Annotated in this window: 361 protein-coding genes, 9 tRNA genes and 3 pseudogenes (2 of these 373 running past the window's edge); 199 read left to right on the top strand and 174 right to left on the bottom strand. The window is 43.9% G+C overall.

Annotation, left to right across the window (positions count from 1 at the left end; all coding sequences use genetic code 11):
• From cysS to ACZ5V1_RS07070, 6 genes are all read right to left on the bottom strand, one after another.
• On the bottom strand, positions 1-1,260 hold the 5' portion of the coding sequence (cysS, locus tag ACZ5V1_RS07095) for a cysteine--tRNA ligase (RefSeq protein ID WP_464391266.1). 198 nt of this gene lie to the left of the window's left edge; 1,260 of the gene's 1,458 nt are visible here — the first part of the coding sequence; its start codon is at positions 1,258-1,260; its stop codon lies beyond the left edge, outside the window.
• Between the two features lie 16 nt (positions 1,261-1,276).
• The gene (rpiB, locus tag ACZ5V1_RS07090; RefSeq protein WP_464391265.1) at positions 1,277-1,711 is read right to left on the bottom strand and encodes a ribose 5-phosphate isomerase B; all 435 of its coding nucleotides are present in this window, start codon (positions 1,709-1,711) and stop codon (positions 1,277-1,279) included.
• Positions 1,712-1,747: 36 nt separating this feature from the next.
• The gene (locus tag ACZ5V1_RS07085; protein ID WP_464391264.1) at positions 1,748-1,975 is read right to left on the bottom strand and encodes a hypothetical protein; all 228 of its coding nucleotides are present in this window, start codon (positions 1,973-1,975) and stop codon (positions 1,748-1,750) included.
• Positions 1,976-2,159: 184 nt separating this feature from the next.
• A complete protein-coding gene (locus ACZ5V1_RS07080; protein ID WP_464391263.1) occupies positions 2,160-2,975 on the bottom strand; it encodes a hypothetical protein in 816 nt (271 codons plus the stop codon).
• A complete protein-coding gene (locus tag ACZ5V1_RS07075) occupies positions 2,976-4,655 on the bottom strand; it encodes a tetratricopeptide repeat protein (protein WP_464391262.1) in 1,680 nt (559 codons plus the stop codon). It lies immediately after the preceding gene.
• A gap of 50 nt (positions 4,656-4,705) precedes the next feature.
• Positions 4,706-5,761: an RNA polymerase factor sigma-32 gene (locus ACZ5V1_RS07070; protein WP_464391261.1), complete on the bottom strand. Its 1,056-nt coding sequence runs from the start codon at positions 5,759-5,761 to the stop codon at positions 4,706-4,708.
• A 224-nt stretch (positions 5,762-5,985) separates the two neighbouring features.
• On the opposite strand from ACZ5V1_RS07070, the gene ACZ5V1_RS07065 reads away from it, so the two are divergent.
• The 8 genes from ACZ5V1_RS07065 to ACZ5V1_RS07030 all read left to right on the top strand — a co-directional run bounded on the left by ACZ5V1_RS07065 (position 5,986) and on the right by ACZ5V1_RS07030 (position 15,115).
• Positions 5,986-8,400: a homocysteine S-methyltransferase family protein gene (locus ACZ5V1_RS07065; protein WP_464391260.1), complete on the top strand. Its 2,415-nt coding sequence runs from the start codon at positions 5,986-5,988 to the stop codon at positions 8,398-8,400.
• 5 nt (positions 8,401-8,405) lie between these two features.
• Positions 8,406-8,891 (top strand): TlpA family protein disulfide reductase, encoded by a 486-nt coding sequence (locus ACZ5V1_RS07060; RefSeq protein WP_464391259.1) that lies wholly within the window; start codon positions 8,406-8,408, stop codon positions 8,889-8,891.
• Positions 8,892-8,896: 5 nt separating this feature from the next.
• Positions 8,897-9,388: an N-acetyltransferase gene (locus ACZ5V1_RS07055; protein ID WP_464391258.1), complete on the top strand. Its 492-nt coding sequence runs from the start codon at positions 8,897-8,899 to the stop codon at positions 9,386-9,388.
• Positions 9,388-9,918, top strand: a complete 531-nt coding sequence (gene hpt / locus ACZ5V1_RS07050) for a hypoxanthine phosphoribosyltransferase (protein ID WP_160711329.1) — start codon at positions 9,388-9,390, stop codon at positions 9,916-9,918. The genes ACZ5V1_RS07055 and hpt overlap by 1 nt, the downstream gene beginning before the upstream one ends.
• 30 nt (positions 9,919-9,948) lie before the next feature.
• Positions 9,949-10,767 (top strand): DUF3426 domain-containing protein, encoded by an 819-nt coding sequence (locus ACZ5V1_RS07045; RefSeq protein WP_464391257.1) that lies wholly within the window; start codon positions 9,949-9,951, stop codon positions 10,765-10,767.
• A 6-nt stretch (positions 10,768-10,773) separates the two neighbouring features.
• Positions 10,774-12,123, top strand: coding sequence for a DNA repair protein RadA (gene radA, locus ACZ5V1_RS07040; RefSeq protein ID WP_464391256.1), 1,350 nt, complete (start codon positions 10,774-10,776; stop codon positions 12,121-12,123).
• Between the two features lie 167 nt (positions 12,124-12,290).
• Entirely contained in the window at positions 12,291-14,249 is a 1,959-nt protein-coding gene (locus tag ACZ5V1_RS07035; protein ID WP_464391255.1) for a chemotaxis protein CheW, read from the top strand.
• Positions 14,250-14,464: 215 nt separating this feature from the next.
• Complete coding sequence (locus tag ACZ5V1_RS07030) at positions 14,465-15,115, top strand: NAD(P)/FAD-dependent oxidoreductase (RefSeq protein ID WP_464386444.1); 651 nt, start codon at positions 14,465-14,467, stop codon at positions 15,113-15,115.
• A 70-nt stretch (positions 15,116-15,185) separates the two neighbouring features.
• Here ACZ5V1_RS07030 and ACZ5V1_RS07025 read toward each other — a convergent pair whose 3' ends face one another.
• Together ACZ5V1_RS07025 and crcB are read right to left on the bottom strand one after the other, a co-directional pair.
• A complete protein-coding gene (locus ACZ5V1_RS07025; protein ID WP_464391254.1) occupies positions 15,186-15,524 on the bottom strand; it encodes a DUF190 domain-containing protein in 339 nt (112 codons plus the stop codon).
• 9 nt (positions 15,525-15,533) lie between these two features.
• Complete coding sequence (crcB, locus tag ACZ5V1_RS07020; RefSeq protein ID WP_464391253.1) at positions 15,534-15,908, bottom strand: fluoride efflux transporter CrcB; 375 nt, start codon at positions 15,906-15,908, stop codon at positions 15,534-15,536.
• A 44-nt stretch (positions 15,909-15,952) separates the two neighbouring features.
• Here crcB and ACZ5V1_RS07015 point away from each other — a divergent pair, with 44 nt between their 5' ends.
• The 4 genes from ACZ5V1_RS07015 (at position 15,953) to aat (ending at position 20,144) form a co-directional block, all read left to right on the top strand.
• Positions 15,953-16,552 (top strand): class IV adenylate cyclase, encoded by a 600-nt coding sequence (locus ACZ5V1_RS07015; RefSeq protein ID WP_464391252.1) that lies wholly within the window; start codon positions 15,953-15,955, stop codon positions 16,550-16,552.
• A 91-nt stretch (positions 16,553-16,643) separates the two neighbouring features.
• Positions 16,644-16,955, top strand: a complete 312-nt coding sequence (locus ACZ5V1_RS07010; RefSeq protein WP_160711345.1) for an ATP-dependent Clp protease adaptor ClpS — start codon at positions 16,644-16,646, stop codon at positions 16,953-16,955.
• A 1-nt stretch (position 16,956) separates the two neighbouring features.
• Entirely contained in the window at positions 16,957-19,236 is a 2,280-nt protein-coding gene (gene clpA / locus ACZ5V1_RS07005) for an ATP-dependent Clp protease ATP-binding subunit ClpA (RefSeq protein ID WP_464391251.1), read from the top strand.
• Positions 19,237-19,439: 203 nt separating this feature from the next.
• Positions 19,440-20,144 carry a leucyl/phenylalanyl-tRNA--protein transferase gene (gene aat / locus ACZ5V1_RS07000; protein ID WP_464391250.1) on the top strand — a complete coding sequence of 235 codons (705 nt, stop codon included), beginning with the start codon at positions 19,440-19,442 and terminating at the stop codon, positions 20,142-20,144.
• A gap of 71 nt (positions 20,145-20,215) precedes the next feature.
• Here aat and ACZ5V1_RS06995 read toward each other — a convergent pair whose 3' ends face one another.
• Positions 20,216-20,707 (bottom strand): hypothetical protein, encoded by a 492-nt coding sequence (locus ACZ5V1_RS06995; protein WP_464391249.1) that lies wholly within the window; start codon positions 20,705-20,707, stop codon positions 20,216-20,218.
• 184 nt (positions 20,708-20,891) lie between these two features.
• On the opposite strand from ACZ5V1_RS06995, the gene uvrB reads away from it, so the two are divergent.
• From uvrB to ACZ5V1_RS06970, 5 genes are all read left to right on the top strand, one after another.
• Entirely contained in the window at positions 20,892-22,904 is a 2,013-nt protein-coding gene (uvrB, locus tag ACZ5V1_RS06990) for an excinuclease ABC subunit UvrB (protein ID WP_464391248.1), read from the top strand.
• A 13-nt stretch (positions 22,905-22,917) separates the two neighbouring features.
• Positions 22,918-23,964, top strand: coding sequence for a potassium channel family protein (locus tag ACZ5V1_RS06985; RefSeq protein WP_464391247.1), 1,047 nt, complete (start codon positions 22,918-22,920; stop codon positions 23,962-23,964).
• A 394-nt stretch (positions 23,965-24,358) separates the two neighbouring features.
• Positions 24,359-26,707 carry an NAD-dependent DNA ligase LigA gene (ligA, locus tag ACZ5V1_RS06980; protein ID WP_464391246.1) on the top strand — a complete coding sequence of 783 codons (2,349 nt, stop codon included), beginning with the start codon at positions 24,359-24,361 and terminating at the stop codon, positions 26,705-26,707.
• A gap of 93 nt (positions 26,708-26,800) precedes the next feature.
• Complete coding sequence (gene dapB, locus ACZ5V1_RS06975; RefSeq protein WP_464391245.1) at positions 26,801-27,580, top strand: 4-hydroxy-tetrahydrodipicolinate reductase; 780 nt, start codon at positions 26,801-26,803, stop codon at positions 27,578-27,580.
• Entirely contained in the window at positions 27,580-29,229 is a 1,650-nt protein-coding gene (locus ACZ5V1_RS06970) for an NAD+ synthase (RefSeq protein WP_464391244.1), read from the top strand. The genes dapB and ACZ5V1_RS06970 overlap by 1 nt, the downstream gene beginning before the upstream one ends.
• A 55-nt stretch (positions 29,230-29,284) precedes the next feature.
• Here ACZ5V1_RS06970 and ACZ5V1_RS06965 read toward each other — a convergent pair whose 3' ends face one another.
• Entirely contained in the window at positions 29,285-31,207 is a 1,923-nt protein-coding gene (locus ACZ5V1_RS06965; protein ID WP_464391243.1) for a molybdopterin-dependent oxidoreductase, read from the bottom strand.
• A 233-nt stretch (positions 31,208-31,440) separates the two neighbouring features.
• Positions 31,441-31,872, bottom strand: a complete 432-nt coding sequence (locus ACZ5V1_RS06960; protein ID WP_160711365.1) for an ACT domain-containing protein — start codon at positions 31,870-31,872, stop codon at positions 31,441-31,443.
• A gap of 320 nt (positions 31,873-32,192) precedes the next feature.
• Between ACZ5V1_RS06960 and ACZ5V1_RS06955 the strand changes: the two genes are divergently transcribed.
• Together ACZ5V1_RS06955 and ACZ5V1_RS06950 are read left to right on the top strand one after the other, a co-directional pair.
• Positions 32,193-33,239, top strand: coding sequence for an FAD-dependent oxidoreductase (locus ACZ5V1_RS06955; RefSeq protein WP_464391609.1), 1,047 nt, complete (start codon positions 32,193-32,195; stop codon positions 33,237-33,239).
• Positions 33,240-33,262: 23 nt separating this feature from the next.
• Complete coding sequence (locus tag ACZ5V1_RS06950; protein ID WP_464391608.1) at positions 33,263-33,766, top strand: 4Fe-4S dicluster domain-containing protein; 504 nt, start codon at positions 33,263-33,265, stop codon at positions 33,764-33,766.
• A 171-nt stretch (positions 33,767-33,937) separates the two neighbouring features.
• On the opposite strand, the gene bcp is transcribed toward ACZ5V1_RS06950, so the two are convergent.
• Positions 33,938-34,411 carry a thioredoxin-dependent thiol peroxidase gene (gene bcp / locus ACZ5V1_RS06945; protein WP_464391242.1) on the bottom strand — a complete coding sequence of 158 codons (474 nt, stop codon included), beginning with the start codon at positions 34,409-34,411 and terminating at the stop codon, positions 33,938-33,940.
• Between the two features lie 195 nt (positions 34,412-34,606).
• On the opposite strand from bcp, the gene ACZ5V1_RS06940 reads away from it, so the two are divergent.
• Positions 34,607-35,863: a histidine-type phosphatase gene (locus tag ACZ5V1_RS06940; protein ID WP_464391241.1), complete on the top strand. Its 1,257-nt coding sequence runs from the start codon at positions 34,607-34,609 to the stop codon at positions 35,861-35,863.
• Between the two features lie 222 nt (positions 35,864-36,085).
• On the opposite strand, the gene ACZ5V1_RS06935 is transcribed toward ACZ5V1_RS06940, so the two are convergent.
• Together ACZ5V1_RS06935 and ACZ5V1_RS06930 are read right to left on the bottom strand one after the other, a co-directional pair.
• On the bottom strand, positions 36,086-37,402 hold the full coding sequence (locus ACZ5V1_RS06935; protein WP_464391240.1) for a M23 family metallopeptidase: 1,317 nt from the start codon (positions 37,400-37,402) through the stop codon (positions 36,086-36,088).
• A gap of 308 nt (positions 37,403-37,710) precedes the next feature.
• Positions 37,711-38,136 (bottom strand): CBS domain-containing protein, encoded by a 426-nt coding sequence (locus ACZ5V1_RS06930; protein ID WP_464391239.1) that lies wholly within the window; start codon positions 38,134-38,136, stop codon positions 37,711-37,713.
• 179 nt (positions 38,137-38,315) lie between these two features.
• On the opposite strand from ACZ5V1_RS06930, the gene ACZ5V1_RS06925 reads away from it, so the two are divergent.
• The 13 genes from ACZ5V1_RS06925 to ACZ5V1_RS06865 all read left to right on the top strand — a co-directional run bounded on the left by ACZ5V1_RS06925 (position 38,316) and on the right by ACZ5V1_RS06865 (position 48,235).
• Positions 38,316-38,960 carry a protein-L-isoaspartate(D-aspartate) O-methyltransferase gene (locus ACZ5V1_RS06925; RefSeq protein WP_464391238.1) on the top strand — a complete coding sequence of 215 codons (645 nt, stop codon included), beginning with the start codon at positions 38,316-38,318 and terminating at the stop codon, positions 38,958-38,960.
• A gap of 4 nt (positions 38,961-38,964) precedes the next feature.
• Positions 38,965-39,549: a YqaA family protein gene (locus ACZ5V1_RS06920; RefSeq protein WP_464391237.1), complete on the top strand. Its 585-nt coding sequence runs from the start codon at positions 38,965-38,967 to the stop codon at positions 39,547-39,549.
• Between the two features lie 78 nt (positions 39,550-39,627).
• A complete protein-coding gene (locus tag ACZ5V1_RS06915) occupies positions 39,628-40,530 on the top strand; it encodes an Mrp/NBP35 family ATP-binding protein (RefSeq protein ID WP_464391236.1) in 903 nt (300 codons plus the stop codon).
• A 232-nt stretch (positions 40,531-40,762) separates the two neighbouring features.
• Positions 40,763-41,317, top strand: a complete 555-nt coding sequence (gene pgsA / locus ACZ5V1_RS06910) for a CDP-diacylglycerol--glycerol-3-phosphate 3-phosphatidyltransferase (protein WP_160711379.1) — start codon at positions 40,763-40,765, stop codon at positions 41,315-41,317.
• 65 nt (positions 41,318-41,382) lie between these two features.
• Complete coding sequence (locus ACZ5V1_RS06905) at positions 41,383-41,655, top strand: hypothetical protein (protein WP_464391235.1); 273 nt, start codon at positions 41,383-41,385, stop codon at positions 41,653-41,655.
• 2 nt (positions 41,656-41,657) lie between these two features.
• Positions 41,658-41,969 carry an FtsB family cell division protein gene (locus ACZ5V1_RS06900; RefSeq protein WP_464391234.1) on the top strand — a complete coding sequence of 104 codons (312 nt, stop codon included), beginning with the start codon at positions 41,658-41,660 and terminating at the stop codon, positions 41,967-41,969.
• Positions 41,966-42,877 carry a tetratricopeptide repeat protein gene (locus tag ACZ5V1_RS06895; RefSeq protein WP_464391233.1) on the top strand — a complete coding sequence of 304 codons (912 nt, stop codon included), beginning with the start codon at positions 41,966-41,968 and terminating at the stop codon, positions 42,875-42,877. The genes ACZ5V1_RS06900 and ACZ5V1_RS06895 overlap by 4 nt, the downstream gene beginning before the upstream one ends.
• Before the next feature lie 30 nt (positions 42,878-42,907).
• Positions 42,908-43,684 carry a hypothetical protein gene (locus tag ACZ5V1_RS06890; protein WP_464391232.1) on the top strand — a complete coding sequence of 259 codons (777 nt, stop codon included), beginning with the start codon at positions 42,908-42,910 and terminating at the stop codon, positions 43,682-43,684.
• Between the two features lie 276 nt (positions 43,685-43,960).
• Complete coding sequence (gene fbp, locus ACZ5V1_RS06885) at positions 43,961-44,983, top strand: class 1 fructose-bisphosphatase (RefSeq protein WP_160711389.1); 1,023 nt, start codon at positions 43,961-43,963, stop codon at positions 44,981-44,983.
• A gap of 31 nt (positions 44,984-45,014) precedes the next feature.
• A complete protein-coding gene (tsaD, locus tag ACZ5V1_RS06880; protein ID WP_464391231.1) occupies positions 45,015-46,100 on the top strand; it encodes a tRNA (adenosine(37)-N6)-threonylcarbamoyltransferase complex transferase subunit TsaD in 1,086 nt (361 codons plus the stop codon).
• A gap of 164 nt (positions 46,101-46,264) precedes the next feature.
• Entirely contained in the window at positions 46,265-46,588 is a 324-nt protein-coding gene (gene trxA / locus ACZ5V1_RS06875; protein ID WP_020001787.1) for a thioredoxin, read from the top strand.
• Positions 46,588-47,511 (top strand): thioredoxin-disulfide reductase, encoded by a 924-nt coding sequence (gene trxB / locus ACZ5V1_RS06870; RefSeq protein ID WP_160711393.1) that lies wholly within the window; start codon positions 46,588-46,590, stop codon positions 47,509-47,511. The genes trxA and trxB overlap by 1 nt, the downstream gene beginning before the upstream one ends.
• Positions 47,504-48,235: an outer membrane protein assembly factor BamD gene (locus tag ACZ5V1_RS06865; protein WP_464391230.1), complete on the top strand. Its 732-nt coding sequence runs from the start codon at positions 47,504-47,506 to the stop codon at positions 48,233-48,235. The genes trxB and ACZ5V1_RS06865 overlap by 8 nt, the downstream gene beginning before the upstream one ends.
• Before the next feature lie 223 nt (positions 48,236-48,458).
• Here the strand turns inward: ACZ5V1_RS06865 and ACZ5V1_RS06860 are convergent, their stop codons facing one another.
• Positions 48,459-49,148: a Crp/Fnr family transcriptional regulator gene (locus ACZ5V1_RS06860; RefSeq protein ID WP_464391229.1), complete on the bottom strand. Its 690-nt coding sequence runs from the start codon at positions 49,146-49,148 to the stop codon at positions 48,459-48,461.
• 234 nt (positions 49,149-49,382) lie between these two features.
• Here ACZ5V1_RS06860 and ACZ5V1_RS06855 point away from each other — a divergent pair, with 234 nt between their 5' ends.
• Together ACZ5V1_RS06855 and ACZ5V1_RS06850 are read left to right on the top strand one after the other, a co-directional pair.
• A complete protein-coding gene (locus tag ACZ5V1_RS06855) occupies positions 49,383-51,032 on the top strand; it encodes a tetrathionate reductase family octaheme c-type cytochrome (protein WP_464391228.1) in 1,650 nt (549 codons plus the stop codon).
• Between the two features lie 10 nt (positions 51,033-51,042).
• The gene (locus tag ACZ5V1_RS06850; RefSeq protein WP_464391227.1) at positions 51,043-51,654 is read left to right on the top strand and encodes a cytochrome b/b6 domain-containing protein; all 612 of its coding nucleotides are present in this window, start codon (positions 51,043-51,045) and stop codon (positions 51,652-51,654) included.
• Positions 51,655-52,040: 386 nt separating this feature from the next.
• Here ACZ5V1_RS06850 and ACZ5V1_RS06845 read toward each other — a convergent pair.
• From ACZ5V1_RS06845 to ACZ5V1_RS06800, 10 genes are all read right to left on the bottom strand, one after another.
• Positions 52,041-52,116 (bottom strand) — tRNA-Gln (locus ACZ5V1_RS06845).
• 658 nt (positions 52,117-52,774) lie between these two features.
• The gene (locus tag ACZ5V1_RS06840; protein WP_464391226.1) at positions 52,775-53,425 is read right to left on the bottom strand and encodes a LexA family transcriptional regulator; all 651 of its coding nucleotides are present in this window, start codon (positions 53,423-53,425) and stop codon (positions 52,775-52,777) included.
• A 279-nt stretch (positions 53,426-53,704) separates the two neighbouring features.
• Positions 53,705-54,148 carry a hypothetical protein gene (locus ACZ5V1_RS06835; protein ID WP_464391225.1) on the bottom strand — a complete coding sequence of 148 codons (444 nt, stop codon included), beginning with the start codon at positions 54,146-54,148 and terminating at the stop codon, positions 53,705-53,707.
• On the bottom strand, positions 54,135-56,849 hold the full coding sequence (gene mutS, locus ACZ5V1_RS06830) for a DNA mismatch repair protein MutS (RefSeq protein ID WP_464391224.1): 2,715 nt from the start codon (positions 56,847-56,849) through the stop codon (positions 54,135-54,137). The genes ACZ5V1_RS06835 and mutS overlap by 14 nt, the downstream gene beginning before the upstream one ends.
• A gap of 141 nt (positions 56,850-56,990) precedes the next feature.
• A complete protein-coding gene (locus ACZ5V1_RS06825) occupies positions 56,991-58,088 on the bottom strand; it encodes a tetratricopeptide repeat protein (RefSeq protein WP_464391223.1) in 1,098 nt (365 codons plus the stop codon).
• Positions 58,089-58,111: 23 nt separating this feature from the next.
• Positions 58,112-58,486 carry a LapA family protein gene (locus tag ACZ5V1_RS06820; protein WP_373793512.1) on the bottom strand — a complete coding sequence of 125 codons (375 nt, stop codon included), beginning with the start codon at positions 58,484-58,486 and terminating at the stop codon, positions 58,112-58,114.
• A 22-nt stretch (positions 58,487-58,508) separates the two neighbouring features.
• Positions 58,509-58,994: an HIT family protein gene (locus ACZ5V1_RS06815; protein WP_464386409.1), complete on the bottom strand. Its 486-nt coding sequence runs from the start codon at positions 58,992-58,994 to the stop codon at positions 58,509-58,511.
• A gap of 208 nt (positions 58,995-59,202) precedes the next feature.
• Positions 59,203-61,872 (bottom strand): CBS domain-containing protein, encoded by a 2,670-nt coding sequence (locus ACZ5V1_RS06810; RefSeq protein ID WP_464391222.1) that lies wholly within the window; start codon positions 61,870-61,872, stop codon positions 59,203-59,205.
• 2 nt (positions 61,873-61,874) lie between these two features.
• Positions 61,875-62,792: a site-specific tyrosine recombinase XerD gene (gene xerD / locus ACZ5V1_RS06805; protein WP_464391221.1), complete on the bottom strand. Its 918-nt coding sequence runs from the start codon at positions 62,790-62,792 to the stop codon at positions 61,875-61,877.
• Positions 62,793-62,807: 15 nt separating this feature from the next.
• A complete protein-coding gene (locus ACZ5V1_RS06800; RefSeq protein WP_464391220.1) occupies positions 62,808-63,701 on the bottom strand; it encodes a sulfite exporter TauE/SafE family protein in 894 nt (297 codons plus the stop codon).
• Positions 63,702-63,967: 266 nt separating this feature from the next.
• Here ACZ5V1_RS06800 and ACZ5V1_RS06795 point away from each other — a divergent pair, with 266 nt between their 5' ends.
• The 4 genes from ACZ5V1_RS06795 to ACZ5V1_RS06780 all read left to right on the top strand — a co-directional run bounded on the left by ACZ5V1_RS06795 (position 63,968) and on the right by ACZ5V1_RS06780 (position 67,720).
• A complete protein-coding gene (locus ACZ5V1_RS06795) occupies positions 63,968-65,524 on the top strand; it encodes a methyl-accepting chemotaxis protein (RefSeq protein WP_464391219.1) in 1,557 nt (518 codons plus the stop codon).
• 222 nt (positions 65,525-65,746) lie between these two features.
• A complete protein-coding gene (locus ACZ5V1_RS06790; RefSeq protein ID WP_464391218.1) occupies positions 65,747-66,913 on the top strand; it encodes an LL-diaminopimelate aminotransferase in 1,167 nt (388 codons plus the stop codon).
• A gap of 26 nt (positions 66,914-66,939) precedes the next feature.
• Positions 66,940-67,398 (top strand): 2-amino-4-hydroxy-6-hydroxymethyldihydropteridine diphosphokinase, encoded by a 459-nt coding sequence (gene folK, locus ACZ5V1_RS06785; protein WP_464391217.1) that lies wholly within the window; start codon positions 66,940-66,942, stop codon positions 67,396-67,398.
• A 22-nt stretch (positions 67,399-67,420) separates the two neighbouring features.
• Complete coding sequence (locus ACZ5V1_RS06780) at positions 67,421-67,720, top strand: transcriptional regulator (RefSeq protein ID WP_464386403.1); 300 nt, start codon at positions 67,421-67,423, stop codon at positions 67,718-67,720.
• Positions 67,721-68,635: 915 nt separating this feature from the next.
• On the opposite strand, the gene ACZ5V1_RS06775 is transcribed toward ACZ5V1_RS06780, so the two are convergent.
• From ACZ5V1_RS06775 to ACZ5V1_RS06765, 3 genes are read right to left on the bottom strand one after another with little or no spacing between them, the layout of a single operon-like run.
• Positions 68,636-69,550 carry a lysophospholipid acyltransferase family protein gene (locus ACZ5V1_RS06775; protein ID WP_464391216.1) on the bottom strand — a complete coding sequence of 305 codons (915 nt, stop codon included), beginning with the start codon at positions 69,548-69,550 and terminating at the stop codon, positions 68,636-68,638.
• Positions 69,551-69,559: 9 nt separating this feature from the next.
• Entirely contained in the window at positions 69,560-70,192 is a 633-nt protein-coding gene (locus tag ACZ5V1_RS06770; RefSeq protein WP_464391215.1) for a lysophospholipid acyltransferase family protein, read from the bottom strand.
• A complete protein-coding gene (locus ACZ5V1_RS06765; RefSeq protein WP_464391214.1) occupies positions 70,192-71,958 on the bottom strand; it encodes an ABC transporter ATP-binding protein in 1,767 nt (588 codons plus the stop codon). Before ACZ5V1_RS06765 ends, ACZ5V1_RS06770 begins: the two co-directional genes overlap by 1 nt.
• A gap of 122 nt (positions 71,959-72,080) precedes the next feature.
• Between ACZ5V1_RS06765 and yedF the strand changes: the two genes are divergently transcribed.
• On the top strand, positions 72,081-72,683 hold the full coding sequence (gene yedF, locus ACZ5V1_RS06760) for a sulfurtransferase-like selenium metabolism protein YedF (protein ID WP_464391213.1): 603 nt from the start codon (positions 72,081-72,083) through the stop codon (positions 72,681-72,683).
• A 3-nt stretch (positions 72,684-72,686) separates the two neighbouring features.
• Complete coding sequence (locus tag ACZ5V1_RS06755) at positions 72,687-74,909, top strand: pseudouridine synthase (protein ID WP_464391212.1); 2,223 nt, start codon at positions 72,687-72,689, stop codon at positions 74,907-74,909.
• 52 nt (positions 74,910-74,961) lie between these two features.
• Here ACZ5V1_RS06755 and lolA read toward each other — a convergent pair whose 3' ends face one another.
• The 4 genes from lolA to ACZ5V1_RS06735 all read right to left on the bottom strand — a co-directional run bounded on the left by lolA (position 74,962) and on the right by ACZ5V1_RS06735 (position 79,268).
• Positions 74,962-75,594 carry an outer membrane lipoprotein periplasmic chaperone LolA gene (gene lolA, locus ACZ5V1_RS06750; protein ID WP_464391211.1) on the bottom strand — a complete coding sequence of 211 codons (633 nt, stop codon included), beginning with the start codon at positions 75,592-75,594 and terminating at the stop codon, positions 74,962-74,964.
• A 14-nt stretch (positions 75,595-75,608) separates the two neighbouring features.
• Positions 75,609-77,978 (bottom strand): DNA translocase FtsK, encoded by a 2,370-nt coding sequence (locus tag ACZ5V1_RS06745; RefSeq protein WP_464391210.1) that lies wholly within the window; start codon positions 77,976-77,978, stop codon positions 75,609-75,611.
• A gap of 226 nt (positions 77,979-78,204) precedes the next feature.
• On the bottom strand, positions 78,205-78,768 hold the full coding sequence (gene efp / locus ACZ5V1_RS06740; RefSeq protein WP_464391209.1) for an elongation factor P: 564 nt from the start codon (positions 78,766-78,768) through the stop codon (positions 78,205-78,207).
• A 44-nt stretch (positions 78,769-78,812) separates the two neighbouring features.
• Complete coding sequence (locus ACZ5V1_RS06735; RefSeq protein ID WP_373793502.1) at positions 78,813-79,268, bottom strand: type II 3-dehydroquinate dehydratase; 456 nt, start codon at positions 79,266-79,268, stop codon at positions 78,813-78,815.
• Positions 79,269-79,401: 133 nt separating this feature from the next.
• On the opposite strand from ACZ5V1_RS06735, the gene yihA reads away from it, so the two are divergent.
• On the top strand, positions 79,402-80,133 hold the full coding sequence (gene yihA / locus ACZ5V1_RS06730; RefSeq protein ID WP_464386393.1) for a ribosome biogenesis GTP-binding protein YihA/YsxC: 732 nt from the start codon (positions 79,402-79,404) through the stop codon (positions 80,131-80,133).
• A gap of 675 nt (positions 80,134-80,808) precedes the next feature.
• On the opposite strand, the gene ACZ5V1_RS06725 is transcribed toward yihA, so the two are convergent.
• The 3 genes from ACZ5V1_RS06725 to ACZ5V1_RS06715 all read right to left on the bottom strand — a co-directional run bounded on the left by ACZ5V1_RS06725 (position 80,809) and on the right by ACZ5V1_RS06715 (position 89,249).
• Positions 80,809-84,384, bottom strand: a complete 3,576-nt coding sequence (locus ACZ5V1_RS06725; protein ID WP_464391208.1) for a PEP/pyruvate-binding domain-containing protein — start codon at positions 84,382-84,384, stop codon at positions 80,809-80,811.
• A 206-nt stretch (positions 84,385-84,590) separates the two neighbouring features.
• A complete protein-coding gene (locus ACZ5V1_RS06720; RefSeq protein ID WP_464391207.1) occupies positions 84,591-88,295 on the bottom strand; it encodes a pyruvate carboxylase in 3,705 nt (1,234 codons plus the stop codon).
• Positions 88,296-88,358: 63 nt separating this feature from the next.
• A complete protein-coding gene (locus tag ACZ5V1_RS06715; RefSeq protein ID WP_464391206.1) occupies positions 88,359-89,249 on the bottom strand; it encodes a biotin--[acetyl-CoA-carboxylase] ligase in 891 nt (296 codons plus the stop codon).
• Between the two features lie 73 nt (positions 89,250-89,322).
• Between ACZ5V1_RS06715 and ACZ5V1_RS06710 the strand changes: the two genes are divergently transcribed.
• Positions 89,323-90,429: a tRNA nucleotidyltransferase gene (locus ACZ5V1_RS06710; protein ID WP_464391205.1), complete on the top strand. Its 1,107-nt coding sequence runs from the start codon at positions 89,323-89,325 to the stop codon at positions 90,427-90,429.
• An 86-nt stretch (positions 90,430-90,515) separates the two neighbouring features.
• Here ACZ5V1_RS06710 and ACZ5V1_RS06705 read toward each other — a convergent pair whose 3' ends face one another.
• The 14 genes from ACZ5V1_RS06705 to ACZ5V1_RS06640 form a co-directional block, all read right to left on the bottom strand.
• Complete coding sequence (locus ACZ5V1_RS06705; RefSeq protein WP_464391204.1) at positions 90,516-91,430, bottom strand: manganese-dependent inorganic pyrophosphatase; 915 nt, start codon at positions 91,428-91,430, stop codon at positions 90,516-90,518.
• Between the two features lie 136 nt (positions 91,431-91,566).
• The gene (locus ACZ5V1_RS06700; protein WP_464391203.1) at positions 91,567-92,013 is read right to left on the bottom strand and encodes a hypothetical protein; all 447 of its coding nucleotides are present in this window, start codon (positions 92,011-92,013) and stop codon (positions 91,567-91,569) included.
• A 271-nt stretch (positions 92,014-92,284) separates the two neighbouring features.
• Positions 92,285-92,740, bottom strand: a complete 456-nt coding sequence (locus tag ACZ5V1_RS06695; RefSeq protein WP_160711452.1) for a PTS sugar transporter subunit IIB — start codon at positions 92,738-92,740, stop codon at positions 92,285-92,287.
• 3 nt (positions 92,741-92,743) lie between these two features.
• Positions 92,744-93,178, bottom strand: coding sequence for a PTS sugar transporter subunit IIA (locus ACZ5V1_RS06690; protein ID WP_464391202.1), 435 nt, complete (start codon positions 93,176-93,178; stop codon positions 92,744-92,746).
• Between the two features lie 29 nt (positions 93,179-93,207).
• Entirely contained in the window at positions 93,208-94,098 is an 891-nt protein-coding gene (gene rapZ / locus ACZ5V1_RS06685) for an RNase adapter RapZ (protein ID WP_464391201.1), read from the bottom strand.
• A gap of 12 nt (positions 94,099-94,110) precedes the next feature.
• Positions 94,111-94,560: a PTS sugar transporter subunit IIA gene (locus ACZ5V1_RS06680; protein ID WP_160711458.1), complete on the bottom strand. Its 450-nt coding sequence runs from the start codon at positions 94,558-94,560 to the stop codon at positions 94,111-94,113.
• A gap of 8 nt (positions 94,561-94,568) precedes the next feature.
• Positions 94,569-95,105: a ribosome hibernation-promoting factor, HPF/YfiA family gene (gene hpf, locus ACZ5V1_RS06675; RefSeq protein WP_464391200.1), complete on the bottom strand. Its 537-nt coding sequence runs from the start codon at positions 95,103-95,105 to the stop codon at positions 94,569-94,571.
• Positions 95,106-95,158: 53 nt separating this feature from the next.
• Positions 95,159-96,586, bottom strand: coding sequence for an RNA polymerase factor sigma-54 (gene rpoN / locus ACZ5V1_RS06670; RefSeq protein ID WP_464391199.1), 1,428 nt, complete (start codon positions 96,584-96,586; stop codon positions 95,159-95,161).
• Positions 96,587-96,785: 199 nt separating this feature from the next.
• Positions 96,786-97,508 carry an LPS export ABC transporter ATP-binding protein gene (gene lptB / locus ACZ5V1_RS06665; RefSeq protein ID WP_464391198.1) on the bottom strand — a complete coding sequence of 241 codons (723 nt, stop codon included), beginning with the start codon at positions 97,506-97,508 and terminating at the stop codon, positions 96,786-96,788.
• A complete protein-coding gene (locus ACZ5V1_RS06660; protein ID WP_464391197.1) occupies positions 97,509-98,036 on the bottom strand; it encodes an LptA/OstA family protein in 528 nt (175 codons plus the stop codon).
• Entirely contained in the window at positions 98,036-98,623 is a 588-nt protein-coding gene (gene lptC, locus ACZ5V1_RS06655) for an LPS export ABC transporter periplasmic protein LptC (protein WP_464391196.1), read from the bottom strand. Before lptC ends, ACZ5V1_RS06660 begins: the two co-directional genes overlap by 1 nt.
• Positions 98,624-99,145, bottom strand: coding sequence for a KdsC family phosphatase (locus ACZ5V1_RS06650; RefSeq protein WP_464391195.1), 522 nt, complete (start codon positions 99,143-99,145; stop codon positions 98,624-98,626). It abuts the gene before it with no gap.
• Positions 99,135-99,959 (bottom strand): 3-deoxy-8-phosphooctulonate synthase, encoded by an 825-nt coding sequence (kdsA, locus tag ACZ5V1_RS06645; RefSeq protein WP_160711472.1) that lies wholly within the window; start codon positions 99,957-99,959, stop codon positions 99,135-99,137. The genes ACZ5V1_RS06650 and kdsA overlap by 11 nt, the downstream gene beginning before the upstream one ends.
• Positions 99,960-100,157: 198 nt before the next feature.
• On the bottom strand, positions 100,158-101,792 hold the full coding sequence (locus ACZ5V1_RS06640) for a CTP synthase (RefSeq protein ID WP_464391194.1): 1,635 nt from the start codon (positions 101,790-101,792) through the stop codon (positions 100,158-100,160).
• Between the two features lie 279 nt (positions 101,793-102,071).
• Between ACZ5V1_RS06640 and ACZ5V1_RS06635 the strand changes: the two genes are divergently transcribed.
• The 3 genes from ACZ5V1_RS06635 (at position 102,072) to surE (ending at position 104,261) form a co-directional block, all read left to right on the top strand.
• On the top strand, positions 102,072-102,881 hold the full coding sequence (locus ACZ5V1_RS06635) for a phosphoribosylformylglycinamidine synthase subunit PurQ (RefSeq protein WP_160711476.1): 810 nt from the start codon (positions 102,072-102,074) through the stop codon (positions 102,879-102,881).
• 70 nt (positions 102,882-102,951) lie between these two features.
• Complete coding sequence (locus tag ACZ5V1_RS06630; RefSeq protein WP_464391193.1) at positions 102,952-103,407, top strand: hypothetical protein; 456 nt, start codon at positions 102,952-102,954, stop codon at positions 103,405-103,407.
• 53 nt (positions 103,408-103,460) lie between these two features.
• Complete coding sequence (gene surE / locus ACZ5V1_RS06625; RefSeq protein ID WP_464391192.1) at positions 103,461-104,261, top strand: 5'/3'-nucleotidase SurE; 801 nt, start codon at positions 103,461-103,463, stop codon at positions 104,259-104,261.
• 36 nt (positions 104,262-104,297) lie between these two features.
• Here the strand turns inward: surE and ACZ5V1_RS06620 are convergent, their stop codons facing one another.
• Complete coding sequence (locus ACZ5V1_RS06620) at positions 104,298-105,134, bottom strand: MBL fold metallo-hydrolase (protein WP_464391191.1); 837 nt, start codon at positions 105,132-105,134, stop codon at positions 104,298-104,300.
• A 150-nt stretch (positions 105,135-105,284) separates the two neighbouring features.
• A complete protein-coding gene (locus ACZ5V1_RS06615) occupies positions 105,285-106,370 on the bottom strand; it encodes a DUF1254 domain-containing protein (protein ID WP_464391190.1) in 1,086 nt (361 codons plus the stop codon).
• Positions 106,371-106,895: 525 nt separating this feature from the next.
• Here ACZ5V1_RS06615 and wtpA point away from each other — a divergent pair.
• The 4 genes from wtpA to ACZ5V1_RS06595 all read left to right on the top strand — a co-directional run bounded on the left by wtpA (position 106,896) and on the right by ACZ5V1_RS06595 (position 110,059).
• Positions 106,896-107,879: a tungstate ABC transporter substrate-binding protein WtpA gene (gene wtpA, locus ACZ5V1_RS06610; RefSeq protein WP_464391189.1), complete on the top strand. Its 984-nt coding sequence runs from the start codon at positions 106,896-106,898 to the stop codon at positions 107,877-107,879.
• A 149-nt stretch (positions 107,880-108,028) separates the two neighbouring features.
• Entirely contained in the window at positions 108,029-108,712 is a 684-nt protein-coding gene (locus ACZ5V1_RS06605; RefSeq protein ID WP_464391188.1) for an ABC transporter permease, read from the top strand.
• Entirely contained in the window at positions 108,709-109,767 is a 1,059-nt protein-coding gene (locus ACZ5V1_RS06600; RefSeq protein ID WP_464391187.1) for an ABC transporter ATP-binding protein, read from the top strand. The genes ACZ5V1_RS06605 and ACZ5V1_RS06600 overlap by 4 nt, the downstream gene beginning before the upstream one ends.
• A 73-nt stretch (positions 109,768-109,840) precedes the next feature.
• A complete protein-coding gene (locus ACZ5V1_RS06595) occupies positions 109,841-110,059 on the top strand; it encodes a hypothetical protein (RefSeq protein ID WP_464391186.1) in 219 nt (72 codons plus the stop codon).
• Positions 110,060-110,113: 54 nt separating this feature from the next.
• Here the strand turns inward: ACZ5V1_RS06595 and ACZ5V1_RS06590 are convergent, their stop codons facing one another.
• Both ACZ5V1_RS06590 and ACZ5V1_RS06585 read right to left on the bottom strand, forming a co-directional pair.
• Entirely contained in the window at positions 110,114-111,211 is a 1,098-nt protein-coding gene (locus ACZ5V1_RS06590; RefSeq protein ID WP_464391185.1) for a linear amide C-N hydrolase, read from the bottom strand.
• A 157-nt stretch (positions 111,212-111,368) separates the two neighbouring features.
• Positions 111,369-112,001 (bottom strand): queuosine precursor transporter, encoded by a 633-nt coding sequence (locus ACZ5V1_RS06585; RefSeq protein ID WP_464391184.1) that lies wholly within the window; start codon positions 111,999-112,001, stop codon positions 111,369-111,371.
• Between the two features lie 159 nt (positions 112,002-112,160).
• Between ACZ5V1_RS06585 and queF the strand changes: the two genes are divergently transcribed.
• On the top strand, positions 112,161-112,664 hold the full coding sequence (queF, locus tag ACZ5V1_RS06580) for a preQ(1) synthase (RefSeq protein WP_464391183.1): 504 nt from the start codon (positions 112,161-112,163) through the stop codon (positions 112,662-112,664).
• Positions 112,665-112,748: 84 nt separating this feature from the next.
• Here the strand turns inward: queF and ACZ5V1_RS06575 are convergent, their stop codons facing one another.
• Positions 112,749-113,285: a dihydrofolate reductase family protein gene (locus ACZ5V1_RS06575; protein ID WP_464391182.1), complete on the bottom strand. Its 537-nt coding sequence runs from the start codon at positions 113,283-113,285 to the stop codon at positions 112,749-112,751.
• Positions 113,286-113,595: 310 nt separating this feature from the next.
• Between ACZ5V1_RS06575 and ACZ5V1_RS06570 the strand changes: the two genes are divergently transcribed.
• The 12 genes from ACZ5V1_RS06570 (at position 113,596) to ACZ5V1_RS06515 (ending at position 125,612) form a co-directional block, all read left to right on the top strand.
• Positions 113,596-114,702: an NADH:flavin oxidoreductase gene (locus ACZ5V1_RS06570; RefSeq protein WP_464391181.1), complete on the top strand. Its 1,107-nt coding sequence runs from the start codon at positions 113,596-113,598 to the stop codon at positions 114,700-114,702.
• Between the two features lie 30 nt (positions 114,703-114,732).
• Positions 114,733-115,299 (top strand): TetR/AcrR family transcriptional regulator, encoded by a 567-nt coding sequence (locus tag ACZ5V1_RS06565; protein WP_464391180.1) that lies wholly within the window; start codon positions 114,733-114,735, stop codon positions 115,297-115,299.
• A 564-nt stretch (positions 115,300-115,863) separates the two neighbouring features.
• The gene (locus ACZ5V1_RS06560; protein WP_464391607.1) at positions 115,864-116,487 is read left to right on the top strand and encodes a LolA family protein; all 624 of its coding nucleotides are present in this window, start codon (positions 115,864-115,866) and stop codon (positions 116,485-116,487) included.
• A 152-nt stretch (positions 116,488-116,639) separates the two neighbouring features.
• Positions 116,640-117,314, top strand: a complete 675-nt coding sequence (locus ACZ5V1_RS06555; RefSeq protein ID WP_464391179.1) for a hypothetical protein — start codon at positions 116,640-116,642, stop codon at positions 117,312-117,314.
• Positions 117,315-117,521: 207 nt separating this feature from the next.
• Positions 117,522-118,352 carry a phosphate ABC transporter substrate-binding protein gene (locus ACZ5V1_RS06550; protein ID WP_464391178.1) on the top strand — a complete coding sequence of 277 codons (831 nt, stop codon included), beginning with the start codon at positions 117,522-117,524 and terminating at the stop codon, positions 118,350-118,352.
• Positions 118,353-118,687: 335 nt separating this feature from the next.
• Positions 118,688-119,224 (top strand): PstC family ABC transporter permease, encoded by a 537-nt coding sequence (locus tag ACZ5V1_RS06545; protein ID WP_464391177.1) that lies wholly within the window; start codon positions 118,688-118,690, stop codon positions 119,222-119,224.
• Positions 119,217-120,089 (top strand): PstA family ABC transporter permease, encoded by an 873-nt coding sequence (locus ACZ5V1_RS06540; RefSeq protein ID WP_464391176.1) that lies wholly within the window; start codon positions 119,217-119,219, stop codon positions 120,087-120,089. Before ACZ5V1_RS06545 ends, ACZ5V1_RS06540 begins: the two co-directional genes overlap by 8 nt.
• Positions 120,080-120,853 (top strand): phosphate ABC transporter ATP-binding protein, encoded by a 774-nt coding sequence (locus tag ACZ5V1_RS06535; RefSeq protein ID WP_464391175.1) that lies wholly within the window; start codon positions 120,080-120,082, stop codon positions 120,851-120,853. Before ACZ5V1_RS06540 ends, ACZ5V1_RS06535 begins: the two co-directional genes overlap by 10 nt.
• A 260-nt stretch (positions 120,854-121,113) precedes the next feature.
• Positions 121,114-121,809: a heavy metal response regulator transcription factor gene (locus tag ACZ5V1_RS06530; RefSeq protein ID WP_464391174.1), complete on the top strand. Its 696-nt coding sequence runs from the start codon at positions 121,114-121,116 to the stop codon at positions 121,807-121,809.
• Complete coding sequence (locus ACZ5V1_RS06525) at positions 121,787-123,202, top strand: heavy metal sensor histidine kinase (RefSeq protein ID WP_464391173.1); 1,416 nt, start codon at positions 121,787-121,789, stop codon at positions 123,200-123,202. The genes ACZ5V1_RS06530 and ACZ5V1_RS06525 overlap by 23 nt, the downstream gene beginning before the upstream one ends.
• 122 nt (positions 123,203-123,324) lie before the next feature.
• Positions 123,325-123,696 (top strand): hypothetical protein, encoded by a 372-nt coding sequence (locus tag ACZ5V1_RS06520; protein WP_464391172.1) that lies wholly within the window; start codon positions 123,325-123,327, stop codon positions 123,694-123,696.
• A gap of 287 nt (positions 123,697-123,983) precedes the next feature.
• A complete protein-coding gene (locus tag ACZ5V1_RS06515; RefSeq protein WP_464391171.1) occupies positions 123,984-125,612 on the top strand; it encodes an ArnT family glycosyltransferase in 1,629 nt (542 codons plus the stop codon).
• Positions 125,613-126,422: 810 nt separating this feature from the next.
• Here the strand turns inward: ACZ5V1_RS06515 and ACZ5V1_RS06510 are convergent.
• The 3 genes from ACZ5V1_RS06510 to ACZ5V1_RS06500 all read right to left on the bottom strand — a co-directional run bounded on the left by ACZ5V1_RS06510 (position 126,423) and on the right by ACZ5V1_RS06500 (position 130,956).
• Positions 126,423-128,111, bottom strand: coding sequence for an arylsulfatase (locus ACZ5V1_RS06510; protein ID WP_464391170.1), 1,689 nt, complete (start codon positions 128,109-128,111; stop codon positions 126,423-126,425).
• A gap of 17 nt (positions 128,112-128,128) precedes the next feature.
• Positions 128,129-128,458: a hypothetical protein gene (locus tag ACZ5V1_RS06505; RefSeq protein WP_464391169.1), complete on the bottom strand. Its 330-nt coding sequence runs from the start codon at positions 128,456-128,458 to the stop codon at positions 128,129-128,131.
• A 158-nt stretch (positions 128,459-128,616) separates the two neighbouring features.
• Positions 128,617-130,956, bottom strand: a complete 2,340-nt coding sequence (locus ACZ5V1_RS06500; protein WP_464391168.1) for a tetratricopeptide repeat protein — start codon at positions 130,954-130,956, stop codon at positions 128,617-128,619.
• A gap of 260 nt (positions 130,957-131,216) precedes the next feature.
• On the opposite strand from ACZ5V1_RS06500, the gene ACZ5V1_RS06495 reads away from it, so the two are divergent.
• Positions 131,217-132,533 (top strand): OmpP1/FadL family transporter, encoded by a 1,317-nt coding sequence (locus ACZ5V1_RS06495; protein WP_464391167.1) that lies wholly within the window; start codon positions 131,217-131,219, stop codon positions 132,531-132,533.
• A 43-nt stretch (positions 132,534-132,576) separates the two neighbouring features.
• On the opposite strand, the gene ACZ5V1_RS06490 is transcribed toward ACZ5V1_RS06495, so the two are convergent.
• On the bottom strand, positions 132,577-134,553 hold the full coding sequence (locus ACZ5V1_RS06490) for a sigma-54 interaction domain-containing protein (RefSeq protein ID WP_464391166.1): 1,977 nt from the start codon (positions 134,551-134,553) through the stop codon (positions 132,577-132,579).
• A 480-nt stretch (positions 134,554-135,033) separates the two neighbouring features.
• On the opposite strand from ACZ5V1_RS06490, the gene ACZ5V1_RS06485 reads away from it, so the two are divergent.
• From ACZ5V1_RS06485 to ACZ5V1_RS06415, 15 genes are all read left to right on the top strand, one after another.
• A complete protein-coding gene (locus ACZ5V1_RS06485; protein WP_464391165.1) occupies positions 135,034-135,921 on the top strand; it encodes a dihydrodipicolinate synthase family protein in 888 nt (295 codons plus the stop codon).
• A 113-nt stretch (positions 135,922-136,034) separates the two neighbouring features.
• Positions 136,035-137,237: an NAD(P)/FAD-dependent oxidoreductase gene (locus ACZ5V1_RS06480; RefSeq protein WP_464391164.1), complete on the top strand. Its 1,203-nt coding sequence runs from the start codon at positions 136,035-136,037 to the stop codon at positions 137,235-137,237.
• 11 nt (positions 137,238-137,248) lie between these two features.
• Positions 137,249-138,253, top strand: a complete 1,005-nt coding sequence (locus tag ACZ5V1_RS06475) for a proline racemase family protein (RefSeq protein WP_464391163.1) — start codon at positions 137,249-137,251, stop codon at positions 138,251-138,253.
• Positions 138,254-138,316: 63 nt separating this feature from the next.
• Entirely contained in the window at positions 138,317-138,619 is a 303-nt protein-coding gene (locus ACZ5V1_RS06470) for a (2Fe-2S)-binding protein (protein WP_464391162.1), read from the top strand.
• Positions 138,620-138,621: 2 nt separating this feature from the next.
• A complete protein-coding gene (locus ACZ5V1_RS06465) occupies positions 138,622-139,998 on the top strand; it encodes an FAD-dependent oxidoreductase (protein ID WP_464391161.1) in 1,377 nt (458 codons plus the stop codon).
• Between the two features lie 61 nt (positions 139,999-140,059).
• Positions 140,060-141,670, top strand: a complete 1,611-nt coding sequence (locus tag ACZ5V1_RS06460) for an L-serine ammonia-lyase, iron-sulfur-dependent, subunit alpha (RefSeq protein ID WP_464391160.1) — start codon at positions 140,060-140,062, stop codon at positions 141,668-141,670.
• Between the two features lie 84 nt (positions 141,671-141,754).
• Positions 141,755-142,750 carry a TRAP transporter substrate-binding protein DctP gene (gene dctP / locus ACZ5V1_RS06455; protein WP_464391159.1) on the top strand — a complete coding sequence of 332 codons (996 nt, stop codon included), beginning with the start codon at positions 141,755-141,757 and terminating at the stop codon, positions 142,748-142,750.
• A 168-nt stretch (positions 142,751-142,918) separates the two neighbouring features.
• A complete protein-coding gene (locus ACZ5V1_RS06450; RefSeq protein WP_464391158.1) occupies positions 142,919-143,467 on the top strand; it encodes a TRAP transporter small permease in 549 nt (182 codons plus the stop codon).
• Entirely contained in the window at positions 143,455-144,759 is a 1,305-nt protein-coding gene (locus ACZ5V1_RS06445; RefSeq protein ID WP_464391157.1) for a TRAP transporter large permease, read from the top strand. The genes ACZ5V1_RS06450 and ACZ5V1_RS06445 overlap by 13 nt, the downstream gene beginning before the upstream one ends.
• 41 nt (positions 144,760-144,800) lie before the next feature.
• Positions 144,801-146,738, top strand: coding sequence for an aldehyde ferredoxin oxidoreductase family protein (locus ACZ5V1_RS06440; RefSeq protein ID WP_464391156.1), 1,938 nt, complete (start codon positions 144,801-144,803; stop codon positions 146,736-146,738).
• Positions 146,739-146,788: 50 nt separating this feature from the next.
• The gene (locus ACZ5V1_RS06435) at positions 146,789-147,013 is read left to right on the top strand and encodes a MoaD/ThiS family protein (protein WP_464391155.1); all 225 of its coding nucleotides are present in this window, start codon (positions 146,789-146,791) and stop codon (positions 147,011-147,013) included.
• Between the two features lie 207 nt (positions 147,014-147,220).
• Positions 147,221-147,385: a hypothetical protein gene (locus ACZ5V1_RS06430; RefSeq protein ID WP_464391154.1), complete on the top strand. Its 165-nt coding sequence runs from the start codon at positions 147,221-147,223 to the stop codon at positions 147,383-147,385.
• Between the two features lie 318 nt (positions 147,386-147,703).
• Entirely contained in the window at positions 147,704-148,615 is a 912-nt protein-coding gene (locus ACZ5V1_RS06425) for an SdiA-regulated domain-containing protein (protein ID WP_464391153.1), read from the top strand.
• Between the two features lie 743 nt (positions 148,616-149,358).
• On the top strand, positions 149,359-153,537 hold the full coding sequence (locus tag ACZ5V1_RS06420) for a DUF748 domain-containing protein (protein WP_464391152.1): 4,179 nt from the start codon (positions 149,359-149,361) through the stop codon (positions 153,535-153,537).
• A 639-nt stretch (positions 153,538-154,176) separates the two neighbouring features.
• Positions 154,177-155,469 carry a sensor domain-containing diguanylate cyclase gene (locus ACZ5V1_RS06415; RefSeq protein ID WP_464391151.1) on the top strand — a complete coding sequence of 431 codons (1,293 nt, stop codon included), beginning with the start codon at positions 154,177-154,179 and terminating at the stop codon, positions 155,467-155,469.
• 149 nt (positions 155,470-155,618) lie between these two features.
• On the opposite strand, the gene ACZ5V1_RS06410 is transcribed toward ACZ5V1_RS06415, so the two are convergent.
• Positions 155,619-180,746: a tandem-95 repeat protein gene (locus ACZ5V1_RS06410; protein WP_464391150.1), complete on the bottom strand. Its 25,128-nt coding sequence runs from the start codon at positions 180,744-180,746 to the stop codon at positions 155,619-155,621.
• A 462-nt stretch (positions 180,747-181,208) separates the two neighbouring features.
• Between ACZ5V1_RS06410 and ACZ5V1_RS06405 the strand changes: the two genes are divergently transcribed.
• Positions 181,209-182,078: a LysR substrate-binding domain-containing protein gene (locus ACZ5V1_RS06405; RefSeq protein WP_464391149.1), complete on the top strand. Its 870-nt coding sequence runs from the start codon at positions 181,209-181,211 to the stop codon at positions 182,076-182,078.
• Between the two features lie 27 nt (positions 182,079-182,105).
• Here ACZ5V1_RS06405 and nfsB read toward each other — a convergent pair whose 3' ends face one another.
• Positions 182,106-182,762, bottom strand: coding sequence for an oxygen-insensitive NAD(P)H nitroreductase (nfsB, locus tag ACZ5V1_RS06400; RefSeq protein WP_464391148.1), 657 nt, complete (start codon positions 182,760-182,762; stop codon positions 182,106-182,108).
• Positions 182,763-183,088: 326 nt separating this feature from the next.
• Between nfsB and ACZ5V1_RS06395 the strand changes: the two genes are divergently transcribed.
• Positions 183,089-183,697 (top strand): CatB-related O-acetyltransferase, encoded by a 609-nt coding sequence (locus ACZ5V1_RS06395; RefSeq protein WP_464391147.1) that lies wholly within the window; start codon positions 183,089-183,091, stop codon positions 183,695-183,697.
• Between the two features lie 299 nt (positions 183,698-183,996).
• On the opposite strand, the gene ACZ5V1_RS06390 is transcribed toward ACZ5V1_RS06395, so the two are convergent.
• The 4 genes from ACZ5V1_RS06390 to ACZ5V1_RS06375 all read right to left on the bottom strand — a co-directional run bounded on the left by ACZ5V1_RS06390 (position 183,997) and on the right by ACZ5V1_RS06375 (position 191,836).
• On the bottom strand, positions 183,997-187,962 hold the full coding sequence (locus tag ACZ5V1_RS06390) for an efflux RND transporter permease subunit (RefSeq protein WP_464391146.1): 3,966 nt from the start codon (positions 187,960-187,962) through the stop codon (positions 183,997-183,999).
• A gap of 10 nt (positions 187,963-187,972) precedes the next feature.
• Positions 187,973-190,147 (bottom strand): efflux RND transporter periplasmic adaptor subunit, encoded by a 2,175-nt coding sequence (locus ACZ5V1_RS06385; RefSeq protein WP_464391145.1) that lies wholly within the window; start codon positions 190,145-190,147, stop codon positions 187,973-187,975.
• 67 nt (positions 190,148-190,214) lie between these two features.
• Positions 190,215-190,475, bottom strand: a complete 261-nt coding sequence (locus ACZ5V1_RS06380) for a hypothetical protein (protein WP_373793453.1) — start codon at positions 190,473-190,475, stop codon at positions 190,215-190,217.
• Positions 190,476-190,498: 23 nt separating this feature from the next.
• Positions 190,499-191,836, bottom strand: coding sequence for a TolC family protein (locus ACZ5V1_RS06375; RefSeq protein ID WP_464391144.1), 1,338 nt, complete (start codon positions 191,834-191,836; stop codon positions 190,499-190,501).
• A 561-nt stretch (positions 191,837-192,397) separates the two neighbouring features.
• On the opposite strand from ACZ5V1_RS06375, the gene ACZ5V1_RS06370 reads away from it, so the two are divergent.
• The 4 genes from ACZ5V1_RS06370 (at position 192,398) to ACZ5V1_RS06355 (ending at position 198,620) form a co-directional block, all read left to right on the top strand.
• On the top strand, positions 192,398-194,431 hold the full coding sequence (locus tag ACZ5V1_RS06370; RefSeq protein ID WP_464391143.1) for a PP2C family protein-serine/threonine phosphatase: 2,034 nt from the start codon (positions 192,398-192,400) through the stop codon (positions 194,429-194,431).
• Positions 194,432-194,591: 160 nt separating this feature from the next.
• Positions 194,592-195,029: an ATP-dependent zinc protease family protein gene (locus tag ACZ5V1_RS06365; RefSeq protein WP_464391142.1), complete on the top strand. Its 438-nt coding sequence runs from the start codon at positions 194,592-194,594 to the stop codon at positions 195,027-195,029.
• Between the two features lie 574 nt (positions 195,030-195,603).
• On the top strand, positions 195,604-196,827 hold the full coding sequence (locus tag ACZ5V1_RS06360; RefSeq protein ID WP_464391141.1) for an outer membrane homotrimeric porin: 1,224 nt from the start codon (positions 195,604-195,606) through the stop codon (positions 196,825-196,827).
• Positions 196,828-197,213: 386 nt separating this feature from the next.
• Positions 197,214-198,620, top strand: coding sequence for an anion permease (locus tag ACZ5V1_RS06355; protein ID WP_464391140.1), 1,407 nt, complete (start codon positions 197,214-197,216; stop codon positions 198,618-198,620).
• A gap of 118 nt (positions 198,621-198,738) precedes the next feature.
• Here ACZ5V1_RS06355 and ACZ5V1_RS06350 read toward each other — a convergent pair whose 3' ends face one another.
• Positions 198,739-199,371: a DUF2867 domain-containing protein gene (locus ACZ5V1_RS06350; protein ID WP_464391139.1), complete on the bottom strand. Its 633-nt coding sequence runs from the start codon at positions 199,369-199,371 to the stop codon at positions 198,739-198,741.
• Between the two features lie 1,518 nt (positions 199,372-200,889).
• Between ACZ5V1_RS06350 and ACZ5V1_RS06345 the strand changes: the two genes are divergently transcribed.
• From ACZ5V1_RS06345 to ACZ5V1_RS06335, 3 genes are all read left to right on the top strand, one after another.
• On the top strand, positions 200,890-204,273 hold the full coding sequence (locus tag ACZ5V1_RS06345) for a response regulator (protein ID WP_464391138.1): 3,384 nt from the start codon (positions 200,890-200,892) through the stop codon (positions 204,271-204,273).
• Complete coding sequence (locus ACZ5V1_RS06340; protein WP_464391137.1) at positions 204,266-205,165, top strand: diguanylate cyclase; 900 nt, start codon at positions 204,266-204,268, stop codon at positions 205,163-205,165. Before ACZ5V1_RS06345 ends, ACZ5V1_RS06340 begins: the two co-directional genes overlap by 8 nt.
• A gap of 147 nt (positions 205,166-205,312) precedes the next feature.
• Positions 205,313-206,098, top strand: coding sequence for a PhzF family phenazine biosynthesis protein (locus ACZ5V1_RS06335; protein ID WP_464391136.1), 786 nt, complete (start codon positions 205,313-205,315; stop codon positions 206,096-206,098).
• A gap of 153 nt (positions 206,099-206,251) precedes the next feature.
• Here ACZ5V1_RS06335 and ACZ5V1_RS06330 read toward each other — a convergent pair whose 3' ends face one another.
• Together ACZ5V1_RS06330 and ACZ5V1_RS06325 are read right to left on the bottom strand one after the other, a co-directional pair.
• Positions 206,252-209,329: an efflux RND transporter permease subunit gene (locus ACZ5V1_RS06330; RefSeq protein ID WP_464391135.1), complete on the bottom strand. Its 3,078-nt coding sequence runs from the start codon at positions 209,327-209,329 to the stop codon at positions 206,252-206,254.
• A gap of 12 nt (positions 209,330-209,341) precedes the next feature.
• A complete protein-coding gene (locus ACZ5V1_RS06325) occupies positions 209,342-210,427 on the bottom strand; it encodes an efflux RND transporter periplasmic adaptor subunit (RefSeq protein WP_464391134.1) in 1,086 nt (361 codons plus the stop codon).
• A 342-nt stretch (positions 210,428-210,769) separates the two neighbouring features.
• On the opposite strand from ACZ5V1_RS06325, the gene ACZ5V1_RS06320 reads away from it, so the two are divergent.
• Positions 210,770-212,389, top strand: a complete 1,620-nt coding sequence (locus tag ACZ5V1_RS06320; RefSeq protein WP_464391133.1) for a cation:proton antiporter domain-containing protein — start codon at positions 210,770-210,772, stop codon at positions 212,387-212,389.
• Between the two features lie 242 nt (positions 212,390-212,631).
• Here the strand turns inward: ACZ5V1_RS06320 and ACZ5V1_RS06315 are convergent, their stop codons facing one another.
• Both ACZ5V1_RS06315 and ACZ5V1_RS06310 read right to left on the bottom strand, forming a co-directional pair.
• Positions 212,632-214,449 (bottom strand): methyl-accepting chemotaxis protein, encoded by a 1,818-nt coding sequence (locus ACZ5V1_RS06315; RefSeq protein WP_464391132.1) that lies wholly within the window; start codon positions 214,447-214,449, stop codon positions 212,632-212,634.
• A gap of 509 nt (positions 214,450-214,958) precedes the next feature.
• Positions 214,959-215,789, bottom strand: a complete 831-nt coding sequence (locus ACZ5V1_RS06310) for a LysR substrate-binding domain-containing protein (RefSeq protein WP_464391131.1) — start codon at positions 215,787-215,789, stop codon at positions 214,959-214,961.
• A gap of 143 nt (positions 215,790-215,932) precedes the next feature.
• On the opposite strand from ACZ5V1_RS06310, the gene ACZ5V1_RS06305 reads away from it, so the two are divergent.
• Positions 215,933-216,583 (top strand): LysE family translocator, encoded by a 651-nt coding sequence (locus tag ACZ5V1_RS06305; protein ID WP_464391130.1) that lies wholly within the window; start codon positions 215,933-215,935, stop codon positions 216,581-216,583.
• Between the two features lie 22 nt (positions 216,584-216,605).
• Positions 216,606-216,971 (top strand): cupin domain-containing protein, encoded by a 366-nt coding sequence (locus ACZ5V1_RS06300; protein ID WP_464391129.1) that lies wholly within the window; start codon positions 216,606-216,608, stop codon positions 216,969-216,971.
• A 232-nt stretch (positions 216,972-217,203) separates the two neighbouring features.
• Here the strand turns inward: ACZ5V1_RS06300 and ACZ5V1_RS06295 are convergent, their stop codons facing one another.
• Entirely contained in the window at positions 217,204-217,653 is a 450-nt protein-coding gene (locus ACZ5V1_RS06295; protein ID WP_464391128.1) for a methylglyoxal synthase, read from the bottom strand.
• Positions 217,654-218,184: 531 nt separating this feature from the next.
• On the opposite strand from ACZ5V1_RS06295, the gene ACZ5V1_RS06290 reads away from it, so the two are divergent.
• The 3 genes from ACZ5V1_RS06290 to ACZ5V1_RS06280 are packed head-to-tail and all read left to right on the top strand — an operon-like array spanning position 218,185 to position 220,049.
• Complete coding sequence (locus ACZ5V1_RS06290; protein ID WP_464391127.1) at positions 218,185-219,231, top strand: AI-2E family transporter; 1,047 nt, start codon at positions 218,185-218,187, stop codon at positions 219,229-219,231.
• A 38-nt stretch (positions 219,232-219,269) separates the two neighbouring features.
• Complete coding sequence (locus ACZ5V1_RS06285) at positions 219,270-219,542, top strand: hypothetical protein (protein WP_464391126.1); 273 nt, start codon at positions 219,270-219,272, stop codon at positions 219,540-219,542.
• Positions 219,543-219,551: 9 nt separating this feature from the next.
• On the top strand, positions 219,552-220,049 hold the full coding sequence (locus ACZ5V1_RS06280) for a phage holin family protein (protein ID WP_464391125.1): 498 nt from the start codon (positions 219,552-219,554) through the stop codon (positions 220,047-220,049).
• Between the two features lie 104 nt (positions 220,050-220,153).
• Here the strand turns inward: ACZ5V1_RS06280 and ACZ5V1_RS06275 are convergent, their stop codons facing one another.
• Positions 220,154-220,675 (bottom strand): YgjV family protein, encoded by a 522-nt coding sequence (locus ACZ5V1_RS06275; RefSeq protein WP_464391124.1) that lies wholly within the window; start codon positions 220,673-220,675, stop codon positions 220,154-220,156.
• A 386-nt stretch (positions 220,676-221,061) separates the two neighbouring features.
• A complete protein-coding gene (locus tag ACZ5V1_RS06270) occupies positions 221,062-221,982 on the bottom strand; it encodes a bifunctional helix-turn-helix transcriptional regulator/GNAT family N-acetyltransferase (RefSeq protein ID WP_464391123.1) in 921 nt (306 codons plus the stop codon).
• Positions 221,983-222,467: 485 nt separating this feature from the next.
• Here ACZ5V1_RS06270 and ACZ5V1_RS06265 point away from each other — a divergent pair, with 485 nt between their 5' ends.
• The 10 genes from ACZ5V1_RS06265 to ACZ5V1_RS06220 all read left to right on the top strand — a co-directional run bounded on the left by ACZ5V1_RS06265 (position 222,468) and on the right by ACZ5V1_RS06220 (position 235,253).
• Positions 222,468-225,290 carry an ABC transporter substrate binding protein gene (locus tag ACZ5V1_RS06265; protein ID WP_464391122.1) on the top strand — a complete coding sequence of 941 codons (2,823 nt, stop codon included), beginning with the start codon at positions 222,468-222,470 and terminating at the stop codon, positions 225,288-225,290.
• Complete coding sequence (locus ACZ5V1_RS06260) at positions 225,281-226,702, top strand: sigma-54-dependent transcriptional regulator (protein WP_464391121.1); 1,422 nt, start codon at positions 225,281-225,283, stop codon at positions 226,700-226,702. Before ACZ5V1_RS06265 ends, ACZ5V1_RS06260 begins: the two co-directional genes overlap by 10 nt.
• A gap of 416 nt (positions 226,703-227,118) precedes the next feature.
• Positions 227,119-228,432 carry a 2-hydroxycarboxylate transporter family protein gene (locus ACZ5V1_RS06255; protein ID WP_464391120.1) on the top strand — a complete coding sequence of 438 codons (1,314 nt, stop codon included), beginning with the start codon at positions 227,119-227,121 and terminating at the stop codon, positions 228,430-228,432.
• A 76-nt stretch (positions 228,433-228,508) separates the two neighbouring features.
• The gene (locus ACZ5V1_RS06250) at positions 228,509-229,825 is read left to right on the top strand and encodes a malic enzyme-like NAD(P)-binding protein (protein ID WP_464391119.1); all 1,317 of its coding nucleotides are present in this window, start codon (positions 228,509-228,511) and stop codon (positions 229,823-229,825) included.
• Positions 229,826-230,020: 195 nt separating this feature from the next.
• Positions 230,021-230,479 (top strand): MarR family winged helix-turn-helix transcriptional regulator, encoded by a 459-nt coding sequence (locus ACZ5V1_RS06245; protein ID WP_464391118.1) that lies wholly within the window; start codon positions 230,021-230,023, stop codon positions 230,477-230,479.
• Between the two features lie 46 nt (positions 230,480-230,525).
• Positions 230,526-231,545, top strand: coding sequence for a methyltransferase (locus tag ACZ5V1_RS06240; protein ID WP_464391117.1), 1,020 nt, complete (start codon positions 230,526-230,528; stop codon positions 231,543-231,545).
• 343 nt (positions 231,546-231,888) lie between these two features.
• Complete coding sequence (locus ACZ5V1_RS06235) at positions 231,889-232,509, top strand: GntR family transcriptional regulator (protein ID WP_464391116.1); 621 nt, start codon at positions 231,889-231,891, stop codon at positions 232,507-232,509.
• 64 nt (positions 232,510-232,573) lie between these two features.
• The gene (locus tag ACZ5V1_RS06230) at positions 232,574-232,864 is read left to right on the top strand and encodes a putative quinol monooxygenase (protein ID WP_464391115.1); all 291 of its coding nucleotides are present in this window, start codon (positions 232,574-232,576) and stop codon (positions 232,862-232,864) included.
• A 12-nt stretch (positions 232,865-232,876) separates the two neighbouring features.
• Positions 232,877-233,989, top strand: coding sequence for an alkene reductase (locus ACZ5V1_RS06225; RefSeq protein WP_464391114.1), 1,113 nt, complete (start codon positions 232,877-232,879; stop codon positions 233,987-233,989).
• A 460-nt stretch (positions 233,990-234,449) separates the two neighbouring features.
• Positions 234,450-235,253 carry an EFR1 family ferrodoxin gene (locus ACZ5V1_RS06220; protein ID WP_464391113.1) on the top strand — a complete coding sequence of 268 codons (804 nt, stop codon included), beginning with the start codon at positions 234,450-234,452 and terminating at the stop codon, positions 235,251-235,253.
• A 159-nt stretch (positions 235,254-235,412) separates the two neighbouring features.
• Here the strand turns inward: ACZ5V1_RS06220 and ACZ5V1_RS06215 are convergent, their stop codons facing one another.
• The 6 genes from ACZ5V1_RS06215 to ACZ5V1_RS06190 all read right to left on the bottom strand — a co-directional run bounded on the left by ACZ5V1_RS06215 (position 235,413) and on the right by ACZ5V1_RS06190 (position 244,423).
• The gene (locus tag ACZ5V1_RS06215; protein WP_464391112.1) at positions 235,413-237,698 is read right to left on the bottom strand and encodes a mechanosensitive ion channel domain-containing protein; all 2,286 of its coding nucleotides are present in this window, start codon (positions 237,696-237,698) and stop codon (positions 235,413-235,415) included.
• An 818-nt stretch (positions 237,699-238,516) separates the two neighbouring features.
• The gene (proX, locus tag ACZ5V1_RS06210) at positions 238,517-239,542 is read right to left on the bottom strand and encodes a glycine betaine/L-proline ABC transporter substrate-binding protein ProX (RefSeq protein WP_464391111.1); all 1,026 of its coding nucleotides are present in this window, start codon (positions 239,540-239,542) and stop codon (positions 238,517-238,519) included.
• Positions 239,543-239,572: 30 nt separating this feature from the next.
• Positions 239,573-240,421, bottom strand: coding sequence for an ABC transporter permease (locus tag ACZ5V1_RS06205; protein ID WP_464386305.1), 849 nt, complete (start codon positions 240,419-240,421; stop codon positions 239,573-239,575).
• The gene (proV, locus tag ACZ5V1_RS06200; protein ID WP_464391110.1) at positions 240,414-241,655 is read right to left on the bottom strand and encodes a glycine betaine/L-proline ABC transporter ATP-binding protein ProV; all 1,242 of its coding nucleotides are present in this window, start codon (positions 241,653-241,655) and stop codon (positions 240,414-240,416) included. Before proV ends, ACZ5V1_RS06205 begins: the two co-directional genes overlap by 8 nt.
• Before the next feature lie 114 nt (positions 241,656-241,769).
• Positions 241,770-242,984, bottom strand: a complete 1,215-nt coding sequence (locus ACZ5V1_RS06195; RefSeq protein WP_464391109.1) for a LuxR C-terminal-related transcriptional regulator — start codon at positions 242,982-242,984, stop codon at positions 241,770-241,772.
• Between the two features lie 287 nt (positions 242,985-243,271).
• Positions 243,272-244,423, bottom strand: coding sequence for an MFS transporter (locus ACZ5V1_RS06190; protein ID WP_464391108.1), 1,152 nt, complete (start codon positions 244,421-244,423; stop codon positions 243,272-243,274).
• Between the two features lie 88 nt (positions 244,424-244,511).
• Between ACZ5V1_RS06190 and ACZ5V1_RS06185 the strand changes: the two are divergent.
• Together ACZ5V1_RS06185 and ACZ5V1_RS06180 are read left to right on the top strand one after the other, a co-directional pair.
• Positions 244,512-244,811, top strand: a pseudogene (locus ACZ5V1_RS06185) (AraC family ligand binding domain-containing protein); the annotation flags it as partial.
• Between the two features lie 129 nt (positions 244,812-244,940).
• On the top strand, positions 244,941-245,327 hold the full coding sequence (locus tag ACZ5V1_RS06180) for a helix-turn-helix domain-containing protein (RefSeq protein ID WP_464391606.1): 387 nt from the start codon (positions 244,941-244,943) through the stop codon (positions 245,325-245,327).
• A 161-nt stretch (positions 245,328-245,488) separates the two neighbouring features.
• Here ACZ5V1_RS06180 and ACZ5V1_RS06175 read toward each other — a convergent pair whose 3' ends face one another.
• Positions 245,489-247,690, bottom strand: coding sequence for a B12-binding domain-containing radical SAM protein (locus ACZ5V1_RS06175; protein WP_464391107.1), 2,202 nt, complete (start codon positions 247,688-247,690; stop codon positions 245,489-245,491).
• 28 nt (positions 247,691-247,718) lie between these two features.
• Positions 247,719-248,348, bottom strand: coding sequence for a TetR/AcrR family transcriptional regulator (locus ACZ5V1_RS06170; protein WP_464391106.1), 630 nt, complete (start codon positions 248,346-248,348; stop codon positions 247,719-247,721).
• A 595-nt stretch (positions 248,349-248,943) separates the two neighbouring features.
• Here ACZ5V1_RS06170 and ACZ5V1_RS06165 point away from each other — a divergent pair.
• Genes ACZ5V1_RS06165 through ACZ5V1_RS06155 form a run of 3 tightly spaced genes read left to right on the top strand, consistent with a single transcriptional unit; the run spans position 248,944 to position 250,914 of the window.
• Positions 248,944-249,858 carry a DMT family transporter gene (locus ACZ5V1_RS06165; RefSeq protein WP_464391105.1) on the top strand — a complete coding sequence of 305 codons (915 nt, stop codon included), beginning with the start codon at positions 248,944-248,946 and terminating at the stop codon, positions 249,856-249,858.
• Between the two features lie 13 nt (positions 249,859-249,871).
• Positions 249,872-250,615 carry an AzlC family ABC transporter permease gene (locus ACZ5V1_RS06160; protein ID WP_464391104.1) on the top strand — a complete coding sequence of 248 codons (744 nt, stop codon included), beginning with the start codon at positions 249,872-249,874 and terminating at the stop codon, positions 250,613-250,615.
• Positions 250,612-250,914, top strand: a complete 303-nt coding sequence (locus ACZ5V1_RS06155; protein WP_464391103.1) for an AzlD domain-containing protein — start codon at positions 250,612-250,614, stop codon at positions 250,912-250,914. The genes ACZ5V1_RS06160 and ACZ5V1_RS06155 overlap by 4 nt, the downstream gene beginning before the upstream one ends.
• Before the next feature lie 239 nt (positions 250,915-251,153).
• On the opposite strand, the gene ACZ5V1_RS06150 is transcribed toward ACZ5V1_RS06155, so the two are convergent.
• The gene (locus ACZ5V1_RS06150) at positions 251,154-252,824 is read right to left on the bottom strand and encodes a carbohydrate-binding protein (RefSeq protein WP_464391102.1); all 1,671 of its coding nucleotides are present in this window, start codon (positions 252,822-252,824) and stop codon (positions 251,154-251,156) included.
• Positions 252,825-252,930: 106 nt separating this feature from the next.
• A complete protein-coding gene (locus ACZ5V1_RS06145; RefSeq protein ID WP_464391101.1) occupies positions 252,931-255,459 on the bottom strand; it encodes a glycosyl hydrolase family 18 protein in 2,529 nt (842 codons plus the stop codon).
• 1,605 nt (positions 255,460-257,064) lie between these two features.
• On the opposite strand from ACZ5V1_RS06145, the gene proX (ACZ5V1_RS06140) reads away from it, so the two are divergent.
• From proX (ACZ5V1_RS06140) to ACZ5V1_RS06115, 6 genes and pseudogenes are all read left to right on the top strand, one after another.
• Positions 257,065-258,072, top strand: coding sequence for a glycine betaine/L-proline ABC transporter substrate-binding protein ProX (proX, locus tag ACZ5V1_RS06140; protein ID WP_464391100.1), 1,008 nt, complete (start codon positions 257,065-257,067; stop codon positions 258,070-258,072).
• A 590-nt stretch (positions 258,073-258,662) separates the two neighbouring features.
• Positions 258,663-258,980 (top strand): hypothetical protein, encoded by a 318-nt coding sequence (locus tag ACZ5V1_RS06135; RefSeq protein WP_464391099.1) that lies wholly within the window; start codon positions 258,663-258,665, stop codon positions 258,978-258,980.
• A gap of 915 nt (positions 258,981-259,895) precedes the next feature.
• Positions 259,896-260,078, top strand: coding sequence for a hypothetical protein (locus ACZ5V1_RS06130; RefSeq protein ID WP_464391098.1), 183 nt, complete (start codon positions 259,896-259,898; stop codon positions 260,076-260,078).
• 5 nt (positions 260,079-260,083) lie between these two features.
• Positions 260,084-260,430, top strand: a pseudogene (locus ACZ5V1_RS06125) (sigma 54-interacting transcriptional regulator); the annotation flags it as partial.
• A 79-nt stretch (positions 260,431-260,509) separates the two neighbouring features.
• The gene (locus ACZ5V1_RS06120) at positions 260,510-260,716 is read left to right on the top strand and encodes a sigma 54-interacting transcriptional regulator (protein ID WP_464391605.1); all 207 of its coding nucleotides are present in this window, start codon (positions 260,510-260,512) and stop codon (positions 260,714-260,716) included.
• Between the two features lie 66 nt (positions 260,717-260,782).
• The gene (locus tag ACZ5V1_RS06115; protein ID WP_464391097.1) at positions 260,783-261,037 is read left to right on the top strand and encodes a helix-turn-helix domain-containing protein; all 255 of its coding nucleotides are present in this window, start codon (positions 260,783-260,785) and stop codon (positions 261,035-261,037) included.
• Between the two features lie 141 nt (positions 261,038-261,178).
• Here the strand turns inward: ACZ5V1_RS06115 and ACZ5V1_RS06110 are convergent, their stop codons facing one another.
• From ACZ5V1_RS06110 to ACZ5V1_RS06085, 6 genes are all read right to left on the bottom strand, one after another.
• A complete protein-coding gene (locus tag ACZ5V1_RS06110; RefSeq protein WP_464391096.1) occupies positions 261,179-261,808 on the bottom strand; it encodes a hypothetical protein in 630 nt (209 codons plus the stop codon).
• A 1,560-nt stretch (positions 261,809-263,368) separates the two neighbouring features.
• Positions 263,369-263,923, bottom strand: a complete 555-nt coding sequence (locus tag ACZ5V1_RS06105; RefSeq protein ID WP_464391095.1) for a hypothetical protein — start codon at positions 263,921-263,923, stop codon at positions 263,369-263,371.
• 444 nt (positions 263,924-264,367) lie between these two features.
• Complete coding sequence (gene ablB / locus ACZ5V1_RS06100) at positions 264,368-265,177, bottom strand: putative beta-lysine N-acetyltransferase (protein WP_464391094.1); 810 nt, start codon at positions 265,175-265,177, stop codon at positions 264,368-264,370.
• The gene (gene kamA, locus ACZ5V1_RS06095; protein WP_464391093.1) at positions 265,146-266,507 is read right to left on the bottom strand and encodes a lysine 2,3-aminomutase; all 1,362 of its coding nucleotides are present in this window, start codon (positions 266,505-266,507) and stop codon (positions 265,146-265,148) included. The genes ablB and kamA overlap by 32 nt, the downstream gene beginning before the upstream one ends.
• A 1,280-nt stretch (positions 266,508-267,787) precedes the next feature.
• Positions 267,788-270,292, bottom strand: a complete 2,505-nt coding sequence (gene feoB / locus ACZ5V1_RS06090) for a ferrous iron transport protein B (RefSeq protein WP_464391092.1) — start codon at positions 270,290-270,292, stop codon at positions 267,788-267,790.
• Between the two features lie 126 nt (positions 270,293-270,418).
• Positions 270,419-270,640 carry a FeoA family protein gene (locus tag ACZ5V1_RS06085; protein WP_464391091.1) on the bottom strand — a complete coding sequence of 74 codons (222 nt, stop codon included), beginning with the start codon at positions 270,638-270,640 and terminating at the stop codon, positions 270,419-270,421.
• A 230-nt stretch (positions 270,641-270,870) separates the two neighbouring features.
• Here ACZ5V1_RS06085 and ACZ5V1_RS06080 point away from each other — a divergent pair, with 230 nt between their 5' ends.
• The 13 genes from ACZ5V1_RS06080 to ACZ5V1_RS06020 all read left to right on the top strand — a co-directional run bounded on the left by ACZ5V1_RS06080 (position 270,871) and on the right by ACZ5V1_RS06020 (position 299,837).
• On the top strand, positions 270,871-271,335 hold the full coding sequence (locus tag ACZ5V1_RS06080; protein ID WP_464391090.1) for a Fur family transcriptional regulator: 465 nt from the start codon (positions 270,871-270,873) through the stop codon (positions 271,333-271,335).
• 163 nt (positions 271,336-271,498) lie between these two features.
• Positions 271,499-272,326, top strand: a complete 828-nt coding sequence (locus tag ACZ5V1_RS06075) for a DUF3450 domain-containing protein (protein WP_464391089.1) — start codon at positions 271,499-271,501, stop codon at positions 272,324-272,326.
• Between the two features lies 1 nt (position 272,327).
• The gene (locus ACZ5V1_RS06070) at positions 272,328-273,737 is read left to right on the top strand and encodes a MotA/TolQ/ExbB proton channel family protein (protein WP_464391088.1); all 1,410 of its coding nucleotides are present in this window, start codon (positions 272,328-272,330) and stop codon (positions 273,735-273,737) included.
• Between the two features lie 2 nt (positions 273,738-273,739).
• The gene (locus ACZ5V1_RS06065) at positions 273,740-274,375 is read left to right on the top strand and encodes a MotA/TolQ/ExbB proton channel family protein (protein ID WP_464391087.1); all 636 of its coding nucleotides are present in this window, start codon (positions 273,740-273,742) and stop codon (positions 274,373-274,375) included.
• A complete protein-coding gene (locus ACZ5V1_RS06060; RefSeq protein WP_464391086.1) occupies positions 274,368-274,778 on the top strand; it encodes an ExbD/TolR family protein in 411 nt (136 codons plus the stop codon). The genes ACZ5V1_RS06065 and ACZ5V1_RS06060 overlap by 8 nt, the downstream gene beginning before the upstream one ends.
• Positions 274,775-275,425 carry an energy transducer TonB gene (locus ACZ5V1_RS06055; protein WP_464391085.1) on the top strand — a complete coding sequence of 217 codons (651 nt, stop codon included), beginning with the start codon at positions 274,775-274,777 and terminating at the stop codon, positions 275,423-275,425. Before ACZ5V1_RS06060 ends, ACZ5V1_RS06055 begins: the two co-directional genes overlap by 4 nt.
• Positions 275,413-276,639: a tetratricopeptide repeat protein gene (locus tag ACZ5V1_RS06050; protein ID WP_464391084.1), complete on the top strand. Its 1,227-nt coding sequence runs from the start codon at positions 275,413-275,415 to the stop codon at positions 276,637-276,639. Before ACZ5V1_RS06055 ends, ACZ5V1_RS06050 begins: the two co-directional genes overlap by 13 nt.
• A 46-nt stretch (positions 276,640-276,685) precedes the next feature.
• A complete protein-coding gene (locus ACZ5V1_RS06045) occupies positions 276,686-277,642 on the top strand; it encodes an MBL fold metallo-hydrolase (protein ID WP_464391083.1) in 957 nt (318 codons plus the stop codon).
• A gap of 187 nt (positions 277,643-277,829) precedes the next feature.
• Positions 277,830-278,135, top strand: coding sequence for a hypothetical protein (locus tag ACZ5V1_RS06040; protein WP_464391082.1), 306 nt, complete (start codon positions 277,830-277,832; stop codon positions 278,133-278,135).
• A 31-nt stretch (positions 278,136-278,166) separates the two neighbouring features.
• Positions 278,167-279,072 (top strand): DUF4198 domain-containing protein, encoded by a 906-nt coding sequence (locus tag ACZ5V1_RS06035; RefSeq protein ID WP_464391081.1) that lies wholly within the window; start codon positions 278,167-278,169, stop codon positions 279,070-279,072.
• Between the two features lie 44 nt (positions 279,073-279,116).
• Complete coding sequence (locus ACZ5V1_RS06030; RefSeq protein WP_464391080.1) at positions 279,117-289,085, top strand: amino acid adenylation domain-containing protein; 9,969 nt, start codon at positions 279,117-279,119, stop codon at positions 289,083-289,085.
• Positions 289,086-289,095: 10 nt separating this feature from the next.
• The gene (locus ACZ5V1_RS06025) at positions 289,096-298,731 is read left to right on the top strand and encodes an amino acid adenylation domain-containing protein (RefSeq protein WP_464391079.1); all 9,636 of its coding nucleotides are present in this window, start codon (positions 289,096-289,098) and stop codon (positions 298,729-298,731) included.
• A 104-nt stretch (positions 298,732-298,835) separates the two neighbouring features.
• Positions 298,836-299,837, top strand: a complete 1,002-nt coding sequence (locus ACZ5V1_RS06020) for a helix-turn-helix transcriptional regulator (protein WP_464391078.1) — start codon at positions 298,836-298,838, stop codon at positions 299,835-299,837.
• Here the strand turns inward: ACZ5V1_RS06020 and ACZ5V1_RS06015 are convergent.
• Genes ACZ5V1_RS06015 through ACZ5V1_RS05975 form a run of 9 tightly spaced genes read right to left on the bottom strand, consistent with a single transcriptional unit; the run spans position 299,834 to position 311,034 of the window.
• Complete coding sequence (locus ACZ5V1_RS06015; RefSeq protein WP_464391077.1) at positions 299,834-301,294, bottom strand: DUF1302 family protein; 1,461 nt, start codon at positions 301,292-301,294, stop codon at positions 299,834-299,836. The genes ACZ5V1_RS06020 and ACZ5V1_RS06015 overlap by 4 nt on opposite strands.
• Position 301,295: 1 nt before the next feature.
• Positions 301,296-302,072: an outer membrane lipoprotein-sorting protein gene (locus tag ACZ5V1_RS06010; protein ID WP_464391076.1), complete on the bottom strand. Its 777-nt coding sequence runs from the start codon at positions 302,070-302,072 to the stop codon at positions 301,296-301,298.
• Between the two features lies 1 nt (position 302,073).
• Positions 302,074-303,219: a saccharopine dehydrogenase NADP-binding domain-containing protein gene (locus tag ACZ5V1_RS06005; protein ID WP_464391075.1), complete on the bottom strand. Its 1,146-nt coding sequence runs from the start codon at positions 303,217-303,219 to the stop codon at positions 302,074-302,076.
• The gene (locus ACZ5V1_RS06000; protein ID WP_464391074.1) at positions 303,219-304,124 is read right to left on the bottom strand and encodes a PLP-dependent cysteine synthase family protein; all 906 of its coding nucleotides are present in this window, start codon (positions 304,122-304,124) and stop codon (positions 303,219-303,221) included. The genes ACZ5V1_RS06005 and ACZ5V1_RS06000 overlap by 1 nt, the downstream gene beginning before the upstream one ends.
• Positions 304,125-304,135: 11 nt before the next feature.
• On the bottom strand, positions 304,136-304,945 hold the full coding sequence (locus tag ACZ5V1_RS05995) for a 4'-phosphopantetheinyl transferase family protein (protein WP_464391073.1): 810 nt from the start codon (positions 304,943-304,945) through the stop codon (positions 304,136-304,138).
• Positions 304,920-305,678, bottom strand: a complete 759-nt coding sequence (locus tag ACZ5V1_RS05990; RefSeq protein ID WP_464391072.1) for a thioesterase II family protein — start codon at positions 305,676-305,678, stop codon at positions 304,920-304,922. The genes ACZ5V1_RS05995 and ACZ5V1_RS05990 overlap by 26 nt, the downstream gene beginning before the upstream one ends.
• 9 nt (positions 305,679-305,687) lie before the next feature.
• The gene (locus ACZ5V1_RS05985) at positions 305,688-308,018 is read right to left on the bottom strand and encodes an efflux RND transporter permease subunit (RefSeq protein ID WP_464391071.1); all 2,331 of its coding nucleotides are present in this window, start codon (positions 308,016-308,018) and stop codon (positions 305,688-305,690) included.
• A gap of 50 nt (positions 308,019-308,068) precedes the next feature.
• Positions 308,069-308,914 carry a DUF4198 domain-containing protein gene (locus tag ACZ5V1_RS05980; RefSeq protein ID WP_464391070.1) on the bottom strand — a complete coding sequence of 282 codons (846 nt, stop codon included), beginning with the start codon at positions 308,912-308,914 and terminating at the stop codon, positions 308,069-308,071.
• Between the two features lie 53 nt (positions 308,915-308,967).
• A complete protein-coding gene (locus tag ACZ5V1_RS05975; protein ID WP_464391069.1) occupies positions 308,968-311,034 on the bottom strand; it encodes a TonB-dependent receptor in 2,067 nt (688 codons plus the stop codon).
• A 949-nt stretch (positions 311,035-311,983) separates the two neighbouring features.
• On the opposite strand from ACZ5V1_RS05975, the gene fabG reads away from it, so the two are divergent.
• The 21 genes from fabG (at position 311,984) to ACZ5V1_RS05870 (ending at position 331,550) form a co-directional block, all read left to right on the top strand.
• Positions 311,984-312,715 (top strand): 3-oxoacyl-ACP reductase FabG, encoded by a 732-nt coding sequence (gene fabG, locus ACZ5V1_RS05970; RefSeq protein WP_464391068.1) that lies wholly within the window; start codon positions 311,984-311,986, stop codon positions 312,713-312,715.
• Positions 312,712-313,941 carry a beta-ketoacyl-[acyl-carrier-protein] synthase family protein gene (locus ACZ5V1_RS05965; RefSeq protein WP_464391067.1) on the top strand — a complete coding sequence of 410 codons (1,230 nt, stop codon included), beginning with the start codon at positions 312,712-312,714 and terminating at the stop codon, positions 313,939-313,941. The genes fabG and ACZ5V1_RS05965 overlap by 4 nt, the downstream gene beginning before the upstream one ends.
• 1 nt (position 313,942) lies before the next feature.
• A complete protein-coding gene (locus ACZ5V1_RS05960; RefSeq protein WP_464391066.1) occupies positions 313,943-315,412 on the top strand; it encodes a phytoene desaturase family protein in 1,470 nt (489 codons plus the stop codon).
• Positions 315,403-316,629 carry a beta-ketoacyl-[acyl-carrier-protein] synthase family protein gene (locus ACZ5V1_RS05955; RefSeq protein WP_464391065.1) on the top strand — a complete coding sequence of 409 codons (1,227 nt, stop codon included), beginning with the start codon at positions 315,403-315,405 and terminating at the stop codon, positions 316,627-316,629. The genes ACZ5V1_RS05960 and ACZ5V1_RS05955 overlap by 10 nt, the downstream gene beginning before the upstream one ends.
• Before the next feature lie 2 nt (positions 316,630-316,631).
• Entirely contained in the window at positions 316,632-316,901 is a 270-nt protein-coding gene (locus tag ACZ5V1_RS05950; protein WP_464391064.1) for an acyl carrier protein, read from the top strand.
• Positions 316,902-317,099: 198 nt separating this feature from the next.
• Positions 317,100-317,699 (top strand): lysophospholipid acyltransferase family protein, encoded by a 600-nt coding sequence (locus ACZ5V1_RS05945; protein WP_464391063.1) that lies wholly within the window; start codon positions 317,100-317,102, stop codon positions 317,697-317,699.
• Positions 317,699-318,124 carry a hotdog family protein gene (locus tag ACZ5V1_RS05940; RefSeq protein ID WP_464391062.1) on the top strand — a complete coding sequence of 142 codons (426 nt, stop codon included), beginning with the start codon at positions 317,699-317,701 and terminating at the stop codon, positions 318,122-318,124. Before ACZ5V1_RS05945 ends, ACZ5V1_RS05940 begins: the two co-directional genes overlap by 1 nt.
• Entirely contained in the window at positions 318,124-318,747 is a 624-nt protein-coding gene (locus tag ACZ5V1_RS05935) for a LolA family protein (protein WP_464391061.1), read from the top strand. The genes ACZ5V1_RS05940 and ACZ5V1_RS05935 overlap by 1 nt, the downstream gene beginning before the upstream one ends.
• On the top strand, positions 318,744-321,188 hold the full coding sequence (locus ACZ5V1_RS05930; RefSeq protein ID WP_464391060.1) for an MMPL family transporter: 2,445 nt from the start codon (positions 318,744-318,746) through the stop codon (positions 321,186-321,188). Before ACZ5V1_RS05935 ends, ACZ5V1_RS05930 begins: the two co-directional genes overlap by 4 nt.
• Positions 321,189-321,191: 3 nt before the next feature.
• Positions 321,192-321,866, top strand: a complete 675-nt coding sequence (locus ACZ5V1_RS05925) for a hypothetical protein (RefSeq protein WP_464391059.1) — start codon at positions 321,192-321,194, stop codon at positions 321,864-321,866.
• The gene (locus ACZ5V1_RS05920; RefSeq protein WP_464391058.1) at positions 321,863-322,252 is read left to right on the top strand and encodes an ApeI family dehydratase; all 390 of its coding nucleotides are present in this window, start codon (positions 321,863-321,865) and stop codon (positions 322,250-322,252) included. The genes ACZ5V1_RS05925 and ACZ5V1_RS05920 overlap by 4 nt, the downstream gene beginning before the upstream one ends.
• Positions 322,245-322,730: an acyl-CoA thioesterase gene (locus tag ACZ5V1_RS05915; RefSeq protein WP_464391057.1), complete on the top strand. Its 486-nt coding sequence runs from the start codon at positions 322,245-322,247 to the stop codon at positions 322,728-322,730. The genes ACZ5V1_RS05920 and ACZ5V1_RS05915 overlap by 8 nt, the downstream gene beginning before the upstream one ends.
• Before the next feature lie 92 nt (positions 322,731-322,822).
• Positions 322,823-324,004 (top strand): DUF2062 domain-containing protein, encoded by a 1,182-nt coding sequence (locus ACZ5V1_RS05910; RefSeq protein ID WP_464391056.1) that lies wholly within the window; start codon positions 322,823-322,825, stop codon positions 324,002-324,004.
• A gap of 71 nt (positions 324,005-324,075) precedes the next feature.
• Entirely contained in the window at positions 324,076-324,909 is an 834-nt protein-coding gene (locus ACZ5V1_RS05905; protein WP_464391055.1) for an LpxL/LpxP family acyltransferase, read from the top strand.
• Positions 324,902-325,162: a phosphopantetheine-binding protein gene (locus ACZ5V1_RS05900; protein ID WP_464391054.1), complete on the top strand. Its 261-nt coding sequence runs from the start codon at positions 324,902-324,904 to the stop codon at positions 325,160-325,162. Before ACZ5V1_RS05905 ends, ACZ5V1_RS05900 begins: the two co-directional genes overlap by 8 nt.
• Entirely contained in the window at positions 325,155-326,345 is a 1,191-nt protein-coding gene (locus ACZ5V1_RS05895; protein ID WP_464391053.1) for a beta-ketoacyl-[acyl-carrier-protein] synthase family protein, read from the top strand. Before ACZ5V1_RS05900 ends, ACZ5V1_RS05895 begins: the two co-directional genes overlap by 8 nt.
• Positions 326,346-326,366: 21 nt before the next feature.
• Complete coding sequence (locus ACZ5V1_RS05890; RefSeq protein ID WP_464391052.1) at positions 326,367-327,452, top strand: radical SAM protein; 1,086 nt, start codon at positions 326,367-326,369, stop codon at positions 327,450-327,452.
• Between the two features lie 6 nt (positions 327,453-327,458).
• Positions 327,459-328,658, top strand: coding sequence for an AMP-binding protein (locus tag ACZ5V1_RS05885; RefSeq protein WP_464391051.1), 1,200 nt, complete (start codon positions 327,459-327,461; stop codon positions 328,656-328,658).
• Positions 328,659-328,660: 2 nt separating this feature from the next.
• A complete protein-coding gene (locus ACZ5V1_RS05880; protein WP_464391050.1) occupies positions 328,661-329,623 on the top strand; it encodes a beta-ketoacyl synthase N-terminal-like domain-containing protein in 963 nt (320 codons plus the stop codon).
• Between the two features lie 170 nt (positions 329,624-329,793).
• Positions 329,794-330,792: a lipase family alpha/beta hydrolase gene (locus ACZ5V1_RS05875; RefSeq protein ID WP_464391049.1), complete on the top strand. Its 999-nt coding sequence runs from the start codon at positions 329,794-329,796 to the stop codon at positions 330,790-330,792.
• Between the two features lie 410 nt (positions 330,793-331,202).
• Positions 331,203-331,550, top strand: coding sequence for a hypothetical protein (locus tag ACZ5V1_RS05870; RefSeq protein ID WP_464391048.1), 348 nt, complete (start codon positions 331,203-331,205; stop codon positions 331,548-331,550).
• A 470-nt stretch (positions 331,551-332,020) separates the two neighbouring features.
• Here ACZ5V1_RS05870 and ACZ5V1_RS05865 read toward each other — a convergent pair whose 3' ends face one another.
• Both ACZ5V1_RS05865 and ACZ5V1_RS05860 read right to left on the bottom strand, forming a co-directional pair.
• Positions 332,021-332,902 (bottom strand): hypothetical protein, encoded by an 882-nt coding sequence (locus ACZ5V1_RS05865; RefSeq protein WP_464391047.1) that lies wholly within the window; start codon positions 332,900-332,902, stop codon positions 332,021-332,023.
• A 610-nt stretch (positions 332,903-333,512) separates the two neighbouring features.
• Positions 333,513-334,046: a hypothetical protein gene (locus ACZ5V1_RS05860; RefSeq protein WP_464391046.1), complete on the bottom strand. Its 534-nt coding sequence runs from the start codon at positions 334,044-334,046 to the stop codon at positions 333,513-333,515.
• A 775-nt stretch (positions 334,047-334,821) separates the two neighbouring features.
• Between ACZ5V1_RS05860 and ACZ5V1_RS05855 the strand changes: the two genes are divergently transcribed.
• Entirely contained in the window at positions 334,822-335,130 is a 309-nt protein-coding gene (locus tag ACZ5V1_RS05855) for a TrbI/VirB10 family protein (protein ID WP_464391045.1), read from the top strand.
• Here ACZ5V1_RS05855 and ACZ5V1_RS05850 read toward each other — a convergent pair.
• From ACZ5V1_RS05850 to ACZ5V1_RS05835, 4 genes are all read right to left on the bottom strand, one after another.
• Positions 335,091-335,450, bottom strand: coding sequence for a relaxase/mobilization nuclease domain-containing protein (locus ACZ5V1_RS05850; protein WP_464391044.1), 360 nt, complete (start codon positions 335,448-335,450; stop codon positions 335,091-335,093). The genes ACZ5V1_RS05855 and ACZ5V1_RS05850 overlap by 40 nt on opposite strands.
• Positions 335,447-335,830, bottom strand: coding sequence for a plasmid mobilization protein (locus tag ACZ5V1_RS05845; protein ID WP_464391043.1), 384 nt, complete (start codon positions 335,828-335,830; stop codon positions 335,447-335,449). The genes ACZ5V1_RS05850 and ACZ5V1_RS05845 overlap by 4 nt, the downstream gene beginning before the upstream one ends.
• Positions 335,831-336,401: 571 nt before the next feature.
• A complete protein-coding gene (locus ACZ5V1_RS05840) occupies positions 336,402-337,142 on the bottom strand; it encodes a GntR family transcriptional regulator (protein ID WP_464391042.1) in 741 nt (246 codons plus the stop codon).
• Positions 337,143-337,499: 357 nt separating this feature from the next.
• Positions 337,500-338,240 (bottom strand): GntR family transcriptional regulator, encoded by a 741-nt coding sequence (locus tag ACZ5V1_RS05835; protein WP_464391041.1) that lies wholly within the window; start codon positions 338,238-338,240, stop codon positions 337,500-337,502.
• Between the two features lie 222 nt (positions 338,241-338,462).
• On the opposite strand from ACZ5V1_RS05835, the gene ACZ5V1_RS05830 reads away from it, so the two are divergent.
• From ACZ5V1_RS05830 to hisD, 5 genes are all read left to right on the top strand, one after another.
• Entirely contained in the window at positions 338,463-338,747 is a 285-nt protein-coding gene (locus ACZ5V1_RS05830) for a flagellar biosynthesis protein FlgA (protein ID WP_373793009.1), read from the top strand.
• Positions 338,748-338,755: 8 nt separating this feature from the next.
• A complete protein-coding gene (locus tag ACZ5V1_RS05825; RefSeq protein WP_464391040.1) occupies positions 338,756-339,919 on the top strand; it encodes a UxaA family hydrolase in 1,164 nt (387 codons plus the stop codon).
• Positions 339,920-340,091: 172 nt separating this feature from the next.
• Complete coding sequence (locus tag ACZ5V1_RS05820; protein WP_464391039.1) at positions 340,092-341,972, top strand: TRAP transporter large permease; 1,881 nt, start codon at positions 340,092-340,094, stop codon at positions 341,970-341,972.
• A 66-nt stretch (positions 341,973-342,038) separates the two neighbouring features.
• Positions 342,039-343,058 (top strand): TRAP transporter substrate-binding protein, encoded by a 1,020-nt coding sequence (locus ACZ5V1_RS05815; protein WP_464391038.1) that lies wholly within the window; start codon positions 342,039-342,041, stop codon positions 343,056-343,058.
• A 102-nt stretch (positions 343,059-343,160) separates the two neighbouring features.
• Positions 343,161-344,468 (top strand): histidinol dehydrogenase, encoded by a 1,308-nt coding sequence (gene hisD / locus ACZ5V1_RS05810; RefSeq protein ID WP_464391037.1) that lies wholly within the window; start codon positions 343,161-343,163, stop codon positions 344,466-344,468.
• A gap of 621 nt (positions 344,469-345,089) precedes the next feature.
• Here hisD and ACZ5V1_RS05805 read toward each other — a convergent pair.
• From ACZ5V1_RS05805 to ACZ5V1_RS05790, 4 genes are all read right to left on the bottom strand, one after another.
• The gene (locus tag ACZ5V1_RS05805) at positions 345,090-346,034 is read right to left on the bottom strand and encodes an aldo/keto reductase (RefSeq protein WP_464391036.1); all 945 of its coding nucleotides are present in this window, start codon (positions 346,032-346,034) and stop codon (positions 345,090-345,092) included.
• A gap of 64 nt (positions 346,035-346,098) precedes the next feature.
• On the bottom strand, positions 346,099-347,397 hold the full coding sequence (locus ACZ5V1_RS05800) for a TRAP transporter large permease (RefSeq protein WP_464391035.1): 1,299 nt from the start codon (positions 347,395-347,397) through the stop codon (positions 346,099-346,101).
• Positions 347,398-347,399: 2 nt separating this feature from the next.
• Entirely contained in the window at positions 347,400-347,906 is a 507-nt protein-coding gene (locus ACZ5V1_RS05795) for a TRAP transporter small permease (RefSeq protein WP_464391034.1), read from the bottom strand.
• 59 nt (positions 347,907-347,965) lie between these two features.
• Complete coding sequence (locus ACZ5V1_RS05790; RefSeq protein WP_464391033.1) at positions 347,966-348,967, bottom strand: TRAP transporter substrate-binding protein; 1,002 nt, start codon at positions 348,965-348,967, stop codon at positions 347,966-347,968.
• 1,389 nt (positions 348,968-350,356) lie between these two features.
• On the opposite strand from ACZ5V1_RS05790, the gene hpsG reads away from it, so the two are divergent.
• Both hpsG and hpsH read left to right on the top strand, forming a co-directional pair.
• On the top strand, positions 350,357-352,831 hold the full coding sequence (hpsG, locus tag ACZ5V1_RS05785) for a (2S)-3-sulfopropanediol dehydratase (RefSeq protein WP_464391032.1): 2,475 nt from the start codon (positions 350,357-350,359) through the stop codon (positions 352,829-352,831).
• Between the two features lie 71 nt (positions 352,832-352,902).
• Entirely contained in the window at positions 352,903-353,823 is a 921-nt protein-coding gene (hpsH, locus tag ACZ5V1_RS05780; RefSeq protein WP_464391031.1) for a (2S)-3-sulfopropanediol dehydratase activating enzyme, read from the top strand.
• A 117-nt stretch (positions 353,824-353,940) separates the two neighbouring features.
• On the opposite strand, the gene ACZ5V1_RS05775 is transcribed toward hpsH, so the two are convergent.
• The 5 genes from ACZ5V1_RS05775 to ACZ5V1_RS05755 all read right to left on the bottom strand — a co-directional run bounded on the left by ACZ5V1_RS05775 (position 353,941) and on the right by ACZ5V1_RS05755 (position 358,250).
• On the bottom strand, positions 353,941-355,314 hold the full coding sequence (locus ACZ5V1_RS05775; RefSeq protein ID WP_464391030.1) for a sigma-54 interaction domain-containing protein: 1,374 nt from the start codon (positions 355,312-355,314) through the stop codon (positions 353,941-353,943).
• A gap of 671 nt (positions 355,315-355,985) precedes the next feature.
• Positions 355,986-356,345 (bottom strand): hypothetical protein, encoded by a 360-nt coding sequence (locus tag ACZ5V1_RS05770; RefSeq protein WP_464391029.1) that lies wholly within the window; start codon positions 356,343-356,345, stop codon positions 355,986-355,988.
• The gene (locus ACZ5V1_RS05765) at positions 356,287-356,604 is read right to left on the bottom strand and encodes a ParA family protein (protein WP_464391028.1); all 318 of its coding nucleotides are present in this window, start codon (positions 356,602-356,604) and stop codon (positions 356,287-356,289) included. Before ACZ5V1_RS05765 ends, ACZ5V1_RS05770 begins: the two co-directional genes overlap by 59 nt.
• Positions 356,605-356,731: 127 nt before the next feature.
• Complete coding sequence (locus tag ACZ5V1_RS05760) at positions 356,732-356,965, bottom strand: ParA family protein (RefSeq protein WP_464391027.1); 234 nt, start codon at positions 356,963-356,965, stop codon at positions 356,732-356,734.
• Between the two features lie 400 nt (positions 356,966-357,365).
• Positions 357,366-358,250, bottom strand: coding sequence for a tyrosine-type recombinase/integrase (locus tag ACZ5V1_RS05755; RefSeq protein ID WP_464391026.1), 885 nt, complete (start codon positions 358,248-358,250; stop codon positions 357,366-357,368).
• A 315-nt stretch (positions 358,251-358,565) separates the two neighbouring features.
• Here ACZ5V1_RS05755 and ACZ5V1_RS05750 point away from each other — a divergent pair, with 315 nt between their 5' ends.
• Positions 358,566-359,675, top strand: coding sequence for a tyrosine-type recombinase/integrase (locus ACZ5V1_RS05750; RefSeq protein WP_464391025.1), 1,110 nt, complete (start codon positions 358,566-358,568; stop codon positions 359,673-359,675).
• A 101-nt stretch (positions 359,676-359,776) separates the two neighbouring features.
• On the opposite strand, the gene ACZ5V1_RS05745 is transcribed toward ACZ5V1_RS05750, so the two are convergent.
• The 4 genes from ACZ5V1_RS05745 to ACZ5V1_RS05730 form a co-directional block, all read right to left on the bottom strand.
• Complete coding sequence (locus ACZ5V1_RS05745; protein ID WP_464391024.1) at positions 359,777-361,120, bottom strand: radical SAM protein; 1,344 nt, start codon at positions 361,118-361,120, stop codon at positions 359,777-359,779.
• On the bottom strand, positions 361,077-361,286 hold the full coding sequence (locus ACZ5V1_RS05740; RefSeq protein ID WP_464391023.1) for a hypothetical protein: 210 nt from the start codon (positions 361,284-361,286) through the stop codon (positions 361,077-361,079). Before ACZ5V1_RS05740 ends, ACZ5V1_RS05745 begins: the two co-directional genes overlap by 44 nt.
• A 61-nt stretch (positions 361,287-361,347) precedes the next feature.
• Positions 361,348-361,821 carry a tail fiber assembly protein gene (locus tag ACZ5V1_RS05735; protein ID WP_464391022.1) on the bottom strand — a complete coding sequence of 158 codons (474 nt, stop codon included), beginning with the start codon at positions 361,819-361,821 and terminating at the stop codon, positions 361,348-361,350.
• A 1-nt stretch (position 361,822) separates the two neighbouring features.
• Complete coding sequence (locus tag ACZ5V1_RS05730; RefSeq protein ID WP_464391021.1) at positions 361,823-363,508, bottom strand: hypothetical protein; 1,686 nt, start codon at positions 363,506-363,508, stop codon at positions 361,823-361,825.
• Positions 363,509-363,574: 66 nt separating this feature from the next.
• Here ACZ5V1_RS05730 and ACZ5V1_RS05725 point away from each other — a divergent pair, with 66 nt between their 5' ends.
• Positions 363,575-363,931, top strand: coding sequence for a hypothetical protein (locus tag ACZ5V1_RS05725; RefSeq protein ID WP_464391020.1), 357 nt, complete (start codon positions 363,575-363,577; stop codon positions 363,929-363,931).
• 64 nt (positions 363,932-363,995) lie between these two features.
• Here the strand turns inward: ACZ5V1_RS05725 and ACZ5V1_RS05720 are convergent, their stop codons facing one another.
• Genes ACZ5V1_RS05720 through ACZ5V1_RS05640 form a run of 17 tightly spaced genes read right to left on the bottom strand, consistent with a single transcriptional unit; the run spans position 363,996 to position 382,643 of the window.
• The gene (locus tag ACZ5V1_RS05720; RefSeq protein ID WP_464391019.1) at positions 363,996-369,974 is read right to left on the bottom strand and encodes a hypothetical protein; all 5,979 of its coding nucleotides are present in this window, start codon (positions 369,972-369,974) and stop codon (positions 363,996-363,998) included.
• A gap of 1 nt (position 369,975) precedes the next feature.
• Positions 369,976-371,697 (bottom strand): hypothetical protein, encoded by a 1,722-nt coding sequence (locus tag ACZ5V1_RS05715; RefSeq protein ID WP_464391018.1) that lies wholly within the window; start codon positions 371,695-371,697, stop codon positions 369,976-369,978.
• A gap of 12 nt (positions 371,698-371,709) precedes the next feature.
• Positions 371,710-372,261, bottom strand: coding sequence for a hypothetical protein (locus ACZ5V1_RS05710; protein ID WP_160711199.1), 552 nt, complete (start codon positions 372,259-372,261; stop codon positions 371,710-371,712).
• 3 nt (positions 372,262-372,264) lie between these two features.
• Positions 372,265-372,720, bottom strand: a complete 456-nt coding sequence (locus tag ACZ5V1_RS05705) for a hypothetical protein (protein ID WP_464391017.1) — start codon at positions 372,718-372,720, stop codon at positions 372,265-372,267.
• Positions 372,721-374,451 carry a phage tail protein gene (locus tag ACZ5V1_RS05700; protein WP_464391016.1) on the bottom strand — a complete coding sequence of 577 codons (1,731 nt, stop codon included), beginning with the start codon at positions 374,449-374,451 and terminating at the stop codon, positions 372,721-372,723.
• Positions 374,438-375,016, bottom strand: coding sequence for a phage connector family protein (locus ACZ5V1_RS05695; RefSeq protein ID WP_464391015.1), 579 nt, complete (start codon positions 375,014-375,016; stop codon positions 374,438-374,440). Before ACZ5V1_RS05695 ends, ACZ5V1_RS05700 begins: the two co-directional genes overlap by 14 nt.
• 53 nt (positions 375,017-375,069) lie before the next feature.
• On the bottom strand, positions 375,070-375,513 hold the full coding sequence (locus ACZ5V1_RS05690) for a hypothetical protein (RefSeq protein WP_464391014.1): 444 nt from the start codon (positions 375,511-375,513) through the stop codon (positions 375,070-375,072).
• 12 nt (positions 375,514-375,525) lie between these two features.
• The gene (locus ACZ5V1_RS05685; protein ID WP_464391013.1) at positions 375,526-375,915 is read right to left on the bottom strand and encodes a hypothetical protein; all 390 of its coding nucleotides are present in this window, start codon (positions 375,913-375,915) and stop codon (positions 375,526-375,528) included.
• Between the two features lie 12 nt (positions 375,916-375,927).
• Positions 375,928-376,845: a major capsid protein gene (locus ACZ5V1_RS05680; RefSeq protein WP_464391012.1), complete on the bottom strand. Its 918-nt coding sequence runs from the start codon at positions 376,843-376,845 to the stop codon at positions 375,928-375,930.
• A gap of 52 nt (positions 376,846-376,897) precedes the next feature.
• On the bottom strand, positions 376,898-377,650 hold the full coding sequence (locus ACZ5V1_RS05675; RefSeq protein ID WP_464391011.1) for a hypothetical protein: 753 nt from the start codon (positions 377,648-377,650) through the stop codon (positions 376,898-376,900).
• Positions 377,650-377,883 carry a hypothetical protein gene (locus ACZ5V1_RS05670; RefSeq protein ID WP_464391010.1) on the bottom strand — a complete coding sequence of 78 codons (234 nt, stop codon included), beginning with the start codon at positions 377,881-377,883 and terminating at the stop codon, positions 377,650-377,652. Before ACZ5V1_RS05670 ends, ACZ5V1_RS05675 begins: the two co-directional genes overlap by 1 nt.
• Entirely contained in the window at positions 377,876-379,609 is a 1,734-nt protein-coding gene (locus tag ACZ5V1_RS05665) for a portal protein (protein WP_464391009.1), read from the bottom strand. The genes ACZ5V1_RS05670 and ACZ5V1_RS05665 overlap by 8 nt, the downstream gene beginning before the upstream one ends.
• A 1-nt stretch (position 379,610) precedes the next feature.
• Positions 379,611-379,799: a hypothetical protein gene (locus ACZ5V1_RS05660; RefSeq protein ID WP_160711179.1), complete on the bottom strand. Its 189-nt coding sequence runs from the start codon at positions 379,797-379,799 to the stop codon at positions 379,611-379,613.
• A 2-nt stretch (positions 379,800-379,801) separates the two neighbouring features.
• On the bottom strand, positions 379,802-381,325 hold the full coding sequence (locus ACZ5V1_RS05655; protein ID WP_464391008.1) for a hypothetical protein: 1,524 nt from the start codon (positions 381,323-381,325) through the stop codon (positions 379,802-379,804).
• Entirely contained in the window at positions 381,313-381,816 is a 504-nt protein-coding gene (locus ACZ5V1_RS05650; protein WP_464391007.1) for a hypothetical protein, read from the bottom strand. Before ACZ5V1_RS05650 ends, ACZ5V1_RS05655 begins: the two co-directional genes overlap by 13 nt.
• 2 nt (positions 381,817-381,818) lie before the next feature.
• Positions 381,819-382,118 carry a hypothetical protein gene (locus tag ACZ5V1_RS05645; RefSeq protein WP_464391006.1) on the bottom strand — a complete coding sequence of 100 codons (300 nt, stop codon included), beginning with the start codon at positions 382,116-382,118 and terminating at the stop codon, positions 381,819-381,821.
• Complete coding sequence (locus ACZ5V1_RS05640) at positions 382,119-382,643, bottom strand: hypothetical protein (RefSeq protein ID WP_464391005.1); 525 nt, start codon at positions 382,641-382,643, stop codon at positions 382,119-382,121.
• A 249-nt stretch (positions 382,644-382,892) separates the two neighbouring features.
• Between ACZ5V1_RS05640 and ACZ5V1_RS05635 the strand changes: the two genes are divergently transcribed.
• The 4 genes from ACZ5V1_RS05635 (at position 382,893) to ACZ5V1_RS05620 (ending at position 388,245) form a co-directional block, all read left to right on the top strand.
• Positions 382,893-385,631 carry a TrlF family AAA-like ATPase gene (locus ACZ5V1_RS05635; RefSeq protein ID WP_464391004.1) on the top strand — a complete coding sequence of 913 codons (2,739 nt, stop codon included), beginning with the start codon at positions 382,893-382,895 and terminating at the stop codon, positions 385,629-385,631.
• An 84-nt stretch (positions 385,632-385,715) separates the two neighbouring features.
• Entirely contained in the window at positions 385,716-386,642 is a 927-nt protein-coding gene (locus ACZ5V1_RS05630; protein ID WP_464391003.1) for a hypothetical protein, read from the top strand.
• A gap of 122 nt (positions 386,643-386,764) precedes the next feature.
• Positions 386,765-386,998, top strand: a complete 234-nt coding sequence (locus ACZ5V1_RS05625; protein ID WP_464391002.1) for a hypothetical protein — start codon at positions 386,765-386,767, stop codon at positions 386,996-386,998.
• 14 nt (positions 386,999-387,012) lie between these two features.
• A complete protein-coding gene (locus ACZ5V1_RS05620; protein ID WP_464391001.1) occupies positions 387,013-388,245 on the top strand; it encodes a radical SAM protein in 1,233 nt (410 codons plus the stop codon).
• Here ACZ5V1_RS05620 and ACZ5V1_RS05615 read toward each other — a convergent pair.
• The 8 genes and pseudogenes from ACZ5V1_RS05615 to ACZ5V1_RS05580 all read right to left on the bottom strand — a co-directional run bounded on the left by ACZ5V1_RS05615 (position 388,220) and on the right by ACZ5V1_RS05580 (position 392,313).
• Positions 388,220-388,396 (bottom strand): hypothetical protein, encoded by a 177-nt coding sequence (locus ACZ5V1_RS05615; RefSeq protein ID WP_464391000.1) that lies wholly within the window; start codon positions 388,394-388,396, stop codon positions 388,220-388,222. The two genes, ACZ5V1_RS05620 and ACZ5V1_RS05615, sit on opposite strands and share 26 nt — an antisense overlap.
• Positions 388,397-388,399: 3 nt before the next feature.
• Positions 388,400-388,600, bottom strand: coding sequence for a helix-turn-helix domain-containing protein (locus ACZ5V1_RS05610; protein ID WP_464390999.1), 201 nt, complete (start codon positions 388,598-388,600; stop codon positions 388,400-388,402).
• Positions 388,597-389,220 carry a tyrosine-type recombinase/integrase gene (locus ACZ5V1_RS05605; RefSeq protein WP_464390998.1) on the bottom strand — a complete coding sequence of 208 codons (624 nt, stop codon included), beginning with the start codon at positions 389,218-389,220 and terminating at the stop codon, positions 388,597-388,599. Before ACZ5V1_RS05605 ends, ACZ5V1_RS05610 begins: the two co-directional genes overlap by 4 nt.
• Positions 389,221-389,946: 726 nt before the next feature.
• Positions 389,947-390,480 (bottom strand): hypothetical protein, encoded by a 534-nt coding sequence (locus ACZ5V1_RS05600; protein ID WP_464390997.1) that lies wholly within the window; start codon positions 390,478-390,480, stop codon positions 389,947-389,949.
• Positions 390,481-390,647: 167 nt separating this feature from the next.
• On the bottom strand, positions 390,648-390,902 hold the full coding sequence (locus ACZ5V1_RS05595; RefSeq protein WP_464390996.1) for a hypothetical protein: 255 nt from the start codon (positions 390,900-390,902) through the stop codon (positions 390,648-390,650).
• A gap of 43 nt (positions 390,903-390,945) precedes the next feature.
• Positions 390,946-391,431, bottom strand: a complete 486-nt coding sequence (locus ACZ5V1_RS05590) for a hypothetical protein (protein ID WP_464391632.1) — start codon at positions 391,429-391,431, stop codon at positions 390,946-390,948.
• 396 nt (positions 391,432-391,827) lie between these two features.
• A pseudogene (locus ACZ5V1_RS05585) lies at positions 391,828-391,893 on the bottom strand (hypothetical protein); the annotation flags it as partial.
• 114 nt (positions 391,894-392,007) lie between these two features.
• Complete coding sequence (locus ACZ5V1_RS05580; RefSeq protein ID WP_464390995.1) at positions 392,008-392,313, bottom strand: hypothetical protein; 306 nt, start codon at positions 392,311-392,313, stop codon at positions 392,008-392,010.
• Between the two features lie 268 nt (positions 392,314-392,581).
• On the opposite strand from ACZ5V1_RS05580, the gene ACZ5V1_RS05575 reads away from it, so the two are divergent.
• Positions 392,582-392,806, top strand: coding sequence for a hypothetical protein (locus ACZ5V1_RS05575; RefSeq protein WP_464390994.1), 225 nt, complete (start codon positions 392,582-392,584; stop codon positions 392,804-392,806).
• Here ACZ5V1_RS05575 and ACZ5V1_RS05570 read toward each other — a convergent pair.
• From ACZ5V1_RS05570 to ACZ5V1_RS05560, 3 genes are read right to left on the bottom strand one after another with little or no spacing between them, the layout of a single operon-like run.
• Positions 392,796-393,020 (bottom strand): hypothetical protein, encoded by a 225-nt coding sequence (locus ACZ5V1_RS05570; RefSeq protein WP_464390993.1) that lies wholly within the window; start codon positions 393,018-393,020, stop codon positions 392,796-392,798. The genes ACZ5V1_RS05575 and ACZ5V1_RS05570 overlap by 11 nt on opposite strands.
• Positions 393,021-393,022: 2 nt before the next feature.
• Complete coding sequence (locus tag ACZ5V1_RS05565) at positions 393,023-393,478, bottom strand: hypothetical protein (RefSeq protein ID WP_464390992.1); 456 nt, start codon at positions 393,476-393,478, stop codon at positions 393,023-393,025.
• A gap of 47 nt (positions 393,479-393,525) precedes the next feature.
• Positions 393,526-393,774, bottom strand: coding sequence for a helix-turn-helix domain-containing protein (locus tag ACZ5V1_RS05560; protein WP_464390991.1), 249 nt, complete (start codon positions 393,772-393,774; stop codon positions 393,526-393,528).
• On the opposite strand from ACZ5V1_RS05560, the gene ACZ5V1_RS05555 reads away from it, so the two are divergent.
• The 6 genes from ACZ5V1_RS05555 to ACZ5V1_RS05530 all read left to right on the top strand — a co-directional run bounded on the left by ACZ5V1_RS05555 (position 393,768) and on the right by ACZ5V1_RS05530 (position 397,850).
• A complete protein-coding gene (locus ACZ5V1_RS05555; protein WP_464390990.1) occupies positions 393,768-394,412 on the top strand; it encodes a helix-turn-helix transcriptional regulator in 645 nt (214 codons plus the stop codon). The genes ACZ5V1_RS05560 and ACZ5V1_RS05555 overlap by 7 nt on opposite strands.
• A gap of 812 nt (positions 394,413-395,224) precedes the next feature.
• A complete protein-coding gene (locus ACZ5V1_RS05550) occupies positions 395,225-395,671 on the top strand; it encodes a hypothetical protein (RefSeq protein ID WP_464390989.1) in 447 nt (148 codons plus the stop codon).
• Positions 395,671-395,895, top strand: coding sequence for a hypothetical protein (locus tag ACZ5V1_RS05545; protein ID WP_464390988.1), 225 nt, complete (start codon positions 395,671-395,673; stop codon positions 395,893-395,895). Before ACZ5V1_RS05550 ends, ACZ5V1_RS05545 begins: the two co-directional genes overlap by 1 nt.
• Before the next feature lie 4 nt (positions 395,896-395,899).
• Entirely contained in the window at positions 395,900-396,088 is a 189-nt protein-coding gene (locus tag ACZ5V1_RS05540) for a hypothetical protein (RefSeq protein ID WP_464390987.1), read from the top strand.
• Between the two features lies 1 nt (position 396,089).
• The gene (locus tag ACZ5V1_RS05535) at positions 396,090-396,344 is read left to right on the top strand and encodes a helix-turn-helix transcriptional regulator (protein ID WP_464386175.1); all 255 of its coding nucleotides are present in this window, start codon (positions 396,090-396,092) and stop codon (positions 396,342-396,344) included.
• A gap of 90 nt (positions 396,345-396,434) precedes the next feature.
• Entirely contained in the window at positions 396,435-397,850 is a 1,416-nt protein-coding gene (locus ACZ5V1_RS05530; RefSeq protein WP_464390986.1) for a hypothetical protein, read from the top strand.
• Between the two features lie 124 nt (positions 397,851-397,974).
• Here ACZ5V1_RS05530 and ACZ5V1_RS05525 read toward each other — a convergent pair whose 3' ends face one another.
• The 3 genes from ACZ5V1_RS05525 to ACZ5V1_RS05515 all read right to left on the bottom strand — a co-directional run bounded on the left by ACZ5V1_RS05525 (position 397,975) and on the right by ACZ5V1_RS05515 (position 399,633).
• Positions 397,975-398,703 carry a hypothetical protein gene (locus tag ACZ5V1_RS05525; protein WP_464390985.1) on the bottom strand — a complete coding sequence of 243 codons (729 nt, stop codon included), beginning with the start codon at positions 398,701-398,703 and terminating at the stop codon, positions 397,975-397,977.
• Position 398,704: 1 nt separating this feature from the next.
• Positions 398,705-399,382 (bottom strand): HNH endonuclease, encoded by a 678-nt coding sequence (locus ACZ5V1_RS05520; protein WP_464390984.1) that lies wholly within the window; start codon positions 399,380-399,382, stop codon positions 398,705-398,707.
• Between the two features lie 174 nt (positions 399,383-399,556).
• Positions 399,557-399,633, bottom strand: a tRNA-Arg gene (locus ACZ5V1_RS05515).
• 562 nt (positions 399,634-400,195) lie between these two features.
• On the opposite strand from ACZ5V1_RS05515, the gene ACZ5V1_RS05510 reads away from it, so the two are divergent.
• Positions 400,196-401,086 (top strand): DMT family transporter, encoded by an 891-nt coding sequence (locus tag ACZ5V1_RS05510; protein WP_464390983.1) that lies wholly within the window; start codon positions 400,196-400,198, stop codon positions 401,084-401,086.
• A 208-nt stretch (positions 401,087-401,294) separates the two neighbouring features.
• Here ACZ5V1_RS05510 and ACZ5V1_RS05505 read toward each other — a convergent pair whose 3' ends face one another.
• The 7 genes from ACZ5V1_RS05505 to ACZ5V1_RS05475 form a co-directional block, all read right to left on the bottom strand.
• Positions 401,295-402,413 carry an ABC transporter permease gene (locus ACZ5V1_RS05505; protein WP_464390982.1) on the bottom strand — a complete coding sequence of 373 codons (1,119 nt, stop codon included), beginning with the start codon at positions 402,411-402,413 and terminating at the stop codon, positions 401,295-401,297.
• Positions 402,410-403,537 carry an ABC transporter permease gene (locus tag ACZ5V1_RS05500; RefSeq protein WP_464390981.1) on the bottom strand — a complete coding sequence of 376 codons (1,128 nt, stop codon included), beginning with the start codon at positions 403,535-403,537 and terminating at the stop codon, positions 402,410-402,412. The genes ACZ5V1_RS05505 and ACZ5V1_RS05500 overlap by 4 nt, the downstream gene beginning before the upstream one ends.
• A 21-nt stretch (positions 403,538-403,558) precedes the next feature.
• Positions 403,559-405,379, bottom strand: a complete 1,821-nt coding sequence (locus ACZ5V1_RS05495; RefSeq protein WP_464390980.1) for an ATP-binding cassette domain-containing protein — start codon at positions 405,377-405,379, stop codon at positions 403,559-403,561.
• 3 nt (positions 405,380-405,382) lie between these two features.
• Positions 405,383-406,453 carry an HlyD family secretion protein gene (locus ACZ5V1_RS05490; protein WP_464390979.1) on the bottom strand — a complete coding sequence of 357 codons (1,071 nt, stop codon included), beginning with the start codon at positions 406,451-406,453 and terminating at the stop codon, positions 405,383-405,385.
• The gene (locus ACZ5V1_RS05485; protein WP_464390978.1) at positions 406,446-407,978 is read right to left on the bottom strand and encodes an efflux transporter outer membrane subunit; all 1,533 of its coding nucleotides are present in this window, start codon (positions 407,976-407,978) and stop codon (positions 406,446-406,448) included. Before ACZ5V1_RS05485 ends, ACZ5V1_RS05490 begins: the two co-directional genes overlap by 8 nt.
• Positions 407,979-408,351: 373 nt before the next feature.
• The gene (locus tag ACZ5V1_RS05480) at positions 408,352-409,068 is read right to left on the bottom strand and encodes a tetratricopeptide repeat protein (RefSeq protein WP_464390977.1); all 717 of its coding nucleotides are present in this window, start codon (positions 409,066-409,068) and stop codon (positions 408,352-408,354) included.
• Between the two features lie 217 nt (positions 409,069-409,285).
• Positions 409,286-409,843 (bottom strand): DUF4875 domain-containing protein, encoded by a 558-nt coding sequence (locus ACZ5V1_RS05475; RefSeq protein ID WP_464390976.1) that lies wholly within the window; start codon positions 409,841-409,843, stop codon positions 409,286-409,288.
• Positions 409,844-410,495: 652 nt separating this feature from the next.
• On the opposite strand from ACZ5V1_RS05475, the gene ACZ5V1_RS05470 reads away from it, so the two are divergent.
• The 8 genes from ACZ5V1_RS05470 to ACZ5V1_RS05435 all read left to right on the top strand — a co-directional run bounded on the left by ACZ5V1_RS05470 (position 410,496) and on the right by ACZ5V1_RS05435 (position 416,101).
• Positions 410,496-412,988 carry a 2-oxoacid:acceptor oxidoreductase family protein gene (locus ACZ5V1_RS05470; RefSeq protein ID WP_464390975.1) on the top strand — a complete coding sequence of 831 codons (2,493 nt, stop codon included), beginning with the start codon at positions 410,496-410,498 and terminating at the stop codon, positions 412,986-412,988.
• A 674-nt stretch (positions 412,989-413,662) separates the two neighbouring features.
• Positions 413,663-414,331: a hypothetical protein gene (locus ACZ5V1_RS05465; protein ID WP_464390974.1), complete on the top strand. Its 669-nt coding sequence runs from the start codon at positions 413,663-413,665 to the stop codon at positions 414,329-414,331.
• Between the two features lie 81 nt (positions 414,332-414,412).
• Positions 414,413-414,739 carry a hypothetical protein gene (locus tag ACZ5V1_RS05460; RefSeq protein ID WP_464390973.1) on the top strand — a complete coding sequence of 109 codons (327 nt, stop codon included), beginning with the start codon at positions 414,413-414,415 and terminating at the stop codon, positions 414,737-414,739.
• A gap of 161 nt (positions 414,740-414,900) precedes the next feature.
• Positions 414,901-414,986: transfer RNA gene (locus ACZ5V1_RS05455), tRNA-Tyr, on the top strand.
• A 320-nt stretch (positions 414,987-415,306) separates the two neighbouring features.
• Positions 415,307-415,382: transfer RNA gene (locus ACZ5V1_RS05450), tRNA-Thr, on the top strand.
• A gap of 5 nt (positions 415,383-415,387) precedes the next feature.
• A tRNA-Tyr gene (locus tag ACZ5V1_RS05445) sits at positions 415,388-415,473 on the top strand.
• A gap of 461 nt (positions 415,474-415,934) precedes the next feature.
• Positions 415,935-416,010 (top strand) — tRNA-Thr (locus ACZ5V1_RS05440).
• A 5-nt stretch (positions 416,011-416,015) separates the two neighbouring features.
• A tRNA-Tyr gene (locus tag ACZ5V1_RS05435) sits at positions 416,016-416,101 on the top strand.
• A 545-nt stretch (positions 416,102-416,646) separates the two neighbouring features.
• Here ACZ5V1_RS05435 and ACZ5V1_RS05430 read toward each other — a convergent pair.
• Complete coding sequence (locus ACZ5V1_RS05430) at positions 416,647-417,399, bottom strand: SIMPL domain-containing protein (RefSeq protein WP_464390972.1); 753 nt, start codon at positions 417,397-417,399, stop codon at positions 416,647-416,649.
• A 354-nt stretch (positions 417,400-417,753) separates the two neighbouring features.
• Here ACZ5V1_RS05430 and ACZ5V1_RS05425 point away from each other — a divergent pair.
• Positions 417,754-417,839 (top strand) — tRNA-Tyr (locus tag ACZ5V1_RS05425).
• Between the two features lie 146 nt (positions 417,840-417,985).
• Positions 417,986-418,255, top strand: a complete 270-nt coding sequence (locus ACZ5V1_RS05420; RefSeq protein ID WP_160717970.1) for a hypothetical protein — start codon at positions 417,986-417,988, stop codon at positions 418,253-418,255.
• Between the two features lie 406 nt (positions 418,256-418,661).
• On the opposite strand, the gene ACZ5V1_RS05415 is transcribed toward ACZ5V1_RS05420, so the two are convergent.
• A complete protein-coding gene (locus ACZ5V1_RS05415) occupies positions 418,662-418,871 on the bottom strand; it encodes a hypothetical protein (protein WP_373793861.1) in 210 nt (69 codons plus the stop codon).
• 404 nt (positions 418,872-419,275) lie between these two features.
• Here ACZ5V1_RS05415 and ACZ5V1_RS05410 point away from each other — a divergent pair.
• The 13 genes from ACZ5V1_RS05410 (at position 419,276) to ACZ5V1_RS05350 (ending at position 430,397) form a co-directional block, all read left to right on the top strand.
• Positions 419,276-419,361, top strand: a tRNA-Tyr gene (locus ACZ5V1_RS05410).
• 202 nt (positions 419,362-419,563) lie between these two features.
• The gene (locus ACZ5V1_RS05405) at positions 419,564-419,743 is read left to right on the top strand and encodes a hypothetical protein (RefSeq protein WP_464390971.1); all 180 of its coding nucleotides are present in this window, start codon (positions 419,564-419,566) and stop codon (positions 419,741-419,743) included.
• Between the two features lie 717 nt (positions 419,744-420,460).
• Positions 420,461-421,714, top strand: a complete 1,254-nt coding sequence (gene tmcD / locus ACZ5V1_RS05400) for an electron transfer complex subunit TmcD (protein ID WP_464390970.1) — start codon at positions 420,461-420,463, stop codon at positions 421,712-421,714.
• A gap of 18 nt (positions 421,715-421,732) precedes the next feature.
• On the top strand, positions 421,733-422,389 hold the full coding sequence (gene tmcC / locus ACZ5V1_RS05395; protein ID WP_464390969.1) for a TmcC family electron transfer complex membrane anchor subunit: 657 nt from the start codon (positions 421,733-421,735) through the stop codon (positions 422,387-422,389).
• A gap of 17 nt (positions 422,390-422,406) precedes the next feature.
• Positions 422,407-423,720, top strand: coding sequence for an electron transfer complex ferredoxin TmcB (tmcB, locus tag ACZ5V1_RS05390; RefSeq protein ID WP_464390968.1), 1,314 nt, complete (start codon positions 422,407-422,409; stop codon positions 423,718-423,720).
• Positions 423,721-423,732: 12 nt separating this feature from the next.
• Entirely contained in the window at positions 423,733-424,125 is a 393-nt protein-coding gene (tmcA, locus tag ACZ5V1_RS05385) for an acidic tetraheme cytochrome c3 TmcA (protein WP_464390967.1), read from the top strand.
• A 21-nt stretch (positions 424,126-424,146) separates the two neighbouring features.
• Complete coding sequence (locus ACZ5V1_RS05380) at positions 424,147-424,680, top strand: hypothetical protein (protein ID WP_464390966.1); 534 nt, start codon at positions 424,147-424,149, stop codon at positions 424,678-424,680.
• 3 nt (positions 424,681-424,683) lie between these two features.
• Positions 424,684-425,589, top strand: coding sequence for a universal stress protein (locus ACZ5V1_RS05375; protein ID WP_160713602.1), 906 nt, complete (start codon positions 424,684-424,686; stop codon positions 425,587-425,589).
• A 26-nt stretch (positions 425,590-425,615) separates the two neighbouring features.
• Positions 425,616-426,023 carry a response regulator gene (locus ACZ5V1_RS05370; protein WP_160713600.1) on the top strand — a complete coding sequence of 136 codons (408 nt, stop codon included), beginning with the start codon at positions 425,616-425,618 and terminating at the stop codon, positions 426,021-426,023.
• Positions 426,024-426,049: 26 nt separating this feature from the next.
• On the top strand, positions 426,050-426,412 hold the full coding sequence (gene divK / locus ACZ5V1_RS05365; RefSeq protein ID WP_464390965.1) for a DVU0259 family response regulator domain-containing protein: 363 nt from the start codon (positions 426,050-426,052) through the stop codon (positions 426,410-426,412).
• 4 nt (positions 426,413-426,416) lie between these two features.
• A complete protein-coding gene (locus tag ACZ5V1_RS05360) occupies positions 426,417-426,677 on the top strand; it encodes a hypothetical protein (protein ID WP_464390964.1) in 261 nt (86 codons plus the stop codon).
• Positions 426,678-426,692: 15 nt separating this feature from the next.
• Complete coding sequence (locus ACZ5V1_RS05355; RefSeq protein WP_464390963.1) at positions 426,693-428,636, top strand: response regulator; 1,944 nt, start codon at positions 426,693-426,695, stop codon at positions 428,634-428,636.
• 600 nt (positions 428,637-429,236) lie between these two features.
• Positions 429,237-430,397 (top strand): hypothetical protein, encoded by a 1,161-nt coding sequence (locus ACZ5V1_RS05350; protein ID WP_464390962.1) that lies wholly within the window; start codon positions 429,237-429,239, stop codon positions 430,395-430,397.
• 1,561 nt (positions 430,398-431,958) lie between these two features.
• On the opposite strand, the gene ACZ5V1_RS05345 is transcribed toward ACZ5V1_RS05350, so the two are convergent.
• On the bottom strand, positions 431,959-432,564 hold the full coding sequence (locus tag ACZ5V1_RS05345; RefSeq protein WP_464390961.1) for a hypothetical protein: 606 nt from the start codon (positions 432,562-432,564) through the stop codon (positions 431,959-431,961).
• Between the two features lie 370 nt (positions 432,565-432,934).
• Positions 432,935-433,537: a flavodoxin family protein gene (locus ACZ5V1_RS05340; protein ID WP_464390960.1), complete on the bottom strand. Its 603-nt coding sequence runs from the start codon at positions 433,535-433,537 to the stop codon at positions 432,935-432,937.
• Positions 433,538-433,801: 264 nt separating this feature from the next.
• Between ACZ5V1_RS05340 and ACZ5V1_RS05335 the strand changes: the two genes are divergently transcribed.
• Positions 433,802-435,880, top strand: coding sequence for a DUF2075 domain-containing protein (locus tag ACZ5V1_RS05335; RefSeq protein ID WP_464390959.1), 2,079 nt, complete (start codon positions 433,802-433,804; stop codon positions 435,878-435,880).
• A 126-nt stretch (positions 435,881-436,006) separates the two neighbouring features.
• Here ACZ5V1_RS05335 and ACZ5V1_RS05330 read toward each other — a convergent pair whose 3' ends face one another.
• From ACZ5V1_RS05330 to ACZ5V1_RS05255, 16 genes are all read right to left on the bottom strand, one after another.
• Entirely contained in the window at positions 436,007-437,161 is a 1,155-nt protein-coding gene (locus ACZ5V1_RS05330) for a response regulator (protein WP_464390958.1), read from the bottom strand.
• Positions 437,162-437,421: 260 nt separating this feature from the next.
• Positions 437,422-439,698 carry a PAS domain S-box protein gene (locus ACZ5V1_RS05325; protein WP_464390957.1) on the bottom strand — a complete coding sequence of 759 codons (2,277 nt, stop codon included), beginning with the start codon at positions 439,696-439,698 and terminating at the stop codon, positions 437,422-437,424.
• Positions 439,699-439,923: 225 nt separating this feature from the next.
• On the bottom strand, positions 439,924-440,460 hold the full coding sequence (locus tag ACZ5V1_RS05320; protein ID WP_160713580.1) for an RrF2 family transcriptional regulator: 537 nt from the start codon (positions 440,458-440,460) through the stop codon (positions 439,924-439,926).
• An 816-nt stretch (positions 440,461-441,276) separates the two neighbouring features.
• Complete coding sequence (locus tag ACZ5V1_RS05315; RefSeq protein WP_464390956.1) at positions 441,277-441,525, bottom strand: hypothetical protein; 249 nt, start codon at positions 441,523-441,525, stop codon at positions 441,277-441,279.
• 385 nt (positions 441,526-441,910) lie between these two features.
• Positions 441,911-444,379, bottom strand: a complete 2,469-nt coding sequence (locus ACZ5V1_RS05310) for a Lon protease family protein (protein WP_464390955.1) — start codon at positions 444,377-444,379, stop codon at positions 441,911-441,913.
• Positions 444,380-444,388: 9 nt separating this feature from the next.
• On the bottom strand, positions 444,389-444,820 hold the full coding sequence (locus tag ACZ5V1_RS05305; RefSeq protein ID WP_464390954.1) for an Hsp20/alpha crystallin family protein: 432 nt from the start codon (positions 444,818-444,820) through the stop codon (positions 444,389-444,391).
• 292 nt (positions 444,821-445,112) lie between these two features.
• Positions 445,113-445,784: a GntR family transcriptional regulator gene (locus tag ACZ5V1_RS05300; RefSeq protein ID WP_464390953.1), complete on the bottom strand. Its 672-nt coding sequence runs from the start codon at positions 445,782-445,784 to the stop codon at positions 445,113-445,115.
• 269 nt (positions 445,785-446,053) lie between these two features.
• A complete protein-coding gene (locus ACZ5V1_RS05295; RefSeq protein WP_464390952.1) occupies positions 446,054-447,277 on the bottom strand; it encodes a hypothetical protein in 1,224 nt (407 codons plus the stop codon).
• A 58-nt stretch (positions 447,278-447,335) separates the two neighbouring features.
• Positions 447,336-448,607, bottom strand: a complete 1,272-nt coding sequence (locus ACZ5V1_RS05290) for a TRAP transporter large permease (protein WP_464390951.1) — start codon at positions 448,605-448,607, stop codon at positions 447,336-447,338.
• Between the two features lie 11 nt (positions 448,608-448,618).
• The gene (locus ACZ5V1_RS05285; protein WP_464390950.1) at positions 448,619-449,119 is read right to left on the bottom strand and encodes a TRAP transporter small permease; all 501 of its coding nucleotides are present in this window, start codon (positions 449,117-449,119) and stop codon (positions 448,619-448,621) included.
• A gap of 54 nt (positions 449,120-449,173) precedes the next feature.
• On the bottom strand, positions 449,174-450,166 hold the full coding sequence (locus ACZ5V1_RS05280) for a TRAP transporter substrate-binding protein (protein WP_464390949.1): 993 nt from the start codon (positions 450,164-450,166) through the stop codon (positions 449,174-449,176).
• Between the two features lie 84 nt (positions 450,167-450,250).
• Positions 450,251-451,252, bottom strand: coding sequence for a D-cysteate sulfo-lyase (cuyA, locus tag ACZ5V1_RS05275; RefSeq protein ID WP_464390948.1), 1,002 nt, complete (start codon positions 451,250-451,252; stop codon positions 450,251-450,253).
• Positions 451,253-451,276: 24 nt separating this feature from the next.
• Positions 451,277-451,666, bottom strand: coding sequence for a RidA family protein (locus ACZ5V1_RS05270; RefSeq protein WP_160713560.1), 390 nt, complete (start codon positions 451,664-451,666; stop codon positions 451,277-451,279).
• Between the two features lie 385 nt (positions 451,667-452,051).
• Positions 452,052-453,494 (bottom strand): Na+/H+ antiporter NhaC family protein, encoded by a 1,443-nt coding sequence (locus tag ACZ5V1_RS05265; RefSeq protein ID WP_464390947.1) that lies wholly within the window; start codon positions 453,492-453,494, stop codon positions 452,052-452,054.
• A 108-nt stretch (positions 453,495-453,602) separates the two neighbouring features.
• The gene (cuyA, locus tag ACZ5V1_RS05260; RefSeq protein ID WP_464390946.1) at positions 453,603-454,604 is read right to left on the bottom strand and encodes a D-cysteate sulfo-lyase; all 1,002 of its coding nucleotides are present in this window, start codon (positions 454,602-454,604) and stop codon (positions 453,603-453,605) included.
• A gap of 1,005 nt (positions 454,605-455,609) precedes the next feature.
• Entirely contained in the window at positions 455,610-455,891 is a 282-nt protein-coding gene (locus ACZ5V1_RS05255; protein WP_160713544.1) for a peptidylprolyl isomerase, read from the bottom strand.
• 315 nt (positions 455,892-456,206) lie between these two features.
• Here ACZ5V1_RS05255 and ACZ5V1_RS05250 point away from each other — a divergent pair, with 315 nt between their 5' ends.
• The 4 genes from ACZ5V1_RS05250 to argB all read left to right on the top strand — a co-directional run.
• The gene (locus tag ACZ5V1_RS05250; protein WP_464390945.1) at positions 456,207-457,673 is read left to right on the top strand and encodes a 30S ribosomal protein S1; all 1,467 of its coding nucleotides are present in this window, start codon (positions 456,207-456,209) and stop codon (positions 457,671-457,673) included.
• Positions 457,674-457,889: 216 nt separating this feature from the next.
• On the top strand, positions 457,890-459,335 hold the full coding sequence (locus ACZ5V1_RS05245; protein WP_464390944.1) for a Do family serine endopeptidase: 1,446 nt from the start codon (positions 457,890-457,892) through the stop codon (positions 459,333-459,335).
• A 148-nt stretch (positions 459,336-459,483) separates the two neighbouring features.
• Entirely contained in the window at positions 459,484-460,869 is a 1,386-nt protein-coding gene (gene hslU, locus ACZ5V1_RS05240) for an ATP-dependent protease ATPase subunit HslU (RefSeq protein WP_464390943.1), read from the top strand.
• A gap of 39 nt (positions 460,870-460,908) precedes the next feature.
• Positions 460,909-461,373, top strand: the 5' portion of a protein-coding gene (gene argB / locus ACZ5V1_RS05235; RefSeq protein ID WP_464390942.1) for an acetylglutamate kinase. The gene runs 429 nt beyond the window's last position; the window shows 465 of its 894 coding nt (coding positions 1-465); its start codon is at positions 460,909-460,911; the stop codon falls past the right edge of the window.

The raw sequence follows: 461,373 nt of genomic DNA, 5'->3' as shown, positions 1-461,373 counted from the left end.
GGACTCTGCATCAAGACCGAACAGGCCGAGCACAGCACTCCATTTGGTGAAGTCAGCGGTAAAGCGTTCGAAGAGTGCTTTAGCACCTTCGGACTTGCGCATACCTTTATCTTCAATGATGCGGTTCATAAGACGTACAAGAGTAAAGATATGGCCGGTTGCACCAGCAGTGTTCATATCGTCAGCCATGGCTGTATCAAATGCAGCGCACTGGTCTTCGTACTCTTTGAGAACATCTTCAGGCAGAGCAGCTTTGCTCCACTTGGATTTGTTGAGTTCATTAAGAACTGCAAGCTTGGTTTCGTAAATTCGCTTAATGCTCTTTTCAGCTTCGTCCATAGCAATAAAGCTAAAGTCGATAGGGCTGCGGTAGTGCTTAGTGAGCAAGAAGAAACGAAGTATTTCTGGAAGGTATGATTCCAGAATGTCACGGATGGTTTTGAAGTTGCCAAGAGACTTGGACATCTTTTCAGAATCAATCTGTACAAAACCGTTGTGAACCCAGTAGCGTGCCATTTCTGTTTCGGAAGCAGCTTCGCTCTGTGCAATTTCATTTTCATGATGCGGGAAAATAAGATCAAGTCCGCCGCCGTGGATATCCAAAGGTAACGGCATATGGCGATGACTCATTGCAGAGCATTCAATATGCCAGCCAGGACGACCTTGTCCCCAAGGGCTTTTCCAGGAAGGTTCGCCCGGTTTTGCGCCTTTCCAGAGAGCAAAGTCGAGTGGATCTTCTTTTTCATCACCAGGTGTCACTCGTGCACCGGAGCGCATGTCGTCAACATCACGACCGGAGAGTTTACCATAGTCTTTGAATTCGCGGACACGGAAGTACACGTCTCCGGATTCAGTAGAGTACGCCTTGCCTTTTGCGATCAATGTTTCACACATTGCGATCATATCATCGATGTGTTCAGTACATTTAGGCTCAATGTCAGCGCGAAGAACGTTGAGAACATCCATGTCTTCATAGAAGGTCTGGATGTATTTTTCTGCGACTTCAGTGCTGCTTAAACCTTCTTCGTTGGCGCGTTTGATGATTTTATCATCAACGTCAGTGAAGTTACGTGCAAACAAAACTTCAAGACCAGTGCTACGAAGGTAGCGAACAAGAACGTCAAAAACTACTGCAGATCGAGCGTGACCGATATGACAAAGATCGTATGCGGTAATACCACATACATACATATTCACTTTGCCTTCGGTAAGAGGAGTAAAAGTCTCTTTTTTGTGTGTCAGAGTATTGTAGAGCTGCATGGTCGTAGGATTCCTTCTACGCTTTGTCGAACTGGTCAATGCGGCGTTGATGACGGCCGCCTTCAAATTCGGTTTCTAAGAAAAGTTCAGCAAGATTTATGGCAACACCAGGGCCAGTAACACGTTCACCAAGGCAAAGTATGTTTGCGTTGTTGTGCTGACGGGTAAGGCGGGCATGAAATTCGTTTGTTGCAAGCGCAGCACGAATGCCCGGAATGCGGTTGGCTGCCATAGACATGCCAATACCGGTGCCGCAAATAAGAATACCAAGCGCGTTTTCTTCCAGAACCTTTGTACAGACTTTTTCTGCGTACATTGGGTAGTCTGTGCTTTCGGTGGAATAACAACCCAAGTCTTCTACATCGTAGCCTTTTTTGATAAGGTCTTCTACGATGACGGTTTTAAGGGCAAAGCCACCATGATCTGCGCCGAGAAATACTTTTTTAGACATTATTACCTCTATGTTACTGGCGGCGTAATCGCCGAGTTATGCGTCTTGCTTATGCGCTTCTTTTAGACGCGCAATTTCTTCTTTTAAAAAACTGATTTGCTTTGCAGCGCTGGTCATTTCAAAAGATGGGATAGCAGGTTTCTCTTCATTTTCTTCAAGATGATACGAAGTCACCTTGCCGAGTGCTGCATACTCTTGCTCTAAACGCTTTTCAAGCTGCTTTATTTCAAAAGAATGAAGAATGTCAGAAAACATGCGTTTCATGTTCTGTTTCCAAACGGAAATGCCAAAGCAAAGGTTTTGGAAAACAGATTTATCTTTTTCAGGTGTAGAAGTATCAGACATGATTCCCTCGTATAGTTTGCAATGCTATTGAGCATCTTACGGCAGTGGCTGTTTATTAAACGGGGTAAATAATCACTGCTCAGAATAAAAATAGTTCCAATGGTTATGGCATTGGTCTCATAGATTCAAGTTTGGTGTCAGGTGGCAATGTAAGCTCAAGAGCTTCTGCGTCAAAAGGGGTTACCGGATTTGAACGATCTTTTATTAAAAAAAGTGCACTTCGTTCGGTTCCGGCTATTACTCTAATCTTATCCGGCAGGCCATGGTCATATTCCTCAAAGGAAATAGACATGGATTTTCCTTTTTGTTCCCAGACAAGAGGAACTCCCTGTTTATTTAAGACAAGAATGCCATCCGTCAACTTTGGTGACGATCTTTTGTTTTCAGTTTGTGTAGGAAATGTATACGCAATATTAGTGGTCCCTTCAACATATGCGGTGTCGTATTCTTTTGGGAACAGGTCTGCGTAGTTGCCTCGTAAAAGAGCAACGATATCCTGAACTGATATAGGCACAGGAAGTCCCAGACGCACTAATAAGTCCTGTCCTGAATCTGAGAAGACTGCGCGCTTGTTGTCTGGTTCGAAAATCACAGACCGTGAATCACTGATACGTAAGCTTGCTACAACAGATCCGAATGGCCCAAGGATATCTATGCGGACAGGGTTATTCCCGTTTCCCCACATTCTCAGTGAAGCTCTATTGCTTGAGTCCGGTGTTTTAAACCGGAAAGAGGCACTGAGGCTGAAGGGGACTTCGGTTGATCTTCTTTCTGCACTAGCACGGTATTTCGCCCATACTTGTTCTGCTTCGGTCTGAGACGCCGGCTGGTCTATGCGTAATTGGGGTGCATGTTGTGCACAGGCACTTAACAAAAGAATGACGGAAACTACAGAAGTCAAGCGAAGCAGTCTTTTCATTTATAAGTCCTTGAGTTTTTGTCTGATCAGCTCTGGGTTGCTGTGCCCTTTAAGTGCTCGTTTGTAGCCTTTCCGAGCTTCGGCATCATTTTTACGCTTTTTCGCAATATCACCATAATGTTCCCAAATTGTTGGGTCATTTGTACCAAGAGTTACGGCTTGAGTGATATATGTCCATGCGTTTTTGTAGTCATCGCGTAAATAATAAACCCACGCTAACGAATCAAGGATATAAGGCTGCCCCGGAGCAAGGTTTGCAGCGGTGCGAACTAGTACTAAAGCTCGGTCTAGATCCTTGCCCTGTTCGGCAAGAGTGTAGCCGACAAAATTTAGTGCCTTGAAATATTCAGGATCGTCACTGATGACTTGTTCCATTATCTCAAGTGCACGTTCTTTATCACCAATAGTGTGGTAGATGGAACCTTTGGTAAAGAGTAGTTCTTGATCATTAGGCCAAATGGCAAGAGCCGCTTTGATGGTTCTCAAAGCATCCTGAGGGCGTTTGGCCGCCATGAGCAATTCGGTTTCCAGTTCGAGAATAAAGCGACTTCTTGGGTCACGTTCTCGAGCTGCCTGTACCAACTTGATAGCTTCGCTCGTTTTACCGAGTTCATATAAAAGACGACTTCTAAATTCTAAGCTTTTTGTCCAGCTGGAATTGTCCTGCGGGATATTGTTAAGCAGCTCAAGAGCCTTGTTTAGATCTTTTTCATATTCGAAAGCAATAAGAGCAAGGTGGAAGAATACTTCAACAGGCTGTTTGGCTTCAGCAAATGGTTGAAGCATTATTTTAGCTTCTTTGTAAAAACCTTCGCTAATAAAGATTGTAGCTGCTTCCAGCATGAACTCGTTAGACGCGGGGCCAATCTCTACAAGCTCAAGAGCTTTGGCAGGGTGGTTAAGCTTGAGATTCAGATTGATGAGGCGCAGCCAGCTTATCTCGTTAGAGGTGTCTGCGGTAATAAGCTGTTCGTATGCCTGCTCTGCAAGAATGTAGTCCTGTTTAAGTTCATACAGTCGTGCAAGCTCGGACCATGCTTCCAGCAGGCGGCCTTTTTGTTCTGTCACGGCAATCAATTCTTTTTCTGCATCATCATACTTTTTTAACTGCATGAGTGCTTTGGCAAGAAAGAGGCGAGTAGTTGGAGAGCGAAATTTTTCATCACTTTCTCGGAAAGCATCAACAGCTTCAGGGAATTTTCCGCTATCAAAGTACAACAAGCCGATTGCGCGATACGCATCATCGGACTGAGGATGTTCTTCGAGGTAATCCCTCATAACCTCAACTGAATCTTCCAGATTATTTTCCAGTCTGTAAGATTCTGCTTTAAGCAGGACAAGCTGGAAATTCTCGGGATAAGCTTTAGTGCCTTGAACAGCTACTTTCCGACCTGTTCTGGTCTTACCGTTGCGAAGGTAGAAGTTGATTGCTTCTACATACACTTCCGGTGGAGGAGATAGGGTAAGGAGGGTAGAGAGTGCGTCTTCAGCCTTGCTGTAGTCGTTCTCTCTCGTTGCTTCCTCGAAGAGTAGGTAGTGATAGGTTGTAGCAGCTTCTGCGTTAAGAATTTCAGAAGTTGCAGACTGTGGTTCAGGCATGTTTGTGGCACATCCAGAGACGAGCAACAAAGCGCAGAAAGACATGATAACAGAACGAAAGCGCTTGTTATTTGTACGCATAGTAAGAATCCATAATTAGGGATAGAAGTTTGGGGTAGTTGGAAGCACCCCTAGCGCTGAATCCAATCTTTAGAAAAGTCTTTAATTTCTTTAAACAGATGATCTCGAATTTTTTGCAGCAATCGCGCTTCAATCTGTCTAACGCGCTCTCGGGTAATCCCGAATTGTTCTCCGATTTCACGTAGTGTAACCGGATCGTCAGACAAAAGTCGTTTGTGCAAAATATCGAGTTCTTTTTCGTTAAAAGTATGTTCGATTTCGTTAATTTTCTGCGTAAGCATTTCTGCCATTTGTTGATCAGAAAGGATGTCTTCGATACCCGGCCCAAGAGCTGGAAGGAAATCCATTTTCGTGGCGCCGCCTGCATCATCACCAATAGGGATGTTGAGGGACATATCGGAAGCATCGAGACGTTGCTCCATTTCAACAACTTGCTCTTCTGACACGTTGAGTTTTTTAGACAACGTTGCAGCATCTGGGTCGAACCCTTGAGAAATAAGGCGTTGGCGTTCTTTATTCAGGTTGTAGAAAAGTTTACGTTGGGCTTGTGTAGTGCCAACTTTAACAAGTCTCCAATTATCCATAATGAACTTAAGAATGTATGCTTTGATCCAAAAAGAAGCATAATAGGAAAATTTGATGCCTTTATCAGGGTCAAATTTATTAACAGCGCGCATAAGCCCAACGTTCCCTTCTTGAATAAGGTCAAGAACGTTTTGCATCCAGCGGCGTTGGAAGTCCATTGCGATTTTAACAACAAGACGGAGATGGGAGGAAACAAGACGAAAAGCAGCATCAGAATCGTTACTTTCTTGTACGCGTTTGGCGAGCTCAAATTCTTCATCGGGTTTCAACATAGGAAACTTGCTGATTTCGCGCAAGTACATGCTCAGCGAGTCTGTAGACCGTGCGCGAGCCGTAGAGCTTTTGTCTACAAACACAGGCAGGGTGTCAGGCGTTTCGTTTTCGTCTTCTTCTGTAATATCGATAACAGGATCAATATCTAAGTTTTCCTCTTCTTCAGAATCTTCAACACCAACAAGTTCAGCTTCGGCAGCATTATTGTCTTCAAGGGAATTCTTAGGTTTCTTTGTAGAGTTGGTCATAATCCTGTATTTATATAATACCTTTATAGCTTAGCATAAACGCTGTTGTTACACAGTATCTATGTCTGGTTAACCGTGTGAATACGTGCTATTTACCAATAACAAACTATATAGTTTTTGTTTGTTCTTTTCAATGTTTTTCAGTAGAGCATTACTTTCTTCAAATGATGATCTAACGTCCAACGTGGCGTATAATACCCTTATGATATGTTTAGGAGTTGTTTGTGGCGAATTTTCGTAGTGCCTTATCTTCTGGTAAGTTTGTATTTTTCGATGGTGCAATGGGAACAATGCTGCAAGCACGCGGGCTGACTGCCGGAGTAAGTCCGGAAGTCTGGTGTATGTCAAACCCTGATGTTTTACAGGGAATACACTGTGACTATGCTCGTGCCGGTGCTACTGTTCTTACCACCAATACCTTTGGCGGCACTTCTTTCAAGTTACCCAAAGACATGGATGTTGTCGGTTTTAACCGCGAAATGGCTGCTGCTGCGAAACGTGCTGCCGTTGAATCTGGCAGAGAAGCATATGTAGCCGGTAGTGTTGGACCAACTGGACATTTTCTTCGCCCTTTGGGTGATGTAGAATTTGATAAATTGGTTGAAGGATACAAAGAACAAATTATTGGCCTTGTTGAAGGCGGTATTGATCTTGTTATCTGTGAAACCCACTTTGATGTAGCAGAGCTTCGTGCCGCTGTTGTGGCAGTACGTGAAGTTTGTGATCTACCTGTGGGTGCATCTATGACATTTGAAAATGGAATGTCATTAACAGGCTCTTCACCAGAAGTTTTTGTAGAAACAATGCTCAATATGGGTGTTGATTTTGTAGCGACAAACTGTAGTGCCGGACCTGAACAGATGGTTTCAGTAGTACAGGAAATGCTTGAATATTCAACTGTGCCTGTTTTGGTTATGCCAAACGCGGGCCTTCCTGAATTAGATGAAGATGGTAGCACTGTTTTCCGTCTTGATCCTGAATCTTTTGCAACTCAGACAAAGGTGTTTGCTGAGATGGGCGCACGCTGTCTTGGCGGTTGCTGCGGTACATCTCCTGAGCACATTACTGCTTTGGTTTCAGCTGTTGAGAACCTGACAGCAAAGCCTGTTCTTCGCGAGACAGACTGTTTTTGTATGACTTCTCGTTCTCAGGCTGTGCGGTTTGGTAAAGAACATCCCGCCCGCATTATTGGTGAGCGAATCAACCCGACCGGTAAAAAACAGCTTATTGCTGAACTGCAAAACGGACAATTAACTTCTGCCCTTATGTTTGCACAGGAACAGCTCGATTGTGGAGCACCAGTGCTGGATGTAAACGTTGGCGCACCAATGGCGGATGAAACCGTAATTTTGCCAGAGTTATTAGAGAAGTTGGTTTCTCAGTTTCCAGTTCCGCTTTCTATCGATTCCTCTAACATGGATGCGGTAGAAGCTGGTTTAAAAGTGTATCCTGCTTCTGCACTGGTAAACTCTATCAGTGGTGAAGAAGGGCGTTTGGAACGTCTGGGGCCGTTATGCAAAAAATACGGTGCACCGTTTATTATGCTTCCGCTTACAGGGAGCAAGCTACCTGTAGCTGCGAAAGATCGCATCGCTATTATTGATGATATGTTGTCACAAGTGGATGCTCTGGGTATTCCGCGTCGTCTCGTTATCGTCGATGTGCTTGCTCTTGCAGTATCTTCTAAGCCGGAAGCTGCGGTGGCGTGTCTCGAAACAGTAGAGTACTGTACAAAAATTGGTTTACCGACCACTATCGGTCTTTCAAATATTTCTTTTGGATTGCCTGCGCGACCACTGTTGAACGGCACCTTCCTAGCCATGGCTGTGGCTAAAGGGTTGAGTTCTTGCATTGCTCATCCAGGGAATCCGCAGATTTGTGAAACTCTTGCCGCTGCTGAAGTTCTACTTGGCCGTGATGAAAATGCAGCGCGTTTTATTGCTGGTTTTACTGACTGGAAAGCTGGTTCAGGTACTGTTGTTGCCGGTGGCTCTGTTGTAAGCAGTGCTGCTACAACTGTATTTGAAGCAGTTGTGAAAGGTAATAAAGACGCAATCATCGGTCTTATTGAAGCGGAACTTGAAAAGAAAGTAGAACCGTTTGAAGTTGTGAACGGTATGCTTATTCCTGCAATTACTGAAGTCGGTATGAAGTATGAACGTAAAGAATACTTTTTGCCGCAGCTTCTTCGTTCTGCCGAAACTATGCAGCATGGTTTCTCTATTTTGCGTCCTTTGTTAGAAAAAGATGCCGCTGCAACTGTTCGCCCTAAAGTAATAATGGCTACAGTTGAAGGCGACATTCATGATATTGGCAAAAATATCGTGTGCTTAATGCTTGGTAACCACGGATTTGATGTGGTTGACCTTGGTAAAGACATAAAAGCAGAAACAATTGTTGATGCAGCCGTTGAGCATGGCGCTAAAATTATTGGTCTTTCTGCATTGATGACAACGACAATGGTTCGTATGGAAGATACTGTTTCACTATTGAAAGCACGTGGCATGGAAGATGTGAAAGTAATGATAGGCGGAGCAGTTGTTACCGCTGCATTTGCTGACACAATCGGTGCTCACGGCTATTCAGAGGATGCAGTATCAGCTGTACGAGTTGCTCAATCTTTCTTAGAGGAGAAATAGTCAGCATGAAATCTATTAAATCCGTAATGCGTATTGCGTTATTGTGCATGGCGTTTGCCGTTGTTTTGGGCGTTCAATCTGCCGTGGCAGAGCCATTAAAAGTGGTAGACACACCAGAAGTAATTAAGCTTATTAATAGCGGCAAAGGCAAAGTTACTGTTGTGAACTTTTGGGCTTCATGGTGTCCTCCGTGTCGCGAAGAAATGCCGGATTTAAAAAAGACACGTGCTGCCTACTCTGATGATGATTTGTTGTTGCTCGGCGTTTCTGTAGATGAAAATGCCGCCGCTGCTGAAAAAGCTGTAAGAGAATTTGAATTAAATTACCCAGTAGTTCGTGCTGAACGTGATGTTTACGAAACGTTCGCGATTCAGTCTATTCCACGTCTTCTTGTATATAATACTAAGGGTGAGCTTATTGTTGATCACGTTGGTCCTGTAACCTTCGAAGATTTAAAAAAGCTCATTGATGAAGTGTTAAAGGAAAAATAGAAATAATGTCTGAGCCGTTTATTCGCAAAGCACAAATGCAGGATGTGAAGGTAATTCATAACCTGTTGTTGACGTGCTCTACTCAGGGAGTCCTTCTTCCTCGTTCATTAACTCAGTTGTACAATAGCCTTCGAGAATTCAATGTCTTAGACCCTGGCGATGGGGGATCTATAATAGGTTGCTGTGCTCTTTCTATCGTTTGGGATGGGTTGGCAGAGATCCGTTCACTTATTGTAGATGAAAATGCTCGTCGCGGCGGGCATGGGCGTGACCTTGTAGATGCATGTTTAGACGAAGCTCGCAGATTAGGTATTTACAAAGTCTTCACACTCACCTATCAAGATGCCTTTTTTCAGAAACAAGGCTTTGTAGAAGTGTCGAAGGAAGTACTGCCTCAGAAGATCTGGGCAGACTGCGTCAATTGTCCTAAATTCCCAGAGTGTGACGAAATCGCCATGCTCTTAGAGATACAACCAGAGAATTCTGGAGAGAGTTAATGGAAATCAAGGAACTTACAGTAGTTTATAGCGAAGAACAAATTCAGGAACGTGTTAAAGAACTTGCAGTGCAGATCAACAAAGACTTCGAAGGTAAAGACCTCGTAGTTGTCTGTGTACTTAAAGGTGCTTTCATGTTTTTCTCTGATTTATTAAAGCATCTCACCGTTAAGCCCGAAATAGACTTTGTGCGCTGTGCCAGCTATGGCGACAGCACCAATAGTTCTAAAACAGTTTCTTTCACCAAAGACCTTGAGATCTCTATTAAAGGGAAGCATGTTCTTATCGTGGAAGACATTGTTGACACTGGTCATACTATCTCCTTCCTCATGTCTCAGCTTAAAGCTCGTGGTGCAGAATCACTTAAACTTGCTTCTGTTGTAGAAAAAGTTGAGCGCCGCGAAATTGATGTCGTTGTTGATTACCCGGGTTTTATTCTGGAAAAAGGGTTTATTGTCGGGTATGGCATGGACTACGCTGAAAAATATCGTGAGTTGGGAGCTATTTACGAAGCAACTGTAATCGAATAACGGTTTTTGAAAACGTAATTGGGAAGCGTTATGCACATTACCTGTCCAAATTGTTCTACCAAGTTTAGTCTTCCAGATGAAATGTTCAAAGATGGAGCTCAGGCTCGTTGCACAGTGTGCGATGAGGTCTTTCCTCTTATCCAAACTCCAGAGCACGATGTTGAAGTAGAACCCCAAGAAGAAATTGCCTTCTCTGAATCGCCTGAAATGGAAGAGACCATTGCCCCTGAGGGCAACTTGGATGCTCTTATTGGTGATGAAGGTACATTTGGGCTTGGCGAACCTAAGAAGAAGGAAAAGAAAAAATCCGGTAAGGGTTGTCTTATCTTTTTCTTGATACTCCTTCTGTTGGGTGGAGCTTGCGCCGGTGCATGGTTCTTAGCACCAGACCTGGTCAAGAGTTTCCTTCCTATGGAAGAGAAAGCGCAGAATGTTCCTGCTGCTGCAGCGAACGATGTTTCCCGAATTTCACTCAAAAACATTAGTCAGTATTACATTACGAATGAGAAAATCGGTCAGATTTTTGTTATCGAAGGTGATGCAGAAAACCGTTTTGGTGTTCCTAAGGAACTTATCAAGGTTGAAGCAACGTTGTATGATGCAACCAACATCTCTATTGCCAGCCAGCAACAGCTTGGTGGCTCCGGTGTTTCTTTATTCCAGCTTCAGGTTTTAGCTAAAGAAGAGCTTGCTGATGCTCTGAATAACAAGGTTGAGATTTTAACAAACAACACTAATGTCATGCCTACTAAATCTGTCCATTTTATGGTCGTATTTTACGATCCTCCTAAAGGTGTCGCAGAGTTTGGTGTGAAAGTTGTTGAAGCTAAAAATCCTCCTGTTCAGTAGTATACAGTGAAGACTCGCGAAATATATATATGTTCCGCCTGTGGAGCTTCTGTTGCACAATGGCGTGGACAATGTCCGAAATGTAAGGAGTGGAATACACTTGAGGCCCGCACTGTTTCGAAAGAGCAGGCCAAAAGGCGTGGTTCCACTCCTTTAGTACCTTCAGGTTCTGCCATTATTCCTCTCAGAGATGTCAAAGAGGATGAGCATACCCCGTTCGGAACGGGAATGGCTGAGCTTGATCGAATTCTTGGTGCCGGTATTGTGCCGGGAGCTGCGCTGCTAATCGGTGGCGAGCCTGGTATTGGCAAGTCAACTTTGCTGCTGCAAGTGGCAGGGGGCGTTGCTGAATCAGGTAAACAGGTGTTGTATGTTTCAGGTGAGGAATCACTTGGACAACTTCGCGCTCGTGCCGCTCGACTTGATGCGTTAGATGAAAATTTAACGGCTATTTCTACTTCCAAGTTAGATGATGTTTTACCTGTTCTGGAATCCTCAAATCCTCCTGATTTGTTGATTGTGGACTCCGTGCAGACTGTGTCGTCTCTGCGTGTGGAAGGTTTGCCGGGTAGTGTTACGCAGGTGCGTGCCGTTTCCATTGAGCTTATTGAAACATGTAAGCGTGTAGGCGTTGCACTGTTACTTGTGGGACATGTTACCAAAGATGGGCAACTTGCAGGACCTAAGCTTCTTGAGCATATGGTTGATACTGTAATTTCCATTGAAGGTGACCGCAGACAAATGTACCGCATGATGCGGGTTATCAAAAACCGTTTTGGGCCGAATCAGGAACTGATTGTTTTTGAAATGGTGCATGACGGTATGCAGATTGTCGATGACCCTTCAACATACTTTCTTGGTGCACGTGATCCGGAGCTTTCCGGAACAGCTGTTGTTATGGCTGTCGATGGACAGCGTCCTTTTGCTGTTGAAGTTCAGGCGCTGGTGAGTCGCAGTTATCTTTCTATTCCACGTCGTACAGGACTTGGTTTTGATGTGAACAGACTGCACTTGTTGCTTGCCGTTTTAGAAAAACGGTTGCGTTTGAATTTTGCAGAAGTCGATATCTACGCAAAAGTCGGTGGCGGAATGAAACTGCAAGACCCGGGAATGGATCTTGCGTTGATTGCGGCTGTTCTTTCTTCTTTTTATGACCTTCCACTTCCCTCTAAATCTGTATTATGGGGAGAGGTCGATTTGAACGGACAGGTTCGTCCTGTAGCTTCGCATGACATTAGACAGCGTCAGGCTTCTAGACTTGGCTATCGTCCTATATTATGTCCTGAGACAGAGCCGGAAACTGGACTGCGCACCATTGTTCAGTTGCAGGAAGCTCTTTTCAGTAAAAATGGATAGTAGCTTGTATTTAAATTTTATTGCTTAGATGCTTTGGTATGCAGCCATGCACCAAAATCTCTTTGAGAGTTTTGGTGTTTTTTTTGCCACTTTTTCTGTGATTTCTCATGGTTATGACGGACGAAAGTGTATAGTGTTACTTCCCCAAGAAAAAAAGGCAAAATGTAATGTTAGATGACATACATATACAGGGTGACGGCGTAGCTAGTTACCAGAATCAATCAGAGATGGCTGTTCAAGCTTCTGCTGATGGTCAACTGTGCACAATGTATTATGTGCGACTTACGTTGCAATCTGACCTTACAAATGAAACTCCGGCTTCTATTTTTGCTGCGCATGAAGAGCAGGGAACAATATTTTATTTGCCAGAGCTGACTGCGTTACCTGCGCTTGATGAATACACAACAGGTAAGCGATATTTACAGTATCACGTTTTAATCATTACGCCTCTAGAGTGCGATGTTGAGGCGTGTAGTACCGTGTTTGACTCACTTGGCTCTGCAGAATCTGTTCAGTTAGGCGTAATAGGCATTAAGCATAGCAAGGATGCTACCTCCGTTTTTTCTCAATATTTCTTGTCAGCTGTAGGGCGCGGCAGTGCCGATTTGATTGAAGTTTCAGAGGGGCTACAGGAACTTTTAGAGCCGTTGTTGGTAGTACAGGACTCTGCACTCGGCTTGAAAGAGAATCCAGAGGATACATGCAAGTCTGAAGAAAGTACTGTACCTCAAAGTGCTCCCCGATCTGCAATTGAGAACGTGGTGGCAGTTGATTCTCTTATTTCTGAGGCGCAGGCTGAAGTGTCCGCTTCTGTAATTGAGTCTTACGATTCAGACTCTGTATCGCCAATGTCTGAACTGGAGTTTTCGCTTAATGCTCCACGCGGCATTGACTCTGCCGCTGAGGTAGATCTTTCTGTTGAAGCTTCGAATGGAAGTAGCGCTCAATATATTTCCAAAGTTTGTGATCATCTGGTTCCATTGGAAGAGAACAACTCCCACAGTATTTCCTGTTTTGAGTGGGGAAAGTCGTCAGCTCTTGATTCTGAGAATTGTTTGGCAGATGATGCGCATATATCAGACTACTTTTCATGTAAAAAAACAGCAGACACCAATGACCTAAGGTCAACGCAACAGGAAGATAAGCTTAATAGACTTATTTCCCGTGTGAGTGAGTTGTCCGGTATCCAGTCTAAATTGTACGATTATGCTGTCACACAGGAAGATGATCTTCTCCGCAGCATGGCAGATGAATTTGACAGGCTATACTGTGTGCTACGCGATTCGGCACTAGAGTTGCGTATGGTTTCAATAGAGCCATTGTTGCATTCTGTGAAAGATTGGCTTGAAGATGCAGCTCAGTCCGTTGGGAGGCAGTTACAGCTGACCCTTCAAGGTGCTGATGTTCAAGTGGATGCAGTTGTTGCTGAGGCTGTAACTGATGCGTTAGCAACATATTTTTCTGCGAGTGTTCTTTCTGTACTTACCGATACTGAATTCGAATCTATTTCTCTTACTGTGGAATATTCAGGTACAGATGTTCTTTTGTTTATAGATCACTTTGGTTGTGGTGGTCAGGGCACAGAGCAAAATCTTCAGATTTCTGAGGCATTACTTGGGTTGCAGGCAGAAATGTTGGCGCTGCATGGTGCTATGGCTGTTGGCTATAATGATCAGGGCAGAACGAGCATTAAGGTTAGTTTCCCTGTTACTCAGGCAATGATTGAAGGGCTTGTTGTACAATGTGGCGACGAGCAATATATTGTTCCGATGAATCAGGTTGCAGAGTGCGTTGATTGCAGTCCTCGTATGGGAGTAGAAGCTAAAGAGAACAAAGTGGTTCTTGGCGGTGAGTCTGTCCCTTATGTTCGACTCCGAGAGTATGTTGATTTGGATGGTAAGGCAGAGCATGAGCAATGTATTGTGATCCAATCATTATCTGGTACTTTCGGCTTGATTGTGGACGGAGTGGTGGGAGAATTACAGGCAGCAGTGAAGCCAGTTGGTGCTCTGTATAAGAATATTGAAATGATTTCAGGTGTATCTGTGAAAGCTGACGGTGTTCCGAGCCTAGTTGTGAACCTTCAGCACTTACAAACAGTTGCAGATTGCCTGATTATAAATTAAGAAAAGACACGACTGTGTATTCAAACAGTTTTGTAAAAATTTATTTTTTGCAAAAAACAAGCGTTAATCGCTTAACCAAGTATGGTTCCTAATAAGCGTAGACACTGGCGAAGCTGTAGTGTAGAAACCGCACCACAGCAAGAAGAACGAAAAGTTCTTTTAAAGCACAGTTATAATCATATTATAATAAAAATAACTATTAAGAAGGGCGTAATATGACTACTCCAGATGGTGCAATTTTACAGCGCGACAAAGAAACTTATGCAATCGTTCCACGTACCCCAGCAGGTATGCTTACTCCAGATGTTCTTGAGACCATCGCATACGTCTGTCGTAAGTACGAAGTGCCGATTATCAAAATTACTTCCGGTCAGCGCATGGCTCTTGTTGGCATGAAAGAAGAGCAGGTTGAACCAATTTGGGAAGAGCTTAAATGGAAAGTAGGCCGCGCTACTGAGCTTTGTGTTCACTATGTACAGGCATGTCCTGGTACTGCAGTCTGTAAGCTCGGTGTGCAGGATTCTCTCGGGTTCGGTCTTGAACTTGAAGAAACCATGTACGGCAAGCCATTTCCTGCAAAAGTTAAGTTTGGTGTATCCGGCTGTCCAATGTGCTGTGGTGAAAGCCGCGTGCGCGATATTGGCCTTGTTGGCACTAAAAAGGGTTGGGAAGTTATCGTTGGTGGTAACTCCGGTCCTCGTCCTCGCATCGGTGATACGCTTGCAAAAGATCTCACTCAGGATGAAGCTCAGGCTCTTATTGAAAAATTCCTCGACTACTACCGAGAAAATTCCGGTAAACGCGTGCGTATCTCTAAGTTCGTAGAAAAAGAAGGCATCGACGCGATTAAAGAAGCTCTTTTATAGTTTCTTCCGAATAATAATTAAAGAAGCTCAAAGATATGCATTTCTTGCAGGTCTTTGAGCTTTTTTTTTATTAAGAATTAGAGGGTGGTTGTACGACTGTTACGTCTTCTTGTAGAATAAGTGCTTCTCCGGTGAACTGCTCTAATTTGGGAATAAAGCTTTGAATGTTCTCTTTTGTGTCGATAATTTGTATAAGAAGAGGGAGATCTTCTGAAATACGCAAGATGCCCACTGAATGTATCTTTTTGTCTCTGCCGTAACTGTATAATCCACGGAAGACGGAAACTCCTGCAAGGTCAGCATCCTTTGCTTGTTCCATAATTACTTCGTAGAGACTTTCTCCTTTGAACTGGTCTTTTTCGCTAATGTAAATACTGAGCCGCTGTACGGTTCCTTGTAAGTGATGCATTGAATTCTCCTATATAAGCCTGCCAAGAGCGAGTCCAAATTTAAGAAGGATAACTCCGGTGATAATTTGCCCTACAACATTTAAAAGAAAGTATGGCCACTGCGCAGAGTCAAGTAGAGCTGCTGATTCAAAAATGAATGTAGAGAAGGTGGTAAAGGCGCCCATAAAGCCGGTAAGAATTATTACACGGAATTCAGGCGAAAGAGAGAGTCTGTCTTGTGCATATGCCCAGATGAGGCCGAACATGAAGCAGCCGATGATGTTGACGAGGTATGTGCCTATTGGAAAGCTGATGTTTATAGCACGTTGAAATACTCCTGAAAGTAAGTAACGGCTTAAACTGCCAAGCCCTCCGGCGCAAAACAATAGAATGATTTTTGTCATGCTGTTTCCTTGATTATGATAACAAAAAATCTGGAAGTTACTATATGGCGTTCGAAATTGAATTGAAATTTATACATGTTGACCCTTCATTGTTGCGCGAAAAACTATCAGCACTCGGTGGTTTGTGTAAAGGAAGACATCTGGAGCGGAATGTTGTTTTCGACACACCTGACCGTGGCATGAAAGATGAGGGCAAGTTGTTGCGACTGCGGACAAAACAATGGAAAGGTAGTCATGAGACAGTTCTTACATTGAAACTTCCGCCGAAAGGTGACATGCCTTTAGATGTAAAAATATACGATGAACGCGAAACAAAAGTTGAGAGCTTTGACGGAACGTATGGTATCCTCGAAGGGCTCGGGTACAATGGAGCCTTCCGCTACGATAAAATGCGTGAAGAGTGGACGCTTGATAATGTAGAAGTTTGCATAGATGAACTTTCATTCGACACTGTTATTGAGTTGGAAGGCGAGCGCGATGATATTTTTGCGTTAGCGGACAAGCTGGCCCTGCCACTGGATAATTCGTCTACTGCGACTTATCACGAATTGCACAGAACATATCGAGAACGTGAAAATCTTGCTCCGCAGAATAGTTTTTATTTTTCTGATGAAGAGTGTCAGCAGCTGCTGAAAGACCTATAGAGAAGGCAGTAAGTGGGTAATAAACCCTATGTGTGGGTTGTCATTATCCATATCTGACATTAACAATACTATTACATGTAATGGATTCATTATGGCTGAACATCATAGACCTGATTTCGATTCTGACATTCTGCTTGAAGAAGAGCTAAAAGAGCCTCGTAAGTTTCGAGTGCTCATGCATAATGATGACTATACCACAATGGATTTTGTCATTTTAATCCTTGTAGAAGTTTTCCGAAAGACCACTCAACAGGCAACACAGGTTATGTTGAATATTCATGAAAAAGGTGCCGGAGAATGCGGGGTGTACACTGCAGAGGTTGCTGAAACCAAAATTGCAATTGTCCGTGCCCGCGCAAAAGAAGCTGGATATCCTCTAAAATGTTCAATGGAGGAGGTATAATATGCTGAGTATACATCTGGAACAAGCTATTGCTAATGCTGTCCACGAAGTACAGGAACGAAATCACGAATTTTTAACCCTTGAACATCTTCTTTACGGTATTGCACAGGAAGACCAAGGGTACTTTATTCTGGAACAGGCCGGTGCAGATGTGCCGTCATTGTTAAACAGAGTAGAAGTATTTTTCTCTTCACATCTTGAGCCATTACCGGAAGATGTTCCTACAGAGATTATTCGCACAATAAGCGTGCAGCGAGTGTTACAGCGCGCAGCCATGCAGATGCAATCATCCGGACGGGATGTTGTTGAAGTTGGTGATGTGCTGGCAGCGATCTTTGAAGAAGAAGATTCGTACGCTCTGTACTTCCTGCGTCATATGGAAGTGACCCGTTTAGACATTCTTGAAGTTGTCTCGCATGAGATGGACGGAAGCGAATGGGCAATGATGGGTGAAGAGGGTGAAGATGAGTCACGCACAGATTCTCTTAAAGAGTTTTGCGTGAATCTTACCGAAAAAGCTAAACAGGGTGAGATTGACCCGCTTATTGGTAGAAAGGTAGAGCTCGAGCGCACAATTCAAATCCTCGCCCGCCGCCGTAAGAACAATCCGCTTTTCGTTGGTGAGCCGGGTGTGGGTAAAACCGCATTAGCAGAAGGTCTTGCCGTTCGTATTGTTGACGGTAATGTTCCTGAAGGCTTCCATGATGCACATATCTATGCTTTGGATATGGGATCACTACTTGCTGGTACTAAATACCGCGGGGATTTTGAATCTCGTCTTAAAGGTGTCATTCAGGATCTCAAAAAGGTTGAAGGTGCTATTCTCTTCATTGATGAAATCCACACAATTGTGGGTGCAGGTGCGACCACAGGTGGTTCTATGGATGCGTCCAACATTCTTAAGCCTGTACTTGCCAGCGGTGGAATCAAGTGTATTGGCTCTACTACCTATGAAGAGTACAAGAACCATTTTGAAAAAGATCGCGCACTGTCCCGTCGATTCCAGAAGATTGATGTTCCGGAACCGACCAATGACGAGTGTATGTCTATTTTAAAAGGTCTTAAGCCTTATTATGAAGAGCACCATGGTGTACGTTACAGCCAGCCTGCAATTAAAGCAGCGGTTGAGCTTTCCGCACGGTACATCACAGAACGTTTTCTTCCTGATAAAGCTATCGATGTTATTGATGAAGCCGGTGCAGCATTTCGTCTGCATGGCACACATCGTAAAAGTAACACCATTACCGCGAATGACATTGAACGTGTTATCGCAAAAATGGCACGCATTCCTGAACAGCGTGTGTCCACAGGTGACAAGCACAAACTGTCTGGTCTGGTAGATGATCTCAAAGGTGAGGTTTACGGACAGGACAAGGCTGTGGACGTCGTAGGAAAGGCTATTCTACGTAGCCGTGCAGGGTTGGGTAGAGATGACCGTCCGACTGGTTCATTTCTTTTCTATGGCCCTACCGGTGTTGGTAAAACAGAGCTTGCTCGTCAGCTTGCAACACAGCTTGGTGTACAGTTCCTCAGGTATGATATGAGTGAGTACATGGAGAAGCATGCGGTATCCCGTCTTATCGGGGCGCCTCCTGGCTACGTAGGCTTCGATCAGGGTGGTCAGCTTACAGATTCTGTACGCAAACACCCACATGCTGTTGTGCTGCTTGATGAAATAGAAAAAGCGCACCCAGACATTTTTAATATCCTTTTGCAGGTTATGGACTATGCAACACTGACCGACAACTCTGGTCGTAAAGCAGATTTCCGTAACATTATCCTGATCATGACATCCAACGCTGGTGCTCGTGAAATGGCAGCTAAATCCATTGGGTTTGGTTCTCAGGGCAAAGTCGATGTGGCGCAGCGCGGTTTAAAAGCTGTAGAGCGTACCTTTAGTCCAGAATTCAGAAACCGTCTTGATGCAATGGTTCCTTTCCATGGTCTCGGAGAGTCCATTATGGAACGTGTTGTAGACAAGTTTGTGGCTGAGCTGGAAGAGATGCTTAAAGCCAAGCGTGTGCGGATTGAATTAACAGATGCAGCGCGGAAGCGACTTGCAACTAAGGGCTACGATACTGCCTTTGGTGCACGGCCAATGCGTCGAGTTATTCGTACAGGTCTTGAAGACGCTATTGCGCATGAAGTTCTCTTTGGCGACTTGCAGAAAGGCGGCATAGCGACCGTTGATGTTAAGGATGCGAAAGTACCGCAAGATGCAGATGATCTTGGTTTGAGTATGACTTTCTTACCGCTGAGTTCTAAAAAGAAGAAAGCGTAACTAGATAGGCTGGCTGTGGTGAGACTACAACTGAATTGAGGCTTATTGCCTGTCGGTGGATAGAGACGTTGTCTTACATCCACAAGGAGAGGCTCCTCTCTTCTTTTAGCAAAGTAAAAGAGGCAGACGTCGTTTCTAGTCTGCAGCAAGTCTGTGTTTTCGCTATGAGTTGTGCCAAAAGGTAATTTTTCAATATAGAAATTATGACAGTATACTTACTTTCAGATGATGATGTAGCCTTCCCCAATCCTGCGTTAGCGGATGGGGAAGGCCTTCTTGCCGTTGGTGGCGATTTGCGTATGGAGCGTCTTGTTAACGCATATGCCAATGGTATTTTCCCTTGGTACGATGACGACTCCCCCATCCTTTGGTGGTCACCAGACCCACGGTTTGTTCTGTATCCTAAGAATCTGCACATTCCACGTAGTTTACGCCGTGTTGTTAACTCGCGTAAGTTTACCATTAAGATCGACACGGCTTTTGAAGAGGTTATGAGGAACTGTGCGACATCGCAGCGTCCAGATGAAGAAGGAACTTGGATTGTCGAAGAGATGATTCAAGCCTACTGTGAACTGAACGAAGCAGGACTTGCACACTCTATTGAAACATGGCGTGATGATGAGCTTGTAGGCGGCTTGTATGGAGTTTCTCTAGGCAAGGTGTTCTATGGCGAATCCATGTTTTTCAAAGAGTCAGATGCGTCTAAAGTTGCTTTTGTATGGTTAGCTCGACTGCTCGTTGCGGCGGGGTTCGAGATGATTGATTGCCAGCAGGTAACTGACAACCTAGAGCGGTTTGGCGCGGTCTCCATATCTCGTGAAGAGTTTTTAAACACACTTCATGAAGCGTTGGATGCATCGACCATTCAAGGGCAGTGGACGTTTCCTGAGGAATTTTTTCCGTTATAAATAAAAAAGCCCGGCTCTAAGGAGCAGGGCTTTTTTATTTCACGTCAGTGGTTTTATTACCTTACAACATTCTAGATAACATTAGGTTCATGCTGGTCTAGGTCATAGAAGGCTCTAAAGTTAAACTCTAGTGGATATCCGGGCATGTTGTCGAATCTAATAAAGCCCATGCTTTTACCTTCTGGTATGGAGGCAAGGGGCATGGTACCTTGCGGAACAGGGAATGAGAGCGGGGCGACAAAAATACCTTCAAGTCTGGTGTGATATCGTTCTTCGAGGTAGCCGGTAATGGCTTCTATTTCCTTTTGGGTAAAACTTTCAAGTACCATTTGTTTGGTCTCTTCGAGTGTTCCACTCAGGTGCGGCTCGAGTCGATACTTCTCACAGTCTGTATCAATACATTGATGTAGATTTGTGGCTTGTAGTTCAGCTTCAGGAATGTCAGAACGAAACAGATGCGCCTGCACATGTTTACGCCCTTTGAAGCTGCGTATGATGACATACATAGTGTATATTCTGTCAGTGGGTTCGTTACCGAGAGCAGATACAATTTCTTTCTGCATATGGTTCCCTCCGCGGAAAATGGAATTCTCTATATCTTTGTATGTTATGCGATTGTGGATTGTGCCGCAACTAAGTGATTAATTTTTGTGTAAAGACGTTTCGGGTAGGCTTACGTCGAAAACTATTTAAGAATGCCCTTAGCGTTTTGCTATTTAGCAGTAGAAGATACTATACGAGGAAGTAATGCAGGATACGCTGTTTACATTAGAAACTTCATTCACCCCGCAGGGTGACCAGCCACAAGCCATTGAAGAGCTGACAACCAACTTGGAGCAGGGCGTGCAGGATCAAATTCTGCTCGGGGTTACCGGTTCCGGTAAAACCTTTTCTGTTGCACAAACCATTGCCCGAGCCCAACGTCCAGCGCTTATTCTTGCGCCAAACAAAACGTTAGCAGCTCAGCTCTACAACGAGTTTAGAGAATTGTTCCCTCACAATGCAGTTGAATACTTTGTGAGTTACTATGACTATTATCAGCCGGAAGCATATGTTCCGTCTTCAGATACATATATCGAAAAAGATTCATCCATCAACGACAACATTGATAAATTGCGCCATGCTGCTACCCATGCACTGCTAACTCGTCGTGATGTAATCATTATTGCCTCAGTTTCCTGTATTTATGGTCTTGGTTCACCGGAGTACTATGCAAAGTTAGTTATTCCAGTAGAAGTTGGTCAGTCCCTTTCTATGGATGAAATAATCACACGACTAGTCGAAGTTCAGTATGAACGTAACGACTATGACTTCCACCGTGGCACATTCAGGGTGCGTGGGGATGTGTTGGAGATTATTCCAGCGTATCATCATGAAAAAGCGCTGCGAATAGAATTTTTTGGAGATGACATTGATGCTATGCATGAGATTGATCCTATTACTGGGAATATTCTCGGAAGCGTTGGGAAGACTGTTATCTATCCAGCGAGTCACTATGTTTCTGATAAGGACAACTTAAAGCGTGCTGTTTCGGATATTCGTGATGAACTTCAAGTACGTCTTGCGGACTTTAAGGCAGGAAATAAGCTTGTAGAGGCGCAACGTTTAGAACAGCGTACAATGCTTGATCTCGAAATGATTGAAGAGATGGGGTACTGTACAGGTATTGAAAACTATTCACGCCACTTGGATCGCCGCAAAGAGGGTGATCCTCCAGCATGTTTGATTGATTACTTCCCTAAAGATTTCTTGCTCTTTATTGATGAAAGCCACATCTCGGTTTCGCAGGTGGGCGCAATGTATAAAGGTGACCGCTCGCGTAAAAGCACTCTTGTGGATTTCGGTTTCCGGCTTCCTTCTGCTTTGGACAACCGTCCTCTTGAATTCAAAGAGTTTTTGGAACGTATCGGGCAGACTGTATATGTTTCGGCAACACCCGGAAAATGGGAACTGGAACGTACTCAGGGGCTTGTTGTTGAACAGATTATTCGTCCGACCGGTCTGGTTGATCCACAGCTTGAAGTACGGCCTACGAAAGGCCAAATGGAAGATTTGCTAGGCGAGTGTAAAAGCCGCATTGCTAAAGATGAGCGTGTACTTGTTACAACTCTTACAAAGCGTATGGCTGAAGATCTTACGGAATACTTTAAGAGCATGGGCGTGAACACCCGTTATCTGCACTCAGATATTGATACGTTAGAGCGCATGGCAATCATTCAGGCGCTACGCAGAAAAGAGTGTGATGTGCTTGTCGGAATTAACTTATTGCGAGAAGGGCTTGATATTCCCGAAGTTTCTTTGGTAGCAATACTAGATGCGGACAAAGAAGGCTTTTTGCGTTCAGTCGGTTCACTTGTTCAGACCTTCGGTCGTGCAGCACGTAATGCCAGCGGTAGAGTTATCATGTATGCTGATAAGATAACGAAGAGCATGAAGGCTGCAATGGATGAGACGGAGCGAAGGCGCGAAAAGCAAGAGGCTTATAACGTAGAGCATGGTATTGTTCCGCAAACAATTATGAAGCGTATTGATACGCCATTTGATTCCATTTCTTCTTCAGCAGAAGCAGAGAAAGATAAGAAGAAGAAAGGCATATCAATTTCACAGGATATTGAACACGACCCTAAAAAGTTGGCTAAAATGATAGCCAAGCTTGAACGCGCGATGCGTGAAGCAGCAAAAGAATTAGAGTTTGAGAAAGCTGCTGAATTACGAGATCAAATTCACATCCTGCGGGAACATCTGCTCGAAACTGGTTAACCTGGGGAAATACATGAAGTTGTTTTCCAAGTCTTTTATTGTCCGGCTGATTCGTCTTCGAAATCAGTTAGGAGTTTTCTGGCCTCTTATGGTCAGTCAGATATCCATACTCGGTGTCGTTGCACTGGCTGTCTACGGCTATATGGAGCTTGAAGGTTGGTCCATGTCAGACGCTGTCTACATGGTCGTTATTACACTCTCTACAGTAGGTTTTGGTGAAGTTCAGCCTCTTTCCACTGAAGGGCGCATACTAACTTCATTTCTTATTTTGGCTGGTGTAGGTAACTTTGCTTTTCTTCTGGGTGCGTTTTCCCAGTTGTTGGTAGAAGGTAAGTTTTTTCATTTTATCGGGAGCCGCAGAGTGCTTAAAACAATCGCCAAACTTAAAAATCACTGTGTTGTTTGTGGCTATGGTCGTATTGGTTCTGTAGTAGTGGATGAGATTATGGCGGAAGCACAGGACGTCGTTGTTATCGAAAATGATCCAGAATCAGTAAAAATTCTTCAGGAAGAGGGTATTCTGTACATTGAAGGGGATGCTACTTCTGATGACGTATTGGCTCAGTCAGGGGTGGCAAACGCTAAGAACCTGATTACAGCGTTGTCTGAGGATGCAGCGAATGTATATGTAGTATTGAGTGCTCGTGAGATGAGTCAGGATGTAAACATTGTTTCCAGAGCCAGTTCACATCAACGTGTGAGTAAGCTTAAGCAGGCGGGAGCGAACTCTGTTATTTTGCCAAACCATATTGGTGGATTACGTCTTGCTCAGTCCGTTCTGCGCCCGACCGTGACAAGCTTTATGGAGCTTGCTTACGGAAGAACCACAATGGCTATTCAGATGGAAGAGCTTACAATAGGTGAGAAATCCTCTCTTGTAGGTAAGGATCTTATCCAGTCAGAACTCCGTCCGAAGTTTAACTTAATAGTCATTGCCATTAAGAAGGAAGGTCAGGATATGGTCTTTAACCCTGATGGTCGCACTGTGCTGGAAGCTGGCAATACTATTATCGCTGTTGGAGCTCAAGAACAGCTCGAAGAGTTCGCAACGCTTTTATAAAAAGTTTTAAATTTCAATATGTAACGTTTTGTTGAATGCTGGGATTCATGGTTGTTTATATGTATAAACACAAAGTGGAAATGGCATTGTAATCAATACAGATAATGCACTGTTTTTTGATGAATCTATATTTATGAGTGTAGAATAGTATGGTATATCACCGTATTCTACACTCATTTTTTGTATGTAAAAAAGCATCAAAAATGAGGGAATCTCCTACTAAGCGAGGACAATGGGCTGGACAAGAAAGAGTAAGAAAAGTATCCAGCGGTTCTAAAAAAGATTAGCCCACAGGGCCTATTGCCACACTGGCATATAGAGCCTTTAGGGCTGAAACTCTAAGATTTCGTTAACAAGCTGTAAGCCTTCTTACACAGATAAAATAAGGTGTCGTATGTCTGATTCTACCATGTTGTCTCTTAATGAAGCTCAAGAACGAGTACTCCAGCTCCGTAAGGAACTCGAGCATCATAGTTATGTGTATTACGTTCAGGATGCTCCTGAAATTACAGATGCTGAATATGATGTTTTGTTTCGAGAGTTGAAAGGACTAGAAGAAGCATACCCTGAACTTCTGACTTCTGACTCCCCGACTATGAAGGTTGGCGGAGAAGTGCTCCCAAGCTTACAGTCTCAAGATCACAGCTTACAACTGTATAGTTTGGACAACGCATTCAACGGAGAGGACTTTATTGCGTTTGTAGAGCGCATTAAGCGTCAGCAACCAGATGCAGATTTGTCCTTTTGGATTGATCCCAAGATGGATGGGCTCGCTATGGAGATCATTTATGAAAATGGCTCCTTTACTGCTGCGTTAACTCGAGGTGATGGAACCACTGGTGAGGTTGTCACTCATACAGTGCGTACTATTAAGAACGTACCATTACGTCTGCGTGGAAAAAACGTCCCAACTCGTCTGGAAGTTCGTGGTGAAGTAGTTATTAGACGAGACGCGTTTTCTAAGCTGAATGAGACTCAGCGTAAATACGGTAAGAAGGTTTTTGCTAATCCGCGTAACGCTGCGGCGGGGTCTGTTCGTCAGTTAGACTCATCTGTAGCAGCAGCTCGTCCTCTAATGTTCCTTGCTTATGGAATAGGTATTGTGGAATGGGGGGATGAAGGGCAGGAGTGGACTACACAAGAAGCAATCATTAATGGATTGTCTGACCTTGGCTTTACTGTACCGCAGGATGCACAGCTTTGCGAAAGCCCAGAAGACGTAAACGCCTTATTTGAACAGTTAGGTGAGAAGCGTGACACACTGCCATTCGAAATTGACGGTATGGTAGCAAAGCTGAATGATCTTGAGTTACAAACAGCGCTTGGGTTTACAGCAAGGTTCCCTCGTTGGGCAATCGCATTTAAGTTTCCTGCACAGCAAGCCGTTACCAGACTGGAAGAGATTACCATTCAGGTTGGCCGTACAGGCGTATTAACACCTGTTGCTGTTTTAGATCCCGTTGAAGTGGGTGGCGTTGTTGTATCCCGTGCAACACTTCATAACGAAGACGAGATTCAGGCAAAGGGGCTTATGGAAGGGGATATGGTTATCGTTCAGCGTGCTGGCGATGTTATCCCTGAAGTCGTTCGCGCTTTGGTAGAAAAACGTGACGGCTCAGAAAAAGAATTTACGTTTCCAAAAGAATGTCCTGTTTGTCATACCGATGTAGTGCGTGAAGAGGGTGAGGCTGCATGGCGTTGTATTAACGTTACATGCCCTGCTGTAGTTAAACGCTCTGTTTCACACTTTGTTTCTAAAGCTGGTTTGGATATTCAGGGTGTAGGTAAAAGCTGGGTAGAGAAGCTTGTAGACAAGGGGATGGTTAAACACCCTGTTGACCTATTTGAAATAAAGCGGCTTGACCTTATGCAGTTTGAAGGCATGGGGCCGGTTTCTGCTCAAAAGTTTGTAACCGCACTTGCAGATATTAAAAAGTCAGCTCCCTTGTCCCGTTTTATCTGTGCACTGGGTATTCGACACGTTGGTGAACAGACAGGGAAGGTTTTGGCAAAGACCTATAAAGATTTAGATGCGCTTGCGCTTGCAAACGTAACAGAACTCCAAGAGCTTCCAGACGTCGGAGCAGAAATTGCTGAGTCTATAGTCGACTTCTTCGATAACGAAGCCAATAAGGCTATGCTGGAGCGTTTTAAAGCCATTGGACTAGATCCTAAGCAAGAGGAAACTGTAGCAATTGATGAGGACCATCCGTTTGCAGGTAAAACAGTTGTCTTTACCGGTTCACTTACAACAAAGCGTGCCGATGCTAAAGAAATGGCGGAAAGCGTAGGGGCAAAGGTTGTAGGGAGTGTTTCTAAAAAGCTTGATTATCTGGTTGCAGGTGAAAAAGCTGGAAGTAAGCTTGCAAAGGCAGAGCAACTCGGGATAATAATTTTGACGGAAGATGAATTCTTAGCAATGCATAAGGGTGAGTCTTCAATTCAGACTGTGGATTCTAATGCTGTGGCGGCAGCAGATGAGACCCCTTCAAGTGTCACAGAACCATCACAGGATACTGCGAATGAATCTGTTGCAGATAAAGAAGAGAGAGAAGACGTTGCGGCGGAGCTCGCCGTTATGACAGAAGCTGTTTCTTTAGACGAACCTGTAGCAGAAGAGAATACTGTAGAACCTGCGAAGGAAGAACCTTCTCAAGAGAAGGAAGATACAGAGAAGAAGGATGAAACAAAAAAGAAAAAACAGTCAGCAAATTCATCAGAGCAACATAGCCTGTTTGGATAATTGCTGGCAGTCTTCCGCATTCAATACATTTTGAATGGACAAGGCACGAAAGTGTTTAAGGAAGAATAACCGTCGTACATTCGGAGGAATGACATGAGTGTATCTATAGTTGTAATGGGTGCTAATGGTCGTATGGGTACAACAATTGCGCGAATGGCGCAGGATAGTGACAAATACGAACTTGCAGCTGTTGTTGAACGTAAAGGACACGAAGGCCGTCTTGATTTTTGGGGCTGTGAAGTTTCAAATGATCTGGATGATGTTCTTGGCAAGCTTGATAAGGCCGTTGTTATCGATTTTACCATTCCTGTTTCAAGTCTGGAAAATGCTAAGATTGCGGCAAAACATAACACTCCGATTGTAATGGGTACTACTGGCTTTACTAACGAAGAGCGTGCGCAACTTGAAGAGTTGGCCAAAACATCTCCTATGTTTTGGGCACCAAATACAAGTGTAGGCGTATATGCCCTTACTCAAATTTTGCCTGAGCTTATCAAAATCCTCGGTGAAGACTACGATCTTGAAATGGTTGAATTACACCATAACAAGAAAAAGGACTCTCCAAGCGGCACGGCTATGCGTCTTGCAGAATGCCTTGCAGAAGCTAAAAAATGGGATCTTGATGAAGTTGCCAACTACCATCGTGAAGGTATGATTGGCGAACGTCCTAAAGAAGAAATCGGTATTCAGACAATTCGCGGCGGTGACGTTGTGGGTGTGCATACTGTATACGCAATGGGCCCGGGAGAACGCATCGAAGTTACACATCATGCGCATTCTCGTGAAACCTTTGCGGCAGGTGCACTTCGTGCTGCTTACTGGCTTGCAGGACGTGAGGCAGGAAAACTTTATTCTATGTCGGATATTATCTAATGAAAGTAGCGCTTCTTCAGCTGAACCCTGTTGTGGGTGATGTTTCTGGCAATATTAACAAGATTGCCGAAGCAGTAAAAAAGGCTGCAAAAGACGGAGCACAGCTTTGTGTGACTCCTGAATTATCTGTATGCGGGTATCCTCCACGCGATTTGTTATTGCGTCAGGATTTTATTGACGGCTGTCAGGACTCTCTCAGCGCACTTGCTGTAGAGTTGAAAGACATGCCTCCTACCTTAGTCGGTGTGCCTATTCATAATCCGGATAGTGTAGGCAAACCTGTGTTTAACGCTGCCGCTTTGTTGGCAAATGGAACATACTCCATTGTAGCGCATAAAACACTGCTTCCTACCTATGATGTTTTTGACGAAAACAGATATTTTGAGCAGGGAAAACTACGCGGTCTTGTGACCATTAATGGACGTAAAGTCGGCGTAACAATCTGCGAAGATATTTGGAACGACAAGTCCTATTGGAAGAACCGCAGGCAGTATACGCAAGACCCGCTCGGGGCACTTGTTGAAGACGGCGCAGAACTCATTATCAACCTTTCTGCATCACCATTTACCCTCGGTAAGCAGTTTGTACGTGAGCAGATGCTTTCATCTATGGTTTGTCATTACGAGATTCCGTTCTTGTATGTTAATCAGGTTGGCGGCAATGATGACCTTATTTTTGCAGGCAAAAGTCTTGCTTACGCTTCTGACGGCACACTCATTGGCAAAGGCAACTCTTTTGAAGAAGACATCATTCTTGTGGACTTCGAAGCCAAATCGGGTCGAATTGCGCATGAAGATGCTCGAGACGAAGCACAGGCATGGCAGGCACTGGTTCTTGGAACCCGTGACTACGTGCACAAGTGTGGTTTCAAGAAAGTCGTACTTGGTCTGTCCGGAGGAGTCGATTCTGCTTTAACGGCGGCCGTTGCGGCGGAGGCTCTCGGTTCTGAAAATGTTATCGGCGTACTCATGCCGTCACCATATTCCAGTCAGGGCAGCATTGACGACTCTCTTGATCTTGCAAAGCGTCTTGGAATCCACACAGAGACAATTGAAATTGAACCAATGCTTACAGCATTTCTTGGTTCACTTAATCCAGTCTTTGATGGTGCAGATACAGATGTGACTGAAGAGAACCTTCAGGCTCGTATTCGTGGTAATTTACTTATGGCAATGTCTAATAAATTTGGCGCATTGCTTCTTACTACGGGTAACAAGTCTGAATTGGCAGTAGGTTACTGCACCATCTATGGTGACATGGCTGGTGGCTTAGCTGTTATTGCAGATGTGCCAAAGACACTTGTGTGGAAAGTTTGCCGTTGGGCAAATGAGAACTGCGGCGAAAAAATTCCTGTTGAGATCATCGATAAAGCTCCGTCTGCTGAATTGCGTCCGGATCAGAAAGATTCTGATTCTTTGCCGGAATACGAAGAGCTTGATGCTATTCTCCGTAAGTACATTGATGAGCGTTTGGGAAAAGAAGCGATTATTTCGCAGGGACATGCTCGGGAAGATGTTGAGCGAGTTTTGTGGCTTGTAAAGATTTCTGAATTCAAGCGCAGACAGGCTGCTCCGGGTTTACGCATTACCGACCGAGCTTTTGGTACAGGTTGGAGAATGCCGGTTGCGAGCCGAGTAAATCTTCCGTAGCTAGACAAGAAAATACAAATAAAAAAAGCGTGAGTCATATGACTCACGCTTTTTTTTATTCACTAACTTCTAATCGAACTCGCTGGCTGTAATACGCGGCGTTTTCACCAATGTCGGTTACGTGGGCTTCGACAATAGTGTTGGCGCATCGGTTGAACATCATCCAACCACCACGGCGTACGATAATCGCTTCTTGGTGTACTGAAGGGTCAGCTACAGCCTGCACTCGCAGTTTTCCAATGGAGGATACTATGTATGCCTGACCATCCGGTTCAATATTGTATTGCTTAAGAGTTGCAGGGTGTACATAGGCTTTTAACTGCTCTTGCTGTTCCTTTGCCGGAATCTGCGAATGCTCATAGTCTTTGTTAATAAGAGACAGCAGTGAGAGAGGAAAGTCTACGTTTATCTCCGGCTCGTCATGTAATGCAGACTCAGGTAAACAATATTTACCGTCTGAATGACCGAATTGAAGGTTTTTGAAGGCTACTGCCGGTCTGTCTGTTGGCAGAAACCCTTGTTGCCGGATCTTTTCAAGTGGATTTTTTGTAAGGTTAGTAATTTCTTTTGTATCGAGTGCTTGCGCCAAAATACTATCTATCTCAGGAAACGGAATAGATAGGCGATTTGCTAAATCTCTGATGATGTCATAGTCCGCGCGAGCTTCGCCCTTCGGTTCGAATACTTTCGCACTATATTGAATATAGTTGTGGAAGTAAGAACCGAGAACATCTTCCCGCTCATAAATAAGTGCACAGGGTAGAATTATGTCCGCACGTTTTGCGGTGTCATTCATAAAAGCATCCACAACGACAACCATGTCGATTGTACTGAATGCTTGTGTCATCTTTGTTGCTTCCGGTGTCTGGTTGATGGCGTTTGTGCCGTCACACCAGAGAAATTCGATGTCATTAGCATCTAAAATTTCATCAGCAAGCTTTGGGGTAAGTAATTTGCGCGAGGTTTTGCTGCCGGAACGCCAGCTCGAGTCAAAATTTCTGCCTGTACTGACTCCACCGTAACTACCGGCACCTTTTTGTCCAACGTTACCGGAGAGCATACAAAGGGCGTTAATATAGCGGACATTTTCTCCACCATAGATATAGCGTTGTAGACCCCACCCTATGATACTTGAAACAGCAAAATTTTCTTTGCCGTAAATTTCGACAAGAGTGGAAAGCTCGGTTGAACTAACCCCACACGCGTCCAGTAATTGTTGCTCATCGAGTGTTTTGATGAAACGAACAAACTTTGAACTGTTTGAAGTGCGATTAAGGATGTTGTCAGGGATTCCTTGGTTTGCGAGGCGCCTGATGACTGCAGCAGCAAGATGACGGTCAGTACCCGGTCTAATTTGAATATGCAGATCACTGACATGTATTCGCATACCTTCTTCAGGAGAAGCAGGAGATATGCTGACTATTTTACAGCCTTTGTTTCGTGCATCTTTTAAAAGCGTAGTAGTGTGGATGGATGAACGCAGGACATCTCGTCCCCAGTTTATGATACAGTCGGCATTGAGAAGTTCTGTGTGACTATTCTGATCGAGAGCGCCGAAATCAAGAATGCATGATTCCATAATTGCGTTGTCACATAGCGCCCCTCGAGTTCCAGAGGCACCGAGCTGCCCGAATAGGTAGCGACTCGTGTCTGCGAGCACTCCATGGAATCCGTAGCCGCGAACATGAAGCATACGGTCAGGAGTGTTTCTTAGCGTAGAAATTTTATCAACAATTGTTGTGAGAGCTTTATCCCATGATACAGGAACAAAGGTTGACCCACTGCGCATAAGAGGGGTTGTGATGCGGTCCGGTGCGTTTATGCGCGCAAGGGCGTGCTTACCCTTTTTGCAGGTGTACCCCTGTGTTATTGGATGTGCAGGGTTGCCTTTGATCGAATGATTACCATGCTCGTCGGTTGTAACAATTGTAGAGCAACCGTCTGGACAGTCCAACGTGCATGCAGAAATACGTTCCATTTGTGCTCTCCTTTAGGGAGTGTTTCTACATTCTAAAGTTATTTTTTGGGAGTTGTATAAATAGCTATGGTGTTAACTGGCAATGGATATTGGTCTAACATTGTTACGTTAGTATCTCATTTAATTTTATTGCAGTATTTTCAAAAAAGATTTTGCTAAGAGGTTGGAACATAGCTTTTAAACGAAAAAAAGCCGGAAAGATCCGGCTTTTTTAAATTGCTAAGATGCTAAGTCTATTGAGCGTGCAATTTTGTACCCGGAATGATAGGAATATTATTCTCAGATAAAATTTCAACGGCTTGATCTGTTTTATCAAAGCGGAAAATCAAAGTTGCGTTTGTACTGCCTGGCATAACAAAAGCGTACATGTATTCAACGTTGATACCATTGTTACCAAGAGTATCAAGGATGTGGTTTAATCCGCCCGGCTTGTCTTCAACTTCCACTGCAACAACATTGGTTTTGCCAACAGTGAAGCCTTTATCTTTTAATACGGACTTTGCCTTTTCACTATTATCTACGATAAGGCGCAAAATTCCAAAGTCCGTTGTGTCCGCGAGCGAAAGGGCTCGAATGTTGATGCCATTCGTTGCCAGTGTGTTAGTAACTTCTGCAAGGCGTCCGGCCTTGTTTTCCAGAAAAACGGATATTTGTTCTACTTTCATGAGGATTGCCCCTTATTGTCTTCAGATACATAGAGATATACCCTATTTCTAGCATTTGAAGTTGTAGTGGGCAATATTTAATACAACTTTGTCAAAATTAGGTAGTAAATGATCGTTTTTTGAAGAACACCGCACCGAGGAAAGTCACGGGTTGTGCTGTTTTTCACACAATTTCTTACTTGCCAGTACCCAATTGTGATGTATATTACAGAATTCAAAAGACAGATTGAGTATTCAATGAACTCTGGTGGTAACTACTCATACGAATGAATTTAAGAATAGGGGGTGTATTAGTGTCTTTATCTTTGCACGCTGGTGTAATGAATTTTGGATTTTTGCAAACCAAGAATACACCCGCAATTGATAGAAGTGTTGGAATTATTGGTGCAGGGCCTTCCGGACTTGCTGCTGCCGGACTTTTGGCCAGTCAGGGATATGAAGTACATGTGTATGACAAGCTCCCAAAGCCAGGCGGTCTTATGGTGTTTGGTATTCCAAGCCATAGAATTCCTGCAGATCGTATTAATCGCGGGGTACGCGATTTAGAGCGTTGTCTCGGAGTTACTTTCAGAACAAATACAAAAATTTGTTGTAGTGCTCCCATGCATGAAGAAGAGGGTGATCATTTTGCTGCGGATATTTTAGGTCTCTCCGATTTAACAGATAACCATGATGCTGTGGTTGTCTGTTCTGGATCATGGAAGTCTCGAAAGCTGACCATCGAAGGAAGCATGCTCGACGGTGTGTATTCCAGTCTGCAATTTCTTTTTCCTATTCGTGCCGTCAAATATGCACACAGCAATGTGTCTATGCCTGAAGTTAAAGGCAAAAAAGTTGTTGTAATCGGCGCTGGGCATTCAGCTATTGATGTGGTGGATTCTGCCAGAACTCTTGGTGCTGAGGATATTACTCTCGTGTACCGAAGAGGCGTTTCTGAGGCTCCGTGTGGAAAATTTGAGATTGATCGTATTCAGGAGATGGGCGTTTCGTGGCTTGAAAAACGTTCTCCAGAATCCATTCAAGGCGTAGGTTGTGTTGAAAAACTTATTGTGCGCAACAGCCAAACGAATGAATTGGAAGAACTGGATGCGGATATTATTGTCAGCGCTATTGGGGAGATTCCAACTCCGCCATTCCAAAAGGAACTTGGGTTGGAAAATGTGCGCAAAGGTGACGTCCGCTGGTTGAATATGACAGCAATGGATAACGTTTTTGTCGCGGGAGATGTGCTAACTGGTCCAAGTAAGATCGGTAAAGCTGTCTACAGTGGACTTCGTGCGGCTCGTTCGCTGACAAACTGGCTTGATTTGAAAGCACAGTCTCGAGAAGCGGAATATAACTTTGATGCGGATAAAATATCGCGGTAACGGCAGGAGCAAATGTGAATAGTATGCAAGAACAAAAGACACTGTTTGTTGATTACTCCAAATGTATCGGTTGCGAAACATGTGAAGCCGTATGTCGCTTTCTACACGATACACCGCGTATAGCTATGTCACGCACTATTGAGGGTGAAATAGTCCCTTTATATTGTCAGCACTGTGAAAATGCTGCTTGTCAGCGTGTTTGTAAACGTGGTGCAATCTCTCGTGATTCTCGCGGTGCCGTACTGCATGATCCTATGAAGTGTCGCGGCTGTGAAACAAAAGATTGTTTGATCGCATGTCCGTATGCAGCGTTTTTTGCTACATGTAAGGGCGTTGCTGTGGCAAAGTGTGATTTATGTAAAAAGCGTAGGGCAGAGGATATGCTTCCGGCTTGTGTTGAGATGTGTCCGTGTGATGCTATTAAATATGTTGATCGCGAAGACATTGCATCGCTAAAAACGCCTGCTTCAGAAGAAGCATTTAAGCGTGTGATGGCGCATATTCGTCCTAAAAAGTTTGTCGATTAATTTCTGGTTAGGCGTTTATCGTTTACAACTCAGGAATGAGCAGCACAAAATAGTATTTGATTACGTTAGTCTTCAAAGGTGATTGTTTGAAATAGTTGTGTAGACTGAGTTACAAATAGCATAGAATTTTTCGTAAAAAAAATGGTGGAGTGATACACTCCACCATTTTTTTTATGCATTTTTTTCAATATATTCGAGCACCGTTTTTGCGTGGTCTGCTGTTTTAAATTTATTAAAGACCTGTTCTATCTTTCCATCTTTTCCGACAAGAAAGCTTATGCGGTGGATGCCGTCATAAATTTTACCCATAAACTTCTTTTCACCCCATACGCCAAAGCGTTCTGCTATTTCATGTTGTTCGTCAGAAAGTAATGAGAAGGCCAGTAATTGTTTTTTGGAAAATTTTTCCAACCGTTTTACGGGATCTGGACTAATGCCGAGAATAGCAATCCCCATAGAATCAAATGTGTCTAGGTTGTCACGCAACCCTTGTGCTTGTGTGGTTCACCCCGTGGTTGATGCTTTGGGATAAAAGTAAACAAGAACACGTTCCTTGCCTTGAAAGTCTGCGAGACAGATTTCTTCTCCAGCTTGATTTGTCAGACAAAAGTTTGGGGCGGGATCTCCTGGCTTTAATGTCTTCATAGACGCTCCTTATTACGTAACAGGCTTAATATGCCCCGTGATTGAAAAGGGGGCTGCCTCGATTCTATAGCTTTCCAACAGGTCTTCGTATGGTATCATGAATTTGCATGTAAATCTCTATGGTAGAAAGACTCTGTTTTTAGAGGAGCATAACATTGTTATGTTACAAATAAAAAAGACCATACGGTGTAGAATATGAATAAACGAAAAGTGAAAAAAATTGTGGTGTTGATGCGTCATGGCATACGTGCCCCCAACCAAACAATGGAAAAATTGGCAGAATGGTCGCATAGAGAATGGCCTGTCTGGTCTGTTGCCCCCGGACATTTAACAGGCCGGGGACGAGAGTTGATAACTGCTTTTTGGCGTAAACATAAATTGGAAGAGCCATACAAATCGTTGTTGTCTGACGGGGAACGTTGCGTAACAGCTGACAATGTTTTTGTTCATGCTGACATAGATGAGCGAACACAGTCGAGCGCAGCTGCTTTTGCTGCTGCAATAGCACCAGAATGTTCACTCCCGTATTTTATTACTACAGATAAGGATAGTGATCCGTTGTACCATCCTGTGCGTGGTAGCGTCTGTCAGCTCACTCGAGAGGTGGGAGAAGACGATATAATAAATTTTGTAGGGCATTCGTTTAATAAGCTTGGAGATAAATTTTGTGAACAACTCGACTTTGTAAATGAATTGCTTGGACCAATGCCGCAAATAACATGTAATGCGTACGGTGTTGAGCAGAGCTGCGAACTTAAGGATCTTCCGCCGCGTGTAAATTTTGCGAACAGTGGTAGAACAATAAATTTACGTGGTGCACTAGGTATTAAGGCAACACTTATTCAGAATTGGTTGCTTGAAAGTGCAGAATGGCCTGATAAAGATCCCGGATGGGGGGAGATTACACCGGACAAGCTTTCTAAGTTGCTTGTTGCTAGAGCAGCAATCTTCAACAGTTTGAACAGAGCTAGTGGATATGCTCGTGATCGTGGCAGTGTCATGTTGAAGGTTATGACTGATGCCCTTACAAGTACACATCATGATCAGAGAGTAAATCAGGCTCAGCTCGTTGTGTTTGTTGGGCATGATACGAATATGGCGCATGTGAGCGAATTGCTTGGTATGGATTGGGATTTAGAGGGCTTTGCGTACAATGATATTCCACCAGCAAGTTTTCTTCAGTTTATTCTTTGGGAAGAACCGTCTGGTGAGGAGGTTGTGACGGCAGATTTTTTGGCACAACCACTGGCAGTTATGCGAAGTAATCACCCCGAAAGGGAATTGCCTTATGAGATTGTAAAAAATCTGTCTTTCTGTCCTCGAGAAAAGGGGACACTTGAGCCGCGTGTAACTAAATATTCACTTGAGAAGTTTTGTTCAACAGTAACAGATGTCATAAATCTGGATTGTGTCCCTAAGATACCACCTCTTGTGAAAGGGAAGTTGAAATAAGCTTATTTTTTACAAGTTAACATAATCATATAGGCTGAAAAGATGCCCTATATGATTGTTTATTGGAACACGACATCTTGTAATTTCCTAAAGGGCAGGGTGGTGCCGAAAAGAAAGGGGATCGATTAAACAAGATGTCTGTGTTGGATTTATAGAAAAAGTTTTTTGCATAAAAAAAGCCCGTACGATTATCTCGTACGGGCTTTTTAATGATATCAGCAGTTAGTTAAAGTTCAGTTTGTCAGTGATGTTGTACTGAATCCAACGATGGTCGAACCATTCAATAGGAGTTACAGGAATCCCAGAAACAATAACACCAAAGTGAAGATGATCACCGCCGGACATACCGGTTGAACCGGAGATACCAATTACGTCACCTTGGTTAACAACGGAACCTACGGTTGTTCTGATCTCAGTCATGTGCGCATAAAGCGTCTGAAGGCCAAGGCCGTGGTCAATGACAACAACGTTTCCGTAAATTCCAAGGTTGCCTGCAAAAACAACGGTACCCTTGTTTGACGCCGGAATTGGAGATTGCTTACGGGAAGCAAGGTCGAGTCCCAGATGTGTCTGTTTGTCAACTACCTTGTCTTTGTACATATAGCTTCGGCGGTCACCGAACCCAGCACGGGTAGCAGAGTTAGGAAAGCGCATGAACTTACTTTTCCATAAAATGGAAGAAGAGGTTTGACGACCTATCTTAATAAGCATGTCGCGGTTTTCTTTGCGAATTTTTTGGTTCACGACGAGGAAGCGTTCCAGATTATTCGTTGCCTGAGGGGTGTCTTTAGCAAAGGCTGGCATTTTGGTATTTAAGAACCGGTCGCTTAATCGAATCTTGTCGTGACGGAATTTGCGAGACAATGGATTGATTGAAAAAGGCTGATCGTATACGTTGCCAGCAATGTCCATTGCAAACGCAGTTGGATTGTAATCCTTTTTCTCTATGCTTTGTGGGAAAGCAAAGAAGCTGATGTAAGTTCCATCTGCTTGTTTGTAACCCGGGAAAAACATCTCGTTAACTTTCACGCCTGAAGTATCAACAGGTTCAGAAACAGTATACGCAATAACTCCGGTACCACCTTGCCAAATGTTTGGCGGAAGTGATTTTATAGCAATACTTGGAGGAGTGTTGTCCATTCTCATGGTAACAACTTTGCGGGTAGTGTTTCCTTTACCAAATGCTGCAAGGGATGTGTCAGTAGCAGAAATGATCATTTCAAATGCGCCATCAGAGACCTTAGCGCTTGAAAGAGGAACATTAAGTGTTATCGACTTGTTACCCGGTTCAAATGATGTTGAATATAACGGAATGTTTTTAGAATTTTTGCGAACTGCGATGGAAAGATTTTTAAGCTCAGATGTAACATCATGCAGCGAAATTGTAACGCTGCTGTTTTTGTTTACACGAGCGTTTTCCTTATCGATAGCAACGATTGGTCCCTGCTGGTCTTTAAATAAAAGCCAGCCAGCGATTGCACCGCCGCAAATGAGTGATAAGAATACAATGAAGAAGAAAGTTTTTTTAAGGCTCGCCATGGGCAGTCCCTTGTACAACGTTAATGTGGTGGAATGGGGTAATATAATTATATTACCTAAGACAGGTATTTGATTGGTGCAGTTACAACTTTGCAAGTATGAAAGCGTGCGCCGACATTATGGTTATAGATAACCATAGCTCAAAAAATCGATTATTTCATAATATTTGTGATTATGCCGGTGAGATTGAGTAAAAAAACTCAGCGTTTCATAAAGTGAAAAAGCACAGCAGCCGATGGGACATTACCTAGATACACTGAATCTAACAAGTCAAAGTATCAACTGCTATGCATATAGTAGGGTTTGACTTATGTGTCTAATGCATCCATTAGGTCAATTGTCAGACGCAAAAAATCTGCTTCTGTAAGAATTCCTACAAGTATATCCTTTTCTACGACTGGTAAGCATCCGTATTTATGATTCAGAAGTAGCTCTGCTGCATCGCGTAGACTTGCTTGTGGTGCCACAGCAAAGACATCACTGCGCATTATTTCTGATACAGGGATAGAAGCTTCAATTTCATCCTGCACATCTCTATCTATGTCTGCTAATTTGGAGAGAGTGGAGGATAATATGTCTCTATGTGTTATGATGCCGACAAAAAAATTTCCTTTCTCGACAACTGGGATATGACGAATACGTGCCAGCTCCATTAGGGACTTGGCAGCCATTAAGGAATCGGATTTTTTGAGTGTGAATAAATTTGTGGACATCAGGTCTTGTACATGCAGCATAATGGTCTCCATTGATTTCTAATTTACACAATGTTCATTTGATGTTGCGGAGCGTCAAACCGTGGATACAGTTGACTTGTGTAGAAAAATCTGATTCTCAAGCCGAACAGATGTAGTATTTAGTGTACCGCGTGGTTGTTTTTCTGACTATGACTATTTCACGTTAAAGGAATCTTATTTTGCCGTACGATTTGAAGCGTAACAGAGAAAGAATGGTTCGCGACCAGCTTGAGCAGCGCCATATCTCTGATCCGAACGTGCTACGTGCAATGCGTTCTGTCCCACGACATAAGTTTGTGCAGGATGCCATGCGGTTGAGCGCTTATGAAGATAATGCGTTGCCCATTGGTTATGGGCAAACTATTTCTCAACCTTACATTGTTGGACTTATGTCAGAAGCGCTCGAAGCAGAACCGGGAATGAGTGTGCTTGAAATTGGCACGGGTTCCGGCTATCAAGCGGCTGTGCTCTATGCAATGGGCTTACAGGTTTATTCTGTAGAACGTATTCCAGAACTACATGATGCTGCGGTAAAAATTTTTGCTGACCTCGGGTACACCTCTCCACAGTTTAAATTGGATGATGGTACGCTTGGCTGGCCGGAAAAAGCTTTGTTTGACCGGATATTGGTCACGGCAGGGGGGCCTGAAATCCCTAAACCCTTGGTTGATCAATTGGCTGACCCTGGAGTTCTTGTTTTGCCTGTAGGGCGAGCAAGGCGAACGCAACAGCTTGTGCGAATAAGAAAAAATAACGGTGACATCACATTGGAAAAACTGGGCAGCGTTGCTTTTGTAGATCTGGTGGGTACACACGGATGGTAACTTAATGAAGTTGATGTCTAAGTTGATGGACTGGGTTTCTAGGTCGGCTCTTTCTCCTAAGGCAAAGTGGATTCTAGCATTTGTTGCATTTACAGAATCCATTATTGTTCCACTTCCTCCAGATTTGCTTTTAATACCTATGGCGCTCACTCAGCGCAAAAAAGCATTCTATTTTGCGACAATTTGTACTGTCGGCTCTGTCTTTGGCGGAGTGATCGGTTACTATATCGGGTATCATTTTATGGACTATCTAGGCATGCCTATTGTCCGTTTTTATAATCTATCTACCGAATATGTTGCTATTAAAGAATGGTACGACACCTATAATGCATGGGCTGTTGCTGTCGCAGGGCTTACACCAATCCCGTATAAGCTTTGCACGTTGTCAGCGGGTGCTTTTAAAGTAAACTTTGGCATTTTCCTGTTTGCTTCAGTCATCAGCCGCAGTTTACGCTTTTTTGCCATTGCCGGTCTTATTTATATGTTTGGCGAACGGGCACGATACTTTTTGGAAAAACGATTTGATCTGGTTTTAATCGGTGCCCTGATACTTGGTATTGCCGGATTTATAGCATTAAAATTTCTCTAATGGCTAATTTTGCTGCTTGATAGCTTGACTGGTCGGGCAGACTGCTTATCTAGCCATTAAATATAAGGAGTTGCAAACATGTCTTCTTGCAGCGGTTGCTCCTCTTCCAAGGAAATTACTCCGGGGAAAGAGATTAAAGCGAGCCCAAAAAAGAATATTCAGGACGAAATGATTAACTGTACGTTGGATAAGATCCGCCACAAGTTATTCATCATGAGCGGTAAAGGTGGCGTGGGCAAAAGTTCCGTTACCGTTAACACCGCAGTAGCGCTTGCTGCCAAGGGTTTTAAAGTAGGCATCTTGGATGTTGATATTCATGGTCCAAGTATTCCTGGCCTTCTCGGTATAAAAGATTCTGGACTCGAATCAGATCGTGGTGGTTTGTTGAATCCTGCAAAGGTTAACGACAATTTATATGTTGTTTCTATGGATTCTTTGCTGAAAGATAAGGATACTGCCGTATTGTGGCGTGGTCCTAAAAAAACAGCAGCAATCCGTCAGTTTGTTTCAGATGTAAACTGGGGCGAGCTTGACTTTTTGCTTATTGATTCCCCTCCAGGAACTGGCGATGAGCACATGACTGTTCTTAAAACTATTCCGGACGCAACTTCTGTTGTAGTTACTACTCCGCAGGAAGTCTCTCTTGCAGACGTACGAAAGGCTGTTAACTTCCTCCAGTACGCAAAAGCTAATGTGCTTGGTGTAGTTGAAAATATGAGCGGCCTTTCATGTCCGCACTGTGGTGAGGAGATCGAGCTGTTTAAGAAGGGTGGCGGGGAAAAGCTTGCTGAAAAGTATGGTCTTGAATTCCTTGGTGCCATTCCGCTCGATCCTGCAACCGTAGTGGCTGCGGACAGAGGTGTTCCTGTTGTTATGCTTGAAGAGGACACTGCTGCAAAAGCAGGCTTCCAGAATCTTGCAGACAACATCGTAAAAGCGCTTAACTGTAGCCTTGAGTCTGTATCCTCAGATCATTCATAGGTAAGGCTTTCGAAAGAAGCATACAGAGGCTTCCCCTTTGTTATGTTGTACGAAATAAAAAAACCATGACGGTCTCGTCATGGTTTTTTTATGCAAAAATATAAAAAAATACTTCAAATAACTCTAGATGCTATCAATATATTATATTTTGGTGTCCTCGCAGTCTTTGCACCTTGTATGAACTGTGGTACACAGCGTTATCTTGAATAAACCAGCTAGAGGTAGAGCACACATGTTTAATTTGGCGAACAAGATTACCATGTTCAGAGTTTTGTTGGTTCCATTTGTGGTTGTACTTTTGTACTTCCCGAGTGAAACAACTTGTTTACTTGCATTTTTTCTTTTTTCTCTTGCTTCGTTCTCAGACCTTGTGGACGGCTTTATTGCCCGTCGTGAAGGTATGGTAACAAGCTTCGGAAAATTTCTCGATCCGCTTGCGGACAAATTGCTGATTTGCTCAGTACTTGTCATGCTTGTAGAACTTGGTTGGGCGCCAGCTTGGGTTGTTATTACAATCATTTGCCGAGAACTTATAGTAACTGGCTTACGTGCAATGGCTTCTGATGAAGGGATTGTTATTGCAGCAGATAAATACGGAAAAATGAAAACCGTATTACAAATGTTAGCACTTTCTCCTATGATTATTCATTACCCTTTGTTCGGGTATGATGTCGCCGTTATTGGCGAAATACTTCTTTACATTGCATTGATCCTGACTGTATTTTCTGGTGGAAATTACCTTTTCGGGTTTTATAAAAACTGGTTACAGCAGGACGAACAAAAATAAAATTTCTGCTGAGAGCATATGACAGAAGGTGCATCCCTTTTATGTTAGACTCGCAAGGAAAATACATGAGAGAACTTGAAGAATTGAAAAGCAGGCTGCGCAATTGCCTGCATACAATTCTTGAGCTGGAACCTGATCTTGACGAAATTGAATTGAGTCATGATTTGCGGGATGAATTCGGCATGTTAAAAATGCTGATAGAGCGAATCAATGAGATGGAGCTAGTTGAAGATGATGTTGCACGCATTGAGTCTGCAACAGCTAACTTCCTGGAAGAACTGCAGTTCCCTATGTCGCATGTGAAGGTTACTGCTGAAAGGCGACGTTTTTTACAATAGCTATGCTAATAAAACGAATTTTGCTGGCGTTATCTGTGCTGCTTAACCTTACGCTAATAGTTTATCTGTTAGTGAGTGACAATGGGGTGAGCAATTACCAGACGCTTAAAGCTGACACGTATGCTTTTACGCAACAGCAGGATATGCTTGATGAAAAAGCGTATTTGTTGAGTCATGAAATACGACTTTTGCAGAATGACTCAGAATACGTCGAAAAAATTATAAGAGCACGTCTTGGATTTGTTAAAAGTAATGAAATATTGTATATTTTTCCCGATAGCAAAATCAAGATCCCTGTTGGAGTGCGCGAATGATTCAAGCAAAGATCAAGTGGTATAAGGAAGTTTTGGAGCTCGATCCAGGTTCTAAGGTGTTTTTTCCACTTGCGCGACTTCTCGTAAAAGAAAGGGATCTTATTGAAGCTGTCTCTGTTTTAAAGGCAGGATTAGAAAGGCATCCGGAGCATTTTGAAGCCCGCTTGCTACTGTTAAACTGCCTTGAACGGGTAGAAGATTTTGACCAGATTCATACAGAACTTGGGGCGCTTGGAGAAATTCTAAAGCGGTATCCGAATTTCTGGAAAATTTGGGCAGGGTTGCTTGCTGCTGAACCTGGCTCTCAAGATGCTGCGCTCGCAATGACTTTTCTTGCGGCGGCTTTTGAAGAAACTCCGATTACTTGGCGTGATGTTATTGATAGAGGTCTTCAGGCTTGTCTGGAAGAGAATGCTGACAGTTTTCTTATTTCTCATCCAATATCAAAACAAAACTCTGCACCAGTTTCAGAATCTGTACCTGCCGACCATGATATGGAATCGGTAGAGGATGTTGCGGAAACTGTTGTGCCGGTTACATCGCCACAAGATATTTCTCAGTTAAAAAGTTTAGCAGAACTAGAAGGTGAAATTCCGCTGATACGCAAACAGGAAACTGTTTTTAGTGGAACCATGGAAGGGGGGGAGTCCATTTCAGAACGCACTTTGTCTATGGCGCAAATACTTGCGGACCAAGGTGATCTGAAAGGTGCTCTCGAGCTTTGTGACGAACTCACAGAGCAAGTAACAAGCAGGGAAGAGCTTGAGAATATTACTGAGCTTCGAACAAAGATTCTGGCAGACAGGAAACACACTGTGCCGGATGAATCTGAAACTGTTACAAGCAAGGACAGAATTGTCCACACGCTTGAAGCACTTGCAGAACGTCTAGAAGCTCGAGCCTCGTAATTCTTTCCTTTATAGTTTCAGGAGATTGTATTGCATTATTCATTGAAGTGTGGTGTTGCCTTGTGCGCGCTGCTAGTCTTATTAACTGGTTGCAAGCAAAGTGTTAACAACACATGGCGTGAGACTAAAGGGTACTATAATACATATTTGAATACCCCTGCTGAACTTAAATTTTCTGAAGTTGATGTTGAAACAGCTGAAGAAAATTTGGCTGTTATGTATACCCCGATTGGGGAAGAGTTGGAAAAATTCGTTCGTGTTATTGACGGAAAAGATGTTTTTCCAGACCTTGCTTGGGTTGAAGCAACCACGCAGCGTTTTCCTTGGCTTTCCGGTGTTGCCGTTGTGAACCTTGAAGGCAAAGTGCTAATGCAGCGTCCCGCTGTAAGTATGAAGCCTTTAAATGTCGCTCCGCTTCTTGATGAAAACAAAAAGTACGGTTTCCGTAAGCTGCGTGGATATGTTGACGAAACTCCACTTGGCAACGAAGCGTATGTAGCAATGCCGTTTTTTGTCGATAATGAAATGAAAGGGCTTGTTGTCGCACATTTTGATGTGCGCAGCCTTGTTGAACTTTCTCCTAAACCAGAAGAGCTTGTTATACTCGCTGGTGAGAAAGTCTTGTGGAGCGGTAAGTACCAGTTCGAAAGTACACCGTTTGCACAGATCAACTGGCAAGAAATGCTCGGTGATGAAAGTTACGGAGTTGTCACTGAAAGCGGCAATTCTTACACTTGGCTTGTCCGATACCTTGGAGATATTCCAATTGTTTTTGGTACAGCCACACCTCAAGAGACCGCAAGCTAGCTTGCACTCTGTATTGCTTTTAAGACTACAAACAAACTGTTTGACTCTATAAGTCATTATGCATAGAGCAAACTTTCATCCTGCATAATAACATGAAAGGGTACCTGTGTTGATGTTCTCAATACAGGTACCCGTTTTGTGTCAGGAGAATAGTTGGTAACAGACTCAATGTATTGCTATTGAGTTACATTATATTTTTCGGGTAATTGACAAATCCCAGTTCCATTGTAGTATGAATAAATTAATTTATATTCATAGATAGTTAGGAGTAAACCCATGCGCCAAGTAACCGTTACTGAACATCTATTATTGCATCAAACAGAGACTCCTGATGCTTCCGGTAAATTTACTGCACTCTTTTATGATCTCATTTTGGCTGCAAAAACCATATCAAAAACAATGAATAAAGCTGGTTTGCTCGATATTTTAGGAGCAACCGGCGAGATCAATGTTCAGGGCGAACAGGTTCAGAAACTCGACGCGTATGCAAACCGTGTGCTTATCCATCGTATGGAGCGTACTGGTGTATTGTGTGCGATTGCTTCTGAAGAAAATGCTGATTTTATTCGCATCCCAGAGCAATACAAACAAGGTGAGTACATTCTCATTTTTGATCCTCTTGATGGATCTTCTAATGTTGACGTTAACGTAAATGTCGGCACCATTTTCTCCATTTTGCGTCGTAAATCTCCTTCCAATAATGACGTTACATTATGTGATGTTTTGCAAAGTGGTGTAGAGCAGGTTGCAGCGGGGTATTTCCTTTATGGTCCTTCCACGATGCTCGTATATTCAACTGGTGACGGCGTTCATGGCTTTACCCTTGACCCGAGTGTTGGTGAATTTTTGTTGTCTCATCCAGATCTTCGTATTCCTGAACAGGGCAAAGTTTACTCTGTGAACGAAGGCTATTACAAGTACTGGGATGATGCGACCCGTGAAGCTATTGAATTTTTCAAAGGTGAGACTAACCCGTTAGGCAAGCCATACTCTGCACGCTACATTGGTTCTCTCGTTGCGGACTTCCATCGAGGCCTTCTTAACGGTGGTATTTATATGTACCCAGCAGACTATCGCAATCCGGGTAAGCCAAAGGGCAAGTTACGCTATTTATGCGAAGCTTCTCCGCTTGCATACCTTGCAGAGCAGGCAGGTGGTGCCGCTACTGATGGCACGACTCGTATTCTTGAGTTGCAGCCTGAAGAGCTGCATGAACGTGTACCGCTTTTCATTGGTTCAAAGAATGATGTAAAAGCAGTAGCTGATATTTATAAAAAAAACCGTAAAGCGGCTAAATAGTTGTTAACGGAACGGACTGCGGAATATTTGTATGCTCACTTTAGGTATTGAATCCTCGTGCGATGAGACTGCTTTTGCTCTTGTTCAAGACGGGGAGTTGGTAGATAGTGTAATTTCTACACAAATTGATATTCACGCACTGTTTGGCGGTGTTGTTCCAGAGATTGCCTCTCGTGAGCACTATCGACTTATTGGGCACTTATACGATTCTTTACTTGCCAAAACAGGTATTGATGCAGAACAAATAGATAACGTCGCAGTCTCACGAGGTCCAGGATTGTTGGGAAGTCTGCTTGTCGGGGTTGGATTTGCAAAAGGTCTTGTTGCTGGAACAGATAAAAAGCTTATAGGTGTCAATCACCTACATGCACATCTTTTGGCAGCAGGGTTAGAACAGGAATTAAAACTTCCTGCACTTGGTTTGCTTGTATCTGGCGGACATACACAGATCTTCCTTATTCGCTCGGTAGATGATTTTGTCGAGCTTGGTAAAACGTTGGATGATGCAGCAGGTGAGGCCTTTGATAAGGTCGCAAAAATGTTGAATATGCCATATCCTGGCGGCAAGTATATTGACCAACTGGCCAAGCTTGCTACACCGGATAAAAAGCGATTTACTCGACCGTATCTTGACAATAAGAATCTAAACTTTAGTTTCAGTGGGTTAAAGACTGGATTGAGTTTGTACATTGAAGCGCATTCACATTTAAAGCTACCTAGCCTTAATGATATTGATGAGCTGTTTAATGGTACACGAGATGTGACTGAGCTTGCTGAACTCTGTGCATCTTTTAACTTTACCGTTGCAGATACGTTGCGCGTTAAAATGCAACGTGCCATAGATCAACGTAAAGAACTGGGCGACTCCATCAATAGTATTATTGTAGCAGGGGGCGTCGCCGCGAACAGTGTAATCCGTGATGCGATGGCTGGTGTAGCTAATGGGCGAAATATTCCGCTCACGCTCCCGTCCTTCGAGCTGTGTACCGATAATGCTTCCATGGTCGCATATATGGGTGAACAGCTTATTCTCAAAGGATACTCACACGGATTGGACTTGGATGCCATTCCTCGTGGTAGAAAGATTCCACAGGACTATCTGCATAGTTTATGTTAGAAATTAAAGTGTGAGGAACGAATAGTTACCTCACTCTTGACACTGTCTTACAGGCTTACTATTTATAGTTTTCAGTAAATATAACCTCCTGTAGATATTTACTGAGTTCTGAAAGCAATGGCCAATTGGCCAATTTTTAATGTTTAGTAAAAAAGGAGCGAACAATGGCTGCTCAAGTAACAGATAGCAATTTTGAAGCTGAAATTCTCGAATCTAAAATCCCTGCATTGGTGGATTTTTGGGCTCCTTGGTGTGGCCCATGCCGTGCAATGGGACCTGTAATCGACGAGCTTGCTGCTGAGTATGAAGGCCAGGTTCGTATCGTAAAAATGAATGTTGATGAAAACCCAGGTACACCGAGCAAGTACGGTATCCGTGCAATTCCTACCATCATTCTTTTTAAAGATGGTGAAGTGCTCGAGCAGGTAACTGGCGCAGTTTCTAAAAGCAGCATTCAAGATATGATTACCAAGAAGGCTCTTGGCTAATGAAAAAATTCGATTGCTTTGTAATCGGGGGCGGTCCGGCTGGAATGACGGCCGCCCTTTATCTTCTTAGGTCGGGGGTGACAGTGGCGATGGCTGAAAAGCTAACGCCGGGCGGACAAGTTCTGCAGACCGAGGAAGTAGAGAACTACCCGGGCTTTCCGAAAGGTATTAAAGGGTACGAACTCGCAGATGTTTTTGCAGAGCATCTCGAGGGGTACGAACTGGAACGATACACCGAACCAGTAACCTCTCTTATACATGCGCATGGTGCTAACAAACTTAAAGTGGGCGATCAGGAAATTATTGCCCGCTCAGTTATTATTTGCACCGGTGCACGTTACAAAAAGCTTGGTCTCCCTAACGAAGAATTCTTGACAGGCAAAGGCGTATCTTATTGCGCTTTGTGTGACGGCAATTTTTTTAGAAATCAAACAGTCGCTGTAGTCGGTGGTGGTAACTCTGCACTCGAAGAGTCCCTCTATCTGGCGAAGTTGGTAAAAAAACTGTATCTCATTCACCGTCGGGAAGGCTTCCGCGCTGCAAAGCATTATCAAGATAAGATAAAAGCCTCTCCTGTTATTGAAGTTGTGAAAAACACCATTGTAAAAGAGCTGCATGGTGAGAACGGCTTGACCGGGGTACTCGTTAAGAACTTGAAAACAGAAGAAGAGCAAGTGCTGCCAGTAGATGGCCTGTTTGTTTTTGTTGGCTATGAGCCAAACAAAGAACTGCTACCAGATGGTTTGCAGACAGACGAAACAGGATTCATTTTAACAGACATTGAAATGCGCACTAACTTGCCGGGCATATTTGCCTCCGGTGATTGCAGAGCAAAACAATGTCGTCAGGTTACTACTGCGGTTGGTGATGGTGCAACTGCAGCAAACTCTGCCTTCCTTTATTTGGAACAACTCAATGCGTAGAACGCTGCTTCGCTTTTTAGCTATTCTTCCACTGTTAAGTGTTTTATCCGGCTGCGGTATTATTGACTATTTTTACTTGCCGCCTCCTGAAGATACAGCTCAGGAGATTTTTGAAGCAGGTAACGATGCTATGCGTGATAAAAACTACGCAAAAGCAAAAGAGTACTTTAACACCCTTAAAGACAAATATCCGTTTAGCCCATATGCTGTGGAATCCGAACTTTCCTTGGCCGATGCGTACTTCCTTGATACCGACTACTTGTTAGCGGTTGATTCATACAAGGAATTTGAGTCATTGCATCCACGGCATAAAGCTATTCCATATGTGTTGTTCCAGATTGGTAACGCAAACTTAGAAAGTTTTGTTTCCATTGACCGTCCTCAGGATAACATTGCCGAAGGCTATGAATACCTGACTCGTCTGAAGGAATCATACCCGGGTAACGAATATGCAGAAAAGGCAACACCTTTAATGCAGCGTGCTCGTAAGTTGATGGCAGCACACGAAGTTTATGTTGCAGATTTTTACTGGCGACGTGAAAACTACGGCTCTGCTTATGAACGCTATAAGTTTGTGATGCAGCACTTTAAAGATGTTCCAGACTATCAGGAGTACGTTAAAGAACGTGCTCGACTTTCCTATCTTAAAAAGACTGAACAGGAAGCTGAGCTTCTTCGTGAAGAAGACCAAGGGTCTTGGAAAGATTATTTTGAGTGGTTGTAATACTCCGCTTTAATAAGAGTTGAAAACTCCCACGTAACATTTGTTACGTGGGAGTTTTTTATTAAACCCAGTGTCATTTGGCTGTTTGTTCATGATTTGAAATGTCGATGTGAAGTCGAAGAATCTCAAAGAATTTTTGACGATACATTTAAAAAACTTCGAAGTTCTGCTGCAAGAGCTATGTAAAATTTGTGGCTGGCAGGGCTGATGTTCTTTCACTCGCCTACAATCCCATCTCCGCACAGTGTTCAAGTTGCTTGCGATCTAAAATATGAACACTTCGTCCTTCTATTGCAATCATACCTCGTTCACTCATCCGTTTTAAAGTTCTTGAGAGTGCTTCCGGTGTTGCTCCGATAACCTTTGCCAGTTCTTTATGCGACATTGGTAAAATTACCACCTGTTGTTTTTTCAGAGAACTGTTTTGGGGTTCAAGTTTTGCAATGAATGTTGCAATGCGTTGAGGCACCTCCTGCAAAGAAAGAGTTCCCGCAAGCTCCATTGCGTCTCGTAATCGCTCTGAGACTTTTTGAAGCATGGAGAATAGAAATGCAGAGTCTTTTTCTGCGGCGGCAAAAAAGCTTTGCTTTGAGATAGAGACTACTTTGCATGTAGTTAATGCGGCAGCAGTTACAGGGAATGGTTTTTTTCGAAAGGTTGAGCATAGGCAGAAAGGCTCACCGTCATGTAGAACAAAAAGTGTCTGCTCTTTCCCTTCTGGAGAACTTTTATATAATTTAGCTGTACCATTGAGCAAAATGTACAGACCAGAAGGAGATTCACCTTCCCCGATAATGATGTCTTTTGCTTTGTAAGTCATTTCAATGGCACCGTTGAGGAGTGTTGGAAAAACCTCGGCAGGCACCTGAGCAAATAGTGGAAGTTCTTGAAAAGCTTGTTCTAATGTCTTCATTTTTTGTGACCTGTTGATGTATGTCAATGCGCAATAATACCATTCATTGCATAGAATAAGTAAGTATCAAAAGTAATTCCCTGAGTTAGGACTCTTAGCGAAAGCAAGGGATTTATTCAGTGTGCTTTTGATTGTGTTGCAAGGAGTTCTTTGAGTGTTTGTTGCTGTGTTCCCCGCTGTTAGGTGAGCACGGTATCAATTTCTCCTCCCATTTGTGAGCTAATGGAGGTTGTTATGCTAACTAGGTTGAACACGTATTGTTCGCGATTTTTCCTAGTAATGGCTGGATGTTGTTGTTTCTATATTGTTTTAGTGGGGACATCTTTTGCTAATCAACTAACAAAGGAACCGGATAAAACGTATGGCGCTGAGCAAGCTCGAAAAGTTTCCCAGCCAGCTAAGCGTTGGGTGACTACTGATCATAGCCGCCACACTGTTCTACAGCAGGAATTTGCCTCTCCGGAAGATGTAACCAAAGCATGTTTAACATGCCATAATGAGGCGTCACGTCAAATACATAAAACCATCCACTGGACTTGGACTGATCCAGCTGACAGTGAAAAGCTGATGGGAAAAAATGGGCTTACACTTAATAACTTTTGCATTTCAATTCATTCTAATGAACCACGTTGTACTTCTTGTCATGCCGGGTATGGATGGAAGAATGGACAATTTGACCTAAGTAAAGAGGAAGCGGTTGATTGTCTTGTTTGCCACGATACCACGGGAACGTACGAAAAATTTCCGACTAAGGCAGGGTACCCTGCGATTAAACCAACAAAATTTGGCAAAAAAACTTTCCAGCCTCCTAACTATACAGTGATTGCCGCTTCGGTTGGTCGTCCGACACGAACCAACTGTGGTGTCTGTCACTTCTTTGGTGGTGGAGGGGATGGAGTAAAACACGGCGATTTAGATTCTTCATTGTTTAATCCTAGCCGTGAGCTTGATGTGCATATGAATGCTGAAGGGGCTAATTTTACCTGTCAGCGTTGCCATTCGACGGATGCACATTTCATAGCAGGTCGTACGTATAAACAACCAGCATTTACGGATCGCCGGAGCCTTATTGAAGACGACCTTGTGAAACGTATTTCGTGTGAATCGTGTCATACTGCTACGCCACACGCAATGGGTCATAAAGCGAATGATCATACAGATAAAGTTGCGTGTCAGACTTGCCATATTCCAGCATTTGCTCGAGTGAAACCTACAAAAATGTACTGGGATTGGTCGACTGCCGGAAAAATGAAGGATGGCAAACCGTATAAAGTAAAAGGTGCACACGGCAAAGCTTCGTACATGACAAAGAAAGGTCATTTTGTATGGGAGAAGAACGTCCAACCTGAGTATTTCTGGTACAACGGAAAAATGGATTACCTGCTCGTTACTGATAAAATTGACCCGAACAGTGTTGTTAAGGTGAATTCTGTTGAAGGTGACAAGAATGATCCTGATTCACGTATTACTCCGTTTAAGGTTCACCGTGGTAAGCAGCCTTACGACAGCATTAATATGACAATGGGAATTCCACACCTTTTTGGTAAAGACAAAGCAGCATACTGGAAAGGGTTTGATTGGAACAATGCTCTTGAAGTTGGGATGGCGGCAGCGGGTGTTCCATATAGTGGGGAATTTGGTTTTGTTGAGACAGAATACCATTACCCGATAACGCATATGGTAGCCCCTAAAGAGAAAACACTCGCGTGTGATACGTGCCATGCAAAAGACGGCAGGCTAGCGAATTTGGCGGGATTTTATATGCCAGGACGTGACCGAAGTGGTCTTTTGGACTTCATAGGTTGGCTTACAGTGATTGCTGCACTTCTCGGTGTGATTATACACGGCATTATGCGCATAATTAGTAAGCCTAAAGAGCAATAGGAGTACATATATGTCATCTACAAAATTATATCTGTACACACGATTCGAACGCTTTTGGCATTGGGCACAAGCAGCTTTGATAATTGTTCTACTTGTTACCGGATTTGAAGTTCATGGGTCATTTTCTCTACTAGGATTTGGAACTGCAGTCACTGTCCATAACTTTTGCGCATGGACTTGGCTGGTGCTTTATGCCTTTATTGTGTTCTGGATAATTACCACAGGCGAATGGAGGCATTACGTTCCAACGTTTGTAAAAATGTTTGAAGTTATCCAATACTACATGTCCGGAATCTTTAAAGGTGAGGTACACCCCGTGCCCAAATCTGAGCGCATCAAGCATAATCCTCTTCAGCGTATTACGTATTTAGGGATTGTTTCGGTGCTGGTACCATTTCAGATTGTAACGGGCTTTATGTACTATGTGTATAATGATTGGCTAGCTTTTGGGTGGGCACTTAATCTTTCTACCATTGCGATTTTGCATACCGCAGGTGCGTTTGCAATGCTGGCATTTTCTGTTGTTCATATTTATATGACTACAACTGGACACCATCCGTTGTCGCACATTAAAGCAATGTTTACCGGATATGAAGAGTTGGAAACGAAAGAGAAAATGTAATATCTGTTTAGCGGTTGGAGGGCATGGTTCTTTCAACCGCTTTGCTTTTTCGGGCTAGATGAATTTAATTACCTTAGAGGACATCCAAATGTTTGTTGGTAACGGATTGTTTTCTTGTACGTAGATTGGACTTTTTTGTACTTTCATGAAGTTGAATAGTTGCAGCGAAGCATGAGCGAGAGGTTCGTCGCGTGGAAATTGAAGACAGGTCATGCGACAACTTGAATTGTGTCGTGTCCATAATTTCATCAACAAGATGTACTGTGCTTTTGGATGAGTATTGTCTGTTGGTGGCAGTATCGAAGAAGGGCAAATTTAAACAAAAAAAGCCGCCAGTATAACCGGCGGCTTTTTTTGTCTTGAACTGGTCAAGATAAGTTGTTGTTTGGCTGGGACGGCAGGACTTGAACCCGCGGATGTCGGGACCAAAACCCGATGCCTTACCAACTTGGCTACGTCCCAGCACGACCAACAAGAGCGTGTATAGTGAGGAGTTACGTTTCCGTCAAGCAGAAAGTAATTTTTTTTTATATTTGTCGTTAGTTAACTACCGTTCAAATAATGTCAGATGCAAATATATTGTGTTTATTTTTTCTATTTGCCTAAAATTATTATTATTTTGAAGAATTTGAACTTTCAGATGTAGTGTATGGGAGCAAAGTAGAATTTTCACTGATAATTCTAGCTAGTTGCATTGTTTACTCACTTTTTTAGCGTAGGGCGTCAATGTGTAGTGGCTTATGGCAATGCGGACAAATGATATGTGGGTTTTGTTTTGTTGCATCAAGCAATGTGTATGTCCAGTTTCCAGAATGCTTCACGTAATCGACCAAAAGAACAAAACCACAAGTGCAGAATCTTTTTTGCATGACAGCCTCATTGTTTATAAAAGTTAACATATGGTGCTAAATAAAAGCCAGATGGGCTGGCTTTAAGTTTGTGACAAACCTGTATGGCGTAGTGTGCTGTAAAAGTGTGATCCCTTTTGGGCACTTTTTTGCGTGTAGCACTTCTTAATCCACCATGCTTGATGGCTTGCAAATGGAATGAGTGAACGTCACACAGGTTTGTCTCAATTCGAATAAATCAAAATTAAAATATAACTAGTTGGTGCATGGCGTTAATAGTCTCTTGCTGACCAGACAACTCTGCCGATAACTCTGAAGGAGAGTATCTCGTCTCCTTGAATAATTATTGGGGAGTAATCAGGGTTGTCGCTCGTCAGTGTTATTTTGCCGTGTTCTTTTACAACACGTTTCACCATGATAGAATCATCGGCGCCAACGGCATAAATGACGTCTGGCCGAAGAGTTTGCTGTGATTTATCTACAAGAACGGTATCGCCCTGACATATGTATGGTTCCATACTGTCACCGATAACATCCATGAGTACCATAGCCGACGGTGTTCCTTTTTGTTTTAACCATGACTCTTTAAAGACATGCTCTTCAATAGGAGTTGCTTCAACGTCAAAAGACCCATCACCAGCACAAAGTCGGGCAAAAACCTTGGGGACAGTGAACGTCGCAGTATTTTCAAGTAGATCAGGATCAATTGCTGCTTCTTGTTTTCCTACGCCGAATTCAAGCCAGTCAGTAGAAAGCTGAAATGAGCGGGATAAAGCTAAAACCCATTTTTGTGGGATAGAGTTTCTACGTTTTGCCTGTGTAATCGCAGAGCGATTTACTCCAAGGGCTTTAGCCAAATCATGCTGTGAAGCAATAGAAGTGGCTTTTTGAACACGTGTAAAAAAGGTATGGAAATCGATCATAGTTCTCTCAAAAGTCATTTCGACGTATAATTAGAATCACCAAATGGTGCGTGTTGATATATATAAACAGAGTGTGTTTTATCCGCAACTAGAAAAAAGTACAACGTAGAAAAGGTACAAAAAAATGCTCCTCTGCTTTTTACAACAGAGGAGCATTTTTTTATTATTTAGAATGGAACGAATAGTCGAATATTGTTGCTCGTTATTACTTGTGAAAGGCTAACACAGCTCTATTCGTGCCTGATGTTCCATGACGGTAGTATCTTCAAAGTGAATTTTCTAAGGCATTTCGACGAAGTGTTCTTTGCTTACTGCGTCAGGCATACCGAAGTACTTGCTCTTCGCCGTAACTTTTAGGCGGTAGAGAGTGGATATCTGAGTTGGACAAATTGTCGCGTCGAATTTGCCACCACCACTCAACAAGCCAAGTTCATTTGGTGCGAATGTAAAATCTTCTTCTGACTGGAATGGGCAGCCCGGGCAGTCCGCAGTGTCGCCGGCTTTTTGTAACTCAATGAGAATTTCATCAACGTTAGAAACATTGCCCGAAAGATCGCCAGCGATGTTAATGCATGGGCTTTGAACTGATGTCTTAATTGATTTCCATTTAAAAACATCAGCAGAGCTTGCCGGTGACGGGTCACTTTTGAATCCACAACCTGCTGCGGCAATTATGAGTATACAGGCTGCCATCATACATACAAGGCGTTTAGTTGGCGTCATTTCGTTCTCCCCACAAGAGCTTCCACTCTGTAAGTTTTTTTAATGCATCCATTGGAGTCATATTATCAGTATCAAGGTCTTTCAATGCGGTCACAAGAGGATTGTCTATTGGTTCAGTGTTTACGGGCGGTGTCTTGGCTGCTTTTGTTTTAATTGGAGTTTCCGGCATTCCCGGTAGTAAACTCGCCATGCTTGCAGCTTGAACCTGCTTTGAGTTTTGTGAATTACTTTCAAGTGATGAAAGAATTTCTTTAGCACGTTTTACAACATTTGCAGGCACTCCGGCAAGGTTAGCTACTTCGATACCATAGCTTCTGTCTGAAGGCCCCGGTACAAGCCTGCGCAGGAAAACTATTTCTCCGCCCCATTCTTTAATGGCAATGTTCATATTGTGAACACCAGCAATTTTGCCTTCCAGTGCTGTAAGCTCATGATAGTGAGTGGCAAACAATGTTCGGATACCATCAGATTTTCTACATAGTTCTTCAACAACAGCCCAAGCTAGGGATAATCCGTCAAAGGTCGATGTACCGCGCCCGATTTCATCAAGAATAATCAGACTGCGTTTTGTTGCCTGTCGTAAAATTCTGGCGGTCTCCATCATTTCAACCATAAAGGTTGATTGACCCTGAGCAAGGTTGTCAGAAGCACCAACACGAGAAAAAATCCTGTCTGCAACACCAATGTTTGCTTCACGTGCCGGTACAAAAGAGCCCATCTGAGCAAGGATACAAATGATCGCCATCTGTCTAAGAACAGTAGACTTACCAGCCATGTTTGGACCAGTAATGAGAAGAAGCTTTCGTTTGTTGTCTACGTGTAGGTCGTTAGGAATAAAATTAGAACTTCCTTGAACGGCCTCTACAACAGGATGTCGACCATCTTTAATGGAAATATGAGTTTCATTGTGCAGATCAGGACGAGCCCAGTTCCATTTGCGTGCTGCTTCAGCAAGGCTTTGCCAGTAATCGAGACCGGCTAGAAGGTCTGCCATAAAGAGCAAACGAGAGCGTGCACCGACAATGGTTTCGCGCATTTTTTGGAAAAGCTTGTATTCCAAACTCTTGCGTTTGTCAGTTGCGGCAAGAAGTTTTTCCTCTAGCTCTTTCAACTTTGGTGTTGAATATCGTTCAGAGTTAGCAAGTGTCTGGCGCCGTACAAAGTGTTCAGGAACTTTTGAAATAGATCCTTGTGGCACATCAAAGAAGTAACCGAACACGCGGTTATACTTGAGTTTCATCTTTTGAATGCCAGTGGCTGCCTGTTCTTCTTGAAGTAATTCTTCAAGTTTGGATTCGCCATGCTCACTTAATTCAATAAGTTCATTCAGATCATCGTGGAATCCGTGCTTAAAGAGTCCACCTTCAGTTATGAGGGGAGGTGGGTTGTCTACAAAGGCATTGTCGAGCAGGGTGTGATAATCCGCAAGGTTATCCCAATGCTTGAGCAATTTAGTGAGCCATGGAGGAAGGGTGAGTCGTTGCTCATCGTCCATGGTGGTGTATTGTTCTGACTCTGTTTGAACTTTTTCAAGAACACTTCGAACGGTCGGTAAAGTGCTTATACTTTGGCGCAAAGCAACAAAGTCTTTTGGCGCAGCACGGTTAAGTTGAATACGTGTACTCAGGCGTTCAAGATCATATACAAGGTCAAGAGCGGTGCGGATGTCCTTCCGAAGAGTATCGTTGGCAAAAAAGTATTCAACGGCATTTTGAGTTTCGGTAATTGGAGCAATGTCACGCCATGGGTGGCGCATACGTTCTGCAAGTAAACGACCGCCCATAGGAGTAAGAGTGTGATCCAGAACTTGCCAGAGTGTACCAAGACCTTTTCTACCATCTAAGGTTTTAAAAAGTTCAAGGTTGCGCTCTGTAATCTCATCTAAAATGAGATGTTTTGAAAGGTTCAGTGGTTTGAATCTGGATAGGTGGGTAAGCTCACCTTTCTGCGTTAACTTCAGATAGGTAAGCAGAGCACCACATGATCTTACAAGTTCGTTGCTCTTTTCTAATCCCAGTGCACCGAGTTCGACGATGTTTTGAGATTCTAAAATTTTTTCTGTATTTCGTTTAAGGTCAAAAAAAGCTTTTGCCGGTTTTTTGAGAATGATTGTTTCTGTAAGAGAAAAAGACGGTGGCGGGGTGAGGTCATCAGGAATGATGAGTTCTCTTGGTCCCATTTTTTGTGCCCACTGCCATAATTCAGCCTGCTTTTTTAACTGGATGCCAGACCAATCTCCAGTGGAGTAATCTACCCATGCAAGGCCGCCACTGTTGTTTTTTGCATCCCAACAAAGTGCACCTAGGTAGTTATGACCTTTGGCGACAAGGTTTACGTCTTCTACAACAGTGCCTGGAGTTAATATTCGTTTTACTTCGCGTTTAACGAGTCCCTTTGCTTCGCGTGGGTCTTCCACTTGTTCACAAATGGCAACGTTATGACCTTTTTCCAGAAGCTTAGGCAGATAAGTTTCTACAGCATGATACGGAACTCCGCACATTGGAATGCGAAATTCTGAATTGGAGCTGCTTCTGCTAGTGAGCGTGATTTGAAGATCACGCGCGGCAACTTCAGCATCTTCAAAGAATAGTTCGTAAAAGTCTCCCATACGGTAGAACAGAAGACATTGTGGATACTGATCTTTGATGTGAAGGTACTGCTCCATCATAGGAGTCAGTTTAGTAGGGCGATTTGCAGTCATTATATATAATCGGGTGTCAAATTGTTTTGCGTAACAAGCCTGAAAAATATCGGCTTGTTCCCAGTATTGTATAAAGGTGAAAAATGGCGTTGCCCAGAGACAACGCCATTTTCTGAAACAATGTATAAATCAACTGGAACGTTAATCTTGAAGATGTATTCTAAATGCTGCTGTGTGCCAATTTCGGCATTTAGGGCAGCTATAGAATGTTTCAAGGCGCCTGATACCGCAATGGCTACATACGAAACGCTTAACATTCCCAATTTGGTTTACAAAGAAACCAAGCTGATTTTTGAAGACAGGTGAAAGAGGTTGCTCGTTCATTGCAAGTCCCAGCAACTCCATACGTGCTGCCCAAAAATTGGGGTTAAGCACCATGGTCTTTGCAAGCCATGCATTTGCCTCTTCGATATTTCCATCATAAATATGGAAACGTGCGCAGTAGTACTGAATGATAATGTCAGGATCTTGCGTATCGAGAACTTCTACCACAATTTTGCATAGTTTTGTGGCAAAGTCGTCCCCGCATGATTCTGCATATTCATCAAGAGACGTGTAAATATGCTCAAGCATTAGAAAACGCATGCTTGGAGTAATATTCGTCAATCCATCTTTAAGGATCGAACTACATTTGCGGATCTCACAATTTTGTGCGGCAAGTGCGAATTTCGCAATCCAAGCTTCAACAGAACCTTTGTAAATACGCAGGGCCTTGTTGAACGATTTACTAGCTTCACCTTCACTTCCGAGAGAGAGAAGTTCCTCACCATGGAGAACCATATAGTGAGACTGGCCAATTTTGTGGCCTAGCTTTCCGTACAGTCTTGAGGCATCGAGGAAGTTGCCTACCTCGGCATATAAAACTGCAAGTGACTGAAGGATTTCTTCAGTGTCTCCAGCAATTCTTCTTGCGCGTTCAAAGGCTTGTAGTGCCCTGTCCATGAAGCCGCCACGACGATAGTCATGACCAAGCTCGAGAAAGGCTCGAACACGGAATTCCTCATTAAGGCCGGGACGCGCAATCAAGTTGTTACGTAATTGCACGGCACGCTCAATATCACCTTGAGCACGGTAAAGGTTCCCAAGGGCTATGTAGATCTCAACGGCATCGGGATCATTTCGAACGGCTCGGGACAGTTCAGCAATAGTTTCCTTGGTATCTCGTTCACCATGTGGTGTTTCAAACGTAGCAAGAACAGATTTTCGCTTATTAGGAATCAATCGACTCAGCATGGACATTAGCTGTCCTCCGTAAGTTGCGCTTACGCCTCAGTAGCTTTTTCCGGGGTACCTTCAGATTCAGGCTCAATCTCAGGCAGATTTGCTTTTTCATCAAGAGGATTAGTGCGAAGAGCGTTTACTTCTTTTTCAAGCTTTTTAAGCTGCTTACGTGCTTTACGTATTGCGGAGCCCAGGCGAACTCGTTCGAGTAAGAAGAAGAAAGTAACAGCAAAGGCGCCAAAAACAAAAGCACCCAAAATGAGAAAGTAAATTGGAAGTGGAATGGTTTCCCAAGATTGGTACAACAGATCAACTTTCAGCGTAATGGCCTGAGAAAGTTCTGCTGTATTCTGCTGGAAGAAAACCATACAGAGGAAAAATACAACAACAAGCAAAAGTACCTTAATAAAACGCATAGACTACTCCTTATTACACACCCTACGGCAGGGCATCAAAGCTTGGTTTCAATTTAGCATAGGTACTCTGAAGATGCTCAGAGATAAGCCGGACATCGGCACACGTAGCCATGAATGAAGAATCACCATCCCATCGTGGAACAATATGATAATGAAGATGTTCGCGAATGCCGGCACCTGCGGAAGTGCCAAGATTGAGACCTATATTGATCCCAGTAGGGTTAAATGTTTCTTTCATAATGGTGGTGGATAGTTGCAGCAAGTCCATCAACTCATGGGTCACATCAGCAGCAAGCTTGGTAATACAGTTCGTATGCTCGTACGGCATTACCATAATGTGTCCCACATTATATGGATATTTATTCATGATGATGAAGTTTTTTTTGCCTCTGTAAAGAATGAGACGTTCTTCATCTTCGTCTGTGTGGTCAGGAATGCAAAATACGCATGTGTCAGGTTTGGGGCCTAGAATATAGTCAATGCGCCAAGGCGCCCACATATGTTGCATGATACGTCCTAAGTTCGTTCTGAATGAATCGGGGGAGAATTGTTCGGTTTACACTTGAATCTTCAAATATGCCGTACAATCCTATCATTATTATCCCTTGCCGATTTACACGGGAAGCGCCGGAAGAGCAAGATTTAGGTTGCAAAAAGAGTGTGCATGTTGCCATGCTTACTGTGTAACCTCATAACTTTTTTACAATAACTGTCTATTATTGCCTAGCTTTTAACATGCGGTATGCAAAGTCAAGCTGTTCCTGTCTTGTCTTTATTTTTTCATCAAGCATGGCGAATAAGGTTTCTCGCAGCACTTCTCCGAACAAAGGACCTGGTGTAAATCCAAGTAATTGCAAATCTGCACCTGAGATGTCGAGAGTTGTGTTGCGCAGATAAGCAAGGAAATGTGAAATATGTTTTTTCACCGCTTCAGATTTTGTACGCGCCATCATGTATAATACCCCTTCAAGCGGTATTGGTACAAGCAGTTCGTAAAGTCGGCTGTAACCTTCTGGAGGGATAGCGTTTATCAAGTTCGTTACAGACTTTACGGTGTCCCGCAGGGCCATAAAATCTGCGTATTGCTTGGGTGCAAAGTGCAAACGTGTAAGAACTTCCTCCATTGCATCAGCTTTTGATGCAGATGTGAGCCCTAGTAAGTAAATGATCCAAGGCTCGGGAGATGGTTTTGTATAGAGCATTCTGTACCATTCCATTACCTTTTCAATCTCTTTAAGCACATCTCGTTTTTTGGGAGAGAGCTCAAGCGCTGGATGAATGGATTGTAGAACAGTGAATTCATGGAGCCTGATGAGGGACTGATAAGGACTTACTTCGTTAAAGATAGATTGAAGCTCATGGAAAACTCGGGAGCCGCTAAGTTTAGTGATAAGCTTTAATTGCAAAGCATTCTTAATAAGTTTTGTCGTTTGTGGGCCGATGGTAAATTCAAAACGGGTTTCAAATCTAATCGCACGGAGTATGCGTGTTGGATCTTCTACAAAACTTAGGGAATGAAGCACGCGGATTACTTTGTCGCGAATATCTTTCTGAGCGCCAAAGAAATCAATGAGCTTGCCGAATTTGTCGTGGCTTAGCTGGATGGCTAAGGCGTTGATAGTAAAGTCTCTGCGGTATAAATCCATTTTGATAGAAGAAAGTTCGACCGTAGGTAAAGACGCTGGCTGCTCGTAATATTCGAGGCGAGCGGTTGCCACATCAAGTCGTTCTTCTTCTCCTGCCGCGTTCGTATATATAATGATAGCTGTTTTAAATTTTGTATGCTGGCGCACTCGTCCACCAAGGCTGTGGGCAAGCTTTTTAGCAAATGCAATGCCGTCACCTTCGACAACTAAGTCGAGATCCAGATTTTTACGGCCAAGCAGCAAATCACGTACAAAGCCACCAACAACATACACTGCCACGTTAAGCTTGTTTCCCAGATCTCCTGCCATAGTCAGCAATTCAAAATGGTGTTCAGGCAGGCGTTCTCTTAGGAGTGGGAGTACATTACGCTCTTTTTTATCTGAAAAAAGCTTGTCAGGCACTCGCGATGGTTCTTCAACCAGTGTGTTGATGAGGTCTGTACGGGTTATAACCCCCATAAGGCGTGTATCAATTACAACTGGAACCAGTCGCTGACGTTTGCCCACAATAATTTCCATGACAGGGTACAAATCATCGTCCGGATTCACTGTCTGAACTTTTTTATTCATGTAGGTGCTGGCAGGGGCATTGCCAAGACCATGCGAACAGGCTCGAACAGCTGTTTGGTACTCGAGATAACCGCTGACAACGGGATTTTTACTACTTTCAAGCAGTGGAATAGCTTTCAGGCCAAACCGGTTCATAATAGATTCTGCTTTGCACATGGAGACGGTTTCGTATTCAAATATGGCGGGGGCTGTCATGTGCTCGCGCACAGTCTTTTCATAATGGATGGAAGAATAGAGTAGTCCGAAAAGCTCATCCTTTACTTCAGACAGTGGTTTGCTTTTTACGGAAGCTGATGCCGCAAAATTGTGACCACCACCACCAAGAGACTGGCAAATTTGGCCAACATTAACAGAATGAATTTTACTTCTGGCAACGACTTGTACCCGGTCACTCATGCGGCACAGAGCAAAAAGAACTTTTACTTCCTGCATGTCGATCATTTTATGAGCGAGCAAAGCAAAATCTCGCACGTAATGAGACACTGATGTTTCTGCAATTACAACAGGGATACCGTTGATGTCATGAGTTGTTGCTGATTCCAGCAAACTGTTGAGGATGGAAATTTGTTCAACGGTCAGCTCACGAGTCGTGAGTTCTGAAATTGTGTTGATGTCCATCCCCATTGTTTTCAGCCAGCCGCCTGCTTCAAAGTCATGCTCCGTTGTGGAATTGAAGGAGAATGATCCTGTGTCTTCATAAACACCCAGCCCCAGCATGGTTGCTTCTTCTGGCGTAATTGAGAGTCCTTTTTCTTTAATCAACAGCGTGATGATTGAAGTAGCAGATCCCCAAGGTTTGACCACCGAGAGTGTTGCTGGCAGATCGTCATTTGAATCTGGATGATGATCGTACAGATGGATTTCTAAATCAGGATTTTTTAAAGCCGGAGCAACATGGCTGATGCGCTCCCGTTGTCTGGTGTCCACAACGACAAGAGTTTTGACCGTGGAATAATCGATTTCTTTGGCATCTTTAAAATTGAAAAGGTAGGTGGCACTTTCAATAAAGAAGTTTCGCAGGTTTGCTTCCTGTGATCCTGGGAAAACTAGAACGGCATCATCGTACAGCTTGCTTGCAGCGACAATTGCCGCAAGGCAATCAAAGTCTGCATTAGCGTGACCTGTGATTAGTACAGGAGCCGGAATAAGGGGCTTCGAATTTGAATTCACGCTTACATCCTTGAACGTGGGTGGTATTGCTTATGGATTTGTTTAAGTCTGTCTGCCTGAACATGTGTGTATATTTCTGTTGCAGAAATATCTGAGTGTCCCAACAGTAATTGAACGGTTCGTAAATCTGCGCCGCCGTCCAGTAGATGTGTTGCAAACGAATGTCTAAACGTATGAGGAGATACATTCTTATGGACTTCGGCTTTTAACACGTAACGTTGCACCAGTTTCCAAATAGCTTGTCTGGTTAATCCCTTACCGGACCGGTTAAGGAAAACAAAATTTTCAATAGGGGCAAAATGTGGTCGCCAATCGCGCATATACAATTGCAAAATTTGCATGGCTGCATTGTGCATCGGAACTATTCGATCCTTGGATCCTTTACCGTGTACACGCATCAATCCACTTTGGAGATCAAGGTCAATAGGCTTCAGAGTAACACACTCTGTAACGCGTAAACCAGAAGCGTAGAGTAATTCGAGAATTGCGCGGTCGCGAAATCCTAGTTTTTTCTTCATATCCGGTTGTTCAAGTATCGCTTGAACTTCTTCTACTGACAAAACGTCGGGAAGTGTTTTAGGAAGTTTTGGATTTTCTAAATATTGTACAGGGTTGGCGTTTAGATAGTTCTCGTCAAAACAGTATCGGAAAAATCCGCGAAGTGCAGACAGGTGGCGCGCAAGGCTGCGGCTATTTAATCCGCCTCGACGAAGGTGCATAATGTATAAAAAAATGGATTGATCAGTAACATCTTCAACCTTGTACTTTTTGTCTTCGAGAAAAACTAAAAAGCTGCGTAAATCAGTTTCATATGAAGTGAGCGTGTTTTCAGAAAGTCCACGTGTGACAAGTAAAAACTGAAGATAGCTATCAACAAAAGGATGGCTGACTGGAAGTGTTTCCTGAGGTTGCGTGTTCATTATGCGTGCCTGTAATTAAAAGAAATATTCCAAAATGTATTTACCTGCGGTGAACAGGATAAAGACAGTGAGGATGGCTTTAAGTGTATTGGCCGGAACATATTTTTGGCACAGCGCGCCAAGATACATTCCTCCTATTCCGCCTAGTCCGAATAATATGCCTAAAAGGTAGTCGGGAGCAATTACTTGTGCCGGATATATATACGAAAGGGTCTGATAAATCCCGACGCCGGCAATAGACGTTACAAACGTTCCCATGAGACAAGCGCCAGCAACTGTATAAACTGGTAGCCCAAAGAATGTAATAAAAAATGGAGCAATAATTGCGCCACCGCCGATGCCGTAAATTCCACCTATGATTCCTACCACAAAGGTAAGAGAAAAAATACCGGCAGTAGGGGCAGTGTACGTTTTGCCCTCAAAAGAATAAGCGATGCGTTTTAAAGAAAACTCAAGAGTTTTTGTAGTGCCGATAGGAGGCGTTATGGCATCTGTTTCCAGTGTGATTCTTTTTTTGAAACGGATTGTTTTAAAAAGACGATAGCCAACGTAGAGCAACACGCCGCCGACAAATAATTTAAAATCTGCGGTGTCGGGAAGGTATGTGATTCGAATAATAGCGCCGATAACAACGCCGGGGAGTGTGCCTGCGATGACAGCCCACGTGAGTGGCCAAACCATTCGGCCTTCGCGTATGTAGCGTAAAACTCCACTTGGAATGGCAATAATATTAAATAGTTGGTTTGTTGCACTTACAGAAGGTGTGGTGTAGCCAAGAACTGACATTTGAAAAGGAAGCAGCAAAAAAGCCCCTGACAGCCCACTCATGGACGTGAAAAAGGAAATAACAAAAGCAACAGCTGGGGGGAATAGAGGGTGGACTTCAATGCCGGCAACAGGAAACAGCATAGGCTCTCCGCTGTTAGTGTAAAAGGTCATAAGTATGAGCTAGGTTGTAAAGATTTTACACTATTCTCCGATAAGAGTGCAACATTTAGCGCCGAAGATTGCGTCATATGCTTTTGCAGTATGTCGTCTTCGCTCTGATTGTAATGGATGTGCGAACATTACGTATCTCAGTCGCGGCGTTATATGCAAACACTGATCTGTATCAGTACTATTTTCTAATAATAAAGTGTGCCATCGGCATCCGCCTTAAGTAAGGAAGAAATTGTATGTGGAATTCTAAAAAGATTCAATGTCTCGCAATGAGTGGACTTCTGATTCAACTCGTATCCGGTATTGTTATGTATAATACAAGTGGCACGATTCCACTTTATTTCCTTATTTCTGGTTTGCTAGTCGTCGCTGTTTTTTTCACTATGTATGTTGCTGGGTCGTACGTTGAAGCAGACAATGAAAAACTACAAAAATATATTTCAGAAATCTTGAAAGACAATTTTGATGCTCCTCATCCGCAGTTTTCAGCACAGGATGCAACCTTTGGATTAGTGAAGATGTTGATCGAAGAGCTTAAACGTGAAAAAGGCGTTCTTCTTGGTGTTATTAAAGGATTACCCGTCCCATATATTCTCGTCGATGCAGATGAAAAAGCATTGTTCACGAACCAGGAATGTTTAGACATGCTGGAAATAGACGGAGTTCCAGAAGCGCAGCATGGAAGTACTCTTGGAGAGATTTTCTATAATGACAGAACACGCGAAACCGCGGTTGGTCAGTCCATTAAAAATGGAAAGGTTTTTAAAAACCTCGAAGTAACAATTAATGGGCATAAAGGCGGACAGTGTCATGTGCTCGCGAACGTATACCCGCTATATAATATAGATGGTATTTGTGTTGGCGGGCTTTGTTTGTATCTTGATATGACACAGCTGAAAAAACATGAAGAAGATTTAATGGGGCAGCATGAACTTATTGCGGCTTCTGCTGAAAAAATTGCAGTCATCACAGATAGACTTACTGCGTCCTGTTCCGAAATTTCCTCACAAGTTGATGAGTCTCTTAAACTCTCAGTAACTCAGCAGCATGGTACAACAGATGTTGCAGCTGCAATGGAGCAGATGAATGCATCCGTTATGGATGTGGCTCAAAGTGCAAATGATGCCTCTGGGTTAGCTGAATCAACCCGTGGTAGCGCCACGCAAGGGGTTGAAGTAGTTCAACAGGCTCGAGCTGTTATTACGCGTGTGCATGAACATGCCGTTGAGTTGAAAAGTGACATGCACGAACTGGGCGGACATGCTGAATCAATCGGAGATATTATTAGCGTAATTAATGATATCGCAGATCAAACAAACTTACTTGCGCTGAACGCTGCCATTGAGGCAGCACGTGCCGGTGATGCCGGTAGAGGATTTGCTGTTGTTGCTGATGAAGTTCGTAAATTGGCAGAAAAAACCATGCAGGCAACAACTGAGGTTAGTAGAGCGGTTGATGCTATTCAGATTAGTGCAGAAAAGTCTATAGGGTCCACAGAGTCAGCCTCTGACGCGATTGATGAAAACACAAGACTGTCTGCTGATTCTGCAGAAGTTCTTGATACTATAGTCACAATGGCAAATGCTACCGCAGACAGGGTTCGCGAGATTGCCGCAGCAGCTGGTGAGCAATCTACGGCAAGTGATCAAATTTCAGCCGCTGCAACACAAATAAATGGCTTAGCTAATGAAAATTCTGCAGCAATGAATGAATCAGCAACTGCAGTGAACGATGTAGCCCGCCTTGCGTCTGAATTAACTGTACTTGTGGCTGAATTACGCGATATTAATTAGTAGAAAAAATTGGTTCATCATACAGTGAGAACTGTTAAAGTGTAGAAAAATCGTGGTTCGAGAGAAATCTGGTGCACTGGTTTATTGACCGATAATCATTCTCAAGGTATATACAGAAGCGTAAAAGCTATTTGATACGACTATGTAAGGAACAGAGCTTATGGCAGAGCTCTTTTTTCCCGACCGGTAACGGGATATATACCCTAAGGAGAATGCAAAGCTATGGCAGAGTTCAAGCTTGCTGACCGTTTGGCCGCAGTGCCACCGTATCTGTTCGCACAGATCGATAAAGTTAAGGCTGAAGTAGCCGCTCGTGGTGTTGATATTATTAGTCTTGGAATTGGCGATCCGGACACTCCTACACCACAGTTTGTTCTTGATACCATGCGCACAGCGCTGGATGATGCGGCAAACCACCAGTATCCTTCATATGTTGGCATGAAAGAGTATCGTACCGCAGTTGCTGACTGGTACAAAACTCGTTTTGATGTTGACCTTGATCCAGATAATGAAGTGGTAAGCCTTATTGGCTCTAAAGAAGGTATTGCACATTTCCCGCTTGCTTTCGTTAACCCGGGCGATCTCGTCCTCGTGTGTACTCCTAACTACCCTGTATACGGTATCGCAACCGAGTTTGCAGGTGGTCAGGTTCAGTACGTACCGCTCTTGGAAGATAATTCCTTCCTTCCTGATCTTGATGCTATTGATGAAGCCACTTGGGTAAAAGCTAAAGCTATCTTCATCAACTACCCGAACAACCCGACTGCAGCTACTGCGGATGAAGCGTTCTACAGAAAGCTGATTGATCTTGCAAAAGCATACAATGTTATTATTGTTGCGGATGCGGCGTACACCGAGATTTATTACGATGATAACAACAAGCCTCTTTCTATTCTTCAAGTAGAAGGTGGTAAAGATGTTGCGATTGAGTTTAACTCCTTGTCCAAACCATACAACATGACCGGTTGGCGTGTAGGTATGGCTTGCGGTAACGAGCAGCTTGTTCGTGGTCTTGGCAAGATTAAAGAAAACGTAGACTCCGGTATCTTCCAGGCTGTGCAGCTTGCAGGTATTTCCGCACTGCGTGATGGTGAACCGTTTGTTGCAGGTCTTCGCGACATGTACAAAGGCCGCCGTGATCTCGTTATAGGCGGTCTGCATAAAGCAGGCATCAAATGCAACATCCCGGATGCAACTTTTTATGTTTGGTCTCACGTTCCTGATGGATATACATCATCTACGTTTGTTACCAAAGTTCTGGAAGAGACCGGCGTAGTTCTTACTCCGGGTAACGGTTTTGGTGCCCCGGGCGAAGGGTACTTCCGTATCTCACTTACCGTAGGTAATGAGCGTCTCGAGGAGGCGGTATCTCGTATTCAGAACCTGTAGTTGCATTTATCTGCCTTGGCTCAAACATGGGCGATACAGATACAAACCTTGCAAACGCGATAACTGCAATTGATTCGCTTGATGGCGTATCGGTGTCGAAGAGTTCTTCAATTTTTCGTACTGAGCCACAAGAAAAGAAAGACCAGTCATGGTTTGCAAATCAGGTTGTCTCTGTTACGTGTTCAGAGTATGTAACTGCGCATGACCTTTTGAACAATTTGCTGGAAATTGAGAATACGCTTGGAAGGGTGCGCGAAGAGCGCTTCGGCCCGCGTGTGATTGATTTAGATGTATTGTTGTTCGACAATGAAGTAATTGAATCGGAAGACCTTATTGTACCGCATCCGCGAATGACGGAAAGGGCATTTGTGCTTGTTCCGCTACAAGAGATTGCACCGCAGTTGCAGTTTCCAGATGGTAGAGGGCTTACAGAAGTTCTCGGCAAGCTGGAATACAAGGTAGACGCTGATCAGATCTGGCAATAATTTATCGCAAGGGAGAGCTCGCGTGATTAAATGGGTAGTTCTTTTAGTTTGTGGCTGGCTGCTTTTTAAACTTGTTACTAATGACAACAAGAAGAAAACAGATAAAAAACAAAAAGATATGGAAAAGAAAGTTGCAACTGGTGACATGGTAAAAGACCCAGTTTGTGGCGCTTTTGTTTCCCTTGATCAGGACATTCGCATCCGTGACGGAGAAACCATCCATCGTTTTTGCAGCTACGAATGTAGAGACAAGTTCTTAGCCCGTCTTGAAGAATCAGGTCGAGCGATTTCTAAAGAAAGTAAAGAAGAGCCAGCTGATTAGTTAGCTATAGAAAGATGAACCGGAAGCCTTAAAGGGCTTCCGGTTTTTTTTAGTCCCGTCAGGTCTGATAGTTTAATAGATTCTGGCAATCTGTTTTAAGGACATCGTTTTTTGAAATTGGAAGACGGTTTTAAGGCAGAAAGAAAACGAGGCTACATTTTTTCTGGCGTCATTTTTATGTTTGTATCAAGCACGAATATTTTCAGAACATATGAAACGTAACTGATTGATTTGAATAAAATGGCTTAAGTTCATTCGGATCAAGTTTGATCATTTTTTGCCGTTTGGTGATCACAACGTGCTTTTGGAAAAATGAGACATTTTGAAGAGTGCAAAATAGAACACGGATAGATTAAATTTTAGTGTTAATGGCTAAAGTTTAAATGACCATGCTCACATCGACAGAGAGTCGTTTTTGGTCACAAGATGAGCAAACGGGTTAAGACAAAAAAATATGCGCTTAAAAAAGCGCAGAGAGAAGTTTGAAAAAATAGGATCTACAAGCAACAAAAATACGAGAGAGGATGGTGTGATTTCACACCATATTTCATGTCTCATAATGTATATTATGTTAACTTTAATAAAAAAAGACTGAATTATTACAATTTGTTGCCTCTATGTGGATAACTGTGAAACAACCGATAAATGTCTTTTTATTGTTTTGTCCAGAATGCCCTTTCTAAGGCTTTTTTATTGAAAATGAGGGATAAGGCTACGGGCGTTAAAAAAGGATGTATCTGGCTATGGCTCTATGCTGCTTATTGAATAAAAAAAGGAAATCTTTGAACTGTTACTTCAAAGATTTCCTTTTTCTCTATTCTATGGCCATTGCCTATTCTAAGCACAGAAAGTGTATGATTTGGCTTGTTGGTTGACATTCTTGTTGGCAACTACAGGACGCTGTCTGGAGCTCTTTTAGTTATGGTCATTGCGCGGAAGAATAAAATCGTCAGCCTTCGGCTGAGTTTTCCAGCGCTTGTGCATCCAGAACCATTGTTCTGGGTACTGACGTACTATGCGTTCAACTGCGTCTGTATAGAATCTGGTAATCTGTTGGATCTTTTCTTCACGGGTTCCCTCAAGATCTTCAGTATTGAGGGGCTCTTCAACAATGAACTTGTAGCCCCTCTCTTCATTACGGACTAGGAATGCCGGCAGGACAACCGCTTTGCCCCTAAGGGCTAGGAATGCAGGACCAGAGTTTACAGCGGCTGTTTCACCTAAGAAGTCTGTAAAAATTGCTTCTTTTCGTTTGGTGTTGTGATCGACTAAAAAGGCAGTGACTCCTTTCTTTTTAAGCGACCTTAAAACTCCAAACACTGCGTTTCTATGGGAAAGAATTTTAGCTCCACGCCCGCCTCTAAGTTTAAAAATGAGTTCGTTTATGTTTTCATTTTTATTGGAGCGAACAACAATTTGCGGCTGAGCTCTGTGGGTTGCGGTTGCAGCTTCGCCTAAAATCCCTGCCATAATTTCCCATGCGCCCATATGCGCGGTTACGGCAATTATTGGTGCATCGGTTGCAACGCAGACAGAAAATGGAAGATCTGTACCCTGTGTTATGAGTTCACTTATGAAGTTTTTGTCTACTTTGGGAACTAAAAATATTTCGAGAAAAGAACGGCAGTTATGCATAAAACTTTTTTTAGCAATGACAACGGCCTCTTCATATTCAACGTTTAAATGCTGTTGAATGGCGTCTATAGCGAGTTTTCTCCGCTTTGGTAGACTATTCCACATTATGGTACCTAATGCGCATCCCAGCACTTTAGAGCTGTTGACGGTCATTTTGGAACCTAATGTGTAGATGGCTGAATATATTGGATTCACGATCTGTCCTTAAAGTAAGGCTTTAAGTTTATCTTCTAAGCACTTACGTTCTTTTTCAAGATATTCTTCGTTAAGACTCCCTTCTGCCAAGTCATACGGTTCACCAAAGATGATCTTAACTTTTGAGAAAGGCAATGGCACTTGGAATTTGTCCCATGCTTTTTTGAAAATATACGAATTAGACATGGCTATTCTTACAGGAAGAACTTTCGCTTTGCTTCTGTGGGCAATAAATACGGCACCTTCTTTAGCTTCATGGCGTGGGCCTCGCGGCCCATCGACCGTAATACAGCCAAGGTGACGGGACGTTTTCATTGTTTTAGCTACTCGTAGCAATGCTTTTACGCCACCGCGGGAGCTGGAGCCTCTACTTGTGAGAAGGCCAAGTTTCTCAAGAACTTGAGCAAGGATTTCTCCATCTGTACTTTGGCTTACAACGGCTATTATATCAAGCTGCCTGCGAACATGCATGAGTGGAAACAATTCATCGTGCCATAAACAGGCAATCATTGGTGTCTGTGCATCCCAGAGTTCATCTACTTTTTCGCGCCCTACTTCTTCATATTTTAAAGTCTTACACCAGACCTTGTATAGCTGAAAAAGCGTTGAAGAAATAAGAGGAATGGGTAATGGAATTTTCATTAAGCAATCTCCTCATGACTCTCAAACTGCAAGGTGTACAGTCGCTGGTATAGGGAGCTGTTTGAAAGCAAGGATTCGTGAGTACCCTCGTCTACAACTTCACCATTTTTCATAACCAGAATTCTATCAGCAGAAATGATGGTGGAGAGACGGTGAGCAATCACAAGACTTGTGCGATCTTTCATTAAGTTTTCCAACGCCAACTGCACTACTTTTTCTGATTCCGAGTCAAGCGCGCTTGTTGCTTCATCTAAAATAAGCAATGGCGCGTCTTTTAACAATGCGCGGGCAATTGTTAGGCGCTGTTTCTGTCCGCCGGAAAGGCGTACGCCACGTTCACCTACGACAGTGTCGTACCCCTCTGGGAATTCACAGATAAAATCGTGCGCAAATGCTGCTTTTGCTGCTTCTTCAATTGCTTCTTTACTGCATCCCTCTGAAGAGTATGCAATGTTGTCAGCAATTGTTGTATCAAACAGAAAAGCATCCTGAGATACGATTGCTACATTTTTGCGTAATGATTTGAGCGTGAGGCTTCGGGAATCTATGCCGTTTATAAGAACACGCCCTTCTTGCTGCTCATAAAAACGAGGGACAAGGTTTACAAAAGTTGTTTTACCAGCGCCACTTGGGCCGACAATTGCAACTTTTTCACCTTCTTTAATATTAATATGAATATCTTTAAGTGCGGGCTGACCGGTCGCATCATAGCTAAATGTAACATTATCGAAGGAAACTTCATGTACTCCTTCAAGAATTTGTGAGCCATCCTGTTCGACATTGATATCTGGAGAATCAAGAATTTCAAAAACACGTTCTGCACCAGCAAGTGCTTTTTGAAGTGAGTTGTTTGCAGAGGTGAGTTCTTTGACCGGATCATATAACATAACGAGTGCTGCAACGAATGAGAAGAATGTACCGGCAGTCTGTTCACCAGCGATTACTTGTGAACCACCGTACCAGATAACTAAACCAATACCGAGGGCTCCGATAAGCTCCATGATTGGTGAGGACATCTGCCCAACAACGGTTTGCTTAAGGGCTAGCTTAGCAATACGGCTGTTTTCAATTCGAAAGCCAGCTTTTTCGCCCTCTTCATTGGCAAATGCTTTAACAACTCGAATGCCACTGAACTTTTCTTGAAGGAATATTGTCATTGCGGAGATGAGAATCTGGTTCTTTTTGCCAAGCTTGCGCAGCTTTCTTCCAAAATGAATAAACGGGAATAAAGCAAGCGGTAAGACAAGCACTGCCCAAGTTGCAAGGTATGCATCCTGGTAAAAAACAACAAATAGCAAAGCAATCATTGTAAGGAATTGACGTGTTCCTTTAACTACAGCCGGAAGACTACCACGGATTTCGGCAACATCGTTGACGACACGTGACATGAGCATGCCCACCTGCTGTTCTTCGTAGAACTTGAGGGGAAGGCAGATAATTTTATCGAACAGTTCGTTACGCAGCTGTTCAAGCACCTTAAGACCACAGTAGGTCATAAAGTAGTTTTGCGCGTATCGCCCTGATCCTTTCGCAAGAACAAGAATGAAGTACGCAAAAGGGATGATCATCAAATAGTCACTGTTTTTATTGATGAAAATGTCATCCAGTGCTGGTTTAATTAGGTACGCGGATGCCCCTGTTGTTGCGGCAACAACAGCCATAGCAATAAGAGAAATTGCAATGGATACCTTGTAAGGCGCAAAGTATCGTAGTGTACGTTTTAGAAGTTTACCGCTGTTTTTAGGCAGTTTTTTGCGTTTTGCCATGAGTTGGGTTTCTCCACGAAAGGCTCGTATTTAAATATTCGATGGTTTTCTTAAAACTATATTGCTTTTTTCGATTTGACGACTTGCGAGTCTGCGTATCTACTAGTATGAGGAGGCTCGCAATGAGTAAAACTGAATTAAATTGTCTTTCCCTGTCCTGTCCTCAGCCTGTCATCCAGTGCAAAAATTTGATCGAACAAGAAGCTCCATCCGTTTTTACTATATTAGTAGATAATGATGCTGCAAAAGATAACGTAGTACGGTTCCTTTCTGTAAAGGGATATTCTGCAAAATCCGACCAAATAGAAGGCGGTTGGCGAATATTAGCCACTGCCTCAGACACTGAACTGTGTGAAATTCTTACTGACGACGATTTGGCTTCGGTAGACAGTAGTATATGCGTTTTTATTTCTTCTGCCACCATTGGCCGGGGGGATGACGTACTTGGTGCTAAGTTAATGAAGAACTTCTTAGCGACGTTGCCAGAACTTGGCAAGTCTTTGTGGCGTATTGTAATGGTCAATGGTGCTGTTACCCTCGCAACAGAGGATAGCCATGTTTTGGATGAATTAAAAGCCCTTGAAACCAATGGAGTAGATCTTTTGGTTTGTGGAACGTGTCTTGAACATTTTTCCATGCTAGAAAAAAAAGCTGTGGGCGAAACTACAAATATGCTGGATATCGTAACCAGCATGCAGGTAGCTGCAAAAGTTTTACGACCATAATATATGTCAGAACAAAATAAAGAAATTTCGTCTCAAGAGACTGAAGACCGACGTGATAGTCGGACTGGCTTTGGTGATCGTTCCGAACGTAACCAATCAGGCAAAAATGTAGATCGTCGTGACGACGAGCGCACCTCTCAAAAGCGTAGCGAACGTTCCTACTTCGATAGTAAAGGCAAATATCAAGGCCGCCCTATTGATGATGGTGATGGAGAAGGCAGACGTAATACATACAATGACTTACCTAGCCGCTCTCCTTCTGGTAGAGATAACTACCGTCAAGGCGGTCGCGACAGTCAGGGACGTTCCGATTCTCGTGGACGTGGCGATAACCGTGGTCGTAATGATCGCAATGATCGTGGCGAAAGCCGTACTCGTAATGGCTCATGGAGCCGTAAAGATCGTGAAGAACAGTCCGGCTCAGACCGTCGCCCACAACGCGATGGTTTTAAGGGGCGTCCAGTAGAACGCGATGAAAATCGTAATGCTGCTCCTCGTTCTGATCGTCCTGATTCCCGTCGCTCTGATCGTGATTTCCGTGGCGGAGACCGCCAGCGTGATAATCGTCGTGAAGATTCTCGTGGTGGCCGCGACAACCGTGGTCGTTTCGAATCTCGTGATCGCAGTGAAAATCGTGGGGACAACCGCGGTGAAAGTCGTGGTCGCAATGATTCTTGGAACCGTGGCGAACGTGGTGAACAGTCTGGATCAGACCGTCGTCCACAGCGTGATGGTTTCAGAGGACGTCCGGCAGAACGTAGCGAAGGTGGTAGCCGTAATGGTTTTGATCGCTCCGATCGTCCTGATTCCCGTCGTTCTGATCGTGATTTCCGTGGCGGAGACCGCCAGCGTGATAATCGCCGTGAAGATTCTCGTGGTGGTCGTGATAACCGTGATCGTTTTGAATCTCGTGATCGCGGTGACAACCGCGGTGAAAGTCGTGGTCGTAATGATTCCTGGAACCGTGGCGAACGTGGTGAACAGTCTGGATCAGACCGTCGTCCACAGCGTGATGGTTTCAGAGGACGTCCGGCAGAACGTAGCGAAGGTAGCCGTAATGGTTTTGATCGTTCCGACCGTTCTGACTCCCGTCGTTCCGATCGTGATTTCCGTGGCGGAGACCGTCAGCGTGATAATCGCCGTGAAGATTCTCGTGGTGGTCGCGATAGCCGTGGCCGTTTTGAATCTTCTGAACGCCGTGATTCAGGTCGTCCTTTTTCAGAAAGAAATGACAGACGTGATTCTGGCAAACGTGGTTTTGAAAGCCGCGGGCGCAATGATCGCCCTAGCCGTCCACAGGAAGGCAAACGTGATGGTAACGAAGCATTTGGCAAGCGCCCTATGCGTTACGATGCAAGTGCAGAAGGCGCTCCTCGTAACAATCGTCCAGAAGCTAAAGGCAAACCAGCAGAGAATCGTCCTCCCCGTCCAGAGAAAAAGCCATTTGTACCTGCAAAGCCAAGTGTACCAAACTTGAATGAGCCTTTGCGCATCAATAAAGCTTTGGCGTTTGCCGGTATTTGTTCCCGCCGTGCAGCTGATGATCTGATTGCTCAAGGTGTTGTATTTGTTAACGGCGTAAAAGTAGAAGAGCCGGGATTGAAAATTATCCCAACTTCTGACGTGCTGGAAGTAAATGCTGAACGCGTTGTGTTTAATACCGAAAAAGCTGAACCGTTGTATGTTCTTCTTCATAAGCCAGTTCAGACTGTTTGTACTGCGAATGATCCGGAAGGCCGCCCTACTGTTTTGGATATTCTTCCAGAAGAGTTTAAAGAGAAGCGTATTTTTCCGGTAGGACGACTCGACTTTTTCTCAACCGGTCTTCTTTTGTTGACCAACGATGGTGAGTTGACTCATAGACTTACTCATCCTAAATGGCACCAGACTAAAGTTTATCGTGTACGTGTTCGCGGTGATGTTTCAGAAGAAATTTTGGAAAAATTCCGTAGAGGCATGACTTTGGAAGAAGGCGAAAAACTTGCTCCGGTTGAATGTAAAATTCTTGCACATGATGAAGGTAATACTCGAGTTGAAATGGTATTGACTCAGGGTATTAACCGTCAAATTCGTCGCATGTTCCGTGATGTTGAGTTGACTATTCTTAACTTGCATCGTGTGAAGATTGGACCAATTCAGATTGGTGAACTCGATAAAGGTGAAAGCCGTGAGTTGACTCCTGAAGAACTTGCTGAACTTTATAAGGCTACTGGCCTTAGCAGCTAGTTTTGGCTACATAAGAAATAAAAAAGCGAGTGGAATTTCCACTCGCTTTTTTTTATTTTTTAGTATTATCTTCTACATCCACACCTGCTGGCGGGGTAAAGTTGAAGATTAGATCATCTACGGGTTTATCAAATTGAACATTCGTGAATGTGATGTCATTGATGTTTCCGTAGAAATCAACAATGCGGAGTCGTGAAATTACCCCAGTGTCTTCATTTATCCAAATTTTTGCTTCGGTAAGATTTGCTGTGGGTTCCTTGGGGAAAAGAAGGTAGTTTCCTTTTGTTTCTCCATCTTCAACGTAAAAGTCATTATCTACTTTTGCGTCTCCAAGCAAAAAACGTAATGCATTCTGGCTTTCATCCGCAAGTTCGCGTGGATATTTGTATACGACTTCTTCATCTTCAAGATAATTCCAAACAGCATCTTTATTTACTATGAGCAATTCGTTGAACGGCTTGTTTGTTACCCAACGAACCAGTTGAGGTCGTTTGATGACAAAATTTCCAGTTCGAACATCTTTGCCGCCACTATCTTTATGGATAAGGGTTTGCACAAAGTCAGCTTTAACTGTTTGAGCTTTTCCGTATGACTTTGTAAGAGACTCAAGCCCTGCACTAGCAGGTCCTGCGCTTACGAAAAAAAGACAAAACATTAGCAAACTAGCTGTGATAATGCGATTCATATTGTGTCCTATATCTATCCGGTTGGTTGCTCTTTTTTTGCAAGCACTGTGCGTGGCTTGCTACCGTCCGCTGGTCCAACAATACCATCTTGTTCCATTTGTTCAACAAAACGTGCTGCTTTGTTAAAACCAATTCGGAATCTTCGCTGGATAAGAGAGATGGATGCTTTGCCATTTTCAATAACAAAAGCCACACACTCTCCGTATAATGGATCATCCGGTGTGCCATTGTTTCCGTTAGCACCACCATTCATTGAACCGGAGACGTTGCCGGTTCCTTCCGTTGCCCATTCTACAAAGTCTACTTTGTATGAAGGTGGAAGTTGTTTTTTCCAGTGGGATACAACAGAGACTACATCGTCATCACTTACAAATGCTCCGTGCATTCGGGTGATTCTCCCTCCACCTGGTTTGAACAGCATATCACCTTTTCCAAGTAAATGCTCTGCTCCGACGGTATCGAGAATAGTTCGTGAGTCGTGCTTGCCGGTAACTTGAAAAGAGATTCGGCATGGGAAGTTTGCTTTGATCAACCCTGTAACAACATCAACACTTGGTCGCTGGGTTGCAAGAATGAGGTGAATACCTGCTGCTCGAGCAAGCTGAGCAAGTCGAACAATGCTGATTTCCACTTCTTTTGCTGCGGTAAGCATGAGGTCTGCGAGTTCATCAATGATGATTACCAGATATGGGATTGGTTGAAGATCAGCAAGATTTTCAGGCTTATCTTCACCCATCTGTTTTAATTTAGTATTGTAACTTACAACGTTACGAACTCCCATACGGGACATTGCTTCGTAGCGTCTATCCATTTCATGTACTGCCCAATCCAATGCATTTTTTGCTTGAGACATGTCGGTGACAACAGGATGTACCAAATGAGGTAGGTCTGCATAAACTGCAAGCTCAATTCGCTTTGGATCTATAAGCAATAATTGTAACGAGTCCGGAGTCGTTTTGAATAGTAAGCTCATCAATACTGAGTTGATGAACACACTTTTACCCTGACCCGTAGCACCCGCCACAAGTAAATGCGGCATTTTTGCCAAGTCAGCAGAGAAAGGAATCCCAGAGATATCTTTACCAATTGCTAAAGTGAGTGGATCTTTAGAGCGGACAAATGAATCCGACGCAAAGAGCTCTTTTAGAGAGACTAACTCTCTTATTTCGTTTGGTATTTCGATGCCCACAGAATCTTTTCCCGGAATTGGCGCCTGAATTCTTACAGCAACAGCACTCAATGCCATTGCGATGTCATTGGATAAGTTAGCAATTTTGCTAACTTTAACACCAGGCGCAGGCTTGACCTCAAACATTGTAACGATTGGGCCTGGTGTAATTCGTTGGAGTTCACCTTGTACATTGAAGTCTTCAAGACATTCCATTACAAGACGCCCTTTTGTTTCAAGAACTTCCCTCGGGGTTGTTTCAATGTCGTCGTCATTGCTGCTGAACAAATCGAGTACTGGCAAAGAGACTTTTTTATTTCTCTTGCTGCTCGCCCTCTTTACTTCAGGAAAATTAAGCTCATCTTCGAATGGGTTACTTTCACCTATTAATGATGCTTCATCGCCGCTCTTTATTGGCTCATCAATAATAACGGAGTTAAATTCAGCGGGAATAGCATCCATTGAAGCAATTTCGTCCCAGATTTCTGGTTCAGTTGTATCACTTGGAATGTCGAGTGCTGGTAACGTGGTGTTTGCTTCGTCAGTTTTTTTACCAAAGAGTGAACGTCGTGCTTTCTTTTCTTTGCTGATTTCTGCTGATTTTTTAATCTTAGTTTTTTTCTTGGTTGTGATGGACTTTTTGAGCAGTGGTTTTTTTACACTGCCAATATGCTCTTTGAGCCATGCGAACATACCTGCCCACGTGCCCCCCATCATAAGCTGGACAGAACTTAATGTTATGAAAATCCAAAGTAATGTGCTGCCGGTTGGGCGTAAATAATACCAATTAACACCAAACAGTACGTCGCCGAGCAATCCACCACCTTGAATTTCTCCAATAGTCAGTGGTACTGCGGAACTTAACGAGCTGATGCTGATGCTGAATAAAGCCAAGCCAAGCCAGCGCCACCATTCTATGCATATTTTAGCAAAAAAACAGCGGATGCCTGAAGCAAGAAATCCAAGTGCTAAAAGGTACGAGGCTAGACCAAACATATCGACAAGAAGTCCTGAAAGATATGCTCCAAAAAGCCCTGCAGCGTTGTGAATAGATTTAGGCGAACTTACGATATGGTTGAGGCTAGGGTCAGCCTGACTGAATGTCACTAGGCTGATTGTGAGCAAGATGCCCCAGAACGTGATGAATAATGAAAAAAGTTCGCGAGTTATACGTTGCGTATTCTTAATACCATCCTCCAGTAGGAGTGCTTCCAATTAATAGCAGAAAATGATCAAAACATATCAGATATAAGTAGACGCTCTAACCTGCTAGTTTGTCTAGAATCTGATAACCTTGGTGTACTGTAGTCATATTACTGGATGCAATCAACAGCATATTTTTCAATATGTTAATATGAACAAATTTTTTCATTTGTAAAATAGCATAAAAAAAACGCACTTCATATGAAGTGCGCTCTTTTTATACAGTTGGTAAGCGAACTTAAGAGTTTTCGCGACCAAGGTACTCACGAGTTCGAGTATCAATTTTGACTTTGTCACCAATGCTGATAAACAATGGAACGTTTACTTCCAGGCCAGTTTCGATGGTAGCTGGTTTGGTTACGTTGGAAACAGTGTCACCTTTTGCACCCGGCTCAGTATGAGTAACTTCAAATACGAGTGAAGCAGGAAGTTCAAGGATGAGTGGGTCACCATTGTAGAGCATAACTTTTACTTCCTGACCATCTTTAAGGAAGTTTTCTGCTCCATCGGATTTTTCAGAACTCATGTAATGCTGTTCATATGAACCAAGATCCATCAGAACAAGATTAGTACCTTCCATGTAGAGATACTGCATTGCTGCATGTTCAATGTCTGGACGACCTACTTTTTCACCGGAGCGGAAAGTTTTATCAACTACGCGACCAGTAAGGAGGTTGCGAAGCTTAGTGCGGATCATTGCGCCGCCCTTGCCCGGTTTGAAATGCTGAAATTCAACAATTTCGAAAGGAGTGTTGTCCAAAAGGATTTTGAGACCACGTTTGAAATCGGTGGTTGAGAACATGTATTCCTCCAAGTAGTTCCGATAAATGACCGGAAAATTAAATTCTAATCTTTAAGGTGCTGAAACAGCGACTGCACGGCTAGTGCGTAACTCATCATGCCGAAACCTGCAATAACACCAATGACGTGTCGACCAATAAAACTTTTTTGCCGCATTGGTTCGGAGCGAGCGAGCACATTACTTAAATGCACTTCCACCACCGGCAATTCAATCCAAGCAAGGCAATCTGCTAAAGCAAGGCTTGTATGAGTATATGCACCGGCATTGAACACGATGCCATCGATACCCTCTTCTTTTGCCTGCTCAATTCGATCAATCAGTTTGCCCTCTGAATTATTTTGATAAAATTCGAGAGAAACGCTTTGGTAATTTTCACCGAGTACCTGCTGCACAAGTTCGGGTAAAATATCCATGGTGTTATTGCCATAAATTTCCGGCTGTCGTTTTCCTAATGCTCCTAAATTCGGACCATTAAGGATCAATATGTTGTAACCGGCCATGCGTACTCCCTTTGTCTTTACACATTGCTTTTATACCATTAGAAATGGTGGAAACAAACGGGTAATATTTTCCAAAGCGCTGCTTGTTGTCAAGCTTGGCGTTGCCTTTACTAACTATTACCAAAGGCCTCTCATGCAACCAAATCTTATTTTAGAAGACACAATATATACGCTTGAGCAACTTCAAGAAGTTGATCTACCGCAAATTGCTCTCGCTGGACGTTCCAACGTTGGTAAGTCGTCTCTTATCAATGCGTTAGCAGGACGTAAAAATCTTGCGCGTATTAGTTCTACCCCAGGTAAAACCCAATCTATCAACTTTTATAAAGTTGAGCCTTGGCAATATTACTTGGTTGACCTTCCAGGGTATGGCTACGCAAAAGTATCTAAAGCTGATCGCCAGAAATGGGCGGAGCTTATTAACCAATATTTAATTTCTACACCGGGACTTAAAGCCCTCGCTGTTCTCATAGATAGTCGCGTTCCGCCACAGCAGATTGATATTGAACTGACTAGCTATGCTAGGCAGATCGATTTGCCGCTTATCCCAATTCTCACTAAATGTGATAAATGTAAGCAACGTGAACGTGATGCGAAACAAAACGAATGGGCAAAAATTCTTGGTGGAATTAGACCAATCGTATCTTCTGCTTCTTCAGGGTTAGGGCTTGATAAAATCTGGCACGCCTTTGCAGAACATGCAATGGACCCAGAAGAATTTACTCGAATCGATGAAGAAGTAAAAAAAGTTAGAGCAGAGAAAAAAGCACAACGCGCAGCTCGAGCTGAGAAACGTGAAAATGCTAAACCAAAACCTAAGGTAAAAAAAGCTCCTCTTTCAAAAAAGAAAAAGAAGAAAAAGTAGCGGCTGTTAAGGCTTTGCTCAAATTTTGCTACGTTGCTTTGCAGCGGAAAGCAAGAAATATTCAAGTGAGTTCGTATATAACGGACTCACTTTTTTTCGGCTTACTTCTTTTGATTAATTGAAGTGAAAGCAGCTGGGTGCAGTTATGTTGACACTATATATTTAATCATGCCGCTTCTCTTTCCGAATGTAAAATACTGCTAGGCTAGAATTGAAATTATTGTGTTTGGGTCGGAAGAAAATATAGAATTAAATTTCTTTTATTGTAAGCATCCGCGGAAAAAAACGTTGTTTAAAAAAGTGTTATAAAAATAAGTTCTAACGAGTTATAAAAAATAATTAGTATAAAACGTCGTGCAGATATGGACTGCTGTTAGACGTGGCTTGTGCGTGTTTATGCGTTTTGCAAGTTGTTTTTAGTGGAAAATGCACATTTTTTTCTTTTTTTGCGGTGATTAGAAGTTGTTGTGGCTCTTGAAAATGTAATAATTAACAAAAAGTGCTGCTGTACGGCTTAGTATTTGGCGTACCAGGTGCTCTTTTACCAACAGGTTAAGAGATTTTTATTTCTCTTAACCATTGTGCGACTTGAGTTAGGTCTTTATTTAAAAAAGAAAAAGGGGACGTATGCTACGGCATACGTCCCCTTCACACTTTACTTAATCAATTATCGCTCTACCATTTCTTCTTGCGCTGTGCTTCGAGAGCAATAGCCTGCTCTTCAAAGTTAGCGAAGCCAGCCTGATGAAGGGCATCAAGAACGGTTTCTTTCCAGTCCCAACCTGCATAAATTACAGGTTTATGGAACTTAGCACGGAATTGCTCCAGCTCCTGACGGTAGAATTTTTCTTTTGGTGTTTCGATGGATTCACGAAGCTGCTCATGTAAGCGAGCAATTTCGCCTTCGTACCAATCGAGAATGTCTTGAGCGTTTTTGTACTTCTTAAGAATGTGTCCGTATCCATTTTCATTTAACAGAGCACGAATTTTAACAAGGTACTTGTCGCCAAGCCACTGACCAAGCTGTTCGGTTTTTATGTTTTCCTGCTCTACTTCTGCCATGTCAATTTTTGTCTGGAAGTATGTATCAGGTACTACTGATGCAGATACAATTCCAGCAATTGCAACAAGGCCACGAAGCACGGTGCTGTTAGAAACACCCTGGCCGCAGAAACCAACTTTTTTACCGTATTTTTGACCAGTGAAGATGGTGCACAGAATTGCCCAAACAACAGCAGGATCTTCTTCATCGTAGATGTGGGAAAGACTTGCGTTATCTCGGTCTGTTGCCAGAACCATCTGAGTCATATCGTTGGAACCGATGGAGAAGCCATCAAATTCCTGAATGAACTGTTTTGCGAGAATAGCGTTACTTGGAATTTCAGACATGAGGATGATTTTGAGGCCATCTTCACCACGCTTAAGTTTGTGCACCTGTTCAAGGTAGCGGCGCATTGCTCTACCTTCTTCGAGAGTACGAACAAACGGAAGCATAATCTGCAGGTTGGTTCCACCGTATACACCACGAGACAGTTTGAATGCTTCGATTTCCCAATCATGAAGATTACGGGAAACACCACGATAGCCAAGCATCGGGTTGTCTTCGAAGTGTTCGAACAAGGAGCCACCAAGAAGGTTGCGGTACTCGTTAGATTTAAAGTCGGTGGTTCTGTAGATAATGTCTTTTCCGTAGAATGCCATAGCGAACAGTGCGAGTCCCTGTGCAAGGGTCTGTACGTAATGTTCTTTACCAGAACGGTATCCGCGAGATTTAATGATCGTGCGGATGTTTTCTGGAATGCTGCGCATATCGCGGATTTCTTTTTCTAAGCCGGAAGTAAGAGCTACTTCCACACGCACCTGTGTTACTTTATGGATTACATCCATAACAACAGGATCATTTGCAGCTTTTGCTGTAAATGCTTTTACGGATGCATCAATCTCTGCTTTGCGACGAGTGCTTTCTGGGTCAGTACCGGTGAGTTTCATCAACTCATCAGAGAAGCCCATAACAGCGGATACGTGGTCTTCAAGATTTTCGGAAGTCTTGAGGACGTCGAATCGACGGGTAGCAGTTTCCATGTATGCATCAAGCTTATGATCAAGTTCACGCATACGACGGTGTACAGCAAGTACTTCGTCAGTGCCGCGTGGCTGTTCATTTTCAGTAAGCTTTTCAATTTCTTCGGAAAGACCAGTCAAGTGACCGACGTATTCACGAAGATTGAAGTCAACGCCAACAATACCCAATGCAAGCTGTTCACGAAGTACTTTTGTCAGCTGGCTTTCAAGTTCGTGAACTTTTTTAGCCACTACTCTTTCAAGTTCGCCGGAATCGTAAGCTTCGAGTGCTTTTGGGTGAATAGAAATGTTACCAAGCATGAATTCTGCGCGGAGCAGGCCAACTTCAAAATCGGTTACATTTCTGAGTCGTGAAAGGAAGAGAGATTGTCCAACGTCGGCAAGAATAAGGCCAACTTTGGTTTTAGTTTCAGGGAGCTTTGCAAGATTCATTTCGCCACCAACCTCTTTAAGAGGAAGAAGACCGCGATATACCTTGCCGCGAGTACCATCAACTGTAATTTCTTCACCATCAAGGTTGCGAAGAACTTCAAGGCGCTGAATACCGATGATTGCCGGAATACCAAGCTCGCGAGAGGTAATAGCTGCGTGACTGGTGTCACCGCCAACATCTGCAAGAATGGAAGAAGCAATACGCATTCCCGGAACCATGTCTGGGTCGGTACGTTCTGCAGCGAGAATGTCGCCTTTGATAATTTTGTTCAGTTCGAGCGCTGAACGGAGATATTTTACACGTCCCTGACCTGCGCCGCGGGATGCGCCGTTACCTTCGAGGATAACTTCTGCATTCGCAGCTGCTTTTTCATCCACCTCAAGGCGGCGCATGAAAATAGTATCTGGATGAAGATCGAATTCTTCGTTCCAGCGGGTTTCAGGACGAGCCTGTACAAACCAGAGTCTGTCAGCATCATCAATACAGAATTCTGTATCCATGATCATGCCGCCGTAGGCAATGGAAATGCCACGAACGCCACGCGCTACTTCTTCTGCTTGTGCAAGTGAAAGTGACCAGCGGAATGCTTCAAGATCAGGAACGTCCACCATTTTGGTGCCGCCCTTTTCTTCGTAGACAATTTTTTTGTCTTTGCAGCCCATCTGACGAATAACAACTTCTTGTTTATCGTCGCGCTGGAACACGTAGAATTTATCAGGGGTTACCATGCCGCCTACTACTGCCTCGCCGAGACCGTAGCTAGCATCAATGGAAACGAGGTCTCTTCTGTCTGTGCCACGACAACCTGTTGCAGTATCTGCAGAGAATGCAGTACCGGAAATAACAGGATTAATCATGCGCATGATTACAACAGAGAGAGAGGTGTTTTCAATAGCCCACTCTTCTTTTGCTTTAATAGCAATAGAATCATCGCCAGTAGCTTCTGCACGCGCCATTGCATCCAGAATAGCTTCACGGCGGTAGGTCATTGAGCGAAGGTTATATGCAGATGCGCAATCCCAATGGTATGCTTCAATACATCTGTTTTCGCCAACGATGTTCAAGTACGTATCCTGAAGACCAGCGAATGCTTTTTTACAAGAATCTTCGCCAGCTGCGGATGAACGAACTGCGACAGGAACGTCTTCAAGGCCTGCTTCTTTACAAATAGCGTTGTATGCTTCACGTACGCAACCGGTTACACTGTCAGGCAACACTACAGAGAGAATGCCTGCCTGAACCAGTACTGAACGTTTACGAAGCTGGTCGATGCCTTCCGGAGAAGTTGCAAAGCCTTCAACAACGTTGTTTACAAATGTTCTGGTCTTAAGAGTATTCTGAGTACCTTCTGCTTCTGCTTCCGCACGAATTTCTTTAGCGATATTTCGTACAAACTTCTGCAAAAACTCAGGATCTTTGTTGATCTCAGGATCATTCCAGTCAATTCGGTTGTACTCTTTGTCAACCATGGAGCGAACAAGTGAAGCGTTCACTTTTGTTTCATCCATGAGCTGGTGGAAGGCTATGGAAGAGATTGCACGAAATTGCGGAGCCCGAATACCGTCAACCTGACTAATAATAGCGGTGTTGTAGTTTTTACCACCAACAAGAAGCTCTGCTACCTCGCCAATGGTTACAATGTCTTCACCAGTAAGAACCATTTTTTTCTGAAGTTCTTCAATCTTAGTCGCTTGTGCTTTAACACTCTTGGAATCGTCAGCCTTTTTCTTGGCCATCAGTCTTTCCTCCTGGAAGGACTTATCACTTTAAAAACCGGAAACTATAACTTATAGAGTATAACTCTACGCCCATCGTTAGAATTAGATTTTGATAAACAACTTTTTTTATAGGCAATACCTACACGGTGGTTATTTAATGGAGAGTCCCTTTCAGGACTCTCCATATTCTCTAATCCTTACTCATGCCGAAGCATGAGACCCATCTACGCTTCCAGTTTTTCACCACAGAAGTGACAGAATGCCATACCTTCTATGGAGAGCGGCTTCTGGCAAGCCTCATTGCTACAACGGCGCGGGATTGGACCAAGCTCAATAAGCAGGTCACCCTCTTTTACCGGAACCATCATTTTGGTTTCTTTGTAGTCAGCAGTTACCAGAACACGCTTGACCATAGCGTCAGCGGGACTAAGTACTGCTTTTTCCTGTTTCATAATTGAAACGTTGAAGAGCTCTTCACCCTTTTTAACTACATCACCCGGGTTAACATACATTACCCACAGGTCACCATTTGAAGGTGCAGCTATGTGAAGTGGATTGCTAGAGTCAGCTTTTTCGCTTCCTGCATTTTCCTCTTCATGTGGTGTTGCCACCTGAACATCATAACTCATTATATCAGAGTCGAGAACATAACGCACAACACATTTACCATTTTTAGCAGGTTCTGAAATGTGCAAAATGGTCATGGAGTGCGGCTTTGCGTGATCGTCTACAAAGTGCAGTTCTCTACCGGTTTCAAGACCTTCAAACCAAACATCGAGCGGTATATTGTTCGGGTTGCCGAAGTCGCGTTTGAAATGAACAGTCTTGAGTGCGTCTGCCGGATGGTTGAGGAACATAATGAATTCCTCTTCTGTCGGCTTACGACGAACCTGATTAATGAAATCAATTTCTTCTGCAGCAAGATTCATATCTTCCAATGTTGATAATGGAGATATTTCTGTACGGGTTGCAATAGCTTGCTTCCACTCTATTCCGAATGCACTCTCGTATACCCAGTCTGCCGGGAAGCCAAGCGGAAGTTTACCAAACTTGCCGCGAAGCAAGTTACGGAACGCATCGTTACTATCTTGATAGATAGCAAGACGTGCTTCCTTCATCTCTTCGCTTAATTCATGCTCTGAGAACTTGGTAACGTATTCAAGCACTTCCAACAAGTAGCGAACTTCTTCTTCGCCGCCACGTTTGTATGCGTTGGTTACAGCAAGGAATGCAGTGTTCCATGTGATCTGGGAACCAGGTGTCACGTCATGGTAACGTACAACTTTGCGTGTGCTAGCGAGGAATTTGAGCATGTAAGGAAGAAGGTGAATGTAACCTTGCTTCAATGCGCCTTCCTGTGAGGAAGACGTCGCACCGCCAGGCATCGCATGTTGTACAACATCATGGTCAATTCCCTGGAAGAATGGTGCGGTGTATTTGTCGTAATATGGCATGATCTGTTTGAGTGCAAAGTTACATTCGCGGATCATATCTTTATTAAGATTGGTCTTGAGTCCAAGCTCATCTTCCATGTACGCCGCTGTGGAGAGTACTTCGCCCTGTCCATACCAACGAACTGCGGCACCGATACCGGTGTCAACAATGTGTGCACCGGCTTTTGCAGCAGCACCAACTGTCGGAACAAAAAGACCGTCAGTGTAGTGTCTGTGGTAATGGGTAACAAGGGAAGGCCACTGCTTACGGATTGCGGTCACAAGCTCTGTCATAAATCGCGGTGGGCAAACGCCCGCCATGTCTTTAAGACCGAGAATGATCAGCTCAGAGGCTTTTCTAGTGCTAACGCCTGCTACATCTGCAACCATAGAAAGGATTGCTTCGGTTACTTGCAGGTAGTGTTTAACATCAAAGCCTTTTGCCCATGAAAGAGATATGGCTGGTTCAAAGACTACTTCACTACGGTTAAGAGCAACTTCTGCAAATGGACGCATGTTTTCTACATGGTTCAAGAAGTCGAAGCATCTAATAACATCATAGTGGTCACAAATCATCTCACCAGTTGCTCTCATAAGGTTCTTTGGCTGCGGTTTGTAGCCAAGAACGTTAGTTGAACGGATAAGGATTTGTTTTAGAGTCTTAGGAGCAAACTGATTCCACTCTTTGGCTTCGGTGAACGGGTAGGTCATGTTTGCAAGCATTGCTACATGGAAATGTGCACCGCCACCGTTTTCAATAGAAAAGAATCCGCAGTTATCAAGGTACGGGCCGATAATTTTGTCTTCTGCAAGACGGAATCGGTTGCCGCTGTTGGATTGTGTGAGGTCTCGCGGAGTGGTGTCACAGAAATGTACGTAATCTGAGTCACGAACAAAATCCAACAGAGCCTTGCGATCACCCTGAGGGTATACAGGCGCTGCCTTTAGAACTGGAAGCTCAATACTAGGTAATACGGGTTTGAACTCGCCGATACGTGGTGTATCTTTGGAACGGTATTCACCAAGCTGGACATGCGGGTTGGAACCCTTTGCAGAAATTTCTGCAACCAATTTGGAGATACGCTCTGCTTCTGGAGCAAGGTCTGTGTAGCAAAGCAGTTCAGGTGTATTACCAATAAAGTTGGTAGTGAAGTCGCCCTGTCTGAACTTAGGGTGACGGATTACCTGTTTAAAGAACGGGATGGTGGTTTTAACGCCGCCAATGGAGTATTCGTTAAGAGCACGTTCCATTGTTCCCAAAACTTTTTTCCAGCCACGACCATAAGAAATAAGCAGTGCACCTGCTGAGTCGTAGTTAGATGGGAAATCGTAACCGGCAGACAAGTTGGAATCAATACGGATACCAGGGCCACCAGGAGAAATGTATCGAGATACAACACCACAGTTAGGTGCGAAATCATCCTGAGGGTCTTCGCAGTTGATACGTAACTGCATTGCCATCTGTGACGGTGGGAATTCGTCTTCTTTAAGACGAAGTTCTGCACCGAAAGCAACAGCAATCTGTTCTTCTACAAGGTCGATACCGTAGCGAACTTCGGTAATACCATGTTCAACCTGCAGGCGGGTGTTAACCTCAATAAGGTATGGCTCACCGTCAGGAGTCACAAGGAATTCAACTGTAGCAAGAGAATCGTATCCAACAGCTTTGACAAGGCTGCGTGAATAGCCTTTGAGGCGTGCACGTAACTCTGGAGTAATAAGCTCAGAAGGAGATGGAGTAATTTCTACCAGCTTCTGATGGTTACGCTGAATACTGCAATCACGTTCGTCAAATGCGAACACGTTTCCGTGTTTGTCACTGATTACCTGGATTTCAATGTGTCGCGCGTTGGCTAAGAATTTCTCAATGTACAAACGAGGGTTGCCGAAAGATGCCTGCGCCATAGTGGACGCTTTAACAAAAGCACTTTCCAGCTCATCCTGAGTTTGAATTAAGAAAATACCACGTCCACCGCCGCCGCCTTCTGCTTTAAGCATGATCGGGAAGCCGATCTCGTCGCAGAATTTACGTGCGTTAGGAATATCCACAGACCCTTCAGAGCCTGGAACAACAGGTACATCAAGTTTTTGTGCAAGAGCACGAACTTGTACTTTGTTACCAAGCAGGTTCATGGATTCCGCTGTGGAGCCAATAAAGATGAGCCCTTCTTCGGCACATCTTGTAGGGAATCTGTGATCTTCAGAGGCAAAGCCCCAACCCGGGTGAATAGCAACTGCGCCGCGTTTTTTTGCCAGACTAATAATTCTGTCAATATCAAGGTACGCTCGAGGGTCAGAACCAAGTAAAAGAAGTTCTTGAGCGGCTGATGCGGCAGGAGACGTTTTATCAATGTCTGTAGCCGTCATAACAGCTACAGCATCAAAACGCTCACGAATTGAGCGGCAAATACGACGGGCAGGAATGCCCCTGTTGGCAACCAGAATTGGTTTGCCTTTCACTTCATCCAAAATCTCTTTAAACGTCTTCATCGCCATTCAATCCTCGTTATGCAGCGTCGGTGACTTTTTTGCAAATAAATAACCCATCGGGTGATCTAATCACGGGTGGAGGGAAACACTACCGGAATGAATGATCCTCTCTCCGTCCGACTGACGAAGGCGAAGACCACCATCCTGAGAAATACCCATTATCCTGCCCGACCGATTGGTTAGATCACTTCCGTGGATCCATACTTCTCGCCCCAGCCAAGCAAGTTGTTTTTCAACACTCGAAATTAATTTCGCGGTAGTATACTGAACAACCTGTGCGTTGTAGCAAAAATGCATGTAGTCTACAAGTGTCTGCCACACCTGTAATATGGGCAAAGTTTGTTCTTTTTTGCACAAACAACTGGCAGGAACTGCCCATTCATTCCGCAAATGCTCTGTTGGAGGGTGTGAATGCACGTTTAGGCCAACGCCAGCCATTAAAGTGCCAGCTCGTTCTTCCAGCAGAATCCCCCCAACTTTTTTATCATCTACCAAAATATCATTTGGCCACTTAATATGTGCATTGTGACCAAGTTTTTGCAAAGCACCTGCTAGTAGAAATCCGATTACTAATGAGCCAAGTTCGTTAGCAAAAAAACCTGTCGAAGGAAGCCGCATTGCAGCGTAAATATTCCCTTCTGGCGAGTTCCATGCTCTTCGCAGTTGGCCACGTCCACTCTGCTGTCGTATGCCTAAAATGGAATCCCATTCTTTAAGCATCTGCTTTTCATTAAAGACGCGTGCAACATCCAGAGTTGAGCTACACATTCCGCACAGATAAATGTCTGCTGGGAAGTATGGCAGATCGGAATTATACATAGCAAAATTACCGTGAGTAGCTTGCTTCCATGACAACTCTTCTAATGATTTCCATCCCGCATGAGCGTTCGTAATCTGTTCAGGTGTAGTCTCTGAAACAATATTGGCAATCTGGTCATGTAAAACAAAACAAGTATGCATATGCCGTCCGTAAGCTTTATGGCTCAGGTAGGTTTTTCTTGGAAACTATCTCAGCATGAAGTATGACAAAGATATGAAATTTTATTTAGTAGGCGGCGCAGTGCGAGATATGTTGCTTGGTATCTCTCCAAAAGAATATGACTTTGTATTCTCAGGAACCGTTAATCAATTTATAAGCTGCAATCCAACAGCACGCAAGGCCGGAAATGATTTTGGGATATGTATTCTTCACGGCATTGAGTACGCCCCTATTAGAGGGGAAAGTATTGAAGAAGATCTCACATTCAGGGATCTTACGATAAATGCCTTTGCTCTTGATGAAGAAGCTCGCCTCTATACTCTACCGCAAACTTTGCACGATCTCCAAAAAAAAATTCTTCGGCATGCTTCAGAAAATACTTTTTTACAAGATCCGCTTCGAGTTTTTCGAGTAGCCAGATTTGCTGCTGAGCTACCAGATTTTTCGGTTCATTCGGAGACTGTCGATATGATGCGGCATGTGGCGGCAGAAGGATTGCTTGATAACCTTACTCCAGAACGAGTCGGAACGGAGCTTATAAAGGCTCTGCAATCACCTGCCCCTGGAAGATTTTTAGAGGTGCTAAATGGCGCAGCCTGCTTGAATCCTTGGTTTACCGAGCTTAGTAACATGTCAGAAATACCTGCTGGTCCTATACAGTACCACTCTGAGGACTGTCTTGCACATACTGTGAACACTGTTAATCGTTGTCAGAATGATGTAACCGCACGTTATATGGCGCTTTGCCATGATTTAGGAAAGCAAGAGACCTCTGAGGATATTCTCCCGCGCCATATAGGACATGAAAAACGTGGTGAAAGTCTTGCTGAATGTTTAGGAAGGCGCCTTAAGCTCTCAACTCATCTTATTCGAGCCGGAGCTGTCGCTGCACGGCAGCACATGAAAGGTGCACGGTACCCCACCCTTCGAGCTGGAACAAAAGTGGATCTTATTTACTCTCTTCATAAGCAGCAAATTTTCGAAGCCTTTTTTATGATGGTAGAGGCTGATTCTGGCAATAATTTTTTACTGCAGGCGCAAGCTGATCTCGAAACGTTGCTTTTGGTTTCACTGCCGCCCGAGCAGCAGAACCTTGGTGAGGAATCGGGTCGCAAGCTACGTGAGCTGCGATGTATGGCGTTAACTGCTAAGCATTCTTAACACGAGGTTTTATTTAACTTGTTTGAATAAATAAAAAGCCCCGAAGAGTTTCTCTTCGGGGCTTTGAAATCAGAGCGGTTTATCTATTATTTGAAAGCTTTTTCAAAGTTAGGAACAACCTGTTTTTTACGGCTCATTACGCCGTCAAGCCATACGGATTCGTTACCTGCTACACCGAAAGCTTTTTCAACTACGGAAGCGTCATCAGAACAGATGAGCATTTCGGAGCCTTCTTTCATGATGTCGGTGAGGAGAAGGAATACGGAGTGACGGCCGTCTGCTTTAACTTTAGCAATTTCTTCTTTCAGGCCAGCTTTAACTGCGTCGAGAAGAGAAAGGTCAACAACTTCAAGCTGGCCGATGCCAACTTTTTTGCCGTTCATGTTAAAGTCTTTGTAATCACGGAATACGAGTTCTTCCATGGTTGCGCCGTCTACTGCTGACTTAACTTTGAACATGTCCATGCCAAGAGCAGTAGTGTCGGAAACGTTAGCCATTTTAGCAAGAGCTTCTACAGCCACTTTGTCAGCGTCGGTGCAAGTTACAGACTTGAACATTACGGTATCGGAAAGGATAGCGCAAAGCATGCCGCCTGCAATACCTGCAGGGATTTCAAGACCGTAGTGATCGTAGAAACCTTTGATTGCAGTACAGCTACAACCTACAGGCCATACCCACATTTCAAGAGGGTTTGAAGTGGTGATATCACCCAATTTGTGGTGATCGATTACGCCACAGATTTCAGCATCGTCGATGTCTGCAGGGAGCTGAGCTTTATCAGATGTATCTACGAGCCAAACTTTCTGACCGGCAACAGAAGTCACAACTTCTGGAGCAGCGAGACCAAATTTTTCAAGAACAAAAGCGGATTCAGGGGTAACTTCGCCCTGTGCTACTGCTTTCGCTTCGATGCCACGTTTATTAAGTGCATCCGCAACAGCGATTGCAGAAATGATAGAGTCGGTGTCCGGGTTCATATGACCTAATACGAGTACTGCCATGGTAATTTCCTCCAGAAATTGTTGTAACGCGTTGTTCACGCTTATTTCCAAACTGAGTTTGTGACAGATAGCACAAACGAAATCCGCTGCCAAGTAGTACTGTGCTACTTAGCACATTTTTTTTATCATCAGGATTCTATAGATTGGTAATAAGCACCACGGCAAAGAGGAAAAAAAAGAAGGAATAATAGGCATGACGGACTCTAAGTGAAAGAACGCCTCCAAGTGCTGCAAAGAACCATAAGTAGCTCCAAGTAACACCAGAACATTCAATAATAGAGCCATGTACATCATATGCAATAGAGATCGTGCTAATTAGCACAAGCAGGTAGGTAAAGAAGAAAACAAAGTTCAAACCAAAGGTTTGAAGCAATGCTTTGCTAATAATTTTATGTAAAAAAAGTTGCTCGTCAACGACACTTTCGGGGTGTTTGAGTGCCAGCAATTCATTATGATGAATATTATGACGTTGCCGTAATGTCTGTTCAAGGTATGGGCAAATTAAAGCCGCAGGCATGGACAGAACCATTGGGATGACGAGTTGTGATGGGATTTCTAATGAAAAAAAGCTGGCTGCGGCCAAAGTTGCAACCAGCGAGGCGGTTCCGTTGGGTGGTATGTATGTTCCAACCGGAAAAAGGTCGAGCCAGAACAGCTCAAAGAAAATAGCGGCCGGGAGGGCTAGTTCCCACTCCCCTGTTATGATCGCCCAAAAAAAGCCGATGGCTAAGGGGCGTTCAACAAAACCTAAATTAACATTAGTTCGCAGCAGCGCTAGGATGGCAAAAAAAAAGCGTAGCCACTAAGCCAGGGAATTGAGGAAAATTGAATAACAGGAAAAACAGCATCCATTACTATAGCCCCTTGATCTGTAATGGTTGGTTAGGTACGCAACGAAAATCGAGAATAATTTCGTGATTAGCAAAAAATTTAAGGCATTCTTCATCATGGTCGGAAATAGCAATATGGTCACAGAGTTGTTTTTTCCCCGGTGCGTAGTGCAGATTCCCGATATTAATTGATTCAAAAGAGAAGCCAGCGTCATGGATGCGTTTCGCATCGTCGCAATCTGCAACGATAATTAGCGTATCCTGAAGATTATTGCTCTGGGCGTACGTCATAATTTCTGCAATGTGAATAAAATCAGCAGAAATTCGACTAGGGATTGCGAGTGTAGCGATTTGTTGACGCAGCACATCATCTGCAAAGTCATCATTCACGACGAGTAGATGCTTGGCATTTGTGTACGGAATCCAAGTTTCAATAACTTGTCCATGGATCAAACGGTTGTCGATACGAATCCAAGCCATAATTTACTCGTTAACCTTACTACGCAGGATTTCACCAGCCATAACAATGCCTTTTCCACCGGCTTCTTTTGCTTCAATAGCAAGACGGTCAAGCGCCATTGTACGACAACCAAATACTTTTAACAGCATTGGAAGGTTTACGCCGGTAAGAACTTCTAAATGTCTGGTCCCGAGTAACGATAGACTCAAGTTTGTTGGAGTTCCACCAAACATGTCGGTCAAAATAAGTACACCGCGACCTTCGTCTACATTCTCAACCATGTTCTTAATGACTGTGACTGTTTCCGAAACATCTTTTTCGCTATCAACGCTTACAGTTTCGCAGGAAGGTTGTTTGCCCATAATAACTTCTGCCGCACTTAATAGTGCCGCACCGTAGTTGGTATGGGTGACAATAACTACACCAATATTTGTTTCTTCAGGAAATGTGGTAGACATGAGATTATATATAAGTTGTTAGCTTAGGCTTACGCCAAGTTAATATGACGATGCTCTTTGGAAACTGCAAAGTCAGATTTTTTCAAAAATTCGAAAATGGCCTCAGTTACCGCAACAGAACGATGCCGTCCACCAGTACAGCCAAAGGCTATGGTGATGCGATACCGCCCTTCTTTTTCCATTTGCAGAAGCGTAAAGTGCAATAAATCTTCAAGCTTTTTTAAATACGTCTGCCCCATACTGTTTTCTAAAACGTAGGCAACAACTGGGTCATCTTGTCCACTGTATTTGCGTAGTTCAAGATTATGGTATGGGTTTGGTAAAAAGCGTAAATCAAAAATCATGTCTGCCTCAGAAGGGGTACTGTGCTTAAATCCAAAGCTCATGATATGAACTTTAAGACCTTTTGCATTGTTTTCTTCTGACTGCCATCTGCGTTGCAACACACGGCGCAAGTCATGAATAGAATACTCTGATGTATCAAAAATAAAGTCTGCTTCTGAACGTGCAGGTGCCATGAGGGCACGTTCATTCGTCATGGCCTGTTCAAGGCCGATACCGTTTCCTTCAAAAGGATGTGGTCGTCTTGTTTCTTTGTATCGGCGCAGGATAATATCTGCACGTGATTCAAGAAAGATGACAGTGGGTGAATATCCGGCTGCAACTAATGCATCGATAGTCATTGCCCATTCATCTTTAAATGAACACTGCCGACCATCAACTCCAAGCACAATTCCTTTATAGCTCTCAAGTCCACAGCCTGTAAGAACTTCCATAAATTGCGATGTCATAGACATCGGAAGTCCATCAATAGTGTAGTATGCCATGTCTTCAAAGACTTTTAGCGCGCTACTTTTACCAGCTCCGGAGAGTCCGGCAATAATGATCACAGGAATAGTACGTTGAGATGCAGAAATCATAAAATACTCATGTTACGCAGCAGATAAAAGGTTCCACAAAGTTTCCTGACTATCAGATTCCATAAATAATTGTTTGAAATCTTCATCTTTCAGGAGTCGCGAAATTTGGGCAAGGATGCGCAGGTGTGTACCTGCTACGTTTTCTGGAGCAAGAACCATGAAGAAAATCTTACAAGGTTTTTGATCAAGTGCATCAAAGTCCAGCCCATCGAAGCTTCGACCGGCTACTACTACTATTTTATCGAGTGCTGGAAGTTTTCCGTGAGGAATGGCAATGCCATTACCAATACCTGTGGTTCCGAGAGCTTCTCGTTCCATAAGCACGTTAAAAACTTCTTCAGCATCAAGGGATGGGTTTTTTTCAACGACAGGAGCCAAGAGCTCCGCCAGCGCCTCTTGTTTGGTGCTGGCGGTTAGCTCTGGCAGTACAAGTTCTTTTTCTAGGTATTCACCCAGTTTCATTACTTTTCCTAGAAAACGGGGTCAATCAGGCCGAAATTCTTATCTTTTCGGCGGTAGATCACATTTACCCGTTCAGTTTCAGCATTAAGAAAAACAAGGAAGTCATAATCAAGTGCATCAAGCTGCATAGCGGCTTCGTCAAGATCCATCGGTTTCGGTATAAAATTATCCATACCAATGATGGTTCGTTCCGCCTCTACTGCTTCTTCTGGAGGGATAGTACCTTCTAGAACAAACTTTTCTGCACCCTTGCGTTTCGTTTGCAGTTTTTCCGTACGACGTATGATCTGTGCTTTAAGTTTATCGCGAACAAGATCAACGGTTGCATACATGTCTTCAGACTGTTCAGTAGCGGATAGAGTTAAGTTATCCGATACAAGTGAAATTTCGGCTTTGTGGCGGAAATTGTCAACAGAAAGTGAGACTTGCATTTCCAAGTGTTCAGGGTTCGGTAAGAATCTGCCAAGCTTGCTGAAGCGTCGTTTGGCATAAGCTTTTAGGTGATTGGAAGGCTCAAAGTTTTTGAATGTGAATGCGATGTTCATGGTGCCTCCTAATTGGATACTTTTGAAACCCTGTGAGTCAGCTGGTTTCGCTTTTAGAATACCACCTTTCTCTTGGATGATGAAGGGATATTCATTGCGGTACGGTATTTAGCTACAGTTCTTCGTGCAATGTTAACCTGCAGTTTTTCTTTCAAAATCTCACCGATTTTTTCATCGCTGAGTGGTTTTTTTGTATTTTCTTCACTAATAAGCTTTTTAATGAGGGCTTTTACGCTCTCCGATCCGACCTGACTACCATCATCAAGGCCAATTGCACTGTTGAAGAAGAACTTCAGTTCAAAAATACCGTGCGGGGTCGAAATGTACTTACTTGTGGTGATACGGCTTACCGTTGATTCGTGCATGCCAATATCATCTGCAATATCTTTAAGAATTAGCGGCTTTAACGATGTAACACCATTAAGGAAGAATTCTCTTTGATATTTAACAATACTCTCAACTACTTTATATAAAGTTCGTTGCCGTTGGTACAGACTTTTTATCAGCCAGGAGGCAGAACGCATCTTGTCCTGATAATAATCTTTTTCTTCAGCGTTAGTAGTTTTCGGGAGTTGCTCTGTTAATTCACTGAGTTGTAATTGTGGTAAACCATCTTCATTGAGAACGATAACGAATTCTTTTTCGTACTCATAGATGTAAACGTCTGGAGAAACATATTGTGCTTCTCCTCCACCGAACCGTGCCCCCGGCATAGGGTCAAGGCTCTGGATTACATCTAGGTACTCTCTGAGATCTTCAAGGGAAATTTTGTATTTTCGAGCAAGTGGTTTGTAACGACGCTTCTCTAGGTCTTCAAGATGATTAGTAATAATATCTACAAGAATTGGGTCACGATCGTAATTGAGAGCTTTTACCTGAACAAGCAGGCATTCCTGCGGAGTGCGAGCAGCAACCCCTACAGGGTCAAATTGTTGAATATGCTCAATAAGCTGTTCCACTGTTTCAGGATCGCTTTGAGCAATCTGTGACAGCTCTTCTGTAGATACATGTAGGTACCCATTAGAGCTGATGCTGCCAATGATGATTTCTCCAACACGAATTTGCTCTTCTGAGAGTGGAGAAAGCATTAATTGCCAGTACAGATGACCGTCTAACGTTGGAGCAGGAGCAAGACGAGCTTCAAATGAGCTCATTTCCTCTAATGCTTCAGTTTCCCGCATTGAAACCTGTTTGGTGGTACTTGAGAAATCACCCAGATAATCTTCCCAGTCAGCGTTAGAAGAAAGCTCTTTGTCATAAGCTTCCTGTTCATCTTTACGCTGTTCTTTAGCAGAAGTTTTGTCTGGATTAGCGGTTTCTTCCAAGGACTCTTCCAAAAAAGGATTCTCCAGCAACTCTTGCTGAACGGTTTCAGCAAGTTCCACGCGAGAAAGCTGCAGCAGTTTGATTGCCTGCTGCAATTGCGGGGTCATTACAAGCTGCTGGGCAAGCTTTAATTGTTGGCGAAGTTCAAGAGCCATATATAAGAATGTCCTATGTGGTTCGACTAGCTAAAAAGCTGAAATATAATGTATGAGTACTGCCTATCAAAAAACATTCCAAATCAGATAACTGACCTCTTTTTTGCCACATAGGAACGTTATATGCAACCAAGAAAAAAGCCCGTTGGACGGGCTTTTCGTTATTGCGAGGGCGCAAATTATATTTTTTATCAAGATACTAGAGACTAAAACCTTCTCCAAGGTAGACGCTACGCGCCTTTGGGTTATCAACAATCTCTTGCGGCGTACCGGAAAGAATTATTTGACCTTCGTAAACAAGGTTAGCTCTATCACAAATTTTTAATGTTTCCCTAACGTTGTGGTCGGAAATGAGCACGCCCATTCCTTTGTCACGCAGTTTACGGATGATGTCCTGAATGTCATCTACAGCGAGTGGGTCAATGCCTGCAAATGGCTCATCGAGAAGAATAAACTTAGGATCTCGGATTAACGCGCGGGCAATTTCAAGGCGGCGACGTTCACCGCCGGAAATATGCATGGCGTGAGTATCACGAATATGTGTGATACCGAATTCTTCCATCAGTTCTTCTTCACGTTTTTTCTGATCATCACGGGACAGTTCTGTTTGTTCCAAAATCAACTGCAAGTTCTGAGAGACTGTGAGTTTTTTGAAAACAGAGCTTTCCTGAGGAAGATAGCTCAAGCCGATTCGCGCACGTTCGTGCAACGGCCAGTCGGTGACTTCCATATCATCTACACGAACCACACCGGCATTGGGTTTAACAATACCAATGAGCATGTAGAATGTTGTTGTTTTACCAGCGCCGTTAGGGCCAAGAAGTCCCACAATTTCACCCTGCTGCATTTGCAGATTGATATTGCGGACAACCTCACGCTTGCCGTAAATTTTGCAAAGTCCTTCAGCTTGGATAATAGACATTTATTTTTTTGCCTTACCTGGTGCTGAGAAAATTGCTTCTACAGGCTGATTAGAAGAACCGAGTACTTCACTGCGGTTTTCTTTTACCCAGAATTTGATGACGTTGCCGGCGATGGTGTTTTTACCTTCACTTAATTTGGGTGAACCAGTCATAACAAGCAATTCATCTTTGAGGGTGTAGGTTGCAACATCACAGGTGCCTCGTCTGTTCTGCTCCATTTTGATGCGAACATTACCTTCTGAGACAATTTTTTCAATTTTACCTGGGTTGACGTCACCAGTCGCATCGGATTTTGCTGCGTTCTTATCGCTTAGCAAATAGACGGTAACTTTATTTGCCCACATATCAGCTTCTGGGTGTTTTACAACAACGTTTCCGGTAAACACGACGGTTTGTCCGTCTGCGCTGTACGTCATTTTTTCAGAGGTGACTTTTACGTCATCTTCAGCGGGTGCTGCCATGGTGGCGGTGTTTGTGATTGTAAAGATGCAAATAGATAACACCAGAATTCGGAACAGAGCTTTCATTATTTTTCTCCACCAGTCGCGTCGTTCAGCTGTTTAGCACGGAATTTTACAACCACATTACCGGTTGCTGTGATCGTATTTTCATTTAAATTCCAACTTGCATCGTCGGAAGAACCGTCAAAACCTTCACCAGTGAAGACAACATTACCTGTCATAATGAGTAGTTTCTTTTTATCTTCAAAAGTAAGCTCACTACTTGTAATTGTGCCTTTCTGGTTGGTTACTTTTACATCGCCCCATAAACGGGCGACACCTTTATTTTGGTTAATAGTGCCGTTTGGTGCCACAATGTGCACTTGGTCACGGTCCGGTTGAACAAAGTACATGATGTCCGGTTCAGCAAGATCAATAATGCTCTTGTCTTTCTGATACCAGCCATTAGTCGCTTTCAGGGTCCACAGTTCTTTGCCTGCTTCACCCTGCTTCAGCTCAATACCTTTTAAAGAAAGATCAACATTTGTTTTAGCATCATTACCAATGGCTTCACTTACTCTTTCTGCAATTTCCTCTTCCACAGAGCTTTGCAGATAGAATAAGCCGCCGCCAAGTAAGGCTAACAATGCCCCCCAAATCAACCACTTTCTCATTTAACCACCTATAGAGTTAACAATACCCTCAAGTTTTCCTTGAGCGTTCATAATAAAATTGAGCGCTTCGCGAACAGCACCGTGTCCGCCAGCGGTTTTGGTTTCTAATACGGCGACCTCTTTTACTTCTGGCATTGCGTTTGCCACAGCAATTGGGAGCCCTACTTTACGCATTGGCGCTAAGTCAATCCAGTCATCCCCAACATATGCAATCTGTTGCCATTCTAGATTGTACTTTTCTCTGATTTCTTCAATGCATACCATTTTTTTTAAATGACCGGCATAATAATCAGTAATTCCGAGATCGTTCATACGGGTCGCAACAGATTTTGCATCTAGCCCTGTGATTACTCCGATTACCAGATCGCAAGCTTGAGCGGCCTTGATACCAAGTCCATCAAGCACATTGAACCGTTTGGTCACGTTGCCTTCATGGTCGTAGTATAGCCCACCATCGGTGAGCACGCCATCACAATCAAGGACAATGAGTTTAATATCCTTGGCTAGGTTCTTAGCATTCATAATTCATGCTCCAGAGTGCAGAAAGGTCACGCAGAAGATGAGGTAATTTAGCAACAGGCCAGCTGTTAGGGCCATCACAAAGTGCATTGTCTGGATCAGGGTGTGTTTCAATAAATACGCCGTTAACGCCTGCGGCAACAGCAGCCCGGGAAAGACGAGGTACAAAAGATCGGTCACCGCCGGAAGTACCACCCTGTCCGCCCGGAAGTTGAACTGAGTGTGTTGCATCGAATACTACAGGCACGCCGTAAGACTGCATGATAGGGAATGAGCGGAAATCTACAACAAGGTTGTTATATCCAAAAGATGCGCCACGTTCTGTGAGCATTATATTTTTGTTGCCCGTTGAGAATAATTTATCCAGTGCTGGCTTCATATCCCACGGGGCTACAAACTGCCCTTTTTTAACATTTATAACGCGACCAGTTTTGGCTGCGGCAATAAGCAGGCTTGTCTGGCGGCATAAGAATGCCGGAATTTGCATTACATCTGCGACTTCTGCAACTGGGGCAGCCTGTTCCGGCTCGTGAATGTCGGTTACGACAGGCAGTCCGGTTTCTTCTTTAATACGTGCCAACCATTCGAGTCCTTTAGCGAGTCCCGGGCCTCTGAAACTGGAAAGAGAGGTTCGGTTTGCTTTATCATATGAGCTTTTGAATACAGCTTTCAGTCCGGCTGCTTCTGCTGCTTCTTTTACAGCATGTGCTGTTTCCAAAGCAAGTTCAAAACTTTCAAGGGCGCAAGGGCCAGCAAAAACAAAAGGTTTTGTTGTCAGTTCTGCGTATAATGCAGAACCGTTTTCGATATGTTTCATTGCGGTAATCCTATTTGGGAATGTAAAGCGTAAAATTACTCGAATAAATTGGGGATTGAAAGAGAAAATCGGGGCATACTGACGCATGCCCCGATTTTAATCGCTAATAACCCTGTACATCGCAGTGCAGCGGCAAAAAGTCAAAATTTCTCATACGTTGAAATCTTGTTTCTTCTGTTCGTTGCAGTGATGCAGGTGCTATTTTTTATTCGTTTTAGAAGCCTTAACGAACTCGCGGAAAAGTGGATGCGGGTTCATTGGTGTGGACTTGAATTCTGGGTGGAACTGACAAGCGAGGAACCAAGGATGGTCTTTCACTTCTACAATTTCAACGAGAGTTTCGTCCGGAGAAACACCAGAGAAGCTCATTCCAGCTTCTTCTAAGCGTTTGTAGTATGCGTTGTTGAATTCGTAACGGTGACGGTGACGTTCAGAGATTAACTCTTCGCCGTACGCAACCTGAGCATTGGTTTTTGGACGAATTTTACAAGGGTATGCACCAAGACGCAGTGTTCCGCCTTTGTCTGTACCTTCGTCACGTTTTTCAATCGCTTCTTTACGGAAATCGTACCACTCAGTCATAAGGTAGATGAGAGGTTCTTTTGCGTTTTCATCAAATTCAACAGATGTCGCATCTTTAATACCAACAACGTTGCGAGCATATTCGATTACAGCAAGCTGCATGCCGAGGCAGATACCGAAGAACGGTATTTTTTTCTCACGTGCATAGTTGATAGCAAGCATTTTGCCTTCAACACCACGATGACCAAAGCCACCCGGTACGAGAATGCCGTCGAGACCTTTAAGCTTGGTAGCAACGTTCTTAGCGTTAACTTCTTCAGAGTTAACATATTCGAACTCAACTGTAACACGGTTAGCAAGGCCGCCGTGTACCAGTGCTTCATGAAGACTTTTGTATGCTTCTTTAAGGTCAACGTATTTACCGACGATGCCGATTGTTACGTTACCCTTAGGGTTGTTAAAGTTGTGGATCAGGTTCTGCCAAGGGGCAAGATCCGCGTTTTTCGCTGGGAGGCGAAGCATAATAGCAATTTTCTGGTCGAGTCCTTCGTCATAAAATGCGAGAGGTACTTCGTAGATGTTGCTAACATCTGCGCAGGAGAATACTGCGTCACGGTCAACGTTACAGAAAAGAGCAATTTTGTGCTTGAGGTGTTCCTGAATTGGTTTTTCACAACGACAGATGATCATATCTGGCTGAATACCAATAGAACGAAGTTCTTTTACGCTGTGCTGGGTTGGCTTAGTTTTGTGCTCGCCTGCAGCTTTGAGGTAAGGAACCAGAGTAAGATGGATGTACATGCAGTGTTCGCGGCCGAGGTCTGTGCGCAGCTGGCGAATCGCTTCAAGGAATGGAAGACCTTCAATATCACCAACAGTGCCACCGATTTCGATGATTGCAACATCAAGATCGTCACTCGCAAGACTGAGAACACATTTTTTAATTTCGTCAGTAATGTGCGGGATAACCTGTACGGTACCACCAAGGTAGTCACCGCGACGTTCTTTGGTGATAACTTTGTGGTAAATGGAACCGGAGGTGTAGTTGTTCTTCTGAGAAAGAGGAACGTTGAGGTAACGTTCGTAATGACCGAGGTCGAGGTCAGTTTCAGCACCGTCATCCGTTACATACACCTCACCATGCTGAAACGGGTTCATAGTACCCGGGTCAACGTTGATATAAGGGTCGAGTTTCTGAATGGTTACATTTAAACCTCTAGCTTTAAGGAGGACACCAATGGATGCAGCTGAAAGGCCCTTCCCTAAAGAAGACAAAACCCCACCAGTAACGAAGATAAACTTAGTTTTCATTCTTTCTCGCCTACGACGTAGTTATTAAAAAATTAGTTCAATGACCAAAGTCACGTATATTTGTTTCGAACGTATCTCGTCCGTATACACTTTTTTTGAAGTTACGTCAGCCGTTGACTGTTATCGCCGACGCAACTATAACTATCAGTCCCGAATTATTAAAACGGTGACTATTTTTTTGCTTTCAAAAACCGTGAGTCACTACCCGAACTATTTGGGTATGTAAAGCGACTTTTTGTAAAGCCCCGTGTTAATCTTTTTTTAGGAGAAACTTGAGCAATGACCCAGGTTAATACTCTGGTTATTACCGGCTATGGGACGAACTGCGAGGTTGAATGCGCGCACGCTGCAAAGATTTCTGGAGCGGATCGTGTTGAAATTAAGCATTTTTCTGACCTTATTTCCGGTGACACCAGTTTAACAGATTTCAATTTTTTGATTCTGCCGGGTGGTTTTCTTGATGGTGATGATCTGGGTGCTGCTCAAGCTGCCGCTAACCGCTGGCGGCATGCTAAAACAGAGCAAGGCGAACCGCTTCTCGATCAACTGAAAACCTTTTTTACCAATGGCGGCATTATCTTCGGTATTTGCAACGGCTTCCAGCTGCTTGTAAAACTTGGATTATTGCCTGCAATTGACGAATTGTACTTTGAGCGACAGGTTTCCTTATCACATAACGATTCTGCCCGATATGAAGATAGATGGGTGCATCTTGCAGCTAATGCAAAAAGCCCATGTGTTTTTACAAAGGGTATCGAAACGTTGTACATTCCTGTGCGCCATGGCGAAGGAAAAATTATCGCTAAAGATGAAGCAACACTTACTGCTCTACAAGAAAATAACCTGATTGCTCTGCAATACATTGATCCGGACTCCGGTGAAGTTACGCAGGAATACCCTATGAACCCGAACGGTTCTCCTTTGGGTATTGCAGGTTTAACAGATCCTTCCGGGCGTATTTTAGGCATGATGCCACATCCGGAAGCATATAACCACCCTACCAACCATCCAGGCTGGACTGCTGGTAAAGAAGCAGAACTCGGCACCGTTTTAGTTAAAAACGGCATAGACTACTTAAAGAGTCTGTAGCAGCTTTGTGATATAATATCAGTTGGCTCCGACTCTGGTCGGAGCCACTATTTTATTTTCAGGAGCGGATATGATTCCATGTTTTATTTGTAAAAAAAATTCTGTCGGAGGTTTTACCTATGGCCTCCCCACCACTCCATTGACCCAGCATGTCGGGTTATGTCCGGAACACAATACCCTCGAAAATAAAAAAGCTGCTATATTACATTGGATTGAAACAACTCAAGCCAGTGTCACTGCATTTAATGAAGCCAATCTCGCGCGTTATGCAGAGCCCGTTGAGTATGCCCTGACGGTGTTCTACCTCGCAGGCGGTTCTGCTAATTTTCGATGCACAAAATGGAATGTGCCGGATAAAGCGACGTTGCAAATCATGGGCATAGATGGCCGAAGCACATTCATTCCTCTTACCCACATCGAATTTTTCGAGGTTGTTCCAGTCAACGACCCAAATAAATTTACATCAAATACCATTGCACACGAAAGATACTCTGTTGTAGGGGGCGTGCCTACCTTACAACGGTAGCCGTATATCTATTATACCATAAACAATCGTTGGTTACAAAGGGGTGTTCAATTATGCAGTCACGTTTGCCTAAAATTTTAATTACAAATGACGATGGGGTACATTCTCCTGGGATTTTGGCTGCTATTGAAGCTGTTTCTTCTTTTGCAGAAGTTACTGTGGTTGCTCCGGCATCGCAGCAGACTGCAATGGGGCGAGCTTATCGCGGTGATCCGGATGCTTGTTTAATTGAAACGACGTTAACCGTTTGCGGGGTACCATACAAAGCCTTTTCATGTGAGGCATCCCCTGCACGTACCGTTGATCATGGCTTAAAAGTTCTGGCTGGATATCAGCCCGATTTTATTATTTCCGGAATTAATTATGGTGAGAATCTTGGCTCAAGTATCACCAGTTCCGGTACTGTAGGCGCTGCAATGGAAGCGGCATATCGAGGTATTCCTTCTATTGCTGTTTCGTTGGAAACACCGATTAATATGCACCTTACGTACACCGAACAAAACTGGGCTGCCGCAACATATTTTTTACAGCACTTTACTAAACGAGCCATCGCAGAAGGTTTCCCTCGCGGTATCGATTTGTTGAAAATAGATGTGCCAAGTTGTGCATCTATTGACAGCTCATGGCGAGTAACCCGTCTTTCACAAAATTCTTATTATCGTTCTGTCCTTCCGGATGCCTGTATGGAGAGCCGGTTGAGAGATTCAGTGATAACCAAAGGACATATGCACGATGAGCCGACAGATACAGATATTTACGCTATTTCTGTAGATAAGGTTGTTTCTGTCACGCCGCTTTGTCTTGATTTTACAGCTCACGGGAGCTTGAAAGATCTGCATAAGTGGGGAATTTAATGAAAAATGCTCTTCAGTATCACTGAAGAGCATTTTTTATTGAAATTTGAGAACATCACCAGTTGTAATTGGCGTATTGTTAGGTAGCCAGAAAGATCCCCATTTCCCTGTGCAATGGCAAGCATAGGAACGCTGTACACCGGTATGTTGGAAGAATTTTCGGATTTGATACAGCTGAGGAATTGGTGCTGTTCGAAGGTGTAAGCCGCCAACAATTGCAGCGATTCTTTTTTCTCCAGTAACCTCTTGCGCTCTTTCGATGATGTTGCAAATACCCGAATGACTGCATCCTGTTACAATGACCAGCCCGTCCCTTCCTTCCCAAACAATTCCCGTATCGTCGTAAAGAAAGTCATTGGTAAAGTTTCCGTTGTGCTTGGCTATGCCGAATGAGCCGCCACCCTTGAATGTGGGCTTTCTTGGAATTTCTCCAAGGAACAGAAATTTCGAACCAATTTTCTGTGGTTCTTTGGTGTCATGCATTTCAAAGCTTGCTCGCACTACAGCTTCATCTAGACCAGCATCAAGTTTTCTTACTAGAACTGGGCATCCTCCGGCAACTTTTCCGACATGGCGTTCAATAAAGCAGTCTGGATGACATGTGAGGGTCGGCGGCTGTTCTCGATCTGCAATCAATTCGCAAAGTGCCGGAATACCACCGGCATGGTCATAATGACCGTGCGAAAGCGCGACGTGTTCAATGTCTTTCAGTGAGATTCCTAGCGTCTCAGCATTTTTTAGAAATGCGCCGTCAGTTCCGGTATCTAAAAGCACCCTTTCTGCACCATCTTGCAAGAGAAGGGAAAGCCCTTTCGCAGGAATAAGGTCATCTCTTCGCGATATATTTTCAATAAGAACAGTCAATGTAAGCATGCGTAACTTCCTTTATATGCAGAGAATAGTAGCGAGAGAAGTTGGATGAGTAAACACTATTATCTTGTCGCCTAGTTTCTCTTTGCAAGTTACCATACAATTTTTTTGGCTGTTTGTACCTTTTGTAAGTCTGTTACCTGTTTTGATTAGTTATAGACTTACTTGATCGGAGTTTTTTTCCAAAACGGGCAGTTTGTATTTTTTAAAAGCTTCAACATCTGGTTTATATGCTCGGATCAGATAATTCCAACCATCTTTTGGTGTGTACAAAAAATTTGGAGCTAAATTTTTGCAAGTTGTATCACCAAAGACCACCGAAAATGTTCCATCATCATTCATTGATATGTTATGATTAGAGCCAATTACGTTGTTGTCGTCTGACATTAGATATTTGTCAGGACCGTAAACTGTGATTGAGAAAAAAGCTTTCGATTGTATGGGCTTAAAGGTTGCTGTGTAGCAAATTTCACCCTTAAGTGCAGGGTCGGAATATGGTTTATACATTGCATTTTTGTCTGCTGAAAGTCCCCACCCGCCTGCGGTTACGTATGTAAATTTTTCCCAGTCGTTAACTAGATCTGTGCTTTTTTGCATCGCACTGAATGTGTCGGGCAATTTGTTGTATGCAGAAAGTAACGCCTCTCGTACTACCAACATCTTTTTAGTATCAGGACGAATCAGAGTATCTTCGTTTTTTGCCCCTTCAATAAAGTATTTGGGTTGTAATTTGTCGACAACATATTGAACATCTTCTTTTGTTCCGTTGGTACCCATGCGAACTCCAACTGCCACAAAATCTGAATCAAAATCTGAAGCTTTGAATGTGCGGCTTCCACCACCATAGAAATAAAATGGAGTCATATGATTCTCAGTAATCATTTGTACAGAAAGGAACCTATCTTCAACTTCAGGTAGCTTGAGAGTGAAGCCATCTTGCACATTTACCGTTGCGATAGAATAGATAGTGTCGAGGTTTGGAGATACAACCCATTTATCTTCTGCGGTTGCGAGAGTCTTGAAGTGATGAAATTTATTCAGCTCTGACCGTTCAATAAAGTTCGCCAAAAAAGCTCTTGATTCTGCCTGAATATATTCTTTGGGCGACATTTCATATTTTTGGGGATCAACGGTCCATTTGTTTGTATCCATATCTGGGATTTCAGCAGCAGCAATGGTTGAAAAACCGATGAAAAAGGTAACTAGGAATAGTTTAAATATGTTGTTGATAATGTTCATTAGCGTTCCCTCATGAAACTCTTTCTTACATGCGTACAAAAAAGATACTTCAAAAGGCATCATATCTTCTGCTGGTGAAACGCGACAATGATACCCCCTACCACAGAGAGGAGTCTAGTTAGCTTTTTACGAGATTGTTTCGAGAATGATCGTTGCTGTGTGCTCTATCATTCCTCAATCTATACTAATGAATTTTGAAAATGCGCTTTCCTTATGTGGGATTTGAGTAATTTTGTAATTTCTATCCAGTGATAATTTTTTGATGATATTTCTTTTGAATCAAATTGGTGTTTGCTCTTGCTCACGAGTTCTAATTATGGAGGAGAAATTACTAATAATGACAGTTTGATTTGGTTCGTCAAAATGCTTTTGTGTCAAATAGTTAGAATGAGAACTATACTCTTTCGGTAGTAAAACAAGCTGGTTGAATATCAAAATACCTTCATTTTTCCATTGACATACAAACTCTATACGCTGATTTTACCCACATATTATTTAACGTATAATTTGTTTGTAGGGGTCGTTATGTGTAATAAATGGTTATTCCGTGTCTGTGCTTTGTTTTTGCTGGTTTTTGGTTTGATTTGTACTCCAAATCTTTCGCTTGCTCAGCCTTCCGGAAAATTAGTAATTTTCCATGCGGGTAGTCTTTCTGTTCCTTTTGCCGCAATGGAAAAAGCTTTTGAAGCAAAATACCCAGAGGTTGATGTTCAGCGTCAGGCTGGTGGCTCTACTAAACTTGCTCGTCTTATTTCCGAAGTAGGTCAAAAGGCGGATATTATGGCATCCGCCGACTACGTTGTGATCAATAAAAACCTTATCCCGAAATATGCATCCTGGAACGTGCGTTTTGCATCTAACCAGATGGTGCTCTGCTACACGGATAAATCAAAATTTGCTGATACAATTTCCAGCAAGAACTGGTACAAAGTTTTACAGAACAAAGATGTAGTATGGGGACATTCTGACCCTAACCTTGATCCTTGTGGCTACAGAGCATGTATGGTGCTGCAGCTTGCTGAAAAATTCTACGGGGTCAAAGGATTAAACGACAAACTGGTTGCCAACCGCCCTGCTAAAAACGTTCGTCCTAAGTCTGTTGAACTTATTTCATTACTCCAGTCCGGACATATGGATTATGCTTGGGAATATCGTTCTGTTGCAGTGCAGCACGGTCTTAAATTTATCACTCTTGATCCACACATGAACCTTGGTGATTACAAACTTACTTCGTTCTACAAAAATGCTGTTGTTAAAGTTACTGGTAAAAAACCGGGTACTTTTATCAACCGTAAAGGCAAGTCCATTACTTACGGTATCACCATGTTAGATGGTGCTAAAAATAAAGAAGCTGCTGAACTTTTCCTTGCGTTTATGCTTTCTCCAGAAGGCGGCATGCAAGTTCTTAAAGATAAGGGACAGCCACCATTCATTCCTGCACGTACCACTGTTGAAGGTATGAATGATGTTCCGCTTTCACTTAGAAAATTTGTTGAAGTTCGTGACTAAGTATGAGCTTTGATCGCACTGGTCGGAGAAGGGGCTCGCTTTTGCGAGCCTTCTTCGGCTTTCTTCATAATTTTTGGTTTGCTTTCTCCTCTCTTTTAATCATTCTTTACATTGCCCTCCCGTTGGGAAAAACCATTACAGCTCCAACGATGGAAAGATTGTTGGAAACACTGCGCGATCCCGATGTGATAGCTTCTGTGTGGCTCTCTATGTCTACCGCTGCCACGGCAGGATTGCTTGCGCTTGTGTTCGGAACGCCACTGGCCTACTTGCTTGCGCGTTCAAAATTTCCCGGAAAACGTATTGTTGAAAGTCTTATTGATCTGCCGATTATGATTCCCCACCCGGTAATAGGTATATCTATTCTTACTATTACTAATCCCAACACATACTTTGGCAGTATTTTAGAATCTCTCGGAATTGAGATTATGGGGACGCGTACGGGGATCGTTAGCGTGTTGTTTTTTGTAGGACTGCCCTTTTACATTTCAGCAGTTAAGACAGGCATAGAATCTATTCCTGTTCGTCTAGAAAAAGTTTCGCGTTCTCTTGGTGCAAGTAAGGCGCAAACCTTTTTACGGATAACTTTACCTCTTTCGTGGCGTCATATGCTGGTGGGCATCATCATGTGTATGGCTCGTGCATTAAGTGAATTTGGTGCTGTGATTATCGTCGCGTACCACCCTATGATTGCACCAGTCCTGATGTATGAACGGTTTACAGCCTACGGTTTGACATGGTCACAGCCTGTAGCTGTCATTCTTATTCTCGTCAGCTTGCTCTTTTTTATTGGTATGCGGGCAATACCATTACCGGATAGAGATCAAATATGATTGTAATAGATAATCTTTCCATAGACCTGCCGAATTTTTCCGTATCGGATGTCTCGTTGCATATTCGTCGAGGCGAGTTTTTTGCGATTATGGGACCTACTGGTTCTGGTAAAACTCTTGTGATGGAAAGCATTGCGGGTATTGCTCCGCCGTACACTGGCTCTATTGCGATTAATGATGTGGATATTAGCAGTGCGCCGCCTGAAGATAGAAAAGTGAGCCTCGTGTATCAGGACCACTCACTATTTCCCCACCTTACTGTTTTGCAGAATGTTATGTACGGCCAGCGATATCAGCAGATAAAAAAAGCTGAAGGGGAACGAATAGCACGAGATTTGTTGGAAACGCTGAATTTATCTCATGCGGTTGATCGAAAGCCTATGCGGTTGTCTGGTGGAGAGAAACAGCGGGTTTCTATTGCACGTGCCCTTGCATGTAAGCCTGATGTGCTGCTGCTTGATGAACCTTTGTCGTCTCTAGATCCGCAATTTAAGGCCGATTTTCGTACGGTGTTGAAGAATATCCATACTCAGACAGGTATTACTATAGTTATGGTCACACATGACTTTGTGGATGCACTTACATTGGCGGAGCGAGCGGCAGTTATTCATAAAGGTAAACTTTGTCAGCAAGGAGCTGTGCACGATATTTTTCACCACCCTGTTTCATCTTTTGTAGCAGATTTTGTGGGCATTTCTAATGTGCTTCCTGCTTCGTTTACTGAGAACTCCTGCTTGCTTTTTGATGGAGCTTTGCGGATTCCATCTGTTCGGCACGAATCTATGACACAGGGACTTGTAGCGATTAGGCCGGAGCATGTTTCGGTTCGTGAGCAGGATACGTTTGATCCGGATTGGGTTCGTTTTACCGGTATATTAAAGCATCTTGATAAATATGGCTTAGCATGGCGCGGTATTGTTGAGTGCGAGAATCAAATATTGACGACAACACTTGATTCAAATGCCGTTTTCGCCAACACGCTCCACCCTTCCATGACGGTTCATATTGGCTTTCCTGAGGCCGCAATTCACTATATGAGGGACGAGGCCGTTTAGATTCCTTGCGCTACGCAGACTTCTTCTGTATCCCATAAAAAGATTTCGTATTTTTTATTCAGGAGAAGTTTTTATGAAGGTTGCTAACCTATATCTCATGTTCACTGCTGCATGTATTGCTGGCGGCATATATCTGTTTCATCCCGAATTTGTGATGCAATATTTAGATACATTTGTAGTCGGCTTTGCAGCTCTTGCGTATTTTTTGTTTTTCCGCCCTTGGATGAAGCGAAAACTGACTGGGAATAAGACTAAAAGAGACGAAACAAGTGAAGATAATAAAAGCGAGTAGTGCTTCGGCACTACTCGCTTTTTTATAGGCAAGACTTTTAGTCTGTAAGAGTCGTTACTTTGCTTGTTTCGTTATGTCTTTGTATTCTGGTTTGGAATTCCACATAGGAATGGTGAGTATTTGGCCGCTTTCAAGTGGTAGCTTATCAAGTTGTACCATACGAATATCTTGATTGTCGTACGTTCTAAAATAGCAACGATGACGTTTCAGATCGTATACTGCCGTCCATTGTGTGTAGTCCGCAGAAACTGAATCATCTGGCTTAATATCTACAGCCACTCCTTTTACGATAGAGATGTTGTTAATAAGCAGAAAAGCCTGATTGACAGCTTCATCCGCTGTTGCAATCGACTCTACAGAGTTGCTAAGCAAGGCCATACGTACGAATCGGGACGGTGGTGTGAAGTCGCCGGGGAGCCCGACCATTCCAGATCCTTGTCCAATTGGTACTACATTATAATCACGAATGGTTGTAGGGGCACTGTTTCTCGAAGTCAGATTTGCGTAGTTTGATAGATTCTGCAGATGCCATGCGAATGGTGGAGAATTGGTAAATACGTTTACGGGGTTGTCTGCAACTACGATTTTACCGTTAATTGGTTCTACGACAATGGATTTTCCTGTGTTGTCCATTATGATCCAATGCATAGGTAGGATCATTCCCATTTTTTTAAAAGTGACACCTACAAGCTGAATTTCAGAAATTGTTTTTCGCACTTCATCAAGGGTAGCGCATGTACCTAAAATGAGTGCGCCAAACGCTTGAGGTGCAATAATATTGGCGGCATCATTATCTGTCGCTTTTGGGAACTTTGCAATTCCTGGAAACCAGAATCCCCCCAGATAAAGCCCCTTCTCGTTGATGCCATCAACAAACATTTTTTCGCCAAAAGCGTTTGGGCCGAGAAATGCATATTTGTTTTGCCATGTCATGCCATCATTTCCGTCAGGTGCAGGGCTTACCCAGTCTTGTCCACGCGGTACAAAGAGGATGTTTGACTTGAGGGGAGTACCAAATTCTAACGTACGGGCAAAAGCAACGGCTCCGTCTGTGCTCTGAGTTTTTACTCCAGTGCAGGCCTGAGCAATTGTTGCATTGGAAACCAAGATTGCACAACAGAATAGAACTAATAACCATTTAATCTTTAGCATAGTTTTACCTTTTATAGCTCTAAATTTGAGTCTTTGGGATGAATTGTAGCATAAAGTTTGGTCTTAGACCGATGAGTTCTAAGTGATTGGGCAAGAAAAAAGGCAGCACTGAGTGCTGCCTTTTATTGATCATAAATGAGTTTGCTTTGTTACGGTCTTATAGGATCTCTGCGGCTTGAGTTTGTTTCCGCAATGCATGGCACAGTATGTACACTATTGGGGTATCAAGAGCAGCAATTGCTAATTTAACCAACCATTGGCCGAGTATTACTTCGCCAACAGGTAAAATTCCCCAAAATGCGATGGTCACAAATATTGTTGAATCAATGAGTTGGGAGACAATAGTGGACACGTTATTCCGTAACCATAGGTGCTTGCTGTTTGTCTTTTCTTTAAGAAGATGAAAAAGCCAAATATCGTGCTTTTGGCTGACAATATAGGCAACCAATGAAGCTGCAACAATGCGGGGAGTATTTCCGATAACAGCAGCAAAACTGTCTTGTCCGCCCCAGAAAGGAGCAGCTGGCCATGCAACAGCAATCCATGCAAGTGCGGATGTCATAACTAAAGTAATGAAACCACATTGAACAATATCGTTAGCGCATTCTTTGCCCCAGACTTCACTTATCACGTCAGAAACAATAAAGGTTAGAGAGTATGCTAGCACCCCTGCTGGCACAGCAAATCCTGCAACCATAATAATTTTGCTGGAAATAAGAGCCGCAACAACAAGTCCGCCAATAAACAGGCTTAACAGCAAAGCCAGCGCTTTGCGGTCAAAAGAATCCATACGTAAACTCCTTGGGATCAACAGTCCTAAAGATGGGCATAACAGCCCTTCGCGATCGGGAAAACAGCCCCGGGCGAATAAATTGCCAGTGCACCCCTTGCCATTTGTGTTTTCCGAAGTCAAACTAACGTGCTTAATTAATGATAAGGAGAAGACATAATGTCTATTACCAAAAGTCAGGATAAAACAGACCACCTTCAAGCACTAGGCAAGGGTGGAGAAACTACATATCAGCTCGATGGACCACATTCTGGAATTCTTGAAACATTTCCGAATAATTACCCCAATCGTCCATACATTGTGAGCGTAGAATTTCCCGAATATACCTCACTTTGTCCAATGACCGGCCAGCCGGACTTTGGAGTGATCATCGTGGAGTATATTCCTAAAGAGCGTATTGTGGAGTCTAAAAGCATTAAGCTGTACTTCTTCGCATATCGAAACCACCAGTCTTTTATGGAGACCATAGCGAATACTATGCTTGAAGATTTTGTTGAAGCGCTTGCCCCGCTTTGGTGTCGTGTGAAGGGACTATTCAGCCCCCGTGGTGCGACCACGTTGCATGTATTTGCTGAGCATTTTGATACTGGAGCTGAAAATTCAGACGAAGTTAAAACTATAGTTTCAGAATGGAAGCAGGAAGCTAGCCGTCATTCTTCATAATATTTTTGCCCGATTATGATATAAAAAAGGGAGCAGTACTGCTCTCTTTTTTATATCGAGATTTTCTTTTTATGTTCAAGTTGGTTAGTCGTTTTTTCGTTTATAACGGGTTTGAACAAGTGCATTGAGAAGTACTTGAGTTTCCATATGTTCAAAGGAAAGATGTGCTGGGAGCATACCAAAGAGTTTTGTCCCTCCCCCAAGCAACATCGGAACTGTGGAAATAATGATTTCATCGATCATATCTTTTTCAAGAAAGCTCTGAATGACGTTAGCGCCATCAATATAGAGTTTATAAAATCCTTTTCTATTCAAGGTAGTGACAATGTCATTAATTTCACCCTGCATGATTTCTACGTTATCTTTGAGTTTGTCAGGGACAGAAGTTAAGGACGAGCTAAGAACAAATACCGGCTTTGAGTAATGCCATTCCCCACCAAATCCGAGTATTGTTTCAAATGTATTTCTTCCCATTACGACACAATCTACGCTCTGCATAAAATCTTGAAATCCAAAATCCACGTTTTCAGGATTTGGGATGCACTCAAGGAAATCTAGTTTATTGTTTCTGTCAGCAATGTATCCATCAATGCTTGCACCAATAAAAACGAAGTTGGGCATTTTTACTCCTGTCTATTTCTATATTTGGTTTTCTTTTAGAATAAAGAAATCAAGTTACCTTTTTCCTTTTATTTAGTCAGGTTTTGATATTCTGGAACACGATTTTGATACATCGAAATGTTCAGGTTTCACTTCTTACTTATCTAATTTGTTAAAGATATTTTTCCAGTTTTAATCTTAACCTTTTTCTTTGACCTGCTTGCCTACCTTCTGGTAGGTAGAATTCAAGAGTTGCTTTCAACGTTAAAAAAGTATTTTGGGCAAACAAGAAATCTACTTTTTGGTAAAAACTAATCAGGATAGAAATATTATGAAAAAAATTTTTGAGCATACCCAGATTGGCAAGATGTCATTGAAGAACAGACTGGTTCGTGGTGCCACATGGGAAAATCTTGCTGAAGATGATGGCCGGATGACCGAGAAGCTGGCCACCCTCTACAGAGAACTTGCTGAAGGTGGTGTCGGGATGATCATTACCGGTTATGCGTTTGTAATGCCTGATGAACAACCGAATCCCGGGATGATGGGAATATCAAACGATAAGTTTATTGATCAGTACAAAACGCTCACGGATATGGTTCATAAGTATGACTGTCGTATTGCTATGCAGATTGCATACGGTGGTTCACAAACAAATTATCGCTTAGATGAGCGTACGATCTGGGGGCCTTCAGAGATACCTGACCCTGCTTTTGGTGTTACACCAGTTCCCATGACTAAGGCAGAGATCAATGATCTTGTTATCGCGTATGGTGATGCCGCGCAGCGCGTTAAAGCAGCAGGTTTTGACGGTGTGGAAATTCACGCAGCCCATGGCTATTTACTGAGTCAGTTTTTAACCCCGCATACAAACCGTCGTACTGACGAATATGGTGGAAGTATAGAAAATCGGTCACGTATTATTGTTGAAGTATATGCAGAGATTCGACGTCGTGTTGGAGACTTCCCTGTGTTTCTTAAAATTAATGCTGAAGATTTTATTGAAGACGGTTTAACCTTTGAAGACAGTATATACGTAGCGAAACAATTTGATACTTTGGGAATTGATATTCTCGATATCTCAGGTGGTACTTTTGCTTCGGGCAAAAAAAGTCCCTGTCGTGGAAAAATTTCTGGGCCGGAAAAAGAAGCATATCACGCGCAATATGCAGCTAGAATTGCCGAAGAAGTTAGCGTGACTGTTTTAGTGAGTGGTGGTATTCGTTCGCCGCAGGTTGTTGAGAATGTGTTGAATACAACGGGTATTCAGCTTGTCGGAATGGCAAGACCTCTGCTTGCAGAGCCTGAATTACCAAATCGTTGGCTTTCCGGTGATGAAAGCTCTCCGAAATGTATTTCCTGTAATGGCTGTTTCTCTCCAAAACCTAAGGGGAGCTACCCATGTGTGCTGCGCCCTTATCCAGCTTTCGAAGCATAATTCATTAATATTTAAATCAATATTTACGCAATGCAAGATACTAAAAATACTATTCTAGATGTAGCCGAAGACTTTATCCGGCGAAACGGGCTTAATGCTGTAAGTTATAAACATATCAGCGATGTTGTTGGTATTAAAAAAGCCAGCATTCATTACCATTTTCCGCAAAAAAAAGATTTGGTAAACGCCCTTCTCCTTCGTTGTGAGCAAACCTACGGTTGTGAGTATCAAAGCATTGCATCCAGTGCCTTGGCTGCACCGGAAAAACTTCGCAAGATTGCGGATGTTTTCAAACAAGGCACTGTTGCTGGAAAAGTTTGCCTAATGGGCGTTCTCAGTTCAGACCTGACTTCTCTTGATGAAAGCTCTCGGTTGATTCTAGAAAAGACCGCAGAAAGTACTGTTGCAACGTATGCAGCAATCTTCGAACAAGGACGGATGGAAGGATCAATGCATTTTGATGGATCTGACTATAATGCAGCCTATGCCTTCTTTTCAATGCTCATTGGTGCACAGATTATGGCACGAGTAAAAGGTGGAGCTGAGGCTCTACAGGCTGCTTCTGATGCAGTGATTGACGGATATCGTAAAAATTAGCATTGCGAATAAGAGAAATAAGCTTCTTACATTTTATGTAAGGAGCTTTTTTTACTGGTATGTTTTTCTACATGAATTTTTGTATAGAATTTCACAACGTGTCTTTTTATTTACTTAATGAAATTAATTACAAATTACTTCACAACCTCCCTCTCACTTCCCTGAATACATAGGTATCTTTCTCTTTTATGTGAGAAAATGCAGCCTGATCTCTTTACATTATTGCTACTTTTTCATAGATAAATTGTGCTAATATTTTAGTTTTTCTACAATATCATTGACAAAGAGAGCTGCAAGAGATTTTTAGCAGCTCTGCTACTTCATTTTTACAATGTTAAAGACAAAAAACGCGAAATTTCTTTTCGTCTGCTGGTTCTTTTGGCTTTTAACAGAGACGGTCAATAATCCTGCAATATAATTTATCTGCAGTTGCCATGATCTTCATACCGAAGTTAAAGGTAAGCATTCGTTTTACCGACTTTTTTATAGTTTGTGGCTCGCTTCCACACGGAACATGCTGCTCATGGATGAGACACTCAAACTTTTTATTCCGGAAACAATGTGATGCGAACATTTTTTATGAGTTTATTGGTGCTGATTCTTTTGACAGCGCCCTCTACTTCGTTTGGCAAAGAGGCTTCTCTTTTTGAACGTATCAAGCTTGCCAATGCAAATGTTTCAGTTATCAAAACAGCCTTCACCCAATATACCAAGCTAGCACTCTTTGATGAACCCTTGATGGTGTCGGGTGACCTTATTGTCGAAAAGCCACAAAATCTGCGTTGGGAGTATAGTCAGCCAACTTCTTCAGGTTTTATTTTAAATACTGATGGTGGGCTTCAATGGAGCAGTACTGGAAAAAATTGCTCTGTTATGCGTACTGAGCTTTCCCCTTCTCTTCGCATGATGGCTAATCAGATGTTGCTTTGGGTAAATATTGATGAAGAGGCTTTGTCTAAAGATTTTCATATTAAGGTCACCGAATCCGATAAGCCAACAATTATGCTACGCCCTAAAGGTGGTGACATGGCAAGGTTTATTAAGTGCATTTCGATTGAGCTTCCTGCATCACTAATTGGTGTTAAAACCATAGTGGTTACTGAGGCTAATGACAGTTTAGTTACGTTAGCATTTCAGAAGGCAGAAATTAATTTGAAATTGGAACCGACTACATTTAAAAAGCCATAATCCCTCTATTTGGGAAAGACTTATTTCGTTTCCTGCATGGTATCCAAATGTATGTTCCATCTGGGATTGAATTAAATACGATGACCAGGTCTGCTCGTAATCTTTACACGCTTTTTGCCTTCTTAGCCTCACGTTCAAAGGAGACTTAGCTCATGAAATTCTTTTTGTGCTCACTCGTTATTCTATTAGCAGGATGCGCTCAGACTCTACCTCCGCCATTGCCTGCAATGCCTAATATGAAACCTGAGTTACTTGGACAGAACTGGCCAGCAAATGAAGCAAAATTTCAAGTGAGTGGTTCACTGTGCCTTTACTTCATTACCATCCCTGTTCAGGGCATAGTGTCTATGGAAGAGGATGGAAGTGCAGTTTCTATCGCACTACTCACGCAAATGGGTACTTCTATTTTTGAAGCTAAGCTAACTCGTGACGGTTATGAAATGTTCACTGTTTCTCCAATGCTTAAAAAACATCCACAACTGGAGCCAATGCTTATCCGCATGGCAAAAGCTCTATATCTTCCTGAGCCGGTTTCGACTGTGTGCACTTCGGAAGGTAAAAAGAATATCGCACAACTTCGTTGTCCAGAGCAGAACATTTTATATAGCTATACGGTTGTCCCTCAACGATCTGATAAAATTCAGCTTCGCCGCCGCATTAATGCAGAAAATGAAACTACTGTTTATTTGAAAAACTGGCAGGATGAACATGGAACGACTTACCCTACCCGCCTTTACTACAAGGATGCAGGGTGTGGTTTCGTGGCGAAACTGTCGCAAAAGCCGATTTCTTGTCCTCAGAATATTATAGCCGAGAAAGCTTTTTAATTTTGAGTAAAGAGGCATTAGTTAATTCAGCTTATGACGGTGACAGTGGTGTCTGCAAATTAGGCAATAGTTACAGTTAGCTATCTATTGAAATTGTCTATGAGATAGTCCGATAGGTATTGTTTTTTTCGATTTGATTTTATTCTGCATAATTACGTACAAGTACATCTGATTGCTCTTATGATCCCTAACTACAAGGACTATCGGATGAAATTTACCTACAAAATTTTTGCATTTCTATTCATATTTTCCTTATGCATCAGCATGCCTTCTTATGCATCCGGCTTGGATGTTTTTGCGAATCAGTCTGGTACAATATCCATTGCAGGGGGCACTGCCCATATTCCTGTTATGAAAGCTGCAGCAAAGCGCATTATGATGAAAAACGCTGACATCCGCATCACTATTGCAGGTGGTGGTTCCGGCGTTGGGATTCAAAAGGTAGGTGAAGGGCTTGTTAATATCGGTAACGCTGGTAGAGCAGCTAGTAAGAAAGAAAAGGCAAAATACAACCTTACCTCTTTCCCATTTGCAATTGACGGTGTTGCCACAGTTCTTTCTGCTCATAACTCTGTGAATGCACTCACGACAACGCAGATTCAGAATATTTTTGCTGGTAAAATTACGAACTGGAAAGAATTAGGCGGCGAAGATGCTGCTATTCATATTTACACTCGCGACGAAGCTAGTGGAACCAGAAGCGTTTATTGGAAAAAATTACTTAAAAAGGGAAAAATTGTTGATTCTGCGAATGTTGTAGCATCTAATGGCGCCATGAAAGTAGCTATCGCTCAAGATCCTCATAGCATAGGCTTTATTGGTATTGGCACATTAGACAACACCGTTAAAGCTCCTGCCCTGGATGGCGTTAGTGTATCACAGGAAACAGCTAAAAATGGTACATATAAAATTGTTCGTAAACTTTACATGAATACGAACGGTACCCCTTCCGGCATTGTTAAATCATTCATTGATTATGTTCTTTCAGATGATTGCACGGATATTATCGTTTCCAGTGGATATTTACCACTACACTAGGACGTGCCTTGCATAGTGTCAGAATAAGCCGTTTTATAACTAGCACTCTTTTTGTAGCAACCACTGTTTCCTGTATAGCAGTGGTTGCTATTTTCTCTTTCCTTCTTTATTTTTCCCTCCCCCTTTTTTCTCTGACCCAATTGCAACATGTTTTTGCATGGTCATGGCAACCCTTCGAAGGGAACTTCGGTATACTACCTATGATTATGGGTAGTGTGTTGCTTTCCGTGTTTTCCTTAGTTCTAAGCTATCCACTAAGCTTGGGTGTCTGTTGCTATATTCACGGCTCAGACAAGTCTTTTCTACGTAAAGGAATGCTGATCCTCGTGCAATTTATGACGAGCATTCCGACGGTCATCTACGGCTTTGTTGCTGTGTTTTTACTGGTGCCCTTTTTGCGTTCTTTTTTTAGATACGGCACAGGTTTTTCTCTCCTCGCAGCCGGGCTCATTTTGAGCTTACTTATTCTACCTACTATTGTGCTTATTTTACACAGCCAGTTCTCGCAAATTGAGCCGAAAATACGCTTAACAGCGAAGGCGCTTGGCATGTCTGAAGCACAAAAATTTATCTACATTGTTTTTCCGAATGCTCGCAAAGGCCTGTTTACAGCTGCTGTCCTTGGTTTTGGACGTGCTGTGGGTGATACACTTATTCCTTTGATGCTTGCAGGAAACGCTGTGAGTCAGCCGGAATCTGTTTTGGATTCCATCCGCACTCTTACTGCCCATATTGCCCTAGTTGTTGCGACGGATAGCCAAAGTGATGCGTACCTTTCGTTGTTTGCATGTGGGCTAGTCCTGTTTTCTTCTACTATTGCAGTGAACGTAGGGTTACGATGGATTGCAGGTCAGGAGGCGTCTCATGAGTAGAATGAAAGAATATCTGCTTTCTATAGTTATGTATGCGGCTCCGATTCTTGTTGTAGGAGCTGTTGTTCTGCTATTGGGCTTTCTTTGTGTTAAGGGAGTACCTTCATTATCCGTAGCTCTTATTTTCGGAGACGCCTCTCCCTATGATGTCTTGTTTAGTGGAGTGCCTGTTTTTGATGGCATCTGGCCAGCGTGTGTTGGAACACTGTATCTTGTCCTGCTGTCTTGTAGCCTCTCGATTCCAGTTGGGATTATGACGGGGATCTATCTTACTGAATTTGCGCCAGAGAAGTTGAAAAGACCTGTTACGTTTTTGACAGATTTGCTAGCAGGTATTCCATCGATTATTATGGGACTTTTTGGCTTTTCACTTATTCTGCTTGCACGGAAGACTATTTTTCCACAGGCTGTCACGGGGCTTTGGCTTTCTGCGTTATGTATTGCAGTGCTCATACTGCCCTATTGTATTAACGCTACCGTAATCGCACTTTCCAGTTTGCCTGAAGACCTCAAACTGATCGGACCATCTCTTGGCTTTAGTCCTGTACAAAGTACATTTTACATCCGTATTCCGTTGGCCTTGCGGGGGATAATGAGTGGTGTAATTTTATCTATCGGTCGAGCTTCAGAAGATACTGCGGTCATTCTTTTAACCGGTGTAGTGGCAAACGCAGGGGTACCTCGGAATATTTTTGATAAATATGAGGCTCTGCCATTTAAGGTGTACTATCTTGCTGCTCAATTCCAGAGTCAGGCAGAGCTGGCGCAAGGTTTTGGGACAGCCTTAATTTTGCTGTTACAGACGACTTGTCTTTTTTTGGCTGCTCATTACTTACGCCGAACAATGGAAAGAAAATGGCTCTAACAAAAATTACACATCAAGCTATTCAAACAGAGAATGTCTCGATTGCTTTTAATGGACTGCCGATTGTTAAAAACCTTACGGCCTCATTTCCTAAGAACAAACTTTCTGTCCTTATCGGACGTTCCGGTTCTGGAAAGACAACACTACTACGCAGTTTTAATAGATTAAATGAATGCTTGGAGGGAAGTCATACAACGGGCAAGATTACCGTGACGTTGAGCGATACAAAACACGATATTTATTCCGGCACAATTTCGTGTGAAGAACTTCGTCGTCGAGTCGGAATGGTATTTCAAACACCAAACGTACTGCCGACCTCCATACAGAATAACCTTATTATTCCGCTAAAGCTTGCTTTGCAGATTCAAGGTAGTGAAGCTGAAGCCCGCATGGAGCATGCTTTAAAACAAGCTGCATTGTGGGGAGAGGTTAAAGATAGGCTTAAATCTCCTGCCTCCCATCTTTCCGGTGGCCAGCAGCAGAGATTGTGCATCGCAAGAGCGATGGTTTTGCAGCCTGAAATTTTATTACTGGACGAGCCTAGCGCGTCTTTGGATTTTCATGCAACACGTATAATTGAAGATCTGCTTGAATCTCTTTCGGCTGATTATACAACGATTGTTGTTTCTCACAGTCTGGCGCAGGCACAGCGTCTAGCAGATAAACTTTACGTGTTGTCTGCTGGTGAGCTGGTTCAAACCCTCTCGAAATATGAGGTGCAAGATAGCTCTATTATGCAGTGCACAATAGAAAGCTTACTATAACTGGTTAGATATTTTCTCTGACTTCTGTGTGTGCCGCCCCGCTATTCCTTTTCATCATGCCAAAAACATATGTTTTATGAATTCTGACAACATTGTAATCAAATTCTGTGCGCTATACCGATACTATTCGTGTATAGGCGACACTCATGCTTTTAGTTTACAATCAAAGTCGGACGGGTTCTTAAGAGTAAATTCTTTTTGAACAGATTCAGGGTGTGAAGCTGAGATGCTTTTGAAGGTTAAGAATAGGAAAATATTGTATGTCCACCAACGCTACTAAAATTCTCTTGGTTGAAGATCAAGAAACTGCCGCTACATATATTGCCAAAGGCCTTCGGGAAGAAGGTTTTGTTGTAGATGTTGCCCATAATGGCCCAGACGGATTGCACTACTTTTTGACTGAAGAATATTCGTTGGCGATTCTTGATATTATGTTGCCTGGTCTTGATGGGCTTACCATTCTTGAAACCGCTAAAAAGGCAAATAGAAAATCAGCCGTTTTATTTCTTACTGCTCGAGATGGTGTAGAAGATCGTGTGCGCGGGCTCGAGCTTGGCGCGGACGACTATCTAGTTAAGCCATTCGCATTTGCTGAATTATTGGCTCGAATCAGAGCGCTATTAAGACGTTGTTCACCTATCATTACAGCTGAAACGAACTTGATTGTCGGTGAGTTAACATTAAATCTTTTGACGCATCAGGCATCACGAGCTGGCAAAATTATCGAACTGACGCCGAAGGAATTTGCCCTGCTTCAACTTTTTATGCGGCGCAAAGGTGAGGTGCTCACACGTACCGTGCTTGCTGAACAACTTTGGGGAATTAGCTTTGATTGCGACACCAATGTGGTTGATGTGGCTGTAAGCAGATTGCGAATTAAAATAGATGCTGATGCAACGCAGAAACTTATTCATACACAGCGGGGAGTCGGGTATGTTCTCAAAACAGAAGGATAAGTTTAGCCTACTGTATACATGCTTGTTGCAAGCTCGTCTTGCCATATCGTTTGCAATCATAACAACGATGATTGTTTGTGCGACATCTTTCTTGCTTTATTCCGGTCTCAAAGATCAGGTGAGAAACGAAGACAAGATGGAGTTTATTGAAGCGACCTCATTTATCCGTAAAGCTGTTAAAACTCTTTCTATTACAACCAATTCAGAAAGTTGGCAGCTTATTTGGGAATATGCCGTCAATGCCCATGGTCGATTGGGCGTTCGTGTCTTTTCTACAAATAAAGAGCTTTATCTCACCACGCCTAATATGAATATCCCCTCGGATGTATTCTCTCAGTCAGATCCTCCAAAGTATGGCGTTTGGACTGATCCTAAATCTAATGTTGAATACCGAATTACATCGTTTCAGGTGGAAACTGAACCGGGGCATGTCTGGCGAGTTGATGCTTCATATGATTTGAGCCCGACAAGTAGCCTGCTTAGCGCTTACCGATGGAATTTGATGGTACTTCTTCTCGCCGGAATCTTACTTTCTGTTGCTATAAGTTGGTTTGTCAGTGGATACGGTTTGCGCCCCTTACGGCATGTTACTACGGCCATGCAGGGGATTTCTTCGGAGCATCTTTCGAAGCGCATAGGTGATCAGCCTTGGCCTAAAGAACTTGCAGGGCTTGCTCGATCTTTTGATGCTATGCTTGAACGTCTGGAAAAGGCATTTACAGTTCTAAGCCAATTCTCTGCTGATATTGCACATGAAATGCGCACGCCGGTAAGCAATATGCTTTCTGCTGCCAGTGTAACCCTTAATAGGGATAGAGATGTTGCAGAGTACAAGCAAACTTTGGAAACAATTGAACTTGAGGCAACACACCTTTCAAAACTTGTTGAGAATATGCTTTTTCTGGCTAGGACTGAACATATGCAACAGTCTTTGCAGATTGAACAATGCTCCATTGCTGAAGAATTTCAATTTCAGCAAACGTTGTTGGAAGCTCTAGCAGAAGAAAAGCAAGTTGAAATTAGATGGCATGGTCAGGGGTTTGTGACTGCTAATAAAGATCTATTACGCCGCGCCCTACTAAACCTTGTAAGTAATGCCCTGCGATTTACTCCAGCAGGTGGACTTATTCAGCTTGTATCAGAGCATGTTGATGGATTTATGAAAATTACGGTGTCTGATTCTGGATCGGGGATAGAGCCCCGGCACCTTCCACATATTTTTACCCGATTTTATCGTGCCGATTCTGCTCGTGCTGACCGTTCGAATACTGGGCTTGGGCTTGCCTTTGTACAAATGATTATGACTGTGCATGGGGGCAGCGTTTCTGTTGAGACTGAAGTAGGAAGAGGAACCACGTTTACCCTGTTGTTCCCCACCATAACAACACTGTAATGTTTCTGTTTGAGATTTGAGGAGTACTCTTTTGTAGTTTGTTTCCATTGCATATGACCTTTTGCAAGAACTTGATGTTAAGCAACTGTGTCGTTTTATTAAAAATGCTATGGAGAATCACGATGAAAATAGCTCCCAAATTTGTAACAGTTGTTATCTTTATTTGTCTCAGTGTTGGTGCTGTGCTGACTGTGTTCGCCAGCGATAATGATCATTGGCCTGCACTTAAAGGTAAAATAGTTTCTGTTGATGCTAAACGTGCAGTTGTCACTATTAAAAATGTTCAGGGACAGCAGATGACGTTTCAAGTTCTGCCTACTTCTGAAATAAAAATAAAAAGTCATGGCTTGCTTAAATGGAACCGTGACGCAGCCTTGAAAGATTTTAATGTCGGACAGTGGATTACGGTAACCTATTACGGTTCCGGTGAAGTAAAGATTGCGAGGGATATAAAGATTTTTTTGGACGGAAAGGCCGTGAGTGCTTCCCTTTAATTTTAGTACTTATGATTCGGGCAAAATTAGCCTCGTACCGATAAAACATGATGTCATAAATCAAAAAAGCCAGCAGATCCTCTGCTGGCTTTTTTGATTTTTCTAATTTTGAATAACAACTTTGTAATCCACCAGTAAGCTCTTTGAAATGTGCCGAAGAGTATCCTTCTTGAATATCGAAACAATGTTCCAGCTACATGGAGTTAAAGAGAAAAGTTATGCGCACAACGTTAGCTGTCTCTGTTCTCAACTCGATGGTAACACTTTATTCTTGTTGGATAAACTAAATGAGTATGCAAAGAGTTTGTACATATTTTGAAGCAAAACTATGCTACAGGTATGTTCCCTTATTTCTACTTGGTTTGTTGGTGATAATTACTACTACAACATATTTGAATCAGCTTGATCCCGACATAATGGAAGGAAGAAATTTTATAACAGCAAGTGAAATCGTGGAGACAGGGAATTGGCTTGTACCAAGACTTTTTGGTGAGTTACGTATCGCAAAGCCACCACTTCCAACATGGATGACTTCAGCTGTAATGGTTTTGGCTGGCACTGATACAAATTTGTTTGTAAACAGAATTCCATCTGCCTTTGCCGGACTGTTTTTAGCGATGGCTTTTTTCGGTCTTACCAAATCAATGACAGGTTCTTCACGTATCTCAACAATAAGCACAGCGGTGCTGGGAACCAGTTATCTTTATATCTTTATGGTGCGACGAGGCACATGGGATATACATGCTGTTGCCTATATGACTGCAATGATATGGGCACTAGACGTATTGTTGAAATCCAAAGAATTTCGACCATGGTTATGTTTACTTGCAGGTGGACTGTTTGGGCTGTCTTTTTTGAGTAAGGGGCCTGTGGCTTTTTATACGTTGTTACTGCCGTTTTTGTTTTCAGAACTAGTTGTAAACGGTGCTAAAAGAATGGGCAGACAGTGGAAGAAGCTTCTTCTTGTAACGGGATGCGGAGTCATAATCTCTGTGAGTTGGTATCTCGTTATTATGATAATGCATCCAGAGGCTATGGCGGCGATGTTTTCTCAGGAAACAGCAGCCTGGGCAGGAAGGCATATTCGGGTTTGGTGGTATTACTTGCCTCAAGTTCCGGCGATGTTGGGGCTCTGGGCTATTCCTGCAGTACTTGTTTGTATTCCGATGTTTGCCCGTTCGCGTTTACAAGATTCTATTCCATATAAACAACTATTGCTTTGGACACTCGGAATTGTTGCACTCCTTTCTATTATTCCCGAAAAGAAGGTGCGCTACCTATTGCCAGTCATTATTCCTTTATCCATGCTTGTTGGCGGATATCTGGATTACTGTTTAAAGCGTGGTTTTTCTTTTTCTGGCAGCAAGAGAGTCTTTAAACTCTATTGTGTACTAGGAGTGGTAATTTCGTTTGCGGTGATTGGGATCATCTGGGGTTCTGGAGAAATTAGATCGTCACCTTTAGCTGATGATCCTTTTGAGTTACTTATCGTGGCCTGCTATGCTCTATTGGCAATAATACTATGTGCAACCTATCTGTGTCGTAAGCCTAATTTACTTTTGGGATGTGTTTTTGGTTTGATGGCTTTTGTCCTCATGACTACCCCGCCGCATATCAAAAACCTATTACCCAAAAGGGGAATACTTCCTATTCAGCATGTGCGTAGCTTTGTGGGGAATACTGTAGAAACTGTGTACAGTTTTACGTCGTTAAAGCTCCAAACTCAGTGGATTCTTGGTAAGCCTGCAACTCGGATTGTTCCGGATGATCTTACATCATTCTCTTCTGGAGAATATGTGGTTGTAGCAGCCTATCCTACAGCTTTCCCAAAGAATGTTGTTGTCGAAAAAGAATATTTAGCCCGATATCTTAAGCGTGATCCCCTGCTTATATACCGCATAACGGTGCTGAATTAGGTATTCATATATTAGGTCTCTCACAATGTATTGTGAGAGACCTTTTTGCTAAAATGTATTGAGAACTGCATTTCAACATAGTTTAGATCGTGGGACTTTTTAATAAGAAGATCAGGTTAGGCTATTCGGATAGAGCATCATCATTGTTTTTTGTTGATGCTCTGCGCTTTATGCTGGTTTATTGGTAGCTCAAAGGAATGAATCTTTGTCATTGGTAAAGCATTTGAGGCAACAAGAAGAAAGGCAAGTAGGCACAAGGCGCAAATAATCCAGAGCATAACAGTATGGAAGAATGAGGTATTGCGCATGAACGTTCTCTCTTTTTGCATACTCTGTGATAATTTTATTGTGGATCAACTCTTTTAGATCTTAGCTTATACCACGTAACTACTGTTCTATGACAGTTTCATTTTAAGTATTTCAAGCGCTGTTAAGAGCTTTCACTAAATCGCACCTAGAGTTTTTTTGGGATTCACACTCTACTTCTTTAGATGATACCTTGATTGAAGATCATGGAGTGTTTTTCGGTATTGAGCATTTTATAGCCTTGAACATCAGAAGGCAAAGGTCGGGCGTGAATTACACACGCCCTATTATGACCTTTAGTGCTTCCGCTAAGCTTTTATTGCACGAATTGTTACAGTATTGGGAATACTTTCAAGAAGCATAGATCCTTTCGTAATAAGACCAGCATAGTTACAGAGTTTTGATCATACATTTTTCTTGCGGTCTTTCTTTGAGCTGAGGAATGGATACTTCAAGCGCTTCCAGAGACTCTCCATATTTTGATGGTCGTTCGTGCTCTTGAATTTATTTTTTCTTAATACCGGTACCTCTTGAACCACCGGGGCCAACGCCATAATCTTCATAGACTTTTTCACTGGCGTTACCGATTGAGAAACTGTCTGGGCGCTGACTTGGTGGATATTCTTCGTATGTTTTTAGTTCTTCAAAGATAAGAGCGTTGGCTTTGTAGAATACGAATAAGTGGTTGATATACCAATTCCAATATGTGTTTGAGTTATAGTCTGCTCGTTCAAACGGGTCACGACGCAGGTTAAATATTTTAGGCACACGTAACCATATAAAAGGTTCCGCCCAGAGCGCTAGGGTGTGCTTTCTTTGTTCACCGTAAATCACTTTCCAAGCGGTTGTGTGTACTTCTTTAGACTCTTTGCCGATGCTTGATTTGCCAACTTCAGCCATACTGCCGGAGCTGGTGTTGTAATCGGATTGATCATAACGGATGGCTACAATTTGTGCATCCGCATTGAAGTAGATGAAGCTTTTGCGTGGAGACTCATCTGTTTTTCCTGCAAAGTAATCTGATTGGTTGAATCCATCTAAGTGGATTTTAAATTTCTTACCGTTCGCCCTGTAGCCTTTGAGAAGCTTTTCTTTAATATCTGGATCACCAGCAGCAGCAAGCAGTGTTGGCATCCAGTCTAGAGCAGAAACAATACCATTTAAGACTTTGCCGCCCTTCCAGTTACCTTGCGGCCAACGTACAAATGCTGGCACTCGGTAAGCGCCTTCCCAGTTAGTTTCTTTTTCTGATCGGTAGTATGTACTCGCTGCATCTGGCCATGCGTTGCCGTGAGGGCCGTTGTCGGTTCCGTAATAGACTATGGTGTTATCTGCGATCCCTTTCTCATCAAGGTAATCAAGTAGCTTACCAACGTGCATGTCATGTTCCATCATGCCGTCATTGTAGAACCCCTGACCTGAAATGCCGATTAGTGAATCTTTAATGTAGGTGTAGAGATGCATACGGGTGGCGTTCCACCATACGAAGAATGGTTTTTTCGCGGCTACCGCTTTGTCCATGAACTCAATTGCCCGAGCAACAGTGTCATCATCAATCGTTTTCATGCGTTCTATGGTTAGCGGGCCTGTATCTGTGATTTTACCATTGGAGAAAGAGTGTAGAACGCCGCGTGGGCCATAATCTTTCAAAAATTCTGGTGACCGAGGATAATCAGGGTTTTGAGGTTCTTGCATCGCGTTAAGATGATACAGAATTCCATAAAATTCATCAAAACCATGATTCGTTGGCAACTGCTCATCTCTGTCACCTAGGTGATTTTTCCCAAATTGTCCGGTCACATATCCCATATTTTTTAGGGCTTCAGCAATGGTCATGTCGTCTGCTTTCAGACCGTCCGGTGCTCCTGGTAATCCGACTTTTGTGTTACCGGTTCGCAATCCGTTCTGTCCGGTAATGAAGGAGGAGCGTCCGGCTGTGCAGGATTGTTCTCCGTAATAATCTGTGAATGCAATCCCTTCATGAGCAATTCTGTCAATGTGCGGGGTTCTGTACCCCATCCCACCACGGTTCCAGAAACTTATATTGTATATCCCTATGTCGTCGCCCCACATAACCAGAATATTAGGTTTTTCTGCGGCATAAGACATTGAATTACTTACAACCAATGATACTGCAAAAATACATAACACTGTTATTTTAGTAATATTTTTACTAACGCTATGCTCAAACATACGAACTCCTTATGCCGTTATTTACTGAGAATGATAGTAATCAATTCTTGTTTTTCTCTTTCTGTTAATTGTACCTTATTTAATAATTCAATGAGCTTGGCTTTATCCTGCAATGATGTGTTTGTGCTAGTTTGTGGCTGGATTGGCGGCGTGTATGGAGTCTGTGGACGCTGCATGGTATTATTGTCTGTCGGTAAATGCGGCGGGTGATTCTGCATGTAGCCTTGGATGCGGTTCATATTTTTCTGAACTGCATCCATTGGATATTCAGACGTGCTGCTTGCAAACACGTTGATGGCAAAGAGTAAGGGAAAAATGAATGCGCAACAAAATATGAAATATTTCATAGAGCAGCTCGTTATTTTACAGTGTTTTCTGGAAACGAAATTAGTGACAGATCATCTTATTCTATTCTTCTACAAACAGTTTCCTAATGATATTTCATGTGTTTCATATGAGAAAAGCCCCCTTTTTTTAAAAGGAGGCTTTTCATTTTTGCACATTGTTAATCATTAAGAACGTCTGTCAGCCTTTCTTTATCTTCTGGAGAAAGCTCTTCAGTGGAAAGAAGCTGTCGGATTTGCATCTTTACTTTCTGTTTTTGTTCTGTGCCTTCGGCAAGTTCATAAAGAAGCAAATACGAATCAGAATATGTAGGCCATTTTTCGATTGAGGATAACAATAATTTGTATGCGGACTGTGTCTCCCCTGCTTCCTTCATGTAATATGCGAGGCTGAAGGTTGTCGTTGGATTGGGATCAATGTCGTATGCTTTTTGAGCGAACTCTATTGCATCTGAAGGCGATCGGTAACTGATAATTGCTGCAAGATTAGATGCTGCTTTCGCAAACTCCGGATTTTGTTGCAGGACAACTTTTAGGTGCTTTTCTGCTAAATCGTATTGCCCTTTCTCAGCTTCCAGCAAGCCTAAATTGTAGAGGATTGTTAGGTTTTCAGGAGCAAGCGTATAAGCATTAGCAAGTAGTGTACTAGCTTTATCTAAATTACCTAGATTTCCATGCAGTAGTGCGCAGTTGACCATAGGTGCAATGGCTGTAGGAGCCAGTTCATTTGACTTGGTGTATGCTTGAATGGCTCTTTGGTACTGATTTGTTTTTCGATAATAGTTTCCGAGATTGTAATGCGTGGTCCATACATCGGGGCGTGCATGAAGAGCAGCTAAATATTCACTCGTAGCTTTTGAAATTTGATCTTTTAAAAAACCTTCTGCAACTGCATACGGTTTTCCAGCGAGCGAAGATGCCGCACGGACTCTAACTAACCGGACCTTATCGCCTGTTGCAGCTGCTAATACAGAGATCGCATCATGACTGTGCCAATCATCTAAAGTGGTACACGCTGCCCCACGTACCAGTGGAGAAGGGTGTGAGGCGGCTTTGGCGATAGTTTCCCATTTCTCTTGATGCGGGCAATTGCGAAGTAAACGGATTAAGGACGTAACAAAAATTTCGTTAGAAGCCGGATCGTTGATATATGCGAGCATTTCAGGAAGTCTGTCCCACTTGTTTTCACGCGCAGCTTTGATCAACGAAGCGCGGTGCAACACAGGAGCCTGATAGTCACGCTTCCGCCATTTTCGGACATACGAATCCGCCCATTTTGCATCTTTATCTGTGTGGCAAACGTTACATGCATTGGGTGAACCGAATTCAATAGTTGCTGCCGGTGTTGGCGGCAGCATGGAATGATCACTTCTGTACATTCGAGCAAATTCAGTCTTAACCATATGACAAGAAATGCACTTACTTCCAGCGCTGTCCGGTTTGTGCATAGAGTGCTCTGCCACATTCTGTATTTTCTCTTCATGGCAGGGAGAACATGCTTTGTTTGGGTCTTCAGCTTGTTTGAAGCGTCCGCTTGATGTGTGGCAATGCATGCATCCCAGTTCTCCGGATGTGACACATGGGCTTAAGCTCCATGTGGTCTGCGTATAGTTTTCTCCAAGATCTCGCCCATCAGGATACCAGTCGCTATCTTCGAGCGTGGTTAAGTCATAGTGATCGTAAAAAGATTCTCCAGGGACAAATTTTTTGGAGATAGGAGTCATCTGTGCATGGCATGGTGCACAAGAGTCCGTGTTTTGCTGTACTGTAAACTTTCCCTTCCCTCCGAGTATCTTCAAGTCCTTGGGGACAGTGCCTTTGGCTGCTGCTTCAGTGCAGACTCTAACGTGTTCTGCTGAAGGACCATGGCATGTTTCACAGTTGATACCCGCTTCTTTCCATTCTGTGTCATAGGAGTCTGTTGCCTCGGTGTAATTAATGGAAGTCTGACTTACATGGCACCCATAGCAGGAGGTATTAAAAGTATAGGCCTGGTCTCGCCATGAGACAGGGATATCTGCCAAATGCCGAACTCCACTGGCAGACATGTCAAACCATTCCTTTGTCCTCACGTCATAGGCAATTGGGAGCGTTTGCAGTCTGCCACGTTCCATCCTTGTTAAAAAGTAATACACATATTTGCCGCCGAGTGCATAGCTTATGGGGTATGTTACAGAGCCTTGAGACGTCTTCTCTTCTATCGTCCCCGCGCCGTTAGTGTTTGTATAGAGGAAGGTGGCATCGCCTATTGAAATAGCTTTTGATTGCGGGGAAAGCTGGTTTTCAGCGAAAGATTTTGTGAATGGCTGAAGCGCTGTGCCATGACGTGACGTTGCCCATAGATCGTAAAAACGTGCATGACAGTCTTTGCAGCTTTTAGATCCAGCAAATTGGCTATCATCGGCCAAAAGAAGATGAGGAATTCCTACCAGAAATATGCAGGCAATTGCTATTCTACAAAGCATTTGCTTGTGGCGTAACATCTTGCTTTCCGTATCCATCTCAGCTCCTTTTGCTCAGTCAAAACAGGTCCTACATCACTCCAGTGAAACTTTTACCATAGTTTTAGCAAGTTAAGAACATTATAATTGGTATAGTTGGCATTATATCTGTGTGTTTTTTCTTTGAGAATTCTGCTTCTGCTGTGGGTTGTGATGGAGAGACGAAAAGATGAATATAATCGTTCTGTAATGTATAAAAGAGTAAAAATATTTCATCATATTAGGATATTATCTTAAAAAAATATTTTGAAGGCGGAGCTATGCAAGAAGAGAATAACATTTGGATGTTACTGCATAGGTGTTGCGTGTGGCATCTCGTATTTGTATGGATTCTAATTTTGTTATTCAGCGCTCCAAACTCTGCCGAAGCTGGTGGAGTATGGCTTTATGAAATAGGCACACCGGACTTAGGCGTTGCTGCTGCTGGTCGTGATGCAACGGCACTGGATGCTTCTGTAGCGATCACTAACCCTGCTGCTATGACAAACCTTGACCGTCCGCAGTTAATGGCCGGGCTTCAGGCTTTGTTTATTGATACACAATTTTCCACTCAGGAAAGTGGCTTTGGAGGCGGTGACGGCGGTAACGCTGGCGGGATAATGCCTGCAGCAAGCTTTAGCTATGCAGATAAATTGAATGACTCTGTGTGGTTGGGTATAGGTATGGGATCATATTTTGGACTAGGGCTCAACTACGATGATGACTGGAGTGGGAGGTATTACGTAAAAGAGGCTTCTCTTTTAACAGCTGGTGCAACTGTAAGTATGGGGGCTAACGTTACAGATTCTTTTGCTGTGGGATTAGGGCTTAATGTTCTTGTTGCGAAGCTTTTAATGAAGACTGCTGTAAATAATCTTCCGTTAGAGAGTTCTGCCGCTGATGGCGAATTAAAAGCTGATGCTACAACCACAGGCGTTGGTGGTAATGTTGGCCTGTTTTATAAAATCACTCCAAAAGTACGAACAGGGTTAACATATCGAACCCCTATTCGATTAAAGTTTGACGATGCCATATCACTTTCTGGACTTGGCTCTATCTTTCAGCAAGAACTAGTAAATAGCGGGTTGCTTGGTAAAGATCTTGATATAACTTTTACAGTTCCACAGGCCATTTCTTTTAGTCTGCATTATGACTTCACGCCGCGTTGGGCAGTCATGGGGAGTGTAAGTTGGCAGAACTGGAAAGAGTTTGGTGTGCTAGAAACTTCAATCGAAGACACCAATGTTTCTGATGCAACTATTGACCTGAATTACACTGACACATGGCATTTTGCGTTAGGTTTTCGAGGCCGCATTGCAGAACAATGGATATGGTCAATTGGCGCAGCGTATGACACGTCTCCGTGTTCGGAGAGCAACCGATCGCCCATATTGCCATTGGATCGGCAAATCCGTGTAGCGACAGGCATTCAATATGAAGTAGATGAGGATGTAACCTTAGGTGTCGCTTATGAATACCTTGATGCCGGCAAAGCTAAAATTAACCGCGAAGGTGGCCCGCTAACCGGTCCATTAAAAGGTGAATACAATACAAATCATATTCAATATGTTGCGGTTAACATGCAGTGGAAATTTTAATTCATCACTTCATGTAGTACTTGAGGGATGCAATTGCTTGACCCTATTCTTCCATCAGCCCAAATTTTTTCATATTGCGATATAGTGTTGTTCTTGCAACACCAAGCTCCTTAGCTACCTTGCTTAAGTTGCCGTTATTTACAATCATAGATCGCTTAATAAGCTGCGAATACATGTCTTGTACGGACATGCTACTCAACCCTACGTTTTCTTCAGCGCGTGGCAAAATGCTTTCGGGTAGGTGTTTAGGTACAATTGTCTTGCCGGAAGCAACAAGCAATGCGCGTTCGCATACGTTATCCAGCTCTCGAACGTTTCCCGGCCAACGATATTCAGAAAGTACGCTGATTGTTTCCGGAGAAAGCTCTGGAACAGGAAAACCTACCTCACGGCTTTGGCGTTTCAAAATATGATTTGCCAGCATCGGTATATCTTCTTTTCTCTCACGTAACGGTGGAACTGTTAATTCCACCACATTTAATCGGTAGTATAAATCTTCTCTAAATTCGCCTTGTTGCACAGCCTCGTATAAATCTATGTTCGTTGCGGCAATAATACGTGCATTGATCGGCGTTGGTTTCGTATCTCCTATACGAATGATCTCTCGCTGCTGTAAGGCTCGGAGTAGTTTTGCCTGCATGTCCAGCGGCAAGCTGTTAATTTCATCCAGAAAAAGGGTCCCTGCATTTGCGAGCTCAAATTTTCCCACCATGCCCTTTTGTCGTGCTCCGGTGAAAGCACCACCGACATAGCCGAATAATTCTGATTCAATCAAATCGCGCGGAATAGCTGCACAAGAAATAGCAACAAAGGGGCCATTGCGTTTTAAACTGCTGTTGTGGATTGCCTGCGCAAAAAGCTCCTTACCTGTACCACTTTCGCCTGTGAGTAAAATGCGGGAATTTGTCCCTGCTGCACGCTTTGCAAGGGATACTTGATGCTGCATCGCAGGATGTTCTCCCTTTATATCGCTGAAATTATATTTGGCATAGTTACCCCCTACCTGCTGTGCAATGTTGATCATTTGGCTACGGGCGGTAATTGTCAAAGTCATCCCAACAGTTTCACCGCTTTGGAGTTTTGTGGGTAAAATGCGGCACATGTGTTGCTGTACGCCTTTTGCGCCAACCAGACGTACTTCTAGGGATTCTGATAACCCGCTAGTAAGCAATGCCTTCATGCGCCCTTTGTCATCTGGGTGAATGATCTTTTCTATATGTTCTCCCACAAGCATCCCTTCGCGTAGACCTAATATGTCCAGCATGTGGATGTTGGCGTGCGTAATATACATTTCATTATCAATTGCGAGCAGCCCGTCAGATAAGGAATTATAGATGGAGGTGAGCATGGAGCCAAGGCGCTGCTGGCTGATCATAAGGCGCGATTCACGAAGGCGTGTAGAGATCGTCGCCGCGGCAGCAGTTACAAGTGCTAATGTATGTTTTTGTTTATTGGGCATGTGACCTGAAACAGTTAAAGAGCCGACAACTTCTTCCATTTCGTCATGGATTGGTGCTGATGAGCACGTCCATCCATGGAAATATTTATTGAAATGTTCACAGCCACTTATCTGAACAGGTTTATTCTCAATCATAGACATGGTGAGCGCACTTCCACCAACCTCTTCCACCATACGTAGAGCGCCCGGGACGTTGTAGCGGGTTTCGGCATGGGATAGAACGGGGGCATCGCCTAATACTTTAAGTAAAAGCCCCGGTGCAGCGGCAAGACTCGCTATAAAACCAGTCCCGCGAATAGAAATTTCTACCATCTGCAATACAGGATCGGCTGCGTTTAGGAAAAACTCGTGTTCTGTTAATAGATCATTCAGTTCATGTGTTGGAAGAACACGTGTTACCGGAGGTACATTCGGATCAATACAGTTCTCCTTACTAATCTCCCATGAATGTAGGATGTGAGGTTGTACCGCATCATGATCAAACGGGCTTTCGTCAATAAAATTAGCCCATGCTGTACGAATTTTTTGCTGTACTTCCCGTCGTCCCTTTTCCCTGTTCATGTCAGAGCCCTACCTTGTTGTTTCGTTTCGCTACAACTGCCGTGAATGTTGTTCAATCATTGTTTTGGTATTCTTAATGCTCAGTAAATATTAAGTTTTTTTTCATGTCAGTTATCGAGAAATTGTGCCCTATGTCCAATTATTAAAAATTTAAACATAGTCACCTGTAGCAAAGCAGTACAACTAGGACAAGTAATTGTTTTAACTGTACTGTTACGCTACACATTTGCTCACATATCTCATTTCTTACCTCCTTTCTGGCACTTCTAACTAACTGTTTAGCCACACAATTTCTTATAAACAACTTGCAGCAGCAACGGTTTGCTGTCTATTCTCCTTCGCTGTTTTTTGTGTTGGCATATCTACTGCAATGGCAAAATCACAATGCTAACAGAGCTTCTCTAAATGGGTATGCACTCCACCAGTACTAATGCTGCCAAGAGAGAATCTCTTTTTGAACCAACCTCTAAGGAGCGCATAATGGCTGAACTACATGGCGTATTTGTTGTTATGACCACGCCGTTTACTGAAGATGGCGCAATTAACTACGAAGGCGCGCGCAGCAATATCAACTGGTATATTGAATCCAGAATTCACGGGTTACTTCCTGTTGGTGCTACGGGCGAGTTTGCAGCTTTGACGCTGCAAGAGCGTAAAGATTTTGCGGAATTTGCAGTTAAAACCGCAGCAGGACGTGTGCCTGTATGTATTGGTACTGTTTCACAAAATGTAGAGACCGTACTTGAATTATGTAAACACGCGCATACCGTCGGAGCAGATGGCGTTATGTGTCTGGTGCCTCCGGGACTGCACCTTAATCAAGAAGAAGCATACGAATACTTTAAGCTGATATCTGAGAATGTCTCTTTACCCGTCATGGTCTACAACAACCCTTGGAGCTCTGGCGTAGATCTTGAGTTTGAAACGGTTGAGCGTATTTCACAGCTTCCGCACATGGAATACATCAAAGAATCTACAGGTGATATTAAACGCCTCACGTTGCTTAAAGATAAATTAGAAGATGGCATTATTCCTTTCTGCGGATGGGAAGACATGGCGTTTGAATCCTTTCTTGTGGGCGCACAGGGTTGGGTTTCAGTTCTCGCTAACGTTGCCCCTGCCCTTTCAGCTCAGTTGTTCGACCTTGTGAACAAAGAAAAAGATGTTGATGCAGCGTGGAATATTTATCGGGATGTTCTTCCATTACTTCGTTACCTCGAGGGCTCCGGAAAGCTTTGGCAAGTCGCCAAATATGCAATGGACTTACAAGGTCAGTGCGGCGCTTTCTGTCGGGTACCACGACTACCTCTTAATGACGCAGAGAAGGCTGAAATTAAAGCCATTCTCGATGCAAAACCATTGCGCTAACAACATAGTACTACGATATACGTTCCGAAATGGGTTCGCTCCGGCGAACCCGCCTCCCAAATGAATCCCAGAGACGCTGGCGATAATTGTTAGCAAACTAATATGGTGGATACATGAACATGTCACATGTTGCCGGAATGCAAAAACATACAAGTGCAGAAGTCGTAGTCATTGGCGGCGGAGCCATTGGCAGCGCCATCGCTTACTATCTTGCGAAGCAGGGAAAGGATGTCGCCATTGTAGAACGCGGCGAATTTCCTTGCGAAACAAGTAAGCGCTGTGACGGACACGTCGCCACTTACGATAGCCCTCCGGGATATTTTAGTAAGTTGTGCTACGCAGGGCTTGAGCTTTTTCCCAAAATTGCCCCCGATCTACCGTATGACATTCATTTTGAGCCAGAAGGGCTCGGTTTGCTCATAGATGATGAGCGCGACATGGAAGCCGCCATTAGTAATTATGAAGGGAAGCTTAAAGAAGGGGCACCCGTTACTTTATGGGATCAGAAGGAGCTACGTCTTCACGAGCCGAACATTGCAGACCGCGTACTCGCCTGTATTAACTTTACGGGAGATTCTAAGCTTAACCCGATGCGACTCACCTTCGGACTTATGTATCGAGCTCAGGAATACGGAGCAAAAATTTATCCGCAAACATCTGTTACTGGAATTTCACTTCAGAATGAAAAAGTAACAGCGGTTCGCACCTCACAGGGCACTATTACAACTCCCAATGTTGTTCTAGCCTGCGGTGCATGGACGCCGGAGCTTGGAAATATGGTGGGGCTCGACGTTCCTATCCGCCCGAGACAGGGACAAATCCTCGTGACAGAGCGTGTTCAGTCCTTAGTCGGTAAAAACTATGCAGAGTTTGGATACGTAGCAGCAAAAGGTGGCAGAAAGCGCCTTTCTGCCACTCCGGAAATGGAAGCATATGGTGTTGCCTTTGTAACAGAGCCTACTGAATCGGACACCGTACTCATAGGCAGCAGCCGCAGATTTGTTGGAATGAACAGCAAGCCGGATGCCGCTGTAATGCGAACCATTGCTCAACGTGCGACTCATTTCTTCCCTGCTTATCGTCAGGCAAAAGTCATACGTTCTTATGCTGGCGTACGCCCTGCCACACCGGATGGAAAACCCATTATTTCAGATACCCGTATTTCAGGTATGTACGTTGCTTCCGGCCACGAGGGCAACGGCATTGGTTTATCGCTCATCACAGGTCAGCTAATGGCAGATATTCTGGAAGGAAAAACTCCAGTTTTTGATATCGCCCCGCTTACACTTAATCGCTTTTCAGCTTCAGATAAGTAAGGAGAACTCGCATGAGATCCAGCCATATCTTTAAAACAATAGATACCCACACAGCAGGCAATCCTACTCGTAACATTGTGGGCGGACTTCCAGAGATTGAAGGTGAGACCATGGCAGAAAAAATGGCCTATGCTGAGCAAAATCTGGACTGGATCCGCACAGCCGTTATGTGGGAGCCACGCGGTCATCGTAATATGTCCGGCACGATGTTTGTCGAACCTTGCCATCCGGATGCACACATGGGGGTACTTTTTATTGATGCCGCAGGTCACATGCCAATGTGCGGTCACAGCACCATCGGCAGTGTTACAGCCATGTTGGAATCCGGCATTGTACCAATGACTGAAGGCGTTACCGAAGTGAATATTGATACTCCCGCTGGTCTTATCCGCACAAGAGCACAAATTACTGATGGCCATGTGGACAGCGTTACTTTCCGCAACGTCCCCTCCTTTCATTACTGTTCCGGCAATGTGGAGGTCGAAGGCTTTGGTAATGTGGCTTATGACGTAGCTTTTGGCGGCAATACCTACATTATAGTTGATGCAGATGACTTTAATCTTGATCTTCGTTCCGGCAATCTCGACTCCATTATCTTTGCAGCGGGTAAAGTCGGTGACGCAGTACGGAATGCGGTTGATTTTGTGCACCCTGAGCAGCCATTCATCAACATCATCACCCACGTTCAATTTTTTAGTAAGCCTGATGATCCGAAAGCAGATTTCAGAAATTGCGTTCTCTTTCTTCCTGATTCTGTTGACCGCTCCCCTTGCGGTACTGGCACTTCCGCCCGCGTTGCATCCCTCTTCTCCACTGGCGATCTTGCGTTGAACCAGAACTTTATTCACGAAAGTTTTATCGGAACTCAGTTCACAGCACGCATTGTTGAGCCTGTAACTGTGGGAGACTGCAAAGGCGGCGTTCCTGAAGTAACCGGTTCGGCTCATGTCATCGGTAAACTTGAGCTTATGATTGACCCTGAAGATCCACTAAAAGACGGTTTTCACGTCTGCTAATGCGTTCAGGAAAGATCACTTTTTAGAAGCTTGAACTATGCCTTTGGTCATCGGAGTGGATTAATGCCTACACTTGCTTTTCAACCGAACGAGACAGTCTCCATTTTATTTGAAGGAACGTCTGTGCTCGTACCGTCAGGAATAACTGTTGCTGCCGCTGTTATGCTGGCTGGCAGTTCGCACATACGCACAACACCGATCAGTGATGAAGAGCGTGCTCCATTTTGTCATATGGGCGTCTGCTTTGAATGTCTTGTTGAGATTGACGGTACTCCGAACATGCAGGGATGCCTCATTACGGTTGAAGATGGAATGAACATCAAGCGGCAGCTCGGTGCGCCGAAAATTACGTCACGTCAGGAATAGTTATGCAAGAACATTGGGACATCATAATTATTGGTGCAGGTCCGGCAGGCATGAGTGCTGCTATTGCAGCGAGTCGTAACAACGCATCCGTGCTTGTTGTTGACCGCTCTCCAAATATTGGCGGGCAAATTTACCGCAATGTTGAGAACGTCTCTTTGGAATTGCAGGCGTTTCTTGGCAAAGATTTTTCTAAAGGCGCACGCCTTGCTCAAGAGTTCAGGGCATGTCCTGCGAGTGTGTGTTCTGACACAACCGTATGGGGAATCGACACGGGGATTGTGTATGTAAGTCGGAATGGTGTTTCGTCTGCACTCCATGCAGATACAATCATTATTGCAACCGGAGCACTTGAACGTCCTGCACCGGTTGAAGGGTGGACTCTTCCCGGCGTGATGGGGGCAGGTGCTGCCGATTTATTGTTGAAAAACTCTGGCGTTATTCCGGATGGTCCTGTCGTTTTGTGCGGCAATGGCCCCCTTCTACTGCAATCTGCTTTGCACCTGACAAAGCTTGGTGTGGAAGTTCGCGGAATGCTCTGCACTTCAGATTCTCAAAACTTGTTACGGGCAAGCCTTCGTTTTCCTTTAGCACTCTCCCGACCTCTTTATTTTGCTAAGGGAGCAGGCATGATGGGGAATATCCTTCGTTCTCGTATCCCGCATTTCTCCGGTGTAAGTAACATCACAATATCGCAAGACTCTGATGAGTTAAGCGTCTCCTTTGCCTCTAAGGGACAAAACAAACAGCTTTCTGCGGCAACTGTACTTCTTCATGAAGGTGTTATCCCAGACACCAGACTGTCACGACTTGCCGGATGTATTCATGACTGGAACCCGCTTCTCAGGTGCTGGACACCACGCACGACCCAATGGGGAGAAAGTTCGCAGGTCGGAGTTCGTATCGTCGGTGATGGTGCTGGTGTTCTTGGGGCAGAGGCTGCTGCTGCCTTGGGTACTCTTGCTGCGCTGGATGTATGTCACAAAACGGCATTTATCTCGCGTAAAGAACGTGATGACCAAGCAGAACATGCGAACAGGCTGCTAACACGTGTTCGGATTGCTCAGCCCTTGCTCGATCAATATTTTTGCCCGTCTCTTTCAGCATTATCTCCATCAGATGATACGATTGTTTGTCGATGTGAGGAGCTTACCGTTGGCACTTTGCGCGAATATATTCGTAACGGAAGCCTAACGCCGGATGGTGTGAAAGCTCAGTCCCGCAGTGGTATGGGGCAATGTCAGGGGCGAATGTGTGAACACGCAATTTTGGAGCTGATAGCGGAGGAGCGTGGCGTAGATCATGATCTTATTACGCCGCTCAAAATCCAAGCACCTATTTTTCCGATTCCACTTGGAGAACTTTCTGATCTTGATTTGTAGGCACTGGTTTGCTGACTGATGTAACCGCCGGTAACCCGATAATGCTGCAAGGAGTCCTTTCATGTCCGAATCCGCTACACCTGTAAGTATTTTTAACGAAGTAATAGGTCCTGTAATGCGTGGCTGTTCCAGTTCGCATGTGGCAGCAGCTCTTCGCATAGGACTCATTGCACGGGATTGTGTTAACGGTGCCCCCCTGTCTGCTTCTGTTACCTTTGATAGCAAGGAAGCACTTGCGTACAGCTATGACGGTCAAGGCTCGGCTATGGGGTTTGTGGGCGGCCTGCTTGGTTACGCTCCAGATAGTGCACTGCTTCCAGATGCTCAAGCTCGCGCGGCAGAACTTGGTATTCCAGTTCGTTTTATTGTGGATGATATTCCAACGACATCCCCGAATACATACCTCATTACTGTCGAAGAAAATGCATGGGATAAAGAGGGTTCAATCCAAGAGGAAACCTCAAAAATCACGCTCGAAGCAGTTTCCCTTGGCGGTGGCGCTATCGAGATTCAATCTATAGAGGGCGCATCAGTGAATCTTCGTGGTGATACTTACGTCGCACTACTTTTTTGCGATTGTCCTAAGAGTCTTGCCCTCAAGAAATTACAAGAAAAAATTCCATCACTCCAAAAGGCTACTTTCTCTAAAAGCCGCTCAGGCATGTTGCACGTGCTTGAAAGTACCCACCCTTTCACCGTGCAGCAGCGGGCTGATCTTGCAAATGTAACCGCTTCACATTGCAGTCTGTTCATTTCTCCGGTCATGCCGGTCTTAGCCAATACCAACGAATTACCGTTTCGAACCGCAAAAGAGATGCTTGAGCAAGAAGGCGCATCAGGGTTGTCACTGTATGAACTGGCAAGCAAATACGAATGCGCCCGTAGCCGTCTATCTCAAGAGCAATTACTCGAAATGATGGGGCACCTTGCAGGCATTATGGAGAAAGGCATTTTTATAGGTGTAAGCGGAACGAGCTATGCTGACAGAATCTTGCAGTCACAAGCACCGCTTGCCCTCTCCCTTGCTGGAAATCCGTTGATTGGGGGTGCGATGCAACGAATAATTTCCTATGTGGCTGCGCTTATGGATTGCAAAAGCGCAATGGAAGTTATTGTTGCAGCCCCCACAGCCGGAGCCTGTGGTGTGCTTGGCGGTGCTGTATGGGCTGCTGCTCATGAGCTTGAGGCTTCGTCGGAAGAGGTGGCTAAAGCCTTATTGGCTGCGGGAATCATTGGGGTATTTATTGCAGATAAAGCCACTTTTGCCGGAGAGGAAGGTGGATGTCAGGTCGAATGTGGTTCCGGCAGTGCCATGGCTGCAGCTGCCCTTGTACAACTTTCAGGTGGCACAGCACAGCAGGCTGTAGATGCCGCTGCCCTTGCGCTCCAAAACATGCTTGGGCTTGTGTGTGACACCATATGCGATCGCGTTGAATTTCCATGTATGGGGCGAAACATCATGGCCGCTGTTAATGCGTTGGCGTGCTCCGGCATGGCAACAGCTGGTTTTACCAATGTTATTCCGCTGGATGAAACCATTACTGCCATGCACGAAGTCGTAAGCTACATCCCTTTGCAGTTACGTTGCACCGGGCTTGGTGGCCTTGCTCAAACCCCTACTGCACAGCGTTTATCCGAAACGTTTGTCTCGTCTTCAGGTTCCAATAGCTAGCTACATCTTAGTAGTCGGTTACCAGTTTAGATACTTGCTTTTTTATTGGTCATTCCATTTCAATCATTACATGTGGAGGAAATCATGAGGCGTTTTCTAACTTTGGCAACAGCAGCACTGGTTATGCTCTCCTTTATGGCGACATCATCTTTTGCAGTTACACTTAATTTTGCCGGTCACTATCCGGAAGAACACCCTTCTACCCAGTTGCTTTATCAGGCTGCAAAGGATGTTCAAAAGCAGACAGACGGACGCGTTAAAATCAAAGTTTTCCCTGCTGATCAGCTTGGGGATTACACATTACTTTTTCAGGACATCATGCGTGGCTCTGTTGATATGGGACAGGTTAACCTTCCAAGCGAATACGACATTCGACTTGAATCACATTGCATTCCATACATTGTAAAAAGCTACGAAGATATCCCGAAAGTCTTTTCGTATGACTCCAATTTCAGCAACATTTTCAAACGTATTCTTGCTGATAAAAACATCGAGTTTTTCGGCTTTAACGTAATCGGTCTTATTGGTGTAGGTAGTAAAGTTGAACCGAAAGATCCGTTTATTCCTACCAGCGATAAAGGCATTCTTATTCGTGTGCCACCAATGAAAGTGTTCCAGATTTCCGGTAAAGAAATGAATTTCCGTACAACAACCATCAACTGGGCAGATATCTATAGCGCAATGCAGACAGGTGTTTGTGATGGCTGGATTGGCGGTACTCCTGACGTTAACTACCTTACTTTTAAAGATGTGCAGAAATACTACATTGCCTACAATAACTTTGTAGAATGTAACGCTTTTATCATGGGTAAAGATGCATATCAGAAGCTTGGTGCTGACGGTCCTATCGTACGCGATATCTTTAAAAAAGCTGCTGCTGAAAGCTATGCAATTGCTGAACAGCAGGACAACTACTACCTGAACAAAATGGAAGAAGCTGGATTGACTGTTATGCGTCCGACTCCTGAGCAGGCTCAGGCTATGTCTGATTTCTTCCACGAAAAAATCTGGCCTCAACTCTACAAACTCTACGGTGAAGAACTCTTTACTGCTGTACGTAAAGACCTTGGTGAAATCTAAATGTTATGCCCCTCTCTGGTAAAGGGAGGGGCAATATTTACAGAAATACCGGCCTGAGAATGCACTGTACTCGTTGTCCAGAATCTTCTGGGCGTTGCCATACTCGATGCAGCAGCTGATCTGCCGTTCTTTAGCCACCAGTTACTGTTACAGGCAGGAGTTTTATTGATGATCTATAACATTCTAAAATACATATATGATGGATTACTAAAAATTGAACGGGCTATTCTTATAGTAACAAGCTTGCTTGTTGTTTTCATTATCAGCTGTGTTGTGTTTATGCGTTACGTTTTGCAGATTGATTTGTTCGCTTATGACGAACTTGTAATGATTGTTGCTTTTTGGATGTACTTCATTGGTGCTGCATACGGCAGCTATGAAGACAGCCAAATTAAAGCTGACATTATTCAAGTGGCACTAATAGACACTCGCCCTAAACTCGCTGCGTATATTAACCTTTTCGCTCGGTCTCTGGAACTTTTTCTCGCTGCGAACATTGCTTACTGGAGCTGGTCATTGGTGTACTGGCAGTTCAAGTTTATGGGGCACACCATGGGCTGGGGAATTCCTATTCTGGTTCCGCAAAGTGCGATCTTCCTCGGCTTTGCACTTATGACACTATATGCTGCGGTTCACGCTGTTAAAGCTTGGCAACGCATCAGTCGTAAAGAATATCTCATTTCAGACGCAGAGGAGTGCACAGAATGGAAGTCCTAATCTCAATCGGAATTCTTATCGGTACATTGCTTATTGGCATTCCTGTGCCTTTCTGTTTTACGGCCACAATCATGTGGATGGTGTTTACTGGTGATTACAATATCACTTCCCTGATTCCTGTTGGATACAGTAAAATGAACACCGTAGCCCTGCTTGCTGTACCGCTGTTTATTATGGCGGGCGGGCTTATGGAAAAAGGGAAAATTGCAAAACCGCTTGTAGATCTGATCAAAATTTTGATCGGGGATAGAAAAAGCGGGCTTGGAACCGTTGCTGTATGTGCCAGCGCAATTTTTGGCTCCATCTCAGGCGCTGCTGCCGCCACTCTCTCCTGCATCGGCGCTGTGATGCTTCCAGAGATGAAAAAGGCAAATTATCCGGAAGGGCTTGCTGCTGCATTGCTGGTTAACGCTTGCCCATTGGGATTGCTTATTCCACCAAGCTGTATCCAGATTATCTATGCATGGATTTCCTATCAGTCTGTACTCAGCTGCTTCCTTGCTACTGTTGGCCCTGGTATTATGCTCACTGTTCTTCTTTGCATTGTTAACGCTGTGTTATTGCGCAATCAGAAAGGCATGATTCTGGCCGAGCCAAGCTCTTTGGCAGATAAACTTAAAGAAATGGGATCTCGAACTGGTGGCGCTGCTCCTGCCCTCCTCATGCCTGTTATTGTGCTTGGTGGTATCTACGCCGGTGTTATGACGCCGACTGAAGCTTCCGGCATTGCAGTGCTCTACTCCATCCCTGTTGGCTTTTGGGTCTACAAAGGGCTGAAGAAGGATAATTTTACTCAAGTGCTGGTGCGTACTTCAGTTACCTCCGGCGTTGTAATGTGCATGTTGTTTGTTGTTATGATTTTAAGCCGCATTTACGTTATGGAAGATCTTCCGGGAGCGATTCTCACCTTCCTGCAATCTGTTTCAGACAACAAGCTTGTGATGCTTCTTATGGTTAACGTTTTTATGATCATCATTGGTATGCTTATGGATGACACAAGCGGAACGTTGCTCTGTACACCAGTGTTACTACCGGTTGTGACCCATCTTGGTATTCATCCTGTACAGTTTGCCGCAATTCTTGGTGTTAACCTTGGTATGGGGCTTGTTACTCCTCCTACAGCACCGATGCTGTACCTTGGTGCTCGCGTTGCCTGCTGTAAGGTTACACAGATGCTTTCACCAACTTTTTATATGATCCTCTTTGCATGGTTACCAACGTTGATTTTGACCACCTACTGGTCAGACTTGTCTCTATTCCTGCCTCGCTATCTGCTTGGTGTAACTTTTTAGAGAGAAAACATCTTGTTTGCGCTTTTTATGAGGAGTGAGTTATGGCGTATGGATACACAGGGAAAATTCTAAAAGTTAATTTGACTACGCGGACCCTCGCAGCTGATGAACAGCCAGAGGCGTTTTATCGGCAATACATGGGCGGAAGTGCATTAAATATGCATTACATGCTTACAGAGATGCGTGCAGGCGTAGAACCACTGTCTCCGGAAAATCTGCTATGCTTTTCTGTAGGGGTTACAACCGGTGTTGCAGTTTCTGGCCTTAGTCGTCTTACCGTTACTGCCAAATCTCCACTTACTGGTTGTATCGGTGACAGTCAGAGCGGTGGTTTTTTCCCTGCGGAATTAAAATTTGCAGGGTTCGATGCAATCATCATATCCGGTAAGGCAGAGTCACCTGTGTATCTATCTATCATTGATGGAAAACCAGAACTTCATGATGCCTGTAACTTATGGGGTAAAGAGACTGCAGAGGTTGAAAAAATTATTCGTTCCGAGCTTGGTGACGAAAAAATTAAGATTGCTCAGTGTGGTCCTGCCGGAGAAAAACTGGTGCGCTTTGCTGCAATCATCAATAATGCCAACCGCGCCAACGGTAGAACCGGAATGGGCGCGGTGATGGGCAGCAAGAACCTGCGTGCTATTGCAGTTCGCGGTAAAAAACGCCCTGCGGTTATGGATGTCACTGGGGTTAAAGCCTTGGCAAAAGAAGGCGCAAGGCGACTTCCTGACAGTATGGTCGAAGGGCTGGGGAAATACGGCACGGCATCCATTATTGAAGAACATCAGGAATGTGGTGGGCTTCCAACCCACAACTTTAACAATGGTGTGTTTGATGAAGGCTGGGAAGGCATTTCCGGTCAAAAAATGTGGGATGAATACCGCCGCGGACATGAAGAAGGTAAACAGGATTCCCAAGGACGTGATACTTGTTTCGGCTGTATTATTCGCTGCAAGCCGGTGCTTAAAATTGATGATGAAGATTTTAAAGTAGATCCGGTTTATGGGGGACCTGAGTACGAAAGTATTGCCACCTTCGGTTCGTATTGCGGAGTCTCCAGCATGCCTGCGGTTGCTGCCGCAAACCAGCTTTGCAATGCATACGGGGTCGATACAATTTCTTGTGGCGCCACAATTGCGTGGGCAATGGAATGCTATGAGGCCGGTTTGCTGACAAAAGACATGACTGGTGGGCTTGAGCTTACATTTGGCAACGGGCATGCAATGGTCGAATTAACACGTCAGATAGCGCTTTGCAGCGGATTTGGTGCAACGCTTTCTGAAGGTTCAGAAAAGGCAGCCAGTGCTCTTGGTTTTGGACACGAGTTTCTTATCACAAGTAAAGGCATGGAGACTCCTGCCCATATGCCGCAGCTTAAACGTAGTCTTGCATTGGTTTATGCAACAAATCCGTTTGGCAGTGATCATCAAAGTCATGAACATGATCCTTTTTATGAGGGAGATGACTTTGCGGACTTTAAGAACCGTCTTGCTGAAGTCGGTTTAGAAAAAGGTACGCCAGAGTATGATCTAGGGCCGGAAAAAGTACGCTACACATGTGTTACGCAGCGATATTTCTCCTTTATGGATAGCCTTTGTATTTGCCAGTTCGCATGGGGACCCTCGTGGGAATTGTATGGGGCAAGTGATGTAACAGCTTTGTTTAAAGCGGTCACAGGCTGGGATGTTTCAGTGCAGGAACAACTTGATGTCGGAGAACGCAGGTTGAATATGATGCGTGCATTTAATGCTCGTGAGGGTATCGGACGTGAGCGGGATACCTTACCGAAAAAGTTTTTCAAATCGCCGTTGTCCAGTGGTCCCACAAAAGGACTTTGTCTTGAAAAAGATGAATTTGAAAGTGCTCTTAGTGAATACTATAAACAAAGTGGTTGGGATGAATCCACAGGGAATCCAACCCGCGAAACTTATTCACGCCTACGCTTAGACTGGATTGCAGACCAACTTAATATTTAAGTACCTTAATCCCGCAGTTTTTTAAATTGCGGGATTTTTTTGGAGTGAATATGCCTGTAACAATCATATGCAAGGGTCTTCCCTCTTGGCCGAAAGAGCCTGTCGCAATAACTATTGAGCAAGGATGGACAATTGCAGAGACACTTGAGCGGGCGGATATTACGAAAAAGAAGCATGGAATAATGGCTATTGTGAACGGGAAGCTTTGTTTACTAAGTACCGAGCTTAACCCACACGATAACCTAGTCATTTATCCTAGAATGGGTGGTGGCTAGGTGTTAATCCGTTACTTTAACTGTTGGTTGAATAATGGTTTACTAGCAGTAAAAATCGCCACAATTATTGCTCCTAATCACCCTTTCATTTTCTAACATTTCAAATCGGTAATGTTCCAGTAATGCTTGAGCAAGCATCACTAAGCATTATGACCTTCGTAGAACAAAACGAAGGTCTTTTTTCTTGCCCAAGCAGCGGGTATCGCGATGGGGTTAACCTTTGCCAACAATGGTATTGAAGTAACTCTTATTTGTGATGATGAAATTCTGCGTGTTGATTGTTCCTCTGTCACCGGAGATGTGATTACCGTTGGTACTTCGAAAATATTCACAGTATCCTTTTTCGGATTACTAATAGATACAGTTTGTTAAAAACGGTTAAGATAAGTTTGCGAGAAGCCATAGCGGTTGCGGAGAATTCAAAAAAAGGGTTCATATGCAAAGGCATGTTACATGCTATGATGGTTGGGCAAACTATGAAATCTAGATGACGGTCAACAACAAGCCGCCTTAAATAATTATCGATCCAGAAAATGGACGTGTTGTTGGAATGCATAGAGGGCGATTCGACGAGCACTAGAATCGTAGAAAAATTGAAGCTCCCCCCTTTCTGAATGCATTCTCTATTTTTCAACTACTCCTTTTCTCTTTATGTGGCGAGAATTTGTCTTCATATTAAGGGCCTTACGTATGTATCAAAAACGAAAATGCTGTAAAAGCATATTGATCATTTCTGCTACAATTGTTTTGGTTTTAGTATGCCTTAGTTATTGGTTCGACTGGGATGACAAGGCTTATTATCGCTGGATGGAATGGCATGCTTCCGATGAACAAAGAGAAAACGCGATTTGGCTGCCAGATTACCGTGTTGATGTGCAGGCATTGCAAATTCAAGATGTGGATAAGAACGTATCGGGAATTACATACGATTATGACAATAACACACTATGGATCGTTACAAATCAACCTCAAGAACTTATAGAGCTGGATATGACGTTTGCACCGGTGAGGAGGATTCTTTTAGAGAATTTTTCTGATACCGAAGCTATTGCTTATGTTGGTAACAACACGTTCGTCATCGCTGACGAGAGGGATTTTTCCATTGTGGTTGCACCGATTAATGCTCAGACAAAAACCCTGGACCGTAAGAACTTGCGTTTTATTACACTCAAGCAAGGTGGTTCAGATAATAATGGGCTTGAAGGGCTTGCTTTTGATGCAAAAACAAAAGTGATTTATGCCGTGCAGGAACGTAATCCATTAAAATTAATTTCGGTGTCAGGGTTGGTAGAAGGAACACGAGGTGTCGCTGTTGGTGTGCCGGCTCATATCGATATCAACGATTTTAATCTTGATGACTTATCTGGCTTACATTTTGATGCAAAAACAGGCCACCTCCTCTTGTTAAGCGACGAAGCAAAATTACTTGCTGAGGTAAACAACGATGGCCGTGCAATCAGCTATTTCGATTTGGAAGCAGGCTTTAATGGTTTGCATGAAGACATTCCACAGGCAGAAGGTGTTACACTTGATGCGCAAGGTAATCTTTACATAATCAGCGAACCGAACCTATTTTACCGATTTATTAAAACCTCTCCATAACGAGTTTTACATCATAAGCTTGGCGCACAAATTCATATATAAAATGTCCGTTCTCATATGCTATGAGGACGGACATTTTTTTGTATAGACTCATCATGTTTCTTTCTTGTTTTCCTTTGAATGCCTTTTGGTTGCAAAGCAGACTTATGAATTCGTGAGGTTTCGTGAGATATCCTTAGATGCTCATGCAATGGATAATATTTTAAAACGCTTGTCTCAGTCTACCAGCATACTGCGTTAACAAGAGATCTTTGGGTTTTAAGTTTATCTTTTCAGTCATTCTTAATGGTAAAAGAATATTTATGTCGTTTAATTCAAAAAAGCCTCTGCCATACTTTTTCGGAGTATGGAGAGGCTTTTTTTTGATTACTAGATGATTCGCAAAACTGTGATGCGGGTTCCACCTTTTGACACTGTATATTTGTCAACCCAGCAAAAATTATACATAAATATAATACGGCGGATAGTGACAAAATGCTGGACACCTATGTTCTCTACCTGATGAAAACAGGGAGTTTCTTCCCATCGTCAGGTAGTTATCTGTTGGCTGTTCACTTTGTTTCAGGTTAAGATTTGTCATGGCGCATCATCATTGCTGATTGATCTTTTTACATGAACCAATTAGGAATGCCACTTTTCGACCAATGTAATCAGAACTTGGCGTAACTATGAAGAAAAGAGCTGCTAATCTGCTTAAACAGCTCTTCATAGCCCAGCCTTTACTTTTGCACTAAGAGGCTACAATGAACTGGAAATTTTTCGTTGCAACGAGACCGCGTAAGATTACAACTATCACTATAGGAACTCTGCTTTCACTTTTCCTGTTGTATGTCCTTGTAGGATTTCTTGTCATTGCGCCTGTCGCAAAGTGGCAGTTGGAAGAACAGCTCCCACCGTTGATTCAACGTAAGGTTACTATCGAAAAAGTACGTCTGAATCCTCTTACATTGCGCGTAGTCTTCGATAAGATAGCCATTGAAAAGAAAGATGGTAATGGTAACCTATTCTCTCTTACTACTTTTGAAGCACAATTATCTGCTAAATCTATTTTGGCGCTTGCTCCAATTGTCTCTCATGTACGAATTGTTGAGCCCAAAATAGATATCACTCGCTACAAAGATGATAGCCTTTCTATTGATGACATTTTAGAGCATCAAGCCCAGTTGGCAGCTGAAGCTGCAAAAACGCCTGATCCTGATGAAGAGAAGAAAGATCAACGTATTTTCCCGTTTAAGGTTCTGAACCTAATTCTGGAAAATGGCGATATCGTATTTAATGATGAGAAAGAAGACGCAGTTCAGACTATCAGTAAACTTTCTCTTGCTGTTCCGCTTGCTTCTTCGTTTGAAAGTGATTTTGACGAAGCGGTAACACCTAAACTCTCCATGCTTATCAACGGCACACCTTTTGATCTCGATGGATCAACCTATCCGTTTTCAAACAATCTTTTAACGAAGTTTTCTTTTGCTACAGACGAGATTCCCCTTGCTAGGTACTGGCGATATTTCCCTATCGAGTCTCCTGTTGCTTTGACCTCCGGTGACATGAAAATTTCTGTTAACCTTGGATTTAGTCGTCCTGTTAATAAGCCTATAGATTTGCATGTAGATGGTGTTGTAGAGCTTAAGAATCTTGCTTTAACGAAAAAAGATAAGGCTGAAGTTTTATCTATTCCTCATTTTACTCTTAAGCTTAAAGATTTTTCTTTGGCAGAGAGAAAAGTTTTTCTTGAGAGTATAGAAATTGATTCGCCTTACGTTGAAGTTCACAGACAAAAGGATAATTCAATAAACTGGGCAACATATTTTGTTCCTCAGAAGGCTGACTCTGTAGACGTAGCCCCAAAAGAACCGACCAAATCAGCGACTAAGTCTGCGACCAAAACTGCGACAAAGTCAGCTGCAAAGGCAACTGACAAGTCAGTGCCTAACGCAAAGCCTACAGACGAAGTAAAGCCTTCAGATAAGGTAAAAGCTACAGACGAAGTAAAGCCTTCAGATAAGGTAAAAGCTACAGACGAGGTAAAGCCTACTGGCAAAGTAAAGCCTGCGACTAAATCAGCTACCAAATCCGCGAGTAAGTCTGCGACAAAAACTGCGACCAAAACTGCAACAAAGTCAGCTACAAATGTAACTGACAAGTCAGTGCCTAACGTAAAGCCTAAAGACGAAGTAAAGTCTTCAGATAAGGAAAAGTCTACAGACGAAGTAAAGTCTACTGGCAAAGCAAAGCCTGCGACCAAGTCAGCGCCTGTAACTAAAGATAGTGCGTCTCCTGCTCCCCCGGCGGATGCAAAGAGTAAAGATCAAGCAAAGAGTAAAGACCAAGCAAAGACGGTAGCGAAAAGTGAACCAGTTCAGGATGCAACAAATACTCCTACTGCAGAGAAAAAGCCTGAGGGAGAAAAAGACCATTCCTTTACTGTTATTCTGGAATCATTCTCTATTAAAAAAGGGAAAGTTCTTTTTAAAGACAGCACTGTTCCTGGCACATTTTCAACTACGCTGGCTCCAATTGAAATCGTTGTTAAAAACATAACAACAGAATCCAAGAGCTCTGCTGACGTTTCTGTTGTTGTGGGTGAGAAAAAAATGATTGAGGTAGTGGGTGGTGTGAGTCTTTCTCCTGTAACCGCCAACTTAAAAGCAACCATCAATAATTTAGGACTCGCTCAGTTTATGCCGTACATTGCGGCCGCTACCCCTGCTCAAATAGGTGGTGGCGCACTTAATGCGACTGCTGATATTCAAGTCTCTACCAGTTCGGCAGCTGAAGTTTTGGTTAATATTGCCAATGGTAGTATCAAACTTCAGGATCTTGCTTTGACAGGGAAAAATTTCAAAAAAGCCCCTATTATCCTGAAGACTCTCGCGGTAGATGGCGCAAATATTGATTTGAAAAAACAATCTGTTGCAATTGGTAATATAGGCTTTCTCGGGCCGGATATTACGATAACCAGAAGTAAGGATGGAATAGACATCATTTCTCTTCTGGTTGCAGAGTCTCCCGCTTCCGATGCGAAACCACTTACAAAGGCTCCCAAAAAAGCTTCAGGTGGTAGCCCTTGGAAATTGCGGATTCAGGGCGTAGCAGTAAAGAATGGTAAAATTACGCTCCACGATACAGCTCTTAAAAAAACTGTCATCACAAGTTTGAAGGACGTTGCGATAACAGCAAGCGACATTACATTAGACAACAAGCCTTCTGCTTTTTCTGTTTCAACTGGCGTAAATGCAAAGAGCACCATTAAAGCAAAAGGTACATTTGCTCACTCTCCACTTGCGGTTGATGGCGATGTGAATGTTAAAGGCCTTAATATTCCAGATTTCGCAGAATACATTAATGAGTACTCAGAAGTAACCATCAGCAAAGGTACTGTAGATGCCACGGCCAAGGGGAAACTTTCTGTTCCGGAAGCTGGTGACACTCAAATTAAGGTAGCTGCTGATGTTACCGTTAATAATCTTTCAGCGGACAGTAACTCTGTTAAGGAGCATATTGGCTCTGTTCAACAGATTTCTGTTAAGAAGGCTGAATTTGATTCTGCAAAAAATAGCGCAAATATTCAGTCAATAGCCATCGTAAAGCCTGAAACTAAAGTTGTCTTAGAACAGAACGGGTCTACTAATCTTGCACGCGCCGTTCAAGGGAAGCTTAAAGGCGGTGGCGCTCAGAAAGCACCGAAACGAAACAGAGGTGCTGCGGTTCAAGCTACAACGAAACCGTTCGGCATTTCGATTGGTGCAATTTCCATTAAGAATGGTGCTGTAACTTTTCAAGATGCATCTATTTCTCCTAAAGTTGTACTTGATATCGAAAACATTGCGGTGACCTATAAGCAGTTCAGTCTATCCAATAGAAAACCATCACCGGTTAATTTTTCAGCGACCTTACAGGGACGAAAAATATCTGCAACAGGCACTGTGAACCCTATGGCCTCGCCGCTTGCGCTTAACATGATTTTGAAACTGGACGATATTGGGCTGGATAAATTTAGTCCATATACCGTTAAGTACATTGCTTACCCTGTTAAAACAGGCTCACTGAATGCGTATGTAAAATTAAAAATTCAGCAGAATAAACTTAATGCTGAAAATAAACTCTTATTCGAAGATTTTACGCTCGGTGAAAGAAACGCGCAGTCTAAAGCACCGTCTGTACCTATTAAACTTGGCCTTTCACTTATGAGAGAACCAAATGGAAACATTTCGCTTACATTGCCAGTTACCGGTAACTTAAAAGATCCGAACTTCCATCTTAACCAGATTATTACAAAAACTCTGGTGAACATCATCGTTAAGGCTGCTGTTTCACCGTTTACCTTGTTAGGTTCACTAATTGGCGATGTTTCGCCTGAAGAGGCACAATACATTACCTTTAAGCCTGGTTCTGTATCGGTTCCCAAATCAGATATTAAAATGCTCACTAAGATTGCGTCAGTATTGAAAACAAAGACGTCTATTACCCTTGAATGTCTTGGACACTACAATACAGAGATCGATGTGAAGGGATTGAGAGACCGTGCGCTCAGCATGGCTGTTAAAAAAGAATGGTACGGCACCCTTTCGAGCGCCACAAAGAAAAATATTGATATTGAATCAGCAGCAATTCCAAGATTTAACTATGAGAAGTTTCTTAAGGCGGCGTACGAAAATGCCCCTGAAGGAAAAAATGACGGTCGCCCTGGCGGGGTCTTTGGATACGACGATCAGTCCGTGCAACAGATGGAAGAATATCTTCGAAATTCTGTAGACACTTCGCATGAAGCATTGCGTAAACTCTCACTTGATAGAGCTGAAGCTGTTCGCAAAGTGATTATTAGCAATTCTCCAAAATTGGAGAGTCGAGTGAAGGCTATTCAGGCGGGAGCAAGTAAGCAGGACTCACATGCTACGTCTGTACAGTTACAATTAAAACAGTAGCTTCATTCATAGGTTGCTTGTACATTGACAAGTAGAAAGGCTGCACACATTTACATGGGTGCAGCCTTTTTTTATATATTCTGAAAAGTAGAGAGGACGTACATAAACAGACTCCCTACTCCAAGGATTATTGCTAGTACAAGCCAGAAAAATGTTTTGATTATATGTGTGATGCAGTTTTTTATTATAGAAAATATGGAAGTGCCTGTTGTGGAATTGTAGAATTCACTTTTGTTTATAATACCATTACAACACTGGACACACTTTTGTAACACCATGCTGTATCTCTCTCTTATTATGTGAAAAATGTATCTTTATGTTTTATGTATAGAATAGTCAATATCGCTAGATGGAAGGACATTGCCAATCTGCAATGCAGCAGGCTCCATTAAAGCATTTTATACTCACCTTATGCCGTACGAGTCGTGCATTATGTATACCTTTAAGGTGGAGAAATGGTTTCATTGCTTTGTCTACACGATGTCTACTTCCACAACTTTTCGTGCAATAGACTAGACCTATTGCTATCACGACTATAACACTGCTCAATAAACAATAAAGGACACAGTTCTACTAACGGGATAATTTGAAAAATGATTTCCCGCCCTTTCTCCTGTAATTTATCTTTTGAGGAAGTATATGGATTTGACAGAAGCCAAAATGCAGATCGCTGACTTAAAAGAACAACTCGAAATAGAAAAAGCTCTTAATGATGTGGCCTTTGAGGCTATTGGGATTTTTGATGAAGACCTGAAATGTGTTGCTGCAAATGCAGAGGCCGTTCAAGTTTTGGGCTATACATCAGAAGAGCTATTGCACCTTACTGCGTTTGATTTTTTAGCTAAGGAATCACATTCTGTTGCCAAGGAAAATGCAAGCAAGGGGCTTACCGAACCCTACTTTGCTACCTGCAAACGTAAGGATGGCACTTTCTTCCCGGCTGAGGTCAGAGCGAATAACGTTACTTTGAAAGGTCGTAAGTTTCGCGCCACGGCCATGCGGGATCTTACGTTCAGTCGGGCAATGGAAACTGATTTAGCCGATGCTCTGCATGAATTGGAGCTTATTTTTAGCAACTGTAAAGTTGGGTTAATGCTTTTAACCGGTGGAAGATATTTACGGCGGGCAAATCAAGCACTGGCAGATATTTTAGGGTATACGTCTCCAGATGAGCTTAAAGGTATAAGCATGAGGCAGCTCCATATCTCTTTAGATAAATACAATGAGTTTGGAGAAACAATTTATCCAGAGCTCGCCCATGGGAAGCCATTAAAATTTGAATATCAAATGCGCAGGCAAGACGGGAATACAATCTGGTGTTCCTTTACTGGTCAGGCCATAGATAGAAATGTCCCTGCCAATCTGTACAAAGGTGTACTGTGGGTAATTGATGATATTACTAAGCGTAAAGCCAAAGAAGAATATCTGCTGAGGATGGCCACTACAGATGACCTCACAGGTGCACTGCATAGAAAAGAATTCTTCCGTAGAGTTGAATACCTCACGGATGATGTTCATCAGGAAAGTCTAAAGTGTTCAGTTTTGATGATTGATTTAGATAATTTCAAAAGCATTAATGACACATACGGACATGAAGCAGGCGATGCTGTTTTGCGTGACTTTGCTACGCTTTGTAGGGAACAGCTTAGAGATAATGACCTGTTTGCCAGAGTTGGGGGGGAAGAATTTGCAGTATTTTTGCCTCAGACCACTCGCTATAAAGCAGTCCAAGTTGCTGAGAGGTTACGTAAAAACTTTGCCGAGAATGACACCATCTACTCTGGCAACTTTGTTCGTTGCACTATAAGTATTGGCGTTTCCGGTGCGACTTCTGAGTATGTAGAGACTGAAGAACTACTTCGAAGTGCTGATCAGCGTCTCTACAAAGCGAAAGAGAGCGGACGAAATACTGTTGTCTTTTTCGATGAATAATCAGTTGTTAAGTTAGTACACAAGGCGAACAAGAAGTACGTTCCTGTTGTCTGATTCTTACATAAAATTGCATAAACAAGGGCACTGTATTCAATGTGAACACAGTGCCCTCTTTCTTTTAGGAAGCCGCTCCCTTATCTATGGGAATGCTAATTATTCTGTAGCAACATCTGAATGAGTGCTGCCTGATCATCAAGGCCGGATGCATCCTGAATAGTGATAACCTGTTCAGGAGCTTCAGGGACTTCGGACTTCACTGTAATCGTAAAATTACCACTATCGCCTGAAATATCAACGTACTCTTCAATATTGCTGGCAGAAAGATCAATTCGCTCTTCTGCGCCACCAAGGACACTGCTAATGTCTATTGTATCGCCTTGAGTTGCATCGAAATTGATAATTAGTACATCTTCATTGCCTTCTATATGGAACCTGTCTGTCGCGTCATTTTCGCCTGTGATGTCGTTAATGGAATTACCGTCCAGAATGATCGGGCCACCACCCATATCGTCAGAGGAGCTGTATATGATGTCATCAATGGTGTCTTTTGTAACAAAGAGGCTCGTTTCCGAACTATTTCCTTCACCATCGTCAATGGTTAACTTCAATTCTGTTAGTCCGCTCGGCAAGTTTGCACCGGTTACAAGTGGTGTAATCTGACCACTCTCACTTACTGAGAAGTCTTCAGAGGTAGAACCATCCGGATTCGTCAGAGTGTATGTAGAGTTTTCATCAAAGTCTGCAAGGCTGGCAAGGACTCCATCCTGAGCTATATCATTATCAATATGAATTGTAGAACTCGTCGTCTGTAGATTTTCAGTCAAGCTGATGTCATCAAGCATTACGCCAACCGTCGCGTTGGTAGCTTCATAAAATTCAACGGTAAGTTCGCCAGCACTGTTCAGCCCTAAATCGGACACTGGGACTGTGATCTCAAATGTTTGCCATTCGTTACCGGAAACAACATTTTCAGCAATAAGTACTGTTCCGAGGAACACTGAGAACTGCTGGGTACTTAGAATATCTACTCGAGCTTTGTAGTCAAACTTAAGAGTTACACTTTCACTGTCTGGATCAACGGTAACCGTCTGTTTCAAATTGTTTTGACTTATGTTGTCGGCCGAAAGTTCAGCAATAGTATCATTTTCCTCGTTATTGTTTGATTCGCCCCAAATCAATGAACCCGTCTGTTGCAATTCTACAACTCCAAAGTCGTTAGTCCAATGTGCTGACCCATCTTCAAAATCACCATTAAGCAGAAGCTCTCGAGACTGTGTGAGGCCTTGGAACTCTGGATTTGCGGCAATGTAGGTTGTGCTGTCTGCAAACGTTGCGGAAAAGCCATCTAAATCTCCAGCGTTTACTTCAACAGTAATCTGATGGTTCGCATCAGCCGCCGTTAACGTGTAGTCGCTGCTTGTCGCGCCATCAATGGCTTCTTTGTTATCGCCTTCGCCTCGATACCATTGATATTCAGCAATGATATCACCATCAAGATCAACAAGGTTGCTGATGTCAGCGATTAATAATCCGCCAACTTCTGCTGTTCCTTGTATTTCAACAGAGCCAGTTGTCGGAAGGTCAGCGTTGAGGATGTTAACACTAAATTCGCTGGATGTTTCAACAGAACTACCAGTGTCTTCGGTTGAAATTGCCCGAACAGTCACATCAAAGCTGGCATTGTAGCTTTCTGGAGATGTAAGCAGTAATTCGTTAGCACTCATACTGGAAACATCAGCTATTCCATTTTCACCTACAGTTAGAGTGATGACTCCATCTGTAATCACACTTCCCTCTGGGAGACCTTCAAGCATTACACTTAACGACTCTGATCCATCCAAATCAGCAAGACTGGCACCTACGTCCAGAACAATGGATTCACCACTGGTTATTGAAATCGCGGCATCACTTTGTACGTCGATGCTTACAGTTCCTACAGTAGTGTTGTCACCGTCACTGACTTGATAGGTAAAGGTGTCTACCCCAACGTATCCCTCTGTTGGAACGTAAGAGAATGTACCATTCCCATTGTCAACAACAGTTCCATGTTCCGCTTGGGAGAAGCCTGTAATCTCGAGACTTGCGCCTTCAGGGTCGAATGCATCGGCAAGTACATTTTGAGTCGTAAATCCACCATCTTGAATTTGGATTCTAACGTCATAGTTTTCTACTGAAGGTGCCCAGTTTGATGGTTCCATATTCAGTTCAAAAGATGTGTGAGAGTTGTTGGTTGCAACACCAATTTGGCCGTTGTTTAGCGGAGTACCAAAGTCGTGAGATATTTGTTCAACACCGTTGGAAAAGATAGTTGCAACGCCACCATCAATGTTCAAACTGATTTCGTTAGGGACGTTTGTATCCAGTTGAATGTATTCGGTTCTTGCAATCCTAGTATGTTCTCCATTCTCAACTTGTTCAATTTGCCACCTGTTTGCACCAATACGCGCAACAGCCATTTTGTAGTTATTGCTATCCTGATAGTCGAAGACAATAGCGCCGTTGTGCCATGGACTATCGTCATAAGCGGTTACAACAATGTCCAGAGTAAAGCTTTCATCAAGCGTTCCCGCAAAGTTGATAGGACTAACAGCCCAATCGTCAGAGCCATAACTCGTAACTTCTATTTCCGTACCATCAATTTGCCAGTCGTGGTTATCAAGCTCAACCGAATGTGGCGTACCATCAAAGACGTTGCTGTCGAATTCAATCGTGGAAATATTGTCATAGTTAATGGTTGCAGTATTTCCTTCGTCATCAACCGTTACAGTTAACGTTCCTGAATCGTTATCAATGGATACGTTACTGCCGACAAATGAAGACAAATCGATTGTATTGTTCCCAATTCCACCATGGACTGTATACGTTTCACCAGCCTCCAGATTATCAAAGGAAAATACATCATTAAAATCGGAACCGGTTGCTTCATTGGTTTCCCAACGGTCTACGTCACCATTTACAGTTTGAGCATCATGGTTTGTTAAATCAAAGCTAATACCTGTGCTTGCTTCACTAAAGTCGGCGGTATCATTGTATACTGCGTCTGTATTGGCGACCTGAATGAAGAGTGAAGGCGCATCAGCAACTGCATTAACGGCTAAAATTCCGCTGGAAGGTACAGAGGCCGTACCGTCGGAAACATTGTAGTTAATATTAATGCTTCCGCTGAAGTTTTCAGCCGGTGTGAAGTTCCATGTGCCGTTTCCGTTATCAACAAAAGATCCGTTTGTTGAGGTCAGGTTCTCAACAGACAAGGTGTCGCCATCAACATCTGTAGCATTTGCTAGGAGCTGAGTTTCACTAATAACGATTGTACCATCTTCAGTCATTGCTCCAAGGTCAACATCCCCAACTACAGGTGCGTCATTAACAGCTGTAACATCAAGGGTTGCTGTTGCAGAAGCCGTGGCCGTGCCATCAGATACTGTGAAATCGAAAGGTACATTTTCACCATTGTAGTTTTCGGTTGGTGTGAAGGTATAGGTTCCACCGACGTTTGTAAGTGTTCCCACATCTCCAGACACGCTTACGTTGGTAACGGTCAGGTTATCCCCGTCAACATCTGTACTTGAGGCTAGGAGGTCAGCATCTGTAAAGATGATTACACCATCTTCAGCAATCGATCCAAGGTTAACATCGCCTACAACGACCACGTCGTTTACGCCCGCCACATTAAGATCAATCGTTTGGGTCGAAGTCTCTCCATTTTCATTGGTGACAGAAATAGACACGCTGTCAGCACCATTGTAGTTTTCATCAGGTGTGTAGAGAATATTTCCGGTTGCATCCAAGGTAACCGTTCCGTGTGCTGCGGATAATGAGTTGCTGACAATTTCACCGTCAACGTCATTGACGGAGGCGATTATCTGTGCGGTGTCTTCTGCAAGTGTTGTTTCCACAGTAGATATTCTAGGAGCATTGTTAACGTTTTCAACAAAAACAGTTACGGTGGCAGTATCTTCACCACCCTGCCCGTCGCTGATTGTATAGGTGAAGCTTGCTTCACCATCAAAGTTAACTTCCGGAGTGAAGACTACATTGCCTTCTGCATCAATAGACACCTCTCCATGGGTGTCTGCCGTAGCAGTCACTTCAGTAATGGATATCGAATCATTGTTTGGATCAGAGTCATTACCAAGTAACAACGTGTTATCGATAACAAGTGGGGTTGCTTCGAATGTTGTGTATGGGTTATCGCCCATCTCAACGTCGCCAGTTATGGAAAGCTTGTATGGTCCACTTGTCTGCGCGCGATAAGAACTGACACGGATCTCATAGTTTCCGGGTTCAAGGTTGTTGATCTGTAGATAGGAGTCATAAGCATGGAGCGAACCATCACCCCTGCCGCGATTGCCGCCATCATCATTATAGGCGACCCTGTTTCCGTCATCATCCCAAACCTCAATCCATATATCCAATTCTTGTTGCGTTCCACTACCGTCCAGATCCTGATAGACGTCATCTCTGTTTGAATTATTTGAGTCAGCACCCTTTTCTGTTAGAGCATCCAGTATTAACTTTCCCCCATTATGTTCGAACGCATAGACGTCCACAGCGGAGTTTGCTCCAAGAACACCGGTGACTGATGTATCTTGTGTGTCGTATGTTTCCCAACTTTCACCGATAGCTTCAGGATTAAGGTTCCCTGCTTCAATGGTAACGGTCTGCGTCGAGGTACTGCCGTCAGCGCTTGTTGCAGTGGCTTCAAAAGTGAAGTCGCTAGCATCACCGAACTCGATTTCACCGCTAGTAAGAATTCGGCCGTCTTCTCCAACGGTGAAAGGAACATCATCAGGCAATGAATATGTGACCGTATCCCCGTCTACATCCACTGCATTCAGGGTTACACCCACATAGGTACCGACCGGAACGTTTTCACTAACAACATTACTACCAGTATTGGTATCCGTAAGTGCACTGATATCGTCATTCACTGCTGTGACATCCAGAGTCGCGGTAGCCGAAGTCGTGGTTGTGCCGTCGGAGACCGTGAAGTTGAATGGTACATCTTGGCCGTTGAAGTTTTCAGTCGGCGTAAATGTATAGGTACCGCCGTCATTGGTAAGTGTACCCGCATCTGCAGATACGCTCACGTCGGTGACGCTCAAATTATCGCCGTCAACATCAGAGCTTGAGGCAAGAAGATCAGCTGCCGTGAATGTAACTGCCGTATCCTCAAGGGTTGCGCCAAGATCAATGTCTTCCACTACAGCGGCATCATTCACTGCTGTGACATCAAGTGTCGCGGTAGCTGAGGTTGTGGTAGTGCCATCGGAGACCGTGAAGCTGAACGGAACATCTTGGCCGTTGAAGTTCTCAGTCGGCGTAAATGTATAGGTACCGCCGTCATTGGTAAGTGTACCCGCATCTGCGGAGACGCTCACATCGATGACGCTTAAGTTGTCGCCGTCAACATCAGAGCTAGAGGCAAGAAGGTCAGCCGCTGTAAATGTAACTGCGGTATCCTCAAGGGTTGCGCCCAGATCAATATCTTCCACCACAGCGGCATCGTTTACTGCTGTGACATCGAGTGTCGCGGTAGCTGAGGTTGTGGTAGTGCCATCGGAGACAGTGAAGCTGAACGGTACGTCTTGGCCGTTGAAGTTTTCAGTCGGCGTAAATGTATAGGTACCGCCGTCATTGGTAAGTGTACCCGCATCTGCAGACACGCTCACGTCAATGACGCTTAAGTTGTCGCCGTCAACATCAGAGCTTGAGGCAAGAAGATCAGCCGTTGTGAAGGTTACAGCTGTATCTTCAAGGGTTGCGCCAAGATCAATATCTTCCACCACAGCGGCATCGTTCACTGCTGTGACATCAAGGGTCGCGGTAGCCGAGGTAGTGGTTGTGCCGTCAGAGACGGTGAAGCTGAACGGTACATCTTGACCGTTGAAGTTCTCGGTTGGCGTAAAGGTGTAGGTGCCGCCGTCATTGGTAAGTGTACCTGCATCTGCGGATACGTTCACATCGATAACGCTCAAATTGTCACCGTCAACATCAGAGCTTGAGGCAAGAAGGTCAGCCGCTGTAAATGTTACAGTTGTATCTTCAAGGGTTGCGCCAAGATCAATGTCTTCCACCACAGCGGCATCGTTCACTGCTGTGACATCAAGGGTCGCGGTAGCCGAGGTAGTGGTTGTGCCGTCAGAGACGGTGAAGCTGAACGGTACGTCTTGACCGTTGAAGTTTTCAGTCGGCGTAAATGTATACGTACCGCCGTCATTGGTAAGTGTGCCCGCATCTGCGGATACGCTCACGTCGATGACGCTCAAGTTGTCGCCGTCAACATCAGTGCTTGAGGCAAGAAGATCAGCTGCCGTAAATATAACTGCCGTATCCTCAAGGGCTGCGCCAAGATCAATATCTTCCACCACAGCGGCATCGTTCACTGCTGTGACATCAAGGGTCGCGGTAGCCGAGGTCGTGGTTGTGCCGTCAGAGACGGTGAAGCTGAACGGAACATCTTGGCCGTTGAAGTTTTCAGTCGGCGTAAATGTATAGGTGCCGCCGTCGTTGGTAAGTGTACCTGCATCTGCGGATACGCTCACGTTGGTGACGCTCAAGTTGTCGCCGTCAACATCAGAGCTTGAGGCAAGAAGGTCAGCCGCTGTGAATGTGACTGCCGTATCCTCAAGGGTTGCGCCAAGATCAATATCTTCCACCACAGCCGCATCATTCACTGCTGTCACATCAAGTGTCGCGGTCGCTGAAGTCGTGATAGTGCCATCAGAGACGGTGAAGTTGAATGGTACATCTTGGTCGTTAAAGTTTTCAGTCGGAGTAAATGTATAGGTACTGCCATCATTGGTGAGTGTACCCGCATCTGCAGATACGCTCACGTTGGTGACGCTCAGATTGTCGCCGTCAACATCAGAGCTTGAGGCAAGAAGATCAGCCGTTGTGAAAGTTACAGCTGTATCTTCAAGGGTTGCGCCAAGATCAATATCTTCCACCACAGCCGCATCATTCACTGCTGTGACATCCAGAGTCGCGGTAGCCGAGGTCGTGGTTGTGCCATCAGAGACCGTGAAGCTGAACGGTACATCTTGGCCGTTGAAGTTTTCAGTCGGAGTAAATGTATAGGTACCGCCGTCATTGGTAAGTGTACCTGCATCTGCGGATACGCTCACGTCGATGACGCTTAAGTTGTCGCCGTCAACATCAGAGCTTGAGGCAAGAAGATCAGCCGCTGTGAATGTGACTGCTGTATCTTCAAGTGTTGCGCCAAGATCAATCTCTTCCACCACAGCGGCATCGTTCACTGCTGTCACATCGATAGTCGCGGTAGCTGAGGTTGTGGTTGTGCCATCAGAGACGGTGAAGCTGAACGGAACATCTTGGCCGTTGAAGTTTTCAGTCGGCGTAAATGTATAGGTGCCGCCGTCGTTGGTAAGTGTACCTGCATCTGCGGATACGCTCACGTTGGTGACGCTCAAGTTGTCGCCGTCAACATCAGAGCTTGAGGCAAGAAGGTCAGCCGCTGTGAATGTGACTGCCGTATCCTCAAGGGTTGCGCCAAGATCAATATCTTCCACCACAGCCGCATCATTCACTGCTGTCACATCAAGTGTCGCGGTCGCTGAAGTCGTGATAGTGCCATCAGAGACGGTGAAGTTGAATGGTACATCTTGGTCGTTAAAGTTTTCAGTCGGAGTAAATGTATAGGTACTGCCATCATTGGTGAGTGTACCCGCATCTGCAGATACGCTCACGTTGGTGACGCTCAGATTGTCGCCGTCAACATCAGAGCTTGAGGCAAGAAGATCAGCCGTTGTGAAAGTTACAGCTGTATCTTCAAGGGTTGCGCCAAGATCAATATCTTCCACCACAGCCGCATCATTCACTGCTGTGACATCCAGAGTCGCGGTAGCCGAGGTCGTGGTTGTGCCATCAGAGACCGTGAAGCTGAACGGTACATCTTGGCCGTTGAAGTTTTCAGTCGGAGTAAATGTATAGGTACCGCCGTCATTGGTAAGTGTACCTGCATCTGCGGATACGCTCACGTCGATGACGCTTAAGTTGTCGCCGTCAACATCAGAGCTTGAGGCAAGAAGATCAGCCGCTGTGAATGTGACTGCTGTATCTTCAAGTGTTGCGCCAAGATCAATCTCTTCCACCACAGCGGCATCGTTCACTGCTGTCACATCGATAGTCGCGGTAGCTGAGGTTGTGGTTGTGCCATCAGAGACGGTGAAGCTGAACGGAACATCTTGGCCGTTGAAGTTTTCAGTCGGAGTAAATGTAAAGGTACCGCCGTCATTGGTAAGTGTACCTGCATCTGCGGATACGCTCACGTCGATGACGCTCAAGTTGTCACCGTCAACATCAGAGCTTGAGGCAAGAAGATCTGCCGCTGTGAATGTGACTGCTGTATCTTCAAGTGTTGCGCCAAGGTCAATGTCTTCCACCACAGCGGCATCGTTTACTGCTGTCACATCGAGAGTCGCAGTCGCCGAGGTCGTGGTTGTGCCATCAGAGACCGTGAAGCTGAACGGTACGTCTTGGCCGTTGAAATTCTCGGCCGGTGTGAATGTATAGGTGCCGCCGTCGTTGGTAAGTGTACCTGCCTCTGCGGATACGCTTACGTTGGTGACGCTCAAGTTGTCGCCGTCAACATCAGAGCTTGAGGCAAGAAGATCAGCCGCTGTAAATGTGACTGCTGTATCTTCAAGGGTTGCGCCAAGATCAATATCTTCCACCACAGCCGCATCGTTCACTGCTGTGACATCTAGAGTCGCGGTCGCTGAAGTCGTGATAGTGCCGTCAGAGACGGTGAAGCTGAACGGAACATCTTGGGCGTTGAAGTTCTCGGTTGGCGTAAAGGTATAGGTACCGCCGTCATTGGTAAGTGTACCTGCATCTGCGGATACGCTTACGTCGATGACGCTCAAGTTGTCACCGTCGACGTCAGAGCTTGAGGCAAGAAGATCTGCCGCTGTGAAAGTTACAGCTGTATCTTCAAGGGTTGCGCCAAGGTCAATATCTTCCACCACAGCCGCATCATTCACTGCTGTCACATCAAGTGTCGCGGTCGCTGAAGTCGTGATAGTGCCATCAGAGACCGTGAAACTGAACGGTACATCTTGACCGTTGAAGTTTTCAGTCGGAGTAAATGTGTAGGTGTCACCGACGTTAGTAATTAGACCTAGGGTTACGGGTATGCTTACATTTGTAACAGTTAACTCACTACCTTCTACATCGGAGCTTGAGGCAAGCAGGTCCGCGGCTGTGAATGTCATCGCGGTATCTTCAGCCGTTGTACCAAGGTCAATATCTCCGACGACAGGGGCATCGTTTATGGCTGTTACATCAAGTGTGGCTGTTGCAGAACCCTCTGTTGCTCCATCAGATACTGTGAAGTCGAAAGGCACATTTTCACCATTAAAGTTTTCGTCTGGTGTGAATGTGTAGGTACCGTTACCATTGTCGGTAAAGGTACCTACGTCCGCTGTTAAGTTCACTTCGGTAACTATCAAATTGTCACCATCAACATCCGAACTGGAGGCAATAAGATCTGCGTCAGTGAACGTGATAGTGCCGTCTTCTGCCATTGATCCCAGATCGACATCTCCAACAACAACGACATCATTCACGCCTGCAACGCTTACATTAATTGTTTGCGTTGTCGTCCCCCCGCTATCATCTGTGACGGAAATAGATACGCTGTCGGCTCCATTGTAGTCTGCGTCAGGTGTGTAAAGAATGTTTCCATCGGCATCGATAGAGACTGTTCCGTGTGCCGCAGATAGGGAGTTGCTGACAATCTCGCCATCAACATCACTGGCCGTGGCAATTATCTGCGCAGTATCTTCTGTTAAAGTCGTTTCAACAACTGAGATTTGAGGGACATCATTAATATCTTCTACAAAGACAGTAACAGTGGCAGTGTCTTCGCCACCACGGCCATCGCTGATGGTATATGTAAAGCTTGCTTCGCCGTTAAAGTTTAATTCCGGAGTAAAGACTACATTGCCTTCTGCATCAAGAGATACCTCACCATGTGTGTCTTCCGTGGCACTTACGTCAACGATGGAGATAGAGTCATTATTTGGATCAGAGTCATTGCCGAGCAACAACGTATTGTCGATAACAAGCTGGGTATCTTCGAATGTTGTGTAAGGGTTGTCACCCATTTCAACATTACCTTGAATGTTTATTTTATATGGGCCGCTTGTTTGTGCACGGTATGAGCTAACACGGATCTCGTAATCACCGGGAGCAAGGTTATTTATGTCTAAATAAGAATCATAAGGGTGAAGTGAGCCATCCTCCCTGCCACGACTTCCACCGTCATCGTTGTAGGCTACTCTGTTGCCGTCATCGTCCCATACTTCAATCCAGATATCCAATTCCTGCTGAGTTCCGCTGCCATCAAGATCTTGATAAACGTCATCTTGGTTCGAGTTATTATAATCAGCACCTTTTTCTGTAAGAGCATCTAAGATTAATCGTCCGCCATTGTGTTGGAATTCATAGACATCCACTGCGGAGTTTGCTCCAAGAATACCCGTTACAGACGTATCTTGAGTATCGTATGTTTCCCAATTTTCTCCAACCGCTTCTGGATTAAGGTTGCCAGCCTCAATAGTGATTGTTTGAGTCGAGTAACTTCCGTCAGAACTGGTTGCTGTTGCTTCAAAAGTGAAGTCTCGGGTGTTACCAAATTCAATTTCGCTACTTGTAAGGATCCTGCCGTCATCTCCCACAGTAAACGGAACGTCATCTGGTAATGAATAGGTTACTGCGTCCCCGTCAACATCCACGGCGTTCAGGGTAACACCAACATAAGTGCCGACTGGTACGCTTTCGTCAACAACATTACTACTACTGTCGACATCTGAAAGATCTCCGATATCGTCATTTACATTTAGAACGGAGATTGCAACCTGTTGAGTACTTTCGCTGCCATCCTCGGATTGTGCGCGCACCACTAAGTTCTGATTGGCATTGGCGTCATCAGCGTCAACATCAATAACCGAAGGATCTGTAACTGTAATTACGCCATCTTGATCGATAGCAAAGCCCTCTACCGGGTTTCCACTCGCATCTTCTAATGAATATGTAATGCTGCCTGCAGTGAAATCTGCATCTTGAGCTGTAATTGTGCCTACGGTGCCATCTGTTTCATTCATCGTGAACATAAAGTTTGTTGCTGCACTGCCATCATTGTTTTGAGCAGAATCAAATGCAATTGCGTTATCGTTAACATCCTGAACGGAGATGGTGATCTGCTGCGTATTAACACTGCCGTCTTCAGCTACGGCACGGACAACCATGTTTTGAAGCGCATTCGTGCCATCAGGATCCATGTCTACAACGGACTGGTCAGTAATGGTGATGTTGCCGTTTTGATCAATGGCAAAGCTTTGTACTGGATTGCCGTTAGCGTCTTCCAGTGAATATGTGATGTCGCCTGCGGTGAAGTCGTTATCAGCCGCAGTGATGGTGCCCACATTGGCATCAGCTTCAGTGATGGTGAATGTGTAATTCGTTGCCGGACTGCCGTCGCTATTTTCAGCAGGAGCAAAGATAACTGGATTGTCATCTACATCCTGAACGGAGATGGTGATCTGCTGAGTATTAACACTACCGTCTTCTGCTACGGCACGGACAACCATGTTCTGGAGCGCATTCGTGCCGTCAGGATCCATGTCCACAACGGACTGGTCAGTAATGGTGATATTGCCGCTCTGATCAATGGCAAAGCCTTGGACTGAGTTGCCGCTAGCGTCTTCCAGTGAATATGTGATGTCGCCTGCGGTGAAGTCATTATCCGCCGCAGTGATGGTGCCCACATTGGCATCAGCTTCAGTAATGGTGAACGTGTAATTTGCTGCGGGGCTGCCGTCGCTATTTTCAGCAGGAGCAAAGATAACCGGATTGTCATCCACATCCTGAACGGAGATTGTGATCTGCTGAGTATTAACACTACCGTCTTCAGCTACGGCACGGACAACCATATTTTGAAGTGCATTCGTGCCGTCAGGGTCCATATCTACAACGGACTGGTCAGTAATGGTGATATTGCCGCTTTGATCAATGGCAAAGCCTTGGACTGGATTGCCGCTAGTATCTTCCAGTGAATATGTAATGTCGCCTGCGGTAAAGTCATTATCAGCCGCAGTGATGGTGCCCACATTAGCATCAGCTTCAGTGATGGTGAATGTGTAGTCAGCTGCCGGACTACCGTCGTTGTTTTCAGCAGGGGCAAAGATAACCGGATTGTCATCCACATCCTGAACGGAGATGGTGATCTGTTGCGTATTAACACTGCCGTCTTCAGCTACGGCACGGACAACCATATTTTGAAGTGCATTTGTGCCGTCAGGGTCCATATCCACAACGGACTGATCAGTAATGGTGATATTGCCGCTCTGATCAATGGCAAAGCCTTGCACTGGATTGCCGCTAGTATCTTCCAGTGAATATGTGATGTCGCCTGCGGTGAAGTCATTATCAGCCGCAGTGATGGTGCCCACATTGGTATCAGCCTCAGTAATGGTGAATGTGTAATTCGCTGTGGGGCTACCGTCGTTGTCTTCAGCAGGAGCAAAGATAACTGGGTTATCGTTAACATCTTGAACGGAGATGGTGATCTGTTGCGTATTAACACTACCGTCTTCTGCTACGGCACGGACAACCATGTTCTGGAGCGCATTTGTGCCGTCAGGGTCCATATCTACAACGGATTGGTCAGTAATGGTGATATTGCCGCTCTGATCAATGGCAAAGCCTTGGACTGGATTGCCGTTAGCGTCTTCCAGTGAATATGTGATGTCGCCTGCGGTGAAGTCGTTGTCAGTCGCAGTGATGGTGCCCACATTGGCATTAGCTTCAGTGATGGTGAACGTGTAATTCGCTGCCGGACTGCCGTCGTTGTTTTCAGCAGGAGCGAAGATAACCGGATTGTCATCCACATCCTGAACGGAGATGGTGATTGGCTGAGTATTAACACTACCATCTTCAGCTACGGCACGGACAACCATATTCTGAAGCGCATTTGTGCCGTCAGGGTCCATATCTACAACGGACTGATCAGTAATGGTGATATTGCCGCTCTGATCAATGGCAAAGCCTTGCACTGGATTGCCGCTAGTATCTTCCAGTGAATATGTGATGTCGCCTGCGGTGAAGTCGTTATCAGCCGCAGTGATGGTGCCCACATTGGCATCAGCTTCAGTGATGGTGAACGTGTAATTCGCTGCCGGACTGCCGTCGTTGTTTTCAGCAGGAGCAAAGATAACTGGATTGTCGTCCACGTCCTGAACGGAGATTGTGATATGCTGAGTATTAACACTACCGTCTTCAGCTACGGCACGGACAACCATATTTTGAAGTGCATTCGTGCCATCAGGGTCCATATCCACAACGGACTGATCAGTAATGGTGATATTGCCGCTCTGATCAATGGCAAAGCCTTGCACTGGATTGCCGCTAGCATCTTCCAGTGAATATGTGATGTCGCCTGCGGTAAAGTCGTTGTCAGTCGCAGTGATGGTGCCCACATTGGCATCAGCTTCAGTAATGGTGAACGTGTAATTTGCTGCGGGGCTGCCGTCGCTATTTTCAGCAGGAGCAAAGATAACCGGATTGTCATCCACATCTTGAACGGAGATTATGATCTGCTGAGTATTAACACTACCGTCTTCAGCTACGGCACGGACAACCATATTTTGAAGTGCATTCGTGCCATCAGGGTCCATATCTACAACGGACTGATCAGTAATGGTGATATTGCCGCTCTGATCAATGGCAAAGCCTTGGACTGGATTACCGCTAGCATCTTCCAGTGAATATGTGATGTCGCCTGCGGTGAAGTCATTATCCGTCGCAGTGATTGTGCCCACATTGGCATCAGCTTCAGTGATAGTGAATGTGTAGTCAGCTGCTGGACTACCGTCATTGTTTTCAGCAGGGGCAAAGATAACTGGGTTATCGTTTATATCTTGAACAGAAATTGTAACGTCTTGGGTGGTTACACTGCCATCATCCGCTTCGGCTCGAACAACCAAATTTTGAAGAGCGTTGATTCCATCAGGGTCGATGTCTACAGCTGTAGGGTCAGTAACGGTAATAACTCCATTTTGGTCGATGGTAAAACCGTCTACTGGTGAACCATCGGGGTTTTCCAGTGAGAATGTTATTTCGCCGGATCTAAAGTCAGCATCAGACGCTGTAATTGTTCCTACAACATCATTTGCTTCAGTTATTGTGAATGCGAAGTCCTCAGCATTGCTTCCATCACTATTCGTAGCAGTTTCAAACACAACATCATTAACGTTTACATCTGGTGAAGATGTAATTGTTACTGGGATTGTGGTTTCAATTACTTCAGATGGAGTTGAAGGATCAGCGTCAGCACTGGTGGCTTGAACATCGAGGTCATACGTAACGTCAAGCCCTTCAACAGATTTAATATTAACCTGTTGCAAGTTGTATAGACCGCCAGTTGTACCGGTGAAGCCGAAGTGAACATTCGTGCTGTTCGCAAGGTGTTGACTCAGTCCCCCTGTTAATGTCGCAGTCTGTCCTTCAAAGGTAACGGTGAAAACTTCTGCCGTAGCATCCCAGGCGAATGTGGCTTCGTGCCATAAGCCGTCTTCGAGGTTTGACGTCTGGATAGCTTGTGAGTGATCAGAACCATGACGTAAATCTCCATCAGTATGAATCGAGACATGGTCTTGCCAAGGGTCACCAAGGTCTGAATTTCTATACGTGTCAAATTCGACAACAACTGCGTTGTCAATATTAGCGCCAAGAGAGCCACCGTGGGTTGTATCCGCAGGGGTAAAACCATCTGGATGTAGCACAAAGGTGATGCCATCTGCACCATTGGATGAGCCAAGGAATAGATCGGTGGTGATACTGAAGTCTTGTGTCAGATTAAGTGTCTGATCAGACCATATTGCGCCATCCTGCGACTGTGTAGCGTCAGTCAGTGTGTAAATGCCGTTTGTTTCATATGCTGTACCTAAAGCGCCGAAAGTTGCCACCCCGCCTTCGTTGTCCAGTATTACCCCCTCTTTAACTGTAATTTCACCAGTCTGAGAATCAATTTCAAATTTGTCGGTGTGGTTCAATAATTCGTAGGTAACATTCTCTGTGTAGTCGAAATCTTTTGCTTCCACTTGAGTAACAACACGTGAGCCATCTTCTGGATTAACGGTTTCTTCAATAACTACCGGTTGAATTGTGCTGTCTGTAAAATCAACAACATGCTCGTTGACAGGCTCAACTGTAAGCTGCACAGCCTGAGTACTTTCGCTACCATCTTCAGACTGGGCACGAACTACGAAGGATTGGAGTTCATTTAAACCATTAGGGTCAAGATCTACAGCATTCGGATTAGTAACAGTGATGCTGCCGTTTTGGTCAATGGCAAAACCTTCGAGCGGCGAGCCATCTGCATTTTCAAGTGAATATGTGATGTCGCCTGCTGTAAAGTCAGCATCCTGAGCCGTAATAGTGCCAACAACTCCCGCTGTTTCATTCATGGTGAACATGTAATTTTGCGCAGGACTGCCGTCATTGTTCTGTGCCGGGTCAAAGATGAGCGCGTTGTCGTTGATGTCTTGTACTGTAATGGAGATCGGTTGCGTGCTCACGCTTCCATCTTCAGACTCAGCTCGTACCACGATATTTTGAAATGCGTTTATACCATCTGGGTCAATATCAACTACATTTTGGTCGGTAATGGTGATGTTGCCGCTTTGATCAATGGCATAGCCAACTACCGGTGACCCATCCACGTTTTCAAGTGAATACGTAAGATCACCCGCTGTTAGGTCATTGTCGCTCGCGGCAACGGTGCCCACCACTGAATCAGATTCTGTGATTGTGAATGCGTAGTCCGGTAATTGTGATCCGTCACCACTTTCTGCTGGGTCAAAGATAACGGCGTTGTCATTCACGTCCTGCACCGCAATAGTAATAGACCGCCCACTAATGCTGCCGTCTTCGGATTCAGCTTTGACAATCAATTTCTGGCGTGAATTGGCTCCATCAGGGTCAACATTAATTACGGTTGGGTCAGTAACTGTAATGACTCCATTTCCATCAATTTCAAACCCTTCTGCCGGTGAACCATCCCTGTAGCTCAACGAATATGTAATGTCGCCTGCTGTGTAGTCATTGTCAGTCGCAGCAACAGTTCCCACAACAGAATCTGTTTCTGTAATATTAAAGACATAGTTTGATAACGGTGCTCCTTCATTGTCTTCGGCCGGAGCAAAAATTACAGCATTGTCGTTCACATCCAGAACGTTGAGAGATACTTCCTGTGTTGACTCACTTCCGTCATCTGCCTGTGCTCTTACAACAAAGTTTTGGAGAATGTTTTCACCATTTGGGTCGATATCCAGAACATCTGGATTGGTCACAGTGATGACACCATCCTGATCGATTTCAAAGCCGCTGACGGGCGAGCCATCGCTATTTTCTAATGAGTACGTAATGTCGCCGGATCTGTAGTCTGCATCTGTCGCATTTATGGTGCCGACGACTGTGTTTGTTTCAGTCACGGTAAAAATGAAGTCTTCAGCCGTGGTACCGTCACTGTTTGTCGGTGTATCAAATTGTACGTCATTAACGTTAACATCGGGAGATGAGGTGATTGTAACTGGAATTGTGGTCGTAATTACTTCGTCCGGTGTCGCAGCGTTAGTATCTGCGCTTGTGGCTTGAACATCCAAATCGTAGGTCTGATCGATTCCATCGATAGAGAGAATATTCACTTGCTGCAAATTACCACGGTTTGCTGTTGAACCGGTAAATCCGAAGTTAACTTCGGTGTTATTTGCTAAGTGTTGTGTGATGTCGCCACTGAGGGTTGCAGTTCTTCCTTCAAAGGTAACTGTAAAGACCTCATTGGTTGCATCCCATGAGAACGTAGCTTCATGCCAGTCTCTATCTTCAATATTCGGCAGTTGTACAGGGCGCGACTCATGCGTCACATTGCCGTCTGTATGGATGGCAATGTGGTCAAATCCGGGATCACTCTGAGAGCTGTCTTTATTTGTATCAAATTCTACAACGATTGCATTGTCAATGTTTGCACCAAGGTTTGACCCACCAGAAGTGGTTGAAGGATCAACAACACCCGGGTGAAGTACAAAGGTGATTCCCTCACCACCGGGTGAAGTCCCGAAGTAAAGTTCAGAAGTAATGGAGAAGTCTTTTGTCAGATCGAGTGTTTGATTTGACCAGATAGCCCCGTTTTCCTGCATGGAAGCTTCGGTGAGTGTGTAAACTCCGTTTGACTCGTATGCAGAGCCAAGGGCATCAAGACCACCGCTTGTGGCATTATCTAAAATGACCCCCTGCCTTACTGTGATCTCGCCTGTTTGGGCATCGATTTCAAATTTGTCTGTGTGGTTCAGCAGTTCGTAGGTAACGTTTTCTGTGTAGTCAAAATCCTTTGCTTCCACTTGTGTTACCACGCGGGAGCCGTCTTCTGGATTAACAGTTTCTTCAATTATAACAGGCTGAATAGTGCTATCAGTGAAGTCGAGTGCATATTCGTTAACGGGCTGTACCGTGAGTTGTACGGATTGCGTACTCTGACTACCGTCTTCTGACTGGGCACGAACAACAAAAGACTGGAACTCGTTCAAACCATTTGGGTCGAGTTCTACAACAGAGGGGTCGGTAACTGTGATGTTGCCGTTTTGATCAATTGCAAAACCATTCAGTGCTGAACCATCGACGTTCTCGAGTGAATAGGTAATGTCACCGGCGGTAAAATCAGCATCCTGCGCTGAAATAGTTCCAACCACACCATCGGTTTCATCCATGGTAAACATGTAGTTAGGTGCAATTGTGCCATCATTATTCTGTGCTGGATCAAAGATGACAGGATTGTCGTTAACATCCTGAACTGAGATGGTAATCTGCTGGGTGTTGACGCTTCCATCTTCAGATTGTGCACGTACAACATACGTTTGTTGCGCGCTTGCGTTGTTTGCGTCCACATCAACTACATTTGGATCTGTGATAACAATGTTACCGCTTTGGTCGATAGTAAATCCACTTACAGGCGATCCGTCTGTATTTTCGAGTGAGTAGGTGATGTCACCAGCAGTTCGGTCAATATCCACCGCTGTAACGGACCCCACAGCGGTATCAGCTTCAGTGACAGTAAATGCATAATTGGATATAGGCGTCCCATCACCACTTTGTGCAGGAGCAAAGGCGACAGGGTTATCGTTGATATCTGTCAAAGAGATAACTAACTGCTGCGTTGTGGATGCGCCGTCATTGTCATCAACTTTTACATCAAGAGTAATTGTGTCGCTGGCATTTGGTGCGTCGATATCAAATGGTTCACCGGCATCATTAAATGGTCCACCAGCTGTAACCTTTATTTCGCCTGAGTTTTGATCAATAACAAAGCCATGTTGTTCAAGGGAGCCATCAGCAAAGGAAAATGTGAGATTTTCAGAATCGATATCACTTGCTACGGCATGCGCAATAACTGTATCCGTCGGAAGGTCTTCCGGAATAACTATCGGTGCGGTGATGGTCGCAACTTCTACGAGACTGATATTGTCAACAGCCATGCCATGGTTGTCTCCGCCCTCTCCTGTTTCATAAAACGTAAGGACGTTGTCACCAGCGCCAGCCGTAACCGTAACGTTTACTTCCACCCAATCAGGCCTCGTTCCATCTGGCAGATCAATTGGCACTTCAATGCCATTCCATCCAACTGTTAAATCTCCTGAATCCACATCGTTGCTGTTAAACGCAGCAGCTTTATTTTTGATGAAGAACGTAAGTTGGTATGGTTCACCTTCTTCAATGATTGCGTCATCAATTATCTGTGTCATTCCAACGTTTCCGATACGTCCAGAGCTACCAGGGCTTGCACCTAGATCCATATAGTTTTCACCATCGGCTGCGCCAAGACCGCCGTGTGCTTCGTCATGAACTTCCATTTGATCTCGAGGATCAATGGGATTTCCCTCAGCATCGAACTGAGTTTTGATCCACCCTGGAAGTACGTTAAAGCCTTGCCATCCGCCTTCCGGGATTGACGCGCCATCTGTATCTTCGAAGCTGCCATTAATAATGATGTTTGGATTCGTATTGGTCGGTATTTCAAATACCAGTGTTGGGGCATCATTAACAGGGAGGACATCAATTGTTGCTGTTTCTGTTACGATCGCCCCATTTGGGTCCGTGGCTGTCACATCAAAAACAAAATCTGTGTCGGCGTTTGGTGCAGGCGTAAATGAATACGTTGTACCTGCTTCTATTTCATCTCCAGACTGGAGCACCACGGTTAACCCGCCAGCCCCTTCGTATGTGACAACTCCAAGTTGAACTGGATTCGGGGTATACGTCAGGGTTAAGTCGTCGCCATCAACATCAACAATGTTCATATCGTTGATGATGGAAGCGGCCGTAAATGTAACCGGCACTGTCGCATCTTCTTCAATTGTACCAATAAGTGCATCATTTGCTGTCGGCGCATCGTTCACAGGATCAAAATTCGCACCGATGGTACGTTGAATGGACGCTCCTTCCTGATCAGTAATGGACAGATTGAATTGTACATCCCCATTGAAGTTTTCAACTGGTTCAATGACATACTGCTCATTTACGGCATTGTATGAGATGCTCTGAATATTCGGGTTGTCAGTGGTCAGATCAAGGATGACATTTTGTCCGTCTTCCACGTCATCAATGTTCAGGCTGGAGATGATGTCTGCACGGGTAATGTACAAGGTTTGATCTTCCACACCTGTATCGAAATTAGTGGTCAGGTCAGCCGTCGGCACATCATTCACAGGATCAAAGTTCGCACCGATGGTACGTTGAATGGACGCCCCTTCTTGATCGGTAATGGACAGATTGAATTGCACATCACCATTGAAGTTTTCAACTGGCTCAATGACGTACTGCTCATTCACGGCGTCGTATGCGATGTTTTGAATATTCGGATTGCCGGTGGTCAGATCAAGAATGACATTCTGCCCGTCTTCCACATCATCAATATTCAGGCTGGAGATGATGTCTGCACGGGTAATGTACAGGGTCTGATCTTCTACACCTGTATCGAAATTTGTGGTCAGATCAGCAGTCGGTATGTCGTTTACAGGATCAAAGTTCGCACCGATGGTACGTTGAATTGATGCCCCTTCCTGATCGGTAATGGACAAGTTGAACTGCACATCCCCGTTGAAGTTTTCAACCGGCTCAATGACGTACTGCTCATTGACGGCATCGTATGAGATGTTCTGAATATTCGGGTTGCTGGTGGTTAGGTCTAGAATGACATTCTGCCCGTCTTCTACATCATCAATATTCAGGCTGGAGATGATGTCTGCGCGGGTAATGTACAGAGTTTGATCTTCCACACCTGTATCAAAATTTGTGGTCAAATCAGCAGTTGGTATGTCGTTTACAGGATCAAAGTTCGCACCGATAGTGCGCTGGATTGACGCCCCTTCCTGATCAGTAATTGACAGATTGAATTGCACATCACCATTGAAGTTTTCAACTGGCTCAATGACGTACTGCTCATTCACGGCGTCATATGAAATGTTCTGAATATTCTGGTTATTAGTGGTCAAGTCGAGAATAACATTCTGGCCGTCTTCAACATCATCAATATTCAGGCTGGAGATAATGTCTGCACGGGTAATGTACAGAGTTTGGTCTTCTACACCCGTATCGAAATTAGTGGTCAAATCAGCCGTCGGTATGTCGTTTACAGGATCAAAGTTCGCACCGATGGTACGTTGAATTGACGCCCCTTCCTGATCGGTAATGGAAAGATTGAATTGCACATCACCATTGAAGTTTTCAACTGGCTCAATTACGTACTGCTCATTCACGGCATCATATGAAATATTCTGAATATTCGGGTTGTCAGTGGTCAGGTCAAGAATGACATTCTGCCCGTCTTCCACATCATCAATATTCAGGCTGGAGATGATGTCAGCACGAGTAATGTACAGGGTTTGATCTTCTACTCCTGTATCGAAATTAGTGCTCAAATCAGCAGTTGGAATGTCGTTTACAGGATCAAAATTCGCATTGATAGTACGCTGGATTGACGCCCCTTCCTGATCGGTAATGGACAGATTGAACTGCACATCACCATTGAAGTTTTCAACCGGCTCAATGACGTACTGCTCATTCACGGTGTCGTATGAGATGTTCTGAATATTCGGGTTGGCTGTGGTCAAATCAAGGATGACATTCTGCCCGTCTTCCACGTCATCAATATTCAGGCTGGAGATGATGTCTGCACGGGTAATGTACAGGGTCTGATCTTCTACACCTGTATCGAAATTTGTGGTCAGATCAGCAGTCGGTATGTCGTTTACAGGATCAAAGTTCGCACCGATGATACGTTGAATTGATGCCCCTTCCTGATCGGTAATGGACAAGTTGAACTGCACATCCCCGTTGAAGTTTTCAACCGGCTCAATGACGTACTGCTCATTGACGGCATCGTATGAGATGCTTTGAATATTCGGATTGGCTGTGGTCAGATCAAGGATGACATTTTGCCCGTCTTCCACATCATCAATATTCAAGCTGGAGATGATGTCAGCACGGGTAATATACAGAGTTTGGTCTTCTACACCAGTATCGAAATTTGTGGTCAGATCAGCAGTTGGAACGTCGTTCACAGGATCAAAGTTCGCACCGATGGTGCGCTGGATTGATGCCCCTTCCTGATCCGTAATGGTCAGATTGAACTGTACATCCCCGTTGAAGTTTTCAACCGGCTCAATGACATACTGCTCATTGACGGCATCATATGAAATATTTTGAATATTCGGGTTGTCAGTGGTCAAATCAAGAATGACATTTTGTCCGTCTTCCACGTCATCAATGTTCAGGCTGGAGATGATGTCAGCACGGGTAATATACAGAGTTTGGTCTTCTACACCCGTATCGAAATTTGTGGTCAGATCAGCAGTCGGTATGTCGTTTACAGGATCAAAATTCGCACCGATGGTACGCTGGATTGACGCTCCTTCTTGATCGGTAATGGACAGATTGAATTGTACATCCCCGTTAAAGTTTTCAACCGGCTCAATGACGTACTGCTCATTCACGGTGTCGTATGAGATGTTCTGAATATTCGGATTGCCGGTGGTCAGCTCAAGAATGACATTCTGGCCGTCTTCTACATCATCAATATTCAGGCTGGAGATAATTTCTGCACGGGTAATGTACAGGGTTTGGTCTTCCACACCTGTATCAAAATTAGTAGTCAGATCAGCAGTCGGAATGTCGTTTACAGGATCAAAATTCGCATTGATTGCGCGATATGTCGTCGCTCCGTCCTGATCTTCAATACTAACTCGAAGCTGTGTATCACCATTAAAGTTTTCTTTTGGTATAATGGTGAATTCTTCAGTGTTTTGATTATACGTAATGCTTAGGATATCTGAATTTGTCGAAGTAATATCAAGAATAACGTTTTGACCGTCTTCAACATCTTGAATATCAAGATCTTCCAAGAGGTCAGCACGTGCGATTACTAGTGCTTGATCTTCAATGCCGTCATCGTAGGATGTGGTGTCTATAGCTGTCGGAGCATCGTTTACAGGAGTAACGTTTAACGTAACTGTTGCTGGGTCAGAAATAAGCTGCGGTGTTCCGTTGTCCTGTATTTCATAGGCGAATGACACTTCACCGTTGTAATTTCCCGCAGGTGTAAAAACAATGTTACCGTTTGTGTCGGTACCAATTTGACCTACTCCCGAAATTTCATTTGTGTAGGTCACACCGTTTTCAGTAACTGGCGGTATGATCTCTACGCCGATGACTGCTGCGCCGTTAACCGTTGCCTGCAATTCTAGAGAATCTTCTACTAGCGACAATGTCGTGTTTTGGTCTGGATCTGTGGCCTGACTGACCAGTAAATCTGCATCAACAGTCAGTGAATTATCCTCTGCGGTTACCAGTGGGTTGTGAACCAATGTACTTGGGTCGTTACCAAGCACTTCAAAATTAGACCATGCTCCACCTTCTGGGCGTACTGAATCTTCTACTTTCAGTACGTAACGTCCGCCCTGATCCCAGTAGATAATTTCTATATCGTGGAAGCCTTCTGTAAGGTCACCGATATTAACGGTAGTAGTTCCTGGTGCTCTGTCGTTGTAGAAACTGGCAACAACCTCTCCGTCAATTTTCAGCTGGAAACCATCGTCGGAATAAACACGAATACGATGTTCCCCGTCTTCAAAGAAGGCACTGCCTTCAAACTTGATAATGCCGCGATCTGCGTATGTATCAAAGTTGTCGTCCGGTCTGGTATCAACTAAATCTGTTCCGCTTCCACTAATAAAGTCACGTAACTCGTTGAAGGTATCAAGCGTGCCGCTACGGAGTCCGAAATCAAGTTGCTCTGCAATGAAAGCAGCATCGGTAGGAGTTTCAGAGTTGTTTATATGTGCTTCAACATAATCAAATGCGTCTTTATGTGTCCAATTAATGCCCGGAGGTAAGTCTGTCTGATTGTCAAAAGCATAGAAGTTGCCTTGTAAGCCTGCGTTAGCTTCTATTGTGTCAGCATATGAAAAATCTACAGCATCCGGTCTTTCGTTTACGTTGGTCACTTCAAGTGTGTAGTCATTTGTATTGGTGTTACCGGCCTGATCTGTTGTCTGGATGTTTATAGTACGCCCGTCACCTAGCCCCGTTTGCTCAAAATTCATTACGCCAGCATTAATACCCTCTTCTGTTACGGACAGTTCGCCGTCAGGTGTAAGGGTGAACCAGTTATTGTCGTTACCACCAACAATTTCGTAGGTTACATTGGGTTCACTGGCTTGAAGCTGTTCAACAAAAAGGCCAAGGCTTGGGTCAAAAGGAACATCTTCACTAATTTCAGGGAGGCTTTCGTTAATGGTGACTAAATCTGGATTTGTCTGGTCTAATGTATAACTAAAGCTTTGAGGAGCAGAGGTGTTGCCTGCTGCATCCGTAAGCGTTGCTACAACGGTGTATGTTCCGTCAGGCAATGAGTCCATGTCGAACGTGAACGTACCGTTGACCATAGAGGTTTGTGGTGGCGTTGCAATGCTGTTCCCCATGTCATCGACCACGGTAAACTGTAAAACAGAATCGGCTTCACCTGTGAATGTAAGCAGCCCATTGTTTGTGTAGTCATCATCTTCAAAGCGAGAATCCACTTGGAGATCAATACCAGGTGCATCCGGCAGTATTGTATCAATAAGAACAGACGAGGTTGTTGTGCCCCCTTCGTTACCTGCCGGATCAAACGCTTTGGCTGTGACGTTAAGTTCAAATTCCCCAATTGCTGCAACTTCTATATTTACCCCTTCAAGAACTTGCGCATTGGTTAGTACCGTCGATACGACCTGTTCTGCCCCGTTAATATCATTGTACGTAATCACAAGAGTATCGCCCGCACGGGCGCTGTCAGGCACCAAAACGTTTACTGTGGTGGTAGGCGTACCATCACCAGTCACTTCTTCAGCATTAATATACGTAGAAATGCCGTCCTGATTATCAGTAAAAGTAACATCGGGAGTTGCTGGTGTCGTTAAATCGATCTCTACAGATAATGGAGGAGTCGGATCGGAGGTGTTTCCGTTTGCATCGGTTGCGGTCGCGGTAATGTCATAGACTCCGTCACCAAGTGTTGGGGATTGAAATTCCCAATTTCCGTTAGAATCAGTGGTGGTTGTGCCAAGCAACACCCCGTCGGCAAATAATGTAATGGTAGAAAAGGCTTCAGCTGACCCTGCAAAAACAGGATTTGCAACATTTGTCAGGTTATCATCATTAAACGTTCCGGAATCAGAAGGCGTTGTAAGGTCGATTGGGTCTATGTCCGGCGCTGTTACGTCAACAGTCATGTCAGGGATGTCTGATGACACATCACCGTTTGCATCAGTCAGCGTTTTACTTTGCAGCGTGAGGTTGTCGATGCCGCCAAGAGTCTCTCCAAATCCCTCTTCAAACCCTTGCTGTCCGCTGGTAAGCGATTTGGACTCGCCAGAGGCCGTGTCGATGTCAGCGATGTCGAGCAGCAGGCCAGACATGGACACAACATATCCGTCTACGGAAACGTTAATATCCCCCTCAATTTCGGCAAACCCTTTAAACGTATATCCCCCTCCATTCTTAAATGTCAGAAGCAGATCGCCGTCTTCAGTCAGTTCATATTCGACCACCTTAGGATCAAAATCAAAAGTAAGCTGTGTCTCTGGTGTGATCTCAACTATATGGGTAACGCCATCTTCAGGTGTTGCTAGAGTGATGTTTGTCTTTGATGTGTTATCAACCATAACCGCCTCCCCTTTGTGTAAAAATCAACGAGGGCAAATATAAAGTAATTCTATTTTGCCACGTATAACAGCCTTTAGTGAGTCAAGGTTGTGCTAAATGCTCTTATGATCATTACAAAAAAATAAAATGAAGGGGGGAAACTATCTATTATTTCTACATGAGCTTTTTTTGTTGTTTATTGTGCGGTTACTGTAATGTTAAATTCATAACGATCACATTTCTATAAAGTATTAAGGAACTGCAGAAGTAGTGTTTTGCTCTCTCAGAATAATTTTATACAGTTGATATTTGAATAGATAGGCTGTTTTTTTAGCTGGATACATTTTCTCATGATTCTTTTTGTTCAATAGATGATAACGTAAATATTCTTTCAATTGCTTATAGTTATTGCACGTAGTCTGCCCTCGCGGTATCTAAATAACAGTTGCGTTGGAACTGTGACAAATAAGATCAGAGGATGTATGGAATTAGACATTGAATTACTGAAGTGTTTTGAAGCTGTTGTAGATCAAAACGGATTTACTCAGGCTGGGAAACATTTGGGATTAAGCCAATCTGCTGTCAGTCAACGAATTCAGAGGCTTGAAGACAGGATAAGCAAAAAGCTTTTTTCTAAAGCTGTCAGGGGGATTGAATTGAGTGCTGATGGCGAGGTTCTGTTGAGTTATGCTCGACGCATTTTGTCATTACACAATGAAGCTGTGCAATGGATTCGGCAGCCTAGTATGAAGGGGAATTTGAGAATTGGTTTTGTAGATTATTTCGGGCCGGATTTACTTCCGGAAATTGTAAGTAAATTCTCAAAAACTTACCCGAATATTCACTTGGAGTTGCACGCTGGTCTCGGAATGAATTTGGATTCAATATACCAAGAAGGTAATCTTGATATACTGCTTGCCGGAGCGGGGATAAATGGGAACGGGGAAAGAATAATGACTGACCCTGTTGTGTGGGCATACAAGGACGGACATGGGCTTGAAACTTTTTTTTCTGCTGACTGCATAGACCAAATGCCACTTGTAACTTTGCCTCAACCATGTGTATTTAGAGCAATGGCTATCAATATGCTTGATGCCTACAGCAAGTCATGGGATGTGGTTTTCACAGGGACAGGCGTTGCAAGCGTCTTAGCTGCTGCACGGGCGGGGTTAGGAATTACAGCTTTGCCACGTTCTGCAGTAACAAAGGATCTTTCAATTCTCTCGTCCGATCATCCGCTTGCTTCACTTCCAGAATTTTCTACCTACCTGTACCATAACCAAAATATTTCAACAGAGCTTGTTAAGGGCATTACAGACTATTTAAAGATTCAACTAAAAAAGCGTCAGTAGGAGTTTCCTGCTGACGCTTTTTCTTTATTAAATTTCTGTAATTACAGATTGCTGTGGCATTCTGGACTTTGGCGCCGATGCATTAAAATCGTCGTCTGCACCATAACCAAGAGATACTATGACTGTTGGTGCAAGTCCTTTTTCTGCAAGTCCCAGATGCTCTGTGAGGTGTTCATAATCAAAACCTTCCATAGGGCATGCCTGTAAACCCAAATGTTCTGCACCAATCAACAGGTTTCCAAGTGCGATAAAGGTTTGCTTTTCCATCCAGTGATGCGCATCTTGTATCGTGTCACGATGATGTAGCACAAAGAATTCACGCCCTTTTCTGTTCATCTCCCGTACTTCGTTAGTAGGGAAACGTCCGTCCTTTTCTTCCTGAGCTAAGATAGAGTTTGTGTAGTCGGTATCAATAGTTGTTTTTGTGCATAAAACAACTACCGCTGAGGCATCCTTAATCTTTCCAGCATTAAACTCATAAAAGCCGCGTGCAGAGGCTGCAATTTTGTCCTTGCTCTCTTGACTTGTAGCAATGACAAAATGCCATGGCTGCGAATTTGTTGATGAAGGAGAGAGCTGCAACACTTTCTTCACGTCACTCAGTATGGAAGGTGGAATAGAAATATTTGGGGTAAACTTTTTAGCTGTGTATCTGGATTCCAATTTTTCAATATACGTGGTCATAGCCATCTCCTATATAAAATCATGTTCTGTCTTTGAGGCCACTCTGCAGCAAATGATTAAGTAAGAGAAATTAAACTCCATAATTGTTACTATTACCTTTGCTAATCCTTGTAATGAAACGAAGATTGACGCGGCGAATCCAAAGCAATATTCAACAGCTATGTTTACTACCTTTTCACTATTCCTATCTTCTACTCAATCGGATTGGCTTGTTCCGCACCGCATAAAAAGGGCTGTCTGACTTCAGTAGAACTCTTTCTATCTGCTGAAGTTTATTTGTTGGAACTTATTAGGAAAATGTATCCTCAATTTTTGGAGAACAAGTCATGACTAATCCTTTTTCATCACCGTATGAGGGGTATGAAATTCGTCAGCACCTGACGAATAAAAACATTATTGTTGGTAGGCATAGCTATTATTCTGGCTATTACCACGGGAAACATTTTGAAGAAAATGTAAGATACCTTTCAGCAGAGCGTGATGATGTAGATAAACTCATTATTGGTAAGTTCTGTTCAATCGGCTCCGGTGCAGTCTTTATGATGGCCGGCAATCAAGGGCATCGCCACGACTGGGTCAGTACATACCCTTTTCATTACATGTCTGAGTTTTCAGATGCTGAAGATGCATATCTTCCCAAAGGTAATACCGTTATCGGCAATGACGTTTGGATAGGAAGTGAGGCGATGATTATGGCTGGCGTGACTGTAGGCCACGGGGCTATTATCGCAGCGCGTGCCGTTGTAACAAAGAACGTTGCCGATTACAGCATAGTTGGTGGGAATCCGGCAAAACTGATAAGAGAGCGCTTCAGTGCTGATGAAAAAGAAAGACTTATCGACTTAGCATGGTGGGATTGGCCTGACGATACAATTCGAGAAAATCTTTCGTTATTATGCAGTCAAAACGTCGCTCATCTTTGGGACAAAATTTAACTATATATTTAAGTTCTTAAAGTGCATGGAACTGTCCGCATTTGAGGGCTTTTTTATTTAGATGTTCTTTCCAAGAGTTAAGCTAATTGTCAGTTTCTGAGGACTTATTGGGAATTACTTATCTACGCAAAAAAGAAGGTCAATAGTTAAAGTTTTACATTAGATGTTGATACAATCTTCTTATAAATTGAGACGTTGCTAGTGGTCTTACTTGGTATTTCACAAAAAAAGCCCGCACGCTGACAACGCGTACGGGCTTTTCTTATTAGCAATGGTTTAAGGTTGAGAACTGGAGAGGCTTACTTTGTTTTTGCCTGATTTTTCAATTTAGCCTCTTCTACCCAACAATAAAGAACGGGAACAACAAAGACCGTGAGCAGCGCAATGGACATACCTCCAAAGGATGGTATCGCCATCGGTACCATAATATCTGCGCCCTTACCTGTTGAAGTAAGGATAGGTAACAACGCTAGAATTGTTGTGGCAGATGTCATGAGTGCTGGACGGATACGCCTTTTTGCCCCTTCAATTACAAATTCACGAACCTCTTCAATATTCTGTGGATTCCGACTCGCTTTGGACTCATCAAGGAATGTAGCCATGATTACGCCGTCGTCGGATGCTATGCCGAATAGTGCAAGGAACCCAACCCAGATAGCGACTGAGAGGTTAATGGGATGAACTTGAAAGAGATCTCGCATATGTGTCCCGAGTATGGAGAAGTTCAAGAACCAATCCTGCCCGTAAAGCCAGATCATAATGAAACCACCAGACCACGCGACGAGGATTCCCGAGAAAACCATGAGCGTGGTGGTAATCGCGTTAAACTGCAAATATAGGATGATTACAATAACAAACAATGCCAGTGGTAAAATTACAGCCAGCTTTTTTTGTGCACGGATCTGGTTTTCATAACTTCCAGCAAATTCAAATGAAACACCTGCTGGTATCACAAGTTCCCCACTGGTAATCTTTTGATCCAGAAAATCGCGGGTCTGCTCTACTACGTCGACCTCGGCAAAGCCAGGTTGCTTATCAAACAAGACATAGCCGATAAGAAACGTGTCTTCACTTTTAATGACTTGAGGACCTCGAATATATGTGATGTCAGCAAGTCTGGATAACGGAATCTGTTCTCCTGTTGGTGACGCCACGAGGATGTTTTCAAGCCCTTCAATAGAATCACGTAACTCCCGTTGATAGCGGACTCGTACTGGATAGCGTTCTCGTCCTTCCACTGTAGTAGTAATTATACGTCCGCCGACGGCGCTATCTATAACGTTTTGTACTTTTGCTACTGTGATTCCGTAACGGGCTATTGCATCGCGATTGATTACGATTTCCAGGTATGGTTTCCCTACAATCCTGTCCGCAGTAACAGCTGCGGGCATTATGGAAGGAATCTGCTTTAAATATTTTTCAAGCTGAAGGCCGAATTCTTCAATGACAGGTAATGTGGGGCCTTTGACTTTAATGCCCATAGGCGCACGCATACCGGATTGCAGCATGACAATTCGTGCAGCAATTGGCTGAAGTTTTGGAGCACTAGTTACGCCCGGCATCGCTGCTGCTTGAACAATGGCGTCCCAAATGTCGTTTGAGGAGCGCACCCCACTCCACGGTTCGCGTTCAGGGTTGAGCTTCGGATCAAGCGCCATACGCCAAATTCTAAACGGTCTGCCATCGGGATCAGCAATAAGTCTACCCGCTGCATCACGCTCATAATACCCTTGGACAAGATATGGATACCCGTCTTGTGCAGAGAGCAGTTTATTATCTACTGAGCGCATGTAGTCTTTTTTTGAAGCATCAAACTTAAAGCGCATGCGTTTGCCGTTAGCATCAAGCAGATATTGTGGCTTGTAGTTGATGACAGTCTCAATCATTGAAACAGGGGCAGGATCGAGTGGTGTTTCTGCCCTGCCAAGCTTGCCTACAGCACTCTGGACTTCTGGAATCCGCTGTATTGCTTTATCTTGCTTTGCAAGAATGTCCTGCACTTCACCTATGGAAGCGTGAGGCATTGTTGTTGGCATATAGAGAAAAGAACCTTCATCCAGCGGTGGCATAAACTCTTTGCCAAGCCCGGGGAATGTGTGTGCTAACATTGCCATTGGCGCTGTGGCGCGAATGGCATTCGGCATCCAACTGGTTACAGTTCCAAAACCCAGCCATATCACCATACCGAACAGAGCAATGCTTAACGGTAAGAGCATAAATGTGGCTTTATGGCGCAAAAACAAACGGAGTAAGGAAGGGTATGCTTTTTGGAATCCGTAGAAGAATGCCATTAAGCTACCAATAGCTCCTCCTGCAAACAACAGGTTGATGAAGAAGCCTTTTTCTGGTCCAAGCGGGAGCCAATGTTGGGAAAGTATGATCGTAATTGTAATAATTACGAGCCAGTTCTCAGCACGTTCAACCCATTTTTCTATTGTTTGAGGAAGGTGTGCGTACAAAATTCGGCGTATACCAATATAGGCGACAACAAATCCAAGCCACCACTTTACCATCACACTTATTACAACGCCTGATGCAACCAGCGTCGCGGGCATTATGTATGTTTTGATTTTTCCAACATTTGATGACTTGCGTGCTTTGAAAAGCATGTGCGCCAACATAGGTAAAACAGTGAGCGATAATAAAATTGAGGCACCGAGTGCAAAAGTTTTTGTATAGGCCAGCGGCTTGAAAAGTTTGCCCTCTGCTCCATCCATAACAAAAACGGGGAGGAAGCTGATGATGGTCGTTGCAACAGCAGTCAAAACTGCGCTGCCAACCTCGGCAACACCATCAAATACAAGTTTGAAAGAGTCAGCTCCGGGAGGAGCTTTTTCAAGCTTTTTAAGTATGTTTTCGCATATGATGATGCCCATATCCACCATTGTACCAATAGCAATAGCGATACCTGAAAGTGCAACAATATTCGCATCTACCCCAAGCACTCGCATGGCAATAAAGCACATGAGAACTGCAAGTGGTAGTAAAGACGAAATTACAAGAGAGCTTTTAAAATGCATTACCGCAATAAGCACAACGATAATGGTAATAAGGATTTCTTCTGTGAGCGCATTGTCCAGTGTTCCCAAGGTTTCTTGGATAAGACCGCTACGATCATAAAACGGGACAATAGCAAGCTTTGAGACAGTGCCGTCCGCTAGGGTTTTGCTCGGAAGCCCTGCACTGATCGTTGTAATTTTATCTTTCAGATTATTGATAACAGCTAATGGGTTCTCACCGTAACGAACGACAACAACGCCACCGACAACTTCTGTACCATTTTTATCCAAAGCACCACGTCGCATGGCAGGCCCCAGCGAGACTGTGGCGACATCTTTAACAGTAATTGGCGTATTATCAGCAACTTTGATTACGGCTTTTTCAAGATCAGAGAGCTTTTTTACGAAGCCGACACCACGGATGATGTATTCAACGCTGTTGATCTCCATTGTCCGCGCGCCAACATCAAGGTTGGATTGCTTAACCGCACCAATTACTTGCTCAAGCGTTACTCCATAAGCGCGCATTGCGTCTGGGTTAACATCAATCTGGTATTCTTTGACAAAGCCACCGACAGAAGCAACTTCTGATACTCCTTCAGCAGAAAGAAGTCCGTATCGAACAAGCCAATCCTGCACGCTGCGCAGTTCATCAAGCCCCCAACCGCCAGTCGGATTCCCTTGTGGGTCGCGTCCTTCTATTGTGTACCAGAATACTTGCCCCAATGCGGTTGCGTCCGGCCCAAGTGTTGGTTGGACTCCTGTTGGCAAAGTGCCTGGGGGTAAACTATTTAATTTTTCTAAAAGGCGAGAACGGGACCAATAAAATTCTACATCCTCATTGAAGATGACGTAAATTGTGGAAAATCCGAACATTGAATAGCTGCGTACCGTTTTAACCCCCGGTATCCCTAGTAAAGATACCGTAAGCGGGTACGTAACCTGATCTTCCATATCCTGCGGAGAACGCCCGGCCCACGCGGTGAAGACTATCTGCTGATTTTCTCCGATATCGGGAATCGCATCTACAGGCACTGGATCACGGGGAATGCCGCCTAAATCCCAATCAAAAGGCGCAACCATAGCCCCCCAACCAATCATGAGAACGGCTAGAAGTATGACTACCAGCTTACGTTTTAAGCAAAAGTAGATGAGCTTTTCAGTAATGGTGCGCGGGACGATTCCATGTTCAAAGCCGGAGTCCTGACTGGAGGGAGTTTTTGGAGGTGTAACGCCCTGCTCTGTGTTTTTTTCAATATCAGCCACGGATGCCCCTTTACTCTACAGCAAGTTGATTCTTGACTTCGCCGCAGTTACGCATAGCCGCGCCAAAATATGGATTACGAATGTTTTCATCCTGCTGTAACCAAGCCGCCCCTTTGTTATCAAAAGCCATTGGGCAAAATACTTCATAGACATTGCCGTTAAGTGAAATTCCCATACGTTTGGATACGTCCAGCATACTTTTTGAAACCGTAAAGAATCCCTTACGCATTCCGCTAATATCGGAGGCATTACGCATATCGGCAATTGCAGATGTGATTGTTCTCTTTTGTCCTGACCAGAACTGCATAGTTTTTTCTGGTAATCCTGCGCTTGAGAGTGAATTTAATGCGTTGGCAAAGCCCTTCAATGCAACACGGGCTTCGTCTGCATTGTCATTACTCAATGCTTCAGAAACATCTATATACGCGGTTAACGCAGCGCCTATCTGTGCTTTGATCTTCTCAGGGACTTGTAAATTTGGGGTTAGTGACGTTGCCGCAGCCTCAACACCAAAAGCTGACTTCAAAGCTTTATAGTGAACGAGGGCAAGCGCAAAAAGTTCGTGTTGACGTTTATATGAATCTGCCTCAGCGCCTAAAACGCAATCATTGGCAAGCAACATTCCGTTTTCTTTCCATGCGAGCATTGCTTCGCCTTCGAGCATCCACGTTTCCATCGACTTCAGCTTGTTACCAATTATCGTAAACTGCGCCTGAACAGCGGCACTGTTTTTTTGTTGCAAGGCTTTGCTTAGCACTTCGAAATCTTTATTCATGAAGTACAGCTTGGATATTAATATTGATGGAGCACCAAGGTGATTTGATTTGTGATCGTCATGCGCATTATGTTGGTCAGATGCAGAAAGCAAAGCAGTGTCACTCATCATGCTTGGTTTCGCCATAATTTGAAGCGCGCTATCAAGCTTGAAAGCACCTTTACTTACTACCAGCTCACCCTCATCAAGCCCGCTTTTTACGATGTATGTATTGTTGCTTTTTGCGCCTAAAATAATTTCACGGCCCTCGTATACGCCTTCCTTGTCAGGATTTTGAACATAAACGATAGCTCGTTTCCCTGTAATCAATGGAGCTGAGGCCGGAATAACTAAGGAAGAATCATCACCGGAAGTTTCTTTCTTTTGAGATGCCTGTACAAACATGCCCGGCTTTAGTTTTTCACCGGCATTTGTAACTTCAATTCGTACAGCAACGGTACGAGTTTTTTGGTCGACTGTTGGATCGATATAAACGATGCGTCCATTAAACTGCTCACCGGGGAATGCGTCTGCAGTGAAGTCGACTTTGTCCCCTATTTTAATCCATGACAAATCAGTTTCGTACGCTTCAAGTATTACCCATACAGCTGAAAGATCAGCAATAGAATAAAGCGGTTCACCAGCTTTTACATAAGCACCCTCTACAACATCCTTACGTATCACAAGTCCTGCTTGTGGAGCATATACGGTAAGGTTTTTGGATGGTGTTTTTTGTTTGGAAATTGCTGCAATTTGCCCTTTAGATAAACCAAGAAGGCGTAATTTTTCTTTCGCAGCCGAAATATTATTCATTACTGATTTGCGGATGATTGAAGAGCTTTTTGATGTAAGCTTGGAAGTAGCTTTGGTTGCTTGGATTAATTCTGCCTGCGCTGAATACAATTCAGGGCTATAGATAACAGCCATTGGCTGTCCCTTTCGGACAGTGCTACCCGTTTTGGCGATGAGCAGTCGGTCTATACGTCCCGCAGTCCATGCGCTGATGGTTTCTACACGGGATTCATCGTAGTCAACTTTACCAACCATACGTAAGTCGGCTGAAGCAAACTGGCGGGTAACAGGAGTTACTGCCACTTCTGCAAGCTTGCGAGCATTACCATCCAATTCGATTTGGCGGTAACTTTCTGATGCTGCCTTGTTGGCGTCAATTTCCAGTTTGATTAAATCCATGAAACACAGCGGACATTTCCCCGGTTGCGGTAGCTGGATTTGCGGATGCATAGAGCATGTCCATACCACCTTGCCCTTTGACTGCATTTGGTCAGAACCTTGCTTTTCAGCTTTTATCTGGGTCACTTTGCTGGTGTCATCATCTGTCGGCATAAGTATACCTGATGCCAATATTCCGCCCACTAAAGCAAAAGCCGCGGCGCCAAAAACTACTTTACCTATATAACGAGGTAACTGCATCTCACATCCCCTAACGCTTTTACATGCTCCCAGATACCGCACGTATCTGAGAGCATGTAATCGCAAATTACTTAACGACTTCTAACTCTACACCCTGGCTTTCAAGTTTTTTGATAAAAACTTTCGGGTTCTTTTTAAACTTTGGCGAGCACATCTGACAGCAGAAGTACACTCGCTTGCCGTTGTGATCTGCATACAGATCTTTATTGATAGTGTTTCCCATAACAGGGCATTTGGTCTGAGGTGTGCCGGCAAAAGCAGCGGTTCCCGGCATTGCAAATGCGATAACTGCAAATGCTAACACTGCAACTCTCAAAAGTGATTTCATTCTCATCTCCTCTCTTTTCTGTGCTACTCAACTGTTACGTTGAGTTCTTTTTGCGGTAAGTCGAACCTTGTCATCGCCATTTTATTTTTTTGTATGACAGGTAACTCCGTACCAACTAGTTGTTCAAGTTGTGCAATACGCTGTGCTTGGTCTGTTAGAGCACGCGCTTGAGCAATATAGAGCTCAAAATATGTGTTCTCTGCCGCGATGACTTCTTCAAGGTCGACTTTGCCACTCTGATATGCCTCTAGGGTTACTTCAACGGATTGCTCCGCTTTAGGGAGCAGGCTTTCTTCATACAGAGTGATTTGTCGAATAGCATCGCGGTAGCGGTATAAAGCCAGCTCCAAGTCGGCTAGAAGGATATCTTTACGCCCTTTCTTTGCCTGAATAGCTACGAGCCTTTTTTCTCTTCCTTCTTCAACGGCAGCGTCTCTGCTGTCCTGCCAGATAGGAATATTGAGACTTACAGTGGCTATAACCGGGTCATTACCGTTTTGGGTTGGATCACCAGAGCGAGCTTTATCTGTGTAAATTGATTTTATCCCGAACGTGAGGTCTGGATAATAGTTTTTCTCAGCAAGAGTAATTTGAGCGTCTGCACCGGCGAGTTGTTGGTCAAAGCTAAGTAGCTCAGGATTTTTTTGTTGAAGAAGCTTCCTGAGTATATCTTCTTCAACCTCTAACTGTAATTCCGCCACTGTATTTGATAGATGTACTGCATCATCAATATCTCGCCCCATAGCCGCGTTCAGACGAGCTTGGAGAGGGACATACATGTCTTTAAGTGAGGCTTTTCGATTTCGAGAAGAGTCGAGCTCAACTTGTGTTCGGAGCACGTCTGCATACAAGGCATTGCCGGAAGAATATCGAGCGCGAATAGTTGCTTCTAAAAATTCTAACAATTCAACTTGTTCTGCGGTTAGCTGTATGGCGCGTTGCAGGTAGAGCAGCTCATAGTATGCCACCTTAACGTTTCGGAATATTTTAGTTTTGATACTGTCCGCTTTTGCTTTAAATACATCAGCCTCACGTAGCGCAACCTTTTCTTTTGCATCCAGCTTACCAATCCAGGGAAATTTTTGTGTAAGCGCATAACTCATGCGTTGCGGGCCAACACGTGTTTCAACAGGGACAATGTAAACTCCAAACGTGAATTGCGGGTCAGGCAGTGTGGAAACTTGTGGCGCCTTTTGAGTTGCAGCTTTCCATTTACTGAATGCAGATTGCAGTTCGCCGTTATTTTCGGCTGCGATTTTTAGATAAGCAGGGAGTACATTTTCTGCTGCGTCCTCTGCATATAGTGTCTGCACGCTGAAAAATAATAGTGTCACGCTTAATAAAAAGACTCTTGCAATCATTTGTTTCCTCATGTGTTTTGTTTGTCAGGAAATCTCATTTCAGTATTAAGAAAGCATAATCAGTAAGTTATGACATACAATATTCTTTAACATCATGCAGAAATATTATTGTTAGCGCCATTGTATTAATGAGTTTTTGTAAAGGATCACTAAACGTTGCTTTTGGTTGTGTAGCAAAGCGTAGGCCAAATTGACCAATCCTTACTATTTTAGTCAGATATAAAACGGTATTTATTTTTATTCAAGCCCCCCTTTTTAACTTGTATAAAAAGTATACAGTTCAAGACCCTTCTCCTTCTGCTGTGTTCATTTTTTTTACAGGAGAAAAAGTTCGTGTGAGTCAGACTTGAAGGGAATAACATGGTGATTAAGTGGATAGTGCGTCCAGCTTAGAACATTGGAGGGGATAGGGAATATGTTCTTAAAGGCTCCACGCATTCGCAATTAAGAATAATCCTTACATGTGGGCTGCTATGAGTGCTATCATTAGTTCTTGTTATGTTAGAAGGTGTACTATTTTTAGACACCAAAAATTTCTAATTGTGGCGAGGACGAATAACTATGCCTATCCGCATTAAAATTCTGATTATCCTGCTATTAACGACAATTCCCCCTGCTCTCTTTTTGCGTGTAAACAGCATGCAATCGATGAATCAGCTAGCAGAAAACGTTGAATCACGAACAGAAACTATACTTCTTAATAATATTAGCATGCTATTGCTGCGTGTTGCTGAGGGCCAAGCGCATCTTCTAAAGCGTGAAGGGCAACTTATTAATACGGTCTTAAGCATTCTTGCTAATGATGCCAGCATAACATTATCGTCGTCACCGCAATCAGCAAAAAAAAGTACAATTCTTCCAATGTATGAAATGGAAAGTCCTAAAGGGATGGCTGACAGGGGGGGCGTATGCATGTCCTCTCCTTCATTAAAAACTAAGGATAATTTCAAATTACTACTTCCTTCGCTCGAAAAATTTGCGGATTTATATCCCGAGTTGATTCTTTGGCAGCGGGTACGACTTTTAGATAGTTCTCAGCTTTTTTTCCCTACAAAGAAGGCTGAACATTCTGCGGATAAATGTTTGTTTGGTGAGCCCCCTCTGCCTGCGATCGCAGGAGAAACATCATGGTCACCGCCCATGCACGACCCTCTATTCAAAAGATCGGTATTTACAGCTACTCAGAATATTTATTCAAAGGACACAAAAATTGGGTCTGTTACAATTGCAGTGCCTGTGCATACGCTCCTGCGTGCTCCCGGAAATCTGTCTAAATTTTCGCCTAATATAACGTCCTATCTTGTTGATGCAACAGCAGAAGGCGATGAGCTTGTAATTTTTGCTGTTAGAACACCGAAAGATCAAGGTGGAAGGTGGTTTACTTCTCCAGAAGACAAACTTGCGCTGGATAAAAAAACGCACAGTCAAATTTCAGGAGATGTTGTGCTTGGGAAGGCTGGTTTACTTAGTGCGGTTGTTGATGATGAAAGCCTGTTAATAGCCTACGCACCGCTTAAAATAGGTGGTGCAACTTTGCTTATCACCGTTCCACGTATAGATATTGTCAATGATGCCTCTGAAGAGACAGATATTATTAGAGCTATCTTTTCTAAGCAAATGGACACGTCACACCTGCTGTTGAGTGGAACCCTTTTGCTCTTGGGAATAATCGCGATTATTTTGTCTATTTCGTTGAGCAAGAGTATCTATAAACTGGTTCATGCTGTGCGCGCAGTGAGTGCTGGTGATTTCTCAGTACGCATTCGAAATGTTGGACAAGATGAGATTGGCGAACTTGGAAAAGCTATTAATGAAATGGTACCTACATTAGAAGAAAACGTTCATTTAAAAAGTTCGCTCCAGTTGGCAAGCGTTGTGCAACAAAGCTTATTGCCCAAGCAAGCACCTACTCCAGCCTCCTTTGATATAGCTGGGGCAAGTTACTACTGCGCAGAAACCGGTGGAGATTACTACGATTTCATTGCCTGTGCATCAGGAAGTGCTTCTCAGCTGACTATGGCAGTTGGGGATGTTGTTGGTCACGGTATTCCTGCTGCGTTGCTTATGGCGACAGCGCGGGCATATTTACGATCCAGTGCAAAGAACGATTTCACCCTGTCCGAAGTGACCCGTAAGACAAACGAACTTGTTGTGTGTGATACCTATGGCTCCGGCCAGTTTATGACACTCTTTCTTGCCTCGTTGGATACGTTAACTAATACGTTAACGTGGACTAGAGCAGGACATGATGCAGCAATTGTTTATCGTGGGTCTGAATCCCGTTTTATTGAGTTTAAGGGGGTTGGAAGCACGGCCCTTGGTGTGACGTATGATGCGAGGTACACAGAAAATACAGAGCAGCTTTTCCCCGAAGACATCATCGTCATTGCAACTGATGGAATATGGGAAGCACGATCTCCTGAAGGTGTGATGTTTGGCAAAAAACTTATGGAGACTATTATTCGTGATAATGCCTCGCTTTCGGCAGAAAAGCTTATTGAAAAATTACATACTAGTGCTCTGAATTTTACGAAGCTCTCGAGCCTTGAAGATGACTTTACTTGCCTTGTCATAAAATTTCGCAGTAAAAATTAGATACAGGAATAGAAAAGCCGGATGCGTACCTTTCCACATTCGGCTTTATTACTTGCCAAGATTACTATAAGTCATGCGTGTACGTTTTTTTGGTATAAGCAGTGTCGAATACGCAACTGCTCTTCCCTCTTGATCTTCATTAAAAGTCGATAAGGACAATATGTCAGAAAAAGAAACGCTTGGTTGGAAAGAATGGGCATCACTACCGGACTTCAGTATCTCATGCATTCTTGCAAAAATAGATACTGGTGCTCGAACTTCTTCACTCCACACAATAGATGAAGAGATTTTCGTTAAAGATAATGTAGAGTGGATTCGGTTTACAATTGCGCTTGACTCACGCGAAAACAGAACTGTTTCAGCAGAAGCCCCGCTCATGGCAAGGCGTTCTGTCACCAATTCCAGCGGTCAGACAGAAGAACGATTTGTTATTGAAGCCCTAATTTCCATTGGCGACTGGCGCAGTTTAGCAGAGATCACCCTAACTCGTCGTAGAGGGATGAAGTGTCGAATGCTTGTTGGTCGCACTGCAATCTCTGGAACTGCTATAGTTGACCCAGAACACACGTTTTTACATCAAGCCCCCTTATGTGGCTAACGAGCGACTCGCTGTTGTCTTTTTAAATTACAGTCGATTGCCTTGAAATTTATTTTTCCTTTCCTTCCTTCTGTCCATTAGCTCCCCCAAAAACAGCTTTGCTGAGTAAATATGGAGCAAGAGGACGTTGTAGCCCTTTTCGCCTTTTTGGTGAAAAAGACGTTACCTCGTTGCTCTCTTCGTCTTATTTCTACGTAGGTATAGGCTGTTAAAACTGGTATCTCGCAAGAATATTTTCTTTTTTTATTTGTAACAGTCCTGTAATTTTAGCAACTTTCGGTATTGTTAAATAAAAAGAAAAACTTTTTCGAAAAACTTGCCTTGACAGTCGGTTGAATTAGATCTTAAAAAGCTTTTCATGTTGATAACGGATTTCATTTTCAGAAGTCGATTGATCAATACGTGAGTGAGTTCTTTTACTCCAGTGCTGCTATTAGCCGAGTAGCATTGTAATGAGATCAGGATTCGCACAGCCTTGCGTATCGTATTTTTTTGCCTCAAGCTATTGAAAATGAATTTCATAATCATACATCCAATCTGTCTTGGAATACGTGAATTAAGAAGGTAAAATTTAATGAAACGCTTCATTGTATTAGCTCTCGCTACTTGCATGATTCTTAGCGTCGCTGCTGGCGCTTCTGCTGCTGAATTTAAGGCTTCCGGTTCTATGTGGGCCGGTTTCGACTACATCAACACTGATGGCTCTGGCGATGATACCAACAACTTTATTCAGAGAATGGATACTCAGGTAGACATCATTGCTTCCGAAAATCTTTCCGGTACCGTGCTCTTCCGTATTGAGCAGACATGGGGACAGGCAAACAACAATGTTGGTGCAGGCTCCGGCGGTGCTATTGGTGCTGACGGCGTCAACGTTAGCACACTCCGCGCTTACGTTGACTTCCTCGTACCTTCCACAGAAATTCGAGTTCGCGCTGGTATTCAGGGACTGGGTCTTCCTGGTGCAGTAACTGCCTCTGGCGTACTTGATAACGACGTTGCTGCAATTGTTGCTTCTCAGTCTTTTGATAACGTAGCTGTTACGGCTTTCTTTGCACGCCCATACGATTCTGACGGTACTGATGATGCAACCATGGATCTCTTTGGTGGCATTGTAGCGGCAGATCTTGGTGTTGCTACTGTTTCTCCATACTTCATGTTTGCAAACGTAACCGATAAAGTGGATGCAGACGGCGAAATTTTTGAAGATAATATGTACTGGGCAGGTGCTTCTCTCGAGGCTGCTCCAGTAGAAAATCTCGCATTAGCATTTGACGGTGTATACGGTAAAGAAAACGGCAAAGACGGCGGTTTCGCAATTGCCGGTAAAGCTGCATACACTACCAGCATGATGGTTCCTGCAATCGTTGGTTGGTATGCTTCCGGAAACGACGATGATGGTGAAGGCCGTATGCCTAGCATCGATGATGACGACTTCAGCATGACAACTCTTGTTGGTGCTGGTGCTATGGGACCAGACAGCGATAACATTTTCGGTAGTGCTCTTGGTAAATGGGGTCTTGGTCTTCAGCTTGAAGAACTTACCTTCATTGAAAAGCTTAGCCACACTGTACGCATCACCTACATTCAAGGTACAAACGAAGACTCTGACAGCATTTCCAGCTGGGGTGAAGACGATCGTGCAACCGAAATTGATGTTGCATCCGTCTACAGCATTTACGACAACCTCGACCTCCTTGTTGATTTTGCATACGCAGTCACCGACTTTGATGCCGGTTCTGCTAAAGATGTAGATAACGTATTCAAAGCTGCTGCACTTATTCAGTACAATTTCTAAACACTAACTACGTATTCCAAAACAGACAGTTTCTTGAAAAGAGCCACTTAGCCAGTGGCTCTTTTTTTACGTTTTGTAATGCTATTTCATTCTGCCCGATTCAATTGCGTCTCTCTTGTGTACACTCGAAAGATATTGCCCACCTTGTGCCCTCTTCCATTTTGTGCCCGCCAGTCGAGCATATTTCTGCGTTGCGTAATGATCAGCACTCGTTTGTTTTTCAATCTATACTGGAGAACTATCAGCCAGAATATACAATCAAGTAATTACGTTGAAGTTCTATGCAGCAACCAACTGCCTGTTTGAGTCGGTTACTTTTAGCCCCGACCTCGATGTTGGGTGTAATGCATAATATTTTATCTGTTACGCAACCTGCGGAGAATTTAATGGGCAAATATATATTAAAGTTTTCCCCCGTCATTGTTGCCATAGTAATGGCCTCATTCCCTTCCCCGGAAGGATTGTCGCCTGAAGGCTGGTACTTCCTTAGTATTTTCATTGGCGTCATTATCGGATTAATTATTGAGCCAATCCCAGCCGCTCTTGTCGGGCTTTTAGGCGTATCTATCGTAGCAGCTTTGGGGTTGGTAGACCCAAATCCCACTGCCAGCAGAAATTGGGCTTTATCCGGCTTTTCGAATGGCGTTATCTGGCTAATCTTTTCAGCTTTTATGTTTGCTCTGGGGTATCAAAAGACCGGTTTGGGTAAGCGTATCAGTTTAGTTCTGATTAAATATTTAGGGAAAAGCACACTTGGTCTTGGCTACGCAATTGCATTTTCAGATGCTATTCTCGCGCCGTTCATGCCTTCAAATACAGCTCGAAGCGCGGGTACCATTTATCCGATTGTGAGTAACATTCCGCTGATGTTCAACTCCACCCCTGATCATGAACCACGCAAGATCGGTTCGTATTTGACATGGGTTGCTATTGCGGCAACGTGTGTCACAAGTTCTATGTTTTTAACAGCGCTCGCCCCAAACCTGCTTGCCATTGATCTTATTGCTCAAACGACCAACGTTCAAATTACATGGGGACAATGGGCTAAAGTGATGATTCCCGCCATGCTCCCTCTTTTTATTCTCACGCCTTGGTTGGCATACGTGATTTATCCACCGACGCAAAAAACATCACCAGAAGCGCCGTTATGGGCAAAAAAAGAACTGGAAAATCTCGGGGCTGTTACTCGAAAAGAGCTCATGATGCTTGGCTACGCGGTATTGGCACTCATTTTCTGGATTTTTGGTAAAGAACTTGGCGTTAACAGTACCGTTGCTGCCATTTTAGTTCTTTCGTTAATGGTTTTAAGTGACGTCATCACGTGGGAAGATGTCATTAGCAATAAAAGTGCGTGGAACGTCCTTATCTGGTTTGCAACACTGGTTGCGATGGCTTCCGGCCTGAGTAAAACCGGCGTTCTCTCATGGATTGGTAATCTTAGCTCAAGTTACTTGCAGGGGCTGCCTCCATTTACAGTCGCTCTGTTCCTCGTCCTTATGTTCTTTATGCTCCACTATTTCTTTGCAAGCACCACCGCCCATACCACCGCCCTTATGCCTTTATTTATGGTAACTGCCACCGTGCTGTTACCCGCTGAGATGATCCCGCAGATAGCACTTATGCTCGCGGGTAGCCTTGGTCTCATGGGTATTATTACTCCGTATGCAACGGGGCCGTCCCCTATCTGGTATGGGTCAGGCTTTATCAGTCAGGCTCGCTGGTGGTTCCTGGGTGCCATCTTCGGCGCTCTTTATTTAGCTTCTATGCTAATTTTGACAGCTTTATACGTTTAACAACTCCATTCAAAAAAGGAAAAGGCCTGCATTCTCGTGCAGGCCTTTTTTCTTGTACTGAATTGTCCGGCACAATTCCTTCGAACGGAATAACCGCCCCCTACTTAAACCCAAAATCCTATCTGGAAACCCTTCGCGCTTCCCAGTGCTCCATGCATTTTCTGAAAATATGGGGATAGACGATGAAATGGCGGAATGGTTGGATGCACCTCATGTAAAACGCGCTGAAAGCGGTCCTGTGCTTAATGTACACCGCAAGGCGAACCTTCCACTTCCCTTCTCCCGAGGGAGACCAAGCATAATGCATTAATGTATGTTCGGTGGAATTGGAGAGTTCATGGAGCGTTTCGTCCTCGAAGGTATACACTGGTCTGAAGTCCATAAAGTCTTGAGTTGAGATGTCCATCGCGCGTTCCGGCGTGTCTTTCTTAACATCGCTTTCCTGCAAACGATCCCGAAGGCTTTTTTCCCCGCAGCCCGGGATAGGGAGACAGTTCACGGTATTATCGATGCGAAATAACGCCCCGAAAAGTTTTCGCATTCTGAATAGCATTCCAGTCAAGGAGTCATCATAAATGCTCTTCATCGTAGGCTCAATGGCGGATTTCTGGAACAAATGTAAATCGACCCCGTCATTTGCGCCGAATTCGTAGGGGAACTCCCAGGTATCCTCGAGTAGGAAATCGGACGCTAAAGAACGGACCCTCCAGTTGAATTTGGTATGCGTAGAAGCCGCGGCAATAAAATTCATAGTTATTCCTTTGTATGATAATATAGGGCTCAGTACATGATACGTGTAAAAAGTAGGAACATATTTCTACCAACTTCGATCTGATCCATCCATTGCGAAAACACCGGCTTCGATAAAGCCATTTCTTATCTCTGCTGTCCTTTCTTCAAGTGTATTCAGTCCAACTGCCAACCTCTGCTCACTCCCACATCAGGGTTCTCAATCAAATAAGGTGCTCAATTATCAGTCTTGCTTGATTGGAATTGTGGCCCGTAAATTTGGGTTTTCCCTTCGCACATGCCAATACGATCCTCCAGCATAGCACTTGCCAAAGGTTGACGTCATTGTTGAAAGCAGCTTGCTTAAGCAACGATAGGCTATGTTGCATGAATGGAGGACTGCCAGTGGCATGCAGTGCGATTAGCCACGCTGCCTATGCACCGTCCTCGCCAACTAAACTTTTCCTTGGTCAGTCATTTTGCACGATGATGGCCTCAAGCCGAAGAGATTTATCTCTATAGAATTACAGGCACAAATTGACACAGAGTTACTTTGCTAGCTTGCTGTTCTAAAACAGCAGGTAAGCGCTTGCTAATTTCGAGTGTGAGTCCGTCATTTGCTGAAAAAATTATTAGTGTATTGGCCATTGTCTCTTCTGGCTAAGAGTCTTTTACCTGCTCTATCTACTAATATTTTATGTAGAAATTGCTGAAAAGACTTTATGAAAATCATACCTGAAGGAAGTTTTTCAGGCAACCATCCGAATAGCACGGCACAATGGACTTTCAGAGAAAGATCAAAATGTGAAATCTGTTTCTTTTAACTTTTCCTGTTGTACATTTCGAGGGGATGAGCAAAAAAACATGTTCCTTATGCTTCGCTACTTCTTTCGAACACAACTGCTCATACGACTGCTCATGTAACTGCTCACCCCACTGCCCTCATGTCTTTATTTATGGTAACTGCCACAGGCTGTTGCCTGCTGAAATGATCCCACAGATTGCACTATGCCTGCGGGTAAGCTTGGCCTCATGGGTATTATTACTCCGTGCGCAACGAGACCATTCCTATCTGGTATGATGCAAGCTTTATCAGTCAGGCTCGTTGGTGGTTCTTGGGTGCCATTTTCGGTGCTTTTAACTTAGCCTCTAAGCTAATTCTGACAGTTTTATACGTCTAACAGCGCTATTCAAAAAAGAAAAAAAGGTCTGCATTCTCGTGCAGGCCTTTTTTTAATGCTTACGTCTTGTTCTTTATCGACTGGTTACAGACATCCGAACCAGAAAAGTCTTAAAAAACAATGTCTATCCATACAAAACATTATCCTTTTTCTTACAATCCTTACCGTACTGTCCAAGCTTCAATGTGTTGTTATTGTAAAGGTGTAATCCAAATAAAAGTGATAACATTTAAATAGTTGTATACCTAATCTATTTCTGTGGAGTAAGCTGGAAAAGATATGGATTTTGAAACGAAGCAAGCGAGACCTCAAGAGGCCTTTGAAAGGATTATACTATGCACTTCTTAAAGCGACTATCTATGCGAAGCAAAATTTTCATAACCTTTCTTCTTCTTGTTTTTGTCATGTTCGGTTCCATTTCTCTTACATTACCCCACATAAAAGAAACATTTGAGAAAACGATAAAAAATGAACTGCAAGCGAACACTGTACTTGCGAGTATTATGGTTGAGAAGCTTTTAGATGAGTCTGTTGAGCAATATTTTAAAGGGATGGCCGAAACGAGCGCTGGAATTGTTCAGCGGTTTTACAATAGATACAGACGAAAAGAACTCTCGTTGGAAGAAGCGCAAGCCTTCCCTAAAGAGCTTATGAATACGCATTTAGTTGGAGAAACGGGATATACTTTTTTTGTTACGCCAGAGAACAAAGATAATATTGAAGAAATATTACAGGACGCACCTAACAGTGAAACTCTTTCTCATTCTTTTCTTGAAGCAATAATTTCTCAAAAAAAAGGATTCTTGCGAACTGTAAAAGGAAAAGGGATTTTTCCAGAAGATGATGTAGCTTATCTGGATTACTTTTCTCCATGGAAATGGATTATCGCAGCTGTGCCGTTTGAAAAGGGAACTCACTCTATTGTTAGCCTGACTAACTTTAAAGATAGTATTGAAAACTCGAAATTAAGTCCGGGGAAAGGGAGCTACATTACGATTTTTGAATTGGATGGACACATTTTGTATCACCCGTTCTTGCAAAATAAAAACGCATTAGAGCTTAAAGACCCTAAAACAAATAGATTTTTTATTCGAGACCTCATCGACATCGTGAGAGAAAAGGGTTTCGATATTCCACAAACGGGGTGGTTTGAATATCATTTTTTGAAACGTGAGCAAACAAAGAGCTACGGTGCAAAACTATTCTACTATGTGTACCAGCCAAAGAATAAATGGTTTGTTGTTACAGTCATCAATAAAGCTGACATGTTGATGCCATATTCTCAGCTAATTCAAGATCTAGGAATTTTTGCTGCGATCATGCTTATCGTCGTAACTCTCCTCGCATTTCTATCATCCAATCACCTCCTCCAACGTATTACTGCATTGAAAAATGCAGCCAGAAAGCTTTCAGAAAACGACTACGATCTTGATCTTCAAAAGTATGCAGATGATGAAATCGGAGAACTTGAAGAAGCGTTTGGTGATGCCAGTACGAAAATTTCTTCGCTTACACAAAGCCAGAAAGAATTGAACGAAAATCTTGAACGGATTGTGGAAGAGCGAACAGATGCACTGCATCTAGCTTTGCAAGATGCTGAATCTGCAACAGAAGCAAAATCAGAATTTCTTGCAAACATGAGTCATGAAATACGTACACCGATTAATGCCATTACTGGGCTCACCTATCTTATGCAGCAACAAGATGCACCCCCCCAGCAGAAACGATATATCACCAAAGTTGAAACTGCCGCACATTCACTTCTCGGAATTATTAACGATATTCTCGATTTTTCAAAAATTGAAGCTGGAAAGCTCGATTTGGAAAATACTACTTTTTACTTACATGACGTAATGGAAAAAGTATCTACCATCGTGGGAATAAAAGCTTCAGAGAAGGATCTAGATTTCATTATTAGCTACGAGCCCGATGTTCCTATGACCTATAGTGGTGACCCTCTTCGTCTTGCTCAGATCATCACCAATTTAACGAATAATGCCATTAAGTTTACTGAAAAAGGCGAGGTAGGTGTCTATGTCTCCCGTGAGAGAAGGCATTTGCTACGCTTTGAGGTGAGAGACACAGGCATTGGGCTGACAGAAGAAGAATCATCCAAGCTTTTCAAATCCTTTTCACAAGCAGATACAAGCACAACTCGTAAGTATGGTGGAACCGGACTTGGTCTTGCCATTTCTAAACAGCTTGTCCAAATGATGGGCGGTCGCATATGGGTTCAAAGCATTAAGGGAAAAGGGACATCATTCTTCTTTACTGTCACTCTTAAAGAATTTTCGTCTAAAAATAACGAGCACATGCTATTTACCAATAAGAGTGTTCTTATTGTTGACGATAGTCCTTCGTGGCAATCTTCACTTTCAAATTTGCTTTCTGTTTACAATTTTGATGTTGAAGTCGTCGGTAGTGGTGAAGATGCTCTAAAAAAAGTCGAAGATAAAGTCCCGTACGATCTTATTCTTATGGATTGGAATTTGCCGGGCTTGAATGGTGTTGAAACGACACGAAAACTCAAAGAGATGCATCCAGAATCAGTGCAGCCAATCATTATGGTTTCTGCTTATGATGAAGAATATTACAAAGAAGAAGCAGAACAGCTGGGTATTTCAACATTTTTACATAAGCCCATAAATCCTTCTGAGCTTTACAACATAATTGTTTCCTACTTTGGAACAGAGATTAAAGAGGATTTAAACATCAAAGTGGAAAAAGTGAGCTTGCAGGAAGAGCTTACTACAAGAAAAGGGAGCTGGGTCTTGTTGGTTGAAGATAACGAGCTTAACCGAGACATTATTAAAGATATGCTCGCTCACTCCGGTATCTTAATTGATGAAGCTCATAATGGGCAGGATGCTGTAGATAAAGTCAAACAATATCCCGACAAGTATGAGCTGATACTTATGGATATACAAATGCCTGTAATGGATGGATATACTGCTACTGCAAAAATTCGAGAATACAATAGCGATATTTCCATAATTGCTCTTACTGCAAACGCAATGGCAGCAGACATTGCTCGTTCAAAAGAAGCAGGCATGGATGCTCATCTGAATAAGCCAATTAATGTTGAAGAATTTTTTACAACATTACTCCAGTATCTATCCCCTAAGATTAGCTTGAATGCCAATACGTCGCTTCCTTCTGAAATTAAAGAACAGGTGGTGTTCAAGTTTACCGTAATCGATGCTGAAGCCGGTTTGAAATACATGAATGGCAACCTTGCCCTGTATTATAAAATCTTACGTAATTTCCAATCAAATTACGAAGATGCACATAACTCTCTTAAACATCTGCTTACTGAAAACAAAAAAGAAGCAAAATTGTTATTGCATACTCTTAAAGGCCTCAGTGCAAGCATTGGGGCAAAAGATCTGCACACCATTACAAAACAACTTGAAGCAAGCTTTGATAGTTCTCTTTTGGGAACTTTTGACCATGAGCTTGGAAAAGTACTGGATGACATCGCAAGTTGCCCTGAGCTTTCAAAACAAAAGCAATTAAATTCTGACCTGCCATTACTTGAAGGAAATACACGTAAAAACCTGTGGGGATCTCTTTTTCAGGCAATAAAAAGTAAAAGACCTAAGAATATTAAGGGGGTTCTGGATAAGTTTTCGCCCTACTCTTTGCAAGAGGGGGACGCACAAAAACTAGCCGAAGTCCGAGTGCTTTTAGGTAAATTCAAATACAACGATGCACTGAATCTTTTAGGAGAAAGCAATGAATAACGATTCGCCTCAACCAACGATACTTGTCGTAGACGATTCTGAGTCTAATATTGAGATGGTTCTTGCTATTCTGGATAATTATGACGTCATCCCTGCGACCTCAGGAAAAGATGCTTTAGATATGGTTGCGAGTGAGCATATTGACCTTATTCTGCTGGACATTCTGATGCCTAAAATGAGTGGTTTTGAGGTTTGCGAAAAATTGAAAGTGTCTGAACAGACAAAAGATATTCCAGTGATCTTTCTTACAGCCCAAAAGGACGAAGATAGCATCGAATCTGCATATCTTACAGGCGGAGTAGATTACGTTACAAAGCCCTTTAAGCCGGTAGAATTACTCGCCAGGGTAAAAGTGCATTTGGATTTGCAAAATCTTATTCAAAAATTGGAATACCTGGCAACAAGAGACAGTTTGACAGGCATCTACAATCGCAGGAAGTTTTTCAAGTTAGCTGAAAAAATGTTTGCAACGTATGATGAGCATCTCTACGCCATAATGCTTGATATTGACTTCTTTAAGAAAGTTAACGACCAATATGGACATAACGCCGGGGATATTGTTCTGAAGCAAACGACAGATGTTATTTCTAGCTTATTGCCTTCTTCTTCCATATTCGGGCGGATAGGTGGAGAAGAGTTTGCCGTAGTGTTAACAGCATCATCCGATGAACAGGTGATAAATTTGTTGGACAATATTGTCTCAACGTATGCAAATACGAGTATGAAGGTTGATTCAACACACGAGATCCAATGCACGCTAAGTTGCGGAATGACCCCTAAAGTTGAGTCAATTGCAACAATTGACGACTTACTTAAAGAAGCCGATGCCGCTTTGTATGAAGCAAAGCAAACAGGAAGGAATAAAAGAGTAATACGTGCCGCAAGACGTTAACAACATTTTGAAAAAAGTTGACTGCTACGTAATGCTTCACTACATGCTTGCCTAACATTAATGTAGATACTACATTATGATGCATCTAATTTCATTGTGCGTTTTTAGTAACTCATAATGACAGAACACCTATTCAGGAAGCGAATTATGCGATTACCAATTTTTCAAGTTGATGCTTTCACGGATACCATTTTTGGTGGTAACCCTGCTGCTGTTTGTGAGTTAACGCACTGGCTACCTGATAATGTCATGCAAAAAATAGCGGAAGAAAACTGTGTAGCGGAAACAGCTTTTTTTCTTGCTGTAGATGATGGTTTCGAAATCCGATGGTTCACCCCAGAATTCGAAATAGATTTATGCGGACATGCTACGCTTGCAACTGCGCATGTCATTACGCGCCACTTGCAGCCGTCATTGACCTCGGTGAAGTTTCATTCGAAAAGCGGAATACTTTCGGTTTCCGCAGACAGTGAGTTGTTGACCTTAAACTTCCCTTCACGCAAGCCCGTGCCCTGCTCTATTCCTCAAATCATTATTGATGCAATTCAGACTGAACCAACAGAAGTTTTGAAGTCTCGAGATTATGTTCTTGTATTTGAAGATGAAGAGACGATTAAAAGCATAAAGCCAGACTTGGCGCTTCTTAATCAAATAGATATTGGGATGGGTGGCATTGTTGTCACAGCTAAAGGAAGCACCGTCGATTTTGTGTCGCGTTTCTTTACGCCTCAAGCAAGCATTGTAGAAGATCCTGTCACGGGCTCTGCTCATTGTTCATTGATTCCTTATTGGAGTGAAAAACTGCACAAAGAATCAATGGTCGCTTTGCAGCTATCATCACGAGTCGGAAAACTCTTTTGTAGAGATTTGGGCGAGCGAGTCCTAATTTCTGGCAAAGCAGCAACCTACCTCGAAGGGCACATCACAATTTAAGTACCCTCCTCAATCCAACACGCTGATATCGCCTTGCTTACCTGTATGTTCATTGTAAGCGGGGTGTTACAGTGTTCTCGTACTTCTTGATACAAGCGAGTTAATCTTCAGAGTTGGACTACTCAGCTCGTTGTTAACTTGTATTCTTTCTCGCTACTCTTTTGCCTTATTTAGGATAGCTGAATCCCATACATAGCCCTTAAAATTGACGCGGAAAAAGGCGGAGTAAAGGACTGGGCACAGTACAAGAGTCAGCCCGCTTGCTACTGTTAAACCGGAAACCATAAGTACTGCCATAGGGCGCCACATACCACCACCTGAGACGATCAACGGGACAAGCCCGACAATGGTTGTAATCGTAGTCATAATGATAGGACGCGACCGTTGTAATCCGGATAAGACGAGAGCGTTTCTAATATCAATCCCACTTTTTTCGAGCACATCAATCCTATCAATAAGCATAATTGCATTGTTGACGATAATGCCCAGTAAGCTGATCAGTCCCAAAAGCGGCATGAAGCCGAACGGTTGTCCTGTAAGGAGCATTCCGGGAGCAACACCTATCATCATAGGCGGCAAAGTAAGCAGGATAATTATTGGCTTACGAATTGAATTAAATTGAGTAACCAGCACAATGATGAGAAGCCCCATTGCCAGTGGCATGTTTGCCATCAATGCAGCCTGAGCCTTCCTGCTCTCTTCATCTTCACCGCCAACTTCAAGAGTATAGTTTAGCGGCCATTCATCTGATTCAATCAACTTATCGAGCTTTGGTTTAATTTCCTGTAAAGCATCAGATGCATACCTTCCGACCACATCAGCCATTATTGTCATAGTTCGAACTTCATCACGGCGTCGAACGTTGGACGGCTGCCAGATAAAATGAGCGCTGGCGACTTGTGCTAAAGGTACACTCAGTTTTTCAGTATAAGAATAAACATTCATACCTGGAATCTTGTCTGCCTGATCTCGGTAATCATCATCTGAGCGTAAAACAATAGGGATTACCGTGTCACCATCACGAAATTCAGAAACAGGTAATTCAGACATCTGCATTTGCATGGACATAGCTATATCTTGACTACTAAGCCCAGCCCGTCGTGCTCTATCCTGATTTACTTCGATAACGAATTCTTTAGTCCATTCTCCCCAATCATCCCAAACGACGGTTACGCCTGAAGTATCCTCTAGAATTTTTCCAATTTTTTCACGTAAATCGTAGAGCTCTTCTATGCTGTCTCCAGCGACCCTCAGTTCAATTGAAGCACCTGCTGGGGGCCCAAGCATCATTTCCTTTAATCTGAAACGTGTATCTGGAAAATTTTCTATGATCTCATGTTCTGTTTTATCCATAAAACTTTCCAAATGATCAAATGAATCGATATTAACGATTAACGTCGCCAAATTTTCGTTCTGCTGCTCAAGATCTAAAGGGAGATACCAGCGTGGCCCGCCTGTACCTACAAATGTTAGCACTGATTTAAACTCTTCTTGTTTCATTAAGAACTTTTCAAGCTTCTCATAACGTCTTTCTGTCGCCCTAATGTCTGTGCCGTATGGTTGCCAGAAATCGATCATAAACTGCCCGCGCTCATTAGGGGGGAAGAATATGTTTGGTACTGATTTGAATCCTGTCAGGGCAGCGCCAAACAAACCGAATACAATAGCAAGAGCGATAAACCTATTTTTCAATGCCAACATCAATAGCTTGCGATAGGCATTGTAGATTTTGCTGGAAAAGGTTTCTACACTTGGCTGCGGCTTGAGCAGGTAAAAACACATCATTGGCACCATGGTCATCGACAATAACCATGAAGCTGCAAGAGTCAGCGTGATTACCACGAATAGTGATACACAATATTCTCCGGCAGAACTTGGAGCCAGCGGGATTGGAAGGAATGCAAAAACAGTTGTGAGGCTTGCTGCTAAAAGAGGGAAAGAGAGCTCTTTCGCGGTACTTATAACCGCTTGTTTACGATCCAGCCCTGCTCCCAATTTTACAAGTATGCTTTCGCTTACAACAACCCCGTTATCCACAAGAATCCCTAGAGCAATAATCATGGCTGCAATGGATATTCGCTCAAGCATTACATCAAATAATGGCATGAAAATAAGTGCTGTCAGCATAGCCATTGGAACAAGCGTTCCGCAGATTAAACCTACACGTATGCCAGCAAAAAGTAGCATGACTAGAATTACGAAGACAAACGCCTGCGCTAGATTTATGAGAAAATCGAAGATTGAAGTCTGAACATATTCCGGCGTGTAGATAGCCATTTCAAGATCAAGGCCGGCGGGTAACTCTTCGTTAACCTTTTCCACAAGTGTTGTAAGTTCTTTGCCGAGTTGGATAATGTTGTTACCAACCTTCATGCTGACAGCAAGAAGAATGGCAGGTTTGCCATTGTATTGTACCATTGTGGTCGGTGGATCAACAAAACCACGCTTAATATCGGTTAAATCTGAAAGCGCTACACTTTCTTTACCACCCGGAAAGCGCAGTGACAGTTGACGAATATCGTCAACATCCAAAAACTCACCCGTTGAGCGGATGTTAATCCTTTCAGGGTCATCATACACCTGCCCGCTTGGCTTGATAATGTTTTGGGATTGGATAACCGATGCCAACGCGAAAGGGCTAAGCCCTAATTCGGCAAAGCGGGCATTTGAAAATTCGATAAAAATTCGCTCTTCTTGCTCACCCCATAATTCGACTTTGGAAACCTTTTGAAAGCGCAAAATTTTATTACGGATGATATCTATTTCATCTTTCATTTCACGATATGTATAGCCATCACTTGTAAGCGCAATAAGGAAACCGAACACATCTCCAAATTCATCGTTTACGTAAGGGACAGAAGCTTCTGCGGGTAATAAAGGGATTGTATCGTCGACTTTGTTTCTCAACTTTTGCCAAGCAGGCGCTACGTCTCTAATACTTTCATAAATATTGACTTCGATGATGGAAAGACCGGTAAAAGACTGTGACTCGACAAAATCAATCTCACCCATTTCACGAATTTTTTCTTCAAGCTTATCGGTTACGAGTTCTTCGACTTTTTGTGGAGATGCACCTGGAAACTGCGTAGTGACAACAGCTGTACGGACAACAAAATCCGGATCTTCCTGTCGAGGGATAGTCGCAAGTGTGATGACACCGGCAACTGCAATAAGGATAAATATTGCAAGAGACGTTACGTTATTCCGGAGGCTCCATTCCGTAATACTCATAAGCGACGTCCTCTATTGTTCCTGAGGTCGTACTTTTTGACCTTCCTGAAGGCTGTGCACGCCTCTGACTACTATCAACTCTTGTGGCTTGAGCCCTTTCTGTACGATTAATCCACCTTCTCCCGGAAGACTAATTGTGACTTCGCGTTTATGAACAATATTTTCAGCATCCACTATCCATACGTATCTCTTTCCATCAGCAAGCCCAAAAACTGCAGCGGCTGGAACCACTACCAATCTGTATTGTTCTGCCTGCTTGAAATTGAACGAAACCTCTCCCACCATACCGGAACGGATACGTTTATCTGTTGTTCCGATACTGATAGTCACAGGGAATGTTGATGTTTCGTTTGAGCGAACGCCTACTTCTTTAACTGTTCCTTCCAGTTCCAAATCACGGAACACATCAAAACGTATATCAACTGGTTGATTAAGCTTTACCATGGCAATTAGTCTGTCAGGAACACCAACTTCCATTTCAAGCATACCCCGTGAATTAAGAGTCGCCACTGGCTCACCAATGGCAACGTTGGTGTGCACTTCAGCCGGAACAGAGCTAATTGTTCCAGCTTCCGGTACGAACAAACGGGTATAAGAAAGGTTACGCTTCGCGATTGAAATTCGTTCATTTTGAGCAGCAGATTTTGCTTTCATGGAATCAAGATATGAGGCCGCCAAATCAAATTCACTCTGGCTGATCACATCCATGTTAACGAGCTTTTCTTTACGGTCATAGTCAAGCTTCGCATTTCTTAGCTCTGCAAGAATGTCTTGAAGTGATGCTTTTGCTTCACGCATTTCTAAAAGATAGTCAGTAGGATCAAGCTCTGCTACAAGAACTCCTGGTTTCACCTTTTGTCCTACATCTACAGGAAGTGAAATGATCATTCCGCTGACTCGAAATGAAAGAATTGTTTCAAGAACATCCTTTGCTGTTCCTGAAGTAGACCATATCCGAGTTTTCAAAATGTCCGGCACGCGGTACACAATGACCTTTTTAGGGGGGAGCGGTTTTGCAACTTCTTCACCACAACCGACAAGGCCGGTTGCGATTGCAATCAGTATCAGCAAAAACCATACGTCAGGGCGCACGCGCATATTTCACCTTCAAGCTTGTTACGAATATCTGTTCCTCGCATAGCAAAAATCCTATTCTTCAAAAAATAACAAAGTGCTAGGCTTGCAACAACTATATGTTCCTGTAGCCTTCATCACCTAAGTATATCCTTCAACACATCAACAGCCCTGTCTAAAAAAAATTCATCCCTTTCTGCTAGACGTAGTGGAAAGAATGTATTTTGCTTTTTTTCGCGTGAATATCTCCCAACAATCTTTGACGTTACTTCAATAATACTTTGGACTTTTCCATGTCACCGCATATGATAACGACAAGTCTGTACTCATTTTTTTAATCGAACTGACATCTCAGTTGAGGAATTCATGGACCCCATAATCTTATCTGTTACGTTTGTTTTGGGACTTTTGGCCAATCGCATGAAGTTGCCTGCACTTGTGGGGTTTCTAGTTGCTGGCTTTATTCTAAATGCGATGGGTTTCACGGTATCCGAGGATATTAAGGATATTGGCGATCTGGGTGTTACCCTTCTGCTGTTCACTATTGGACTTAAGCTGAAAACCAAGCAGTTGTTGCGGCCAGAGATATGGGCTGCTGGTTCAATACATATGACAGTAACTTTGCTTTTCTTTGGATTAGTTGTTCAGCTACTAACCTTTACTGGATTACATTTTTTCGTAGGATTGAGTGTTACAACATTTCTTCTCATTGGTTTCGCTTTGAGCTTTTCTAGCACCGTTTTTGCCGTGAAAATTATGGAGGAAAGTGGATTATCCAAATCCCTCAATGGCAGAATTGCTATTGGTGTCCTTATCATTCAGGATATTCTTGCTGTACTTTTTATTACTTTTTCTACGGGGAAAACACCTTCCCTATGGGCCCTTCTCATAATTGCTCTACTTCCCGCAGCACGTTGGCTTTTCCGATACATTCTCGACCACACTGGTCACGGAGAATTACAAGTACTTTTCGGCATGTCGCTTGCCCTGGCAGCAGGCGCAGGTGCCTTTGAAATGGTGGGACTCAAGGCAGACCTTGGTGCGTTGATCATGGGAATGCTTCTAGCAACGCATCCCCGGGCGTCTGAATTAGCAGACTCATTGCTTAGTCTCAAAGATTTTATGCTCCTTGGCTTCTTTCTCAGTATTGGGTTAGGCGGCTTTCCAAGCATGGCGGCCCTTGCTGTGGCAGCGTTTTTCGTATTGCTCATTCCTCTTAAGAGTTTACTTTTTTTCTTTTTATTCACACGGTTCAACGTCAGTGCACGTGCCTCCTTTATTACCGCTATTAACCTGACAAGCTATAGTGAGTTTGGTTTGATTGTTGGAGCCATTGGTGTCTCGTATGGATGGATGGATAGTAAGTGGCTTGTGGTTATGGCTATTGCCCTGTCGCTATCATTTATCGTGGCTTCCCCTTTGAACATGCAGGCTGAAGAGTTGTTTGAAAGATGGCGCAATTTCCTTAATCGGTTTGAAACAGAGATATCGCATCCAGAAGAAGAACTCATTGCGTCTACGGCAAATTGGCAGATAGTGATTGTCGGCATGGGGCGTTCGGGTACGCAAACATACGATTTTTTACGAAAAAATTTTGGCGATGTGATTTTGGGGGTGGATGCTGATCAGGAAAAAATACAGCGGCATAAAGATGCAGGGCGTGAAGTTATGTATGCCGATGTATCAGATGGTGATTTCTGGCGAAGACTTGCGCCATTAAGTTCTGTCAAACTGGGTCTTCTTACTATTCCAAGTCTTGATGCAAAACTTTACGCCATGAGTATGGCAAAAAAGGTAGGCTCACAGAGTAAACTTGTTGCCACAACAGAATATGACGACGAAATTGAGCTTTTGTTAGAAGGCGGTGCGGATTTTGCTTTTAATATTTATGACGGGGTAGGCATTGGCCTAGCCAGCGAAATCAACAATTGTCTAGATGCTTCTAATATAGTGATTGAGGAGCAAAACCCACAGGTTGATTATTAAGAAGTGCATGTTAAGTAAGAATGGTTCATTTACTTTGGCAACTAGTCCTCTTTGTATCATATAGTAGATGATGCTGGGGGTATCTATGCAAAATATTGGACACAGTTAGCGAAAGAGACTTTAAGGATTAGATCTTTTCGGGCTTGTTTCACCATTTCTCAAAAACTTATTTTACTCAAAAAAAGTGGCTCTGTTTTAGCAGAGCCACTTTGATTTATTATAAGAACATTGAAACGATATTACTATGAAGATGTATTGGCGTGATGCCGCAAGTCTTCTGTTACGGTTGCAATTTGCTCTGTAGTTTCACCGAGGTTGACAATTACCTGTGTCGCACCTTGAACTTCTTCACCAGAAGATGCAACAATACCTTCCATTTGTCCTAATGCGGTGGACACCTGAGAGTATTCACTTGCCTGTCTATCTGCTGCTTCAGAAATCTGTAACGAGCGATTATAGGTTGTCTCTGCACCATCAGCAATTTGCTTAAAGCGCTCTCCAGATTCTTCCGCAAGCTCTGCAGTCTGAGTAATGTCTTCAGCAATACCATTCATGGATTGCGCATTTACTTGAGTTGCCTGCTGAATGCCGGAAATTGTGCCGCCTACTTCTCTAGTTGCTTCCATTGTTTTTTCTGCAAGCTTACGTACTTCATCAGCAACAACAGCAAAGCCTCTACCTGCATCCCCTGCTCGTGCCGCTTCGATCGCTGCGTTAAGAGCAAGCAGGTTGGTCTGGTCTGCAATATCTGAAATCACAACCATAACCTGATTAATGGATTCTGCTTGTCTATCGAGCTGGCTCATCTGCTCTTGAAGAGTATTGGCCTTTTTGTGGACTGCTTTGATAGATGAAAGGGATTTTTCAATCATCTGGAAACCTTCACGAACAGCCTCAAGCTCCATTTTCCCTTGTGACATAGCCTGATTAGCAAGTTCTTTAATAAGAATTGCGGCTTGATGCAGGTTTTCCATCGCATGATCAACTTCATTCATCTGATTTTGTTGATCATAAGATTTTTCACCCACAACATCCATATGTCCCATAAGGGTGCCCATCATAGTCTTGCTTTGCAAAGCTGCCTGCTCAAGCATCTGAGCAGTTCGTAAAATCTCATCATATGATGTTTGCAGATCGTGTCTGTTCTTTTCAGCATCTTTTTGAGCCAAGGCTGCAGCCTGAGCTTTTTCTTTGGCTTCTGAACTAGCTTTTTGTAAGTCATTATGACCTGTAAAAAGCTCTTTAGACATTGCGTTCATGGCTAAAGCAAGCTCAGATAATTCATCTGAACCATCAGTCGGGATGTGCAAGTCAAGCTTACCATTTGCAATATATTTTGCACCATCTGTAACGGTTGCCAGAGGATGTAGAATACTACGGATGATAAAGAGGCAAAGAAACATGATCCCGAACAGGAAAATACTAAACAACGTCGCGGCAAGAATGATTCTAGGACGCACAAGACTCATAAGAGTTGTTTTAAATACGGCCTGATTCTCTCGGATATTTGACATGTAGATACCGGTACCGATCCAGATATCTGTCCCGGAAATGAATTGAGCAGAACCAATTTTAGGCTGTAGTCCCTCCCCCGGTTTTTTCCACTGAAATTCAGTAATCCCCCCACCCGCTTTGGCCATTTGAAATAATTCTTGAATAATATATGTGCCATTAGGGCCCCTTAATTGATCAAGATTTTTCCCAATAAGAGATGGATTTGCACCATGAGCAAAACAAGTGGTGCCCTTGTACGCGTAGAAGTAACCAGATTTATCTTTTTCAAAACGAATCTGTGTAAATGCTTTTTGAATTATTTTTTGTTGTTCAACCGGATCAGTAACTTGATCCAGAGAAGCTGAAAGAGCACTCGCAAGAATTGTTGTAGCAGCGGTTATTTTCTCTTTTTCTTGAAGAGTCATTCGCTTGTTAACTTCGATCGAACTTGTATCCATGAGTGCATTGGCGGATTGCCAATATTCGAAAAGTAATCCCCCCAGAGATAAAAGGAGTAAGGCAAAAAGTATCTGAATTCTGGTAGCAATTTTAAATTTTCGCAACATAGTAAATTCACTTGTATGTTCTGTTTAAAAATAATTATTCTAGATAGTTGATGCTTTCTACAACAACGTAACGTCACCAAGGCAAGCCACAAGGTAATACTGTTAATTGCGAAACGCACGGTAGGTGAAAATACACTACCGTGATAGGCGCAGGCGTAGAGTCCCCTCTGTGAAAAGATGAGGATTAGCAGGATATCTGCATAGAAAATTAAGCGTTGAATCAAATAGGGTAACTAGCCATAGCTATATTTCATCCAATTACGACATAGCCCTGAATTTCGTGATTCCAGCGGCCGCGTGTAAAGCCCCCTAAACTTAAGCTATGTTCTTTGAAGAAGACTTATTGAAAACGACTATCAATGTCAACTTTTCTTGATGACATCCGATTATCAGGTCATAATTTATTTTGATTCTTATGCTTTTACTGTGCGTTAGCACTGCCCAATTGCAATGTTGTGGCGTCAAAACTGCAAATGCATGTCAAAATGAATTAACCGGACCTGTAACAGCTAAAAGTTTAGCTCTTCCTTCAGCCATGAGATAAAAAAGTTAAGTCGATCATCCTGTTCTGGATTCACAACAGATAAGACAACATAGTCCACCCCTGTGTTCACAAATCCAAAAGGTGCAATGAGCATCCCCTGCCGTATGTCATCAATCACTAAGGGTTCAGGTCCAACAGCAATACCTAATCCTGCTACAGCAGCCTGTAGACTAAAGTAAAAGTGATCATACAACTGCTCTGAAGAAATATCGGACATTATCGAAGTTAGTTTAATCCAATCTCTCCAAGCTTCCGGTCGGGTGCGCGTATGAAGGAGTTTTTTTGGCAAATCTTTATTCTTGCGCCAGTACTCTGGACTACAAACTAGTCCAATTCGTTCCGTACCCAGTGATGTTGCCGAATAGGAAGCAGGCCATACAAAGTCAGATCGACGGATTGCCATATCCAAGTCAGCAGAAAGTATATCTACAGGGCCGCCAGCTGTGGAAAGATGAATATCCATTTCTGGATGCCGTTCGTAGAACTCTCCTAATCTTGGCATTAACCAGCGCATTGTAAGAGAAGGTTCGCATGATACTGCAAGGCTCGGAGTATCCTTTTTTGTTCTCACCTTGCTGCACGCTGACTCAAGTCTAAACATTATGCCTGACAGTTCTTCGGCGAATAACCTTCCTTCTTTTGTAAGCACCAGTTGACGATTTTGCCTGTGAAAAAGCGGCAGCCCAAAATGCTGTTCCAGCTTCTTTACAGCCTTACTTACTGCACCATGAGTCACATGCATTTCTGCTGCTGCTTTGGTAAAGCTTTCATGCTTTGCGGCAATGCAAAATGTCATTAAAACTCCCAAGGGAGGAAGGGAATGCATTACGATCTCCTGTGAATAAAATTCATATGAACCCATACAATTTTTCGTTATTTTTCTTTGAAATACAAGTGTAAAGATGGTTTCAATGAAAACACAGATGGAAAGGAAGTATTATGAATGTATGGGGAAGTGAAATGACAGTTGTCATCGCAGTTATTGTTCTTGCTGTAATTAGTCCGGGGCCGGATTTCGCTATAATAGTCCGAAACGGATTACTTTACGGACGTAAAAATGGTCTTTTTACGGCTCTTGGAATTGCCTCCGGCATCTCGGTTCATATTTCTTACACACTGCTAGGTCTCGGTTACGCTGTTGCAAAGTCTGCATGGCTACTGGAAGCGGCCAAATATTTAGGAGCAGCCTATCTCGTTTACTTAGGCTGTATGTCGATTTATAGTAGTTTTAAAAATGGCTCAGCGAAATTATCGCTTGAAAATGCAGATAGTTGCCTTTCGAAAAATACAAGCTATGGCAATTTCGCTGCATACAAAAATGGTTTCCTTTGTAATGCGCTTAATCCAAAAACCGCCATGTTTTTCTTAGCGCTATTTACACAAGTAATTTCTCCCTCTACCCCCAAAAGTGTTCAGATAGGCATTGGCATATTCATTTCAGATATCCATTTACTTTGGTTTTCTCTTGTTGTCCTCTTACTCACAAATTCAAAATCTTCAAAAATTGTGGCAAAGAGTAAAGTTTGGATAGAAAGAGTTGTTGGGGGAAGCCTTATTGGATTGGGAACTAAAGTTGTTTGTGACAGTTAGTCACTACGTAAAAGGAGCCATCATGCCTATCAACCCTATTTGCTTTAAAGACAAATTGGCACTGTTTTCCGAATATTGGTCGCCACGTGTTATCGCAGAAATGAACAATTACCAGTTTAAATTAGCTAAATTCAGTGGAGAATTTGTGTGGCACGAGCACAGGGATACAGACGAAGTCTTCATTGTCCTCGAAGGGGAAATGAGTATTTTATTTCGGGATGACAAGGTCGATCTTTCAGCAGGTGAGATGTTTGTCGTTCCTAAGGGGATAGAACACAAACCAGAGGCATCGAATGAATGCCATGTAATGCTTATTGAACCAAGGGGCGTAATTAATACTGGTGATAATAGCGGCGAACTAACTGCTGATAACAATGTTTGGATATAGTAAGGCTTCATTCAGGAATATGGTCTTGCTCTTACTCATTATTAACTACCTATATTTAGAATGAAAAACAGTCTCATACACGTAGGGTTAGTAAGTGTAGTCTGACCTGCTCTCCTCTGTAGGACTTTATTAATATAAGTTTAAATAAAAAAGCTGAAATCATGTGATTTCAGCTTTTTTGTATTCATAAATGTTCTTCGAAAAAATTCTTAAAACAATTTATTGTGAAGGCTTACTTGATATGTCCGCAATCTTTTATCTGATACGCACTGCAAAAAAGCGGCGATGAGATAAGAAAATCTGCAGAGGAAAGGTTACTTGCTGTAGGGATATTGTAGAGAACGGCTAAACGAAGCAGTGCCTTAACGTCTACATCATGCGGCTGAGGCTCCATAGGGTCCCAAAAGAAAATGAGTACTTCAATTTTCCCTTCCGCGATTAATCCCCCTATCTGCTGGTCACCACCTAGAGGGCCGGATTTCATTTTATGTAGTCCGGTATACATTTCCATTCCGGCTGCAGAGGTTTTTTCCTGCAGCAGATTTTCAACAAGGCTTCCCGTAGTGCCGGTAGCAAACAAGTTGTGATGGATTAATGTATCGAAGTTGCAATCAACAAACTCCAACATCGTTTTTTTGCAGTTATCGTGAGCGACAATGGCTATATTCTTAGTAAGTTCCATGAGTCCTCAATCCTATTGTTTGTATGATAGCAGAAGCAAATATCTTTTACAGCATGGTAGCACGGGTTGTTTTCGACAACAATACAATATGTATGGAATGTTACGGGAGTGTTAATAAGAGAAAGAGAATACGTGAAGTGAGATGTTGAGTGGACTAGAGTCGACTGTACAACCAAATGAGAATGCAATTCCGAATTGCAATACAGCCCGCCAGTTCGAAAAGACCCTTCTTAATTTCTTTGTCTAACTATATATTACTAAGATTACCAGCGGGGCTTCTTTTACTATTTGATGAACCGTTTTATTAAGAAAGGTATATTTTATCCCCACTCTGGCGTTTGTAAAACGATTCCTCTTTCCATAACCCCTTTAAATCATTTTCTGAGCTTTATCAAAGTTCGACTTATTTGGTACTTCGACTGCGCATTATGCATTATCAAGGAATAGTTTTTATCTTCTCAGTCAGATAAGCTTTTTCTTATTTGAAAATTTTTCATTGGCGAGTTGTTAAGACCGATTCATGGAGGATGCATGGAAGAACAATCAACACTGCGCGATTCCGTCTTAACAATAGCCGGCATCCTCTTAATTTTGTTCGCCGCACGATCAGCTCAAGCTATTGTCATTCCTCTTCTGCTCTCAATTTTCATTTCTGTTGTAATAACAGTGCCCATAAGTTGGCTGAAACGTTGGGGAGTATCTACTCCTTTGGCAGTGGGGATTGTCATTATCGCAACCTTGTTCCTTGAGATGGGAGCAGGCTTATTACTCGGCAAGTCTGCTTCTCAATTTAGTCAGGCAATGCCTGAATATCAGGCACGACTAACTGGCATTATGGACAGCGTAAATGGTTGGATGAGTAGGCATGACATTGACTGGTCAGACTCTGGACTTTCTAAAACGCTAAATCCAGGTGTTGTCCTGAGGTACGCGAACACATTTATGGCGGGGCTTGGGAGCGCTCTGAGCAATATTTTGCTTATTATGTTTACTGTGCTCTTTATGCTAGTCGAGATTCGTAATTTACCATTAAAGCTTCAGGCTCTTGACGACTTGAATGGTGGAGCGTTGCTCGAAAAATGCACTTCTATCCTTGAGAGTACCAAGCAATATATTTCGATCAAAACTCTTACCAGTATCGTTACAGGTGTTTTAGTTACCGTCGGATTAACTGCGATTGGGCTTGATTTTGCTCCGTTATGGGGATTTCTTGCTTTCGCACTTAATTTTATTCCTAACATCGGCTCGGTGCTTGCGGCAGCACCGGCAGTTCTTCTGTCATTTTTACAATTTGGATCGACGGAAACATTTATTGTGATTGGTATCTATTTATTTGTAAATATTGCAGTTGGCACCGTACTTGAGCCAGCTGTCATGGGGCAAAAGGTTGGTTTATCAACGCTGGCAGTATTTTTGTCTTTAATTTTTTGGGGATGGTTACTTGGACCTGCGGGCATGTTGTTGTCGGTTCCATTAACCATGGTGATAAAATACGCAGCGGCAACGAATAACCAAACTTTATGGCTAGCCATTTTGCTTGGCCCAGCCCCGCAACCTCCTAAGGATGATGAGGATTAATTTACCTTTTCTGATTTCTTTTAAAAGGATGGACTAAAATGACACACGATGATTTGCGAAAAGAAGTTGAAGAGTTACGGGCACAACTACTCAAACTTAAACATCATAAGACTGGGCATCATAGTCAAGCTGTTAAGTCTATAAAAAGAGCTACGGCTAATTCTACCACTAAATTGAAAAATGTTTTGAAAGATAAAGGTATTCCACAGCGTTTTACTGACAAGGATTTGCGTAAAGGTTTGGTGGTTCCAGTAGCCATCGCAGGCACGTTTGTTCTTGGTGTTCTCGTAGGTCGTTCATTACCCAAATAGGACATGAAAATGACTGATCCAATTAACAAAATACAAATTCTTATCCGTTCCGAAATTGCTCTGCTTCGTCTTCAGACTAAACGCATGGCAACGCAGACCGGCTTTAGAGTTGTAGCGTTAATTTTTGCCATATTAGCTTTGGCCATGCTCACGTTTGCTGGTTATCAAGCATTAGTTGAGCCGTTCGGGCCTGTCATGGCCGCACTGTTTGTTGCGCTGATTGATGGAATACTAGCGCTACTCCTTATATTTGTATCTCAACATGTAGGAAACTACACTGAACAAGAACGAGTGCTAAAAGAAATTCGTGAAATAGCATATGGCGAGCTCAATGCAGACTTTGAAGAACTGAAAGACGGAGTGGATCAAGTCTCGGGAGATGTGAAGCGAATTCACGATAACATTACAACCATTGTCAGTGGAGCAAGTGAATTAGTAAGCTTTGTCACTCCGGTGTTAAGCCTTCTAGTAGCGACAATTAAAGCGAACAAGGGAAAAGAAGAGTGATAAGGGCGATACGTTTCCTAAAGAGGTAATTGACTAGAAATTTAATGAATGTTTTTAATAAAAAAGAAGCGTTACCGATGAATCGGTAGCGCTTCTTTTTTATTCTATCCGGACAATTTCCAACTAAGTAAATGTTGCCCTCGAAGATAATGTCGATAGTAACCGACCAAGTTGCTACTCAAAAATAAGAGCTCCATAATTACTGCCACTGGGGATGATGCTAAATAATTATGTGGTATCCAGAAAAGAGTGCCAATAATCATCAATATGCGTAGGCGCTTGTCGTTGTTTGAAAATGCTCCAGCTGTGTGAAAAGCCGTTCCTGACAAACTGAGAAGGCTCAACACTCCCTCATACGAGAATGCTGTCACAGTTATGGCTAGCCCTATGAACACCCACATGGCCTTGCTTGATGTTGTGAATATGCTTGTTAAATAACGAAGCGTTGCCACAAGCATTAATAGTCCTGCAGTCTGGTGCCCGAGTAAAAAAAAGTGCGTCGAAATTAATATGCCGGAAACGAATAGACATTGAACAATTCGCTTTCTGTCTTTGAATTGAAAAGACAGTATGTCGAAAATGATGGCAATGCCGACAAGTATCTGTGAAACGAGATAAAAAGACACTGGAAATAGTTCTCCTGACGTAGAAAAGAAATTGAGTAAAACAAGACCTACTTCCGTAACTACCTTTTATATAAGCAGCCCAAATGCACAATGTGCTTAGAGTTGTCCCTATTGCGACATTTTGCTGTCTAGCACCCCACTCGCATCAGAGTCAATTTCAATTCTTCCAGTTCACTCTCACAAAAAAATGAAACAATTCGGTTTGTAACTGTTTGTTGCAAGAGAAGTAAAAGCCTTACGGTCTCATAACTGGTTCGGGTCGAATTTCATTTTTATTACGCTAGCCCGCAGAGATGTCGGCTCTTCCACTAGGCTAGGTTGCAGTATCCGAGATCCATCACTGTGTTATAAAAAGTAATACCGCACGGCTTGTTACGGTCGCATTATTAGAAGCGATAAAGATAGCGCAGTTCACAAACTCCATGGCCTGTATCACCAAGAGCACATTCCTGTCGCGCAAAACCAAGGGTTTCATATAGGGACGTCGCCTCACGTAATGCGGGGGCGGTTTCAAGATAGCAGGCTTTATAGCCAGACTGACGAGCGAAATTTAATGCCTTCAGTACCATGCGACGACCCAATCCAGTTCCTCGACATTCGGGCATAAAGTACATCTTTTGCAATTCACAGAGTCCATCGTTGCTGCCTTGAAGTGGCGCAATCCCACCGCCACCAACAACTTTTCCATCTTTTTCTATAACCCAGTAGCGGGTTCCCTTTGTCGCATATGCTTCACTCATACTTTCTACCATGGGATCACCCACAGCATATCCATCTTCTGCACGTAGTCCAAATTCATCGGAAACCGTTCGGATTACAGCTGCCACAGCAGGATTATCTTCATTTGTGATTGGACGAATAATAAAATCTTTCTGTAGGCGGTTGTAGCGTAATGCCTTGGCGTACGTTTTTAATCCTTCAGCAACGACCTCTTGCTCTTGAGGACTTAGCAACTCAAGTGCACCACCAACAAGCTCGTCAGCTTCAACATGAACTTGCTGAACGCGCTTGCGTCCTGAAGTTGTGATGGAAACATCCTTCGCACGTCTGTCTTCTTTGTTTTCTGTAAATTCTACAAACTGTTCTTTACCTAATGAGGCAAGAGTTCGACTTGCATTCGATTTATCTATTAATAGCATGTCGGCGATATGTTGAACGGACAATGTCTTATGTGTTGAAAGCTCAATAAGAGCATGAGCTTCAGGCACAGTTAAGCCTTGCTGGTCAGCTCTGTTTGCGACAAGTTTCCACTCTCGAGCAAGGTTACGTGAATGTTTTCGAATCGTACGAACCTGACTTTCTTTCATTTTTATTCCCGCTTGGCTTTAATTAGTTGCGACATACAACTAATTAAAGCCAAGCTATTAATCTGTCAAGGCTGAGTGAAGAAAGATCCCCTTGAGGGGAATAACTAGAGCCTTTAAATATTGGTTACAGTATCTACTGCAATTATGAATGAAAACGGTGAATATAATGATTCATCGCTTTATCGCGCACTATAATTTTTCACGCGTAACGTACTGAAATGTTAATCAGTACTCATACAATAAATTATTCGATCAAATCTGAGTGTCGAAGTATTAGCTCGATACCTGTTGTTTAATGTTACAGAACATTTTTAATACGATACAGTTAGAGAAGCACGTTGTTTATGGATGAAGCAACTTCAACACCTACCTATGCCGTATTCTTATGAGGTATTAATTGCTTCCTACTTTGGTTATTATTGTCTACCGTTACATTTCTATGTAACAACCTAGTATCAGCTTTTTTGTCTCTAAAGGAGAGGTGGATGCATAAGAATTTATTATCAATAATTATATTTGTATTATGCATCAGTGCCCTTACTCCTGTTCGGTCTATTGCAGCTGAAAAAAGCACAGCAACAGTCCTTGTTCTCAATTCATACCACATGGGGTATTTATGGGGAGAGTCAGTTCTACAAGGGATACGAGAAGAACTTGAACAGTCAGTTCTGCCTATGAAGGTTCATTATGAATTTATGGACACAAAGCAGCATAGCACCGCGAAAATTTTCCCTCTTCTCTATGAGCTCTATTCAACTAAATACAAAAATACCAAATTCGATGCCATTATCGCTTCAGATAACAACGCACTAGATTTCCTCGTTCGTTATCGGGATCAACTCTTCCCCAATGCGCCCGTGGTGTTTTGTGGTGTTACTCGCTTCACTCCTAAATTGCTGCAAGGTAAATCGGGATTTACCGGTGTGGCAGAAGAAGTTGACTTTAAAGAGACTATAGAGCTTGCCCTTACCCTATTTCCTAGAACAAAAAATATCGCATTGGTCAGCGGTGGAGTAACAACATCCAGTAAAAACAACCTTGAACAGGCAAAAGAACTTGCACCTTTGTTTGCCAACAGAGTGTCTTTTATCGAGCTTACCAAGCTTAATCCTGTTCCGCTTCAAGAGAGGCTTGCAGCGCTTCCCACGGATACAGTTATTCTTTATCTTTCCTATTACCGTACTCCTGACGGAACAGTGCTGAGTGTTCAGGAAAGTACATCACTGATCGCAACAGCAAGTAACCTCCCCGTATTTTCTCCATGGCTATACACTTTAGGTAATGGAGTTCTGGGTGGCAAAATGCTCAGCGGGATTCAACAGGGAGAAACTGCCGCGTTACTTGCTCTGGATATTCTAAAAGGAGTTCCGGTTACTGACCTTCCGGTTATTCGTAAGCCGCGGAACGAATTTATTTTCGACTATCGGCAGTTAAAAAAATTTAAAATACCGCAAGAAATTCTACCCAATCGTTCAGAAATTCTTTTTGAACCGCAAACTCTTTTCTATAAATACAAGACCCTTATTCTCATCGCCATAGCTTGTTTCATCTGGCTTTCCCTCACCATTCTTGTTTTGCTGCGTATGCTTAGAGAAAAAAATCAGACAACAAAGTTACTTAAAAGAGAAGAAGAGCGTCTTGAGTCTCTTCTTGAATTGAACGGACAAGAAAAGAGTTCTTCTGATGAACTGATTCTCTTCAGTGTTAATAAAGTCCGAAAACTACTCAACGCGAACACTGCTGTTTATCTGACAATAACTTCAAATAAAAAAGTTGATCGTTACTGTCTCAGTAACGAACTGAATACCTCTTGGCATTCCCTACCTAATCAGCTGGGAATTGAAGATCTTATTTCTCCGTGGGAAGAGCTTATTCAGCAGAAAAGCACATCACGACTCCGTGCAGAAAACGCGAGAACGCCCGTTGTCTGGCCGTTAGGCATGAACAAATTTAAAAATAGCATCGCTCTACCCATTTGGGAGCGGGAGCAATTACGAGCGCTCATTGTACTAGGTGATGACGTTGTCACTTTTTCAAAATCAGATGAGCGACAGCTTACCCTTATGATGCAAGGTGTTACCAACTTTATTCAGAAACGCCGCGCAAAAGAAAGGGAAGCCCAGCTTGCATCTGAACTTCGCCAATCGCAAAAGATGGAAGCGCTTGGCACTGTTGCAGGCGGGATTGCTCATGACTTTAACAATATTATCGGCGCTATTAGTTCGTGTTGCGAATTGGCTTTGGATGATGTTTCCAAAGAGAATCCGGCGCATGAAGATATCAAACAGGCTCTTAAAGCTGCTTACAGGGGAAAACAAATTATTGGTCAAATTCGCAGGTTTAGTAGCCGTTCGGAAGTTGCTACTGAAATGATCTCTCTGCCTAACCTCGCTGAAGAATGCATTCAGCTTTTGCAGACTCTCCTTCCTTCGACAATCGAAATCAAATTTTCATCGAAAACACCGCATGGCGGAATGCTTCTAGCTGATGCTGGAGAGCTGCATCAGGTAATCATGAACCTTTGTTTGAATGCAGATCATGCGATGTTTGGTATGCAGGGGGTTCTTGCTATTGATATCGAAGAGGTTGATGTAACGGCAGACAGTTTTGACCTTCCCCGCGGGTTGTCCCTCGGGCGTTTCTTACGCCTGTCCGTATCAGACACCGGCACGGGAATAGACAACGAGTTTCTCCCTCGTATTTTTGATCCATTTTTTACTACGAAGAAAGAGAAAGGCGGTACGGGGCTTGGACTTTCAACAGTTCATGGCATCAGTAAGAAATATGGCGGTGCAGTTACTGTGGAAAGTGAGCCAGATAAAGGAACCACGTTCCGAGTCTTTTTACCGGAAGTTGTAACAGACTATTGTGCGTGGGCACCAGAGCCTGAAAAGTCCTCTACTCACGGTACAGAGCATATCCTTGTTGTGGATGATGACAAAGAAATGCTTTATTCTGTACACAAGTTCCTTGAGCGCCAAGGGTATACTGTAACGATGTTTCAAAGCAGTGCCGAAGCATTGGAGTGTATCCGAACTAACCCGAATAAATTCGATTTACTTCTCGCAGATCAAATTATGCCCGAGCTTACTGGACTTGAACTTGCAAGTGCAATTTCTGACATTGCACCGGACTTACGTATTATCATCTATAGTGGTTTTGAGGGTAGCAATGCAGAATTATTTATGCGCCAATCCGCAGAGATTGGCATCTCAGCATTTCTTGCAAAACCATTCAGGAATGCTGATCTCGGAAATACAATCCGTAACGTATTAGATTCTCAACAGGATAGTGTGGCATGGCTTTAGTTCTAATTATTGATGATGATCCCTCTATTAGCTACACCCTTTCAAGAGCAGCACAACGTCAGGGGCATACTGTAACCTTTGCCCGAACACTCAGAGAAGGGGAGCAAAAGTCTATAGAGCAGGAATTTGCGCTGGTCTTTCTTGATGTCTGCCTCCCAGACGGTGACGGTCTTACTCTACTGCCAAAACTGAAGGCTCAAGAACCTTCACCAGAAGTCATCATTATTACCGGAGCCGGTGAGCCGGAAGATGCAGCAACCGCCATAGCCAACGGAGCTTGGGAATATATTCAGAAAAGCGATTCTATTCACCAAATTGCAGTGACGTTAGAGAGAGCGTTACGTTATCGAGAAAAAAGACTCTTTGCGCCTCAAACTTCTTCTCTTCCCTTACAACGTGAAAACATTGTTGGAGACAGCCCTGCGTTGCGCCGTGCTCTGGGTACAGTGGAACAGTATGCTGCAAGCGATGTTAATGTGCTCATAACCGGTGAAACAGGTGTCGGCAAAGAGATGTTTGCTCGTGCTATTCATGAAAACAGTAACCGCCGCCATCAACCTTTTATAGTGGTAGACTGCGCTGCCCTTCCAGACACTCTGGCAGAAGGGATTTTATACGGTTATACAAAAGGTGCCTTCACAGGAGCTGCTAAAGAAAACAGCGGCCTTATTATGCAGGCAGACGGTGGGACTCTATTTCTAGACGAGATTGGAGAACTTTCTCTGGACGTACAAAAGAAGTTCTTACGACTCCTTCAGGAGCATACTGTCAGACCGATTGGTGGCACACGAGAGCTTCATAGCCATTTCAGACTACTTGCCGCCACCAACCGTGACCTTGAAGTAATGGTTGAAGAAGGTACCTTTAGAAGTGACCTGCTTTTCCGAGTGAAGGCATTACACCTACCACTCCCGTCCCTTATGGAACGCAAAGAGGACATCCGACTACTGGTAGAGAAATTCATTTCCGTCCTCTGTCGTCAATATAGTATCCCGCCTAAAAAGGTAGATCCCGAACTACTTGAGGTACTAGAGTCTTACAACTGGCCGGGGAATGTCAGAGAGTTACGGCACGCCATTGATCATGCCGTTTCTGCTGCGCGTCATGAACCCTTGCTCTTTTCACAGCATATTCCTCAAATGATCCGAATTTCAGTCGCGAAACAACGAGTCAGTCAATCCCCGGCACGCCTTGCACCATTGCCGGATAAAAAAGAAGATCTGCCACCGTTAAACGAGTTTCGTGCTGAGGCATATAGGAGATTAGAGGAACAGTATCTTCGTGACCTTATGCTTCTGACTGAAGGGGTTATAAAAGAAGCCTGTACTATTTCAGGACTATCCCGCTCTAGACTGTATGCTCTGCTTAAAGAACGTGGGGTCTTGCAAAACAAGACATCTGAGGATGGTTAATCCGCCCCAATAACCTCACTTGATACAACATCCTGTTTTTTCATGCTAAATAAGTAAAAAGAAAGTGTCCTATTTTTTAGGACACTTTTTTCTTATGCACAGTTTGACCTTCGAAACCTTGCTCAAATGAATACAAAACAACTTTTACTCTGTTGGTTGTTTAATCATTTTAATGTGTAAGGATGCTATTTCCATCCTGAAAAACAAGACCTTTTAACTCTTTACGCTTCTTACAACGGCCAGTGTGAGAAGCGTAAGCAGCTGATTTGAAACCTTAAAAATAGAAAAAAGAGAGTGGCACGCATTCTGCTTTTAAGAGAGTGCAGCAAGATTGGAAAGGGCAGAACACACTGCGTGTCGATAATGCTTTCCGTGTTCTGCCTCTTTTCTACAACACTATTTTTAAGGAGTAACCGATGAGCACTGCCACTACCCTACAAGGGACAGCTTCGAGCTCCATCTTCGATTACAAAATTATGGGGCTTCCTTTAGGACTGTTTGCTATTTTAACTATTATTGTCATGGGCGCGACGTATCTTGGAGCGCTTCCTGGCGGCATGGTCGGGGCATTTCCGTTAATGATGATTTTGGGCGCTATTCTAAACGAGATAGGAGAACATACTCCGATTATTAAAGACTATCTCGGCGGTGGCCCTATCCTGATTATTTTTGGCTCCGCAGCTCTCGTTGGTTACGGAATTTTGCCGGAAAAATCCGCGGCCATCATCACCAGCTTCATGAAGAAGGAAAGTTTTTTAAGTTTCTACATCGCTGCGTTAATTAGTGGGTCAATTCTTGGAATGGATCGAAAATTACTTATTAAAGCAGCTGTACGCTACCTTCCTGTAATCCTTGGCGGGGTTGCCACTGCAATCCTTCTTTGCGGGACTGTAGGTATGATGATGGGATTTGGATTTGAAGAAGCCGTACTTTACATAGCGCTCCCAATTATGGGTGGTGGTATGGGCGCAGGCGCAGTTCCGCTTTCACAGATATTCGGTTCTACTTTGAACATGGATGTCGGAACCATGCTCTCTAAAATGGTTCCCGCCCTTGCTCTTGGTAACGCTATCGCAATTGTTTGTGCTGGATTACTTCACCGTCTCGGCTCTGTAATTCCCGGTATTTCCGGCAACGGAAAACTGCTCAAAAACCAAGATGCCGAAACTGAAGATTCCGCTGAAAGCGTTGAATCCATTAGTTACTCAGCAATGGGTATCGGTCTTCTTCTGGCAACAACATTCTTTGTATGGGGCAAACTCCTTGGCCAATACATTCCAATCCACTCCTACGCTTTAATGATCCTCTCTGTAGGTGTTGTGAAGTCTATGGGCTGGTTACCACGCAAATACGAAATCTGTGCATTCCAGTGGTTCCGTTTTGTAATGGTAAGTCTTACCCCCGCCCTGCTGTTGGGTATCGGAGTTGCTTACACAAACCTCCAACAGGTTATCGACGCCCTCACCATCCAGTATGTAATTCTCGTTGCTATGACAGTAATCGGCTCAATCATCGGTTCTGGTTTCATCGGTATGCTCTTCGGTTTCTACCCTGTTGAAGCAGCCATTACAGGCGGACTCTGTATGGCAAATATGGGCGGAACTGGCGATGTCGCAGTACTCTCCGCATCAAAACGCATGCAGCTTATGCCTTTCGCACAGATCTCATCTCGTATCGGTGGCGCATTCATGCTGATTCTAGCAACAACCCTGCTGAAAATATTTATGTAACTATCCTTCCCAGCTCACAGCAGGGCTGTGAGCTGGATTGCAGATCCTTTATTGAAATATTGTAAGGAGAACATCCATGGCTTTATTTACCAAAGAAGAAGCACTCGCATATCATGAATCACCTCGCAGAGGTAAAACCGAAGTTATTCCGGCAAAGCCGTGTAACTCTCAAAAAGACCTTTCTATGGCGTATTCTCCGGGAGTTGCTGAAGCTTGTCTCGCAATTAAAGACAATCCGGAAACCGCAGCTCTTTACACCGGTCGTTCAAACCTGGTTGCAGTTGTTACCGATGGTTCTGCTGTCTTAGGACTTGGCAACATTGGTCCTTTAGCTGGCAAGCCGGTAATGGAAGGCAAAGGTGTTCTCTTTAAGACATTTGCTGACATCGACGTGTTTGATATTAACCTGACTGTCAAAAACGCCGAGCAGCTTATTGAGATAACAAAGGCGATGGAACCAACTTTTGGTGGTATTAACCTTGAAGACATCAAGGCTCCTGAGTGTTTCCATATTGAAGAAACCCTTAAAAAAGAGATGAACATCCCAGTTTTCCATGACGATCAGCATGGAACCGCGGTTATCTCCGGTGCAGGCATCATTAACGCTTGTGAAATCACAGGCCGAAACATCAAAGACCTGAAAGTTGTTGTTGTGGGTGCCGGTGCGGCAGGTATTGCATGTTCTAAATTTTACGTTGAACTTGGCGTTAAACGAGAAAACGTATTTATGTTCGACTCTCGCGGTCTTATCCACCAAGGTCGTGAAGGCTTGAACAAATACAAAGCGGAATTTGCTCAGGACAAAGACTATGGTGACCTTTCGGAATGCCTTAAAGGAGCAGACTGCTTCCTCGGCCTTTCTGTAAAAGATCTCCTTACTAAGGAAATGGTCAAATCCATGGCTCCTAGTCCTATCATTTTCGCTATGGCTAACCCTGATCCAGAAATTCCATACAATGACGCTAAAGAGGCTGTTCCTACCTGCATTATGGGTACAGGACGCTCCGACTACCCTAATCAGGTGAACAACGTATCCGGCTTTCCATACATCTTCCGCGGCGCGCTTGATGTTGGTGCAACAGAAATTAACGAGGCAATGAAGATTGCCGCAGCAAAATCTCTTGCAGCACTGGCCAAAGAACCAGTTCCAGCAGAAGTGTGCAAAATGTATGACGTGGAAAGTTTAGAATACGGCCTTGATTACATCATCCCTAAACCTCTTGATCCCCGTATCCTTGAATGGGAAGTGCCCGCTGTAGCACAGGCAGCAATGGACACAGGTGTGGCAACCACCCCCATCAAGGATATGGACGCATACCGTAAGTCTCTTAGCGAGAGAATCACGGCCTCACGCGATCGCGTTAACACTTTTATCTCCAGCTACAACGATTAACTGTAGCGCCGGTCTTTAAGACCTCGATACAGATTAGAAAAACCACGCTGGGTTGTTTCTAATCAAGAAGACCCTTGCATCACAATGCAAGGGTCTTCTCTTTTTGTTCATTTTATATTTTGGGATGTCCCCCCTACTCACTATTTCAAAAAACAATATTTGACAGAAAAACTGTTTAGCTGCTAAACAATGTGTATGAGAACTTTTGAAGAAATGACACCTGTGCTTAGAGAATTTGGTCGAGCAATGGCAAAATATTCTGTTATTGACCGTAAGGCATTTGATTTTGGGATAGGTATGGAACTGTTCCCGGCAGAAATTCATATGCTCATGGCGGTAGAAACACGTAATGGAGCCGGAGTCACTGAGCTAGCAGAAGAATTCAGTATAACCAAGGGCGCAGTTTCTCAGCTTGTTGGCAAACTGGTAAAAAAAGGATTGCTGGTCAAAGAGTCTGACCCTGCGCATGGGGCACGTGTTGTTATAAGAACGACCGACCTTGGACATACTGCCAGCAAGAACCATTTGGCCTTTCATAAAGAGCACGACAAAGTTTTTTTGGAATATATGTCACAGTTGGATGAGGCGTCATACGATGCCATTCGCACAATGGGTGAACAGATGAATTTATGGATGGATGGCTATCTAAAGTAAAAATTTTTACAAGATTAGTTTAGCAGCTAAACAGATTGGAGAATACATGCTTATTACAAAACCTCACACCGACTTTCAGCCCGTGCACACCATGCTAATGAAATCACTCTCAGCTAAGGTGTTAATGAGCGCCATGAATTTGAAATTGTTCGATTACATTGAAGGCAGAGAAGTTGATGGGACGGTTCTTGCCCATGAAATGGGTTTAGTGCCAGAACGCCTTGAGCCAGTTTTGGATATTTTTGTTGCGGTTGATCTTCTGTTTAAAAATCAAAATAGATATAGCAATTCCCCCACAGCTTCAGAATTTCTAGTCAGCACCGCACCCCACTATCAAGGGGACAGCATGGCACTTACAATGGGGTTTGCAGATGCTGTTGAGAACTCAATAACTGAGTTGCTTTCCGGTGCAGAAATAGACCGTAAGAAGACAGATAAGAATTGGGCTGTTGAAAGGACTATGGAAGGCGCCGCACAAGAAGCCATTGGTGGCGGGCTGGCGGATACAATCGAGTTTACAGCATCACTCCCTAATTTTGATAATTTTAGAACCATGTGCGACATCGGCGGTAATCATGGGATGTATACAATGGGAGTACTTGATCGAAATGAAAACATGCAGGGGACAATATTTGATCTTCCTCATGTGGCAGAACAAGCACAAATACGATGCGATAAGGCTGGATTCGGCGCACGTGTGACAACTACTGGGCTTGATTTCCTAAAAGAGCACATTCCAGCTGAGCAATTTGATCTAATTCTGACTTCCCATGTTTTGTATGCCTTTCAGCACGATCTAGATACTACTCTTACAAAAATCGCAGAAGGATTGAAACCGGGCGGTTGGTTTGTTTCTCACCATTACTCAGGATATGGTCAGAAAGGAAACGAGCTTACAAAAGCAACACTGGAGCTCCTAACTCGCCTATCCGGCTACTCTTCACACTTTATTGAACAGGGTACGTTGGTTAAGATACTTAAGACGCTCAAATTTGAAGATATTCGTTGCCAACCAATTTCCGAAACAGGATTAGGTCTTATGGTTGCAGCTCGCAAGGCTTATTGATTAATCATAATAATACATTAGATTATTTGTGTAAGCTTTTACAGTTTCTGTAAAAGCTTACACTTTATTAAGAGTTTACATTCTATTACGAGATATGATTCATGCCCTTTCACTTTACGGTTTAACCATTAAGTAGTGACAAGCCTATTTACATAAAAGAGGCATCACGTTTCTAAAAATGAAGCACATAAAAAAATAGGCATTGCCACTTCTTATTGTTGGCATTAACAGCATTCGGTATCCCCAAAAACGTCCCCTACTGGCTAGCAACAAACAGCTATTTTAAGCATGGGTGTTGACAACTTGGATTATCGATAATATATTCTACCCAACGAGGACGATTATGAATACTAAAAAGATCAATAAAGAATCTCTTAAAGAGCAAGTTAAAAACATATTATATGACAAGATCATATCGGGCGAGTTTCAACCAAATGAGCGTCTTAAAATCATCCCGATAGCAGACTCTCTTGATGTGAGTCAGGCTCCAGTAAGGGAGGCTATTCAGTGCCTCATTACGAGTGGGCATCTTGAACACATCCCTAATGTAGGCGTCCGTGTGAAAGAGTTTACTGAGATAGAGGTGAAAGAGATATACAAAGTAAGAGAAGCCCTTGAAATAGCCTCACTTAAAGAAGTACAAGGTTCTACAGAAACTCTTGCTGAAGACTTGGAACGATACTTCGACAAAATGAAAACTGCATGCGAGAATGACAGGCTCGAAGAATACATAAAACAAAACAATCTATTCCACCGTTGCTTTGTTGAAGCTTCTGGAAATAAAAAGATGTTAGAAGTATGGGACTCACTTCACCTGCCGTTGTACATGAAGCACACACTGGTGAATCTAAGTTTATCTATAGAAGAGGCACTCCCTCTTCATCTACCTATCATCGCAGCCCTTAAAAATTCTTCTACTGAACGTGCTATCCATGCTTTAGAAAACCACTACAGTTTTGTTTAATCTTATTGGCTTCGGCCTAAGTTGAATTATCGATAATATATAATATTTGAGAAAGGTGTTCATAATGGAAATTAGAATAATTGCAGATATCGTAGCTACGGAAGGTTTCGAAGAGGAACTTAAAACGCAGTTGCTCGATTTGGCAGATAAGTCACAATCCGAGGTTGGCTGCAAAACGTACACTGTACATAGTGACGTAACGAGTCCAAGCAGATTCTTTATTTATGAAATATGGGAAACCAATGACTGTTTGGAAAAACACGAAAACTCACCACACTTTAAACATTTCATTAAATCGTCTGAAGATACTCTTTCAGAAATACAAGTTCATTTAATCAATGCCTTAGTTGAATAAAAAGGAATTATCATGAAATATAACACCCTCTTTGAACAAATTACTCTTGGCAAACTGGATTTAGCTAATCGGATAGTTATGGCACCGATGACTCGTTCACGCAGCACAGAGCCTGGTAATATCCCCAACCAGATCATGGCTGAATATTACGAGCAAAGATCCTCTGTAGGGCTTATCATTTCTGAAGCAACTCAGGTATCGCTACAGGGACAGGGCTACGCCAGAACACCGGGAATATTTACCGATGCCCAAGTGGAAGGTTGGAAGCTCGTTACGGACAAAATTCATGCTCAAGGCGGCAAGGCTTTCTTGCAACTATGGCATGTGGGGCGAGTCGGATCATCTATTGTTAATGGTCTTCAGCCCGTTGCTCCAAGTGCTTGCATTGCAAAAGACACACAGGTCTACACCTTTGATGGTGCTTCCAACGGAGACGCAACGTTCATCCCCGTAGAAATGCCACGAGAAATGCAACAGGACGATATAGCGAACGTTATTGGAGCATTCGTCCAAGGCGCCTTAAATGCCATTGAAGCAGGATTTGATGGTGTAGAGATACATGCTGCAAACGGTTATCTGATCGACCAGTTTCTACGAAGCAATGCAAACAAACGAACAGATAACTACGGTGGTTCTATAGAGAACAGAGTCAGGTTGTTAGAGGAAATAACAGAGGCTGTTTCTCATGAAATCGGGAAGGATAAAGTTGGAGTTAGGCTCTCTCCGTTCATCAAGTTTAAAGATATGGATGATCCGGAAATTCTTGATACGATGATGGCAGCAGCAAAAATGCTTAATAAAATAGATGTAGTCTACCTGCACTTGTGCGAAGCCGACTGGGATGATGCACCTGAAATTCCAGAAGACTTCCGCAAAGAACTCCGTTCTGCATACAAGGGAACTATCATCGCGACTGGTAACAAAACGCCAAAAGAAGGTGCAAATCTTATTAATGCAGGCCTTGTAGATTTAATCGGATTTGGTCGCAAAATTCTAGCAAACCCAGATTACCCTGAGAGAATCAAACAAGACGCTGCATTGAATGAAATTGTTAATACTCATACTCTCTTTGGAGGTGGAGGCACCGCAGGATACACAGATTATCCATTTTTAGATTCCAAATAGTTAAATGAACACGTTAACAGGTAATTCAATTGCAACAGGTATAAATAAATTTCTATTCACCTCTCCACACTCTTTTACGATTGGCTTCCGCTGATGGGTAAATGGGTAACGATCATTGTGGTTCATACTTACTTCGTCAGATACTCCTCTTTAGGTTATCTTTCAGAAGTAAGTATGGCCACATAGATTTGCTTTGAAATTTCCATGATAGCAAACAAAAAACATGCCTTCCATCTCTCTTCTAGATTCTATAAAAACATACCAAGCCTGTAGGTTTCTATGCACTATTTGACTGAATTTCTCAGTTTTCTACATATATTTAAGTAGGCAGCTACGTGTTTTGTCAACAGGTCAGATCAATAAAAAGTACTGCGCCCTAAAGGATTTTTTTGATAAATAAAATTGAGGTTAACATAGCGCAATATCAGCTCTATACTCCTCGCCTCTAAGGAGTATTATCATGAATATTAGATCAGTAAAGCTTGCTTGTTTCTCTCCAACCGGTACTTCACGAGCCATTACCGAAGCAATTGGAGAAGGCCTCGAGATAGACAATGTTGAAGTCATCGACGCAACAAAATTAAACTCTCGCCAAACTGCGTTGCAGGCTTCAAACGATGAACTACTTGTTCTCGCTATGCCTGTTTATAGTGGCAGACTTCCTGTTGTTGCAGAAAAATGGCTTCAAACCATATCTCTTAAAGATACGCCTACTGTTTGCGTTGTTGTATACGGCAACCGCGAATATGACGATGCCCTGCTCGAATTACAGGATATCGTAAAGCAGCGCGGTGGGCTCCCTGTTGCATGTGCTGCATTTATTGGTGAGCATTCTTTTTCCGCCGACAACACCCCTATTGCGGTTGCTCGTCCTGATGCAAATGATTTGCAGCAAGCAAAAGCCTTTGGCCATAAAGTCCAAGGAATCATGGAGTCCTTTCTACCGGAAGCGGGTCTTGAAATACCTGTACCAGGGAATCGACCATACAAAGAACTCGGCAAAGGTGCTCCTGTTGATTTTATTGACGTTAGTGAAGCGTGCACCGGATGTGGCATTTGTGCTTCCGTATGTCCTGTAGACGCTATCAACAAAAAGACGCCATCAACCTATGATATGGCTAACTGTATTCGATGCTGTGCTTGTATTAAAGCATGTCCGGAAGAAGCACGAAGCATGAAAGAAGGCGTAATGATGGATGTTGCAAAGCGCTTAAACTCCATGTGTCAAGAACGTAAAGAGCCAGTTACTTTTTTCCCGGCTTAGTCAGTTTTTTATATTAAGCTCAAAAAAAGCCCCTCTGGATATCCAGAGGGGCTTTTTACATTAACAGTCTAGCTTTCCTAGATTGAGCACCTACTCGCGTTTAAGTAACTTATGATTAAATGAATAGATGTCCGTTCCATAACTCAATACCCGATGAAATTATCTACTCAAACCTTCCGCAGATCGAATATGCAGATCCATCTGTGGGAACGCAATTTCGATATTGTGTTTTCTAAACTCTTTGTCAATTTCAAATCGTAACTCTGAAATAGTCCTTAAAGAATAATCGATGTCATCAATCCATACTCGAAGAACAAAATCCAGACTGCTTGCTCCAAAGTCGTTGAACAGAACCCATGAGCCTGGAGTTTTCAAAATATGCGGATGCGCGTTAGCTATTTCCAAAAGCGTATTTTTTACAAGCTCAGTATCTGATCCATAGGCAACACCAATGGCAAGGTCACGTCGTAGTGTCGGATTATCCTTGGTCCAGTTTGTCACCTGATTTGAAATTAAATCAGAGTTCGGAATGATGATGGTAGCATTCTCAAAAGTTTCAACAACTGTGGTTCTAATATTGATTTTTTTAACAGTAGACCACAGTTCGCCGACTTGAATAATATCTTCCTGTTGGATTGAACGACCGAAAAGCAAGATCAACCCACTAACAAAGTTATTAAAGATCGTCTGCATACCAAAACCAATCCCTACAGAAAGACCACCGGCAATAACAGTCAAACTGGTAAGGTTCACTCCGAGAACGCTCATGGCTAAAAGGCCGAATAACGCCCATAAAGAATACGAAGTAATTGTCTGTAACGAATGCATGGTTCCACGCTTCGCTCTCGGCCACCCATTGCCAGTACGCTTAATGTATGTGTGGATTACAGCAATGGCTGCACGAGTCAGGAAGAATAACGCAAAGACCATTACAACGTTAAATAGCTGTAGAGAAAACCCTTGCCAGCCAAGTGTAAAACCAGCTGTCGCCTTAAATACGCCAGCTCCAAAGAAGTCATAGAGCCAAAGTCCGGCAAGGCCGAGCGCTCCAGTCCATATGAGCGGAGACAGAATACCCATAACGAGTGCGCGTATAAATGGATACAAACCGGTTTCCGGCAAACGCGAAATTCCGTAGACCGCAAGACATGTTCCCGCCATTCCGATCGTATACGTATAGTAGCCGGTAAAAAGTAGCATGCCTCCGAACACAGCTAAGCGCCCGTATCCCATTATTGCTATAACGATGGATAGCATAAGCCCCCAAAACCACGGATGTCGTGAGAGTCCGCCTGAATAACTTATGAATCTACGTTTCATTACATTAATAATGACCATTGCAATAATAATCCAAAGTGGAATAGCAAGCTGTTCAGGCATACCAACAACAAGAATTAAGCCGCCACCAGCAAATAGCCATGTCAAAGGGGTTCGAGAAGGCTTGGTATATTCACTATAGGTACGCCGAATTATATTCCCGGCCCACATTGCTCCGAAGCTATAAATGCTTGCTCCAAAAATAGAGATAACGCCCGTAGTTTGTGGGAAAAAGTGATGCTCTGTCAGTATGATAGATATCCCGACACTTACTACGCCCCATGAAGCACCGAGCTTACGCATTTCAAGCTTATCTTTTTGCTCAAGGAAAATACGTTTTCCTGCGAACATGCCTAGGGCTGTAATCGTGGAGAGGACAATCATAAAAAAGAATGCCTTGCTCATCCATCCATCTACGGCATTAGCTAGCCGTCCTTGCCAAACTGGAAATCTTAAAGAAAACCAATTTGTAGGAGAAAAGCTACTTTGCCAAAAATTTTTAGAAAAAGGAGGGTTCTTTCCCGCTAAAAAATAGTTCTGCCACTTAGTGGGAAGTTCTTGCCCCATGCGAGCTAAAAGAACAGATGTTCTTTTTTCTAATTTTTCAGCTGAAGCCAACTCTCTTTTTATTCGTGAGAGCTGTTTTTTTAAAGCTCGTTGAAGTTTTCCTAGCCGTCCAAGATAACTTTTATAATCACCAACAATCGGAGACAGCTTCTTTAAGTCCTTGGTGTTAAGTTCTCCTGATGCACTATTTAAACTTTCAATTCGAGCCTCAACTTGACGTTGAAGATCTTTCAGCGAGTCAGTAACTTTCGCCAGTTTATTATCTAGAGTAGCCAAATGTGCATACAATTCTCGAAGTCCCATCGGAGTGGAACCGGCGATACCTTGGCTAAGAATTATTTGTTGATAAGAAGAATGATTGGCAAATAAATCTGCTCTAATCTTATCAAGCTGCTCTGCTCCTGCCTCACGCAGAGCATTTTCTTCATCTTCAAGAATTGCCAACACTTTAAGGCGCTCTGTATCTACGATACTTGACTGTTCTTCTACACTTTGAGCAGAGGCTGAAAGAGGAATAAGCAAAAGAGAAAATAAATAAAGAGCAATAACAAAACGCTTCATCCGATGGTTCCTTTTGGGAGTGTTCTAAACTTAAGAGCTTCTCAAGTCATAATAACGTGATTCTTTAAGTAAGTTGAAAGATGCATTGGTTAGGTGAGAAATCTTGCAGCACAGTGAACGCACTCTAAAGCTAAATATCTACCTTGGTACACTGGGTCTACATCAAGCTGTCAGCACGTATTTTTACTACCACCATCCAATTCTCAGCCGCAAGTCCTCTTTCTCACCTTCGAGGGTGAGTTTCAGCATTGTGAAGCCACTATTGTAAATAAATTATGAGGTTAAGAATGGGATAGTTGAAGACATTTACTTTTCTATTTCTATGGATCTGTCTATGCCTTGTTTCCTTGTTGCATGAATAGTCTCCTCAAAAAAACATCTACTTCTTAGTTTCAACTACGACCCACCTTAAATAAAACTCATAAAAATAAAATGTTAGAATGATGAACTGTAAAGTTAGAAACAGGTGCCATTATCTAATTCTCTGTACCCTTTACCTTTTTCCTAAAATAGGCCTTCTAGTCGCCCTTCACGACTACCATATATATGGATGTGTTTTTTAGACGCTGAACTTGTTCTGTGTGTGGCGTCTAAATATAAAAAAAGCTCTTACACTTTCGTGTAAGAGCTTAAATTGCTTAGTACCTCTAAAGGAGGAAACCTTTTTATTGATTGAAAAGAAGAGTAAATTAAACTAGCTAAAGTACCCTCTTTCGCATTCAAAAGTTTTCAAAAACTTGAACTACACAAGCCTATGCTCAGCTTGTACCAATAAAAAGATTGTAGCGATTGCAATTTTATATTGAGAACAGGTAGTGCTATTCAGCAGCTTTGCGAGCTTCTGCGAGCCATGCGTCCCATTTCTCTTTGTTTTTTTCTATCCAAGCGTTTACATGACGTTCGACATCTTTTGGTGATTTTTCACCAGCATTCATAAGGCTGTTTTGCTCGTTAATATCAATCAACGGCAAGGTGAAAACTTCAAAGAAGCGTTTTGCAGCCGGGTTTTTCTCTGCAAATTTAATATTTGCAACGATGCGTATATCAGAAGCTGCAAAACCCATTTTCAGAGGATTGCTTACTGCGCCGGACAGGTTGTCTACAGTCATGCTGTCAACAACATCTAATTCATCTTCAGACGGGATAATTTTTGGAACATTGATCCAAACAACATCTTTACCCGGCTGTAACTTAAATACGGTCCAGTTTGGTGTCCATGTGTAGAAGAACACAGGTTCGCCTGACTGGTGGGCACCAAGAGTTGCTGCCATGCTTGCTTCATACGCAGCTTTAATTGGTTTAATATACTTTTTGAGGTCATAAATTTTCAGATGACGATCGATATCACGCTCACAGGACCAGCCCGGAGGGCACGCTGTTAAATCAGCTTTGCCGTCACCAGTCTTATCGAATGCGGCTATAACTTCAGGACGTTTAAAGTCATCTAAGCTTGTAATATTAAGCTCATCTGCAATTTTTTTGCTAACAAGATAGCCCTGCAAGCCCCCTGCTTTAACTACATAACCATACACGGCTGCATGATCAAAGAAATCTCCGCCCATGTAGCTTTTATGGTTAGGGAGCCATCCACTTGGCCAGTAATCAACGTCACCCATGACAATTGATTTATAGGCAAGAGCGTTTGCTAAATCTTTTGGTTTTTTTACGTCATACCCGAGCTCTTCAAGCCCTTTTTTAATCAATGCAGACTGGAAAAAACTGGTGCTCCAAGTAGCGCGAGCAGGTTTAATTACAACACCTTTTCCTGGAAGCATAGAGTCAGCAAAGGCCTGACTTGAAAACAAACAAAGAACTATCGTTAACAGCACAATACGCTTAAACATTACTTTCCTCTTTTTCATAAGTTGCTAAATCTATTTGCTAGCTATGGACTGAGTTAATCTATCCAAAATTACTGCAAGTAGAACAATTGCAAGACCACCCACGGCTGCCTGCCCTGTATCCAAGGTGTTCAATCCAAGAACTACAGGAGACCCGAGACCACCCGCTCCAATCAAAGCAGCGATTACAACCATTGAAAGTGCCATCATGATGGTCTGGTTTAATCCTGCAAGAATGGTAGGTAACGCCAACGGAAGCTGCACTTGCGTCAAAACTTGGAACTCACTTGCTCCAAAAGCTTGAGCTGCTTCTACTAACTCAGGATGAACCTGACGTATTCCCAAACATGTCAATCTGATAATCGGAGGTACTGCGAAGATGATTGTTGCAATAACACCTGCAGTGTTGCCGATGGAAAACAGCATTACAATTGGTACTAGATACACAAACGCCGGAGTGGTTTGCATTGCATCAAGGACAGGTCGAAGTGCAGATTCAAAAAGAGCGTTACGGCCGGCCAACACGCCAAGCGGCACGCCAATAATTGCACAGAAAAGAACCGAAGCTATGACCATCGCTAGTGTCGTCATGGTCGCTTCCCACAGCCCTAAACAGGCTATGAGTACAAACGAAAGCAATGAAAAAATTGCAAGTCGCTTGCCTGAAAATTTCCATGCAAGAAGGGCAATAAGGATAATCGGAATATAAAAAGGAAGAGCATTTAGCCCAGAAGTCAGGCTTGTTAACGTCACTTCAACTGGAATTTTGATAACCTGAAAGAAGTCTCGGAAGTTATATACGAGCCAGTTAATGCCTTCTGAAATCCATTCTGAAAGAGGAATAATGCTCTCGTCTAAAGGAATAAAGTCTCCACTAAGCATGACATACCTCTTCTACTGAATGTAAAATTCGCTCTGGTTGGTGCAGGATACGTAAAAAACGGCTCTTAGATACAACACCCATAAAGCGTCCGTCATCATTCAAGACAGGAACTGGGCAAGGACTGCCAGCAACAATTGGCTGAATGTCCGTAAGCACATCCTTTAACCCAATGGTTACCACGTCGTCTAAATATGCTTCGGACAAAGTAGAAGAAGCATTCCCCAGTTCTGCAGCAGTACGCAGGCTTTCTGAAGAAACGACGCCAATCAATTTTTTTTCTGGAGTCAAAATATAGCAATAATCACGGTCACTATTGCTGAGATATTCTTGAGCAGCCGGGATGTTCCCGCCTTTAGTAATTATAAGCGTAGGATGGTTATTCAAGACAATGTCTTGAGTTGTTAAAATGCCTGTAGGGTCAACACCCTTAAAGAACGATTTAACATAGTCGTTGGCAGGTGAACGTAATATTTCTTCTGCTGAACCAACCTGAACGACAACACCATCTTGCATAATTGCAATGCGATCACCGATTCGTATCGCTTCATCAAGATCATGTGAGATAAAGATAATGGTTCGCTGATGCTGCTGCTGTAATTTCAGAAGTTCATCCTGCATCTCTGCCCTAATGAGCGGATCAAGAGCAGAAAAGGCTTCATCCATCAACATGATTTCAGGATCAACAGCAAGTGCTCGAGCTAACCCGACACGCTGCTGCATCCCGCCACTAAGCTGAGAAGGAGAAGCGTCTTCCCATCCGGAAAGACCAACCTGTTCGAGGGATTCTTTTGCGCGAATATTTCTTTGCTCTTCAGGAACACCTGAAAGCTTAAGACCGAAAGCAGTATTTTCAAGAACTGTAAGATGAGGCATTAAGGCAAAAGACTGAAAGACCATGCTCATGTTATGAAGTCGAAATTCTACAAGTTCATCGTGGGACATAGCAGTTACGTCTTTTCCGTCGACGACAACACTGCCAGCGTTAGGTTCGATCAACCTGTTCAACATTCGTACTAATGTTGACTTGCCAGAGCCTGAGAGGCCCATAATAACAAAAATTTCACCTTCATAAATAGTAAATGATGCACCTTGTACACCAACGGTCAATCCAGTGTTTTTGTAGATTTCTTCTTTAGAAACCCCTTGTTCGAGTAAAGACAACGCCCGGTTACTCTTTGGTCCAAAAATCTTATATAAGTCTTTAACAACCACTTTTCCATCTTGAAGATGCATTTAAACCTCATATTTATTGTTTATGTGCTATGAGGCTAGTGATTATCGGGGATGACTACAAGGGGGGGAGACGGGGACGCTTCGGGTATATGTAAAGATGCAACACGTACCCGATTATTCTAAGTCAAGGTCTACCCGATTGGCTAAATATGTTGTCAGCGAGATCTTAGTTCCACATAAATTCAGCTTCTTACGAATGTTTTTACGATGACTTTGCAATGTTTCGAAGGAAATATTCAAGAGTTCTGAGATTTCTCGCCCCTTCATTCCGACTCGAATAAGCTTACAAATCTCAAGCTGTCTTGTTGATAGCGATAGCAATTCGTCCGATACTTCTGTGCTACTTTCTGAAAACTCTTCAAGGTGTGATTTAAGAATTCCGCTATAACTTCGGCGCAAATCTTGAGAAGAAACTTCGGCTATAATATCGATTGTCGGTAACAAATACTGCTTAACTTGTTCCAGTACTTCCTCGCGAACCTCTTGCTTTTCTTCGTCAACAGTACGGAGAACAGTGCGTAAGGTATTGTCCATTGACTCCAATTCTTCTTCGCGATCTTTAAGGTTTTCCTCTAACTCTGCACGGATACTTAAATCTTTCAAAATAACTTGAAATAGAAGCTGATCAGACAGTCGCACCTGTTTTATCGTGACCAAAACAGGAATCTCTTCATTCGGAAGATTAACAGCAACAAGCTCGCCACACCAAACCTTTCCACCCGTTAGTCCAGCGATTCCAGATAACACAACCTGCTTTAATGAATTTTTAATTATTGAAAAAAAGGAAACAGCATCATCTTCAATGCCTAAAAGACCAAATTGCTTTATAGCCTTCGGGTTTGCACTAAGAATAGTAAAATGCTCATCAGCTAGAATTGTTGGATCTGGAGCTGCATCGAAGAGAGCTGCAAACAATTTAAACGAATCTTTTCTTGCAATAATATTATCTTGCAGATGCCCTTCGTATGTTTCTTGTAGCTCCGTTAACGGAGATACAGTCGCAACAAAGCCACCCTTCGGAGCAAGCACCTTCGGAATTGGAATAACCCAAATGTTGCAATCGCCCTGCTCAAGCAAAGAAACTCGACAAGCTTTCCCCGGAGGATAAAGGGACAACATTTCATTAATATCTTTAGCTGCGATATTTAAGAGAGACCATAACGGCTTGCCCGTCACATCTATCTTCCAAAAATTACGCGCACCAACGCTGTTCTTGATAACAACACCTTGGTCATCACAAAAAAGAACAACATCTTCCAATGAATCTGTCAGTTCTTGAAAAGACTCTTCGAATTCCGGTTCTATCAAGTTCAGTAACGTATCTTGCATAGATCTCCTATTCGATCACTCAATTCATATTTTAAGGCGAAACCCCTTGATACCTGAAAAAAAGAATTGTTGCAAAAACAGGACAGATTTCTTCAAAAACAACAAAAAAGACGCTTTTTAGATGCTTACATCGACGATCATTTGAAAGACAACTCACTAAAAATTATGGGCTTCGACTTATTTCAAATTTCTTAGATAATGTTCCATTATAACTGTTCCAAGGAGCGGTTTACGCCATCACTCCAGCAAAGTTAAAGATTGACTGATACGGTCTCGTGGTTGTCCTTTCATATGTCCGTAGTAGGTAATGTAAAAACAATTGGTATAATTAGGAGAGGGACAAAAGAAATGGATGCCAGAACGAACCATATTCCATAATGATCAGCAACTGAGCCTAAAAGAGGAGCGACAAGACCACCTATGGAAAAAGCAACTCCAAGTGTCATGCCCGAAGAAAATCCAATATGGTTTGGAAGATATTTTTGTCCGCTCACAATTGTCGGCCCATAAGTCATTAACAGGAACGCACCTGTAGGAATAAGAAGAAGAGTCGCAATATGAACATTATCAAACCATGCTAGTGCAGGTAAACAAGGACTTAGACAAACGCACCCCAAAATGATGATTTTGACATGTCCAAAACGATCCGCAAGCTTTCCCCCGAGCAAAGTCCCAATGACTCCTGACATGGAAAATACTGTCAATGCTGCAGCACCAGCAGTTTCAGATTGATGAAGAACTTCGACCCAATACAGTGGAATAAACGTTATTAGTCCATAAAAGACAATCGACTTACCAACGATAGTTAACGTAAGTTTGATGAATGCGTTCCAATTGTCTTTTTTGGGAACTGCTTCTTTATGTGTGACAACAATATTTTCAATTTTCTCCAAAGACTCAAAAGAGGAAGATTGTGTGAGTATTAAAAGAATAGTGATACTTGCCGGAATCAACATCACGATTGATCCTTCAAGCCCCCAATGAAGAACAGATGTTGTAATTAGCAGAGGCCCCAGAGCAAAGCCAAGGCTGCCCCCAACACCAAAAATACTCATAGCTGTTGCTTTTTTTAACCCACCCGCAAAATTTACATAGCGAGCGGCTTCAGGATGAAATGCAGCACTGCCAACTCCACAAAGAACAACCGTACTTATTAAAGCAAGATAGCTAGGGGCAAAGCCGATCATTGCAAATCCGCTACTTGCCAGAAAAAGCGCTGCGGGAATAATCCATTTGTAAGAAAGTCGATCTGCTAAATACCCGAACAGGGGTTGAACCATTGTCGAAGTAAGTGTGAAGGCAAACACGATTCCTGTCGCAGCCGTATACGATAAGTCGTTTTGCGTAATCAAAAATGGCAATAACGCAGCGATTGCCCCTTGATTAAGGTCGTTTGTTAAGTGCCCTGCTGACAGCATTCCAACCATTCGAATATTCATGCTATTATTCCAGATTTATAGATAAATTAAACGTTTCAATAACGTACAAATTTACTTTATCAACAAATCGCTATATCTTTCTCGCGATATGAAGACAAAAACTATCTCAAATCAGACAAACACATATGGAGAGGACTTTCCTGACCGGTTGATGGATAGTCCACATAGGATAATTGCTACACAAGCCGACTATCCAGACGGACTTTCATATCCATTTCATCACCACCCTCCCATTCAATTTTTGTACGCTTCTGAAGGCGTAATGACGGTAACAACACCCCAAGGTATTTGGGTTGTTCCACCCTTTCGTGGTGTTTGGATTCCTTCAGAGACCAAACATCAAATATTCGCTCCCGGGCATCTATCTTTGCGCTCACTTTACATAAGGCCAGAGACAATCTGTGATCTTCCTACACAATGTTGTGTGGTATCCGTTCCACCTCTTCTCAGAGAGTTGATTCTTCATGCGGCTGGATTCCCAATAGACTATCTTCATAATAGTCCAGAGGAGCGGGTTATGGATGTCATTTTAGATATGATTCAAACTTTAGACACAGCCCCTTTGCAGCTGCCAGTGCCTCAAGATGAACGCCTTCTTAAGATCACTGCTCACATTATCCAAAATCCAGCAAGCCAAAGACGCTTGGACGAATGGGGGCATATGATCGGGGCAACGAGCAGAACTTTAACCCGCCTGTTTCATAAAGAAACTGGGATGAGTTTCAGCCAATGGCGACAACAGGCTAGACTGTTAGAAGCCTTACGGCAATTAGCGTGTGAAGAATCAGTAACTTCCGTTGCTATGAACCTTGGATATGATAGCGTGAGTGCATTCGTAGCGATGTTTCGGAAAAACCTTGGAAGCACTCCGGGGCAGTATTTCAATTCCCCACCATATAAGTGAGGAATTGAGAATAAGATTAGGAAGGGAGAAGACTGATATAGAAAGTAATCTTCTTTAACAGCCAAGAAAATATAACGTTTTGACACCACCCAAGCCGTAGGCTCTTTGGAAGAATTACAATGCGCTGGAATTGACCTGATCACAGCGAGCGCCATGTGTTGCTAGTATTTCCCGCGCAATTCCAGAGTTTGTAGCATCTGATAAAGTTGACGTTCTGTCTGCACAGCACGGCTATCGTACACTCCGACAAAAGCGTATCCATAACGTCCTACAGTTTTGTATCCGATAAACACCGTAACGGGGCTTCCCCTATACTTTCCTCTGTAAACAACAACAGAATCTATGACACTTTGGCTCACCTTCTTCTGTTGCCCACCGGACTGTATAAAGGGAAATTCTTTTTTAAGATCCGAATTCATATAATCAGTAAAAACTTGTCTTGAAAGATTAGTACTCCAATCGACAGCCATAAGCGAAGCCATTCCGTATCCATTAGCCGACTCTGCATGGACTGTTGTTGATGCACCATCCATATTTTCAACATATTTCCAGTCAGATGGAATTTGTATGGAAAATCCAGCAAGATCACTTGTTATTACCTGATCAATTTTCTGTTTTTTTTTAGTTATTGAATCGTTTTTAGATTTCTTTGAGTCCGCAAGGAGGTTAAAAATGACGAGGGACTGTTGATTCTTTGTTTCTTCAAACTCTGTTTCAAGTCCATTTTGCATTGCCTCAGCACTATTCTTTTTTATTTCACGATAGTCTTGATAATAAAGTACGGATAATGACCTGACATCATTTTTCACCTCAACCCAATCAAAAAATGATAATGACCAGCCTGCAAGAGTGATCCATAGCAATACGATTATCCAATACAATATTGGTGCATTATCGCGAGGAACATCTTCTAACAAATAAGTTTGTCGGTTTTTTATGTCTAAGAGTGCCCATAGTGTAAAAAGCACGCCCCACACCCAATACCAATCAAAAAGCAGTCCGATTGCGATTAAAGTTAACCCTAAAATTGAAAGCCAGTATTTAGGCTTGCGTGTTAACATGGAACTTCCCGGTGAAGTTTGTTTCTGATCATTCAAGGTTGTGGTGCTTTTTGAACGAATTTTTTCATATTCATTATACTTTATTCTGTCGCTTAAAGACGGTGAAGTGACAGTCTTTACCCCTTTTGTACGTTCAATCTCTCTCCAGAACCACTCGGTACCTTCTTCAAGTTGTTTTGTAGTCATCCCCTTGGGTTGAAAAACAGCATTGCTGCCATCATAACGTGCCCAATCTTTAGTTAGAATACGCCCTTCTGCTTCCATTTGAGCAAATTGCTTTGTTCCGGGGAATGGAATGAGGATAACTGCTTCAACGCTGTCGATACCTATCTGCTTGCAAAACTCCAAACTCTCTTTAAAAATATTTGGCCCATGAGAATCAAAACCAAAAATCATAGAAGATAAGATCGATATGCCGTGATGATGGAATACTGCAATTTTATCTCGGATAGATTCTGGATCTACGAAGCCTTTGCCAGTGCCACTCAAGGCATCTTTTGAAGGTGTTTCAATACCGATTAATAATTCTCGACAGCCACTTTCAGCAGCTGCCTTCAGAAGCTCTTCATCGTCTGCGAGCTTAATTGTGGCTTCTCCTACCCAGTTAATATTGAGAGGCTTAAGTGCATTAAATAATTCCAGTGCATACTCTCTATCTGCTGCCAGATTATCCGAATGAAGTTCAACCCAGTTCGTAGGTAACGCTTTAATTTCTGCAACGATATTTTTAACAGGACGTCGCCTGAATTGATTGCCGAAAAACGGTGGAATCACACAAAAATCACACCTGTGTACACACCCTCTGGTAACAAGAACAGACCATATGTGTTTGTACCGCGATGGAGGTATCAAATTCACTGGATACGGCTTGAGTGTTGCCAAATCAACAGGAGTTTTCCGTTGGTAACATTTAGCTAACACACCTGCTTGATAATCTCTGAGTAGTTCTTCCCACACCCCTTCTGCTTCCCCAAGCAACAATGTATCACAATGTGGTGCTGCTTCTTCAGGCATAAAGGAAGCATGTAGACCTCCAAGTACTACGGTGTATCCCTTCTTCTTGTACTTCTCTGCCAATGCATACGCATGAAAAGCATCAGGCGTATGAAAAAAAATAGCCACTATATCGGCCTTAACTCTAAAGTCTGGGCGCATATCTATTGTTTCATCGCAAAGCTTGACCCCAATATCGAAAGGTGTAGTCGCAGCTACGGAAAATATATTCTGTGGAGGTGACCCAAGAGCCTTTTTATACTCTTTAAAAGGACCCGGGGCTGATGCTTTTATTAAATATACATTCATCTTATTTCTCCATGCGCGATAACTGGTACTACATTTTAAGCGAGGTTGCTCCCGATACGAACAACGATACAATATGTTCTGCTAACCAAGTACTATCCTGCATATTCGACACAATCGTAGGTGAAAGCCCCTTAGTATGCACACCATAGAATCCAAAGGCATCCATTAATCCAAAGAGTGAAAGTGCAGAGAAATGCGTTTGTGGGTGGTCTTCTGGTTTCTCGAGAACCTGAGCTACAATTTTAGATAAAAAATGCAGTTCAGAATAAAAATATCGCTGAATAATATCGTTGGATATTGCTTCTGGAGCTACTGTATTTCGAGAAACTAAAGCTACTCGCCATTCTTGTCCTTCTTGTGTGGCATATCCTTCTACACAGCCTTGAACGTATGCGAATAACGCTTGAGTAGAAGGTAGCTTGAGTAACGTCTGCTGATCTTCTTTAGTTGTTGCTACACTTCGACATGCATCTTCAAGCACCCCCACGTATAAGGCTTCTTTATTTTTAAAATGGTAGTTTAACGCACTTAAATGGGTATCAGCTGCACTTACAATCTCGCGCACAGTTACTGCTTTAAAGCCTTTTTCCGCAAAGAGTTGCCCTGCTGCTTCGATTATTTTGAGGCACGTGATTTCTGAATTTTTTGAAGTCCCCATAATTTCCTCCATATTTTGCAAACTTAAACATCTGATGGCGTTTTGAATAAGTATTCGAACATTTGTATCGAACACTTGTTCGATACGCAATGAGTTTTTTGGATTTGATTCTCATCGGCTAGAGATTTTGGCAAAATTTTCGATTCTTAAATGAAATTGTGGTGCAATTGCTCATTACAATCAGCCCAATGAGGAACCTATTTCAACCCATTTCAAGAGAAATTTTGTTCTTGATCCATCTACTGTTGGCGACTTCATAGTGTATTCCGGCTGAACTGAAGAGAAATAAATTTAGTCTGACACTGTGTCATATGCATAAAAAACAAAAAGCTAATCAACGAGTGCTTACACATCGCTGTTAGCTTTAATTAAACAGAATCTCACATTGAACCGTATTGATCCGTCGCGCACTTACTGTAGAGCTAGCCCCTTTGTTGATCATAAGTAAATCAAGATGTTAGAGAGTGATAAAACAAGGCTGACTCTACCCCGAGAATAAGTTTTTATGGCACTCCCTCTGTGAAAAAAATGGCTACTTGACCCGTATATAAGTGTAGACCTTATCCTCTTCTGCCTAACAACAAACGAGGTAAGAATGTTTACAAAACACTTTATTAAAAAATTTACGCTTTCTACCCTTCCTGTTCAGGCAAAGGGAATCATGTTCGCGCTGATAGCCACAGCTCTGTTTGCGACAGTCTCCGTGCCGGTCAGAATTCTTAGTGAACGAATTGGGATTTTTCAAATTTTATTATTTCGACAAGCTATATTTATTACCCTGATGCTGCCATCAATCTTTGTTGCCGGACGTTCCGTACTTCATCCACAAATGATCCACTTGCACGCACTCAGAATTATAGGAGCATTTTTAGCACTCTCTCTAAACTTTTTTACCTTAAGTAATATTCCCTTAGCAGACGCAACGGCACTCAGTTTTACGCAAGTACTTCTTGTTACAGTTATATCAAGTGTGTACCTTGCTGAAAAAATAGATACGGCACGAATCATGACTGTATTATTTGGTTTTTGCGGAGTGCTACTGGTTGTTCAACCATCATTTGAAAGCGCTTCTTTTCTCTACACACTTACGGGCTTGGGCGGAGCGTTTGGAGCCTCGTTGGCTGTAACATGTGCCCGACGCCTTGCTCTTACAGAATCAAAAGTGATTCTACTTGCGTATCAAGCATTTTTTGTCGGGATTATTGCACTGGTACCCAGTATCCCAACATGGCAATGGCCTACAGCAAACGAACTTGTCCTACTTATTCTCGTAGGGGGCATTTCATCACTCGGCCAATGGTTTACTGTAACCGCGTTTACCATGGCAGAAGCTAATGTGGTTTCAAATGTTGAGTATTCAAAAATTGTTTACTCGCTGTTTATCGGTTATTGGATGTTTGCAGAAACGCCTGACGAGCTGGCAATAGCAGGGGCACTGATTATTATACTGAGCCCTTTTCTCCCTAGTGCATTCAGATTTACTAGAAAACGAAATCGCCAAACAGCGTAACCACGGAAAGAAAATGTCGCATCGAGCCCACAAACTGAAGACTTCTACCCTCAATGCAAAATTAAAAAGCTACCGTAGAGGGATGCTTGCCATAAGCCCGTTAACAATCGGAGCCATCCCCTTTGCGATTATATACGGAGCGATCGCGGCCGATTTAGATATATCTCTAGCTGGGACAGTTGCCATGTCCGCGATTGTTTTTGCGGGTTCAGCGCAGTTTGTCGCTCTGGGAATGCTTGCTGTCGGAAGCGGACCATTACTCATCATTGCAACTTCTATTATTGTTAACCTGCGTCACCTGCTTTATTCCGCATGGCTTGCTCCTCACCTCGCCTCTCTTTCGATAAAATGGCGTGCACTACTCTCTTTCGGATTGACCGATGAAGTATTCGCTGTAATGAGCCAGCATTATAGCAAAGAACAAACCGACAACAGTCATTGGTTCTTCCTTGGAACGACTTCCACTCTCTGGTTTTTCTGGACGTTGTCGTCAACGGCAGGTCACATTTTAGGTTCAGAACTGCAAAGCCTAAATGAGATGGGATTAGAAATTGCGATGCCTGTGACTTTCGGAGCTATGGTCATCGTGATGATAAAAGACAGGGCTACTTTGTTTGCAACCTTAACCGCCTGTGTATGTGCATATCTTGCCAGAAATCTTCCGCATCAACTTGGATTCATCTTGGCAACGACACTCGGAATTCTTTGCGGTTGTATTGTGCCCACCTGCTTTTCACAGCGAAAGGACAAGAAATGACATATACCATAATCGGCATGGCAATTACGGTATTTGCCCTGCGCTATCTACCAATAGGACTTGCTGGGCGTTACCGTATGCCTGAAGCGATTGAACGGGCATTAATCTTTGCTCCCCCCGTAGCCCTTAGTGGAATTGTAGTGACAACTGTTGCTGGAATGCTGGAAAAAAACAGCACCCCACACCATGTGACAGCAATATTTTCGAGTCTTGCAATCGCGTTTGCTTTAGCTCGTTTCAAACAGAATCTACTACTTCCCATTTGTGCTGGTATACTCACATATTTCTTATTGAAATGAGCACCTAGACTCTACTCAGTTTAACTGTCAATTCTCACAACCATTACGAAAACATAAATAAGTTAGACGACATGCACAAAGCCCTCTGCCCTCAGAGGGCTAACAGCGCTCAACTTTTCTATATAGAAAACGTCTAACCTTTCACTTCGTAACGTGTTGAATTTCAAATTTCATTAAAAAGGGCTTTACGACATAAATCGTAAAGCCCGAATAAGACATTATCTTTCCGTTACAAGCTGTTACTCACTACAAATACCTAAATCCTGCCAAGCCCCCCATTGTCCATCCGAACCAGGTTCGGTGCTTTTTGTCCACCACTTGGCTTTCCAATTATGTCCGTTGAAAGATGCCTGATTACCCGCCACATACACTTTGTTGGCCTGCCAAGCCGTAATAGTGCATTCAGCTTGATTACCTCCAGTCTGCCCGCCCGAAGGAGGGTCAACTGGACTTTCACCACCAGTAGAAGGTGGCGGAGTTACGGATGTATTTCCACCGCATGCCCCAAGGTCTTTCCAGACTCCCCAAGCACCGCCAATGCCGGGTTCGTTACTCTGGGTCCACCACTGAGCTTTCCATTGGTGCCCGTCTAAAGATACTTGATTGCCTGTGGTGTACACTTTACTGGATTGCCAAGCATCACCAGTGCACACATTACCAACAAAAATAGTTACCGAAGCAGAATTTCCCACAGCTCCTGCATCATCTGTGGCTGATGCCGAGAGTTGATACGTACCTGTTTTTACGTCAGCTATTGTTATATTAAAAGGTAATGAAGCGTCGACACCTTGAGAAATACCATCCAGAAAAAATTCAACCACGCCTACCGAGCCATCATTGTCACTAGCCGTAACTTGGACGTTTACATCGGCTCCTGCTGTAAACACCGACTTATTAGTCGGAAACGAGATGGCTACTGTAGGAAAACTGTTTCCTAAGTCGTCCTTCACGTATTTCTGAAAAACCTCAGTAAACGCAAATTCTTTTTGAGCCACTCCGCTACAAGTTGCGGAGAGAGAACCCGGGCAACCGCCGTTATCACGACCGGTAGACCACATCGAGAGCATTCCTACCCAAGACAACTGTTCAGGTGCTACAGCCCATTCGTAAAGCTGCTGTGCATCTTTCAAGTAAAATCGTTCTGAAGTTACGTCATTTTGACCAATCATTGGTGTCATACCAATTTGGGTGTTCACGCCAAGTTCAACCATCTGACGATGCGTATTGGTGGCTGCATCAATGGCATATTTCCCCATCTTACCTTCAGGGCTAGGTGCCGGATAATCGCCGTAGTCCATAGCCATGACATTTACCAGATCTACGCGAACTCCGTTTTGCTTGGCATTTTGAATAATAAAAAGTCCCTGCCCCGTGAGTCCTTGAGGCAAAACCGGCAGACAATACGCTACCTTAAGTTCAGGATTTGCAGCTTGAAGACCGACAATAGCTTTGTTTCGGCGATCAATGGAAGCGCGATCTGCTACAGCCGCTCCTTCAATATCAAAGTCAACCCATGTTAACTTGTACATGTCTATCACAGATTGATACGCGGCCTGAAGTTCTGCAACATTGCCATGCTTCAATGCCAACTCGGTACCGCTTGCGCCACCAAAGGAAACAATTACATCACCGCCGGCTCTTCTAACGGCTTCAACTTCTTCTAAATAGAATTTATCAGCCACCGGATAATATCCGCCCCAAGAGGGTTTGCCTGATGTGTCACTGACGATAAAGGCAAGTGTCGTATAGTTCTGAGAAGTCTTTTTTTGGTAATCAGAAATAGAGAAGGTAGGCCAGCTACATACATCAACGTACGGAGCAAATATTTTGGAAGGAAAAGCCGCCAAAGAAGAGACGACAGATGTTGCAAGTAATGCCACAGAGCAAAGGATTAAGAGAATATTTTTCATCAGCATTCCTTTTCGATAGGGATGAAGGCCAATATTATAGCCTTCATCCCCTCGATCAAGCCCGACTCAATCGTGGTGTTAACCCGTGAACCGGACTAACACGTTTTTATTTAGAGCAAATGCCCAGGTCTTTCCATGGGCCCCATGCACCACCAGTTCCTGGCTCATTGCCACGGCTCCACCATTTCGCTTCCCAAATGTGTCCATTATGAGAAGTACGGTTTCCAGCTACATATGTAGCGCTTGTAGACCATGGCGTGGCTCCGCCGCACTGCGAGTCCTGAGTGATAGTGGCATTGGTTTGGATAGTAGCAATTGCGCCATCCCCGTCAGTCACCGTGAGACGTACCGCATATTTTCCTGCAGATGTGTAGGTATGACTTACGGACTTACCTGTAGCTGATGCTCCGTCGCCAAAGCTCCAAGCGTAGCTGTAGACACCGTTGCCACCAGACGCATTACCCGACATGGAGACAACCTTGCCAGCTTTACCCGAGTAAGGCCCACTTGAGAATGCACTTACAGGATCAGGTGTAGGAGTAGTATCATCCTTAGTGACAGTGATCACTGTCGTAGCGCTTACTAATCTTCGTTTACCGTCAAATACGTTAACAATGGTTGGATAAACACCCTCGGTGGTAAAGGTATGGGTCACAGGATTTCCTGTCCCCATTCCACCAGGGCCGAAGCTCCAAGAGTAATAATAAGGCGCAAGGCCTCCCTTAACAGTGGTCTCAAGTTTGAGGGATTCTCCTACTTTCACAGAATATGAAGCAGGCAAGCTCGCAGAAAACTCAACAGGCTGTGTGCCTTCTGTGACATAAGCAGTTGCACTTGTAGAAGCTTTCATTCCAGAGTTATCCGTCACGTTCACAACTACTGGGTATGTACCCTTCGTGCCATAGATGTGGCTCACTGGGTTTCCAGTGGCATTACTTCCGTCACCGAAAGTCCATGTGCATGTATAAGGAGCCTTGCCTCCTGTAATGGAAACTGAAAATGAAGTGCTGGCTCCGGCCTTTGCTGAAACAGTTCTAGCCATGCTGACCGCAAGTTTAGGGACAGGATTTACGGAAGATTCATTTGCGAAGACTTCATTGATCTTGTTCACCAATTCGGACTTTACATTACTGTATTTCACAAGCTTGGGACCATATTTAGTAGCTGTTCCACCAAGTTCCAAGTCTCCGTAAACAGTCCAGACAATGGTTCCGCCAAAGCCGTTATCTACAATGTATTTAGATTTTACGGCAACGGATTCAGGATTTTCAAAGCTTAAGAAGTAGTTGCCATTGGTAAGGTAAGGAACTTCGGCTTCTGTATCCCAATGGTAGGTCCAACCACTTCCAGAACTCAATGCTTTCTGTTTAACAAAGAAGTAGTTAGGAGTGCCGTCGTAAACTTCCTTAGGCCAGTTGGTGTAATCAGCACTTGTGACAATATTGCCATCAGGTTGGATAAATTCATCACGCTTTACTGTAGGCTTGTTTACCTCTGCACCATCTTGGCAAATTACACCGCGGCCATAGAATGGAATGCCCATGTTTACTTTTTCACGGGGGATTCTTGCACTAATAATGTAATCGCGAAGGGCGTCCCAGTTAAATCGGGAAAAGTCAGAGTTGTTGTAATCGTGGACGTTAGAGTTGAATCCTGCTTTATCAGACCAACCACCGTTAAAGTCGTAGGTCATGAAGTTAAAGAGATCCATAACCTTATCCAACTCAACCCAGTCAAACCCTTTCAGTTTTTCAGAATCAACAGAAAAAGCTGCGGTCAGGAGTTTGTCATTTCCGATTGCGGCTCGGATTTCGCGCATGAGAGTAAGGAAGTTTGCGTAATCAGCTTGTTTGCCGGTGAAGTTCATGCCTGTAAAAGGCCCTGGATATTCCCAGTCGATATCAACACCGTCAAAGCCCATATCGATGAGCTGCTTAACACCTTTTATGAAGTTAGCACGCTTGGCAGGGCTAGCGGCTACATCAGAGAAGTGTCGGCACATGCTCCAACCACCGATGGATGCTACAAGCTTTACGCCGTTGGCATGAGCCTCGGCGATAAGACCTTTTGCACCACCTGGCTTAGGTAAAGGAAGGGGTAAGGGCTGGTTATGTACACCCCAGGAAGGGTTAGACCAAGTAGATGAGCCTGCGGTTGTTTGAAAACCAAGAGCATTGGCTTGCTTGGCTACAGATTCGTTTATCCACCAAATTCCCTGCATCTCGCCATAAAGAATATGGAGGTCAAAGCTGCTGTAGACATCTGTATTCAGAAGACCTGCTGGTTCCTGAACCGTGCCCTCTTTGTAAATATTTTTATTTCGGAAATCTCCGCTGTGCAAAGAACCGTCTTTGGCCACACCGAAAAAAGCGAAGTTGAGTATTGTGTACTTACTGAAATCCACATTCATATGTGTAAGGGCACCCTGTTGAGGAACCCCTGCTTTTTGCTCTTTCCAAGCATCCCAGTTTGTGATGTACCCCACCACATTTTTACGGTGATCACCGGTATTAGCTGAACCACCAGTGTTAACAGCAGCAAAAGCTGTGCCCACGAAAAGGGAAATAAAGAATGACAATGTAACAAGCCAGGTAACGGGATTATGTCTTGTAAGACAACTCAAGAGTTTTTTCATGGCATCTCCTACCATTTTGGGATCAAACCCATAGTTACCCCCTAGCCCCCGTGTTCGGTTCACACACAGATGTGTTTTGCTTTAGCAAAAGACAACATCTGTTGAGTACCTCCTTTTGGCAATTTCATACGTTTTGCAGAAATGATTACAACATGCTGTTTTTTCTTTATAAAAAGGAGAAAAGAAAAATTCTGAATGCAATCAAACTGTTTTAGGACCTCATCCCTCCTAGTCATAAGTTAAATTGTTCATTGGTAAACATGAAATCAAATTGGTTTTCAAAAGGTTTACTATTACTGCCAGCTATAAATACAAACCTTACAGACACTTTGATTTCAAATACTCAAGCCTTTTCCATCGTTAGAAAGCGACAAAATTGTTCTTCATTGCCCTCTAAGATATCTCATCGAATGTTTTTGAAACTTAAAATATTGTAGTAAATTTTTTTACATATGTTTTTTTAAGCAAAACAAAAATTTTACATAGTAAAAGAAGAAAAAAGTTATTTTAATTAAAGCAACAAAAATTATTCTGCAAACACATATACATTCATATTTATTTAGGTCAAGTAACCAAGTAATTTTTTGTTTATTTTTTATTTAATACAATTTTAAAAAAAAATTACTTATAACATTAATTTAAATTATTATGTTTTTCTGCTTTATTTAATACCTCAAAATTAATTTATGCATTTGCAAAATGAATAAATTCTAAAATTGTATTTAATAAATTCTTTTTTAAAATTTTTTGCAATATCAAAAATTCTTTTTTTAATATCTATTTATAAAATTTATTTCACTTTTTATTAATTACGCAAAGGTAAAATCTAGCTACATCTTTATTAGTTTAAAAACGCACAAAAAAGAGTAAAAACAATTCAAAATATAATTCTTCACACTACACCACAACAGTACCTTTATCCCAAACAAAGACTACACGCCGATGCCTTAAAGTGATCAGTCCCAAAAAAATATTACACCAAATAAGTAGTGTGATTACTGCTGAAGTAAATAAAAAAGCTCTCGCACAACGGTGCAAGAACTTTTTTTAAATTTTACAAAGACAAATCAATTACCAACACAATAGAAGCAATAACCACAGATAGTTATAAAAAATCTTTGAAACCGTAATCAGGTTCAGGTTTGTCCTTAGATAGAAAAAATTACTCGAAAAACCTACGAAGTTAGTGCTCGAACAAGTATTGCCACTTGATGACAATAGGAAGCCAAGCACCTTAATCTTTACCTCTAGATTTTTAGGCGTAACAGTTTATTATTTATATTTTTTTACCCTTGTTTATGGCTCGTTATAAAAAATGAAGCCCCTCCCCCTCTTGATCATGAGCGAATATCATACTAAAAAAATTAAATATTTTGAGACAGGAGGCATTAGGACTGAAGTAAAAGATACGAATACATCTTATTAAAACCATAACAATGCGTTATCACATGACAGCATTGTCCATTGTTGTTCTCTCAGCATTCATCGGCGCAAACTACCTTGGCTCACTGCCATTCTTAACATAAAGGTATGCTAAGCGTGCATTACGCTGAATGCTGCTTCCCGTAATAAACAGTTCGTTATTTCAAAAAGAAAGGAAGAATTATGTTCGTAAGAACCATTCTTAGTTGTTGCCTTTTAGTACTTCTCTCCATTCCTGCTAATGCTTACAACCAACTGCCAGGTGAAGGGGTAACGATTAAGCCAGCACGTGCCACATGGGTTAGCGGATACTTCCATGAAACCATTATTCGGAAAGGACTTGAAGAACTTGGCTATTCTGTAAAGAAGCCAAAAGACCTTTCTCCAGCTATTTTCTACAAAGTTGTTTCATTGGGAGATATCGATTACTGGCCTAACACATGGTTACCAAACCAGAACCACCTGCTTAGCGACAGTGTGAAAGAAAAAGCTTCCCAGATTGGTTATGTTCTCAAAGATGAAGGCTTGCAAGGCTATTTAGTCAGCAAAGAATACGCTGATAAGTTTGACATTAAATCTCTGGACGATTTTAAACGCCCGGAAGTAATTAAAGCCTTTGACCGTGATAATGACGGTAAAGCTGACCTTACGGGCTGTCCTTCAGGTTGGGCTTGTGCAAAGATTATTGACCGCCACTTAAAAGAAAACGGACTAAAAAAATACGTTCGCCACATTCAGGCCTCATACGAAGCAGCTATGGCTTCAAACCTTGGTGCTTACAAAAGTGGTGAGCCAATTTTCTACTACGCATGGACTCCAAGCTGGACTGTCTTCAAATTAAAACCCGGCAAAGATGTTGTATGGATTAACGTTCCAGAGAAATACAACACACCGAGTGAGAAACCTTTGGAAAACGTAGTAGGTGCAGTGTCTTCTCCTATTAATATGGGATTTGAAGTTGCAAGTATTCGAGTTACAGCGAACAACAAGTTTCTTGAAGAGAACCCTGCTGCAAAGAAATTCTTCACATTATTCCGAATGAATGTTGGTGACATGAACGCACAACAGGTTAAAGTTCAGGAAGGCAAGAAGTCTCAAAAAGACATCAACGCTCAGGCTGATGAATGGATTGCAGCGAACAAAGAACTCTGGAATAGCTGGCTTGATCAGGCTCGACAGGCTGCAAACTAATACCAGTACCTGCATGGTAACACTGAAGCCTCTCTCCTGCTGAACGGTAGAAAGGACAGAACGCTCTTACATTTTTATGTAAGAGCGTTCTTTTTTATATTTCCCCCCCCGCCTGAATGACAGACCCAATTAACATTCTGACACATACACTTCGAGTTTTGTATCTGCTAAGAAACAATAGATGTCATGCTTGTACATATTGTTCCCAAGTCTTTGAGTGGCAAAGAAAGCCTGTTCCCTTTACTTGTCAGTCTCCTGAATGCTGTATCAATATACATCTGGAGTCCAAAATCACATGAACGATATAAACAGAATTGCTTTAGCAAAAGACTTTGCCCTTGCTGCAAAATAATAACTGTTTGTTAAATTGAATGTACGGAACAGCTGTAAGACAATTCTGCCCTCACAGTTGTTCAAGATAATTAGAATATCTTTTTTCCTCACAAGTCCTTTTTAGGTCGAAAGCATCATAAGCGTAAGAGGTCAGGCACTATCCGCCTTGCAGCTTTTGGGAGTGGTGTTACTATTGGCGGAATTGTTTTAACGGCTAATTTCGTAGTTAGTAGACATATTCCAAGGAGGAACTAACAATGCCTATGTATATCTGTCATTATACTTGTAATCCTGCCGCTTGGCCCGTCGAGCGTAAGAAAGAAATTGAGGTCTGGACCTCAATGGTTAAAGATGCCGACATGCTGGCTGAAGGTGAAGGGCCGGTTAAATTTAATGGCTGGATCACCAATACAGAAGGGTATGCTTTGGTTGAAGCAAAATCCAAGAAGGACGTTATTCTATTATGTGCGAGATTCTGGCCATATTTCCATAACGACATCAGAGAAATAGTTCCAGCGCATGAAGCTGGAAAGGCAATTCTGACAGGCGCCACTGAGGGCTGGGAAAATCGTTAAAAATGACTTCTCGTGCGTGAGTTTATGAACATTGCGTGTGTCATTGTTCGGTGACATACTTCACACTCTTATCTACTCTCTCAAATGAAATGCACGTAGTCGACATGCTATATAACTTGCACCGCATCGAATTGAGTCAGGCATAAAGAGAGAGCCTAGAAAAGTAGCCTAATCAGAAAGCGAACCAGCTACTGAAAACGTTCGAAGTTCTCCCATTATCAGATAGAATTTATCTTGCAATAAGCAGAAGGCTCTTACATGAAAATGTAGGAGCCTTCTTAACCTAGCTTGAGATTAAGCAATGGGAAAAGCTCGAACGTTCCTATAGAATTCAGTAGTCAGCTGAGACTGTTTTCAATTACAATATTTGTTAAAATTGAACATGTTCTAAAGATGAACACACACCTCGAGTACTTCCCTAAATGCAGGTACCTCTGGATCGAAAATGCTTGAACGCGGTAAAACTATTGATGAGACGACTAAACAACAGATTATAGCGAAGAACAGATCCCGGATATACGGTTTTAACCCGGAAAAAAAGCCATTGCGCACCAATGCTTTCCTCTACCGAACTCAAAGCCCGCAGGCCAGCCAACGACGTTTGGTTGAATTTCTTTCGTCCCTAATTTATCGAAATATTTTACCTCTTAGCTGCAGGAGATCTCACATTGTTTACTATTGATGCCGAAGGGTACATATTACAGGCAGCGAAGAATCCAGACAGGAAAGTGTCAACTATAATTGTGTGCTCGGCTTTAGGTGGACGGAACGAGAGTTGCGTATTGTTAGGCGTAACCGTGAACTAGCATTACATGTGGGCTTTCTTGATCAGGTCATTGAAACTTCACATTCCGGCACGACCATTCTGGACAGTAGAATTACATTGGGCGGGTTACCAAGCGCGGACTTCAGGACTTGAAGCACGTCAGACTCGTAGGGCAAGCAGTAACAGTTCTCAACGGTATCAAACTTTCCATTGAAAACCTCAAGAGCAAGCCCTCAGCATGGGTAAATAGAGAATGCATACTCAAGGTAAGCATTCTAGCGCACTTTATCTACACAGCACAGCTTGTGATTTCTCAGGGCGGTAACACTTAGGAGTAATGATCACACTAGAAGAAATGGAAGAACTTAACAGGCTAATAGATACCATTGCGGGGACAAAAACTCACTACACATTATTCAGCCTAAAAGGACAGTCTGAAAGCTTTACTAAAGTCTTCGAGCTTGCTGCACAATCAAGCGCGACGGTTCTGCTTCAAAGAGAAACAGGCACCGGCAGGGAATTTTTTGTTCAGGCAATTCACAATGAAGGAGATAGGATAACCAACCCAACTGTGGAGCTATTCCGGCTAAGTTGCTTGAAAGCGAGCTATTCGGGTCTGTAGAAGGGGCATTTACAGGAGCATCGAAAGGAGGGAGCCTGGGTAAATTTGGGCTAGCTAACGGAGGCACCATTCTTTTAGATGAAATGAGCGACATGCCTCACCACATGCAGGTTATGCTTACAAACCTGAGAGGTTTACCGAATCGTTGCACGGCAGCCAATCCCCGTCGACATTCGCATTATTGCAAGCACACATGTAGAGATGGCCAAGGCCGTTGCGCAGGGAGTTTTCAGAGAAGATCTCTTTTACAACGTACTGTCGATTACCATTCCACCTCTACGAGATCGCGGCAAAGAGGACATTATGGGACTTGCTTCATTTTTCCTAAGTCGCGCAAAAGGCAGTTAACCTCAGCTCTCCCCACAAGCTCAAGAAGCTTCACGGCCTGGAAATGTCAGAGAATTAGAAAACTGTATGCAACGTGCTCTGCACACGTGCGAAGGAGAAACTATTGAACTTCATCATCTGGATTTTCCGCTTGCCACACCAGATAATACACTGTGCCCTCCATACACACTTGAAGACAATGAACGTTCCGGCATACTGAAAAAATTGAACAAAATTAAATACAACATGACAGAACAAGTTAAAATCCTCAACATTTCACGAACCACACTCTACCAAAAACTAAAACAATATATTTACCAAAGAAGAGTACCTTCAGGATAAGTTCTAAGCTACGATATCACAGGTTGCAGCTAAAAAAAGTAACTAGAAAGCCTAAACCTGTTTAAAAGATCATTCATCGCGACGAGGCAAGCAATACTGTCAGCTTGACATGGAAGTATAGTTGATTTTGCTTTTTTTTAGCTAAAAAGCTTGCCATCTTTCATTTCTGCTCTGCATATTTTCAATTTGAGATATACACTTAACCGCACGACGCTCTATCTCTAAAAAATCTTGAACTTGTTTATACTCAACCAGTGCGTATTCATTACCATATGTCTTACTCTTCATTTCACTTAATTTCTTAGAAATTTCCTGTTCTCCTGTCAAAATCACTTCTTTTTTAATTTTATTTAATTGGACTATGCATTCCATCCCAGTTGCCAAATGATGCATATATCCATTGAATAGCATATCCTTGCTTTCGTTTTCGTTACCTATTGCGTTTATTGAAACAATGGCATCAATAAAACTCTCTAAGTTCATTAGCAAATTGGGCAGCATGGGAATTAACTGATTAACGCAATCCCGTTCATAATCTTCAAGTATAATCGGAGAAAGTTTCTCTGACTTTATAATTTCCTCATTTGAAATGATCACTAAGCAATCTAGCTTTGCCTCTACATTTTCAAGAAGTTGTTTATACCATTGCAGAAGATTACGTTCTTGTACTCCAAGTATTAAGATAACATTTCTTAAGTTATAGACTAATGAGCATAACTCATTTTTTGCTTCACTCTTTTTCCGCTGTTGTTCTAAGATAACGTACCCCAAAAGCCCTCCTAGAAAGGTTCCCAAAACAATTTCACCAAAACTAACCCCAAGCGAAAAAAAATCAGTTGCAGCTAGTTAAAGCATGTCCGCATAACGACTCATACCCACTCCATTTATCTATACTTAAGACGAAGCGAGCCTACACTTCATCTCAAATTTTGTCATCGAGCAGATCTTCTGAAAAACTGTTGACGTGTATCTCCTTGCTAGAAATACGTTGAAAAAAAGTTACAGTAAAATGCGGAAGGTCAGTTAGAAAGTTTTAGGCATCACGCAACTTTTTTATGAAAAAAGCTGACAACGTCCCATGTTCTGACTGCCGTAACTTTTTGGAGGAGCATTTGTTGACACCTAGCGCGCCATGTAACTGTTCGTTAGCGTTTAATTTTTAATAGCCGTTAAAAGTAGAAACTAGGCAGTAAATCGTAGTTTATGAATCGAAGCGTTTCCATATTGGGACGTTCGTTGCTGTAAAACTATAGTCATGGAGCAGCATTATCTTAAACTTGTTTGATACTGCTGAACTAGTGTTGATTTAAAGTCATATTTGACAGTCCGTTTATACCACTCGAGGTGTGATTTCAGTTTAGGGTTGCCAGACTGAATATAGTTCAAACCAATTCCGTAAGTTTTTCCTAAAAGTTGAAGCTTGTGACTTGTGTATCCTAATCCATGACCACAACGAGTAGCGAAAGCTTACCACACCATTCAATCACTTAATTTAATGACCCGATTAAGCGCTCATCTGACAAGGAGAAGTCAATTTTTAATGCTTATAAGCCATTCACCGTTTAAAGTCGTCGATCACGTTGGGCAACCGTAAGTAAAACCATAGGGCAGACATTATTCGGTATTTCAAGAGCGGCAAGGAGGTTGTTTTGTCACGCTTGAGTTCTTTGAGTCTCGCCATACTTGGGCACCATTTGGAAAAGGAAGTGCCATTCATGCCATGTTTTCGGCAAAGCTCTGGAACAGGTGTGCGTTTTTCTGTCTGTTTGAAAAAACTCATGGTCTGGCTGTCAGTGTAACGTAATTTATTCAAGTAGAATCTCTTATGGTTGCCCTAAAGGAGAACTCTACTCTTGAGGACAATTCTTTTTCGGGGGGATTATCTTCAAAATTCAAGGCACCTGTAAAAGATGACTTCCGACCATCCTTGCGGCAATAGTTCCGTTGGGTTTAGTTGCCTATGGCAGTTGTCAGGAGACAAACTTTCTATCTAAAAAATTTTTCAATTTTCATAAACTGTTAGAATAAAACCCTGAGCAAGCTTTGCTGCTCTCATGTGCAATTTAATTGATTGGACGAATATGCGACAATCTTTGCTTAAGATTTTGCTACCGCAACACGTATGCTACATATGGAGACCATTACATTCCTGTCGTAGATAGGACTATTTTACAGATAAGTAATGTTGCACATTACATAGTAATACGTCGACGGACTACATTTGGTCACATAACTTTATTTTTTTATTTGAAGAGAAAAACGTAAAAAACAATTACATAGCGAGGGGTCGTGCGAAATTAGTAACCGAACAACAAAAGACATTTCTTATTGTTAGTTGTTGTTCTCAACATAGTAACGTTCGCTGGACATCGGTACTTTCGGGAATTCCGCCACGTTGTTAGGAGTAAGGGTAATAACACGGGCTACGCTAGTTCGACTGGCAAGACGATCATACATTTCAACAAGATAGTCAGAACTTTCGGACAAGCCTTTCTCTTTGATAACGTTGCTATATTTTTCGAATTCTTGCGTAGTACTTGAGACATTCATGCTGTAAATATTTTTACACCAATCTTTACCCCACTTAGTCACTTTCTCCCCACCAAGTTGCTTAAAATAATTATTTCCTGCTGGGGATGACATACGCTGAACAAAGAGAATCGTTCCGCCATCGGTATATATTTTTGAATGCATGACCCCACGCGGAAACCGGCCGCTCACTTCCGTATTCAAAGGGATACTTACTGAGAGTTGACCTTTTTTTTGAAAATCAGATGGGATGGTAAGCGCATACGCGCCCTTTCCTATTTGGTTATCGGTACTGTCAGGACTCGCTTTGGGTGATCGTGCAAAAAAAGAAACAATTAATTGTTTAATTATATTCATCATAACAACCTAATTTTTGACATGGTGCGTAAGGGTTTGGAATATTTTAATTCTGGGTTGTGAAGTAAGTGCGTATCTCTGTTGATTGGCCTATTACTAATGCAGCTTTCTTATACCCCTTCTTGCTAATAGCAATTGGTAATTTACTAAACACACGTAGCGTGCGCCAGTTCTTTATGTCGCGTGCAATCAGTGATCCTGTTTCAACCCTGTAAATACATAGTGAAGCCATTATGATGGATCAAGCAGAAGACGGGAATGAGTGCTCGAAGGCGCGGAATAAAAAAAGCCCTTACACTTTCGTGCAAGAGCATCTTCTATGGAACCTTCCCTCCTGCTAGATCGATAGCCTGAGCATACAGTCTTGTACCCGTTATGGTTAGATCAGAAACTGGCTGACACGAAACGGAGTGAGGTGAGAACCGTAGACAATACCTGATGCCATTAAGCTATCAGCTTTTTACTCCACACATTCATACTTTCGATTCCATTTGCAATGCATGTGTTATTTGGCAGTCTTCCACAATAAAGATATCCTGCACGAGCGAATGTGATATTCATTCCGGGGGATATCGCTCTAGCAATAGTGTAGGCAGTCATTATTCCCATAGTACACATAGCAGACTCCATTTCAGCAAGTAACGCTGAAGCAAGTCCAGTGCTCCTATGTTCAGGAAGTGTGGCAAAATCGGTCATCTCGACGTTCTTAACGTCAGAGTCAACTTCTGCAGAAGCCAAAGCCACTAGTTGCCCATCAAGACGCGCTCCCCAATAATGTGTCCCTTCATTCATGGTTTGCTCTACAAAAGCAGCTTCATGCACAGGAAAAGGATATTTTTTAAAGACTTGCTGAAAAAGATCTACCATTTCCGGAATATCGTTTTTTTGCAAGGGGGTTATCGCATATCCTTCAGGCAGTTCTTTATACCCGTCATTTGCCTTTTTTTGCGCAAGCATACGTACACTTTCAAACGTAGGACCTAAAGGTTCATCCCGTCTTTCATGCATTAAGTATTTTGTAACGAAGACTCCATCTCCGCGATGTGAATACATATTGGGAACACGGACTTCTTCCTCGAAACTTTGCGCTTTAAACGCATCAAGCATTACTTCGGGAACCTTTGCAATGACCTTTGAGTACCCTTCAGCTAGCGCAAGATCTGACAGACTACGTGCAGCAACATCGGGAGAACTTCCTAACTTAAGCAAGTAAACTCTGTCGCTACTGCGCCCATGTTGAATAGTATTTCCCATTATCAACACCACACGATCCGGCTGCATCATCTCTCCTGTCCATACGTTCATTTTCTTTCGGTGTGAGACTCAAGGTTTCATCCCAGTCACACAGAAGCTTTTCAATCCCAATGGCCTTTTCACAACCATCGTCTTCTTTTAATGTAAGAGTACAGTCTTCGCACTTTCTGTCACAATAGTGAGAGTCGTAACTTTCGGGCTCATTGTAGGTCGTAATCACGCCTTCATAGTTTCTGAGTACAACCTTATGTGTTCCCCAAGAGACAATGTAGTTTGGCATTACAGGGATTTTCCCACCACCACCCGGTGCATCAATAACGTATGTAGGAACAGAGAAGCCAGAGGTGTGGCCTCGCAAGCTTTCAATAATCTCGATCCCTTTGCTCACAGGAGTACGAAAGTGAGTAAGTCCTTCTGACAAATCACATTGGTACAAGTAATATGGGCGCACTCTGTTTTTAACTAATTTTTGATTCAAGGTACGGATCAATCGCTGGCAATCGTTGACACCTGCCAACAATACGCTCTGGTTGCCCATTGGAATCCCAGCATTGGCCAACCGTTCAAGCGCTTTTCTTGAAGAAGCGGTCATCTCTCTTGGATGGTTAAAATGCGTATTCATCCAAAGTGGATGGTGTTTTTTTAACATCTCAACAAGATCTGTTGTTATTCGCTGAGGAAGCACAACTGGCATTCGCGTTCCGATACGAACAACTTCGACGTGATCTATGGAGCCAAGCTCTCCCAAAATCCAATCAAGTCTTTCATCCGAAAGCATTAGCGGATCACCGCCGGAAATTAATACATCTCGTACTCGTGGATTGTTACGAATGTAATCAAACCCCTTCTCCATCTGCTTACGATCAGGGATGAAGTCCATATCGCCAACTTTGCGCTTTCGCGTGCAGTGTCGACAATACATTGAACAAGTATTGCTGACGTGAAAGAGCACCCGATCGGGATACCTGTGAGTAATACCCGGTACTGGACTGTCTTTTTCTTCATGCAAAGGGTCAGCCATGTCATGTTCTAAAACATCCATTTCACGCACAGAAGGGAAACATTGTCTAAAGACAGGGTCATTCTCATAATCATCCACTTCGATAAGGGATAAATAATAAGGAGTAATTGAAATTGGGAACTGCTCTGCTGTTGCCTCGTAGGCCATCCGTTGATCATCCGTAAAAGTTATCCCGAGCAATCTTTCAAATGTTTTAACATCACGAATACTATGGCGAATATGCCACTTCCAATCATGCCATCGCGATGAGGGGCCTTTATCGTCAAGTCCCTGAACAAAAGCTTTTTGTCGGGCGTTAAGGGGGGTCATATACAATCCTTGTGTTTATTAAATAGGATGACTGTAGAAGCGTATTGTTACAACGTCGTTAAACGACTCAGGACTACTGTAAATCTGAAACGCGAAGTATAGGAAAAAAGAAACTGCAAAAAGTGTCCATATAAGAATAAAGACTACATTCGAAATTAGCAGTCGTTTGTCATTTTCCATTTCTTTCTCCTTTCACACTACGCATTCATAGCACCCAATCAATGACGAATTACGCTAACACAACACTTAAGATACATCATGGATCATAAAACAAAAGGGGAAGGTTTGGGGGGTGATCGGGGGTACCCATATACCCGAAACTGCTGTGGACAACCGATTGAAACGAATCACATACTCTTTTACCCAATTTTTACAGCCATAATCTATGCATATTGCCCCCTCAGATTCACCTGCTAACAATAACTAGTTCGCTAAGATTATTGTTTTGAAAACACGTAGTGATATCAATAAGTGCTTATTGGAGTGGGACTACGTAGACGAAATCAAGCGCGACACATTCTCTTCAGGGCTAAAATCAACGTTGAGAAGAGATGCAAATTCGACGAGCTCACACAATCCGCTTTTCGTTTTTGTAGAGTGGGATGCAGATGTCAGAGCTTTGCATAGGGCTTATCCGCTTGAATTTTAGAACTGAAAAAAGGCTAAGTAGATATAAAAGAAAGCTCCTAGCATTATACACTAGGAGCTTTCTTATTTACAATTTCAACAAGGTAGATTCTGCATTCAATTTCTTGTAGAGATCGCTCAAGGTTCGACCTCTACACGTACGCAGTGGATGTGACCAAACAACTGAGCCCCTCTCCCGGCATAATTTTGATTATTGGCAGCGAGGTAGCCCTAACAGGGAATCTTTGTCGAAGAATATAGTCTTGTATTCACGAGGCGATGATACGATTCAATTCTGCTCGAAGACGTATTTTTTCTACCCGAGAATCGTGAACTTAACTTACATGAGCAACACCAGCTTTATACTTTTTCTGCCACAAATATTGAAGGTGGGAACTACTCCTAACCGCAGGCAACATTTTGAATAACATAGTCATACTCAATAAGTTTTTTCACAGCCTCAACTTTGAATTTCTTCACATAGTATATGTCACTTATAGTATCCTTCTAAAGTTAAGGATCTATAACTTAGGAGAAGCTGCAACCTAGAGGCTATTCATCTTTTTTGATCATGTGTTCGTTTACTGTTGCACGTCGCAAGTAAATAACCGCCCCACCTTCATTACCTATCAATTTCATTATATTTCACTGAATCACTTTACATATTCAACACCGAGTTGTTGTTTTGCCTCACCTATAGATTTTGGAAGCATGCCCATAACCACGGTGGTCAATACGCAAAGTCCGTAGAATAACCACATCATCTGCATTCCGGTTAAATTAAGCATTTTCCCGCCAGTAAAGACAAAGGTTGCTACGCCCAGTCCGAGTAATGTTTGGTAGGCAACAGAAAAACACATGAGCTTGGTAGAAGCTGTTTGCATTCGAACCATAATTAACGTTGGAATGCACGGAGGATACAGCGCCATGAAAAGCATTAATGCTAGAGCATGGAGTGAAGTAAAACCTTCTTCCCCTTCTTTCATACTTTCCTGAACCGACTTATTGCTTCCATCAACTGCGTAAATAGCACCTAGAGTTGCTGCGCTATTCTCCTTTGCGGCAAACGCTGAGAGCAAGGCGATATTGATGCGCCAATTGAATCCGGCATACTGGGTTACAGGCTCTAAAGCGTGTCCCATCATGCCAAGGAAACTGTTTTCAAATTGCGCTGCCCGTAATTCTCTGCGTAGCTTTCGCCTTGTCCGTTGGACTTTACGCAAAGCTTTAGCAATTTTTATTGCATCTGTACCTTGCTTGGCCGCAATACTATAAAATTGCGGATTTTTTGCGGCAAATTTTTGTTGGATTTCGTGTAAGGTTGCTGGGTCTTTTACTCCGCGTTTTGCTTTTTTGTATCCATCGGAAAACAGAATTAAATCCATAAGATTTTGTTCATCCACTGCATTGTGGAATGTAGTGGCGGACGTTACATCTAAAAATTTTGTGACAGCTGCTGTTTCTTTTTGCTCAAAACCTTTTTGTACTTCAGTAGATAGTGTTGGGAAATTGATGAGCACAAAGACAATTACAGCTACGGCAATGACGACAGTGACGATTTTTTTTACGAAGAGCCACATGCGTTCTAAGGCACGGTGTAATACGCCTGACACCGTTGGTAGATGGTACGCAGGCATTTCCATAATGAACGGTGCGCTTTCGTATTTGCTCAACACTGTAAGCGACAAGGCCTTTGCCACAGGCAAAGCCATAAATAGAGTCACCGTTGCGATAAAGAACATTGCAATTCCTGCATGATCGCTAAAGTAGGCACTGATCAAAATGAGATACAATGGCACTTTTGCGAGGCAGTTCATCATTGGCACAACCATCAGTGTTGTAAGACGTGCCCTTTCATCCGGAATGGCCTTAGTCGCCAGAACACCCGGAATGGCGCACCCTCCTACGTATACACCGCCAAGAATAAGCGGCAGGGTTGATTGACCATGCATGCCGAACTTGCGGAAAAGCCGATCTAAAAGAAACGCCATGCGCGGCATGTAACCACTATCTTCAAGAATTGCGATTAAGCTGAAAAGTAAAAAGAAAATAGGTAAATAGTTTAGGATTGCGGTAACACTCTGGATAGTCCAGCTGCCGAGAGAACGACTTACCGGATCAACAAGAAAGTTTGGCTGTGGAAAAATTTGCATCAGGAAGTCACCTAGTGCCGCCCACATAGGCCATACGCGCTGTGCCAAGTCGTTTCCTAGAATAATCGACACCTGATATAAGCAAAAAAGAATGGCAAACAGAATCATCGGGCCAAATACTTTATGACAAATGTATCTGTCCAGCTTGTCAGAAAAAGTCTCTGCTGTTTGATTACTGGCAGTGACGCATTCCTTGCAGATAATCGCACATGCTTCGTGGCGTTTTTTTGCAATAAATCTTTCCACATCCTGCCCCGTTGCTCGCATGAACTCTTCTCTGTACTCTTCTACAGATGCAAGAACAGCTATGGACGTTGCCAATAGCTTTTGATTGGTTTTACTTACAAAAGCTAATGCTTCTGAATCATTTTCCAGAAGTTTGATTGCAAGCCATCGCAAAGGATAGTTTTTAGTTGATAGCGGCAAAAGCTCTTCTGCCACCTTGGTAATATAGGGCTCTAGTTCCCCATAATCTATTGCATAATTACGCTGAGGAGTTTTACTTGTTGCTACCATGCTTTCTGCTAATGCATTGAGCAATTCTTTACGACCGACTGATTTTTTACCAATGGTTCTAATTACACGAATGCCCAGTTGCTGTTCCAGCTTGGAAGAATCAACAGTAATGTGACGTCGTTCAGCTACATCAACCATATTCAGAGCAAGAACTGTGGGCTTTTCCATTTCGAGCAATTGCAGTGTTAGGTACAAATGGCGCTGTAAATTGGAGCAATCCGCTACATCAATGAGCACCTGCGGATCGTCATGTAGAATTACGTCCCGCGCGACCCGCTCTTCAAGTGAATACGACGTAAAACTGTATGTTCCGGGAAGGTCAACAAGCTCTACGGATGTGCCTCCTACAGAGAGGATTCCTACTTTTTTTTCAACAGTCACCCCGGGGTAATTGGCAACGTGCTGTCTTGCACCGGTTAACATATTAAATACGGTAGATTTTCCGCAGTTTGGCTGTCCTGCTAATGCAATGGTACTAACTTTATTCACAATAGCACCTTTGGTCTGAACGAGAATACAACAATGGGGCGTTCATACGCTACCTATCCTTATGTATTACTGCTCTGCCCCAGAGGACAGCGCAGTCTGAATCGTACAAGCACTATTTCATGCTTGTTAGTGAACAATTACTTTGCTTGCGATGCCGCGTTCTAGAATCAATCTTCCGTCACCGATTGAGATGATCATTGGACCTCGACCGGCGTTTACAACAACTGCGAGCTCTGTTCCGGGGTATACTCCCAGTGATTCCAGCCTTGTTGTGGCACAACGGCCTGCATCTATAGTTACTACGCAGGCATTAGCCCCTGCGAGAATGGTATTGAGTGTCTTTTTCATTGTAAAAACCTTTGTCTTGAAACGATAAAAACCAATCATTTAATAGTATTGTGGATGTGACATGTCAAAAAAAAGAGTAAATTGACATTAGGTGTCAACTTACCCGTACGACATGACAAAAAGCAGTTATTAAATGAAAATGAATGTCATTCGCTCAAATGCTTGCCTTTCATACTGAGGCGTTGTAAGCACTTGTTTACCGACATAACTCATGGAGGTGTTTATTGAAAATGAGTGAGCCTTTGGGGATTTTTCAAGATTATCTTAAAAGGAAAGGGCTCAAGGTCACAACGCAGCGCGAATTTATTTTGCATGTTTTTATTCGGCTGACCACACCGGTAACGGTGGATGAGCTGTATCAAGAAGTTGTAAAGCTAGACCCGACAATTAGCATTTCTACCTTGTATAGAACGATTAAGCTTATTGCGGGATGTGGCCTTGCCAGTAGCGAGCAGACAGATGAAGGCGCAATTCATTACAAGCCAGTTGTTGAAGTGCGTTTTGTTATGATTTGCGAGTGCTGCGGGACTGAAACCCCCTTCGTAAACCCTTATCTGGATTGCATTCACAATGAGGCATCACGCCAGAAGGGTTTTGAACTCCGACGATGTCATACTGTTATTTACGGCATCTGTAATAACTGTCGAAAAAGAGAGGTTTCCATACCCATAACGTCTTTAACCATTACAGCGTAACTATATATTCGCTTCCACTTTTTACATACCAAGTTTTTTACCAGTTCTTTCTGTTTAGTCCGCAGAAAAATTCTTTGAAAGTCCGTTAGTAGCCTCTGCATATTGCATTGGCATAACTATTACCTATGGCTCATGTGAATGAGTTACATGGAGACGGACACCAATGTATCGTACGTATTATATAGCTCTTCTTTTCCTTGCGGGGCAGCTGCTCATTTTGGCACCAGCTTACGCAAGTTCAAAACAGGCTCAGTCTCTTGCTTCGGGCACGATTGCCGTCGAGCAAAAGGCTCAGAAAAAAATTAGCGCATGGCAGCAGGAAAAGCATAGCGTCATCGCGCAGATCAACAATAAGCAAGTTGAATTTGACTGGCTTACTCATCAAAAAAATAAATATTCCCGATATATTAAAACGCTCGAAGGCAACATTGCAGAAATGAAGCGGCAGCAGCAAGAGCTTGAAATGATAGCTAACGCTGTTACGCCCCTTCTTGAAAATACCGTTGCCCGACTCGAATTCTTTATCGATGAAGATCAGCCGTTTTTGTCTAAAGAACGACAGGAGCGCATGTCCAATATTAAAAAAGCTCTTGCAGACCCGCATCTAGCGCAGGCTGAACAGCTCCGCCGTGTTTTGGAAACTCTTGAAGTAGAGACAGGATATGGCTCAGGTATTGAGATAGATAGCGAAGATGTAGTGCTTGAAGGTCAGCCGTTGCGTGCAGAAACTGTTCGCGCAGGTCGACTCGGTTACTACTGCGTTTCTCCGGATAAACAACAGGTCGGCATATGGTCTCCGGTAAAAAAAGAGTTTGTGTTGGTTGCGGATAGCAACAAACAAGCCGTTCTTTCCTTGCGAACTATTGCGCGCCGTAAGCAGATTGTTGAAGTAACTCCTTTGCCTCTGGCCATTGAAGTAACTTCAGTTCCGACATCATCGTCGTCAGTTGAATCTGTTGCAAGCCGCTCTACTTCTCCGGAGAAAGAATAATATGCGTACTTCAATAACAACCGTTCTTATTGCTCTATTTTTATTATGCAACTCAGTGACTTCATTTGCTGGCTCAGCGCAAGAAGTAAGCTCAGAGCAATGGCAAAAGACTATTAACACACTAAAACAGCTGAATATCGCACACAAAACTGATGTCAAAAAAGCACTCGATTTATCTTCTCAAAACAAAGTGCAATTAACAGGAAAGCTCGCGCAACTTGAAAAAGCTGTATCTAGCACAGACAAACAGGTTCATACCCTGACTGCACGTTATCAAGAGTTGATTGAGGAAGAGGCGAAGCTTACTGCATTGCTGAAAAGTCGTCGGGAAGAGATTAAAACTTTTGAAGGAACCGTGCGTACTGCTGCAAAGCTTATGCAGGATCGTTCCCGTACCAGTTTTTATACGCAGCAGAACCCAGAACGTCTCGCTGCTTTTGCAACCTTGCTTGCACCGGACAGAATGCCTGGTCTTACTGATCTGACCAGACTTATTGAGATGTACTTCAACGAGCTGCAGGCAACTGCCGATGTTTCCCGCTACCCAAGTACCATTATTGGTTCAGACGGCCAGCCAATGGATGTTGAGATTATCAGAACAGGCACATCGTCTGCTGTATATCAGTCCCCCGCTGGCGAAGCAGGCTTTTTGCAACTGACTGGTGATGGAACCGTATCGCAGAGCGTAAACGGTATATCCTCGCAGCTCAGTGGCACTATCTCCGCAGCCTTTGCAGGTGAACAATTCTTACCGCTTGATTTTAGTCATGGCGCAGCTTTTATCCGTTTTATCGCAGAAGAAGATACCTGGAAAAAGATTGCTGCCGGCGGTGCTCTTGTATGGCCTATCCTCGGTATCGGTGCAATTGCTCTTCTGCTTGCCCTTGAACGCTTTATCACCCTGAGTCGCTTGCGTCGTTCATCTCCCAAAGAGCTTACTGTTATTCTCGAACATGCTGAACAAGGTGAATGGGAAGAATGCCATACTTTGCTTGAAAAACGGAGTACTCCTACAGCTCGAGTGTTGAATTCAACGCTTAAGAAAGCACAAGGAAGCGCCGCTGCATTGGAAAAAGGCATGGAAGAAGCACTGATGATTGAACTTGCCCGTATGGAACGCTTCCTGCCTACAATGCAAACTCTCGCCGCCGTTGCTCCACTTCTTGGTCTTCTAGGTACCGTTACCGGTATGATTAACACGTTTCAGGTGATCACACTTTTCGGAACAGGCGATCCGCATATGCTTTCCGGTGGTATTTCAGAAGCACTTGTCACAACGCAGCTCGGGCTTGCCGTGGCTATCCCTATTATGATGCTCCATCACCTTTTGAATAGCCGTGTTGATCGTCTTGCTAACGATATGGAAGAAAAGGGAACGGCTCTTATCGCCACCATTCTCAACAGGAGATAGGTATGAGCATCACTTCTGAATTACTTGGTCAATATCACGCAGGTGGTTTTGTCCTTATTCCGATCATCCTTACGGGGCTGGTAATGTGGTGGCTTATTCTGAGTAAGCTATGCACGCTTATTCAGTTTCGAAAACATGAACGATCACTTGAAGAATTACAGACTAATCCACCACCTGAATGGCATTGGCAACACTCGCTTCGACAGGATTTTGTCAAGCTGCGTTGCCGCGATGATGAGGTTAACCACGCATTGATGTCAGCTTTGGGAAATACGTGTTGTGAATCTATGGCAAAGGGAGTTTCGACTATTGCTCTACTTGCCGCTGCCGCACCGCTTTTGGGACTGCTAGGAACTGTTACAGGCATGATCAGCACCTTTACCATTATTGCTGAATTTGGAACAGGCAACGCTAGGGGATTGGCCGAAGGTATTTCGCAGGCACTGATTACAACACAAGGCGGTTTGCTTGTCGCCATTCCCGGATATATTGCCGTGAACATGCTGCAACGGCGCATAGGTAGTCTTCAACAGCGTATTGATCTGTTTTTAACGTATCTGGATGAACAGCCTCGCGGTGTAGCCCACGATGTTCAGAGTTCATCAGAACTATCCTTCCGGAGTAGTATTCATGGCTAATGTACGGACGAAGAGACGTCGAAAGCAACAAAGTGAACTGAACATGACACCACTTATTGATATGGTGTTCATTTTACTTATATTCTTCATTGTAACGACAAGTTTTGTAAAAGAATCAGGTGTAGAGATTAACCGCCCAGTCGCAAACACCGCAGTGGTTAACGAAAGCACCAGCCTCATTATAGGAATTACAGATAGCAATGAAGTTTGGATAGAAGGTAAAATATATGATGTTCGCTCTGTCCGCGGGTACATGAACCGCTTTCTTGCTGAGACACCGGAAGGGGCGGTTGTTATTACTGCGGATAAAGAATGCCGAAGTGGTTTGCTGATCAAAGTCCTCGATTCATGCAGGGAAGCTGGTGCCACCAATCTAAGTGTAGCAGCCAGGACACCATCATGATGAAAGTGCCCTATCGCTCTATTCAGTGGGTTTGTTCGGGAGCCCTTGCTTCAGTACTTGCGGTGTTGTTGTTACTTGCCCCTGTTTTTTTGAAACAGGATGTTGATCCGTCAGGCGTAGCTCGGTTTTCGCAGCCTGTTTCATTGCGAAAATTAACACAGGCTCCGCCTGAACCGGAAGAACAAATGCCGGAGCAGGAGGAGCCAAAGCCGGAGCCGTTGACCGCAGAACCGCTTGCGCTGTCACCGATTGCTGCCCCGCCAGTATCACCGATTCAGCCGGAAATATTGCATGTTGATATCGGAGCAAACCTTGCTCAGGCCGTAGCCATATCGATACCACGTCATAGCGGGGTGTTGTCACTTGGTGATGTTGATGAAGCACCTGTTCCTATCTTCACACCACCGCCAATGTATCCGTCAAAGGCACGCAGAAGGCGTTTGGAAAGCAGGCTAATTATAAAAATGATTGTAACATCACAGGGGAGTGTCCAGAAAGCCACCGTAGAAAGTGGGGAGTATCTGGAAACGTTTCGTGAGCCCGCATTGCGAGCTGTAAAGAAATGGCGCTTTAAACCGGCACAGCTGCATGGCAAGCCTGTCGCTGTGCTGGTGACACTTCCATTGGAGTTTACATGCAAAAATTAATTGTATTGATATTGTTTGGCTTATGCCTCCAATTCTCAATCATGGGCAGTCCTGCTTTTGCAGGGAGAAATGATGCGGTAAAGATGAATACAGCACTTAAAGCGCTGCAAGAAGATAAGCCTGCAAAAGCTCTTGAGCTTTTAGCGCATATGTTGGAGCAACCAAAGCCGGAAATCACAGCGTTTCTTATCGCAGGGAATGCGCATATGCAGTTGGGGGAAAATGAGAAAGCTCTTGCCCTTTATCAAAAAGGGGTAGCCATTTTCCCTTACGATATTGGATTGCTACAAAACAAGGCAATCGCTCTGTATTACTTACAACGTTTCAGCCCTGCTGGTGATGCATTTGCTCTTCTTTCAAAATTTCAATTGGCAAAAGCGAACGAAACAAAAAAAGAAATTGATGCAAAAACTGGAAAGGCTCCGGCTTGGTATAAAAGTCAGTATCAAGCTGCTGTTTGCTACTATAAGTCGGAACATTACAATAAAGCGTTGACGGCTGTAATACCGCTTGTTTCGTACAGTAAAACATCACAACGCGTCGACGCTAAAAAGCTGTTGGCTCATATCTATATCGCATTGGAACAATGGAAAAAGGCCTCGGCGCAACTGGACACATTGGTTGCTACACATTCAAAGGACAGATCTTTATGGCTATTGCTTGCGAACGTGAACATTCGCCAAAATCGACTGACTAAGGCTTCATCAGCATTGCAGGTTGCTCATTGCATGCAGCCTCCCACTCGTTCAGAGTGCGTTCGTTTGGCAAAGTTGTATTTGCAGGTAAATGCCCCGCTGCTTGCGAGTAAGATTTTGTTGGCTAGTCCACAAAAGCTTACCGCTTCCCAGCATGACCTTATGGCAATTGCCTATGAGAGGGCTGGGTATGTGGATAAAGCTGTTTTGTCTTTGCAAGAAGCAATAGCGTTGAAGGATACGAGCAAGCGACACTTGGAGTTCGGAAAGCTTTTGTATCGAAATCAGCTGTATGAGAAAGCCATTGAACCGTTGAATGTGGCGTACACCAAGGCAAAAAAGAAGGGGCTACCTTTGTATCTTCTCGGACAATGCTTTTTGAATATGAACAATTACAATAAGGCGACAACATTGTTTGTAAAAGCAAAAAAATATCGCAGTGTACGTTCTAATGCAAAAAATGCTTTGTCGTTGATAAAGCATATACAACGTATGCAACAGGAAAGTGTAACCGGGTAAATAAGTTTGCTCGGAAATATCATAAACTGCAAATAAGGATAGGAAGATGGTTACAATACAGGAAGTTGATAGTGTTGAAATACTAAGCCTTCAAGATAACTATATCGATGTGCTGGCAATGGATAATTCAGAAGTTGTTCAGCGCCCTTCCCTTTTTGCACAAACTGGTGATGCTGAAGGAACGGTGTCAAATGGCCCGCTTGCTGAACATGGTTTTTCTTCATTTATCACAGTATCTTTTGGCGATCAGAAAAAGAGTATGCTTTTTGATTTTGGCTGCTCAGATAATGGAGCTTTGTACAATGTAGATTTGCTTTCTATAGATTTGGCGCAAGTTGATGAACTTGCGCTTTCTCATGGGCATTTTGATCATTTTGGGGGGATGGAACAGCTCGTACAGCGCATAGGAAAGGATTCTTTAGCGCTTGTGGCACATCCCTCTGTTTTTAAGGACAGATATGTACGAACTCCCACAGGTCTTAAGCTAGATTTCCCAGCATTCAAAAAAGAACAGGTGTTGTCCATGGGGCTTTCTATTCATGACACCTCTTCTCCTTTTCCAATGCTTAACGGGCACGCGTTGTTTCTTGGAGAAATTCCTCGAATAACCAGCTTTGAGCAAGGAATGCCAAATGCTTTTTGTTTAAAAGATGGTGTTGAGTGCGCCGACAGTATTGAAGATGATTCTTCGATGATCTTTAACGTTAAGGGCAAGGGGCTTGTGGTGTTGTCTGGCTGTGCCCATGCTGGAATCGTTAATACGGTAACACACGCTCTTGAAGTTACAGGTGCATCAAGTGTGTACGCCATCATGGGGGGATTCCATCTTTCCGGCCCGTATCATGAGCAGTTTATTGAGCCTACAATCTCTGCGTTACAAGCCATTGCCCCGCGCTACATAGTTCCTGCGCATTGCACGGGACGAAAAGCAACACAAGCGATAGAGCAAGCCATGCCTGATGCGTTTATTTGCAATATGTCAGGTACTACTCTTCGATTCTAGCTGAACCTTTTTTACATTCGACACTGAATTATGGAAATGGTTGTATGCAGTTCTTTGATCTCTGCGTGCAACCATTTCTTATGATGTTAAAAATGATTCGTGAAGTGTTAGTGTAACTCATCATTCTTTCTTACAACGCTAATGGACTTTCAAAGACTGGTAATAAAACTATGGCTAGGTATTGAAAATGAAACTCATAATCAAACTACTTTTTCTATGCTCACTGCTCATCGCAAGTCCTGCAAGTGCTCACACATTGCATTTTACGCAGGACGATAATGGCGACAATACAGTTGAGTTAATTGGAATGTATTCGACTGGTGAAATTGCTGCAAATACCCCCATTAAGCTTATTGAAAAAGAAAGTGGAAAAGTGCTGTGGCAAGGACGAACCGATGAAGACGGCTATTGCACTTTCACACGCCCTGCCATGACCTATGAGGTTGAGCTGGACGCCGGTGCGGGTCATCAATGTCGCGAGGACGGTATTTAATCACTGTACGTAATTGTACTTGGAGATTCTGTTGATCACTCAATTTAAAAAATCGATGCTTGGGAGCCTGATGGCTGCCGCTGTTTTTTTTGCAGTTGCAGGCACAGCTCAGGCGCACTCTCTTTGGGTAACTCTGTTTGAATCACATACCCATGAGCCGGGCCATATTGTTTCAGTAATCGGATGGGGGCATACCGCGCCATTTGACGATTTGTTGGCATCACCAAATGGTTCCGCGTCTATCGAAGACTATTATGTAATGGCTCCAGACGGGAAAAAGTTCTCATTGGGTGTGCCGACTTCTGAATCAACACTTGAGAAGCATGAACCTTATACACACATTGCCCGCAGCGATGCCGGTATCCGCAAGATTGATATCTTAAAGGATAGTCCGGAAGGTACGTATCAGGTTGTAGCTAAGAATAAAGTAGGCTTCTTCACCCGCTATACAAATACCAACGGTAAAATGCGTATGGCTCCAAAGCCGATTGATCAGTTGAAAGATGTGAAAGAAGTTTTGGAAAGCGCGAAATTTACCATGGTAGGCAAATCTTACTATACTGTCGGTAAGTGGAGCACTCCTAAGAAGCTGGGCACTGACCTTGAAATTATCCCGACATGTGATCTTTCAAATGTACATCCCGGTGACATGGTTACCTTTGATGTCTTCTTTATGGGTAAGCCCGTAACAACAGATAGTAACGCCATTAACTATATGACGTTGACCAGCGACACCTTTGGTGGGCCGGACGGCTTCTTCCTTTCAGCCTACATAATGAACGGCAAGGCGCAATTCCGGATACCGGAGAGCGGGCATTGGGTGGCTAATGTTTACATCTCGCAGGATCTAAAAAAAGACGGACCACTGGCAAAGCTTGCGAAGCAATGCAGCAAAGTTTTTTCCGGCGCTACTGTCAGCTTTACAACTAATCCGTAACATAATGCCCCGCTTCGGCGGGGCAAACTTATTCAGGTGGGTTCATGTCATTATCCTCCCCTATCTCATCTCTTCAAAAGACCATTTATCACTGGCTCCTTGCAGATGTACAACAAACGCTCAGCAGTTCTGTTTGTCCAGATACTCCATTATCGGATCAAGGGATGAGCTCTATTCAAATTGTGCAACTTACCGAAAGGCTCGAAAAGCAATTTGTATTATCACTTACTCCTTCATTTGCGTTTACTCACGCTACTGTACGGGCATTATCGTTCGCTGCGGCGACCATTGCTTTACCGCAAACTGATGAAAGGGTTGTGACGACACATGCTCTACACGAACCGGTTGCGATTGTGGGTATGTCTTGCAATATGCCAAACGGTTGTACTTCTCCAGAAGCGTTCTGGGAACTTATTGTAAGTGGTGAACATGGCCTGACAACAATCCCAGAAAATAGATGGGACACTGCTCAGTTCTTCGATGAAGAAAGGCAGGCAGGCAAAAGCTATGTAAAAATGGGGGGATTTCTTGACGATGTAGATGCTTTTGATGCGGACTTTTTTGGGATCTCACCGCGTGAAGCAGTCATGATTGACCCGCAACATCGTGTCTTACTCGAAACCACATGGCACGCTATTGAACAGGCTGGGATTTCCCCGCGCAGCCTTTCTGGATCAAGCACAGGCGTATTCATGGGAATTAGTGGCTGCGATTATGCACAGCGTGTGTTGGCGTGTAAAAATGATCTATCTATGCACTCGGTCACAGGAACATTTACAAGTCTTGCGGCTCAACGAATTTCATATCATTTGGATCTGCATGGTCCAAGTATGGTTGTTGATACTGCCTCATCTGCCTCTCTTTCGGCTATTCATACGGCCGCTCAGTCTATCCGTTCCGGTGAGTGCTCTACTGCCGTTGCAGGTGGTGTGAACCTGATTCTCTCACCGGAAATGCATATTGCATGTTCACAAGCAAATTTAATGGCAGATGATGCGTGCTGCAAAACATTTGATGATCGCGCAGACGGCTATATCCGTTCGGAAGGTTGTGGTGTGCTGGTGCTTAAAAGTCTTTCCAAAGCAAAAGCAGACAATGATACCATTCTTGCTACAATTATTGGCTCTGGAATGAATCAGGATGGTCAGAGCAATGGCATAACTGCCCCGAATGGTGACGCGCAACGCGTCCTATTGAAGCATGTACTGAGTGTTGCCGATATTCCACAGGAAAGTGTTCAATACATAGAAGCACACGGAACAGGTACAGCTCTTGGCGACCCTATTGAACTGACAGCAATTGCTGAAACGTATGATGAAACAACACGTGAACATTCCATTGTTGTCAGTTCCACAAAGCCGTGTATGGGGCATGCTGAATCCGCTGCAGGTATAGCGAGCGTCATAAAAACGATTCTTGCTATGAACAGGAATACGATTCCCGCACAATATGGCTTTTCATCGTTAAATCATCGTGTGAAATCTATTGCTAAAAAATTTACTGTTCCTAGTGAAAACATCACTTGGACAAGTCTTGTTACGGATGACTCCGCTCCACTGCGTGCTGGTGTAAGTGGCTTCAGCATTGGTGGAACAAACGTTCATATTTTGCTTGAAAAAGATCAGGCAGATGTTGTGAAAAAACATGTTTCCCAAGAGAGTCCAACTGATTCGCCTTTACTTTACGCTCTTGCAATCGGCGGCCTCTTCCCCGAAAGGCTCGCGGATCGTTGTCATAGCGTCGCAGAGCATCTAACTACTGTTTCTGAAGATCATTTTGCCGCCTTTGCGAACGGGTGCGCTGCTGCAATGCCGTATGAACGCGTGCGAGCCGTTGTGTCAGCCGATTCGTATGAAGAGTTAATTGTAACCCTAAGAAACACTACAGCCGCTTCTTTCGCGCATATTGCACCAATTTCTGATGCACCCGCTATCAATGCGTTTATTTTTTCCGGCCAAGGTGCGCAGCGTGAAGGGATGGGTAAAGATTTATATCAATGCTTCCCTGTTTTCAAAGAGGCAATTGATGCATGTGATACCGTTACAAAGGGTCTGCTTTCGGTTGATCTTAGAGAACTACTTTTTGAAAGCCCGCAAGAGCTTCTTAATGAGACCTGCTACACGCAGCCGGTTCTTTTTGCCTATGAATATGCTTTAGCAAAGTTACTGCAAAGCTGGGGTATTGAGCCGGATATTCTGATGGGGCACAGCATTGGTGAATATGTTGCTGCATGTATCGGCGGCGTATTTTCTCTGTCTGATGCACTTTCCTTGGTCGTACTTCGCGGAAAACTTATTCATCAGCTTCCTAAAGATGGCGGTATGCTTGCTATCTTGGCATCAAATGATGTTTCTCAAAGTTTTATAAACCGCGCGGCTTCGGCTGGATTCAATGTTGATATTGCCGCAAAAAATACACCTACAAATATTGTGTTGAGTGGAAAAAATCAGGCACTCGAATACATAGCCAACCTCGCAGAGCAGGAGAATGTACGCGCCGTTCGTCTTGCGGTTTCTCATGCTTTTCATTCTAGCTTGCTTGATCCAGTTCTCGACGAATTTTACGAAGCAGCTCGAAACATTTCGTACCATCCCCCAGTTATTCCGTTTGTCTCTAATCTTTCCGGAACAATTGCAGACAGAGATGCTGTGCAAACTCCTGAGTATTGGCGCGATCATCTTCGTAATCCTGTGCTTTTTGCACAAGGCATACAGACTGTTGTCGGAATGGGCGCAGAAGGTATAATTGAAGTAGGCCCGTTGCCAACTTTGACGAACATGGGCAAGCAATGCGTTACACAAATGGATGTACGATGGGCTTCTTATCCTTCTGGCGGCATTACTCCACCAACGGTATCGGCTGCTGGGCTATTTCTTAATCAGCTTGTTGAGAAAGGGTATGCTCTTAATTGGGAATCCATTTACCCTCCTGTAACAAAAGTTGCGTTGACCCCTACCCCATTTAGAAAAACACGTTTTCTCCTCCCCGCCTTTGATGAGGCGCCTGCTAATACTGGAAAAAGTTTGTTAGCGGCTGCACATATAGGTGCAGCGGTAGAATTAGCGGACTCCAGAAATCATGCACATGAGGGACGCCCTCTGCTGCAATGGATCGCTAAAGAGTTATGGAGCACCCCAGAAGCTATTGCACTTGACCGTCCTTTAGGCTCTCAAGGCGTAGATTCTTTGATGGGCTTTCGGTTGATTGAACAAATTCAAGGTGCGACTGGCGTTTCCATCTCACTATCAAAACTTATGCAGGGAGCAACTCCCGCAGAACTCATCGCAGACATTGATGCGGCAGCTGACGTAAATTGGACAGAGCAGAACGAAAACAATGAATCCGCGCAGGCTATCCACAACCTTGGTGCTCAGAATATTACGCTTTCATATGTAGAAGAAAAGCAAGGTAAATCCGCCCTAGAGTGGACGCGCTATTCTCCCTTCCCTCTTACAGATATTCAGCATGCATACTGGGTTGGACGTGAGGACACTGGAACCGGCAATGTTTCATGCCATTTGTACCTTGAACTTGATTGCGCTGAATATGATACAGAGCGTGCTCATTATGCGGTTAACGCATTAATTGAACGACATGAGATGCTCCGTGCAGTCATTCATGAAAACGGTATGCAGCAGGTCTTGCCAAAGGTTCCAGAGTATCGCATTGCAGAAACAACGCTTGTTGAAGCGATTGCTGAGAAAGCATTGTGTGCTACTCGTGATGCAATGTCACACACAGTGCACGATAGTTCTCAATGGCCTTTGTTTGAGCTGCGTGCTTCGCATAAACCAGATGGTGCAACCAGGTTACATATCAGCTTTGACCTACTTATCGGTGACGGCTTGACCCTGCTTGTTCTCGCTCAGGATTTGGCAACACTGTACAACGAATATTCATCAACAGGTGTAGCTTATTCCAGCCTTGAACCTCTGACTTTGTCTTTTAGAGAGTGTGTACTTGCTGATCAGACGCGGTATGCAACCGAAGGATATGAGTCAGCCAAAACATATTGGCTGAATAAACTTGTTGATATTGCACCTGCACCGGAACTGCCTGTGCGAGGACACCTGGAAGATACTCACACCTTCACACGACGCAGCGGTAAGCTTCCTGCTCAACAGTGGAACAATATTAAACAAATCGCAAAAGAACTGAACTTAACGCCTTCTGGACTATTATTGTCAGCATTTTCTGAAGTTTTGAATTTATGGAGCAAATCTTCAGAGTTCTCAGTGATACTGACCATGTTCAATCGCCCAAGCGGGCATACAGATGCTCAGTCAATTGCGGGTGACTTTACTTCTGCCCTGATCCACTCCGTTGACATGAAGGCGGGCAAAACCTTTGCCGAACGTGCTCAGGCTGTTCAGACAAATCTTTGGGCTGATCTTGAGCATCGTAATTATTCGGGAGTTCGTGTTTTACGACAGTTACGTTCTCAAAATCTACCTTCAGCAATGCCTGTTGTGTTTACCAGTATGCTTCCTATTACCAGTCAGGAACCTAAAGGCTTTTATCCAGAAAACTTGGATGAAGGTTTCATTCTTGATGTTCCGTACGGTGTTTTTCAGACTCCTCAGGTCTCTTTTGATCATCAGGCATGGGAAGAATCCGGAAACCTTCGCTGGAACTGGGATACTGTTGAAGGCCGATACCCTGAAGGGCTGCTTGACAGTATGATGGAGAGCTACACCGTCTTTCTTGAAAATTTGGCGCAGTTTAGCCACACGTGGTCAGCACCACAACCATGCGTTCTGCCACCATATCAGCAAGCAAAAAGACTTGTTGCCAACGATACAGCAGAGGCGTTGCCAAAGGGGCTTTTGCATGCACCTGTTTTGCAGCAGATCAAAGGTCATCCGGAATCCCCTGCTGTTGTTTTTAATGAGGAAACAATTTCATATGGCAGCCTAGGTCAATCGATTGCGGGAATTGTTGAGCGACTTGCACAGTTCGAAATTGCACCTGAAGAGCTTATTGCTGTCGCACTGCCTAAGCATTGGGCGCAAGCGAGCTCCACTCTGGCAATTCTTCAGCTTGGTGCAGCATATTTGCCTATAGACCCAAGCCTTCCACAAAGCAGAGTTTCTGCCATACTTGAACAGGGTAATGTTCGATTTGTTCTGATGCTCGAAGAACAACAGGGAACCTTGATCGTCCCAGAGCATGTCACTTGTATTCACGTAGATACTCTTTCTAGTGCTGCATCTCTTCGTTTGCCTGATTACCCAGCATCTCAGCTAGCGTATGTAATTTTCACTTCCGGTTCTACAGGTACGCCCAAAGGGGTCGCCATCAGTCATGCGGCAGCACGTAATACTTGTGAGGATATGAATAGGCGTTTTGCTGTAACAGCACGGGATGCCGTTCTCGGTATTGCTCGACTCAATTTTGATTTGTCTGTGTATGACATCTTTGGAGTGCTTGGCGCAGGCGGAACACTTGTACTTCCGGCTCAAGATCAACTTCGAGATCCTGAGGAGTGGATTCGCTTGATTACACTGCATGGCGTTACTATTTGGAACTCTGTTCCGGCGCAGATGCAGATGCTTGTTGCTTCCCTTGAACAGCAAAGCCAGCCGTCAGATCTTGGAAAGTTAAGGTTGTCAATCATGAGCGGAGACTGGATTCCGACAACACTACCGGAACGTTCTAAAGCAGTACTACCAGCAACGGAATTACACAGCCTTGGAGGCGCTACAGAAGCGTCAATATGGTCGATCCATCACCCTATTAAAGATGTATCATCTGACTGGGCAAGTATCCCTTATGGCTCTGCCATGGCAAACCAGACGTTTCACGTTCTCGGTCAACAGGGCGAAGTTTGCCCAGACTGGGTGACTGGAGAATTATACATTGGCGGTGTCGGACTTGCTTCTGAATACTACAAGGATAAGCAAAAAACTGCTGCGGCGTTTGTCATGCATCCACAAACTAAGGAGCGCCTGTATCGTACCGGGGACCTAGGTCGCTGGCATCCAAACGGATATATTGAGTTCATCGGGCGAGAAGATTTTCAGATAAAAATTCGAGGTCATCGTATTGAGCTTGGAGATATTGAAGCAGCGGTACGAACTGTCGAAGGCATTTCGGATGTAATAGCTATAGCTGTTTCTCGTTCCTCCGGTGTTCATATGATTGCAGTTTTTGTGATTGCTTCAAGCAACACTTCTGGAGTTGTTGAGTCTATCGTAGCTCATTGTGAAGAGACCCTCCCAGACTACATGCAGCCTGGAGCAATTATTCTACGCGATAACTGGCCGTTAACTCCAAGTGGAAAGATAGATCGGAAACAACTTGTGGTTTCTGATAATGCTTTGTTGCAGTCAACGGATGGCGAAGTAGAAGATATTGTTCTTCCTGCAACACCTGAAGAGACACAGCTTCAAGACATATGGGAAGATCTTTTAGGAATCAGTATTCCTTCTGTAACGTCACAGTTCTTTGCACTTGGCGGTGATTCACTGCTCGCAATTAAACTTGCGAGTGCAATTCGCACTTCACTGAGAAAAAATCTTCCTCTTGGAAAGGTGTTTGAGCTGGCAACAATTAAGGAGCAAGCTATTTGGCTTGCAAGTCAGCCGCATATTGTTGATGAACTCCCGACTCCAAAGCATGTACCTGAAGATGAATTTGCGCCGTTCCCTCTTACAGAAATCCAACAGGCGTACTGGATGGGGCGTGGCGATATATATGCTCTTGGCAATATTTCCACTCATATCTACTTGGAAATAGACACATCACTTACAGATTCACAGTTGCTTGAAGAAAGTTGGAACACACTGATTCAACATCACCCAATGCTGCGCGCTATTGTCACCAAAGATGGAACTCAGCAAATTCTGAATACTGTTCCAACGTATTCCTTTGCTGAGCTAGATTTGCGTGAACAATCTGTTGCTATGACGGAACAAGGTTTGGCAAATACCCGAAACGTTCTCTCGCATCAGGTCATTGATACAAACGTTTGGCCACTGTTTGACATCAGGCTTAGCAGACTTGAAGAGGCTACAACCCGCATTCATTTAAGCTTTGATGCGTTGTGTGTGGATATTTGGAGCCTATTCCTGTTGCTTGATGAATGGCACAAGCTTTACATAACGGCTGGCGACACGGCGGTACTTTCTAAACAGGGGTTACGGTTCAGAGATTACGTTAATGCAGTTGAAGAATTTCGTTCCAGTACCACCTACGCAACGGCGAAAGAATATTGGTGCTCCCGAATTTCGTCTATCCCTTCCGGCCCGCAGCTGCCGCTACAAAAACAACCGTCTGAAATTGTGACACCGCATTTTACACGGCTTGAGCATCGTTTTGAAGAAGCCATGTGGAAAAAGCTAAAGCAGCGTGCAGCTTCTGAAGGGATTACTCCGTCATCTTTGCTTTGCGCAGCATATACCAAAGTGCTTGCCCGTTGGAGTAAGTCTTCAGACTTTTCCATAAACCTTACGTTGTTTAATCGTCTCCCTATTCATGAAGATGTGAACCAGATTGTGGGTGACTTTACGTCACTTACGCTACTCGAAGTGCATGATGTTAGCAGTTCCTTCAGCGACCATGCAAAGACGTTGCAGCAACAGCTCTGGAAGGATTTGGATCATCGTGACTTTAGCGGCGTAGAAGTGATGCGTGAGATAGCTCGTGCTAACGGCGAAAACCACGCAGTTATCCCTGTTGTTTTTACAAGTGCCATTGGTTCAGAAGCGCTTGGTAGAGATGCTTCTGCCATCGACAAAATAGGGAAACAACAATTCTGCCTTACACAAACTCCACAAGTATGGCTTGATCATCAGGTATATGAAAATAAAGGCGATCTTATTTTCAATTGGGATTTTGTTAAAGAGCTGTTCCCGCATAATATGATTGAAGATATGTTTTCTGCATATGTTTCAATGTTAGAGGCACTCGTTGATGATGCAGCCTGGAGGACAACTGATATTGTTGCACTCCCGGAGGAACAAGCGTTACGCCGTTTGACGTACAACAACGAAGCGCTTTCCATTCCACAAGATAACCACCACCGACTTATTTCCTCTGGATTCACCGGTTTTGCGAGCACTCACCCTGATGCATCTGCCGTAGTAACACCTACCAGAACGTTAAATTATGGCGAGTTGCACGCATATTCGTGTGCTGTGGCCGAATATTTACGCTCTAATGGTGTGCAAGTCGGTAGCTCCGTTGCGGTTGTTATCCCACGTTGTTGCGAACAGGTTGCGGCAGTCATGGGCGTTATTTATGCCGGATGCAATTACGTACCTATTTCACCGGAAAACCCTGCGCAGCGTACAAGTCTTATTCTTGAAAGTGCTAATATTACGTACGTTCTCACCCTTTCAGAGCTTGTGCCTTCCTTACAGCTTCCAAGCAATGTTTTGCCTGTTGCTGTGGACTCACTCACGTTTGACGTGACTGCACCAATTGCGTGGGAAATTCCACAAACTTCACCGCTCTCCCCTGCGTATTGTATTTTCACATCCGGTTCCACGGGAACTCCTAAGGGGGTGGTGCTCAATCATGCCGGCCCTTGCAATACCTTTGATGATTTGAAAGAGCGTTTTCGTCTCACACCGCAGGACCGTGTTCTTGGATTAGCAAACTTAACGTTCGACCTGTCAGTCTTCGATATCTTTGGAATCCTCGATGCTGGAGGTACTCTTGTATTTCCAGAACCAGAGAGGGAAAAAGATCCAGTACGTTGGCTCGACCTACTTGAAGAGCATGGTGTTTCTGTTTGGAATACTGTGCCGATGATGATGGAGTTACTTGTCGAGTATTGTGAGATGCGAGGTAAAAAACTTCCAGCTTCACTTCGACTCGTAATGATGAGTGGAGATTGGATTTCGCTTTCACTGCCGGAACGAATTGCAGCGCTCTCTCCACATTGTGAGGTCATATCTTTGGGCGGTGCGACTGAAGGTTCTATTTGGTCAATTCTGTATCCAATTAAAGAACATAATACGGAATGGAACAGCATTCCGTACGGATTTCCGATGCATAATCAAGAGTTTCATGTTTTGGATCGGAATCTTTGTCCAATGCCTGAATGGGCTGTTGGTGAATTGTATATCGGTGGTGAAGGTCTGGCTCTTGAATATCTTGGGGATGCACAAAAGACAGCTGAGCATTTCATTGTACATCCACAGACAAACAGGCGTTTATATCGCACTGGTGATTTGGGCTTTTTCCATCCAGATGGAACTATCAGATTTGTTGGTCGTAATGACACGCAAATTAAGCTCCGTGGGCATCGTATTGAGTTAGGAGAAATTGAGTCTGCTGCTAATGCGCTACCTGCAATTAACCATTCTGTCGCTGTCGTGTCGGATGACAGGCAGAACAAGTCCCTTGTGCTGTATTGTCAGACGGTATCGACTGAACAGCTTGCGCTTGCTGCAAATGACCTTTGCGAAACAGCTACTTCTTCAGCAGTAAATACGCGACTTCAGCTCACAATGCAGCTTGAGGACGCCCTGCCTAAATATATGCTGCCAGACTATCTTATATTTGTAGATACGTTCCCACTCACCGCGAATGGGAAGATCAATAGAAAGCAGCTTCCAACGGCTGAAAGTTCGGACATATTTGCTTCATCGAGTTCTTTTATTGTGCAAGAAGACGCAGTGCAAACTTTGACGAATACAAAGGAAGCTACGGCTTGCAGTGCACAGGTTATGGATCTTGCAAGCGTTATTGAGCAAAAGCTTTCTGCGTTAGCAAACATTTCATGCCATGATCATCAAACGAGCTTTTTTGAGCTAGGCGCGAATTCTCTACACTTAATTCGTTTGCAGAATGCTTTGATGCAGCATCTGGACATCTCAATTGATGCCGTAACGCTATTTGCGAATCCCACAATCGAGCAGCTTGCTGTGGCGCTCCATGGCTTGCAGCACCCTGTTACAGAATCAACATTACATGTTCAGGCGGTAGGTTTGCCAGATGGGGCTGAACCTGCCCCTCGTTCGCCTCGTAAGCGGAAGCGTATTAAACGTCACCGCGAGTCATAAGGATATAATTATGAGTGATAAGCTTGTTACAGACGCAATTGCGATTATCGGTATTGCGTGTCGTTTCCCTGGTGCTGCCGATAAGGATATGTTCTGGAAAAACCTTCAGAGCGGTAAAGATGTTCTTACTACTTTTACGGAAGATGAATTGCTTGAAAACGGTGTGTCGTCGGAGACATTGGAAAATTCTGATTACGTGCGACATGGATACCCGATTGACGATATCGAAATGTTTGATGCTTCTTTGTTCGGGTATTCCCCAGCGGAGGCAAAGCGCATTGATCCGCAACAGCGGCTCTTTCTGCAATGCGCATGGACAGCGTTAGAAGACGCAGGTTACGCACCGGACTCCAGACTTCATACCGGTGTATTTGCCAGTGCCAAAATGAGCACCTACCAAAATGCCTTATCTGACCCTAATACCATTGGTACAAGTGCGGCATTTGCTTCTGTACTGGGTAATGACAAAGATTACATAGCAACACGTACCTCTTTTAAACTTGGACTTACGGGGCCAAGCTTCGCAGTACAGACGGCGTGTTCCAGCTCGCTTGCTGCAACCCATTTAGCTGTTGAAAGCCTTATTTCCGGTGAATGCGACATGGCGCTTGCTGGTGGTGTCTCTATTTCAATTCCGCAACGTGTTGGATATACGTATGAAGAAGGTATGATTTGCGCTCCAGACGCTAAATGCCGTGCCTTTGACAAAGACGCTGCGGGCATCTGCGCCAGCAATGGCGTTGGTGTTGTGCTTCTCAAGCCGCTTGAAAAGGCAGTTGATGATGGCGACAATATTTATGCGGTTATTCGTGGATCTGCTATGAATAACGATGGTGCAAATAAAGCTGGATTCACTGCCCCGAGTGTTTCCGGCCAATATAACGTTATCCGTGATGCGCTGTCAGTTGCAGAAGAATCTGCTGACAACGTGAGCTATGTAGAAACGCATGGCACTGGCACTTTGCTCGGTGATCCTATTGAGATTCAGTCTCTGACAAAAGCATATCGAGAAGATACTGACGCAAGTGGTTATTGTGCTATTGGTTCTGTCAAAACTAATGTTGGACATCTGGATACAGCTGCTGGCGTGTGCAGTTTAATCAAAACTGCACTTGCGTTGCATCATGAAGAAATTCCTGCAACGCTCCATTTTTCAACGCCTAACCCGCATATTCCTTTTGCTGCCACGCCTTTTTTCCCTATTGCGAATTCCACTGCATGGAAAAAACGAAATAATATGAGACTGGCAGGAGTGAGTTCTTTTGGCGTTGGCGGAACTAATGTTCATTTGATCGTACAAAGTGCAGCGGATATTGTTTCGTTAAAAAAGCGCGAAACGCTTCCTGACGCTGCGCAGCTTGCAAGTCCCGACGCTCCTTTTGTGCTTCCACTTTCGGCGAACGATGCAGACCAATTGGATGTGTTACGTAAAAATGTTGCTCAGCATTTACTAAAGCATCCTGATGTACATTTACCTGCTGTAATGCACACGTTGTTTAAAGGAAGAAAGCATTTTGCTCACCGTGTAGCTGTGAGTGAGAATTCCATTGAAAAACTTGCAGAGGCGCTGCGAGTAGCTAAACTTACTTCGGCAGATCACCCACCGAAAATTGGGATGATATTTACTGGTCAGGGTTGCCAGTATACTGGAATGGGTAAGGCTCTTTTTGATCACTCTACAGTTTTTAGAAACGCGCTGCTGCGGATTGAGAATGCCCTTGCGGAGAGCCTTCCGTATCCTTTAACCGAGTTGCTATTCAACGAGACTCATGCTGAGATATTAGACCATACCAGCATCACGCAGCCTGCAATTTTTGCTGTGCAGTATGCTCTAGCAGAATATTGGAAATCGCTTGGTGTAATTCCGGTTGCAGTCACCGGCCATAGTATTGGTGAGTTTGCAGCGGCTTGTGTTGCGGGCATTATGACTCCCGAAGATGCTGCTCAGCTAATCGCCCGTCGTGGTGCACTTACAGGCTCCCTTCCCCAAGGTGGAGGGATGTTAGCTGTGCTTGCCAAGGAAGAAGAAATACACGAAATCCTTTCAAGCCATCCTGAATTTGTTCTCGACATAGCCGCATACAACGGAATTGAACATATCGTACTCGCTGGAATAACAAGTGATTTGCAACAAGTTAAAGTGATACTTGAAGAGTTTGGTTTCTTTTGTAAGCTCCTTAGTGTGTCTCATGCATTTCACTCTCGTTCTCTTGATCCTGTCCTTGATGACTTTCGTGAAGCTGTAACGACGTTAAACTTTTCTAAGCCTGTGCTACCTTATATTTCCTCTTTTACAGGGAAGAAAGAAGACACGTTACCTGCCACACCTGAATACTGGGTTAAACATCTACGTAATCCTGTACAATTTGTCGGGGCAATGCACGCCTTGTGTGATGAGGGTTGTGATGTGATTCTTGAGGCCGGACCTCATCCAATTTTAATTGGCATGGCGAAGAAATTTATTAAATCCCCAACGCAGGATAACGTTCAGTGGATCTCTTCAATGCGCCGGGAAAATTGCACACTACAGCCAACATATGATGCCATAGCTTCGTTGTATCAAGCTGGTGTGCAGATTCGTTGTGACACGTTAGTGAATGAAGCGGCAGGGTTAGTCCCACTACCTACCTATCCATTTAAGAAAGAAAGGCATTGGGAGCCTAGAACTATTCCTTCTTCTGTTGAGTACGCGATCCCTGCGGTACGAAGAGGAAATGCTCCTTTCTACATCACACAAATGCCGCACCCAACCTCAACATTTACAGCAGAGATCGGACTGGATACTTTTCCTGCCCTTGAAAACCATTGCATCAATGGCGAACTGGTTGCACCGCTTGGTATCCTCACAGAACTATTAGCCCAAGTCTGGACTGCCTATTCTGGTGAAAAAACAGCTGTGAGCATTTCAGATATTACTCTTCATGCCCCGGTATTGCTCGATTCAGCCGTTCCTCAGACCATTCATGTGTTGCCGCAAGAGAATGGAAGCATTTCCGTGCAACAGCAACGCGGTGGCATATGGGTATCCTGCATGTCTGCCGTTGTCACAGCACAGCGTGATATCCTCTCTTCAATTTCAATGTCCGGAAATTCAAAGGAGTTTTCTAAACAAGATTTACCGAAAGTATTGCAAGGTTTCGGATCGGATAAGCATGGTGATGCATTGTGGACGTTTACTAATGCATTGGTCGGGAACTCCGGTATTAGCGCGGATATTCTGTTACATGACAAGCTGCTTTCCGGTGCACCAATAGGTACAGTTAAGGAAGCAATGACTGTTCATCCTTCCCTCATTGACCCATGCATTCAATTGCTAGGCGGATTTGTAGACTTGTTTATCGATGAGGCTGGTGCACCCTGCATATTGCTTCCGACATCTTTACAGGCATCTACCACGTATGGTTCGCATTCAAACCAAGTGCATTGCGACATTCAATTACTAGAGAAAACAGAACAGATTGTTTCTTGCAATATTCAACTTCGAACTCCTGAAGGCGCAGCAATTCTAGAGCTCCAAGGGCTCTCGTTTGTTAAGGTTCCATCGGGTGCTCAAGGCGCATTGCAAAATTCAATTAGCCCGTATTCTAGGCTGGTCTGGAAGAAGGCAGAAAGTGTGTTGGGTAATCAAATATACCTGTCTCAACGGTCAGAAGTAGCAAACAAACGGGATGTTGAAAGCGCATCAGTTTTAGAACAGGCTCCCCTTTCTACCGATTTTGCTTTTGTTTCTGCACTTGCCGAAGTTGAGAAGTTAGCTTCCCTTTTCCCATCAGCACAGATTGTTGATGTTACACAGATTCAGTCAGTTCGTGCTGAAAAAGTTCTTTTTTATGTTGAAGGCTCTACCATAAACATGATTGTTGAAACGATGGCTGCTCTCGCTTCTTCTCAAAAGATGAAAGAACTGGTTTTAGTTACTCATCACGCCATTCGTATTAACGATGCAGAGTCTGTAAATCCTGATCAAAGAGTGGCATGGGAGCTCGGTCGTGTATTTATGTCAGAGCACCCTTCTGTTGTCGTTAAGATGGTTGATGTTGATGACATCAGCGAGTTACAGGCTATTCCCGTTTCTTCAAAGCTGTCACAGTATGCGATTCGCAATAAACAGTGGTACATGCCTTGTCTCGATGATGTTGAGAAAAGCCTCAACTCAAATATACTCGCGCCTGTTACAAGTACAACAACTCTTGTTACAGGTGGTACCGGTGGTTTAGGGGGTGAGCTTATTACTCAGCTTGTAGACGAAGGACATACAAATATCCTTGTCACCGCACGCTCTGAACCTAAAGCACATGTTGCAGCTGTGTTTGATACTCTTCGTAAAAAGGGTGCAGATATTGTTTTTGAATCAGCTGACATTGCAAATGCGAAAGATGTACAGCGGATTCTTGCGCCGTGTGGTTCTTCTCTTCCGCCTCTTGGGGCTGTATTTCACCTTGCAGGTCAAACAAGTAATAGCTCGCTTTGTGATCTAACTGCCGATGATTTTGCTGCGACATCAGACGCAAAGATCGTTGGCGCAGCGCTACTTGATGAATACACAAGAGCGCGCCCAGTTGAGCGATTTGTTCTCTTTTCCTCTATTTCGACCCTGCATGGCATTCCTGCCGCTGGTGTATATACCGCATCAAACGGGTACTTAGAAGCCATGGCAGAACAACGTCAGCATGACGGATTGGAAGCAACTTGCATTTGCTGGGGCCCTTTTGCTGATTGCGGGATGTTATCTCACGATATTGATGGGCACCGCGTTCGAGAAACTCTTGGCATTAATGCTTGGTCATCCGAAGCCCTATCGTATCTTAGAGAATTTCCGAATGAAACGACAGTATGCATCCTTGCAGATATCGATTGGGTTGGATTTAGCCAAGCTTTGAAATCAACAGGAACTCCGTTGGCGTTTGCCGTGCATAACATTGTTGCACCACAGCCAAAAGAACCGACGGCGAATATTGTTAATAGATCTGATTCAGCGGGAATTTCTACAGACAATTTGGAAGAAAGCATTACGCGTTCAATAACACAACTTTTGCAAGTCGGCGTGGCTCCGGCCCGCAATGAAAACTTGTTAATGGCAGGATTGGACTCGTTGCTGTTCCTTCAGTTATCGCAGAAAATTAGAAAAACTCTGGAGGTACGGATTACGCCTGCAGAAGTTTTTGCAAATCCTACTATCGAAAACATCAGCAACATTATTTCCAGCAAATTACTGCCAGAAACGGATGTTGAAGAAACTGAGGTTACTCTTGAGGATAGTTTAGAACTTGGAGAGACATTCCCGTTAACAGATACTCAATATGCGTATTGGGCTGGACGAAGTGAAACAATGCCTATGGGCAACATTTCATGCCATAGTTACGCTGAGTACGATGTGGAATCGCTTGATCTAGCTAAGTATAATGAGGCGTGGAATGCGTTAATTCAACGCCATCCGATGCTCCGTATGATCATTACTGACAAAGGTCAGCAGCAGATACTTCCGAAGGTACAATCGTTACATATCGCGCATGAAGATTTATCCACTGTTGCCAATGAAGAACAGCAAGTGCAGATGGAGCGTGTCCGCAGTACGCTTTCGCATAAAGTGCATGATACTGCTTGCTGGCCGTTGTTTACGGTTCAGACAGTGCATCTGCCAAATGACGTCACTAGAATATGCATGAGTATTGATTTATTGCTTGCTGATGCCAACAGTCTTCAGATTTTAATGCGTGAGCTGCGCGATGTGTATTCAGAAGGACTTGTAAGCAGTGTTTCTGCTGGTATCAAACAGCTCCCAAAGCTTGAATACACCTTCCAGAAATACATTGCTGATACTCAAGAATTTGCCACAAGCGACGATGGCGAAAAACTTCTTTCAGCAGCTGAGTCATACTGGGACAATAGACTGGAATATCTTCCTCACGGACCAGAGCTTCCGATTTGTGTTGCTCCTGAAGCTATTAAGGTTCCACGTTTTACTCATCGTTCGTACGTTCTAAAAAAATCCGTATGGAGTGTCTTAAAAAAACGTGCCCAAGCGCATGGTCTTACTCCTTCTCTCCTACTCTTAAGTGCGTATACAGATGTTCTGGCTCGTTGGAGCCATAGTAAGGCTTTTTGTCTGAACGTGACGCTATTTAACAGACAGCCTTTCAATGAGCAGGTGCGAGAGATTGTTGGTGACTTTACGACATTGAGCTTGCTTGAAATATCCAACAATCCTGCTGTGCCATTTATAAAAAGAGCTGCCGCTGTACGTGACCAGTTTTGGACAGATATGGAGCACACATCTCTTTCTGGTGTGGAAGTCATCCGTAAATTAACCCGTAGCGGCAAACTTCCATTTGGTGAGAGTTATCCCGTAGTCTTTACAAGCAATATTTCCGGTGGAAATGCATCAGATGTGCTGCTTGAAGCATTAGGGACGCGTGGATTCAACATTAGCCAGACTCCACAGGTATGGCTGGATAATCAGGTGCATGAGGATAAAGGTGATCTTGTTATCCATTGGGATTCTGTGGATGAACTTTTTCCTGAGAATCTTATTGAAGAAATGCTTAGCGCATATGGGCTCATGTTAACACAGCTTGCAGGTTCTGATGCTTGCTGGCAGCAAAATGCCTTTGACTATCTACCGCAACGGACGCTTGCGACGTTAGAGGCAATGAATGCGACATCTGCGCCGTGCTCAGCGCATAATTTATGGTCGCTATTTGTGAAGCAATACAATTCTGCTCCTGATGCCATTGCGATTATTACCCCTAATGAACGAATCTCGTATGGAGAACTTGGAGCACGTGCTGCTGGATTTGCCCGTGAATTAACTAAACACGGTGCTACCCAGAAAACGTTAGTTGGAATTAGTCTTCCTAAAGGTATAGATCAAGTTGCAGCAGCGTTGGCCACGCAGGCAATAGGTGCTGTTTTTGTTCCAATTGATCATGAACAACCTGCCATACGTAAACAAACTATTGCACAGGAAAGTATGCTTTCCCTTGTTATTGCGTGTGAATCGTTCGACCCGAACATTACTCACATTTCGCCTTCATTTGCGACTGACTCCCTTGAATATTATGAGGGGCCAAAGTCAGTGGATGACCTGGCGTATATTATCTTTACTTCCGGTTCTACTGGTAAGCCTAAAGGGGTGAGCATTACGCACAAAGCGGCGGTAAATACGTTGCTGGACATAAACAAGAGATACGGCATTTCCAACAATGATGTTGTATTTGGCGTGTCCCGCCTGACGTTTGACTTAGCAATTTATGACATTTTTGGTGCGTTTGCAGCCGGTGCCACACTTGTTCTACCAGAGGATTCCAGACAAAAAGACCCAGCGCATTGGATTGATTGTTTAGCCTTGAACGAATGCACCGTTTGGAACTCTGCTCCGGCTCTTATGCAGCTCGCAATACAATATGCTCAGACTACCGAGAAAACGTTCCCGGTACTCCGGTTGGCAATGCTCAGCGGCGATAAAATTGTTCCTGATCTTCCGCAGAATCTTCGTGCGATTGCTCCTAATGTAGAAACCCATAGCCTCGGTGGTGCCACGGAGGCTTCAATTTGGTCTATTTGCTATCCTATTGGTTCGCATAAGCCGGAGCATGGACCAGTGCCTTATGGGCGTCCAATGACAAACCAACAGTGGTATGTTCTTGATAGTTCGCTTGAACCGTGCCCTGAACACGTAATTGGCGATTTATACATTGGTGGTGTCGGCCTTGCTCAAGGGTATTATGGACGCGATGATTTGACCAAGAAAGCGTTTATCACTCATCCTGCCACTGGAAAACGAATTTACCGCACTGGAGATATGGGAACGTTGAATCCTCAAGGTCACCTTACGATTATTGGCCGAAGAGATTTTCAGGTAAAAATTCGTGGACACAGAGTTGAGCCTTCCGAAATCGAACATATTCTGTCCAAGCATCCAGAAGTCACTCATGTCGTCGTTCTTCCAATCATCGGACAGAACGGAATGACGCTTGCTGCGTACTATTCTGGTTCAGCTTCCAAGCAGGATCTTACAGTGTATGCCACCGAACAGTTACCGCGCTATATGGTTCCAGCTCATTATGTGTCTATGGACATCTTTCCAATGACGCCAAGCGGTAAGGTCGATCGCAAGAAGCTTCCAAAGCCGGATGTTGAGGTCGTTGCAGATACAACACAGGAAAACGCTGAGCTAACGCCGCTTCAGGCGACCGTTGCAGAAGTTTGGAACGAGTTATTGCAGCAGGAATTCACTCCTGTTGATATGGATTTCTTTAATGCGGGTGGTGATTCTGTCCTTGCGGCACAGCTAGTGCTTGGTATTCGCGGAAAATTGGGAATCACTCTTGCCCTACCGCGTTTGTTTGAAAATCCGACGATCGGCCTACTTAGTCAGCACATTCGGGAATTACATCCGGACGTTGAAGAAACTTTGCGTAAGGCTTCGTCAGGAAAGAATATAAAGACCTTGAAACCGAAAGAGTCAAAGTCAGATAAAGCAACATCTATCGTAGATATTGTACACGTGGATATATTGAAAAAGCATCCAGCTTGCGAATATGTACCGACGATTTCTCAGCCCCCACACGGTGGACAGAATGCGTTTACGCATCCGTTTCTTACTGGTGCCACAGGCTTTTTAGGCATTCATGTTCTTAAGTCACTCTTACAAGATGGTGTATCGAGTGTTACCTGCCTTGTGCGCGCCGCTGGAAAAGATAGCGGTTTAAAAAGGATTCTTGATACGGCAAAAGTCTATGGATTTTCTTTGGAGAGGTTCAGAGAGAAAATCCAAATAATTACTGGTGACTTGTCACTCCAAAATTTTGGATTGGATGAAGACCAATTCTTTGAATTATCAAATAATGTGGATGCAGTATTCCATGCCGGTGCTCTGGTTCATTACATTTATTCCTGCGAAAGCTTACTTGGACCTAACGTTATCGGAACACGAGAAGCAATCCGCCTTGCATCAACTGGCAATGTTAAACCACTACATCATGTATCAACGGTATCAGTCTTCTCACCTCTTAGAAGCAGTGATGACCTGCTTATTCTGGAAGATGAGCAGATTGAACAGGACATGGATGTGTTTGGTGGATATCCGCAAAGTAAATGGCTCGCGGAACGACTTGTTCAGAATGCTATCAATGCGGGTTTACCAGCCTATATATACCGTCCGGGACTTATTACCGGCACGAGCTCCAAAGGAACATGGAACAAGGAAGATTTCTTGTGGCGCGTTATCCGAGGATCTTTGAAGGCTGGTGTTATCCCTGATCTGGAACGTGTGGAAAACTTTCTGCCTGTAGATACAGTTGCAGAGGCCCTGGTTCACATTTCTCGCGGCACATTGGAGCATAACGTATATCATCTGGACGGATTTAACCCTGTTTCATCTCGTCAGTTGGTAGAAGAGCTCAGGCAGGTCACATCTGCATTGCAGGTTGTCCCCTATGCGCAGTGGAGAAAAGCGATTGCGCAGCCGGAGAATCCGCTCTACCCCCTTCTTCCTCTATTACCAGACGATGTGAATCCAGAGAGTATCTCCCGACAATTCCGTTTCGATAACTCTAACGCTCGCAAAGCCTTGCAAGGCAGTGCAGTGCACTTTCCGTCGTTGGAAACGCTACTCCCAGTCTATATGCAAAGCATGTTAGCTTAGTATTAAAAAATGGCTACCTGATAATATCAGGTAGCCATTTCTATTTTGATAACGACTTGCAATTTCATTTAATACTGATTACACAATCTTTACAGGAGGTAACTGTGGTTAAGATCAGTATAAACAATTGGAAGCAAGCATTCACAGACAGTGAGTCATGGATTCCTGAGGAAGAAGAGCAATGCTTGTGGAATGAATACCAGATCCGATCAGGAATAAAACTCTTGGTGCAGAACTGCCCTGCGATTGTTTCTGACAAAGAATTTCAATTCGAGCAGCATGATGCTCCAGTTGAATTTTTATATTGTCTTTCAGGAAACACCACTCTTTCACTGTATGATGCGCATGGTGAGCAAAGGGAATTACAGACGCAGACTGGGCACTGCACGTGCTCATATCTGCCCCATTGTTGTGGCATCTCTAAAACACAATCAGGTACACCTTTGCAGGCTGTGGGATTACAAGTTTCTTTGGAAACACTATCTTCCATTGTTTCTAAAGAAAAATGCTCTTTTCTTTCGCTGGTGGAAGGCGCTGCCTCGGAAAAAGATGTTTGCCCCTTCTTTACAGAAGCAGCAATTCCTATGTCGTTACAAATAAGTGCAAAGCAAATTTTAGAATGCCCGCTTGAAGGAAATTTTAAGAAAATGTTTTTAGAGTACAAGGCACTGGAGCTGCTCTACACCCAATTTAGCCTGCTCGATTCTATTGCGGCCTTTAGCAAAGGTATTACGGATTTTGAAGAAAAGGCTACACGTAAGGCATACACCATATTGATGGAAGATATCTCTGCGCCACCATCCTTGCCAGGGTTGGCGAAGAATGTTGGACTGTCGCACACCCGTTTGAACAAATTATTTAGACTTATTTACGGCAATACAGTTTTTGGAATTTTACGAAAAGAGCGCCTTGAGTGTGCAAGGCGCTTGTTAGAAGATGGACGGAGAAATGTTTCCGAAATAGCATATGAATGCGGATTTTCAAGTCCGAGTCACCTTTCTCGTGCATTTGTGGAACAGTTTGGATCTCAGCCTAAAAAATATCAGTCAGAGCACATGATGCGTCAGGCTTCTCTTGATCAGCATTTAAATTTTAACGTTAATTAAAAGTAATATCGGGCAGTAAAGTAATACAAATCGTTATTATCATACTGCCCGAGCAAGCCCTTGTTTGATCCTGTCCAAATCATCACGCCAGTAGAAAGGCTCCACTCGTCTCCGAGTTTATATTCACCGAAAGCTTCAACAATTGCCCCGTCATTACTGGTGTAGGCTTTGCCGCGCACGCCGAGCTTCAGATCATCTCTAAACAAGGTTCTACTTAATTCGTATGTAATTCCGTGCCAGAGCTTTGTGCCGACAAAACCTTCATCGGCGGTGCTGAAATACTGTGAAACTGCATCCATAAAGAATTGTAGATTTACGTAGTAGATACCGTCATAGTTGTAATCGCCGCCCACAACCCACTGCCAAAGATCGCGTCTACCTATACCGTCACGACTACTTTCCATTGCGACTGGATATTGTGGTTTATACGCAAGTTCGCCACGAATGGTGCCGTTTCCTACGCCTTTGGCAAAGTTAAGACCAAAGGCTGCAAAACGTGGGTGCTTCGGTCGAAATTCAGGAACACCTGAAGCCGTTTCGTATCGTCCGTACACAGGCGAGTTGACAAATCCATAATACCCAATGAGGGCAACATCCCATCCTTCAATATTACGGGAGAGCCTTGCTCCAAACTCAACATCACTGAACCATCGATTCGGTACTTCCTGTGAATCAAGTTCCAGAGTTCCTGCATCCTCACCTTCATAAAGGTCACTCAATCCCTGTGTAACCCACGGGTTTCCTTGTCTTGGAATATCTTCCACACTGGCTACCGGCAGAAAAACGCCTTCCAATGCCCAGTCGCCTATAACCAATGTGGCGTTGGCCAACCAGACCGGAAGGCGGTTGTCGGCTCGACCGGACGCAATCGGATCTCGGACATCCAGTGGATTAATTAAATCCATAGGATTAATTCCATCCCCTGTTCCCCACCGAATAACCTTGCTCCCGACTATGACGTCGAGATTGTCCGAATCGTAGCTTAGATACGCGCTACGCAGGCATGGATAAAGCGCCTTGTGTCCAGTGCCATCCCAAAATTGCGCTGCGAATTCATAATCTCCATCTACGCTTAAAAATCCAGAGAATTGGTTGTATCGATAATCTGCCTCAATCCGTAGGCGTTGCCGTATAGATATGGGAGTCTTGGGCGTGTTTAGTCCGAATTGATTGCGTGATTCAAAGAATCCAGCATATGTGAAGACGCCCCCTTCTACAGAGGTTGTTGAATCGTCAATAAGTTCTTGAGGGATTGTAAATCCTTCATCGTCTGCAAATGGATCACCGCCGATGCTCAGTTCTTCATTTTGAACATCGGCGGCAAGACATGAACTTGAAATCACCAGCAGGCAGAACAAAGCAGCGCTGAGTATGTGTAGTATGTATCGTGTCATAATTGTAGAATCTGTACTCAATGAGAAACGAAGCGGAATTGGCGCAGGGAAAGAGCAAGGCATGCTATCGTTTCAAGTCAGTCTGCATAAACAGTGAATCGCTCAGGTCGGTGTTATAAGTAATTTTACGATACTCCATAATGGTAACCGTACCGCGTGATGGTGTTGTCATTTTTTGGCGAGTAGTACTCCAGATTCCCTGAATCTTTTTATACCCGCCATACACCAGCTGTTTGTACTTTTTACCTGCGTGATTGACGTACTCAATTTTTGCAGGAAGCCAAATGTCTTTGCGAATCCACGTAAGACGTTTGCTAAAATTTGTTTTTTGCGGATATACAGGTGTCATTTCTACAACATAACAATCAACGCCGAAGAGTTTTTCTTCCCGAAGTAGGACATGGGTATCGTCATCTACTTCACGTTTAGAAACATCTTCGTTTGCGTAATCGCTGCGCATAAACGGCCCTTTTTTACCGCCTCCGGTAACCCTGCGAACAAGAGATTCAGAAGGCATGTACACCCACATGTCGTCTTCCTTATCAATGTCTTTGTATGCCCATGTCAGGTAGGAGGTATTGCGGACGTCCTGCGGCTCTGAGAAGCGAATCACCTGTTTTTCAATTCCATTGAATTTTTTCTTTTTTACTTCCATTGAGCGTAAAAGCTGCTGCTTGCCGCGCTTGATGACCATAACGGATTGCATTTCACCGCATTCACTCGTGTCTACTGCGTCCATACACTCCGCTATTTCTCGACCAGTAAGGCAAAATCCAGACTGCGGCGCAAGTACTGCGGCGATAATCAGACAACTTAGTCCCAGTTTACAAAGTGACTGCATTTTACTCTCCTTCTTTTGAAATATGTTCGACGGTAATCCCTTGTTCTTGCAATGTTGCAAGGACAATTTTCGGTTCCATCATTTCTGGAAAACTTTTGATTCCAAAATGCTTAGACTTTCCTGTGACAATGTGGTGCGCCATCATTGCACTGGCAAGCCCTGTGCCCGTATATGAATCCGGGAAACGAAGAATTCCTTCTGTTGTGGAAACTTTTCCGTCGTGCACACCTGTTATTGTAGACACGAGCATGTAGCCCTTTGTGTTTTTCCTTTTGTTATCCAGAGCAGAAACGCGGCATAGAATACGTGCTGACAGATCAGTAAGGTAGGGATACCGGTAGCAGCCTGTAAGGCGTACGAGGCTTAACGTTACAGAGAATAAAGGCCCTGTGTTTACCCAAAAGCATTTTCCAGAAAATGCTTCTGTTTGCTTTACAACTCGTTCGAACTCTTTTGTGTAGAAAGGCTGCGCAATGCTTTTCCCGAACGGCTCTGGGAGCACTGGGAAATGAACGAATCTTTCAGAAAATGGCAGTGGAGTTCTTTTGCGATTTTCTGCTTGGGAGGCACCAAGTTCCTTTAGTTCGCCCATACCGCAAACCATGTCGTACATAGAACCGTATGACCAAACATCTTCACCGGCGAAATAGCTTGTGATTGAGAAAATCTGTGAGAACTCTTTTGCCATAGATAAAGGAAGTGAGGCAGAAATTCCGGGAACAATTCCAGCTGCAAAACAAAGTTGTAGTTTGCGCTCTGCTACTTCATCCTCAAGGTCGCGGATGAGTTCGATAACATAGTCATATCCACCCGGGTCGACCATGTGGCAGTTGGATTCAATAGCAGCACGGGCTACCGTGTCGCCAATCAACGCGGTTGGACCTGTGCAGTTAACAACTACGTCACATGCAGAAAGCAGGCTCCGTAGAGCCTTTAGGTCTTTAATGTCTATTTGGTAAGGCTTGCAGCTTCCTATCGGCTTTTCAGCATTGCTTTTTGAAGTTGTGGTGAGCTTAGTCACGGCACTTGAGGCTGCCTGAAAATTGCGTCCGCAAATATACAAGTCAACATCACCTTGTTGCATAAGGTATGAAGCAGCTACAGAACCGACTTTTCCATATCCACCCAGTATCGCTACTTTCTTCATTACAGTGCACCGAATAAGTCTGTGCTGAAGTATCGCTCTGCTCTGTCCGGTAGAATAGTTGCAATGCGCCATTCAGGATGTTCTTCAGCGACAAGGGCTGCAGCTGCAAGGTTGGCACCGGAAGAAATGCCGGCAAGAACGCCATGACTTTTTGCTAGATTTGATGCGGACTGCATAGCTAGTTCATCATCAATTTCGACAATTCTGCTTATCAGATCTGGTTGCAGGATTTCAGGAATGAAACCATCGCCGATACCTTCAATACGGTGAAGTGCTGAGGCATGGCCAAGCAGTGCAGACGCTCCTTTGGGTTCAACTGCCACAATGCTAATGTCTGGTGACTGCTCTTTTAGGTACAGACCAACTCCCATCAACGTGCCACCACTACCGATGCCGCTGATAAAACAATCTACGTCACGTGAAACGTCTTCCCATAATTCTCTAGCAGTTGTGCGGTAGTGAGCCTGAATATTTTCCTTGTTAACGAACTGCCCCACGGTAAAAATGTTTTCATTACTCGAAATAAGCTCTTGCAAAGCATCCACAGCACCGCCAACGCTTTTTTCCGCAGGCGTGAGAACAACAGTTGCACCCAAATGACGAATCATTTTTTGTCGTTCAACACTTGCATTTTCAGGCATAAAGATAGTGACTTGATACCCTTTTGCGGCACCTACCATCGCTAGAGCAATACCTGTGTTGCCGCTGGAAGCTTCTGCGATATGCATACCGCGAGTTAAACGCCCTTTTGCTTCTGCGTTATCCAAAATATGGCGTATTATTCTGTCTTTTATTGATCCACCCGGGTTAAGGAATTCTGCCTTAGCATAGACGCTGCCACCCTTCATATTGAGCTCAAGGCACGGGGTCTGACCAATACAATCCATTATTGATACTGCACTCATAGCTGTTCTCCTTATACGGTGAGCACTGCAATTGCAGCGCAGTACCCGTTTTGTGGTGTAAGTTCGATAATCAAAACGTCATCGCTTCGTTCATGTTTTGTGATTGTTGGAGACATGGGCGTATTTGTTAAGGTGACTTCAGTAATCGTAAATTCCGGCAGCAACACTCCGAAGGAATTCAAAGGGAGCATCAGTCCAAAACCCACTGCTTTTACAAATGCTTCACGAATAACCCAGCAGCGTAGAAACGCTGCACTTTTATGGGTGTTGTGATCGGATGAGCAAATCCACTCTGCTTCTTGTTTTGTGAACCACCTATCCGCTATGGATGTGCCTTCAGGAACACACCTGATTTTTTCAACATCAGCACCAAGCTCGAACTCTTCTGAGATCACAAGAAAAACGACGTCTTCAGAATGGGAAAGATTAAAATGTAACGAACGATTGTTAATATAAGGCTTACCAAGCGAGGAGTATTCAAACGAAACGTGTTCCGGTGCTACGCCTACATAGCGGGAAAGCACAGTACGCAGCAGTCCTCGTGCATACGTGTAACGACTGGAAAGCTCCTTTGTGGAAAACAACGCTGCCCGCTCTATTTCAAGAGCGGACAGGCTGTCTTGTAATGCAGGAACATCGAACAGCTCAGAATACGAAAACACCCACGTATGCAATTCTTGCTTGCAAAAACTGAATGTCTGATTCGTGAGCAAGTCCTCCATTCCCAGTTGCCGTATTGAAGGAGTAGATAGCGTGACCCGGGGAAAAATCGCGCTATCCTCTTCAACAATATTTTTACATAGCGATGCAATGCTCTGCACAAGCACCTTCCTTTACGGTGTCAGTGACAAGCTTCAACACTTCTGCCCATTGGGTTTGAATGAAAAAGTGATCACCTTCTATCTGCGTAAAGTTAAAAATTCCTGTGGTATGATTTTTCCATCCGAGCATTTCATGCGGAGTTGCTTCCGGATCATCAATGCCGCAAAAGGCGGTGATTGGAACCGGTAAAGGGTTCTGCGCTGTGTATTCATACGTCTCATCCACAGTAAAATCTGCACGCAAGATAGGCAGGTACAGTGCCATTAATTCTGGATTTTCCATTAATTCGCGTGGAGTTCCTCCAAAGCGACCTAGCTCTTCACAAAACTCGTTGTCTGTCAGCTTATGCAAAGGGCGCGGTTCTGGAATTTCCGGCGAACGACTCCCTGAAACAAAGATGTGTGCAGGTGGCTGATGTCCGCGCTTGCTTAATGCCCGTGCCACTTCAAAGGCCATCCGAGCTCCGAGGCTGTGCCCGAAAAAGGCATAAGGGCGAGTTATGTGCCTCGGTAGTTCTTCGACAAGAGAATTGATGACTGACTTCATATCGTACAGAAGTGGTTCAGCAATTCTGTTTTCCCGACCCGGAAGCTGAATTGCTGCAACTTCCAGTTCTGGAGTATTTTCACGGAGCCATGTGCGATAGGCTGATGCTCCGCCTCCTGCAAAAGGAAAGCAGAACAACTGAAAATTACCGCCCCGTTGAAGAGCGGGCATAATCCATTTAGACATAATTTTTCCTTACGCTTTTTTCTGGTCAAATGGTTTGAATATCAGCACGAGAGCCGGTGCAAACAGTAAGTCTGCAAGCAATGCACACGCAAAAGCAAAACCTGCGAGTGCGCCAATTTTAACCCAGCCCATCATGGCAGAGATCATCAACACGCTGAAACCAAGGGATAAAGTAAGTGTAGTGAAAAGAAGCGGACGGCCAGCGCCGATGATTGTTTCTCGAATGGCAGACTCATAGTCTCCAGTTTTTTCGAATTCTCTGCGGAGGCGAATGAAGAAGTGGATAGTGTCATCAACCGCAACGCCGATGATCATTGCGCTGACACTCATAACAACTGTGTCCATGTAGATGCCTGTTACGCCAAGTAAACCAAGCACCATTAAGACAGGGAATACGTTCGGCATCATGCTGATCATACCGAGCTTAACGGAACGCATTGCCCAGATCATAATGAGCCCGATAACTGTAAAAGCTAATGCAAAGCTTGCATTCTGGCCTGAAGCAATATTGTCAGTAAGAGCAACCGACATATCGAGAGAGCCAGTAGTTTCTACAGTGACGCCGCCTGCAAAGAGGCTGTCGGCAACTTCAAGGATATCAGTGCGCAGAGTACGTGCCTCAGCAGTTCCCAGAGCTGTAGTACGGGCATTAATTCGCGCAATAGAGCCATCAAAGGAAAGCATTTTGTCCAGCTGGTCACCACCGGCCATTTCGTACAACATTAAATATTCAGCCGCCGCACCATCTGTTTCAGGAAGAGAATAATATTCTTCCGATCCGCCGTGCATCCCTTTACGAACCTTACGTAAGGCGTCGAGGACGCTATTTACGTCTGTGACAAGTTCGTGCTGCTCAATGCTCTTTTCGAGCTTTTCCATTTTATGAAGAAAAGCTGCGTTACGTACGCCGTTTTCTTTTTTAGTGTCCAGAATGATTTCGATTGCCATGGAGCCGCCCATAGTCTCATCGACATGCTCAATAGCCTGACGCATTGGCACGTTTTTTTTCAGCAAGCGTGTGTTATTCGTTTCGATTTGCACAAAGTTTGCCGCAATAAGTCCAGCCACAACAAAAATGGAGAAGCAGGCAACAATCTGTTTTGGTCTTTTGATGACGAACTCAGCGAGGCGAGCAAAAAAACGATCGAAGATATCTTTCTTACGCTGCGGGACTTCTTTGATGTTTTTTGGAAACTCTCTACCGAAGGAGAAAAAGAACGGTACAAGCAGGAAAGTCAGAACTAGTGCTGCAATAACACCACCCGGCACGTACCACGCCATTTCTTGAAAAGGTTTGATCGGAGCTGCAATAAAGGAGAAAAAGCCTGCTGCGGTTGTGAGCGTTGTGAGCAGGCATGGTAGCCCAACGCTTGCAATAGCATCTTTCACCGCTTTCTTTCGCGGAACACCCGATTGATAACGTTCATTGAACGCAACAATCACGTGCACGGCATCACCTACCCCCACGCATATGAGAATGACTGGTAGACCGATGATCATCAGGTTTAGTTGCAGTCCTGTTAAGCCGATAATCCCAAACGTCCAGAGAACACTAATAACAACAATTAATAGAGGAACAAGAGATGAGCGCACTGTGCGTGTGAGTAAGGCAAGCAAAATAAGCTGAACAAGAATGCAGATACCGAAAAGCATCGGCGTTTCTTTGCCAGCCAGCACATTGTAGTTGAACATAAAGGCTGGCTCGCCAACTACCCATGAATTGAATCCGGCGAACTCTTTCTTGCTCAAAATGTTGTATACGGTGTAGGCAACCTGTGCTTCTGGATTTTTTTCACCGGCAGGATAAGCGCTCATTTCAAGCATAATTGCTGCAGTGTTTCCGTCAGCAGAAATATACCGGCCTACAAAATCTTCTTCTCTTAACGCACGTGCACCACGTGCGGCTACCTTGCTCTGGTCTTGTGGTACATCTTCTTCAAAGAGTCTGAGAATATGGATTCCGTCCTGAAGAGGATCAATGGCTTCAGCGTTACCAACCCATGTCATGTCTTTCAGGAAGGGAACTTCACGTTCCAGTTCACCCGCAAGATTCCGTAAAGAGTTAACGGTATCCTTTTTAAAAACGCCCTTCTCGTTGTTCGGTTCCAGCATCAGGTATACAAAATGATCATTCCCGAACTGCTGTTTAAATACATCAAGGCGGTTCATTGCAGGATCATTGTCCACGAACCATATTTTCGTTGATCCGTTAAACGTGAGTCCCTGTGACATAAAGAAGAAGCCAGCAGTTAGAGCAACCACCAGAAGTAAAGACAACCAGCGAAAGCGTACGAGCGCTTCGCCCATTCGTTTAAAATGACGGTGTGATTGTTCGGTCATATTGATACCTATAGGAAATGGGCGCTTTTATTCAAAGCGCCCTGTTAAGATTAAGCTTTTACGTTAAAAGTGACGCTGCTGCCGAAGTAGACTCTGTGGCAACTTTCACTCAGTTCTTTCAGTTCGTTATCCGCAGTGACGTCCTGGCGGGAGAATACGTTGATAAGCCAAGCACCTGCTGTTGGCATTTTGATTCGCGCTCTGCCGTTTACGATGTATGCAGACAAGAAGAAGCCTTCGAGTTCTCCACCGGCTTCGCCGCCAAATGTGTTGGAAGATGCAAGAAGAAATTCCATTGTTTCCTGTGTGCAGGTGAATGGCTTACCCATAAATTTGACGCTAAAAGTTACCCAATCCCCCACATGCACATCGCTAAGATCAGTAAGAGGGGTAAGTTCGAGCGCATGACCTAGCTCTTTGGGTTCTGTCCATTCTTTGTGTTTAAGGAATGTTTTTGCGAAAGCCTGATATTTTACGCTGGTAAGAACGTCCTTATCTTTCACTTCATGCAGCGGTTTGTTCGCAGTGCAAACTTTCCCATCTTCTTCCCACAATGCAAAAAATTCTTCCTTAGTGGTGGCAACCACCTGATGTGTGCCCACTTCTGCATCGTCATCAAAAGAGATTTTTCGTGCTGCCACGTCACCGGCTTCAATGGTTGTGCCAGCCTGACCTGCCACCGTATCGATTTCTTTAATAGGCAACGGGAGCTGTGTCTTAAGAAGGGATGGAGTTGCCACTTCATATTCACCAAGGGTTAACGCCCCATCAACAAAGTCATCATTCGGAAGAACATGTCCAAAACCAAGGCTCACTAGGTAATGCCAAGGCGGATTTTCGAGAGATTTATGCAGTCCAAAAGATTCAGTTGCGTTAATCCATAATTTTCTAGCCATTGCTTTCTCCAAAAAAATGCGAAACCACCGCTCTTGGGTGATTTCGCATACTGTTAGAAGTTATAAGTTAACGATACACCCAAAGAACGAGGAGCACCCTGTTGTGCAAGTGTGCTGCCTGGTCCCCAAGCCCATTCGTTTTCGTAATATTTTTTGTTGAACAGGTTTTTCACCCAGAAGATGACTTCAATGTCTTCGCCTTCAAAACCGACACGTGTGTTTACCAGCGTACGACCATCAACTTTAGATTGGTTTTTAGTATCTGTGTAGAAGGAGCTTACGCCAACAAGGTCTGCACCAACGAGCATGCCGGATTCCCAGCGATAGGTGCCACCAATTGTGTAAGACCACTCTGGGGAGCCCGGAGTAACTTTGTTGTCATAGTCGAAAGGATCGCTACCTTCAGTCTGCCAGTCTTTCAGACGGCTATTCAGATAACCGAGTCCACCTTTTACGGTAAGTCCTGCGACAGGCATCCATTGTAAATCGAGTTCAGCACCGTAGGAGCGTGCTTTAGCAGCGTTAACAATACGACGGCGTTCAGGGTCGCCAGTTGTTGGCTCCATCTGAGCAACCTGCTTGTCGTCGATGTTGATGTAGAAAAGTGCTACGTTGGCAATAAGGCTTTTTTCAAAAAGGTTAGTTTTTAAACCTAATTCATAGTTCCAAGAGTACTCTGGTTTAAAGTAGAACTGATCTTCAGTTTTTGCTGTTGAGTAATCATAACCGCCAGCAAGGTACCCTTTACTTACTTTGGCGTACGTAAGGATATCGTCTGTAATATCGTATGCTAAGCTGACTGTAGGTAACAGTTCTGTGTAGGAATGATTTTCAGAGAAGCGATCAGTACTACCTGGACCTTCCAAGTCTTTCTTACCTTCAAGAGACAACCAGTCGAGGCGAAGACCACCAGTAAGGTGCCATTTTTGTGTCATGTTCCAAGTTGTCTGACCAAATATCGCAGCCCCGCTGTTGTCCTGTTTGGTGTGGTGCGTGTATCCGGCAGCGGCGTAGCGTGTTTTTACGTCTTCAATGTACCCGTAGAAACCACCAAGCCAATCAAAAAGGCGATCTTCTCCCTGTTTAGATGAGAAGCGCAGCTCTTCACTCAGGATACTGATACGGTTTTTACCGCCAGAATTACCCCAATCTGCCGGAGACATATCAGCATCGTTTGAATAGTGCTGCTGGAACAGATGATGAGCAAATACAGAGGCAATATCAAAGCTGCCTACGTCGTAATTAACCTTGAGAACCTGTGCACCAGCATTTACGCGGTTTTCGTTGTCACCGTTCCATTCAAGAGTATTGTATTTTGTTTTGTTAGGCCCTTCGATGTAACGGTATACCCCTACGCCGTTATCTTTTTTTCTCTGTTCGATGATTGTGATAATTTCCAAATCTTCGGTCGGAGTAATCAGGGTTGTGAAACGACCACCGAGCTGATTAATTTTTTGTGCATGTTCGTCATCATAGGTATTTTCCATCCAGCCACTGGAATAATCGCGTTGTCCGGAAAATTTCATGGCAAATTTATTGTCGATAACAGGTATGTTAACAGCAAAACCACCACGGGCTATTGGCTCTCCATCATGAGCATCATATGCGCCTAGCTGAGTGTAAATTTTACCACTTAAGTCGAATGTCGGCTTTTTGGTAACAATATTAATTACACCTGACTCAGAGTTACGTCCGTACAAAGTACCTTGTGGGCCTTTGAGAACTTCAATGCGTTCAATGTCCCAAAAATCCAGATCTTGCATCTGGTGGATAGGATAGTTTACGCCATCAACGTAAAAACCCGCTGTGGAGTATAAGGAGCCTGCAAATGATGAAACACCACGGATAACCAGTGCGTTATCTATACTGTTTTTACGTAAGAATACGTTTGGAATGTACTCTACAAATTCTTTGAAGTTGTTAATAACCCTTTCTTCCAGTTCTAAATCAGTCAGCGCTTCAACAGTGCCTGGAATTTTTTGAATATTCTGTTCTACCTTTTGGGCTGTGACAGTCATCCCTTCAAGATAATACGTCTTCTCTTCCTCCGCATGTCCACTCATCGGCAAAGACAGCATAATGCCGATAAGGGCAAGCAGCACCCCTACTTGTTTCTTCATGGTTTGACTCCAATGCATGTTTAAAAACTAGACAAACCATCTATAATGAAATTCATTATCAATCTATCATCTTACGAATCCTTCCTTGCTTTTTAGGAATTAGAAGAGGTTATCCGGACATAAAAGAAGAGCTTAAACAAATAAACCATATGTTAACTTAGTTAACGCTATTAGCGGTGTTCACGTTGCTTGTTTCATTTTCGGCATCCCCCATTCACGATTATTGCTAACAACTTGTGAACAAAACGTCCCTAATTACATACAAAAATTACGATCGTAACCAAGAAAAAAGGATCACTAGGACAAAGCCATGGGAAATATCTTTACGTCACTGTAATTTTTTCATAAATACTTCTGCTGGTATTATTACTTTTGAATAGCACCTCTCGAAACATGATTTCAACATACTGTATTTGTAGTGTTTTCACATTCAACACCTTGAGTTGTCGTACGCTAAAAATTGGGGAAAAATTGTGTATCAATTAAAAAGAATGCTTGTTACCTATTTTGATCTGGTCATTATTCTTTAGTAATTTTTCTATAGGATTTGATGAAGATGCTTAGCGATATTCATTAAAAATATTTATATATTTCCTATTAGTAGGAACACTAAAACAAGCTGTATTGTAATCTGCTTATCAGCATAAAGAAGATTGATCTTGTATCGTTTTCCCAAAAAGCCGATAGGAAAGTAAGTAACAGACTACTTTCTATGTATTACTCAAAAAAGCTTTTATGTTGCAATTGTTTCTACCGTCTCCACACACTACTCCGAATACTCAAAGCTATGCATGACCATTTCGCAAATACAGCTTTGACCCACACAGACCACGCTTAATAGAAACAACAAAGTCAAGCTGATAAAATAAATCTTGTTACTCTACAAAGCCCAAAGAAGTAGGTTGCGATATCGCAAGCTATGTTCACTTTTTTAGGGGGAGAAAAAACTATGACTAATCCACGACTAACTGCTCTTATTACTGGAGCCAGTAAAGGAATTGGAGCTGCAATTGCTGTACAGCTCGCACAGGATGGATTTGATATTTTTCTCAACTACCGAAGCGATCACGGCCAGGCAAAAATTGTTGCAGAGCAAATCAAAGCTACTGGCGTATCCTGTACCCTGCTCCCCTTTGATGTCGCAGACGGTAGCGCAGTTGAAAAAAATCTTGCCCCCCTCCTTGACTCCCCTCCGTTTGTTCTAATCAACAATGCTGGTTTCAGCGCGGATTCTTTGTTCGGCATGATGGACGACAATAGTTGGAAAAGCGTTATTGATGTTCATTTAAACGGCTTTTTTAACGTCACCCGTGCTCTTCTGCCTCATATGATGCGTAAGCGAAAAGGCCGTATCATTAACATTGCTTCCACTGCAGGCCAGACTGGTAATCCGGGACAGACCAACTACTCCGCAGCAAAAGCCGGCCTCATTGGGGCTACCCGCTCTCTGGCTGTGGAAGTTGCCAGACGCAATATACTGATAAACGCTGTAGCACCCGGCTTTATTGAAACAGAAATGCTTGATGGTCTTCCAGTTGATGAGATTAAAAAGCGGGTGCCACTGGGAAGATTTGGTCGTCCCGAAGAAGTGGCCTATATGGTTTCTTTCCTTTGTTCAGACAAAGCTCAGTACATCACCGGACAGACATTCTCTGTAAACGGTGGGATCCACACATCATGATGCATAGAGTAGCAATTACGGGGATTGGGATTGTTTCCTGCCTTGGACTCGATTTAGACAGTGTTCAGAATAGTTTGCGCCTTGGAAAAAGCGGTGTTCAAATAGTTAACCAGCGGAAAGATATGGGGTTTTTCAGTCCACTTTCCGGTGTTATTGACGGTTTTGATTATGCAGGATGTGGCCTTACGCGCCGGCAGCGTAAAACGATGCCAAATTTTACAATTCAAGCCTACTCTGCCGTGACACAAGCGCTTACAAAAGCCGGTTTACAAACTGAAGATATTCAGAATGCCCGCACAGGTCTTATTTTTGGCAACGATTCAACCGCAAGGGCTCAAGTAGAACAGGCAAAGCTTACAGAGCAGGATGGCTCAACTTCCGGAATCAGTTCCGGCTATTGTTTTAAAGCCATGACTTCTACCATTACGCTTAACTTAAACGTTCTACTCGGGGTTCGTGGTGCATCGTGGAGTATCAGTTCTGCATGCTCAAGTGGTGGTCATGCCATCGGGCAGGCTGCAGATCTAATCGCCATGGGGCGGCAAGACAGAGTTATTTGCGGTGGAGCTCAGGAAATTAACTGGGAATCACTATGTAGCTTTGATGCACTTGAAGCGTTTTCGCGTCGCATTGATTCACCAGCACAGGCAAGTCGTCCATTTGATGCAAACCGTGATGGCTTGGTTCCTTCTGGTGGGGCTGCCGCGATTGTATTGGAACGATATGATCTAGCTGTTCAGCGTGGTGCCACTATTCTTGGTGAAATCGAGGCATATGGATTTTCTTCTGACGGACAAGACTTATGTCGTCCGAATGGCTCCGGTTTACAAGCTGCGATGGAAGATGCGTTGCAGCGTGCGAACTTGACATCTGAAGACATCGATCTCGTTAGCGCCCATGCAACCGCTACCCCAGTTGGAGATGATGCAGAAGCGTTTGCCATCACTTCCGTCTTTGGTGAGAACAAAGTGCGTGTGACCGCCTTAAAGTCCATGACAGGACATGAATTATGGATGTCGGGTGCTTCACAGGTTGTGTATTCCATATTGCAGGCACAGGGCGGATTCACAGCTCGTACAATAAATTTTGAGACCCCTGATGAAAGAAGCGCCAAGCTGAACATGGTCGTTGAGAATAACTCAACGCCTCCTGGTCGAGTTATGTTGAACTCTGCGGGATTTGGTGGAACCAACGCCTGCCTGATCGTGAATACGAAAGGACTGTAGCATGCAGTGTGTAGTCATCGGGTCAGGCTGTGCCGGATTAACTTCTGCGCTTATTATGGCAAAAAATGGATACGACGTAACTGTTGTTGAAAAAGGTGTACGAACTGCCCCGCTGTTACAGGGATTTGAACGTAAGGGGTTTTATTTTGACACCGGAGTTCATTGCCTGAGTGGCATGGATGCCGGTGGCCCTCTGCGTTCACTGCTTGAGTATCTCAATGTTTACGAAAAATTAACCTACCTGCCATTTATTAAAGATAATAGTTTTGCTGTCCATTTCCCTGACGGTCTTGTTTGGCAAATGCCACAAGGTTATGACGCATTGCAGAAATCACTTGTTGCTCTTTTCCCTCAGGAAGAAAAAGGCCTTAAAGCCTTTTTGCAAGAGGTCCGCGCCTTGAGCCACACCTATCAGTATAATGCTGATTTTCAGGCGATCGCGACTCATCCACTAGCAAGTAAGTCATTTAAGGAAGTTGTAGAACAGTTCATTTCTGAGCCGCAGGTTAAAATGTGTTTAGGTATTCTGAGTAACTTATTTTGTGGGTTACTAGAGTCAGAAGCACCTTTTGTCTTTTTTGCCAGCAGCATAGGTACGTACTTTCGAAGTAGCGGCACTTTTAAAGGTGGCGGCCGAGCCCTGTTCGAGGCTATGCAAGCAGAACTGGCCAATCTTGATGGGTGTATTGTTTATAACAATGGTGTCGCTAATGTGGTCATTGATGATAATCGACAGGCTACGGGAGTTGTTCTTGACGATGGATCGTACTTGCCAAGTGACATGCTTATTGCCACATGTCATCCGGCATGCCTTCCCGATATTCTCCCTGAAGCAAGTCTTCGTAACATTCGCAAAAGATATTACCAAGAATTAGAGTCTACTACATCTCTCGTTGGTGTTTATGGTTATACAACCAAGCCAATAGAAGAACTTGTTCAAAGCAATGTAATACTGGCCTCTGATGTAGCATCTGCTGATGACGTTTTAAGTGCTGAAATTCCGATTGCCAAACGGCAAATGTTGATCACCAGTAGCGATACGACAAAGCATGGCACCAGCGTTTCTTTGTTCACCCCTGCCACATATGCAGAATGGGCAAGGTTTGAAGGAAGTAAACCACACCAGAGAATTAATGGATACGTAGAAAACAAGCGTACTGTTGCTGCTGAGATTGTTTTAGCTGCAACACGTGCTCTTCCTGAATTAAAAGATAATTTTTCCATAGTCAGCGTCAGCACCCCCCTTACTATTAAGGATTACTGTCATGCTCCCTATGGCGCGGGGTATGGCGTAAAGCATTCGGTAAACCAGCTTCCCCCTACAGCTGCATTTCCGATAAAAAATATGCTGTTATCCGGACAGGCAATTGTGGGGCCCGGGATTTTGGGTGCAATGACAGCGGGTTTTGTTACCTGCGGGGACATCTTAGGTCACACCCATCTTCAAAGTGAGATTAAAAAATGCAGTTAAATAGAGTTGTTATTACAGGAATGGGAGCGGTTTCGCCCTTTGGTGAGGGTGTAAACTCTTTACATGCCGGCATTGCTGAAATGCGTAGTGCAATTACGCATATGGAGCGTGCGCATGAGGTGCAGGAAATGCGTTCTCATGTTGCCGGCCTCGTACCGGAACTAAATAGTAAGACCATTCCTCGTAAAGACCGTCGCACCATGACTGAGATGGGTGTTTTTGCTTTTTTATCTGCCAAAGAAGCATTAGCCATGGCTGGAGTGGCGGAGAACGACGTTATTTCCGGACGACTAGGCATGGCTCTGTCATGTACTACAAACTGTGGTGGCCTTATTGAAGATTTTTTTACGCATTACCTTCCTGAAAAAGCTCTCGACCATTGTAAATCGACAACTTTTTTTAAATTTATGGGGCACGCGGCAGTTTCATCTGTAGCACAGGCTCTTGGAGTTACAGGTCGAATCCTTGCCCCAGCGGCAGCATGCGCTACAAGTAGCCAGTCTATTGGTCTTGGATACGAAACCATCCTTCTAGGGCAACAAGATATGATGATCTGCGGGGGAACAGAAGAACTTCACCCTCTAAGTATCGCTTCTTTTGATTTCATTAATGCAGCATCTACAAGCTATAATGACACCCCTCAAGAAACGCCACGTCCATTCGACACAAAACGTGACGGTGTTGTTTGTGCGGAAGGTGCAGGCTTACTTCTTTTGGAATCATATGATCATGCAATGAAGCGTGGAGCCCATATCCTTGCTGAAATTGTAGGTTTTTCCACACTTTCTTCTCCCAAAAATCCAGCAAATCCCGACAGCGATGCAATTAAACTTTGCATGCAAGAAGCACTGCGACAAGCAGATCTTGCGGCTGAAGATATTGATTACCTTAATGCCCATGCCACAGGCACGAGTGCTGGTGATATTGCTGAAGCTAAAGCGATTGAAGAACTTTTTGGCACTACTATTCCGGTTTCTAGTTTTAAAGGCCATATGGGACATACGCTTGCTGCAAGTGGGGCATTGGAAACCATCGCAACCATTTCCGGTTTGCAAAACGAAACATTGTACCCGACACGAAATTTAGAACAGGTTGATCCCGAATGTGGTTCGATTAATCTGTTTACAGAAGCTTACAAAACTCCTGTTACATATTTTCTTAAAAATAGTTTTGCCCTTGGTGGCATAAACGCTTCTCTCATCCTAAGGAGACTATAACCGTGACTCTCACCACTATGACTGAAAAAGAACTTATTGAGATTACTAATAAAGCTATCAGTGATGAATTTGAATTCGATCTGGAGCAGATGATTCCAACCGCACACTTATATAAAGACCTCGGATTGGACAGCCTTGACGCTGTTGACCTCGTTTTGGTGTTGGAAAAAGCTTTCGGGGTAAAACTTCGTAACCAGCCAGAAGTAAAAGAAGTGCGAACTCTGGAAGATATCTACAAATTAATTTTGCAGTTACAGCAAGCTGCTGCGTAACAACAGGCAGTTATGAGTACGAGCAATATGAAGACAACTTCAAGGTTGTACACAGTGCTGTTGCTATGTTTTTTGCTGCTGCACACGCTGGGTACATCTATAGCTATGCTTATAGCCTCACCCTACTATCTTTTTATAAGAAAGATGCCGCTGGATAAAATGATTCGCCATTTTATTTGGCTGTATGGGAAGGGGTATGTGTGGTGTACGCGTTTATTCATACCCGCATCACTTAGTTGGGAAGGGGCAAACCCGTTTCCGCTACAAGCACCTGCTGTTATTGTTATGAACCACTATTCCATTTTGGATTTGTATTACCTTGGGCTACTGCTCAATGATGGTGATATTGTGTTTGTGACACAGAGAAGACCTTTTTTGATCAAGCTCTATGCTCCGTTTATGTCTATGGCACAGTATATCGACATGCGTACAGGCGATTTTTCCAGTTGCCTTGAGCAATGCAAGAAGCATCTTGAAAATGGCAGCAGAGTTCTCTTTTTTCCAGAGGCTGGCCGCAGTCGTGACGGCACATTACAGTCATTCAAAAGTGGCCCATTTTGGGTTGCTAAAGAATGCAATGTTCCTATCATTCCCTTTTGTATTTCCGGTACAGAGATATTGCTTCCTGCCGGAGCTAGAGAGATTACACCTGCCAAAATATCCTTACACATCTTAGAGCCGATTGATCCAGAACATGTTTCGGGCGATTTCCCTCACAGGGTGCTTAAAAAAACAGTGCACCTGCAAATGAAGCAAGTCCTGGAAAGACAAAAAAACATTTTAAGAAAGACACACTAATGAAAGAACAGGCATCACTCTACATTCCGCACACTGGTTCTATGTTGTTAGTTGATTCAATCATCGAGCACCATGATGACAACGGTGTTGTGGAAACTACTTTTGCAGCCGGAAGCATGTTTGCAGATAGCAATGGCGTATTGCAGCCATTGGTTTTTATCGAATTGCTTGCTCAGGGATTTGCATCTTTAAATGGCTACACTAACCATTTAAATGAAGCAGAGGATCAAAAAGGCTTTCTTGTTGGCGTTAAGGATATCCAATTCTACGACACGGCTCCAATTACTGTAGGCATGACCCTTACTGCAAAATTAAAAGTTGATATTCGCTTTGATGATTTTGCCATGGTTTATGGCTCTCTTTCGCACGGTACCACGCTGCTTATGGATGGCACACTCAAACTTTTTATTCCGGAAGCCGCGTAATGCGAACATTTTTCATGAGTTTATTGGTGTTGATTTTTCTAGCAGCACCTATTTCATCGTTCAGTGAAGAGGCGTCTCTTTTTGAACGTATTAAACTTGCCAATGAGAATGTTTCAGTGATTAAAGCTGCATTCCAACAGTCTTCAAATCTATCTTTGTTTAACACCCCTTTGGTGACCTCGGGGGAACTGATTTTACGAAAACCTCAGAGCTTACGCTGGGAATACACCTCTCCAAATACATCTGGGTTTATCTTAAATAAAGGTGGTGGATTGCAGTGGACGAGTACTGGTGAAAACTACTCTATTGTAAAGACAGAGCTTACTCCTTCCCTGCGCACCATGGCTAACCAGATCTTGTTGTGGATAAATATTGATGAAGAAACTTTGACGAAAGATTTTTCTATCAACATTACCGAATCAAAAAATCCGACAATTTTGTTGCGCCCTAAAAATAAGGACATGGCAGCGTTTATTAAAAGTATTGCCATTGAATTACCTGCGTCATTACTTGGTATTAAAATCATTACCATTACTGAGGCAAACGACAGCATAATTACATTAAAATTTGAGAAAGCAGAAATTAACCCGCAACTGCCTTCCACTATATTTGAAACACCATGATCCGTTTCGTATCAAATACATATAGTTACCTTGCTAAACACAGGGGGCTTCTTGTGCTCATTATGTGCGGGCTGATAGCTTGTTGCGCCCTCTCCCTTACTTCTATGAAGCTGGAAGAGCGCATTACGTATTTGTTGCCAGACGATAAAAGCACTCTTAGTTCTGATTTAGACCTCATTCAATCAGCTCCGCAACAGCATAGGATGTTGATTACATTGCATGCTGTTGATGATGACTTGAATGGGCTTGCTCTTGCAAACTTCACTGCCCAGCTTGCCCAGACAATGCAATCAGATTTTTTTACGAAGGTGACGTATAAGCCGGATACGCTTAATCCTAATTTCTTTGTTGCTCTGCGAAACATGGTTCCGAGCCTGTTTTCCACTGATGTGCAAAGCATGGTCTCCAACTATGTTAAGCCGGACTCCATAAGTAAGACCTTAGTGACACAAAAGCAGACGTTAGGCACGGTTGAAGGCATTGTTAAAGCCCCGACGATTGCTGCTGACCCGCTTAACTTGCATCAAACAGCTTTGCAAAAAGTTGCTTCTCTCGCGTACATGAAAAACCTGCGCGTGTTGCATGGTGTATTCATGACAGAGGACGGTAAGCATAGCCTAATTATGGCTACAACACCGGTGATGACTACAAATTCAAAAGCTGCCGTTGCACTTGAAAGAGAAATTGAGCGGCTGTCCATGACGCTCCCAGAGGGAATTACATGGACAGTGCTAGGAGCGCAGCGTTACGCCGCTGCCAATACGTTGACCATTAAAAATGACATTCAAACAACATCAATTATTGCCTGTATCGCTTTGCTTGGCATTGTCATTTGTTTTTTACGCACAAAGCAGCTGTTTTTCTTATTGCTACTTCCGTTGCTGTCCTATTGCGCAGGAGCTTCTGCGGTTGCTGTAGGATGGAAGCCAGCTTCCGCTATAACATTTGGATTTGGCCCCATACTTGTTGGTATGACAATCGATTTCGGGCTGCATCTTTACTATGTTCTTGGCACCAAAAAAACTTCAAAATGCCAGCTGCTTCAGAGTGCGGTTGCACCTATTGCAATTAGTGGATTAACGACTGTTGCTGCTTTTTCACTTCTTTTGCTCTCACCAGTGCCAGGCCTGCGACAGCTTTCAGTATTTATTACAGTCGGCTTGTTGGTAGCGTTGGGACTTACTTTGTTTGTTTTGCCACATGTTATTTCCGGTCACACTGGGTACATTGCATCTAAACCACTGCCGAAGTTTTCGCGCAATGGTCGTGTTGCCATCTTACTAATTACGACCATTGTTTTTATTGGTGGATGTATAGGTAGTAGCAATTTGCATTTTCAGGATCATATCCGAGCATTAGGGGTACGTCCTGCGGAGCTACTTCAGGCAGAAAAAGATACTCGTAAGATCTGGGGAACAACAAGCGGAGAAGCTTTGCTGTTTGCCTTTGGCGACTCAGTTGATGACGCAGTACGCAGTACCTCTGAGGTTATCAGCCATCTTAGCTCCAAGGAAGCGAATGCGATAGTCGGACTTACACCACTCCTCCCTTCCCAACAGCAGCAATTAGAAAACCGACAGAATTGGGAAAAATTTTGGGCAACACACCCAGCTGTACTCCCTATAGTTCAGCAAAAAGGAATCGCTCTTGGCTTTGCTAAGCATGCTTTTACGCCATTTTATGATTTTGTCCGAACCCCACCGCAGTCTATTACGGTAAAAAGTTTGCGTGAGCTGGGCATGGGAACGCTACTTGATACCATGCTTGTAGAAAGATCTGTTTCCCCACAAATTGAGACTGACGCTTCTACTAAAACCAGTACAGTTGCTGCCAGTTCTGATACGGAACCTGATGTTAATGCCGCCGGAGTGCCTAGTGCATTCACACTTATTTCCTACCTTTCAGATACGAAGACTGTGAATGCAGTCTTTACGCCAGAGTTTGAACAAAAATACGGCGTACGGCTTATTTCTGGTTCACGTCTTGGAAAAGAACTTGCCTCTGTGCTGACTGGTACATTTGCTCAATTTATTGCTTATGCCCTTGGCCTTATTTTCATCATCATTGCTCTTGTGCATCGAGCTATTAAGCAGTGCGTATGCGCCCTTCTCCCCGCTTGTTTTGGTCTATTAATGATGGGCGGGGTAATGGGTTTACTTGGCAGACCGCTAAGTCTTTTTAGTCTCGCCGGAGCATTACTCGTTCTTGGCCATGGTGTGGACTATGGCGTTTATGTGGCCCACGCCATTAAGAACAATAGTCATGGAACATCTCAAGCCATTCTTGTCTCAGGTTTAACTAGTCTTGCTGGATTCGGTTCACTACTTTTTGCAACCCATCCGGCTCTATTTGATATGGGGTTGAGCGTATTCACTGGGCTGCTTGCAGCAATGCCTTGTGCACTTCTTGTTCTTCCAGCCCTATTTTCAGAGGATACTTAGCTCATGAAATATCTTCTATGTGTACTTATCGCCCTGTTAGCAGGGTGCGCTAAGCAATTGCCTCCACAATTGCCTGCAATACCCAATATGCAACCCGAACTACTTCAGCATAATTGGCCTGTAGAAAAAGGGGCATTTCAGGTGAATGGTTCCCTGAAGATTCATTCAATGACTATCCCTGTGCAGGGTATAGTTTCCATAGAAAAGGATGGGAGTGAGGTCTCTATAGCTCTGCTGACACAGATGGGGACTTCCATTTTTGAAGCTAAACTTACTCGGAATAGCTATAAAATGTTTACCGTTTCACCAATGATCAAAAAATATCCGCGGCTGGAGCCTCTTCTTATTCGTATGGCGAGAGCCCTGTATCTTCCTGAACAAATTTCATCGATCTGCACCACAGAGGGCGCGGATAATATTACCGAACTCCGTTGTCCTGAACAGAAAATTTTACTTAGCTACACAGTAGACCCTCTGCGTTCTGGTGCAATTCAGCTCCAGCGACGCATTAATGCTGAAAATGAAACGACTGTGTACTTAAAAAACTGGAAAAAAGAACATAGTACGGCATACCCTACTCGTCTTTTTTATGAAGACGAAGGATATAATTTTACTGGTGAACTGATACAAAAGCCGATTCCTTATCCTCATAACACAACTACAGAGAAAACCTCATGACCCCGATTGAAGAAAGCATAGTCGATTCGCTTGTGGGCACTATTACCTGTGAGGGGGCAAGTGCTACAGCGTGTTATAATTTCTCAAAAGACTTTCAAGGTTTTGATGGGCATTTCCCAGATTATCCGATTCTTCCGGCTGTTTTACAGATCATGGTTGGTAGATTGGTATGCTCTACACTTTCTGAAGTGCCCCTACGTGTACAATCCATCAGTCGTGCCAAATTTTTACAAGAAATACCTCCTGAAACGAACGTACAGGTTCAAGTAACTTGTAAAGAAATTTCCACTGACAATGTTCATAAATTTGCGGTGACACTACTTGTTAACACTGCAAAGGCCTCCACATTTTCACTCTTCTGTGTTGCAGAGCAGGGACATGCGTAAAGAATATTTTAAAATTGATCCAAACGCACCTGCTCCGCTAGTTACAGAAGTAATGCGCGCGGTACGTTTTCAGGAAATAGATATGCTTGGTGTTGTCTGGCATGGGCACTACGCAAGCTATTTTGAAGATGCTCGGATGGCTTTGAGTAAAGATTACGGAATATCCTATGACGATTTTTATCGTGAAAAGATTTCTGCACCGATACGTAAATTGCATACTGACTATTTTCACCCGCTATACTTTGGCAAAGAGTACAGTGTAAAAGCTCGATTGCACTACGCAGACGCAGCAAAAATTAATTATGATTTCTTTATTTATGACAATGCAGGAGCGCTTTGCACCTCCGGTTACTCTGTCCAACTGTTTGTATGCACAGAAAGTAAGGAAATGTTACTGGCTCCTCCACCTTTTTATCAAGAGTTTCTTGACAACTGGCGCGATGGGAAATTGATAGATAAACAGTTGGCTGCCAGCTGATTGCAATATGGAAAAGTCTGAACTTTTGTGGAACATGCTGCTCGCAACCGCTTAACTACTCAGAATATATTTTTAGCTTAACAGAGGTTGTGATGCCTAACTCTTTTCGTCTTCTTATTGTTATACCGGTGTACAATCACCGTACAGAACTGTGCCGTGTTGTTACAGGTGCACAGGCATTTGGAGACGTCCTAATTGTCGACGATGGTTCAACTGACGGAGTAGAAGCGGACATTGCTTCTCTCTCTGTCCCATCCATTCGCCACAATGAAAATAGAGGGAAAGGCGCTGCCATTCTTTCCGCTTCTGCATATGCCAAAAAGCATGGCTATACGCATATTATCACCATGGATGCGGACGGACAGCACCTAGCTACTGATATTCCTAAGTTTATTGCCGCAGTGGAAATGAATCCAGACTCTGTTATTGTTGGCGTTCGAGATTTTTCGAATGCTGAACAGCGAAACATCCCTATATCTGCAACTTTTGGAAGAGCATTCTCAAATTTTTGGTTTCGAGTACAGACGGGCGAAAAAGGACTTGATACTCAAAGTGGCTTTAGAGCTTACCCCGTCGCGTTGTTGCAACAACTTTCGTTTAGTGAATCTCGGTATTCATTTGAAATAGAAGTGCTTGTAAAAGCGGTTTGGGCAGGATTGTACGTGAATTGGATTCCTATAAATGTTCACTATCCAGAACCGGGCAAACGCGTTAGCCATTTACATAGAGTAAAAGATAACATTCTTATCTCGTGGTTGAACACACGGCTTACTATTCGCGCAGTACTACCAATTCCTCATCGAAAACTTGTCCGTGCTAAACCAACTATTGAAGAAAATACTGAGCAATTTTACCTGACACGCCCAATTGACTCGTTACGCGACATGGTTCGGCAAGGTGCAAGCCCAAAGTATGTTGGGCACTCTGCTGCTCTTGGGATCTTACTCGGAACATTGCCTCTTTTTGGTATTCACACTATCGCCACGTTGTTTGCCGCTAGTTTTTTACGACTTTCAAAAGTAATCTCTGTGGCAACCAGTCAGTTTTGTATGCCTCCACTTGTTCCTGCTCTTTGTATAGAGGTTGGGTATTTTATCCGAAACGGAGAATGGCTTACTGATGTTTCCTGGCAAACGCTGGGTGTTGAATTTTTAGACAGGGCTTGGGAGTGGATTTTAGGTTCGCTAGTGGTGGCACCAATTCTAGCAGGTGTAACAGGCATTTTTTTCTATCTGCTAACCCGTTCGATTTATAAATTGAGACAAGAGATATGACCACTACCAGCTCGAAAAAAAATTGGAGCGCAAAAAGTCTTGCGAGCCGCTGGCAACATGAATTTTTTTTCATGATCATTAAATTTGGTGGCCGGTGGCCTGCGTATATTTTTTCTTGTTTTGTTGTTTTCTTCTATGTGCTTTTTAAGCCGGAAGTTCATAAACGTTCTTCTTTTTATATTGCAAAACGTTTTCCAAAAGCTTCAAAATTGGCACGTTGGTATCACACTTGGCGTCTTTGTCAGAACCTTGCTTTTTCTCTCATAGATAAAGCTGCGGTCGGCATTAAAGGCCCACAAGAATTTTCATACTCTCGAAAGGGTATTGAAAAATTGCAGGAGCTACATAAACAAGGCAATGGCATTATTCTGCTAACTGCCCATGTAGGTCCTTGGCAGTCAGCATTAGGTGCTCTTGATGAACTGGATGTCCCTGTACATCTGATGGTCTACCGCGATTCCGGAGATGTTGACTTACAGTATTTTGACTTCAAGACTTGTAAAAACATCACGCTGGTTTCTGCAGAGGACGCCATAGGAAGTGTCGTTGCCATGACTGCGGCACTACGAAAAAATGAACTTATATCTATTATGGGTGACAGAATTGTTCCACCCACATCATACACGGCAAGTGTTAATTTTTTAGGAGGAAAAGCCCTGTTTCCTACCTCTGTATATAAGTTTGCTAAAGGCACACAAGCTCCAATTGCTCTGCTTATAACACGCAAAATCGGCGTTTCGCATATGGAACTTTCTGTTGCAAAGGTTCTCACTGTCCCTAAGTCTGCAGGCAGTGATTTTACTCCTTATGCTCAAGAAATAGCGCTCTCATTGGATAAATACGTGCAAAAAAATCCATATCAATTTTATAACTTCTTCGACCTTTGGGGAACAACTAATGAGTAATATGCATCAAAAATTAAAAGAACTCTTCATTGAAGAGCTACATCTTGAAGATATATCTCTCGAAGAGTGGAAAAGTGACACGCCACTTTTTGGAGACGGCATTGGTCTTGATTCACTCGATGCAGTAGAAATCGTAGTTTTCATTGAAAAACATTATGGTGTAATCATCGAAAATATTGATGAAGATAAAAAGGCTTTGACATCCATAGACACTCTTGTTGATTTCATTATGGAAAAACAGGCTAATGCCTAGCGTTTTCATCACCGGAACTGGTTGTATAACTGGTTCCGGTAGCACCTCACAAAGCACGCTTACTGCTATGTATGAAGGAACTGCGAATCCTTCTCCTTTTGTGCGGCATAAAATGGACTGGGGCAAAGAGGCTCTAGTTTTTGCTGTTGATGACGCATTGTTAAAAAATGCATCAGGGCAAACTAAGCAGTACGGACTGACAGCAAGACTTGCTCTCACTGCTACTCTTCAAGCATTAGAAGAAGCTGGGATTTCCCCTGCTGACCTAAAAGGCAAACGTGTTGGTGTGGCAATGGGGACTACTGTTGGGTGTTCCATGAACCATATTGATTTCTATGGTGAGTACCGGAATCCTGACATTGCATTGCCGTCTATGGAGCATTTACGATGTGTTTTGCGGAGTAATCCAGCAGAAGCCATTGCCCGTGAACTTAAAATTGTTGGCCCCACTCAATCCGTTGTCAACGCATGTGCCTCCGGCACAGATGCTATTGGTGTCGGGTTACAGTGGATTCAAGCCGGCATGTGCGACATGGTGATTGCTGGCGGCTGTGATGCGCTTTCCAGAGTAACTCTTAATGGGTTCAATTCACTAATGGTGATGGATAGTGAACGAAGCAAGCCGTTTGATGTGGAACGTAAAGGGTTAAACCTTGGAGAAGGAGCCGGCGTGCTCGTTCTTGAATCAGAATCGGCTGCGTTACAACGTAAGGCAACAGCTAAAGCGCGTCTTACTGGGTACGCAACCGCGTGTGATGCACATCATCTGACTGCCCCACATCCTCAAGGGCGTGGACTTATTCGTGCTATGAAGCAACTTTTTGCGCACCCGGAATGTGCTCCGGAAAACATCAGCTTTGTAAACGTCCACGGTACTGGCACCAAAGATAATGACAGTGTTGAAGGATACGTAATGCACGAACTGCTGCCTCACGTACCATTCTTTTCTGTTAAAGGAGCTACGGGGCATACTCTTGGAGCAGCGGGTGGCATTGAAGCAGCGTTATGTGTGCATTGCCTGAATCAGGGAAGCATCCCTCCTAGCACTGGCTTAACAACTCCTGATCCAGCTATCCCCGCTACCCCGGTGCTCAAAGCTACAACAGTGACTGGCACAACAGCTCTTTCTACCTCTTTGGCCTTTGGTGGAATTGCCTCTGTGCTTGCCATTTCTCACCTTTAAGACACACAACGGGCAACACAAATGAATTGCAAAAAAAACTCTTTCTCCAAGCCGGACGTGATCCCAGTGCTCGACTTTGAGCTTTCTGAGATTATGCAGGCTCGTGATCAGGGTAATATTTTATCACTTGATTTGGAAATTACTGAAGCATGCAACTGTGCGTGTGTGTATTGCTATCGGTATGAGAGCGAAGGGGCACAGCCCCCTGCTGCTGATGAACTCACGACGCAAGAAATTGCTAAGCTTCTTACTGAGGCAAAAGAAAAGCACGATTTGCGTCGTATTTGCATTCTCGGTGGCGAACCGCTTATTCCCGTAATTCGGGAAAAATATATTGCAACACTTGAATGTTGTAACAAGTTAGGCATTGAACACGTCACTTTTACCAACGGGGTTGCGCTGGATAAAGAAACAGCTCAGTTGCTGTTTGACTTAAATGCGTCTGTTTGCCTTAAATTAAATGGCATGAATGCACAGACTCATGATGCCCTAGTTGCACGCGAAGGTGCTTTCGACAAGAGTATGGCTGCATTTAGCCACCTTCTCGAATTAGGGTATGGAAAAAACCGAAGCCTCTCATTTGAAACAGTTGTTACCCAAAGCAACTATAATCAAATTCCAGATATGTGGCGCTGGGCACGCGAACGTAATATTGTTCCATATGTTGAGACACTGACAGTGCAGGGGCGAAGCCAAGCTCACCCTAATGACCTTGTTGTCTCTAACGAAAAACTTCATGCCTTGTTTACCCGTCTGAATGAAATTGATCATGCTGAGTATGGGTTGGAATGGGAAGTTTTGCCTCCAATTGCCGGTGGGCACCGCTGTTTACGTTACTATATGAGTATGTACATACGCGCTAATGGCCTAGTCTGCCCGTGTGTCGGAGTTGATCTGCAAATGGGCTCCCTGAGAACAGACTCAATTAAAGACATTTTGAGTTCTGAAGTCGCGCGTCAGACCCGCTACATAAACGAGCATATTACAGGCAAATGTAAGACCTGTGATCTTGCCCATACATGCTATGGTTGTCGTGGTGCGGCATATCAACAAGGTGATCTCTTTGCAGAAGATCCAATTTGCTGGCGTGAGAAGAGCAACGGATAACGTCTAATGCAGCCTATTCTTTCCATCAATGATGTCCGCAAAGTTATCCTGAGCATATGCCATTCGGCTGTACAGGAACAAACGTCCATTCCGCTGCGTAAGCTTGCAACAGATACGAGCCGTTCTGTTACTTCCATACTGGAAGGTACTAGTTTCTTGCCTCAACTCATTGCAGTTCATGCTGCCACTATGTTCCAATGCGTTGCCCTTTCAGAATCTCTTTCCGCAGATGATTCTATTGCGCACTGGGCTGATGTTATTTATGACGCATGGTCAAAAGATCCTGCTACCATTACGTTTATTACCTCCGGCTCTACAGGGAACCCCACACCGCAGAAACTGGAAACAGCTTTGTTATGGCAAGAAGCACAGGAGTTGCAGCGTACTCTATTGTGTGAGCGAAAGCGTATTGTGTCTACGGTACCATGCCATCATGTTTACGGTTTTTTATTCACAATACTGCTTCCTAAAATTGCGGAACTTCCGTGTGTAGTGCCAGTTGCATTTCCATCAAGAGCGTTTATTCGGGGACTTGAAGCTGGTGATTTCGTAGTGTCCTTTCCACTTTTTTGGAACGGACTTATCAAACATGATCTTCCGTTTTCTGCGGATATTCATGGATCTACGTCTACAGCGCCCTGCTCTCCAAAAACTATGCATGATCTCTTATCATTAGGTATTGCACGCATAAGTAATATTTACGGTAGCTCTGAAACAGGTGGGCTAGGATATCAGCATCATCCAGATTCGCCTTTGTCCTTGTTCACTTTTTGGCGACGGGTTCGTTGTGAAGATATAGAAAATTCTTGGATAGAACGTGTGCATCCTTTGAATACTACACAACCTGCTGTGGCGATTCCTGATCATATAGAATGGCTTTCTCCTGAGCTATTTTCAGTGAAAGGGCGAAAAGACAAGGTTGTACAGGTGGGCGGCATGAATGTTTCCTTACTGAAAACAGCAGCATGCATTACGAATCATCCTGACGTGTTGGACTGCGCGGTGCGTTTAATGCGGCTGGACGAGGGAAGCCGTTTGAAAGCGTTTGTTCTTCCAAAAAGCTCAGATTCTGACACGGTTGCTTTGCGAGCGGAGTTGTATCAATTATGCCGTGATCACTTACGCCCTGCTGAACGTCCAAAAAAAATTACATTCGGCACTCAATTTCCTGTAAATGCAATGGGAAAAGCCAAGGACTGGGACTAATTATGCCACAACAACGCGAAATATATATTCTTGGGACTGGGATGGTAACACCACATGGTGTACAACACGAAGCACTCCCAGTGGATAAGCCAGCTTGTCATATTATAGAACCAAATCAGCGCACAGATACTTCCGATCTGACAAGGTTTGTTCCTAAACGTGCGCTTAGACGTATTGATCATTTTTCACGTCTTGCGCTTTATGCATCATTTCTTGCTCTTGAAGACGCCGGTTTACTGGAAGTAGATCTCGAAAACACGGGCGTGGCCGTAGCCAGTGGTTATGGGGCTGCCCTGACGTCATTTAATTTTCTAGATTCTTTTTTTGATAATGGTGACAGACTAGCGTCCCCGACACATTTTTCTAGCGGATTGCATAATGCGGCATCCGCATACATAGCCATGCAAACCAAAGCTCAAGGGCCATGTGTTTGCACCAGTAACATCGGTCTTGGACCTGCATATGCACTTGCTTCAGCAGTTCACTGGCTGCAAAACGGCATAGTCGATTACGTGATTGTTGGCGGTGTGGACGAGCACTGTCAGGTACTAGAGTATTGCATTGACCGTTTCCAGTCTGCTGAAGAAGGCGCACCACTGTTACCTAATGTCGTTGCTGGAGAAGGCGCTGCATTTTTAGTACTTGGGAACGAGCCGTTGAAAGCAACATCCTGCCGACTCGGAGATGTTACTATTGCTCCCTACTCGGAACAGAACCTTCAGCAAAAATTCCCGTTAGTTATTGCTCCGCTTGGTGTAGCCGATCAACAGAATATTGTTACAGAGCTTACTACCAGAGAGAACGTCACAAACCTCCTCTCTACTCTGGGTAGTCACCCTTCTGCGCTTGCTTTTTCTATGGTTCAAGCCGCTCAGCGTGTTCGCTCTAATGTTAATTCAGAGGCGCAAGCATTTGCTATGGATGGGCTGAGTAACAGCGCATTAATTTCGTTTAAATCTATTTAATAGGAAAGTTCATTCCTAAAAACAGAAGCGCGATGGAACCATTAAGGTTTTATCGCGCTTTTTTTGTACCACCCTACAATATAAGGATTAATAAAGGATAAAAGTAAAATATCATCATTATCCTCTTCTAGTTGCAGTACGTTCATAGAGATCCACATTAAGGAGCATCTATGGTACGCAAGAGAATTTCTTTATGGATTGTAGCTTGTTTCTTCGTCCAGATTACCGCATGCAGCACTTTTATTCCTGTACAACGCCATTTAGCCCAACCAGTAAGCTGTGTGCCAAACGTTCATGAGAATATGGACGGCCTGTTACTGGATAATGGGTTAATTTGTTCGTCTGCTTCTACCCCCTACGCTTTTCCCGTTATAACTCGTACCATTCCCAATCTAGAATACCCATTGTTTAGTGTTAAGCGTAGAAATACCGGTTTGGATAATCCGGTTTCATTCTGGCGTCGTGGTTGTGCAGGATTGTACCAAATAGCCTCCGCTCCGGAGAATTTGGTTGTTATTTATATCAACGGATACAACGGCAGGCCTACAGGCTGGAAGCGTGTATTTGCAGAACTACAGCAACTGGCAGTAACACATATCTTTTTTAACTACCCTACAGGTGACTCACTTGAAACCACAGCCGTGGTTCTTTCCGAACTGCTACGCAGCAATGCATCTCAATTACAAGGTAAAAGTATAGTTTTGCTTGGTCACTCTCAAGGTGGTTTTATTGCAATTCGTACTACTCAGTTACTCAGCCAACAGGCATCCACACCTACGATTAGCCATATAGTTACGATTGTGACTCCGTGGGATGGCTGCAAGCTGGCTAAATATGCAAAACTTGTTAATCCTCTCAGCCCTAGAGTTTTTGAGGATATTGACACGGATAGTGCTTTTATCCATCAGGTAAAAGCAAGGGCACTGCCTTCCACAACCAAATACACTTTGATTTATGGTTCGACTTTGAAATCACATACAACTGACAATCCTAATGATGAACTTTTTTCTGTAAAAAATCAGCTTGCTACAGGCTCCTCGATTACGCCCACGTCTACCCATTGCGTAATAACTAGTCATTCAAAATCATTACGAGCCAATGGTGTATCCGAGTTAATAAAGAAATATGTTGAACAATGCTTGATAACGGCAACGCTTGAATCGCATTAACATCGAAACATTATGCCCCCCCTATGGATTCAATGTCTACAAAACTAGAAGTAACTCAAAGTTGATCTTCACCCCTGACAAACGATTACTAATTTTAGCTGCAAAAATACGCGGTCTTGCAAGCTACATTGAATCAGGAGAATGTGGTGTCTTTTCCTGAACATAATTCTCTAAAAAAAAATTCTTCAAAAAGACAGCCTGTTGAAAAGACTCTTATCAATTAAACAGAATGATAGGCTCTGTAACGGCTAAATTCAGGGAAAATTGCCCTTGTAGGACAGAAATAAAATGTTTAGATATTAGAAAATCGCACAGGCCAATTCCCTGCGCGATTTCTGTACAACTTACAATGAAGGCAGAAGGTGCACACTTTTGCCTATATGTTTTTACTGCTAATTAATGAGGGTATTTTGAAAAAGTTATTCTTTTTATTATCTCTTTTTCTTTGTTTTTCCGTGACTCTTCCGAGCGCTCCCAAAAACTCACATAGCTCAGCAAGTCTTTCTATGGCTCAGCAAGCTTATGCCGAAGAAGATAGTACATGGAAGAATTTGGGGAAATCAATGCGCAGCATGATGAATGAAGGCAAGGAAGCCGCGATAGATGCAGGACAAGAAATTAAGTCCGGATTTAACAAGGCTAAAAAAGGCGTCAAAGAAGGTGTAAGGGACTTTAAAAAGGGATGGGATGAAGATCAGGAACCTCCTCAAGAATCCCCTCAAAACTCACCTTCTACTTACCCGACTCAAACCCTATAGTTTGCATTAACAAGATGATCCAGCGTACAACATTATAGCAGAATCAACTGGGGCTACGTAGAAGGAACAAAGCACAACATTTTCCATTCAGAGTTGAAAACAAATTCGACGAGATGGTACAATCTGCTGCTCGAGGCCTAAGTGCGACAAACGCATATTACAGCTTAGTATAGAGGACTTACTCGCTGGATTGTTTAGAACTGAAGAACACGCTAAGATAAATAAAAAAAGCTCCTAGTTAATCAACTAGGAGCTTTTTTTTACGCAATATCAAAGAGAAAAGCCAAGATTTCGCTCTAATCAATCAGAAACAAACAACATTCATCATATTGGTTTATAAAATAAAATTAAAAACCCTGACGGTTTGGTGCAAGTGAATTTTACTAATTTGCTCCAGCTGTTCCTGAAAAAATCTCCGTATCTAACTGAAGAATTGATCGCTTAACAGATTAATTCTCTGAGCAAGATTTTTATCCCCCCTTCTTTCGGGAATTCAAACGAACAAAAGTAAGAGTTCCATGAGAAAAAACGCTGGTTGCATAAGCTACAGCAAGTGCAAATAGCGCCGCAGCCACTCCAATGCCAGCAGCATAGTAAGGAGGAGCAGACAGAGCGATACGCATAAACAACGTAGCAATCACATAACCTGAATTTCGGAATACGGCATGAAAGCTAGGCATAAACCGTTGCGTTACAAGCACCAGTAAAATATCGGCAAAAATAAGGACAGTGTAGAGTGTAATAAAAAAGTCATGTCTTATGCCATAAACAAGAAAATCCACTGCATCATAAGCGCCTATAGCCACAAAGACAAAAAACAAGACCAGTGCAATAATTTTTTTGGTCATCACATAACGCATGCGTTCAACAGGGTCTTTTAAATAGCCCTGATAACGCTGTACACGGTAATACATCCCCAAAATAACAAAGATTGCGAGTGCTGCTAAACTGGAAGCAGCCACATGTAAGAGAGCCTCTGTGTCCAATGCAACAGATACTGGTTCATGCATGAGTGAAAATTCTTTAAAGGAGTTCCTAAGCAGAATAAGTGTCATAATTTCTAGCTGCTTACCCAGTGACTTGGATACAGAGGTAGATAACACAAAAATGAGACTTAGAACTTCCAAAACCAACAGCATTGAAAAAGCAAGATTAACCGCATAAAAATGATTTAATGGCGTTATTGCTGCAATGCGTTCCGGCAGAAAGCCTTGACGGTTCAACTCGATCCCTAACAATCCAAGTAAGAAAATAACTATTAATAACTGGGCAACAACCCGTTCCGTTTTTGGATGTTCCCAAAAATGGTGTAGTAGATCAAACAGGTTCGACGCGGGTTCTAAGCGGCTCATTGTAACTCCTGCAGTGATAAGCTACTAAGTAATACTTGTTTCTCGGATTGTTAAACCCCTTATAGAAACAAGCTCCTTGTGAATCATCACGCTTTTATACTTACCTATATATCTTCAGAAAGAACGTACGGATAAATGCTCCAGTAATTTTCATGAATAGAAAATTGTACAATATGATTCCGCCATCTCATACTCTTTTATTTCCTTCCCTTACTCTTCATCACAGAACGTAATGAAACAATGCGACGCACTTACTCCTTCTTGTTTACAAAACAGTCCAAATTTGATGACAAATCAGAGATCTCGCAACAGATCAGAATTAAAGATAATTACTCATAAGCTAAGGACACTACAACTCCACCTACAAATAGAGCAAGAGATACGTCAATGACTATGCTGCATTATACCAGCAAATGAGATGAAGGGAGTTGCATTTGCCATTCTAATTTAAACTTTTCTATGAAATATTCATGTTTCAAAAGTTCGAATATGCCCCATGCAACATTAATTTTAAGTATCTTCGCTTTTGAAAATTATGCCCTCTCACAAACGAAACAAAAAGCCCCTCCGCGTAAGCAAAGGGAATTTTGTTTCGATCAAGAAAATCTATTTATTCTTTTTTTATTCTCAACTCGTTCGCACGAACCGTTTCAATCACATAATTCACAAACCGAATCAGTTGTGATCGAATTGCCCTCTCGCGTGCAAGCCTTTCCCTTACTGATCCCAACAAAGCTTCAAAACCATTTGCTCTACCGTTTGTGGTAATTGTTTTTACGTCAAGGAGCTCTCCAGTTGGTGCATAGATTCTGTACTGGACTTTCAACTCGGTTGGAAACTCTATAGATACACCTGAGGAAACTAACTCAACAAGAGTTGCATCAATCTGATATTTTGGGACTTCATTACCGAAAATGCCAGATAACGCTAAAGTAGTCTGCAACGTTAAAGCAAAGTTCTTTTCATCAATCATAATCAGTTGAGAAGGAATTTGAGATTGGACAGTAATCTTTTTCAATCCCTTGTCAGTCTCGTTCTGGCAGAAGGTAACTTCTTCAGGCACCAGATGGGTAGTAAACACTTTTGTGCTACAGCCTTGTAGAAATAGCAGTGAAAAAACAAACAGGATAACTAACTTTTTCATTCCCCATTCTCCCAACATATTAATTTTTCAGCACGAAGCGTGGTTCATATTTTTTGAACTGTAACGGAATAAATTGTTATTTCAGGCTGAAATGCCACATTCTGATTAACTGCAAAAAAACATTTAACACTTGGTGAGAGTGAAAAAAACTTACGAGCACAACCCACTAAAAAAATATATTAAGAATAAATAGTGAGACACGTTTAAACATTACAAATCCCCTCAAAGATTATTCGGGGGAGATATATAACAAATCTACAAACATTTACAAAAAGCTTAGAAGGCTAAAAGACTTTACATTGTCTTTATCTTACTCGTTGCAGATACTTTTTTAATGTTGTTCTTCCGCCATGCCACTTGAATAGAGCGAGGAAAACACGGCAAATTTTTTCCACTCTCTATTTTTATCTCTCGCTCCCCTTCATAGGTCAGCTCTTAAGGTGTTTTTTCATTCACACACACTTTTTTTTTAATAACCACCTCAACCGAGAGCAAAAAAACTTTTCAAATCAAACCAATGCACATACCCGTCCTTAAAAATCGTTGCCTCCTCTGTGTGCCACTTATGATGAACTTATAGCTCATACCGAATGCTTCACAAATTACCTACATATTCCTTAGCATGACCAGTACTATTGCTGTCATATTCTCCCAAGTTTACGACGAAGCAACCACGCAAGAAGTTGTAGCTGTAAAAACTTAAAGGCAGCCTTGCCGCGGGTGTAACTAGAATAACCATCTTGCCACCGCACACGACACATGAGCACGGTTTGAATTGAAAACTGGCTCCGTCATTCCTGGCATTATGCTCTCCGGAATTAACTCGGATTTACCAGGGCAGCTCATCGGCCAAGTCGCGCAGAACGTCTACGACTCTGCAACCGGCCAACATTTGCTACTCCCACAGGGCAGCCGAATGATCGGCATGTACGATTCTCGCGTTGTTGCTGGTCAGTCTCGTGTACTCGTTGCATGGAACCGCATTGTCTTTCCGGATGGATCTGCAATTACTCTTGGCTCTATGCCAGGAACAGACATGGCCGGTTACAGCGGGTTTTCTGTATTGTTATGTACCCCACAATGACGCTGGTGTTCTTCGAAGCCAAGCACCTCAGCAAAGCGCTGCTCGATATCTTTGAAGTCTTTCTCTGTAAGCTTTGCTTCGTCTTCTGGTCGGAAGGAAACTATGAGGTGGTAAGTCTTTTCTTTCTTCGTACGAGTATTGCAATCCTGAGTTGCCAACACTTCAGATATTCCAAGCTGAAAATCATCACCTGCCATACATCCAGTGTTCCATGACATAAGACACTTCTCGCCCTCATGTGAGGCATCAGCTATGTAGTTGGCTAGACGTGCATAATTGTCGTTCTTCGGCTTAGGAGAAGGCTGTTTTGTTGAAATCATCGCCCTCTCCCAGAATCTCGCTTCAGTACGACGCGCTCAGTTGTACTAATGAGCTGTCGCAACTCTTCTTGCCTGTCCTCGATCTGATGTAAGATTCGCCGCACTTCTTTATGGCTCGCTATCTTGTTCACACCATCGGTTAACGCCAATTTTAAAAGCCCACCAAGGCGACCAAGATCAGCATTTACCTTCAATAGATTTATGAATGCTTCTTTATCCACCTTGGAGCTAACTTCTTGTCCTAGCGCTACTCGGCGTATGAATTCGGATACAGAAAGACCGCATTGATCTGCCAAAGCAGCAATGCGGTCACGTTCTGATTCTGTCATGTACGATTTCGTACAGACTTTTCGTTTCTTATCTGGAGATTTCTTATTCATCTTGTTGAGTTCCTCTTCTCTTACGTTGAGCCGGTAGGCGAATAAGTTCTTCCCCACCTTTAAGTGGCAGGCTGTGAAGTAGTTCCACTTGAAAAGTGGGACTACTTCACATGTCCTGCCGTTGGACTCCGAGAGAGTAAAGCACACTTAGAGATAGCTGGCGATAACTATTTGAATTTATTACTGCCTGTCGTTGTCTATCACTATTTATCATTAATTATTACTCGCTATCACATCTCAGGTGACTACAAGCCATTACTCACCAAAAAGCCCTAACAAAACATCGTTAGGGCTTTATCACATTCAATTTAAGACGCCTGCGTGTAAGGCAGGTGTAGTATCTAACCGGAACTGCTTATTCCTTTATTCGTAAGGCTTCTAAAGAGGCACATTCGACTTTAGCGGCATGAAAAATACAGAAACTTACACCGTAGTTACACCTGTAACCATTTTCACTTTGCATGAGAGAAGACCCCCACTAGTAATAGTAGTTAAATGAAAAAACAGGCAGCAAGTTCCAGTTTATGAATAGAAGCAATTCCATCTATCCAATATTGAATAGCTAACGCTACTATCCCTTCAACTCTGAGTAGTAATAATAATCGTCAGTAACCATTGCTGTGGTGCGGTATTCGATAGGATTATTTTTAATATCAAAAGATACTCTTTCGATTGCAAGCATTGGAGTTCCCTCCACTATATCCAGACGTTCTACATCCTCGGAAGTTGCAATGACTGCTCTTAGCTTTTCTTTAGCACTTGCAATAGTAACAGAAAATTTTTGTTGGAAGTATGCATAGAGAGTGTTCGGAAGCTGCTCAAGTGGTATATCTTTAATCTTCAAAAACTTGCTAGCCGCAAGTGTAATATGCTCATTGAATATGGATTTACCTGCCACAAGGCGAATTCTTTCAATTCGTACAACGTGGTCGCCCACAGGAATATCCAGAGCGGCAGCCTCTTCTACAGTTGCTCCCCCCTTTTTTCCCACACCAGATGTTATGCTGATATTTTTAGATGTTGGAAGTGTCTTGCTTCCCTCAGCATTGTAGATTTGGAAGAATTGGAAGAGTGCTTCATCTTCATCAAGCAAAGCAACTGCGGTTCCTTTCCCCTGATAACGAGTAAGACGTTTTTCACGTGTCAGTTCATCAAGAGCGCGTCTGAGCGTGCCGTGACTTACCTCGTATTCTTTTGCAAGCGCCGGTTCACTAGGAAGAAATGTCCCAGGAGCCCACTCTCCTTCTGCAATTCTGGTGAGGATAGATTCCTTTACAAGCTTATACAAAGGGGTTGATTTTATTGGTTTCATTGAAGATATACTCCTGAGCGCAATCCTGTCTTATAATCAAATTAATGTTTGAAGTTGTTAACATTAACAGTGTTGATTGAATGGTTAGTCAGCGAGTTGTATATGATGAAATACAAAATGATACAAGACCATATTACTTATTCAAAAAAAAATGCAACACCCTAACTTCTTGTTTTTATATAGTAAAAGTTTAAAAAATCTAAACAATGTAATAAGTTTGTATATGATAAATGATATAAGATATAGAAATTTACTAAAATCATAAGTGAAACCTAACGCCCCATAAAAGAAAATGACGCCTGAAGGAAAAAACAGACGTCATCGAGGGCTCCGAAGGAGGAAAATTGGTCAAGCCGACTATTCGTTAACCACCGCATAGTAACTATATGATTGAGTAAGCATATGAGTTCTACGGTATTCAACAGGCTCATTTTTAATGTCATAGCATACACGGACGATCGAAAGCAGTGGAGTTCCTTCTGGAATATCTAATAGTTGCGCGTCTGTTTTATCCGCAAATATGGCGGATAGGCGCTCCTCTGCCGTAGTTATAGTCACAGCGTACTCTTTCTGGTAAAAGTCATACAAAGTATTAGGGAGTGTTTCGATTGGCATCGCCTGAAGATTAGGAAAACGCTTTTCTGGAACTGTGATCAACTCATTAAAAACTGGTAAACCTTTAATACGCCTGACACGCTGTATGCGTACGACTCTCTCGCCTGCTGCAATATTCAGCTTTACGGCTTCTTCTTTGACCGCGCCTTCCCGTTTCCCCATACCAACTGCAATTTTAATATTGTCAGCCGTTGGAAAAACTCTTTCCCCATTCTTATCGTAGATTTTGAAAAACTGAAACAACGCCAGTTCAGAATCCAGCAAGGATACGGCAGTGCCTTTCCCTTGATGCCTTGTGAGTCTACGTTCTCTTGTCAATTCATCCAATGCCCGTCGCAAGGTGCCATGGCTCACCTCATACTCCTTGGCGAGTTCCGGCTCGCTTGGAAGGAATGCTCCTGGAACCCATTCCTGATCTGCTATCCGAGAAAGAATAGACTTCTTAACAAGTTTATATAGGGGGTTGTAATTTACTGTCTTCATCGATGACTCCTAGTTACTGCTCATTCTCCAAGTCTTATAGGTGTGTTTCATTAATTATACAAGACCATACGCACAAGACTAAGTCTTATACAAGAGTTAAAAAATATTATTCAATTAATACAATGTGTTAAAATTATAATTCGAAAAAACAGAAAAACGCGCGTTGACATCTTATATAAGACATCATACATAAGAATCAACTTAGACAGAAAAGGAGTTTACATGGATATTCATTTTTTGGTTCACGAGATTAATGATTCTGTTGGTGTCGTTGTTGTAGAGGGCGTTAAAGCTGGCCAAAAGCTTAATGGCTGGGTGATGGCAGAAGATAAAACTATCACTTTTGACGTACTTAATGACATTCCAATCGGCCACAAGATTGCCCTTAAGGCTCTTGAAGATGCTGAAACCGTATTGAAATACGGAACTGACATTGGTCGCACCGTGCAGACAGTGAAACAGGGCGAACACCTTCACGTACACAATGTGAAAACTAAAAGATGGTAGGAAATAAAATGAAAGCATCAAAATTTCTTGGATACAAGCGTGAAAATGGTCGTGTAGGTGTTCGTAACCACGTTCTCATTCTTCCTCTCGACGATCTCTCCAACGCAGCATGTTTGGCTGTAGAGAATAATGTAAAAGGCACTCTTGCTATTCCTCACCATTATGGACGCCTTCAGTTTGGTGAAGATCTCGAGCTGCATTTTAGAACTCTCATTGGTGCAGGTAGCAACCCTAACGTGGCAGCAGTAGTTGTTATTGGTATTGAGCCGGAATGGACAAAGGTTATTACGGACGGCATCGCAAAAACTGGCAAGCCAGTATTCGGCTACTCCATTGAGCAGAATGGTGACTTTGCAACTATTGCTGCTGCCTCCCGAAAAGCAAAAGAAATGATGCATTGGGCAAGCACTCTCCAACGTGAAGAATTCCCAATGAAAGACCTTTGGGTATCTACCAAATGTGGTGAATCCGATACAACTTCAGGAATCGCATCAAACCCTACTGTTGGTAACGCTTTTGACAAGCTCTACAAAGAAGGCTGCACCCTCTTCTTCGGTGAAACTTCCGAAATCACAGGTGGCGAACACCTCGTTGCAGACCGTTGTAGAACTCCTGAAGTACGTGAACAGTTCCTCAAAATGTGGAACGACTACAATGACTTCATCATCAGCAACAAAACCAGCGATCTTTCTGACTCACAGCCTACCAAAGGTAATATCCTTGGCGGCTTGACAACTATTGAAGAAAAAGCACTCGGCAACATCCAGAAAATTGGTAAAGAGTGCGTTGTTGATGGTTGTCTTGAGCCCGCTGAAACTCCTACCGACTCAGGCCTGTGGTTCATGGACTCATCCTCCGCAGCAGCAGAAATGGTAACTCTTTGTGCTGCTGGCGGTGCTGTTGTGCACTTCTTCCCTACCGGTCAGGGCAATATCATTGGCAACCCGATTCTGCCCGTAATCAAACTTGGTGCGAACCCACGTACAGTTCGTACTATGAGCGAGCATATTGACCTTGATGTTTCTGGTGTGCTGCGCCGTGAAATAAACATGGATGAAGCAGGCGATGCTTTGCTCGACCTCATGGTTGAAACCGCTAATGGTCGCCTCACCAGCGCAGAAGTCCTCGGTCATCGCGAATTTGTAATGACCAAGTTGTACCGTAGTGCATAACCACTAAGCATTCTGCCTCTTTCCAGTTGCATAGTTCTGGAAAGAGGCAGTTTGAAAATGTGCTGCTGATGATGGCAGCACAAAACTGTGAGTTTCATAAAGATACTGTCGTTCCTTAGTGTGGTGGAAGACAACGTAGTGAAACTTAGACATTACTTATCCGGAGGAAAATATGTCGCTAGGGGCATTAAGTGATACGTATGCCGAAAACAGCTTAGGGCGCACAGTGGAAAACTTTCTGAATGCAATTGAATCTTCAATAGTATTCTTTGGTCTCATGTTTTCGATCGGTCTTGCTACTGTTCAGTGTTTGTACCGGTATATCATCGTATATCTTTCAGACGAACCAAGCTCTATTATCTGGCTTGAAGAACTCGCTCGATTCGTTTTTGTATGGACATCTTATCTTGCAATATCCATTACCATTCGAAATCGGGAAAGCATCAGAATGGGAATTTTGGTCGATGCACTTCCTGAAAGAGGACAGCAAATTGCTGCTATCGCATCGGATATTCTCTTCCTCGTGTTTGCTTCCTACATCGGATACCTTGGTACCAACCAGGTACAAATGCTTATCCGACTACCACAGATCGCTCAGGCTTTGCAGATTCCGTACTTTATTCCGTATCTCATCCTGCCGATCGGTTTTGGTCTTATCGTACTTCGACTTGTACAACGACTGATAATAGATATTCCCCTCATGTCTCGTACGGACGTAGCAATGGGTGCTGCAATTGCCTTTGCATGCCTGTTTCCGGTGCAGTTTTATTCCGATATTGAAGCAAGCAAACTTCTATTCATCTACTTCCCGTTATTTCTCATAATGGGTGTGCCTATCGCCGTATGTCTCGGTTTAGCTTCTCTTGTAACCGTTCTCGGATCAGATGCACTTCCGCTGCAATACGTGGCCCAAACTGCATTCACATCAATTGACAGCTTCCCGATTATGGCGATTCCGTTCTTCATTACAGCAGGCGTTCTCATGGGAGCGGGCGGTCTTTCCAAAAGACTTTTGGATCTGGCTGACGAACTGGTTGGTTCTATGTATGGCGGTATTGCACTCGCAACAATTTCAACCTGTGTGTTCTTCGGGGCAATCTCAGGCTCTGGACCTGCAACAGTAGCAGCAATCGGCTCACTAACCATTCCCGCTATGATTGAACGTGGTTACGACAAGTACTTTTCTTGCGCTGTTGTGGCTGCGGCTGGAGCAATCGGCGTAATGATTCCACCTAGCAATCCGTTCGTTGTATACGGTATTGCTGCTCAGGAATCCATTGGACGACTGTTTATGGGCGGGATTGTCCCAGGCCTGCTCACCGGCTTTGCTCTCATGTTATATTCTTACTTGTATTCACGTAAGAAAGGGTGGCGAGGTGAGACACAGAAATTTAGCTTCAACCGCTTGGGCAAAGCATTCTGGAACGCTAAATGGGGGTTGATGGTCCCTGTAATTATCCTCGGCGGTATCTACGGCGGTATCATGACTCCTACGGAATCTGCTGCAGTAGCTGCTGTATACGGTCTTGTTGTCGGAGTCTGGGTATACAAGGAAATATCTTTTCAAGGCTTAATAAAAGCGGGAATTGAGGCTGCATCCACCTCAGGTATGATCATCATGTTGATCGCTATGGCCACTATTTTTGGCAACCTAATGGCAATCGAACAAATTCCGGATGTAATTGCGCGCGCTATCTTAAGTTTCTCCAATAATAAAATTGTCATTCTCTTACTCATCAACGTGCTTTTATTGCTCACTGGCATGTTCATGGAAGCGCTTGCGGCAATCGTAATTCTTGTTCCTATTCTGCTGCCGATTGTAGTTAAGCTGGGAGTAGATCCAGTTCATTTCGGTATCGTTATGGTAGTTAACCTTGCTATTGGCTTCGTAACACCACCAATTGGGGTAAACCTCTTTGTTGCGAGCAGTGTAGCCGGAGTAAAACTGGAGCCGGTTGCTAAAGTTGCTACACCTCTCATTGCAGTAATGCTGGCCGTTCTCCTCCTTATTACCTTTGTCCCTGCAATTCCAATGTTCCTTGCACAGAAATAGTTAAAACTCACACCAGTGAGTAAGATAGAGAGCTTTGTTCAACAAACAAAAAATCGGAGAAAGGTTATGAAATTTCTTTCATCTCGTATTGTTGTGCTGATCCTATGTGCTGCGATGGGCGTTTTCGCTGCTAGCCCTTCCATGGCTGCCGGTTCTGGCAAAAAAATAAAAATTCGATTGGCTCACGGCCTTGGCCCGAGTGACGTAGCAAGCCGTACCTTTGAAAAATTTAAAGAACTTGTTGCAGAAGAAACTGACGGAAAAATTAAAATCAAAATCTTTGGTAACGCGATGCTTGGCACTGACCGTGTTGTGGTTGAAGCAGTTCAGGGCGGCGCTATTGAGATGGCACAAATCTCAAGTGCTAACATGTCTAACTTTTCTTCAGCATTTCAAGCCTTTGACCTTCCATACATCACTAGCCCTAAATATCAGGCCAATCTTTACAAGGCGATGGATAACGGCCCGTTGCATGACTACCTCGTAAAAGAAATTGAAGCGGTAGAACTGTATCCGGTCATGTTCCCAGAATTCGGTTACCGTAACTTTGTAACCACTGACCGAGCTGTTTCTGATGTGGCCAGCCTTGCTAAAATCAAGATGCGTACAACCAGCTCTCCGGTTGAAGTTGCTGTAGCTAAAGCTCTTGGTATGAACCCGGCTCCTATTGCATGGGGAGAAGTATACACAGCGTTGCAGCAGGGTACTGTAGAAGGCGAAGGAAACACTTTCTCCCTTATGTACAGCACAAAGCATAACGAAGTGCTCAAACATGCTGTTACATCTCAGCACAACTACTCATTCTTTATTCTCGTAACCAACGCTGCTTTCTGGAAAGGCCTCGACCCTGCAGACCGCGCTGTACTCGAAAACTGTTCCGCAAAAGCGATGGAATACTGCCGTTCAATCGCGAAACAGGTAGAAGAAGAAGCAAAAGACGGCTTCAGAAAAGGGGGCGTAGTTATTTATGACCTCACAGAAGCAGAACGTGCTGAGTACAAAGAAAAAACCAAACCAGTATGGGATCAATTTACCAAAACTATTCCGGCTGATTTGATTAAACTTATTCAGGATACTCAAAGCTAGTTGCACTAACGATACTGAAACTAAACCTTCACTAGGTAGTTTATATACCACTGGTACTCATTAGTAATTAGGTGCGGGGAAAAGCACCAAAGGAAGTCTAAAATGGAATTTATCAAAAAAGCGGAAAACACAGCGGAACAAAATAGTGAGAAATCACGAGAGATTGTAAAACAAGTTCTCGCCGATATTGAAGCACGCGGTGAAGATGCTGTTCGTGATTTAGCGAAAAAGTTTGATGGTTGGGAAGGGGACTTCCTTCTCAGCGACGAAAAACTGAAACGAATCACCAGTACTCTCACCCAGCGTGAGAAAGATGATATCAAGTTTGCATACGATCAGGTTTATAGCTTTGCAGTAGCACAGCGTAACAGCTTGCAGGACTTTGAAGTTGAATCTTTGCCAGGCGTTCGCCTTGGTCAGAAAATCAAGCCTATGGAAGTAGCTGGTTGCTACATTCCCGGCGGTCGTTACGCTCATATCTGCTCAGCTGTAATGAGTGTGGCAACAGCTAAAGCAGCTGGTGTACCTTTTGTAATCGCATGCTCCCCTCCACGTGGTGAAAGCATCGATCCAGCTGTAGCGTATGCTCTTGAGCTTTCCGGCGCTGATGCGATTCTCGAAATGGGTGGTATTCAGGCAATTGCTTCCATGGCCTACGGCCTGTTCACTGGAAAACCTGCAAACTTACTTTGCGGCCCGGGTAACAGCTTTGTTGCTGAAGCAAAAGCAATGCTCGCAGGCTCCGGTCTGTGCGGTATCGATATTTTTGCAGGCCCTACAGAAACAGCTATCATTGCAGATAAAGACGCAGATCCTGCAACTATCGCAATTGACCTTGTTTCTCAGGCTGAGCATGGACTTGATTCCCCTGCATGGCTCTTCACAGACAGCCGCGAAGTTGCAGAAAAAGTAAACGAATTAATGCCGATCATCATTAATCAGCATCCTACTCCGGACGTACCGGGTACATCATGGCGTGACTACGGCGAAATCATCCTTTGCGAATCCAAAGAAGAACTTTGCAAAGTTAGCGATGATTACGCACCAGAGCACCTTCAGGTTATCGCAGCCGATATGGAATGGTGGCTTGAGAACCTTCAGTGCTACGGCTCCCTCTTTATGGGTGAAGGCAGCACTGTTTCTCATGGTGACAAATGTTCCGGTACAAACCATATTCTCCCAACTAAGAAAGCTGCTAAATACAGTGGCGGCCTTAACGTTCACAAATTCCTTAAAATCACCACTTATCAAGAGCTTAACGAAGAAGCCAGTAAGTCCGTTGGCGCTGTTGCTTCCCGCCTGTGCCGCATGGAAGGCATGGAAGGTCATGCTCGCTCTTGTGACTGGCGTCTTGAAAAATATTTCCCTAACGAAACATGGGATTTCACTGTGTATAAGCACAAACTGTAGGTTACTTTTTTAGTTAACGTACATAGGGCGGTATACGCATCCACTAAACAGCTGTTGTGTTATATGCATCAGACACCCTACCCACAGACCTCCGATTTCTCATCGGGGGTCTGCTTGGTTATTTGTAGTAAAGATTAAATTGCTATCCTGATAAAAATGAAGATTGACCAAGCAGCACTTTTAACGCCGAAGGTAACTGGCATAAAATTCTTTGAAGGATGCAAAACGTTATTCATCCAGCAGATTATTCGAACAATTGCCAACAAAAACATTTTTCAATAAGTTTTAATTTCAATACATTAGTCGACTTTCAGATTTCTTTCATTTCTAATTGGTTGTTCTATTAAGACCTCTTTTCAGTGATCTAAAAAACTTACGCCTTAGAATTATACCTCGCAGGATAATATAACAAAAAAGCCCTTACACATTCGTATAAGAGCTTAACTTGCTTGGCGTCCCAAAAAATTTGATCCTCTGTCACCTGCGTACAATCAAAAAAATTTTCTAGTAAATACAGCTATGCCTTTACTTTCAGGCTGCTGAAGCAGCATATCAGCCTTTGCCGCCATGAAAAGCGTACAAGCTGATCCGACCTACCCCAACTCCCTTTAGGCAAAGCTTTTATTCACCATCCCAAAGATTCTCCACCGTGTATGGTGAACCATCCATCATCCAGCGGCCTCCATCAAAAAAACGATAGCTGACATCAAGGTCTGCAATTGCAGTCATTTCATCATCGTTAAGAACAATATTCGCAGACTGAATATTTTCAGACAGCCGCTCAGAATTAGTAGACTTTGGAATGACAGATGTTCCACGTTCTAATGCCCAGCTCAGTGCAATTTGGGCTACAGTCGCGTTTTTTTGTTTCGCGATTGATAACATTACATCATCCGTGAATATCTTGGGTTCATTTTGCTTCTTTTGTTGCAAAGGGCGATTGCCTGACCCCAAGGGGGCAAAACCAGTCAAAGCAATCTTGTGCTTATCACAATAAGCTTTCATTCTTCGTTGCTGTTGATAAGGATGCATCTCAACTTGACTCACAGCAGGAGCTACTACGCAACCATTCCTAATCTCTTCAATTTTTTTTGTACTAAAATTACTCAAACCAAGGTTACGAACTAAACCTTCTGCAACGCACTCTTCGAGGGCAGCCCATGTTTCAAGAATAGGGATAGCAGACCAAGCCTCTAAATCTTGATTATTCGCTGGGTACTTAACCCCGGGAACAATGTGTACCGGCCAATGAATAAGATACAGGTCGAGATAGTCTAGCTGTAAATCCTGCAACGAGCGTTGCAAGGCTGGTTTTACAAATTCTGGTCTATGTGCATTATTCCAGAGTTTTGAAGTAACCCATAATTCATTACGGTCTATAGCAGAATCTTTAATCGCGTTGCCAATTTCATGCTCATTTCCGTACACATGTGCACAATCAATATGACGATATCCTAAAGATAGTGCTTCGTTGACTGCTTGCTCCAACGCTCCTTCTTTCGTACGCCAAGTTCCAAGCCCTAATGCAGGCATTGCATCACCGCTTAATAATATTTGTTCTTTCATATGGTACTCCTAAATAAATCCTTCCTTAAAACTTCAAGGAAGGATTTATTAATTATGAATAGAATTACAAACCAATACCTAACACTGCTGGAAGCCATGTACTTAATGCCGGACAGAATACAAACAACAGAATACATAAGGTAAGTGCAAGCAAATACGGAAGCACTGCGACGGATATTTTTTCCACTGAAATATCCGCTATTCGTGAGGCCACAAATAAATTTACCCCGAGCGGCGGTGTCAGCATAGCAACGTTATTTGTTACGACTAAAATAACACCAAAATGTATTGGATCAATACCGAGCGTCCTAATCATAGGGAGTAGCACTGGAGCCAGAATAATAATAGTAGAAAGAGTTTCCATAAACATACCCAGAACATATAATACCGCAACAATCATAAGCAGTACAATTTCCGGATTATCAGAAAGCCCCATTACCAATTCAGTCAAATGCTGCGGTGCCTGCTCATAAGTCAGCATTTTACCGAACAGACTGGATGCACCAACGATCAATAACACACCACCACACACCATTGCACCTTCCAGCAGAGCATTCATAATATGCTCCCACTTCAGCGCACGGTTAACAATAACCCCAACAAAAAGCGCCCATACAATAGCAACGACAGAAGCTTCAACCGGAGTAGCCATACCAGAATAAATCGAACCAAGAATAATTACTGGAGTGGCAAGAGCAAAACTACATTTGCCACAACTTTTAATAAATACAGTTAAGTTGAAAGACGGTGTAGATTCATCCGCAACAAAACCATTTCGTTTAGCCAAAAGAACTGCAGTACCCACCATAGCCGTAGCAACAATAAGTCCCGGAATTACACCGGCTGTAAACATGGCAGTAACTGATAAGTTACCAATAATTGCGTAAATAATCATGGGGTTACTTGGCGGGATAAGGATACCGATTGTACCACCTGATGATGCTGCAGCTGCTGCATAATCAGCAGAGTAACCATTCCGAATCATAGCCGGAATAAGGATCGTTCCCACCGCTGCAACAGTACCCGGGCCTGATCCGGAAATAGCCGCGAAGAATGTACACGCCATAATCGTTGTAATGCCCAAACCACCCGGCATACGTCCAACTAACTGCTTAACGACATCAACAATCTGATGCGTTATATTTCCGTATTCCATAATGGTACCAGCTACTACAAAGCAAGGAATTGCCAGTAACGGGAATAGATTAAGGCCATCAAAAAGAGAGTTATGGATTACAGACAACGGCAAAAAGCCACCGGAAACAATTGCAACAACGCCGGACAAAATAAGGGACATGAAAATTGGCATGCCCATAAGAAAAAACAAACCAAGAGCGATAATAGTCAATCCGAGAGTAGACATGTCTAGGACTCCCCTTCAATGCGGGTAAGTTCATACAACGTTCCGCTTCTCCAATGTGTTACATACCTAGAAATGATACGGATATTCATCATTACAAAGCTGATAGGAATAATTAGCTCAACATAGCCTTTTACAATGCCGAGAGTTGGAGAATACTCCGGGAACGCCATCGCATCACCAAGAGCAACGTATGATTGGTAGGCAATGAAGAAGTTTGCAGCGACCCACAAGCCATCTGTAACTATTAATACATGTTCCTTAAGAGCACGAGGAAGATACATAAACTGAGCAGTGATGCGTACATGCTCTCCGCGTTTAGCAGCTAATACGCCCCCCATATATACGGACCAAATAAAACTGTAACGAGAAAGCTCTTCGGTCCACGCAATTGACGAACCATACATCATACGTACAGCGACCTGAAGTGTAAGGCTCATCACCATTACAGCAACTAGCGAAGCACAGGCACACTCTTCGAAGTTATCAATAATTTTTTTCAATATTTTCATGGTAACTATCTTTTTTTTAATAAAGGGGGATTGGATCCCTCCCCCCTTAGAGTGTATTCTTACTTCTGACCCATAATCGTGAGAGCTTCATCAATTTTAGATTTGCCACCAATCCTTTCGTAAAAGGAAGGCCAGAGCTGGCGAGCACGAATCATCCACTCATCCTCATCTTCAAGAGTATTGAATTGCATACCATGATCAATGCACGCCTGAAGAGATTTTTTGTTTTGTTCAGCGACCCAATTCCATTCATACACAGCAGCCTGCTTTGCTGCTTTGTTAATAAGAGATTTTGTTGTTGGATCAAGACTTTGGTACCAACGTTCTGATACGAGAATTGGACCTACCCACAGCATATAGTGAAGGTCAGAGATGTATTTCTGAACTTCCCAAAACTTCTGGTCACGGTTAATGGAATGTGGGTTTTCCTGACCATCTGCAACGCCCTGCTGAAGAGCATTAAAAGTTTCAGACCATGCTAAAGGATGTGGTTCAACACCCCATGAACGGAAAGATTCAAGCTGAACAGGAACAGCAGGTACACGAATTCTAAGCCCCTTAAGATCTCCCATTGTAACAACTGGCTTCTTAGAGTTAGTCAACACACGGTACCCGCCGACAAGCCAAGAAAGAGGTCGTGTGCTACTTTCTTCGGCAACGCCATCGGCAAGTTCATCAATAAACTTATCGTTACCGAGAAGCTTATATGCGTCAGCAATTTCAGGGAATAGATACGGAAGAACTAGAACTGAAGCCTTTGGAGAAAAGGGAGTAAGGTTACCAGCAGCAAGAGCAGCAACGTGTAACTCCCCAGAACGAAGTTGCTTTACGTTTGCCTGCTCGTCACCCATTGATCCACCGAGGAAAAGCAGAACCTGAACTTTGCCGCCGGATTCTTCTTCCACAATTTTCTTAAAACGCTCCAATGCAGTAGCATGCAAGCTACCATTGGGGTTTGAAGTCGCAGCAAGAATTCTTGTACTCTTGTATTCTACTGCATTTGCCACTGCCACGCTTGCAACAAGAATAAAAGCCACTAGTAAAGTAATTACGCGCCTCATGTGATCTCCTCTTTAAGAATTGCTATGGAAAGTTCTCTAAAGTCTGCAAACTTTATTGAGAACTTCGGAGATGATTAGTCCAGTTCATTTAGCCCAAATAACTGAACGCTACTGTACGGGGACAGCATGAATGACAACATCTATTGTCATTTCATTCATTCCTTTTGATCATAATTTGCAAATTGAGTGCCTTTATGAAACCCTAAATAAGAGTTAAAATTCATGATCAAAACAATCTAAAATAAACGATAGCAGTTATCATTCCTTGTTTATTTCTAACTTCCTATTCCATCACAACTTTATTTTGAGATTCTAATAAACAAGCAAACGGTAATATACCTGTAGCTAATCATACAAAAAGTTGGCCTATTCTTAAAAACCGTTCACACTATTAGGCAGATCGTCAGCTGTTACTTTATTGAAAGAATAGTAGTGCACGCATGCAACAGAACATACAAAAATCTGTTCACAATTAAATGGAAGTACAGGCGGATAGGGGATAAACCTTACTATATGCAATTCGCATCAACTATTGCACCGATGCAGCACTTTTCTTCTCCATACTATGTTCTGTGTTGAAAAGTTTTTGAATATCAACGCGCACAGCCGCTTTTCAGTAAAGTCAGCACACTGTTGCAGTGGTGCACAACTCCTGTATTTGCGAACAGGTACTCACTAAACAAAAAAAGAAAAACAGAGAAAAATTCTCTGTTTTTTTTATGACCTATGCGCCTGATTACTAGAGCTTTAATAGGTTTTTTGCATTCAAACAGCACAGTTGCTCCAATAACTCCGCCGGTAAATCCAAATTTTATACTCTTAAAGCGCATTGCAGAAATCAGCTCTGAACTACCCACTGTAAAACAACATATCACCAATCAAGTTAATCCCGACCTGACCATACGCCTCACCAAAAAATGTCCAAATCCACATTTAACATTATATACTCTGCCACATTTTTTTGTTTCAAGCTCAAAGCCACAAAAGCAGCCATCCGCTCTCTCCCATTTTCAAATGATTCAGTACAATTTTCATTATTTTCCAGTCAGAACTTCATTCTTAAGGAAAAACATCTCTCAGCTATAAATTAATACTCACATGCATTGCAGCAAATCACGAGTAGCAGCAATGCAATACACATTGTAATGACTTAAAATAAAAGAATAAAACATCAAAACCATTGCACGTCTGCAATAGTTTTTTCATTGCAACTAGCCATGCACATCTTCACGTCTTTTCACTTTCATCATATATTTCAAGATATTAAATCGGTGGCATTGTTATTGCTTTATTCGACATACACACTGCACGCAGCTCCAATATACATGTGCCAACTCAGCGCTGGGTTACCACTATATTTATTTTACAGACCACCCTCAGGAGGAAACCATGACTCGATTCGATTGTTGTCTTTCCCCACAAGAAGAACGTATCGTAAAAAACATTGATTCACGTGAAGGTCGTGAGCGCGTATACAGTATTCTTGATACCTTCCACATGACAACTCCACATATTGATATTGAACGCGCACGCTTTTTCACAGAGTCCATGAAACAAACAGAGAGCCAGCCTCTGGTACTTCGTTGGGCAAAAGCTTTAATGAACTGTGCTGAGAAAATGACTGTATACATTACTCCAAATCAGCTCATCGCAGGCCGTGCCGGTAAAGAGGGACGTTACGGCATCCTCTACCCTGAACTTGACGGTGATTTTTACGCAACCAGCCTTCGTGGACTGGACAAACGTAAAAAATCTCCATTCAAAATTGATTCGGAAGAAGTAGAAATCATCGTAAACGAAATCGCTACATACTGGGAGGGGCAAACCTACCACGAGCACCTTAACGGTGCTCTGCCAGACGATCTGCGTGGCGTTACATACAACGACGATCAAGGTCTGCGCTCCAAATTTGTCGTATCTGAATCATCTTCCTACCGCTCTGCTCTCCAATGGGTACACGATTACGACAAAGTACTGAAACTTGGATTTAATGGTATTAAAGAAGATGCAATTGCCCGTATGAACGAGCTTGACGCAGAAGACCCTGTTGAAACATGGGAAAAACGTCCGTTCTACGAAGCAATGGTCATCATTTGTGACGCAATCATGCATTGGGCTCGCCGCCATGCAGATCTTGCACGCAAACAGGCTGAAGAAATTACAGACAAAAAACGTAAAGCAGAATTGCTTCTCATGGCAGACATTTGCGAACACGTACCTGCAAACCCGGCACGCAACTTCCGTGAAGCTATGCAGTCCCAGTGGTTTGTTCAGCTATTCTCTCGTATTGAACAAAAAGCATCTGCAATCATTTCAAATGGCCGCATGGATCAGTACCTGTTCCCATTCTACAAAAAAGATATCAAAGCAGGTGTCATCACTAAAGAAGAAGCTGTTGAGCTTTTTGAATGTATGTGGGTTGAAATGGCACAGTTCATTGATTTATACATCAACCCGACGGGTAACGATTTCAACGAAGGCTACGCTCACTGGGAAGCCGTAACTATCGGTGGTCAGACCGCAGCAGGAGAAGATGCAACAAATGAGCTTAGCTACCTTCTCCTTGAGTCTAAACGCGAATTCCCACTGAACTACCCGGATCTCGCGGCACGTATTCACGCTCGCTCACCAGAACGATTTCTCTGGGAAATTGCCCTTACCGTTAAAGACGGTTCCGGTTTCCCTAAACTGATTAACGATGAAGAAGTAATTCCTCTCTACACTTCAAAAGGCGCTCCTCACGATCAAGCGATGGACTACTCCGTTTCCGCTTGCACCGAAATTCGTCTACCTAACAGCGAAACCTACACTTCCGGTTGCCCATACATCAACTTTGCGACTGCAATAGAAATGACCATGTACAATGGTCGTATGCTTAAATACGGCGATGAAATTATCGGTCTCGAAACTGGTGACGTAAATAAATTCGAGAATTGGGATGAATTCTACAACGCTTATCTTAAACAGCAACGAAACCTTCTTGTGAAGGCTTTCCGTCAGCAGTTTATTGTAGATTCAATACGCCCTCATCATTTTGCAACTCCATTCGCATCCGTCATGCACGACCTGTGTATGAAGGAAGGCAAGGATCTTCAATCCCAATACATTGAAGGCGGTCTTGAATATTCATACTTCGAGTTCCTAGGTTATGGCACGGTTGTCGATTCCCTTGCAGCAATCAAAAAGCTCGTATTCGAAGATAAAAAACTCACCATGAAAGAAGTTGTTGAAGCGCTTAAAGACAACTTCGAAGGCAAAGAAGATGTTCGCGAGCTGCTGCGTTCAGCACCATGTTATGGCAACAATAACCAATACGTAGATTCTATTGCCAAAGAAATTGACGAAGCGTGTCAAACCTATGCTGCAAAGTATTCTGAAAAACGCGGTATCAGTTACGACGTACGTTACGTTCCTGTCACATCACACGTACCGTTCGGCAAAGTCGTTTCCGCTACTCCCAACGGACGTCTTGCATGGACGGCACTATCTGATGGCACTTCCGCATCACACGGCGCAGACCACAACGGCCCTACTGCTGTGCTTATGTCCAACTACCATTCTAAAAACCGTGGAATGAAAAACCGTGCATCCCGTCTCCTCAACATTAAACTCACACCGAAAAGTGTTGAAGGTGATGCTGGCACACAAAAAATCGTGGATATGATTCGAACTTGGTGTGACCTCCACCTCTGGCACATTCAATTCAACATCATCAATCACGAAACACTTCTCGCTGCCCAGAAAGAACCAGATAACTATCGCAACCTGCTGGTTCGCATCGCAGGCTACTCTGCTTACTTCTGTGACCTTTCCCGTGACCTTCAGAATGACATTATTGAAAGAACTGGGCACGATGAAATCTAACTTCCCAACAAGTAAGGAGCAGTGATGCCTGCTCCTTACTTGATTACGACTTGCTAGTTTGGAGACATGACATGAACACTCAAAACGACGGTTACATTTTCAATATTCAGAATTTTTCAGTTCACGATGGTGCAGGAATACGTACTACCGTATTCCTTAAAGGCTGCCCGCTACGTTGCACTTGGTGCAGTAACCCTGAGTCTCAATTAGCAAAACCACAACTGGCATTTAATATAAAAAAATGCCTGACTACTGAAAAATGTACCCGCTGTATCAAGGCATGTCCGCAGCAGGCGATCTTCTCAACAGAAGATCATCTCGTCAGCATTGACCCATCCAAATGTGTTCGATGCCACACATGTGCAGCAAGCTGCCCATCGAATGCGTTGACGGTCTATGGCGAACGTAAGTCCGTTACTGAAGTAATTGATGAGGTTGAAAAAGAAGCCGTATTCTTTACTCGTTCGGGGGGGGGAATGACGCTAAGTGGCGGGGAAGCGATGACACAACCCCAATTTGCCATTGGGCTACTGAAAGAAGCAAAACGCAGAAGGATTCGCACTGCTATGGAAACGTGTGGTTACTGTCATTGGGGTGATCTAAATGAAGCATGCACTTATCTGGATGAACTCATTTTTGATGTTAAATGCGCTGATGATGCCGTGCATAAAAAAGGCACCGGAGCAAGCAACCACAGAATTCTGACAAACCTTGCAAATGTTCTGTACCACTTTCCAGAGTTACCTATATTAGTCCGGACGCCTGTCATTCCAGGAGTTAACGATACACCCGAACATATTCAGGCAATCATTGCCCTGTTACCAGTGCAAAAAAACATTTCTTATGAGTTGCTACCGTATCATCGTATGGGGCAGTCTAAATACGAATTTCTTGGTATGAAGTACCCACTAAAAAATATCAAACTTGCACCTGAAACCATGAAAACCCTTCGCCCACTTGAGGCTGAAGCTAACCTGTCTTTTAATCGATAAAAAATAGCGCATTGTAAGGATGAGTTCGTCCTTCCTTCAACCTAGATTATGGAGTACAAACTCATCCTTACTGTGATTGCAAAAAATCCAGCACAGAATTTTCTGTGCTGGATTTTCTTATTTACCGTATTTTTTTAACTTACGAAAAACCGTTGTTCTATCTACTTTAAGCTCTCGTGCTAGTTCCGAAATATTCCCAAGTCGTTCCATACCATCAAGAATAACTTGTCGCTCCACGTTATCGAGCACTTCTCTTAACGTATTACCTTGAAGATTCAAAACCAATCCACTAGAATCATTTGACATATCAACAATAGACGACGTTACAGAGACAGGCAAATCACTACGTTCTATGATTCCCTTTTTTGATGTAACGACGCACCCTAACACAAGGTTTTCAAGTTCACGGACATTGCCGGGCCATCTGTATTTCAAAAATACTGATTCAACCTCAGGGGCAAAAGAGATATCGCGATTATACTTACAGGAAAAATACTGTAAAAAGTTTCGCGCCAGCGGAAGGATGTCTGCCTTTCGTTTTCTAAGAGGAGGTATCGTTACGACCGCAACATAGAGACGATAAAACAAATCGCTTCTAAAGCGGCCTTCAGCAACTTCTTTTTCTAAATCTTTATTGGTTGCAGCAACAATACGTACATCTATTGGTTGCGGGACTGTCGCACCAACACGGACAATCTCTTTGTCCTGCAGAACCCGCAATAATCGAGTCTGCATGTTCATGGGCAGTTCACCAATCTCATCAAGAAACAACGTGCCGCCATTCGCTGCCTCTATCAGCCCAATTTTTCCCTGTCTGTTTCCGCCAGAAAATGTACCTGGAGCATAACCGAATAATTCAGTTTCAATCAAATTTTCTGGCATACTACCACAGTCAGCTTTTACAAAAATCTTATCTTTTCTGTCACTTACAGCATGCAGCCTGAGAGCAAAAATATCCTTGCCTGCACCTGTTTCCCCAAGAATCAATACCGTAGCGTCTGTTTCTCCAATAGTTCCAAGCTGCCCATACAAAGCTTTCATCGGCTTGCTCTGCACGACAGGCGGAAATCTTTCGGCATTGCATTCGTCGTCATCAAGTTTGAGATAAGTCTCAAGCAGTTCTTTCTGCGCCTCCATCTGCTCACCCAGTTCTGTTATCTTCGTAATATCCCTCAAAGATGTAACAACAAGCTCGACTTCTCCACTGCTTCCAAACACAGGCTGTCCATCAAGAACAACCTTTCGCCCGTTAGCAAGGTGTTGGACACGCGTCTCTGGCTGCTTTGTTCTTACAATGTCAGGATTCAGAACAACATCAAATAAACCTCTACGCACTAACTCATGCACAGATTGTCCAAGCAGCTCCGATGCAGGGATTCCTGTCAACTTCTCATGCTGTTTATTCAAATAAAGGATAATTCCATCTGGGTCAGAAATGGAAATAGCTTCTTCAAAAGTTTCAATGATCTGTTTGTAAAGCTTTTCCAACATTCTCCACCAACCTTCTAGCTAAGTGTATCCACATCGTGATTTCTTTGCGCTAAGCCACCTACGTTTCCAGTGCAAAAATTACACCGCAGATTCTAGAAGGACAAGTAAAGAACATCAGACGCTACTTAGCTAAAAACGTCCCACTCAAAATTTGAACACAAAAAAGCTCTTACACTTTCGTGTAAGAGCTCAAATTGCTTGGCGTCCCCAAGGGGATTTGCCCCCCTGTCGCCTGCGTGAAAGGCAGGTGTGATATCTAACAAAACCTGTTTATTCTTTTACTTATAAGGGCATTAGAGAATGCACATAGACACAGGAAATATGAAAAGCATAAAAACTCACACCTTGCTTACATTCTTTAACCTTATCAAAATTCCAACAACTTTGGGGGGAAGCCTACGTTCCCACGACCTTAGCGGTAGAATGTCTTTAGTGCTGAACTTTGCCGTGAGCGCGTTCCGGCTCAAGGGAAAGCTGTATTCTGATACCGAAATACAATAGCCCTCTGACACTCGTCGTTGACAGAAGGAATGTCAATTTTTCCCATGTAAGCCCGCTTACTCGTTGGTTTTAAGTAGGTTTCTGGTACTGGCGAAATTTAATTGATGATGTAAAATGGCCCGCTGAAAGAAATCAGCAAGCCAATTTTTTTGGAGAAGATAGCCGCCAAATCAACTTTTCCCCATAATGGATTTAGCCAACCCTAAGTATCCTTCTTCTTCACGTAAGGATGGAGAATTGTTTTGATAAATCTCCTTAAGGGTTATCTCGAGTTCATCTTTTGGTAGATTTACAAGGAGCTTAATTAAGGCTGGTATAATACTTTTTCGATCTTTCTTAGTGTCAAAAAATTTATCAAACTTTGTTGCAAAACTTCTAAGCTCTGAAATACCCTTCAAAATTTCACTTTTACGCAGGGCCTTATCTAAAGGCAAAAGTGTTTGGTACCTTTCTGGATTATCTTCTCTTATATCAAGTAGGCTGATTGAGGTCTGATCTGTAAATTTTATTATCAAATACTGGCCAGTCATGCTTTGTGGCTAAGGCTGTAACATCGCGGCAAGAGGCTTTTTGCTCTTTTGACGGCCCACTTCGCCCACCATACGTGAACAATACTCCAGCCATTTGAAGCTGATCCTTGTTCATTACGTCGAACTCATCAAGAGATCTAGCTAAAAGCGGGAGACCTACGGTTGCTAAGAATTCTGGGCGTACAGGAATTAGGACGTACCTACTTGATAAATATGCAGCTTTTGTCAGTATTGACTCAGTAGAAGCACAGTCTATCATAATGAGGTCATACTGATTGAACGTCTGCTAGCAGTTTAGGGAGGTGATTAGCCTTTTCTGTAGGGTTTCTAAGGGTAACGGCTAACTCCAGTCTGGAGGGGATTAAGTCAATTTTACTGCCATCATTTCAGTCCGTTACATTACAGATCACATCTTCAGGCTTTATGCGTGTTGGTGAGCCGATGTACTGGGTCGGAGCAGAAAACTGTTCAAACACATCAACGACAGTCTTCTGCTCTGGGTCTTCAAGCATTTCTTTATACTTCTTTGTTCCCATAACGTATTGACTTAAATTTACTTGTGGGTCGAGGTCAACGGCAAGGACTCTGAGATTGGCGTTGTATGCACAATGCCAAGCCATATTAAAGGGAGTGTTGTTTTCCCAACCCCACCCTTCCTGTTGATGAAAGACACTGCTGTAGCCATAAGTATTTTCTCCTATTGCAAAGTTGTGTATTGTGCGTGAGCACTCACATCGCATTAACAAGATAACTATCGGAAAATCAACATAAATGACTTCTTAACTTAGAGTATAAGAAAACCTAGCAACGAATTAACTGTGCTGTTATGTGATAAGCCAGGTCGTACTGTACTCGATTCTCTTCTCACAATCCCTGTATGGTGACTAAAACAAAAAAGCGATAGGCACACACGCCTATCGCTCTCTCTTATTCTTCCCTATTACTTTCTATCATTCTCTATCACTAATTATCTCTGTCTATCACATACAACATATTAAAATTTAATACTATTTCTTCCAATTACAATCTTGACGTTACGCTATTTTGCATATAGTCATTTAGATAAGCTACTGCTTCTTGCCCTTGATGGGGAGCTAAGTGGGCATAACGCATAGTCATTTTTATGTCGCTGTGTCCGAGTAACTGGCTTACTACAACGAGCGCAGTGCCTCCTTGAACTAGCCAGGAAGCGAATGTATGACGTAGCGTATGAAAGACAACGCGCTGACGACGATCTTGGATGCCGTTGTTTAGGCCGCAAGCTTCTACGGCTCTTCTGTAGAGCTTTCCGGCAAACACGATTTTATTTCCATAGACTGTAGTGAAGAGATACGATCCCGTATTACGGGCTAGATACTTTTCAACAATTTGCAGAGCAGCTCCATTGAGAGGTACGACACGGTTATCCGACTTCGTGTCAACAATGGCAACAGTCTTTGCTGAAAGATTGATATGTTCAGGAAGTAAATTGAAAATTTCACCGGAGCGTAATCCGGTAGATAGTGCGAATAGGCTTAGATCATGCCAGAGTTCAGAGCGGCGTTTTAGCTCTGCTAATAGAACCACTGATTCCTCTCTTGTGAGAAACCGTGTTCTATCGTTATTAACTCTTGGCATATCAAAGATTGGTAAAGGGCCTGGGTATACTTCCCATTGAATTGCTCGACGGAGAATTCTCCGGAGCAGCCCTAACACATGATGAACAGACTGCGGGCTAAGTCCCTTTGCTTCTGCTTTTTTCCGTAAGAGAAGAACGTCAATACTTTTGACAGAACCCAACTCTTTGGCACCTAAATAGGGAGCAATATGCATTTCCCACACTCGGATGTCAGTTTTCGGTTTACGGACGGAAGAAAGTTTTAGGTCGCGATACAGGTTCCAAGCGAATTCTAGTGTGTTATTCATATCTTTGCCCCCGAATTTAAAGATTTAACTTGAAACTTTCGGAAGCAAAAACTATGTCTATTCAATATTTCGTTAACCATAAAAAAAAGTCCTTGTAGAACAAGAACTTTCTAGAATCTCTTAGAGAGAGAATGGTGCGCCTGACAGGAGTCGAACCTGTGGCCTGCCGCTTAGGAGAGTTTTTCTACTCTTTTTCACCCCTCCCCACTACTTGTCATTTCTTTTATTTTCAACAAGTTACCACCTTGCCACACATTGCCAAATTGCATTATATTGCGCCCCATGTTGACACTTTGTTGACAAAAAGGAGCAGTAATGCGGCGCGTAAAAATCACCAAAAAAGGCTTTGAGGGCATCTATTATCGTGAGTCTAGCAAGAGACGATATCGCGGTAAACCAGACAAGTCTTATGAAATACTCTTTCGCAATAAATCTGGCAAACTTGTTTCTGAAAAAGTCGGCTGGCTCTCTGAAGGCTACAATGCCGAAATCGCCCGTGACATTCGAGGCAAACGAGTAAGAGAAGTCCGGCACGGAAACGAAATTCTTGATTCTGAAATGACCGTAACAACTGCATGGAAACATTTCGAGCAGTGGATTCTCGCCAACACAAAACGGTACCGGAATGACCAAAGCATGTACCGAAATCACCTTTCTGACCGCTTTGCACACCTCAAACTTTCGCAAGTCTCCCCTATTGATCTTGAAAAACTAAAAACAGATATGTTTGCAGCTGGCAAAAGCCCGCAAATGGTTAAACACGCCCTTACTCTTGTTTCCCGCATTTACAATAAAATGAACGACCTTGGCCTGTGGCGTGGAGAGAATCCTGTTAAACGGGTAAAAAAGCCACAATTCGATTCTGCGCGCATTCGTTTTCTAAATCAGGACGAAGCCCAAGAACTACTGAAGCAACTCCACAGACGCAGCTTTCCAGCGCATGACATGGCATTACTGGCACTTCATACAGGCATGCGCCTCGGTGAAATTCGTGCGCTTAGGTGGCAAAACGTAAACCTCGAAGAACGCCTTATCCATGTTGTAGCCTCTGGCGAAGAAAATACGACTAAAAACTACACTTCCCGTGATGCCTTTATGTCCGATGCTGTCCATGAAATGCTGAAAGAATATGCTCGCCCCGCTAATGAATTTGTATTCCTTAATCAGTACGGCAAACAGCATACTGGCGTACCTACCACCTTCAAACGTATTGCAAACGACCTCTTCAACGAAGGAGTCACCGACCGGAGGCAGAAAGTAACCTTTCACACTCTGCGACATACCTTTGCTTCTTGGCTGGCTCTACGCGGTACACCAATTCTCACTATCCGCGATCTCATGGGGCATAAAACTCTTGCCATGACGGAACGCTATGCAAAGCTAATTCCTGATGCCAGAAGAGATGCTATCAACAGAATTTTTTAAGTTCATATTACTTGCAAAATCATAAATTATAGTTCGATGCAACCATCCTCAGCTAATAAAAAAGGAGCTTTTTGCAAAAGCTCCTTTAAAGATCTAGCACCCTATGACCTAGCAATGCGGTGCAAGTAAAGTAATTGGGTATACCCTTCCAAATCATAACTCTCTTCTGGACACCAATCTCTCTTATGAGTGACGCGCTTCAGCAGACACCCACCGAAGCATTGCGGTAAGTATTTGCATTTAAGACAATTACTATCATTCATAAAATATGCTGGTTCCCATTGCTTCAGTTTTTCGTTCAAATGCTTTCGCCCATGGTCGTCAATCCAACCAATAGCCTCTTTCTCAGGATCAAATGCATCTGCACACTTATAAAGGGCAAGTTCTGGATCTATAATATATTGGTTCTTTTTATTTACACAGCAGAATGAGGAAGCAGTCGTTGGTTCGAGGTAAACATTCAACTTCTTCTCTAGTGCGTAATTGTGAAGCTCTTCTATTCTTTTAAAAAAGCTTGATGCAGAAATTACGGTATCTGTTGACACACCTTGTGCAGGAACAATCGCTTTAAGTGTAATTGTTTTTAACAAATCTACTTGTTCTGCTTTAAGCACGTCAAAAAGCTCTGCAATAGAATCAATATTCTCTGCATCAATATTAATACGGAGATTTATGTCTGCAATTGTAGAGGCGTACTTAATATTAGCTAGAATTGTTTCAAACGATGTGGGCAAATCTTTTCTTACTGGCCGTCGAGCATTATGAACTTCATGAGGGCCGTCCAATGTAATTTGAAATGTCGAGATACCAGCTTCTACCAACTGCCTACAAAGTGATCTTTCTAAGAGATAGCCATTTGTGGTCATAGAAAATGATGTTGTAACATTCTTTTCAAGACATAGCTGTTGAATACTGCTTTGCCATTTCAAAATCAAATCAGCTTCTAATAATGGCTCTCCACCATACCAATCTAGCCCAAACGATTTTTTCGTCTTTAATTCATTCTCAATGAACTCTACAATACGAGAACATTTTTTGTCATCTAACTTAACATTTCGACGCTGCTCAAAACAGTAATGACAAAACATATTACATTGTAATGTGGTCATAATAGATAGAATTAGTTCTGGCTCAGCAATATCCTCAGCATATCTGTATTGGATAACAGAGAGCTCATCAACATCATTGAGAATAATAGCGCCACACGAACTCAGTAAATTTTTGAGCCTACTCTTCAAGAGAGTAAAATCTTCGGACATAAGTGCATGCTTTACAACACTCAATTCAGCAATTGGAAACTGAACAAGTTTCCCCGACAAAGAGTTAAACAGCAAACCGAACTTGTCATCGGGAGATTTAGCTATTGTATTATAGCTTGATGTCTTTTCGGCTACTCCCAAACTATACTCGTCCGCGACAGCAGCGACCCAACCTACTTGACTCATCGCTAGTTCCTTGTACTTCTTTTGTCTCTAACAAATCATTAAGTTCCGGGCTTTCCGCAGAAGCAACTGACAAAACATGTTTACCTACTATCTTCTGAACTTTTTCGTCATTAAACTCACCATCAATAATTTTGATAAGCTCGTTTACATCAATTGAAATTTTCATACTATTCTCCTTATAGGTATTTGCTTAATTATATCAATTACGTGAAGGAAAAGCATCTTTTTTATACAATTACTTTTGTAGGCTCTTCCGGCACAACCACAAACTCAGGAAATCCGCTTTGCTGCGGGATGTCCCGCAAGGCTTGTCGGTATGCCTGCCATTCTTGTTTCTGCGCATCGGTTAATGGAGCATCTGGGAGCACTGCCCAATCGGATAAACTAAGTAGTTTGTCGCGCAGTTCGCGTTCTTCCCGTGCTGAAATCCCTGAAGGTTTCTCAAAGGTCGCACCTTCCGGCAACGTGTGAGGATGCTTGAGCGTATACTCTACCTCGTTAAGCCAGTATTGTACGTCCGGTATATGGTTAGGAATAAACACACCATCAATAATCTGGTTATTATTACCCTGATTGGCAATCCAGACAGAATCCTCCACCTGCACCCAACGACCTACCCCAATACTCTTATCATTAAAAAGAGGGTTATCATCAGTGGTACTCTTAACTTGGTCTTTCTTGTTCAAATAGAGCAAAGCCATTTTAACTCTCCTTCCTTATAAGTAAGCGGGCATAGAGTTCATGGATATCAGGAATAATAGATCGGACGCCTAAGCCATTAGAAGCCTTACTAGCCCCAAAATAATGAGATATAGAGACTGTAGTTGGCTCGGTCAAAACGATGCGACCACTTAGCTGTGCCTCACTCTGATCATAGCAGGAAAAGCCGATAAGGAGCTTAGTCGGGTTTTGTGTGTGCGCTATCAAACAAATCTTGTTGGAACCTGCATTATAAGCCATTGCTAAAGCTTCACACCAATAGCGCCCAACAGGAAGCCGCAATGTTCCGTCGCTAGGATCGAATACAGCTCCTTCGATGGTATTGACTGGTTCGGTATTAAAAGCCCTATCATTCCAGCCAACACTGCTAGTGCCACCGCCTACATTAGAAGGCTGCCGCTCTTCAAGCAGTACATACTGGGTAGCACCTTTCAAAGCGAGGTTGTCTGTTTTTATCTGTGTAACACCTGCTAACAGCTCAACCATTTCCGCTACTGAAGCAGGTACAACGGCATTGTAAGCTACAACACAGTACAGAAGGTGCACCCGTTTTGTTTTTACCGCGCTATCTCCATCTGCTCCATAAATACCATCGGAAAGTGACGCATCGAAAATTATACTCCGTGTTGCTGAGGCCGTCCCGTTACCTAAGCGGTTAGGCAAAACAGTGTCCCCAGGTTTGAGAGCACCGGAGCATACTGAACCAGCATTCACAAGACCGTAGCTAGGCTGCCAGTTGATTTCACCAACAATTGCAGGCAAAGACGGATCGTTAATATCCCCTGTCTCCGTCCCAGCCGTACCGTTGTCCGCAGGGACAACATAAATGTCCGAGGCGTAATGTGGTGTCCAGAAAGACACCCCATCATCGTCGATACCGTAGAAGCCCACCGAACCCTTTGCAGCTTTGATTGCGTCATAAGTTGCTTTTGGAACCGCCATGCCCTCGGCTAGCACTTTATTCCACAGGTCAGGAAATCCGGCGATAGGCCACTGTGCTTTTACTAGGGCAAGTGTACCGGCTGGGGCTGTCTTCCAAAAACCATGAATGACTTGCCCAATAGGAAGAGGCTGCGCCCTATCTGCTTCGGCCTTTGCGCGATCTGCTTCAGCTTTTGCTACTTGCTGCTTCTCTGTCATGTCCTGAAGCTTTTCCGCGCTTACTGTATTAATCTCGCCAAGCTTTTCATTTGCCGTGTTCAAAGTTGTACCGGCAACATTCACGGCGTTGTTGATGTCTGCACGCGCCTTGTCGATTGAATCCAACATCTCGCCAGCGTTTGCGACGTCATCCTTTGTTGTACCTTCTGGATAAGTTACAGCGCGCCCAGCCTGCTCTTCAAGCTGCTGAATCATCATCACGATACGATCAAGCGCACGGTTTAATGCACCTTCAGGAATAATCCCGTTTGCAGGGATTTGGAGCAGCTGGATAAAATCCACCTTCCGGATCACAGTTACGCGAGTCCCATTCTCAGGCTGGGTAACAAGCGTAACTTTGCCACCTACCTCATTACCGGCCCCGGTAACAGTGTAGTCCGTCCCCAATGCCTTCGGCGTGATTTCATACAAAACCACAAGGTCATCTTGATCGTAAAAAAGAAACGGAACCTGAATATCACCGCCGGAGTAGATAACCGTCACAGCGTTTTTGTTGTTCTCTAACATGATATCCACCTTGTCCTTTCCGTAGTTTGTGATAAAATTTTAAAATATTTTTTTAAGGAGTACCGCATGAGATATTTATTGCTTATTTTCTTAATTTGTTACGCTGTGCCTACCTATGCAGGCACATTTGGAACTCAAGATGTAGACTCATCTGTCGACTGGAAACATAAGTGTTCAAAACCCCACAAACCTTCTTCTACTGTTTCAGATGTAGACTCGTATAACTCTGCTGTTAAGGATTTTAACGCCTACGTTTCGGAAGTAGAGAGCTATATCAATTGCGTAAATCGCGAAGCGAACTCTGACGCTCAAGATCTAGCCAACGCTGTACAAAAAGGGGCACAACGTGCAGTTGATGATGTTTCAAGCGATCTAGAATCCGCGAAATCAGATCTTGAAAAACATAGAAGCATCATCAAGTAGCCACGCATAATTTATTTGCTAGGTTCAGGAATTAGTGGGTTGATGATCGTACCCTCGCCGCTCTCTAGTTGCTCCATGCCTTTCTTGTAGCGTCGAGCTGGGAGGCAGGGACACGGGTTGCGTAGGAACCAAGATGGAACAGCGACCACAGCATTTTTTCCGTGCTGGATTCATCCGGATTTTCGAAAAAGTCCCAACCCTGCCGCAAGGAGCGCTGCACAAGCTCAGGCCCCGTTGCAGCTGGTGACTGCATAGCGTCAAACGATGAAAACACACCGGACACAAGCGGGATGCCTGCAAACTGGTACCCTGCTACTCCTGCGCCCATATCGAGCAAGTAATCGATCACGGCCTCGTCATCGTCCGGGTCTGGCGCGTTGCCCCACATAAGCGCAAAGGCCAATTGCATAGCGATAGGTGGGAAAATCTGGTCGTACAGAACATACTTGGCGTACTCTACTTTCGTCATTTTCCCGGCCTTCATTGCCCTGTAATGATGCCGCTGACGTGCGCCAAAAGTTCGGACCGTATATGTCTGAAACATGGAGAGCATACGCATTGCGCCTTGATGCCGCTGCCACATGGTTTGATCTATGGCCTGCGAGGAAGGCTGAGACTTGCGAATAATATCGTCCGCATAGAAAACTGCCTGCTCTGGGTCTTTCCCTTGGTTCATAGCCTTTTCGTATGCAGAGACCCACAGCACGTAGGTAGTTGCCATATCAGCCATACGGATAGGCCAGAAACCTAGATCAATTGCATCCTGATGGCTTAACTCTTTGCCAAAAACTTCAACCGTCCGCACATCGGTACGAAATTTTTTCGCCAAATCTCCAAGCTCTCTGTCCATAGAATTAGCGCGATCACTCATGTAAGGTGACAGTGCATGAATCTCCTTTATTCGCTTTCGTGTTTTCGAGGACATGAGAGTTTTCAGTCCGTTGCAAAAATCTTTCATACCAATGTCATGCACACCACCAGGAAGGGAAAACACCTGCTTTGTAGCAACGCCAAAGTTCCAGCCAAGAATGAAAGGAGTCGCAGCGGTTCGCAGGTTCTCCCCAATACGCTGCCAGATATCGCGCACGGGTCTTTCAGGCCGTGCAATCGCTTTTAAGTGACCACGCACAGCATCATACGCAGATTCGCCCATCACCTGCTTAAACGCTTTCTCCCACTTTTCATGTTTAGTAACACGATCAACAAAACGCAGAGCTTCCGCGTGCGTTGTGTAATGGATAGTTTCATACAAGTGCTCAACAGCTACGTTTACAGAAAGCTTTAACGGAAAGCCCGGGGCTTTATTTTTGCGCCCCTGAGTAAATCCGGAACGTGCTGCAGGAGTTTGGTTGATGGCTTCAGCACGAGAAATCAAGTCTTCATGTTCTGTGTACTGCTTTACAAATTGAGTCTGCGGCAAAGTGTTGTCGTAGATCGCTGGGTAGTATCCGCCGGCATACTTCTTAATTTTACCACCGCGCTCAATACCAAACGCTTGTGCTTCAATTTTCGTCATATGAAAGCCGTTCTGCCGCTTATGGACTGCATCAAGCTCAGGATACAGACTATCGATGGCATCCCAGATTTGCTGAATTGCATCCCAATCTTTGTGGGTAAGCATACTTTTTAAATATGCTAAAGTTTGCCCCTCTTTCAGTTCTGGGTATCCAGCAAAAACGCGCTCGAGGTTTGACTTAGTTCCTGTATGAAACATCAAGCCTAAGATTGCATCGGGAGTCCATTTGCGCCCGTCCTGCTGCATGATGTCTGGAACAGCAAGCTCTAAAAAAGGTGCATCGCCGAGTGACGTGTCAGCCCCTTCTTTTATCTGCCCCTTCAACTCCTTATGAATTCCATCCCGTAATTCAGCGTTTAACTTGATGCGAGAAAAGCTTTTACCGTGCTGCGCTTCCCACTTTCTTGCAGTCCTACGAAGATGAAGCATTGCAGGTTTTATTTTTGCCTGCATCTCAGCCCACTTTCGTGTCTTTTCATTTTGAGCACCAACGAGTAGATCGAAAAGCAATCTGATGTTTACCCCGCGCTCACCGTTCTTGCCTGTGTCATTAACAGCATCAAAGGTAGCTAGCAGATACTGCAAGGTATCAAGTGAAGCTAAAACGCTATCCTTCGCATCCATAAGCTTACGCTTTAGCGTACCCTTTTCATAAAGCTTGCGTGTAGAGTTCTGCGCTCCTTCAGCACCAGCTTCAGCGGCATTATCAACACGCTCCTTGGAAACCGCCTTGTTTTCCTTACGAGTTTCACGCCCCATATGGTTGAGATGCTGGACCAAGTCATTCACCATGCGAAACTCATCAACGGTTAAGTCTTTCCAATCAATCGGAGCTGTTCCTTCAATAAGCCAATCAGGGAAGGAAGGAGGCACGCCGCTAACATCTTCTTCTGATGCAAGCAGTGTTTTTAAGCTACTCATGTGTTCGGGATTTTGAGGATAGAGAGATTTTCCAACCAAACCAAAACGCTGTGCAATTGCCCTGATTTGATCACGGTAATGGAAATCAAGACCGGACTTGTTCTTTGCATACTTTTTAATGCGACTAGCTGTTTCTTTTGAGCTCTCGCGTACTCGCATAGCTTCACAAACAAGCTCATGAGCCATACGTACTTTTTCAAAATGGAATTGAACTGCATCCCAATCTTTAGCTTCAAGCACTTTTTTCTTTAAAATCTCAGTAGCTAATCTGGTATGCTTACGCATTGTATGCTGGTGTGTATCATATCGCATTGCGTCACGAATCTTGGTTGCACCACTTTGTTCTTTTGCAATTCTACGCAACCACTCTCGTGGGCTGTAAGTTCGACTTCGACTCTTTTTGGCAAATAACGCACTACACTTTTCGAGATATTCTCCACGAGCTTCTCCCGCGAGCACAATACCGTTTATATCAATGTGTCCTTCATCTTCTTGAAAGAACTCTTCAGCAACTTGCTCGACGCGCTCTTTAAAAGACGACGCATCAACCATTGCGTACACCATCGCGTCTGAATCATCATATCCATGCTCTGTTGCAGCATCATCACCATGCTGACCTTTCTTCTTAATCAACCCCCGATGCTTACGACGAAGCTCCTGAACGGTATCTTTACCATAGTACTCAAGCATGTAGGCTTCATCCAAGCCCTTACGTTTTTTCATCCATAAAATAGCTTGATACACAGGTTCCTTTTCCACAACTGCCCGTGCATCTTCTAGGGATTGCTTCCATCTTTTATTTCTGTCCTGTTGTGTTTTTCTATCTATTGCTGCAATACCTTCACGGTCGGATTCAGCTTGGCATTCTTCTATGGTCGCTCGATCATATTTATCGATATCCATGTGCTGTTCTACAAGGCCAAGGTTCAACTGTGCCTGCTCGTTACGGTCTTTGGCCTCTGCAACCTGCTCGTCTGTTGCCAGCATCCGGTCAAACACATCCCGAACTTCATCGTTCAAGTTAACATGCAGGCTTTTTACGTTCTTATAGATCGCGACGAGCCACTGGCGGAACCTATGGAACACTTGAGCAAGCTCTAAAGATGGGGCTTTACCTTCACGAAGGTACGCTTCAAAGCCACGGGCAAACTGTTCATGATGAACGGTAGCTATCGCCTCACCGTCTTTCACCTTCATCCACTTACGCAGCACATCCATATCCTTCTGTAACTGCGGTGGAACTGCTGCCGTTGCGTCTGGTTCAATTACCTGTGCAAGAGTAGCCTTTTCTTTCTCGTATGCCGCGTCGTTATCGTACTGAGCGTTGTCATAATCTTTCTCAATGGTGCCTATCCGGTAGCCCTCTTCCTTGTTTTCCCAATCTGCAACCACATCTTTGTATGGTTGACCTTTAGGGTTAACAGCAGAAAGAGAATCTTCCAGCCCTGCACTCATAGTATGGCCTAGACGTTCCTGTTCTACTGAAAGCTTATCCAGCGCCGGAGAGGAAACATTCTGGTCAAACACTTGTGTCTGCCCTGTCATACGGGACAATTCTGCAAGGAATATATGCCCGCACTCGTGTATAAACGTAGAGCGATCAGCCGTTGCTGCAAGCTTAACTAAGTAGTCGTTATCTGGAAGAAAAGAGAGAGAACCGCGTTGCCCTTGGTTCAGTTCGGTTTTGATTTCATCTGTAGCGTCAGCTATACTTTCTTCGTAGTCGAATTGTAGGGGCGAAGTGTTCTCGATATTCCCCTCAAGGCTGGTCGGTTGGGACACTCCAAGTTCGGCCGAGACCTCTCCCATATGAATGCGACGCATAAAATCAACGCCATCCAGCCCGTACGAGGCATAACTCTGTGCGAAAGCATGAGGAATAGCAGCCATAGACGCGGCAGCGTCCTTCTGTACCCCTTGTTTTATAAGCCCTTCAGTTATGCGAGTTCGCTCGACTTCCAGTGCCTCCGTAACTTCTGTATCTTGCTGATACTCAGAAAAGACACGCTCTGCTTCGCCTTGCAGGTCAAGCTGCACTGTCTCTGCTTCAGACATCGCAAGAGGGTCGGATTTTAAATGGGGAATAAGCAGCTCGCGCTCATTTTGGGAAAGATTTTGCATAACGGTAGGCACTGATAAAGGCATAACCGTTTCTTGCTGAAAGGCTTCTTGAAAGACTTCCGGTAAGACTCCCAAACGGCTTAGCACTTCCTCTGGGGAAGCTACATCCTCACCATTCTCTATGGCTTCTTGAAAGAGTGTCGCAAACTGCTTAGCATCAACAAATTGCTCTTTGGCAGATTCAGGCAGTACAGAGTCCACAAATTCGCCCAGCGTTTTCTTTGAACGCTCTGTAAGTTTGCTGTTTGCAACTGCATCTGAAAGCCTTCTTAAATGGGTGGCATTTTCTTTTCCATGCACTGCATCTGCGGCAATTCCTGCAACTCTATCTGCCGCTTTATCTACATGGGATGTAAGCCCTGCACCTAGAATGAACGCCCCTGTCATCACATCAACATTCTTCAAACTGGCAACTACATCTTTTACAACACCGTCCATGTCCTTGCCCTTTGCAAGTGCAGAAAACGCCGCTTGAAACGGTTCTTCCATATATTCTGTAAAGCCCTCAGCAACACCACCAGTTGCGCGTCGTGTCAAATTTTGCATGATGGTTTTCGTAGCAATCTTCTTCGTAATTCTGCTTAAGCCAAGCTTATCTAACAAACCCACAACAACACCGAAGCTGGTTGCAGCTGTACCTGCGTCAGCCTGATCCACACCATCGCGTATAAGGTCTTCGTACAACGATGCAGCTTCTTGCAGGCCACCAATCACAGAAGGAACAGCGAGACTGCCGCCTGTTGCAACGTATGCTGCAACCATTGGCAACATGCTAGCAGCGGCTTCACCAACCTGCGTAACAAGATACTCTGGACTCATTAAAAGCTGCGGGTTATCCCACAACGATTTTTGAAGACGCTCAGGAATTGCAAGCGTTTCAGAATTAAGCCATTCGTCTTCGATATACTTTGATTGAGCTAACCAATATTTTTCCCCTTCTCCAAACATGCCCCCGCGCTTAAATCCTGTAAGCTTCTCCATATCTTTTGAAGCAGTATCCATGGCACCATAAAAATATGCCATGGCCTGATTCCCAAACCTCGCGAGAGTAAATGGAGCACGACCACCTGAACGAGCCAACGCCGTAAACGCGCTGCCGCTCTCCTCTATTTCTCCAAGCTCAAGCACATCATCATGAGCAATTGCTACATTTTCAGAAACACCCATAAACTGCTGTGTTTTCAAACCAGAACGCTGAAGGTCGAAAGTCAATTTTTCTACAGCATCCTGTTTTTTCAACTCAGAATAGGTATTTTCAGTAAGCTCTGCGGGAAGCTCCATTTTACGGGCAAGCTCTTGGGAACGAGCAACCATATCCGGATTCTTTTCCACTAGGCTTTGCAAAATATTTTCAGGCAAAAAAGGCGGCGCATCAACAGCAGCTGAAAAGTCATACTCTGTATCACTCTCAACTGAGGTTTGATCAGTCATCAGGGAAGTTGGCTTAGGGGCATCTACAGCAGCAGAGAAATCGTATTCGAGCATGTTATCCTCTTTTGGTGCGGTAGACGTTGAGAACAGATTGAGGCGTAATCAGCTTTGGACGCTCGGTTGTTTTGTTATGTTTTTTTAACCCCTGCATAATTTTCACAAGATCGCCCTTCGGAACCTTTTCGTATACAGGCCGCCAAATTTCGTAGAACTGACGTTCTGCTTCACCTGTATGAGCCTTAAAGCCTGTCATCAGCGCGGTCTGTTTAAGACTTGATTTATGTTCTTCCGGCACAAACATACGCCAGTTGTCATGCCCATTAATCTGCGCATCAAGGTATGTTTCCTCTTCATCAAACCACAAACGTCCTGCATCCTCTGCGCGACCTTTTTGAAGTAGTTCTCTCAACGCATTTGCCATAGCGACATTCTTTTCTTGGCGAGTAGTCGGGTTCTCGCGTTCAAAAATATTTCGGACAAAGTCACGGGCAAAATTGTACCGCTTCATCCCCTTTGGGCTTTCCATGTCCTTGTAAATTTCAAATTCAGCCAAATAACGGTTAATCTCTCCCTCTGTCAGTTTGGGAACTTCGCCTTTGCGCTTACCTGCAAGTTGCTTTTTCAGCCTGTCGTAATCAGTATCGTTCAGCTTCATGTAGTACCCCATTCGAAGCTGAGACTCAGACGAGATCGTACCGTTAAAAATGTACTCTTCAGCTTCAAGCAATGCCTTTGGGTTTGTGATGACATCTTTGTTGGGCGTAAGTTGGCGTTCTCCCATCTTGCGTAGATCATCCCGTAAGGCGATAGGAGCACTAAAAATTATTTCCTGAATGCTATCCGCATCCTGTCCAGCTTCAGCCAGCTGAGAAAAAAGCGTTTCCTTTTGTTCCTTCAGTTCCAAAGCTAGCGCACTTTCTTCCTGAGCCCTTCTTAGGGTTAACCGCTGCACGACCTTGTCATGCAATGCAGGATTATCCGCATACTTTTCATGCGCGTAATCAAGGTTCTCTTTTAAGCTTTTACCGTTACCAGCAAGCTCGTTTGCAATCGCAAGACTCTGCGTTGATGTAACCTTGTCCTTATGCTTCTCAGCATAGACAGCCTTCATGGAACCACTGATGCCATATTTTTCTGTCTGGTTCAAAGCTTCTTCCGGAGCCTGGTCGTACAAAGCTTGCCATGCTGTTTTCTTCATGCCTGCAACTTCAACCATGAACACCTCACGCTGCGAGGGGAGAACCGCGCCAGAGGAAACAGCCAGATCGAAGTTCTGCGTTGCTTTAGCTACATGGGTATCGATGTCATACGGACTATCAAGCATCTCCTGCTTGAGCACCGCCATGGAACCGGTAAAGTTATTCTTAGCAACGGTGAGTTGTCCTTGATGTTCAGCAAAGGCATGGAGCTTGTTCTTGCTGCCCAACTGCCCACCACGATGCTGCTCCAAAGCATGTGCAACACGCGGGGTTAAGTCGGAGGAAATTTCTTGCCACTTCTCCTGCTCTGCCTGCTGAAAATCGCGTGTAAGCCCCGCAGCAGATTCCCCTTGTCTCTGTGCAGCCTGTGTTTCAAACTCAAGATTCCACGCATCATACTTCGTTCTTGCTGCTAAAAACTGATCGTTATCTTGCCGCGTACGCTCTTTCTCGCCGATTTGCTGTACCACTCTCCCAAGCGCGTTGATACCTTGCCCGAATGCAGCACCTTGCTGGAGGTTTGTTACAGGTGCATCTGAAAGTTGTGATTGCCTGCTAGCGGTGGGTATTTTAACCATGTGAACTCCTGCCTATCGAAGAAGGGAATACGCGTCGCTACCAGCCTGCGCTAACCCGTTAAACATGGAAGCAGTGTTGTTTGCTCTGGCCTGATTTTTAAAAGCCGTACCTTTTGCTTGGCCTCCGTAATACGTGGCAAGAGCATCCATTTCCATGTCCACCATAGTTTCTGCAAGCACATCAGAAGGGGTGCCACCATCATCAAGCTGCACACCGCTTGCACCATAGCTTGCTTTCTGGGTGGACATTAACTTTCGGTACTGGTCTTTTGTGGAAGCAGAATTGTAAGCACCAACTTTTTCTGTGTACTCAGCTTGCGAGGCCGCCATATTTCTTTGGCTGTTCATAGATGCAGCTGTTCCACCAATTCCGGCTAAAACACTTGCCGCCATCAAGCCTTCAGCTATTCCAAATGAACTCGCAGCGGCTGCTGTACCTGCTGCTGCCGCACTGGCAGCACCTGCGGCTGCCGCGGTTCCCGCTGCGGCTGTGCCTGCTGCCGCTGCACCACCCGCTGTGCTTGCTACAGCAGCTGCGGCTGTCCCAACCATAACTGATGCCATAATTTACCTCTCTTCCTCTGGTAAACAGATACGCGCATACAGGTACCTATCCATCAAATTGTAACCAGTTGCCCTGCACAATCCCTCACACTCAAAACCTAGATATTCGATAAAACGAACAGCCCTTGCATCATCTGGATTCACAAGTGTTTCAAACCGCACAACACCATTGCGCATAGCGCGTGCAAAATACGCTTTGCTCACCTTGAGTGTTACAAGCGGGTACAGTTCCAGAAGCGTACTCGTAAGTAAAAAGACCATAGAGGTTTTTCCAAAAACGAAGCCACCAAGACACGCGATAATATGCCCGTCATCTGTTAAAAGTGTTGAAGCATAAGGTGTAAGTGCAAGTTCTTTCCCATGCGCAACTAGGTCGATACCTTCTAAATTTTTGCAATCACTTGCACGAAGCTCTATTTGCAAAACATCTTCTGCTTTGAATGGTCTGATTTTTGGCATCTATGCTGTAACCTCAACTTCTCGAATGAGAGCTAGAAGAGAAAACGGAAGCGGATCGTCACCAAAGACGGTTATTCTTGGATTGCTCTGCCAGCCGGTACCAATGGAAGGAATTTCTAAATCGTCGGTAAGAGGTTCGACGGGCTTGTTCATGGACTTGTTAACGCTACGTAGAAACGTATCTCGCTCTTTATCATCCCCGACCTTGTAGCTCATCCCAACAGACTTATAGACTCGGATAATTACTTTTGAGAGACGCTTAATCGCACCTTGTCCTGTGCCTTCTGGGTGTCCACCTTCTGGCTGTAACGGTGTTACCCGGTATGAATACCCAAGCCCCACAACAATCTTCCGTGCAGCTGCATCAAGAGTAATTGTCCCGCTCGTTACAGTTCGCGCCTTTTGGACACCGCCATCGGCCAGCACTTGCACTTCCATGCCTTCTAAATGCTCAAGGCCGGAAAGTTCCTGCAGCGGCTCTCCTTCATACATCAGACCGCAATCCACAAAGAAACAATTCACATCATCCAGACTATTACCCTGCCACGGAGAAGCCATCTGCTCGATACAAACTTTTCCATTTCGTTCCACCGCAAGCCAAAGCTCTGTGTAGTCCTCTGCCCCGTTAGCACAAATGGAAACCACCTTTCCCTGTGTTTCATGCCTGTGCCACGCATACACCTGCTGATCTCGAAGGTATGTCATAGCTGCAAGAGTCCCATCATCGAGTACACTCCAAACGATGGAGTCAGGGTCTTGCTGCCATGCCATTTGCTTCACTTGTGGGCGTAGCAAATGTTCAGAGAGCAACGAGGCTTCAATTGGAACAAAACCGTCTTGTTCAAGGTTGTAAATGAACTCGCGCATCTTTTTGCGATCACGAGACATGAACAGCACAGCAGAACCAATCAGCATAGGTGGTACGTTAGCAGCGCAACCGACGTTGCTGTATCGTGTGGCCTGCACATCTGTAGGAGAAATTGCAGCGTTACCGGAGCCTTTAAGCGTCCATTCACCGCCACTGGTAAGAACAACCATGCTACGAGCCGCCACCATTCCCCGAATCTGGTTCACCTGATCAGAGTCGAGACTAAATCCTGCGCCAGAGTCATCTTCCTTTGCAGCACCGCCCATCTCCAAAAAGTTACCAGTTGCTGAGAACCAGAGTTTTTGAGGGTGATTCGGGCAACCGCTCCACCAGGTACGTTGCTGATGTAAATTAATTCGAGAAGGCCAGTTCCCTGCCTCCCATTGGGTTGGCTGATTTGTGAAAATACATTCAACAAGCTCAAAGGCATCTGCACCGCTGCGAATAATTTTTTGCGGTTTGTGGTTTCCATGGCACATAAAAAGCACGTCAGCAGACTGAGCAAAACCAAGTTCATACACCTCTGCCGCTGTGTATGGCAGTACAAGTTCAAGCGGAGCACCGTCTTTCATTACTTGTCCGCCATCACGCCAAAAGCGCACATAGCCATCACCAAATTCAAGTACATATGTTTGAATGTCGTTAAAGGAAAAATCTTTAAGCCGAGGATTGCTACTGGCTTCCTTCGCATGGCCTCGAAAGATCGTACCCATTCTTCGAGTTGCCCCGCCATGAGGCCACACAATGACGTTTTGCAATTCCTCACAGGCATTCGCGCGTTTCTGTAAATCAACGTGACCGGCAAGACGAGGAGACCATTCCCCAGAGGTGAAATTAGTTTGAATCAGTCTAATTTTGGGCATAACGTCTCCGGCCTCGACCTAACTTAATCTCTTTCCAACGATGAGTACGAACATCTTGAGGTGTCTTTTCTCTGGAAGTCGTATGAATCGCACGTTTCAACTTTTCCTGTGCTTTCACTTCCAACCGATCTGCCAAAGTTTTCTTTGAGCTGATCGGTAGTGCGATACGGGCAGCAAGTTCATATACAATCGCGTCTTCTAACGCCGCATCAAACAGCTTTGTTTCAGTGGAAACGTATTTGATAGAAAGGCTTTCCGCATTGCTGAGAATTACACCACTCTCAATTGAATAAGATGTTTCAGGGTGCACACTCACTAAAACGGCATAGTCCACTGGAAGAAAATGCGCGTACTGATATTCCCATGCTGGGGAATCTTCGCTGCGGTTGAGCTTTTCTCGTTTCATGCAACAAGGCCAGTGGTGCGCCCGAAGCACAGCATTGCGTGCAGGGGTCCAAGAACGGTTAACCACCTCAGCATATGCAGAGCCGTCATCTAGTGCGGAAATCGCCGGTGCATTCACTTCACCGAGCGCCCTGTTGATAATATTCAATGTGTCTGACATGGCGTTTCCCTATGTGCAGGGAGCTTTCCCCCTGCACTTTTCAAACTGAGCTGCTAGAGCTTTACGATTGCCTCTTCGAGAACATCTTTATTCTCTTTGTCTTTCACCATCTGTTTCAACTCTGCGATTGAAACTTGCTGGGCAGTTGCATCTTCCGCAGCTTTGGCAAGCGACTTGTTTTCATTTTGCAGTTCCGTCACAGACTGAAGTGCTGTGTCGCGCTCATGCTCGATGGTGCTGATCCGCTCCTTCTGGCTCTCAAAATCTTCAAGTAAAACTTCATGTGTTACTTGAAGTACTTCAAATTCATCGCTGAAAACCTCTACGGCTTCGGGACTTTTCTTCGCATCTTCCGGATAGACCAACAGCGTTTTACCTTCTTCATCCATCGCCCCCCAAGACTGCGCAGAAACAGGCTGAAAGAACTCCACAACCTGTCCCTTTTCGCACATCTGCCCGTCATAAAAGCAGCGTTTTTTAGCAACGAAGTATGGCATTCTGGATGCCTCCTATCGTGTTGCGTAAGGGTAGACGTCTACTTTGCCGACACATGCTCCGTCAGACACAAGCTCGCCCTTAACAAAGCGCTTCGTCTGCGAAGGCAGCACGGCCTCACCAAGATGCCCACCAGCCACATAAGAACCTTCATGAAAGGTCACACGGCAGACTTCGGAAAAAGTACCGTCCACGGTGTCGCAGTCCTTCACCACAAGGTGCAGAACCTTTCCTGCAGGAATGGACACAGCAGTTTTGCAGCGCACAGTCACACCCGTGCCACCAGCGGAACCGGAGATAGGTGAAGGATCACCCGTCAGCACGGTTGTTCCGGTGTTCGGCAATGTGACACCCTCACCCAAATACTCCCCGAATTGCGGGAGTCTGTTATCGAACATACGCATATGCAGCTTCTCCTACAGGTCGATGTGCTGATCACCAGCATCGGTGAAGTTGAATGAAGTCTGGATTTCCACGCCGTTCCAGTGTGTGAACGTGCGGTTAATGTCCTTGGTATCCGTTGTTGTCTGCATGCTCTTGCCTTTGTGCTCGTTAAGCAGCGTCTGGCATTTAGGATGGCAGAAAATGAAGGTCTTTGAGGAATTGGACGCACGGCAATCTGCAAGCATGTCGTCGATCATGTCGGCTGTAGGTCTGTTTGCTTTGTCGATGTTCGTGATTGCGGCAATCTTCTGAGGGTTCGCAAGCAGCAGCCCCATGTAGGCTTTAAGCGCAAGCCCATACACAAGCACGCCCTTGCTGTCCTTGTAGAGCGCACCGTTGTTGATCGGCACCGCATCCATGACAGCGCCCATCTTAAAGCCTGCCGGAGAGTACAGGCCGCAAAGCTCGTCCTGTGTGAAAGTTACAGCAATCATGGTGTAGCCATCACCAGTTGCACCAGCGCCTACAACCTTTTTGTGCTCCAAAGCGTAGGGCAGGAAGTTGTTGTAGATGATGGTAGTTTCCGCGCTCATGCCGGAATCACGCTGTGTTTTAGGAAGCTTGCTAGAGAAGTATTTTTCTTTACCGCCAAAGGCCACGGCACGGTCTTGAGGCACTTCAATTTCGCCGCCAAGGATTGCCAAGTCGGTCTTTTTGATGTCAGCAGAAACGCTCATGGCTGGCAGTGGCGCGTTCATGTCTACCCAGCCTGCGCCCTTTACGCCTGCCAGTTCTTCGTGGTTATGCCAAAGCTCATGCGAAGAAGGTGCAAACGGAATAGTCCCAAGAATCGGCGCTTCTTCCGTGATCGTGTCCACCTGTTTCGGCTGCTTTTTGCAGTGCTCGTTACTCAACTCTTTAAGAGTCCCCATCATAAATTCTTTACCCATGCTGATACCTCCGTATCTGCGCTGTTATGAAAGACGGTATGCCCTATGCGGGCTAGTTCATGGCTTCTTTCAGCCAGTCTTCCGTGCTCATTTCTTCATCTTTATTCTGCCCAGCTCCTTCACTTCGGAAGTGACCATCTTCACCAACAAGGCGACCAAGTTCTGCAATAGCTTTCATGCCGTGCTGAATGCGCAATCCCTTGGATGCATCGATACCCAAAGCTTTAAGGCCACGTTCCAGGGCTGGCATAGCTTCCTGCGCCTTATCCCCGTAGACCTGCTTCATGACGTTTTCCGGCTTCTGTGCTTCGATAGAAGCGGCTTCAGACTCAGCAGAAACTTTGAGCACAGCCTTTACGTAATCCTCGTACACCCCAGCAGCCTGATGCTGAGTGAGTCCACGGTTTGCCGCAATCTCTGCGAACAGCTTTGAATCACCTTCAAAATCAAGAGATTCTGCAAGATGTTCTGGAACGTCTACGCCTTCAAAGGTTGTGGGAATCTGATATTTATCCGCGCTATCAAACGCGCCGTTCTCACGGGCAAACGTGAGAAATCCTTCAGGTGTCGAGTAATCCGGTGTATTTTCACTGCCATCGTTATCACCGGAACCGCCAGCATCATCGTCCGAACCACCTTCATCTCCACCATCGCCGGAACTGCCATCCCCACCGGCCCCACTGTCATCAGCTGCGCCACCAGAACCACCGTCACCGCCTGCATCACCACCGGAGCCGCCGCCATCTTCTGCAAAGGACAGACACGGAAGGCACATCATCATTAAGAGTTTCCAGAAATTACGCATCACGCCTCCATAAGTTGAATAAGTTCTTTCACCAGTGCCTTACGCGCCCCGTGGTGAATCATTGCTTCATGCTCTTTGCCAGCCTGGTACGTGGGAATATCTACACCGCCGCGTACCTTCAAAAATTTCAGCAGCTCTTTCCCATCTGGTGTGCTTAACGCTCTGCGGATAGCCTGCTTTGTTTCATCAGAAAGAGGTTTTTCAACTTCCTGCTTCTTACGAAAATTACGCACTCATTCCCCCTTGAATTTGTTCTACCGCCCCAGCAATAGACTCAGCATTTGTTGCGGCCTCACCAACAGTCTTGGCTGTGTCAGCCATTTCTTTGCCTGCTTGTAAGTCTCTCGCTTGCGCTGCCATATCCTGCCGCTGCTTGCGCCCAGCATCCCTTTCTTTTGCGTCAACAAGATACTTTGCAGGATAGCCAAACAGCTCTTGCGAATCCCGAACAGCCTCATCCAAATCGAAGTTATCCATAACTTGCGGGTTCATCTCCACCATAGGCTTGATGTACTCAAGCGCACGTTGGAATGTTTGCGCCTCAGATGCCTTCTGTGCCATCGTAATCGGGGAAACATAGGCAACCTTCAAACGCGAAACGTCACCCTGTTCAATAAGTGAATGCAGCACATCTGGTGCTTCTGGAATATCGCCACGACGTTCAAGAATTCCGTTCATACGGTTAACGAAGATCGGAAGAAATTCCGTTGCAAGTCGTCCCCACATGGGAAGAAGCAGCATCATTTTTTTAGAATCACGAAGAGCTACTTCGTAGGCCGTCATGTTCGGACCACCCACCATTTGCAGCTGATCGTTAAAGAAAATCGTACGAATTTCCTGTGCCCGCTCCTTAGTAGTCATATGGACTGCACTTACATCTGCACCGGAAGAAATTGGATAGATTCCGTAATGTCGCTCTCCAGTTACGGAGTTCGCTTCGTAAAAGTTAGTTGCTCCCGAGTCTGTGTTGATACCACCCTTGTACATGCCGGAATCAACAGCATAGGCGGGTTCACACTGCGATTGAATAGCACCGTCTTTGGAATCTTCCTGTGCATGGAGCAAGCGGATATGTGGTAGCGCTATATGTGCTGGGCCACGTCCCCATGGCTCAGCACCGGAGAATTTCGAGTACCGCGCAAACATGAAAGGCTGCTCTCTGTAGCCCCCCTCAGAAAGAAGCTGGTTAGTTTCTTCTTCCCAGAACACAGAGGCATACATGAACTTGCTTGGTATGGTTGCTTCATCTGACCACTCGCCTTGCTTGCGCGGATAGATGGCCTGCCAAACGAAAACTTTATCTTCCAGTTCTTGGCGGTCTATCTTGCGCTGCACCTGATCCGAGTAGGTTCGCTTCTGGAAAATGTCTGAGGTAAGCCCACGTTTGCGCTTGCCCCAACGTTCCTGCACCTGTCGCACAGTGAGCTCCAACCGCCGAAACAAGGTATCGACGATCCCGTGCTTGTTCTCAGAAATGAAACACTCATGCGGAGAAATGGAAGAGAACGGAATTGGCGAGTCGTCTTCTGGATCTTCAACAAACAACCCCATCTGCCCAAATGTTCCATAGTCGAGATAACATTCGTTCATTTTGGAATCGAAGCCCGCCTCTTCATGCTTGCAAGCATCCATGATGAGCCCTGCAATTTCAGAAGCCCATTCAGTCACATCTGAGGAAAGCTCTTCAGCCCCCTTCCCTGTGAGAGCAGTGTGCAACCAAGTCTGTGCAGGATTCGTCAGCAAAGAATGAATGCCAGCTGCAAACTGTTGCAACGCATCTTCTGGAACGGAACTCCAAATCAGTTCACGATTCTCAGCATCCGTTGAATCGTCACTGAAAAAACGGGCTTTCGGAGCCTGCAAATATTCTGCAAGCTCCTGCCAGTCTTCTTCTGCACTTTTACGGCTCTGTTTAAGAACACGAAGGCGTTGCTGTAATTCTTTGACAAGCAGATTCATGTTACGCGCCTAACTTTGCTTTCTTAATATTTGCATCATCACCCGTTGAACCACCAAGCATGGTGCCACTACGCCCTTTGTTAAGCAGGGACTTCTTTTTATCTGCTGCCTTAGCTTCTTCTTTTTTGCGCTCTTCCTCGTAGTCTGGAACCTTTGGTGTGCTGGGCTTACCGCTAAACATTGACCCCATAGCTATCTCCTGCCTCGTTTCTTGCCGCGTGTAGACTGCGCGTGTGTTTGTGTCTGAATCTGAACTGGTGGCTTGAATCCAACCGCTGAGTACCTGAACGAGTCCGCTCCGTTTGATGCCCAATCATGTAGTGGTTGGCTCTCAAAGCACCCGCGTTCGTCATTCCACTTTTTGCGGTAATGCCTAAGCGCCTTGAGTCCGGCTGCACAGTTTGCTTTATCGAACCAGCAGCTCGGCAAAATATTACGTACAGACTGAATGCCGTCCGCAATTGAAACGCTAGGACACACACTAAACTTGATGCCCAGCTCAAGCGCGCTTTCCAGCCTGCTCTTTGCCTTGTTGCCAATCTCGCGAACGCGAATGTCGTGCGGGGCAATGTGGTCAGCGTAGCGGTAGCCGTACTTGTCCGCGTATTCCTCAAGCACCTTTGCGTAGTGCTCCAAGCCTTCGCCGCTGTTTTCATAAAAATTGATGTATCGACGCTCGCCGGATGGTGAGTACTGAAAGAACCAAATCGCGGTGGTGTCAGAAACGCCCAAATCCCACGAGGTGTAGACTTTAAGCAGTGGTTCATGCGGCACAATGCACACGCGCCCCTGTGCCTCGGCCTGTACCATGTACTTGCTGTAGTAAGCGCCCTCGATGGACTGCTCGAACGCTTCCTTTGGCGTGGTCGGGTATTCGCGCTTCATCTTTTCGCCCAAAGAGTTGGACATAACCGCATACCACGCCTTCTGCTCTGGAGAGAACTTGTAGGAAAGCTCCTGTTCCATCTTGAAAAAATAGGAGTCCTGCTCCGGTGTAAGGCGCACAGTATGCGCGGGTAGAACGTAGTCCGCACGTTCATACCAGGGAAAAAAGTGGAACTTGAAATCAAGCGAGCTTAACGGTTCGTTCATGCGCTGTTTGCGCTGGGCAACGTCACAGGTGTCGTAAAACAGGCCGGAATCACCTTCCGCCGTGGATTCGAACACAACAATGCCGTCAGTCGGCACAGTAGGCAGCGCGCCCGTTTGCACCTCTTCTGCGCGTTGTGGAAATCGGGCAGCAATTTTCCCAAGTTCGGAGACATGGAGAAAATGCAAGGTGCCAGAGCGAAACGACAGGCCGACGGCAATGGAGGAGTTATTGCCGAGCAACAGTTCTTGCGCGTTTTCGGCCTGCGCTTCTAACCCCGTGACCGCTCGTAAAGAGGGAGGAAGGTTCTTGTAGGCGTAGAGAACCTTGTTTCTAAAAATCTTTTTCACATCATCCATAGTCTGCGCGATGATGCCGACGCTGGTGTTCGAATTGAACAAACACAGATCAAGCCCGAACATGCAGGAAAAGGTTGTGAACCCCAGCTGGCGAGCCTTCAAGATGCTGTTACGGGTATGCATCTCGCTCACAAACTTTGTCTGCTCCGGATTCAGCGTAAAACGAACGCTATCGCCCTTCTTGTCGATAATCTTGTACAGATTATTCAGCCGCCAGAAACGGTTGCTGAGGTTCCGCTTCATGTCGTCATAAATTATGCTGGACATGCGGCGTCTCCATCTTCAGGCAACAGGCCGCGTTCTGTGGGAGTCAGCGAACGGGTAACACCGTCTATCTCAGCAATCAGATCCGACAACTCACCGCCTGTCTGCTGGGTGGCCTGCTCTGCATCAACCCTATCCAGAACAATCTTCACAGCGTTAATGCTAGGCTGCACATGTTTACGCACGCGCTTCGTTTCAAACATCAACGTTTGGCCTGTCTGCTTGTTCGTCACCGCTTCTTTGGTCACTTCTGTAAAACTGTAACCCTTAACAAGTTTGGTAAGGGAACTACGCGCCTCATCTATGGCAAAATCTTCAAAGCCCTGCTTGCAGGCTGTATCAAAGTCCGGATACTTCTTACGCCATTTCCAGATGGTGTTCTTCGTTACACCGAACAGCCGCCCGAGTTTGGCATTAGAAAAGCCCCCCATAGCGCACGCTTCACGCGCTTGGGCTACGTAACTTTTCTTATAGGAAGTCTTGCGGCCAGCCATAGCTAGTTGCCGCCACTGTTGGTGGTGAGAATTCGATAGATGTCGTCGATACGACCATTCTGATATTCAGAGTCCCGCTTCAAATACTTCACGGCCTCTTCAATGCGCCCGACCGTCGCAACATCTTCTTTGATAACGGTAATAGCGTTAGCGTTGGCAGTAGCCAGTGCCTCTACGTCTACAAGTCGATCATAGAACATACAGGCACCGACCATAGCCACACCAACATACCGCAGGATAGTAAGGAAAAATGAAAGATTGGAATTCTCAGAAGATATGGAAAGCCGCGCAGCTTCGCCCATCTAGCGCACCTGCGGCCTTGCATCTTGTTCGCCGCGAGAGGAGCCAAATTCGAAGCCATACACTTCTTTAACTATGTTGATAAGACAGCCCGTTACAACAAGAAGTAAATCTCGTGCAGAGCCTTCCGGAACTGGAAACATAAAGAGCGCAGCCATCACACCGACTAACGCCACCATTGCAGTAAGCGCCAACAAGTCAGCACGAAGATTGCCGCCTTTAACACGGGTAATAGCTATGTCACGATGACGAGCAGAATCGCGATCCGCAAGTTCAGCTGCAAGCTGTGCCTGTTTCCATTTGAGCATTCGCGCTTGTTCCTGCGCTTCCAGCTCCTTTAATTTCAGCAAATTTTCTGGATTCTGAGAGATAGCCTTTTCCACCGCTTCCGGTGAATCATCACAGCCAAGAATAGACGCAACAAGCGAACCAGCTGCACCGGCAACAGCACCTACAGGGCCACCAAGAACAGTACCCAGAATAGGCGCAGCTTTTGCCACCGTGCTGGCGATATCTTTCCAATCCATACAATTACCCCACATAGTAAAATCGATAGTGATTTTATTCGTGGGTATTGTCCGGTGTTGCTCATCAAAACGGACAGAAAGAAGGAAAACCAACCGCACGACAGCGCACGGACAATCACCCCGAATGATAGGGATAATTATAACACGATATTTACAGAGGGATTAAAGAGGAGTAAGCGAGAGCTTACCTTCGAGATAGGCTGGGGGGAATTGACAGGTCTCGGACAAATAATCAGGGAGGGAGTTATTATGTTTTCCAAAGGGTCAGAATGGCGGATGTGGGATCTGCATGTCCACACACCTGCTTCTTATTTCAACACCAAATATTCCGGATCATCACCAGACGAAAAATGGAAAGAATACTTTAAGGCTCTTGAAGAGTTGAACGACGTTTCTGTTTTAGGAATTACTGACTATTATTCAATTGATGGCTATCTCAAAGTAAAAGAATATAAAAATAGCGGAAAGCTCAATAATATTAACCTGTTATTGCCCAATGTAGAGTTGAGGCTTTGTCATTCGACAGCTAAAGACAAGCCAGTAAATATACATGTTGTTTTTTCTCCAGATGTTCTCAATCGAATTACAGATGACTTTTTTACCCAACTAAGATTTTCAACTAACCATGGTGAGTATACATGCACTAAGGAAAGCTTGAAGCGACTTGGTAAAGCGTATAAAAATTCGCACCCTAACATTACTGGCTGTAATTATGAATCCATTGGTGCAGAACAATTCAAAGTCGATCCGGACAACCTATTCACAATTATCGACAATCATTTTAAAGACCAAGCGCTTATTATTTTGCCAAATGGTGAAAAGGATGGGGCATCAGGATTAAAACACCACAGCATGTTAACTGTTCGTGAAACCCTTTATGCAAAATCACACGCCATTTTCTCTAGTAAAGAAAACGACAGATTATACTTTCTAGGAAAAAACGTAGATTCTGAAGAAAGTATCAAAACAAAATACTGCTCACTGATGCCATGTGTGCACGGCTCTGACTCCCACAAAATTGATACCATTTGTAAACCAAATGATGACAGATTTAACTGGATAAAAGCCGACCCAACCTTTGATGGACTGAAACAAATTCTCTTTGAGCCTGAAGAACGAGTAATTGTCCAACCAAAATCTCCAGCCGCTGAGTTTCCCAAAACTCATTTTTCAAAGCTCTCTTTCAGTGGTGCCATCTTTAATGAAATTCAGAGACCAAAATTTGATCTTACCGAGTTACCTCTTAACTCTGGCTTAGTTACAATCATTGGTGGAAGAGGAACAGGCAAAAGCTTATTACTCGAAGCAATGAAGGCCACCTTTAATAAAGGTGCGGCTGAAAAGAATTCGTCTGAAAGCCAGTCAGAAAAAATTGGTACCCCTAATTTCACTGCAACACTTTCAAAGATAGATGGTGAAGCTATTGATTTCCATCTTTCAAATGATACTAATCCTGTTGACTATCTTCATGTAAGTCAGGGAGAAGTTAAAGATATAGTAGGCAAAAAAGAAGAGTTTGGTGAAAAAATACTAGAATTATTAAACGTCAAATTCGACACGAGCGATAACTTAATTCAACAGAGTATTTCTACGGAACTTAAAGAATACATAGAAATTAAAGATTGGCTTCGAAAAACAGATGAACAAAGTAATAAAGTTCATTCAAAACGCTTTTTAGAAAAAAGAAAAAGGCACTACGAAAAATTAAAAGAAACGATAACTACTACAGATACAAAAGCTAAAGTTCTAGAATATTCCAAGAACGCCAGTAATATTGCTAAAACAAACATTTTAAAACGAGAGCTAAAAGAACTTCTCTCTACTATTAAAGATCAACTTACGAAGATAAATGACTCAATTGAAAAGATAAATGCAAAAGGCAATACTCTTTCTGAAAAGCCATTGATTTCTAAAGTCGACCTTTCAAAACAAGAACAAGAAATCGAGCAAGCTATCATCGCAAGCAACGAAAAAGATGAATTACTCTCACAAAAAAACGTTCAAATTGAGGATGAGTTACGCGCAAAAGGAATCAAAGGTGATATCTCTGGAACCCTTGAAAAGGTTACTGATTATCAACAAGAAATCGAATCTGCCACTAATTTAAAAGAACAAAATGAACAGAAAACAGTACGTGCAAGAAAGCTCTGTGAAAATCGCATCAATTTTGCACAGAAACTTCAAATGCATTTTGAAAACGCAATTGATTCATTCGAAAATAAGTTCAAAAAACTAACCAACGCTAAAGATCTACAAGAAGAGCACAAGGAAATTATAACAACACTTCTCAATAATATTTCTATTGAGGGGGAAATGGTTTTTAAACCAGAAAAATTTTACGATGGGCTTTGGAAATATATAGATGGAAGGAAAATATCGCAGAATAAACTTCGTGAAATGTTTCCAATAAACAATGCTGACGAGTATTTTTCTCTTATATCTGGTGAAAAAATAGTCTGTAATGGAAACAATACATTTAGTTCAATAGATGAATTTCTCAAAGAAAACTACGAAGCTATTAAGCAGCCGTTTCAGTTTTTGAGTTTCCTTCATCTTGATGAATATCGAGATACTTTTTTAAAGGCAATCCCAAGTATAAAGTATTACAACAAAACTCCTAAGCAACTTTCTGTAGGTCAGCGTGGGACTCTATACATATGTATTCGGCTTGCTACATCTGCATTTACGACCCCATTTGTCTTTGACCAACCAGAAGATGACCTAGACAATTCTTTCATAGTCAAAGAGCTAACAACAATTTTCAGGAAAATAAAAAAATATAGACAGTTAATTATTGTCACTCATAATGCAAATCTGGTTGTTAACGCAGACGCTGAACAAGTAATCGTTGCACAAAACGATAAAGAAACTCTCTCGTATTTTTCTGGTTCACTTGAAAATCCAAAAATTAAAAAAGAAGTTTGTGACATTCTTGAAGGTGGAGAAGTCGCTTTTAAACAACGAGAAAAGAAATACGGTTTAAATTAAAATTATTCCAAAGTTGTTAGCTTAACTTCTATTCCATTGCGAATCTGACTCAACTTAACCATAATCTTTCTATAAGTGAGAGCTATGAACAAAACTTATTTTTTAGATAGAAATGTCATGATCAAACTACGTCAATTTATTGAAGGAAAAAAACTCAATGAACGTGACTCAGAGATAATAGAAGAAATTAAAAAATTAGACACTGTTGAAAATATCATTTCGCCTTACTTATCGATTATAGAGGGCAAAAAAAATGTAAATGAAACCGTCTCTGATAAACTTGAAGTGATTGATGAAGAATGTAATTTAATTAATACATTTTGCCAAAAAGCAAAAACAGACCATGTGTTGTTACGGCAAATGGCAGCATGGATTTGTGAAACAATGCAAGGGCAGCAAGAGTATAATTTTAACCTTTGCAAAACTTTTTTAAAGCAAATTTCCCCTCTTCATGAAATTCCTAAGGCACGAAAAAAAGATAGAAGCAAAATAGAAAATAAACTACTTGAAACAGCAAAAAACATCGGCTTACCGTATACACATCCTGTTGTTACCCTTTCTTTAGCAGCACTTTATGGCTCAAAAGAAATGAGAAATTTGCTACACTTATCTAAAAAACTTAATAACCCTAAAAGCTACAATGCAGTTTCTGATGTTTATACATATCTTCGGGTGTGCGCTTTTGAAGCTCAAGCGAAGGCTTTTGGAATAAAAATTTGTTCCCAAATTATTTCATACGATAAAAATCTTAATGTGATGCTAAAAGCATTCAAGCATACTGGTGGCAGAATAACAGAACTACCAAAATCTGATATACTACACACTTCAGAACACACAATTGATGCATGCTTATTCCCATTTCTTACAGAAGAAGAGCACTTTGAGTTTATAACAGAGTTAGGAAAAAAAGAAAAAGCTCGTATCAAAACATATAGCAAGCCAATTTGGACACAACGTCTTTCTTCCAAACTAGCCCTCCCTCTCCACCAACCACCTAGCAACAGCATTTAACTCAGCACCATATACGCCCCCGTCTTTGAAGATGGGGGCTTTTTTATGCCCCACCACCATTAATAATAAAAAATATAATCACCGCATGTTATGGAGAGAATAATATAAAAAAGGAGCCCCTAATGAGCAAAGAAGAAAAGAAAGAAAAAGATGAGATGACAGAAAATGTAACTATCGTTCAGTCCACAGAATGCTGCTGCATTACCGAGCTTATCGAAAATATTGTTGCTCAGGCACAATTAGACGGGTGTGTCGTAAATATCGTTACTATATTTCCACCAGATCTAGCAGAAGAAATCGAGATCACGAAGGGCTGCAAGCCAAAAGCTGAACATTGCCCTAAGCAAAACAAGTAACTTAAGGTTTAGCTATGAAACTTGCTCCTGATCTTCGCATAGTCAACGGTATCTCAACGTCTGCGGCTTACTTACTTTCCCGCTCCACCGCCCACAGGTTGTCAGCCGTTGAAAAAACAATTCTTACCGCTATTCCTCAAACAACTTCTATCAGCTCACTGAGCAGATCGACGAACCTTTCACATTTAGTTGTTCGAGCAAGTCTCAGACGCTTACGACGCCTTAAAATCATTCTTCCAGGTAAAGGGGGGGCACCTCTTAAAAAACTGACTCCCCTTTACCAACCTCCAATCCCAAAGAAAATTTACCGAGCATGGCTTGAAGTAACTTCAGCTTGTAATTTGAATTGCCCGCATTGCTATATGGAAAGCTCTTCTCCCACCAACAACCAGTCTGGTGAGATGGATTGGCATCATGCTATCAACCAAATTTTAGACTACGGATGCGAGCACATAACATTTATTGGCGGTGAACCGTTACTTAAAATCAAGCTAGTCAAAGAGCTTCTTGAAAGAGTCAGCCAACATCACACAGCAGTTACTGCCGGAATTTTTTCAAATCTTACTCATAAGCTTGATGATGAACTTCTAAGCTACTCTGACTTGCTTGGTGTAACGTACGGCACAAGTCTCCACGGTGCTAATGAAGCAGCTCACGATTCATTCACAGGGAAAGTAGGAAGCTACCAAGCCACGCTTTCCAATATAAAAAAATTACAAGAACTTAATATTTCGCTCTTTGTTGGCATTACCCTTCTAGAGAAAAGTCAAAGCGAGTGCGATGAAATCAAAACCCGAATGGCTCAACTTGGAATCGAAAACTTCACCATGAGTGCCCCATCACAGATTGGCAGAGCTAAAGAGTACCAAGGAGCCCTTGAAGAACATTGCACACAGCAAACTTTTCACAGTAAAGCATTTAGTAACCATACCCTCGAAATCGGAACCTCCTATCACAACTGTTACTACGACCACATTGCTATCAACGAACATGGTTTTATCTATCCATGCATTATGACGAGAGACCCCATAATGAACATTATGGACAAACCTCTTCATGACTATTTCACTTCACCCAAATATGAATTTTATCGAGATCTTTCAAAAAAGGTCATTGATGGATGCAAGCACTGTGAATTCAGATATGCATGTAATGATTGTAGGGCTTCGGCATGGTCGGCAGGTCAAAACTGGTTTGAAAAACCAAACTGCGGGTACAACCCTACGTCCTCTCCACCAACCACCTAGCAACTGCATTTAACTCTGCCCCGTACACACCACCGTCCTTAAAGATCGGTGCCCCTTCCGCACGCCATTTGATGATGGTCTTGCGGCTCTTACCAAACGCTTCACAAATCTGCTGCATGTTCTTCAGCATTACCGGTGCTACTGCTGTCATAGTCTACCCCTCAATTCCTGTTACTGTGCGTTCATCTAAAAGTGTTTCCACTGCTTGCTGACGTATTCTGTAGAGCGGCTTATGTGATGAGCCTACGTTGCTTGCCTTTAGCTCTCCGCGCTTTATTAGCTTACGTACATACTTTGGGCTGATTCCTAACCGCTCTGCTACCTGTGCAACTGTCAGCGTTACTGTTGCACTCATAAGCACACCTCGAATTGATCAATTGCTGCCCGTAGATGCTCGTTACGAAACGACAGATAATTTTCTGTACTCGCCACACTTTTGTGTCCTAAAGCCTTGGCTGTTTCGCGGTAGGCATCCACGCCCACGCCTTTCGCTACAAGGTTCAGCATGTGCTCATAGACATTGTTGCCGAAGGTTTTCCGCATGGAGTGAGTTCCAAGCTTTCCGGACAGGCCTGCATGCCTGAACGCGCTTGAAAGAATTTGATATGCCCGCACCCGGGTAATGGGGCTATTCTTCCCTTGTCTTGATTTGAATAGAAAGCTGTCGTGACTCCACACCCCGCGCTGCTGCATGGAGTGGATCAGCGACAAGATAGCCTGCTGCGCTTGTCGGTTCAGATAAATTTGTCTGCTCTCGTGTCGGCCTTTCATATTGGCGCGCTTAACCTCTATCTCTTTCACCACGCGCTTACTCCGCACAACATCACGCACCCGCAAAGACAGCAGCTCAGAAATTCGAAATCCACTCGTCACTCCCAGCAGGAACAGCGTTCTATCGCGCTGCACTTCCCAGCCGGAAAAGCTACCGAGCACTCTTCTCACTTCCACACCAGAAAGCGGTCTACATCCCTTCATAAAACAACGAACTCCTAAATTTCAGCGAAAAAGTAACCGACTACGCAAAACAACTTAACTATCTGAATTAAATTTAAATCCAGAACATACCGAACGACTACGAATAGAATCAACTCTGTGAAACATTTCAGCCTGCTTTAAGAACCCTCTTGAGCACCTGCAAAGCCCTCTATCCCCCTGTGGATATGTGAAATTAATGTTTGCTAAGAATGTTAAACTAAAGATCCCAATGCGTTCATATACAACAAGCCAAGCTGCCTTCTTTTAGTTGCTTTATCACATAATATCAGACTACTAAGACTTAGAGGATAAAATGAAAGAGAAGATCAAATACTATCTAAAGACTGCTGCAAAGAACGAACTCCAAGGACATCTCATTTCCTTTTTTTTCATAACGACCTTGGGTTTATGTCTTGGGATTATTGTGCTTCAAAGTCAGCTTGCTCATACTGGCTATCAAACATCGAAAGTAATAAGCTTCCTCCTGCAGTACATTAGTCTAAGCGAAATCCGAACGCTTTATTATGTCCTACTTGTCACCTTGCCTGTATACTATTTGCTCTCAATTCCACTGCTTCAAAAATGTGCAAGTAAGCTTGGCTTAAACAAAGTTGAACCATCAAAAAAACACTGGCTTCTGGCACGTTATTGGGATCCTACCTATATATACCGAGTGCTTTCCCTAATCGTTATTTACATTTATTACAAAACCCGTGTTCTCTAGCTTTATACTAACCACTCCCCTAACCCCGCTCTATTCCCCCGATACCCAATAACCCGCACAGCTTCACCGTAGCGTTCGTGCTGGCCTGTATCAAAGTGGAACCAACTCATGCCGTCAAAAGCTTCAATGCGCTGGATGTGTTCAAACTCCGGCGCATTTGTTTTTGTCTGCATGTCGGCCCAGATCTCTACTGGGGAAACGTTGCGGAACTTGCAATCAAAGGCGCGGAACATTCGATGCTCTGATAAGGTCGCGCCCTCCTCGCATTCCCAGGGACGAAAGCCGGAAAAACGAAAGATGTGCTTTTTACTTAGATCAAGCGCATCCTCTGGGCTGAATACCTTCCAGTTATTCACTAAGCAGGAACCGTAACGCTTACGCAGTCGATCAAGCGTTACTAGTGCCAGCTGGTCAAAGCAGCGAAACAGCTTCTGCGGATTACTCTTGTAAACCTGCTGCATGTTCTGCGGCAACAGCGCCACAGGTGGAATTACTTCCTCAATGGCAAAATGCTCTGGAATAAAATTACTGCTCATCACTTCCCCTTTTCTCAGTTGAATTTTTGCACGTGTGGCAATCCCTCACATACCGCCATTTCCAGCCAACTAGCTTGCACGGCCTCAAATGCGGATACTTCTCTTTCCACCCCTTCGCCTGTTCCCAGCTTATGCAGCCTATGGACTCCGGCGTGGGTGGCGAAAACTTACACCCTGCCGCCATACTGACGCGGTGTATTCTTTGCCGGACTCACGGCATTAACTTTGCCGAGGATGCTGGCTATATTCTGCAAAGCAGCCTCGCAGTACTCCTCGGAGAACACTTCCTCTCTCGATTCCGGTGCACCGTTCAAGGCCAGCTGCTTATGCGAATTCATATCCTCACGGACAATTGCCAGCTGCTCGAGTACATCACGGCTAGTAGGCACAAAGTTGTTTTTCACACGCCAGCGGGAGATCACCGCGCAGAACTCCGCATCGCTGATCCGGTACGGTGCTAAGTCCTCAAGCATCATGTCCACCAGTGCGGTCATTTCTGCCACGCGGTACCGGCTGTTCGGATGCAATCGCAGATTGAGCTTGCCCAGCTCCAAGCGAATTCGCTCCACTGTCACGTTTTCCATCAAGCTGCTCCTGTAGCTGATTCAAGAATTCATTCTCCTGCCGCTGCTCCAAATCCACACAGTCACGGTATGACCTCGGCTGCGGTGCTTGCCTTTGCTCATAAGTTGCCCCTACTGCTTTCGGCTTATCCTGCTCACGAGAAAGCCAGCCTGTAATAAACGCCTTAATGCCTCTGCGTGTCTTCCTGCGCTTCTGGTTTCCAATAAGCCACCCCTTCATGGCTCTTAATGCCTGAAGAACATCCACGTTCGGGTACAGCGGAGCTACTTCTGCAACAAAGTCCTGAGTCACCTCAAAGTCAGAACCGTCATTCAACGGCAAAGTGCAAATTATTTGCTGCTGACTTATTTGCTGAGTTGATGCCAACGGAAAACTTTCACCCACAGGGAAAGAAGTGGAAGATTCAGTGATAGGTTTACTGATTGGTTCTATGATAGGTTCTGTCCCCCTATTTTGGGGGTGCTTCTCGGTAAAATTGGGGGAGCTCCCACCCCCTATTTCGGGGGAGCTTGTTGGTAAAATTGGGGGTGCACCGTTTTTGGGGGTACTCCTATTTTGGGGGTGCTTTTTTTTCTGTTCAGGAAAGGTAGCGGTTTTACAAATGTGCTTCGTTTCTTTAAAGGCTTCTTCACGCCCACGTACACCAATCAATCGGTACTCAGGCGTGCTTTTTGTTTGCCCCATTTTGCGCCCTGTTTTCTGTATTATTCCGGCATCTCTTAATCGGCGCAGTGCTGCCTCAATTGTTTTAATATTTAAGCCAGTGTCGAACTGTAGCCTACTCATAGAAGGGTAACAGCAGTGCCGTTCGTCCGCCCTATCTGCCATAGATAGAAGAACAAACTTGTCTGTCCCTTTTACAATTTGTAGGTTCCAAACCCAGCGCATTGCGTCAAAACTCATTAGTAAAACCGCCTTCCTGTCCTTACAAAATTCAGAGAATTACTTTTCCCTGTTTACCATCCTTGCCCACTGATCAACATCCTGCACGCCGACAAGTTGGCACATAAAGTTTGCCTTCTCAGTACTGAAACTTTCCGCAATGCAAATCTTGCCCATTGCTTCAAGTTGCTCAATTGTTCCCGAAAGTAATGGTCTATCCATCACAGTCTTTGTTTCAAGCTCTTCATACAAAACGGTGCACACATTGTGTTCATCCGCTTCAAAAGCCAAAGCCAACAGCAAAACTTTTTGTTCTGCACTTTCAACTTCCTGATTCCAAGCCCATGCATATGCTTTTTCGTTCATATATTTCTCCTTAAATTAATTTGATTTTTAAAGAGATTGCATATTTTTGACCTAGAAAAAAGCCGTCTTCCTGCAACGCTATTTTATGACATTGTCACCAGTTGTCACCAAGCCCATGTACTCGCATCAAGGCTCATCCTTACTACCTTTCATTACTTGTCAGTGCGTTGCACTAGTTACAAAAACAACAAACATTTTTAGAAAGTCTCCTTTTATGCTAACCAGTTAGATTCCACAAAATAACAAATATAACACAAAAGGAGACCCCATGGATAAAACCTGTCCATTCGCGCAAGCTATTGCTCCAACAGACTACTTCCTCATATCAAAAATTAATCCCTCTGATCGACTAGGAGACCATGAGTGCAGATTGAAGGAATGCAAGTTTAACGAAGCAGGTCATCTTTGCCGAATCAACGCAGTTTTCAACTATCAACGCGATACCAACAAGCTGATCCGAAAGCTTGCAACTAGATTGGGAGTTAGCGCCTAACCTCCTCAACTAGCTTCATCACATCAAACACAACTGTCGCTGCAGGGTTAGTCCCTTGAGCACTGCAAAGCTTTCCGTCCTCATCAAGGTGAGCGGTCACATGAAAGCCAGCAATGCGATCATACCCACCAACACAGCCCGAAATGTTTACCAGTTCTGCCTTTGCAGCGGCAGTTTCAACTTCCTTCACTAATTCAGATAAAGTCATAGCCATTCTTATTCTCCTTGCTCTTGCTCATACAAAGTCACAGTTTGCCGCACTTCATCCACATGCTTATCCAGCAGAGTTTGAACCGCGCGCATATCTTGCCCATCGCGCACAGCGTCATGCAGCAGCACTAAAGTTGGATAATCTTCCAAACACTCTGCCCTCACATCATCACACGTAGGACAGCACTGCTCTATGGGAACACATGTGTACCCAGCAGGAAGAGACATAAACTGCAAAATTGCATGTGCCGTCTTATCCCCACCCACCTCGTGCAGATTTTGCAACAACACACGAACCCTATCGATCACAGGCCGAGCGTTATCTCCATCAAGATCAGGATTGCGCATTTGCCTGTACAGCTGCTTTTCTCCAACCTGAAAAATCTTTTTCAGCAGCCCCATTCCTAGAACTGACTTTGCATCAATCATCAATTCCCACGGCTGCATATTGTTCTTGGGCACTTTGCTACGCTCCCTTAAAAGGTAGACAGTTCTATAATAATTTTCGCCTACCCTTTTTGACTCAGGCTGCTACAGTGAATTATCCCTGTCGGGCTTCCCTGTGCGAACAGCTCCGGCCTCAGCTCATTAAGCGGAATGCCTAATTTTACATGATACCGGAGCGCAGCCTCTCCACCGATTTTTCTTTCTCCCTTGCAGTGACGAAGAACGGCAGAATGATGCAAACCGCATCGCCGTGCTATGTCGGCAAAGGTACAATCGTGATCATGTCGATATTCTTCGATCTTATTTGTCATGCACAAATCATGACACGAGTCATATTATTTTTGCAACTCAAAACTTTTACGGAAACTTTAATATGGCACATGTCATAGATAAAAAAGATAAAAAACAACGCATGGCTAAATATGATCCAGAAAACGCCCATGCGTGGGATGTAATCCTTAGTGAAGTTAGAAAACTGCAAGCTGATGGATTGCGCCAGCATGAAATTGCTAAAAGAATGGGCGTCAAACAAGACAGCATCTCAAGATGGCTGAATGAAAACCGAGGCGGGGAACGCACCACCTTTGGTGCAATGCTACGCTATGCAGATGCATTGGGAATCCCATATAATGCTCTGCTTCTAAAAGGTGAACTGCAATCAGCTGCCGAAGCGGTTCCGGCAACTCAATTCAATAAAGCTGTTGGCAAGGTACTTGAAGGATTTGCTAAAGATGACGGTATGACAATCACTGACATTGCAAAGCAAGCAAGCTTACCTGCTACAGAAATAAATGCAGTTCTAGCTGGAGACACACAACCTTCACTTGAACAGTTTCATCAGATCTGTAAGGCAATAGGCGTAAAAGACACCATTGTTTTAAACCGTGCCGAAAAACTTGTTGAAGAAAAAGAAAAAGACACCACCGCAATTGCTGATCGATCAGCATAAGGGTAATCCGAGGGGGCGGCTCCAAAAAGCCACGGGAGCGGTACTGTCGAAGCAAATCCTATCACTTACGTTTACTTTTATACCTTCCAGCACAGCAAACGATTACTGAAACGTAGCTTAACATGCCACAAATTTTGTACAAAAAAGCCCCGCTTAATGCGGGGCTTTTTCATTAACTACTCTTCTTCATACAGCGCATCATAATCAAATCCAAAACAGTATTTCCAAAGTTACTTTCACCTTGATCCAAATTTGTTTTTATTACTTTCACACGAATTACATTTTTTAAATAGAAATATGGCACGAGTCATATTTTTCTTGACTCTTTTTTATGACTTGCGTCATACTTTCTTCACGCCGCATGAAAAAGACCAAACACAACGCGAGCATAGCACCGTTGTTAGTCCGTCTTATCTTGGGTGCCAATCTGGGAAGTACGGGATTCGGCTTACTGGAGAGGATTTTGTTTCGTGAACCGTAGGGCTGTTGTGTGCAGCCGATAATCTCCTGTTGTTTGGAGAGTGCACTCGGCGGTTCCATGTACAGAACCGCCCTACGGGGCGCGAGAATCAAACACCTTAATCACCAAGGCAGAAAGCAGCATGAATGAGTATAGCGAAAAGCAGCTACCAAGCACCGGTTTTATCAACCGTCTCTGCATGGCGGGAATAATGCTCCTAGTATTTGCGGCTTATCTCAGCCTTGGGGAACTTCTTACTGAGGCAATATAGTTTTCAACCAACTCAGGATGGCAAGCAGGTGCGGGGTTTCTCCTTCGGCTCCGTGCCTGCCAACTGAAAAGAGAGGATATTATGCCAGTAGTTCCATGCGAGACATGCGGAACCGAGTTCTATGTTCGCCCTGCGCGCAAGGAAGCCGGACGAGGAAAATACTGCTCTCGCAAGTGTGCAACCAAAGCGCTGCGCGTTAAGCGTAGTGTGAGCTGTCCGTGGTGCGGCAGACACTATGTAAAACGTACGAATCAAATCTACTGCTCCCGTTCGTGTGCTGCATTAGCAAACCATGCCGCAAACAACAGACCCGCAACAGATGAAAAACGCTGCATCGTGTGTGACAACAAATTCACCCATGGCGTTAGCAGTAACATTTGCAGCAACGCCTGCCTTGTCGAGCACCGCGAAACCACTTCTTCCAGTGGATACACCCTATTTGAAGACCCTTGGGCTACCGGAGCAATTCCACCAGACAAGTTTGCACACGACATGTTCCGGCAACCAGATCCGGTGTTGGGTTTCTGATGCAGATACGACAGCGACCATTACCGACGGAAGTTATTCCGAAAAATACATGGGTAATTATCCAGCAGCCAAGCAAGCAGATCAGAGCCATCACCTGCGAAGAAAGCGAGATCGTAGACGGGAAGCACATGATCAAAGCCAACGGTTATGGCTTTAGCGGTAAACCGTTTTCGGTTTCGAAGATAGTGAAGACGGCAACATTAAATGCTGCGAAGGAACAGTAGAAGTATGAGCACCATCACAACACAGGACAAATCGTTACTTCTTATCGCGGCACTATCCTTTTGCCCCGGCATCGGTGCAGCTTGCAGCATCATCACCCTACTCGGCGCTTGTTACGAAGCTACCACCCGCGATTGGAAGATGTTCAGCATATCTTTAACCTTCGGCATTACGGCCTGCTACATATGGAGCTAGTATGAAAAATGAAATGATTGAACCAGCACCGCGCGGTGCACAGCACTACCCGATCAGAGTGATCGAAACAGACAAGATGCTCTTAACAACACAAGAAGTCAGCGACTTAACGGGCATCCCCGCAGCAACCCTCAACGCATGGCGATGCCGCAAACAAGGCCCGCGCTATGTAAAGTTCCCACGAGGCGTATTTTACAGGCCGGACACGCTCAAAAAGTATTTCGAATCATGTGAGGTTCGAACTGTTGATATGTAGTAAGAAAAGCTCCCCTGCAGGGGAGTTTTTTTGTTATTGTTGGAAACTATAAAGAGTACACACTTACTAACAACATAAGGGGGATTTAATATGAGAAATTTCAATACCATATGGAGACTACTCAATTCTCCTGTCGTAATAGCATGCATAGCATTTGGATTAACAACATATCTGGGCAGTCTTTACCAAAAAAGCCACTTGCAAAATCAACAAAAAATAGAAAAAAGTTTTCAGCTACGTTCCCACAAGCTTAGGCAAGGACAAAAATCACTTAATGAAATTACAGACAGCATTACAACTCGCTTACACCTATCACGAAAATATCTTGAGCTACTAGCCAACAATTATCCCCAAGAAATTTTGACCGAGCGCTGGGATATTTATATGAAAGGTGTTAACGACTGGAACAAAAAACTAATTTTGAACCGCATAAAACTTGAGATATTTGTGTGTGAAGACCTTGCACAAGAACTGCTTTACTACGGAAAGAAAAAAAACAGTACATACAAGCTACTTTATTATAAAGAAATAAAGAATAAACACATTAAACAAGAGCGGCCTTACTGCAACAAAATAAAAAGTAGATACATCACAATAAAATCGCCTTGTTACAATGAACAAATGAATAAAGACGCTATGCCAAATTTGCTCTACGATGAAAACCACAAAAATAAATACAGCATACAAGAACTAAGTTATTATAACGAGTTGAAAAATGCGATCATCGTGCACGCTTGGCACTACTGTAATGAAATTGAGAATAAAGATATTATTCAAAAATGCCCCTACTGTAATGAAGTACTAGACAGATACACTACACTAGATTGGCCTTATTACAATAAAAAAACGAATAAAGATTCTGTTCCAGATCTACTCTACTTCGGGAAATACAATATTAGAAACAGTGCATACGAACTAATTTATTACAAAGAAGTAATAAATAGAGATATCACACTAGAATGGCCTTACTATAAAAAATTAATGACTAAAAACACTAGATCAGACCTTCTCTACCAAGAAAAAAACAAGGACAAAGACAGCACGCAAAGGCTTAATTATTATAACGAAATAAAAAATAAACTCATTCTACTAGCATGGTCATACTGCAATGAAATTGAGAGTAAAGATATTATACAAGAATGGCCTTATTACAGCGAAATGATAAATGGTTACATCACACTTAGCTGGCCTTACTACAACGCTATACCAGATCTGCTCTACGGCTGCGAAAGTACACCTCTTTGCCTACATGATCAATTTGCAGCTTTTCACAGAAAACTACTAGACCTAAAAAAATCACAGATAGACAGCCCAAACTCAGAATCCGTTAAGAAAAAGCTCAGAGTCGTAACGAAATTATTCGACGAATTAAACAGCCGCATTCATGGTTATCTAAAAAAAATCTCATCGCTATTTATTAAAAAAGAGTATGATTTACTCAACAATGACTCAGTCCAGAAGGATACAGGCACGACCAAAGAGATCAAAACGAGCAAGGTGTTTTAACAGTGCAATAGGAGTATAAAACCGGACATACTAAGGAGTCGTTCAAATCGTGTGAAGTTCGAACAATTGATGTGAAAAAGAAAAGCTCCCTACTAGTCCGTTAGGAGCTTTTCTTTTAATTTGGTTACTTGAAACTGCAAACAATTTTTCTTGCCTCTTTTACAACATCTTTTATGACTTCGTTCTCAGCAGAATTAATTAATACAAAACGACTTGTTGCAAACTCTTGTTCAAGATCACTGCCAAGGTATTTTCGTATTTCCTTATTCCCTGCATTAAAAACCTCATTTTCAAATTCAGACAACGTATCATAACACTCAAGTAATCGTTCACAGTAGCGAAATAACTCGTATTCATGATCCCCTGATTGAAGTAATCCATTATCATTTTTACAATAAAACGACTCTAAAGCACGATTCAAGGAATCAAAAGTCGTAACCAAATTAATAAGTACTAAATTAGTATTTGGAACAAACTGAAGAAGTTGACTTGTCGCTTTATAGTCAACATCATGAATATAAAATGGCGGCAACCTATTGAGTGTCTTGTCTGAACTTACCTCATGAAAACATTGTGTCACCCCCCTCGTCCACTCTACCACTAAATTCTTCTGAACAACTATCACGCCTAGTACATACCAAAAATAATATGCTAGAGATTCTACAGCCCTTAGACGTTCAATTTTCTCGCGTGCAGCGTCTGCGTTAGCACGTTGCCGCTCTGAAAGCCTATATCCAAGATAAACACTAAGAAATATAGAAACAATATTTACAATAACAACAATGTAGTCAGTAGAAACAGGTGCAGGTAAAACTTGCAGCGCATCTGCGTGAATACTCATTGGCATATTCATATTACTCTCCTCTCTTCAAACGAGGAATAGAGGCAGATATTAACTTCATATTCTCTTCTATGCATGCGCCATAATGAAACTCACGGTGACAGTTAGGACATAGCGCAACCATATTCTGCACGGTATCGGCACCGCCTTGCTCCAAAGGAACAACGTGATGCCCTTCAAGAAAAGGCTTTCCCTCTGCCGTAAAAAATGGAGCAGGCTCTTCGCAGTACTCACAAATGCCATTTGCTTGGGTTAAAACCCAATCCCTTACTCGCTGATCCCGTTCGTAACCTTCGCCAGAAGCATTCAAATTCTTCTTAGGCGTCACTTTTCCTCTGGGAATCATTTTTTCTTTAGGAGGGGGGGCGGTCAAAACGGGAGTTTTTTTTGCTGGAAGCTCTCTACGATATTCTTTTATTAGTCGCTTAATAATATTTACTTGTCGCTGACTAACATGTGAAAGAGGGGGCAATCCGGGGATATGATCTTCACCAAGCAAGCGAATAACATAGGCAATATTCTGCATCCTAAATTCAAAAGAATTACACGAAATTCCTTTATTCTGTGCATTCATTTCAGCGTAATATTGTTTTTTAACAAACCGTTCGCCTTTTTTGAATTTATTATGCATCTCAAGATAGCCCGTAACTGCGATCCTAAAATCATTTTCTGTCCAAGGAACTTTAGCCATATATACCACCAAAATTTTCATTAAATATTCTTGGTGGATGAACCTACTCTCCAACTCGAACTTTGTCAGCACAGAGGTCGTTGAAAAATTGTCAACATCTACCCCCATGTTGACAATACGTTGACAAAAAAAAAGGTCACAAGTTCGAGTGAACTTATAACCTATTGAAATCTATGGTGCGCCTGACAGGAGTCGAACCTGTGGCCTGCCGCTTAGGAGGCGGCCGCTCTATCCAGCTGAGCTACAGGCGCGTGTGAGATGCGACTTCTACTCCCAATCCTAGACAAAGGTCAAGGAAAAGTCTGTAATGATTACTTTTACTTTGTGATTATTCATTCTTTCAAGTTTTTATCATGTTATTTCTTGATGATACACTACACGACTTAACCTTTCTACGCTCCCTAAGCCATTTTCTCTACCTCTCCTTTGTTCACTCAATATTCACTTTATTAATCAGAGTGAATTGCGCCCCCGCTTCTTGCTTTTATTACATCGATTCCTAAACAAGATAACCACCCAAAATTATTTTTAATAATCCCCGCCCTTCTTGCTTAAAGAAAGCATCGGCGACAATCTTAGATTGTGTTCTTTTCTCTTTCCTGCTAACTGCGCGATTTCGGCTATCATCTATTTTGATAACGATTGGCGTTTGTTATTCACTCCTCTAGAAGAATGCTTATCAACCGGGCTTTACAAGGCTACCTATCTTAAAATTATACTAATTTTGGATTCCTAAACGCCTAGTTTTGTACCGCTCAATATATATCCGTTCTTCTACCCCACTAATGTCTTGTACAAATATCGAGTGTACATATGACGAGTTCTAACTCTTCTGCCTTGCTTAGCGTTGTAGCAGGGGCTATCTGTATCAGTTTTTCGGCTGTATTTGCTAAACTAGCTTCTACAAGTCCGGACGTATCTGCTTTTTACCGTACTTTTATTGGCGGCTCATGCCTGCTTGCTCTCTCATTAATTCAATGTCGAGAATCACTTTTTATTCTGCTAAAAAGACACTCAGGCCTGCTCTGCGCAGGCGGGCTTTTTCTGACGCTCGACCTTATGGCTTGGCACCGTTCCATCAATATCTTGGGTCCTGGCGTCGGAACAATTCTCATCAACTTTCAGGTATTTTTCCTCGCACTTGCTGGCTGGATGTTCTTTAAAGAACGCCTCTCCGCCCGATTCGTATTCGCTGTCCCGCTTGCACTTGCAGGACTTTGTATGCTTATCGGCATTACTCTCGACAGCTTCCTTACGAGTGAATTCTCCGGAATAGGCCTTGGCCTTACCGCTGCACTGTGGCTTGCTCTTTACACTCTCATGGTACGCTATATCCAAATGCGGAGCCCTAGCGTGTCTCCTGTTGCAGTCGTAGCTCTTGTTTCACTCGCATCTGCCGCCAGTATGGGTATTTTCTTTATGTGGAATTCCACATCAATTGCTATCCCCACTCCTACAGACGGCATGTGGCTATTTCTCTACGGTCTCGTAAGCCAAGCCATTGGTTGGCTGCTGATTTCACGCGGTCTACCGGGTATTCCAACATCACAGGCTGGACTGACTATTCTCATTATGCCTGCACTTTCATTTATCTGGGACATCCTCTTCTTTGCGCGGCCTGCCGGAATGGTAGAACTCGTAGGCGGCATCCTTGCTCTTACCGCCATTTGGCTCGGTACATCCTCACAAGCTCAAGCTGACTAACAGCACACAGTATTACTAACCATTGCCAGCAGCGACTTCTATTTTACCGTCACCCTGAATAACACCTCTCTGCATAAGACAATCTAGCGCGTTACGCGCCACACTTTTCATAACTAAAAAGGCTGTCCTTCGTATAGAAGGACAGCCTTTTTTTGTTCAAGATCATTCTACGCAAATAGCTCTAACAACCAATTTCTCATGTTGAATATTATTGGGTTCTGTATCGAAACATAACTGCTGCGGCAGGCATAGTAACAGCGGAAATAATAAGTAACGGCCAAACGTAATGCCACGTCGCAGAAAAATCCGCACCTGTAAGAAAAATTTCGCGTAACGCCTGAACCACATATCTGAGCGGGTTGATGAGCGTAGCATTTTGCAACCATTGCGGCATATTACTTATGGGAGTTGTAAAGCCACCAAGAAGTACTGACGGCATGATAAACACAAACGCGCCAAGCAAGCCCTGCTGCATTGTTACAGACATAGACGATATAAACAGTCCAACTCCAACTACTGCTATGAGAAACGCCAAAAGCACGAGTACTAACGCAATTGCCGACCCCCGAAATGGCACATCAAACCAATAAGCCGCCGCAAGAGACAATAACGTCGCATCTACTAATCCAAAAAAAATACACGGCACGGCTTTACCAATAAGAATTTCAGCTGGTTGAAATGGCGACACCAAAAGCTGATCAAAAGTACCTGATTCACGCTCTCGCGCTACCGAAAGGGCTGACAAAAGCATGGCGATAACCATACTTATTATTCCGCCCAACGACGAAACTATATACCAACGAGTTTCCATGTTTCTATTGAACCATGACCGCTGAACCAGCACGACCTGCGGGCTGGATGACACAGTACTTGTCTGTAGCGATGCACCGTATTGTTGCGTTATGTCCTGCACATACCCGAGCGCAACGGAGGCAACGTTTGAATTTCGCCCGTCTGCTATTACCTGTATGTTAGCTGATTCATGGTTTGTAACTCTATCTGCAAAGTCCGTTGGAATATGAAGCACAAGGCGCACTTTTTGTGTGTTTATCAACTCAGGAACCTGAGCCGTTGTATCAAGCGTGCGCACCAGTTCAAAATGTGGTGATCCGCTAAAATGGCTCAATAGCGTACGAGACTGTTCGGTATTTGACTCGTCCAGCACAGCGTATTCAACGTTTTGTAGATCAAATGTTGCTGAATAGCTGAATATGACAAACTGAATCAAAGGTGGCACGATAATGACAAAGCGGCTCTTGGGATCAATCAAGATGAGCATAAATTCTTTAACAATAAGAGTCACAATCCGCTGAAGCGTTTCGATCATTGCGGCAACCTTCGTCCTAATTTTTTACGTGCAGCTATGAGCAAAACGATACTCATAACAAACAACACAAGACTTGCCGGAAGCAGCACAGACCATACATTACCAGCCAAAAACAAAGTTTGAGTAATGGTAACGAAATACTTAGCTGGTATAATAGTACTTATGTATTGAATAATTTTTGGCGTGCTTTTTAAATCGAACAGTAGTCCAGACAAGAAAAATGCAGGAAGAAATGCGGATAGAACAGACCCCATAGCCGCTACAAATTGAATACGTGCGGCAGAAGAAATAAACAGCCCGAATCCGAGCGATGCAAGCAGGAAAATACTCCCTAACAAAATAAGAACAAACAGGGAGCCTCGGAGGGGCACGTTGAATAAAAACACACCAAGAAGAATTGAAAAACCCATGCCTATCATTCCTAAAACATAATATGGAAGCAGTTTACCCAATAAGATTTCGTTTGATGAAATTGGCGTGCTCAACAATGCTTCCATAGTTCCCCGTTCCCATTCGCGGGCAATGACTAGCGCGGTAAGCTGTGTGCCAATAAGCGTCATAATCAGCGTCAACAGACCAGGAATGAGGGAATAAGTACTGTTTGCCGCAGCGTTAAACCATATGCGAGGTTTAACAACGATGGGCGGTGAATATTCTCTACCGGACTGGATTGCGACACTCTGTGCCCACAACCCAATGGTATTTTGAATGTAGCCTTCAACAATACGCGCCCTGTTTGCATCAATACCGTTGAGAATAAGTTGAATGGGAGCCTCTTGACCGGACTCAAGAAGTGAAGAAAAATTGGAACGAACATGCACAATTCCGTCCACGTAATCTTCATTTAAATATTGAACAGCCTCATGCATAGAATGTGCTGTTACCGGCGAGAAATATCGGGAGAGCTGAAAACGTGCCTTCAAATCCTGCGTAACCGGACTGGACTCATCAATCACAAGCGCAACCGGAACATTTGTTGGCTCAAGGGATACACCGTAGCCAAATATGAGCAGAAGCAAAACAGGCATCACAAGCCCTAGCAATAGACTGCTTGGGTCACGCATAATTTGCAGCACTTCCTTACGAACAAAGCCGCGAAGACGTATGTACGATATTCCTGCCATAAGAGCTCCTTTCCACTCCTGCTAATCACCTGCAAGCTGTATAAACGCATCTTCAATTGTTGGATCTGGCGTTTTTTCACTCACCGCCTGCGCCCTAATCTGTGCAGGTGTTCCCGCTGCAAGTTGCTGTCCTTGAGCCATGATGAGCAAATGATCACAATACTCAGCCTCTTCCATAAAATGCGTGGTGACAATTACCGTCACTCCCTCGTGGGCAAATTTGCTTATTCGTGCCCAAAACTCGCGTCTTGCAAGAGGGTCTGCGCCGGATGTCGGCTCATCAAGAAATAGAATCTCGGGTTCGTGAAGCATGGCAGCAGCCATGGCTAATCGTTGTTTGAATCCTGCAGGAAGACTTTGTGTCACAACATCTTTGCGATCTTCCATATCAAACTCGCGGAACGCCCAATCAAGGCGTTGCTGTAGACGCTGTCGCTTCAGGCCATATGCTTTACCATAAAATCTAAGATTCTGGGCTACTGTAAATTGTTGATACAGAGAAAATTTTTGTGCCATATATCCGATGCGTGATCGCGCCTTCGAAGGTGCCTTGCGCATATTATTGCCTGCCACCTGAATATCACCGTCAGATGCATTCAGCAGCCCGCAAAGCATGCGAAAGGTAGTGGTTTTACCGGCTCCATTTGCCCCCAGTAAGCCAAAAATCTCACCACGCTGCACCATAAAAAAAATATCGTGCACAGCTGTGAATGCACCAAACTGCTTCAATAGCTTTGACACTGTAATCACTGGTGCATCATCTATCGAACTCTCAATAACACTATCGACGAAGTCACTGCCCTTTCCACTCACTGTAAGCTTTTCAATTGAAGCACCGTGCTGCTGAAGCATGTCCACAAAAACATCTTCAAAGCGTGGGGTGACAGGAGCCAGTGATGCCTTAGTAATCGTCCCTTCTTCCACGCCCTTGAAGTTTTCGTCTTCAGCATTTTTACCGCTTAATGGCATAGAATCTGCCAATAACGGACTCTCTTTTGAAAGCACCACTCGTACCATGCCGGATTGAATAGAAGCGTCCACAACATCATTCCGCTGAAGAACTTCCCCATGCAAAGTGCGGGCTGTCTGCGTTGGCTTAGGGGGGATGGAAAAAACACGCCCTTGAACCCTGCTATAAAAACTTTTTGGTGCTCCTTCAGCCAGCTTTTTGCCCTCATGCATGACAACAACGTTATTGCAGCGCTCTGCTTCATCCAAATACGCCGTGGAAACAAGTACCCCCAAACCTTCTTCTTCAACTAGCTGGTACACAATACGCCAGATATCACGTCGCGAAACTGGGTCTACCCCCACAGTCGGTTCATCTAAAATAAGTAATTCTGGAACCTTAACCAGACAGCACGCAAGCCCAAGCTTCTGCTTCATCCCACCGGAAAGCTGGCCTGATCGCCTGTCTGTAAATTTTCCAAGATCCGTCATATCAAGTAAACGTTCAAACTGAGACTTACGGGAAGCCATCGGTACGTCCTGTAAATCTGCATATAAATCCAAATTCTCCTGAACCGTTAAATCCTCATACAGTCCAAACTGCTGCGGCATGTACCCGATTCGAGGGCGTATAAGATCAGCCTCCTGAACAACATCATGCCCAAGTACCTTCATACTGCCAGACTGCGGCACGAGTAATCCTGCCCCGAGACGTAGACAGGTTGTTTTGCCTGCTCCATCCGGCCCTACTAGCCCTGTAACACTTCTGGACTCAACTCGTAGATTCAAATTGTTCAACGCAACAATAGGATGCGGGCTCTTTGGCTTGAACACCACACGCAAATCTACTGCCTGCAACAAAGGCTGTTCTACTGGATCTTCCTGCCTCGGCATAAATTACTGGCTCCGCGAATCGCTTCCTGAGTCAACATCAGAGCTTTCTTCAGAAGAACTGTCTAAATCAGAATTTATATTCTTGTTGGCTGTAGCATCCACAGTAACCGTCACAGGCATACCCAATTTTAGCCTATTGTCTGGATCATCCACCCACACTCGCACTTCATACACAAGCTGAGTCCGTAAATCTGTGGTTTCAACCCGTTTTGGTGTAAATTCTGCCTGCGGAGCAATAAAGCCAACCCATCCTTCAAACGGTTCAGCAAAAGAATCAGAATACACTGCGGCAGTCATGCCTTCGTTAACCAGTCCAAGGTCCGGTTCCGGTAAATACGCACGAACCCATTTAGGCTCTGTCACAGCAAGGGTGAATGCTACACGGGCAGGTGATGCAAGCTCACCCACTTCTGCAATACGGTTTTGAATAATGCCATCCACAGGCGCAATCATTTGCAATTCCCCCATACGAACCCGCAGCAACTGAACAGATGCTTGCAGCCCTTCAAGGTTTGCTTTTGCCTCTGCAATGTCTTCCTTGCGGTATCCTTCCTCCGCGAGGCTTAATCCATTTTGCTCAACAGCAAGTTCTGCCTGAGCCAACTTTACTGCCGTTACTGCATCATCAAGGCTTTGCCGAGTACTGGCACCAGAAGGGGTTGTTGTTTTTACACGTCGTAAAAGCGAATCTGCATTTTTTAGTTGAATCTGTGCAGCCTGAACTCTTGCGCGTGCCTGCAACACTTCCTGTGGACGCAAACCTGTTGTCAGTCGTTGAACAACTTCTTTCTGAGCATCCACTCGAGCATTTGCTTCATTAAACTGAGCTGCAAGTCGATCTTTTTTAAGAACTGCCAGCACTTGCCCGCTCTGCACGGCATCGCCCTCATCCACATACATTTCTTGGATATACTCCTGCTCACTAAAAGAAAGTTGAACAGTGCGCAGGTCAATCTGCCCATACAACGTTACTTCTTTGGAATCATCCATAAGTTCCGAAGGATTGAAATACCACCAGAACACAAGCCCGATGCAGACAATAAGTAAGATTAACAACACCTTTCTTTTATTCATATATCTGCTCCTTATCAGCTGTTACATTTGTGTCACCGTTATTCTCAGCATTGCCCGCACTGCCCACATTCTCAGACGCAGATTTTTCAACAGACTCTGCCACACTCCAGCCACCGCCCAGCGCACGGTACAAATGGATAACTTCGCCAAGCTCCTGCTGGCGGGCCACAACAAGCGAATCTTCCACATCTACCTGTTCTAACTCTTGCATAACAACAGTATCCTTACTCGCAAGACCGCTAGCAAACAGTCTTTCTGTAAGCGATGTTGCCTGCACTAATTCCTGCATCGCACACGCAAGCTCTTGAACTTGCCGACCTGTTTCAGCTACGCCGATGGCGCTATTCTCCACTTCTGCCACGGCCTCAACAACTGTTTGCTGAAGCTGGAGCTTTCGCTGTTCTGCCTGCGAGGCTTGTACCGCAATTTGTGCATCAATACGGCCACCAGTAAACACCGGAACCAACAACCCGCCACCAAAGGCGTACACAAGGGTATCCGCATGAAAGAGCTTATCCACATTTGTTGCTTGAAAACTTAACACTCCGCCTAAAGCAATTTTAGGGTAACGCTCCCCTTCTGCCGCGCCCACCAGAGCCACAGCCGCTGCATATTCCTGCTCTGCCTTGCGTACATCCGGCCTGCGCGAAAGCAGGCTTGCCGGAACATCCATCCCCCGCACAACTGGTACAGTTAGCTGGCAACCATTGGCATACACAAACTTGCTTGGAGGTAGCCCAAGCAGTACGGCAATACTGTTTTCAGCAACAGCCTTTGCTTGAACAAACGTCCGTTGCTGCACTTTCTCCTGCCGCACAGCCGTGCGCGATTCCAAATAGTCCTGCCGCGTTCCTGTCCCCGCATGAAGTCGTTTATTTGCAAGCCAGCTCTGTTGTTCCAACAATAAAATTTTTCGTTCAGATACCCGCATACGCGATTCAACGGCTCGCAAATCCACATAGGCCAACGCCAGCTCGGCAACTAACGAAACTGCAACGTCTCCGTACTCCGCACTATTTGCCTCAATCGTACTATCCGCAGCCTCAACAAGCCGCTGCACACGTCCCCACAGGTCTAATTCCCAACCCGCAAGCGCAGCACCGGCAAAAAGGCTCGTCTGATTTCCTCCTGGAACACCAATTAACCCCTGAGCTTCATCCGCGGCTCGAGTACGCAGCCCATAGCCACCCAGATACGCCTTCGGTAACAAATCTGCACGCGTAACACCACGCTGCGATCGCGCTTCTACTATTCGCTCACGCGCTATCTTTAACGAAATATTCTGCACAAGCAGTGTATCAACAAGCCTGTTTAACTCTTTGTCTTCAAATTGTGTCCACCAGAGCATAGCCATATTTTCAGGCGGCAACATGGGAACGCACGTTTTCCATTCACTACCGTGGAACGCCGCAAGATCAGGCGCAACATAATCTGCGCCGACTTTCCAACAGCCATTCAACGCAAGAATTGCAAGTAACAAGCTACCAAGCTTTATAACGCGTCCAATTAACTTTCGTTTTCTCATGCACGACCCAACCAAGCTACGGTTTATAAAAAGGAATATGTATAGTCAGCCATACACTTTTTTTTATTTTTAATTAACTGGTTAGATAAAAATTTCTTCAGAAAATCTATGTTGCAATGGTGATCTGCGACTTCGGAAAACTTGTAATGCTTTTTTGTCTTCAAACTGTCTCGGACTTGTTCTTACTCTTGCTCCAAAAAAAGAAGGCAGTTGTATTACGTGCAGAAAAACAAAAAAAGGCCGTCCTTCATACGAAGGACAGCCTTTAAAATTTTCGAAACGGTAGTAAACAAAATCAGCTGGAACGCAAAAATATCCAGCTAGTAACTATCACCAGTGGCTCATAAAAGAACCGCTAGCAATCTTACGGAACTTACATTTGATCCAGACAAATGCGAAGATTCTGCTCACAAGCTTTGGCCATTTCGGAATCTTCCTGACCAATACGTTTGCAGCATTCAATCGCTTCTTCAAGATTCGCTTTTGCTTCTGGAAGCTGCTGTGCGAGCATGTGTGCAAGACCTTTGTTCATGAGTGAGAACGCGGTCTGTTCATGATCACCGAACACTTTCCTTTTAATATCGATTGCCTGCTGATGCAGTTCAATTGCTTCTTCCGGCTTGCCCTGTTCTTCACGCAGGCGACCGAGATTGCCGAGGCAGTCTGCAACTTCAGGACTTTCAGGACCATTTTCATGAGTCCAGATTGTGATGGCTTCCATGAGCACGAGTGAAGCGTTTTCAAGATCTTTCTTCGCATAAAGAATGGAAGAAAGGTTGAGGAACGCGTGCGCCATATCATCCGCAGTGGTGCCTTCAGCAGTCTGCATAATGCCAATGCCTTCGTTGGCAATAACTTCTGCCTGCTCCATGTCGCCGGAAAATAATAAAATGCGGCTTGCATTCTGAATAAGCTTTGCTCTTAGAAGCATGTCATCAGGTGCAACATCCTCTTGCAGTCCAATGCATACCAAAGCAGCTTCAACAGCTTCTTCCATCATGCCTGATTCTGCAAATTCAACAGCGCGCTGTTGCAGCTGAGCAATCTGCTGCAAACCTTCATTTTCAGTAGTCGTCTCTGTGTTAGTCATAACATTCTCCTGAGCCATAAAATGCAAGAATCACGCCATCTCACGGTTCATTCTGCATTCACTTTTCAGAGTACTGCAAAGCATAAAACACCTCGGAAACATTGTATTCTCTCATTTTGTGTATTTATCGCTTTAGTGGGGAAATAAAAAACGATGCGAAGATGCAACAAAGCTTGTTGCATCTTCGCATCGTCTGTCGTGATACATAAAGAATTAGCTAGCTATTAGTTTCCATAAGGCACGGAACAAGCTTGAAGATAGGGAAATATACGTCGTCTGCCGGAATTTTCATTTTCTTTGCAAGATCTTCTTTGCGATCGATAATTGTCTGTTTATTTTTTGCCTGCTCTAAAATCCACGTACGGATGCGGAACATTTCTTCTTCTGTAGGCATTTTTTCTGCAATATAGGCCACCCATGTGGAGGCTGGATTACCGTTCCAACCAATGGAATCTGGCGCATAGGTCATATCAAGAACTTGCGGGAAGAACTCTGCATAGTCTTCGGATGGATACAGCTTAACCACAATGACTTGCATTTTGCTTTGTTTGAACAGATCAAGTGCGGCTGCTTTCGCGGTGTCTATCAAATCTGTTTTTGATAAAAGGTGTGCTTCCGGCACAACCACAGCTGCGCGCATACGGCGCAAGTTTGTTTTTTGAACATTCTCACTTTGCACGTCAACACACTTGAATTCTTTAACCTCTGCCTGACCCGTTTGCACGGCGGACACAATAAGAATCATAGCAAGAACAGCACAAAATATATAGCGCATTGAAACCCTCTTTTGTCGCTTTTTGCATTGCTCCCCAAGCAACACGGTGACTTAAACGTGGTCACGTCAAAAAACTTCCTGCTCTGCACCAGTAACAAGAAGCGTCACTTATAGCACATTTGATAAAAATAGTTCAATAGTTTGCGCATGTTCTAACAGCCTTATTTTTTACTTCACCAAGTATTTTTAATAAGCGGATGCACCCAAGGAAAAATATTTCAGTCCAGAATCATCAGAGTGTTGATACCTCTATTTTTTGTTTAATCACTGCAAAAGATGCACGGGGTGCAATATTGCACTGACGAACTTACAGCTCATTTTCATTCAAAATCCATCACATACTGGCTAGCGCTGGACAAATTTGTAATTTTCGGTACAAATGATTTCCACATTTTTTACACGCAGGCACAAGATGTCACGTTACACGTAACAGGCTTAAACCGCTGATTCTCGGCTTTTATACCGCCTTTTAACACGGTGTAATCTTGTATAAAAACAACACCTGTGTAATGACTAATCAAACGTAAGTTTGCACTACTTGTGTTTAGCACACACACTCAGATAATTACATTGCTGTTTGGCGTTTTTTTCTCAACTGCCATGGAAAAACGCACAGCACCATTACTTTATTTCAATTACGAGCGAGTAAACCATGAATGTTATGAAGAAGTTATGTACTGAGGAACACGGACACAAAACAGTCCTGCAGGGCAATATTGCCTTTGCTGCTGGTTGTGTACGCAACGGCATCCATGCCGTAGACGGCTACCCCGGCACTCCTAGTTCTGAAGTAATCGACAAAGGCTTGTCGCAAGTTCAGGACATGATCACTGTTGGCTGGTCTGTTAGTGAATCAGTTGCACTTGCTGTTGGACACGGACACACCCTTGCTGGTCGCGACTGTGTTGTAACCATGAAGATTCCGGGATTATTTCAGGCCGGTGACGTATTCACAAGCCTCGCAACATTCTCTGTTCCTCGTGGTGGCCTTGTTCTTTATGTAGCAACAGACTTTACACCTAGCTCCACTCAGCACGTAATTGACCCGCATCTTTTATACAAAAGTACATTCGTGCCAGTTTTTGAGCCTCGTAACCATCAGGAACTGTACGAGTCCTCCCAAATTGCAGCCGACCTCGCACGCAAATTCAACACCGCAGTCATCATTCAGCCAAGCGGCGTACTTTGCCACAGTGAAGGCTTGGTAACACTTGCTGAAACTGCAACACGCGATTTTGCAGAAGTTGCACCAATGCGCCAGCTTAACGCACTGCCTAACCTTGCTCGTATGAGTTACGACCGCGTTATGGATGAGCGCATGCCAGCCCTCACCCAGTACATCGAAGATAGCCCGCTGAACGTTCACCTTAAGGGTAATGGCAAACGCGGCGTTATCGCATATGGCGTAAATGCTCTGTACATGGAAGAATACAAAGAGCTGTACGACAACGATATTGACGTACTGTCCCTCGGGTTCACCAACCCGCTTCCTCTCCAGAAAATGAAAGATTTCTGTGCATCCATTGAAGGCGATGTATACGTTCTTGATGACGGCTACCGCTACTTACAGGACGAATGTGCAGCTGCCGGCCTTACCGTTATCGGCAAGCCTCAGTTCAGCAAAGTAACCGAGTGGACACCTGCAAGCATTGCAGCACTCCTTGGTGAAACAATTACTTCAAAAACAGTAGAAGCTCAGCCTGTTCCACGTCCGCCAATGATCTGTGCGGGTTGCCCGTACCGTCTCTTTGCTCAGGTTGCATCACGCATGAAAAAGAGCGGCCAGCTTGAAGCCATTTTCGGCGACATCGGCTGTAATACACTGCTCTACTTCATGAACGCACTGGATACCGGTCTTGCAATGGGCGCAAGCGAAAGCAAACGCGCCGGCTACGTTTTGTCCAAGCCAGAGTCTGCAAGCAAATGTATCAGCCTCATCGGTGATGGTACAGAATGTCACAGCGGCATGGACGCAACCCGTAACACAGTGTTCAGACACGTTGCCGGTGTAAAAGTAGTTCTTGATAACGAATGGACAGCAATGACTGGCGGCCAGCCAAGCCCAAGCTCTCCTGTTAACCTTGCCGGTGATAAAAACCGTTTTGTCATGGTAGACGCACTCCGGGCGCAGGGCACCGACGTTGTTGAAGTTGATGCATACGACTACAAAGACATTCGAAAGAGCTTACGAAAAGCCCTTGCAGATGCCGACGAAGGCAAATTCACCACTCTCGTTGTACAGGGTACCTGTATCCGCAAAGTGCCTAAATCTGCATTCAACCAGAAGCTCACTGTAGATCCTGAAAAATGCATCAGCTGTGGCGCTTGTAACATCTGTTCCGGTGTAAGCCTTGACGAGAACGACCAGCCAGTATGGAACAACATCTGTTCCGGCTGTGTATCACAGGCTCCGGCATGTATGCAGATGTGCCCGAAAGGTGCTATCTCCGTTATAGATCCAAAAGATATTAAAGTGGAAAAATCTTCTGTTGTACTTCCAGAGCCTCCACAAGAAATTACTGTTCCTACACTTTCCGATGAAGCACGCCCAGAACGTCTTTCCCTCGCCATTCGCGGCGTTGGTGGTCAGGGCAACCTCTTCTTTGGCAAAGTACTTGCGCAGCTTGCATTCGCAGCCGGTTACGGCGACAAAAACATCATCAAAGGTGAAACACACGGCATGGCTCAAATGGGCGGCCCAGTTATCTCTACCTTTGCATGTGGTAAAGTTCGTAGCCCGCAAATTATTCCAGGCACCGCAGATTCCCTTATTGTAATGGAAAAAAGTGAACTCCTGCGCCCTGGCTTCCTCGGAATGCTTAAAGACGGCGGCACGATCCTTTTTGCTGATACCGCCATCATTCCACAGGGCTTTGATGCAGAACAGTACCCGTCTGACGACGCTATTGCTGAACTGCTTGAAGGCTACAATGTAATCAAACTCGACATCCTCAGCGAAGCTATTAAGCTTGGCGACACAACAGGTCGTTGTGCAAACGTAGTAATGCTCGGCGCACTCAGCACCGTGGCACCATTCAGCACACTGCCTGAAGAATGCTGGTTAAGCGCTCTTAAAAATGTGACTCCTGCTAAAATGTGGGCTGGCAACTACGCCGCCTTCACAGCTGGCAAAGAACTTATGTAGAAGTAAAATGGCCGAAAGGCTGTTTTCAAACTGAGTGAAACTCCCCATCATTTAAACAATGATGGGGAGTTTTTTATTAAAAATTCAACCTGCACGCTTTGTTGCATCTCGCAAACTTCCACAGGCTAATGTTAGCTCTTGAATCTTCACAAAGAGACGCCCTGCCATTATTGAGAAGCCCATCAAAAAAGTAAGCCCTTTAATGCAAGATCAAGGAAGAAACTAGCAACAAGACTCTGCTAACTAAGGAACTAGAATTGTTGTAAAACACATGTCCTTTATGCAACGGATTTCATCACGGACAAGTGCTAGCGCAATTTAATGATCTATCCCCTTCCATAATCACTAACAATCCATATCCCTTACTTAAAACGTACGTACTGACTCCACTTCTAGGAAGCAACGATTCCAGCATGTTATTACAACATTATCTCTAAGCGGACTTCTCCAGCCTATATGATTATGTTAACTTGTAAATAATCTGCAAAAATCTCACAAATCCCAACTACTCAGAATTATCAATTGCTTGACCATATGCTTTGTCGTACGTTTATTCATGTTCATTTTTTTATGAAAGTTTTCTTTAACTGAAAACATAAGTGGTTAGCAGAATTAAAAAGTTTCATTTTGAAACTTGCATACATGCGGACACTCTGCATTATGGAGGGACTGGGATGTATTATGAAATTACACCGGACGGTGCAGGATTTCTTCCAACCGAGACAGCTAGAATGGATGTAGACGGTCTATATATTCGGTCAACTTCAATTGTTTATTACCTCACAGGTAGCGCCGGATCGTTACTTATAAATGGCACCGCCCCCCTTTCACCTCTGAGCGTACTTAAACAGGCACCCATTCTTGGCATCCCCAAGACACTTCACATTATTCAACGCCATGAAGAAGAAACCACAGCAGCCGAAGCCGTTAAGAAATTATTCAAACGCGACTATCCATCGATTGACATCACTCATGAAAGCACGGCTGTTGACGCTCTTCTGCTTCTGGAAAACGGCACCTTCACCTCTGACCCTATTCAAATAACACAGGCCGAGTTTTCCATAATTACACCTCCCGAAAGAGAACAGCGCATAGCTATAAACTGCCTTAACAACCTGTTTCCTCCACTAAAACTACTTGATGTACACGTTGACCTGCAATTCAACGGAGAAATCTATTTACGCATGCCTACGTTGCAACTTTCGCAACAGGAGATGAAGGAGTTGGCAGAGGCAACGCCACGGCCCGAACCGTATGAAGCAGCATTAACAATTGGCCTTTGCATGGGACTTTTTGATATTGCACCAAGATTTTCAAATCTCACATCCACCCCCGAAACTTAATGAGTGAAATGTAAATAAATAAATGAACTTATCCCCAAGTAATCTATAGTGAAACGAACTCTCTTAACTACAGAGGACAATATGGGGACATTGGCAAAACTATGGCGCGGAGAATTACCGCTGTACATCACCTTCTGGTTTTTCGGCATGATCATAGGCACAGTGGTAAGCGTTTTTGTAAACAAATATGCTCTAGGAGCACCTAATACGACTGACACCATGCGCGTCGGTTGGCTTCTAGCAGCACTTGTATATACGGGATTCATGTGTGTTGCGTTGTGGCGTAGCGCAGATAAATATAAGGGTGCTCCTGTCTGGTCCATAGGTGCCCGCTTCTATTCTGCGATTTTGTTTATGTCGTTCATTAGTTTTACTGTGGATATCATCAAGTATGCATACAATGGCTAACAACCTGTTTTTCAAACTAAAAACAGAAAAGAGCATTTGTATCTATCGTTAACCTTTCGTTAATTTGAAAAAAACTGAATGTTTTGCTTGCCATTTTGATGACTCATCCGTAAAACCCATCTCCGTTGTTAGGGAATACTTTCCACAGACAACGAAAAGCAGGTGGGGTTCCCGAGTGGCCAAAGGGAACAGACTGTAAATCTGTCGGCGTACGCCTTCGGAGGTTCAAATCCTCCCCCCACCACCACGCTAATTTAAGCCAATCGCAAGGTTGGCTTTTTTTGCGTCTTCTTTTTACCGTGTACAGAAAAAGCAAGACTCTCATCGCATACTCGCTTTCTGCTACCAGCGCTTCAGCACATACTTACTTCGACTCATCTCAGCATCTTCTCAATTGATCCTTTTCCATCCGCTTAAAAAACATTGCACAAAATCAATTTTACAGATCTCAAAAACAGCAAAAAGCCTGATTCTATCGCCCTATCAGCCCGTCGACATACTTAATTTCATTTTTTTTCATTTTTTACTTGCCAAAAACTTTGAGTCTCTATAATTACTCTTCTCGTTGCTGGCGTGGCTCAATTGGTAGAGCAGCTGATTTGTAATCAGCAGGTTGCGGGTTCAAGTCCCATCGCCAGCTCCAGTACAGGTGGGGTTCCCGAGTGGCCAAAGGGAACAGACTGTAAATCTGTCGGCGTACGCCTTCGGAGGTTCAAATCCTCCCCCCACCACCACGTAATTAAAGCCAGTCGCAAGACTGGCTTTTTTTGTGTCCTCCAAACTTGACGCACAGAATCAATTTGTTGTTCTCCTAGGTAAAAAAGACTGTGCATACAAAACTCTTCAGACTTCTCGACTACATCATCTGGTTTACCAGAATGTCTCAAGCCGGACACCTCTCACACTTATTTTTTCCATCTAATTAAAAAACTCACAGCACTTCTTCATTCTCTGCTCATTCGTAAAATTCCAAGTATCTCGATTTGCCCTCATCTGTATGAATTTCATGAGCAGGCTTTCGATTGAATATTTTCCATTTGTTTAAAAAAAGTTGCTCTAATCTAATTTTGCAGGCTTCAAAAATGACCAAAAGCCTGAATCTGTCACTCTATCAGCCCGTCGACATACTTAATTTCACTTTTTTTCATTTTTTGCTTGCCAAAAACTTTGAGTATCTATAGTTACTCTTCTCGTTGCTGGCGTGGCTCAATTGGTAGAGCAGCTGATTTGTAATCAGCAGGTTGCGGGTTCAAGTCCCATCGCCAGCTCCAGTACAGGTGGGGTTCCCGAGTGGCCAAAGGGAACAGACTGTAAATCTGTCGGCGTACGCCTTCGGAGGTTCAAATCCTCCCCCCACCACCACGTAATTAAAGCCAGTCGCAAGACTGGCTTTTTTTGTGTCTTCTAAATTCAACGTACAGAATAAAACCTCCACTCCTCTACTACCTCTCGAAACAATCCCAACGACATCACTACGGTTCATTTTTTTCTGATTGTTAGTGCTACGCGCCACTCATATTTGCGCACACTGTCACTCGGTTACAAAAGCAATTCCACAAAATGCGATGAAGAGTACAAACTCTCCATCGCATTTTTTTGCCCTTCGCTTATTATTGTAGGCTATTTTTACTCCCACAAAGAAAATTTCGTCTACGACACCCCCTAGGATCTTTGCATCCTACCACACCATGCAACTGCCCGTTAAGACTTAGTCAACAAGCTTTACAGAGCAGCCATCGACAGAATCAAGCACTATCGACAATCGTCCCTGACGATCACACATCTGCCAACTTCTCAATCTACAAACAAAAGGCTTACAGAGTAACTTCTGTAAGCCTTTTGTAATTGCAGCTAAGCCACACAACATAGCACAAAAAAACCCTTAGTAACTAAGGGCTTTTTATCATCTATTTCAAATAAAATTTGATCGTTGAAACGACTCGTATCGTTTTATAGCGCGAGAATTTTTCCATATACATCTCCCCTGAATTCCTTGGGAGTAACTGGAAGACACCCTGATTCGCTTGTTTAATCGCTCCGACCACTGCCCCAGAGTCTTTTGCAAACTGCTCAGCACTACTTCGGGCATTGAGGGTCGCGGCATGAATCATTTCAGGCTTAACACCATTCAACTGTGTAAATATATAGATAGGATTGCCTGATCCAGGCTGGCCTTCTTTAACTATACTCACACCTTGTTTTATCAGCTCACCAACGCCTTGATACGCTCGATCTATGGCATCAAGCTTATCGGTCTGAACTGTGATAGTTTCAGACACAATGTAGCGCTGTCCAACAGGTGCACCTTGACCATACGTAAGGGCAAAACGATCCTGCACATCAACAGTTTTAAAAAACTTAATATCCTCAGGTAATCCACTGTCTATCAGAAATTTTTTAATCAAGTTAGAGTTTGCTTCAATTGTCACCTGCAATGCTGAGAGATCATCACCTGTTACAACATGCTTTATGGACCACGAGGCCATATTTGCCTCAACATCTTTTACAGCAAGCCCTTTTACTGTCACATAACGCTCTGAGCCACGAAAATTGACAAGACCCAACATAATAACAGCCGCTGCCGCCACTATTCCAAGAGCTAAAATACCTGCACTTACGGGCGAAAGTACTTTTGTGACTCTTCCATTTTCATTTGCCATGTCATCACCTGTCCTTATATTTCCGACTGCTGTGGAGCAGCTTTGTAGTAACTCTCGTTAACCATATTATTTCATATTCAGAGAATGAACAACTGTTAGCCAATAGAAGACCGACCTCTTTGCACACAAGTGGCACCACAGCCTGATGCTACGTTACAACAGCTAACAGAAACTTATAGCTAATACTCATCAACACTTCGAACCGCACTCGTGTCACACTGAGTTATTGAAGCCATAACTTGATTATCCAATTATTTTATCATTTTCACCTTTTTTGCTTGCCAAATTAATACGACATGCGTAGAAACCGTCTCCGTTGTCAGGGAATATATCCCACGGACAACAGCACAAGCAGGTGGGGTTCCCGAGTGGCCAAAGGGAACAGACTGTAAATCTGTCGGCGTACGCCTTCGGAGGTTCAAATCCTCCCCCCACCACCACGTCATTAAAGCCAGTCGAAAGACTGGCTTTTTTGCGTTTAATGTCTACCAAGCAGGTCGAGGCAACATATGATACTGTCATAAAACTCAACCAGCATAGTCGTAAAAAATAAAAAAGTATCCCACGTACACCATACGGAGACACCATGTTAGAAGAACATATCATTTTTAATGGCAAAGACGTTACAGTCGTAGACTGTACCATTCTCAGCCTTTGCAGCGGCGGAACAGATTCAACGCCTAAAACTACTAAAGAAACACTCATGCTCGTTGCAACAAATGAGCTGTGGTTCAATTCATTGACCCTTGGCAAAACATATTCAGCAACCATTGAAGAACGTACCTGCCGATGGTTACTTACAGATAAAGATGCAGACGAATTAGAACTGACATTTGAGCTATCTAGCGAAGGCTAACCAAGCTTACTTTATGTGTTTGATAAGTCTTGTTTGAAACTGTTCGTGTTGATGAAGTACCGTGCGACAATTTCGAACAGCTATTAAACTAAAAAAAGCCAGTCCTAGGACTGGCTTTTTTATGTAATCTCATCAGTAGAATCTATTTTACCGCAAATAAAAGTTTATACATATCCCGACTCCCCAAAGTCGTTCATATATCAGCAGGTTCCACCTGTGCACTTGAACTTCTGTGAATACATATTCAAGCTATCTCCAGTGCCCAGTTTTTATTGAGCCCCGCAACGGACTCGGCTGTACTACCTGCATTCATGCGGCTATCTCAATCTGACAGCTCTAAACGCGCCTGCAGCAGGCACGCTTGAGGCTTCGAAAGAGAACACTCAAGGTTAATAATTTCCGACCTCTATTGTGGTGTTCTTGTAACAGGCACTGAGCGTTCAAACTTTGCCTGACTGTATACTTCACTCAATAGCTGATCGGCCACGCCGTTTAGTCGTTTCTGTAAACCAGATGGCAGTGCTTCAATCTCTTCTGCCAGTTCAGCCATCAAGCTGAACAAATTATCTGAAAAATATCTGCTCTTGGGTTCGGTCTTATGTGTTGCTTTAGACATTGTCCCCTCCTTGAGTTGATTTTTCTTCCGTCGTTTCACTTTCATTTTTAAAAACATGCGTAGGGTCTGCATCAAAAAAGAACTGGCGCATTCAATCTTGATCTTGTGAGGCATGCTCGAACGTTCGTAAAACGATACGAAATGCGTTGCTTCATTTGTATAACTTCTAGTCTCTGTTATTCTTGATCTAAATCACATAACGAAAAATTCTAACGTGTTGGCTAAGGTTTCTTTTCCAAATTTGCAAACATTATTTTGCATTTTAGCCATTTTTCTGTTGTAAATGGTGGTTACCCTTAGGGGATCGTTTCTACAAAACTAACTTTTCACTTGCCAAATTTTGTGGCCATGCGTAGAACCCTTTTCGTTGCCAAGGAACACAAATTCCTAGCAAGACCATACATGGTGGGGTTCCCGAGTGGCCAAAGGGAACAGACTGTAAATCTGTCGGCGTACGCCTTCGGAGGTTCAAATCCTCCCCCCACCACCACGGAACACGTTTGCGGTTAGTTTGAAAAAGCTAACCGCTTTTCTTTTGTCCTCTCATCTTTCCCCCCCATAGTTATACTCCAAATAGTTACGCATAATGCGTCAAGAAAATAAAAAGACTTTCAAGCTATATAACTATATCTCACAAGTTTATAATAAAAATCAAGTTTGAGTTGTGGCATAAGCAACAATTGGAGATTTTTATGCAACAACCAAAGCGTTCACCCGAAGAAGCCAAAAAGCTTATCTGTCCGTTTCAACTAGGTAATGCAGACTTTGCCTTCCGTTTCAAAGACGACACTTCGGATCACGGAAAATGCATGGCAGAACGATGCATGGCGTGGAGTGATGGCCGCTGTTTGCTCATTCCCTCCACCCAGTAAAATACACACCTGTGTTACAAGACTCAGAATCACATCATTATATGTGATCCTGAGTTTTTTTATTTCATTTTCCTCGTTTAAACACACCATCTGCAAGCACTCGCTAACAAGTTAATTTATCTAACTTTAATTCCACACTACAGTGGTAGATATTAAAAACAGCGTCGCTACTGCTTTTTCACCCTCATCTTTATGCATTTGTCATTTTATTAAACTGTAAGCAATTACCGCGAATAGTCGTATTATCTCGTGTTATTCTATACTAACGGTGTAGAGTTTATATTTTTTCATTTTTTTATTTCTCTAATGAATACTGCATGATAATACGTAGTCCGCATAGACTGTACTTTGGCATTCAAAATACTTTTGTGCATCGATTTAATACCGGAGCACTCTACTTTACACATCTAGTGCCAAAAAAGAACGTAGATCGAACTGCAATGAGAGTTACATACCAAAATAGTAGAGTTATAATCGCAATAATAGAGTTTGTAACATGTTGTTTTTAGGAACATTATAAACCATTGATGTGACTAAGGGTATTTCCCACCGCGCTTGTTACGTATTAATTTCATTTTTATTGACCGTTTTTCCATTTGTCTGTGCTACATTATTAACGAAATAGGGAAATATGGTTTGCAACTATATTTCTCCCTTTTGCCATGTGTATTGACAAAAGGAACGTCTGTTAACCCTTGGATGGCCAAGGAGGCCAGCATGTATAAAACTGAAATGTGGAATTGGGAGGTCGGTCAGCGCACTATTGCGGACATGACGCCCGACAGTAACCACAAGTGGCAAGAAGAGATTTTCATTTCTCCTGACGGAGAAAAGGCTTCTGCCGTTGTCTGTGTAGATGATGCTGAGTTCTCAATACGGACGAATGATAGTGTTTCTGAAAACACATTCGAAAAATTGTGGGAACTTAAGTACGCTGCCAATGGCGAACTCTGCTGCTACGCAATGCAGGACGAAGAGTGGACCATGATGGTAGGAGACAATGCCTGGGAAGAAACCTACGGCTTTGTCTGGTCCCCATTGTTCAGTGCTGACGGCAACAAAGTTGCCACAGCTGTTCAACAAGACATGAGGTATGGCATGTCTGTGGACGGAGCAATCTGGGAAAACCTTTTTGAAAACGCTAACAACTTTACGTTGAGCTCTGATGGTACAAAATCAGCGGCAGTCGTTCAGGTTAAGTCTATGGCTCAGGCTGACCTTGCAACATTCCGCAGTGGTATTTTCTCCATCGCAGTAGACGGCGTTGCATGGGATAACAATCTCATGAATTTATGGACACCTGTATTCGATAACAACGCATACCGCGTTGCTGCTCAGGTGCGACTCAACCTCTACGATTACAGTATTATTGTAGACAATACCCTTTGGGATAATACCTACCAGGGTGTGTGGAACCCATGTTTTACACCTAACGGCAAGCACGTTGTTGCTCCTGTTCGTCAGGGTGGAAAATGGGGTATGGCTAAGGACGGACAACTCATATGGCAAGCCACTTACGCTAACTGTTGGCATCAGCAGTACAGCGCAGACGGCGAAAACCTCTACGCGATTGTTGCTCCTGAGTTCGGCAAATTTTCTGTTGCAGTAAACGACAAGCCTTGGGCTATGCGTTCTCCTGTTGTGACAGATCTTGCTGTTTCTCCTGACGGAAAAAAAGCTGCTGCTTTGGCAAACACATTGAATAAAAATTGGCGTGTTTGTGTAAACGGTTCCGTTTGGGATGGATCATACGATATGGCGTGGAAGCCTGTGTTCTGTCCGAACAGCGATGCGGTTGCTGCTAAAGTACGTAAAGACGGACGATACACTGTACTCGTTAACGGCAAGGCTGTTGGCGGCGAGTTTGATATGTGCTTTGACCCTATCTTTAATGCAGATGGCAGCAAAGTTCTTGTTCGTGGTCTGCACGATGGAAAAGCTCTGCGTATTGTCGCTAATGTGCCTAAATAACCGACTGGAGATTTCGCTATGAACAGTCTCTACAATTTCGCTGTAGGACCGTTAGCATGGGCAGCCTTCATCATTTTGGCTGTAACCGCAGTGTGGCGCCTGTGGTCCATGTACTCCCTTGCTAAACAAAAAGATGCGTCATCTGTAGCTTACATGAGCTGGAAGTTTAGTTTCCGCTCAATTTTTAACTGGCTTATTCCTTACAAATCACTTGGTTGGAAAGCAAATCCAGTTCTTACTGCAGTTACTTTTGTGTTTCATATTTGCTTTGTTGTTTTGGTTATCTTTGTAACTCCTCATCAGATTCTTTTGGAAAATGCGTTTGGTATCACCTACCCGACCTTGCCAACTAAAGCTGCTGATGTGCTTACACTTATTGTTATCGCCTGTTGCTGTTACTTTGTGTACCGCCGCCTTACTAACGCGACTGTTCGCTTTGTTACCCGCACTAACGACTGGGTTAGCCTTGGTCTTGTTGCGGCTCCTTTTGTTACAGCAATACTCGGTTCATGGAGCGTAGGCGGAGAAATTATGCCACTGCTGCACGTACTCACAGCAGAAGCTCTTATCGTTGCCATTCCGTTTACCCGTCTTGCTCACATCCTGTTCGCCCTGTTCACCAGAGCCTACATCGGATCTGAATTCGGCGGTGTCCGCCATTGTAAAGACTGGTAACGGGCGGGAGGAAATAAATGAGTATTCAAGACAGAAAAATTGAGGATGCAGGTCTTTCCTTCGGTGTAAGTAATCTTACTACTGAGAAGATCCAGCAGACATTCAAAGCTCTCATTGATAATGAAACCGGTGCCAAGTTAAAAGCCTTCTCCGAAAGCTGCATGCGTTGCGGCATGTGTGCAGAGGCTTGCCACTTCTTCGTATCTCATGACAACGATCCTTCCTACTCCCCTGTAGGTAAGGTTTCTGCAACCATGACAAAGTTACTTGCCGCAGACGGTAAAGTAACTCCTGAAGATATCTACGGCATGGCACAGATTGCTTACACTGAATGTAACTTGTGCCGCCGCTGTGTGCACTATTGTCCGATCGGTATTGACGTGGCCTACATTATGACCACCATCCGTCGGTTCTGTCACCAGCTTGGCGTAACACCACAGTATCTTCAGGATACCGCAAACTCTCACTCTGCTACCATGAACCAGATGTGGGTAAAAGATGACGAGTGGGTAGACAGCCTTTTCTGGCAGGAAGATGAAGCACGGGAAGAATTCCCGAATATTCGTATTCCAATGGATAAAGAAGGCGCTGACTTCTATTACTCCGTTATCGCACCGGAACCAAAGTTCCGTACCCAACTCATCTATCAGGCTGCTGCTATCATGAACGAGGCTGGCTGTGACTGGACAATGCCGTCCATGCCGGGCTGGGATAACAGTGACATGTGTATGTACTCAGGCGACTTTGAAATGATGGGTCGCTTGAAACGTCAGCACTTTGAACTGGCGCAGAAGCTTAAAGTAAGCCGAATTGTTATGGGCGAATGTGGTCACGCATTCCGTTCCATTTACGATAACGGTAACCGCTGGCTTGGTTGGAAAGACTATCCGGTGCCTGTAGTACACTCAATTGAGTTCTTTGCAGAACTTTTTGAGCAGGGTCGCATAAAGCTTACCCACAAAATTCAGGAACCAGTTACCATCCATGACCCTTGTAACATCATCCGCGGTTACGGCCTTATGGATAAACTGCGTTATGTTGCTCACCAGCTGTGTGACAACATCGTAGAAATGTATCCAAACCGTGAGCACAACTACTGTTGTTCAGCAGGCGGTGGTGTTATTAACTGTGGCCCTCCATTCAAGAAGGTTCGTGTAGAAGGCAACCTTGCTAAAGCCAACCAGCTTAAAGCAACCGGCGCTAAAATCTGCATCGCACCGTGTCATAACTGCCACGGCGGCCTTGAAGATGTTATTCACCATTACGACCTTGGAATTGAACTGAAATTCCTCGGCGACCTCATTTATGAGTTAATGGAAAAACCGGAATAAATGGAGAGCACCATGAACAAAGTACTCACTTCGATACTGATGGTCTTTGCCCTCATGCTGACCATTCCGGTAGCATCCGCATTCGCTGAAGGCATGCCGGAAGGTGAAATGGACGTACCGCAGCTTGCGCCGTTCAAATATGCACCTGCAGCATTTGACCACGATGCACATAACGAGAAAGCTGGCCTGGATGATGACTGCTCTGCATGCCACCACGGTAGTGAAGACGGCAAGAAAGTTCTTGAATATGATGAAGAACTTCCTTGTGCAGACTGCCACACCGTGAAAAAGCAGAAAGGTGTCACACCATTACGCAGAGCCTTCCACTTACAGTGCATCACTTGTCACGAACAACAGAACAAAGGCCCTGTGCAGTGTAAAGCCTGCCACCAGCCTCAAAAATAGCATGTAAACAGGAGAAGCAGCATGGAAGAACTCACCTTGGCACATGATGGAACACTCCGGCTGAACAATACAGCCATTACGGATGTTATCAGCTGCCTTAGTAATAAGGTTGTGCTTGAGGATGGAGTGACACTGCGCTCGTTCTTCTCCTTGTTTTCTGCGTATCCAGATGTACTTCGCCTGAATCTTTTTTTGCAGGGAGCCTGCAGCGATGCGGCTGCCTGCAAAGATTCAGGATGCACGACAGAGGAATTCACGCATTTGGAGCTCTATAGACAACTGGAGATGACAGGTGCTCCCGGTACGCCGGAAATGAACATCCATACTCTGGTACGCGGCATAAACAATACTGGCAGGCATGAGTTGCGGTTTTTCCGTCTCGAAAGCCTGTTGGACATGCCATTTTCACTTGGCCAAATGCGTCATGTACTATTCGGGGACAGAACAAGTGAGCTTTACTGTAACACTACGTTCTCTCTCTTTGAAGTAATCGAAGGAATTGCCTGGGAGCTTAGTTTCCAAGGTGGTTCCCCTACATGCAGCCTCAGGAGGTAGCATATGTTTAAGAAAATTCTGTTCGCTACATCAGCTTCTCCCGCTTGCGATAACGCAGCCAAGGTTTCTTTTGATCTCGCACAAAAAAACGATGCTAAACTGTATACTCTGCATGTGCTAGGCGTTCCATCCCGAGGTTTCAGCACAACTGTAACCGACCTTCGCTCCGGCGAAGAAGAAACAGTTGATGCCGATTACCGTGACTGGGTAATGGAAGAATTAACTACAACATATGCGGCTCAATTGGCTGATTACGAAAAAACAGCACTGGAACTTGCCGTTGGCGTTCCTGCTACAGAAATCCTGCGCTTTGCACGCAAGGAAGGGGTTGATCTTATTGTTATGGGCGCAAACACCCGTGACGATGATCCAGAATCTGCCCGTTCCCGCTCCATTGTAGGCCGTACTATGGAAAAAGTAGCACGCCTCGCCAAGTGCCCTGTGCTCATCGTAAACAGACCATGCACAACTTGCTGGAAACTCTTCTCCAATATCGTATACTGTACGGACTTTTCTCCTGCAGCAGATAATGCCTTTGAGTTTGCACGCACAACCGCTGAGGAAATTGGCGCAAAGCTCAATATCTTCCACGCATTCGATATGACCAGCTCTAAAATGGGTCTGTTCCCGTCTCAGAGTGACATTGAACGTCAGCTCGAATCTGCACAGAAGAAAATTGACGAACGCTATGTTTCCAAACTGAAAGACTATGACAACTATGATGTAGAAATTTGGGAAGGCACCCCGTACGTTGAAATTCTTAAATTCGCACGGGAAAAACAAGCCGACCTTATCATCATGGCACACCATACTGCTGAAGTTCCAGCAGAAGACGCAGAACTCGGCAGCACCATTGAACAGGTTGTTGTCCGTTCCGCCTGCCCTGTCGCCAGCGTGTCGCGTGCATAGTGACACAAGCTGGTTAGAGGTGAAACATGAATACACCGCGCGTACTTGTAGTAGATGACGAACTCAGTTTCAGGCTGTTCTTAAAGACGCTGTTCGAAACAAGTGGCATGCGGGTAGAAAGTGCCCGTAACGGCAGTGAAGGTTACGATAAAGCGCGCGCTAACAAGCCATCTTTAATCGTACTTGATGTGATGATGCCCGAATGGGGCGGAATCAATATGTACCGGAAAATTAGAACAACGCCGGAACTGGCAAATGTGCCGGTAGTGATGCTTTCTGCTGTAGCTCCAGAGGGTTTTGCCCACGCTCTTAACATGATAGGTATATCGGAAACGGAACTCGCACCGCCCGAAGCCTATGTGGAAAAGCCCCCGAGCCCTGATAAGCTTCTCGCTATCGTACGTGGTCTGCTGAACCAGAGTGTTTCCGAATAACCTGCTACTACCAAGGAGTGTCTACAATGCCACATAAAGTCCTTGTCATTGATGACGATCCATATATTGTTAAATACCTTATCGATATTTTAACCGATAATGGCTACGCAACTTGCTCAGCTTCTAATGGTGCCGAAGGTATCGAAGTGCTGAAGCGCGAAAAACCGGATCTCGTAACTCTTGATCTGGAAATGCCGGAAGAATGGGGCCCACGCTTTTACCGCAAAATGGCAAAAGAACCAGGCTTCGAAAACACTCCGGTTATCGTAATCAGCGGTCTGCCAGGTATCCATCTCGCTATCAAAAACGCTGTTGCGTCGCTAAAAAAACCTTTCGATCCTAATGCACTGCTTGAAATTATCAAAAGTGCGCTGGCTGACAAAGATTAAGTTATTGAAGATAATTGCCTCCGGCGGCTCTCTCGAAGAACAAGGGCGCTGCCCAGTACCCGCATTGACCGCTATTAAGGCTGACTTTTTTGTGGAGAGAACACTTAGTCTGCTAGACTTAGATGTACTCAACACTTCAATCAGCCCTGATAAAAGTTTTTGGAACGGGGTCTGGGGAATAACCTTTTTACAAAAAGATTTTCCCCAGCCGCCGGAGGCAATTGAAAAACAACGAAACGCCGAACACCAAACAAATCCTCGCTAACCCGCTGGAGGAATAATGTTGCACACGATCCTGCTTGTGGATGATGAGGAAGGCATTCGAAAGATCTTAGGTCTGTCGCTGCGGGATCTAGGATACATTGTACACACAGCTGCCAGCGGCGAAGAAGGCATTGAGTTATTCAACAAATATGAGCCGCAGATTGTGCTCACGGACATTAAGATGCCCGGAATAACCGGCCTTGACTTACTTGAGCGATTCAAATTTCAAGCTCCGGATACCGAAGTTATCATGATCACCGGCCACGGCGACATGGACTTAGCCATCCAGAGTATCAAAAGTAACGCTACCGACTTCATCACTAAGCCTATCAACGAAGACGCATTGGAGATTGCACTTAAACGTGCGCACGAACGCATTGATATGCGTCGTCAGATCAACCAGTACACATGCGACCTTGAACGCCTTGTTGACGAACAGGCAACACAGCTCGTGGAACAGGAACGACAACTTGCCGCGCTGCAAATTGCAGAAGGCTTTGCAGATGGACTACGCACTATCGTTAATCTTATCGATGGTGGCGCTTCTATGTTCAATCAGCTGCCTTGTTTTGTCTCCGTGCACAACGCCGACAGCGAAATCGTTTCCACAAACCCGCTATTCAACGAACGCATAGGCCCTTCCACAGGCAAACCTAGCTGGTGGGCATACAAAGAAAACGATGTAAGCCGCCCTGACAGCTCACCCGTTGAACGCGTTCTGCTTTCTGGTGATGCCCAATCTTCGCAAGAAATTATTACAGATAAAAATGGGAAGAAGCTGCCGGTACAGGTTAACGCTGTGCCTATTTTGGACAATGACGGCACCATTGAATTAGTGCTTGAATTGGCAGCAGACGTGACAGAAGTACAAAGTATGCAGGAAGAGTTGCGTATTACTCGTCATCGTTACCAACAGCTTTTTGAAGAATCCCCCTGCTACATTAGCGTACAGGACAAGAACCTCAAGATCATCGCGAACAACAGACGGTTCCGCGAAGATTTTGGCAGTTCACTCGGCAAGAGCTGTCACAAACTCTATGCCCACAGGGACACGCCATGTAACAAGTGTCCGGTTATGAAGACATTTGAAGACGGCAAAACCCATCAGTACGAAACAGTAATCACCACGAAAACTGGTGAGCAACGTAACGTACTTATCTGGACAGCTCCTATTTGTGACGTGGAAGGAAACATTGCTGAAGTTATGGAGATGTCTACAGACATCACGCAACTTCGTGCTTTGCAGGATAGACTTTCAACGCTTGGCCTGCTGCTGGGTTCCACAGCGCACGGTATTAAAGGACTGCTTACAGCACTGGATGGCGGCATCTATCGCCTTGGTACCGGCATCAACTTGGATAAGCCGGAACGCATTGAAGATAGTTACAACGACCTTTCGCACCTTATCGATCGTTTGCGTAAAATGGTGCTGGATATTCTGCACTACGCAAAAGAGCGTTCGCTAAACTGGGAAGTAATTATTCTGCCAAACTTTGTACGGGAGATTGAAAGCATCATTCGTCCTAAAGCCGAGGCTAAGGGCGTTACCTTCAACTGTATCGTGCCGGAAGACGGCACCATCGAGGCAGATTATGGCGGGTTGTCTTCAGCTCTTGTAAATATTTTAGAAAATGCCGTTGATTCTTGTGAAGCAGCACGTTCGACAGCCGAATACTGTGTAGAGTTTTCAGTGTGTACAGATGGTAAGACGATCGATTTCACCATTACCGACAACGGCACAGGGATGTCACAGGAAACACGGGAGAAGCTGTTTACGCTCTTCTTTTCTTCCAAAGGGTCTGCGGGAACCGGCATCGGGTTGTTTGTAGCGAACCAGACAGTACAACAACACGGTGGTACTATTTCAGTAGCATCTGAACAGGGGGAAGGCAGCAGCTTTGCAGTACGTATGCATTCTGAACTTCCTGATAATCTCAAAAAAGAAATTTTAGAAAGTTAGGCTAAGGGTTGTTTTTAAATAAGTCCGTGCAAAAAGCTTCTGCTCAGAGCGCTTTTCACACCGGATTCCTTTAGAAATAGTCCATAGCCCACACACTCTGTACTAAACAGAGTGCCTGTTTGAGGCGGTGTGAAGCCCGCATCGCCTCATCAGAGACTTTTGAAAATTACCGCCAATCATTTTCTCACCAAGTGGACATCATGTCCGCTTTTTTTTGCTCCTCCCCTTGCTGTTTGTCCTTTCGATAGAAGCGACTCCGCCACAGCCTATTCAAAACATCACCTCCCGCCGCAACGCATGGCAAAATGTTTATTATCAGAAGATGATCTAGTTCTTGCGATTGCACCATTTGTTCGCTTTTTTATTTAATAATGAGCCGTTGACTTTTGTTTTTTCGCTCCCCCCCACCACACACTACTCAGAAGGGCACACTCCGCCGCAACGCACGGCACATGTAATTAGCATACCATCACCTGTTTCTTCTCGAAGTTGCACAATTCTTTTGAAAGGCATCCTCTTCCAAAAACTACCCTGACGAGCTACATAGTTGCCCACTTCTCCCAAATTCCTATTCCCCATGTTCTAAGGTGGTACCACTTCATGTCTGATACAAAACTAATTACCCGCATCTGCTGCGCGGCTCTTTTCATCATAGGTTGTATATTTCTGTATGATTTTTACGAAAAGAACTACCTCCCGCCGCAACGTGGTTTCTACATCATTTCCGACATCGAAACAGGTCAAGTTACGAACCTGCGAGACATTCCTCATGAGAAAAGCAGGACAAAAAAACTTCTGCAAAAAATTATCAGCCCACTCTTTTTAGAAAGTGAGCAACTTCCCCTGAATGAGCACCCTCCTCTGGTGGAGAACTTGTTTAATTCAATTCTTGAAGATCAACTCGCAGCCTGCCAAGCGTTCAATGAAAAAGAATCTGCAACGCAAAAAAACGATTACTTCTATTTTGACAACGAGAATAACCAGCTGCACCGTTTCCGTAGAAATGTGGAAAATATAAGCTCGTTGCAGCCCGATGCCAACGGTAACAAACGCCTTGTATTCCCTAATGCAAATGTGAACTTTAAACGTGAAAGCGAAACCTCGTTTTCCATCAAGTACACTCTATGGATTAAGGCATGCGAAGTAGGCAGTAAAAAGAACGTCACATGCATTAGGGTTGAAGAAAGCGATCCGCGTCTACTGACTTTAAAAAATGCGCAAAAAAAAGAGCGCGCTGATGACCTTGCCTATTTTGCGTCGTTAAAGAAAAAGGTGTTGCCGATCATCTATCCAGACACGAATTCTATGACAGTCAAACGAGGCTCTATCGCGTTATACGCTCCTATGGGCTCCACGTTAAACAACAGCATTTCTAAGCTCCCGAGTGCGTTGGAAGAGGATTACGTGCCAACGCACGATGACGAATGGTATACGCTTGTTACCAACAATACATCAGTAGCAGGTATTCACGCTTTCTCAACGGACGGCTCAGCGTTCGACTACAACACGTTAATGATGAAGCGGATTCCGCCAGAGCATATCCTTTTTCAAAATCAGAACGGCATCATCTACTACCATACTGTATATAAATGCATTGCCATCAGTCATTACGCTTTCGATGCAACGAAACGTAGGCACATTGTTGTAGATGCGTATTTAAAGATTACAGGCACCACATGGAAAACAGCGCAGAACATTTTTGCGACCTTCAGGACTCTCGATCCAAAGGTACGTGCAACGCTGACAACGTTAAATCCATAAGAGCTTTTTAAGTGGCTGATTTTTAGTTCTGAAAAAGGGTTTCATAACGCTATAGGTGAAGGTGGCATTCGTCTTAGGAAGTACAACTCTTTTACCTGAGAACACATCAAGTCCCTTCTTCCCGGCATACTGCTTAAAAGTATCCTAAGCTTGTGCGCAGTTCTCCGATTGCCATGTCCTATGCCGCAGATGTGGAAGTTTTTAACGGAGATGGAAGCTCGTAATGTAAACAGGCTAAACGGAGTCAACTCGCCAGAGTGTAAAAACGGGTTTGGGAAAGTTGTCTAGGAGAACAAATCTACGAATAGACAAATCCTTTTGTTTCAAAACATGGAGACCCCCGCGCTTTTTACACCTGTCTTTGCATATAGGGATAACGGCCTGATCGACAAAATTTCGACAGAATTTCGATTGTGGTGTCTTTTGGCGATACATAAACAACACAGGCAGCCTCTCCTGCCGCGTTTCTTTTTATCCGCACGCCTAAGCCATTACATCTTAGAGATACTCTTACGTTTTTAAACAAGTTCATCAAAAAGCACGTTCGAGCCCATGCAAATACAGAGCTGACGACAAATCAGAATATTCATAAAAAGAGATTTGCTCAGATGTCTTAAAATTCGCTATCTCAAATTTCATTGCTGGATACGTCTACCACACCCTCAACTGACCTTTCACAAAGCTACGCGCACCTGCTGGATACAAGTTGCCTGCCGCCTGCTAACTGCTAACTGCTAACTGCTAACTATGAATCAGTATCTAAACATTATGCAATAGCGAGCTCAGGTTAATTAGTTCAACTTAATAAGATGAACCAGAACATTCGCGAGAATCTCTCTTTCAACAACGCGTGGTGTTAAGCTCTTCTTAGCAAGTCTTGTGTCTACAACATCATAACAAACACTAATGGCATACAAGGACTCCTTAAGTACTTAAACGTCATGCTCCCTCTCGAGTCCAAGAAGAATGGTACTCGATGACTATGCTGATCCCGTTACATTTAAAGAGAATCCACACCGTGTTAAAATCGTAACCAGCTATGAGGCTCTGAACACAAAACCCCTGACACTCAGAGCCAAAGAGTATGGATTGATGCACACCCATAACCGATTCGAGGTATCTTAAGCTTGGTGCCTAATTGGTGTCGGAAATGATGTTTTCGCCTGTTGTTTATATATATAAACACACATGGAAAATGGCATTTTTTCTATGACAGCATCACCAAAGGCTCATTCATTCCTTCTATAACCATCGATAAATAAACAAAAAGCCCCGCCAGTACTGTTCACGACAACAAACAGTAATAGCGGAGCTTTTTTAAAAAGGACGCGCGGAACACATAGCAGGTAGCTTCATTGAGAAAATAGCGAGATGCATTTCTTCTCAAAAGGTTTCCATCCTAAAGCACAACCACCATAACTCAGGCTAGCAGATGCATCATGCTAAGATTTATAGAATACTACCCCTGTCATGATACTTGTACCGTTACATACTGAATATTCGTCATACTCAAACATTCATATGCGTAAAGAGTGAAACCAACAAACCACCGTCATACATTCTACGCTGTTACACGGATGCTCGATTGCGCAGTTGAAGAAACCGCGCGGGAACTCATGGGTTTGTATCCCACAGCTCCGGAAGTACGAGGAACAGGCTGTGCAGTCGATACGGACTGAACACTCTGAACTGTTTGTACATCAAGCGCTGCCTGCGGAACTGTAGCACCCATCTGTGCTGCAATAGTGGCATGGTTTACTGCACCTGTATGCTGATCGCCACGGAAGAAGGCCTCATCGGCTGCGCGGGACATTTTGCGCATTATTACTTTCTTCACATCCTCCACAGTGGGAGACTCCGGCATGGCGTTCATGCGTGCTTCTGTATACCCGTCACTTACTTCAACAGAGGTGGGTGCTGCTCCGGCAGTACTCATAATTCCCGCATGTGCGTTTGCATCAAACTGCACGCCGGCAACTTCTCCCGCCATCAACGCCTGATATTCATCAGACAACTCGACAGAATCAACCACATTCGGCTGAATCATCTCGTTGTGTTGCGCAAGCGGCATTGCCAGTCGTTCATCCTGCTTAGAAGCCAATTGCGCGTTTACTTGCGCCAAAGGTTTCGCCAGCACATTTTCTGCATTCAATGTTGCGGTAATCATAATGAACCTCGCATGTATCACTTTCTGTCCTACCTGCTGATCGGCAATCTGCTTAATTAATTTATAGCAATTGTTCACTTTTATAAGGACAAACACATAAGAAAGCAGGCACTTACATAACACAGACTGAAGAACTCCGCATTCACCTAAGAGTTTTTGAAAAATGCTTTTTTATGATTTTCTTAATATTTTCACAAAATAACTAAAGTTTTTCTTAATTCAACCTTTTGAAACACCACTCTCTGTCATCAATATGGATACGCCAACAAAAAAGAGCGGCACACCCCTGCACCGCTCTTCCCCAACAACTACCTCCTAGTAAAGGAAGCCATATGTTTAACAATCAAAAATTTGTTTCAAGCAAACTCAACTAAGCAACGACATCGGAAGCCAACACTCTAGCTTGCGCAAAGGCTTTATCCATTTGATGCCCAGCATGGCGAGCAGGCTCACCCACTCCTCTAATATTGTACACTTCATCAAAGCCAAGCCATCTGAAGAATCGTTCGTATCGTGGATTAATATCGGCAAACAATGCAGGATCGATACTTCCCTGTGTTGTTATGAAGATGAGCTTCACGCCCTCACGCAGACGGCTCACACGAACATTACCAGTATTGTCACCATCATTAGGTGTAGCATCATGAAAATTTGGCAAAAACAAATGATACAGGCGGTCAATAAACGTTTTCATCTGAGAGCAAACATCCCCAAAATACACAGGGGCAGCGAGCACCAGTACGTCTGTCTCGTGCACTGCGTCCAAAACCCCACTGAGCCCATCATTTATAACGCATCGCTCCGCCTTTCCCTTACACGCAAAACAAGCAAGACACCCTTTTGTATCAAGACGCGACAATTCATAGGTTGTAATGTCTACATTCTCATTGAAACCCTCACAAAGAGCATCAACAACCGCATGACTATTCCCCTGCTTCCGTGGACTACCGTGTACAACTAAGACTTTCTTCATAAATCAATCCGTACGTTACACTGTGAACATGACTTCAACTGGCAAACATCATCACCAGTGACATTCTTCATGCAACCTATCGTACAGACATCACAAATCAATCAGAGCATTAATACATTTCACCTACGACTTATGATGAGTATCAAAGTAATCTTTGAAACAATTACTTGTTGCCCGCGGGCTCCGCTGATAAAAAATCTTAACTTGCTACGAACATACAGAAAAGCACCATTCACCTCACATGACAGCCATCGGATATTGATAATGCAACGCGCTTACTACTCTGCTACACAAAGCGAATTCTTAGCTGCTGATCCAGATTCTATTTTAGGTTCACTCACAAGGAGCCATCCGTTTTCACTTGAAGACTTACAAAGAAACGCATGGATCTCGCAGATTGAAATTTTACAAAGTCAATTACTTACTCTACCAGACAGCTTTGTCGCTTTTGAGTACGCAATTCCACGCATGGGAAAACGCGTAGATGTTGTCATAATACATTCTGGAGTTGTTTTCGTATTAGAATTTAAAGTTGGCGAAAAAAAGCATACGCAGCATGCGTTAGTTCAAGCGTTGGATTATGCACTAGATCTAAAAAATTTCCATGAGAAAAGTCATAATGTACCAATTGTTCCGATGGTTATCGCAACTGAAAGCGCATCAATTGAAATGGCACTCGGCAACTATGCCGATAAGGTGTGCTTTCCAGTAAAAGCCAACAAGTCGAATGTTGCTGCTTGCATCTTAACCATTAGCGATAACCAACACACACTTTGCACTACCCAAAACGATTCTAGTATTCATCTTGGGCACATTGGACATATCGAGTCTCTTAAACAAATTGACCCGATTGATCCGGTCGATCCGATTAATCCGATTAATCCGGTCGCATGGTGTAACTCTATCTACAAACCCACACCAACCATTATCGAAGCAGCGCAAGCTCTGTACAAAGGGCATAGCGTTAAGGAGATATCTCGATCAGACTCAGGCGCTATTAACCTTGAAAAAACGTCAGCCGCAGTTTCTGAAATAATCGAGTACTCAAAAAAACATTCTCGTAAATCAATTTGCTTTATTACCGGTGTACCCGGAGCAGGAAAAACGCTGGCCGGATTAACACTGGCAAACGAACGCCACAATACAGACAAGGGTGAACATGCGGTCTTTTTGTCAGGCAACGGTCCGCTGGTTGAAGTCTTACAAGAAGCCTTAGCCAGAAATGAAGTTGACGAAAGCAAAGCCACAAAATCTGGAATCACAAAAAAACAGGCTCTCTCCAAGGTGAAAACTTTCATACAAAACATTCACCATTTTAGAGACGACAACCTGCAAAGCGACATAGCCCCCATAGAGAAGGTTACCATCTTTGACGAAGCTCAGCGCGCATGGACAGCTGAACAAGCGTCTTCTTTTATGGCGAGGAAAAAGGGCATTGCAAACTTTACAATGTCTGAACCTGAATTTCTTATTAGTGTCTTGGATCGCCATCAAAATTGGGCGACAATCGTTTGCCTAATTGGCGGCGGGCAGGAAATTAACACTGGTGAAGCCGGACTACCGGAATGGTTCTCGGCTATTAGTGCAAAGTATCCCCATTGGGATGTTTACGCATCCGGCTCACTTTCCGAAAAAGAATACACAAACGGTGAAGAGATCTACGGCTCATTAGGCTCCTACCAGCTTACAGTAAAAGAGGAACTGCACCTTGCTGTCTCCCTTCGTTCATTCCGGTCAGAGCTGTTATCAGAATTCATCGGCAGTGTGCTAAACCTCGACAAGCAAAAAGCCACAGATTTATTCTCAACCGTCCAAAAAACATACCCGATAGTTTTAACGAGAAGCTTACAGCAAGCAAAAGAATGGCTGCGAACTCATGCAAGAGGTGGCGAACAATATGGCATAACGGCATATTCTGGCGCACTTCGCTTAAAACCTGAGGGCATACATATTAAAGCGAAAATTGACCCTAAAAACTGGTTTTTGAACGAATCAAGCGACGTGCGGTCTTCCATGTTTCTTGAAGATGTAGCGACAGAATTTGATATTCAAGGATTAGAACTGGACTGGACGTGCGTTGCGTGGGACCCCAGTCTGCGAATAGCTCACGAGGGATGGGAGTATAAAACGTTCCGAGGCACCAAATGGCAGAATATTAATGACGTTGTTCGGCGCAGGTATCTTCTGAATGCCTACCGTGTACTACTTACAAGAGCACGGCAGGGAATGGTCATATGCATTCCTCACGGTGACCAACAAGATCAAACACGCCTGCCTGAATTCTATACGCCAATATATGAATTCTTTTCTGCCTGCGGCGTTCCGTCCATAGATGTAGACTAAATCCCGCCGGATATATTTTGAATAAAAAAAGAGTGAAGATACTTCTCCACTCTTTTACTGTTTACAATCTTGCAGCCGCTACACAGGGCTATTTCATACTTGAAACATACTCCCTACAACGCGAAGCTATTCTCCAGCTACATATGGCAAAAGGATAACGGCGCGCACGCCGCCCTCAATGCCGTGTTCCAGAATAAGTTCGCCGCCCATTTCGCGTACAGCTTTACGGGTTGCCATAAGACCAAAGCCTGAACCTCGATCTTTTGTAGTAACGAGTCCTTCCTCGAGTTGCTCAAACAGCTCTGATGAAAGACCACGCCCGTTATCTTCTACAAGATATCGAACATGCAAGGCGTCGCATTCAGTATGAAGCATTACCTTTCCGTCACCAAATTCTCGACGACCCGATTGAATCGCCTCTTCGACCGCCTCCACCGCGTTTGTCGCAAGGTTCATCAAACATGTATGTACGGCCTGTTCGTCCAACAGAGCGGAAGTCTGAGGCATACAGGCATGGATAATCTTACCACCTGCTTCGTGCATCCTTGCTGTAAGCAATTCTGCAATCTCACACATAGGTGCGCCAGGGTCGATAGTCTTAGGACGCAGCGACAATGGACGCGAGAGTTGTAACAAGTTCATGGTCAAATCCCGAACCCGTGTCACATCACGCTTAACCATACCCCAGCCCTGTTCTAAGTAGTCCTTACGATCAAGCTCAAGCCCCTTCTCCAACACGAACAACGCGCCCTCAAGTCCGCCTGCAATATTCTTAATCGCATGAGCCAGTCCCGCGACAGTTTCACCCATTACGGCAAAGCGTTCAGCACGCACAAGCTCACGAGTTCTTTGTTCAACTAGAGACTCTAAATGCATGGTGTGATCAACAAGCTGCCTGCGCATCACTACACGCTCCACAGACCGCCGCAACGCAAACTCCAAAACTTCTACATTCACCGGTTTAGTGATGAAGTCAGTCGCGCCAAGGCGCAAACAGTCTACAGCAATAGAAACATCTGCATGGCCTGTGGTAATAATCACCGCAGTCTCCGGCCACTGTTTTTTAATTTCTTTCAGTAACGCAACACCGTCCATACCGGGCATACGCACGTCTGAAACGACCACCTCGTAGGATTTCTCCTGAAGTTTCTCAATGGCCTCTTCGCCGCTGTGTGCTGTATCGACCACGTACCCTAAGTCTGTAATATACGCGCCAAGGACAACTGTGATGCCCTTTTCGTCGTCTACCAACAGTACTGATGACCTAGATGCTATGTTCATCTGTATTTGCCTCCGGCGGCTCTCTGAGAGGCAAGGGCTCTGCCCTGCACCCGCAAGGGGGACGCCCCCTTGACCGCGATTGTGCGAGTAGTAATTTTTTGAATAGTAATTCGACTGTGTCCAGCCGTATTTTAAGACAAAACATAACGATCAATTAAAGAATGTGCATACCAGCGAGCAAGCTAGTTCCTTTAACGAACCTATTTCATACCAAAGATTATGAGCACTCCGTATTACAATTAATAACAGCGACCTACAGACTACACACGTCGACTGCTGCTACGAGGGAATGTAAGTGTAAACTGCGCGCCGTTACCCTCTTTTTTGTTCCTGACACGGATAGTGCCGCCAAAATCTTTTATCAGACCATACGTAATGGACAAACCAAGCCCAGTTCCTTTACCAACTTTTTTGGTTGTAAAGAACGGTTCGAAAATTTTGTCACTCAATCCTGCGGGTACACCGGCACCTGAATCTTCCACCACCGCAACGACTGCTCTAGGTGTCGAATATGTTCGAAGAGTAATATTTTTCACTTCGGTTTTCCCCTCAGCTTCGGCCTCTTCAATAGCATCGCGAGCATTAAGCAATAGGTTGATAAAAACTTGCTCAAGGCGATTTGCGACACCTAGAATTTCAGGTAAATTTTCTTTGAAATTTCTAGTAACAGAAATACCGCGAAGCGTTAGCTGCGATATGAACATATTCACTGAACTGTCTATGACGGTATTCACATTGACCCGCTCGAGCGTGTGATCAGATTGTCTACCGAATGCGCGCATGTGATCTATGATCTGACTAGCTCTATCTACGTGCGAATCTATCTCTTCCGCCATTGTGCTCAAAATGTCCGGATCAATTGGCTGTGATCGTTTAATCTTACGCATAATGAACCCACTCGCCGCCTTAATAACGGTTAAGGGCTGATTGAGTTCGTGCGCCACTCCGGTTGCCATTTCACCCAGCGTTGCCATTTTACCGGCCTGAATGAGTTTCTGCTCAGTTTCAAGACGATCTGTTACGTCAGTTGCGGAAACAAGAAGCACATTGCGATCATTATAGACAGCTGGAGAAAGTCTAAAATCGACATAGAAGGTGCTGGCGTCTTTGCGCTTCTGACGCACACGGTTCAACGCAGTAAATGCTTTAATGTATGATTTGGCTTTATCCTGCTCTTCTGTCGGGAACAGGTGAATAAATGACGTATTATGCATTTCGCCCGGTTCAAAACCGTAGCTGTGTTCTGCCATGTCGTTGCAATCAAGAATAACGTGCTCTTCCACATCCAGAACAAAAACCGCATTAGGGATATGGTTGAAAATTGCGTGGTACTTTGCTTCGGAAGTAAGCAGCCGTTCTTCTACACGCTTACGGGCAGAAATATCTATTCCCATTTCCATGGCTGCGACAACTTCACCATTTTCACCAAACACAGGGGTAACATGCACAAGCCAATGGGCTTTGCTTCCGTCTGGATTAGTACGGCTTTCTTCTGAGCAATACGGAAGCCCCGTCTGGAAGGTTTTATCCAACGGGCAATTAGGGCACTTCTCTGACAACCCCTTGTACGCCTCGTAACAAAATGCACCAGGCTGTGGGCTGAAACGCTCCGCAAACTCTTTATTGTACTTAAGAATACGCATGTCTTTGTCCTGAACAGTAATACTGCACGGAACCTGTTCAAACAGATACTGGTACTCCTGACGCTTTTTATCCAGTTCGGCTTGCTTTTTCGCGACCGCCTGCTCCATCGCAACAACGGCATCCACAAGATATCCAAGCTCATCCGTACGCGGGAGTTCTTCCAGCCCCGAAGGCTTACCTTCGCTTATGCGTTTCGTAGAATTAATAATCTGTTTGATTGGAGTCGTGATATACCGCCGCAACCCAAAAACGAGAAGCGATACAGACAGGATGTAGATAAGTCCGGTAAGACCGAGAAGCTTTTTCTGCACAGCGGCAAGCCCAATAGCAGCCTGCCCTGTTTGTAGAATAAGTTCCAGCTCACCCAGAACTGTATGATCGGTACTGTGCGCATGACACGGAGCAACCGAACAGCTTGGTTCATTCATAATCGGGGTAATGGTTCCAAGCAGCTCAGTATCGTCCACAACAAAAGTTCTGGTACGTTCTTCAAGCGTAAGCGCAGACTTTGGCGGAACAGTGACATGACAAGCTGAACAGGCAGGAGTATCCATAGCAACTTGCGTTCCTACCTCCTTCTGAACATTAGAAAACCGGATAACACCTTGTTTGTCATAAATCCTAACAGAGGTGATATCCGGATGTTTTGCGATATCAGAGACAATCTGATCTATCTCACTACGTGAATTTGCCATCATGGCATAACGGGCGGAAAGCAATATAGTCTTACTAAGTCTGTCTGCCTCAATAGAAAGCTTTGAAGCGTTGTCCTTATTAAGAAAATGCATGGTTCCCCATGAATGCAGTCCAAGACAAAGAATAAGTACTACCGCGGTAAGCAGAAGAACTCTAACAGCCAACGAATTGCGAAAACGGGAAAGCCAGAAATACATGCTCAACCCCCTGTAAGGCGGTACACACAAAATGAAATATACTACAGGAACATTACAAAGATCAGTTTGTTAACGATACACTTTGCATAGGCAATTTGTACAATGCACACTAAGCAGCAGCTCCCCTTCGAGCGCTACCCAAGCCCCCCTTCTTTCTAACCATTTAAATTTTTTTAAAAATCTAAATTTAGAAAGAAAGTGCACTGTAGGATTTGACCTTACGAGCTAGAACGAATCCTCAAGGCCAGTCAGTGAGTATTCACGTAGTAAATTGAGCCGTTTTTGCTCTTCGTCCATTGGAGCAGTAGCTGCATTTTGTACAGTACGCACGCAGTAGTCACCAAATTTAACGCCTTTTTCTGAATAGCTTACAAGCTCAGCAAAGGTAAATTTGTCTAAATGAGAATACATGGCACCACTCGCCTCTTTCCACAACAGTCTTGTAAGACAGCCCGGCGCATCGCAACATGTTGCCGCATCCTGTCCACAACCTACTATGTCGGTTCCCCCTTCTAACAACCTAACAACTTCACCAACAGTAATAGTTGCCGGATCAACCGCCATCCTGTGCCCACCACTAGGACCGCGTCGAGTTTTCAAATACCCGCCAGCACGTAATTGTCTGGCAATTTTTTCTAAGTACTTCTGGGAAATACCAAGACGGGCAGATGATTCCTTCATGAGAACCGGTTTTTCCTGACTATGGGTGGCAATATCGAGCAATAATCTCGTGCCATATCTGCTATTGGTCAATAGTCGCATAGCAAACTCCTTATGATAATACCCTATAAAAAAAATATATATACGCATTACTAATTCCGACAATATCAGTCGGCTAAGTAACTTCATTACTCTCTATACCCTACCGGAGGGTTTCTAACAACTAATGAATTTTTCAGACTATTTTAATCAACAATAAATTTTTCCAACGTTCCTATTCAATTAGACTGTGAGCCTTTTGAGCAAATATATATTCTTATTTTTCACCTTGAGAATTCGTATACACCTGCTACTTTAATAAGTGGCAATTTGTTCTCGGAGGAATAATGGCACGTTCAAGCAACAACGATTGTAACTGTTGTGTATATCATAGAGGCACTTGCACAATCGGTATTACAACAAAGTCACGAAAGAGGTGTAGCAACTACCTTCCGCTCTGTGTTTCATGCCCATATCCTGATTCGTTTTGTCCGACCTGCACTCTGCGCCCATTCAATGATTTAAAGAACGCAGAATATCAGGATAGGGAACTGGGAAATCATATGTACGGATGTGTATGGGATGACTCTTCACCCCATCGAGATAAGCTCATAAAAATACCCGATCAGTAACAATCCATAAAAAAAGAGCCGTCTAATTACTTAGGCGGCTCTTTTTTTAAACCCGAAATCTGTATGCAGATAAGACAATTTTGTGCCGTATATCGACACGCAAAAGCTCATGGAATGCATAGATGTATAAATAGAAATGGAGAGACTAAGCATCATGCAACCGAGCCTTTCGCCGATGTCTGACGCCCTGATTTTCTACCGCATAGGTAGAAATAGAACGTTCAGACAATGCACAACAGTGCCCTTTCTATTGCTCTACGAGCTTATCGAGATTCTGAACTAATCCTTCAAGCATCTTTTTAAGACACTCTTTTTGATCTCTCGGAATCTCTTTCCATGCTTCTGCATAGTTTAATGTGCATCGCTTGTCAGATTCAACGTCAATGTAAAGCAAGCCATCCTGGTCTACATTAACCTCTATCCGTTCCCCGCATGCTTTAGTTAATACAATTTCTACACGATCAATCGCCTCAACAACTTTGCCATTGTTGCCCATGACTCACTCGCTCCGTTTGATTTGCCCGAATTCATCCGGTTAGTAAGTAACGCTTAAAATATGGTCTATCGTTTCTCTACTTGCACAACTGCCAGACTCTTTGCAAAACAAAAAAATGCATTGTCTATTCAACCAGTATTATTTTTTCGGCAAGTAATTTCAAAAAATCCCGTATTCATGGCATTAGAACGACGAAATGTGCAAAAAATGGCACATAAAAAAGATGTCATGTTCAAATTCACATGACATCTTTTTTCTAGGGCTGTTTCGCAATCCATAGCTCCACGACAAGATTTGTTACTCTTCACTAACAGCACCATCAGTCACAAAGAGAACCAGTCATACAGCTATGCATGTTGAAACAGCCCCTATTTCAGGAGCAAAACTAATCGTCGTTGTTTTCACTATCCTTATTGCCTTTACCAAAGTCACGAAGACCTTCAGCAAGGGAGATAAGTCGTTCATCTACACGGCCGTATACTGAGTCCTTAGGATATACGCCGTCAGCATCACGCTCGCCTGCCGGCATTCCGGTCAAAATCTCAATACCTTGATGAACATCATTAACTGCCCAGATAGAGAACTTGCCTTCTGTCACGGCGTCTACCACTTCCTGTTTCAGCATAAGGTCTTTTACGTTAGCCTCAGGAATCATTACACCCTGATCACCAGTAAGCCCTTTTGCCTTACAAACAGTATAGAAGCCCTCAATCTTTTCATTCGCGCCGCCGATCGGTTGTACTTCACCATTCTGGTTTACAGAACCTGTAACAGCGATAGACTGTTTAATTGGCACTTCTGACAAGCTGGATAGTAACGCATAGAGTTCTGTCGAGGATGCTGAATCACCGTCGACACCACCGTAAGACTGTTCAAAGGCAATGGAAGCCGCAAGCGTGAGCGGTTTATCCTGTGCAAAGTTCTTACGCAGATAGCCGCTTAAAATGAGCATACCTTTGTTATGAGTGGGACCGGACATCTTTGCATCGCGTTCGATGTTGATAATGCCTTCTTTACCCATAGAGGTGGTACACGTAATACGCGATGGCTTACCAAACATAAAATCGCCCGTGGAATACACAGCAAGGCCGTTGATCTGCCCTACAACTCCACCTTCTGTATCGATAAAGATACTGCCGCGGTCGATCATTTCTTGAATTTTCTCTTCCACAAGACCATCACGGTAGATACGGGCCTCCAAAGCTTCCTGAACATGCTCCATATCAACAATGTCGGACTTAGCATTCTCTGCAAAGTAGTTAGCTTCTGCCATAACATCACCGAGAACCGGGAAGGAAGTGCTCAATTTTTCCTGTCTGCCGCTTTTGCGAACGCTATGTTCCAACAATGCCCCTACAGCGCTATTGCTGAACGGTTTCAACTTACGTTTTTCCGCATAGGTGGCAACAAGGCGACACACTTCATTAACGCCTTCACTCGTATTGTCCATGCTTGAATCAAAATCTGCACGTACTTTAAAGATCATCTCCACTTCCGGATCATAATGTTTAAGCATATGGTACAGCTGGGTAGTCGCAAGAACAACGACCTTAACATCCATTGAGATGGATTCCGGCTTAATACCGGTTGAGGCCATGAATGAATAAGGATCAAAAGTCTGGATTTCCAGTTCGGAAGTCTTCAGAGCCCGTTTAAGAGTCTGCCAGACACCCGGCTCTGCGATAGCATCAAGCAGGTTGATGACAAGGAACCCGCCGTTGGCTTTAATGAAAGAGCCAGCAGTAATTTTTTGGTAGTCAGTACGCCACAGACCAGATCTGTCCATTGCACGTTCAATGGAACCAAACAGGTTGCGGTAGTTAGGGAAGGATTCGACAATAACCGGCGGGCCGTCGCTTTCTGCGTTATCAACCAGCAAGTTTACGCCGTACGGGTGCAGAACTGCCTCTGCATTAATGGTAGGAAGCTGCATGCCGGGCATTGGGCCCATCTGCGGCTGACCGATCATTTTAATGATGTCGAGCTGCTCAGACATGTTTTCCAGCATCTCTGTAATATGCTTAGTTGCTTTTTCGTGATCTTTCCACGCATCAACAAGCCCTAAAGCAAGCTCCTTGGCAGTGTTCATAAACATCAAGCGATCAACTTCTTCGCTCTTTGTCTTCACATCTTTCTGCAAGCGGCGCACGTCCATAAAGATGGTGTCAATTTCATCTTTAAGTTCTTTGTACTTGTTCTGAAGCGCATCATACTCTTCCTTAGGAAAACGTCCCTTATCCACAAGCTCTTCCAACTTGAGCAAGTGTGTAGGTTCGCCATCTACCACAGGAACAATATCCGGACGCTGCACTTGTCCCATCTGCATGTTTACAAGCACAAAACCGGCTTCTTTAACGCGTTCTTCCAAACCCTTAAAGAAATCACGAGTTTTTTTGTCGTGTTCTTCTAATAAAGCGTTCTTACTGTTTATGTATTCCTGACTTTCAAAAAGCTGTGGAATTTCACGCTTAATATCTTCTAAAAAGGCTTCAATATCTTTTTTAAATGTCTGCCCTTTACCTGCTTCAAATGTAAGCAGAATAGGCTCTTCCGGAACTTTAAAATTGTTCACGTAACATAGGTCGTTAGGCGTGCATTGCTTGCGTGCTGAAAGTTCCAGCAACTGCCGCACCATACCCATTTTTCCTACATCCGCCGCGCCGGTTACAAAAATATTGTACCCTTTCGCGTCAATGCCCATACCAAAGCGGAATGCTTCCACGCCGCGGTGTTGGCCAATAATTTCTGTAAGTTCTTCTAAGTCTGTGGTTTTAGAAAACGGAAGCGTTGCCGGATCAACCTTCCACCGCAGCTTATCAATAGGAACCAAATTGCGTTCTACAATCTCTGCCATGTGAGCCTCCTATTCCTTTTTGTCGCCGCGGGTGATTGGAATTGTACGTCTCTCGGGGATATTACAGCTCGGCAGTGAGATGGTTAAATGACCATCTTCCAAACGGGCTTCCACATCTTCTAATCTGACTTTGCAGGGTAAACGCATCTGAGTTTCAAAAGAGCCTACAGACTCTGCATCCTCACACGTTTCAGAAAAAGCACATCGTAAAGTTATATATGCGCCATCAATACTTAACTCTAAATTGTCCTCAGTCACACCGGGAAGCTCTGCCTCGATGCGGTACCCTTCATCAGTTTCAACCAGTCTTAATTCTGTATCCATCAGCGGCTGGCATACAGAAGGTAATCCGAACTCAGAACAAATCTGATTAAACATTCGATCGCTATCGAGTTTCAGCCGCTGCAGTTGCTGGTTTCTCCATGATTTTAGATTGGACATTGACAGACCTCCTGCGCTTATGCGCGTTCATCAATTACTAGTCGCTCCTTAAGTTTGTATCGCACCTGCCATTTTGTAGATATGATTCTAGCAAGTTATACGACATAATAAACGTAAAATAAACAAGACCATTACAAAATAAACAAGCCCCTCAAAAGAGGGGCTTGATACGTCACATCACACGTAATGAACATACGGGTGGACACTGAAATTAATCGACACAAACAACTGTGTCTATTTTTTCAAACAATACTGTGTAGATGTGACTAAATATGAAAGTAGTATGGGCGAATTACGCCTCATCATCCTCCAAAACATCTACGCCATAACGCTCCATGCGTCGTCCGGACTCTATGTAGTGTTCTCGGAGATTATTTTCTATGGCAACAACATCTTTAGTTCGCAGTACCTCTAATAAGGTCTTATGGCGTTCATATACGGCATCTAAGGTGAACAGTTCTTTCCAGTAACGGAAAAGGAGAAATTTAGAAATGCCCTGACAAGAACGACGTGCCAATTCACCAATAAGCTCATTGGTATTTTTAGAGAACAGAATATCGTGAAAACGGTCATCAAGTTCAGCCATGGAGGTTCCATTCTCTCCACGCTCAGCAACTTTTTTCATGTCTTCAACGACTTTCTGTAACTGCGTAAAATCGTTTTCTGTAAATTTTGAAATGGTTGAGGATACAGCAGCACCTTCCAAAACACCGCCAGTAAAATAGCTGTCTCGGATCTGCTTCGAAGTAAGAGCTGTGATAAACTTACCACGCTGGGGAATGGAGGTAATAAGCCCTTCTTTAACAAGCATCTGTAACGCTTCGCGCACAGGTGCCCTGCTAATGGAGAGCTCAGTCGCCACTACAACTTCATTAACCTTATCTCCCGGGTGCAATTTCCCGGTAAGAATGGCATCTTTAATATGAACGATTATTTGTTCGCTATAAGTTTTTACGGCGGACATGTTTTTCCTTCTACCAAGCTCTGATTAAGAGATTTTATGCTCTGTGTCGAAAACGCCTTAAGTCCCACAACGTTTCTCTCTGAACTTCGACACGAACATGCAAATGGTTTTGCCCATTATAAGGACTTGGTACTTATAATAAAGATACAATGCATAGGCAAATATCTTTTATTGACGCTCAGTTAATCCTTCTGTTGGCGCATTGTGCAAACGGGCAAAAGCTGCCCATGTGACAAAGAGGCATTAACTGTATCGCAAAACATCATTTTTTAAAATGTGTCCGGCGGCATTAAAATTTGCCGCGCCCGCACTAGCTGCGTTGCTTCATCAATGTTGGCGACCAAATGGGGGGTTGCTGCGGTAACTATTCGCAGATATTGCCTTACATCCATCGGGGATACTGCCGGGATGTGCCATCGTCTAATATTTACGCCTGAAACAGCCATGGAGAGAACTGCAGCCATGCCGGGCTGCAACCCTCCACCACCGACAAGCGTATTCAGAGCTGAACTCATAAAAGTAACCCCGCCAGCGTCCTGGCTGACGAGCACGGCTAGCTCGCCAATAAGAGAAACCTTCTCGACAGAAGACTGCGCGGCAGAAAGCGCAACTCCTAGCTCTGCGATGCGCTCACCTAGTTGATGAGTCATCGTTTCCAATTCTGTTCCACCACGTGGATACGCGGTGTTGGAGCACATAGTTACCACACTCGCATCATGTGCTCCGCAACATAAGGCTTTACCCACAACAGGGTTGTCAGCCTCTTCATTATACCGAACCCACAATACATCCGCACTCAGTTCACTGCATGCGGCAGGTACATAGGCTTTGCTTTCAAGAACAATGGTTGGCAGCTTGTCTAGCCCAAGGCGCTGCATTGCAACACCTTTGCCACCGTATGCAAGGTTCCCTTCAGCATCTTCAATGGGACCTGTTCCGCCTGTTGCGGCATTCAGCGTTGCCATAACAGAAACAGGATGCCCGTCGATGGTAAGAACTGTACCAAGACAACCACCGCAGGTTCCTGCGAGGCTTTCATCTTCGTACACAAAATTTTCTGGATATTTTGCAAGAAAAGTATCCATGACCGCATGGCATAACGCAGTCTGGAGTGCTACCGGCACTTCGCTTACGCCCTGCCCGTAGATTCGACCAAAGGCTTCCAGCACTATCCGCTGGTTGAATATGGCATCCGATCCCACTGTGCGGAGTGCAAGCTCTGCCTCGTAGGGAGTAATTCCCCTGCGAGCATGTGCCTTGCCTGTGCCGCCGTCCTCTGTGGTTACGGTGAACCAGTCGCCTTCTACTGTAACAGTCTTAACAGTTGTATTAACCGAATAGGCTTGCGCCATAAGAGTTACAGTAACAGCAAACCCTGCGGTATCGTCCTGAATAAAACCGGAATGGCTATGGACGTGACCCGCGCCTGCGTGTCCCATAATTCCAAAGCAACCTGTGGCTTCGGAGCATGTGGATATTGAATATTCTTGCATAGTCCTCTTTTAACGGGGAGGACAGTATCCTCCCCGTACATATGCAGTTCGGCGTCTACTAGAGAAGTCCCAGAGACAGAGCCGGAATAAATGTGATTGCTAAGAGTGCAATACACATGGTGAACAAGAACGGAAGAACAGCTACGCTGAGCCGCTCAATGCTCAAATTACTAATACTACAGCCGACAAAGAGGTTTACACCAACCGGTGGAGTAAGGAAGCCCATTGAAGCTGCTACAATCATAACGATACCAAAGTGGATTGGATCCATACCAAGGTGCTTCATAACTGGCAAAAGAAGCGGAGTAAGAATAAGAATGTTTGCCAGTGCGTCCATAAAGGTACCCATAATCAAGAGGAATACCAGAATGATAGGAATCAGAACGTATTTGTTGTCGGAAATACCAACAAGGATTTCTACAAGCATGTCAGGTACATTGTAGAATAACAGAATCTGACCCAATGCGGTAGCGGTTGCTACTACAATAAAGATAGATGCAGATGTGATGGCAGTGCCGCGGAAAATCTCCCACACTTTCTGCCAACTGAGCGTACGAAGGACAATGCCCTCTGCGATAAAGGCATACACAACAGCGATAACGCCTGCTTCTGTCGGGGTAGTAAGACCACCGTAGATGCCGCCAAGTACAATAAGCGGAACCATAAGAGCAACAAGAGCTTCACGCAGTGCAGTGATACGTTCCATGAAGGTAGCACGTTTGCCCCCACCGTAACCGTGACGGCGAGCAATAACGTAGCTACAAGCCATGAGACATACGCCTACAAAAATACCTGGGATAACGCCTGCAATAAACAAATCACCAACAGATACGCCAGCGGTTGTGCCGTAAATGATGAGAGGCACACTAGGTGGAATCATAACACCGAGGCAACCTGCTGATGTGTTTACTGCCGCTGCAAAACTACGGCTGTAGCCTTCTTTAACCATGGCAGGAACCATGATGCCGCCAACAGCAGCAACAGTTGCCGGAGAAGAACCGGAAAGAGCGCCGTAGAACATGCTTGTTAACACGGAGATATGAGCCATACCACCGGTTACGTGTCCTACAAAACTGTGGGAAACTTTAAGTAACCGCTGTGCCATACTCCCCTTCTGCATAATCTCCCCTGCCATAATAAAGAATGGAACAGCCATAAGGGGGAAAACATCAAGAGAAGTAATCATCTTTTGAACAAGGAATGCCGGTGGAAGCATATCGCCAAAAACGATACCCACCGCAACGCAAAGCCCGATAGCAATGCCGATTGGCACACTAAGTAACAGAAAGAATGCAAGCGATGCAAAAATAATAACGATTGTAAATTCCATGAGATAGGCCTCTATATTTCTGCTGAAGGAACTGGATCGATTTTACCAGTTGCTACGCCAATAATTCTTTCAACGGTACGTAATCCCATAAGGAACATGCCGAATGGAAGGCTAAGAAAAACCCAGTACATTTTGATTTCCAATGCAGGAGTTTTCTGGCCTGTGGTCATGAGAAATTGAACCATTTCCACGCCCCACCATGTACACGCAAAGCAGAAAACAGCTGTGCACAAATACGCCATCAATGTGAAAGGCTTTGCAAGACGACCGCCTGCAACTGTACGGAAGATAGTCACTTCAAGGTGCTTATCTTCTTTGGTTGCATAACTACAGCCAACATATACAGCCCAGATAAATAAATAACGGGCTAATTCTTCTGACCATTCGAAAGAATATTCAAGAACGTATCGTGAAAAAACCTGTACTGCGATGAGCAAGGTCATCACAACGAGGCAGGATGCTGAGAAGATTTCTTCAAAACGAGCCAGATACGATTTTCCATTACAAGACATGCACTCTCCTTAAGCCTGTCGACCGAATAATTCGGCCGACAGAACTAAGTACTGTTATTCAGCTATAGTTGCTTTCGCTTTTTCGATAAGTTCTTTACCGATGCGATCTTCAAACTCTTTGTATACGCCTGCAGAAGCAGCAGCCCAACGAGCGCGTTCTTCAGGAGTGAGTTTTACAACTGTAACGCCTTTAGCAGCGAGTTTAGAAAGAATTTCTTTTTCGCCATCACGAATGAGTTTACGTTCGTAAAGTTTAGATTCTTCAAATGCAGTAAGAATCAGTTCTTTATCAGCAGCGTTGAGGCTGTCGAGGAAACGTTTAGAGATCATTACGAGATGCGGGCTGTAAAGGCTGTTAACAATAGTTACGTTGTTGTTAACTTCTGGGAAGTTGTTGTGCCAAGCGAGGTTGAGGTCGATATCGATACCATCAACAGTTTTCTGCTGAAGCGCTGTGTAAACTTCACCCCAAGATACTGGAGTTGGGTTCATACCAAGAGCACGCAAAGTTGCGATGTGTGCTTTAGACGGAGTAGAACGAATTTTGAGGTTCTTAGCGTCTTCAAGGGTTCTAACAGGCTTCTGGTTGTTCCAAAGGTTACGGAAACCAATTTCAATGTAACCAAGACCTACGATACCGGAAGCTTCAAGAGCTTTGGTAGCGTGCATACCGATAGGACCATCGGTAATTTTGTCTGCTGCTTCGTAAGAAGGGAACAGGAACGGAAGGTCAAAGATAAGGAACTCATCAGAAAACGGAGCAAGGTTCGGTGTAGCAGCAGAACCCATCTGCAGCATGTTAAGCTGCAAGCCCTGTACTACGCTGTCAAAGTTACCAAACTTTGAGCTATCGTAAATATCAACTTTGTATTTACCATTTGAACGTTCTTCAACAAGCTCTTTGAATTTTTCAAAAGCCATGCCCATTGGGTGCTGAGGCACGTTCGGGTGTGCAAGTTTAATAACTTTCGGTGCAGCTAAAGCTGAAGTTGCGCCAATCAAAAGAACAGCAACAAGCGCAAGAATGATCACTCTAACATTTCTCATACTTCTCTCCTTCACTAGGTGTTATTTTCTTACAAAAAGCCGTGCGAAGTCCACGAGCTTCGCACGGCGTAGGGACAATACTTTCTATTTGAAGGTATCGAGGTAAGCGTACAGCGCTGGTGAGCCACCAGTGTGCAAGAATACTACGTTTGAACCTTCAGGGAAATGGCCTTTACGAACGAGGTCGATGAGACCAGCCATTGCTTTACCGGAGTATACAGGATCAAGAAGGATACCTTCTGTCTGTGCAAGCAATTTAACAGCTTCGATCATAGAATCTGTTGGGAGGGAGTAGCCTGGTCCAACATAAGAATCAAAGCATTCGATTACAGAGCTAGGAACGTCACACTTGATGTCGCCAATAAGTGCTACAGTTTCTTCAACAAGCTTGTAAACGTGTGCTTCCTGAACGTCTTTTGGACGGCTTACGTTGATACCGGAAACTGGGATACCGGAGTTATTTGCGTACATACCAATAGCCATACCTGCGTGGGTACCAGCGCTACCGGAAGGAACAACAACGTGATCAACTTTGAGTTTCATTTCGAAGAACTGCTGAAGGAGTTCTTCAGCGCAAGAAACGTAACCGAGTGCGCCGATGGAGTTAGAAGCGCCACCAGGAATGATGTACGGCTTTTTACCTTCTGCAGTAAGAGTTGCAGCGAGTTTTTCCATTTCGCCCATCATGTCAGAGCCACCGGAAACAACGGTTGTGCTCTTAACACCAAGGATGTTGAAGAGGAAGTTGTTACCGGAACCTTCTGGTTTGTAGCTGCCTTTTACGCGTTCTTCGAGAATAAGGTGACAATCCATGCCTTCTTTAACAGCCCAAGCGAGGGTAAGACGGCAATGGTTAGACTGAACAGCACCACAAGTGATGATAGTGTCAGCGCCTTTTTCGATAGCATCAGCCATGCTAAAGTCAAGCTTACGTGTTTTGTTACCACCGGATGTGCCTGGGAGGAGGTCATCACGTTTGATAAATACGTTTACTTTACCGCCGAGTGCTTTTGAAAAAGCAGGAACAGCTTCGAGTGGGGTTGCGGAAGAAACATAGCCACGACGAGCAAATTTTGCGAGGTTCATAATTTTTTCTCTTTTAAAAGACAGTTAGTTTTTTTTACGGAAAATAACTTCAATTTCGATATCTGCTCCAAGTGGAAGAGCAGCTACCTGAAACGCGCTACGAGCTGGGAAAGGCTCGTTAAAGAACTGTGCGTAAACGGCATTAACGTCTTTAGAGTCGTTAACGTCGGTAAGAAATACAGTTGTCTTCACAATGTCATCAAGGGTGCAGCCAGCAGCTTCGGCTAATGCTTTGATGTTTGTGAGAGCCTGATGTGCTCTGTCGGTAATTGTGCCTTCGCGCATGTTACCGGTTGCAGGGTCGATCGGCAGCATGCCAGATGCGAATACAAAGCCGTCAGACTCAATTGCTTGAGAATAAGGACCTACAGCAGCAGGCAATTTCTCGGTAAATATTGGATTTTTTGTAGACATGTTGTCTCCAGTCTCACTGGTTTATTTTAAGTGCCGTATTGCGACATGTAAAATGTCGACATTTCACACGGCGTGTTTTGTCTTAAAAAGAATTTACAAAGCTTGTCAAATACATTTTGCGAACTTTCTTTGTCTTGCTCTAATGCATGCCAAAGATTTGTCACTCAGAAAATGAAGTGGCACTCTTAACTTGTTAACAATAAAAGCTTTTTATCAAGGTAGAAACAGACAATATTTGTTTGCAGAAACTTCAACGAATTTTGCATATTTATAGGACGTTGAACCACTTCTGCTCACATCAAACCAATCCTAATAAAACAACCATCCGACAGGTTCACTATAGAAACGCTTGTTCATTATGGATTATGTTCAGAATAGCAGTGTGTTACGCAGCTTCGCTAACAGATTGAACGTTATCCATATCTGTATCGTCGCCCTCTTCGTTCTCTTCATATGCTCTGTTCCAGCCGGTGATGGCAGAGAACATAAGCACCGCAAAGAGAGCCCAAGAATACGGGTTACAAAGAGCAGCGGTAATCGGAGGTGCTGAAATACCGAAAGCTTCTGAAGATGAGATAACTGCTGCATACCAACCTGCCACTACGATGTGCCACGGCAGAATGAAGAAGACAGTACATACAGCACAGTCCATCAAGTTAGCTCTTCGAGCAGGTGCCAGCTTAAATCGTTTACCAATCGGTTTCACAAGACTTGGGCCAACCAGAAGCTCTGCCGGTGCGTTTGCTGAGATTGGAATAGATGCAAGGATGGTTACGCCGATAATGGATAACTCTGCCTGTCGAACTGTGCCGATCATGAATTTTTCAGCAAAAACTAAGATGTTTTCCATGATGCCGCTTTCAACAAGAATCTGAGTTACAGCAAGAATCAAAATCGCGAAAAACGCTGCGCCGACAACACTGTTGATACCATTCTGAATGATACCTGTAGACAGACCTCGTTCAGCCGGAACGTGGAAAATATCTGCCAAAGTCATGTTACCGATTGAAACGCCGATGATCGCAGCTGTAATGTTACCGTAGATCAAGGATTCGATAATATGGCGTCCTTTCAATGCAGATACCACTACTACTATAAGGGCGAGGAGCATGAACGCGCCGGTAGGATTCATCTGTGCCTGAACCTGTGGAAGGGACTGTACGGTTCCGCCACCACCAAAAACCAGGAAGATAGTGCCTGCAATTGTAGCAGCAGCTATTGCGAGCGGGAATCGGCTCCGCACAACATCACTCATAGTCGCGCCCTGAGTGTAAGCGGATACAATTGTTGTGTCAGAAATAGGTGCAAGGTTGTCACCAAATGCAGCACCGGAAAGGATTGCAGTAGCAAGCAGAGCCGGATCTGCGCCTAAGAAGTAACCTGCTGGGTAAAGAACAGGAGTCAGTGCGATACAAGTACCAGTGCTTGTGCCTGTACCAAGAGCAAAAAGCATTGCTGCAATAAATACAACCAGTGTAAACAGCCCGCCCTGTGCGCCGGTAGTCATACCAAGCCAGAGAAGACCTTTTACAAGACCGCCACCAACCATGAGCTTGCCGAACACGCCAGCAAACAACCATGCAGTAATGATAACGATGCCTGTGGAATCACCGATGCCACGCATTGCCGCCTGACAATACTCGTGTTTGTTTTTTGCAAAGAAAAGTCCCGCAACAAGAGCCATCCACGCACACGCCCAAAAAGGTTTTGTTCCGCCACGTTCAGCTACAGAAAGCCAAACAAGCCCTACAATCAATACCATTAATGGAACAAGACCGCCCCACACGCCCCCATACAGATCAAGCTTCTTTTCTGTCAAATTTTCCATAGATCCTCCAATACACTTAACCACCGCACGGTTGTGCAATATATCACAAGAGAACACCAAAAAAACGTGCGGAGCACTTAAGCTCCGCACGATAAGAGACAATACTTTCTATTTGAAGGTATCGAGGTATGCGTACAGCGCTGGTGAGCCACCAGTGTGCAGGAATACTACGTTGGAACCTTCTGGGAAATGACCTTTACGAACGAGGTCAATGAGGCCAGCCATTGCTTTACCAGAGTAAACTGGATCAAGAAGGATGCCTTCAGTCTGAGCAAGCAATTTAACAGCTTCGATCATGGAATCAGTAGGAAGGGAGTAGCCTGGTCCAACATATGAATCAAAGCATTCGATTACGGAGCTAGGAACGTCACACTTGATGTCACCAATAAGTGCAACAGTGTCTTCAACAAGCTTGTAAACGTGTGCTTCCTGAACGTCTTTTGGACGGCTTACGTTGATACCGGATACTGGGATACCGGAGTTGTTTGCGTACATACCAATAGCCATACCTGCGTGGGTACCAGCACTGCCGGAAGGAACAACAACGTGATCAACTTTGAGTTTCATGTCGAAGAACTGCTGAAGGAGTTCTTCAGCACAAGAAACATAGCCAAGTGCGCCGATGGAGTTAGAAGCGCCACCAGGAACGATGTATGGCTTTTTACCTTGTGCAGTAAGAGTAGCAGCGAGTTTTTCCATTTCGCCCATCATGTCAGAACCACCGGAAACAACGGTTGTGCTCTTAACACCAAGGATGTTGAAGAGGAAGTTGTTACCGGAAGCTTCAGGCTTGTAGCTGCCTTTCACGCGTTCTTCGAGAATGAGGTGACAATCCATGCCTTCTTTAACAGCCCAAGCAAGAGTGAGGCGGCAGTGGTTAGACTGAACAGCGCCACAAGTGATGATGGTGTCTGCACCCTTTTCGATTGCGTCAGCGATGCTGAAGTCAAGCTTACGGGTTTTGTTACCACCGGAGGTACCAGGAAGAAGGTCATCACGTTTAATGAAGATATTTACTTTGCCACCCAAAGCTTTTGAAAAAGCAGGAGCTGCTTCAAGAGGAGTTGGGGAAGAAACATAGCCACGACGTGCAAATTTTGCGAGATTCATGATGTTTTCTCTTAAAAAAAAGATAGTTAAATTTTAGTAAAAATAACTTTGAGTTCGATACCCGCTTCCACAATGCAAGCTGAATCGAAATCATCAAGGGTAAAAACTGGTTTCCGAAAAAACACAGCAAACGATAGTAACTTCTTTATGGTCGCTAATATCGATAAGAAATACTGTGGCGGCATGTGACACACCCAAAGCATTCAACAATTCTTGCACCAGCCGTACACTTCGCCAAAATCACGCAGCTTGCATCAGTAGCAGTGTCTTAACGAATACCAGTGGAACAAAAACGTCGAGCTTCTAGCGTTCACACAAAGCCATCGGCATATTGTTTGAGAATAAAACTTTATACGTAAGTACTTACTCTCTCAAAAACAGATTTTTTTGCCGACATAGTACAAGCATCCATCGTGAAGTTGCCATTTTGGTATAGATGTAAAATGTCGACATTTCATATGCCGTGGATTTTTATTAAGGATTTATTGCAGATCTTGTCAAACATATTTCGAAAACTTTTTTCCTAATCCCTTCAAAATCATTTAAAAATTTCTCCCTGCGAAAAACACAATAAAAACTAACATACTTAATTTAATTGATATTTAGCTATTAAGAAGCAAGGATATCTGAACAACAACTTCAACAAATTTTCTGCCTCAAATGACGTTACAGACTCTCTTACTCTTTCTGAAAGATCGTCCAATGAACTATCCTTCCAAAACAGCGAAAACTCATTTCCAAAATAAAAAGCTTCTGACCGCCCTACTTATATAAAGAATGATCTGCTATTAATTGATTCAAGATACATAAAACTTGTCAACCATGGACGACATAGCGCTCACTACCCCACGCCTCCTTCAACTTGTCGCCTGCTAAAACTTGCCCAGCAAAAAGCCCCGTCTAGTTGTTGCATCAACTAACGGGGCAAAAATTCACAAGATACTCAAAAAGAGTATCTTGCACAGTGTGATACACAAGTATCACTTACTTTTTTAGTCTAGGCTGCTAGTCCTGACGTTCAGTAACTTCCACGAGGTGGTAGCCGAACTGAGTCTGAACAGGGCCGTGCACAACGCCTACTTCTTCGTGGAAACAAACAGTATCAAATTCTGGTACCATTTGACCCGGGAAGAATTCACCGAGTTCTCCGCCACGGCGGCCAGATGGGCACTTAGAGTACTCTTTTGCGATCGCAGCGAAATCTTCTCCGCCAACAATGCGTGCCTTAAGTTCGTTACAAGTATCCTCAGAATCAACGAGGATATGACGTGCTTTAGCTTTTGCCATGGTAAAACTCCTAATGTATGATATAAGAGGCATATCATGCCAGATGATACAAAATGAATCAACTTAGTAAATTCACACTGCCAAACTGTACAGTGTTACACAAAAAAATTAAATTATCTGCGGACTTGTCGAAAATCAATTTTAAACGCAGAAGGTCAGTGTTTTCAAGGTTAAAGCAACGTGCGGGAGTTTCAGCGCCCATTTTTTAGCGGCGCTCTTTACGTTTTCGCACTTGTATATAAGGCAAATGAAAGATATAGCGCCCAAAGCGTATTGTGCATCAATCATCTAACCCCCTCTCTCAAGGAGAACTGGATGACCGGTTCCGAAGATAGCCGTCCAAACGGCACCATGGAAAATTTTGAAGAAATGCTGGAAGCCTACACTGGCGCTGATAAGGCGCTTTCTGTTGGCGACAAAGTTTCTGGCCCAATCATTGGTATGTCCGGTGATAACCTTTTTGTCGACGCTGGAGCAAAGATCGACGGCATTGCCGACCGTTCTGAATTCCTCGATGACGCAGGTGAACTCACAGTTGCTGAAGGCGACACCGTAGAACTCTACGTTACTGCTGTCAAAGCTGACGCAATCCATCTCTCAAAAGCTATCAGTGGCCCTGCTGGTGCAGCTATGCTCGAAGAAGCATTCAACGCAAGTCTTCCTGTTGAAGGTAAAGTACTTGCTACCCGTAAGGGTGGCTTTGATGTTGAAGTTTCTAAACGTCGCGTATTCTGTCCAGTTAGCCAGATTGATACACGTTTTGTTGAAAATGCAGAAGAGTATGTTGGTCAAACATTCTCCTTTGCTATCATCAAATTCGAACAGCGCGGCCGCAACATTGTTGTTTCCCGTCGTGCTCTACTCGAGCAGGAACAGCAGGCAGCTCGTGATGAGTTCCTCAAAGACGTTAACGAAGGCGATCTTATTGATGTAACCATCACTCGCCTTACTAACTTTGGCGCATTTGCAGAACTTACTGCTGGCGTTGAAGGTCTCATCCACGTTTCAGAACTGTCTTGGACACGTATTGCCCAGTCAGACGAAGCTGTATCCGTTGGTGATAAACTGCGCGTTAAACTGCTTGGCGTAGAAACCGACAAAAAAGGTCAGCTCCGCATTTCTCTTTCAGCTAAACAGGTTCAGGAAAACCCTTGGAACCGTGTTGAGTCTGAAATCACTGCTGGTGAAGTACGCAACGGTAAAGTTGTTCGTATCACACCATTCGGTGCATTTGTTGAAGTGCTTCCTGGCATTGACGGTTTGGTACACATTTCTGAAATGTCCTACACCAAACGCATCCACAAAGCAGAAGACGTTGTTTCCGTTGGCGACACCGTTTCTGTTAAAATTAAGTCCATCGACTTAAGTTCCCGTCGCATCTCCCTCAGCATGCGTGATGCTGAAGGCGATCCTTGGGCAGACGTTGAAGAACGCTTCCCAGCAGGCGCTGAAGTTGAAGGCACAATTGAGTCTTCCTCTGATTTCGGTCTGTTTATCAACCTTGCTCCGGGCGTTACCGGTCTTATGCCGAAGTCTTTGATGGCTAAAGCTGATAAAGCAGCAAACCTTGATGCTCTCAAAGCAGGCGACAAGGTTGAAGTAACTATTTCTCAGCTCCGCACTGCTGAGCGTAAAGTTACTCTCGCTCCTAAAGGCGTAGCAGCCTCTGAAGACACTTCCTGGAAAGCGCATCGTAAAACACAGACTGCTAAAGCAGAACCACAGAGCAACTTCGGTTCTTTGGGTTCCCTGCTGCAGGACGCGCTCAACAAGAAAAAATAATCTGTTGATGCACACGCTAATTGAAAAGGATCAGGTAACTGATCCTTTTTTTTGTCCAAAATTTACCGCATTCAACTTTCTCCTCCGTAAAAAATAACCCTCCCTTATACTTTTTTTCGTTTACAATGATGAAATAAATATTATGTAGATGGATGTATGATCTTATTATACCGCACGGATAGAGTTCCCACCTGAGCCCTTAGGAGATTTTGAATAATGACAATTCGTAAAAAGCTACTTTTACTCCCTATTTTTGTATTAGCGTTTACGCTAACAACTCTCCCTGCCATGGCGGATTTACCTAACTTTACCGAGTTAGCAAAAAAAGCAGGTCCCGCTGTTGTTAACATCAGCACACAAAAAAAAGTTGCAGTCCCGCAGCAAAACCAGCCGGGGATGCAAGAATTCTTTAAAGATAACCCAAGCACACCGTTCGACGACTTCTTTAAACAATTTGAACGCTACTTCGGCGGTGGCCGCCCTCGCGCCGAAACAGAACGTTCACTAGGCTCCGGATTTATCCTTTCTTCAGACGGTTTCATCGCAACCAACAACCACGTTGTTGAGGGTGCAGACGAAATCAAAGTTAACATTCTGGATGAAAAGGGAGACTACGAGTCATACGACGCAAAAATTATCGGTACAGACCCGTTAACCGACCTTGCCCTTTTAAAAATTAAAGCAAAACGAGAGCTCCCTACCCTTGAACTTGCCGAATTTTCTGAAGTTGAAGTAGGCCAATGGGTTCTCGCTATCGGTAACCCGTTCGGACTGGATCATACTGTTACAAGCGGCATTGTCAGCGCGCTTGGCCGTAACATCAGTAACAATCCGTATGACAACTTTCTTCAGACAGATGCATCCATCAACCCCGGTAACTCCGGTGGCCCGCTTCTTAACCTCAAGGGTGAAGTAATCGCCATTAATACCGCCATCATCGCACGTGGTCAGGGTATTGGTTTTGCTATTCCTAGTTCTACTATTAAAGACATCATCACCAGACTGAAAACCGACAAAAAAATCCGTCGCGGCTGGCTTGGTGTTTCCATTACCAACGTAGACCCGAACATGGCGAAGGCTCTTGGACTTAAAGAAGCAGAAGGCGCATTCATCGCGCAGGTGGTACCGGGAGAGCCCGCCGCAGCGGCAGGTCTCCTCGAAGGTGACATCATCTTAAAAGTAAACAATGAAGCTGTTGCAGATGCAGCAGAACTTATTCGCGCCGTTTCCGCACTCGAACCGGGCAGCACTGCTAAGTTTACCGTGTACCGCAAAGACAAAAACATTACCGTTAAGGTAAAGCTTGGTGAACGCGGAGCTAAGGACCAGAAAGCACCTTCACAGAAAGGCCCGCGCGGCAAAGACAGTGACATAAAAGGGCTTGGACTTACCCTTGGCCCGCTCGATGTGAAATCAGCACAGGCGCTTGGTCTTAAAGAGATCAAAGGTCTGCTTATTACTAATATTGTTGAAGGAAGCGTTGCTGCACGCGCAGAACTGCGCGCCGGTGATGTTATCCTCGAAGCAAACCTGACTCCGGTCAATTCAGTCAAAGAGTTTAAAAACATCCTGAAGACTCAAGGCGAAAAGCGCGGAGCCGTGCTCCTCAAAATCGTTCGACAGCAACAGGTTATGTTCAGGACTATGACTCTGGATAAATAAACCCCGATGACTAAAAGGGCACCGGAAGGTGCCCTTTTCTATTTTGAAGTTTAGCTATCCGCCCATCGCATCGATTGCTACAGCTAAATATAGCAGCACCTAATTTGCGATTGGCAATCTACAAGCAGCTTGTTAATATAGCCCGTTATTGTACACATACTTATCAGGAGATTATAACGTGCTTACACCACGTGAAATTGTATCCGAACTGGATAAATACGTTATTGGACAGAATGGTGCCAAACGCATGGTGGCAGTTGCTATGCGTAACCGCTGGCGACGCCAGCAGATCGAGCCGTTATTACGCGACGAGATCGCACCTAAAAATATTATTATGATGGGCCCTACCGGCGTTGGTAAAACTGAAATTGCCCGCCGTCTTGCCAAGCTTTCTGCTTCTCCGTTTGTAAAAGTAGAGGCAACTAAGTTCACAGAAGTCGGGTACGTTGGCCGTGACGTTGAGTCTATGGTTCGCGATCTGATGGAACTGAGCGTTGCCCTTGTACGTAACGAAGAAACAACTCGTGTTCGTGCACAGGCAGAAACCAACGCAGAAGAACGTCTTCTCGACTTGCTTCTTCCAGGTTCTGCTCCAAAACCGATGCAGGAACCTGTTACTACATTTGATACGCCAGCAGCTGACGCGGACAAAGTAAACTCCACCCGTGAGAAAATGCGTAAAATGTTCCGTGAAGGCAGACTTAATGACCGCGAAGTAGAAATGGAGCTTGAAATCGCTCCACAGGGCATGGAAGTCATGGCAGTTCCGGGTATGGAAACCATGGGCAGCCAATTTAGTGACCTTTTCAGTAAAGCTTTTCCTTCTAAGAAAAAGAAAAAGCGTATGAAAATTGGCGATGCCTTGCCGCTTCTGGTTGAAGAAGAAGCAGCACGCCTTGTTGATGAAGAAAAAGTCACCGAACTGGCAAAAGAACGTGTTGAAGAATCCGGTATTATCTTTATCGACGAAATAGACAAAGTTGCCAGCTCCCAGCAAGGCGGCAAATCTTCAGACATCTCACGCGAAGGTGTTCAGCGAGACTTGCTTCCAATTGTTGAAGGCAGCGTTGTAAATACTAAATACGGCATGATCAAAACAGACCACATTCTGTTTATCGCAGCGGGTGCTTTCCATCACTCCAAGCCGTCTGATCTTATTCCGGAATTACAGGGTCGTTTCCCGCTTCGTGCGGAGTTAACTGCTTTGGGCAAAGACGAGTTCTTACGTATTCTTAAAGAGCCTCACAACGCCCTTACCATTCAATACTCTGCACTCCTTGCAACAGAAGGTGTAACTATCTCCTTTGCAGACGACGGGCTGGAAGAAATTGCAGCCTTTGCAGAAATGACCAACCAGGAAACTGAAAATATCGGCGCGCGCCGTCTCTACACTATTATGGAAAAGATTCTGAGCGACATCTCTTTTGAAGCTCCAGATCGTTCCGGTGAAGAAATTGTTATCGACCGCGCATTTGTAGAAAAGCACTTAGAAGATGTTCGCGAGGATAGAGACTTAAGTCGCTACATCCTCTAATAGACTTGCGGAACAATCCCCGCAGCAGGAACTACGTAAATGAAAGACTACGCTAAAGCACAGCTTACATCACGCATTCTCATTGAATCTCTTCCGTATATTAAGAAGTTCCATGGTGAAATTGTGGTCATCAAATATGGTGGCCATGCAATGAAAGACGAAGAGCTTGGTCGTGCATTTGCTCAGAACATTGCTCTGTTAAAGTACGTAGGCTTAAAGCCGGTAATCGTACACGGCGGCGGCCCACAGATTGGTCAAATGCTTGATGCTCTTAATATTACCTGCCAGTTCCGCGAGGGACACCGGGTAACCGACGAAGCAACCATGGATGTTGTAGAAATGGTGCTCGTAGGCAAAGTAAACAAAGAGATTGTTAACAAGCTCAATATGTCAGACTGCAAAGCTGTAGGGCTTTCCGGTAAAGACGGTACACTTCTTCGCGCCCGCAAGCTTCGTATGGTTGCAAGCGGCGCAGACAAGCCACCTGAAATCATCGATCTTGGT

The sequence above is a fragment of the Halodesulfovibrio oceani subsp. galateae genome, from assembly GCF_055397225.1.
This window is presented reverse-complemented; position numbering and strand designations above follow the sequence as displayed.

Bases quoted from the DNA above. Each gene is read 5' to 3' on its own strand.
- rpiB (WP_464391265.1), bottom strand. From the start codon at position 1,711: ATGTCTAAAAAAGTATTTCTCGGCGCAGATCATGGTGGCTTTGCCCTT.
- ACZ5V1_RS07085 (WP_464391264.1), bottom strand. From the start codon at position 1,975: ATGAAACGCATGTTTTCTGACATTCTTCATTCTTTTGAAATAAAGCAG.
- ACZ5V1_RS07080 (WP_464391263.1), bottom strand. From the start codon at position 2,975: ATGAAAAGACTGCTTCGCTTGACTTCTGTAGTTTCCGTCATTCTTTTG.
- ACZ5V1_RS07075 (WP_464391262.1), bottom strand. From the start codon at position 4,655: ATGCGTACAAATAACAAGCGCTTTCGTTCTGTTATCATGTCTTTCTGC.
- ACZ5V1_RS07070 (WP_464391261.1), bottom strand. From the start codon at position 5,761: ATGACCAACTCTACAAAGAAACCTAAGAATTCCCTTGAAGACAATAAT.
- ACZ5V1_RS07060 (WP_464391259.1), top strand. From the start codon at position 8,406: ATGAAATCTATTAAATCCGTAATGCGTATTGCGTTATTGTGCATGGCG.
- ACZ5V1_RS07055 (WP_464391258.1), top strand. From the start codon at position 8,897: ATGTCTGAGCCGTTTATTCGCAAAGCACAAATGCAGGATGTGAAGGTA.
- hpt (WP_160711329.1), top strand. From the start codon at position 9,388: ATGGAAATCAAGGAACTTACAGTAGTTTATAGCGAAGAACAAATTCAG.
- ACZ5V1_RS07045 (WP_464391257.1), top strand. From the start codon at position 9,949: ATGCACATTACCTGTCCAAATTGTTCTACCAAGTTTAGTCTTCCAGAT.
- ACZ5V1_RS07035 (WP_464391255.1), top strand. From the start codon at position 12,291: ATGTTAGATGACATACATATACAGGGTGACGGCGTAGCTAGTTACCAG.
- ACZ5V1_RS07030 (WP_464386444.1), top strand. From the start codon at position 14,465: ATGACTACTCCAGATGGTGCAATTTTACAGCGCGACAAAGAAACTTAT.
- ACZ5V1_RS07025 (WP_464391254.1), bottom strand. From the start codon at position 15,524: ATGCATCACTTACAAGGAACCGTACAGCGGCTCAGTATTTACATTAGC.
- crcB (WP_464391253.1), bottom strand. From the start codon at position 15,908: ATGACAAAAATCATTCTATTGTTTTGCGCCGGAGGGCTTGGCAGTTTA.
- ACZ5V1_RS07015 (WP_464391252.1), top strand. From the start codon at position 15,953: ATGGCGTTCGAAATTGAATTGAAATTTATACATGTTGACCCTTCATTG.
- ACZ5V1_RS07010 (WP_160711345.1), top strand. From the start codon at position 16,644: ATGGCTGAACATCATAGACCTGATTTCGATTCTGACATTCTGCTTGAA.
- clpA (WP_464391251.1), top strand. From the start codon at position 16,957: ATGCTGAGTATACATCTGGAACAAGCTATTGCTAATGCTGTCCACGAA.
- aat (WP_464391250.1), top strand. From the start codon at position 19,440: ATGACAGTATACTTACTTTCAGATGATGATGTAGCCTTCCCCAATCCT.
- ACZ5V1_RS06995 (WP_464391249.1), bottom strand. From the start codon at position 20,707: ATGCAGAAAGAAATTGTATCTGCTCTCGGTAACGAACCCACTGACAGA.
- uvrB (WP_464391248.1), top strand. From the start codon at position 20,892: ATGCAGGATACGCTGTTTACATTAGAAACTTCATTCACCCCGCAGGGT.
- ACZ5V1_RS06985 (WP_464391247.1), top strand. From the start codon at position 22,918: ATGAAGTTGTTTTCCAAGTCTTTTATTGTCCGGCTGATTCGTCTTCGA.
- ligA (WP_464391246.1), top strand. From the start codon at position 24,359: ATGTCTGATTCTACCATGTTGTCTCTTAATGAAGCTCAAGAACGAGTA.
- dapB (WP_464391245.1), top strand. From the start codon at position 26,801: ATGAGTGTATCTATAGTTGTAATGGGTGCTAATGGTCGTATGGGTACA.
- ACZ5V1_RS06970 (WP_464391244.1), top strand. From the start codon at position 27,580: ATGAAAGTAGCGCTTCTTCAGCTGAACCCTGTTGTGGGTGATGTTTCT.
- ACZ5V1_RS06965 (WP_464391243.1), bottom strand. From the start codon at position 31,207: ATGGAACGTATTTCTGCATGCACGTTGGACTGTCCAGACGGTTGCTCT.
- ACZ5V1_RS06960 (WP_160711365.1), bottom strand. From the start codon at position 31,872: ATGAAAGTAGAACAAATATCCGTTTTTCTGGAAAACAAGGCCGGACGC.
- ACZ5V1_RS06955 (WP_464391609.1), top strand. From the start codon at position 32,193: ATGAATTTTGGATTTTTGCAAACCAAGAATACACCCGCAATTGATAGA.
- ACZ5V1_RS06950 (WP_464391608.1), top strand. From the start codon at position 33,263: ATGCAAGAACAAAAGACACTGTTTGTTGATTACTCCAAATGTATCGGT.
- ACZ5V1_RS06940 (WP_464391241.1), top strand. From the start codon at position 34,607: ATGAATAAACGAAAAGTGAAAAAAATTGTGGTGTTGATGCGTCATGGC.
- ACZ5V1_RS06935 (WP_464391240.1), bottom strand. From the start codon at position 37,402: ATGGCGAGCCTTAAAAAAACTTTCTTCTTCATTGTATTCTTATCACTC.
- ACZ5V1_RS06930 (WP_464391239.1), bottom strand. From the start codon at position 38,136: ATGCTGCATGTACAAGACCTGATGTCCACAAATTTATTCACACTCAAA.
- ACZ5V1_RS06920 (WP_464391237.1), top strand. From the start codon at position 38,965: ATGAAGTTGATGTCTAAGTTGATGGACTGGGTTTCTAGGTCGGCTCTT.
- ACZ5V1_RS06915 (WP_464391236.1), top strand. From the start codon at position 39,628: ATGTCTTCTTGCAGCGGTTGCTCCTCTTCCAAGGAAATTACTCCGGGG.
- pgsA (WP_160711379.1), top strand. From the start codon at position 40,763: ATGTTTAATTTGGCGAACAAGATTACCATGTTCAGAGTTTTGTTGGTT.
- ACZ5V1_RS06905 (WP_464391235.1), top strand. From the start codon at position 41,383: ATGAGAGAACTTGAAGAATTGAAAAGCAGGCTGCGCAATTGCCTGCAT.
- ACZ5V1_RS06900 (WP_464391234.1), top strand. From the start codon at position 41,658: ATGCTAATAAAACGAATTTTGCTGGCGTTATCTGTGCTGCTTAACCTT.
- ACZ5V1_RS06895 (WP_464391233.1), top strand. From the start codon at position 41,966: ATGATTCAAGCAAAGATCAAGTGGTATAAGGAAGTTTTGGAGCTCGAT.
- fbp (WP_160711389.1), top strand. From the start codon at position 43,961: ATGCGCCAAGTAACCGTTACTGAACATCTATTATTGCATCAAACAGAG.
- tsaD (WP_464391231.1), top strand. From the start codon at position 45,015: ATGCTCACTTTAGGTATTGAATCCTCGTGCGATGAGACTGCTTTTGCT.
- trxA (WP_020001787.1), top strand. From the start codon at position 46,265: ATGGCTGCTCAAGTAACAGATAGCAATTTTGAAGCTGAAATTCTCGAA.
- trxB (WP_160711393.1), top strand. From the start codon at position 46,588: ATGAAAAAATTCGATTGCTTTGTAATCGGGGGCGGTCCGGCTGGAATG.
- ACZ5V1_RS06865 (WP_464391230.1), top strand. From the start codon at position 47,504: ATGCGTAGAACGCTGCTTCGCTTTTTAGCTATTCTTCCACTGTTAAGT.
- ACZ5V1_RS06860 (WP_464391229.1), bottom strand. From the start codon at position 49,148: ATGAAGACATTAGAACAAGCTTTTCAAGAACTTCCACTATTTGCTCAG.
- ACZ5V1_RS06855 (WP_464391228.1), top strand. From the start codon at position 49,383: ATGCTAACTAGGTTGAACACGTATTGTTCGCGATTTTTCCTAGTAATG.
- ACZ5V1_RS06850 (WP_464391227.1), top strand. From the start codon at position 51,043: ATGTCATCTACAAAATTATATCTGTACACACGATTCGAACGCTTTTGG.
- ACZ5V1_RS06840 (WP_464391226.1), bottom strand. From the start codon at position 53,425: ATGATCGATTTCCATACCTTTTTTACACGTGTTCAAAAAGCCACTTCT.
- ACZ5V1_RS06835 (WP_464391225.1), bottom strand. From the start codon at position 54,148: ATGACGCCAACTAAACGCCTTGTATGTATGATGGCAGCCTGTATACTC.
- mutS (WP_464391224.1), bottom strand. From the start codon at position 56,849: ATGACTGCAAATCGCCCTACTAAACTGACTCCTATGATGGAGCAGTAC.
- ACZ5V1_RS06825 (WP_464391223.1), bottom strand. From the start codon at position 58,088: ATGTCCATGCTGAGTCGATTGATTCCTAATAAGCGAAAATCTGTTCTT.
- ACZ5V1_RS06820 (WP_373793512.1), bottom strand. From the start codon at position 58,486: ATGCGTTTTATTAAGGTACTTTTGCTTGTTGTTGTATTTTTCCTCTGT.
- ACZ5V1_RS06815 (WP_464386409.1), bottom strand. From the start codon at position 58,994: ATGCAACATATGTGGGCGCCTTGGCGCATTGACTATATTCTAGGCCCC.
- xerD (WP_464391221.1), bottom strand. From the start codon at position 62,792: ATGAACACGCAACCTCAGGAAACACTTCCAGTCAGCCATCCTTTTGTT.
- ACZ5V1_RS06800 (WP_464391220.1), bottom strand. From the start codon at position 63,701: ATGCTGTTTCCTGTTGCCGGCATTGAAGTCCACCCTCTATTCCCCCCA.
- ACZ5V1_RS06795 (WP_464391219.1), top strand. From the start codon at position 63,968: ATGTGGAATTCTAAAAAGATTCAATGTCTCGCAATGAGTGGACTTCTG.
- ACZ5V1_RS06790 (WP_464391218.1), top strand. From the start codon at position 65,747: ATGGCAGAGTTCAAGCTTGCTGACCGTTTGGCCGCAGTGCCACCGTAT.
- folK (WP_464391217.1), top strand. From the start codon at position 66,940: ATGGGCGATACAGATACAAACCTTGCAAACGCGATAACTGCAATTGAT.
- ACZ5V1_RS06770 (WP_464391215.1), bottom strand. From the start codon at position 70,192: ATGAAAATTCCATTACCCATTCCTCTTATTTCTTCAACGCTTTTTCAG.
- ACZ5V1_RS06765 (WP_464391214.1), bottom strand. From the start codon at position 71,958: ATGGCAAAACGCAAAAAACTGCCTAAAAACAGCGGTAAACTTCTAAAA.
- yedF (WP_464391213.1), top strand. From the start codon at position 72,081: ATGAGTAAAACTGAATTAAATTGTCTTTCCCTGTCCTGTCCTCAGCCT.
- ACZ5V1_RS06755 (WP_464391212.1), top strand. From the start codon at position 72,687: ATGTCAGAACAAAATAAAGAAATTTCGTCTCAAGAGACTGAAGACCGA.
- lolA (WP_464391211.1), bottom strand. From the start codon at position 75,594: ATGAATCGCATTATCACAGCTAGTTTGCTAATGTTTTGTCTTTTTTTC.
- efp (WP_464391209.1), bottom strand. From the start codon at position 78,768: ATGTTCTCAACCACCGATTTCAAACGTGGTCTCAAAATCCTTTTGGAC.
- ACZ5V1_RS06735 (WP_373793502.1), bottom strand. From the start codon at position 79,268: ATGGCCGGTTACAACATATTGATCCTTAATGGTCCGAATTTAGGAGCA.
- yihA (WP_464386393.1), top strand. From the start codon at position 79,402: ATGCAACCAAATCTTATTTTAGAAGACACAATATATACGCTTGAGCAA.
- ACZ5V1_RS06725 (WP_464391208.1), bottom strand. From the start codon at position 84,384: ATGGCCAAGAAAAAGGCTGACGATTCCAAGAGTGTTAAAGCACAAGCG.
- ACZ5V1_RS06720 (WP_464391207.1), bottom strand. From the start codon at position 88,295: ATGGCGATGAAGACGTTTAAAGAGATTTTGGATGAAGTGAAAGGCAAA.
- ACZ5V1_RS06715 (WP_464391206.1), bottom strand. From the start codon at position 89,249: ATGCATACTTGTTTTGTTTTACATGACCAGATTGCCAATATTGTTTCA.
- ACZ5V1_RS06710 (WP_464391205.1), top strand. From the start codon at position 89,323: ATGAAATTTTATTTAGTAGGCGGCGCAGTGCGAGATATGTTGCTTGGT.
- ACZ5V1_RS06705 (WP_464391204.1), bottom strand. From the start codon at position 91,430: ATGGCAGTACTCGTATTAGGTCATATGAACCCGGACACCGACTCTATC.
- ACZ5V1_RS06695 (WP_160711452.1), bottom strand. From the start codon at position 92,740: ATGGCTTGGATTCGTATCGACAACCGTTTGATCCATGGACAAGTTATT.
- ACZ5V1_RS06690 (WP_464391202.1), bottom strand. From the start codon at position 93,178: ATGTCTACCACATTTCCTGAAGAAACAAATATTGGTGTAGTTATTGTC.
- rapZ (WP_464391201.1), bottom strand. From the start codon at position 94,098: ATGATTTCTGCATCTCAACGTACTATTCCTGTGATCATTATTGCCGGA.
- ACZ5V1_RS06680 (WP_160711458.1), bottom strand. From the start codon at position 94,560: ATGAAACTGGGTGAATACCTAGAAAAAGAACTTGTACTGCCAGAGCTA.
- hpf (WP_464391200.1), bottom strand. From the start codon at position 95,105: ATGAACATCGCATTCACATTCAAAAACTTTGAGCCTTCCAATCACCTA.
- rpoN (WP_464391199.1), bottom strand. From the start codon at position 96,586: ATGGCTCTTGAACTTCGCCAACAATTAAAGCTTGCCCAGCAGCTTGTA.
- lptB (WP_464391198.1), bottom strand. From the start codon at position 97,508: ATGTCTATTATCCAAGCTGAAGGACTTTGCAAAATTTACGGCAAGCGT.
- ACZ5V1_RS06660 (WP_464391197.1), bottom strand. From the start codon at position 98,036: ATGAAAGCTCTGTTCCGAATTCTGGTGTTATCTATTTGCATCTTTACA.
- lptC (WP_464391196.1), bottom strand. From the start codon at position 98,623: ATGAGAAAGTGGTTGATTTGGGGGGCATTGTTAGCCTTACTTGGCGGC.
- ACZ5V1_RS06650 (WP_464391195.1), bottom strand. From the start codon at position 99,145: ATGAATGCTAAGAACCTAGCCAAGGATATTAAACTCATTGTCCTTGAT.
- kdsA (WP_160711472.1), bottom strand. From the start codon at position 99,959: ATGAAACATATCGAAAACGGTTCTGCATTATACGCAGAACTGACAACA.
- ACZ5V1_RS06640 (WP_464391194.1), bottom strand. From the start codon at position 101,792: ATGAAAACTAAGTTTATCTTCGTTACTGGTGGGGTTTTGTCTTCTTTA.
- ACZ5V1_RS06635 (WP_160711476.1), top strand. From the start codon at position 102,072: ATGACCCAGGTTAATACTCTGGTTATTACCGGCTATGGGACGAACTGC.
- ACZ5V1_RS06630 (WP_464391193.1), top strand. From the start codon at position 102,952: ATGATTCCATGTTTTATTTGTAAAAAAAATTCTGTCGGAGGTTTTACC.
- surE (WP_464391192.1), top strand. From the start codon at position 103,461: ATGCAGTCACGTTTGCCTAAAATTTTAATTACAAATGACGATGGGGTA.
- ACZ5V1_RS06620 (WP_464391191.1), bottom strand. From the start codon at position 105,134: ATGCTTACATTGACTGTTCTTATTGAAAATATATCGCGAAGAGATGAC.
- ACZ5V1_RS06615 (WP_464391190.1), bottom strand. From the start codon at position 106,370: ATGAACATTATCAACAACATATTTAAACTATTCCTAGTTACCTTTTTC.
- wtpA (WP_464391189.1), top strand. From the start codon at position 106,896: ATGTGTAATAAATGGTTATTCCGTGTCTGTGCTTTGTTTTTGCTGGTT.
- ACZ5V1_RS06605 (WP_464391188.1), top strand. From the start codon at position 108,029: ATGGAAAGATTGTTGGAAACACTGCGCGATCCCGATGTGATAGCTTCT.
- ACZ5V1_RS06600 (WP_464391187.1), top strand. From the start codon at position 108,709: ATGATTGTAATAGATAATCTTTCCATAGACCTGCCGAATTTTTCCGTA.
- ACZ5V1_RS06595 (WP_464391186.1), top strand. From the start codon at position 109,841: ATGAAGGTTGCTAACCTATATCTCATGTTCACTGCTGCATGTATTGCT.
- ACZ5V1_RS06590 (WP_464391185.1), bottom strand. From the start codon at position 111,211: ATGCTAAAGATTAAATGGTTATTAGTTCTATTCTGTTGTGCAATCTTG.
- ACZ5V1_RS06585 (WP_464391184.1), bottom strand. From the start codon at position 112,001: ATGGATTCTTTTGACCGCAAAGCGCTGGCTTTGCTGTTAAGCCTGTTT.
- queF (WP_464391183.1), top strand. From the start codon at position 112,161: ATGTCTATTACCAAAAGTCAGGATAAAACAGACCACCTTCAAGCACTA.
- ACZ5V1_RS06575 (WP_464391182.1), bottom strand. From the start codon at position 113,285: ATGCCCAACTTCGTTTTTATTGGTGCAAGCATTGATGGATACATTGCT.
- ACZ5V1_RS06570 (WP_464391181.1), top strand. From the start codon at position 113,596: ATGAAAAAAATTTTTGAGCATACCCAGATTGGCAAGATGTCATTGAAG.
- ACZ5V1_RS06565 (WP_464391180.1), top strand. From the start codon at position 114,733: ATGCAAGATACTAAAAATACTATTCTAGATGTAGCCGAAGACTTTATC.
- ACZ5V1_RS06560 (WP_464391607.1), top strand. From the start codon at position 115,864: ATGCGAACATTTTTTATGAGTTTATTGGTGCTGATTCTTTTGACAGCG.
- ACZ5V1_RS06555 (WP_464391179.1), top strand. From the start codon at position 116,640: ATGAAATTCTTTTTGTGCTCACTCGTTATTCTATTAGCAGGATGCGCT.
- ACZ5V1_RS06550 (WP_464391178.1), top strand. From the start codon at position 117,522: ATGAAATTTACCTACAAAATTTTTGCATTTCTATTCATATTTTCCTTA.
- ACZ5V1_RS06545 (WP_464391177.1), top strand. From the start codon at position 118,688: ATGACGAGCATTCCGACGGTCATCTACGGCTTTGTTGCTGTGTTTTTA.
- ACZ5V1_RS06540 (WP_464391176.1), top strand. From the start codon at position 119,217: ATGAGTAGAATGAAAGAATATCTGCTTTCTATAGTTATGTATGCGGCT.
- ACZ5V1_RS06535 (WP_464391175.1), top strand. From the start codon at position 120,080: ATGGCTCTAACAAAAATTACACATCAAGCTATTCAAACAGAGAATGTC.
- ACZ5V1_RS06530 (WP_464391174.1), top strand. From the start codon at position 121,114: ATGTCCACCAACGCTACTAAAATTCTCTTGGTTGAAGATCAAGAAACT.
- ACZ5V1_RS06525 (WP_464391173.1), top strand. From the start codon at position 121,787: ATGTTCTCAAAACAGAAGGATAAGTTTAGCCTACTGTATACATGCTTG.
- ACZ5V1_RS06520 (WP_464391172.1), top strand. From the start codon at position 123,325: ATGAAAATAGCTCCCAAATTTGTAACAGTTGTTATCTTTATTTGTCTC.
- ACZ5V1_RS06515 (WP_464391171.1), top strand. From the start codon at position 123,984: ATGAGTATGCAAAGAGTTTGTACATATTTTGAAGCAAAACTATGCTAC.
- ACZ5V1_RS06510 (WP_464391170.1), bottom strand. From the start codon at position 128,111: ATGTTTGAGCATAGCGTTAGTAAAAATATTACTAAAATAACAGTGTTA.
- ACZ5V1_RS06505 (WP_464391169.1), bottom strand. From the start codon at position 128,458: ATGAAATATTTCATATTTTGTTGCGCATTCATTTTTCCCTTACTCTTT.
- ACZ5V1_RS06500 (WP_464391168.1), bottom strand. From the start codon at position 130,956: ATGGATACGGAAAGCAAGATGTTACGCCACAAGCAAATGCTTTGTAGA.
- ACZ5V1_RS06495 (WP_464391167.1), top strand. From the start codon at position 131,217: ATGCAAGAAGAGAATAACATTTGGATGTTACTGCATAGGTGTTGCGTG.
- ACZ5V1_RS06490 (WP_464391166.1), bottom strand. From the start codon at position 134,553: ATGAACAGGGAAAAGGGACGACGGGAAGTACAGCAAAAAATTCGTACA.
- ACZ5V1_RS06485 (WP_464391165.1), top strand. From the start codon at position 135,034: ATGGCTGAACTACATGGCGTATTTGTTGTTATGACCACGCCGTTTACT.
- ACZ5V1_RS06480 (WP_464391164.1), top strand. From the start codon at position 136,035: ATGAACATGTCACATGTTGCCGGAATGCAAAAACATACAAGTGCAGAA.
- ACZ5V1_RS06475 (WP_464391163.1), top strand. From the start codon at position 137,249: ATGAGATCCAGCCATATCTTTAAAACAATAGATACCCACACAGCAGGC.
- ACZ5V1_RS06470 (WP_464391162.1), top strand. From the start codon at position 138,317: ATGCCTACACTTGCTTTTCAACCGAACGAGACAGTCTCCATTTTATTT.
- ACZ5V1_RS06465 (WP_464391161.1), top strand. From the start codon at position 138,622: ATGCAAGAACATTGGGACATCATAATTATTGGTGCAGGTCCGGCAGGC.
- ACZ5V1_RS06460 (WP_464391160.1), top strand. From the start codon at position 140,060: ATGTCCGAATCCGCTACACCTGTAAGTATTTTTAACGAAGTAATAGGT.
- dctP (WP_464391159.1), top strand. From the start codon at position 141,755: ATGAGGCGTTTTCTAACTTTGGCAACAGCAGCACTGGTTATGCTCTCC.
- ACZ5V1_RS06450 (WP_464391158.1), top strand. From the start codon at position 142,919: ATGATCTATAACATTCTAAAATACATATATGATGGATTACTAAAAATT.
- ACZ5V1_RS06445 (WP_464391157.1), top strand. From the start codon at position 143,455: ATGGAAGTCCTAATCTCAATCGGAATTCTTATCGGTACATTGCTTATT.
- ACZ5V1_RS06440 (WP_464391156.1), top strand. From the start codon at position 144,801: ATGGCGTATGGATACACAGGGAAAATTCTAAAAGTTAATTTGACTACG.
- ACZ5V1_RS06435 (WP_464391155.1), top strand. From the start codon at position 146,789: ATGCCTGTAACAATCATATGCAAGGGTCTTCCCTCTTGGCCGAAAGAG.
- ACZ5V1_RS06430 (WP_464391154.1), top strand. From the start codon at position 147,221: ATGGGGTTAACCTTTGCCAACAATGGTATTGAAGTAACTCTTATTTGT.
- ACZ5V1_RS06425 (WP_464391153.1), top strand. From the start codon at position 147,704: ATGTATCAAAAACGAAAATGCTGTAAAAGCATATTGATCATTTCTGCT.
- ACZ5V1_RS06420 (WP_464391152.1), top strand. From the start codon at position 149,359: ATGAACTGGAAATTTTTCGTTGCAACGAGACCGCGTAAGATTACAACT.
- ACZ5V1_RS06415 (WP_464391151.1), top strand. From the start codon at position 154,177: ATGGATTTGACAGAAGCCAAAATGCAGATCGCTGACTTAAAAGAACAA.
- ACZ5V1_RS06410 (WP_464391150.1), bottom strand. From the start codon at position 180,746: ATGGTTGATAACACATCAAAGACAAACATCACTCTAGCAACACCTGAA.
- ACZ5V1_RS06405 (WP_464391149.1), top strand. From the start codon at position 181,209: ATGGAATTAGACATTGAATTACTGAAGTGTTTTGAAGCTGTTGTAGAT.
- nfsB (WP_464391148.1), bottom strand. From the start codon at position 182,762: ATGACCACGTATATTGAAAAATTGGAATCCAGATACACAGCTAAAAAG.
- ACZ5V1_RS06395 (WP_464391147.1), top strand. From the start codon at position 183,089: ATGACTAATCCTTTTTCATCACCGTATGAGGGGTATGAAATTCGTCAG.
- ACZ5V1_RS06385 (WP_464391145.1), bottom strand. From the start codon at position 190,147: ATGCAGTTACCTCGTTATATAGGTAAAGTAGTTTTTGGCGCCGCGGCT.
- ACZ5V1_RS06380 (WP_373793453.1), bottom strand. From the start codon at position 190,475: ATGAAATCACTTTTGAGAGTTGCAGTGTTAGCATTTGCAGTTATCGCA.
- ACZ5V1_RS06375 (WP_464391144.1), bottom strand. From the start codon at position 191,836: ATGATTGCAAGAGTCTTTTTATTAAGCGTGACACTATTATTTTTCAGC.
- ACZ5V1_RS06370 (WP_464391143.1), top strand. From the start codon at position 192,398: ATGCCTATCCGCATTAAAATTCTGATTATCCTGCTATTAACGACAATT.
- ACZ5V1_RS06365 (WP_464391142.1), top strand. From the start codon at position 194,592: ATGTCAGAAAAAGAAACGCTTGGTTGGAAAGAATGGGCATCACTACCG.
- ACZ5V1_RS06360 (WP_464391141.1), top strand. From the start codon at position 195,604: ATGAAACGCTTCATTGTATTAGCTCTCGCTACTTGCATGATTCTTAGC.
- ACZ5V1_RS06355 (WP_464391140.1), top strand. From the start codon at position 197,214: ATGGGCAAATATATATTAAAGTTTTCCCCCGTCATTGTTGCCATAGTA.
- ACZ5V1_RS06350 (WP_464391139.1), bottom strand. From the start codon at position 199,371: ATGAATTTTATTGCCGCGGCTTCTACGCATACCAAATTCAACTGGAGG.
- ACZ5V1_RS06345 (WP_464391138.1), top strand. From the start codon at position 200,890: ATGCGAAGCAAAATTTTCATAACCTTTCTTCTTCTTGTTTTTGTCATG.
- ACZ5V1_RS06340 (WP_464391137.1), top strand. From the start codon at position 204,266: ATGAATAACGATTCGCCTCAACCAACGATACTTGTCGTAGACGATTCT.
- ACZ5V1_RS06335 (WP_464391136.1), top strand. From the start codon at position 205,313: ATGCGATTACCAATTTTTCAAGTTGATGCTTTCACGGATACCATTTTT.
- ACZ5V1_RS06330 (WP_464391135.1), bottom strand. From the start codon at position 209,329: ATGAGTATTACGGAATGGAGCCTCCGGAATAACGTAACGTCTCTTGCA.
- ACZ5V1_RS06325 (WP_464391134.1), bottom strand. From the start codon at position 210,427: ATGCGCGTGCGCCCTGACGTATGGTTTTTGCTGATACTGATTGCAATC.
- ACZ5V1_RS06320 (WP_464391133.1), top strand. From the start codon at position 210,770: ATGGACCCCATAATCTTATCTGTTACGTTTGTTTTGGGACTTTTGGCC.
- ACZ5V1_RS06315 (WP_464391132.1), bottom strand. From the start codon at position 214,449: ATGTTGCGAAAATTTAAAATTGCTACCAGAATTCAGATACTTTTTGCC.
- ACZ5V1_RS06310 (WP_464391131.1), bottom strand. From the start codon at position 215,789: ATGACATTTTGCATTGCCGCAAAGCATGAAAGCTTTACCAAAGCAGCA.
- ACZ5V1_RS06305 (WP_464391130.1), top strand. From the start codon at position 215,933: ATGAATGTATGGGGAAGTGAAATGACAGTTGTCATCGCAGTTATTGTT.
- ACZ5V1_RS06300 (WP_464391129.1), top strand. From the start codon at position 216,606: ATGCCTATCAACCCTATTTGCTTTAAAGACAAATTGGCACTGTTTTCC.
- ACZ5V1_RS06295 (WP_464391128.1), bottom strand. From the start codon at position 217,653: ATGGAACTTACTAAGAATATAGCCATTGTCGCTCACGATAACTGCAAA.
- ACZ5V1_RS06290 (WP_464391127.1), top strand. From the start codon at position 218,185: ATGGAAGAACAATCAACACTGCGCGATTCCGTCTTAACAATAGCCGGC.
- ACZ5V1_RS06285 (WP_464391126.1), top strand. From the start codon at position 219,270: ATGACACACGATGATTTGCGAAAAGAAGTTGAAGAGTTACGGGCACAA.
- ACZ5V1_RS06280 (WP_464391125.1), top strand. From the start codon at position 219,552: ATGACTGATCCAATTAACAAAATACAAATTCTTATCCGTTCCGAAATT.
- ACZ5V1_RS06270 (WP_464391123.1), bottom strand. From the start codon at position 221,982: ATGAAAGAAAGTCAGGTTCGTACGATTCGAAAACATTCACGTAACCTT.
- ACZ5V1_RS06265 (WP_464391122.1), top strand. From the start codon at position 222,468: ATGCATAAGAATTTATTATCAATAATTATATTTGTATTATGCATCAGT.
- ACZ5V1_RS06260 (WP_464391121.1), top strand. From the start codon at position 225,281: ATGGCTTTAGTTCTAATTATTGATGATGATCCCTCTATTAGCTACACC.
- ACZ5V1_RS06255 (WP_464391120.1), top strand. From the start codon at position 227,119: ATGAGCACTGCCACTACCCTACAAGGGACAGCTTCGAGCTCCATCTTC.
- ACZ5V1_RS06250 (WP_464391119.1), top strand. From the start codon at position 228,509: ATGGCTTTATTTACCAAAGAAGAAGCACTCGCATATCATGAATCACCT.
- ACZ5V1_RS06245 (WP_464391118.1), top strand. From the start codon at position 230,021: ATGAGAACTTTTGAAGAAATGACACCTGTGCTTAGAGAATTTGGTCGA.
- ACZ5V1_RS06240 (WP_464391117.1), top strand. From the start codon at position 230,526: ATGCTTATTACAAAACCTCACACCGACTTTCAGCCCGTGCACACCATG.
- ACZ5V1_RS06235 (WP_464391116.1), top strand. From the start codon at position 231,889: ATGAATACTAAAAAGATCAATAAAGAATCTCTTAAAGAGCAAGTTAAA.
- ACZ5V1_RS06230 (WP_464391115.1), top strand. From the start codon at position 232,574: ATGGAAATTAGAATAATTGCAGATATCGTAGCTACGGAAGGTTTCGAA.
- ACZ5V1_RS06225 (WP_464391114.1), top strand. From the start codon at position 232,877: ATGAAATATAACACCCTCTTTGAACAAATTACTCTTGGCAAACTGGAT.
- ACZ5V1_RS06220 (WP_464391113.1), top strand. From the start codon at position 234,450: ATGAATATTAGATCAGTAAAGCTTGCTTGTTTCTCTCCAACCGGTACT.
- ACZ5V1_RS06215 (WP_464391112.1), bottom strand. From the start codon at position 237,698: ATGAAGCGTTTTGTTATTGCTCTTTATTTATTTTCTCTTTTGCTTATT.
- proX (WP_464391111.1), bottom strand. From the start codon at position 239,542: ATGTTTAAGCGTATTGTGCTGTTAACGATAGTTCTTTGTTTGTTTTCA.
- ACZ5V1_RS06205 (WP_464386305.1), bottom strand. From the start codon at position 240,421: ATGCTTAGTGGAGACTTTATTCCTTTAGACGAGAGCATTATTCCTCTT.
- proV (WP_464391110.1), bottom strand. From the start codon at position 241,655: ATGCATCTTCAAGATGGAAAAGTGGTTGTTAAAGACTTATATAAGATT.
- ACZ5V1_RS06195 (WP_464391109.1), bottom strand. From the start codon at position 242,984: ATGCAAGATACGTTACTGAACTTGATAGAACCGGAATTCGAAGAGTCT.
- ACZ5V1_RS06190 (WP_464391108.1), bottom strand. From the start codon at position 244,423: ATGAATATTCGAATGGTTGGAATGCTGTCAGCAGGGCACTTAACAAAC.
- ACZ5V1_RS06180 (WP_464391606.1), top strand. From the start codon at position 244,941: ATGGATGTCATTTTAGATATGATTCAAACTTTAGACACAGCCCCTTTG.
- ACZ5V1_RS06175 (WP_464391107.1), bottom strand. From the start codon at position 247,690: ATGAATGTATATTTAATAAAAGCATCAGCCCCGGGTCCTTTTAAAGAG.
- ACZ5V1_RS06170 (WP_464391106.1), bottom strand. From the start codon at position 248,348: ATGGGGACTTCAAAAAATTCAGAAATCACGTGCCTCAAAATAATCGAA.
- ACZ5V1_RS06165 (WP_464391105.1), top strand. From the start codon at position 248,944: ATGTTTACAAAACACTTTATTAAAAAATTTACGCTTTCTACCCTTCCT.
- ACZ5V1_RS06160 (WP_464391104.1), top strand. From the start codon at position 249,872: ATGTCGCATCGAGCCCACAAACTGAAGACTTCTACCCTCAATGCAAAA.
- ACZ5V1_RS06155 (WP_464391103.1), top strand. From the start codon at position 250,612: ATGACATATACCATAATCGGCATGGCAATTACGGTATTTGCCCTGCGC.
- ACZ5V1_RS06150 (WP_464391102.1), bottom strand. From the start codon at position 252,824: ATGAAAAATATTCTCTTAATCCTTTGCTCTGTGGCATTACTTGCAACA.
- ACZ5V1_RS06145 (WP_464391101.1), bottom strand. From the start codon at position 255,459: ATGAAAAAACTCTTGAGTTGTCTTACAAGACATAATCCCGTTACCTGG.
- proX (WP_464391100.1), top strand. From the start codon at position 257,065: ATGTTCGTAAGAACCATTCTTAGTTGTTGCCTTTTAGTACTTCTCTCC.
- ACZ5V1_RS06135 (WP_464391099.1), top strand. From the start codon at position 258,663: ATGCCTATGTATATCTGTCATTATACTTGTAATCCTGCCGCTTGGCCC.
- ACZ5V1_RS06115 (WP_464391097.1), top strand. From the start codon at position 260,783: ATGCAACGTGCTCTGCACACGTGCGAAGGAGAAACTATTGAACTTCAT.
- ACZ5V1_RS06105 (WP_464391095.1), bottom strand. From the start codon at position 263,923: ATGAATATAATTAAACAATTAATTGTTTCTTTTTTTGCACGATCACCC.
- ablB (WP_464391094.1), bottom strand. From the start codon at position 265,177: ATGGGAAATACTATTCAACATGGGCGCAGTAGCGACAGAGTTTACTTG.
- kamA (WP_464391093.1), bottom strand. From the start codon at position 266,507: ATGACCCCCCTTAACGCCCGACAAAAAGCTTTTGTTCAGGGACTTGAC.
- ACZ5V1_RS06085 (WP_464391091.1), bottom strand. From the start codon at position 270,640: ATGAAAAAGACACTCAATACCATTCTCGCAGGGGCTAATGCCTGCGTA.
- ACZ5V1_RS06080 (WP_464391090.1), top strand. From the start codon at position 270,871: ATGAGTGAGCCTTTGGGGATTTTTCAAGATTATCTTAAAAGGAAAGGG.
- ACZ5V1_RS06075 (WP_464391089.1), top strand. From the start codon at position 271,499: ATGTATCGTACGTATTATATAGCTCTTCTTTTCCTTGCGGGGCAGCTG.
- ACZ5V1_RS06070 (WP_464391088.1), top strand. From the start codon at position 272,328: ATGCGTACTTCAATAACAACCGTTCTTATTGCTCTATTTTTATTATGC.
- ACZ5V1_RS06065 (WP_464391087.1), top strand. From the start codon at position 273,740: ATGAGCATCACTTCTGAATTACTTGGTCAATATCACGCAGGTGGTTTT.
- ACZ5V1_RS06060 (WP_464391086.1), top strand. From the start codon at position 274,368: ATGGCTAATGTACGGACGAAGAGACGTCGAAAGCAACAAAGTGAACTG.
- ACZ5V1_RS06055 (WP_464391085.1), top strand. From the start codon at position 274,775: ATGATGAAAGTGCCCTATCGCTCTATTCAGTGGGTTTGTTCGGGAGCC.
- ACZ5V1_RS06050 (WP_464391084.1), top strand. From the start codon at position 275,413: ATGCAAAAATTAATTGTATTGATATTGTTTGGCTTATGCCTCCAATTC.
- ACZ5V1_RS06045 (WP_464391083.1), top strand. From the start codon at position 276,686: ATGGTTACAATACAGGAAGTTGATAGTGTTGAAATACTAAGCCTTCAA.
- ACZ5V1_RS06040 (WP_464391082.1), top strand. From the start codon at position 277,830: ATGAAACTCATAATCAAACTACTTTTTCTATGCTCACTGCTCATCGCA.
- ACZ5V1_RS06030 (WP_464391080.1), top strand. From the start codon at position 279,117: ATGTCATTATCCTCCCCTATCTCATCTCTTCAAAAGACCATTTATCAC.
- ACZ5V1_RS06025 (WP_464391079.1), top strand. From the start codon at position 289,096: ATGAGTGATAAGCTTGTTACAGACGCAATTGCGATTATCGGTATTGCG.
- ACZ5V1_RS06015 (WP_464391077.1), bottom strand. From the start codon at position 301,294: ATGCCTTGCTCTTTCCCTGCGCCAATTCCGCTTCGTTTCTCATTGAGT.
- ACZ5V1_RS06010 (WP_464391076.1), bottom strand. From the start codon at position 302,072: ATGCAGTCACTTTGTAAACTGGGACTAAGTTGTCTGATTATCGCCGCA.
- ACZ5V1_RS06005 (WP_464391075.1), bottom strand. From the start codon at position 303,219: ATGAAGAAAGTAGCGATACTGGGTGGATATGGAAAAGTCGGTTCTGTA.
- ACZ5V1_RS06000 (WP_464391074.1), bottom strand. From the start codon at position 304,124: ATGAGTGCAGTATCAATAATGGATTGTATTGGTCAGACCCCGTGCCTT.
- ACZ5V1_RS05990 (WP_464391072.1), bottom strand. From the start codon at position 305,678: ATGTCTAAATGGATTATGCCCGCTCTTCAACGGGGCGGTAATTTTCAG.
- ACZ5V1_RS05985 (WP_464391071.1), bottom strand. From the start codon at position 308,018: ATGACCGAACAATCACACCGTCATTTTAAACGAATGGGCGAAGCGCTC.
- ACZ5V1_RS05980 (WP_464391070.1), bottom strand. From the start codon at position 308,914: ATGGCTAGAAAATTATGGATTAACGCAACTGAATCTTTTGGACTGCAT.
- ACZ5V1_RS05975 (WP_464391069.1), bottom strand. From the start codon at position 311,034: ATGAAGAAACAAGTAGGGGTGCTGCTTGCCCTTATCGGCATTATGCTG.
- fabG (WP_464391068.1), top strand. From the start codon at position 311,984: ATGACTAATCCACGACTAACTGCTCTTATTACTGGAGCCAGTAAAGGA.
- ACZ5V1_RS05965 (WP_464391067.1), top strand. From the start codon at position 312,712: ATGATGCATAGAGTAGCAATTACGGGGATTGGGATTGTTTCCTGCCTT.
- ACZ5V1_RS05960 (WP_464391066.1), top strand. From the start codon at position 313,943: ATGCAGTGTGTAGTCATCGGGTCAGGCTGTGCCGGATTAACTTCTGCG.
- ACZ5V1_RS05955 (WP_464391065.1), top strand. From the start codon at position 315,403: ATGCAGTTAAATAGAGTTGTTATTACAGGAATGGGAGCGGTTTCGCCC.
- ACZ5V1_RS05940 (WP_464391062.1), top strand. From the start codon at position 317,699: ATGAAAGAACAGGCATCACTCTACATTCCGCACACTGGTTCTATGTTG.
- ACZ5V1_RS05935 (WP_464391061.1), top strand. From the start codon at position 318,124: ATGCGAACATTTTTCATGAGTTTATTGGTGTTGATTTTTCTAGCAGCA.
- ACZ5V1_RS05930 (WP_464391060.1), top strand. From the start codon at position 318,744: ATGATCCGTTTCGTATCAAATACATATAGTTACCTTGCTAAACACAGG.
- ACZ5V1_RS05925 (WP_464391059.1), top strand. From the start codon at position 321,192: ATGAAATATCTTCTATGTGTACTTATCGCCCTGTTAGCAGGGTGCGCT.
- ACZ5V1_RS05920 (WP_464391058.1), top strand. From the start codon at position 321,863: ATGACCCCGATTGAAGAAAGCATAGTCGATTCGCTTGTGGGCACTATT.
- ACZ5V1_RS05915 (WP_464391057.1), top strand. From the start codon at position 322,245: ATGCGTAAAGAATATTTTAAAATTGATCCAAACGCACCTGCTCCGCTA.
- ACZ5V1_RS05910 (WP_464391056.1), top strand. From the start codon at position 322,823: ATGCCTAACTCTTTTCGTCTTCTTATTGTTATACCGGTGTACAATCAC.
- ACZ5V1_RS05905 (WP_464391055.1), top strand. From the start codon at position 324,076: ATGATCATTAAATTTGGTGGCCGGTGGCCTGCGTATATTTTTTCTTGT.
- ACZ5V1_RS05900 (WP_464391054.1), top strand. From the start codon at position 324,902: ATGAGTAATATGCATCAAAAATTAAAAGAACTCTTCATTGAAGAGCTA.
- ACZ5V1_RS05895 (WP_464391053.1), top strand. From the start codon at position 325,155: ATGCCTAGCGTTTTCATCACCGGAACTGGTTGTATAACTGGTTCCGGT.
- ACZ5V1_RS05890 (WP_464391052.1), top strand. From the start codon at position 326,367: ATGAATTGCAAAAAAAACTCTTTCTCCAAGCCGGACGTGATCCCAGTG.
- ACZ5V1_RS05885 (WP_464391051.1), top strand. From the start codon at position 327,459: ATGCAGCCTATTCTTTCCATCAATGATGTCCGCAAAGTTATCCTGAGC.
- ACZ5V1_RS05880 (WP_464391050.1), top strand. From the start codon at position 328,661: ATGCCACAACAACGCGAAATATATATTCTTGGGACTGGGATGGTAACA.
- ACZ5V1_RS05875 (WP_464391049.1), top strand. From the start codon at position 329,794: ATGGTACGCAAGAGAATTTCTTTATGGATTGTAGCTTGTTTCTTCGTC.
- ACZ5V1_RS05865 (WP_464391047.1), bottom strand. From the start codon at position 332,902: ATGAGCCGCTTAGAACCCGCGTCGAACCTGTTTGATCTACTACACCAT.
- ACZ5V1_RS05860 (WP_464391046.1), bottom strand. From the start codon at position 334,046: ATGAAAAAGTTAGTTATCCTGTTTGTTTTTTCACTGCTATTTCTACAA.
- ACZ5V1_RS05850 (WP_464391044.1), bottom strand. From the start codon at position 335,450: ATGATTTCAACAAAACAGCCTTCTCCTAAGCCGAAGAACGACAATTAT.
- ACZ5V1_RS05845 (WP_464391043.1), bottom strand. From the start codon at position 335,830: ATGAATAAGAAATCTCCAGATAAGAAACGAAAAGTCTGTACGAAATCG.
- ACZ5V1_RS05840 (WP_464391042.1), bottom strand. From the start codon at position 337,142: ATGAAACCAATAAAATCAACCCCTTTGTATAAGCTTGTAAAGGAATCT.
- ACZ5V1_RS05835 (WP_464391041.1), bottom strand. From the start codon at position 338,240: ATGAAGACAGTAAATTACAACCCCCTATATAAACTTGTTAAGAAGTCT.
- ACZ5V1_RS05830 (WP_373793009.1), top strand. From the start codon at position 338,463: ATGGATATTCATTTTTTGGTTCACGAGATTAATGATTCTGTTGGTGTC.
- ACZ5V1_RS05825 (WP_464391040.1), top strand. From the start codon at position 338,756: ATGAAAGCATCAAAATTTCTTGGATACAAGCGTGAAAATGGTCGTGTA.
- ACZ5V1_RS05820 (WP_464391039.1), top strand. From the start codon at position 340,092: ATGTCGCTAGGGGCATTAAGTGATACGTATGCCGAAAACAGCTTAGGG.
- ACZ5V1_RS05815 (WP_464391038.1), top strand. From the start codon at position 342,039: ATGAAATTTCTTTCATCTCGTATTGTTGTGCTGATCCTATGTGCTGCG.
- hisD (WP_464391037.1), top strand. From the start codon at position 343,161: ATGGAATTTATCAAAAAAGCGGAAAACACAGCGGAACAAAATAGTGAG.
- ACZ5V1_RS05805 (WP_464391036.1), bottom strand. From the start codon at position 346,034: ATGAAAGAACAAATATTATTAAGCGGTGATGCAATGCCTGCATTAGGG.
- ACZ5V1_RS05800 (WP_464391035.1), bottom strand. From the start codon at position 347,397: ATGTCTACTCTCGGATTGACTATTATCGCTCTTGGTTTGTTTTTTCTT.
- ACZ5V1_RS05795 (WP_464391034.1), bottom strand. From the start codon at position 347,906: ATGAAAATATTGAAAAAAATTATTGATAACTTCGAAGAGTGTGCCTGT.
- ACZ5V1_RS05790 (WP_464391033.1), bottom strand. From the start codon at position 348,967: ATGAGGCGCGTAATTACTTTACTAGTGGCTTTTATTCTTGTTGCAAGC.
- hpsG (WP_464391032.1), top strand. From the start codon at position 350,357: ATGACTCGATTCGATTGTTGTCTTTCCCCACAAGAAGAACGTATCGTA.
- hpsH (WP_464391031.1), top strand. From the start codon at position 352,903: ATGAACACTCAAAACGACGGTTACATTTTCAATATTCAGAATTTTTCA.
- ACZ5V1_RS05775 (WP_464391030.1), bottom strand. From the start codon at position 355,314: ATGTTGGAAAAGCTTTACAAACAGATCATTGAAACTTTTGAAGAAGCT.
- ACZ5V1_RS05770 (WP_464391029.1), bottom strand. From the start codon at position 356,345: ATGACTGGCCAGTATTTGATAATAAAATTTACAGATCAGACCTCAATC.
- ACZ5V1_RS05765 (WP_464391028.1), bottom strand. From the start codon at position 356,604: ATGATAGACTGTGCTTCTACTGAGTCAATACTGACAAAAGCTGCATAT.
- ACZ5V1_RS05760 (WP_464391027.1), bottom strand. From the start codon at position 356,965: ATGGCTTGGCATTGTGCATACAACGCCAATCTCAGAGTCCTTGCCGTT.
- ACZ5V1_RS05755 (WP_464391026.1), bottom strand. From the start codon at position 358,250: ATGAATAACACACTAGAATTCGCTTGGAACCTGTATCGCGACCTAAAA.
- ACZ5V1_RS05750 (WP_464391025.1), top strand. From the start codon at position 358,566: ATGCGGCGCGTAAAAATCACCAAAAAAGGCTTTGAGGGCATCTATTAT.
- ACZ5V1_RS05745 (WP_464391024.1), bottom strand. From the start codon at position 361,120: ATGAGTCAAGTAGGTTGGGTCGCTGCTGTCGCGGACGAGTATAGTTTG.
- ACZ5V1_RS05740 (WP_464391023.1), bottom strand. From the start codon at position 361,286: ATGAAAATTTCAATTGATGTAAACGAGCTTATCAAAATTATTGATGGT.
- ACZ5V1_RS05735 (WP_464391022.1), bottom strand. From the start codon at position 361,821: ATGGCTTTGCTCTATTTGAACAAGAAAGACCAAGTTAAGAGTACCACT.
- ACZ5V1_RS05730 (WP_464391021.1), bottom strand. From the start codon at position 363,508: ATGTTAGAGAACAACAAAAACGCTGTGACGGTTATCTACTCCGGCGGT.
- ACZ5V1_RS05725 (WP_464391020.1), top strand. From the start codon at position 363,575: ATGAGATATTTATTGCTTATTTTCTTAATTTGTTACGCTGTGCCTACC.
- ACZ5V1_RS05720 (WP_464391019.1), bottom strand. From the start codon at position 369,974: ATGCTCGAATACGATTTCTCTGCTGCTGTAGATGCCCCTAAGCCAACT.
- ACZ5V1_RS05715 (WP_464391018.1), bottom strand. From the start codon at position 371,697: ATGGTTAAAATACCCACCGCTAGCAGGCAATCACAACTTTCAGATGCA.
- ACZ5V1_RS05710 (WP_160711199.1), bottom strand. From the start codon at position 372,261: ATGGCATCAGTTATGGTTGGGACAGCCGCAGCTGCTGTAGCAAGCACA.
- ACZ5V1_RS05705 (WP_464391017.1), bottom strand. From the start codon at position 372,720: ATGCCAAAAATCAGACCATTCAAAGCAGAAGATGTTTTGCAAATAGAG.
- ACZ5V1_RS05700 (WP_464391016.1), bottom strand. From the start codon at position 374,451: ATGCCCAAAATTAGACTGATTCAAACTAATTTCACCTCTGGGGAATGG.
- ACZ5V1_RS05695 (WP_464391015.1), bottom strand. From the start codon at position 375,016: ATGTCAGACACATTGAATATTATCAACAGGGCGCTCGGTGAAGTGAAT.
- ACZ5V1_RS05690 (WP_464391014.1), bottom strand. From the start codon at position 375,513: ATGCCATACTTCGTTGCTAAAAAACGCTGCTTTTATGACGGGCAGATG.
- ACZ5V1_RS05685 (WP_464391013.1), bottom strand. From the start codon at position 375,915: ATGCGTATGTTCGATAACAGACTCCCGCAATTCGGGGAGTATTTGGGT.
- ACZ5V1_RS05680 (WP_464391012.1), bottom strand. From the start codon at position 376,845: ATGGGTAAAGAATTTATGATGGGGACTCTTAAAGAGTTGAGTAACGAG.
- ACZ5V1_RS05675 (WP_464391011.1), bottom strand. From the start codon at position 377,650: ATGCGTAATTTCTGGAAACTCTTAATGATGATGTGCCTTCCGTGTCTG.
- ACZ5V1_RS05665 (WP_464391009.1), bottom strand. From the start codon at position 379,609: ATGAATCTGCTTGTCAAAGAATTACAGCAACGCCTTCGTGTTCTTAAA.
- ACZ5V1_RS05660 (WP_160711179.1), bottom strand. From the start codon at position 379,799: ATGGGGTCAATGTTTAGCGGTAAGCCCAGCACACCAAAGGTTCCAGAC.
- ACZ5V1_RS05655 (WP_464391008.1), bottom strand. From the start codon at position 381,325: ATGTCCAGCATAATTTATGACGACATGAAGCGGAACCTCAGCAACCGT.
- ACZ5V1_RS05650 (WP_464391007.1), bottom strand. From the start codon at position 381,816: ATGGCTGGCCGCAAGACTTCCTATAAGAAAAGTTACGTAGCCCAAGCG.
- ACZ5V1_RS05645 (WP_464391006.1), bottom strand. From the start codon at position 382,118: ATGGGCGAAGCTGCGCGGCTTTCCATATCTTCTGAGAATTCCAATCTT.
- ACZ5V1_RS05640 (WP_464391005.1), bottom strand. From the start codon at position 382,643: ATGGATTGGAAAGATATCGCCAGCACGGTGGCAAAAGCTGCGCCTATT.
- ACZ5V1_RS05635 (WP_464391004.1), top strand. From the start codon at position 382,893: ATGTTTTCCAAAGGGTCAGAATGGCGGATGTGGGATCTGCATGTCCAC.
- ACZ5V1_RS05630 (WP_464391003.1), top strand. From the start codon at position 385,716: ATGAACAAAACTTATTTTTTAGATAGAAATGTCATGATCAAACTACGT.
- ACZ5V1_RS05625 (WP_464391002.1), top strand. From the start codon at position 386,765: ATGAGCAAAGAAGAAAAGAAAGAAAAAGATGAGATGACAGAAAATGTA.
- ACZ5V1_RS05620 (WP_464391001.1), top strand. From the start codon at position 387,013: ATGAAACTTGCTCCTGATCTTCGCATAGTCAACGGTATCTCAACGTCT.
- ACZ5V1_RS05615 (WP_464391000.1), bottom strand. From the start codon at position 388,396: ATGACAGCAGTAGCACCGGTAATGCTGAAGAACATGCAGCAGATTTGT.
- ACZ5V1_RS05610 (WP_464390999.1), bottom strand. From the start codon at position 388,600: ATGAGTGCAACAGTAACGCTGACAGTTGCACAGGTAGCAGAGCGGTTA.
- ACZ5V1_RS05605 (WP_464390998.1), bottom strand. From the start codon at position 389,220: ATGAAGGGATGTAGACCGCTTTCTGGTGTGGAAGTGAGAAGAGTGCTC.
- ACZ5V1_RS05600 (WP_464390997.1), bottom strand. From the start codon at position 390,480: ATGAGCAGTAATTTTATTCCAGAGCATTTTGCCATTGAGGAAGTAATT.
- ACZ5V1_RS05580 (WP_464390995.1), bottom strand. From the start codon at position 392,313: ATGAACGAAAAAGCATATGCATGGGCTTGGAATCAGGAAGTTGAAAGT.
- ACZ5V1_RS05575 (WP_464390994.1), top strand. From the start codon at position 392,582: ATGGATAAAACCTGTCCATTCGCGCAAGCTATTGCTCCAACAGACTAC.
- ACZ5V1_RS05570 (WP_464390993.1), bottom strand. From the start codon at position 393,020: ATGGCTATGACTTTATCTGAATTAGTGAAGGAAGTTGAAACTGCCGCT.
- ACZ5V1_RS05560 (WP_464390991.1), bottom strand. From the start codon at position 393,774: ATGACAAATAAGATCGAAGAATATCGACATGATCACGATTGTACCTTT.
- ACZ5V1_RS05550 (WP_464390989.1), top strand. From the start codon at position 395,225: ATGCCAGTAGTTCCATGCGAGACATGCGGAACCGAGTTCTATGTTCGC.
- ACZ5V1_RS05545 (WP_464390988.1), top strand. From the start codon at position 395,671: ATGCAGATACGACAGCGACCATTACCGACGGAAGTTATTCCGAAAAAT.
- ACZ5V1_RS05540 (WP_464390987.1), top strand. From the start codon at position 395,900: ATGAGCACCATCACAACACAGGACAAATCGTTACTTCTTATCGCGGCA.
- ACZ5V1_RS05535 (WP_464386175.1), top strand. From the start codon at position 396,090: ATGAAAAATGAAATGATTGAACCAGCACCGCGCGGTGCACAGCACTAC.
- ACZ5V1_RS05530 (WP_464390986.1), top strand. From the start codon at position 396,435: ATGAGAAATTTCAATACCATATGGAGACTACTCAATTCTCCTGTCGTA.
- ACZ5V1_RS05525 (WP_464390985.1), bottom strand. From the start codon at position 398,703: ATGAATATGCCAATGAGTATTCACGCAGATGCGCTGCAAGTTTTACCT.
- ACZ5V1_RS05520 (WP_464390984.1), bottom strand. From the start codon at position 399,382: ATGGCTAAAGTTCCTTGGACAGAAAATGATTTTAGGATCGCAGTTACG.
- ACZ5V1_RS05510 (WP_464390983.1), top strand. From the start codon at position 400,196: ATGACGAGTTCTAACTCTTCTGCCTTGCTTAGCGTTGTAGCAGGGGCT.
- ACZ5V1_RS05505 (WP_464390982.1), bottom strand. From the start codon at position 402,413: ATGATCGAAACGCTTCAGCGGATTGTGACTCTTATTGTTAAAGAATTT.
- ACZ5V1_RS05500 (WP_464390981.1), bottom strand. From the start codon at position 403,537: ATGGCAGGAATATCGTACATACGTCTTCGCGGCTTTGTTCGTAAGGAA.
- ACZ5V1_RS05495 (WP_464390980.1), bottom strand. From the start codon at position 405,379: ATGCCGAGGCAGGAAGATCCAGTAGAACAGCCTTTGTTGCAGGCAGTA.
- ACZ5V1_RS05490 (WP_464390979.1), bottom strand. From the start codon at position 406,453: ATGAATAAAAGAAAGGTGTTGTTAATCTTACTTATTGTCTGCATCGGG.
- ACZ5V1_RS05485 (WP_464390978.1), bottom strand. From the start codon at position 407,978: ATGAGAAAACGAAAGTTAATTGGACGCGTTATAAAGCTTGGTAGCTTG.
- ACZ5V1_RS05480 (WP_464390977.1), bottom strand. From the start codon at position 409,068: ATGACTAACACAGAGACGACTACTGAAAATGAAGGTTTGCAGCAGATT.
- ACZ5V1_RS05475 (WP_464390976.1), bottom strand. From the start codon at position 409,843: ATGCGCTATATATTTTGTGCTGTTCTTGCTATGATTCTTATTGTGTCC.
- ACZ5V1_RS05470 (WP_464390975.1), top strand. From the start codon at position 410,496: ATGAATGTTATGAAGAAGTTATGTACTGAGGAACACGGACACAAAACA.
- ACZ5V1_RS05465 (WP_464390974.1), top strand. From the start codon at position 413,663: ATGTATTATGAAATTACACCGGACGGTGCAGGATTTCTTCCAACCGAG.
- ACZ5V1_RS05460 (WP_464390973.1), top strand. From the start codon at position 414,413: ATGGGGACATTGGCAAAACTATGGCGCGGAGAATTACCGCTGTACATC.
- ACZ5V1_RS05430 (WP_464390972.1), bottom strand. From the start codon at position 417,399: ATGGCAAATGAAAATGGAAGAGTCACAAAAGTACTTTCGCCCGTAAGT.
- ACZ5V1_RS05420 (WP_160717970.1), top strand. From the start codon at position 417,986: ATGTTAGAAGAACATATCATTTTTAATGGCAAAGACGTTACAGTCGTA.
- ACZ5V1_RS05415 (WP_373793861.1), bottom strand. From the start codon at position 418,871: ATGTCTAAAGCAACACATAAGACCGAACCCAAGAGCAGATATTTTTCA.
- ACZ5V1_RS05405 (WP_464390971.1), top strand. From the start codon at position 419,564: ATGCAACAACCAAAGCGTTCACCCGAAGAAGCCAAAAAGCTTATCTGT.
- tmcD (WP_464390970.1), top strand. From the start codon at position 420,461: ATGTATAAAACTGAAATGTGGAATTGGGAGGTCGGTCAGCGCACTATT.
- tmcC (WP_464390969.1), top strand. From the start codon at position 421,733: ATGAACAGTCTCTACAATTTCGCTGTAGGACCGTTAGCATGGGCAGCC.
- tmcB (WP_464390968.1), top strand. From the start codon at position 422,407: ATGAGTATTCAAGACAGAAAAATTGAGGATGCAGGTCTTTCCTTCGGT.
- tmcA (WP_464390967.1), top strand. From the start codon at position 423,733: ATGAACAAAGTACTCACTTCGATACTGATGGTCTTTGCCCTCATGCTG.
- ACZ5V1_RS05380 (WP_464390966.1), top strand. From the start codon at position 424,147: ATGGAAGAACTCACCTTGGCACATGATGGAACACTCCGGCTGAACAAT.
- ACZ5V1_RS05375 (WP_160713602.1), top strand. From the start codon at position 424,684: ATGTTTAAGAAAATTCTGTTCGCTACATCAGCTTCTCCCGCTTGCGAT.
- ACZ5V1_RS05370 (WP_160713600.1), top strand. From the start codon at position 425,616: ATGAATACACCGCGCGTACTTGTAGTAGATGACGAACTCAGTTTCAGG.
- divK (WP_464390965.1), top strand. From the start codon at position 426,050: ATGCCACATAAAGTCCTTGTCATTGATGACGATCCATATATTGTTAAA.
- ACZ5V1_RS05355 (WP_464390963.1), top strand. From the start codon at position 426,693: ATGTTGCACACGATCCTGCTTGTGGATGATGAGGAAGGCATTCGAAAG.
- ACZ5V1_RS05350 (WP_464390962.1), top strand. From the start codon at position 429,237: ATGTCTGATACAAAACTAATTACCCGCATCTGCTGCGCGGCTCTTTTC.
- ACZ5V1_RS05345 (WP_464390961.1), bottom strand. From the start codon at position 432,564: ATGATTACCGCAACATTGAATGCAGAAAATGTGCTGGCGAAACCTTTG.
- ACZ5V1_RS05340 (WP_464390960.1), bottom strand. From the start codon at position 433,537: ATGAAGAAAGTCTTAGTTGTACACGGTAGTCCACGGAAGCAGGGGAAT.
- ACZ5V1_RS05335 (WP_464390959.1), top strand. From the start codon at position 433,802: ATGCAACGCGCTTACTACTCTGCTACACAAAGCGAATTCTTAGCTGCT.
- ACZ5V1_RS05330 (WP_464390958.1), bottom strand. From the start codon at position 437,161: ATGAACATAGCATCTAGGTCATCAGTACTGTTGGTAGACGACGAAAAG.
- ACZ5V1_RS05325 (WP_464390957.1), bottom strand. From the start codon at position 439,698: ATGTATTTCTGGCTTTCCCGTTTTCGCAATTCGTTGGCTGTTAGAGTT.
- ACZ5V1_RS05320 (WP_160713580.1), bottom strand. From the start codon at position 440,460: ATGCGACTATTGACCAATAGCAGATATGGCACGAGATTATTGCTCGAT.
- ACZ5V1_RS05315 (WP_464390956.1), bottom strand. From the start codon at position 441,525: ATGGGCAACAATGGCAAAGTTGTTGAGGCGATTGATCGTGTAGAAATT.
- ACZ5V1_RS05310 (WP_464390955.1), bottom strand. From the start codon at position 444,379: ATGGCAGAGATTGTAGAACGCAATTTGGTTCCTATTGATAAGCTGCGG.
- ACZ5V1_RS05305 (WP_464390954.1), bottom strand. From the start codon at position 444,820: ATGTCCAATCTAAAATCATGGAGAAACCAGCAACTGCAGCGGCTGAAA.
- ACZ5V1_RS05300 (WP_464390953.1), bottom strand. From the start codon at position 445,784: ATGTCCGCCGTAAAAACTTATAGCGAACAAATAATCGTTCATATTAAA.
- ACZ5V1_RS05295 (WP_464390952.1), bottom strand. From the start codon at position 447,277: ATGCAAGAATATTCAATATCCACATGCTCCGAAGCCACAGGTTGCTTT.
- ACZ5V1_RS05290 (WP_464390951.1), bottom strand. From the start codon at position 448,607: ATGGAATTTACAATCGTTATTATTTTTGCATCGCTTGCATTCTTTCTG.
- ACZ5V1_RS05285 (WP_464390950.1), bottom strand. From the start codon at position 449,119: ATGTCTTGTAATGGAAAATCGTATCTGGCTCGTTTTGAAGAAATCTTC.
- ACZ5V1_RS05280 (WP_464390949.1), bottom strand. From the start codon at position 450,166: ATGAGAAATGTTAGAGTGATCATTCTTGCGCTTGTTGCTGTTCTTTTG.
- cuyA (WP_464390948.1), bottom strand. From the start codon at position 451,252: ATGAACCTCGCAAAATTTGCTCGTCGTGGCTATGTTTCTTCCGCAACC.
- ACZ5V1_RS05270 (WP_160713560.1), bottom strand. From the start codon at position 451,666: ATGTCTACAAAAAATCCAATATTTACCGAGAAATTGCCTGCTGCTGTA.
- ACZ5V1_RS05265 (WP_464390947.1), bottom strand. From the start codon at position 453,494: ATGGAAAATTTGACAGAAAAGAAGCTTGATCTGTATGGGGGCGTGTGG.
- cuyA (WP_464390946.1), bottom strand. From the start codon at position 454,604: ATGAATCTCGCAAAATTTGCACGTCGTGGCTATGTTTCTTCCCCAACT.
- ACZ5V1_RS05255 (WP_160713544.1), bottom strand. From the start codon at position 455,891: ATGGCAAAAGCTAAAGCACGTCATATCCTCGTTGATTCTGAGGATACT.
- ACZ5V1_RS05250 (WP_464390945.1), top strand. From the start codon at position 456,207: ATGACCGGTTCCGAAGATAGCCGTCCAAACGGCACCATGGAAAATTTT.
- ACZ5V1_RS05245 (WP_464390944.1), top strand. From the start codon at position 457,890: ATGACAATTCGTAAAAAGCTACTTTTACTCCCTATTTTTGTATTAGCG.